The organism is Histidinibacterium aquaticum (assembly GCF_008710275.1).
GTDB classification, from domain to species: domain Bacteria; phylum Pseudomonadota; class Alphaproteobacteria; order Rhodobacterales; family Rhodobacteraceae; genus Oceanicola; species Oceanicola aquaticus.
Window position 1 is genome coordinate 168,596 of the sequence record NZ_VYQE01000003.1, and the last position, 446,758, is coordinate 615,353.

Here is a 446,758-nt window from a genome sequence, read left to right on the forward strand (position 1 = left end):
GCCTGCATCGATAAGGGGGACAGATGGCGGAGAATATCGAGATCAGATCGGCCGAGGGCACCTGGGTCGTCCGCGCCGGCGGCGCCGTCCTCGGCGAGAGCGACAAGGCGCTGGAGCTTCGCGAAGAGGGCTACGACCCGGTGATCTACTTCCCGCGGGAGGACATTGCGATGGCCTTCCTCGACGCCTCGGAGACGCGCACCACCTGCCCGCACAAGGGCGAGGCGCGCTACTTCACGATCCAGAGCAAGAGCGGCCCGCTGACCGATGCCGCCTGGTGCTACGAGGATCCCAAGGACGGCGTGTCCCGCATTGCCGGGCACCTGGCCTTCTACACGGACACGGTCGCGGTCGAGCAGGTCTGAGCCGTCAGGAGTGCTCCTCGGCCGCCGTGGCGGCCAGGGCGCGGTTGTAGGCGCGCAGCGCGTCCACCTGGAAGAGCGCCCCCCAGAGCTCGGGCGGCTTGTCCCCGCCCGAGAGCTTCACCACCGGGATGAAGACCGGGTTGGTCTTCTCGAAGATCGGCATGGCCTGCTCCAGAGTGGCCTGCCTGTCGACATATGTGCCCTCCTCGATCATCTGCCAGCAGGTCTCCTCCGGCGCGCTGCGCGGGGCGTCCTTGGCTCGCATGACGCTCTCGACCTTGAAGGTGCCCAGCAGGTAGGCCTGCGGCCCCGCCGCGAGGCGCACGCCCCTCCGGTCGAGCTGGGTGAGGAAGAAGGACCGCTTCACCAGCTGCGTCGAGAGCGCCGTCGAGATCGAGACGGTGACCATCACGGCGAGCCCGGTCTGCCAGTCGCCCGTGAGCTCGAAGACGATGAGCGTGGTCGAAATCGGCGCGCCCAGCACTGCTGCGGCGACGCCGCCCATCCCGGCCAGCGCGTAGAGCGTGCCCTCGCCAGAGACCTCCGGGAAGAGCGCCGTGGCGACGGTCCCGAAGGCGAGGCCGGTGAGCGCGCCCAGCATCAGGGAGGGCGAGAAGACGCCGCCGCCCATGCGCCCGCCCATGGTGATCGCGACGGCGATCACCTTGATGATCACGAAGACCACCGCCTCGTGGAACAGCAGGTTGCCGGTGAGCGCGAGCGAGGTCGTCTCGTAGCCCACGCCGATGATGTGCGGGAAGAAGATCGCGATGGCCCCGAGCAGCACGCCCGCCGCCGCGGGCCGGCCCCAGCGCGGCAGGCCGGTGCGCGATTGCAGCGCGGTGCCCAGGTCCTCCGCCCAGAAGACCGAGCGCATGGTCACGACGGCCACCAGCCCGCAGAGCAGGCCGAGCAGCAGGAAGGCCGGAAGCTCGACATAGAACTCCAGCGCGTTCTGCATGGGCAGCGAGAACTCGGTGACGCCGCCGTAGGCCAGCCGGTTGATGACCGTCCCCGCCGCCGAGGCGATGACGATGGGCGCGAAGGCATGGACCGCGAAGTGCCGCAGCACGACCTCGAGCGCGAAGAGAGCGCCGGCGATGGGCGCGTTGAAGCTGGCGGAGACGGCAGCGGCCACGGCGCAGCCCAGGAGGTCGCGACCGGTGATGCCGTCGGCCCGGATCGCCTTGGCGACATAGGTCGAGATCAGGCCCGCGATGTGCACCACCGGACCCTCCCGCCCCGTCGAGCCCCCGGTCGAGAGCGTGATGAGCGAGGCCAGCGCGGAGACGAGACCGCGCCTCACCTGCAGCCGACCGTCCGAGAGCGCCGCGCCCTCGATCACGTCGGCCACGCCGCGCACCCGGCCGTCGTCGGTGAACCAGTGCAGCAGCGCGCCCACCACGAGCCCGCCGATGACCGGGATCGCCCAGACCCAGTACCAGGCCAGCCCGGCGGCGAAGGTGTGCAGGAGGTTGGGGTCGTCGACGCCGTAGATCAGCTTCTGCAGGGTCTCGATGCCCCAGCGGAAGAGGATCGCGGCGAAACCGGCGCCCACGCCGATGGCCAGGGCGATGAACCAGAACTGCAGGCGAGAGGGACCCCGGGTCAGGACGGTGCGCCAGGCCTCCAAGGCGCTGAGCCGGGCCTGGGATACGCTCTCGGCCACGAAGGATCGAACGCCGTCGGCCATCCGGTGTGTCGCTTTCCGTCCCCTTCCCCTTGGCCTATCTTCGCCCGGGCTCAAGGGCAAGGGAGGCCGGATGACCATCGAGACCGCGATAGACAGGCTGCGCCAGAGGTTCGGGCAGCGGCTCACCACGAGCGAGGCCGAGCGCGAGGCCCACGGGCAGTCGGAGAGCCATTTCCCGGTGACCCTGCCGGATGCCGTCGTCTACCCCGAGAGCACCGCCGAGGTCGCGGAGCTGGTGGAGATCTGCGCCGCCGAAGACTGCCCGTTGATCGGCTGGGGCGCGGGAACCTCGCTGGAGGGCCACGGGCTCGCTGTGCGGGGCGGGGTGACGGTGGACTTCTCGCGCATGGCGCAGGTGTTGGAGCTTCGGCCCGAGGACATGGTCGTGCGGGTCCAGCCCGGCATCACCCGCGAGCGGCTCAACGAGGAGCTGCGGGCGACCGGGCTCTTCTTCCCGGTCGATCCGGGGGCCAATGCCTCGATCGGCGGCATGGCGATGACGCGGGCCTCGGGCACGACGGCGGTGCGCTACGGGACCATGCGCGACAACGTTGCGGCGCTTGAGCTCGTGACGGCGGCGGGCGACGTGATCCGGACCGGGACCGCCGCGCGGAAGAGTTCGGCGGGCTACGACCTGACGGCGCTCTTCGTGGGGTCCGAAGGCACGCTGGGACTGGTGACGGAACTGACCCTTCGGCTGCACGGCCAGCCGGAGGCCGTCTCCACGGCGGTCTGCGCCTTTCCCAGCACGGGCGCGGCGGTGGAGGCCGTGGTCGAAGCGGTGCAGAGCGGGCTGCCCATGGCGCGGATCGAGCTGGTGGACGCGGCGACAGCGGAGGCGGTCAACGCCTATTCGAACGCGGATTTCCCCGCCCTGCCCCACCTCTTCGTCGAGTTCCACGGTGCCCCCAACGCGGTCGCCGAGGAGGCCGCGCGCTTCGAGGAGATCGCCCGGGACAACGGCGCGGAGACGATCCGCAAGGCCACCGAGGCCGAGGAGCGCAGCCGCCTCTGGCACATGCGGCACAGCGCCTATTGGGCGATCCTCGCCTCGCGCCCGGGCTCGCGCGCCATCGTGACCGACGTCTGCGTGCCGATCTCGCGGCTGGCGGAAGCCATCGCGGCGACGCAGGAGGATCTCGCGGCCGAGGGGCTCGCGGGCCCGATCCTGGGACACGTCGGCGACGGTAACTTCCACGCGATCCTGCTGCTCGACGGCTCGGAGGCGGAGCGCGCGGCGGCCGAACGGGTCAACGCCCGCATGGTGGAACGCGCGCAGCAGATGGGCGGGACCGCCACCGGCGAGCACGGGATCGGCATGGGAAAGCTCAAGCATATGCAGGCCGAACACGGCGCGGGATGGGCGATGATGGGGGCGATCAAGCGTGCCCTCGATCCGCGGGATCTGTTCAACCCCGGCAAGGTGGTGCCACAGGAAGGCTGACGCGGCAGGAGGCAGGAACAACCTCTCGGCGAGGGACGTTTTTGTACGAGTTCGAACAGTCAGCCGAAAGTCGCGCCTTAATGCCGTTCGACGCCAAGCCGCGCCTCAACGTCCAGGACACCAAGGGCGCGGGCCCCGTCGTCATCCTGCTCCACGACTGGCCGATGTCATCGGAGATGTGGACGCCGCAGTTCCGCATGCTCCGCAACGCCGGGTTCCGCGTGATCCGCTATGACTGCCGAGGCTTCGGCAAATCCGACGCAACAGGTGAAAGCTACGATCTGGACGCGCTCGCGGCCGACCTGCACCGCCTGATCGAGGCGCGCGACCTGCGTGAGGTCTCCCTCGTCGGGATCGGCATGGGGGCCGCGGAAATCATCCGCTATCTCGCAATCCACGGCGACGATCGCGTCTCTCGGCTCGTCCTGGTGTCCTGCCCGGGACCGGTCCCCGCGCGGGATGCGGAGTGCGGGCCGGACGAGACCGATCCCTACACCCGGACGGTGCGGGCGCTGGACGAAGACCCGGAGGCCTTCTGCGGGACCTACACCCATGAGGTCCTGTCCTTCCGCGGGACATGCCGCGCGAGCGAGGCCACGCACCGCGCAGTCCTCGAGCAGATCCGCGCGGCGCGTCCCGAGGTCATGCTCGAGAGCCTCGCCGCGGTGCTCGGCACCGACCTGACCTCCGACATCGCCGCCCTGCGCCGCCCGGTGATGCTCCTCCACGGCGAGGGCGACGACATGCTCCCCGTCGAGACCACGGCGCAGCGTCTCTACGAGGCGATCCCGGGAAGCCGGCTGCAGGTTCTCCTCGGCGCGCCGCATGCGCTGAACCTCACCCACACCCGGCACTTCAACAGCGCGCTTCTCGATTTCCTGCGGCTGGGATAGGCTCGCCCCGTGCTGGACGCCCCCGAGGACATCGCCCCCGCCTTCGTCACCGCCTGGATGGCGCGCGACGCAGCGGCGCTCGCCGCGCTCTTCGCCGAGGACGCGGACTTCGTGAACGTGGTCGGGCTCTGGTGGGAGGACCGCCCGGCGATCGGGGCGGCGCATCACCGGGGGCTCACGACCTTCTTCGCCGAGAGCCGGCTGGCCTTGGGCCGGGTGAAGGTCCGTCACCTGGGAGAGACGGCGGTGGTCCATGCCCGGCTGCGTCTCAGCGGGCAGACGGCGCCGGACGGATCGGTGGCCGAGGGACGCTCGACGATCCTGGTCTTCGTCATGGCGAAACAGGCGAAGGGATGGCACTGCGTCGCCGCTCAGAACACCGACATCGTGCCGGGGGCCGAGACGCATCTGGCCGGCGGAGGGCGGCTCTCGACTGCCCGCTACGACTAGCCCGCCATCAGCGCCCGAGCCGCCTCTCGCGCGGCATCGGTGAGAGTATCGCCGGAGAGCATCCGGGCGATCTCGTCCACCCGCGCGCCCGCGTCGAGGGGGACGACCGTCGAGAGCGTCGCGTCGTCCGTCTGCCGCTTCTCCACCCGCCAGTGGTGACCGCCGAGGGCGGCGACCTGGGGCGAGTGGGTGACGACGAGCACCTGGCCGTCCTCGGCCAGCCGGGCGAGCCTGCGGCCCACGGCGGCGGCGGTGGCGCCGCCCACGCCGCGGTCGATCTCGTCGAAGATCATGGTGAGCCCCTGCGCGCCGCCGGTCAGGCAGACCTTGAGCGCCAGCAGGAAGCGCGAGAGCTCGCCGCCGGAGGCGATACGGTTGAGCGGACCGGCGGGCGCGCCGGGGTTGGTGGCGACGGTGAAGGTCACGGCATCGCGGCCCTCGGGCCCCGGCTCGGCCTCGGCCATCTCGACGGTGAAGACCGCGCGCTCCATCTTGAGCGGCGCGAGTTCCTCGGCCATCGCCGTTTCCAGCTGCCGCGCCGCGCCCGCACGCTCGGCCGAGAGCGCCTCCGCCGCCGTGCCGTAGGCCGCCTCCGCCTCTCGGGCCTCCTGCTCCAGCCGCTTGAGATCCTCGTCGGAGGCGTCGAGCGCCTCCAGCCGGCCACGCAGCTCGCCGGCGAAGTCGGCCAGCGCGTCGGGCAGGACATTGTGCTTGCGGGCGAGGCCACGGATGGCGAAGAGCCGCTCCTCGATCCGCTCCAGCGCACCGGGATCGAAGTCGAGCGCTTCGATGCAGTCGGCGACGCCCTGCTCTGCCTCGGCCAGTGCCTCCAGCGCGCGCCCCAGCGCCTCCAGCGGCGCATCGAGACGCCCCTCCGCCCCCTCGGCGGCGCCGTCGAGCCACCGCATGGCATCGCCCACCGTACCCTCCGCCCCGTCGGGGCCGAGCGCGGCATGGGCGCGGGCGATGTCCTCGCGGATGCGCTCGGAGGACTGCATGAGCCGCCGGCGGGTGTCGAGTTCCTCTTCCTCGCCGGGCTTGGGGTCGAGGTCGTCGAGCTCGCCCACGGCATGGCGGAGGAATTCCTCCTCCGCGCGCAGCGCTTCGGCCGCTTCGCGCGCGGCGGCGAGCCGGTTCTCGGCGTCGCGGCGCGCGCGCCAGGCAGTGCGGACCGCACCGGTGTCGGCCCCGGCGAAGGCGTCGAGCAGCGCGCGGTGGCCCCGCGGGTTCAGCAGCCCGCGGTCGTCGTGCTGGCCATGGAGCTCCACCAGACGGTCGGAGAGCTGGCGCAGGACCTCGCCGGTCACGCGGGTGCCGTTGACCCAGGCGGTCTTGCGCCCGTCGCGCGAGTTCACCCGGCGCAGGATCAGCTCGCCGTCCTCGCCCGAGATCCCGGCCTCGTCCAGCACCTCCTCGCAGGCATGGCCCGGAGGCAGGTCGAAGACGGCCGTCACCTCCCCCTGGTCGGCGCCGCTGCGCACGAGCTCCGCCCGTCCGCGCCAGCCGAGGACGAAGCCCAGCGAGTCCAGCAGGATCGATTTTCCGGCGCCGGTTTCGCCGGTCAACACGTTCAGGCCCGGCTGGAAGGCGAGGTCCAGCCGGTCGATGATGAGCATGTCCCGAATTTCAAGCGTGCGGAGCATGGTGTGTCAGCCGGAGGGTGCGTGGGCGTCACGCACCGTGCCTAGAGCCACTCGCCGCGCACGACCTGCCGGTAGATCTGCGCCAGCCAGTTGTCGCCCACCGCGCGCATCTCCAGCCCCCGCCCGGTCAGCAGCGCGTAGCTGTCCTGGTACCAGTCGGTCGACTGGTAGTTCCGGCCGAGGATCGCGCCGGCGGTCTGCGCCTCGTCCGTGAGGCCGAGCGCGAGGTAGGCCTCCACCAGGCGGTGCAGGGCCTCGGCGGTGTGCGTGGTGGTCTGGAAGTCCTCGACGACCACGCGGAAGCGGCGCACGGCGGCGGCGAAGTGATCGCGCCGGAGGTAGTAGCGGCCCACCTCCATCTCCTTCGCCGCGAGGTGGTCGAAGGCGAGGTCGAACTTGAGCATCGCGGGCTCGGCGTACTCGCTGTCGGGGTACTGCTCGATCACCGTGCGGAGCGACTGCAGCGCCTGGAAGGTCAGCCCCTGGTCGCGGCCGATCTCGTCGATCTGGTCGTAGTAGCTGAGCGCCAGCAGGTACTGGGCATAGGCGGCATCCGGCGTGGCCGGGTAGAAATCGATGTAGCGCTGCGCGGCCGAGCGGGCGTTGGGATAGTCGCGGTCCTGGTGGTAGGCCGCCGCCTGCATGATGAGCGCGCGCTTGGCGAAGTCGGAATAGGGGTAGAGCCGCTCGATCTCGCCGAAGTAGAAGGCCGCGTCGTCGGCCCGGCCCTGCGCCAGCTCGAACTCGCCGCGCTCGAAGATCTCCTGCGGCGAATAGGCGTCCAGCGCGCCGGGCTGGCGGGGGTCGAAGGAATTGCAGGCCGAAAGGGCGAGTCCCGCCGCGAGCGCCGCCGCCACGATTCTCAGCCGTCGTCCGTCCGACATGCCCGGTCCCCTGCTCCTGGCCCTCGAGATCCCGGGGCACGGCCCGCGGGATGGCCTCGGTCTAGCATAGAAGATTCTGAGGCAAAACGCCCTTTTGCGCGAGTGCTCAGGCCACCGCCTGCAGGTCGGCGGCGACCACTCCGGCGCCCGGCAGGCGCGCCGCGATATGGGGCGGACAGGTGACGCGCTCCCAGTTGTCCGCATCGGCGAACAGCGCCCGCAGGACCTGGTTCGTCATGGCGTGACCCGCCCGCTCGCCGGTGTAGCGCGCCAGCAGCGGTGCGCCCGCGAGCGCGAGGTCGCCGAGCGCGTCGAGCATCTTGTGGCGCACGGCCTCGTCGGCGTGCCGCAGGCCGCCCGGCGTCAGGATCCGGTCGCCCTCGACGACGACGGCGTTCTCCAGCGTCCCGCCGAGCGCCCGGCCTTGGGCGCGCATCGCCTCGACGTCGGCGCTGCGGCAGAAGGTGCGGGCGTCGCAGAGCTCGCGCAGGAACGCGCCGTTGCGCATGTCGAGGCGGCGCGCCTGGTGGCCGATGGCCGCGTCATCGAAGTCGATGGTGAAGTCGATCTCGAGTCCCTCAAAGGGCGAGAGCCGCGCGACGGCGTCGCCGCGGCGCACCTCGACCGTGCGCTTGACGCGGATCGCGGTCAGCGCGCGGTCCTGCCGGGCGATCCCGGCGGCGAGGAAGCGCCTGACGAAGGGCGCGGCGGAGCCGTCGGCGATCGGGGCCTCGGGGCCGTCGAGGACGATCCGCGCGTTGCGGATGCCGCAGCCCGCGAGCGCCGCCATGACGTGCTCGACCGTCGAGACCGAGGTGCCGTCGTGGCCGACGAGGCGGGTCATCAGCGGGGAATGCTCGACGAGGTCCCAGCGCGCGGGCACGGCGGCGCCGCCCAGGTCACTGCGCTGGAAGACGATCCCCTGCCCGGCCCGCGCAGGATACACGTCCATCCGCACCGGTGCCCCGGTGTGGAGGCCGATCCCCTGGACGGTCACGGAATTGGCGAGGGTCGTCTGCACGCATCAAGCTTTCATTAATCTTCGATGGGGCCGAGGTAGTAACGGGAGCGCCCGGGCTCAACTCACTCTTTGCAACCGCTTGAAACATCGCGGGGCGCGCGGACAGGCTTTTGTTTTCAATGGTGTATTTCCGACTACCTTCCCGGCCGTCCGGGAGCCGCCAGCGGCACCGTTGCAGGCGTCCTCCGCCGCAGGACCAGCATGGAGGCCATGAGGATGGCGAGTGCGCCCAGCATCGCCACGGGTCCCGGCACGAGGCCGAAGAGCAGCAAGTCGAAGATCACAGCCCAGAGCAGGCCGGTGAAATCGAAGGGCGCGACGTCCGAAACCCGGGCGCGCGCCAGCGCCTCGGTCGCCGCGATGTGGCCGAAGCCGCCGAGCAGCCCCGCGCCCGTGAGGAGCATCACCTCGCGGGGCCAGAGCGCCGCCCAGCCGAAGGGCCAGGTCGCGAGCCCCGCCAGCGTGCAGGTGACGGCGAAGTAGAAAGCGATGGCTCCCGCGCTCTCGGTCGCAGTCATCGTCTTGATGTGGACCCGGACGAATGCCATCGTCAGCGCATAGCCGAGCCCAGCCGCGCCGCCCACCAGGGCGCCCTGCCCCGGCGCCTCGAGCGCCTCCCAGAGCATCGCGATGGCCCCGCCGAAGCCGAGCGCCACGGCGATCACCCCCGCGACGCCCGCGCGCTCGCCCAGCAGGAGCGTCGCCATCGGGAGCATCAGCACCGGCGCGAGGAAGGCCAGCGCCTGCGCCGTCGCAACCGGCAGGTGGATGAACGAAAGGAACGAGAGCGCCATGGAGAGCGCGCCGAAGAGGCTGCGGGTCAGGTGCAGTCCGATCCGGCGGGTGCGAAGGCCGCCCGGCAGGTCTCCGCGCAGAGCCATGTAGAGCAGGATCGGACCCAGCGCGACGGCCGAGCGCCAGACCATGATCTGCCCGACCGGCACGGCGTCGCCCACGGCGTGCACGAGCGCCGACATGGCCGTCACCAGGAAGACGGCCAACAGGCGGAGCGCGGCTCCGGTCCCGGGGGCGTGACGCGGGCTGGTGTCGGTCATTCCGCTCTTTTGGCTGTTCTCGCTGATTGTGTTAGCGCTAACTTTCCCACCGCGAAATGACCAGCCCCAAACGAAAACCGCCGGCCACGAGGGCCGGCGGTCTTTCATTTCATGTCGGGTCGGCTCAGTTCGCCTGGCGGCGGAGGAAGGCCGGGATTTCCACGCGCTCCTGCTCGGGGTCGGTCTCGGGCTCTTCCTCTTCGCGGCGGAGCGAGGTGACCTGCGGCTGGCGGCGTTGCGCGGCCGCGCCCTCGGCCTGGTGGCCGGTCATCCGGTTGATGAGCGAGTTGATCCCGAAGCGCGGACGCTCTTCCTCGCCCTCGTGCGCGGAGGCGGGCTGGGCGGCCTGACCGCCGCGCGCGGCGGGCGCCTTGGCGGCGGCCGCCTGCAGCCGGGCCATCGTGTCGGCGGAGGGCTGGCCGGGCTGGCCGCCCTGCGGCGCGCGGGGCGCGACGAAGGCTTCGGGCTCGGCCTCGACGGAGGGAGCGGGACGCGGACGGTAGGCCGGCGGGGGCAAGTCGTCCTCGGCGGTCTCTTCCTCCTCGAAGATGTTCTCGTGCTCCTCTTCCTCACGCTCGTCGAAGAGCGTGGGCTCGGGGGCGCGGGCCACTTCGGGCTGGGGCGCGGGAGCCGCCTCGCGGGCCGGAGCCGGAGCCGCACGCTCGAAGCTCTCGGCGGCGGGGGCCTCCGGAGCCTGGCGCGTCGCGTTCACGGAGCGGCGCGGCACGGGCATGTCCTCGGTGCGGGCCACTGCGTCGATGCCGGTCGCCACGACGGAGACGCGCATCTTGCCTTCCATGTCGGTGTCGAGCGTGGAGCCGACGATGATGTTGGCGTCCGGGTCGACCTTCTCGCGGATCTTGTTGGCCGCCTCGTCGAGTTCGAAGAGCGTGAGGTCGTAGCCGCCGGTGATGTTGATGAGCACGCCCTTGGCGCCCTCGAGGCTGATCTCGTCGAGCAGCGGGTTGGCGATCGCCTTCTCGGCGGCCTGCACGGCGCGGTTCTCGCCGTCGGCCTCGCCGGTGCCCATCATGGCCTTGCCCATCTCGTCCATCACCGCGCGGACGTCGGCGAAGTCGAGGTTGATGAGGCCCGGGCGCACCATGAGGTCGGTCACGCCCTTCACGCCCTGGTAGAGCACGTCGTCGGCCAGCGCGAAGGCCTCGGTGAAGGTCGTGTTCTCGTTGGCCAGACGGAAGAGGTTCTGGTTGGGGATGATAATCAGCGTGTCGACGACCTTCTGCAGGGCGTCGAGGCCGTCGTCGGCCTGCTTCATCCGCTTGCCGCCCTCGAACTGGAACGGCTTGGTGACGACGCCCACGGTCAGGACGCCGAGCTCGCGCGCGGCCTGCGCGATGATCGGTGCGGCGCCGGTGCCGGTGCCGCCGCCCATGCCGGCAGTGATGAAGCACATGTGCGCGCCGGCGAGCTGGTCGACGATCTGCTCGATGCTCTCCTCGGCCGCCGCCGCGCCGACGGTGGCGCGGGCGCCCGCGCCGAGGCCCTCGGTGACCTTCACGCCCATCTGGATCTTGGCCGGGGCGCGGGACTGCTGCAGCGCCTGGGCGTCGGTGTTCGCCACGACGAACTCAACCCCTTCCAGCTGCTTCTCGATCATGTTGTTGACCGCGTTGCCGCCTGCGCCACCGACGCCGAAGACGGTGATACGAGGCTTCAGCTCTTCGTGCTCGGGCATGGAAAGGTTGAGTGCCATTTGTGCTTATCCGCCTGTCTGTCTCCCGCCCGTCCCACTCGGGCGATTTTCGCTTTGTCAGGTGATCCTAACGGCAGGGCCGCGCCGCGTCACGCCGTTTTCGCGGGAAAACCGCAAAATCGACATGCAAAATGGGGGCGACCGGCAAGATAATGCCGTCCGACCGAGTCTTAGCGGGGCGCAAGGGTGGCCCCACGAGATATAGCGCGACCACGGATCAGCCGCCCACGCGGGGCCGCGTGGCGGGAAACGGGTGCGATTCTGTCAGGACGACTGCTCGGCCGGCCTCGGAACCGCCTCTTCGGGCGGTTTCCACGGATTGGATAGCAGCGGGCCGCCGCACCGCGCAAGCGCTTTCAGCCGGATGAGGCGGAGGCGCGCGGGGTCCGGCCGAAGCGGCGCGGACGCCGCTTGAGCCGCGTCCACGCGGCTCGGGCAAGGGCCTTCGAGGCCCTTGCCGCCCGGCTCACCAGTTTTCCTTGAACCACTTCACCGCGCGCTTGAACGAGCGGGCGGGGTAGCGTTCGGCGGGGATCTCGAAGTCCCACCATTCGTCCTGGGGATGCGCGGCGAAGAGCGCGAGGCCCACCGCCGAGGCGAAGGCGGAGCCGGTCGCGGCCTGCGGCAGGCCCTGGACCCGCAGCGGTCGGCCGAGCCGGACCTGCTGGCCCAGGATGCGCGAGGCGAGGCCGTCGAGCCCGGGGATCTGCGAGCCGCCGCCGGTGAGCACGATCTGCTGGCTGGGCAGGTGCTCGAAGCCGGCCGCGTCGAGACGGGCGCGGACCTCCTCGAGGATCTCCTCGACGCGCGGGCGCATGATGCCGATCAGCTCGGCGCGGGAGACCTTGCGGCGGTCGTGCTCCCAGTCGCCGGTGTCGCCGCCGATCTCGATCTGCTCGCGGTCGTCCATGCCGGTGGCCACGAGGCCGCCGTAGAAGGTCTTGATCCGCTCGGCCTGGCTCATCGAGACCTGCAGGCCCATGGAGATGTCCGAAGTCACGTGATCGCCGCCCAGCCGCACGCTGTCGGCGTAGATCATGTGCTTCTTCATGAAGATCGAGATGCCGGTGGAGCCGCCGCCCATGTCGATGCAGGCGGCGCCGAGTTCCTGCTCGTCCTCGACCAGTGAGGAGACGCCCGAGACATAGGCCGAGGAGGCGAGGCCCGCGATGTCGAGGTCGCAGCGGCCCACGGCGTGCACGAGGTTCTGCACGGTGAGGTCCTCGACCGTCAGCAGGTGCATGTCGCAGGTGAGCCGGTTGCCGATCTGTCCGCGCGGGTCGGCGAGGCCCGACCTGTGGTCCAGCGCGAAGTTCACCGGCTGGGCGTGCAGGACATGGCGGCCGTCACCGTAGTCTGGCACGTCGCAGGCGGCGAGGACGCGGCCGATGTCGGCCTCCTCCACCTGCGCGCCCGCGATATCGATCGCGCCGTCGAGGCCGTAGGACCGCGGCCGCGCGCCGGAGAAGCAGGCGATGACGTGGTCGACCCGGACCTGAGCCATCTTCTGCGCGGCCTGCACGGCGGTGCGCACCGCGCGCTCGGTCTCGGCCATCGCGTCGATCTCGCCGAACTTCACCCCGCGCGAGCGGGTGGTGGCGGCGCCGATCACGCGGAAGGCCGATTGCCCGGCCATGGAGCCCACGCCGTCGCTCTCGCGGAACCGCTCCGGCCCGTCGAACCGCAGGATCAGGCAGGCGATCTTGGAGGTGCCCACGTCCAGGACCGCGATCACGCCGCGCTGCATGGCCGCCCGGCGCATGTTCCGCATCGCCCGCTGGGTCTCGTAAAGCTCCTTCATCGTACCTGTTCCCTGTGCCTCGTTATTCTTGGTCTTCCAGCGCCCGGTCGGCGCGCGCCCGGAACGCCGCGGCCGCGGCGGGGCGCAGCCGGATGGTCGGCCGCTCCTGATTGCGCATGTCGACGACGGCGATGTCGCGTTCGAAGAGGTCCTGCGCGGAATCGAGCGCGAGCACCCGCTCCAGCGCCCGGACGGGCGCCTCGGCGGGCAGCAGGACACGCTGGTTGTCCTCCAGCACCACGTCCCAGCGGCGTTCGCCCTGGCGGACCAGGCCCCGGATGCGGTTGCCGAGCGGGGCCGCGGCCTCGAAGAGAGCCATGGCTTCCGGCAGCGCCTCGGGCGCACCCTCCCCCGCCACGAGCGGCAGGTCGGCGCGGTCGCCGCGGGCCGCCAGCGGAGCGACGAAGACGCCCTCGGAATCCACCAGCTTCAGGCCGTCGGTCCCGCGCCAGACGGCGGCGGGCTCGCGTTCGGTGAGGGCGACCTCCAAGATGCCGCCGGGGCGGACGCGGACCCGCGCCCGGTCCACCCGGTTGAGGGCGGCCACCAGCTGGCGCATCTCCTCGAGGTCGAGATCGAAGGAGGAGACCGGGAATTCCACCGGCAGCACCGCGCGGACTTCCTCGGTGAGGGCCTCGTCGGCGCCGGTGACCTCCATGCCGTTCACCCGGAACTCGGGCCGGGCCTCGAAGCGGTCGCGCAATTCGCCCGCCGTTTCCACGAGCGCCGCGCGGTTCTGCTCCTGCCCGAACCAGAAGGCCGCGATGCCGCCCACCACGACGAGCGGAACGCCCAGCCGCAGGAAGCGGCGGAACGCGGGCGTGAGCATGAGACGGTTGAGCCGGTAGTGCAGGCGCGAGGGCGCCGGGTCCCGGCTGCGGCGCGGCTCGGATCCCCTCATCTGTCGCAAGAGGCGTCCTCCACCAGCCGGCGGCACATCTCCGGGAAGCTCAACCCGGCGGCGGCGGCCTGCTCGGGCGCGAGCGAGGTCGGCGTCATGCCGGGCTGGGTGTTGGTCTCGAGCAGGATGAGCCCGTCGAGCCCCTTCTCCTCGTCCCAGCGGAAGTCGGTGCGCGAGAGGCCGCGGCAGCCCAGCGCGTCGTGCGCCCGGAGCGCGTAGTCCTCGCAGGCGGCGTAGACCTCGGCGGGGATCTCGGCGGGCACGACGTGGCGCGATCCGCCTTCGACGTACTTGGCGTCGTAGTCGTACCAGCCGTCGGTGAGGATGTCGGTCACGCCCAGCGCGCGGCCGTCCATGACGCAGGTGGTCAGCTCGCGGCCGGGCACGAAGGCCTCGACCATGACGGTCTGCGGCATGTCGTCGGAGAGGGCGGGCGGCCCGTTGGCGCCCGCGGGCACGAGGTAGACGCCGACGGAGGAGCCCTCGTTGTAGGGCTTCACGACGTAGGGCGGCTCCATCGCGTGGGCCGCGCGGGCGTCGTCGCGGTCGACCAGCAGGCTCTCGACCACGGGCAGGCCCGCCTCGCGGTAGATCTCCTTGGTGCGGACCTTGTCCATGGCCAGCGCCGAGGCCAGCACGCCGGAATGGGTGTAGGGCAGCCGCATCCATTCGAGCAGGCCCTGAACGCAGCCGTCCTCGCCCCAGCGGCCGTGCAGCCCGTTGAAGACGACGTCGGGCGCGATCTCCATCAGCCGCGCGCCGAGGTCGGCCCGCGCGTCGATTTCGGTGACCCGGTATCCGGCCTCGCGCAGCGCGCCGGCGCATTCGGTACCGCTCGACAGCGATACCTCGCGCTCGGCCGAGAGACCGCCCTTGAGGACTGCGACATGCAGGGTCTGGCCTGCGCCCATTCGTTCCTGCCTCACGCGGGCCGTTCTCTCGGCCCGTCAGTTGGAGTCCCAGCGCCGACCGTCCCGAACCGGGGAGGCCGTGCATCGGATCGACTTCGTTAGATCGCCACCGCCCCTGCCTGAAGGGCGACGGCCAGACTGCTCACTCAGGGGCCGGTTCGCCGACCCTCATGATTTCCCACTCTAGCGTCAGGCCGCTCGCGTCGTAAACCTTTTTCCTGACACGCTCGCCAAGCTCTTCGAGGTCCGCGGCAGTCGCGTCACCGGCGTTCGTCAGGAAGTTCGAGTGCATCTCGTTCATCATCGCCCCGCCGAGCCGCGCCCCGCGCATTCCGGCGTCGTCGATGAGCTTCCAGGCCTTGAGATCGTGGGTGTCGTCGGCCCGCCCGGTCGAGGAATGGCCCGCCGGGTTGCGGAAGGTGGAGCCGGCCGTCCGGTCCTTGGTCGGCTGGGTCTCGTCGCGGCGGGCGAGCTGGTCGGTCATCTTCTGCGTCAGTTCGTCGGGATCGCCACGCTCGGCCTCGAAGAGCGCCTCGACGATGACGGCGTCCTTCGGCAGGTCGGAGGAGCGGTAGGCGAGCTTGAGGTCCTCGGCGGGAAGCGTCGCGATCTCGCCGTCGCGGAAGACGACGGTCACCTCGATGAGGTGATCCTTGACGTAGGTGCCGTAGCAGCCCGCGTTCATCCGCACCGCGCCGCCGATGGCGCCGGGGATGGTCCGCAGGAAGGTCAGGTCGTGGCCCTCGGCCGCCGCGCGCTTGGCGACCTGCGCGTCGAGGGCCCCTGCCCCGGCGCGCACGTGACCGTCCCCGACCTCGACGTGGTTGAAGCCGCGGCCGAGGCGGATCACGACGCCGCGCACACCGCCGTCGCGGACGATGAGGTTGGAGCCCACGCCCACCGGCAGAACCGGCACGATCGGGTCGAGGACGGCGAGGAACTCCGCGAGGTCCTCGCGATCGGCGGGCTGGTAGAGCCAGTCGGCCGGGCCGCCCACCCGGAGCCAGGTGAGGTCGGACAGGGGCTTCTTCTCGGTCAGCCGGCCGCGGGTCTCAGGTAATGTCGTCATGCGGCAGTTCCTGCCCGGCTTTGCGCCAGCGGTAAAGGCCGATCGCGGCCCCGAGGGCCAGACCGGCGAGGACCGGCCAGAGAAGCGCCGCGGCGACGAGGCCCGGCGACTCCGCAGTGTCTGGCATCCGCCAGCCCGTGGCGGTCAGCAGGATCGCCCCCAGCATGAGCAGCGCCATGAGCGCGAGGATCGGCCAGTTGCCGTTGCGTCCGAGGTAGAGCCCCGGCGCGAGCCCGACGAGGCCGCCGACGATGATGAAGATGAGAGACATGGTCCGAAAACTCCCGCCCGATCAGCCGGTTCCGCCTGTATGACCGACCGTGCGCCGTCCGGACCGAAGCCCAGCCGCCGCTTGAGCCAGCGTCCGAGAAAGTAGAGGGGCCAGCGCAGCACGCTCGCGCCCGCCGCGAGGCACAACAGGCCCATCCAGGGGCCGGTCTCGTAGGTGACCCAGCCCAGCAAGGGGACCCCGATGGCGATCAGGAAGAAGGCCCGTCGCCAGTGGTGATCGTTTGACGGGATCATCGCGAGCACGTTGGCGAGGATCATCCAGGCGAAGGCCGCGACCAGGGAGTAGCTCATCGCGGTGTCTCCACCGGCAGCCCAATGGCGCGGCGCGCGATGTAGAGGAGCGGCCGCCGGAACATGGAGAGAAAGGCGAAGAGCGCGAAGGCACCGATCCACCAGCCGTGCAGTATGGAAAGCCAAAGGATGAGACCCGGCGCCGTGACCAGCAGCGCCAGTCCCGGCGCGTACTGCCGCCGCATCGGGAGCAGCGCCGTCACGGTGGCGGCGATCACCCAGAGGGCTCCGGTCAGCAACGCGGCACTCATTCCGTTACTCCACAGACCTCGCTCGCCGGTCGGATAGGAGCGCGGTTTGGCATCAAGATGGCAGCGTGGTCACGCCCCCGCGAGGGTCCGCCTCTCACAGCAGGCCGCCGGTCAGCAGCCTCCGCAGCGGCCGGACGGCAAGCCATCCGCCGCCCAGGGCCGCGAGACCGAGGGCCGCCTCGCCGGGATCGGCACGCATGTGAACCAGGAGCAGGACACCCGCCGCCAGGGCGAAGGCCCAGAAGAGCCGCGCGACGAGCCGCGACAGGCTCGCCGCCACGACCGCCACGGCGATCCAGAGGGCGATGCCCCCCGCCGTCACCCGCGCAGCCGCCCGGGGAGGCGGTTGGCCCAGGTCGAGATGGTCCCCGCGCCGAGGCAGACGACCATGTCGCCGTCGGAGGCCTGTTCCCGTACGAGCCGCGTGAGGTCGTCCTCGTCGACGATGGCGCGCGCGTGGCGGTGGCCCGCCCGGATCAGCCCTGCGACGAGGTCGTCGCGGGATGCGCCCTCGATCGGGTCCTCGCCCGCCGAGTAGACGTCGGCGATGGCCACCACGTCGGCCTCGTTGAAGCACTTGCAGAACTCGTCGAAGAGCGAGTGCAGGCGCGAGTAGCGGTGCGGCTGGTGCACGGCGATCACCCGTCCTTCGCTCGCCTGCCGCGCGGCCTTCAGCACCGCGGCGATCTCGACCGGGTGATGGCCGTAGTCGTCGATCACCGTGACGCCGTTGACTTCGCCCACCCGGGTGAAGCGACGATTCACGCCGCCGAACTTCGCGAGGGCCTCGCGGATCTCGTCGACCTTCATGCCGAGGTGCCGCGCCACGGCCACCGCCGAGAGCGCGTTCGAGACGTTGTGGTCGCCCGGCATCGGCAGGGTGCAGCCCTCGATGACGCGATCCTCCTTCTGGAGCGCCACGTCGAAATGGGCGATGCCCTTGGCGTAGGTAAGGTTGATCGCCCGCACGTCGGCCTGGGTGTTGAAGCCGTAGGTCACGACCCGCCGGTCGGTGATCCTGGAGACCAGCGACTGCACCTGCGGATGGTCGGTGCAGCAGACCGCGAGGCCGTAGAAGGGGATGTTTGAGACGAAGTCGTAGAAGCCCTGGTGCAGCTTCTCCTCGGTGCCCCAGTGCTCCATGTGCTCGGGGTCGATGTTGGTGACGATGGCGATGGTCGCGGGCAGGCGGTTGAAGGTGCCGTCGCTCTCGTCGGCCTCGACCACCATCCACTCGCCGTCGCCGCCGCGGGCGTTGGAGCCGTAGGCATGGATGATGCCGCCGTTGATGACGGTGGGATCGAAGTTGCCGTGGTCAAGCAGGGCCGCGACCATGGTGGTTGTCGTGGTCTTGCCGTGGGTCCCGGCCACCGCGATGTTCGACTTGAGCCGCATGAGCTCGGCCAGCATCTCGGCGCGGCGCACGACCGGCAGACCCTGCCGGCGCGCCTCGTCGAGCTCGACGTTGCCGGGCTTGATCGCCGAGGAGATCACGACGACCTGCGCCTCGCCGAGGTTCTCGGCCGACTGGCCCTCGAAGATATGCGCGCCGAGGCCGCGCAGGCGCTCGGTGATCGGCGAGGCCTTGAGATCGGAGCCCTGCACCACGTAGCCGTGGTTCAGCAGGATCTCGGCGATCCCCGACATCCCGATGCCGCCGATCCCGACGAAGTGGATCGGCCCCACGTCGAGGGGAAGTTTCGTGGGGGCCATCATCTGCAGGCTTCCGTCCATTGTCTCGAGTCCTTCACTGCCCGACCATGTTTTCGACCAGAGCGACCAGCCGGTCGGTCGCATCCGGTTTTCCTTGTGCCGCCGCCTCTCGCGCCATGCGCGCCGCGCCGTCCGGATCGCCCAGCACCAGCGCGATCTGCTCCGACAGCGGGGCCACCTCGAAGCGGCTCTCAGGCATCAGGATCGCGGCACCCGCCTCGGTCAGCGCCCGGGCGTTGGCGGTCTGCTCGTCCCGGATGGCGCTGGCCAGCGGCACCAGGATCGAGGGCCGTCCGATCACCGAGACGTCGGCGACGGTCGAGGCCCCGGAGCGGCAGATCACCAGCTGCGCCTCGGACATCCGCTCGGGCACGTCCGAGAAGAAGGTCTGGACGTCGGCGTCGATCCCCTGCTCGTAGTAATAGGAGGCAACCCGCTCCACGTCCTCTTCCCTGGCCTGATGGCTGACACGGACATGACGCCGGATGTCGCGGGGGAGTTCCGAAATCGCGGGCGGCACGATGTCCGACAGGATCCGCGCGCCCTGCGAGCCGCCGATCACCAGCACCGACATCGGGTAGTCGCCCGGCGGGATGTAGGGGGCGCCGGCCTTCTCCAGAACGGCGGCGCGCACCGGGTTGCCCACGTGCTCGGCCTCGACGCCCTCGGGCAGCTCGGTCGGCCATGTGCCGCAGGCGACGCGGTCGACGCGCTTGGCGAAGAGCGCGTTGACCCGGCCCAGCACACCGTTCTGCTCGTGGATCAGCGTCGGGATGCCCAGCGTCTTGGCCGCCGAGAGGGCGGGGATCGTGGGATAGCCGCCGAAGCCCGCCACGACCGCGGGCCGGTCGCGGCGCATGGACCGCCGGGCGGAGATCGCGCCGCCCAGGACCTTGAAGGGCACGCCCGCCTTGGCCAGCGGGCCGCCGCGCGCGAAGGTGGCCGAGGAGATGACCTCCTGCTCGACCGCCTCCGGGAAGCCGCCCGAGTAGCGCGCGCCGCGCGCGTCGGTCGAGAGCTTCACCCGCCAGCCGCGCGCCAGCATCGCCTCGGCGAGCGCCTGTGCGGGGAACATGTGGCCGCCGGTCCCCCCGGCGGCGATGACGAGTAGTGGCGCCAAGCCTAACGGCCCTTCCTGAACAGGATGTCTCCGATCTCGCCCTGCGGGCGGCTGCGCGTAAACGCCAAAAGCATCCCCACTGCAATGCCCGAGGCGATCACGGAGGAGCCGCCGTAGCTGACGAAGGGCAGCGTCATGCCCTTGGCGGGCAGGAGACGCACCGCGACGCCCATGTTGATCATGGCCTGGACGGCGAAGCTGCAGGCGAGCCCGGTTCCGGCGAGGCGGATGAAGGGATCGCGCTCGCGCATCAGCCGGATCAGCGAGCGGATCACCACGGTGCAGTAGAGCGCGATGATGACCAGCACGAGGATCAACCCGTATTCCTCGGCCGCCACGGCGATGATGAAGTCGGTATGCGCGTCGGGCAGCGACCACTTCACCGTGCCCTCGCCCACGCCGGTGCCGAAGAAGCCGCCCTCGCGGATGGCGTTGGTCGCGTAGCCGAGCTGGGTGCGGGGATCGACCTCGGGGCTCAGGAAGCCGTCGATGCGCCGCGCGAAGTGCTCGGACTGCTCGTAGGCCACCGCGCCCGCGGCCACCGCCGCTCCGGCGAGGCCCAGCAGCAGCGCCATCGGCGCGCCGGCCACGAAGTACATGATGCCCCAGGAGAAGAGCACCAGGCAGGCCTGGCCGAAGTCGGGCTGCATGGCGAGGAAGGCCACGATGATCAGCGCCAGCACGAAGGAATAGGTCCGCCCCGGCGGGCCGTTGAGCTCCTGGCTGGCGGCCATGAACCAGGCGGCGACGACGACGAAACCGGGCTTGAGGAATTCGGAGGGCTGCACCGAGGCGAAGCCCAGCGAGTACCAGCGCACCGCGCCCTTGCCGAAGTCGGTGCCGAAAACCGGCAGCAGCATCAGCGCCGCGAGCGAGGCCGCGAAGCCGATCACCGCCAGCCGCCGCACCAGCGTCGGCGACATCATCGAGACAGCCATCATCACGACCAGCGCGAGAGAGCCGAAGGCGAACTGCCGCGTCACGTAGTGAAAGGCGTCGAGCCCGTTCTTGGACGCGAGCGGCGGCGAGGCCGCGAAGCCCAGCAGGAGCCCGATCCCGAAGAGGATCAGGATGCAGGACATCGTCCATTTGTCGATCGTCCGCCACCACCGTGGGAGGACCGGGTCGCCCGCCGCAACGGGGAGGGTGCCATGCACCATTTCCGTCATGGACCACTGCCCTTCTGCTCTGCCTCTTCGCCCGGGTTGGCCCCGGAACTGATGGCCGGAGTCTAGCGGCTCCGGCGGGAGGTGACCAGAGAAAACGAATCATCGCGGGCCCGTCCCGGTGGAGTTTCGCCGCCTTCGGCGTCGATCCGCGCGGGGCCCGCGGCCCCGCGTCGGCAGGGCGGTGCTGCGCTGTACGGGCCTTTGGCGTTTCCCCATATGGGACCCGGGTTCGCCGCCTTCGGCGCCGACCCGCGCGGGGGCTCTGCCCCCGCACCCCCGCGATACGTGAAGACGATGAAGGAGCGGGAAAGGATTGCCATACGGATCAAAGGGTTAGGCCGCCGTCCAAATTTGGACGCTCCGGGAAAGCTTGCGCCTTGCGCGCCGAGAGGGCACCTCGCGGCGCATGGAGGTCAGGACCCTCATTCTCGGCGCCGGTGCGGCTGGCCTGTTCTGCGCGGCCCATGCCGGGCCGGGGACGCTCGTCGTGGACCACGCGCGGCGGCCGGGCGAGAAGATCCGGATCTCGGGCGGCGGGCGCTGCAACTTCACCAACACCGGGACCGTGCCGGAGCGGTTCCTATCGGAGAACCCGCACTTCGCGAAGTCGGCCCTGGCGCGCTACGGACCCTGGGATTTCGTCGACCTGGTCGGCCGCCACGGCATCGCCTGGCACGAGAAGACGCTGGGCCAGCTTTTCTGCGACGGTTCCGCGAAGCAGATCGTGGCGATGCTGCTGGACGAGGCCGCCCGCGCCGGGGCGACGGTCGAGACCGGCACCGAGGTGGGCGAGATCGCCCATGACGGCAGCGCCTTCCGCGTCGTGCTGGAACGCGAGGGGCGGCGGCGCGAGGTCGCGGCGCGGCACCTGGTGGTGGCCACGGGCGGCAAGTCGATCCCGAAGATGGGCGCCACGGGCCGGGCCTACGAGATCGCGACGCAGTTCGGCCTCGGCCTGACCGAGACGCGGGCCGCGCTGGTGCCTTTCACCTTTCCGGAGGGCCGCTTCGCGCCGCTTTCGGGGACCGCCCTGCCCGTCCGGGCCGCGGCGGGGGGCGCCGTCTTCGAGGAGGCGATGCTCTTCACCCACCGCGGGCTCTCGGGGCCGGCGATGCTGCAGTGCTCCTCCTACTGGCGCGAGGGAGAGGACCTGACGGTCGACCTCCTGCCCGGGCGCGACGCGGCGGAGGAGATCGCCGAGGCCAAGCGGACCCAGGGGGCGCGGCGGCTCTCGACCTGGCTCTCCGCCGCCCTGCCGACCCGGCTGGCCGAGAGCCTGGCCTCGGAGCTACCCGCAGAGCGCAAGCTGGCCGAGCTCTCGACCCAGGCGATCCGCGAGACCGCCGACCGTCTGCACGGCTGGACGCTCCGCCCCGGCGGCACGGAGGGCTACCGCACGGCGGAGGTCACCCTGGGCGGGGTCGCGACCGGCGGGCTCTCGTCGAAGACGATGGAGGCGAAGACCCTCCCCGGCCTCTTCTTCATCGGCGAGGCGGTGGACGTGACGGGCTGGCTGGGCGGCTACAACTTCCAATGGGCCTGGGCCTCGGCCCACGCGGCGGGGACCGAGATCGCCTCCCGCGGCTGAGGCACCTTTCCGCCGGGGCCGCTCCGGGCTATCCCGGCCCCATGCAACAGGACCGTCCCCTCGTCGGCATCGCCCTGATGACCGGCTTCTGCATCGCCGCGCCCATGGGCGACGCCTTCGCCAAGATCCTCGGCGCCATGCTGCCGCTGGGTGTGCTGCTGCTGATCCGGTTCCTGTTCCAGGGGGTGCTGCTCCTGCCGCTGGCGGCGCTGCTGCGCCGGGACCTGCGGTTGGGGCCGCGGCTGCTGCGGCTGACGCTGATCCGGACGGTGCTGCACATCGCAGGCATCGGCATGATGTTCGAGGCGCTGCGCTACCTGCCGCTGGCCGACGCCATCGCCATCGCCTTCGTCATGCCCTTCATCCTGCTGCTGCTGGGGTACCTGCTGCTGGGCGAGGAGGTCGGGCCGCACCGGCTCTCGGCCTGCGCGGTGGGCTTCCTCGGCACGCTCCTGGTGATTCAGCCGAATTTCACCGAGGTCGGGCTGCCGGCGCTGCTGCCGCTCGGGGTGGCGCTGAACTTCGCGCTCTTCATCCTGACGACACGGGCCATGGCCAAGGAGGTGGACGCGATCGCCATGCAGGGGATCTCGGGCCTCATGGCCATCGTGATCCTGGGCGTCATCCTGGCATTCGGGCCGGACTGGCCGATGCTGGAACTCTCGGCCCCGCCCGCGGAGGCCTGGCCCTTCATCCTGGGCATGGGGCTGATCGGCAGCTTCGGGCACCTGCTGATGACCTGGTCGCTGCGCTTTGCCCCGGCGGCCACGCTCGCGCCGATCCAGTACCTGGAGATCCCGGTCTCCACTCTGATCGGCTACCTCGTCTTCCGCGACCTGCCGGACGGGCTGGCGGCCGTGGGCATCGCGGTGACCATCGGGGCGGGGCTCTATATCGTCCAGCGCGAGCGCAATCTCAGCCGGCGCCAGGCCAGCCCCCTGCCCCCGGCGCCGCCAGCGAGCTGACCACCTCGGGCAGCGTCCGGCGCGGCAGGATCACGAGCATCAGCGGCGCGTCGAATGTCATTCGCACCGGGCCGGTCGCGGTGTTCGACGTTCCGATCCGGCCCCAGGGGGTGAAGTCCAGCCCCTCGATCGGCCAGCGCAGGCCCTCGGAGGTCCCGGCGACCCGCCCCATGGGAAAGAGCGACACCACCGTGCCGGGCGCGAGGTCGAGGGAGAGCTCGGGCGGGGCGAGGAAGACCAGGCTCTCGGGCCCCACGACCACGCAGCGGAGGTGCGCGAGGCGGACGAGGACGTTGAGCGCGGCGAGGTCGTGGTCGAAGCGCCCGCCGCTCAGGCCGACGGCCAGCACCAGCGGCGCGCGGATCGAGCGCAGCGCCTTGTCGAAGTCGGTCGTCTCCTGCTCGGAGATCTCGTGGAGCGCCTCCGCCAGCTCGGCGCGCGCGCCCTCGGAGATCGAATCCATGTCGCCGATCACGGCCTCTGGCCGGCGACCTGCGGCCAGCGCCGCATCGGCCCCGCCATCGGCCGCCACGAGGCGCGGCGCGAAGGGCAGAACGGTGCCCAGGTCCGCAGCCCCCAGGACTCCCCCTCCGATCAGCGTGACCGGTTCCGGACTGTCGACAATCGGCGGCTTCACGCGGAATTGACGCCGTTCCGCGTCCCATTCCTCAAAGTGGTCACGAAATAATCTCCGCTTCCTCCTCATCCCGTTCCGCATTCGGAACCAGTTTATGGTACCCAGAGTGTCGCCGGGTGGGAGAGAAAGCGAGTACCAGAATGGCAGAGCCGAGCAAGATTCTCACGGTAAGCTACGGGACCTTCTCGTGCACGCTCGAGGGATTCGACGACGCCTTCGACATGATGAAGGCGATTGCCGAGTATTTCCGCGATCTCGCTGCCGACGATCGCTTCTTCGGGGCCGAACCTGCGACGCCCGATCCGGACATGCTCGCCCGGATCGCAGAGCGCGAGGTGGAGCGTCGCGTCGATGCGCGGCTGGAGCAGGGCGGCTACGTCCTGCGGCCCGCCGCGCTGGCGGCCGGCGGTGGGGCGGAGGCTGCCAGCCGCCCCGCTGCCGAGGCCCCCGCGACGGAGGCTGCCGCGCCCCGACCGGAGGCCACACCTGAACCCCGCCCCGAAGCGGCGCCGGCCGAGACCGGCTCCGAAGGCGCCGTGAGCCGCACCATGGGCCGGGTGGATGCCGAGGCCGAGGCCCCTGCCCCCGCCGAACCGGTGGCCGATGAGCAGGTCGCCGAGGCCCCCGAGGCCGCGCCCGCCTCTGAGACGGAGACCGAGAGCGCCGAGGAGATCGTCGCCCGCGCCGCCCGGGAGCAGACGCCGGACGAGCCCGCCGTGGCGGAGACCGAGGACATGGCCATCGCGCCGCCGGAGGTCGCGACCGGGGCCGAGGTGTCCGAGCCTCTCGCCGAGCCGACCGAGGCCGAGGCGCCGGTCGAGGAGCCCGCGGAGGAGACGGCCGAAGAGCCTGTCGAGTTCGCCGCCGATGACACGCCCGAGCCCGAGATGGTTGAGCGCTCGGAAGCAGAGGCTGTTTCCGAATCGGAACCCGCCCCGGCGCCTGCCCCCGCCCGGGACGAGATCACCGGCGACTCGGTCGCGGCGAAGCTCGCCCGCATCCGCGCCGTCGCGGGCCGCGCCCCGGCCCCGGTCGCCGACGAGACCGAGGAAGAGGGTCCCGCCGTCGCCACCTCGTCCGCGCTCCAGGCGATCCTGAGCGAGGCCCGGGACGACGAAGAGGAAGAGAGCCTCGGCGCGAGCTTCGAGGCAGACCCCTCCGAGGAGGAGCCAGAGGCTCCGGAAGAGGAGCTGACCGAGCCCGAAGAGACGACCGCCGAAGCCGAGGACCAGGAGGCAGAGGAAGCCACCGGCACCGGACCGGAGGAGCCGGAGGAGGCCGAGCAGCTACAGCGCGAGCCGATCCGCGCCCGCGTCGTCCGGATGCGCCGCAGCGAGTTCGAAGCCCTGCACGGCGAGCCGGAGGACGAGACGGACGAGGCCGGCGCGGATCTCGCGCGGCTCGACGGGCTCGACGACCTGGACGACGACAGCGGCCAGGACACGGTGAGCGGTCTGTCCGCCGAGGACGAGGCCGCGCTCATGGAAGAGCTGGCCGAGGTCGAGCGCATGGACCGTCCGGAGGAGCCGGAGGACGAGGCGGAGACCGCCGAAACCGAAGAGGCTTCGGACGACGCGCCGGCCACGGGTCCGACGCCGGTGCCCGACTCGCATTCCGCCGACCGTCGTAGCCGGGCCGCCCTGCTCGCCCGCGCGCCGGAGGCCGACGAGGCCGGCATGAGCCGTATCCTCAGCGAGACCGACGCGCACATGCAGGAGCCCGAGGCCAATCGCCGCCGCGAGGCCATCGCGCACCTCAAGGCCGCCGTGGCCGCGACCGAGGCCGCGCGCCAGCTGGGCGAGAGCGGACGGGAGGACAACGGCGAGAACATGTTCCGCGAGGACCTCGACGAGGTCGTCCGGCCTCGCCACGTCGTGCGCCCGCAGACCCACTCCGAGCGCCCCCGCCCGGCGCCGCTCAAGCTGGTGGCCTCGCAGCGCATCGACGTCGCGCCGCCCGAGAACACCGGCCCGGTCATGCCGCGCCGCGTGCAGGCCGGCGCGATCGAGACGCCGGCCGTCATGGACGGCGAAGAGGCCGAACGCTTTGCCGCCTACGCGGCCGAGATGGGTGCGACCGGGCTGACCGACATGCTCGAGGCCGCGGCCGCCCACGCCGCCTTCGTCGAGGGCGCCGAGGACATCTCGCGCCCGCAGATGCTGCGGAAGGTGCAGGCCATCGTCACCGACGGCTTCAGCCGCGAGGACGGGCTGCGCGCCTTCGGGACGCTGCTTCGGCAGGGCCGGATCGAGAAGGTGCGCAACGGCCGGTTCCGCGTCTCCGCGCAGAGCCGTTTCAACCCGACCCGCGCAGCCTCCGGCGGCTGATCTGGCGGAGCGCCTTCGGCGCGCCGTGTGAGCCCGGCCTCGCCTTCGGCGAGCCCCGGGCGGATCGAGGGGCTCTGCCCCTCTGCGCCCTTCCGGGCGCATTCACCCCGCGATACGCAAAGACGGTGACAGGGGGGCACTTGGCCCTCAGTCCTCGTCCTCGGGAGCCTCGCGGCCCACGCCGGCGAAAACCCGTCGGAACGGCAGGGCCCAGAGCAAGCCGAGCGCGGCGTAGACCAGGAACTCCACCCAGATCGGCGGGCGGCCGAGCGCGTTGAGGATCGTCACCGCGAGCACGACGTAGACCGGCAGGCCCACCAGCAGGATGACGAGGGACCAGCGGCGTTTCTGCTTCTGCGTCAGGGCCATGGGGCTCCGGTCAGTCCGAGAAGGGGTCGGTCACGAGGATCGTGTCCTCGCGTTCGGGCGAGGTGGATACGAGTGCCACCGGGCAGCGGATCAGCTCCTCGATCCGGCGGACGTATTTGATCGCCTGGGCGGGGAGGTCGGCCCAGGAGCGCGCGCCCGCGGTGCTTTCCTGCCAGCCCGGCATGGTCTCGTAGATCGGCGTGACGCGGGCCTGCGCCTCGGCGGCGGTGGGCAGGTAGTCCAGTTCCTCGCCGTCGAGCTCGTAGCCCGTGCAGATCTTCAGCTCCTCGAAGCCGTCGAGCACGTCCATCTTCGTGAGCGCGATGCCCGAGACGCCGGAGATCGCGCAGGTCTGGCGGACAAGCGTGGCGTCGAACCAGCCGCAGCGGCGCTGCCGCCCGGTGGTCGTGCCGAACTCGTGGCCGCGCTCGCCGAGCCGCTTGCCGTCCTCGTCGAAGAGCTCCGTCGGGAAGGGCCCCTCGCCGACGCGGGTGGTGTAGGCCTTCACGATGCCGAGGACGAAATCGATGGCGCCGGGCCCGATGCCCGTCCCCGTGGCCGCCTGGCCCGCGATGACGTTGGAGGAGGTGACGAAGGGATAGGTGCCGAAGTCGATGTCGAGAAGAGCGCCCTGCGCGCCCTCGAAGAGGATGCGCCGGCCGGCGCGGCGCGCCTCGGTCAGCACCTTCCAGACGGGCGCGGCGTGGGCGAGGATGGCGGGCGCCACCTCGCGCAGCTTCTCGATCAGCGCCTCCCGGTCCACCGGGTCGAGGCCGAGGCCGGAGCGCAGGGCGTTGTGGTGCACCAGCGCGCGGTCGACGCGGCGCTCCAGCGTGGCGTCGTCGGCCAGGTCGGCCACGCGGATGACCCGCCGGCCGACCTTGTCCTCGTAGGCTGGGCCGATGCCGCGGCCGGTCGTGCCGATCTTGGCCACGGAATTCTGGTTTTCCCGCGCGCGGTCGAGCTCCCCATGGAAGGGCAGGATCAGGGGCGTGTTCTCGGCGATGAGCAGGTTTTCCGGCGTGATTTCCACGCCCTGGGCCCGGACCGAGGCGATCTCGTCGACCAGGTGCCAGGGGTCGAGCACCACGCCGTTGCCGATGACCGAGAGCTTGCCGCCGCGCACGACGCCCGAGGGCAGCGCGTGCAGCTTGTAGACCTCGCCCTCGACCACGAGCGTGTGGCCGGCGTTATGTCCGCCCTGGAAGCGGCAGACGATATCGGCCCGCTCGCTCAGCCAGTCGACGATCTTGCCCTTGCCCTCGTCGCCCCACTGGGCGCCCACGACGACCACGTTTGCCATTTGGCATCTCTCCCTGCCCGCAAAACCCGGCACCGTATAGGCCAAGCCGGAAGGCTCGGAAACCACCGATCTCGCGACGGCGTGACGCCACGTGCCGCACCGATCGTGACCCGGCCGGCGAACGCGGCCGGGGGCTCTGCGTTGGGCCGGCGAACCCGCAATGACGGAGCACCGGACATGACCGACCAGATCAGCACGATCAATCCGACCACCGGCGAGCAGATCGCCACCTACGACCTGATGACCGACGCCGAGTGGCAGTCGGCCGTCGACGCCTGTCACGAGGCCTTCCTCTCCTGGAAGGGCCGGAGCCTCGAGGACCGGGCCAAGGTCCTGAAGGGAATCGGCCAGGCCCTGCGCGACAACCAGGACGAGCTCGCCAAGCTGATGACCGAGGAGATGGGCAAGGTCCTGTCCCACTCCTACCAGGAGATCGCGCTCTGCGCCGCGATCTGCGACTGGACCGCCGAGAACGGCCCCAAGGAGCTCGCGGACGAGGAGCGCCCGCTGATGGGCGGGGAGAAGGGCATCGTCACCTATTCGCCCATCGGGGTGATCTACGGCATCCAGCCCTGGAATTTCCCGAGCTACCAGGTGATCCGCTACTCGATCGCGAACCTGATGGCGGGCAACGGCGTCCTGCTGAAGCATGCCGAGAGCGTCACCGGATCGGGCCTGCTGCTGGAGAAGATCTTCCGCGAGGGCGGTCTGCCCGAGGGACTCTTCACCGTCCTGCGCATCACCCACGACCAGTCCGACAAGATCATCGCCTACGACAAGGTCCGCGGCGTGACGCTGACCGGCAGCCCCGGTGCGGGCGGCATCGTCGCCGAGCAGGCGGGCAAGGCGCTGAAGAAATCCGTGCTCGAGCTGGGCTCCAACGACGCCTACATCGTGCTGGAGGACGCCGATCTCGACCAGGCGGTCGAGCAATGCGTCATGGGCCGCGTCTACAACAACGGCGAGACCTGCGTCTCGGCCAAGCGGTTCATCGTCGTCGACGCCCTCTACGACGCCTTCCGCGAGCGCTTCGTCGAGAAGATGAAGGCCCTAAAGTCCGGCGACCCGACGGCCGAGGATACCGACCTCGGTCCGATGGCCCGCGAAGACCTGCGCGACGGGCTGCACCAGCAGGTGCAGGACAGCGTGAAGAACGGCGCCAAGGCGACCGTCGGCGGCGAGATGCCGGGGGGCCCCGGCTTCTTCTATCCCGCCACCGTGCTCGAGGACGTGAAGCCGGGGCAGCCGGCCTACGACGACGAGCTCTTCGGGCCCGTCGCCTCGCTGATCCGCGCGAAGGACGCCGATGACGCCATGCGCATCGCCAACGACAGCCGGTTCGGGCTGGGCGGCGCGATCTTCTCGAAGGACGTGGAGAAGGCGACCCGGCTCGCGTCGGAGCATTTCGACACCGGCATGGTCTTCATCAACGGCTTCGGCCTCGCCGTGCCGAACATGCCCTTCGGCGGCGTGAAGGATTCGGGCTACGGCCGCGAACACGGCGGCTTCGGCATGAAGGAGTTCGTCAACGCCAAGGCGATCCAGGTGAAGGCGGCCTGAGGCCGTCGATGCGGCGGGTTCTCCGGGACCCGCCGCGCCCTTGATCCGGGGGTTGCGGCAGGGGGCGTCAGCCTCTAGATACGCCCCGTTCCGGAACCTCCGAAGGCCCGCAATGGAAACCGTCGTTCTCGTCGTCCACCTTCTCCTCGCGCTCACGCTGATCGGCGTCGTGCTGATGCAGCGGTCCGAAGGGGGCGGCCTCGGAATCGGCGGCGGTGGCGGCGCGGCGACGGGCCGGTCGGCCGGCACGGCCCTCGGCAAGGTGACCTGGGGCCTGGCGATCGCCTTCATCTGCACATCGCTCGCGCTGACGATCTTCGCGGCGCAGGACAGCACCGGCGGCTCGGTCCTCGACCGGATCGGCGCGCAGCCGGCTCCCGATGCCGACGGCGATGCGCCGGCGCTGCCGGGCTCGGACGGCCAGGGTCTCCTGCCGCCCACGCCCAGCGGCGAGAGCGACGCCCTGCTTCCGCAGGCCGACTGACGGACAGCCCACGATATGCTGGGATGATCCCGGCGGAACTCAACAGCATGTTGCGTCGGCGGTTGCGGGTCCCCGGCGAATCCGGTTATCCTTAAATCCCGTGATACCGGTGCCCCGGGCGCCGGTTCCGACTTGCAGGCAGGAGCATCACGGGGGTTTCCACGGCATGGCGCGTTTCGTCTTCATCACCGGCGGTGTGGTCTCTTCGCTGGGCAAGGGCCTGGCTTCGGCCGCGCTCGGCGCCCTGCTTCAGGCCCGCGGCTTCACCGTGCGGCTGCGCAAGCTCGACCCCTACCTGAACGTCGATCCCGGCACGATGAGCCCCTTCGAGCACGGCGAGGTTTTCGTGACCGACGACGGGGCGGAGACGGACCTCGACCTCGGGCACTACGAGCGGTTCACCGGCGTGCCGGCCCGCAAGACGGATTCGGTCTCCTCGGGGCGCATCTACTCCAACGTGCTGGAGAAGGAGCGCCGCGGCGACTACCTCGGAAAGACGATCCAGGTGGTTCCGCACGTCACCAACGAGATCAAGGACTTCATCGCCATCGGCGAGGACGAGGTCGATTTCATGCTCTGCGAGATCGGCGGCACGGTCGGCGACATCGAGGGCCTGCCCTTCTTCGAGGCGATCCGCCAGTTCTCCCACGACAAGCCGCGCGGCCAGTGCATCTTCATGCACCTCACCCTGCTGCCCTATCTCGCCGCCTCGGGCGAGCTGAAGACCAAGCCGACCCAGCACTCGGTCAAGGAGCTTCAGAGCATCGGCATCGCGCCCGACATCCTCGTCTGCCGGTCCGAGCAGCCGATCCCGCAGAAGGAGCGCGAGAAGATCGCGCTTTTCTGCAACGTCCGCCCCGATGCCGTCGTGCCGGCCTACGACCTGAAGTCGATCTACGAAGCGCCGCTGGCCTACCACCGCGAGGGGCTCGACCAGGCGGTCCTCGACGCCTTCGGCATCTCCCCCGCCCCGCGCCCGAACCTGGAGCGCTGGTACGACGTGGCCGACCGGATCGAGAACCCCGAGGGCGAGGTGAAGGTGGCCATCGTCGGCAAGTACGTCCAGCTCGAGGACGCCTACAAGTCGATCAAGGAGGCCCTGACTCACGGGGGCATGGCCAACCGGGTGAAGGTCGAGGTCGAATGGGTCGACGCCGAGCTCTTCGAGCGCGAGGACGCCGCGCCCCATCTCGAGGGCTTTCACGCGATCCTCGTGCCCGGCGGCTTCGGCGAGCGCGGGACCGAGGGCAAGATCAAGGCCGCCCAGTTCGCCCGCGAGCATCGCATCCCCTACCTCGGCATCTGCCTCGGCATGCAGATGGCGGTGATCGAGGCCGCGCGGAACGTGGCGGGCGTCAAGACCGCGGGCTCCGAGGAGTTCGACCACGAGGCCGGCAAGAAGCGCTTCGAGCCGGTGGTCTATCACCTCAAGGAATGGATCCAGGGCAACCACACCGTCGAGCGGACGGTCGAGGACGACAAGGGCGGCACCATGCGTCTCGGCGCCTATGACGCCGTGCTCGCCGAGGGCAGCAAGGTGGCCGAAGTCTATGGCGGCACCGCCATCGAGGAGCGCCACCGCCACCGCTACGAGGTCGACACCAAGTACCGGGAAAAGCTGGAGAATGCCGGCCTCGCCTTCTCCGGCATGAGCCCCGACGGACGGCTGCCCGAGATCGTGGAATGGGCCGACCACCCCTGGTTCATCGGCGTGCAGTTCCACCCGGAACTCAAGTCCAAGCCCTTCGCCCCCCATCCGCTCTTCGCCGATTTCGTCCGCGCGGCGGTGGAGACCTCCCGCCTCGTCTGACGCGCCGCCGTCACCGTGGGGTGGGGTTCCACCCCACCGCCCCCTTGTCCGTCACCCCGACGACAAGGTTTCCGCCACGCTCCGCACCCGCTCCAACTCCACGAGCGCCTCGACCACCCGGACCGCCTCCGCGGCCCGCTCCGAGAGCGACTCCTCGAGCGCCCGGAGCCCGGCCTCCGCTTCGTCGAGGATCAGCCCGTCGGTCAGCGTGCAGGGCCCCTCGCGCCAGGGATAGACCCCGAGACGGTCGAGCATGACGCCCTCCGTCGGCGCGCCCAGGAGCGGCACGGGCGGAGTCTGCCCGAGGCTGCCGCTCTGGTAGTAGTCACCGCCGAAGGGCAGCACGAAGCTCTGCGCGGTTTCGTCGACCAGCGCGTATTCCGCCGCAGCCGGGGCAAGTTCCTCCCCGCTCACGCTCAGCGTCGCCCCCAGCCAGATCAGCTCATAGGGATCGCCGGGCACCGGCGCGCCTGCGGCGCGGAACTCGGCCTCGTCCTCCACGAGGTCATCCAGCGGCTCGTAATGGACGAAGGGCGCGACACGTCCGCCGAAGAGCCGCGCGCGGTCCCGGTTCAGACGGCAGTTGAAGTAGACCGTCGCCTGCCCCGCCCCCGCCTGCGCATCGAGGTAGCGCAGACCGCCGTCGAAATGCGCGCGGAGACCGGCCAGGATCAGCGGCGCGCCCTCCTCGGCCAGAAGCTCGTTGAGCGCAGGCGGCAGGCTGTCGTGGCGGGAGAGGTCGAGTTCCACCGGGTCGATTTCCAGCGTCTCGGCCAGGGAGGCGAGCAGGTCCGAGCGCGCATTCCCGGAGGCCGAGCCGGGGCTCCCCGCAGAGAGCGTGGCGTAGTAGCGGGCATAGGCCTCCCTCAGGAGCGCGCGCTCCGCCTCCGGCGCCTCCCGCTCGGCCAGCACGCCCATGTGCACGCTGCGCGCACGCTCCAGCAGGGCGACGGTCGCGGCCGAGACGGGCGTGGCCGCGAGTTCGCTCGCGGTGCGGCGCAGGATGGTGTCGATCTCGGCCAGTTCGGCGGAGCAGTCGGCGGCGCTCTGGCGGCAGGTCTCCAGCCGCAGGGCGGCGCCCGCCACGGTGCGCTGCACCCGCCGCAGCTCGAAGGCATCGAGCCGCTGGTCGAGCAGGCCCGCCATCTCGGGGGCCGAGATCTGGCGGTCGATCAGCGCGGTCAGTTCCCGGTCGAGATCCTGCGCCGCTTCGGTGACCGACCCCGTGCGCTGGTCCTCCCGCAGGTCGAGCGCGAGCCGCGCGATGCGCAGGGCGAGATCGACGGTCTGGGCCTCCGCCGCCGGCGCGGCGGCGAGGACGGCAACGAGGGCGGCGCGGCGGAACAGGCGCATGGGAGTCCCCACTGGTCGGACACGGTTCGGCCGGAAGGTAGGCGCAGGCCAGTCCGCCCACAATGGGCTCAGGGCTCGCGCAGCGCCTCCCGCGCCCGCCAGAGCGGCTTGGTCAGGTAGTCGAGGACCGTCCGGCTCCCGGTATGCAGCTCGACGGTCGCCTGCATCCCCGGCCGCAGCGCGATGCCCTGCTGGCGCCCGGTCAGCGCGTCCCGGTCGATGGAGACGGTCACCCGGTAATGCGTCTGCGCCTCGGGATCGGAGTCGTCGCGGAAGGTATCGGCCGAGACCATCTCGACCCGCCCGTCGAGCGTGCCGTGAATCGTGTAGTCGTAGGCGGAGAGCTTGATCGTCGCGCGCTGCCCGGGGACCACGTTGGCGATGTCCTTGGGCGCGACCTGCGCGTGGAGCGTCAGCGCCTCCCCGGCCGGGATGATCTCGAAGATTTCCTGCCCCGGTCCGATCACGCCGCCGATGGTCGTCACGCCAACCGCGTTGACGATCCCCGCCATGGGCGAGCGGATGCGCGTCCGCTCCAGCCGGTCCTCCGCGAGCCGCAACTCCTGCCGCAGACGGTTCAGCTCCACCAGCGTCTCGGAATAGGCCGAGGCGCGGTCGAGCTCGGCCTTGCTGACGATCTCGTTCAGGCGGTTGCGGGCGTCGGTATGGGCCTTGCGCGCCTCGGTCACCTCGAAGAGCGCGACGATTTCGCGGGCGAGCAGGTCTTCCAGCGTTTCCAGCTCCCGCCCGGTTTCCTCCACCAGCTCGCGGGCGCCCTCGGTGCGGGTGGTGTAGTCCGACTGGCGCGCGGAGAGGAGCGCGCCTTCGGACGCGACGATCTCGGGCGCGATGGCGCGGTGGCGATCCGGAACCTCGAATTCGAAGGCACCGGCCATCTCCGCCTCGAGACGCAGCCGGCGGATGTCCGTCGCGGCGATCTGGTTGCGCAGGTCGTCGACCCGGGTGGCGAACTCGGTGCCCTGAAGGCGGGCGAGCAGGTCACCGGTCCGAACCCGGTCGCCTTCCGAGACATGCAGCTCGGCCAGGATCCCGCCCTCGAGGTTCTGGACGATCTGCGGGCGTTCGGCGCTGGCCACCGCGCCGCGGGCGCGCACGATCTCGTCGAGTGGTGCCACGCTGGCCCAGACAAGGAAGGTCGCCAAGGCGGCCGCCACCAGCCAGATCAGGCGCGAGGCCCCGGTGGCCCGGGCATGGAGCTCGGTCTCGACCGTTGCCAACTCAGGCCCCCTTCCGCGCCTTGAGGTGAGCCATCACCTCGTCCCGGGGTCCGTCGACCGCCACCCGGCCCTGCTGCAGGATGACCGTGCGGGTGCAGAGCGACAGGATCGGCAAGCGGTGGGTCGCGAGCACCGCGGTGCGCCCCTCCAGCCAGCCGTCGAGCCGCGAGACGAGCGTCGACTCCAGCGTTTGGTCGAGCGCGGCGGTGGGTTCGTCCAGCAGCACGACCGGCGGGTCCTGCAGCCAGAGCCGCGCCCAGCCGATGGACTGCCGCTGCCCTGTCGAGAGCCCTGCCCCGCCGTCGGCGATCAGCAGGTCGAGCCCCTTGGGGTGACTACGGACGAAGGGGCCGAGCCCTGCGAAGTCGAGTGCGGCGAACAGGCGCTCGTCGTCGCGGACGAGACCGGTCATGTCGAGGTTCTCGCGCAGGCTGCCGGCGAAGAGGCGGATGTCCTGCCCGAGGTAGCCGATCCCCCGGCGCAGGTCGCGGGGCATGATCTGGCCCATGTCCACGCCGTCGATAAGCACCCGACCGCTCGCGGGGCGGCCGAGGCCCGAAAGCAGCCGAAGGAGGGTCGACTTGCCTGAGCCGTTGGGACCGAGCACCGCGACCCGCTGCCCGGGCAGGATCCGCAGCGCGGGGATGTCCAGCGTCGCACCGCCCTCCTCGTCGTAGGCGAAGCGGACCTCGCGCAGATCGAAGGCCCCGGTGAGGTTCTCGCGCCGCAGGTAGCTCCGGCCCTCCGCCCGGTGCTGCTCGGCCTGCGCGATGGGATCCAGCGCGTCGAGCGCCGCACGCACGTTGGCCCAGCGGGCGAGCGTACCGGCAAGCTGTGTCAGCGGACCGAGGGTGCGGGAGGTCAGGATCCCGACCGCGATGATCGTGCCGACGGTGTAGTCGCCCCGGAACACGAGCGCGGTCCCGGCGACGACGGCGCAGACGTAGGTGGCCTGCTGGACGCCCTGCGCCCAGAAGGTCAGGCCCGAGGCCAGCCGCCGCTGCCCGGAGGTGGCGAGGGAGCCGAGCGCCGTCAGCTCGCCCCAGACCCGCCGTACCCGATCCTCGCCGCGATGGGCCTTCACCGTGTCGGCGTCGTAGACGACCTCGTGCAGCAGCCGGTTCGACTTGGCCGCCGCACCCTGGGTCTCGCGCGTCAGCCGCATCATCCTGCCCTGCAGGAAGAGCGAGGGCAGCACCATGAGCGCACCCCCCGCGACCAGCACCCAGACCACCGGCCCGCCGATGGACCAGACGAGAGCGAGGAAGAGCAGGAGGAACGGCAGATCGGCGACGGTGCCGATGGTCGAGGCGGTGAAGAACTCGCGGATCGCGCCGAATTCGCGCACCGCCGAGAAGGTGGCCGAGGGCGGCGCGGCGCCCGGGTCGCGGCGCATGCCGAGCAGCCGGTCCATGAGCATCGACTGGATGCGCAGCTCGATCCGGCGGCCGGCGCTGTCCATGAGTCGCGCGCGGGCGATCCGCAGCAGCGCCTCGAAGACCAGCGCGAGCCCCGCCCCCGCCGCCAGCACCCAGAGCGTCGACCAGGACTGGTGCGGGATCACCCGGTCGTAGACCTGCAGCGAGAACAGCGCGACGGCGACGGCCAGCAGGTTCGCGACCAGCGAGGCCACGGCGACCTCGCCGAAGTAGCGCGAGAGCCCGCGCATCTCGCTCCAGAACCAGTGGGCGGTTTGCCCCCCGGTGGCGTGGCGCCGAGAGAGCTCCTCCGTCTGCAGCCCGGCGCGCAGAAGCGTGCCGCTGAAATGGGGCGCGAACTCCGCAAGCGGCACCTCCGCGCGGTTGTCCGCGCAGGTCCTGTCGTAGAGGAAGAGCGTCTCGCCCTCCTGCCCCAGCACGAGCAGGATCTGCCCGGAGGTCATCTCGGCCAGCGCGGGCCAGCTTTCCGCCCGCGCGGCCTGCCCGCTCCGGATGTCGGCCCAGAGACCGGACCCGGAGAGCGCGCGTGCGATATCGGACAGGCCCGGCTCCTGCCCCGGTTCCGGACGGAGCGCCTCTAGCACGTCGGCCTGCAGGAGCTCAGCGCCCAGCAGGGCGGCATAGGTCGTGGCGAGATCGGCGCGGCGGCGCGTCCGGTCGGTGATCTCGGGATCGGGGCGCGGGACGGGGTCCACGGGCCCGGAGGCATCGCTCTCGGGCATGGCCCGGCCTGTGCGCGTGGCGGTCAGGTCGAAGGCGATGACCGGCCCGCTCACATCCGCTCTCCGTCGACGAGCACCCCGGCCCGGGCCGCCAGGCGTAGCCGGAGCAGCTGCGCCTCGCGCGCCGCCGTCACGGCCTCCCGCTCGGCGCGCACGGTCGCCTCGAAGGCTCCGATCACCTCGGTGACGCTCTTCCGCCCGGCCTCGAACTGGGCCTGCTGGAGCCGCCAGGTCTCCCCGGCCTGACGCGCCAGGTCGGCAGCCTCCGTCGCCCGGCGCTCGGCGGAGGCGAGGCGGCCGGTCATCTGGCCGAGTTCGCGCGCTGCGGTCTCCCGCGCCTCGGCGAGTTCGCCCTGCGCCGCCTCACGCGCCGCGTCGATGGCCTGCATCCGGGCGCGGGTGCCGAGGCCGAAGCCCTCGCCGCCCGCGGTCAGTCCGCCGGAGCCGCCGGCCAGGTCGGCCCCGGCGCCGACGCCCGGCAGTTGCCCGGCCCGCGCGACCCGGGCCTCGGCCTCGGCGCGCTGGGCCTCCGCCTCGGCCTTCAGGACCGAGAGCGGCGCTGTACCGGGGGGCGGCTCGGAAACGGGCGAGAGCCCGGAAAGACCGCCCACGGGGCCTGCCGCCATCGCCTGAAGTTCGGCCAGCGCGGTCGCGGCGACCTCCCGGTCGGTGGCGAGCTCGGCCTCCATCCGCGAGAGCTTCTGTCCGACGACCTGCCGGTCAGCCCGGTCGGAAACGCCGGCCGCCATCCGCTCTTCCATGACGTGGTCGAAGCGGCGCATCCGGACCAGCGCGGCCTCGGTCACCGCCGCCCTGCCCCGCGCGGCCTCGGCCTCGAGGTAGAGCTCGAGCGCGGTCAGCACGCGGACGTTGGTGTCCTGCGCCAGCCGCACCGCGGCGACCTCCACGTCGGCCCGGGCGTAGTCGCGCTCGGCCACACGCCCGCCGTGGTCGTAGAGCACCGCGTCCAGGAGCAGGGAACTCGCCACCGCGCCGAGCGAGGTCAGGCTGACCTGTGGCCCGATCCGTGGGAGCCAGTTGCGCTGCGCCGCCTCGGACCGCAGCGCGGCGGCCCGGAGTTCCGCCTCGGCGCTCCGGCTGTTGGCGGCCAGCACCGCGTCGGCAACCTGGCGCAGGGGACCCGGCGCGAGGACCGAGCGGCGTGCGAGCAGCGCGGAAATGGTCTCGGAGGTCGAGCCGTCCTGCATCGCGGGATCGAGCGCCGGGGCCTCGTCTGCCCGCGGCGTCTCGTCCCGCCCCAGCACGCCGAAAGCCGAGCGCGTCACCTCGACCGGACCGCCGCCCGAGCGCGCCTCCTCGCCGCCGCCCCCGCACCCCGCGAGGACGAGCGCCGCGAAGAGCGCCGCCAGTGATCTGCCGTTCTGTCCCTCGTGCCTCACGCGGCTTGCCTCTTGCCGGTCGGGTCGTGGTCGGACGGCCCGAACCGGGCCGCCGGATCCGACCTCAGGTGACGACCACGATGTCTTCGTCCACGAGCACCCGCCCGCCGTCGTCGCCGAGCGTGTAGACATCGTAGGTCTCGTCTCCGATCGCCTGGCTGTCGCCGGTGGCCTCTGCCCCGGTCATCGTGACGGTGTCGTCGGACCCGCCGTGGATCGTCAGGTCGTTGCCGTTCTTCGAAAGGGCCGCGAGGTCCTCCGCCGTCAGCGTGAGCTCGCTGTCGAGCGCGAAGGCCAAATCGATGCCGCCCAGGTCGAAGTCCGAGAGCCCCGGCGCCGAGAGATCCACCAGGTCGGTCCCCGCCTCGTCGAGTACGAAGAGCGTCGCGTTCTGGTTGCCCGCCGCATCGGTGGAACTGATCACGAGCTGGCTGCCGTCCGGAACGGGCGTGTCGAAGACGAGGTCCATCTCCTCGGCGTAGTCCGGGTCGGGCCGGGCGCGCAGGCCAAGGTCCTCGGAGGTGCCGTCACCATGGAGCGCGGTCACGGCGAGACCCTCGTGCGCCTCGGTGATCCCGATGGACCTGAGGGCATCGCTCGACCGGTCCAGCGAGGAGACCAGCGGGATCTCGGGGACATCGGTATCCACCTGCACGGTGCCCGTCGTCGTGGCGGAGTTGCCGGCCGCGTCGGTCGCGGTGGCCGTCACCTCGAGCTCGTAGGTCCCCATCGCGACATCGCCCGCGGGGAGATCGAGTGACCAGCTCTCGCCCTCGACCTTGGCGGTATAGCTCTTGCCGCTCACGGTCACTTCGACCGTGCTGCCCGCCTCGGTCGTACCGGTGAGCGTGACCCCGTCGCTGCGCTCGGCGGCATTGACGATGCCGTCGGTCTCCACCTTTTCGGCTTCGAAGGTGACGACGGTGACGGTGTCGATCACAACGACGTCCTGCGCCGCGGCAGAGCCCTTCTCGGTCGTGATCGTGACGGTCGCCGGAAGCTCGTACTCGCCGTCCTCGAAGGTGCCCTTTTCATAGGTGACCGACCATGCGCCGGACTCGTCGACGGTGGTCGTGGCGGTCTGGCCGCCGACCTCGACGGTGATCTCGCCGCCAGCGGTGCCGGTGCCGGTCACCGTCAATCCGTCGGCCATGTCCTCGGCGTTGACGAGGTGACCGGTCGAGCGGGTGCCCGAGCCAATGGCTACGTCCGGGCCGCCGTCGGTTTCGGTCGAGGTGCTGATCCCCTGTTCGTCGCCGCCGTCGTCCTGGTCGCTGCTGCGGCCGAGGCTCTGTCCCAGCACCGCCGCGCCGCCGGCGGCGGCGCCCCAGCCCAGGGGCCCGATGGCGCCGATCCCGCCGACCAGTGGATTGACCAGCATGCCGACCATACCGGCGTTCTCGTCGTCGTTGCCGACTCCCAGCGTGGCGTCGTCGGCCAGCAGCTCGGGTCCGCGCAGGAAGAAGAAGGCGTCGTCCGGGTTGAACTTGCCGAAGTCGCCGGTGTCTTCGAAGCTCGCGTAGTAGGCGTCGCCCTCCCCGGGGACCAGCTCGACATAGTGAAGCCCGCCGCCCGCGGAGACGTAGACCTGCGCGACCTGCGTGCCGTCGGCGGCGAAGTAGCCCTGGACGGTCAGCACCTCGCCATTGGCGAGCCTCACGACGAGGGTTTCTCCCTGACGCGCGAAGGAGGCGATCTGGCCGGGATAGAGGTTGAGAGAGACCTCGGACCCGCGGGGCAGCGCGATGCTCGCGCCGGTGGCCGCGGTGTCGATGGACCCACGGTCGAAGTTGCCCGCATAGTCGCGGACAACGAACTCAATCGTTGACATGTGACGCTCCGCCTCAAGGTGCTCCGCCATCGTTTTCCGGGCGAAGCTTTGTAGATTACCCAGACGTTAACTTTGGGGACTGCCCAGATCCAGCCACATTATCAACGCAATCCGACCCGATCTTCATGCGTGCCCTTCATGTCACGGCGGCGTGAACAGTCCGCCTAGACCATGCCCTCGGGCATACCGGGCAGGTTGCGGCCGAACCGGCGGGCCGGCGCAACGTCGTAGGGCAGCAGCAATCCCTTGCGGTCTTCGGGCGCGCGGTCCCTGTCGGCCTTGGATGCCGAGCGCACCGCGTCGACGATCTGCTCCCCCGTGCCCTCGGTCCGGAAGACCCGGTCGGGACCGGCCCAGTGGGCCAGGCACCGCTGCTGAAGCGTCGCCGCGAGCTCCGGATCGCGGAGACGCAGGCCGGCCTCCGTGTCCCAGCCCAGGCTGCGGCCGTTGAGGTTCGCCGAGGAGACGATGCCGGTCGCGCCGTCGAAACAGGCGATCTTGGCGTGGACGTAGATGATCGGCGCCCCGTCGAGGTGATCGCGCCGCGTGCGCCGCTCGCCCGAAGCGGCGGCCCGGGCGGGCGCGGCGAAGAAGCAGCGCTCGCCGAAGGCCCGGCTGATCCGGGCTATGGCCCGCGCCTGCAGGAACTCGCCGTAGCGCGCGTCGAGATCCTTGTTCCCCTCGAAAGCCACGTCCTCGGGAGCCGCGGGCAGGATCGCCAGCAGGTGGAGCGAGGGGTTCCGCTCAGCCGCCTTCACGAGGGCGGAGGCGATCTTGCGCGAGCGCAGGAACTGCGTCTCGATGTAGATGAAATCCTCGGCCGACCGGATGCCGTCCAGATGCGCCGTGCAGAGCTCCTTCACGAGGTTCTTCGGCGAGACCGACCAGAAGGGCGTGCGGCGGCGGCGGACCGAGATCGTCCGCAGGAAGTCGTCGCGCTGCGGGGGCACCGATTTCGGCTGCTGGAAATGCTCCAGGTGTTCCCGGGCGATCCGGACCACGTCGCCGCGCGTGAGCACCTGCACGTCGTGCCAGGTCTTTTCCGGCGCGCGCTCGTGGGTCGGCGTGTCGTAGCGCCGCTCGTCCAGGTCCAGCCCGCCGATGTAGAGCCACTCACGGTCGATCACCGCGAGCTTCTGGTGGTGGGTGGCCGGGATCAGCTCGGGCGGAGGCCAGCGCCGCGGACGCGTGCCGTTGTCCGTCAGCAGCGGCCGCAGGCCGGGGCTCAGGCGCAGCGCTTCCTCGCGGGCGGTCTCGTCGAGTTTCGCGAGCTTCTTCGCCTCGGCCTTCAGCTTGCTCATGATCTTCGGCCAGAAGAGGAGCCGCGCCATCCCTCCGGTCCGCGCCGGGTGCATCAGCGCCTTGGCAGTGAGGAGATGCGGTTTGCCCGAGATCTCGGCCGCCGCCCAGAGCGCCCGCAGGCTGGCCCAGGTTTGCCGGTGCAGGTCGGGCCGCGCCACCGGATCGAAGTCCGTGAGCAGTAGCGTGATCGCCACCCCGTCCGCCAGCTTGGCGGCGATCAGTTCGAACCAGTCCTTCCCCAGCGCGCGCCCGGCCTTCGAGCGCAGCCTCGTGAAGGGATCGAAAATCCGGAAGGAGGCGTAGATCTCGCTTTGCGCCGCGGCGACCTTCTCCTCGAATGCGGGATAGGCCTCCTGAGCGGTCAGCAGGATCCGGGTGTCTACGAGAGAAGCCATCTGTCAGTAATCCATAGCGTCCGGAACGGCGCTGATCGCGCGGAAGCGCACGGCAAGACGCTCGCGCCCTTCGCCGAGGTCGGTCCGTTCGAGCGATCCGCCGAGCTGGTCGGCGAAGGCTGCCATGAGGCTCTCTCCGACAGCCGCGTCACTGAGGTCGATCCCCGCCTTGCGCGGTCCGACCTCGATCGCGAGCGTTACCATCTGGTCGTTCCCCTCGGTCAGGGTAAGCCGGACTGCCGCGAAGCTGCCGTCTTCGCTCATCCCCTGGGACAGGCCCTCGGCCACGAAGAGCGACAGCGGGACCGCCTGCTGCGGCACCAGCCGCACCGGGTCGATCCGCAGCGCCACCTCGGCATGGCCCGGCGTCAGGCCACGCTGCGCCAGGATGTCCTTGATGAGGCGTTCGGCCTCGACCGCCGTCATGTCCTTGGAGAGGTAGAGATTGCGGTGGATCGCGGCGAGGCTCAGGATCCGGTCCTGAAGCGAACGCAGCACGCCCCGGGCCTCCTCGCTCTCGGCCTTCCGGCGCTTCATCGAGGTGATCGAGGACAGCAGCTGAAGGTTGTTCTTCACCCGGTGGTGGATCTCCTTCAGCAGGATGTTCTTCTCGCGGACCGCATTCTCGAGCTGCGCCTCGTCCCGCAGCACGTTCTCGGCCATCGCCATGAACTCGGCGTCCATCTCGCGGAACTCGGAGGGCGTGCCGAAGCGGGGCGGCGTCTCGACCAGCCGGCGCGAGCGGCCGAAATTGCGCATCTTGCTGCGCAGCTTGTGGATGTGGTCGAGGACCAGCCGGTGCATCGCCAGAAGGGCGACGATCAGGCTCATCGCCCACATCAGCACGGGGAAGAGGATGGCCGACAGCCCGGCCGGCAGCCCGCTCCAGCGATAGATCTCGGGCTCCCAGATGCCCAGTGCGAAGACCTGGCCCGGCACGATCGGCGTCACCGCGTAGGTGCGCAGGTCGCCGGTGCGGCTGCGCGTGGTGAAGGCCCGTGCGCCATCGCTGGCCATGTCCACCATCTCGCCCGGGGGCAGCTCGGACTCGGTCAGTTCCGTCTCGCCGACAAGCTGGCTCAACAGATCGCCGGCCGAATTGAACGTCAGGAGCTGGAGCGGGCGCGTGCCCGCATCCTGCAGCACGTCCTCGTTGCCGGTCCGCGCCAGCTGGCGGTGCGGGATCGAGACGGTGACAGACCCGGTGTAACTGCCCTCGATGAAGACGGGTTCGGTGACGACCACGACCCATTCCTGAGAGATGACCCCGCGCCGGGTCGCCGTCACCTGGCGGCGAGGGTTGTCCTGAAGCATCTCGTAGGTTTCGGACCCGCGAAGATCGACGGGCTCGCCGACCGTCGAACATGTCACGTTGCCGTCGACCGGCAGGAAGCCGATCACGGAGAAGCGCTCTTCCAGCCGTATGACGTCGGCGAGGGCCTCGCTGCAGACATCGGGATCGTCGAGCAGCGGCGGCAGGGTGCCACTCAGCGCGAAGCTGACGCCGCGCGCGGAGGCGATGAGCTCGGACTGCCGCGATGCGGCGCGTTCGGTCAGCGCGAGAAGGGCGAGTTCGGAGCGGCGGAGCGCCTCGCGTTCGTACTCGCGGGTCTGCACGACCGCAATGAGCCCCAACGGGAGGAGAGCGAGCGACAGGAGAGCGATGACCCGGAAGGTCAGGCCCCAGCCGCGTCCCTCTTCTTGGCGCTCATCCGGCACACTCACAGATTGCCTGTACCATTCGACGCAAGGACCGCAAGGGTCGCGCCGTCGGTCATCTCCATCTTCTCGTCGTCCGACATATGGAGCAACTCGGCCAGACGCGTGCGTCCGCGGTTGGCCCGGCTCTTGATCGTGCCGATGGCGACGCCGCACATGCTGGCGGCCTCTTCATAGGAAAATCCTTGCGCGCCGACGAGCGTCAGCGCCTCGCGCTGCTCCTCGGGAAGCTTCGCGAAGGCCCGGAAGAAATCCGTCATCTGCAGTTTGCCGTCATGCTCCGGCTTCTCGGCGAGCCCGTTGGTGAAGGCGCCGTCGACGTCGGCGACCTCGCGCTTCGCCTTGCGCCGGCCGGAGTAGAAGGTGTTGCGGAGGATCGTGAAGAGCCAGGCCCTAAGGTTCGTCCCGGGCTCGAACTTGTCGAAGTTGCTCCAGGCCTTCACGACCGTGTCCTGAACCAGATCGTCCGCAGCGGCGCCGTTGCGCGTCAGCGACAACGCAAAGGCCCGCAGCGCCGGAAGATGGTCCACGAGCTCGTCCTTCGGATCCTTGTGTCCGGTTTTTGCCTGCCCTGTCTTTGCCATTCTGCCGAACCTTAACTGTTATCCGCATCTGACGAGGCTGGTGCCTTATCTTCGTCTTCAGCGTCCTGTTTGCGCAGTTTGTCCAGCAATCCCATCAGCTTGTCGGGCAAGGGATCGTTCTGGATTTCCTCGAAGGCTCGCCGAAGATGTTCATCGATATCGGCCTTGGGGTCCTGTCCCTTGGTCATTTAACCTCGCCCTGAAAACTTTCGGTCCACGAGATCGGCGCGGCGCGGCTTTCGCTCGTCCGATCCGTGGAACCTAAGTCGTGTCTCCGGGTTTAGTTCCCGAAAAATCTGACAAGGGACACTTTTTCATGTCGTCGACTTCCGAGGCCAACAGCCTTGCCAATGTTATCGGAAATGAACTGCCGTACCTTCGGCGCTATGCCCGTGCCCTCACCGGAAGTCAGGGGTCGGGCGATGCCTACGCCGCGGCAACCCTCGAAGCCATTCTGGAAGACAGGTCCTTGTTTTCCGAGAAAGTTTCGGCCCGCGTGGCGCTCTTCCGCGTCTTCCACGGCATCTGGACCAGCTCCGGAAGCCCGGTCGCCGAGGGCGAGACCGGCCTTGCCCAGGCGGCACAGACGCACCTCGCGAAACTGACCGCGAACACCCGCGAGGCGCTCCTGCTGAACACGATCGAGGAACTCTCTGTTTCCGACATCGCGTTCGTCATGGACATTGGCGAGAGCGAAGTGCGTCACCTGGTTGACGTTGCGCAACGCGAGATGGCCGACAGCGTCTCCGGCCGCGTCATGATCATCGAGGACGAGGCGATCATCGCCATGGACCTTCAGGCCATCGTCGCCGACATGGGTCACGCCATCACCGGCGTCGCCCGGACGCGCGACGCGGCGGTCGAACTGGCCCGCACGGAGAAGCCCGACCTGATCCTCGCCGACATCCAGCTGGCGGACAATTCCAGCGGCATCGATGCGGTGAACGACATCCTCGCCGATCTTGGCGAGTTGCCGGTCATCTTCATCACGGCCTTCCCCGAGCGGCTGCTGACGGGCGAACGCCCCGAGCCCGCCTTCCTGATCTCCAAGCCCTACCGCGAGGACCAGGTCCGCTCGGCAGTCAGCCAGGCGATGTTCTTCTCCTCCACGGAGCCGCTGCACACCTGATGTCCCGGCCCGGCCGGCGTTCCGGCCGGGCCGTTGCTCCGTCCCCGTGGTCCTGCAACACTGGTTCGGAGTTCAGACCATCCTACGTCACATGACATGATTTCGAAGGAGGCCGATATGGCGAGCGCTTCACAGACCACCCAAGCCAGCACCGCGGCGAGCAAGGCCGAGAAAGAGGCATCCCTCAAGGACATCTCCGTCCAGATCGAGGCCCTCAAAGCCGACCTCGCCAACCTGACCGAGGCGATGGGCGACTACGGCAAGTCCCGCTACCGCAGCACCCGCAAGGATGTCGAGCGCCGCGCGAAGGACGCCCGCCGCAGCGCCGAGGACGGCATGGAGCATCTTCAGAACGAAGCCGAGTATTATAGCCGCCAGGCTCAGGACATGGTCCGCGAGCAGCCGGGCACCGCGCTCGGCATCGCCGCCGCCATCGGCTTCCTCATCGGCCTGTTCGCCTCGCGCAAATGATCTTCCTGGAAATGATCCAGGCGCGGATCGCCCTGGCGGTCCGAAGGGCCGTTTGGGGCGGCGTCGGGGCCTTCATGATCCTGATCGGCCTGGGCTTCCTGGGCGCCGCCGGCTTCATCGCGCTCGCCGCGGCGACCGATGCCCTGACCGCCGCGCTGATCATCGGCGGCGGCTTCTTCGGGATCGGTCTGCTGATCCTCGGGATCGCCTCGCTGCGGCGTCACCGGATCCCCGCCCGTGGCACGACCAAGGCCGCGGCGACCGCCGCGCCTCCCGGCAGCATGAGCAGCGCGATGCTCCCCGCCGCGGTGCAGGCGTTCATCGTGGGTCTGTCCGCCGGGATCGCCTCGGGCCGGGGCCGCCGCCGCTAGTTCGGAGCTGACTCAGATCCGTGCGGGCCTCTCGGCCCGCTCGGACGACAGGCAGGCGTCGACGTGATCGATCACGTCGGAGGCGTCGAAGGGCGAGTGCATCTTCCAGACGCCGACCGGCAGGTCCTCGTCGGAGCGCCTGCCATCGAGGATGAGATAGACCGTGCGCATCGCCCGCGCCCGCGCCGCGTCGAAGAGGTCCCGCAGTTCTTCGGTGGCGCGGCCCAGCCCCCAGATCACCAGGTCGGCCCCGCCCTCCGGCAGGCGCGCATGAGTATCGTGCACGAGCACGATATCGGCCGTGGGGCAATGCTCCATGATCTCGTCGCGCAGGTCCATCGCCACGACGCGAGTCGGCTCCGCGATCAGGATCCGGAGCGGAGGTAGGTCCATCGTCATCTGCACATTATGGAACTACTCGTGCGCAATCGGCATTAAACTTTGACATAGGGTAGAGAGTTTTTGACGGATGCCGACGGACTGTAAGAATTGCCCGCTCCGCAGGAAGGACATCTTCCTCGACATGAGCGAAGATGAAGTGGCTTTCACGCGCAAGTTCAAGACAGGCGAGCTTCGCATCGGCGCGGGAGCTCAGATCCTGCTGGAGGGGTCGAATTCGCCCCAGCTCTTTACCGCGCTGAGCGGCCAGGGGCTGCGTTACAAGACACTGCCCAACGGTCGCCGGCAGGTTCTCAACTTCGTCTTTCCCGGCGCGTTTCTCGGCCTTCAGGCAGGCGTCATGAAGGAGATGCAGCACTCCGTCGAGGCCACGACGGAGATGGTCCTCTGTGTCTTCGAACGCCGCGACTTCTACCAGATCTTCCGCAATCATCCCGAGAGGGCCTTCGATCTCACCTGGCTCGCCGCCAGCGAAGAGCATTTCCTCGGCGAGGCCCTGGCGAGCGTCGGCCAGCTCCCCGCAGTCGAACGCATGGCCTGGGCGATCCTCAGCCTCTACGAACACGCCGACGCGCTCGGCCTGCTGAAGAACGGCGCGGTCCCGATGCCCTATCGCCAGCAGGACCTGGCGGATGCGCTCGGCCTGTCGCTGGTGCACACGAACAAGACTCTCGCGCGCCTCCGCGACCGGCAGCTGGCAAGCTGGACGGAGGGCTGGCTGAAGGTGCACGACATCGACGCCCTGCGTCAGATCACCGGCATGGACGCCGAGTCAGCCCGCGCTCCGCGCCCCCTCCTCTGACACGTGCTCGGGCTCTGGCGGTACCGGCTCGCCGGACGATCGCGCCTCCATGCGCCGCCGCTCCGCCTTGCGTTCGGCCCGCAGCCTGAACTGCTTGTTCATGACTGCCCCCATCAACACGAGATACGCCGAGATGTAGAACCACATCATCAGCGCGATCACCGCGCCGATGGAGCCGTAGATGCGGTTGTAGTTGCCGAAGTTCGACAGGTAGATCGAGAAGCCCACCGAGGCGGCGAGCCAGAGGATCACCGCGGTCCATGCGCCGGGGGTGAACCAGGGCGGCCGCTCGCCCTTCGCGTTCGGCCCGAAACGGTAGAGGATGCCCAGCCCCGCGAGCAGCACCGTCAGCGCCGTCGCCCAGCGCACGGCCTCCGCCGCGACGGTCGCGTAGGGGCCGAGCGGCAGGAAGGCCAGCAGGATGGGCGAGATGACGACGGCCACGAGCGCCGTCAGCGCCACGCCGATTAGGCTGGCGGTCAGCAGGAGCGCGACGAAGACGTGCCGCACGCCGCCCCGCGAGGGGCGCCCGTGGATCTCGTTCAGGCCCTGCATGATCGCCGCGACCCCCAGCCGCGCCGACCACAGGGCGACGCCCAGCGACAGCACCGAGGCCCACCCCAGCGTATCGCTCTGGGTGGCGAGCAGGCTGTAGACCTGTCGCGCGAAGATCGCGTAGGCGTCCTGCGGCATGATCTCCCGCATCAGCTCGAGCTGGTCGGTGACGACGCTCGGGTCGGCGATCAGCCCGAAGAGCGCGACGATCGCCGCCATGGCCGGGAAGATCGCCACGACACCGAAAAAGGCGCAGCCTGCCGAAATCAGTCCCAGATTGGTCCGTTCGATCTCGGCGCCTACATCCTGAATGATCCGCCATAGCCGGCGCAGCGTCATGTCAGTCGGTTCCCGTGGTCCACGCGCGGCATGAGACGACGTGATGCGGCGGGCTGCAACCCCGGAACTCGGTGACCGAACAGGCGGTTGTCGGGACAAAAGGAGACACCATGAGCACGACGCTGACCCTCAAGGAGATCGAGCAGCAGACCCACAACGTCTACCGGCTCGTCTTCGACAAGCCCGAGGGCTGGGACATCAAGCCCGGCCAGGCCATCGAGATGAAGCTCGACATGGACGGCTGGCGTGACGAGGGGCGGCCTTTCACGCCGACCTCCCTGCCCGACTGGGACCATCTCGAATTCACCATCAAGAGTTACCCCGACCACGACGGCGTCACCGCGCGGATCCCCAAGCTGACCTCCGGCGACAAGGTCATGATTTCCGAGCCCTGGGGCGCCATCACCGACCACGGACCGGGCATCTTCATCGGCGCTGGCGCGGGCGTGACCCCCTTCATCGCCATCCTGCGCGACCGGGTGCGGCGCGAGGGCAGCCTCGACGGCTCCACTCTGATCCTGTCGAACGACACGGCCGATGACATCATCCTGCACGACGAGCTGGTCGGGATGCCCGGGCTGTCGACGATCTTCACCATCACCGACGAAAAGACCGAAGCCTACCCGAACCGCCGGATCGACGAGGAATTCCTCGACGAGGTCCTGCATGGCTGGCGCGAGGAATTCTACGTCTGCGGCCCTCGCCCCTTCGAGGACGACATCAAGTCGATCCTCTACAAGAAGGGCGTGCCGGACGAGAAAATCCACTGCGACCACTGAGCCGGTCGACGGCTATTCGACAAGGGCCGCGGCGCATCTCGCGCCGCGGCCTTTTCTTGTTGGCGGGTCCGTCGCGCGGCTGTAATCGCCGTGGAGACCCCTCGCGACAGGAGCGCATCATGGACCGTGCTCTCGGCTGGCAACGCGCCGAAGGACTGCTCGTCTTCCTGGGCGGGCTGCTGATCTTCTGGCAGACCGGATCGGGCCTCGCGTGGTGGGCGGCCGTCCTGCTCTTCTTCGCCCCCGACCTCAGCTTCGCCGGATATCTCGGCGGGCCGAAGGTGGGCGCGGCGCTCTACAATTCCGTGCACATCTACGGCTTCGGCGCCGGCCTCCTCGGACTCGGCGTGCTCGCGGGGATGCCGGTCGTCGCCGCGCTCGGCGCGCTCTGGCTGGCGCATTCGGGGTTCGACAGGATGCTGGGGTACGGGTTGAAGCTGCCCGAGGGCTTCACGGCCACGCACCTGGGCCGGATCGGCCCCGACGCCTGAAGGCCGGAAACGCGAACGCGGCCCGGCGGGCCGCGTGTCCGATCGTTTCTCTTTTCTTTTCAGGTGCTTGACTGTCTGTCCAAATTTGGACGGTCAGTGCGAGCGCAGCGCCTTGATGAGCTCGTCCTTGTCCATGTCGGACCGGCCCTCGATGCCGATTTCCTGGGCGCGCTCATAGAGATCCTCGACCGACCAGTCCTCGTAGGGAGGGTTCTGTCCGCCCTTCTTCGACGGGTTCTGGCTGTCGTTCGCCTGCGCGTTCGCGATCCGGGCGGCCTTCTCCTTGGACTCGCCCTGCTTGCGAAGCTCCTGGTACGTATCTTCGTCCTTGATGGACGGCGCTCCGTTTTTCTCGGCCATCTCGCGCCTCGTCTGCCTGTATCTTCTGGGGGTTAGACCGCCACCGACCGCGGCATTGAGGGACGAGGGGACAGGGAACGTGCCGCGGTCGGTGTGGTCTTCTGTCAGAGGCCTGACCGCCTCTGTCACTGCCCCAACCGTTGCCCATGACTTCAGTTCCGGCGGGTTCGAACTTTTTTTCAGCTTTTTTCGGATGAGCGATTTGCAGGGGCTCAGCGCCCCTGCCCCGGCACGAAATCGTCGCGCACCTGGCCCCAGGCCATCAGCGCGAAGATGACCGTTCCGCCGACCACGTTGCCCGCCAGCATCGGCAGGAAGGACGTGGTGATCCCGGTCCAGATCGGCAGCAGTCCCTTCGCCACGAGGTAGGAGATTTCCACCGAGCCCACGATGACGTGGGTGAAGTCCCCGGCCGCGATCAGCCAGGTGAACATGGTGATGATCAACACCTCGCCGCCCTCGGCCTGCGGCATCATCCAGACAATGGCGGCGACGAGCAGCCCGGCCGGGATGCCCCTCAAGAAAGTCTCCCAGGCTCCGAAGGACGTGGCGTGCAGCGACAGCTCCTCGATCGCGGGCTGCACCTCCGGCGGCAGGGACCCGACATAGGCCATCCAGCCCCCCGCGATGGCCGCGCCGACGACGTTGGCCCCCAGGACCACGCCCCAGAGACGCGACACCTGCCACAGCATGTCCAGACAGGGATCGCGGAGCGCGGGCAGGACGGCGGTGATCGTGTTCTCGGTAAAGAGCTGCATCCGGCCGAGGATCACCAGCAGGAAGCCGAAGGAGTACCCCAGGTTCTCCACGAGGAAGGTCCATTCGGCATCGGGCAGGTAGGTCCGGAACACCGACTCCGCCACGAGGCTGAAGCCGATCAGGACGCCCGCCGAAAGCCCTGCCACGAAGAGCGACCGGTTGGTCCGCGACAGTTCTTCCTCGCCGTCGCGGCGGATGACCTCGTAGACCAGCTTCGACGTGAGCTTCGTCGCGCTCTCGACGTGCTGTTCCTCGGTCTGTTCCTTGTGACGGTCGGCCCTCTCCTGGTGGTCGCGCTCTTCCGCGCTTCGGGGCTCCTGCCGTCTCTTGTGTCCCGAAAAGGGAGGATGCTCGGCTTCATTCGCCATGTGTGGGGGCCCTGACCATTATCAATTGACATCGTACAACAGGCCGGGGCCCCGGGTTGTTCCGCCGCTGGGGCCTTACCTTTCCTCGGAGCGGAATTCGTCCGCGACCTGGCCCCAGGCCATTGCCGCGAAGATCAGCGTACCTCCGACGACATTGCCCGCGAGGACGGGCAGGAAGAACTCGAAGATGCCCTGCCCCGGCCCGAGCTCCCCCAACACCATGAGGAAGGCCATCTCGACAGAACCGGCGACGACGTGGGTGAAGTCTCCCGCCGCGATGAGCCAGGTGAAGAAGGCGATGATCGCGACTTCGCCGCCGTCGGCCTGCGCGAGCATCCAGACGATGGCCGCGACGAGGATGCCCGCGGGTATGCCCCGGATGAAGCTCGTCCAGGCTCCCATGCCGGTGGCGTGTTCCGACAGCGAGTGGATGGCGGGCAGCACCTCCTCGGGCACGCCGCCGGTGTGGGCCATGAAGAAGGCCGCCACGAAGGCGCCGAGAACGTTGGCGAATAGCACGAGTCCCCAGAGCCTCAGGACGGAGCGGAAGACCGACCAGATCGGGTCGATCATCAGCGGCAGCACCGTGGTGATCGTGTTCTCGGTGAAGAGCTGCATCCGGCCGAGGATCACCAGCATGAAGCCGAAGCTGTAGCCGAAGTTCTCCACCAGGTAGGCCCAGCGCGCGTCCGGCAGGTAGGTCCTCAGAACCGCCTCGCCCAGAACCGAGAAGCTGATGAGCACGCCCGCCGCGGCCCCGGCCCAGAAGAGCGAGCGGTTGGTGCGCTCCAGCTCTTCCTCTCCCTCCTTGCGGACCACGAGGTAGACGAGACGCGAGGTCATCTTCGTCCGGTCCTCGATCGTCTGCTCGTCCATCATGTCGCGGATCTGGTCGCGCGCGCCCTTGGACAGTGCCATGCCCGTCCCTCCCTTGCCTGGTTTGCCGTCAGCTAGGCGCAGGAGCGCAGCCGCCGCAAGCGGCATGCGACCGGGTCGTGAGGGACTGTGGCGGGAGTGGCGGCTCAGGCCACCTGCATCTGCGGCTGGCTCCGCAGCGCGCGCAGGTAGCTGTCGGTCCACCAGGCGATGTCAGTCTCGCGGATCACCTGCATCATGGAAAGCCAGCGGGCATGACGCTCGTGCAGCGACATGGTGAGCGCCTGGTCGATGACCCGCGCCATGTCGGCGGTGTCATAGGGGTTGACCATGAGCGCGCCATCGAGCTGCTCGGCCGCGCCCGCGAAGTGGCTGAGGATCAGCACGCCCGGATCGGCCCCGTCCTGGGCCGCGACGTACTCCTTGGCGACGAGGTTCATCCCGTCGGCGAGCGGCGTCACGAGGCAGAGATCGGCGCGGCGGTAAAGGCCGGCCAGTGTCTCGCGCGGGAGCGGCTTGCGCAGGTAGCGGATCGGCGTCCAGTCGATCTCGGCATGCTCGCCGTTGACGCTGCCCGCCATGCTCTCGAGCTCGGCGCGGATATCGCGGTAGGCCTCCACGTCCTCGCGGGAGGGCGGCGCGATCTGGAGCATGGTCGCGCGCGGACCGTCCCGGTCGCGCAGGCCGAGGTACTTGCCGAAGGCCTCGAAGCGGTTCGGCAGACCCTTGGAGTAATCGAGCCGGTCCACGCCCAGCACCAATTTCTGATCGGGAGGCAGGTCGGTGATGCGGATATCCGCCTCGTCCGCCGCCTTCTGGAAGGCGTCGACGTCGATGCCGATGGGAAAGGAGCGGACCTCAAAGAACCGCCCGTCGAGCTTCATCCGGCCGCGCAGCGTGAACTCCGCGTCGGTGTCCGAGCGCAGCCATTCGAGGCAGGCGGAGACGTCGCGCTGGGTCTGGAGGCCGATGAGGTCATAGGCCGAAATCCAGGCGCCGAGCTGCTTGCGGTCCGGCAGGGCGGCGATGTCGGAGGGGTTCGGGAACGGGATGTGCAGGAAGTACCCGATCCGGTTCCCCACCCCGCGCTTGCGAAGCTCGTTGGCCAGCGGAAGGAAGTGGTAGTCGTGGATCCAGAGGATGTCCGTGGGCTCCAGCACCTCCGCGATCATCTCCGCCACGCGCGCGTTCACGCCCATGTACTGCCGGCGGCTCTCTTCGCTCACGTCGATCAGGTCGGCGCGGTGGTGGAAGAGCGGCCAGATGACCGAGTTGGCGTGCCCGAGGTAGAAGCCCTTATGCTCGTCGTGCGTCAGGTCATAGGCCAGACGCGTATAGACCGATCCCTCGGGGCTGATCTCGCGCAGCGGGCCGGGGGTGTCGACCATGTTGCCCGACGAGCCGATCCAGACGCCGCCACGGCTTTCGAGCGCCTCGTGAAGCGCCACGACAAGGCCGCCGGCCGGCTGGGCATCGGTGGGAATACGGTTGGAAACGACAACTAAGCGCGGTTCGGCCATGGCTCAGACTCCGGCCTCCGCCTCCAGCCCCGCCCAGATCTTCAGCGCGGTCCGGGCGGCCTGTGTGTCGGGGACGCGGAAGCCCGCGGCGGTATCTCCGGGGCCGACCTTCACGGCAATGCCGTCGGCCTGGGAGCTGACCCAGTGCAACGCCGGCTCGTCGGTCACGTCGTCGCCGAAGAAGATCGGGCGGCGACCGTTGAAGGCCTCGCTCTCCATCAGCCGCTTGATCGAGGCGTCCTTGCTGATCCCCTTGGGGCGCAGCTCGTAGGCCATCTTGGAATGGTGCAGGTCGAACTCCTGGTGCGACTGCTCCAGCGCGTGCAGGAAGGCGTAGACGTCGGGCTCCTGCTCCGGCACCTGGCGGAAATGCAGCACGACGCCGGTCGGCTTGCGCTCGGCCACGAGGCCGGAGTGCGTCGCGGCAAAGGCCTCGGCCATGTCGCCAAGGCGGCTGACCACGTCGCTGCCGGCGAGGTCGTGGCGCCACATCTCGGACCCGACCCGCTCTTCCGCGCCGTGGCTGCCGATGACGTGGCCCTCGAAGCCGCCGAGAAACCGCGACACGTCCTCGACCGGCCGGCCGGTGACGATGCAGAGACGGCCATCGGTCTGTTCCGAGAGGGAGGTCAGCAGCTTGGGGAGATCGTCCGGGACGAGAACGCCGGAGGGCGTGTCGGCGATATCCACGAGGGTCCCGTCGAAATCGAGGAAAACGGCCGATGCACCGAGATCGATCTGCGGCAGTTCGACCTCGCAAGGTCCCTCGCCGTGCGGCTCTGCCATAAACCCGATCATCTCGTAATACATCTCTCTCTCCCCGCAGCTTGCGCTGCCCATATATAAGGCGAAATCGCGACGAGAGTTCCGTGATCAGCGACGACTTCCGAAGGGTAAATCCGCTTAATCTGTCCCGTCTCGGCCAAGTGCCCGCATTCCCGGCGATACGCCTAAATTGTCACCGATCGGTAACTCGTCAAAGCTCGCGGCACCCGCCCGACGGGGCCGAGGGCGTATCGATTTTCGGACTTGCTATTATTTACGCAGGGGCAGTCGCGGCTTCAAGGCCATGGCCGTCGGCAAATTGCCGCAAGCGGGGCGCACAGGCCTCGCAGCCAAGCCTCCAGTAGGGTTAATGATCGCTCGAGGCAGATCGAGCAGAGACAGCGGAACCGGCGTTCGATGATCGACGTGACCCCCCAGGTCAACATCCTGGCCGAGGCGATCCATGACGCCCGTGCGCAGCAGCCGCGGGTCATGGTGGCCATGGCCGGTGCGCCGGGCAGCGGCAAATCCACGCTCGCCAAGGAGCTCGGCAGGCGGCTGACCCTGCAGAAGGTGCGTTGCGCCGTGGTGCCGATGGACGGCTTCCACCTCGACAACCGCGTGCTCGACGAACGCGGCCTCAAGCTCCGCAAGGGCGCGCCCGAGACCTTCGACGGGCTGGGCTTTCTCAACGCCATGCGCCAGGTCTCCGAGGGGCAGGAAGTGGTGCTGCCGGTCTTTGACCGCCCGCGCGACATCGCCATCGCGGGCGCGCTTGTGGTGCCGGCCGACGCCCAGGTGGTGATCGTCGAGGGCAACTACCTGCTTTTCAACGAGCTTCCGTGGTCCCGCCTCGCGACGCTCTGGGACGTCTCCGTCCGCATCGACGTCCCCCTGCCCGACCTGCGCGCCCGCCTGATCCACCGATGGCTGAGCCACGGCTTCTCGCGCACGGCCGCCACGCAGCGCGCGGAGCGCAACGATATTCCCAACGCCATGCGCGTGATCGAGAAGGCCCTGCCCGCCGACTTTACCCTTTGATACCAAGCGCCCTACGTGGTCACTTGGAGGGCGCCGCTTCGGCCGGCGCGGCAAGGGAGGATCACCGATGGATAGCAGACGACTCACGCAGCGCTCGATGGCCTTCGTGCTGGCGGGCGGCCGCGGCTCGCGGCTCAAGGAGCTGACGGACCGGCGGGTGAAACCGGCGGTCTACTTCGGCGGGAAGGCCCGGATCATCGACTTCGCCCTGTCGAACGCGATGAACAGCGGCATCCGCAAGATGGCGCTCGCCACGCAGTACAAGGCGCACAGCCTGATCCGGCACTGCCAGCGCGGCTGGAACTTCTTCCGGGCCGAGCGCAACGAGTTCCTCGACATCATGCCCGCCTCGCAGCGCATGGGCGGCGAGGCCTGGTATCGCGGCACCGCAGACGCGGTGACCCAGAACATCGACATCATCGACGACTACGACATCGACTACATCGTCATCCTCGCGGGCGACCACATCTACAAGATGGACTACGAGCTGATGCTCCGTCAGCACGTCGAGACCAAGGCCGACGTCACCGTGGGCTGCCTGACCGTTCCCCGCGCCGAGGCCACGGCCTTCGGCGTCATGGCGACGGACGCCAAGGGGCAGATCACCGACTTCCTGGAAAAGCCCGCCGATCCGCCGGGCACGCCCGATGATCCGGAGGTCGCGCTGGCCTCCATGGGCATCTACGTCTTCAGCTACCCCTTCCTGCGGGACCTGCTGCTGCGCGACGCCGACGACACCAATTCGAGCCATGACTTCGGCCACGACCTGATCCCGGCCATCGTCAAGAACGGCAAGGCCGTGGCCCACCGCTTCGACGACAGCTGCGTGCGGGACGAGGGCGCGCCGACCTACTGGAAGGACGTGGGCACCGTAGATGCCTTCTGGCAGGCCAATATCGACCTGACGAACTTCACCCCGGACCTCGACCTCTGGGACCGCAAGTGGCCGGTCTGGACCTACTCCGAGAGCGTCCCGCCCGCGAAGTTCATCCACGACGAGCGTGACCGGAGGGGCATGGCGATCTCGTCCATGGTCTCCGGCGGCTGCATCATCTCTGGGACCGAGGTGCGCAACTCGCTGCTCTTCACCCAGGTTCACACCAACAGTTACGCGGTGCTCGATCATGCCGTCGTGCTGCCGCGCGTGGTGGTCAACCGATCGGCCCGGTTGCGGAAGGTGGTGATCGACAGCGGCGTGGAGATTCCCGAGGGCCTCGTCGTGGGCGAGGACCCGGTCGAGGACGCCAAGTTCTTCCGGGTCTCCGAGAAGGGCACCACGCTCATCACCGCGCCGATGGTCGAGAAATGGCTGGCCGCGCAGTGAGGATCCTCTCGGTCGCCTCGGAATGCGCCCCGCTCGTCAAGACGGGCGGCCTCGCCGACGTGGCGGGCGCCCTGCCCGGCGCACTGGCGGCCGAGGGCGTGGAGATGGTGACGCTCCTGCCGGGTTACCCCGCCGTCCTGTCGGCATTGGCGGGGGCCGAGGCGGTGCACGAGGAACGCGATCTGATGGGTGGCCCGGCGCGCGTGTTGCGGGGAGAGGCGGCGGGGCTGAAGCTCCTCGTCCTCGACGCGCCGCATCTCTACGACCGGGACGGCTCGATCTACCTCGGCCCCGACGGGCATGACTGGCCGGACAACCCCGAGCGCTTCGCGGCGCTCTGCTGGGTCGCGGCGGCGCTCGCCGGAGACTACGACGCGGTGCACTGCCACGACTGGCAGGCGGGGCTCGTGCCTTACTACCTGCGCGACAAGCCGACGCCGACGATCCTGACGATCCACAACATCGCCTTCCACGGCCTCGCCCCGCCCGAACGGATCGGCGCGCTGCGGCTCGTGCCCTCGGACTTCAACCCGGAGGGCTTCGAGTTCTGGGGCAAGGTCTCGGCGCTCAAGGCCGGGCTGGTCTGGGCCGACAAGCTGACGACGGTCTCCCCGACCTACGCCGAGGAACTCATGCGCCCGGAGTTCGGCATGGGGATGGAGGGGATGATGCGGGCACGCGCCGGCGATCTCTCCGGTATCCTCAACGGCATCGACGAGGGCGTCTGGTCCCCGGCGACCGACCCCCATATCGCGCCCTACAAGACGCCTCGCGGCAAGGCGCGCAACAAGGCCGCCCTGCGCGAGGAGCTCGGCTTGCCGGACAGCGGCGGCCCGCTCTGCGTCGTGATCTCGCGGCTGACCGGGCAGAAGGGGATGGACCTGCTGCTGGAATCCCTGCCAGCGCTCCTGTCCCGCGGCGGCCAGCTTGCACTGCTGGGCTCCGGCGAGCCGGCGATCCAGGAGGCCTTCCAGGATCTCTCCGCACAGCCCGGCGTGGCCGTCCGCATCGGCTACGACGAAGCGCTGTCGCACCGGCTCATCGCGGGTGGCGACGCGATCCTCGTGCCCTCGCGTTTCGAGCCCTGCGGACTGACGCAGCTCTACGGCCTGCGCTACAGGACGATCCCCGTGGTCGCGCTGACCGGCGGGCTGGCCGACACGGTGATCAACGCCTCGCCCGCGGCACTGGCGCGCCGGGTGGCGACGGGGCTGCAGTTCTACCCGGTGACGGCCACCGCCCTCGGCAACGCGCTCTCCCGGCTCTGCGACCTCTGGGAAGCGCCGGAAATCTGGGCAGACCTTCAGAAAAACGCAATGTCGCATCCGGTAGGGTGGGAAAACTCCGCAAAGGCCTATGCCTCGCTGTACTTTTCCCTAAGACATTGAGCGCATGACAGGAAACGTGGCAATCAGGCCCGGACGGGCCTATCCGCTCGGGGCGGACTACGATGGCGAGGGTGTCAACTTCGCCATTTTTTCGCAGCATGCCACCCGCATGACCCTCTGCCTTTTCGACGATGACGGGAACGAGGCGATCAACGTCGCCCTGCCCGAGCGGGACGGTCATGTCTGGCACGGCTACCTTCCCGGGCTGAAGCCTGGTCAGCTCTACGGCTACCGCGCCAGCGGACCCTATCGCCCGGACGAGGGGCACAGGTTCAACCCGCACAAGCTGCTGCTCGACCCCTATGCCCGCCGGCTGACGGGCCATCCGCGCTGGTCGGCCTCGGTCTTCGGCTACGACGTGACGGCCAAGCACTCCGATCTCACCTTCGACACACGCGACAGCGCCCAGGCAATGCCCAAGTGCGTGGTCGTGGCGAAGGACGACGGTTTCGACTGGCAGGACGACCGCCCGCCGGAAACCCCGATGTCCGAGACCATCCTCTACGAGGCGCACGTCAAGGGCCTGACGATGCAGCACCCGCGCATCGACCGGCCGGGCAGCTATGCCGCCCTCGCGTCAGACCCGATGCTGGAGCATCTGACCTGGCTCGGCATCACGGCGATCCAGATCCTTCCGATCCATGCCTTCGTCAACGACGAACACCTGATCGAGAAGGGTCTCACGAACTACTGGGGCTATCAGAGCATCGGCTTCTTCGCGCCCGAGCCACGCTACATGAGCGGCGGCCAGGAGGCGGAGATCAAGGAGATGGTCCGCCGCTTCCACGGTGCCGGGATCGAGGTGATCCTCGACGTGGTCTACAACCACACCGGCGAGGGCAACCACCTCGGGCCCACGCTCTCCTTTCGTGGGCTCGACAACCTCAGCTACTACCGGCTGGCCGAAAGCCCGCGCTACTACATCAACGACAGCGGCACCGGGAACTCGCTGAACACCGAGCATCCGATGGTGCTCCGCATGATCCTCGACAGCCTGCGCTATTGGGTCGAGACCTTCCACGTCGACGGTTTCCGCTTCGACCTGGCCGCCTCGCTGGGCCGCACCGCGCACGGCTTCGACCGCAACAGCGCCTTCTTCCAGGCGATCCGGCAGGACCCGGTCCTGTCCCGCGTCAAGCTGATGGGTGAGCCTTGGGACGTGGGCCCCGGCGGCTACCAGCTCGGCGCCTTCCCCAACCCCTGGGGAGAGCACAACGACCGCTTTCGCGACCAGGTGCGCGGCTTCTGGCGGGGCGATCCCGGCCTCGTGGCGCGGCTCGCGAACCGGGTCTCGGGCTCGGCGGTGCGGTTCGACCACGACGGCCGGCCGGCGACGGCCAGCGTCAACTTCGTCACCTGCCACGACGGTTTCACCCTGATGGATACCGTCAGCTACAACCAGAAGCACAACGAGGCCAATGGCGAGAACAACGCCGACGGCCACGACCACAACGCCAGCGACAACTGCGGCATCGAGGGGCCAACCTCGAACGAGGCCGTCACCGCTCTCCGGGCCCGCCGCCGCCGCAACATGCTGGCGACCCTCCTGCTCAGCCAGGGCACGCCCATGCTGCTCGCCGGCGACGAACTCGGCAATTCGCAGGGCGGCAACAACAACGCCTACTGCCAGGACAACGAGATCGGCTGGGTCACCTGGGAAGGCGCCGACCCGGCCTTCCTCGACTTCGTCCGGCAGATCATCCAGTTCCGCAAGAGCCACCCGATCCTGCGCCAGAAGCGCTTCCTTCACGCCCGCGAGCGGCTGATCGACGGGGTGCCCGACCTCTTCTGGCGCAAGTCGAACGGCTCCCTGATGACCGAGGAGGACTGGCAGGACCCGGAACGCCGCCACCTCATCGCAGAGATGCGGACGGCGTCCGGCACGCCGGAATACGCCGCGCTTGAATACGCGATCATGGCGGTCTTCAATGCCGGAGAGGCGCTGACGGTAGACCTGCCCTCTCCGAGGGAGGGCTGGATCTGGTACCGCGAGCTGGACACGGCGGACCCCTCGCTCGGACCTTTCGCGGTCACCAAACCGTTGGAGGTCCATGCGAATTCGGTTGTCGCGCTGATCCTGCGCAAGGCCTGACGGGGGAGAACGACATGGAAACGATCACGGTCGAGACGAGACCGATCGACGGGCAGAAACCGGGCACCAGCGGGCTGCGCAAGAAGACGCGCACCTTCATGCAGCCGCACTACCTCGAGAACTACGTTCAGTCGATCTTCGACGGCATCGGCGGGGTCGAGGGCAAGACGCTCGTCGTCGGCGGCGACGGACGCTACTTCAACGACCGCGCGATCCAGGTGATCCTGAGGATGATGGCGGCCAACGGCGCCGCCCGTGCCGTGGTCGGTCGCGAGGGCCTGCTCTCCACGCCCGCGGCCTCCAACCTGATCCGAGAGCGCGGGACCGACGGCGGGCTCATTCTCTCGGCCAGCCACAATCCCGGCGGCCACGACGAGGACTTCGGCCTGAAGTACAACGGCCCGAACGGGGGCCCCGCCTCCGAAAGCGTAACCGACAAGGTCTTCGCCCGCACGAAGGAGATCGCGCAGTACCGCATCGTCGAGAGCCAGGACATCGACCTCGCCACCGAGGGCGAGAGTGACCTCGGCGGGATGACGGTCGAGGTCACCGATCCGGTCGCCTCCTATTGCGCCCTGATGGAGCGGATCTTCGACTTCGATGCCATCAAGGGACTGTTGAAGTCCGGCTTCACCATGCGCTTCGACGCGATGCACGCGGTCACAGGCCCCTATGCGCGTGCGATCCTCGAGGACCGACTCGGGGCGGCGCCCGGAACTGTCGTCAACGCGACCCCCTCGCCCGATTTCGGCGGCGGTCATCCCGACCCCAACCCGATCTGGGCCAAGCCCCTCATGGACGAGATGATGTCGCCCGACGCGCCGGATTTCGGCGCGGCCTCCGACGGTGACGGCGACCGCAACATGATCGTCGGCAAGGGCTGCTACGTCGGCCCCTCCGACAGTCTCGCCGTGCTTGCCGCCAATGCCCAACTCGCCCCCGCCTACCGCGAGGGGCTGAAAGGTGTCGCGCGTTCCATGCCGACCTCCGGCGCGGTCGACCGGGTTGCCGCCGAGATCGGGATCGACTGCTATGAGACGCCCACCGGCTGGAAGTTCTTCGGCAATCTGCTCGACGCGGGCCGCGCCACCCTCTGCGGCGAGGAGAGTGCCGGGACCGGCTCCGACCATGTCCGCGAGAAGGACGGGCTCTGGGCGGTCCTGCTCTGGCTCAACCTGCTCGCCGAGAAGAAGCAGCCCGTCGCGCAGGTCATGGCCGATCACTGGGCCCGCTTCGGCCGCAACTACTATTCGCGCCACGACTACGAGGCGGTCGAGAGCGACCTTGCCAACGACATCATCGACGGCATCCGCGACCGGCTCGACAGTCTGCCCGGCAGCAAGGCCGCCGGGCTCGAGGTTACCGGCGCGGACGAGTTCTCCTACACCGACCCGGTCGATGGCTCGACCGCGAGGGCCCAGGGCCTCCGCATCTTCTTCGAGGGTGGCGGCCGCGCCGTCTTTCGTCTCTCTGGCACCGGGACGGAGGGCGCAACGATCCGGGTCTACCTGGAACGGCTCGAGCTCGACCCGGCCCGCACCGACCAGGACCCCCAGGAGGCGCTGGAGCCCGTCATCGCAGCGGCGGAAGAGATCTCCGGCATCCGGAGCAGGACCGGCCGCAGTGGCCCCGACGTCGTGACCTGAGCGCCACCGTCGCGCGCCTGTGAATAACCTGTCACGAGGCTGAAACATCAGGACCTTATCCGGACGGGCACCACCCGTCCGGAGAGGCAGATGCCAGCGCCCCCGCCGCCAATGCGACTTGTCGGAGCGACCGTCCTTCGGGATGGCGGGCTGCGCCAGCGCACCGTGGCGATCGAGGGCGGCCGCATCTCCGGGGGCCCCTTTCCTGCGGTCGACCTCTCGGGCTTCCTGGTCCTGCCGGGCCTCGTCGATCTGGACACGGCGCGCCTCGACTGTTCCCCGGGCGAGGAGGCATCCGCGCTCTCGAATGCGGAAGACACCGCCAGCGCGAACGGCGTGACCACCGGATGGGTCATGGTCCCCTGGGGAGGGGATCCCGGCGACCCGGCACGAGCCGAGGCCGCGCTCCGAGCGCTCGAGGCCGGGCGGGCCCGCCGCCGGATCGATCTGCGTACCGGCCTTCGCTTCGACGTCTCCGCCGTTGCCACCGCCGAACGCCTGGTCGGCATGGTCCGCCGGTTCGGCATCGGCCGGGTCGTCTTCGAGGGCTGGAGCGACTGTCCCCCGTCGCTGGCCAGCGAGGTTCCGCGCGTCCTCTGCCGCATGGCGGAGGCGCTCGACGTCCTCGGATGCACCTACGGATCGGCCGGTGATCGCGACGGGGAGACCCGGGAGTTCCACGCGATGCTGGGGGCGAGGCTTTGCGAGCGGCCCGTCTCGGCCCGGGCGGCGGCCATTGCCCGCGCGGTTGGCGACCCTGTCGTCGCGCCCGCTCCGGCGCTGGAAGGCGGGACCGTCGAGGATGGAGCCGTCTCCGCGGCGCAGCTTATCCGTCTCGGTTGCTGCGATGCCCTGTCGTCGTCCGGCGACCCGGCTCGGCTCGCACCCGCCGCCCTGGCTCTGGCCGAGCAGGGTCTCGGCCTGCCCGCCGCTTGGCGCCTCGTGTCGGAGACGCCGGCCGAGCTGCTGCGCCTGCCCGGCCGGGGCAGGATCGTCTGCGGTCAAAGGGCGGACCTCTGCGTCCTGTCCCGCCGGACCGGTCGGATCGAGGCGACGCTTTTTGCGGGTCGCCTGATCTTCGCAACGGGCGAGGCCGCCTGCCGGTTTAGCGCCGCCGCGACCACACCGGCTCTTGCGGCCGAGTAGACCTGATCGCCGTTCCGGGACCCTCACCGCTTCGTCGCATGCCCTGGGCTCCGGTCCCTGGCAGCGTTCTGCAGGCGGCGCCCTGTTGTACAGCCCGCGCTTCGCCCCGCCACCGGTGAAGCGGCGCTGGCCTGCCGAAACGGATGACCAGGTGTTCCGGAGGCTGCACATGGGTCAGAACAGCGTAATATCGGCTTGTGGTGCGCGCGGTTCCGGGGGCGGCGTCACCTCGATCTGTCCTTTCACCAGCATCTGCTGGACTGCACCTGTGGCCGGCCAGAAGCGCAACCGCCGCGCGGACCGCTCGCCCACGTGGTCCGAGACGATCGGTATCGCTTCTCGCGTGAGAAATCCGCGGGCGAACTCCACGTTGCTCTGCCCGATGTCCCGCAGGTTGTCTGACATGCGCCCGCCGCCGAAGATCTTGGCCTTCAGCCGGCTGCGGTCGGCCCCGCGCTTGAGGAGCCCGTTGATAAGCAGCTCCATCAGGTGCACGCCGTATCTATGCGTCGTCGCGCCGTTGTTCTCGCCGGGCAGCAGAAAGTGGTTCATGCCGCCGATGCCTTCCTCGGCATCGTAGAGACAGACCGCGACGCAACTCCCGAGGATCGTGGAGAGTGTCGTCCCGGGATCGCCGGAGATGGCGTAGTCTCCCTGGATGACCGTGATGGTTCGCCGCTCGTCCCCGGCCTCCGGCGGTCCCGTGAAATTGCTGGCCTCCGTCATCTCGGTCTCTCCCCTATCTCACCGACGCGGATATGATCCGCCGTGGCCTCGCCGGTGGGGCGGCGGGGCGACAGGCCTCCAACAGAGCCGGGCCAATACGGCGGAGTGGCAGCCGGGCCTGAGCGGCACCAATCTCCCAGGCGGCGCGCGGCATCCCGTAGACGACGGAACTCGCTTCGTCCTGTGCGAAGGTGCGGGCCCCCGCCTGCCGAAGACCGAGCAGCCCTTCGGCCCCGTCCCGCCCCATCCCGGTCAGGATCGCGGCGCTGACATTCGCCGCGATCCCTCTGGCCGAATTGAAGAGGACGTCTGCCGCTGGCCGGTGCCCCCCGACAGGCGGGCTCGGATCCAGATGGATGCGGGGGGCCGCGTCCGTGGCGAGCGCAAGATGCGCGGTGTCGTCCGGGGCGAAGTAGACATGGCCGGACCGCACCGCCTCGCCATCCCGGCCCGGGGCGACAGTTGCCGTGCAGCGGCTGTCCACCAGGCGGATCAAGCTTTGCGCAAAGCTTCCCCCCGTATGCTGGACGACGAGCGTAGGTGGGCAGTCCGCAGGAAAAGTCCCGAGAACATCGAGAAGCGCTTCCACGCCGCCGGTCGAGGCCGCCAGCAAGACAATGCTTCCAGGTTTCCATCCGCCGACCGCTGGCTTCGCCGACTGCTCTTTGCGCCGGCCCGGCGGTGCGTCACCATGAAGCGCCGCTCGGTGCCGCTTGATCAGCCGGATGACCTCCTCACTATCGGGTTCGGGTCCAAGAACAGGCAGGTTACGAGCAAATTGCGTGTCGGCCGCTTTTCCGGCGTCGCACAACAGGATGCACACGACATCCAGCGCCCTGAAGAGCGCGTGCATGACTACGAACTCTGGAAGCCCTGCGAACCGCCATTCAACGAGCACCGCGTCCGGTCCTTCATGTTCGGTCAGCGTGTAGAGCTCGGTCAGATCCTGCGCCAAGCCAATGAGGTGCAGGCTGCTGTCATTCGTCCGCAGTTGCCTCGACAGCCGCGCGCGCCGGACCGGCGATGGATGGGCGAGGACGATCCTCACGTCTTGCGACCCGTCTCAAGTCCGAAGCACATATCGCTCCAAGCAGGATGCCTGCAGATACCGGTCATCGTCAGAAATCCTGCCATATTCCATCTGTGCCGGTCGCCTGGGGCGCAGGAAGCGGCTCGACTGACTGCACGGAGCTGCGCTGGGGCTCCGGCCTGCGACGGGCCGGGCGGTCCGGCGCCGGTGTTTCGGCACCGATCCGGAAACGACGCACGAGTTCCGCCAGGTCGCTCGCCTCTCGTGACAGCGAATGCGCCGCCGCGGTGCTCTGTTCGACCATGGCGGCATTCTGCTGGGTAACCTGGTCGAGATTGGTGACGCCGGTGTTGATCTCGCTGAGCCCCTGGGCTTGCTCGACCGTCCCCCGGGCGATGTTGGTGACGAGCTCGGAGATATGGGTAACCCTCTCGACGATCGAGGTCAGCGCCTCGCCCGCCCGGCCGACGAGGGCGACGCCCTGCTCGACCTGGTGCGAGGAGCCCGAGATCAGGTCCTTGATCTCGCGGGCGGCCTCGGAACTGCGCTGGGCGAGTGCCCGGACCTCGGAGGCCACAACCGCGAAGCCCTTTCCCGCTTCGCCCGCGCGCGCCGCCTCGACGCCCGCGTTGAGCGCGAGCAGGTTGGTCTGGAAGGCGATGTCGTCGATCACCCCGATGATCTGGCCGATCTGGTCGGAGCTCTTCTCGATCTCGGTCATGGCGTTGACGGCGGACTGGACGACGGCGCCGGATTCCTCGGCGTGCGACTTGGCGGAGGTGACGATCCCCTCGACCTCCTTCGCCCCCTGCGCGGCGGAGTTCACCGACTGGGTGAGTTCGTCGAGCGCCGCGGCGGTCTCCTCGAGCGTCGCCGCCTGGCTCTCCGTCCGCCGCGAGAGATCGTCCGAGGCCGAAGAGATCTCGCCCGTGCCGGTGCCGATTCGTGTCGCATTCTCGACGACCGTCTCAATCGTCGTGCGGAGGTTGATCAGGGCCTTGTTGAAATCGGTGCGAAGCGCTTCGTAGTCGTCCGGAAATGGCTCCTCGATCTGGGAGGTGAGATCACCCTCGGCCAAAGACGTGAGCGAGACGCCTAGCCGTTCGACGACCTTCCTCTGTTCCCGTTGCCGCTCGAGACGCTCCTGTTCCGCCGCATCGGACCGCCTAAGCTTTTCGGCAAGATCCAGAACCGTGCGGGCGATGTGACCGATTTCATCTCCGCGATCCAATGCCCTGAGGTTTATGTCGTAATTGCCCTCGGCCACGCCGCGGATCGCGTCCCGGACCTTGGTAAGCGGCAGGTTGATGGTTCGGGAAATCCACGCTGCAAAAATGGCCACCAGAACAGCAGAGCTGACGAGAAGTATGACGAGTTTGGCCTGTACGGAACGGACGGGCGCCAGAACCTCGTCCATGTTCATCTCGGTCACGATCCCCCAGCGGTCGCCGAAGACATCCACCGCAGCAACCTGCGACATGACTTCGGAGCCGCCCAAGCCCGGGCCCTCAATCGACCTTGTCTCTCCCGCGCGTGCCGCAGCGATCTGTGGCAGCTCGGGGAGCGGCTGATAAATTGCCTCAACGGTGCCGAGCCGCGATGCAGCGCGGGATCGTCCGTCCGGACCAACAAGGAAAACCTCGACGCTTTCGCCAAGTGCGGAGGCACTCTGGATGACACCGTTGAGACGGCTGTTCGACAAGCGCACGGCCAGAACACCTCGGAGGTCGCCCGTATCGCTGACGACCGGGGTAGCGACGAAACCCGCCGGCTCTCCAGTGGCTGCGTAGGGCTCGAAATCGCTGAAACGGACCGTCCCGGCCTGGGCATCGCGCGCGGAGGTAAAGACCTCTGCCAGACCGCTATCGGACTGCGCGCCTGTAACCAGGTCCGCCACGAAGTCCTGCCTCTTGTTGACAGAATAGATGACCGTCCCGTCCGGATCGATCATGAAGATGTCCGCATAGCCCGTCCGACTCGCCACGTTCCTGAAATAAGGATGGTAGAGACGGTGGACGGCCGAGTAACTGGAGCCGTCCTCCGCGGCCGTCATTCGCGCCCTGTCGGCTTCCGAATTCGGGTTCTCGGAGACGTAGAGACGCTGCAATTCGGTTCGAGCATTATCCATCTGGTCGAAGGAGCTGTCGAACCCGGCGAGGATGGAGCCGGTTTGTGGATTGGCGGCCAAACGCGCGAGATCGTTCTCGATTTGGCCGAACCAGTCCTCGAGCGTGTCGGCCCGCGCCCTCTTGACCTCCTCCAGCGCCACCTCGGCCTGCCGCAGGAGAGTCGCGCGAAAGTCGAGGAAAGCAATGACGGCCGTTGCAAGCGCGACCGTCAGACTAAGGCCGACCAGGGTGATCGGCAGCTTCTTCGAGAGATTTATCGAGTCGAATTTTCGCATGTTCTTCGTCCTTGCGTAACCGCGCCCGCCGGCAGGTCATCGCGATCATTGACAGGCTGGAGTTAAGTTGGAGCTAAGGGGGACCTCGCGGCGCGGTCTCGGGAGCCTAGAAAAGATCGACCTGGCCGCTGATCGTCGGGGACTCGCCACGGGGTGTATCCGCCAGGCGCCGCCGCATATCACCGAGGCGAACCGCAGTGAGGGCGCTCGACAAATCGATTCTCGGCTCTTCGGTGCCGATCGCCATCGCGAGCCGGTCGAGATAGATTCGAAGCTCGTCGATCATTTGAGACAGAAGGTCGAGCTGCTGGAGATCACGGGGGAACGCAGTGCTATCCACCGGTGCCGCATCCCTGATCAGAGCTCGCTCGACCGCCTGCAGGGCCTTGCTTGCCTCGGCAAGCTCGGAGGCCGCGAGGGAGACCGCGCGTCCCGCGCTCAGTTCCGTCATGGCGCCCTCAGAGCTTGCCCACGACACGCTCGATGCAGGCCCGCATAGAGTCGGTCGTGAAAGGCTTCTTGATCATGTTATTGAGGCCCAGCGCCTGGGCGCGCTGGATGAGCTCCTTATTGGGACTTCCGGTTACAAGGATGAAACCGATCTTCTGCGTCGAACTCGTCGTTCGGAGCGCCTCGAGAAATCCCAATCCGTCGAGGTTCGGCATATTGAGATCGGAGAGCACCAGATGAACCGGCGCAGCGGAGAGCTTGGCGAGCGCTGCACGGGCGTCGCTTTCGACCTGGACATGTCGGATGCCGATTTCCTCGAGCGCCTGGGTGATCAGGCCGCGACTCGTGGACATGTCATCGACAACCATGATGCGGAGCGTGTCCTTCATGCTCATGAGATGGCCTCCGGCCCGGCGGTCTGGTCGACGAGCCGTTGGTAGGATGTGATACCGGCGCTGCGGAACATCTCGGTGGCCGGGCCGCTCAGACGTTCGGAATGGCCGATGAAGAGCATGCCTCCGGGCGCGATCAGGGGGGCAAAGCGCCTCCAGAGCCGGGCTTGTGTCGGTTTGTCGAAATAGATGGCGACGTTCCGGCAAAAGACGGCCTGGAAGGGACCCCGAAGTGGCCAGTCCTTGATCAGGTTCAACTCTCCGAAGCGAACGAGGTCGCGGGCCTCCTGCCGAACCGTGAAGCTGTTCGGACCCGTCCCGACCACGGTCATCTTGTCCCGGAGCCGAGGCGGCAAGGCGTTCCGCTCTTCGATAGGATAGACCGCGGTGCGCGCGGTTTCGAGAATTCGAGGATCGACATCCGTGGCGAGGATGCGGATGTCGAGGCTCGCGGCGTCCGGGCATGTGTCGAGGATCGTGAGGGCGATCGAGTAGGGTTCCTGTCCAGCGGAACACCCGGCTGACCAGAACCGGATGCGACCGCCGGCGCGAGCTTCGGCAATTGCTCCCGGCAGGACCTTGTCCCGGAACTCGTCAAAATGGTGAGCTTCGCGAAAGAAGTGCGTGACGTTAGTGGTCAGGGCGGAAAGCAATTCGGCATGTTCGTCGGCACTCTCCGGGCCGGCGAGACGGCCAAGATAGGCGTCGAAATCGGACAACTGGAGCGCGCGGAGGCGGCGCGTCAGGCGGGAGTAGACGAGCGCCCGCTTCTCCGGCTGGAGGTCGAGGCCGAAATTCTCGTGGGCGAGGCGCGCGATTGCCCGGAAGTGCTCCTCGGTGAAGGTGAATTCGCATGTTGGCGCGGCGAGCGTGGTCATCGTCAGGCGGCCCCTTCCGTCGCGTTCGGCACGATCCTGCGAAGGTCGATGACCCGGGTCATGCCATCTTCGACCGGGACGACGCCGAGGACGCATGAGGTCGTGTCGTCGCCACGCACGTTGGGCGCTTCCTGTACACTGTCGCTTCGAACGCTGAGGATCTCGGAGACGGAATCGACCAGCAGTCCTATGGTCTGACCGCTGACGGCGGCGATGATGATGACGTGCCGCTCCGTCGGTGTGATCCGGCCGAGGCCGAGTTTCGCCGCGAGGTCGAAGATCGGAATGACGGCCCCGCGAAGGTTCATCACGCCTAGCACGTGGTCGGGCGCGTGCGGCAACAGGGTGACCGGGGACCATCGGCGGATTTCGCGGATCTGGGTGATCTCTATGCAGAAGCTCTGCTCGCCCGCGACGAAGGTGACGAACTCGATGACTTCGTTTTCTGACGGCTCAGAGGGCGATGCCATGGGGGAGCTCCTTTTCGAGACGGGGATCGGGGAGACGCCGGAGACTGGCGCTGGAATTGGCGATGACGGCGTCGGGATCGATGATCAGGGCGATCTTCCCGTCACCGAGGATCGTCGCAGCGGACACGCCGGGGATATGCCCGTAGTTGCCCTCAAGGCTCTTGATAACCACCTGGCGCTGATCCGAGATGCCGTCGACGGCCAGAGCGCAATGGCTTTGCCCCTCCGTCTGAACGAGCAACAGAACCTGCTCGCGTATGTCGGCGCGACTGTCGCCCGTGCCGAGACACCCGGCCACGTCGACGATGGGCACGTAACTGCCGCGGATCGAGAGCAGCCAGCCGTCCACGCCGAAGCGGTGCAACTCACCGGGGCTTGGCCGGATGGTTTCGATGATCGAGGAGATCGGGACGACCATCGTCTGGTCCGACACGGTCACGACCATGCCGTCCATGACGGCCAGTGTCAGGGGCAGGACGATCGAGAAGGTCGTCCCCTCGCCGGCGCGGGTCTGGATCGTCACGCGGCCGCCGAGCGAGGTGATCGCCGTCTTGACGACGTCCATGCCGACGCCGCGCCCGGAGAGGTTTGAGACTTCGGTCGCCGTTGAGAACCCCGGCATGAACAGGAGATTGTCAATCTCCCCCGGGTTCAGGTCCGCCTCAGGTGACACAAGGCCCTTGCTGATCGCGATCTCGAGAATCTTCTCGCGATTGAGCCCCGCACCGTCATCCGAGACCTCGATGAGGACCGACCCGGACCGGTGGAAGGCGGCAAGACGGATGGTGCCGACCGGCTCCTTGCCAGCCTGTGCCCTCTTCTCTGCGTTCTCGAGACCGTGGTCGATGGCATTGCGGATCATGTGGGTAAGCGGGTCGGCGAGGCGCTCGACCACGGTCTTGTCGACCTCGGTGCTCTCCCCTTCCGTCACCAGTCGTGCGGCCTTGCCGGTGGCGTCGGAGGCCTCGCGGACGATCCGTGACATGCGCTGGAAGAGCGGCTTCACCGGTTGGGCACGGATTGCCATGACGCCTTCCTGGATCTCGCGCGCAAGCAGCTTGTAGTCCTCGAGCTCCGTCGTGAGGCCCGCGCCGGAGGGGAGATTCATCTCCTCGATGCGCTGGGAGATCACTGCCTGGTTGATGATGAGTTCACCGACGGTGTTGATGAGACGGTCCACCCGTTCGAGGTCGACCCTGAGCGTCGGTCGCGGACCGGCCGGCTTGGGGTCCGGCCTGCTTTCCTGACGGGGTTCCGCGGAGCGGGGGTGGTCCGGCTTGGGGAGCGGATCGGTCGGCGGCGGAGCCTGAGCAGGCTCCGTGACCACTTGCTGCTCCGGCTGCTCGGGGCCCACGGGGATGGGCTGGACGTCGAGCTCGCAGAGACCTTCGACAAACTCGAAGACCTCGTGGATCGCGTGTTCGGGTTCGGAAGTGGCCAGCGTCAGTTGCCAGCTCGCGGCCGGTGCCTGCCAATCCGACGCGCCGAGAGGTGGCGAGGCATACTCGCAGGTGACCTGGAGCGAGCCAAGCTGGGAGAGGGACTGAAAGAGCAGGAGCGGCTCGTGCCCGTTTGCGTAGAGCTCCGGCCGGGGCGTAAAGCGGATCTCGAAGCCTGCCGTCTGCGGAGCGGTCTCCATCGGGGCGCCGATATCGATCGAGAGTGCCTCGAAGACGAACTCCTCGGCGCCGTCGTCCGCGACATCGTCTTCGCCCTCCTTGCCGAGGAAGCCGTTGAGCTGGCCGAGAAGGCCCGCGTGGGTGGTCTCGTCCACCCCGGACTCGATGCGGTTGGCCTCGACCAGATCCGACAGGTGGTCACCCGCGCGCTGCAGGACCCGCATGAGATCGGGCTCGATCTCCATCTCGCCGCTGCGCACCCGGTCGAGCACGGTCTCGAAGGTATGGGCGAAGTTCACGAGCTGATCGAGGCCGAAGGCCCCCGCGCCCCCCTTGATCGAGTGGACCGCGCGGAAGACGGCGTGAACGGTCTCTTCCTCGTGGGTTCCGGCGGACATCTCCGACAGGCCCTCGATCAGGGCGTCGAGAAGGTCCTCGCATTCCTCGAAGAAGGTATCCCGGATGGAATTGGACATGGCGCCGCCCCTTTCAGAGACCGGTGACGCGTTTGAGGACGGAGACGAGGGAGGCGTCGTCGAAGGGTTTGACGATCCAGCCGGTCGCGCCCGCCTCCCGGGCGCGCGCCTTGAGCTCCGGTGCGCTCTCGGTCGTGAGCACCAGGATCGGGACGGACCGGTTCACCTCGCCCCGGCGGATGGTGTCGATCACGCCGAAGCCGTCCATGTTGGGCATGTTGATGTCGGTGATCACGACGTCCGGCGAGACCTCTGGAAACTTCGTCGTCCCGTCGACGCCGTCCTCTCCCGTCGTCACGTCGAAGCCGGCGTTCTCCAGGCAGGCGCGCAGGAGTTCGCGGATCGTGCGGGAATCGTCGATGGCGAGGACCTTCGGCTTCATTGCAGGGCCCCCGGGCCGAGTAGATGGTCGGAAAGGCCGAGCATCTCCAGGCCCGTACGCAGGCCCTCCGACGGGACGATCTCGAAGGCGGTGCCATCGGCGTCCCACGCGCGGCGCGCGGAAAGCATCATCAGTGCCATGCGGGCCCCGGTGCGGCGGACCTCGCCGCCCTCCAGCCGTACGGGCGTGCCGCGGGCGGCGACAAGGAAGTCATGCAGGGCGGCGCAGGCATCGTGCGAGGCCGTGGGCGGCAGGTGAAAGGTCTGGCACTGGCTGTCCATGCGTAGTCCTCCGAAGGGGCGACCGCGTCCGGTCCGGGCGGCGGCACCGGCGGCGCCGCTGTTCCGCTGCCCCTCCTAGAGGTCAGGACTTAACAAAGCGTTCGCGGGACCGCGGACTGCCGCACAACGGCATGAAAAAAGGCCCGCGCCGGTGCGGCGCGGACCCTTCTGTCTCCTCGGGAAAGGAGGATCAGTCCTTGCGGTTCATCCGGTGTTCGATGAGGTCGTCGACCACGGAGGGGTCGGCCAGCGTCGAGGTATCGCCGAGAGAGCCGTAGTCGTCCTCGGCGATCTTGCGCAGGATGCGGCGCATGATCTTGCCCGAGCGCGTCTTGGGCAGGCCCGGCGCCCACTGGATCAGGTCCGGCTTGGCGATCGGCCCGATCTCGGAGCGGACGAACTGCTCGAGCTCCTTGCGCAGGTCCTCGGAAGGCTCCTGCCCCGACATCAGCGTGACGTAGGCGTAGATGCCCTGCCCCTTGATCTCGTGCGGGTAACCCACGACGGCGGCCTCGGCGACCTTCTCGTGGGCGACGAGGGCGCTCTCGATCTCGGCCGTGCCCATCCGGTGACCCGAGACGTTGATCACGTCGTCGACCCGGCCGGTAATCCAGTAGTCGCCGTCGGCGTCGCGGCGGCAGCCGTCACCGGAGAAGTAGTAGCCCTTGTAGTCCGAGAAGTAGGTCTTCTCGAAGCGCTCGTGGTCGCCCCAGACGGTGCGCATCTGCGCGGGCCAGCTGTCCTTGAGGCAGAGCACCCCCTCGGCCTTCGTCTCGGCGATCTCCTGACCGGTGTGCGGGTCGAGCACCACCGGCTGGACGCCGAAGAAGGGCTTGGTGGCCGAGCCGGGCTTGAGCGGTGTGGCGCCCGGCAGCGGGGTCAGCAGGTGGCCGCCGGTCTCGGTCTGCCACCAGGTGTCGACGATGGGGCATTTCTCCTTGCCGACGACCTTGTAGTACCAGTTCCAGGCCTCGGGGTTGATCGGCTCGCCCACGGTGCCCAGCACCTTGAGCGAAGAGAGGTCGTGCTTCTCGACCCATTCGTTGCCCTGCCCCATGAGAGCGCGGAGCGCGGTCGGGGCGGTGTAGAACTGGTTCACCCCGTGCTTGGCGACGATCTGCCAGAAGCGGCCGGCATCCGGGTAGGTCGGCACGCCCTCGAACATCAGCGTCGTCGCGCCGTTCGCCAGCGGACCGTAGAGGATGTAGCTGTGCCCGGTGACCCAGCCCACGTCCGCGCCGCACCAGTAGATGTCGCCCTCGTGGTAGTCGAAGGTCATCTGGTGGGTCATCGCGGTATAGACGAGGTAGCCGCCGGAGCTGTGCACGACCCCCTTGGGCTGGCCGGTGGAGCCGGAGGTGTAGAGGATGAAGAGCGGGTCCTCCGCCCCGACCTCGACGGGCGCGGAATGGTCGTCCGCCTCGATCGCGAGCTCGTTGTAATCGTGGTCGCGGCCGTCGACCCAGGTGGTCTGCTCGCCGGTGCGGCGGACCATGAGGCACTTCACCGTGTCCTTGCAGTGCAGCAGCGCCTTGTCGGTATTGGACTTGAGCGCGGTCTTCTTGCCGCCGCGCGGGGCGAAGTCGGCGGTGATGACGACCTTGGCGTCGCAGCCGTTGATCCGCGCGCCCAGCGCGTCGGGCGAGAAGCCGGCGAAGACGACCGAATGGATCGCGCCGATCCGGGCGCAGGCGAGCATGGCGTAGGCCGCCTCGGGGATCATCGGCAGGTAGATAACGACGCGGTCGCCCTTCCGGACGCCCATGTCCTCGAGGATGTTGGCCATCTTGCAGACCGACCGGTGAAGCTGCCGGTAGGTGATGTGCTGCGCCTCGTCATTCGGCTCGTCGGGCTCCCAGATGATCGCGGTCTGGTCGCCCCGGGTCTCGAGGTGACGGTCGATGCAGTTGGCGGCGACGTTCAGCGTGCCCTCCTCGAACCACTTGATCGAGACGTTGCCGAGGTCGAAGTTGACGTCCTTCACCGTGGAGAAGGGCTTGATCCAGTCGATCCGCTTGGCCTCCTCGGCCCAGAAGCCCTCGGGATCCTCGATGGAGGCCTTGTAGAGCTCGGCGTAGCGGTCCGCGTCCACATGCGCTGAAGCGGCGAAATCCGCGGACGGCGGATAGACGGCGGCATCGGTCTTGGTCTCGGAGTTCATCGCTCCCCCCTTTACGTCTAGTGGCGTCGGGGCCGCCCGGCCTCCTCCAAGGCCAAAGCTGGGACGACGCCCGTCAGCGCGCACTAAAGCGTGAGCGCCCCCTCTTGTCGACACGGGCGCCCGCGCGCGACGGCTGTATTGTAAAATCCGGGGTCCATCCGGGGACCGCGCTGTAAAAATCTTCACAGCGCCCGCTTTCGCGCCGGAGTCCCGTCGTGGGGCGAACGAAAACGGTCGCATCCGGCAGCAGGGCCGCCTTCTTGCGCCCAAAAAGCAGGCATTGCCGAAAAGTCGGGCAGACTGCCCGGCGAAAGACTCCCCCGGTCCCGCGCCGCTGCCTTACCCAAGGTCCGGGCTCACGCCCCGGGAGGTCTCCGGTCCGCGGGGACCCGGCACACGATCCAAAGCGGCGGTCCGCCGGATACCGGAGGGGACCGCCCGTTCAGGGGGACTGACAGATGAAGACCAAACTCGCCCTTTCCGCGGCGGCGCTCATGGCGTCGACCGCCTTGGCACAGGCGCAGGAGGCCGATTGCCCGATCAAGGTGGGCGTGCTGCACTCGCTCTCGGGCACCATGGCGATTTCCGAGACGACACTGAAGGACGTCATGCTCATGCTCATCGAGCAACAGAACGAGGCCGGCGGCCTGCTGGGCTGCGAGCTCGAAGCCGTGGTCGTCGACCCGGCGTCGGACTGGCCGCTCTTCGCCGAGAAGGCGCGCGAGCTGATCTCCAACGAGGACGTCGACATCATCTTCGGCTCCTGGACCTCCGCCAGCCGCAAGGCGGTGCTGCCGGTCCTGGAAGAGCTGAACGCGCTGATGTTCTACCCCGTCCAGTATGAGGGCGAGGAAAGCTCGCAGAACGTGTTCTACACCGGCGCCGCTCCGAACCAGCAGGCGATCCCGGCGGTCGACTACTTCCTCGAGGAGCTCGGCGTCGAGAAGTTCGCACTGCTCGGCACCGACTACGTCTATCCGCGCACCACGAACCGCATCCTGGAGCAGTACCTGCAGGACAACGGCGTCGCCTCGGAAGACATCTTCGTCAACTACACGCCCTTCGGTCACTCCGACTGGTCGACCATCGTCGCGGACGTGCAGGAACTCGCGGCCGACGGCAGCCAGGTGGGCGTCATCTCGACCATCAACGGCGACGCCAACGTGGGCTTCTACAAGGAGCTGGGCGCCGCGGGGATCGATGCCTTCGACATTCCCGTCGTCGCCTTCTCGGTGGGCGAGGAAGAGCTCTCGGGCTTCGACACCTCGAACCTCGTCGGGCACCTCGCGGCCTGGAACTACTTCATGTCGGCCGACACGCCGGCCAACGAGGAGTTCATCGCCGCCTGGCACGAGTTCATCGGCGACGACAGCCGCGTGACCAACGACCCGATGGAAGCCCACTACATCGGCTTCAACATGTGGGTGAACGCGGTCGAGGAAGCCGGCACCACCGATGTCGACGCCGTGCGCGAGGCGATGTGGGGCCAGGAGTTCCCGAACCTCACCGGCGGCACCGCGGTGATGAACACCAACCATCACCTCTCCAAGCCGGTGCTCATCGGCGAGATCCGCGAGGACGGACAGTTCGACATCATATCGCAGACCGAGGAAGTGCCGGGCGACGCCTGGACCGACTACCTGCCGGAGTCGGCTGTGCTGACCTCGGACTGGGAAGAGCTCGAGTGCGGGATGTACAACACCGAGACGGACACCTGCGTCCAGATCACCTCGAACTACTGAGCTGACACCCGGACGCGGGGGCGCGCGGACCTCTCCCGGCCGCGCGCCCCTCGTCCCTTTCCAGGCTGGACACCATGTTGCGCCTTCTGAAGACCCTCTCGGTCCTTCTCCTGCTGCCCCTGGCGGCCGCGGCCCAGGACCTGCAATCGATCCTGCAGACCCATGCCGAGGAAGCCGCCTCGCCCTCGCGGCAGAGCGTCGGCACCATGCTGGACGATCTCGCCTCATCCGGCCTGCCCGAGGTCGCGAACTTTCTCGAGGCCTACCAGGACCGCGACGTCTGGCAACGCACCACCGACGGGCTCTTCTTCTACGCCGAGGAGACCGAGGACGACCTCTACACCCTCACCGACATTTCCACCGGAGAAGAGGTGGGCACCGCCCCCGCCTCCGAGATGGAGCAGGTCCGCCCCAACGGGGGCGTGCGCCGCGAGATCGCCGGCGCCCTCGTCGCCTTCCAGCTCTCCGATCCCGACATCGACCGCCGCCGTACCGCGGTGGAGGCCATCGCCCGCTCGCCCTCTCCCGATCAGATCGAGCCGCTGCGCCGCTCCATCGAGGGCGAGGCCGACCCCGCCCTGCTCGACCGCAAGCAGGAGCTCGCGAGCATCCTGCTGGCCCTCTACGGCGAGGATTCCGAGGCCCGGATCGAGGCCATCGGCGCCCTCTCCGGCGAGCTCTCCGTCGAGGCGCGCAGCGTTCTCAACCAGATCCTTTCGACCGAACAGGGCGTCGCGCCGGAGCTGCCCGAGGCCAATATCGCCCGGGTGCTCGTGCCCGGCCGCCAGCTGACCGAGGCCGAGGCCTATGCCCGCCTCGTGGAGGAAGACCTCGCGCCGCCCGCGCCCACCGACGACGACATCCGCAATGCGCTCGCCGCCAACATCGAGGGCGGCACCGTGGGCGGGCTGCCGGTGACGCAGCTCGACGATCCCGCCGCGCGCTACACCGCCTACGACGCCCTCGCCGCCGAGGGCACCGTCCCGCCGCGCGTCCCGCCCGAGGCGCGCGCCGCCGCCGTCGAGAGCCACGTCTTCTTCGAGGCCTACGACGAGCCCGACCCGGCCGTCACGGACGCCGCGCGCGCCGCCCTCGACGAGGTCCGGACCCGCGTGGGCTTCGGCCAGGTCGCCGACCTCACGCTCGACGGGCTCTCGCTCGCCTCGATCTACTTTCTCGCGGCCATCGGCCTCGCCATCACCTTCGGTGTCATGGGCGTGATCAACATGGCCCACGGCGAGTTCATCATGATCGGCGCTTATACCGGCTACGTCGTCCAGCAGTTCGTGCCGAACTACACGGTGAGCCTGATCATCGCCCTGCCGCTGGCCTTCGTCATCGCCGCCGCCGCCGGCATCGCGCTGGAGCGGCTGGTGATCCGCCATCTCTACCACCGCCCGCTGGAGACGCTGCTCGCGACTTTCGGTATCTCGATCGCGCTGCAGCAGCTTGCCAAGAACATCTTCGGCACCCAGGCCCGGCCGCTGACTTCGCCCTCGTGGCTCGACGGGGCCTGGATCGTGAACGACGTCATCCAGATCAGCTACATCCGCATCGCCATCTTCGTGCTCGCGCTGATCTTCCTCGGGCTGCTTCTCTACATCCTCAAGCGCACCCGCCTCGGCCTCGAGGTGCGCGCCGTGACGCAGAACCCCGGCATGGCGGCCTCGATGGGCATCAATCCCGACCGGATCAACATGGCGACCTTCGGACTGGGCTCGGGCATCGCCGGCATCGCGGGCGTGGCCATCGGCCTCTATGCCCAGGTCACCTCCGAGATGGGCGCCAACTACATCGTCCAGAGCTTCATGACCGTCGTGGTCGGCGGTGTGGGCAACGTCTGGGGCACCCTCGCGGGCGCCTCGCTCATCGGCGGGCTGCAGAAGAGCATCGAGTGGCTCAACCCCTCGAACACGCTCGCCGCCCAGACCTACATGATCCTGTTCATCATCCTGTTCATCCAGTTCCGCCCCAAGGGCATCGTCGCCCTCAAGGGCCGGGCCGCGGGGGACTGACGCCATGACCGACGCCACCGAGACCGCCTCCGGCCCCGGGTACCGGGGCCCCGCCACGGGCGGAGAGCGCCGGAGCTTCATCGCGCGCAACCCCTCCGTGCTGTGGTTCCTCGCCGCCCTCGCGCTCTTCACCCTGGGCGTGACGATCCTCTCCGAGGCCACCGGCAACGGCGCGCTCTCGACCTCCTTCGTCAAGACGCTGGGCAAGACGCTCTGCCTCTGCCTCGTGGCGATCGCCATGGACGCGGTCTGGGGCTACTGCGGCATCCTCAGCCTCGGCCACATGGCCTTCTTCGGACTCGGCGGCTACATGATCGGCATGTGGCTGATGTACGCGCGGACCGAGGCCATCGTCCTCGAGAGCCTCGCCAACCAGCCCATTCCGCCCACCCCGGCCGAGGTGGAAGCCGCCATCGGCAGCCAGATCATGGGCGTCGTCGGCGGATCCGAGCTGCCGGACATCTGGGCCTTCGCCCACAGCCTGCCGCTGCAGCTCTTGCTGGTCGTGCTGGTGCCCGGGCTGTTGGCGCTGGTCTTCGGCTGGCTCGCCTTCCGCAGCCGGGTGACGGGCGTCTACCTCTCGATCCTGACCCAGGCGATGACACTGGCGCTCTCGCTCTACCTCTTCCAGAACGACAGCGGGCTGCGCGGGAACAACGGCCTCTCGGGTCTGCAGAACATCCCCGGCCTGCCCTCGACCTCGCAGGCCTGGATCTCGATCTCGTTCTTCTGGGCCTCGGCGCTCGCGCTGGGGCTGGGCTACCTGCTCTTCGCCTGGGTGGTCTCGGGCAAGATGGGCTCGGTGATCCGCGGCATCCGCGACAACGAGGCCCGGGTGCGGTTCCTGGGCTACCCGGTCGAGGGCTTCAAGCTCTTCGTCTTCACGCTGACGGCCGTCGTCGCCGGACTCGCCGGCGCGCTCTATTACCCGCAGGCGGGCATCATCAACCCGGCCGAGATCGCGCCCATCGCCTCGATCTACCTCGCGGTCTGGGTCGCCATCGGCGGCCGCGGGCGGCTCTACGGCGCGGTGATCGGCGCGGCCTTCGTCTCGCTGCTCTCCTCCTGGTTCACCGGGGGCGGTGCGCCGGATCTCAACCTCGGGTTCTACCTGGTGCAGTGGACGGACTGGTGGCTGGTGCTCCTGGGCCTCTCCTTCGTTCTCGTGACGCTCTTCGCGCCCAAGGGCATCGGCGGGCTCTTCGACCTGCTGCGCCGCCGCGGCGATCCGGATCGGGACGGCGACTACGGCCCGGACGCCGGCGCCTGGCGCAAGGAGGAAGGCGAGGAAGAGGAGATCACGCGATGATGGCCCCCGCAGATGCCGCACCGCTGGCCCGCGACGAGGCCCGCAGGGGGGAGGAGCGCCCCCGGCGCCCGCGCTCGACCCTGCTGGAGGTCTCCGGCGTCTCGGTCAGCTTCGACGGCTTCCGGGCGATCAACAACCTCTCGCTCTCCATCGGCGAGCCCGAGCTGCGCGCGGTGATCGGGCCGAACGGCGCGGGCAAGACCACCTTCATGGACATCGTCACCGGCAAGACGCGGCCCGACGAGGGCAGCGTCACCTGGGGCGAGCGCTCTCAGTCGCTGCTGCGCATGTCGGAATCCGAGATCGCCCGCGCCGGGATCGGCCGGAAGTTCCAGAAGCCCACCGTTTTCGAGAGCCAGTCCGTGCGCGAGAACCTCGCCATGGCCCTGCGCAACCCGCGCGGCCCCTTCGACGTGCTCTTCTACCGCCCTCCGACCGACGACACCGGCCGTATCCTCGAACTCGCCGAGGAGATCGGCCTCGCCGCCCAGCTCGGGCGGCTCTCGGGAGAGCTCTCGCACGGCCAGAAGCAGTGGCTGGAGATCGGCATGCTGCTCGCGCAGGACCCGCGTCTGCTGCTGGTCGACGAGCCCGCCGCCGGGATGACCCCCGCCGAGCGCGAGCACACCACCGACCTGCTGAAGCGCGCCGCCGAGAGCCGCGCCGTCGTCGTTGTGGAGCACGACATGGAGTTCGTCCGCCGCCTCGACTGCCGGGTCACCGTGCTGCACGAGGGCTCGGTGCTGGCCGAGGGCTCGCTCGATCACGTCACCCGCGATCAGCGGGTCATCGACGTCTACCTCGGGAGGTAGCCCATGCTCGACGTCTCCGATCTCACCCTCCGCTACGGCCAGAGCCAGATCCTCCATGGCCTTTCGCTCTCCGCCGCCCCGGGCGAGGTGACCGCCGTGATGGGCACCAACGGCGTGGGCAAGACCTCGCTGCTCAAGGCGATCGCCGGCCGGCATCCCTTCCGCGAGGGGCGGATCACGCTGGACGGACAGGACCTCGGCCACCCCTCCGCCTATACCGCGGCGCGGGCGGGGATCGCCTACGTCCCGCAGGGCCGGGAGATATTTCCGCTGCTCACGGTGCAGGAGAACCTCGAGGCGGGATACGCCTGCCTGGGCCGCGGCGACCGCGGGATTCCCGCGCGGATCTTCGAGCTCTTCCCCATCCTGAAGGACTTCCTCCACCGCCGCGGCGGCGATCTCTCGGGCGGGCAGCAGCAGCAGCTCGCCATCGCCCGGGCGCTGATCACCCGGCCGAAGGTGCTCCTGCTCGACGAGCCCACCGAGGGCATCCAGCCCAACATCATCCAGCAGATCGGCGACGTCATCGAGACCCTCCGGGAGGAGGGCGAGATCCGCATCGTGCTGGTGGAGCAGTATTTCGATTTCGCGGTGCGGCTGGCCGACCGGGTCTTCGTGCTGACCCGGGGCGAGGTGAGCTACCGCGCCGAGAAGGACACCCTCGACCGCGAGCGCCTGCTGGAGGCGGTCTCGATCTGACCATCGCCCGGTGGCGCAGGGATTTGTAAACCTCCCTGCGAGAGAGTGCTCCCCGGTTGACCCGCGGGCCCACACCGGGCGCGCGCCATATGGATCCTCACCGTGGCTGCCGGCCCCTCTCCGGGGCAGGTCCGCGCGCATCATGACCTTGGAGGGCGTAGCGACCCCTCCACGGCCCGTCCACAAGGACGCTGCACCGAGGAAATGACGGCCATCCGGCCCGGCCCGGCGCCCCAGAGGGCGACCCGGGGCCGAGGTGCGTGCACCGAGCTTGCGGAGCGGCCCTGCGGGCCGCGCAGGATCTGCCCGGTCTCGCCTCCGGCGAGCCCCGGGCGGCATGGGGGGCGCTGCCCCCGTCGCGGCGGCGCCGCGACTCCCCCGGGATATTTCGGCCCAGAAGAGAGATGGGCGTTCGGCTCAGTCCGGGGTGCCCCAGCCACCGCCGCCGGGGGTTTCCATCTCGAAGGCGTCGCCCCCGGCGAGTTCGGTTTCGGCGTTGCCGGGGAGGAGGTCCTCGGTGCCGTCGGCGCGGATCACCCGGTTGATCCCGCGCGCCCCGTCCGCGCCACCCTCCATGCCGAAGGGCGCCGTCTCGCGGTGACCGCAGAGCGTCGTGACCGTGACCGGCTCGAGAAACCTCAGGCGGCGGACGAGACCGTCGCCGCCCCGCCAGCGCCCGGCGCCGCCGGATCCGGGCCGGATCGCGAAGCGCTCCACCCGCACTGGGAAGCGCGACTCCAGCACCTCTGCGTCGGTCATCAGCGTGTTGGTCATGTGGCTGTGGATCGCCGAGGCACCGTCGAAGCCCGGCCCCGCGCCGGTCCCCCCTGCGATGGTCTCGTAGTTCTGGAAGCCCGCATTGCCCCAGGCGAAGTTGTTCATGGTCCCCTGGCTGCCCGCGATCACGCCGAGTGCGCCGAAGAGGCAGTCGGCGATCGACTGGCTGACCTCGGTGTTCCCGGCGATCACCGCCGCCGGGTAGACCGGGTTGATCATGGTCCCTTCGGGCGCCACGATCTCCAGCGGCTTGAGGCAGCCCTCGTTGAGCGGGATGTCCTGCCCCACCAGCGTTCGGAAGACGTAGAGCACTACCGCCCGGCAGACCGCGAGCGGCGCGTTGTAGTTGCCCGCGTGCTGGGCAGAGGTGCCGGTGAAGTCGATCACCGCGCGGTCGCCCTCGACCCGGACCGCCACCCGGATCTCGGCGCCGTGGTCGAGCGGATAGGTGAAACTGCCGTCCTCCAGCCGCCCGATCACCGCACGGACCGAGGCCTCCGCGTTATCCTGGACGTGGCGCATGTAGGCCTGGACGACATCGGTTCCGTGCGTCGCGATCATCCGGGCGATCTCGGCGGCGCCGGTGGCGTTGGCGGCGAGCTGGGCCTGCAGGTCGGCGACGTTCTGGTCGATGTCGCGGCAGGGCCAGGGGCCGGAGCCCAGCAGGGCGCGGGTCTCCTCCTCGAGGAAGCGTCCCTGCGCCATGAGGCGGAAGTTGTCGATCAGGACCCCCTCCTCCTCGATATGCGTGGAATCCGGCGGCGCCGATCCCGGGGTCCTCCCGCCGATGTCGGCGTGGTGGCCGCGCGAGCCCACGAGGAAGAGAAGCTCCCCGTCCTCGCCGAAGACCGGCGTGATGACCGTGACGTCCGGCAGATGGGTGCCGCCGTTGAAGGGGGCGTTGAGCATGTAGGCGTCGCCCGGACCCATGTTGGGGTTCATCCGCAGCACGGTGCGCACGGATTCGCCCATGCTGCCGAGGTGGACGGGGACATGCGGGGCATTGGCCACCAGTCCACCCTCGGGGTCGAAGATCGCGCAGGAGAAATCGAGCCGCTCGCGGATGTTCACCGAGTAGGCGGTCTGCTGGAGGGTCGTGCCCATCTGCTCGGCGATGCCCATGAAGAGGTTGTTGAAGACCTCCAGCAGGATCGGGTCCACCCCGGTTCCGGCGGCGAAGCGGCGCGCACGGGGGGCGGTGCGGGTGAGCACGAGATTGCCCAGGTCGTCCGCCTCGGCCTGCCAGCCGGCCTCGACGACATTTGTCCCCGTGGGCTCGGTGAGGATGGCGGGGCCCTCGACCGGTGCCCCGGGGCGCAGCGCAGCGCGGGGCAGGAGCCGGGCGCGGCGGGCCTCGCCATCGAAGCGGGCCTCGACCTCGGTGCCGGGGTCCTCGACCGGGTCGGGGCGCGCGGCCACCTCGGCCTCGGCGGCGGCGCCGATCCCCTCGGCGGTCAGGCTGTCGAGGGTCACCGCGCGGTCCTCGGACGCGAAGCCGAAGCGGGTGCGGTGGGCGGCCTCGAAGGCCCGGCGCATCTGCTCCGGCCCGCCCCAGTCGACCTCCAGGGTCTGGTGCGAGCCCGCGTAGCGCAGGTGGGCGCGGGTCTCGACCCGGATGCGGTCCGGGGAAACGCCCTGCGCCGCGACCTCGTCGCGCACGGACTGCTGCAGCGCCGAGGGGTCGACCCTGTCGGCCTCGTCCAGCGGACGGTTCTCCTGCCGCTCGTCGATCGCGCGGATCTCGGCCAGTCCCATCCCGAGGGCGGAGAGCACGCCGGCGAAGGGATGGATCAGCACCCGGTCGATGCCCAGCGCGTCGGCCACCTGCGCGGCGTGCTGCCCGCCTGCCCCGCCGAAGCTGACCAGCGTGTACTTCGAGACGTCGCGCCCCCGCTCGACGCTGATCTTCTTGACCGCGCGGGCCATGTTCTCGACCGCGACGCGCAGGAACCCCTCGGCCAGCGCCTCCGGGGCGATCGACTGGCCGGTGTCCGCCTCGATCCGCGCGGAGAGCTCGGCGAATTTCTCGCGCACGACTCCCGCGTCGAGGGGCTGGTCGCCGCCGGGGCCGAAGACCGCCGGGAAGTGGTCGGGCTGGAGCCGGCCCAGCATGACATTGCAGTCGGTCACCGTGAGCGGCCCGCCGCGGCGGTAGCAGGCCGGGCCGGGATCGGCGCCCGCGCTCTCGGGCCCGACCTGGGTGCGGCCGTCCTGCCACTTGCAGATCGAGCCGCCGCCCGCCGCGACCGTGTGGATCTCCATCATCGGCGCGCGCAACCGGACGCCCGCGATCACCGTCTCGAAGGAGCGCTCGTAGGCGCCGGCGTAGTGACAGACATCCGTCGAGGTGCCGCCCATGTCGAACCCGATGAGCCGGTCGAAGCCCGCGGCCTCGGCGGTCGCGCTCATGCCGACGACGCCGCCGGCGGGCCCGGAGAGGATGGCGTCCTTGCCCTGAAAGCGCGCGGCCTCGGTCAGACCGCCCGAGGACTGCATGAAGAAGAGCCGCCCGCCCTCGGGGCCGATCTCGCGGTCGATGGCCTCGACGTAGCGGCGCAGGATCGGCGAGAGATAGGCGTCGACCACCGCCGTGTCGCCGCGCCCGACAATCTTGATCAGGCGCGAGGCCTCGTGGCTGAGCGAAACCTGGGTGAAGCCGATCTCCCGGGCGATCTCGCCCAGGCGGATCTCGTGGCGCGGCTCGAGCCAGGCATGCATGAGCGCCACGGCGACGCCGCGGATCCCGGCATCGTAGGCGTCCTGCAGGGACCGGCGCGCGGATTGCTCATCCAGCGGCACCAGTTCGGCACCCGTCGCATCGAGCCGGCCCGGAACCTCCGACACGCGTTCGTAGAGCAGCTCGGGCAGCTCGATCTTCAGGTCGAAGAGCCGCGGGCGGTTCTGGTAGCCGATGCGCAGGACATCGGCGAAGCCCTCGGTCACGAGCAGCGCCGTGCGGTCGCCCTTGCGCTCCAGCAGCGCGTTGGTTGCGACCGTGGTGCCCATCTTGACCGATCCGACCCTTTCGCCCGGGATCGGGTCGTCGGCGCCGAGGCCCAGCATCTCGCGGATGCCCTGCGCGGCGGCGTCGCGGTAGCGGCCAGGGTTCTCGGAGAGCAGCTTGTGCGTCAGCAGGCGGCCGGAGGGATCGCGGGCGACCACGTCGGTGAAGGTGCCGCCCCGGTCGATCCAGAATTGCCACTGGCTCATGCCCGCCTCCTTGGTTACCCCTGTCCTATCCTTCGGGCAGACCAAGGGAAAGCGCCGCCGCATGACCGATCTCGCCACGACGATCCGCCATCTCGACCGCCTCGTCGGCTATCCGACCGTCTCCTCCGAGAGCAACCTCGAGCTCATCGAGCACGTCGCCGGGCTGCTGCGCGACCAGGGCGCACGGGTCGAGGTCTACCGCGACGACAGCGGGGCCAAGGCCAACCTCTGGGGTACTTTCGGGCCGGACAGGGACGGCGGCATCGTGCTCTCGGGCCATACCGACGTGGTGCCGGTGGAGGGCCAGGACTGGACGACCGAGCCCTTCCGCCTGACCGAGACCGCCGAGGGGCTCACCGGGCGCGGCACCTGCGACATGAAGGGCTTCATCGCCTGCTGCCTCGCCATGGCCCCGCGGCTGGCGGAGGCAGCGACCGAGCGGCCGGTGCATTTCGCCTTCACCCATGACGAGGAGGTCGGGTGCCTCGGCGGGCAGGCCCTGATGGAGCAGCTCGCCGAGCGCGAGATCCGGCCCGGGCTCGCCATCATCGGAGAGCCCACGCTCATGCAGGTGATCGAGGGGCACAAGGGCTGCTGCGAGTACACCACCCGCTTTCACGGGCTCGCCGGTCACGGCTCGGCCCCCGACCGGGGGGTCAATGCCGTGGCCTTCGCCACGCGCTACGCGGGCCGGCTGCTGGAGATCGCCGAGGAACTGCGCGGTGAGGCGCCGTCCGACAGCCGCTTCGACCCGCCCTGGACGACGATCAACATCGGCCGGCTCGCGGGCGGCTTCGTGCACAACGTCATTCCCGAGGAGGCCGAGCTCGACTGGGAGATGCGGCCCGTGATCTGGTCCGACAAGGACCGGGTGAAGGGCGCGATCAACCGCTACGCCGACGAGGTTTTGCTCCCCGCCATGCAGGCGGTCCACCCCGAGGCCGGGATCCGCACCGAGACCGTCGGCGAGGTGCCGGGGCTGGAGCCCATGGACGACAACGCCGCCCGGGATCTCGTCTCGGAGCTGACCGGCGCCAACGGGGCCGAGACGGTGCCCTTCGGGACCGAGGCGGGGCTCTTCCAGGCGCTCGGCTGTTCCGCCGTGGTCTGCGGGCCGGGCTCCATCGCCCAGGCCCACAAGCCCGACGAGTACATCGCGCCCGAGCAGCTCGAGGCCTGCCTCGGGTTCCTCGACAGGCTCGCGGACCGGTTGGGGTGACGGTTTCGGCAGAGGCGTGCGCGTCGGTGGGTCGATAGACCCACCCGAGCGCGGAAGGCTTCTGTAGGGTGGGTCTATCGACCCACCGCCCGCAAGAGACCCGGCCCCTCCCGCCGCGCATACGCCGGGGCCGCAAGACGACCGACTGTGACAGGTCCCGTTGCGCCTCGCGGAAACTCTTCTAGTCTCCGCCCCAACAGAAGGACATCCAGACATGACACACAGCGCGAGCTTCGCCGACCTCTCCGGCGCCAGCGTCTTCATCTCCGGCGGCGGATCGGGCATCGGCGCGGCCCTGACCGAAGGGTTCCTGAACCAGGGGGCCCGCGTCGCCTTCATCGGCCGGTCGGACTATACCGAGTTCTGCGACGAGATGGAGAAGAAGACCGGCATCCGCCCGCTCTTCCTGCAGGGCGACGTCACCGACACCGCGCGCCTGCACGCCGCGATGGACGAGGCGGAAGAGGCGCACGGGCCGCTCGACGTGCTCGTCAACAATGCCGCCAACGACCTGCGCTTCGACCCGATGGAGGTGACCGACGAGGACTGGCAGTCGATGATGGACGTCAACCTCAAGCACCACTACTTCGCCTCCCAGCACGCCGCGAAGTCGATGAAGGGCCGCGGCGGCTCGATCATCTCCTTCTCTTCCGTCGCCTATGTCGCCGGGGTGCCCGAGCTCTCGGTCTACGGCACGGCCAAGGCGGGGATCGTCGGAATGACCCGCACCCTCGCGCGCGCCTTCGGGCCGGATAACATCCGGATGAATGCCGTTCTCCCGGGGATGGTCCTGACCGAACGGCAGCTCAAGGACTGGATCTCGGAAGAGGACAAGGAGGCCCAGCTCGAGAAGCAGTGCCTGAAGGAGGCGATGGGCCCGCAGGACATGGTGGGCCCGGTGCTCTTCCTCGCCTCGGATGCGAGCCGGATGATGACCGGTCAGGCCGTGATTGTGGACGCCGGCGTCGTGAGCGGCCCATGACCCCGGAGTGGATCGCCTGCGACTGGGGCACGTCCCGCCTGCGGCTCTGGGCCATGCGCGGGGGCGAGCCCCTCGCCGCGACCGAGAGGGACCGGGGCATGGGGCAGCTGACGCCCTCCGAGTTCCCCGAAGCCCTGGAAGAGGCCGCCTCGATCTGGGACGGCTCGGCGCCCGTCGTCGCCTGCGGCATGGTCGGCGCCCGGCAGGGCTGGGTCGAGGCGCCCTACGTCGCCGTTCCCTGCGCCCCCCTGCCCGGCGGCATGGTCGCCGCGCCCGGCCCCCGCGAGGTGCGCATCGTGCCGGGCCTCAGCCAGGCCGACCCGCCCGACGTGATGCGCGGGGAGGAGACGCAGGTCGCGGGCTTTCTCGCGCTGAACCAGGGCTGGGACGGCGTGATCTGCCTGCCTGGCACCCACACCAAGTGGGTCCATGTCTCCGCCGGCGAGGTCGTGAGCTTTCGCACCTCGATGACCGGCGAGCTCTACGCCCTGCTCTCCGAACAGTCGGTGCTGCGGCATTCCATGGACGAGACGACCGACGACGCGGCCTTCGACGCCGCCGTCGCCGACACGCTCTCGCGGCCCGAGCGGCTGGCCTCCGACCTCTTCACCCTGCGCGCCGCGGACCTGCTGACCGGCGCGACCGGCGGCCGCTCCCGCCTCTCGGGCCTGCTGATCGGCGCGGAACTGGCGGCGACGCGGCCCTTCTGGCTGGGCCAGCAGGTCGCCGTGGTCGGTACCGGGGACCAGGGCCGGGCCTACTCCCGCGCCCTCTCCGCGCAGGGCGCGCCGGTCACGCAGGTCCGCTCGGACGCCGTGACCCTCGCCGGTCTCACCGCCGCCTGGCGCAAGTCGAGGGCCTCGGCATGAGCCGCGAGATCATCGCCATCCTCCGGGGCCTGACCCCCGACGAGGCCGAGGCTGCCGCCGAGGCGTTGATCGCCGAGGGCATCACCAAGATCGAGGTCCCGCTCAACTCCCCCTCCCCCTTCGAGAGCATCCGCCGGATGGTCGCCGCCGCCGGTGACCGCGCCCTGATCGGGGCGGGCACGGTGCTCTCGCCCGAGGACGTGAACCGCGTCGCCGAGGCGGGCGGGCGGCTCGTCGTCTCGCCCAACTGCGACCTGCGGGTCATCGCCGCCACGCGCGCCGCGGGCATGGAGAGCTGGCCGGGCGTCATGACCCCCACCGAGGCCTTCGCCGCGCTCAAGGGCGGGGCCACGGGGCTCAAGCTCTTCCCCGGCAACCTGCTGGGACCGGCCGGTCTCAAGGCCCTGCGCGCGGTCCTGCCGCCCGAGACCCGCGTCTACGCGGTGGGCGGCGCCGGGCCCGCCAACTTCGCCGAATGGGTCGCGGCGGGGGCGAGCGGCTTCGGAATCGGCACCGCCCTCTATACTCCGGGCCTCGACGCGGGCAGTCTCGCCACCAATGCGGCCGGTATCGTGGCCGCCTACGACGAGGCCTGCCGATGATCTACGACCAAACCTGTTGCACCCTGGGCGAAGGCGCCCTCTGGCACCCGCTCCGCAAGGAGTTCTACTGGTTCGACATTCTCGGCAAGCGCCTGCACGCCCAGGGCCGTCACTGGGAGTTCGACACCTACGTCTCCGCCGCCGGGTGGACCTCCGAGAGCCAGCTGATGATCGCCTCGGCCACCGGGCTGCATCTCTTCGACATCGCGAGCGGGCGCACCGACGATCTCTGCCCGATGGAGGCCGAGAACACCGTCACCCGCTCCAACGACGGGCGGGCCGATCCCTACGGCGGTTACTGGATCGGGACCATGGGCATCGGGGCCGAGGAGGACGCGGGCGCGATCTACCGCTACTACCGGGGAGAGCTGCGGCAGCTCTACGCGCCGATCACGATTCCCAACGCGATCTGCTTCACGCCCGACGGCTCCACCGGTTTCTTCGCGGACACCCACAAGGCGACGATCTGGAAGGTCGCCCTCGGCGAGGAAGGCTGGCCCAAGGGCGATCCGGAGGTCTTCCTCGATCTCTCGGGCGAGGGGCTGCGCCCCGACGGCTCGGTGATCGACGCGGCGGGCAACATGTGGAACGCCCAGTGGCAGTCCGGCCGCGTCGCGGTCTACGCGCCGACCGGGCACTTCCTGACCGCCATCGGCTTTCCTGCCCTGCAGACCACCTGCCCGGCCTTCGGCGGCGAGGACCTCTCGACGCTCTTCTGCACCTCGGCGGCGGAGGGGCTGCAGGACCCGCTCAACCCGCACCACGGCCGGACCTTCGCCATCGAGACCGGCGCGCAGGGCCAGGCCGAGCACCGCGTCATCCTCTGACCAACGGACAGCCCCATGAGAGAGATCGGAACCCTCGCCGACGGCAGCGCCGTCCATGCCATCGACCTCGCCGCGGGCGAGCTCTCGGTCACCGTGCTGACCTGGGGCGCCGTGCTTCGGGAAGTCCGGCTCGCGGGCGTCGACCACAACCTGACCCATGTGCCCGAGATCCTCGAGAGCTGGACCTCGGGCGAGACGCCCTACCACGGTGCGCTGGTCGCCCCGGTCGCCAACCGCTTCACCGGCGGCAAGGCGACGCTCGACGGCGAGGAAATCGACTTCGAACGCAACCAGGACGGGGTGCACATGCTGCACTCCGGCAGCGCCGGGACCCACGCGAAACTCTGGGACGTGGTCGACCGCGACAGCTCGCAGGTCACGCTTGCGGTGGATCTGCCCGCGGGCGAGGGCAACTTCCCCGGCAACCGCCGGATCACCGCCCGCTTCTCCGTCGCGCCGCCCGCCACGCTGCGGCTGGAGATCGAGGCCGAGACCGACGCGCCGACCTTCCTCAACGCGACGAACCACTCCTACTGGAAGCTCTCCGACGCGCCGACCTGGGAGGGCCACAGCCTGCGCATCGCCGCCGACCGGGTGCTGCCCACCGACGAGACCGACGCCCCCACGGGAGAGATCGCCGGAGTCGCGGGCACGCCGATGGACTTCCGCGAGAGCCGCGAGCCGGTGCCGGGCGACCCGATGCTCGACCACAACTTCTGCCTCTCGGACGACCGGGTGGAGCTGCGCGACGTGCTCTGGCTCACCGGGCCCACCGGCCTCACGCTGACACTGGCGACCACCGAGCCGGGGATGCAGGTCTACGATGGCTGGCGGTCCGGCCATGACGCCATCGCGCTGGAGCCGCAGGGCTGGCCCGACGCGCCGAACCACGCGGGCTTCCCCTCGATCGTGTTGCGCCCCGGGGAGACCTACCGCTCCGTCAGCGAGTGGCGCTTCTCTCGCTAGCCCTGCGCGGCGCGGCTCAGGTCCTGCAGGATCGCCATGGCCTCGGCCGCGCGGTCCTCGGGCACGAAGAGGTGGTCGTGGTGATAGGCCGCCACGACGTTGCAGGCGATCCCCGCCTCCGCCAGCGCGGTGGAGACGGCCGCCGTCAGCCCCACCCCCATCAGCGAGGACGTCACGCCGAGGGTGATCCGGCTCATGGGCAATCCGCCCGCGTTGGCCTCCTCCGGCAGGATCAGCGAGAGGCCCTCGTCCTCGCGGAAGGTGCCGAGCGCCTGCTCGACCAGGGCCGGATCCTCGGATACGACGAAGGTCCAGCCCCGGGGATCGAGGCGCGGCGTCATTCCGGCGAGCATGGCCTTGCGGTCGGAGACGGGGGGCACCGGGCTCAGGCCGCCGCCGGTGCGCCGCGCTGGCGCAGGGCCAGCAGGAGGCTGCCCACGATCAGCAGGTTCGCCGCCCCCGCCGCCGTGGCCACCGCGAAGGTCGCCGTGTAGGCGCCCGTCAGGTCGAAGAGCGCCCCGCCCTGCCAGCCGCCCAGCGCGTGCCCGAGCCAGCCGAAGGACAGCACGATCCCGGTGGCCGAGGCCCGCCGCGCCGCGGGCGTCAGCGCGCGGACAGAGACGAGGACTCCGGTCATCACCCCGCCGTAGCCGAAGCCGTAGAGCGGCGCGAAGAGGAAGAAGGCGGTGAGGCTGTCCATGAGCAGGAAGCCCATCATCAGCGCGGTCTGCCAGGCCGTCGCCGCCATCCAGGCCGGCAGCGCCCCGATCATGTCCGAAAGCCGCCCGAAGAAGATCCGTCCGCCAACGCCCGCCACGAGCATCGTGAGCAGCGGCCCCCCGGCCTCGGCGCCGAGGCCCGTGGCGCCCTGGATCAGCGGGACCAGGTGCATGAGCGGCACCGCCATGCCGGTGCAGCAGCCCAGTACGGCGAGCGAGAGCGCCGGCAGCACCAGGGCCGTCGGCAGCGGCGCCCGGCCCGGCGCGGCGGCGGGCTGCGGCGGCGGCGCGGGCGCGGGGCGCAGCAGGAGGGCGAGCGGGATGAGCGTAGCGGCGGTGACGAGGCCGAGGATCGTCAGGGCGGACTGCCAGCCGGTCCAGGAGATCAGGTGCCCGAGCGCCCAGGGCACGCCGCCCTGCCCCAGCGCCTGGCCCGCCGAGGCGATGCCGATGGCGAGCCCCGCCCCGGTGCGGAACCAGCCGCCCACGAGCGCGATGACCGGCGCGAAGAGCGCGCCGCCGCCGAGGGCGCCCGCGAGGAAGAAGAGTGCGTAGAACTGCCAGAGGGCCTCGGCCCGGGCCGCGAGGATGGTGGCAAGCGGGATAGCGACGGCCCCGGTGAGCACGATGGCCCGGACGCCGATGCGGTCGGCGAGGAACCCCATGACGATGCCGCCCAGGGCGATGCCCACGAGACCGGCGGAGTTGATCCCGGCGACGGCGCCGCGCGACCAGCCGAACTCCGCCTCGAGCGGCAGGAAGAAGACCGACAGCCCGTTCACGAGCTGGCCCATGGCGATGCCGAGCACCAGCGCCGCGGCGATGACGATCACCCAGCGGTAGCGCGGCTCGGGGCCGGGAGAGGTGGCGGCCTGGCTCATGCCGGAGAGGCTACCCCGCTTCGCCGCGCCTGGACAGGGGGAAGGCGGGTCGACCCGCCTTCGGACGGGCCGCAGACGGCCCGCGGCAACCGGCTTCGAAGCCGGTTGTCCCGCGGCCAGGGGCCGCGGGTCGCGGCTCTTCGAAGAGCCGCCCAGCTCAGACGTCCAGGCACCAGCGCAGGATGGCCTTCTGGGCGTGCAGCCGGTTCTCGGCCTCGTCGAAGATCACCGACTGCGGCCCGTCCATGACCTCCGAGGTCGCCTCGTCGTCGCGGTGGGCCGGCAGGCAGTGCATGAAAAGCGCCTCTGGCCCGGCGTGGCGCATGAGTTCGGCGTTGACCTGGTAGGGGCGCAGCTGGTTGTGCCGCCGCTCCCGCGCCGACTGCGGATCGTGCATCGAGACCCAGGTGTCCGTGACCACGAGATCGGCGCCCTCCACCGCCTCGTAGGGATCGCGCACGATCTCGACCCTGGAGCCCGCGGCCCGCGCCTCCTCGAGGAAGACCGGCTCGGGGTCGAGAGGCGGCGGGCCGGTGAAGGTGAGGTCGAAACCGAAGCGGCCCGCGGCATGGGCGAAGGAGTTGAAGACGTTGTTGCCGTCGCCCGACCAGACGACCTTCCTGCCCGCGATCGGTCCGCGGTGCTCCTCGAAGGTCAGGATGTCGGTCATGATCTGGCAGGGGTGGCTGCGGTTGGTCAGGCCGTTGATCACCGGCACGTCGGCGTATTCGGCCATCTCCAGCAGCGTCGCCTCCTCGAAGGTCCGGATCATGATCAGATCGACGTAGCGCGACAGCACCCGCGCGGTGTCGGCGATGGTCTCGCCGTGGCCGAGCTGCATGTCGGCGCCCGAGAGCACCATGGTCTCGCCGCCCATCTGGCGCACGCCCACGTCGAAGGAGACGCGGGTCCGGGTCGAGGGCTTCTCGAAGATCAGCGCGACCATGCGGCCCGCGAGCGGGGTCTCGTCGTCACACATGCCCTTGGGCCGCCCGTTGCGGCTGGTCTTCATGGCCTTCGCCGAGTCGATGATGCCCCGGAGCTCGGAGGCGTCTGTCTTGTTGATGTCGAGGAAGTGGGTCATCGTTTCGCTCTTGTCGGAGGGGGTCGGGGGGCGCTGCCCCCTCTGGGCCCGGTGGGCCCATTCACCCCCGGGATATTTCTGCCCAGAAGAGGATCGGGGCGCTCACGCGGCGGATCCCGCCAGGGCGGCGGCGGCGCGGTCGAGGCGGGCGGTCGCCTCCGCGATCTCATCGTCGGTGATCGTGAGCGGCGGCAGCAGGCGCAGGACGTTGTCGGCGGCGGCCACCGTCAGGATCTCGGCGTCGTAGCCCGCCTTGACCACCTCGGCATTAGGGACCCGGCACTTGAGACCCAGCATGAGGCCCGCGCCGCGGACCTCCTCGAAGACCTGCGGGTGCGCCGCCACGAGGCCCTCGAGCCTCTGGCGGAGAAGACCGGCCTTGCGGTTCACCTCGTCGAGGAAGGCGGGGTCGGAGACGATCTCCATCACCCGCGCGCCGACGGCGCAGGCGAGCGGGTTGCCGCCGTAGGTCGACCCGTGGGTGCCGGCCGTCATCGGCGCCGCGGCCTCTTCCGTCGCCACCACGGCGCCGAGGGGGAAGCCGCCGCCGATGCCCTTGGCGATCATCATGATGTCGGGCGCGATGCCCGCCCACTCGTGCGCGAAGAGCCGGCCGGTCCGGCCCATGCCGCATTGCACCTCGTCGAGGATCAGCAGCAGGCCGTGCTCGTCGCAGAGGTCGCGCAGGCCCTTGAGGCAGGCGTCGGGCAGCGGACGGATGCCGCCCTCGCCCTGCACCGGCTCCACCAGGATCGCGCCCACGTCGGGCTCGGCCGCCGCGGCGCGCAGGGCCTCGTGGTCGCCCCAGGGCAGCCGGGTGAAGCCCGGCAGAAGGGGTCCGAAGCCCTCGACCATCTTGGGCGCGCCGGAGGCCGCGATGGCGGCGGAAGACCGGCCGTGGAAGCAGCCGTCGAAGGTCAGGATCCGCGGCCGGTCCGGGCCCTTCGCGTAATGGTAGCGGCGGGCCATCTTGACCGCGAGCTCGCAGGCCTCGGTGCCGGAGTTGGTGAAGAAGCAGGTATCGGCGAAGGTATGCTCGACCAGCAGGTCCGCGAGGCGCTGCTGCTGCGGGATGTCGTAGAGGTTCGACAGGTGCCAGATCTTGCCGGCCTGCTCGGTCAGCGCCTCCACCAGGGCGGGATGGGCATGGCCCAGCGCGTTGACCGCGATCCCGGCGCCCAGGTCGAGGAAGCGTCGCCCGTCGGTCGCCGTGAGCCAGCTGCCCGCGCCGGTCTCGAAGGAGAGCGGCGCGCGGGAATAGGTCGGCAGTATCGACGGGATCATGGGATCTGTCCTTCGGTGAGGAGGGGATGTGGTGCCGCAGGGTGACGCGGCTGTCAACGTGGGGAGCGGATGCACGGACGGGCCCCTGGCGGGCCCGGGAAGCGGGTCAGCCTCGGCGTCGGCGGAGGGGCGCGGCGTACATCATGTGACAGTTGGTAGCCGAGAGCGCCCGACTTGACCAGTCCCGCGCTCTGCCGAGGCCCCGCAGGGCGTGGTTTCTCCACACCGTCCCCGAGCCTCACGCCTTGAGACGATACCCCTTGCGCAGCATGAACCAGACCCCCGCGAAGGCCGCCGCGCAGGCCGCGAGGCAGACCGCGAAGCCCAGCCAGGGCGAGCTGTCGGAGACGCCCAGCATCCCCCACCGCACGCCGTCGATCATGTAGAACATCGGGTTGGCGTGGGAGAGATCCTGCATCACCTGCGGCAGCGCGTCGATCGAGTAGAAGGTGCCCGAGAGGAAGGCGAGCGGCGTGATAAGGAAGTTCGTCACCGCGGCGAGCTGGTCGAATTTCTGCGCGTAGATGCCCGTCATCAGACCCAGCGCGCCCATGAAGACGCCGGCCAGCACGACGAAGACCAGCACGACGAGCGGCGACTGCGGCACGATCCCGAGGAAGACGGCGACACCGACGGCGATCACCAGGGCCACCAGCAGCCCCCGCGCCACGGCGCCCGCCACGTAGCCCAGCGCGAGCTCGGCCGCCGAGAGCGGCGGCATCAGCGTGTCGACGATATTGCCCTGGACCTTGGCCGAGGCCACCGAGGAGGAGGTATTGGCGAAGGCGTTCTGGATCACCGTCATCGTCAGGATCCCCGGCGCGATGAAGGTGGTGAAGGCGACGCCCATCACCTCGCCCCGGGTCGGGCCGATGGCGATGGTGAAGATCACGAGGAAGAGACCGGCGTTGATCAAAGGGGCCATGACCGTCTGCAGCCAGACGTTCATGAAGCGCATGACCTCGCGTTGCATCAGGGTCCAGAGGCCCAGCCAGTTCATGCGTCCGAAGCGCCGCGCGCCCATCTCGGTGTCGGTGTGGCTCATCGCCGCTGTCTCCCTGTCCGAATCCGGTCTCCGCGCCTTGTATCCGCGGATGCAGTGCCTAGAATAGGGGACCGAGCGCGCAATCAAGGTCGCGAGCGGCACCCGCGCGGTGTCCCGGCCCTTCCCGACGATAAGGAACCCTCATGTCCTGGACCGACGAACGTGTCGAGCTTCTGAAGAAGATGTGGAGCGAAGGCCAGTCCGCCAGCCAGATCGCCAAGGAACTGGGCGGCGTCACGCGGAACGCGGTGATCGGCAAGGTCCACCGGCTGGGGCTGTCCAACCGCACGGCGCCCGGCGCGGCCGAGCCCGCCGCCGCTCCCGCCGAGGAGCCCGCGCCGCAGGCCGCGCCCGCCGCCGCCCCCGCGTCGCGCGCCCGGCCCGCCCCCGCCCGTCCGGCCCCGGCGCCGGAGCCCGAGACCTCCCGCGCCGAACCGGAAGAGAGCGAGGCCGAGGAAGCCCCGGCGATGAGCCCTGCCCGCAAGGCGATCATCCCCGCGGGCCAGCCCCTGCCGCCGCAGCCCTCGGCCAACGAGATCAGCCCGGAAGCGCTGGCCAAGGTCTCCGAGGTCGAGAAGAAGTCCAAGCGGCTGGGGCTGATGGAACTGACCGAGCGCACCTGCAAGTGGCCGGTCGGCGACCCGGCGACCGAGGATTTCTGGTTCTGCGGGCTCCCGGTCCAGCAGGGCAAGCCCTACTGCGAGGCCCACGTCGGCGTCGCCTTCCAGCCCATGTCCTCGCGCCGCGACCGCAAGCGCTGAGGCGGGCGACCCGGCGGCACCGCGGTCGGGCCGCGCCAGACGGTTCAGAGTACCCAGGAGATCAACGGCAGTGCCGGGCCACCTCGCGCTGGCGCAGGCCGGTCTCGACCAGCATGCAGCGGTCCCGGGCCTCGTAGTAGTAGCCGCGCGCGTACCACTGCACGGCCTCGGCCTCGTCCCCGTCCGCCACCAGGTAGGCACCCCTCAGGTAGCGGCCCGCGTAGCGCAGGTTCACCTCCGGATCGAGCAGCGTTTCAGGCGGGCCGCGATGGCCCATCTGCCCCGCCGTCTCGGGAAGGATCTGCATCAGCCCCCAGTAAGGGCCGTTGCGCGCGCCCGGACGGTAGTCGCTTTCGCGCTGGATCACCCGGTGCAGCAGCGACCGGGGGATCTGGTGCTCGGCGGCGAAGCGATTGACGAGGGCGCGCATCTGCGGCGTTTCGCCGGGATAGAGCGCGCGGCTCACGGGCTCGGGCTCTTTCCGCGAACAGGCCGCGGCGAGCACGAGGCAGAGGAACAGGGCAAGCGTCCGCATCATGGGCGGAAGGTTAGCCACAGCTTCCGCCCGCCGCCCAGAGCCTCGCGGCCCGGGGCGGCGGAAAACCGCCCTCAGAGCGGCCGGAGCGGCACACCCGCAAGGGCCTGCAGGAAGACCGCCGCCACCAGGACGGCATAGACCGCCGCCGACCGGCCGAGGATGCGCCGCGCGTCCGGGCTGCCGCGCCGGTCGAGCCAAAGCCCCAGGAGCGGCAGCACCTGCATGGCGTGGAGCGACAGGAAGTGGGCCGGACGCAGGTCGCCCACCTCGGTCGACCAGCCCAGGAGCGGCAGGGTCGCTCCCGTAACCGGCGTGCCGACGAAGCGACCGGTGCTGCTCATGTAGCCCGCCACAACCAGCGTCGCGACGCAGGAGAGGACGAAGCCCAGCACCACGCCCCGGCGCACCCCCGGCGACAGGTGCGCCGCGCCGTCGCGCCCGGCAATCCAGCCGATCAGCGCCACTCCGAGGACCAGCAGCGTCGCGCCGGTGCCCATGACCACCTGGTACATGAAGAGGTGGAAGGGCGTGCTCTCGTTGAAGTGCGAGGCTTCGCCGCGCGCGGCCTGCAGGATCATCCAGGCCATCTCCGCGAGGAAACAGACGCCGAGGACGGCGACCGTGGTCTGCAGGAGCAGCCCGCGCCGCACCGGCTCGGAGAGCCGCTCGACCACCAGCGCGAGGGTGGCGAAATAGACGACGAAGGAGAGCGCGAACTTCAACGGCTTCGCCGTGACCGGCACGCCCTCGATCAGGCGGGTCTCGAAGGGCATCCAGACCAGCGTGAGCCCCGCCAGCGCGGCGGAGACAGCAGCGAAGGCCCAGAGCTGCGAGACGGCCCTGTCCCGGGCCTGCGGCATCAGGACGACATCGGTCATGCCGCACCCCCGATCCGGCGCAGGAGGGGACCGCCGCGCATGGCCGCCTCGGTGCCCAGCGACAGCAGGACCCCCAGCGGACCGAAGAGGAAGATGCAGGCGAGCACCGGCGCCTGGACGAGGCGCGAGACCTCGGCCCCGTCCAGCCGCTCGGCCATGAGGGCGCCGATCATCAGATCGAAGGTCAGGTAGTGGGTCCAGCCCGCCACCAGCACCTCGTCCGAGGCGAAGAGCTGCCGGACCTCGGCGATACTGCCGTAGCTGCCGCCCGCCTGGTCGAAATAGGCGAGCATGAGCCCGGCGTAGAGGGCCGAGAGCGCGATCGGAATGCCCCAGCGGGGCACGTGTGTCACCCCGGGCCAGCGGCGCGGGGCGAAGAGCAGGACGACCCAGCCGGCGAGGGCGAGGGTATTGGCGAGATCGAAAAGGCGGTCGGGCGACATGGCAATATCTCCACTGTATATTTCCATTGGACACATATCTAGCGCCGGCTGGCTTGCACGCCAAGCGAAAATATTTACATTGGCAACATCAAAGCGGGAAGCACCTGATGCCGAAAGAGAAAAAGTACCACCACGGCGACCTGAAACCGGCGCTGGTGGAGGCCGGGATCGCGATACTCGAGGAGGAGGGCCTCGACCGGCTCTCGCTGCGCGCCATCGCGGGCCGGGTCGGGGTGAGCCATACCGCCCCGCGCAACCACTTCGCGAACCTCCGCGCCCTGCTCACCGCCATCGGCACCGAGGGCTTCCGCCGGCACGCCGCCGCCATGCGCGAGGGGCTGACCGAAACCTCCCCCGGCCCGGAGCGGCTGCAGGCGGCGACCGAGGGCTACATCCGCTTCGCGCGCCGCCATCCGGCGCTCTTCGAGCTGATGTTTTCCAAGCACTACTGCGACTTCGACGATCCGGACCTTCTCGCCGCCGCCCGCCGGAGCTACGCGGTGCTCGAGGAGATCTCGCGGGGCCTCGATTGGCCCGGCGCGGAGGGGCCCGACCGGCAGCTCAGGACCGAGACCATGCTCTGGTCGCTCGTGCACGGCTACGCCCTGCTCGCCCTCAACGGCCAGATCCGGGAGGGCGAGGAGCGCGGGCGCATGCCCTGGATTACCGAGGTCGTGCCGCGTTTCCGATACGAGGAGGCCTGACGGCCCGCCTCAGAGCAGCCCGCGCCCGGCGAGGTTCCGCATCAGGCCGCCCGCGCCCAGCGTCCAGGGCGGGCACTCCGTCGCCGGGCCCACGGTGTTCACGAGGCGCCCCAGCCCTTCGGCAGCGATCTCCACCCGGTCGCCGGGCTTGTGGGTGAAGCCCTGCCCCGGCGCGTCGCGATCCTCCACCGGCGAGAAGAGCGTGCCGAGATAGAGCATCAGCCCGTCGGGATACTGGTGATGCGGCCCGATGGCCTGGGCGACGAGGTCCTCCGGGTCGCGGCTGATCTCGCTCATCGAGGACCGACCGGTCAGCACAAAGCCGTCCGCGCCCTCGACCCGCAGGACGATCTCGGCGCGGCGCACGTCCTCCATGCCGAAGCCCTCGTCGAAGAGCCGCACCATCGGCCCGATGGCCGCGGAGGCGTTGTTGTCCTTGGCCTTGCCCAGCAGCAGCGCCGAGCGTCCCTCCACGTCACGCAGGTTCACGTCGTTGCCCAGCGTCGCGCCGCGCGGCACGCCCCGGCTGTCCACGGCGAGCACGATCTCCGGCTCGGGGTTGTTCCAGTCCGAGGCCGGGTGAATGCCCACCTCGGCCCCCGAGCCCACGGCGGCCATGGGCGGGCACTTGGTGAAGACCTCGGCGTCCGGGCCGATGCCGACCTCCAGGTACTGCGACCAGAGCCCCTCGGCCTGCAGCGCTGCCTTGGCCTGCGCCGCCTTCTCGGACCCCGGCACGAGATCGCGGAGCCGCTGGCCCACGGCGTCCGCGATGCGGGCGCGCACCGCCTCGGCGGCAGCGGAATCGCCGCCCGCGCGTTCCTCGATGACCCGCTCGATCATCGAGCGGGCGAAGGTCACGCCGCAGGCCTTCACCGCCTGCAGGTCACAGGGGGCGAGCAGCACCTCCGGCTCCGCCACCTCCCGCCCCCGGGCCGCGCGCAGCCAGTCGGCGACGTCCTCACGTTCCAGCAGGTCGCGCATCGTGGGCACCGCGCGGCAGGTCACGTCCGACAGGACACCTCCGGTCCAGCGGACGACGAGCGGGCCCTCCGGCCCCTCGATCCGCCCGGCGTAGAGCCCCTCCGGATCGAGTCCCTCGAACAATGTCATGGCGTCCCTCCCTTGAACCGTCCGGCCAGCATGCCCGGCGCGGCCGGAGCCGCAATCCCCCTCGCTCTTCTGGGCCGAAATATCCCGGGGTGAATGGCGCCCGGCGGGCGCCAGAGGGGCAGCGCCCCTCCTGCCCCGGCCGGCCGCGGGGCGATCCATTCCGATATTTGTATTTATATCAGCGCGTTATATCCCCGTCCAAATTTGGACGCCCGAGTCGCACCCCCTTCCCCAAGGCGCCGAAAGTCCCTATGTGGCGCCCATGTCGCTGAACCCGCCCGACCTCCGCCCCGATCTCTCGCGCCCCCGCCTCGCGGAAGAGCGCCGTCCCGGCCAGCCGACGATCGGCATGGTCTCCCTCGGCTGCCCCAAGGCGCTGGTCGACAGCGAGCGCATCCTGACCCGCCTCCGGGCCGAGGGCTACGCCATCTCGCCCAACTACCAGGGCGCCGAGGCGGTCATCGTGAACACCTGCGGGTTCCTCGACAGCGCCAAGGCCGAGAGCCTCGAGGCGATCGGAGAGGCTCTGGAGTCGAACGGCCGTGTCATCGTCACCGGCTGCCTCGGGGCGGAGCCCGAGTACATCACCGGCGCGCATCCCAAGGTCCTCGCGGTGACAGGACCGCACCAGTACGAGCAGGTGCTCGACGCGGTGCACTCCGCGGTTCCGCCCGCCCCAGACCCCTTCGTCGACCTGCTGCCCGCTTCCGGCGTGAAGCTCACGCCGCGGCACTACAGCTACCTCAAGATCTCCGAGGGCTGTAACCACCGCTGCAAGTTCTGCGTGATCCCCGACATGCGCGGCCGCCTGGTCAGCCGTCCGGCCCATGCCGTGATCCGCGAGGCCGAGAAGCTGGTCGAGAGCGGCGTGAAAGAGCTGCTGGTCATCAGCCAGGACACCTCCGCCTACGGTGCCGACATCAGGTTCGCCGAGGAGCGGGGCCACCGCGCCCATATCGACGACCTCGCCCGCGACCTGGGGAGCCTCGGAGCCTGGGTGCGGCTGCACTACGTCTATCCCTACCCCCGCGTGCGCAACCTGATCCCGTTGATGGCCGAGGGGCTGGTGCTGCCCTACCTCGACATCCCCTTCCAGCACGCCCATCCGGACACGCTGAAGCGCATGGCTCGGCCCAGCGCGCAGACCGAGACGCTGACCGAGATCGCCGCCTGGCGCGAGATCTGCCCCGAGATCGCCCTGCGCTCCACCTTCATCGTGGGCTACCCCGGCGAGACCGAGGCGGAGTTCGACTACCTTCTCGACTGGCTCGACGAGGCCCAGCTCGACCGGGTCGGCTGCTTCAAGTACGAGGATGTCGAGGGTGCGCGGTCGAATGCCCTGCCCGATCACGTCCCCGAAGCGGTCAAGCAGGACCGTTGGAAGCGCTTCATGGAAAAGGCTCAGGCGATCTCGGAGAAGAAGCTCGCCGCCAAGGTCGGCACCCTGCAGGAGGTCCTCGTCGACGACATCGACGCCGACGGCATCGCCACCTGCCGCACCAAGGCCGACGCGCCCGAGATCGACGGCTGCCTCTTCATCGACGAGGGGACCAAGGGTCTCTCCGTCGGCGACCTGGTGACGGTCGAGGTGGACGAGGCCGGCGAGTACGACCTCTGGGGCCGCCTGCCGGGCTAGGTCAGGCCGGCTCGGCCTCTTTCGGAAGTCCCGCGAAGTAGGCGCGTCCGCGGCAGTAGGCCGGCGGCTGGTCCGCGTGGTCGTGCGTCTCCAGCCATTTGCCGCAGGCCTCGGCCTGGGTGCAGGCGGTGCAGGAAAGGACCGCGCCGCGCCAGCGTTCGGCGCCCGTGGGGCTGGAGATCATCGAGCGGGACGGGTCGCGGCCGAGGGCCGAGGCCATGCGGGTGGTGAGGTCGGCGTGGCGGGAGATGGTCTTGAGACCGAACATCGGGGCGTCCTCCGGAGCTGTTTCGCCTCTCCTGCCCCGGAGCGTGCCGCCGCGCCTTGATGTGGCTCAAAGGGCCGCGACGAGGAGCATTGCGAGGCCGACCACGGCGATGGTCATCTGCGGCGGGCGGAGACGCGCGAAGTAGAGCGGGACCTCTCCGCGCTCGGCCGCCCTCGGCTCGAAGATGCCCATGGCCGCGATCGCGACGAGGACGATGAGCAGGCCGAGGGCCGGCGGCAGCACGAGGGCCACGAGCCCGCCGAAGAAGAGCGCGAGCATGACGGCGATCTGCCGTGGCTTCGGCCCGCCCTCGGTGCGGAAACTTAGCCCCCGGCGCACCCCGGCGAAGAAGCACAGCAGCGCCGCGCCGACGATCTGTCCCGCGAAGATGGCGATGATCGCCCAGGGCGCCGGCGTCAGCCAGGCCACCAGCGCGAGAGCGGGGAAAAGGAGGACGGGCCCGTACCCCAGCAGGAGCCCGTCGAGCGGTACCGAACGCCGCTCCTCGACCGATATCTCGCGGCTCATGCCTCGGCCGGGCGGAAGTCCAGCGCGACGCCGTTGAGGCAGTGGCGCTTGCCCGTGGGCTCCGGTCCGTCGTCGAAGATGTGGCCCAAGTGACCGCCGCAGCGGTCGCAATGGACCTCGGTACGGGGATAGACGAGCTTGTAGTCGGTCTTGGTCGCCACCGCGTTCTCGAGCGGCGCGTAAAAGCTGGGCCAGCCGGTGCCGGACTCGAATTTCGTCTCGGAGGAATAGACGTCCTGGCCGCAGCCGCCGCAGGTGTAGATACCGGTGCGGCTCTCCTCGAGCAGCGGGCTGGAATAGGGCTCTTCAGTAGCTTCCTGACGGAGCACGGCGAATTCCTGATCGGTCAGGCGCTCGCGCCATTCCTCTTCGCTGAGGCTGACCTCGAAGCTTTCCTGGGATTCGGCCGTGCTGCCACGAAGCGCGGCATATCCGCCGACGGCTGCCACGGCGATCGCGGCGCCGCCTGCGAGGAAGGATCGGCGATGGGTCATGTCTGTCTCCCGGTCTGTCATTTAAGGAACGTAGGGAGCCCCGGGCCGGGTTGCGCCGCTCACGCGGATGTCACCCTGCGTCACCTCGCCGGTCGCCGGTCCGCGCTCCATCTAGGGCGGCATGACGGAAGACACACGCGTTCTCTACAACGGCGACTGCCCGGTCTGCTCCTTTGAGATCGACCGCTATGCCGACTATTCGCGCCGGCGGGGCCTGCCGATCCGCTTCGACGACCTGAACGGGCCCGAACTGGCGGAGTGGGGTCTGACCGACGACGAAGCAGCCCGGCGACTCTACGTCCTGCACGAGGGCGAGCTGCATGGCGGTCTCGACGGGTTTCTCGTGCTCTGGCGGCAGATGCCGCGGATGCGCTGGCTGGCGCGCGTCGCGGGACTTCCGGTGATCCGCCCGGCGGCCTCCGCAGTCTACGAGAAGGTCCTCGCACCGGTGCTCTACCGGCGGCATCTCGCGCGCCGGAGACGGGCGGTTGGTGGACCGGAAGCCGAGTGAGGGCTGTCTCCAAGGAGACACCGACCGTGCCTGCGAGGCTGCGAATGCCGGTAAATTGACCCGGATCAACACAGGGTTTCGCAGCGTTGTTCTTTCTTTCGGCCCGACTGCGCGTACTCTATCCACATGACCGGTTCCTACAGCGACGCATACCCTACATTTACCCGCGCCGAGCGGATCGCCGATGGCGTGATGCATTTCCTCGGCATGGCGCTGGCCATCACCGGCGCGGTGCTCCTCATCGTGCTCTCGGCGGGTCACCGGCCCGGGCTTACCGTGGCCGCGGTCGCGGTCTACGGCGGTGCGATGATCCTGAGCTTCGTTGTCTCGGCCTGCTACCACATGACCCCGTGGGAGCGCGCGAGGCCGATGCTGCGGCGCATGGATCACGCGGCGATCTACCTCAAGATCGCGGGCACCTACACGCCGCTCGTCGCCCTGATCGGCACGGCTTTCGGCTGGATCGTGCTGGCCGTGGTCTGGGCGCTCGCCATGATGGGCGCCGTGCTGCGCCTCTTCGTCTCGCGCGCGCCCGGGCGATTCAACACGCTTCTCTACCTCGCGCTGGGGTGGTTCAGCCTGGCGCTCATCTGGCCCCTGGCCCAGCGGCTTCCGGCCGGGGGGACCGCGCTGATCGTGGTCGGCGGGCTCCTCTATTCGGCCGGGACGATCTTCTTCTCCTGGGAGAAACTGCGCTTCCAGAACGCGATCTGGCATGGCTTCGTGCTTGCGGCCTCGGGCTGCTTCTTCGCCGCCATCGCCTGGGGCGTGACGCTGCAGGTGCCGGGGCCGCTCTAGCGGCGCAGCTGCGCGGCGGTCGACCTGACGATCGCCACACGCTCCTGGTTCGGCGGGTGGGTCGAAAGGAAGACGGCGCTCGGATCCGGAATCCGGAAGAAGAAGTCGGCCCCGCGCACGGGATCGTAGCCCGCGCGGGCCGTGATGATCGTGCCGAGGCGGTCGGCCTCCAGCTCGAAGTCGCGGGAGTAGCTCCGCGCGCCCACAACGGCGCCGATCTCCTGCGCGGCACGCACTTCTTCGGGCGTGCGCGCCCCGAGCGCCCCCGCGAGCTGGCCAAAGACGACGGCCCCCGCCGTGGCATTGCGCTGCTGGCGGGCGAGATGACCCTCGATGTGGTGCGCCGCCTCGTGGCTGAGGACGAAGGCCAGTTCATCGGCATTCCGCGCGTCGGCGATGAGCGCGAGGGTGAAGGCGACGATGGGCCGTCCGCGCTGGTCGACGGTCTGGAAGGCGTTGGCGGGCAGGCCCGGACGGTCGTCCACCACGATCTGGAAATCGCAGTTGAACTGCGGCGCGCGTTCGCGGCACTCGGCCTCGGCGGCCGGTTCGACCCGCTCGACCACGCTGATGAAGGTGCGTGCGGCGGTGCGGGCGTCGAGCGCCTGGCCTACGGCCGCGACCGGGTTGATCTTCTCGCCAGGGCTCGTCGTGGTCACACCGTCCGGTGGCGGCGCGGCACAGCCGGCGAGCCCGGCGGCGACGAGAACGGAAAGAGCGGCGGATCTGAGGCCCATGGACGGCTCCGGAAACGGGGTTTCCCTTCTCCTAGCATGTGGCGCGGGCGCTTCCAGCCCGCCGGACGCCGGCTCACGGGATCGGCAGCGCTCCGCCCTTTTCCGTGAGCACGGGGCGGTCTAGGCTCGCCCCATGTTCACCATCGAGCACGATTTCGACGCCACCACCGTGACCCTCGTCGACGACGGCGAGGCGCCGCTGAAGGAGGACGTGATCGTCCATGCCTTCGAGGACTGCGTGACGCTGACCCAGTTCGACGCCCGGACCGACCGGGACGTGACCATCACGCTCTCGATCGCGCAGGTCCGCGACATGGGAGCGGCGCTGAACCTGCCCGAGGGCGTCTACCGGCTGCGCCGCGTCAAGGACTGACCCCGGGCCTGTCGCGCGGCTTGCAGCGGGCCCGTGCCCTGCCCTATATGCCCGGCAATCAGCCAAGACGAGGACACCATGGCCGGCCATTCCAAGTGGGCGAACATCCAGCACCGCAAGGGGCGTCAGGACGCCGCTCGGTCCAAGCTCTTCTCCAAGCTCGCCAAGGAGATCACGGTCGCCGCGAAGATGGGCGACCCCGACCCCGACAAGAACCCCCGCCTGCGCCTGGCCGTGAAGGAGGCCAAGTCGAACTCCGTCCCGAAGGACGTGATCGACCGCGCCATCAAGAAGGCGCAGGGCGGCGACGCCGAGAATTACGAGGAGATCCGCTACGAGGGCTACGGGCCGAACGGCGTGGCGGTGATTGTCGAGGCGATGACCGACAACCGCAACCGCACCGCCTCCACCGTCCGGTCGACCTTCGGCAAGAACGGCGGCAACCTGGGCGAGACCGGCTCGGTCGGCTTCATGTTCGAGCGCAAGGGCCAGGTGGTCTACCCCGCCGACGTGGGTGATGCCGACGACGTCATGATGGCCGCGATCGAGGCGGGCGCAGAGGATGTCGAATCGGGCGACGACGGACATGTCGTCTGGTGCGCCGACACCGATCTCAACGAGGTCTCGACGCTGCTCGAGGAGCAACTGGGCGAGTCCGAGACGACGAAACTCGTCTGGCGTCCGGTCAACACGACCGAGCTCGACCTCGAGGGGCTGCAGAAGCTCATGAAGCTTGTCGAAGCGCTCGAGGATGACGACGACGTTCAGTCCGTCACGACGAACTTCGAGGCGCCGGACGAGGTCATGGAGGCCTACGCCAACGCCTGAGCCGCGGCGGCCAGGGGACGAGGTCACGCGAAGAAGACATCTTCTTCCTCTTCCCTGGTCTCCGGGTCCGCCCCCGGGGGCCGCCCCGCGATCCGGTCGTGAACCTCGCGCTCGTCCGCGATGGAATAGAGCCGCCGGATCCGTGCCGAGAGGCCCGGGGACATCGGGCCGGGGACATGCGCGTGTTTGTCGGCCCAGGGCGCGAGGCGGCGCCGTATCCCCGCGCTGAACCCTGCGAACGTCTCCGAGGCCCGGGCGACCGCGGCTTCGACCTCCAAGTCGCGGGCCGCCGCAACCCGTGCGAGGAGGTCGGCCAGCACCCGCGTCGACTCCCCAAGGTCCTTCAGCGCATCTGCCGCGCCCTGCTCTTCGCCGAGCTCGATCGCCTCCAGATCGGCGATGGCGGCTTCCTGGCGGCGGGTCCGATCGATGAGCGCCCGGGACCGGTCCCCGAGCTCGGTCCTGGAATCCCGCAGCTGGCGTGAGACTTCCATCATGGCCCGCCCCTCCTGTCCGTAGCGGGTCGAGACCAACGTGGCGTTCAGCCCCATGAGGTGGATCGTCTGCTCGGTCCGCGCGATGGTCGCGGCCGGTCCCGCGACCGCGGCATAGGCCTTCGCGGCGGCAAGCAGTTCCTCGCGAAGGGCCGGCGCGGCGAGGGCGGAACCTCCGCCGGCCTCGGCCGTCAGCCGGTCGGCGAAGGCCGTGAGGTCCGCGGCATCGACGGCCTCGGAGAGTTCCCGCAGGTCGGCTGCGGCGCGTCCCGCGTGCTCCTTCATCGTCGCGAACCGTGGGAGGACACGCTCTTCCGCCTCCCGAAGGCTCTCGGTCGCGGTGGCAACGAGGGTCCTGCAGAGGGCCTGGAGGACCGGCCGGTCCTCGGCCGGTGTTCCGGGCGCCAACTCCGCGATCTCGGCGACGTGATCGAGCCGCTGCCGAAGGGCATCTCCCGCCTGCAGCCCCACCAGCGCCGCGCCGAGTTCCTGCGCGAGACGGGTCACCGTCGCCGAAAGGTCGGCGGCTCGGCGTGGCAGGTCGGTCCGGTCGAAGACCGCGCCGACGAGTCCTGGAAGTTCGACGTACAGCCGGTCCATGCGCGCCAGGTCGCGGCTGCAGGCCTCGAGCTTGGGACCAGCGTCCTTCATGCGGTCATCCGCGTCTTCGAGAGCCTCGGCAAGCCGCTCCAGCGCCTGCTCAACCTCCTCGATCGTCTCGCGCGCGCCGCTTGCGAAGTGCTGGATGGAGCCGTCTCCCGCCCGAATGGAGGAGCCGACGATCAGCGCGTTCGTGGCGATCACGCGCGTGCCCCGGGCGTCGCGCCGAATCTCGGTCAGCAGGCCCCGGATCTCCGCGGATCTGTCCTGCATGAGGCCGGCCACCTCGGCGAGCCGTCCCAGCCGCTCCCGGAGCCCTGTCGCCCGGTCCCCCGCCCGTCGCGCCTGATCCGCGAGCCTGGTCCGTCCCTCAAGGCCGCACCGAGCGGACAGGTCGGTAAGGGAGCCGGAGACGGCCTCTACCCGGTCCTGCAGCTCGAACAGACGGTGCGGCACGTCATCGAAGACCGCTTCGATCTCCGAGGAGACGGCCCGAGCCGTCCGCGCCAGCGCGGCCAGATCGGTTGCCGGGTCGGCCGACCTCATGCCGCCCCCGCGCGCGCGCCGAATTCGGCGATCGCTTCGGCGATCCGGTCGAGCGGCACGGCCCGATCGGCCCCGCCCATGCGCATCGCCTCGCCCGGCATGCCCCAGACGACGGAGCTCGCCTCATCCTGGATCAGGGTCGCGGCGCCGGCAGTCCGCATCTCGACCAGGCCGCGCGCCCCGTCGTCGCCCATGCCCGTCATGAGGATGCCCTGCGCCGCCGGACCCGCGGCGATGGCGGTGGAGCGAAACAGCACGTCGACCGAAGGTCGGTGCCGCGCGACGTATGGCCCGGAGACGATGTCGGTCCTGTAGCCGCGACCGTGCCGGCGCAGGATCAGGTGACTGTCGCCGGGCGCGATCAGAACCTCGCCCCTCTCCGGCCGGTCGCCGTCGCGCGCCTCGGAGACGCGAACCGTGCAGAGCCCGTCGAGCCGGCGGGCGAAGGCTGCGGTGAATTTCTCCGGCATGTGCTGGACAACGACGACGGGCGGCGTCCGGGGGGACAGACCGGGCAGCACCCTTGCCAAGGCCTCGGTCCCGCCGGTGGAGGCTCCGATCGCGATGACCGGGGGCATCGGGGGGACCACGGAACTCGGCCGCGGCGGCGCGAGAACGGCATCGGCGGTAAGCTTCGGGCCCGGGCGGAGATCCGGTGCCGGCCCCGGCGCGGGGGGCGGCTCGCGCCCCCCGCTGGGCCGCCTGCGGCGCCCGGCATGCGCCGCGGCGCGGATGGCGTCGCAGAGCCGGATCTGGGCCTCCTGCCGATCAGACTCCGAGGCAAGGCGCGGCTTGCCGATCACTTCGGCCGCGCCCAGTTCGAGCGCGCGCAGCGCGGCGCGGGACCCTGCCTCGGTATGGCTCGAACAGATGACAACAGGGATGGGCCGCTGCGCCATGATCCGGCCCAGGAAGGTCAGCCCATCCATCCGGGGCAGTTCGAGGTCCAGCAGGATCACGTCCGGAAGGCTCTCGCGCATCTGCGCAGCCGCGGCGAAGGCATCGGGGGCAGTGGCGATGACCTCGATCCCGCCGTCGCCCTCCAACAGGCGGCGCAGGGCACTCCTTGCGGCCGCGCTATCATCGACGATGAGGACACGGATCCTGGTCATCGCTGGACTCCTTCGAGTCGAAAGACGCCCGGCGCGCGCTGGCTCAGACCGGGCCGCTGGACGATCATGGATTCCGAATGACCGACGATGAGATGGCCGCCGGGCCTCAGGTGATCGGCGACCGCATCGATCACGCGCGCCTGCGTCTCGCGCTCGAAGTAGATGAGCACGTTGCGCAGGAAGATCACGTCGAGGCCTGCGTCCACGGCGTACGGCGGCGAGAGAAGGTTGAGCGGGGCGAAACGGACGCGGGCCCGCAGCTCCGGCACTATCCGCGCGCGGGCTTCGCCGCGCCCGCCCCGGCCGGTCATGGTGCAGGCCCTGCGAAGGTCCGGTGGCACCGGGGCAAGCTCCCGCTCCGGGTAGACGGCCCGGCGCGCGGTCTCGAGGACGCTGCGCGTGATATCCGTGCCGAGGATCGCCCAGTCGAATCTCGGCTCGGATTGCGCCGCCCGGTGCAGCAACATTGCCGCCGACCAGGCCTCTGCCCCGGTAGAGGCGGCCGCGCTCCAGAGGCGAAAGCGGACCCGCTGGGACCGGGGCTGTTCGGCGATGGCCTCCGGGATCAGCCGGTCGTCCAGCAGAGCATAGCGGTCGGGCTCGCGGAAGAAGTCCGTCTTGTTGGTCGTAATCACTTCGACAACGTGGGGCAGCTCTGCCTCCAGCCCGCCTTTCTCGAAGAGGTGCGCGAAGTAGGCATCGAGCGTCGGAAGATTGAGCGCGGTCAATCGCTTGCGCAGCCGCGCCTCGATCATGAGTCGCTTCGACTCGGAAAGGTTGATGCCAGTCGTCGCGCGGACCACGCGGCAGAACCGGTCCAGATGGTCGGTGGCAGAACGGGCCGTTCCGGCGGCACTCATGACTGCGGCTCCTCCTCCGTGGGCGCGAGCCTGCCTTCGAACAGGGCCGAGACCTCGAGCAGGGTGACGAACCGCCCGCCCCTGCGGCCGACGCCGGCGACCATGCGCTCATTCCAGTGCAAGAGCTCCGCCTCGGCCAGGGGAGCGGCGCCGGCCTCGTCGAGTTCGGTCACCTCTATGACCCGGTCCACCCTCAGCCCGACCCTGCGCGCCGTTGCGCCCTGGCCTCCGACCCGGAGGACGACGATGCGGGTTTCGAAGGTATCCTCCCTTGCCGGCTGCCCCAGCATGCGGCGAAGGTCGACGACCGGTACGCTTGCGCCCCGCCGGTCGATGAGACCCAGGAGATGCTGGGGCGCGCGGGGCACCGGGGCGACAGGCTTGGCGTCGAGGATCTCGAGCACGGGCGCGACCGGCAGCGCAAAGAGCGCCTCGCCGAGACTGAAGGTGATGACGGTTCCGTCCAGCATGCCGTGGTCCGGATCGACGGTCATGCCGCGTCGCGCGCGCGCCGGGCGAATTCGGCATCGAGCGCGTCTTCCGCCGGGCTGAGGTCAAAATCGAACCCACCGGAGGACATTGGCTGAACCTTTGGCGTGGGCGCATGTGGCGTCGTGCGGGTCGTGGGCTGAAATTCGGATGCGGCCAGCCGGAAATAGCTCATCGTGCTACGCAGGGTGTCTGCCTGCGCGGCGAGTTGTTCCGCTGTCGAGCTGAGCTGCTCCGACGCGGAGGTGTTTTCCTGCGTGACCTTGTCGAGCTGCTGAATGGCACTGTTCACCTGCGTGGCGCCCGTGGCGAGTTCCTGGCTTGCGCCGCTGATCTGGATCACGAGCTCCGCCGTCCGTTCGATGTCGGGGACGAGACCGTCGAGCATCTGTCCGGCCTCCTCGGCCGCCTTGACGGTATTCGTGGAAAGCGAGGAGATTTCGCCGGCGGCGGTCTGGCTGCGCTCTGCGAGCTTGCGAACCTCGCTCGCCACGACAGCGAAACCGCGGCCATGCTCGCCGGCGCGAGCCGCCTCGACCGCGGCGTTGAGAGCCAGCAGGTCGGTCTGGCGGGCGATTTCCTGCACGACCATGATGCGTTCCGCGATCGTCTTCATGGCCTCGACAGCCTCGGCCACGGCCTTGCCGCTGGCGCGGGCGTCCTTGGCAGATTTCTGGGCCACGCCCTCAGTCTCGGAGGCGTTCTCCGCGGTCTGCTTGATGTTGGCGGCCATCTGCTCCATCGAGCTCGAGGCTTCCTCTGTCGACGAGGCCTGCTCGGTCGCGCCCTGGCTGAGTTCCTCCGATGTCGAGGCCATCTGGCCCGCGCCGGCCGCCACGTTCGATGCGCCGCCGGAGACGTCGCCGACGACCTTCCGCAGCTTTTCGACCATTTCGTTCTGGGACCGGAGCAGGTCGGTGACCTCGTCGTTTCCGCGCAGGTGCGCCGTCGAGGTGAGGTCGCCGGAGGCCACCTGCCGGGCGATCGAGATGGCCCGGTTGAGGCCACGGGAGATGCCCAGGATCAGCCACGCCGCGACCCCGGTGCTGACCAGGAGGGCCAGGATCATGAGCCCGAGGATCGTCAGCCTGGCGCGGGCGTAGAGCGTATCGGCATTCTCGGCGGCCTCGGCCATTGTCCGGCGATTGTCCTGGAGGATCTCGTCGAGCTTGAGCTCCATCTGGGCCCAGAGGTCCTGTCCCTCCCCGGAGAGAAGGCGATAGGCCCGGATGTTGTCCGTGGCGCTGATCGCCATCGCCCGGCCCGCAGTCTGACGAAGCTGCTCCGCGGTCGCGACGTACTCCGCGAGAAGAGCTTCTCCCTCTGCCGTAGCAAGCGACCGCAGCTCGGCCAGGAGCGTGTCGTGCGCGATGCGGCTGCTCTCGATCTCCTCCTCGATCTCGCGCTGGACTTCCGGACGTTCCGCGAGGAGATGCTCCCGGATGTTGCGCTGGGTCCGGAGCTGTTCTGCCGTGACCGCCTGCGCGAGCTCGACCCTCTTCGCCGAGTTGTTGACCAGCTCTCCAAGGCGGGCATTGAGACGGCCGAGGTCGTTAAGCGCGATGAAGAGCGCTGTGCCGCTCAGTGCGATGAGCAGGACGAAGGCCACGATGAGTTTCAGCTTTATGGTCAGTCGCATCAGGTCGTCTCCGGTTCGGGGGCGAGGCCGGAGGATCCGGCGGACGGGGCGCGGCCCGGCGGGCCGGCGAGGAAGTCGGCGAAAATCGCGGCGAGGTCGGGGAGCGTGACGAAGTGACCCCGCCAGCGGCCGATCGCGGCGACGAAACGCGGCGGCCAGCGGCTTCCGACGGTCGGTATCTCCTCAAGATCGGCGGGCCCGATACGGGTGACCTCGTGGACGGTATCGGCGCGAATGCCGACCACCATCTCCTGCCCGTCGAGCGGGATCTCGAGCACCAGTATGCGGGCCTCGGGGCCGTCGGCCCCCGGCGGCATCTTGAGGGGGACGCGGAGGTCGGCCAGCGGCACGACAGCGCCGCGCACGTTCACGAGCTCCGCAACGAAGGGCGGCGCGCCCGGGACACGCGTGACGCGGACGGGCTCGAGGACCTCTCGCAGCTGGCTCGCCGGGACGGCGAGAACTTCTCCGCACAGGTCGAAGGTGACGACGTTGCGGGTGGCGGGCGCTTGGTCATTGATCCCTTCCTGGGTCATGCGGCCTCCACCGTTTCTTCGGCGAGGCCTCTACCGCGGGCGACGAGGTTCGGTACGTCCAGGATGAGAGCGACCGCACCGTCCCCGAGAAGCGTCGCCCCCGAGAAGGACTTGAGGCCGGAGTGCAGGGGCGAGAGCTGCTTGATGACCGTCTGGTGATTGCCGACGATCCGGTCGACGACCAAGCCGATCCGATCGTCGCCGCTGGTCACGATGACGACCTTCTGATGGGGATCGGGATCACCCGTCGCGCGCAGAAGGGACCTGAGACGGAGGAAGGGCACCAGGCTGGTGCGGATGTCGAGGAAGGCGTTGCCGCTCTCACCGTCCCGGTGGCGCTCGGGGAGTTCGACGATTTCGTCCACCGCGGCGAGCGGGACGACGAAACGCTCCGATCCGATCTCGATCAGGAGACCGTCGATGATGGCGAGAGTCAGCGGCAGTCGGAGCGTGATCGTGGTGCCGCGCCCGGCCTCGCTGGCGACGTCGATCGTGCCGCGGAGCTCCTCGATGGAGCGGCGGACGACGTCCATCCCGACCCCGCGGCCCGAGAGCTTCGTCACGGTTTCCGCGGTGGAGAAGCCGGGCTCGAAGATGAGCTTGAGCAGGCCCTCGTCGTTTTCCGGAACGCTTTCAGGGATGAGGCCGCGCTCGATGGCGCGGGCGCGCACCCTGGAGCGATCGATGCCGCCTCCGTCGTCGCTCAGGGTGACCAGAACCTCGGCGCCGGAGTAGCCGGCTGAGAGCGTGATGCGGCCGGTTTCGGGCTTTCCGAGGGCCCGGCGGGTCTCCGTATTCTCCAGACCGTGGTCGGCCGCGTTGCGGATGAGGTGCATGAGCGGATCGGTCAGACGGTCGATGACAGTCTTGTCGAGCTCCGTTTCCTCGCCCCGCAGGTCGAGGGTCAACGGCTTGCCGAGATCGGCGGAGACGTCGTGGACGAGGCGCCGGAAGCGGGGCGTGATCGCGCCGATCGGCGTCATCCGGATCGACATGGTGTTGTCCCGCATGCCGGTGGCGAGGCGCTGGATGTCCTCGGCCACGGACATGAGGGCGGGGTCGCGCGAGCGGGCCGCAAGATCGGCGAGCCTCGCCTCCGCGATGACCAGCTCACCCACCCGGTCCATCATCTCGTCGAGGCGCTCAGCGGGGACGCGCATCAGGGACGTGCCTCGCTGCGGAGCGAGGGCCGGTTTGGGCTCCGGCGGGCCTGCCGCACTGGTCTCGCCGTCGGACGGCGGTGCCGGCGGCTCGATCCGGAGGTCGAGGCCGTCCTCGTGGAAGAGGAAGGCGCCCCGGATCTCGTCCTCCGTCACGGAGGCGTCGATTTCGGCAACCCAGGAAAGGTAGAGGTTCTCGGGATCGATCTCCTCCAGCGGGGGTATTCCTGCGACGCGGGCCCGGATGCGCCGGGCGCCGATACGCCGGAGTTCCTCCAGCACCAGTTCGGGGCGGCCGCCGAGGGCGAGGGTATCGGGCGGGAGGGTGAAGCTGACCTGCCACGCGCCTTGCGGCTCCGGCCCCGGACCCGCACTTGGAGCGGGGACCGCACCGTCCGTCAGGGCGGCAAGGCGGGCGAGTATCTCTTGCCCCGCCGGATCCTGCGCAACAGGCTCCCCGGCGCGCAGGAGGTCGGCGACATGGTCACGGGCTGAGAGGGACAGGGCGACGAGTTCGGGCGTGACGGCCATCGACCCGTCGCGCACGCGATCGAAGGCGGTCTCGAAGTCGTGCAGGAACGAGGCCACATCCGCCCGGCCGAACATGGCGCCCGTGCCCTTGAGCGTGTGAAGATCGCGGAAGGCGCTGTCGATCAGTTCGCGGTCGTTCGGCCTGTCCTTGAGGGCAAGGAGACTGGTCTCGAGGCTTTCCACGAGAGCGCCGGCCTCGGCGCGGAACAGGGTGAGCGTCTCTTCGTCCATCATCCGAGCACCCGGCGCATGACGTCGAGCAGCTTCGCCTGGTCGAACGGTTTCACCATCCAGCCGATCGCCCCGGCGGCGCGGGCCTGGTCCTTTTTCGCGGCGTCGGTTTCGGTCGAGAGAAAGACGACAGGCACGCCGCGGCCCTCGGGACGAGCCCGGAAGGCGCGAACGAACCCCAGGCCGTCGAGCCTGGGCATGTTCTGGTCGGTGATCACGGCGTCCGGTCGCGCGCTGCTGGCGCGCTCCAGCGCCATCTGGCCGTCCTCGGCCTCGACCACGCTGTAGCCCGCCCCCTTCAGCGTCATCGAGATCATCCGGCGGACCGAGGGGGAATCGTCCACGACGAGGACCGTGCGTGTCATTCGGGCCCCTCACTCACGGTCAGGCGCCCGTCCTCCAGCGAGAGCTCGGCGTCTGCGACGTCGTCGAGCGCGAGGGCCTGCCAGACCTGCCGCAACACCGCCGACTCCCGCAGAGCAGCGGGCGGGGCGATGCCGGAGGCCATGGCGGAGAGGACGAGTTGCACGCCCGCGGCATCCACATCTGTCGCGTTCGCCCAGTCGGCACGGTCGGCGAGCAGGCGGAGGCGCTGTTGTTCAACGCCCGACAGGCAGAGGGCGGCACCGTCGCCGCCGGCATCGGGTTCATCCATCGCACCCTCCTGAATCACTTCACCCAGGGGTCTAGGCGATGCGGTTTAAGAGAGCGTTGAAGTGGACTCCGTCAGATCACGCCGAATGCGCAGATCGCCCGCGCGACCTTGCGATAGCCCGCGATGTTCGCGCCGCGTCGGTAGTCGATGCGGGCGCCGTCCCGCCCCTCTATCGCCGCGCGGCCGTGGATCTCCGCCATGATGCCGCGCAGGGCGCTGTCGATCTCGGCTCCCGAGGCGAAGCGGCCCTTGGCGTCCTGGCTCATTTCGAGCCCGGAGACGGCGACGCCCCCCGCGTTCGCGGCCTTGCCGGGCGCGTAATCGATCCCCGCCTCCTGCACGAGACCCGCGGCTTCGGCGGTGAGCAGCATGTTGGCCCCCTCCGCGATCAGCCCGCATCCGCCGTCGATCAGGGACCGGGCGGCCTCGCCGGAAATCTCGTTCTGCGTGGCGCAGGGCAGCGCGATCTCCGCCTCCTGCTCCCAGGGCAGCGCCCCCTCCCGGAAGGTCAGCCCGAGCCGGCCGGGCGGATCGGCGATATCTTCGCCCGCGCGCTTGCGCTCTCGGACCCAGTCGATGGCCTCCTGCCCCATCCCGTCGGGCGCGAGCAGGGTGCCGGATGTGTCGGAGAGCGTCACGACCCGAGCGCCCTCCTGCACGGCCTTCTCGGCGGCATGGGTGGCGACGTTGCCCTTGCCCGACACGGCGACCCTGCGGCCCGACAGATCGCGACCGCGCTCGGCCAGCATGGCCTGGACGAAGTAGATCAGCCCGTAGCCCGTGGCCTCGACCCGCAGCTCCGAGCCGCCGAAGGCCGTCCCCTTCCCGGTGATCGCGCCGTGAAAGCGGCCCTGCATCTTCTTGTAGGCGCCGAAGAGCCAGCCGATCTCCCGCGGGCTGACATTGATGTCCCCGGCGGGCACGTCGTGGTCTGGGCCGATGTGATGGGCAAGCTCCAGCATGAAGGCCTGGCAGAAGCGCATGACCTCGCTCTCGGAGCGGCCGGTCGGGTCGAAGTCGGCGCCCCCCTTGCCGCCGCCGAGCGGCAGGCCGGTGAGGGCGTTCTTGAAGACCTGCTCGAAGCCCAGGAACTTCAGCACCGAGAGATTGACCGACGGATGGAAACGCAGCCCGGCCTTGTAGGGGCCGATGGCGTTGGAGGTCTGCACGCGCCAGCCCCGGTTGACCTGCACCTCGCCGGCATCGTCCTGCCAGACCACGCGGAAACGGATCAGGCGGTCGGGCTCGGTCAGACGCTCCAGCACCTTGTTGCGGGCGAACTCCGGGTGCTGCTTCTCCACGGTCACCACGTCGCGGGCCACCTCCTCGACGGCCTGGAGGAACTCGGGCTCGTCGGAATTGCGGGCGCGGATCGGGGCGAGATAGCTCTCGACGAGGTCGTCGCGGTCGGGCATGGGGCCTCCTGAACCTGGCTTCGACGCGCCAGCTAGGGCGATCGGGCGCCGGACCCAGAGCCCGCCTGCCCTTCCCAACCGAGCGCGTATGGACTATCTGCCCAACGACGCTGCACGAGGCCCCATGACCCAGACCTTCGAGACCCCCGGCCCCGTCGAGCTTGACTGGTCCGACGCGATCTCTCCCACCGAGGAGATCATCGAGGACGCGCGCAACGGGCGGATGTTCATCCTCGTCGACCACGAGGACCGGGAGAACGAGGGCGACCTGGTGATCCCCGCCCAGATGGCCACGCCCGACGCGATCAACTTCATGGCGACGCATGGCCGCGGTCTGATCTGCCTGGCGCTCCCGGGCGAGCGGATCGACGCGCTCGGGCTTCAGCTCATGTCGTCGAACAATTCCTCGCGGCACGAGACGGCCTTCACGATCTCCATCGAGGCGCGCGAGGGCGTGACCACCGGGATCTCCGCCCACGACCGCGCGCGCACCGTCTCGGTGGCCATCGATCCGACCAAGGGCGCCGCCGACATCGCCACGCCGGGCCACGTCTTCCCGCTGCGCGCCCGCGAGGGCGGCGTGCTGGTGCGGGCCGGGCATACCGAGGCCGCCGTGGACCTTGCGCGGCTGGCGGGGCTCAACCCCTCCGGCGTGATCTGCGAGATCATGAAGGAGGACGGGTCCATGGCCCGCCTGCCCGATCTCATCGCCTTCGCCCAGCTGCACGGGCTCAAGATCGGGACGATCTCCGACCTCATCGGCTACCGCCGCCGCCACGACAACCTCGTCCGCGTCCTCAGCGAAAGCGAGATCGAGAGCGAGTTCGGCGGGACCTGGAACATGAAGGTCTATACCGACACGACCCACGGCGACGAGCATATCGTGCTGAGCAAGGGCGACCTCTCCGGCCCCGAGCCGGTGCTGGTGCGCATGCACTCGATGGACCCCATGCTCGACATCGTCGGCACCGGCCCCCGCGGACGCGCCGGCGAATTCTCCGAGGCCATGCGCGCGGTGGCCGAGGAAGGCCGCGGCGTGGTCGTGCTGCTGCGCGACACCTCGATGAAGCTGCACTGGGGCGACGAGGTCTCGCCGCAGACCCTGCGCCAGTACGGCCTGGGCGCGCAGATCCTCTCGTCGCTCGGCCTCTCGCAGATCGAACTGCTGACCAATTCACCGCGCCCCAAGGTCGTGGGGCTCGAGGCCTACGGGCTCGAGATCACCGGAACCCGCAAGATATCGGAGCTGGGCTGATGGCCGAATCCCACTACGAGCTGCCGCTGCCCTCTTTCGACAAGGGGCCGAAGCTGCTGATCGTCACCGCCCCCTTCTACCGCGACATCGCCGACGGCCTGCTTTCGGGCGCCCGGGCGACGCTGGAGTCGGTGGGTGCCACCGTCGAGGAGATCGAGGTGCCCGGAGCGCTGGAGATCCCCGCGGCCATCGGCATGGCCGGACGGATGTCGGACTTCGACGGCTTCGTCGCGCTCGGCTGCGTGATCCGGGGCGAGACCACGCACTACGAGACGGTCTGCAACGACAGTTCGCGGGGTCTGACGCTGCTGGGCCTTTCGGGCCACTGCATCGGCAACGGCATCCTCACGGTGGAAAACCACGAACAGGCCGCGGTCCGGGCCGATCCCGACCGGGGCAACAAGGGCGGCGGCGCGGCGGCCGCGGCCTTGCACCTCATCGCGCTCGCCCGTAAGTGGGGCGGTCCGCGGGAAGGCGTGGGATTCACCCGCGACATCCTGATGGCGGGCGAAAGCTCCGGCGGACAGACGGCATAAAGGCGGACATGACGGCGATTTCGGGAAACCAGCGGCGCAAGATGCGATCCGCGGCACGGCTCTACGCCGTGCAGGCCCTCTTCCAGATGGAGGCGCAGGGCCAGTCGGCCGAGCGGGTGATGCGCGAGTTCGAGGATCACCGCTTCGGCGCGACCTACGAGGACGGGGTCGAGTACAACGAGGGCGACGTCGAGACCTTCCGCGAGCTTTGTGAGACGGCGGTGAACCGGCAGGCCAAGATCGACCAGATGACCGACCGCGCCCTGGTCGCCAAGTGGCCCATCGCCCGTATCGACCCCACCCTGCGCGCCCTCTTCCGCGCCGCGGGCGCCGAGCTGCTGGGCGAAAGCACGCCGCCCCGCGTCGTCATCACCGAGTTCGTGGACATCGCGCGCGCCTTCTTCCCGGAGAGCAAGGAGCCCTCCTTCGTCAACGCCGTCCTCGACCACATGGCGCGGGAGGCCAAGCCCGAGGCCTTCTAGCCCGCGCGGACTGGCCAGGCCGCCCTCGCCGCCCTATCTCTCCCCACAGGGATCGACGGGACCAGCCGGCCCGGGGGCCGCCATGCCGAAACTCATCTCTCTCTACATCCGCTCCTGCCTGATCGGCTTCGCCTTGGCGGGCGTCTTCGTGGCACTGCTGCTATGGCTGAACGTGGCCGGTCTGGGGGCGCTCATCCTCGGCAGTCCCGAAGCCTGGATCGCCGTGGCGATGCTCTGGGTCGCGAATGGCGTCGTCTTCGCCGGGGTCCAGTTCGGCTACGCCGTCATGGCGATGGCCGAGCGCTAGCACGGGAACCGCCCTTGCCGCGCCCGGGTTTTCCCCCGATGTTTCAGGACGGGAGACCTGCCATGACCGACCCGGGCCACACCCCGACAGAAGACCTCCTCGGCCACGTCCGCGAACACCGGGGCCGCTTCCGCTGGCTGGGTATCGCGCTGATCGTCGCGGGCATCGCCGCGATCCTCTTTCCCTTCGTCGCCTCCATCGCCGCCAAGGTCATGGTCGGCTGGCTGCTGCTGATCACCGGGGGCGTCACGCTCTGGCACGCCTTCCAGTCCCGCAGCTGGCGCGAGGCGCTGCTCTCGGGCCTCGTCGGACTGCTGAACCTCGCGGCCGGCGGCTATCTCGCCTTCTTCCCGCTGACGGGGCTCGTGGCGCTGACCCTGCTTCTCGGCCTGCTCTTCGGCCTGCAGGGCGGGGTCGAGGTCGCCATGGCCTGGCGCCACAGGCCGGGTCAGAACTGGGGCTGGATGATGGCCTCCGGCATCGCGGCGATCGCGCTCGCGCTGCTGCTTCTTCTGGGCCTGCCGGGCACGGCGCTCTGGGCCCTGGGCCTGTTCCTGGGCATCAACTTCATCAGCTCCGGCGCGGCCTTCCTGGCGCTCTCGCGGATCGACTGAGGGAAAGTGTGGCGGGAACCGCGGCAACCGTGGGGGTATGAATTCCCGAGGACCTGTATGAACAGGTGGGCGCCGGGTAACCGGACCAGGGCCCGGACAGAGCCAGCTCCCTCGGATTTGCTTAAGGCCACTGGAATTATCCCGGTCACGAGAAGCGCAGAAGCCCGCCGCCTCTCGATGTAGAGGTCACCCTCCGCACCGGCAAGAGGCCCGCGAAAATTCCCGCGCCACTCCCTCTTCTGGGGTGAAATATCCCGGGGGAGGCCGCCCGCGGCCGGGGGCGGAGCCCCCTGACCGCGCGGGTCCGCCGGAGGCGGATACCGCGCTGAACCAGCGCGGCCGCAGGCCGCTCCGCAAGGTCGCGCTGCCAGCCGCTTGCGCGACGTTCTCACTTTGTTCATAATCTCCGCCATGGCCGACGATCTTCGCCCCCTCATGCCCGGACAGCTCCTCGCCAGGGGCGTCTGCCGCCACCTGCTCAGCCACGACTTCGTCACGGTGGAGGAGCTGACGCCCGAGCGCGGGTTGCGGGTCGACGTCATGGCGCTGGGGCGCAAGGGCGAGATCTGGGTGGTGGAGTGCAAGTCCTCCCGCGCCGATTTCGCCTCCGATCGCAAGTGGCAGAACTACCTGCCCTTCTGCGACCGCTTCTTCTGGGCGGTGGACGAGGACTTTCCCGTGGAGCTTCTGCCCGAGGAGACCGGCCTCATCATCGCCGACGCCTACGACGCCGAGATCGTCCGCATGGCGCCCGAGGACAAGCTCCCCCCGGCCCGGCGCAAGGCGATGGTGGCGAAGTTCGCGCGGCACGCGGCGCTGCGGGCGCAGCTGGCCCGCGATCCGGGCGTCAGCCTTTCTTCCGCTTGACCGAACGGGCGGCGCGCGCGGCGGCCGCGATTTCCTCGGCGATCTCCTCGGCCTCTTCGGGCTCGAAATCCATCGGGATCTCCAGGCCCTCGGCCTCCACGTAGATCCGGACCATGCCGCGGTCGGTCGGGCCGATCTGAAGGTTCGCCTCGATGTCCTTTTCGGTGTCGATGCCCATGGGGCCTCTCCTTGGCTGCTCCCGCGGATATCGCGGCGCGGGGCCGGTTTGGCAAGGGGCGCTTGACCGGGGCCGCCCGGTGCGGTCTCTCGGTCCGCGACGGAAGATCGGGAGGGGCCGCCATGAAAGCGCTCGTACTGGAAGAGGCCGGACGCCTCGCCCTGCGGGAGATCGACACCGGGCAGAGGCTCGGTCCAGGCGACGTACGCGTCGCCATTCATACCGTCGGGATCTGCGGCTCGGACGTGCATTACTACACCCACGGCCGGATCGGCCCCTTCGTGGTGCGCGAGCCCATGGTCCTCGGCCACGAGGCGAGCGGCACGGTGATCGAGACCGGCCCCGAGGTCACCGGCCTCGCGGTGGGCGACCGGGTCTGCATGGAGCCCGGGATCCCCGACATGACCTCCCGCGCCGCCCGGCTGGGTCTCTACAACGTCGACCCGGCGGTGCGCTTCTGGGCGACGCCGCCGGTGCACGGCTGCCTGATGCCCGAGGTCGTCCACCCCGCCGCCTGGACCTACCGCCTGCCCGACGAGGTCTCCTTCGCCGAGGGCGCCATGGTCGAGCCCTTCGCGATCGGCATGCAGGCCGCGGCCAAGGCTGCCGTCAGCCCCGGCGACATCGCGGTGGTGACAGGCGCCGGACCGATCGGCATCATGGTCGCCCTCGCCGCCCGCGCCGCCGGCTGCGCCCGGGTCTTGGTCGCCGATTTCGCCCGGCCGAAGCTGGAGATCGTCGGTCGCTACCCCGGGATCGAGACCGTGGACCTCAACGAGACCACCGCCGCCGACGCCGTCTCCGCTGCGACGGAAGGTTGGGGCGCCGACCGCGTCTTCGAGTGTTCGGGCGCCGCGCCCGCCCTGCTCGGCCTTCCCGCGCTGGTCCGTCCGGGCGGCACCGCCGTGCTCGTCGGCATGCCGGTCGACCCGGTGCCGGTGGATGTCGTGGGCCTGCAGGCCAAGGAGATCCGGCTCGAGACGGTCTTCCGCTACGCCCATGTCTACGACCGGGCGCTGGCGCTCATGGCCTCCGGCGCGGTGGACCTGAGGCCCCTCGTCTCCGAGACCTTTCCCTTCGAGGAGAGCATCGCCGCATTCGACCGCGCGGTCGAGGCCCGCCCCTCCGACGTGAAGCTCCAGATCCGGCTCGGCGAGGCCTGAGCGGCCCGGATTACCGGTTGCGAAGGCCAGCCCGATCTGGCATAGGCTCCCCCGGTACCGGCCCGGGAGGGCCGATGCCCCCGTGGGCCGCCTTAGCTCAGTAGGTTAGAGCGCTTGATTGTGGATCAAGAGGTCTCCCGTTCGAACCGGGAAGGCGGTACCACCCCTCTCCAGATTGCCCGTGAACCGGTCCGGACCTCGCCATACGCGGCCCCGGCTATGGACGCTCTGCGCGGTGGCGACTAGGAGACGGGCGACCGTCACCGACAGGAGAACCCGCCGCCATGACACGCCTCCCGCCGCTCTGCCTCGCGCTCGTCCTCGCCGCCACAGGCGCCGAGGCGCAGACGCTATATTTCTCGGCCATTCCTGACGAGGATGAGACAGCGCTGGTGACGCGGTTCTCGGCGGTGGCCGACTACCTCGAGGGCGAGTTGGGCGTCGACGTGGAGTTCGTCCCAGTCAAGAGCTACGCCGCCGCCGTGACGGCCTTCCGCAACGACCAGATCCAGCTGGCCTGGTTCGGCGGGCTGACCGGCGTGCAGGCGCGGCTTGCCACCCCGGGGGCCCGGGCCATCGCTCAGGGCGTGGAGGACCCGACCTTCGTCAGCTACTTCATCGCGAACACGGAGACGGGTCTCGAGCCCTCCGAGGATTTTCCCGCCGAAGCCGAAGGCCTGAGCTTCACCTTCGGCGCACGCACCTCAACCTCGGGGCGGCTGATGCCCGAGTACTGGATCCGCGAGGAGACCGGTGAAGCGCCGGAGAACTTCTTCGGCCGCGTGGGCTTCTCCGGCGACCACAGCCAGACGCTGCGGCTCGTCGCCTCGGGCGCCTGGCAGGTGGGCGCGATGAACTACACCGTCTACGACAAGGCCGTCGAGGACGGCGCGCCCGAAGTCGAGGACGCCATCGTGATCTGGGAGACCCCGCCCTACCCCGACTACAACTGGACGATCCGCGGCGACGTGGACGAGACCTTCGGGGCGGGCTTCGCGGACCGGGTGCAGGCGGCGATCATCGGCATGGACGACCCGGACCTGCTGGCGAGCTTCCCGCGCGAGGGCTTCATTCCCGCCGCCAGCGAGGACTTCCAGCCGATCGAGGACACCGCCCGGGCGCTCGACCTGATCGAATGACGCTCGCGCGGCTCGAGGGCGAGGGCCTCTCCTACGGGAGCCGGGCCGTGCTGCGCGAGGTCCGCCTCGCGCTGGAGCCGGGAGAGCGGCTGGTGCTCCTGGGCCGCAGCGGCGCCGGGAAGACGACGCTGCTCAACGCGCTCTACGACAGGCTCGTCGCCTCGGGCCGCCGCGTAGCGCTCGTGCCGCAGGATCACGCGCTCGTGCCGCAGCTCGACGTGTGCCGGAACGTGCTCATGGGGCGGCTCGACGACCATGGCGCGCTGCGCAACCTCGCGACCCTTGTCCGGCCGCGCGTCGCCGACCGGGCCGAGGTCGGCGACCTGCTTGAGCGGCTCGGCCTCGGCGGTCTGGACCGTCGGCCGGTCGGCAGGCTCTCGGGCGGGCAGCGGCAGCGGGTGGCGCTGGCCCGCGCGCTCTACCGTGGCGGCGAGGTCCTGGTGGCGGACGAACCCGTGTCGGCGGTGGACGAGACGCAGGGGGCGGCGTTGCTCGACCTGGTCCGGGAGCGCTTTTCGACCGCGGTTCTGGCCCTGCACGACGTGGGCCAGGCCCGTGCCTTCGCGACACGGCTGGTGGGGCTGAAGGATGCGGAGCTGCTCTTCGACGCCCCGGCAGAGGCGCCCACGGGCGGCGAGCTGGCCGCGCTCTATGCCGAGTGAGGGGCCGAGCCGCCGGGGCGTCGCGCTCGGTTTCGCGGCGCTGGCGCTCGTGCTGCTGCCCTTCGCCGATCTCACGGTGGCGGGACACGATCCCTGGGCGGCGCTCGGGCGGATGCTGGCCGGCTTCCTCCGGCCCGACTTCGGCGCGGTGGAACAGATCGGCCAGGCCCTGGCCGCCACGGTCTTCTTCGCGGTCGCGGGCGTCGCGCTGGGGGCGGTCGCGGGCTTCTGCCTAACGCCCTTCTACCACCTGCGGATCGTGCGCTGGCCCGCCATCGGCGTGCGCTCGATCCACGAGCTCTTCTGGGCGCTGATCCTGATGCAGGTCCTGGGGATCAGCGCGCTGACGGGGGTGCTGGCCATCGCCCTGCCCTACGCGGGGATCTTCGCCAAGGTCTTCGCCGACCAGATCGAGGAGGCCGATCCGCGGCCGGCGGAGGTGCTGCCGCCCGGGGTCGATGCCCTAACGCGCTTCCTCTATGCGCGCCTGCCGCTGATCCGCGTCTCGATGCAGAGCTACACGCTCTACCGGCTGGAATGCGGGTTGCGGTCGAGCGCGGTGCTGGGCTTCGTCGGGCTGCCGACGCTCGGCTTCCAGCTCGACAGCTTCTTCCGGGTGGGCGATTACGGCGCGGCGAGCGCGATCCTGATTTGCTACATCGCGCTCATCGCCACGATGCGGCTCTGGATGCGGCCCTCGACCGCCCCTCTCTGGATCGTCGCCGCCGTGGTCTATCTCGCCCTCCTCCGGAGCCCGCCCATGGGCGAGGGGGCGCTGATCCGGTTCCTGACCGAGGACATCGTGCCCGCGCCGCTCCGCGACGGCTGGGACCCGGGCGAGCTCATGGCCTGGCTCTGGCCGATTCTGAGCCGGGAACTCTGGCCCGGGCTGCTGGCGACACTGCTCGTCGCACAGATCGCGCTGGCGCTCACCGGGCTCGTCGCGATCACGACCTTCGGCCTGATCGTCCGGCGGGTGACCGGACGGGCGGGCCAGCTTGCCGGGCACCTCGGGCTGGTGATCCTGCGGAGCCTGCCGGAGTACATGCTCGCCTATCTCTTCCTGCAGGTCTTCGGGCCGTCGATGCTGCCCGCGATCCTCGCGCTGTCGCTGCACAACGGCGCGATCATCGGCCACCTTCTGGGCCGCGACGGCGAGGCGTTGGTGCCCGGGCTGCGCCGCGACGCGCCGCGGGGGCTGACCCTCTGGGGCTGGGAACTCGCGCCGAGGCTCTTCGGGCCGTTCCTCGCGCTCTGCCTCTACCGGTGGGAGATCATTCTCCGCGAGACGGCCGTTATGGGACTCCTCGGCGTGGCGACGCTGGGCTTCTACATCGACGGCGCCATCGCCGAGTTGCGGCTCGACCGGGCGGTCGTGCTGCTGATCGGCACCGGCCTGCTGACGGCGGCGATCGACCGGATCTCGCGCTCTCTGCGGCAACGGACCCGGGGGGCCCGGCGCATCGGCCCGGTCGAGGGCCGCCGCTAGGTCGGTTCGGCGTCTGCCCGCGCCAGCATCGGATCCGGCCGACCTTCCTTCTCGGCCTTCCGCGCGCCGGGAAAGGCGATGTAGTAGAAGACCGGCGCCGCCACGAGCGTGAGCACCGAAGCGAAGCCCAGCCCGCCCATGATCGTCACCGCCATCGAGGCGAAAAAGGCGTCCCAGAGCAGCGGGATCATCCCGAGGATGGTCGTCGCCGCCGCGAGCACCACGGGCCGCAGACGCGAGGTCGAGGCCTCCACGACCGCCCGGGTGAAGGGCACGCCTTCGGCCCGGGTCAGGTCGATCTCCTCCACGAGCACGATCCCGTTCTTGATGAGCATGCCCGAAAGGCTGAGCAGGCCGAGGAGCGCGGTGAAGGAGAAGGGCAGCCCGCTCCCCAGAAGGCCGAGCGCCACGCCGTTCACCGACATCGGGACGAGCAGCCAGATGATGAAGGGCTGCCGCAGCCGGCCGAAGAGCAGGATCGAGATCAACACCATGACGATGAGAGAGATGGGCAGCTGCTGGCCCAGGCTCTCCTGCGCCTCGGTGGAGCTTTCGTACTCCCCTCCCCACTCCATCGTGTAGCCCTCGGGAATCTCCATCGCCTCGATGTCGGCGCGGATCTCCTGGAAGACGGAGGAGGCGTTGACGCCGGCCGGAACGCCCGCGCCGACCGATATGGTGAAGAGCCGGTCACGCCGCTGGATCAGCGTGTCCTGCACCTCGTAGGCGAAGCCGTCGATCACCTCCTCGATGGGAATGAAGGTGCTCGCCGCCTCGGAGTAGACCGGCTGGTCGATCAGGTGGCCCGTGCCGCCGCCGCTCGCCTCGGGCGTGCGGACGATGATCGGGATCTGACGGTCCTCCTCGCGGTAGGTCCCCGCCCTCCGGCCGTCGGTGGCGGTCTGTAAGGCCGCTGCCACGTCCTCTCGCGTGATGCCGGCGGTCTGGGCGCGTTCTGTCGCGTAGCGCGGGCGCAGCACGAGCTCGCGCTCGCGCCAGTCCGTCCGGATGTCGAGCAGCCGGTCGGAGCCCGCATCGAACCGCTCCTCGGCCTCTTCGGCGAGCGCACGCAGGACGTCCGGGTCGGGCCCGTTGAACCTGACCGCCACCGGCGTGCCGCCGCCGGGACCGAAGGCCAGCCGCTCGGTCCGGAACTCGCCCTGCGGCAGGGCCTGGCGCCCGAATTGCTCGAGGTCCGCGCGGAGGGGCGGGATCTCCTCGATGGTCTCGGTGCGGATGATGGCGTGTCCGTAGGTCGGCAGCGCCTCCTCGCCCTGGTAGGTCAGCATGAAGCGCGAGGCCCCGCCACCGATGAAGGTGGCGTAGGACAGCACCTCTTGCCGCTCCTCGAGCCAGGCCTCCAGCGTCTCCATGTCCTGCGCCGTGCGCCGAATGTCGGCACCCTGGGGCAGCTTGTAGTGGACGTAGAAGATCGGCGTGTTGCTGTCCGGGAAGAACTGCTGCGGCACGCGGGAGAAGCCGACGTAGCAGACCGCCGTCAGCGCGACGAGCGCCACGACCACGAGCCAGCGCAGCTTCAGCGCCAGCCGCAGGACAGAGGCATAGAGCCGGAAGACCGGCCCGCCGTACTGGTCGCCCTCCTCTCCCGTGCCGCGCTTGAAGAAGTAGTGCGCGAGCAGCGGCGTGGCGGTGACCGCCAGCACCCAGGAGAGCAGCAGCGAGATGCCGATGACGGCGAAGAGCGAGAACAGGAACTCGCCCGTCGCATCCGGGCTGAGCCCGATACCGGCGAAGGCCATGATGCCGATGACGGTGGCGCCGAGCAGCGGGATCTGGGTCTTGCCCGCCACGTCCGCCGCCGCCTGGCGCGAGGTCTTGCCGTGGGCCATGTCGCCCTGCATGCCCTCGGCGACGACGATGGCGTTGTCGACGAGCATCCCCATGGCGATGATCAGCGCGCCGAGAGAGATCCGCTGCATCTCGATCCCGCCGAGAGCCATGAAGAAGACGGTGCCTACGACCGTGAGCAGTAGCGTCGCCCCGACCACGACGGCGGCGCGCCATCCCATGAAGAGGGCGAGAACGACGACCACGATCGCGACCGACATGGCGAGGTTCAGCAGGAAGGCGTCCGAGGCCTCCTCCACCACGAGGTGCTGCTGGTAGATCGGGTTCAACTCCACGCCGTAGGGGATGTCGGCCATGATCTGGTCGAGGCGGTCGTCCACCCGGTGGCCCACGTCGACGATGTTGAGGCCCTCCTTGCCGGACACGCCGATGGTAAAGGCCTCTTCCCCGCTGAAGCGCACGATGAGGCCCGGGTCGGGCTCACGGTTGCGGTAAACTCGGGCGATGTCGGTGAGCTCGATGACCTCGCCGCCGACGCCGATGGTCAGGCTCTCGATCTCCTCCACGCTGTCGGAACCGGCGGGGGCCTCGATCCGGATCTCCTGCCCGTTGCTCTCGGCGGAGCCGGCGGAAGCCACGGTGTCGGCATTGGCGACGGCCTGGAAGATCGCCGCGGGCGGGATCCCGAGGTTCGTCAGGATCGCCGGGTCGGGCTCGATGAAGATCGCCTCCTGCGGCAGACCGGAGAGCGTGACGTCTGCCACGCCATCCACGGCGAGCAGCTCGCGGCGCATGAAGTCCGCCATGTCGTGGGTCTCGGCGTCGGTGAAGCCGGGCGCCGTCACCGCGTAGAACAGCCCGTAGACGTCGCCGAAGCTGTCGTTGACGACCGACTCCGTCGCCTCGTCGGGCAATGCGCCCTGGGCGTCGGCGACACGGTTGCGCAGCTTGGTCCAGATCTCGGGCAGTTCGTCGGGCCCGTAGGTCATGTCCATGTCGACCGAGATCCGGCTGATCCCGGGCTTGTTGGACGAGGTGATGTGATCGACCTCCGACATCTGCTGGATCGCCGACTCCAGAGGCTCGGAGACCTCCCGCGCCACTTGCTCGGCAGAGGCGCCGGGGTACTGCGTGATGACCACGGCGGTCTTGATGGAGAAGGACGGGTCCTCCAGCCGGCCGATGGTCGCGAAGCCCCAGACCCCGCCCAGCAGGCAGGAGAGCATGAGCAGCCAGGTCAGGAGAGCCTTGTCGATCGAGGCGCGGGCGATGGACATGGGGTCAGCCTTCGATGCCGGTGAAGCGGCGGACGGTCTGTCCGTCATCGAGGAGCGGCGCGCCGGTGGCGACGATCTCGGTTCCCGCCGGGGGGCCCTCCGTCATGACGATCTCGCCGCTCTCGCGCATCTCGATCTCGATGGGGGTCCGGGTGACCGTGCCGATGTCGGCGTCCTCTTCGGAGGGCTCGAAGACCATGACCGACGGCGCGCGGTCGGGCCCGAAGACAAGCGCGGTTTCGGGCAGCACGATGGCCTCGGCGCCCGAGGCCTGCGACTCCACGGTGACGGTCGTCGCCGAGCCCGGCAGAACGCCGGGGCCCAGGTCCTCGGTGAAGGCCAGCGTCAGCGAGAAGGTCTGGGCGACATCGGCGGTCTCGGCCTCGTACTCGCGCAGCACCAGCGGGTGGCGTTCGTCGTCACCGGGAAAGCTCGCGTACATGTCGAGGCCGTCGGCCTGCGGTCCGGTACGGCGAAAGAGGACCTCGGGAATGTCGATGTCGACACGCATCTCGGACATGTCGTGCAGTCGGACGACCGGCTGCCCGGCCGAGACCGTCGTGTAGTTGGCGACCATCCGGCGGGCGACCAGGGCGTCGAAGGGCGCCTCGAGCGTGGCTTCCTCCAGCTGGTCCTCTGCCTGGTCGAGCGAGATTTCCGCCAGGTTGTACTGGGTCTGCGCGTCGCGCACGCGGACCTCGGCCACGTTGTCACCGGAGAGCTGCTGCAGCCGCTCGAGGTCGCGCTCGGCCTTCTCGAGGTTCACCTCGGCCTGGCGGAGATTGCGGCGGAAGGGCTCCAGGTCGAGCTGGGCGATGAGCTCGCCCTCGGCGACCCTCTGACCTTCGCTGGCCGGGAACTCGATCACCTGGCCGCCCACCTGGAAGGCGAGATCGACGGTCTCCCGGGCGCGGACCCGGCCGTAGAACTGGCGGCGCAGGGCGGTTTCGCCCTCGTTCAGCGTCATCAGCTTCGCCGGGCGCGGCGCGGAGGTGTCCTGAGCGGGAGCGGCGCTCGCGGCGAGGGCCGCGACGAGAAGCGGTGCGAGAAATCTCATGGGTGGTCCAGCGTGACGGGGCCGCCTGCGCGGCCGTTATAGACGTAGTTGGAAAAGGCCTCGCCCAGCATAAGGGCGTCGATCCCTTCGGGCCGGCTCGCCCAGAGGCGGACGAGGCCGAGAAAGGCGCCGGTGAAGAAATGCGCGGCGACGACCTTCTCTTCCCGCGTGGGAGCGGGATGACCGGAGTGAACGCTGCGGTCGATGAGGCCCTCGACCATGCGGGCGAAGCGCACCTCCGGCGTGAGGCCGGGGACACCGCCCAGCAGGGCGTGCAGGCGCGGGTCGTCGCGGTCGAGGTCGGCGAAGATCGAGGCGGTGATGCGCGCCATGTCGGCGCGGGTCGACTCGCACTCGCCGGAGCGCTCCAGCAGCTCCGCATTGCGGCGATCGAGCTCTGCCAGCAGGCCGTCGAGATACTCTCCCAGCATGTCCGAGAGATCGGAGTAGTTGGAGTAGAACGTCGGCCGGGTGACGCCCGCGCGGCGCGTCAGCTCCTCCACCGTCACGGCGGAAAGGGGCCCCTCCGAGAGGAGGGACCGGAGGGCGGCCTGCAGGCGGCTCCGGGTGCGGCGGCGGCGAAGATCCATGGCTGCGACATACGACTTACTTTACAGTCGTCAAGTAAATCGCGAGTTAACGCAGCGTCCACTTGGCCAAAGAGTTCAGCCGCGCTGGTCCGGTGGGCGCCGAACGAAGAAGGCGGCGACGATCATCAGAAGCGAGATGGTGGCCCCAGCGACGAACCCGGCGTGCAGACCGCTCGCCGTCGCCTCCGTCATCGCGGCTCCCTCGGACACCTCGCGCCCGATGCGGATCGACATGACCGATACGAAGAGCGCGATGCCCGCCGCGCCCGAGACCTGCTGGACGGTGCCGATGGTCGCGCTCCCGTGGGAGTAGAGCTCCTTCGGCAGCGACCCGAGGCTGGAGGTGAAGAGCGGCGTGAAGAGCAGCGCCAGCCCGACGCTGAGGACGACGTGGCACACCAGGACGAGCGCGATCGGCGTCTCCGTTCCCAGCGTCGTCATCAGCCAGAGCGACGCGCTCAGGAGGATCGATCCCGGGATCACCAGTCGCCTGGCGCCGACCCGGTCGAAGAGCCGGCCGACGACGGGCGCGAGCAGACCCATGACGAGCCCGCCAGGCAGGAGCAGCAGACCCGCGCCCAGGGGCTCCAGCCCCTTCACCGTCTGCATGTAGATCGGAAGCAGGATGATCATCCCGAAGAGCGACATCATCGCGACGCCCATCATCACGACGGCCACGGTGAAGACCGGGATGCGGAAGGTTCTAAGATCCAGGAGCGCCCTGCCCTTCGGACCGAGGACCAGCTGCCGCCAGATGAAGACCGCGAGCGTCGCGCCGCCCGCGGCCAGCGGCAGCCAGAGCGGGATCGCACCGCCCTCCCCGTGCCCTTCGCCCAGCGACGAGAGGCCGTAGACCAGCCCGCCGAAACCGATGGCGGAGAGCGGGACGGACAGGATGTCGAGCGGCACCTTCCGGGGCTCGGTCACGTTCACCAGCTTCAGGTAGCCCAGCGTCAGCGCGCCGAGCCCGATCGGCAGCATCAGCAGGAACATCCAGCGCCAGCCGAGCAGGTTCAGGATGATGCCCGACACGGTCGGACCGATGGCGGGCGCGACCGAGATCACGATGGAGATGTTGCCCATGGTCCGGCCGCGATGCTCGGGCTCGACCAGGGTCATCACCGTGGTCATCAGCAGCGGCATCATGATCGCCGTCCCGCAGGCCTGGACGACGCGCCCCACGACGAGCGGGCCGAGGCTCGGAGCCATGGCGCAGAGCAGCGTGCCCGCGCTGAAGAAGCTCATCGCCATGAGGAAGACGGTGCGCGTGTGAAACCGCTGGATCAGGAATCCCGTGATCGGGATCACCACCGCCATGGTCAGAAGGAATGCGGTGGTGAGCCACTGGGCGGCGTTGGCGGTCACGTCGAGGTCGATCATGAGCCGCGGCAGCGCGACGCTCATGATGGTCTCGTTCAGGATCACCGTGAAGGCCGAGACCAGCAGCAGCGAAATCACCAGCCGGTTGCGCGCCGACAGGCCTGGACCGGCAGAGGCGGCCTCGGCCGGGTAGGAAACGGACTCGGAGGGCATGGCGCGACCTCGAATGCTGGGGGAGTCGTCCAGCATCGGGCGACTGCCGGCAGGGATCGCCGCGCTGCGGCGGGAAGTCAACCGGGCCGCGACAGCGCGGAGAACGGCTCTCCGGTCCGACATGACGCGACGGGATCAGGCCCGCGCGACGCAATCCGCCGTCCAAGGCGCGGAGACGACTTACAAAATGCGCGAAAGACCGTAGTGTCGACAGGGACAGGTTTACGATTGCGCTCCCGGCCCATGCTTGACGAAAATGCGACCGACCCTCACCCGATCGTCGGTATCGGAGCGTCTGCGGGCGGTCTGGAGGCGTTGAAGTCCCTGGTTGCCGCCATCCCGCCCAACACCGGGGCGAGTTTCGTGATCGTCCAGCACCTCTCGCCGACGCAGGAGACGATCCTCGACCAGCTTCTCCAGGCGGAGACCCGTCTCGAGGTGACGTTGATCCGAGAGTACGAACCGATCGAGGCGAACCGGATCTACATCGTGCCACCCGGGCAGGTGCTCTCCATCGAGCACGACCGGTTCCACCTCACCGAGCGCGACCGGACCGACACGCTGCATCGCCCCATCGACAGCTTCTTCGCCTCCATCGCCCGGTCCTGCGGCCGCGACAGTTATTGCGTCGTGCTGTCCGGGACGGGCTCCGACGGCGCCGAGGGGCTCAAGGAGATCAAGGCGGCCGGCGGTTTCGCGATCGTTCAGGAAAGCCGTAACGCCCGGTTTCCGGGCATGCCCGACAGCGCCGTCGCGACGGGCATGGTGGATTTCGTGCTGCCGGTCGAACAGATCCCCGGCCGCCTGCAGGAAATCATGAGCCACCGCTACCGGCTCCACGCCGAGGGCGACCGGCGCGACCTGCAGCAGGAGATCCAGGAAGGATTGCCCGCGATCATGGGGCGCCTCGCCGAAGTTTCGGGCAACGACTTCAGCAACTACAAGCCGGGCACCCTGGTCCGCCGGATCGAGCGCAGGATGACCCTGATGCGCCAACGGTCCGTCGAGGACTTCATCCAGGCGATCCGCGAGGACGATACCCAGGCCAACCTGCTGGCGCAGGAATTCCTCATCGGTGTCACGCATTTCTTTCGCGACCCCGAGGCCTTCGAGGCGCTGCGGCGCGACGTGATCGCGCCGCTGGTGGCGAGCGATCAGCGCAACATCCGCATCTGGGTGCCGGGATGTTCGACCGGTGAAGAGGCCTACTCCCTCGCCATCCTCTTCCTGGAGGAGATGGACCGCGCCGGGGCAAGCCATGTCCTGCAGGTCTTCGGGACCGACATCGACGTCCACGCCCTGTCCAGCGCGCGCTACGGACAGTTCGGGCCGGCCTCCCTCGAGGGGCTGACCGAAGAGCAGCGCGAACGCTATTTCACACTGGAGAACGGCCAGATGCGCGCCGTCCCGCTGCTTCGGGAGGCCTGTGTCTTCGCGCCTCACAACCTCGTCCAGGACCCGCCGTTTTCGCGGCTCGACCTGATCTCCTGCCGCAACCTGCTGATCTATCTGTCGACCGAGCTGCAGCGGACGGTCATGCCTCGACTGCACTTTTCGCTGCGGCCCAACGGCTACCTCTTTCTCGGTCCCTCGGAAGGTCTCGCCGGAGAGGACGAGCTGTTCGCGCCGGTCCATTCCAAGCTCAAGATATTCCGCAAGAATCCCAAGGCGGCGACCCGCTATTCCGCGCTGCGCGAAACCTTCCCGCGCCCGCGGACGCAGGCCCCTGTCCCGGTGGAGACCGGATCGGCGGGCCGGTTCCCGGGGCACGGGGCCGACTACGGGACGGAAAGCCTCGCGGAGCGCGAGTTCCTGCGCCTGCACGCCGCGCCCTTCGCCCTCGTCACGCGGTCCGGCGAGGTCGTCTATCTCTCGCAACGCATGGCCGAATTCGTGCGCCCGACCCATGGCGTCCCGTCCAGCGCCATCGACGCCTATCTCGCGCGGGAGCTTCGGGTGCCGCTCCGGACCGCCCTCGCCGACTGCGCCGAGACCGGGAAGCCCGCGGTCGCGGAGAACGTCATGGTGGGCTCCGGCGACACCACCGTCGTCTACGACATCGAGGTCAGCCCGACGAGCGACAACGACGACCATTTCCTGGTGAGCCTCAAGCAGGTCCGGTCGCTCGACTCCACGGCGGTCGGCGCCGTCTTCGAGAAGCGCGAGACCGCCGATCGGGACATGCTGGAGATCGAGAACTTCAACCTCCGGCGCCAGCTGGCGAGCGCCATGCAGGAGTACGAGAGCTCCGGGCAGGAACTGAAGAGTTCCAACGAGGAGCTGCTCTCGATGAACGAGGAGCTGCAGAGCTCCAACGAGGAACTCGAGACATCGCGCGAGGAGCTGCAGTCGATCAACGAGGAGCTCGAGACGGTCAACGCGGAGCTGCAGGAGAATAACCGCCTGCTCACGCGGGCGAACAGCGACCTCAAGAACCTCTTCGAGGGGACCGACATCGCGGTGCTGTTCCTGGACCGCAATTTCCTCGTCCGGAACTACACGCCGGCGACGACGAGTATCTTCGGCATCCGCTCGCGCGATATCGGCCGGCCGATTTCGGACCTGTCCTCGCGGATCGAGTATCCGCAGCTCGCCACAGACGCCGAGGAGGTGGACCGGACGCTGCAGACCGTCGAGCGGGAGGTCGTCGTCAAATCCTCCGGCGAGACCTACCTCGTCCGGATCCGGCCCTACCGGACCACGGCCAACGTCATCGACGGTTACGTCCTGTCGTTCTTCGACATCACCGGGCGGAAAACCTACGAGGAGACGCTGAAGCGCAACGAGAAGGAGCTCGCCCGCCAGTACGCGGAGCTGGAGAACCTCTACGACACGACGCCCATCGGGCTCTGCCTCATGGACCGCGAGTTCCGCTTCCTCCGGGTGAACGAGAAGCTCGCCGCGATCAACGGGGTGCCTGCCGACGAGCACGTCGGCCGGACGTTCCACGACCTGCTCCCCGAACTGGCAGACGAGCTGGTGAAACCCTACGCGCAGGTTTTCGAGACCGGCGTGCCGATCATCGGCCAGGAGTTCACCGGTCGGACCCAAGTCGAAACCGACGGCGAGCGTCACTGGATCGCGGATCTCTATCCGGTCCGGTCGGGGGGCGAAGTCTTCGCGGTCGGCGGCTGTATCCGGGACGTGACCGAACAGGCGCGGATGCTGCAGCGGATCACCCGGCAGAACGAGCACCAGAAGCTCTTGCTCGGAGAACTCCAGCACCGGGTCAAGAACACGCTTGCGACCATCAGCGCGATCTCGAAGCTGCTGCTGCGCCCGGAGGAATCCGCGCGCGACTACCAGGCCCGGCTCACCGAACGGCTGGGGGCGATCTCCCGGACGCACGACCTGCTGACCGAGGCCGACTGGACCACGGTCTCGTTCCGGGAGGTGCTGGCCAACGAGCTCAGCCCCTACGGAACCGGTGGCGGAACTGAGTACGCATACGACGGCCCCGATCTGTCGCTCGGAACGCGCGAAACCCTGTCGATCGGCATGGCGCTGCACGAACTGGCGACCAACTCGGCCAAGTACGGCGCACTCTCGGTCAAGGGAGGCCGCATCCTGGTGCGGAGCTCGACCGAAACCCTCGGGGACGGCAGGCTGCGGCAGTCCTTCCAGTGGGAGGAACGGGGCGGGCCGCCGATCGAGACCACGCCGGAACGGAAAGGTTTCGGCACGATGGTCCTGGAGCGGGTACTGGGCCGGGATCTCGAGGCCGAGATCAACATGGACTTCCGTCGCGACGGCCTGGTCTTCACCGCAACCTTCGACCGGCGGCCGGTGTCATGACGGTGATCCTGATCGTCGAGGACGAGAGCCTGATCGCCGCCGATATCGAGATGATGGTCGAGGAGCGGGGCTTTTCCGTGCTCGGCCCCTGCCGGACCGTCGAGGCGGCGCTCGCTGCCGTCGCCGAGGCGCCTCCGGATGCGGCGCTGCTCGATATGAACCTGGGCGACGGCATCACGAGCATCCCCGTCGCGCGCGACCTCAAGACGCGCGCGATCCCGATGGCCTTCGTCTCGGGCTACACCGCCTCCACCATCGACCTGCCGAAGGACCTCGCGGACACTCCGCGCCTGTCGAAACCGATCGCCGAACCCGCCCTGGCCCAGCTGCTGAGGGATCTGACCTCGGGCTGAGCGTCCCAGCGCTCGTCATTTCGGGCGCGGCGCGGTATGACCAACCCGGTATATCTCGAACGGAAAACCGGATGAGCGACACGCCCGAGGGAACGGTCCATGCGGATGTCCTCATCCGCCGCGGACTCAAGCTCACGCACCTCCGCCTGCTCCGCGCCCTGGGTGAAACGGGCCAGGTGAGCGCCGCGGCGGACCTGCTCGCGATGTCGCAGCCCAGCGCCTCGCGAATGATGGCGGATCTCGAGCGGATCGCGGGCACCAAACTCTACGAGCGTCTGCCGCGCGGGGTGGCATTGACCGAGGCCGGCGAAGTGCTTGCAGGGCGCGCGCGGCGGATCACGAGCGAGCTCGACGATGCGGGAGAGGACCTGGCGCTCCTCTCCTCGGGCGTGCGCGGAAGCGTAAGCATCGGCGCCGTCACCGCCGCCGCCGTCGACATCGTCCTGCCGGCCCTGCAGACCCTGAGGCGCAGCTATCCGGACATCGAGATCACGGTCCTGGTGGATACCTCCGACCGTCTGGCGGAGGGGCTGGCGACACGGGAGCTCGACCTCTACCTCGGGCGTCTGACCCCCGCGCTTCCGGCCCGCTCCGTGGAGCTTCGGCCCGTGGGACCGGAGCAACTCGATCTCATGGTGCGCGCGGACCATCCCCTGTTGTCGCGCTCCTCGATCTCGCTCGACGATTGCCTCGCCTTCGACTGGGTGCTGCAGCCGCAGGGACGGCTCCTCCGGCAGACGGTGGAGCTCTACCTGCTCGAGACCGGCTACGGCCTGCCTCCGCGCCACGTCAGCACCTCGTCGATGCTCGTCACCCTGGCGCTCATCAGCTCGACGGACGCCATCGCTCCCTTCGCGCGATCCGCCGCCGGGTTCTTTACCGGGGAAGATCCGCGCCCCTCGCGCTTCGCGGTGCTGCCGGTCGACCAAAGGATGACGGTCTCTCCATACTCCGTCGTCACCCGGAGCGAAGAGCCGCTGTCCGCCTCCGCCCGCATCGTGTTCCAGGCGATCATGGAAGGCGTCGACGCAAAGCGCGCCTGAAGGGGGGGGTGGCCAAAATACATTTCAATTATTAGATGTGTCGGAATTCAGCCGGAGCGCCTCAATGTCCCCCTCCCGATTCCTGCCCGTCCCAGCCTGGGCCCGCCACTACGATCGATCCACCCTCGGCGCCGACCTGCTCGCGGCGGTGATCGTCACCATCATGCTCATCCCGCAATCGCTGGCCTATGCCCTGCTCGCGGGGCTGCCGCCCGAGGCCGGGCTCTATGCCTCTATCGTGCCGATCATACTCTACGCGCTCTTCGGCACCTCCAACGCGCTCGCGGTCGGTCCGGTGGCGGTCGTCTCGCTCATGACGGCCGCGGCGGTCGGCAACGTGGCCGCCTCCGGGACCATGGGCTACGCGACGGCCGCGCTGACCCTCGCGGCGCTCTCGGGGGCGATGCTCCTGGCGCTGGGGCTGCTGCGGATGGGCTTCGTCGCGAACTTCCTGAGCCACCCCGTCATCGCGGGCTTCATCACGGCCAGCGGCTTGCTGATCGCGGCGAGCCAGCTGGGGCACCTGATCGGCGTCCCGGTTTCGGGACATACCCTGCCCGAGATGCTCGCCAGCCTGTGGAACGGCCTGCCCGAGACGAACCTGCCCACGTTGCTACTGGGGGCCGGGGCGACGGCATTCCTCTTCTGGGTCCGAGGCGGACTGGCCAAGATACTGCAAAAGGCGGGTCTCTCGCAGAAGGCCGCGACGATCATCGCCCGCGCGGGCCCGGTGCTCGCCGTGGCCGTCACGACCGCCCTCGTCGCGGGCCTCGACCTGGAGGCGCAGGGCGTGGCCGTGGTCGGCGAGGTGCCGCAGGCCCTGCCGCCCTTCACCCTGCCCGACGTCTCGCCGTCGGTCCTGGCGCAACTCGCCCTGCCCGCCCTGCTGATCTCGATCATCGGCTTCGTGGAGTCCGTCTCCGTCGCGCAGACCCTCGCCGCCCGCCGCCGCGAGCGCATCGACCCGAACCGCGAGCTGATCGGCCTCGGCGCGGCCAACATGGGCGCGGCCTTCTCGGGCGGCTTCCCGGTCACCGGGGGCTTCGCGCGGTCGGTCGTCAACTTCGACGCCGGGGCGCGCACGCCGGCCGCGGGGGCTTTCACGGCGGGCGGCATCGCCATCGCCGCGCTGGCCCTTACGCCGCTCATCCACGACCTGCCCAAGGCGACGCTGGCGGCCACGATCATCGTCGCGGTCCTGTCGCTCGTGGACTTCTCGATCCTCCGGCGGGCCTGGCGCTACGACCACGCGGACTTCTACACCGTGGCCGCGACCATCGCGCTGACGCTGCTCTTCGGAGTCGAGGTCGGCGTCTCGGCCGGCGTGCTCCTGTCGGTCGGGCTTCACCTCTGGCGCAATTCCCGGCCCCATGTGGCCGAGGTCGGGCTGGTGCCGGGCACGCAGCACTTCCGGAACCTCAACCGCCATGACGTCGCGCTGCACGACAAGGTCGTGACCTACCGGATCGACGAGGCGCTCTGGTTCGCCAACGCGCGGTTCCTCGAGGACCTCGTCCTCGGCCGCCTCGCTCGCAGCCCCGAGGTGACCGACATCGTGCTGATGTGCTCCGCGGTGAACGCCATCGACCTCTCCGCGCTGGAAAGCCTGGAGGCCATCGACAAGCGCCTCTCCGATCAGGGCGTCAGGCTGCACCTCTCCGAGGTGAAGGGCCCGGTGATGGACCGCCTCAAGGGCACGCATTTCCTCGAGCATCTCTCGGGCCGGGTGTTCCTGTCGCAGTTCGATGCCTGGTGCGCCCTCTGCGGCAGCGCGAAGCGGGCGGAGCCTGCGGCGGAATAGTCCGCTGGACCCTCCGCCGCAAAGCCTGTTCTCTGCGGGCGACAGCTGACGGAGGGCGACATGGCCGATCTCGAGACACGCATCGCACAGGGCCGGGGCGACGAACCGGCCGATCTCGTCCTGCGCGGGGGCGAGGTCCTCGACCTCGTGACCGGAGAGCGGATCGCGGGCGACGTGGCGATCTGCGGCGACACCATCGTCGGCATCGGGCAGGACTACGAGGGCCGCGAGGTCGTCGACGTCTCGGGCCTGACTCTGGTTCCGGGCTTTATCGACACGCACCTGCATATCGAGAGCTCTCTCGTCACCCCCTTCGAGTTCGACCGCTGCGTCGCGCCGCGCGGCGTCACCACGGCGATCTGCGATCCGCACGAGATCGCCAATGTCGTCGGCGTCGAGGGGATCCGCTACTTCCAGGAGGCCTCGCGCCGGACGGTGATGGATATCCGCGTGCAGCTCTCCTCCTGCGTTCCCTCCAGTCACATGGAGACCGCCGGCGCCGAGATCGGGGCGGAGGACCTGCGGCCCCTCATGGGACACGCGTCAGGCATCGGGCTGGCCGAGTTCATGAACTACCCCGGCGTGATCCACCGCGACCCCGGCGCCATGGCCAAGCTGCGGCTCTTCGAGGGCGGACACGTCGACGGCCACTGCCCGCTGCTCTCGGGCAAGGACCTCAACGCCTACGCCGCCGCCGGCATCCGCACAGAGCACGAGGCGACGAGCGCCGAGGAAGCCCGCGAGAAGCTGCAACGGGGCATGCGGGTCCTGATACGCGAGGGCTCGGTGTCGAAGGACCTGCACGCCCTGCAGCCGCTCCTGACCGAGCGGACGGCGCCCTACATGTGCCTCTGCACCGACGACCGGAACCCGCTCGACATCCACGAGCACGGGCACCTCGACTACATGATCCGCGAGCTCATCCGCCTCGGCACGCCGCCGCTCGCCGCCTACCGGGCCGCGTCCCTCTCCGGGGCGGAGGCCTTCGGCCTGAAGGACCGCGGCCTCGTGGCCCCAGGATACCGCGCGGATATCGTGGCGCTGCGCTCGCTCGAGGACTGCGACGCGGAGATGGTATGGTGCGCCGGGCGGCGCGTGGGGCCCGAGGCCTTCGCGGCCCGCGAGGAGATCGCCCCGGTGGGCCGCGACTCGGTGCGCGCCCCCCGGCTCGCTCCGGAGAGCTTCCGGATGGCGGCCAATACCGAGGCGACCGACGTCATCGGTATCCGGGAGGGGCAGATCCTGACGGATCACCTCAGCGAAGACGTCCCCATCACCGACGGCGACAAGCGCCCCGACCCGGCGCGCGACCTTGTGCGCATCGCGGTCGTCGAGCGGCACGGGAAGAACGGAAACATCGCCACGGGCTTCGTGCGCGGCTTCGGCATGACCACGGGCGCCATCGCCGGGACTGTCTGCCACGACCACCACAACATCGCCTGCGTCGGCGTCGACTATGCCGACATGGCGCTCGCCGCGAACCGCCTGGCCGAGATCGAGGGCGGCTTCGTCGTGGCCCGGGACGGCGAGATCCGGGCCGAGCTTCCCCTCCCCGTCGCGGGTCTCATGTCGCTCGATCCCTTCGAGGAGGTCCGGGACCGGCTGGTGGCGCTCCGCGCCGCCGCGACGGATCTCGGCGTCACCCTGGAGGAGCCCTTCCTCCAACTCGCCTTCCTCGCCCTTCCGGTGATTCCGGCGCTGAAGATCACCGACCGGGGTATGGTCGACGTGACGAAGTTCGAAATCATCGGCTGATCTCGCCGCCAGGGCAGCTTTCATCTTTCGGACGGCCTCTTGCCAAGAATTGGCCCAGCATGGGGGCGAGAACCCCTGGGACGATTGCTTGGGGGAGGTCCGGTTGAGTACCAGTGAACCGCTTTCGGGTCCGGCACGGATCACGACCGGACCGGCGTGGGCCCTGGCCGGGCTGCTGATCGCCGTTGTCGTCGGCCTGGTCGCCCTGGGCGCATGGAGCGCGACGGGCGGGCCGGCCTTCCGGCTCGACGACGCATACATCGTGCTCAACAACGCCGCGGCCATCGTGGGCGGAGACGCGAGCTTTCCCGAGGTCCGGCCGCTCCACGGCTCCACGAGCCTTCTTCACACGCTCGCCGTCTTCCTGCTGGGGCTGGCCATGCCGCCGGATGCCGCCCTGTTCTGGCTTGCCTGGGGCGCCGTGCTTGCCCAGGCGCTTGCCGCCCTGTTCCTTGCGCGGGAGTTGCAGCTTTCACTCGCCTTCGGTCTCGGCCTTGCGGCCCTCACCGCGACGGCAGGCGACTTGATCCGGGTCCAGGTGAACGGGCTCGAGACCGGCTGGATGGTGGCGGCGATCCTGTGGGTGCTGGCCCTGGCCGCAACCAGACCCACCCGCCCCTCGGTGGCGATCCTCGCGGGCTGCTTGCCGTTCATTCGGCCGGAGCTTGCGATCCTGTCGATCGTCCTCCTGGCGCACGGCCTGTGGCACATCCGCAGCCGGTCCGATCGCCGGGCCGCGATGGCCTTCGCCGGCACGTTCCTGGCCGTCACCGGCGCGCTGTGCCTGTTGCAGTACTGGCTGGCGGGCACCTTCCTGCCCGTGACGGGCGACGCCAAGAAATACTTCTTCGAGACGAGCGTCATGCCCTGGGATGAACGGGCGGCCCTCAGCGGGACGACGCTGATGCGCTTCGCCTTCTTTGCGGGAGGCCCCCTGCTGCTGGCATTGCTCGTGCCCAAGGGGACCTTGGCCAGGCTCGCCGTCGCCTTCGCCCTCGTGGCGACCCTCGCGCTCGCGGTCATGCACACGGCGATCCTGCCTCAGAACTGGATGAGGTATCTCTATTTCGTCCTGCCTGTCGCGGTGTTCTCGCTCGCCATGCTGAGGGCGTCCGACGCGCCGGGCTCTCGCCGTGCGACGATGCTGATCCTGGTGGCCGGACTGGCTTTCAACATCGCCGCCTCGGTGCCCAGGCTGGGGGATCACCTGGGCGTTCTCGCGGCCAAGCGCTCCACGCTCGAGCAGACCTCCGACTGGATCAACCGGAACCTGGAACCGGAGACCCCCCTGCTCATCCACGATATCGGCTACGTCTCCTGGGCCACGTCGCAGCGTCTGTTCGACATCGTCGGACTGCGCTCGCCGGAGGCTGTCCCGATCAACCGCGCATTGCGGTACCAAAGGGGAGCGGAGGGACAGGCGGACGCGCTCGAGGCGATGATCGACGTGTCCGGCTCCTGCACGTTGCTCGTGAGCGATGGATGGAACAGCATCGCCAATTTCACGGGCAGCTTGAGGGGCCGGGGCTGGAGCGTCTTGCCCCATCCGGCCGGACACCCACCCGGGCATCAGGTCTATCTGCTCGAGCACATCGACCGCAGGACCTGCAACGGCCGAGACTGAGCGGCGACCGCTCGTCTCGAGTCCGGGCTTTGGCGCCCCGCCGCCGGATGCCCGTGGCGAACGCCGCGCCATCGAATTCTCGCCCCGGAAGACGCGGGGGCGATTGCGCGGCTCCGGGCTTTGGGGGAGAAGCGGGGCATGGCCGATCCTGCCGATCTCCCCGATCCCGACCGCCTGCCGGGCGCACCGCACCCGCGCGAGACGCCGCGGCTATTCGGCCAGGAGGCGGCGGAGGCCGCGTTCCTCGAAGCCTACGGGTCGGGGCGGCTGCACTCTGGATGGATGCTGACCGGGCCCCGGGGCGTGGGCAAGGCGACGCTGGCCTGGAAGATCGCGACCTTCCTGCTCGCCGAGCCGCCGCCCGGGGACGGCCTCTTCGGCCCCCCGCCCGTGCCGGAGACCCTCGAGGTCTCCCCCGACAACCCGGACGCCCGACTCGCGAGGTCGGGGGCGCATCCCCGGCTCCACCTCGTCCGGCGCGGGCCCAACGACCGGGGCGACCGGCTCTCGGCCGAGATCCGGGCCGATGTCGTGCGGGGGATGAAGCGCTTCTTCCAGCTATCGGCCACGGACGGCGGGAGGCGGGCGGTTATCGTCGACGCCGCCGACGAGATGAACGTGGCGGCCGCGAACTCGCTCCTGAAGGAGCTGGAGGAACCGCCCGCCCGCACGACGCTGTTGCTGGTCGCGCATGGGCCCTCCCGGCTCCTGCCAACCATCCGCTCGCGCTGCCGCGAACTGAGGCTGCGCCCTCTTGGGCCCGAGGACATGGAGCGGGCGCTGACCCAGGCGGGCGTCGAGACCGCAGAGACCGCGGCCATCGCGACGCTCTCGGAAGGCTCGGTGGGCGAGGCGATCCGCCTGGCGCAGGGCGACGGGCTCTCGGTCTACGGCGACCTGGTTCGGCTCTTCGAAGGCCTGCCCCGGATCGAACGCCCCGCTGCCATCAAGCTCGCCGACAGTTGCGCCGGCCGGCAGAACGACGCGCGTTTCGAGCTGGTGCTGGACCTGATCGACCGCTTCCTCGCGCGGACGGCGCGGGCCGGGCTGCAGGGCGCTCCCTCGGTCCAGGGCGCGCCCGGAGAGGCGCGGCTCCTGCCCCGTCTCGCACCGGGGCCGAAGGCGTCGCGGGCCTGGGCGCAGCTGGCGCAGGTGCTCACCGAACGCTCCCGCCACGGGCGGGCGGTCAACCTTGACCCTGCCAGCCTCATCCTCGATATGGTCCTGAAGATCGAAGAGACGGCCCGCGCAGAGGCCGCGTCCGAGGTTTCATGAGTGCCATTCCCCAGATCGTCGACAGCCACTGCCACCTCGACTTTCCCGACTTCCAGGGAGAGCGGGATGCGGTGATCGACCGCGCCCATGCCGCCGGCGTGACGCGGATGGTGACGATCTGTACCCGGCTGCGGACCGAGCCGCAGGTGCGCGCCATCGCCGAGGCGCACCCTTCTGTCTTCTACGCCGCGGGCACGCACCCGATGTCTGCCGCGGACGAGCCCATGGCCTCCGTCGACGAACTGGTCGATCTGGCCAGGCATCCCAAGTTCGTGGGCATCGGCGAAAGCGGGCTCGACTACCACTACACCGCCGAGAGCGCCGAGGTGCAGAAGCAGTCGCTGCGCATCCACATCGACGCGGCGCGCGAGACCGGGCTGCCGCTCATCATCCACGCCCGCGACGCGGACGAGGACATGGCGGCGATCCTGCGCGAGGGCCATGACAACGGGCCCTACCCCTGCGTGATGCACTGCTTCTCCTCGGGACGGGGCCTCGCGGAGGCCGCGCTCGACATGGGCTTCTACCTCTCGATGTCTGGGATCTCCGCCTTCCCGCGCTCCACCGAGCTGCGCGAGATCTTCGCCGCCGCCCCGCGCGACCGGATCCTCGTCGAGACCGACAGCCCCTATCTCGCGCCGCCCCCGCATCGCGGCAAGCGCAACGAGCCCGCTTATACCGCGCACACGGCGAAGGTCGGGGCCGAGACCATGGGCATGGACTACGCCGACTTCGCCGCGCAGACCTCGGCGAACTTCGACCGGCTCTTCTCCAAGGCCGCGGCCTGGTCCGGGACCGCCTGATGGCGACACTGGAGATCCGGATCCTGGGCTGCGGGTCCTCCGGCGGCGTGCCGCGCCTCGGCGGCCACTGGGGCGACTGCGATCCCGGCGACCCGCGCAACCGGCGCCAGCGATGCTCGATCCTGGTCACCCGGACGGGGCCCGAGGGCACGACCCGCGTGCTGGTGGACACGACACCCGACATGCGCAACCAGCTCCTCGAGGCGGGCGTGGGCACGCTCGACGCGGTGATCTACACCCATGCCCATGCCGATCACGTCCACGGGCTCGACGACCTCCGGCAGATCGTCTTCAACACCCGCACGCGGTTGCCGGTCTGGGCCGACGGACCGACGGCGGAGGCACTGCTCGACCGCTTTGCCTATGTTTTCGTCCAGCCCGAGGGCTCGCCCTACCCGCCGATCCTCGACCTGCACCGGATCGATGGCGACACGGTGATCGACGGCGCGGGCGGCGAGATCCGGTTCACGCCGGTGCCGGTCAGTCACGGATCGATCGACGCGCTCGGCTTCCGGATCGGCGACGTGGTCTACCTGCCGGACGTGGCCGACATCCCTGCGGACAGCTGGCCGCTCCTTGAGGGGCTCGATTGCTGGATCCTGGACGCGCTGCGTCGCGAGCCGCATCCCACGCATGCCCACCTTGCCAAGTCGCTCGACTGGATCGAGGTCGCCGCCCCTCGCAAGGCGGTGCTGACCAACATGCACATCGACCTCGACTACGAGACCGTCGCGGCCGAGACCCCCGCCCATGTCGAGCCCGCGCATGACGGGCTGACCCTCACCTTCGAGATCTAGGTGCCGCACTCTCGTCGCCGGTCTCCGCTCCCTACACGCGAGGTCCCGGCCCGATGAGTGCTCTTCTCGATGTCGTCCTTCCGGTCTTCCTCGTCATCGGGTTCGGCTACCTCGCCCGCTGGCGCGGCTTCGTCAGCGACGATGCGGTGGATGCGCTGGTCTACTGGACCCAGACCTTCGCCCTGCCCTGCCTGCTGTTCCGCGCGATCTCGACCCTCGACCTCGGTCAGAGCTTCGACTGGCGTCTGCTCCTGAGCTTCTACACCGGGGCGCTGGCAGGTTTCCTCGCCGGGATGCTCGGGGGGCGGTTCCTGTTCAAACGCTCCTGGGAAGACGCGACGGCCTTCGGGTTTTGCGGCCTTTTCTCGAACTCGGTCCTGCTCGGCCTCCCGATCATGGAGCGGGCGTACGGTACCGAGAGCCTGGCGGACAACTACGCCATCATCGCGGTGCACTCGCCGTTCTGCTACGGCGTCGGGATCACCGTGATGGAGGTGATCCGCGCCCGCGGCGGCTCGGCCCGAGACCTGCCGCGCAAGGTGCTGAAGGGCATGTTCTCGAATGCGCTCATCCTCGGGGTCGCCGCCGGCCTGTTCGTGAACCTCGCCCGGATACCGGTGCCGCAGGTGGCCGCCGACGCGCTCGATCTCATGGTCCGCGCGGCGATCCCGGTGGCGGTCTTCTCGCTCGGCGGGGTGCTCTTCCGCTACCGGCCGGCGGGCGACATGCGGGCGATCCTCTACGTCGTCTCGGTCAGCCTGGTGCTGCACCCGACCATCGTCTTCGGGATGGGACGCCTGCTGGACCTCGACCGCGACGCCCTGCGCTCGGCGGTCGTGACCGCGGCCATGGCGCCGGGGGTCAACACCTACATCTTCGCGAACATCTACGGGACGGCCCGGAGGGTCGCCGCCTCGGGCGTGCTCATCGGCACGACCCTGGCGGTGGTCACGGTCTGGATCTGGCTGTCGATCCTGCCGTAGGGGCGGCCCGGCCGAAGCCGGGCCCGCCCGGGGATCAGCCGGGGCTCATGCCCCGCATCTTCTCCGACCGGCGGCGCAGCAGCTCCACCGTGGTCAGCAGCGCGATCGAGATGCAGACCAGAATCGTCGCCACCGCGAGGATGGTCGGCGAGATCTGCTCGCGCAGGCCGATGAACATCTGCCAGGGCAGCGTCTTCTGCGCTGCCGCGCCCACGAAGAGCACGACGACGACCTCGTCGAAGGACGTGATGAAGGCGAAGAGCCCGCCCGAGATCACGCCCGGCAGGATCAGCGGCATCTGCACCTTGAAGAAGGTCCGCACCGGTCCCGCGCCGAGGTTGGCCGAGGCCCGCGTCAGCGACTTGTCGAAGCCCACGAGCGTTGCCGTCACGGTGATGATCACAAAGGGCACGCCGAGCGCCCCGTGGGCGAGGATCACCTTGATGTAGCCCGACAGCTCCTGGCTGAAGCCGAGGTTCGCCTCCAGCCAGTTCCCGAGCGCCGAGTAGAAGAAGAACATGCCGGTGGCCGAGATGATCAGCGGCACGATCATCGGCGAGATCAGGATCGCCATGATCGCCTGGCGGCCGGGGATGTCGGACTGCGAGAGGCCGATGGCCGCGAGCGTCCCGAGCGAGACCGCGATCAGCGTGGCGAAGGGCGCGATGATGAGCGAGTTGCGCATCGCGAGCTGCCAGTCGCTGTTGTTGAAGAAGTCGCGGTAGTGCTTGAGCGAGTAACCTTCCGGATCGAGCGAAAGCATCTCGGGCGTGAAGGTGAAGAAGTTCTCCGCGTTGAAGGACAGCGGGATGATCACCATGATCGGCGCGATCAGGAAGAAGAAGATCAGGCCGCAGATGAAGAGGAAGGTGTTGTGCCACAGCACCTGCCCACTCGTCGAATAGGGCGGCACCCCGCGGCGGTAGTCGCCCGAGGCCAGCCAGTAGCCGACCCAGCCCAGCACGGCGCCCGCGAGGATGCCCGACACGATGCCGGCGATGCCGCCGGCGATCAGGCCGATCACGGCGCAGACGCCGACGGCGGCCCAGCGGCCGGTGGTCCTCTGGTCGGCCAGGACAGTCCCGGCGACGTAGGCGATGGCGCCGCCCACGATGGCGCCGCCGATGAAACCGGCGAGCGGCTGGTTGACGGCCTGACCGCCGACGAAGCCGAGGATCGCACCGAGGAGGGCCGTGAGGGGGACCGCGAAGCTCAGAAGGCTCCGGTCCTGCTTCATGGCATTGGCGGGGTTGTCGACGACATCACTCATGTCAGCCTCCCAGCTTCACGTTGTCGATGCCCACGATCCGGTCGTAGAGCCAGTAGAGGGCCAGCACGAGGGCCAGAAGGATCGAGCCGAGCGCCGCCGCGAGACCCCAGTTGAGCGAGGTCGAGATGTGGTAGGCGATCCGGTTCGAGATGAAGACGCCGTCTTCCCCGCCGACGATTTCCGGCGTGATGTAGTAGCCGATCGCCAGGATGAAGACGAGGATCGAGCCCGCGCCGATGCCCGGCACCGACTGCGGGAAGTAGACCCGCCAGAAGGCCGTCCAGTTCGTCGCGCCCAGCGACTTGGCCGCGCGCAGGTAGCTCGGCGGGATGGTCTTCATCACCGAGTAGAGCGGCAGGATCATGAAGGGCAGCAGGATGTGCGTCATCGCGACGATGGTACCGGTCTGGTTGTTGATCAGTGCCAATCGGTTTCCGTCGCCCACGATGTTGAGCCAGACAAGCAGGTCGTTGATCACGCCCTGGTTCTGCAGCAGCACCTTCCATGCCGAAGTCCGCACCAGCAGCGAGGTCCAGAAGGGCAGCAGCACGAGGATCATCAGCACGTTCGCCGTGCGCAGCGGCAGGTTCGCCAGCAGCCAGGCGACGGGGTAGCCGAGCAGGATACAGGAGAAGGTGATCGCGAGCGACATGTACATCGTGCGCAGGAAGAGCGTGCCGTAGATCCGCTCGTTCTCGGGGACGCGCTCGACACCGTCGGGCGTCAGCTCACGGTCGGCCGCCGACAGGAAGTAACCGGAGGTGTAGGGACCGGAGAAGACCTGGAGCGTCTCCCAGATGTCGGGCTCGAGCCACTCCTCGTCGATCTCTTCGAAGAAGGCGCGGTAGTCGTAGGGGCCCATGCCCTCGGTGGCGGCCATCGCCTCTTCGACCAGGGCGCGTTGCTCGCCCTCGAAAAGCTCGATCGCCTCGGGGTTCGCCTCGAGGTCCTCGTAGAGCGAGAGGTAGACCAGCGGCCACGGCTCTTCCTCGAGAGGGCTCTCGCCGTCCTCGCTGCCGATGACATAGGCGAAATCGGAGAACATGTCGGTCGTCCGGGGAAGCGCCTCCTCGAAGCCCTCGCGGTAGGCGACGTCGACGGCGGGCTCGTCGAAGCTGCGGCCGACCTCGTCGGAGCGGGCCTGCCACTCGGCGATCTCGGACTGGTACTCCTCGGTGGTCAGCAGCGACACCCAGGTGCTGCCCTCTTCCCAGGCCTCGTTGGACTCCTCGAAGGCGTCGAGGAAGGGCTCGCCGGTCTCGTCAACGTCGCGGCCCGCCTGGCGGAAGAGCGACGAGAGACCGGCCGCTTCGTAGTTCAGGCGCGAGCCGACACGGGTGTGGATCTTGAGGCCCTCGGCGACGACGAGGTCGCGGGCCATGGCCGAGTAGACCTCCTGCGAGGGGGGCTCCCCGCTCGAGGCGTCCCAGCTCTCCACCGCCTCGACCGTGCGCGGCAGCGTGTCGGGGACGATCTGGTTCTCGACCGAACGGAACAGCATCTGCCCGATCGGGATGATGAAGGTGATGAGGATGAAGATCAGCAGGGGTGCGACGAGGCCGAGCGCCCGCATCTTCTGCCGCCGCTGGGCGCGGGCCAGCGACTTCTTGAGCGGCGTGCCGTCGGCCGCGAGCATGGGGCCGCTTTCGCGTTCGGCGTCGCGGATCGCGTTGTCGGGCGTGGGGCCCGTGACCTTGTCGGGGCTCGCTGTGGCGTCTGTCATCGCTGGCTCTCCCTCGTCGTGAGGCCGGGTCCGGCCGGGCGTCCAAATTTGGACACCAGGCCAAGACCCTGATTCTCTTTATATTTTCCTGTGACGCGATCGATCATGACGGTTGTCCCTCCGCCTCGAAGTCCGCGGCCCTCGCCTCGATCTCGCCGTCGTCGAGCGTCTCGCGGTGGCTGGCGATCCACCACCAGTTGCCGCCGATGTCCTCGACGCCGCCGTCGCGGTCGCCGTAGAAGCGATCCTCGGGCTCCATCACCGGGCGCCCCCCCGCATCGAGCGCGGCCCTGTAGGTCGCGTCCGCGTCGGGGACATGCACGTAGACGAAGCCGGGACGGCGCATGCCGTCCGTGGCCTCGCCCAGCATGATCGTATGCTCCCCGAGCGCGAGCTCGAGGTTCCAGAGGCGTCCGTCGGAGCGGAAGAGCGGCGCGCGCCGCTCCTCGGCACCGAAGACCGTCTTGGCAAAGCCGGCGACCTCGATCGGGCTGTCGCAGACCAGGAAGGTCGAGACGCGCGACCGTCCCGGAGCCATCCAGGCCGGCGCGGAGCTATCCTGCGCGGCGGGGCTCACGTGCCCTCCACGAGGATGATGGTGCTCTCTGCGTTTCGGCGTCGGATCTCTGCGATCTCCTGGTATTCGCTGGATTCGTAAGCGCGGACGGCGGTCTCGTAGTCGGGAAACTCGATCACCACGTGGCGCTCCTGAGTGGTCCCCTCGGGAGTCTCGGAAGAGCCGCCGCGGATCAGGAACCGGCCGCCGAAGCCCTCGATCACCGGCGTGTCGCGCTCGACGTACTCCTTGTACGCCTCGGCGTCGGTCACCGTGATGTGGCCGATCCAGTAGCCCTTCGGCATCGCCTGTCCCCCGGGTTGGCAGGAGGGACGCGCGCGCCCCTCCTGCGCGGGGGACGGACGCCGGGCGCCCGTCCCCATGTCTTCGGTCGATTACTGCGCGAGCCAAGCCTGGAACTGGGCGTCCAGGTCGTCACGGTAGTCGGCCCACCATTCGTAGTTGTAGACGAAGGTGTTGCTGGCGTTGTCCGGGTTGGTCGGCATGTGCGGAGCCATGTCGATGCCAAGCTCGGCGTGCTCGCCCACGAGCGGAGCGGAGGATTCACGCGCCGGGCCGTAGGAGATGTAGGCCGCCTGGTCGGCGAGACGCTGGGTGTCCGTGGCGAACCACAGGAAGTCCAGCACGCGGTTCAGGCGCTCTTCCGGCAGGTCGGCGGGGATGATCCAGCCGTCCAGGTCGTAGACCTGAGCGTCCCAGAGCATCTCGACCGGCTGGTCCTGCTCGACGATGAGCGAGAAGAGACGGCCGTTGTAGGTGGAGCCCATCACGACTTCGCCGTCGGCGAGGAGCTGCGGCGTGTCGGCGCCGGCGTTCCACCAGGTGACCTGGTCCTTGATCGTGTCGAGTTTGTCGAAGGCGCGCTGCTGACCTTCTTCGGTCTCGAGCACGTCGTAGATCTCGTCCTTCGGCACGCCGTCACAGAGCAGCGCCCACTCCATGTTGTTGATCGGGCGACGCTCCAGGGCGCGCTGGCCCGGGAAGGTCTCGAGATCGAAGATGGCGCAGATGTCGCTCGGCGTCTCGCCGCCCCACTCCTCGACGTCCGTGCGGTAGCCGAAGGTGGTGGAATAGGCGATCTGCGGGATGAAGCAGTCGGAGACGATCAGGTCGCCGAAGTCGTCGGAGGCATCGGTGCCGTCGGGCGCCGGGGCCAGGATCTCGTCGTGATCGACTTCCATCGCCAGGCCTTCGTCGCAGAGGCGGATGGCGTCGGCGGCCACCACGTCCACGAGGTCCCAGGTCACGTTGCCGGCTTCGAACATGGCGCGCAGGTTGGCCACGGCCTCGGCGGAACGCTCGTCCCAGGTGACCGAGACGTCGGGGTTCATCTCGAGGTAGGGCTCGACGTAGGCCTGCTGCTGCGAGTTCTGGTAGGCGCCGCCCCAGCTGACCAGCGTCATGCTGTCGGCCATGGGCTCGCCGGCGACGGGGCTCTCGCCCGAGTGCGCCTCGGCGAAGGCCGTGCCGGCGGACAGAGTCAGCGCCGACGTCGCCATGAGAATCTTGGTGAGTTTCATACGTTTCTCCCGTGTTTCACCCGGTTTGGTCTTTCGCGCCGTCAGAGCCGATCCGGGCAACCGGCTCTTTAGCGCCCGAGCGCCTGTTATCAGGCGTCGAGCGCGCGGCAGTCCTGCGGCAACCATCCGATGTGGACCGTTTGCCCAGGCTGCAGCCGCGCCTGGCCGGCGCGGTTGCGTGTCTTGACGATGAAGTCGTCCTTGCCCGCCACCGAGAGGCGGGTGCGGAACGTATCGCCCATGTAGATGAATTCCTTGACCTCGGCCTTCAGGGTGTGGGCATCGGGGCCCAGGGCCTCGGGGTCGATCTCCACCCGCTCGGGACGGATCGAGATGAGCGTGCGCTCCCCGACCTCCTTCACGTTGACGGGCTTGGCGTCGATCACCTCGCCGCTGTCGAGTTCGACCACGCAGGTCTCGCCGCTCTTCTGCTTGATGCGGCCGCCCAGCGTGTTGTTCTCGCCGATGAACTGGGCAACGAAGCTGTTCTCCGGGCTCTCGTAGAGGACGTCCGGGGCAGCGAGCTGCTGGATGCGGCCGTCGTCGAAGACGGCGACGCGATCGGACATGGTCAGCGCCTCGGTCTGGTCGTGCGTCACGTAGACCACGGTGATGCCGAGTTCGTGGGCCAGGTTGGTGATCTCGAACTGGAGGCTTTCCCGCAGCTGCTTGTCGAGCGCACCGAGCGGCTCGTCCATCAGCACCAGCTCGGGCTCGAACACCAGGGCGCGCGCCAGGGCGATCCGCTGCTGCTGACCGCCCGAAAGCTGCGCCGGGCGGCGGCCGCCGAAATCGCCCATCTGCACCATGTCGAGGGCGCGCTTGATCTTCGCCTCGCGGTCGGACTTGCCGATCTTCCGCACTTCCAGCGGGAAGGAGAGGTTCTCGGCCACCGTCATGTGCGGGAAGAGCGCGTAGTTCTGGAAGACCATCCCGATGCCGCGCTTGTGCGGCGGGATGTTGTTGATCGGTTTGCCCTCGAGCTTGATCTCGCCGTGGGTCGCCGTCTCGAAGCCCGCCAGCATCATCAGGCAGGTCGTCTTGCCGGAACCGGACGGGCCGAGCATCGTGAGGAACTCGCCCTTGGGCATCGACAGGTTGAGGTCTTTAACGACGAGGGTCTCGCCGTCATAGCTCTTCTGCACGCGTTCAAACGCGACGAACGCGTCTCCGCTCGCTGTATCGGCCAAAAGGCGCTCCCTGGTTGCGTCTCGGCGGTTTGCCCGCCTGTCTGTCCGAAGACTAAAACCGACCGCGCCTCGCGATGCAACCTATTCCCTGTCGGGCGAACGCTTACCGGGCGAATGCATGATTTTCGTGCAGCCGGCACCTATTCGCCGGTACATTTTCAGCATTCCGGCAGTCATTTGCCGCTTAAGACGCGGTTTCAAAGGGGTTTCGCAATGTCGTTGCGTCAGCCCAGAATGACCGATCTGCGGCCTCGGAACTTGTCAAAAAGCGACATTCCGACGCCCCGTCATTTCAACGTTATCGTGGCGTGACCGCCGCCGATCCGGTCCGTCCCGCGCGCTTGCAAAGGCGGGGTTCGGGGCCTTATCTGCCCGCCATGACGCAAAGCCCCACCGACGCGCAGAGCCGCCGGCTCTTTTCTTGGCTCTGGCGGGGGTACCTGCGACGCCACGTCCCGCTGCTGACCGTCGCGCTCGCGATCATGGCGATCGAGGGCTCGTCGCTGGGCGGCTTCAGCCTCCTGGTGGAGCCGATGTTCGACCAGGTCCTCGTCGGCGGGGATTCGGGCGCGCTCTGGCTCGTGGCGCTTGCCGTCTTCGGCATCTTCGTGGTCCGGGGCGTGGCCTCCATGGCCCACAAGGTCCTGCTCACGCGCATTGCCCAGCGGACCGCGGCGCATATCCGCGCCGACCTGCTCAGCCACCTGATGACGCTCGACACGAGCTTCCACCAGAAGAAGAGCCCGGGCGAGCTGATCGAGCGGTGCCAGGGCGACGTTCAAGCGATCAACCAGATCTGGGCCACGATCATCACCGGCGTCGGCCGCGACGCGGTGAGCCTCGTCTGGCTCTTCGGCGTCGCGCTCTCGATCGACTGGCGGTGGACGCTGATCACGCTGATCGCGGCACCGCTTCTCGTCGTGCCATCCTACCTCGTGCAGCTCTACGTCCGGCGCTCCTCGCGCCAGGCGCGAGAGCTCGCGAGCCGCATGTCGACCCGGCTGGACGAGGTCTTTCACGGCATCAACCCGGTGAAACTGAACACGCTGGAGCGCTACCAGGCCTCCCGCGACGCGGCTCTCGTGGCGGACCGGGTGGAGGCCGAGGTCCGCACTGCGACATGGCAGTCTGCGATCCCCGCCCTGCTCGACCTGATGTCCGGGATCGGCTTCCTGGCGGTGATGCTCTACGGCGGCGCGCAGATCATCGACGGCGAGAAGACGGTCGGCGAGTTCATGGCCTTCTTCACCGCCATCGGTCTCGCCTTCGACCCGCTGCGCCGGCTGGGATCGCTCTCCGGCAAGTGGCAGAACGCGGCCGCTTCCATCGAACGTATTCTCGGACTGCTGTCCGAAAGGCCGACGATCAAGTCGCCGGCCACCCCGGTCGGGGCACCGGAAGGCGCGCCGGAACTTCGGCTGGAGCATGTCTCCTTCGCCTATGGCGACATGCCGGTCCTGCACGATGTCTCGCTGACTGCCGAGGCGGGCAAGCGCACGGCGTTGGTGGGTGCCTCCGGCGCGGGCAAATCCACGATCTTCCACGTCTTCACACGCCTCGTGGACCCTGTTTCGGGAGAGGTCACCGTCGGCGGCGTGCCCGCCCGCGACATCGCCCTGCCCGACCTTCGGGGGCTCTTCTCCGTGGTCAGCCAGGACGCGGCTCTTTTCGACGAAAGCCTGCGCGAGAACATCCTGCTCGGCCAGGAGGTCAGCGAGGCCCGGCTGAAGGAGGTGCTGGAGGCCGCCCACGTGGCGGACTTCCTGCCCCAGCTGGAGGGCGGGCTCGACGCTCCCGCCGGGCCGCGCGGCTCTAACCTCTCCGGCGGCCAGCGCCAGCGCGTCGCGATCGCGCGCGCCCTGCTTCGCGACACGCCGGTGCTCCTGCTGGACGAGGCCACGTCGGCACTCGACACCAAGTCCGAGAAGCTCGTGCAGGAGGCGCTCGACCGGCTGTCGGAAGGCCGGACCACGCTGGTGATCGCGCACCGGCTTTCGACGGTGCAGGACGCCGACAACATCGTCGTGCTCGACAAGGGACGGGTCGTGGACCAGGGGCGGCACGACGACCTCCTTGCACGCGGCGGTCTCTATTCCGATCTCCATGCCATGCAGTTCAAGGATGCTCCCGGAGGCCAGTCCAAATGAGCGACCGCACAATCATCGCGCTGACCGGCGACGACCGCACCGCCTTTCTCGAGAACCTCGTGACCAACAAGGTCCCGGCACCGGGTGAAGGTCTGCGCTACTCGGCCCTGCTCACGCCGCAGGGCAAGTACATCGCGGATTTCCTGATGCTGGCAGAGGCCGACCGGCTTCTACTTGATGCGCCCTCCGTCGTGGCGCCGCAGCTGGCGCAGAAGCTGTCGATGTACAAGCTGCGCAAGGACGTCGCCGTCGAGGAGGCCGATCTGCAGGTTCGTCGCGGCAAGGGCCCCCTGCCCGACGGCGCCCTCGTCGACCCCCGGCATCCGGAGCTCGGCTGGCGGCTCTACGGTTCGGACGGCGGCGACGACGGCACCGATTGGGACGCGCTGCGGGTCGAGCACATGATCCCTGAGGCGGGCATCGAGCTCACGCCGGACAGCTACATCCTCGAACTGGGCTTCGAACGGCTCAACGGCGTCGACTTCCGCAAGGGCTGCTACGTCGGCCAGGAGGTCACCGCCCGCATGAAGCACAAGACCGAGCTCAAGAAGGGACTCGCCCGGGTCCGTCTCGACGGCGAGGCCGCCTCCGGCACCGAGATCACTTCGGGCGGGAAGCCCGCCGGCACGCTGCATACCGTCTCCGGCGACCGGGCACTGGCGTGGCTTCGCTACAACAGGACGGAGGACATGGCGGCGGGCGGCTGCGCCGTCACACTCGAAGCGACGATGCAAGAGGGGATCTCCGCCTAAGTACGACCGATTTGTGTCATATCCTTGATCGAATCGGTTCAGAGCCTATATCGGGCACTTATCCGTGCACGACACGGCAAAATACACGTGTTCGCACCCGGGAGCCATGCACCTAGCGAATACCAACTATGTCGAGAACGGCCACCAGAATCGGACCCAAATCGGCATAGTCCCCGGACGCCGAGATCACAAGATCAATAACAATGAAGGACGCGAGATGACCAATTTCGTTGATGGCACCGCCTTCAACAACGAGCAAGGCAACCGGGCGCGCAAACTCTTCGCGGCCGTCGTCCTTGCTGCGCTGGACGACGCCATCGCCGACGACAAGAAGTACGGCAACGGACCGGACCAGATCGCACGTTGGGCGCGCTCCCGTGATGGCCGCGAGGTCCTCACCTGCGCCGGGATCGACCCCAACGAGCGTGTGGTGAACGGCCTGATGGACTTCGTTGCCAAGGGTGTCCGCACCTCCGTCGCGCTCTCGCGCGAGGAGAGCGAGCGCCGGAACGCTGCCGAGGCCCTGGCCCGCGCCGCCGCCTGACGTCTTGTTGTGTTCACGACTGACGCGGCTCCTCTTGAGGGGCCGCGTTTTTCGTTGCCCTGCGGGCCTGTCCGCGTAGGAAGCAGGGCATGACACGGGCGATCATGATCCAGGGCGCGGGCTCCAACGTGGGAAAGTCCCTCGTCGTGGCCGGACTCTGTCGGGCGCTCAGGGCGCGGGGTCTCTCCGTCGCGCCCTTCAAGCCGCAGAACATGTCCAACAACGCGGCGGTCACCGTCGACGGCGGCGAGATCGGGCGAGCCCAGGCGCTGCAGGCGCGGGCCGCGGGGCTCGATCCCGTGGTGGACATGAACCCGGTCCTGCTGAAGCCCGAGAGCGAGACCGGCGCGCAGGTCGTCGTGCAGGGAAAGCGCGTCGCGACCGTGAAGGCCCGGGACTACGGAACCATGAAGGCGGGGCTCCTGCCCAAGGTTCTGGAAAGCTACCGGCGTCTGGCGCGGGGCCGGGACATTGTTGTCGTCGAAGGCGCGGGAAGCCCGGCGGAGGTCAACCTGCGCGCGGGGGACATCGCCAACATGGGCTTCGCCGAGGCGGTGGGATGCCCGGTCGTCCTGCTGGGGGACATCGACCGGGGCGGCGTCATCGCCCAGATGGTCGGGACCCACGCCGTGCTTCCGGAAACGGACGGGCGTCTGATCCTTGGCTTCGCCATCAACAAGTTCCGGGGCGACCCGAGCCTCTTCGCCGAGGGGCTTTCCGTCATCGCCGAGCGGACAGGCTGGCAGGGGCTCGGCGTGCTGCCCTGGTTTTCGGACGCCTGGCGGCTGCCGGCCGAAGACGTCATGGACATCCGTCCGAAATCGGGCGCGGGTCCGCTGAAGATCGCCGTTCCGCGCCTCTCCCGGATCGCCAATTTCGACGACCTCGACCCGCTCTCGGCCGAACCCGGCGTGTCGGTCGAGATCGTCGAGCCAGGCCGCGCCCTGCCGGGCGACGCGGCGCTGGTACTGATCCCCGGGTCCAAGAGCACGCGCTCGGACCTCGCGGACCTCCGCGCACAGGGCTGGGACATCGACCTATTCGCCCATGTCCGGCGCGGCGGGCATGTCCTGGGGCTCTGCGGCGGTTACCAGATGCTCGGCCGGCGGATTGCCGACCCGGAGGGGCTCGAGGGGGCACCCGGCGAGATCGAGGGGCTCGGGCTTCTCGACGTGGAGACCGTCATGCGGCCCGAGAAGCGGCTCGCGCTCTCGGCGGCGCATCACCCGGGCTCCGGCGAAGCGGTCGAGGGCTACGAGATCCACATGGGCGAGACCGAGGGGCCCGATTGCGCCCGCGCCTGGCTCTCGGTGAACGAAAGGCCCGAGGGTGCGGCCTCGGAGGACGGGAGGATCCGGGGGAGCTACCTGCACGGTCTCTTCTCCTCCGACGGCTTCCGCGCAGCCTACCTGGCCGAGCTCGGCGCCCAGACGGGTGTCGCCTACGGGACAGGTGTCGAGGCCGCGCTCGATGCACTCGCCGCACACCTGGAGGCGCACATGGACGTGGATGCGCTTCTGGACCTCTGTGCGCCGATCGACGGCTAGTCCGTGTATCCGCCGCGCCGGTCGGCCTCCGCCGCCTCGGGGTCGCGCTCGTCCGGCGGGCCGTAACCGCCACCACCGGGCAAGGAGAGCCGCAACCGTGCGCCCGGCGGGACGGACTGCCGTCCCTTCGGCGCGAGCGGCGTGCCGTCGGCAAGCTCGACCCGGCCCGCTGCCCCGTCCGCGCCGCCCTCGCGCCCCCGGGCCGCGTGTTTCACACGGTCGAACATCGCGTTGATCGACATCTCGTGGCCCTCCCGGGCCTCGATCTCGATCACCTGTCCGAGACCGCCGCGATGCCTCCCGGCCCCGCCCGACCCGCTGCGCAACTCCTTCCGCCAGACTGTGATCGGGCCGACATGTTCCGTCGCCTCGACGCTCATGGTGGAGACGCCCGAGGGGAAGGCCGTCGCCGAGAGCCCGTCGGACCCCGGGCGCGCGCCGGTGCCGCCGGAGTTGAACATCAGGACCTCGGCCCGACCCTCTCCCCCGGTCTCCCGGACCGAAAGCTGTATGTTCCAGAGCGCAGACGCACCCTCGGCCGGAACGACGCCGGGCAGTGCGTGGTGGAGCGCGCCCAGCACGGCGTCGGGCACCAGGTGTCCCATGACGTGCCGCACGGAGACCGGCGCAGGGCGGCGCGCCGCGAGGATCGAGCCCTCCGGCGCCGTGATCTCGAAGGGTTCCAGCGAGCCGTGGTTGTTGGGCACCTCCGGCGCGATGGCGCACTTCAGCGCGAAGCAGGCATAGGCGCGGGTATAGACCTCGGGGCAGTTCACGCCGTAGCCGCTCATGCCCGAGGTCCCGGCGAAGTCGCAGGTCATCCGGTCGCCCGCCACCTCCAGAGTGACGGCCATGTCGACCGGCGCTTCGAATCCGTCGACCCGCATCCCGTTCCGGTAGGTCCCGTCCGGCACGCCCGCGATCGCCGAGCGCGTGGCCGCGCGGCTCGCGTCGATGATGTAATCCGAGAGGCCCTCGATCTCGTCCAGGCCGAACTCGTCCAGCATCGCCTGCAGCCGCCGGTCGCCGGCGGCATTGCAGGCGGCGAGCGAATGGATGTCGCCCACCGTCTGGTCGGGTGTGCGAACGTTGGCACGGATCATCTCGACCATCAGCCCGTTCACCTCTCCCCGCTCGATGAACTTGGAGATCGGCAGGAGCAGCCCCTCTTCGTAGACCTCCCGCCCGTCGGGACCGAAGCCACGACCACCGATGTCGACGACATGAGCCGTGGCCGCGAAGTATCCGATATGACGAGACTTTCTGAAGACCGGCGTGACGACGGTGATGTCGTGCAGGTGCCCGGTTCCCATCCAGGGATCGTTGGTCAGGTAGACGTCGCCCTCCAGCGTCTCCTGCGGGCCGAACCGCGCGGCGAAGTGGCCCACGCTCTCGGCCATGGCGTTGACGTGGCCCGGCGTGCCGGTGACCGCCTGCGCCATCATCCGGCCCCGCCTGTCGAAGAGCCCGGCCGACAGGTCGCCCGCCTCGCGCACGGAGGTCGAGAATGCGGTGCGGATGAGTGTCGTGGCCTGCTCTTCCACCACCGCGATCAGGCGGTTCCACATGATCTGGTAGTCGATGCCCCGGGTCATGGCGTCTCCTTGCGGATGAGCAGCAGCGATCCATCGTCCTGGCCCACGGCGCGGAAGGCGGCGGTCACGATCGTCGTGGTCTCGTCCTCGGTGATGACCGCGGGCCCTTCGATGGCCGCACCGGGCGTGAGCGCGCTCCGCGGGACCTCGAGGGCCTGGACGGCCTCGCGTCGTCCGGCGTCGTAGACGCTGCGGGGTTTTCCGCCCTCCGGCCGTGTGCCGTCCGTGCGCGGGGCGAGTTCCCCCGGCGGCGGCCGCAGCGTGGCGACCGTCAGCGACCAGTTCGTGACCTCCGCCGCGAGCCCCTCGATGGTCCGCCCGAAGAGGCCGCGATAGGCCTCGGCGAACGCCTCCTCGATGACCGTGCGGTCCTCCGGCGCGTAGCGCCGGACCGGCAGCTGGACCGGGATTTCCCAGCCCTGCCCGGCATAGCGGATGAAGGCCGTCAGCCGCTCCTCGGTCTCGGCCTCGCCAACGCCCTGCGCGACGAAGGCGCGGGCCTCGGCGTCGAGTTCCTCGATCAGGGCGTTGACCGCCTCCGCATCGAAGTCCGGCAGCGCCATGAACCGTCCGCGGGCGGCCTCGTAGCTCATCGGCGCGCGCAGGAAGCCGATGGCCGAGCCGACGCCGGCCCCGGGCGGGATCAGGCAGCGCGCGATCCCCAGCTTCTCGCAGAGTCGCGCGGCATGAAGCGGCGCACCGCCGCCGAAGGCGATCATCGTATAGCGCTCGATGTCGCGCCCGTTCTCCACGGCGTGGACCCGGGCGGCGTTGGCCATGTTCTCGTCGACCATCTCGGTCACGCCGAAGGCCGCCTGCTCGGTCGAGAGGCCCTGCGGCTCCGCGATGCGTGCGTCGAGCGCCGCGCGGGCCTTCCCTTCGGAGAGCGGTATCTTCCCGCCCGCGAAGGCCTCGGGATCGAGACGGCCCAGGAGCAGGTTCGCATCGGTCACCGCGGGCTCTTCCCCGCCGCGCTGGTAGCACGCGGGCCCCGGCTCCGAGCCGGCGGAGCGCGGGCCGACCTGGATACGGCCCATCGCGTCGATCGTGGCGAGCGAGCCGCCGCCCGCGCCGATCTCCACCATCTCGACGACCGGCGTTTGCACGACCATGCCGGACCCCTTCTTGAAGCGGTAGGTGCGGGCCACCTCGAAGCTGGCCGCGGTCTTGGGCTTGCCCTCCTCGATCAGACAGATCTTGGCCGTGGTGCCCCCCATGTCGAAGGAGAGCGCCCGGCCGGCGCCGTGCGACCGTGCGAGCTCAGCTGCGAAGATCGCGCCGCCCGCCGGACCGGATTCCAGCAAGCGGACGGGCTCAGCCCGTGCCGTGTCGAGCGAGATCAGCCCGCCGCCCGAGTGCATCAGGAAGATGGGCGCCGTGAGACCTTCCTCGGCGAGCCGCGCCGTCAGCCGTCCGAGATAGGCGTCCACTTGCGGACGGACGTAGGCGTTCGCGCAGACGGTGTTGAAGCGGGGCAGCTCGCGCATCTGCGGCGACACCCGGGATGACAGGGAGACGGGAAGCTCCGGCGCGAGCTCGGCGAAGATCTCTTCGACCGCCGCCTCGTGTTCGGCGTTGGCATAAGAGTGGAGAAATCCAACGGCGACAGAGGTATATCCGGCATCTTTGATGCGATGCACGAGGTCGCGCGCGGCGTCCCGGTCTAGTGCGAGCAGAACCTCTCCCCGAGGCGACACGCGCTCCGCCAGGGTGAAGCGGTCGGCGCGCGGGATCAGAGGTGGCGGCAGCTCGAGATTGAGATCGTACTGCTCGAAGCGGTTCTCCGAGCGCATCTCGATCACGTCGCGAAACCCTTCCGTCGTCACGAAGGCCGTCCGGGCGCCGCGCCGCTCGATCAGCGCGTTGGTCACGAGCGTCGTGCCGTGGATCACCTGTCCGATATCGGACAGCTGTATGCTGGCTGTCCGACAGGCGTCCGTCAGCGCGCGAAGAATGGCGTCTTCCGGTCGGGTGTAGTCGGTCAGGACCTTGGCGGTGGCGAGGCCGCCGGGATGCTCCAGCGCGGCATCGGTGAAAGTACCGCCGATATCGACGCCGGCGCGGATCATGGGCTTGCCTCTCGTTCGGATCGCGCGAGACCCTTGCACCGGCGCGCGGGGAGGTCAAACTGCTCTGATGGCTCTCAAGATGACATCCGCCCAGATGGTCGCCGCCGCCCGCGCCCGGATCGAGGAGGTCGGCGCGGCCGAGTTGGTGGCGCAGGTCGGGAATCCTGACCTCGTCATCGTGGACATCCGCGACATCCGGGAGCGGCAGAAGACCGGCTGGATCCCTGGCTCCGTTCATGCCCCGCGCGGCATGGTGGAGTTCTGGGTCGATCCCGAAAGCCCCTATTTCCGAGAGGTCTTCGGCCAGGACAGGCGCTTCGTGTTCCACTGCGCCTCCGGCTGGCGCTCCGCGCTGACGGTCGCGACCTTGCAGGACATGGGCTTCCAAGCGGCCCACCTGCGCGAGGGATTCACCGGCTGGGTCGAGGAAGGCGGACCGGTGGAACGATCTGACTAGTCGGCGAGTGGTCCGCGCAGTTGCCAGTCCGGACCGATGTGCAGGATGTCGCGCGCCGCCCGGCCTTTGATCCCTGCGAGGTCATCCCGTCCGATGAGGCAGGCCGGCGTGGTAATCGCCATCCGGAGGGCCCTCTCCGGGTCGATGCCGATCACTTTCACGAGCCGCGCGAGCCCCTCCGCCATGGTCGTATGCGCGCCGGCGAGATTGCCCTCTGCGTTGACCAGCTTTCCATTTTCCACATGAATTTCAGAGCCGTATAGCTCGAATCTAGTAGGCCCGCCGACCGTCGGCATGGCATCGGAGACGAGAAACGTGCTGTCCGGTTGGGGCCGCGCCCGCAGCGCGAGGGCGATCATCGTGTCGCTCACGTGATGTCCGTCGCAGATCAGTCCGACCGCGAGCTCCGAGGCGATCGCCGCGCCGGTCAACCCCGGCGCCCGACCGGTCATCTGCGACATCGCGTTGAAGAGATGCGTGACCGCCCGGGCCCCCGCTCCAATCGCCCAACCGACCTCCGCTTCGGTCGCATCGCTATGGCCGAGAGAGACAATCGCACCCGTGTCCGCAAGCCGACGGATGTCCTCCGGCGCGACCGTCTCCGGCGCCAAGGTAACCATCACGCTGCGTCCAGCCGCCCTGAGCCGCTGGACCGTCTGCAAGGTCCGATCGTCGAAGGGCCGGATGAGCCGCGCCGCATGCGTCCCCCGCCGCGCCTCTGCGATGTGGGGACCCTCGAGATGCAGTCCCGGACAGGTGTCCGGATCGCATGCGAGCACGGCGTCGGCGGCGCGGTCCATCCGGTCAGGCGCATCCGTGATGAGCGTGGGCAGGAGAGCGACGGTCCCGAAGCGCCGATGCGCCTCGGCGATGCGCGCGATGCCGGCCGGACTCGGATCCGAATTGAGGAGCGCGCCTCCCCCGCCGTTCACCTGCAGGTCGACGAAGCCCGGCGTGACCAGACCGGAAACGCGCTCAGCCCCAGGGCAATCCGACGCCTGGCCTGTTTCGGTCAGGTGGCCGCCTTCCAGGAAGATAGCGCGGTTTTCCAGAAGGCGCTCCCCGTCGAAGAGCAGCTCGGGCGCGATCCATCTACCCATGGGCGGCCTGCCAGGCGGCCAGCGCCGCTCCCCGCGCGCCGCTGGCGTCGCCTCCCTCCGCAATCCGGATCTCCGGCGTCCGCAGGCCCGCGATCTGCGCGCGAGAAAGTGCGGCGCCCAGGTCCCTCTCCACGTCGACAATGCGGGAAAGCCCGCCGCCCAGCACGATGACCTCCGGGTCAACCGTGCAGACCAGTCCCATGAGCATCTCGGCCGTCAGTGCGCACCAAAGCGACCAGATCGGAGCAAGAGCGGGTTCGGCCCGGCGCTTGCCGATTGTCTCGGATGACAGTTCCGTTCCGGTCATGTGTCGGGCTAGCCCAGCGAGCCCGGGTCCGGAGATATAGGTCTCGACACAACCGGTCCGACCACATCCGCAGGCATGAACCGGCAGGTCGAATTGTCCGACAAGGTGCGCCGGCGCCGCCAAGTGTCCGACCTCGCCCGACGCGGCGCTGTACCCCCCGGCGAGGCGGTCGCCACCGATGAATCCGGCCGAAACACCGGTCCCCAGAATGACCCCGGCAGCGGACTTGGCCCCCCGCGCGGCTCCGAAGGCCGCTTCGGACAGCGCGAAGGCCTGGGCGTCGTTGACCAGAGACACCGGCCCCCAGCTCTCGTCGAGGTCGGAGAGAAGATTTCGCCCGGATATCGGGAGGTTGGCCGCGATCATGTGGCCGGATACCGGATCGAGGAGTCCCGCGGTCCCGAGCCCGACAGGGACCTTCCCTCCAGTCTCGAAGATCCACCGCAATTCTTCGAGGAGCGCCGTCAGCAGCGCCCCATAGTCGCCCGGCGTCGCCCGACGGCGGGAATGCGCGAGCTGCCACTCCTCATCGAAAAGGCGGGTTTCGATCTTGCTACCCCCGAGGTCGATCCCGGCGGCGATCATCGGGGGCGCACGGGATAGAGAGTCACGCCTTGCACGACCCGCGTCAGCCTACCCGTGTCCGAGAACGGATCGTCGACGTTAAGGCCCAATTTTTCGGACCAGGTCACGGCCAGGACTTGAGCCAGGGCAACCGCGACCGGCGCAAGCCAGACGTCCGGTAGGTCGAGACCGGGATCGTGTTCGGCGCCCGGCCCCACGGTCGTCAGACCCGCATCCGGGAACTGATCCGAGAGCTCGTCGAGCAAGTCGGCCTCGTAGTTCGCGGCCAGGCCATCTCCGCTGGTGAAGAGAACCAGTTTCGTACGGCTGTCCACGATGCTCTTCGGTCCATGCCGGAACCCGAGTGGCGTCTCCGAGAAAGCGGACACCTGTCCAGCTGTCAGTTCGAGCACCTTGAGCGCCGCCTCACGGGCTGCGGCTTCAAGTGGACCCGTGCCCAGAAAGACGATGCGATCCGGTGGCTCTGTGTGTTCCGCAAGGTCAGCGAACCGCGGCAACAATCGCTCCAGCGCATCGGCCAGCCTGAGGAAAGGCGCCTCTGGTAGAATGGGATCGAACAGGGCGAGCGCGGTCAGCAGCATCGTGGTAAAGCCCGAGATCATGGCGAGGCACTCGGCCTGCGTCTCATCCGGGAGAACGACGACGCCACAGGGCCCCGTCGCCTTGCGCTTCGCGAGGGCGCCGTCGGGGTTGCAGGTCAGATTGAGCCGCGGCGCGGTGGGCGCGAGGACGTCCAGCGCGTCGAGTGTCCCGAGTGTCTCCGGGGACCCGCCGGAGCGGCCAAGGTTAACAACAAGCGGACTGCGGCCCTCCAGATATGCATGCGGCCGGGCGACGATATCAGTTGTCGGTACGGACCGAAGCTGCCTCACCCGCCCCTCCAGACCGGAGACGACCGTTCGCCCGATATGCGCCGAACTGCCGGCGCCGCAAAACCAGGTCTCGGAGGCGTCGAGCGAGGCGATCCAGTCACGCACCTCGTCGGCCACAAAGGACCCGGCCCAGTCGCGCCAGATACGGGGCTGGGCCTGGATGTCGCGCCAACTGACCCATCTGTCGAGATCGCGCATCGGGAGCGCCTTTCCTTGCTGGTCCCGTCCGCCGTGATGGCGGAGCCGGGCTTTGGTGTCCAGACGAGGCCGTCGACAGCCGTCCCGTTTCGGACCCCCGTCGCCGGACACCTGGCCGGAGACGGACGGCCGTCCTCCGGGCCTTTTCCTCCCCTCCCTTCCCCGCTATCTGGGCCACGACCGACGAGGAGCGCCCCATGCCCATGGAAAAGACCTTCGACGCACAGACTGCGGAACCCCGGATCATAGAGGCCTGGGAGGAGGCAGGTTGCTTCCGCGCGGGCGCCGGCAAGCGTCGCGACGAGACCTTCTGCATCATGATCCCGCCGCCCAACGTGACCGGCGCGCTCCATGTCGGACACGCGTTCAACAACACGCTGCAGGACATTCTCGTGCGGTGGCACCGGATGCGTGGCTTCGACACGCTCTGGCAGCCGGGGCAGGATCACGCCGGGATCGCCACGCAACTCCAGGTCGAAAAGAAGCTCAAGGCCGAGAGCAACATGCGCCGCACGGACCTCACCCGCGAGGAGTTCGTCGGCAAGGTCTGGGAGTGGAAGGCGGAGTACGGTCAGACCATCATCAACCAGCTGAAGCGGCTGGGCAGTTCCTGCGACTGGTCGCGCAACGCCTTCACCATGGCCGGCGCACCGGGGGACCCCCGCACGGGGCACGAGAATTCGCCCAACTTCCACGACGCGGTCATCAAGGTCTTCGTGGACATGTACCACAAGGGACTGATCTACCGCGGAAAACGGCTCGTGAACTGGGACCCGCACTTCGAGACGGCGATCTCCGATCTCGAGGTCGAAAATCGCGAAACCCCCGGTCACATGTGGCACTTCAAGTACCCGCTGGCCGGTGGCGAGACCTATACCTACGTGGAACGTGACGAGGACGGCCAAGTCGTCTTCGAGGAGGAACGCGACTACATCTCGATCGCCACGACTCGGCCGGAAACGATGCTGGGCGACGGTGCAGTTGCCGTACATCCTTCGGATGAGCGCTACGCCCCCATCGTCGGCAAGCTCTGCGAGATCCCGGTGGGACCGAAGGAGAGCCGGCGGCTGATCCCGATCATCACGGACAGCTATCCGGATCCGGACTTCGGGTCGGGTGCGGTGAAGATCACCGGCGCGCACGATTTCAACGACTACCAAGTCGCCAAGCGGGGCGGCATCCCCATGTATCGGCTGATGGATACCCGCGGCCACATGCGGGATGACGGCGCGCCCTATGCCGAGGCCGCGAAGCGGGCGCAGGAGATCGCCGAGGGGGCCGACTTCGGCGAGGCCGAGGTCGACGGGCTGAACCTCGTGCCCGACGAGTTGCGTGGGCTGGACCGGTTCGAGGCGCGCGACAAGGTCGTGGAACAGATCACGGAAGAAGGCCTCGCGGTCATGGTTCCGGAAACGGATCCGCGTCTGGGAGGCACGAAGAAACCAGCCGCTCCCGAAGAGGGCGGCGAAGCGCGTCCTCTGGTTCCGCTGGTTGAATCCAAGCCGATCATGCAGCCCTTCGGCGACCGCAGCCAGGTCGTCATCGAACCGATGCTGACCGACCAGTGGTTCGTCGACGCCGAGAAGGTCGTGGGCCCCGCGCTCGACGCCGTCCGCAACGGCGACACGAAGATCCTGCCCGAAAGCGGCGAGAAGACCTACTATCACTGGCTGGAGAACATCGAGCCGTGGTGCATCTCGCGTCAGCTCTGGTGGGGGCACCGGATTCCCGTCTGGTACACGCCCAACCCGCTGCCCGACGGCGGCTGGGTGCGGTTCTGCGCGGCGACCGAGGAAGAGGCGCTCGACCGCATCCGGACGACACACGGCCCCGACGCGGAACTGCGGCTGGTCGCCGACCAGGCGGAGGCGGAGACGCTCCTCGCCGAGTATCTCGACGAGATGCGCGACGCCAACGAAGGGGCGATCCGTCAGCCGCAGGCACCGATGCCGGTCCCGGTCTTCCGCGATCCGGACGTGCTCGACACCTGGTTCTCCTCCGGCCTCTGGCCCATCGGCACACTGGGCTGGCCAGAGCAGACCGAGGAACTGGAACGGTATTTCCCGACAGATGTCCTTGTGACCGGATTCGACATCCTGTTCTTCTGGGTCGCCCGGATGATGATGATGCAACTGGCCGTCGTGGACCGGGTGCCCTTCCACACGGTCTACCTGCACCAGCTCGTCCGGGACGAGAAGGGGCAGAAGATGTCCAAGACCAAGGGCAACGTCATCGACCCGCTGGATATCGCGGACGAGTACGGCGCGGACGCGCTGCGCTTCGCCAATGCCTCGATGGCCGCGCTCGGCGGGGTGCTGAAACTGAGCGTCGACCGGATCAAGGGGTACCGCAACTTCGGGACCAAGCTCTGGAATGCCTGTCGCTTCGCCGAAATGAACGGCGTGTTCGAAAAGGACAAGTCAACGCACGGATTGCCGCAGAATCCGCAAGCGACGGTCAATAAATGGATCCTCGGCGAGACGGCGCGAGTCCGGGAAGAGGTCGACGCGGCGCTCGAGGGATACCGGTTCAACGAGGCCGCCTCGGCGCTCTACGGTTTCGTCTGGGGCAAGGTCTGCGACTGGTACGTCGAGTTCTCCAAGCCCCTCTTGATGGACGGCACGGACGCCGAGAAGGCGGAGACGCAGGAGACCATGGCATGGGTCATCGACCAGTGCCTGCGGATGCTGCATCCCTTCATGCCCTTCATCACCGAGGAGCTCTGGGGGACCCTCGCGACGCGCTCGGAGATGCTCGCGGTGAGTGAATGGCCCGAGTACAGCGCCTCGGACCTGAGCGACGCCGCGGCGGATGCCGAGATGTCCTGGGTGATCGGCGTGATCGAGGACGTCCGGTCGGCGCGGGCGCAGATGAACGTGCCGGTCGGGCTCTACGTCCCCATGCTGCAGATCGAGGCCGATGCCGCCGCCAAGGAGGCCTGGGCGAAGAACGAGGCGCTCATCAAGCGGCTGGCCCGGATCGACAGCCTGACCGAAGCCGAAAGCGCACCGAAGGGGGCGATCCAGATCACCGCCCCGGGCGCGACCTTCGCCATTCCGCTGGCCGACATCATCGACGTGGGCGCCGAGAAGGCGCGGCTCGAGAAGGGCCTCGGCAAGCTCGAGAAGGAGCTCGGCGGTCTGCGCGGCCGGCTCAAGAACCCGAAGTTCGTGGAAAGCGCCCCGGAAGAGGTCGTCGAAGAGACTCGGGGCAACCTCGCCGCCAAGGAAGAGGAAGAAGCCAAGGTCCGGGCGGCCCTGGCGCGCCTGAGCGAAATCGCGTGAATCCGGGCGCCTGTCCCCTTCCGGACAGGCGCCTTCGGGCCTAGCTTCCCGGTATGAGCTTTCTCAGCCGAATAGCCGAACGCCTGATCGATGCCGCCCAGAAGAACGGCGATCTCAGTGGGTTGAAGGGCGAGGGCGCCCCGGTCGCGGTCAAGGGCGGTAATCCGCACGTGGATGTGGTGACCGAGGTCGGGCATCGCGTCATGGCCGAGAACGGGGCGGTCCCGCCGGAGGTCGTGATGCGGCGGCAACTGGCCGAGGCGCGCGCCGACTTCCGCGCGGCAGAGACCGAGGACGAGAAGAAGCGCGCGATGCTGCGGATCGCCGACCTCGAACTGCGCTACAACATGGCCACCGAGGCGCGGATGCGCCGCCGCTAACCTTCTGTCGCGCCTCGAGAGTCCTGCCTAGCTGGCGCGGTTCACCGGGATGGACCGGGCGGCGAGAACGCGGTGAAATTCATCCAGCACCTGGTCCTCGCCGAAGCCGCGCCCCAGTCGGCGCAGGCCGAAATGCACATGCGCCATTTCGACGTAATAGCCGGTGAAGGCGTAGTTGGTCCCCGCCCCAGCCGCGGCGCCGAGGACCGGCACCGCCTGGCTCGCAAGCTTCTGCCCAAGCACGGCGGCGAAGCGGGGGGCGACGGTCGCCAGCAGCTTGTGCATGGCGGGCCCCGTCAGCGAGAGGCGCGCGCCGACGAAGGTCGTGTCGATTCCGTCATCCGCCTCGCCCGGTCCGCCGGAGCCGAATACCCTCAGGCATTCCATCCGGGTCTCGACCGAACGCGGGTCCTCTCCGTTGCGGGCGGCGACGCTCTGGACCGAGCGGAAGATGACGGTGGTCGCGACCGGCAGCTCGGCCAGGGCCGTGGGCAGGCCGCCCATGCCGCCGATTGCGCCGGAAATCGTCGCGAAAACCTTGTTGTAGCCGTCACCGTCCCACCGGCCCGAGGTGCCCGACGCGGCTTCGTAGGAGCGCTCCAGCGCCGTGCGGGCGGCCACGTCCAACCGGCCGCGCATGCCCTTGGGAAGGCGCTTGAGCGCGTCCTCCACCTGGCCGCCGGCGTAGGTGACGATCTGCATGAGAAGCGAGCGGGCGCGCCGCTGGCGCTCTACCAGGGCCGCGATCTCGGCCTTCGCGGCCTCGTCCAGAGGCACGGGGGGCGGGTCGGGATTGATCTCTCGCATGGGCTTGTCGCTCTCGCTCATGGCAAGAAGATGGGGCAGCCGCGGGCGGGTTTCAATCAGCGTCGCGCGTGACCTCGCCCCGGATGCCCGCCCAGGCGCCCTCTTCCAGCGCCAGTCCAAGCACACGGTCCGGGTTGGTGGGCGGCGGCATCTCCACCCCTTCGAGCCGCTCGAAACCGAAGCGAGAGTAGTACGGCGCGTCGCCCACCAGGAGTAACCGCGGCTCGCCGGCGGCATGGGCGCGGTCGATGACCGTGCGGATGAGGAAAGCGCCGAGGCCCTCGCCCTGGCGGGTCGGGTGGACGGCGACGGGCCCCACGAGCAAGGCCCGATCGCCACCGACCCGCACGGGCCAGACACGGATGGCGCCGCCGAGGATACCGTCCGCGTCGCGCCAGACGATACAGAGCCCGGCAACGGGCTCCACGCCCTCGCGCAGCCGGTAGGACGACAGCGCGCTGCGGCCGGGCGCGAAACAGAGGTCGTAGAGCGCCTCCACCTCCCACCAGTCGTCAGCCCGTTCCGTGGCGGTCCCGTCCATCGCACCCCTTGCCCGCAGACACTGGCAGGCCGGGTAGCATGGCCCTAGGTGGGGGGCAAACGACGAGGAATTCCCGCATGTTCTACCGCCCCGAAGACGGCCACGGCTTGCCGCGCAATCCGTTCAACGCCATCGTCACGCCTCGGCCCATCGGCTGGATCTCGACGCGCGGCACGACGGGCGACAATCTCGCGCCCTATTCGTTCTTCAACGCCGTGGCCTACACCCCGCCGCAGGTCATGTTCGCCTCGACGAGCACCAAGGAGGACCGCGGCGACACCAAGGACAGCGTGGCGCAGATCCGGGAGAGCGGGGTCTTCGCCGTGAACATCGTCAGCTACGCGCTGCGGCACGCCATGAACGCCAGCTCGGCGAGCCTGCCCGCCGATCAGGACGAGTTCGCGCACGCGGGGCTCGAGAAGGCGCAGTGCGAGACCATCGACTGTCCCTACGTCGCCGAGGCCCCCGCGGTGCTGGAGTGCAAGCTCACGCAGATCGTGCAGCTGCCCGGAGAGGCCAACTTCGTGAGCTTCGGCGAGGTCGTGGGTGTGCACATCCGGGACGAGCTCCTGGACGAGGGATTTCTCGACATTACCCGGTACCAGCCGCTTACCCGGTTGGGCTACAAGGACTATTCGCGGATCACCGACCTCTTCTCGCTCGACCGTCCGGGCTGAGCGCGCCGCGTCTGCAAAGGCGATGGCGCCGCGGCGCGGCATCTGGCAGGCTCGCTCCCAGGGCTGACCGGAGGGACGAATGCAGCGGATGATCGGGGTGATCGGTGGATCGGGTGTCTACGACATGGAGGGCCTCGAGCAGGCCGAATGGCAGGCGGTCGAGACGCCCTGGGGCGCGCCCTCCGACGAGATCCTCACGGGGCGGCTGGGCGGCCGGGGGCGGCTGGGCGGCCGTCCGATCGCCTTCCTGCCGCGGCACGGCCGGGGCCATGTCCATTCTCCGACCGATGTCCCCTACCGGGCGAATATCGATGCGCTGAAACGACTTGGCTGCACGGACATCCTCTCGGTCTCGGCTTGCGGGTCGTTCCGGCAAGAGCTGGCGCCAGGCGATTTCGTCATCGTGTCCGACTTCATCGACCGAACCGTCGCCCGCGAGAAGAGCTTTTTCGGCGCGGGCTGCGTCGCCCATGTCTCGGTCGCGCATCCTATCTGCGGGCGGCTGGGCGACATGGCCGAGGCCGCGGCGCGCACGGCGGGGGTGACCTGCCACCGCGGCGGCACCTACCTCGCGATGGAAGGGCCGCAGTTCTCCTCCATGGCCGAGTCGAAGATGTACCGCGAGGCCTGGGGCGCGGACGTGATCGGCATGACCAACATGCCCGAGGCCAAGCTCGCCCGCGAAGCGGAGCTCTGCTACGCCTCCGTCGCCATGATCACCGACTACGACTCCTGGCACCCCGAGCATGGCAGCGTGCAGATCACCGAGATTATCGCCACGCTGCAGGCCAACGCCGACAATGCGCGGTCCCTGGTCCGCGCCCTTGCCGATCAGGAGGCCGAGGCCTCACCCTGCCCGCACGGCTGCGACCGGGCACTGGAGCACGCCATCCTGACTGCGCCTGACAGGCGGGACCCGGCTCTCGTGGCAAAGCTCGACGCCGTGGCGGGGCGGGTGCTCTGACGCCTAGTCCCCGTTTTCCTTGAGAAATGCGCGGATGAAGTGCCGGATCTCGCGCGCGGCGCTGGTGTCCATCCGCTTGCAGAGCTTGATGAAGGCGTCGCGCTCGTCCTTGTCGAGGCGCAGGACAAGCTGGCTGTCCTTCTTGGGGTCCTTGGCCTTCTTGCTCACGGCGTCGCCCGAGAGCGGCGGATCTTGACCTGATGCATAGTCAATGTATATACATTCCATATACGATTTCTGTGGAGGCTTAGCCTTCCGATCCACGTCAGGACAACAGAAAATGCATCTTTATACTGCCAGAACCTTTTTCGCCCAGGACAGGCTCGACTGGAACCGTCCACATCTGCGGTGGGTGCCGCGCTCGCTCTATCGTCTCGCCCGCGAGGCGGTGAAGCGCCGCAAGCCGGCGTGAGAAAGTAATGGATCGGCCCCGCCCTGTCCGTTCTGGACGCCCCGAATTTACGGGGAGGCGGGACCGAGGCAGACCCAGTGAAGTTTTTCCCGGGTGAGCACCTGCGCGAGCCCAGGCTACCCTACGCTAACTTAAAGATTAGTTAACGCTGACCCTGGTCCGCCGCGAGCACCGCGCCGGGATTGAGGATGCCCTGCGGATCGAGCGCCGACTTGATCGCCCGCATCATCCGGAGCTTTTCCGGATCGGCGTAGCGCTCCAGGTCGTCGACCTTGAGCCGCCCAACGCCATGCTCGGCGCTGACCGACCCCTGCATCTCGTGCACCAGGTCGTGGACCGTCCGCTTCACCTCGTCCCGGATGTCCTTGTGGTCGTCGCGGCTCTCGCCGCGGGCCGGAAAGACGTTGTAGTGCAGGTTGCCGTCGCCCAGGTGACCGAAGCAGTTGATCCGGAGATTACCGAGCCGTCCCAGCCGCTTGCCCCCCTCGACGATGAAATCGGGGATGGAGGAGATCGGCACCGAGATATCGTGGGAGGAGATCGAGCCGATCCGCCGGTTCGCCTCGGGGATCGACTCGCGCACCGACCAGAGCGCCGCGCGCTGCGCCTCGGACCGGGCGATCACGCCGTCGGTCACCAGCTCGGCCTCCGCGGCCTCGGCGAAGAGTTCCTCGAGGGCCTCGTCCGGCGCCATGCCGGGGGGCGTGCCGATCTCGACCAGCACCATCCAGTCTGGCGTCTCGGCGAAGGGCGGAGTCACCTCGGGGCCGGTCTCCGCGAGAAAGTCGAGGCCCTGTCGGTGCATGAGCTCGAAGCCCGAAATCGTCTCGCCCAGGCGCCGCCCGGCCATGCCGAGCAGCTCGACGGCGGCATCCGGTGAGGGCACCGCGAGCATTGCCGTCCCGTAGGCCGCGGGCCGGGGAAAGAGCCGGAGCGCGGCCCCGGTGATGATGCCGAGCGTCCCCTCCGACCCGATGATGAGGTCCCGCAGGTCGTAGCCCGTGTTGTCCTTCCGCAGCCGGTTCAGCCCGTGCCAGACCCGGCCCTCCGCCGTCACCGCCTCGACCCCGAGGCAGAGCGCGCGGGCATTGCCGTAGCGCAGGACATTCAGCCCGCCTGCGTTCGTCGCGAGCAGCCCGCCGATCCGCGCGGTGCCCTCGGACGCCAGCGAGAGCGGGAAGAGCCTGTCCGCCTCTTCCGCCGCCGAGTGGATATCGGCCAGAACCGCCCCGCCGTCGGCGATCAGGACGTTCTCCTCGGGCCGGACCTCGCGGATCCGGGTCATGCGCTCCAGCGTCAGGATGACCGGCACCGCGCCCTCGCCCGACAGCTGTCCGCCGACAAGGCCGGTGCCGCCGCCGAAGGGGACGATGGGCACGCGCGCCTCGGCGCAGGCGCGGACCACCTCCGCCACTTCCTCGGCCGAGCCGGGGGCCACGACATGCCCCCTGCCCCGCCAGCGGTCGCGGCTCTCGCGGGTATAGAGCTCCGTCGTCTCTCGGAAGGCGGCCTCGGGCAGCGTCTCGCGCAGGCCCGACAGGAAGGCGTCGTCGGCATCGTTCAGCATGGTCAGAGACCTAGCCGACCAGGCGGCGCGCACAAGTCATTCCGGCAGGAAGGCGGGCTCCAGCACCATGATGGTGGGCCGGTCGGGCAGGCTGCGCAGGGAAATCTCGAGCGACGGGCCGCCCACCCGCTCGACCGCGAAGTCCTCCGACATGCCCTCGACGAAGCGGTCGAGGTTCACTCGGCCGAACCAGTGCATCGGGATGACCACCGAGGACCGGAAGCGCTGCAGCGTCTCGATCATCGTGGGCAGGTCCAGCGTCAGCCCGCCGTCCACCGCCGCCATGACCACGTCGAGCCTCCCGATCGCCGCGACCTGGTCGTCGGTGGGGGCGTGATGCAGGTGTCCGAGGTGCCCGACGCAGAGTCCCGCCACCTCGAAGACGAAGATCGAATTTCCGTTCTCCCGCGCGCCGCCGTAGCTGCGCGTGTCGGTATGGACGTTGCGCACCAGCATCTCGCCCAGGTCGAGGTGATGGTCCTGCGGGTTGTCCACGGTGCCCCAGCCCTCCAGCACGTTCGGGATCTGCGGGTCGGGGAGCGAAGTCCAATGCGTGGAATGGGCGTTGTTCATCGTGACCACGTCCGGAACGAGGTCGGTCGGGCCAAGGAAGCCATTGTAGTCGGTGACCGCCGAGAGCCCGCCCTCGGTCTGGATCAGGAACATGGAGTGATCGATGTAGCTGATCCGGACGGAATACTCCGGCACCGGCTCCCGGTAGCTTGCCGGGATGACCTCGAGGCCGGGGGTATTCTGCACGAGGCTGATGCAGTGAGAGGGCCTTCGGTCCTGCGCCACGGCACTGGTCACGCTGAGGAGGACGAGGCTGGCGGCGAGGAGAAGCGGTCTCATGGCCATCAGTCTAGCAGCCCCGGACCATACGTCACTTCGCGGATGCGTGAACGGCGCGAGGATCAGTAGCCGATGTCGGTCCGCCCCCGCCGATCGCTGCGCAAATTGGCGTAGAGCACATGATTGCGCCACCGGCCGTTGATCTGCAGGTAGCTCTGGGCGACGCCCTCGTACTTGTAGCCGCAGCTCTCCAGCAGCCGGCGCGAGGGCGTGTTCTCCGGCAGGCAGCCCGCCTCGATCCGGCTGAGGTCGAGGACGTGGAAGGCATGGTGGACGACGGCCTGCAGGGCCTCGCGCATGAAGCCGTGGCGGGCGAAGGGCTGGCCGATCCAGTAGCCGGTCGTCCCGGCCTGGGCCGGCCCCCGGCGAACGTTGCTCAGCGTGATCGCACCAAGGAGCCGTTGATCGTCGCGCCGGATGAGAAAGAGCGGATACTCGGTGCCGCCGGCAATGGCCCGCTGCGCCCAGTAGACGCGGTTGGTGAAGGCCTTGCGGCTGAGGTGGTCCTCTGCCCAGGTCGGCTCCCAGGGCTTGAGGAAGGGCGCGCTTTCGCGGCGCAGGGAGGTCCAGGCGTTGAAGTCCGAATGCTGCGGCGGGCGCAGGGTCAGGCGCTCCGTCTCGATCCGGAGCTTGCGCCGGACGCGGAGCATCAGGCGGCGAGTCGCGCGCGCAGCGCGTCCAGCGACGGCGCCTCCGACACCGGCCCGTAGAGCGCCATCGCCGAGCCCGTCTGGCCGGCCATTCTCTCGCCGAAGGCTTTGACGTCGGCCACGGTCACGGCCTCGACGCGCTGCACGGTCTCCTCGATCGTGGGGACCCGGCCCCAGATCGCCAGCATCCGCGCCATGCGCTCGGCCCTCTGGCTGGGGCTTTCGAGCCCCATCAGCAGCCCGGCCTTCATCTGGGCGCGGGCGCGGGCGACCTCGGCCTCGGACATGTCCTCGGCCGCGCGCTTCATCTCGTCGACGGTGACGTCCATGAGCCCGGCGATCTGTTCGCCCGAGGTGCCCGCGTAGAGCATCAGGTTACCCGCATCGGCGTAGGCGCCGACCTGGGCGAAGATCTCGTAGCAAAGCCCGCGCCGCTCCCGCAGTTCCTGGAAGAGGCGCGAGGACATGCCGCCGCCAAGCGCGGTGGCATAGACTTGGGCGGCGTAGATATCGGGATCGCGGTAGCTCGGCCCGTCCAGCGCGAGCGTCATGTGGACCTGCTCGAGCTTGCGGTCGACGCGTTTCTCGCCCCCGCCGAAGACCGCGGGCTCCGTCACGAAGTCGCGGCTGACCGGGGTCATGTGCCCGAAGAGCCGCTCCGCCGCGGTGACGATGGCATCGTGGTCCACCGCCCCGGCGACCGAAAGGATGAGCTGGCCCGGTCCGTAGTGTTCTGCCACGAAGCGCGAGAGATCATCCCGCGCGAAGCCGCGGACCCGTTCGGCGGGCCCCAGGATCGACCGGCCCATGGGCTGGTCGGGATAGGCGGCCTCCTGCAGCCAGTCGAAGACGATGTCGTCAGGCGTGTCGAGGCTCTGGCCGATCTCCTGGAGGATCACGCCCCGCTCGACCTCGATCTCGCGGTCCTCGAACTTCGGGTTGAGCAGGATGTCGGAGAGCAGGTCCAGCGCGAGGCCGATGTCCTCCTGCAGGACCCGGGCGAAATAGGCCGTCATCTCGCGCGTGGTGTAGGCGTTGATGTAGCCGCCGACGTCCTCGATCTCCTCGGCGATCTGCAGCGTCGTGCGCCGGTCCGTGCCCTTGAAGGCCATGTGCTCGAGAAAGTGGGCGATGCCGTTCTGCTCGGCCCGCTCGTGCCGTCCGCCGGCATTCACCCAGATCCCGACCGAGGCGGAGCGGAGGCCGGGCATGTGTTCGGTAACGACTCGAAACCCGTTGGAAAGCGTATGCGTCTGTACTGTCACGCCGAAATACGGTCCCTGATGATGGACTGGAGGGCGCCGAGGTCGTTGTCGGCCTCCGTCACGCGCTCCGCGCGGTCATACAGGTCCGCCATTCGGGATGGAAGGGGGGGCCGGATACCGGTGGCCTCCTCGACCGCGTCGGGAAACTTGGCCGGGTGCGCGGTGGCGAGGGTGACCATGGGCACGCCCGGTTCGGCCTTGCGCTCCGCCACGTCGACGCCGACGGCGGTATGGGGGCAGAGCAGCTCGCCGGTCTCGGTCCGGGTGCGGCGGATACGCTCCAGCGTGGCACTCTCCAGCGTCATGCCGGAGCCGAAGACCTCGGTCAGCGCCTCGTTTGCCCCCTGGCTTATCTTGAAGCCGTCATGCGCCTTCAGGTCCTCCATGAGCAGCGCCACGGCGCGCCCGTCGCGGTCGTAGGCCTCGAAGAGCGCGCGCTCGAAATTCGAGGCGACCTGGATGTCCATCGAGGGGCTGATCGAGGGGGCGACCTGCTCCTTCTGGTAGATGCCCGACTTCAGCGCGCGGTTCACCACGTCGTTGTGGTTCGTCGCGGCGTAGAGCCGGCCGATGGGCAGGCCCATGCGCCGCGCGATGTAGCCTGCGAAGATGTCGCCGAAGTTGCCCGTGGGCACGGTGAAATCGACCCGCCGGTGCGGGGCCCCGAGGCTCACCGCCGCGGTGAAATAGTAGACGACCTGCGCCAACACCCGCGCCCAATTGATCGAGTTGACGCCCGCCAGCCGCACGCCGTCGCGGAAGGCGTCATCGGCAAACATCTCCTTGAGTCGGGCCTGGCAATCGTCGAAGTCGCCCTTCACGGCGAGGGCGTGAACGTTGTCCTCGGAGGGCGTGGTCATCTGCCGCCGCTGCACCTCGGAGACCCGCCCCGAGGGGAAGAGGATGAAGACATCAACGTTGGGCAGCCCGCGGAAGGCCTCGATCGCCGCCGACCCCGTGTCGCCGGAGGTCGCGCCGACGATGGTGATCCGCTCTCCCGACCGCGTGAGCGCGGCCTGGAAGAGCTGGCCGATCAGCTGCATCGCGAAGTCCTTGAACGCGAGCGTCGGGCCGTGGAAGAGCTCCAGCAGGAACTGGTTGGGGCCCAGCTGCTTCAGCGGCGCGCGGGCCGGATGGTCGAAGCCGCGGTAGGCGCTGTCGATCAGCCCGCGGAACGTCCGGTCGTCGAAGGCGTCGCCCACGAAGGGCCGCATGATCCGGAAGGCGGCTTCCTCGTAGCTCAGGCCCGCCAGCCCGGCGATGTCCCCCGCGCTCATCTGCGGGATCTCGGACGGCACGTAGAGGCCGCCATCGCGGGCCAGGCCGGTCATCATCGCCGCCTCGAATCCGAGCTCCGGCGCCTGGCCGCGGGTCGAGATGTAGTTCATTGGGCGTCCTTTCTCCGGGCGGTTCGGACGACCAGATACACCGACATGATTGCCCAGACGAGGGCGAGGGAGAACCAGGTTATCGCGTATTCGAGATGATCGTTGGGGATCCCTTCCGTTCCCACCGGCAGCGGCGTGAGACCGGCGGGCGTCGAGAGGTCGCGCGCGATGACCATGACCGGGTCGGTGTTCAGCGCCTCGGCCATGGGCCCCACGTCTCGGGCGAACCAGAGGTCGCCGTCGGGGTCCGGCGTCCAGCGGTCGACCTCTTCGGGCCAGTGGACGTTGCCGGTGACCTCGATCTCGCCCTCGGGCAGCGCGCCGCCCTCGAGCGGCACCCAGCCCGCGTCGAGCAGGACCCGCCGCTCGCCCGTGTCGAAGGGCAGGATGCGGCGGTAGCCGGGGCCGAGGCCCTCCGGCGTGACCAGCACGCGCAGCCCCTCGCCCGCGATCTCGCCGCTGACCGTGACGGGCAGGAAGCGGTCGGGCTCTTCCTCCACCGCGGCGGGGAGCGGCACTGGCTCGGCGCCGATCCGCCCCTCGATCTCCTCGAGGATGCCGGTCTTCCACTGGAGCCGCTGCACCTGCCAGTTGCCGAGCGCGATGAGGATCGCGCATCCGACGAGGCCGAGGAGGACGGGGAAGATCAGGCGGCGCATGGAGCTCTCTTCGCGGGCGGGCGGGACGCAAAAAGCGGCTTCGAAGCCGCTTTCACGCGATTAAATCGCGTGGGAAGGCCGTTGCCACGGCCTTCCGCACGGGGCTGGCCTCAGCCGCCCCAGATGTAGACGGCGGCGAAGAGGAAGAGCCAGACCACATCGACGAAGTGCCAGTACCAGGCGGCGGCTTCGAAGCCGACATGGTTCGTCGCGGTGAAGTGGCCGCGCATGACGCGCAGCAGGCAGACGAAGAGGAAGATCGTCCCGATGATCACGTGCGCCCCGTGGAAGCCCGTCGCCATGAAGAAGTTGGCGCCGTAAATGTTCCCGGCGAAGCCGAAGGCGGCGTGGCTGTACTCGTAGGCCTGGAAGAAGGTGAAGATCAGGCCGAGCAGCACCGCCAGCGTCAGGCCGTACTTCACGTCGTCGCGGTTCTCCTCGTGAACCAGGGCGTGGTGCGCCCAGGTCGCGGCGGCGCCCGAGCACAGCAGGATAAGCGTGTTGATCAGCGGCAGGTGCCAGGGGTCGAAGGTCTCGATCCCCGCCGGCGGCCACTGGCCGTCGATCGCCGGGCTGTCGGGGCCCATCGGGTACATGGCGTGCTTGAAGAAGCTCCAGAACCAGGCCGCGAAGAACATCACTTCGGACATGATGAAGAGGATGAAGCCGTAGCGCAGGCCGATCCGGACGACCGGCGTGTGGTCGCCGACCTTGTTCTCGGTGATCGTGTCCGCCCACCAGCCGAACATCACGTAGGCGACGAGGACGAACCCGATCAGGAACAGCCAGAAGCTGTTGCCGTGCATCCAGAGCACGGCGCCGAAGAGCATGATGAAGGCCCCGAGCGCACCGAGGAACGGCCAGATCGAGGGGTTCAGGATGTGGTAGTCGTGGTTCTTTTCATGCGCCATTTCGTTGTCCCTCGGGCGTCCTGTTATTGGGTCACGTCGAGTGCGGCCTGCTCGTAGCTCTCGGGCAGGTCGATCTCGTAGAAGGTATAGGACAGCGTGATCGTGTGGATGTACTGCCCTTCGCGGTCGTCGACAATCGCCGGGTCGACGAAGAAGCTGACCGGCATCTGCACCGTCTCGCCCGGGGCGAGCACCTGTTCGGTGAAGCAGAAGCACTCGATCTTGTCGAAGAATCCGCCCGCCTGGTAGGGCGTGACGTTATAGGCGGCCTGCCCCGCGATCGGCTTGTCGGTCGGGTTGGAGGCCTCGAAGAACGCCAGCCCGGTCTCGCCGATCCGGATCTCCATCTCGTTCTGGACCGGCTTGAAGCTCCAGGGCATGCCGCGCTCGAGGCTGCCGTCGAAGCGCACGGTGATCGTCTGGTCGAGCACCTGGTCGGCGCCCGCCTCCGCGACGTTCGTCGCGCCGCCGAAGCCCGTCACCCGGCAGAACCAGTCGTAGAAGGGCACCGCGGCCCAGGCCATGCCGCCCATGAAGATCACGACGCCCACCGTCGCGAAAGCGGTCCGCGTCGGACCGGTCAGGTCCTGCCACCAGGTCAGGAGCCGTCTCATTGTGCACCGCCTTCCGACGCCTCGATGGCGGCCGGCTCGATCTGCGGGCGCGCGACGTGGTCGAAACGCTCCATCTGGCTGATGTCGCCGAGGCCCAGCACCTTGACCACCGTGAGGGCGAAGACGATGCCGACGAAGCCCACCAGGATGAGCCCCACGCCGGTGTTCCGCCCGCGGCGGCGGTCATGCATTTCGTGTTCCACGCGGATGGCCATTACCAGCCTCCCAGTCCGAACGGCGCAAGGCTCGTCTCGAGCATCAGGGCGCCGAAGTGCAGGAACAAGTAGTAGAGTGACTGGCGGAACACGGCCTTTTCGGTCTCGTAGTTGTCCGCCTCCGCCTGTCCCTCGTCACGGCGCCAGATGTCCCAGGCGCCCTTCAGAAAGCGGATGTTGAGGATCGCCGAGACCGCCAGGTAGAGCGGTCCGCCGATGGAGGTGAAGCCGATGGCGAGCGCCACGGGCACCAGCGCCAGGGTGTAGCCCAGGACGTGGTTGCGGGTGGAGCGGCGGCCGTTCGTCTCGGTCAGCATGGGCACGCCGGCATCGCCGTAGTCGGATTTCACGAAGAGCGCCAGCGCCCAGAAGTGCGGCGGGGTCCACATGAAGATCAGCCCGAACATCAGCCAGGCCTCGGGGGCCATGGAGCCGGTCGCGCAGACCCAGCCGAGCAGCGGGGGAAAGGCCCCTGCCGCGCCGCCGATCACGATGTTCTGCGGCGTCGAGCGCTTCAGCCACATCGAGTAGACCACGGCGTAGAAGAAGATGGTGAAGGCGAGGATCGCCGCCGCCAGCCAGTTCGCCGCCAGCCCGAGCATCACCACCGAGAAGCCGGAGAGCGCGAGCCCGATGGCAAGCGCCTCGCCCGCTTCGACCCGACCGGAGGGGATGGGACGCTTCGCCGTGCGGCGCATGCGCGCGTCGATATCGGCGTCCCACCACATGTTCAGCGCGCCGGAGGCTCCGGCGCCGACCGCGATGCAGAGGATCGCGATGGCCGCCTCGATCGGGTGCATCGAGACCGGCGCGACCACGAGCCCGGCGAGCGCGGTGAAGACCACGAGCGACATGACGCGCGGCTTGAGGAGGGCGAAGTAGTCGCCCATGCCCGGCTCGTGCAGCCTCGTGTCGTCGGCGGAAATCTCAGTCATCGTCGTCCTTCGAGTGGCGGGACCAGGGACGGTCCCGCGTCGGATCGGTTCATCCCGCTCAGGCAGGGAATTCCTCGCGCGCCGCCTCGATCCAGGCGTCGTACTCTTCCTGGCTCACGACCTTGACCGTGATCGGCATGTAGGCGTGATCCTGGCCGCAGAGCTCGGAGCACTGGCCGAAGTAGATGCCTTCCTGCTCGGCCTCGAACCACAGCTCGGCGAGGCGTCCGGGAACGGCGTCCTGTTTCACGCCGAAGGCGGGCACGGTCCAGGAGTGGATCACGTCGGCGCCGGTGACCTGCACCACGACGGTCGCGCCGACCGGCAGGACCAGCGGGTTGTCCGTGGCGAGCTTGAACTGCTCCTCGCCGTAGCCGGCCTCTTCGAGGCGGGCGACGATGTCGTCGTTCAGGTTGCCCTCGCCGTAGCCGATCATGAAGGCGTCGAAGTAGATGTTCTCGTCAGGGTACTCGTAGCCCCAGTACCACTGGTAGCCGGTCGCCTTCACCACGATGTCGGCCTCCGGGATCTCCTGCTGCTTGAAGAGAACGGGCAGCGAGAAGGAGCCGATGAAGACCAGGATGATGATCGGGACCACGGTCCAGGCGATCTCGAGCGGCGAGTTGTGCGTGAAGCTCGCCGGCGTCTTGTTGGACTTCCAGTTGTACCGGAGGATCACCCAGGCCAGCAGGCCGACCACGAAGAGCGTGATCGCCGAGATGATGACCAGCAGCATGTTGTCCAGCCAGTGGATGTCCCGGGCGAGCTCCGTCGCGGCGGGCTGCCATCCGGTGCCGCCGGGAATGGGTTGCCCGATGATCGGCAGGTCCTCGCCCACCTCGATCTGCGCCCAGGCGGCGCCGCCGCTGGCGAAAAGGCCCGTGAGGGCGGTCATCCCGCGGGTGACGAGAGCTTTCGTCCGCATCGCAAATCCTCGTGTCTCTGGGCGCGGCCGGGCGCGCCGCCGTCGCGACCCCGCACCGGGGGCCGTTGTCTCCGGCCGCGGTATTCCCATATTGGGCGGGTCGAAACAAGCAGGGCAGTTGCGGCAAACTGACCCTTTCTGACCCAGATCAATTCAAGGACCGCCCCCTCATGGCAGATACCTCCTTTCGTCCCTTCGAGACCGCCCTCGACAAGGACCGGGCGCTCGCCCTCGTCCGGGAGGCCGTCGCGGGGGCCGACGACGGCGAGCTCTTCCTCGAGCGCAGGCGGTCGGAGGTGCTCTCCTTCGACGACGGACGCCTGAGAACGGCAAGCTACGACGCCTCCGAGGGATTCGGCCTGCGCGCCGTGCGCGGCGAGGCGGCGGGATACGCCCATTCGACCACCGTCGACGAGGCGGCGCTGCGCCGCGCGGTGGCCACCACGCGCCTCGCCGTGGGCGACGGCGGCGGCACCCTGGCCGAGCCTCCGGCCGGCACCAACAGAAAGCTCTACACGGACGCCGACCCGATGGAGGACGCGGGATTCTCCGGTAAGGTCGATGTCCTGCGCGAGATCGACGCCTATGCCCGCGCGCTCGATTCCCGGGTGGTCCAGGTCTCGGCCACCCTCGCCGCCTCGCACCAGGAGGTCGCGATCCTGCGGCCCGAAGGCGGGCTGGTGACCGACACCCGGCCGATGTCGCGGCTCAACATCTCGGTCATCGTCGAGGAGAACGGCCGGCGCGAGGGCGGCACGGCGGGGGCCGGCGGCCGGGCCGGGCTGCTCGCCCTGATCGAGCCTGGCCACTGGCAGGAGGCCGCCAAGGAGGCGCTGCGCATCGCGCTGGTGAACCTTCGCGCCGAAGCGGCGCCGGCAGGCGTCATGGACGTGGTCCTCGGCCCCGGTTGGCCCGGCATCCTGCTGCACGAGGCCATCGGCCACGGGCTTGAGGGCGACTTCAACCGCAAGGGGTCCTCGGCCTTCGCCGGTCTGATGGGCCAGCAGATCGCCGCCAAGGGCGTGACGGTGCTCGACGACGGCACCCTTCCCGACCGCCGCGGCTCGCTGACGGTGGACGACGAAGGCACGCCCTCGCATCGGACCACGCTGATCGAGGACGGCAAGCTCGTCGGCTACATGCAGGACCGGCAAAACGCCCGCCTCATGGGCGTCGAGGCCACCGGCAACGGGCGGCGCGAGAGCTACGCGCATATCCCGATGCCGCGCATGACGAATACCTACATGCTCTCGGGCGACAGCACCCCGGCGGACCTGCTGACCGACGTGAAGGACGGGATCTACGCCGTCGGCTTCGGCGGCGGCCAGGTCGACATCACCTCGGGCAAATTCGTCTTCTCCTGCACCGAGGCCTACCGCGTTAAGGACGGCAAGGTCGGCGCACCGGTCAAGGGCGCCACTCTGATCGGCGACGGGGCGACGGCGCTGCAGAAGATCCGCGGGATCGGCAACGACCTGGAACTCGATCCCGGCATCGGCAACTGCGGCAAGGCGGGCCAGTGGGTGCCCGTGGGCGTCGGCCAGCCCTCGCTGCTGATCGGCGGGCTGACCGTGGGGGGCTCGGGCACCTGAGCCCTCCCCAAATCAGGGGATGACCTGTCAACGCTTCGTTAACTCTCGGTCGCTAGAACGAAGGGGCAACAGGCGGAGACCAGGATGGTCGAGGGACAAGATTCTTCCACTCACCCCCCACTCCCACCCACCACGGAAGACGATCGGCTGGATCGGCTTCGCCTGTTGCGCTCCCGGCGCGTGGGTCCCGCGACCTGGCATCGGCTGATGCGGGAGCACGGCACGGCCGCCGCGGCTCTCGCGGCCCTGCCCGGCATCGCCCGGGACTCGGGGGTCGAGGACTACGCCCCCTGCCCCGAAGCCGTGGCGCGGGCAGAGCTCAAGGCCGCCCGTGCCGCAGGCGCGCAGCCGCTCTGGTACGGCTCGCCCGACTATCCCGCCTCGCTCGCAGAGATCACGGATGCGCCCCCGTTGCTCTGGCTGCGCGGCCGGCCCGAGGCGCTGGATCGCCCCATGGTGGCGCTCGTGGGCGCGCGCAGCGCCTCGTCGCTCGGGACCCGCATGGCGCGCCGCCTGGCCGCGGAACTGGGGGAGGCCGGCTTCGTCGTCGTCTCCGGTCTCGCCCGCGGGATCGACGCCGCCGCCCACCACGCGGCACTGGAGGCCGGAACGCTCGCCGTCTGCGCCGGGGGCGTCGACGTGATCTACCCCTCCGAGAATACCGAGCTCGCCGACAGGATCGCCGGTACCGGCGCGCTCATCTCGGAGCAGCCGATGGGCCTGCAGCCCCAGGCCCGGCACTTTCCCGCGCGCAACCGCATCGTCTCGGGCATCGCCAGCGCCGTGGTCGTGGTCGAAGCCGCTCTGCGCTCGGGCTCGCTCATCACGGCAAGATCCGCGCTCGACCAGGGGCGCGAGGTCTTCGCGGTTCCCGGGCACCCGATGGACGGACGGGCGGGCGGCTGCAACATGCTCCTGCGGGACGGCGCGACGCTGGTGCGCTCCGCCGCAGACGTGCTTGAGGCGCTGGGAGAAGCCGCGCCAGCCCTTCAGGCCCGCCCCGAGAAGTCCGCGCCGCCGCAGCCGCGACCGCGGCCCGCATTGCGGGACATCGCGGCGCTCCATCGCCGGATCCTCGACCGTCTGAGCCCGGCCCCGGTGGCGGAAGACCAGCTCATCCGCGACGTCTCCGCCGCGCCGGGCGAGGTCGGACCGGCACTCACGGAGCTGGAGCTCGAAGGGCGCATCGCCCGCCAGCCGGGCGGGCTGCTCTCCCGGCTGTCCTGACCCGGACCTCGCCGCCCGGCGACGAGTCGTTGGCGGGTCCGGGCAGTCGGTCCGGCACCCATTCATTGACAAACCCCCCGGGCCCGCCACATCTAGGCGCCTTGAGCCGAACAGGCCCGGACCGAAGGAAACCGCATGCCCGTCGTCGTCGTCGAGTCGCCCGCCAAGGCCAAGACAATCAACAAGTATCTGGGTTCCGACTACGTCGTTCTGGCCTCCTACGGCCACGTCCGCGACCTCCCTCCGAAGGACGGATCGGTCGATCCCGACGACGGTTTCGAGATGAAATGGGAGGTCGGCAGCGACAGCCAGAAGCATGTCCGCGCCATTGCCGAGAGCCTCAAGGACGACAACGCGCTGATCCTCGCTACCGACCCCGACCGCGAGGGTGAGGCGATTTCCTGGCACCTGCAGGAGGCCCTGAAGAAGCGCCGCGCGATCAAGAAGGATACCGATGTCCGCCGCGTGACCTTCAACGCGATCACCAAGCAGGCCGTCACCGAGGCCATGAAGAACCCGCGCGAGATCGACGCGCCCCTGGTCGAGGCCTACCTCGCCCGTCGGGCTCTCGACTACCTCGTGGGTTTCAACCTCTCGCCGGTGCTCTGGCGCAAGCTGCCCGGCGCCCGCTCCGCCGGCCGGGTGCAGTCCGTCTGCCTGCGCCTCGTCGTCGAGCGCGAGATGGAGATCGAGGCCTTCCGCCCGCAGGAATACTGGACGGTCAAGGCGCAGCTCGCGAACCCGCGCGGCCAGACCTTCGAGGCCCGGCTGACCCGGCTCGCGGGCAAGAAGCTCGACAAGTTCGACCTCGCCAACGAGACGCAGGCCGAGATGGCGGTGCAGGCCGTCACCTCGCGCGACCTCAAGGTCGCCAGCGTCGAGGCCAAGCCCACCAGCCGCAACCCGGCCCCGCCCTTCATGACCTCGACGCTGCAGCAGGAGGCCAGCCGCAAGTTCTCGATGGGCGCGCGGCAGTGCATGAACGCGGCGCAGCGGCTCTACGAGGCCGGGCTCATCACCTACATGCGGACCGACGGCATCGACATGGCGCCCGAGGCCGTCCACGCCGCCCGCGACGCCATCGCCAGCCGCTTCGGCAAGGACTACGTCCCCTCCTCGCCGCGGATGTACAAGAACAAGGCGAAGAACGCGCAGGAGGCGCACGAATGCATCCGGCCGACGGATGCCAACGTGCACCCCGACGACCTCAGGATTTCCGAGGCCGACCAGCGCAAGCTCTACGACCTGATCTGGAAGCGCACCATCGCCAGCCAGATGGAAGCCGCCCGGATGGAGCGGACGACGGTCGAGATCGAGAGCGCCGACCAGCAGGTCGGCTTGCGCGCCACGGGCCAGGTCGTGCTCTTCGACGGCTTCCTCGCCGTCTACGAGGAGGGCCGCGACGACGTCGTGGACGACGACGACAAGCGCCTGCCCTCCATCTCCGAGGGTGAGCCCGCCAAGAAGGAGAGCGTGACGCCCGAGCAGCACTTCACCCAGCCGCCGCCGCGCTACACCGAGGCGACGCTGGTGAAGAAGATGGAGGAGCTCGGCATCGGCCGCCCTTCGACCTACGCGAGCGTCATCACCACGATCCAGGATCGCGAATACGTCCGGAAGGAAGGCAATCGCCTCTTCCCAGAGGACAAGGGCCGGATCGTGACGATCTTCCTGCTCAACTTCTTCCGCAAGTACGTGGGCTACGAGTTCACCGCCGAGCTGGAAGAGAGCCTCGACCACGTCTCCGCCGGCGAGCAGAACTACAAGGACCTGCTGGCGAGCTTCTGGCGCGACTTCCACAAGGCGATCGAGGAGACCTCCGAGCTGCGCGTGGCCGAGGTGCTCGACGTGCTCGACGACGCGCTGGCGCCCCAGCTCTACCCGCCGCGCGAGGATGGCGGTGACCCGCGGGTCTGCCCGCTCTGCGGCGAGGGGCAGCTGCACCTCAAGACCTCGCGCACCGGGGGCTTCGTCGGCTGCTCGCGCTACCCCGAGTGCCGCTACACCCGGCCCATCGGCGGCGATGCCGCCGAAACCGGCGACCGCGTGCTGGGCGAGGACGACGAGGGCAACGAGATCAGCCTGCGCTCCGGCCGCTTCGGCCCCTACGTCCAGCGCGGCGAGGTGACCGAGGAGAACAAGAAGCCCCAGCGCCAGTCCCTCCCCAAGGGCTGGGCGCCGGACGAGATGGACCTCGAGAAGGCCCTGCGTCTTCTCAGTTTGCCGCGCGAGGTGGGCGAGCACCCCGAGGGCGGCGTGATCAAGGCCAACTTCGGCCGCTTCGGTCCCTACCTCTTCCACCAGCGCCCGGACGAGGAGAAAGGCATCTACGCCAACCTCAAGGACCCGCAGGACGTCTTCGAGATCGGCATGAACCGCTCGGTGGAGCTTCTGGCCGAAAAGCGCGCCAACCCCGGCCGAGGCCGGCGCGGCGCGGCCAAGCCGCTCAAGGAACTCGGGGAACATCCCGACCAGGGCGGCGCGGTCAACGTCATGGAGGGCCGCTACGGGCCCTACGTGAAGTGGGAGAAGGTCAACGCCACGCTGCCAAAGGACACGTCGCCCGACGACGTGACCATGGAGATGGCCGTCAACCTGATCGCCGAGAAGGCCGCCAAGTCGGGCGGCGCCAAGAAGAAGGCCGCCCCCAAGAAGAAGGCCGCGCCGAAGAAGAAGACCGCCGCCAAAAAGACGGCATCGGCGAAGAAGAGCTAGGGATCCGGGTCACACTCGTGGATCGCGGGCCGGGCGGGCTAGGCCCTCCCGCCCGTCTTCTGCTAGGCTCGGACAAAACAACGAAATCGAGCGAGGCATGAGCAGCACTCCCCTGATGGACGACTCCGTCCGAAAGACGATCCTGTCCGATCCCGAGACCGTGCTCGAGGACCAGGACATCATGCGCGCCCTCGTGGCCGCCAACGACCAGTCCATGGGCCAGAACATCGTCGATCTGCGCGGGATCGCGATGGAGCGGCTCGAGGCCCGGCTGGACCGGCTGGAAGAGACGCACCGCAACGTCATCGCGGCGGCCTACGAGAACCTGGCGGGAACCAACCAGATCCACCGCGCGGTGCTCAAGCTGCTGGATGCGACCCGCTTCGACGAGCTGCTCACCGGCCTCAAGACCGAGATCGGCGACATCCTTCGCGTCGACGCCATGGTGCTGGTGCTTGAGACCGGCTCGGGCGAGGGCTCGCAGCTCGACGGGATGGGCGATGTGCTGCACGTCGCTCCCAAGGGCTTCGTGGACGACTACATCTCCCGCGGCCGCAACACCGGCACCCGCCCTGTCACCCTGCGCCAGGCCCAGCCGCGGGACGGGACGCTCTACGGCGAGGCCGCCGGCGACCTGCGGTCCGAGGCGCTGATCCGGCTCGATCTCGGCGAGGGCCGCCTGCCGGGGATGCTGGCGATGGGCGCCGAGGACCCGCACCAGTTCACGCCGCAGCAGGGCACCGACCTGCTGTCCTTTTTCGGCGGCGTCTTCGAGCGGACGATGCGGCGGTGGCTGAGCTGATCTCCCCCGCCCTCCGCGACGCACTCGCGGGCTGGATCGACCACATGCGCGCCCTGCGCGGCGCGGCCCCCAAGACCTGCGAGGCCTACCGCGCGGACGTGGCGGGCTTTCTCGCCTTCCTCGCGCAGCACCACGGCGAGAGCCAGGGCCTCGCCCCCCTCGTCCGAGTCACGGTCAGCGACATGCGCGCCTGGATGGCGCATGAGCGGTCGCGCGGCGTCTCGGCCCGTTCGCTCGCCCGGGCGCTCTCGGCGGTGAAGGGCTTCTACCGCTGGATCGCCGAGCGCGAGGGCTTCGAGCCCACCGCCGTGCTGTCGACCCGTGCGCCCAAGTTCCAGAAGAAGCTGCCGCGCCCGCTCGCGCCGGAGGCCGCCACAGCGATGATCGAGCGGGTGGAGCTTCAGGCCCGCGAGCCCTGGATCGCCGCGCGCGACGCGGCCGTGGTCACCCTGCTCTACGGCTGCGGGCTGCGGATCTCCGAGGCGCTCTCGCTCACCCGGGCCGACGCTCCGCTCCCCGAGACGCTGCGCATCCGCGGCAAGGGCGGCAAGGAGCGGATCGTTCCGGTCATCGCTCCCGCCCGCGACGCGGTCGAGGCCTACCTGGAACTCTTCCCCTTCCCTTCCGAGCCGCACGAGCCGCTCTTCCGCGGCGCCCGGGGCGGTGCCCTGGGACCGCGCGCGGTGCAGAAGGTCATGGAGGCCGCACGCCTCCAGCTCGGCCTGCCCGCCACCGCCACGCCGCATGCCATGCGCCACAGCTTCGCCACGCACCTGCTGACCGCCGGCGGCGACCTGAGGGCGATCCAGGAGCTGCTGGGTCATGCCTCTCTGAGCACGACCCAGGCCTATACCGCCGTGGACACAGCGCGCCTGCTGGAAGTCTACGCCGCGGCCCACCCGAGGGCACGGGGATGAGCCGGATCCGCGGGCTCAATCACTTGACGCTCGCGGTCACCGACCTCAACCGCTCGCTGGCCTTCTACCGTGACCTGCTGGGGTGCACCCTGCGGGCGCGTTGGCCCGAGGGCGCCTACCTCGAGGCCGGCGATCTCTGGATCTGCCTTGCGCTGGACCCCGCCGCACGCGCGCGGCCGCATCCGGACTACAGCCATGTCGCCTTCACCGTCGCGGAGGAGGATATCGAGAGCCTCGGCACCCGCGTCCTGCAGCAGGCGGAGAGCTGGCGAGAGAACCGCAGCGAGGGCGCGTCGATCTACGTGCTGGACCCGGATGGCCACCGGCTGGAGCTGCACAGCGGCAGCCTGAAGACGCGCCTGGCCCACTACCGGGCCGATCCCGACAGTTCCGTGGAGATTTTCGAGCCATGACCCCCGCCCCTTTCGCAGCTCTGCGGTTTCCGGCATGACGGGCCCATGACACGCGTCCGACAAGCCGCCCTGAGCGTCCACCTCCTGACCGCGACCGGCGCTGTCTTCGCCATGCTGGCGATGCTCGCGGCCGTGCAGGACGACTGGCAGACCATGTTCCTCTGGCTCGTGGTGGCCTTCGCGGTCGACGGGATCGACGGGCCGCTCGCCCGGAAATACGGGGTCAAGGACAACGCGCCGGAGTTCGACGGCGTGCTGATGGACCTGATCATCGACTACCTGACCTACGTCTTCATCCCGGCCTACGCGCTGTTTTCCACTGATCTTCTGCCGGGCTGGACCGGATGGGTCGCGATCCTGACGATCACCTACGCGAGCGTCGTCTATTTCGCCGACACCCGGATGAAGACGACCGACAACAGCTTTTCCGGGTTTCCCGGCTGCTGGAACATGCTCGTGATCGTGCTCTTCGCGCTCGAGCCGCCGCCGGCGGTGATCCTGCCGCTGGTGATCGTGCTGGCCGCGCTGATGTTCTCGCCGGTGAAGTTCATCCACCCGGTCCGGACCGCGCGCTGGCGCTCGGTCTCGCTGCCGGTCGCGCTGGTCTGGACGGTGCTGGCGGGCGTCGCCGCCTGGAACGGCTTCCACGAGATGCCGGTCTGGGCCGACTGGGCTTTCGTGCTGACCTCGGTCTACCTGCTGGTGGCCGGAGGGCTGCAGCAGGTCATCCCTCAGAAGTAGGTCGGCTCAGGCAGAGCAAAGGCCATAGGCCGCCGCGCCGCCCCTTAGGGCACTGGCGGCAAGGCAATTGGAAAGGGGCCCGGACGAACCGGACCCCCTCAACCTCAGCCCAGAGCCGCGTCGCAGCGGGCGCAGACGCCCGGGTGCGAATGCTGCCCCACGCCCGGCAGGATCTTCCAGCACCGCTGGCACTTCTCGCCCTCGGCCCGCTCGAAGACCACGCCCACGCCCGGCACCTCCGGCAGGCGGAAGGCCTCTGCAGGCGACGGGTCGCCGGTAAGGTAGATGTCGGAGGTGATGCAGACGTCCTCGAAGGCCACCGTCTTGAGGGCCGTGAGCGTCTCGGCATCCTCGACGTGCACCACCGGCGCCGCTTCCAGCGAGGCGCCGATCACCTTCTCGGCGCGCTGCACTTCCAGCGCGGCCGTGACCACGCGGCGGACGTTGCGCACCTTGGCCCACTTCTCCGCCAGCGCATCGTCACGCCAGCCCGCGGGCGTCTCCGGCATGTCCACGAGGTGGACCGAGCTGTCCTCGCCCGGGAAGCGCTCCAGCCAGACCTCTTCCATAGTAAAGACCAGCACCGGCGCGAGCCAGGTGGTCAGCCGGTGGAACAGCAGGTCGAGCACGGTCCGCGCCGCCCGCCGCCGCTCGGAGTCGCCGTCGCAGTAGAGCGCGTCCTTGCGGATGTCGAAGTAGAAGGCCGAGAGCTCCACCGTGCAGAAGTTGAAGACCTTCTGCACCACGTCCTGGAAGTCGAAGGACCGGTAGCCCTGCCGGACGGTCTCGTCGAGCTCGGCCATCCGGTGCAGCACCCAGCGCTCCAGCTCGGGCATGTCCTCGGGCGCGACGCGATCGTCCTCGTGGAAATGCGCGAGCGCGCCCAGCAGGAAGCGCATTGTGTTGCGCAGCCGGCGGTAGCTGTCCGCCACCCCCTTGAGGATTTCGGGCCCGATGCGCTGGTCTGCGGTGTAGTCCGTCTGCGCCACCCAGAGCCGCAGGATGTCCGCGCCGTACTGCTTGGTCACGTCGTCGGGCGCCACCGTGTTGCCCAGCGACTTGGACATCTTGTTGCCCTTCTCGTCGAGCGTGAAGCCCGCCGTGACCACGTTGCGATAGGGCGCGCGGCCCATGGTTCCGCAGGCCTGCAGCAGCGAGGAGTGGAACCACCCCCGGTGCTGGTCGGTGCCCTCGAGGTAGACGTCGGCGATGCCGTCCTCGGTCCCGTCCTCGCGGTCGCGCAGCACGAAGGCATGGGTCGAGCCGCTGTCGAACCAGACGTCGAGGATGTCGAAGACCTGCTCGTACTCGGCCGGATCGACGATGCCGGAGAGGAACCGCTCCTTGGCGCCCTCCTCGTACCAGGCATCGGCGCCCTCGGCCTCGAAGGCCTCTAGGATCCGCGCGTTGACCTTTTCCGACCTCAGGAGGAAATCCTCGTCCGTCGGAAGGGCCCCGACTTTCACGAAACAGGTCAGAGGCACGCCCCAGGCCCTCTGGCGCGAGAGCACCCAGTCGGGCCGGTTGCCGATCATCGAGTGCAGCCGGTTGCGGCCCGTCCGCGGCGTCCAAGTCACGAGTTCGTCGATGGAGCGCAGCGCCCGCTCGCGGATCGTGGTGCCGTAATCGTCCTTGCCGTCGCCCACGGGGCGGTCGATCGCCGCGAACCACTGCGGGCGATTGAGACGGATGACCGGGGCCTTGGAGCGCCAGGAATGGGCGTCGGAGATGGTGATCCGGCGGCGCGCGAGCAGCTTGCCCTGCTCCACCAGCTTGTCGATGACGGCCTTGTTGGCCTTCCCGGGCTTGCCGTTCTCCTCGATGATCCGGAGGCCCGCGAAGAAGGGCAGATCGTCCCGGTAGGAGCTGTCGTCGCGCACGTTGTGCGTCATCTCCAGCCCGTGTTCGCGGCCGATGGCGTAGTCGTCGTCGCCGTGGCTCGGCGCGGTATGGACGAAGCCGGTGCCCGCGTCGTCGGTGACGTGGTCGCCGGGCAGCAGCGGGACGTCGTAGTCCCACTCGCCATTCGCGCCCTCGGCCCCGCGCAGGGGGTGGGCGCAGGCGAGACCGGCCAGCTCTTCCGCGGAGACGTCGCGCAGGCGGGTCCTCTGGCCCGCCTCCAGCCGCATTGCGCCCAGGGCGTCCTCGGCCAGCGCGTCGGCCAGGAGGTAGCGGTCACCGACCTTGGCCCAGCACTCGTCCGGCGTGCCGGTCACCTCGTAGAGGCCATAGGAGATCTCGGGGCCGAAGCAGATCGCCCGGTTCTGCGGCAGCGTCCAGGGCGTGGTGGTCCAGATGACGACCTGCGCGCCCTCCAGATCGCCGAGCGGCTTCAGCCGGCCCAGCTCCTCGGTCCGGGTATCGGGCCCTGCTACGGTCGTGTCGCTCAGGAGGTCGAACGGAACCCAGACCGCATCCGTCTGGCGGTCGTGGTACTCCACCTCCGCCTCGGCCAGCGCGGTCTTCTCCACCGGCGACCACATCACCGGCTTGGAGCCCTGGTAGAGCAGGCCCGTCATGAGGAACTTCATGAATTCCTCGGCGATCACGCGCTCGGCGTGGTAGTCCATCGTCAGGTAGGGCCGGTCCCAGGTGCCGGTGACGCCGAGTCGCTTGAACTCGTCGCGCTGGACGTCGACCCAGCCTTGCGCGAAGTCGCGGCACTCGCGCCGGAACTCGACGACCGGGACCTTGTCCTTGTCCATGCCCTTCTGGCGGTACTTTTCCTCGATCTTCCACTCGATCGGCAGACCGTGGCAGTCCCAACCGGGGATGTAGCGGCTGTCGTGGCCCATCATCTGGTGGCTGCGCACCACCATGTCCTTGAGCACCTTGTTCAGCGCGTGGCCGATGTGCAGGTGGCCGTTGGCATAGGGAGGGCCGTCATGCAGCGTGAAGGGCGTGCGATCCTCCTTCTCGCGCAGGCGCTCGTAGATCCCGATCTTCTCCCACCGCTCGAGCCAGCCGGGCTCGCGCTTGGGCAGGCCGGCCCGCATGGGGAACTCGGTCTGCGGCAGGTTCAGGGTGTCCTTGTAGTCGGGCGCGGTGGCGGTGTCGGCGCACATGGTCCGTGGCTCCTCGCGGGCATGATCTTTCGGTGGCGGAATACGGCGCGTCGCGGCGGGGCGCAACGTCTTGGCCCGGCGTCTCTTGGTGGTCAGAGCGCCGGGAGGCTAATTCGAATGATGAGGCCGAACCGATCCATGTCGGGTCAGGGCCTAGCGCGGCGGCGCGGGCCGGTCAATGCGGCCCGCCTACTCCGACGTCCCGAAGAGCCCGGTGAGCGAGCGCCGCACGAGCGCCGTGACCGAGGGCCGCCGCGTGGCGTGGAACGGCAGGGGCCGGCAGACCTCGATCGCCGCCACGCCCACCCGGGCGGTCAGGGCACCGTTGACGATCCCCTCGCCGAAGCGCCGGGAGACGCGCGAGAGCAGCCCGCCGCCCGCGACCGAGTGGATGAGGTCGTCGCCCACTGCGACCGCGCCGGTCGCCACGAGATGCGTCAGGACCGTCCGCGTCAGACGCCAGGAGGAGAGCCCGCCCGAGCGGCCCCCGTAAACCTCGGCGATGCGCCGGATCATCCGCAGGTTGGAGCCCAAGGCAGCGGCGACGTCGGCCAGCGCCAGCGGAACGACCGCGGTCACCGTCGCGACCGTCCGCGCCGCCGCCTCGACCTCGCGCAGGGCGCGGGCGTCGAGCGGGCCGAGCAGGTCGGCCTCCGCCAGCCCAAGGAGGCCGTCCGCGTCGAGGATGTCGCCCCGCCGCTCGGCCAGCCGCTCGCGGCCCCAGGCGGTCTCGGGCCGGCCGGAATAGAGCGCGACGAGCTTGTCGGTCACCGCCCGCGCCGCGCGCAGGTCGTGCTCCGCCACCGCGCCAGCCGCCGCATGCTGAATCTCGTCGATGCGCTTCAGGCGGTTGAAGGCCGCCATCTCGCGCACCGCCAAGGCAAGCATCACGAGGACCAGCGCCCCGATCAATGCACCCGCGATCCACCCGAGGATCGGCACCGTGGCCAGCAGGTTCGCGACGAAGGCCCAGGCCGCGGTGGAGAGGACCAGCACGAAGATCGCTCCGAAGAGCGACCAGAAGAGCCGCAGCAACGGCGAGGGCTTGCGCGCGGCCAGCGCCGCCGCCTGCGTCATCGCCGCGCCGCGCGGTAGATCGCCCTCGTCCGGCACGGGCGCCGCCTCCGCCGGAGAGGGCGCTTCTTCCTCGAGGTCGAAGAGCACGGGGCCCGAACGTTTCTCAGCCATGCCGGACCCTCTCAGAGCCTGTCGCCGAAGAGGAATTCCGCCGCCCGGTCGAGCCGGATGTGCGGCGGTCCCTCTCCCGGGGCCAGCGTCAGCGGCGCGGGAGCGAAGCTCATGACCTCGTAGTCCGCGTCCAGCCATTTCGCCTCGCCGGACCGTGCCGGTGCGAGCAGGCGGGCGGGGTCCTCCGGCAGGTCGCCGGGGTAGAAGGCCGCGGGCTTGCCCGTGCCCAGCAGCCGCCCGCGCACGACGCCGAGTTTCTCGCCCTCGTGGTCGATCTCGGCCTCGGTGGTCGTGCGCAGCGAGGCGATGGACAGAGCGCGGGTCTTGGCCCCCGCGAAATCCGCCTTGTCTCGCGCGTCGCGCAGCAGCGCCTCGGTGATCGCCGTGAGCCTCGGGTGCTGGGTGTGATGCAGGTGATCGGCCTTGGTGGCCGCGAAGAGAATGCGCTCGACCCGGCGACCCTGGAAGATGCGGCTGAGGAAGGAATTCCGCCCCGGGTTGAAGGCGCCCAGGATGTCGGCCAGCGCCGCGCGCATGTCCTCGACCGCCCGCGGGCCGGAGTGGATCGCCCCCAGCACGTCGACCAGCACCACCTGCCGGTCGATCCGGCTAAAGTGGTCGCGGAAGAAGGGCCGCACGACGTGGCGCTTGTAACTCTCGTAGCGTCGCTCGAACTCGCGCCAGAGCGACTTGCGGCCCGGGTTCTCCGGCCGGCGCAGGGGCGCGAAGGTCAGGACGGGCGAGCCCTCGAGGTCTCCCGGCAGCAGGAAGCGCCCCGGCGTGCAGTCGGACCAGCCGCGCGCACGGGCGACGGTCAGGTAGTCGGTGTAACCGGCCGCCAGCGCCTTGGCCACGGGCTCACTCAGCTCCGCGGCGGGGTCGATCCCCTCGATCTGGCCGAGGTAATCCTTCGCTTCGCCTCGCGCCTCGATGCGCTTGAGCGTGTCGGCGGACCACTGGGCGTAGTCCTTTTCCATCAGCCCGAGATCGAGCAGCCACTCGCCCGGGTAGTCCACGATGTCGAGATGGACCGTCCGCGGCCCCTGCAGCCCCGAGAGAAGTCCCGAGGACTGGACCCGGAACGAGAGGCGCAGCTCCGAGATGCGGCGCGTCCCCTCGGGCCAGTTCGGCTCCTTCGCGGTGAGCCGGGCGATGTGGTCCTCGTAGTCGAAGCGGGGGATCGTGTCGTCGGGCTGCGGCTGGAGGTAGGCGGTGCGGATCGCGCCCGTGCTCGCCGCCCGGAGCTGGGGCATGCGCCCGCGGTCCAGCAGGTTCGCCACCAGCGAAGTAATGAAGACGGTCTTGCCCGCGCGGGACAGGCCGGTGACGCCGAGCCGGATCACCGGGTCGGTGAATGGCGAGGTCGCCAGTTCCGAAACCTGCTCGACGCTGCGGGTGATGCCGTCCGCGATCGACGTGAAAACCAAGTGCCTGCCCCTCGTGACTTCGCCGCTAGATAAGAGGCGCGCCTGCAGATGTGTAGTGCGCCGCCGGGCGTTGCGCGTGGGCGGCGCGCCCCGAACGCTCGGTTAAGGCCGCGTAAACCTATGCGAATTAGCAACCCTTGCCATGTTTGACGCCGGAGTCCCACCGCCCCGCCCTGCCCTCGCCTCCGCTCCGAAAGTCTGGCACATCTCCCAGCCGACGGCGGAGGGGTCGCGAGATGCCAAGATACGCGATGCGCGTGGAGTACGACGGAGGCCCCTACTCGGGCTGGCAACGGCAGAAGGATCTGCCGACCGTTCAGGGCGTGCTCGAAGCGGCGCTCGCGAAATTGCAGAAGACCGATCCGAAGGTCGCCGCAGCCGGCCGCACCGATGCCGGTGTTCATGCGCTGGGACAGGTGGCCCAGGCGGACCTGGAGCGGCCCTGGGACCCCTTCCGGCTGTCCGAGGCGCTCAACTACCACATGAAGCCTGCGCCGGTGGCCATCACCGCCTGCGCCGAAGTGCCGGACGACTGGCATGCGCGCTTCTCCGCCATCCGCCGCCGCTACCTCTTCCGGCTGGTTCCGCGCCGCGCACCGATGACCACCGAGCGCGGAAAGGTCTGGCAGGTGCCCCACGTCCTCGACGCCGAGGCGATGCGCACGGGCGCGGCCCACCTCATCGGCCACCACGACTTCACGACTTTCCGCTCCTCCATCTGCCAGGCGGCCAGCCCGGTGAAGACGCTGGAACGGCTCGATATACACGAGATCACCCGGCCGGACGGCTTCACCGAGCTGCAGTTCGACGTCAGGGCGCGCTCGTTCCTTCACAACCAGGTGAGGAGTTTCGTCGGCACGCTGGAGCGGGTCGGCGCCGGGAGCTGGACGCCGGAGGACGTGAAAACGGCGCTGGAGGCCAGGAATCGTGCGGCCTGCGGGCCCGTCTGCCCGCCGGGCGGGCTCTATCTCGCCCGCGTCGATTACGAAGACGACCCGTTCGCGGGCGTGCTCTAGGCGCACTGGCGGCGTCTCTCGCGCACGCGGCTGATTGGAACGCCGAAAGGCTTCCACTACGGTGACGGAAATTCCCTGCCGTGACGGCACTGAATTCGGGAGAGACCGCTTGCGATCCGACTACCGCGCCACCGCCGCCGCCGCGGCTCTGGCCCTGGGGCTCTCCGCCCTGCCCGCCGCCGCCCAGCAGATCGTCCTCGCCGCCGGCGACGCCGGCGAGAGCCTCCAGGAAGAATTGCGCCAGGCCTCCCTGATCTTCGCGCTCGAAGAGGAAGAGCAGCCCACGGCGCAGGACTACGTCGCTGCCGCGCAGGCCGATTACCGTCGCCTGCAGACGGCGCTCTACAACGCGGGCTACTACGGCGGCACGGTCTCCATCGACATCGACGGGCGCGAGGCCGCGAGCATCGCACCGCTTGGCGCGCCGCCCAGCATCCAGCGCATCGTCGTGCAGGTGGACCGCGGTCCCCAGTTCACCTTCGGCCGCGCCGTCGTCACGCCCCTTGCCGAGGGCACGGAGATGCCGGAGGCCTTCCGCTCGGGCGAGCGCGCCTTTACCGCCCCGATCCGGAGGGCGGTGAACGCGGGCCTCGACGGCTGGCGCCAGCAGGGCCGCGCGCGGGCCGAGGTCGTGGGCGAGGACATCGTCGCCCGCCACCCGCAGGAAGAGCTCGACGTCACCGTGACGCTGGACCCCGGCCCCGTCCTGACCTTCGGACCGCTCATCATCAGCGGCAACGAGGCCGTGCGCACCGAGCGCATCCGCCAGATCGCGGGCCTGCCCACCGGCCAGGTCTACGACCCCGACGAGGTGGAGACCGCCTCCAACCGCCTCCGCCGCACCGACGTCTTTTCCTCCGTCGTGCTCCGCGAGGCCGAGGAGAACGGCCCGAACCAGACCCTGCCCATGTTGCTCGACGTGGCCGAACGGCAGCCCCGCCGCTTCGGCTTCGGCGTCGAGGTCAGCTCCATCGACGGTCTCACCGCCTCGGCGTTCTGGCTGCACCGCAACCTGTTCGGCGGCGCCGAGCGCTTCCGTGTGGAGGGCGAAGTCTCGCAGATCGGGGAAAACTTGGAGGCCATCGACTACAGCCTGACCGCCAACTTCCGCCGCCCCGCCACCTTCGGACCGGATAACGACCTCTTCGCGAACCTCGAGTTCGAGGACGTGCAGGACGACCTGATCGAGCTGCGCGCGGTGCAGGCCGAACTCGGCCTCAGCCGCCTCGTGACCGAGGACCTGACGATCTCGGGCGGCGTCGGCTACCGTTACGGCGAGGTCGTGACCGAGCTGCGCGACGTGACCTACCAGCTGCTGACCCTGCCGCTGACTCTGGAGTTCGACCGGAGGGACAACGAGCTCGACGCGCAGAACGGCTATTACGCCGACGTAACCGCGACGCCCTTCCTTGGGCTCGAGAATGCGGACGACGGTGGCCGACTCTATACAGACCTGCGCGGCTATCGCAGCTTCGGCGCGGATGACCGCTTCACCTTCGCCGGGCGGCTGCAGTACGGCGCCATCATCGGCGCCTCCGCCGACAGCGCGCCGCAGGACTTCCTGTTCTACTCGGGCGGCGGCGGGACCGTGCGCGGGCAGGAGTACCAGTCGCTGGGCGTCATGCGGGACGGCGCGGAAGTGGGTGGCACCTCCTTTCTCGGCGCCCAGCTCGAGGCGCGGATCGGCGTGCGCAACAACCTGGAGGCCGTGGGCTTCTACGACGTGGGCCAGGTCGGATCGGGCGAGGTGCCGGAGCCCGACGACCCCTACCACGCTGGCGCGGGCCTCGGCATTCGCTACGACACCGGCATCGGGCCGATCCGGCTCGACATCGCGACGCCCGTCACGGGCGATGACGCCTATGGCAGCGTTCAGGTCTACATCGGGATTGGACAGGCGTTTTGAGACAGCTTTTCCGGCTCTTCTGCCTCCTTCTTTTCCTCCAGCCCGCCGCGGCCCTCGCTCAGTTCGGCCTGTCGCAGGGCGCGGGCGAGGATGACGTGGGCTATCTCACGCGGCTCCTGCAGGACAACCTGTCGAGCGCGGGCCGCGACGTGCGGATTCGCGGCTTCGAGGGGGCGCTGTCCTCCGAGGCCACCATCGAGAGCATCACGATCTCCGACGAGCAGGGCGTCTGGCTGGAGGCCGAGGACCTGCGGCTTGACTGGAACCGCTCCGCGCTGCTGCGGCGGCGGGTCGATGTCGAGGCCCTGACCGCCGGCCGCATCTCTGTTCTCCGCGCGCCGGAAGGCGGCCCCGAGGTGGACCTGCCCGAGGCCGAAGCCTCTCTCTTCTCCCTGCCGGAGCTGCCGGTCTCGGTGCAGATCGGCGACTTCTCCGTCGACCGCTTCGAGCTGGGCGAGTTCTTCATCGGCGAGCCGGTGGTGATTTCCATGGAGGGCCAGGCGAGCCTCGCCGACGGCGAGGGCACCGCCAGCATCGTCGCCGAGCGGATCGACGGCGAGGAAGGCCGGGTCGAGCTGACCGGCGAGTTCTCCAACGAAACCCGCGTTCTGGCGCTCGATCTTCTGGTGGAGGAAGGCGAAGGCGGCATCGTCGCCAGTCGCCTCGGCATCCCCGGCGAGCCCTCCCTTCGGCTCGCGGTCGAGGGCACCGGCCCGATCGACGACTATACCGCGAACCTCACGCTCGCGACGGCGGGCGAGGAGCGCGTCAGCGGCTCGTTCGAGCTGGCGACCACGCGCGCCGAAACCGAGGACGGCAGCCTCGGCGCCCCCGCGCGCCAGATCGACGTGGACGTGCAAGGCGACGTGGCCGCGCTGCTGGCTCCGGAATACCAGGGTTTCTTCGGCGACGACGTCAGCCTCGTGGCCGAGGTAAACCAGCGGGCGGACGGTTCGGTCGAGGTCCCAGAGTTCTCGCTCCAGGCGGCCCAGATCGGCATCGAGGGCAATCTGCTGCTCGACGAGCGCGGCGTGCCGGTACGCTTCTCGCTCGACGGTCAGCTCGGCGACGGCGAGGATCGCCTCTTGCTGCCCCTCCCCGGCCCCAAGACCTACGTTGACGGCGGCGAGATTTTCCTCGCCTTCGACCGGTCCGAGGGCGAGGAGTGGTCGGGTTTCGCCATGCTCGAAGGCTACGAGCGCCCCGGCCTGCTGCTGCCATCCGTCTCCATTTTCGGCGACGGCGTGATCCGCGGCGGCGAAGGGCTGGCCGATGCCGTGGGCACCGCCGACATCAGCTTCACCGCCTCCGGCATCGAGCTCGACGACCCCGCCCTGGGCGAGGCGCTCGGCGACGACATCACCGGCTCGGCTGCGCTGACCTTCAACGACCCCGAGCCGGTCCGGCTGGAGTCGCTTGAGCTTTCCGGTGCCGGAATCGAGGCGAGCGCCACCGCAACGCTGGAGACCGGCGAGGCGACCGTCATCAGCTTCGACGCCAGCGCCGAGGCCGAGAGCTTCGGCCGCTTCTCGACGCTGGCGGGGACCGACCTCGGCGGCGACGGTGCGGTCAGCATCTCGGGTACCGTCCAGCCGCTCGACGGAATTTTCGACATCGCGCTCGACGCGGAAACCATGGACCTCGCCATCGGCATCGACCGCATCGACCCGCTGCTCGACGGCGAAGGCGTGGTGGCGCTCGAGGCCTCGCGCGACCTCGAGGGGACGCGGATCGAGCGGCTCGAGGTCACGACGCCGCAGGTCGAGGCCACGGGCTCGGCCTTCATCACCAGCACGGTCGCCGACATCGACCTCGACGCGCGGATCGAGGAGCTGGGCCTCATCTCCAGTGAGCTCTCGGGTCCCGGGACGCTGACCGTGGTCGCCGACCGCAGCGAGGAGGAGGTGACGGACTTCGACATCACCCTCGTCAGCCAGGATGCCGACCTCGCCGTGACCGGCACGACCCAGTCCGAAGAGGATGGATACCAGACGGAGCTGACGCTCCAGGCCGATGTCGAGGACCTCGCCCCCTACTCCGACCTCGCGGGGCGCGAACTAAACGGGGCGGCGGACCTGACGATCTCGGGCCAGGTGAGCCCGCTCGACCGTCTCTTCGATCTCGCCGTCGGCGGGACGACGCAGGACCTCGCACTCGGGATCGAGCGGGTCGACCCGCTCATCGGCGGCGACGGCCGCATCTCCTTCACCGCCACCCGGACCGAGGCCACGCTGGAGGTCGACGAATTCTCCCTGACCACCGACCAGGTGGAGGCGACGGGAGACGTCATGGTGGGGACCAACACCCTGAGCGCCGACATCGACGCGCGGATCGCCGAGGTGGGTCTGGTCCTCGACGATCTCTCGGGCCCCGCGACACTCACCGGCAGCGCGGACCGGTCGCCGGACGGCTCCATCGACGTCGACATGCAGCTGACGGCCCCCGAGGCCACCGCGCAGATCGACGCCATCGTCGCCCCGCCCGAGCAGGGCTACACCACGACGGGAACGGTGACCGCCGACATCGACTCGCTGGCCCCCTATGCCGAGCTCGCCGGACGCCCGATCTCGGGCGCGATCGAACTGACCGCCGAGGGCAGCGTCGATCCGACCCGGCGGTTCTTCGACCTGCAGGTCTCCGCCACGACGCAGGACCTCGAGACCGGCATCGAACGGCTCGACCCGCTGCTCGACGGCGCGGGTCGTCTGACGCTGGATGCCGCGCGCGACGATAGCGGGATCACCCTGCGGGACTTCGACCTCGCCACGCCGCAGATCACCGCCTCGGGCACCGCCGAACTGGGCGAGGAGACGCGCGAAGGCCGGATCGAGGCGCGGCTGGAGGACGTGGGCCTGCTGCTCGACGAACTCTCCGGGCCCGCCACGCTGACGGCCACAGCCGACCAGCAGGCGGACGGCACGGCCGACGTGGTCGCCGAGATCCGCGCGCCGCAGGCCAATGTGCAGATCGACGCCGACGTGGCACCGCCGGAACAGGACTACGAGACCACCGGCACATTCTCGGTGGACGTCGCTTCGCTCGCGCCCTTCGCGGATATCGCGGGCCGGCCGCTCTCCGGCGCGGTTCAACTGACCGCCGAGGGCACGGTCCAACCGCTGACACAGTTCTTCGACCTGACGGTTTCCGGAACCACGCAGAACCTCGAGACCGGGATCGAGCGCCTCGACCCGCTGATCGACGGCACCGGCCGGCTCAGCCTGGAGGCCGCGCGCGACGAGGGCGGGATCACCGTCCGCGATCTCGACCTCGCCACGCCGCAGCTCACCGCCTCCGGGCAGGTGCAGTTGGGCGAGGAGACACGGGAGGGCCGGATCGAGGCCCGGGTCGAGGATGCCGGGCTGCTGCTCGACGGTCTTTCCGGACCGGCGACGCTGACGGCGGATGCCGACCAGCTGGCCGACGGCTCGGTCGACGTGGTGGCGGAGATTACCGCACCATCCGCGCGGGCCAGCCTCGACGCCACCGTCGCGCCGCCCGAGCAGGATTACCTTACGCAGGGCAGCCTTTCGGCCACCGTGTCCTCGCTCCAGCCCTTCGCGCCTCTCGTGGGCCGTCCGGTTCGCGGTTCGGTCTCGCTCGACGCCTCGGGCACCGTCGCGCCGCTCTCCGGGGCTTTCGACCTCGCCGTCGACGCACGCACCACGGATCTCGGGATCGGGATCGACGCGGCGGACCGTCTGCTGCGGGGGCCGGGTACGGTCTCGGCCGAAGTCTCGCGCGGTTCGGAGGGACAGATCGTCGTGCAGTCGCTCGACCTCGACCTGCCGCAGCTCACCGCGGACGCCTCGCTCTCGACCTCGGGCGGCAGCGTCACGGCAGATTATTCCGCCCGGCTCGCGGATATCGGGCTCTTCGTGCCCGACTTCTCTGGCCCCGTGACCGCGGAGGGCACAGCCACCGCCGTCAACGGCGCCTGGCGGGTCGACACGGACGTCTCGGGTGCGGGCGGCGTCGAGGCGCAGATCGACGGGACCGTCGCGGGGGCGCAGGGGCTGAACCTCGACGTGACCGGCAGCGCGCCGCTCGGGCTGGTGAACGCATTCATCTCTCCGCGCAGGCTGTCGGGCGATGCGAGCTTCGACCTCTCGGTCACCCAGCCCTCGCTGCAGGGCGTGTCCGGGACCGTCCAGATCAGCGGCGGGCGGTTCACCGACCCGCGGCTGGGGCAGGCCATCGAGAGCATCGACGGCGGCATCTCGCTTTCCGGCGGCCAGGCCCAGGTGGACCTCTCCGCGACCACGCCGGCGGGCGGAACGATCACGGCGGGCGGGCCGATCTCGCTCTCGTCCCCCTTCACGGCGGGGCTCGACATCGGGCTGAACCAAGTCGTGATCCAGGATCCGACCCTCTACGAGACCGTCGTGAACGGCCAACTCTCGATCGAGGGGCCTCTCGCGGGCGGCGCCGTGATCGCCGGGGACCTGGCACTCGGCCGGACCGAGATCCGCATTCCCTCCTCGCTGGTGGGCGGTCTGGGCGAGATCCCGGAGGTGCGCCACACCGGCACGCCGCAGGACGTGCAGCTCACGCTCAACCGCGCCGGGCTCACCCTGCGCGGAACGGAGGCCGAGGGCGAGGGAGGCGACTCCGATGGAGGCGGCGGGGGCTTCCCGCTCGACATCACCATCAGCGCACCCTCGCAGATCTTCGTGCGCGGACGTGGACTCGACGCCGAACTGGGCGGGCAGCTCACCCTCCAGGGCACGACGGGCGACATCGTCCCGGTCGGGAGCTTCGAGCTGCAGCGCGGCCGGATCGACGTTCTGAGCCAGGGCTTCCAGCTGACCGAGGGCTCGGCGCGGCTGGAGGGCGACTTCACCCCCGTCCTGCGGCTGGTCGCCGAATCGACCTCGCCCGACGGCACGCAGATCCGGATCATCCTGCAGGGCCCGGCCTCCGACCCCGAGGTGGTCTTCGAAAGCTCGCCCGACCTGCCGGAGGACGAGGTGATCTCGCGCCTGCTCTTCGGGCGGAACGTCTCGGAGATCACGCCGCTGCAGGCGGTGCAGCTCGCCTCGGCCGTGAGCACGCTTGCCGGGCGCGGCGGCGGCTTCATCGGCGGCATTCGCGACCGGCTGGGGGTGGACGACCTGGACGTGACCACGGACGAGGACGGCAATGCCGCCGTTCGCGTGGGCACCTACATCAGCGAAAACATCTACACCGACGTGGAGATCGACAGCGAGGGCGACACGCGCATCGACCTCAACCTCGACATCACGCCGAATCTCACCGCCACCGGCAGCGTCGGCAACGACGGCGAGACCTCGATCGGGATCTTCTTCGAGCGGGATTATTGAGGGGTGGTGGTGGGTTGAAAACCCACCTTGCGGACGGTCGTACGGCGGTGTGGTGGTTCAAAAACCCACCCTGCGTGCCTGTAGGGTGGGTTTCTAACCCACCCAACCCACGCGATTTCGCACGTCCCTAATGCGTCCACGCCCCGCGGCGGTTGCTGGCAAAGTTCTCGGCGTAGCCGCCGGGGCGCACGTTGGCGCCGCGCACGTTCGGATCCTTCACGACCGCGTCGATGCCGTGCTCCTCGGCGTAGGCGACCGCCTCTTCCTTGGTATCGAAGGTCAGACGCACCTGGCTCTGGGTGTCGGCGGACGACGTCCAGCCCATGAGCGGATCGACCTCGCGGCCGGTCTGATTGGGGAAATCCAGCACCCATTTCCGGGTCTTGGCGGAGCCCGAGGACATGGCCGTCCGGGCCGGTCTGTAGATGCGTGCGCGCATGGCTCACCCCTTCATGGTCTCGGGCCGGTTATGGGAACCCAAGCGCCGTTTTGCAAGGCCGCGCGAGCGGAACCCGGTGCCGCAGGGGGTGTTGGCTGGAGAGGGGACACGGAAGGATTGGAGCAACCATGAAACCGACTCTTCTCGCCGCCGCGACGGCCCTCGTCGCCCTGCCCGCTCTTGCCGCCGAACACGAGATGTCGGGCTACGAGGCCGACGTCCGCGGACTCGACGGCCAGGATCACGGCACCGTCACGCTGCAGCCGACGGCCTCGGGCCAGTGGCTGGTGACGCTCGATCTCTTCGGCGTGCCGTCGGGCGAGCACGGCGTGCACTTCCACGAAACCGGCGACTGTTCTGCCGCCGACTTCACCTCCGCCGGCGGGCACATCGCCGGTGATGCCGATCACGGCGTGATGGCCGAGGGCGGCCCGCACCCGGGCGACCTGCCAAACGCCATGGCCGGCGAAAACGGCGTGATCCAGGTGGAGTACTTCAACGAGCGTATCACCGAGGACATGCTCGCCGACGAGGACGGCGCGGCCTTCATCGTCCACCAGGGCGTCGACGACTACGAGAGCCAGCCCTCCGGCGCGGCCGGCGACCGGATCGCCTGCGGCGAGATCGTCGCGGCGGAGTGATCTCCGAAGCGCCCTGCCCGGTGGGTGGGGCGCCTTCGCGTCAGGTGGCGGTGGGTTGAGACCCACCCTACGAGTGCGCGGTGGTGCGGTGCCGCGGTGGGTTGAAACCCACCCTACGTGCGCGGTGTTGCGGCCCCTACGCGCGCTGGAGCTTGACGGCTTCCTGTTTCGCGAGGCGCATGAAATGCGCCATGTAGGGCTTCGACGTCTCGTCGGAGCGCACCGCCGCGTAGAGCCGCTTGGTCAGGCCCGACTCCGTCAGGGGGCGGGTCACGTAGTCCGAGCTGGTGCGCACCTGCCGGACCACCCAGTCGGGCAGCACCGACACGCCTCGGTTCGAGGCGACCAGCATCAGGATCACCGCGGTCAATTCCGCCTGCCGGAGGGCCTTCGGCTCCACCCGCGCGGGCAGAAGCAGCTCGGTGAAGACGTCGAGTCTTTCGCGCACGACCGGGTAGGTGATGAGCGTTTGGTCGCGGAAATCCTCCGCCTCGATAAACCGCTTCTGCGACAAGGGGTTCTGCGACGAGGCCACGAAGACCGGCTCGTAGTCGAAGAGCGGGGTGAAGGTGACGTCCGGCATTTCCTCGGGGTCCGACGAGACCACGAGATCGACCCGCTCGCGCCGCAGGGCGGGCAGAGCGTCGAAGGCGAGGCCGGGCCGGATGTCCACGTCGACCTCGGGCCAGGCCTTGCGGAAGGCCTCGAGCACCGGAAAGAGCCACTCGAAACAGGCGTGGCATTCGATCGCGATGTGCAGCCGGCCAGCCGAACCTTGGACGAGCCCCGCGAACTCCGCCTCGAGCGCGGCGACGCGGGGCAGGATCTCCTCGGCGGCGGCGAGCAGTTTTTGCCCGGCGGCGGAAAGCTTGAGCGGCTTGGAGCGGCGCACGAAGAGCTCGACCCCGGCCTGGTCCTCGATCCCCTTGATCTGGTGGCTGAGGGCGGACTGCGTGATGTTCAGCACGTCCGCCGCGCGGGCCAGCCCGCCGGTGTCGTGGATCGCCTTGATCGTCCGGAGATGCCGGAACTCGATGTGCATGATGCAATCTCGCTCATCATCGTGGTGAAGGTTATGAATTTGTCTCACGCTGCGCCGGGTGAGACAAGGTGCGGGACACCTGCCAAGGATACCGCCATGCCCGCCCCTACCGTTTCCTTCGAATTCTTCCCGCCGAAGAGCCTCGAAGCTTCCTTCCGCCTCTGGGACACAGTCCAGACCCTCTCTCCGCTCGACCCGAGGTTCGTCTCGGTGACCTACGGCGCGGGCGGCACGACGCGGAAGCTGACGCACGAGGCCGTCACCACGATTCACAAGACCTCCGGATTGCCGGTCGCGGCGCACCTGACCTGCGTGGATGCCACGCGGGAGGAGACGCTGGAGATCGCCCGCGGCTATGCCGTGGCGGGCGTGACCCGCGTCGTGGCCCTCAGGGGCGACCCGCCCAAGGGCTCGGGCGGCTTCCGCGCGCACCCCGGCGGCTTTGGCAGTTCGGTGGAGCTGATCGAGGCGCTCTCCGGGCTCGGCTTCGAGGAGATCCACGTCGGCGCCTACCCCGAGGCGCATCCCGAGGCAGCCGACAGCGCGGCCTGCGTGGATTACCTCAAGCGCAAGATCGACGCCGGCGCGACCGGGGCGATCACCCAGTTCTTCTTCGAGGCGGAGACCTTCCTGCGCTTCCGCGACGCCTGCGCCGCGGCGGGGATCGAGGCGCCGGTCGTGCCTGGTATCCTCCCGGTCGAGAACTGGACGGGCGTGCGGAAGTTCGCGGCCAGCTGCGGCACGGCGATCCCGCCGATGCTGCGCGAGGCCTTCGATCATGCCGTCCGCGACGGCCATGCCGACCTGCTGGCCCGTGCCCAGGCCACGGAGCTCTGCGACGAGCTGCTCGAGGAGGGCGTCGAGCACCTGCACTTCTACACGCTCAACAAGCCGGAGCTGACGCGCGACATCTGCCATGCGCTGGGGCTCTCGCCGAAGGTCGCGCTGCAGGAAGTGGCCTGATCTCAGTCCGCAGGGGCGGGCGAAAGCTTGCCCCCCGCCGACTTCGCCTCGGGCGCGCGAACGGCGGCGCCGAGCTGGGTGACGGTCTCGTGCAGGCGTTCGGAGGGGTCGCGGCCCACGACGCGGGGCTTACGCGAAATGAGGATCTTGCCCCAGCTCCGCCAGGTGCCGACCGAGGGCGCGGTGACGTCGCAGGGAAAGCGGTCGCGCCAGCCCTCGGGCAGCGACATGCCGCAGCCCTCGAGCCGGTCCAGCATCCAGACCAGCGGGATATTGGCCAGCGGGCGCGCCGCCTCGTAGCCGCCGAGCTGTCCGCCCACGTCCCCGTGGGTGCCGCGGAACCAGACCTGCTCCATCTCGCCCGGCCATCCGGGCAGCGTGTGCCACATCACCGGCTTGTAGGCCTCGCGCGTCTCGTCGAGCGCGAGCGCGTGGTAGCCGCGCTTGATCGCGGGACCGAGCGCGTGGTTGTGGAAGCGGTGAGAGACCTCGGCGAGATGCGTGGCCCCCGGAAAGCGCAGGCCGAGGGATTTCACCGTGTCCCAGACGGCGATCGCCTCGATCTCCACGGAAGGATGGCAGTTCTGCCGGCGGAAGGCCTCGGCCACCGGACCGCGGCCGCCGTTCCTGTAGTGCCGGTAGGCCTGCCGGATGGTGCGCACGGTGGCGCGCGGCGCGCGCACGAGACCGATGCAGTCGACGATCCCCGCGAGAGAGCGCACGGCATAGGCGCCGCGCGAGAAGCCCACGAGGTAGATGCTGTCGCCGGGCCGGTAACGGGAGGCGAGCGTGCCGTAGGCGCGGCGGATCTGCTGGTCGATGCCCCGGCCGGCGATCACGTCGACGGTCGTCGACCAGTCGCGCCACTGGATGCCCGCCTCGTAGTGCACCGTGAGGTTTGCCGAGCGCCCGACCTCTCGCAGCAGCTTGAAGGTGACACCCGCATTGGTTTCGTGCCCCGGCTCGAGCGACGACATCGTGCCGTCGAGCACGATCACATGGGTGGCCGGCCCCCGGTGGCGGCCCCGACCCTCGGCCGCGACCGGCCGACGGCCGAACAGGCCGAGGAGTCGGTCACGCAGCCGCACCCTGCTCCGCCCCGGTCAGAAGTTCCCAGACACGCTGCGGCGTGAAAGGCGGCTGGACCTCGCGAATGCCGCGATCCCAGAGCGCGTCCTGCACCGCGTTGGTCACCGCGGCGAGCGCGCCGACGGTCCCGGCCTCGCCGCAGCCCTTCATGCCCATCGGGTTGTTCTTCGAGGGCACGGGCTCGGAATGGAAGGCGATCATCGGCAGGTCGTAGGCGCGCGGCATGGCGTAGTCCATGAAGGTCGCCGTCAGAAGCTGACCCTCGGAGTCGTAGACCGCGCGTTCGGTCAGGGTCTGGCCCACGCCCTGCGCGACCCCGCCGTGAACCTGGCCCTCGGCCAGCAACGGGTTGATGAGATTTCCGAAATCGTCGACCACCGTGTATTTCACGAGCTCGGTCTTGCCGGTCTCGGGGTCGATCTCGACCTCGGCGACGTGGCAGCCGTTGGGGAAGGACATCCGCTCCAGCTCGCCGGTGGCCTGGATGGTGAGGATATCCTCCCGGCCTTTCGCGCGGGCCATCTCGGCGACCTCGACCATCGTCGGCGTGAGGTTCGAGCCCGGGATGCGGAAGCGCTCGTCGTCGAAGCTGATCTCGGCGGCGTCGACGCCCTCCTCGTCGGCCAGGAACTCGGCGAACTGGCGGGTCATCACGCCGACCGCCGCGAGGGTCGCGTTGTTCTGGGTGGTCACGGAACGGGAGCCGCCGGTGCCGCCGCCGCGCGCGATCAGGTCGCTGTCCCCCTGGACCACGCGGATCTGCTCGGCGGGGATGCCTGTCTGGTCAGCGAGGAAGCGGGCATAGACCGTCTCGTGTCCCTGCCCGTTCGACTGGGTCCCGACGAAGAGCGCGACGCCGCCATCGGCCTCGAACTCCACGCGGGCGTCCTCGTTCTTGTCGCCCAGGATGCTCTCGATGTAGTAGCAGAGCCCCACGCCACGCAGCTTCCCCTGAGCTTCGGAGGCCTTGCGCCGGGCGGCGAAGCCCGCGAGATCGGCCTCGCTCTCGGTCCGGGTCAGGACGCGGTCGAACTCTCCCACGTCGTAGGTCACGCCGGTGGCGGAGGTGTAGGGGAAGCGATCGGGCGGAATGAAGTTGCGGCGGCGGAGCTCCAGCGGGTCGAGGCCCAGCTCGCGCGCCGCGGCATCCATCGAGCGCTCGAGCACGAAGATCGCCTCGGGCCGGCCGGCGCCGCGATAGGCATCGGTCTGCACGGTGTTTGTGAAGAACCCCTCGACGTGCAGCCAGGCGGCGGGGATCGCGTAGGTGCCGCACATCACCTTGGAGAAGAGCTCGGTCTGGATGTGCTGGGCGTAGTCGGAATTGTTGGCGCCGAGGTTGCAGGTCGTGTCGACCCGGTAGGCGGTGATCCGGTGCTCGGCGTCGAAGGCGAGCGTCGCGGTCGAGACGAGGTCGCGCCCGCCGTTGTCGGTGAGCATGGACTCGGTCCGGTCGGCGATCCAGCGGACGGGCCGGCCAAGGGTGCGGGCGGCATGGGCGACGAGCGCGTACTCGGGATAGTCCGCGCCCTTCATGCCGAAACCGCCGCCCACGTCGGGCGTGGTTACGCGGATATCGTCGCGGTCGAGCTTCAGCATCCGGGAGAGGTTGTCCTTGGTGCCCCAGACCCCCTGCCCGCCCAGCGCCAGGTGCAGGCGGTTGCCCTCGATCTCGGCGTAGCAGCCGCGGGGCTCCATGGAGTTGACGATAATCCGGTTGTCCTCGACCCGGCAGCGCACGACATGGGCGGCGTCGCGGATCGCGGCGTCTACCGTGGCCTCGTCGCCCAGGCCGAACTCGAAGGCGCGGTTGTCGGGCGCCTCGTCGTAGAGCGGCTCGCCGCCCGCCTCGGCCACGACGTGGGCCGGAAGGTCGTCGATGTCGAGCTCCACCATCTCGGCGGCGTCGCGCGCTTCGGCCAGGCTCTCGGCCACGACGAAGGCGACAGGATCGCCCACGAAGCGGACCTTGTCGCGGGCGAGGATCGGGCGCTCTGGCGCAATGCCCTCGCCCCCGTCGATGGTGTCGATCGGATCGGTCTCGAGCGTCGGGTCGAGGCCCGCCTCCTCCAGGTCGGCCAGCGTCAGGACGAGGTGAACGCCCGGCGCTTCCCGCGCCTCGGAGACGTCGAGCCCGGTGATCCGGCCATGCGCCACCGGCGAGCGGACCACGACGGCGAAGAGCGCATCTTTCGGTGCGATGTCATCGATGTAGCGGCCGTGCCCGGTCAGGAAGCGGACGTCTTCGACCCGCTTGACGGGCTGGCTCTTGCCGAATTTCTGCATGGTGGCGGCTCCCTGGAAGTCTTGCCCTCACCCTAGCTGACGCGCCGCCGGTGTCCATCGTCCGAACGGCCGCACCGGAGCCTGCCGCGAAGGGAGCCCGGGAGGGCCCGCTCCGCTGGCGGTGGCGGCCCCTCAGATTTCGCGGGCGGAGGGATCGCGGCTGGTCGCGCGGACCTGCCACTGGCGGCGGAGGAACGCCACGATGAAGCCAGCGGTGAGGATCAGGACCACGGTCGGCGCCGGGGCGCTGTCGATCCAGAAGGCGGCGTAGACCCCGGCGATCATGGAGAGGAGACAGACTCCCACGGCGACGGCGAGCATGGCCGGGAAGCTGCGCGTGGTGAGAAACGCGATGGCTCCCGGCGCGATCAGCAGCGCGACGGCGAGGATCAGGCCCACCGCCGAGAGCGTCGCGACGATGGTCAGCGAGAGCGCGGCGAGGAGCCCGTAGTGCAGCCAGCCGGTGCGCAGCCCGGACGCGCGGGCCTGAGCCGGGTCGAAGGCATGCAGCAGCAGGTCGCGCCATTTCAGCAGGAGCCCGCCCGCCACGACGAGCGACACGATCCCCGCCGTCCAGAGGTCCGCCGTCCCGACCCCCAGCATGTTGCCGAAGAGGATGTGGTCGAGGTGGGCCGAGGTCTCCACCGAGACGAAGAGCACGAGGCCGAGCCCGAACATGCCGGAAAAGACCACGCCCATCACCGTGTCCTCCTTCACCCGGCTGTTCTCGGCGAGGAAGCCGGTGGCGACGGCGGTAAACATGCCGGCCGCGAAGGCGCCGACCAGCAGTGGAATCCCGAGGATGTAAGCCAGCACGATCCCCGGGAGCACCGCGTGGCTCACCGCGTCGCCCATCAACGCCCAGCCCTTGAGCACGAGGAAACACGAGAGCAGCGCGGCGGGCACCGAGACCAGCAGGCTGATCAGGAAGGCGTTCAGCATAAAGCCGAACTGGAAGGGGGCGAGCAGCGTCTCGATCATTCCTGCACCGCCTCCGCCGCGCGGGCGCGCGCCGCCAGCATCCCGTGCTTCGGCGCGAAGAAGAAGGCCGCGAGGAAAACCAGCGTCTGCAGGCAGACGATGATCCCGCCGGTCGCCCCGTCGAGGAAATAGCTGGCGTAGGCGCCGGCGAAGGAGGTCACGGCACCGATCGCCACCGAGGTCGCGATGAGCCGCGGGAACCGGTCGCAGAGCAGGTAGGCCGTCGCGCCCGGCGTCACCACCATCGCGATGACGAGAAAGGCGCCGACGGTCTGCATCGCGGCCACGACAGAGGCCGAGAGCAGTGTGAAGAAGAGCAGCCGCAGCCGCCCGGCGTTCAGGCCGATGGAGCGGGCGTGCGTCTCGTCGAAGAAGACCACCATCAGGTCGCGCCACTTCAGCAGCAGGATCGCCATCGAGACGATGCCGATCAGCGCGAGCTGGATCGTGTCCGAGGGCGTGATCGCCAGGATGTTGCCCATGGTGATCGTCTGCACCGAGATCGCGACCGGGTTGATGGAGATCATGAAGAGGCCGAGCCCGAAGAAGGCGGAGAAGATCAGCCCGATGATGACGTCGGACTTGAGGCCAGATCGTTCGGAGAGGAAGAGCATGGCCCCCGCCGCGAGGCCGCCCGCGATGAAGGCGCCCAGCGCGAAGGGCAGCCCCAGCATGTAGGCGCCCGCCACCCCCGGCACGACCGAATGCGAGAGCGCGTCGCCGATCAGCGACCAGCCCTTGAGCATCAGGTAGGACGACAGGAAGGCGCAGACCGCACCGACAAGCGCCGAGATCCACATGGCATTGGTCATGTAGCCGTAGCTGAAGGGCTCGAGCAGGATCATTCCCGGGGCTCGCGCGTATGCGTCGTGTCGCCGTACTGGACCAGCGGACGCTCGTCGTCGGTGAAGATCGAGATCGAGCGCGCGTCCGCGTCGTCGTGCAGATCGGTCCCGCCGAGCGAGAACTGTCTCAGCACGCCGCCGAAGGCCGTCTCGAGGTTCTTCGCGGTGAAGACCTCTTCGGTGGGCCCGTAGTTCAGCACGGTGCCCTTCACGAGCACGGTGCGGTCGCAGAACTCCGGCACGCTGCCGAGGTTGTGCGTCGAGACGAGCATCACCCGGCCCTCGTCGCGCAGGCTGCGGAGGAGTCCCACGATCTGGTCCTCGGTCTGCACGTCGACGCCGGTGAAGGGTTCGTCCAGCAGGATCACCTGCCCCTCCTGCGCCAGCGCCCGGGCGAGGAAGACGCGCTTGCGCTGGCCGCCCGAGAGCTCGCCGATCTGGCGGTGACGGAAATCGGTCATGTTCACCCGCTCGAGGGCCGCATCGACCGCCTCCCGGTCCGCGGTTTTGGCCCGCCGCAGGAATCCCATGTGCCCGTAGCGGCCCATCATCACCACATCCTCGACCAGCACGGGAAAGGCCCAGTCGACCTCCTCGGCCTGGGGGACATAGGCGACGAGGTTGTTCTTCAGGGCCTCGTCCACGCTGCGGCCAAGCAGGGAGATGCTGCCCGACGACATCGGCGCGAGGCCCATGATCGCCTTGAAGATCGTGGACTTGCCCGCCCCGTTCACGCCCACGAGCGCGGTGATCGAGCCCTTCGGCACCGAGAAGGTGGCGTCCCGCAGGGCGGTGTGGCCGTTGCGGTAAGTGACCGTGACGCCCTGCGCCTCGATCCCGGGTCCGGAGGCGCTGGCGTCGAACATCATTCGCTCTCCAGCCCCTCGGCGATGGTCTCGGAGGTCTCGCGGAGCAGGTCGAGATAGGTGGGCACGGGGCCGCCCTCCTCCGACAGGGAGTCGACGTAGAGGACACCGCCGAACGCGGCGCCGGTCTCGCGCGCCACCTGCTCGGCGGGGCGGGTGGAGACGGTGCTCTCGCAGAAGACGACCGGAATGTCGTTCTCGCGCACGCCGTCCACGACGGCCCGGACCTGCTGCGGCGTGCCCACCTGGTCGGCGTTCATCGGCCAGAGATAGAGTTCCGTCATGCCGAAATCGCGTGCGAGGTAGGAAAAGGCTCCCTCGCAGGTGACGAGCCACCGGTCCTCTTCCGGAATGGCCATGATGCGGTCGCGAAGCGGGCCGATGGTTTCGCGCAGCTTTTCCTTGTAGCTCTCCGCGTTGGCCGCGTAGGTCTCGGCGTTCTCCGGGTCTGCCTCGGAAAGCGCCTCCGCAATATTGTCTATGTAGATCAGCGCGTTATCCAGCCCCATCCAGGCGTGCGGGTTGGGCTGGCCCTCGTAGCTGCCCGATCCGATGGCGATGGGATCGATCCCCTCGGACACCGTGACGGAGGGGATCTCGCCGAGATTGTCGAGGAACTGCTCGAACCAGAGCTCGAGGTTCAACCCGTTCCAGAGCAGCAGGTCGGCGTCGGACGCCCGTACCAGGTCGCGCGGCGTGGGCTCGTAACCGTGGATCTCGGCGCCCGGCCGCGTGATCGAGACGACCTCGGCCGCATCGCCCGCCACGTTTCGCGCCATGTCGGCGATCACGGTGAAGGTCGTGGCCACCTTCAACTGGTCGTCCTGGGCCGCGGCGGGCCCGGCGAGGGCGGCCGACAGGGCAAGGGCGAGAGGCAGGCGCATGTATGGGACTCCTAGGTGACGTTGAGCGGATAATGGGCCCGTCCGACGGATTGTCAATGCTTCTGAGAAGCATTTGCAAAAAGAGCCCGGGGCGCCCCGTGAGCGCCCAACAAGCAGTCATGTGCCCATTTCATCGCCCCTTATTCCGGCAGCCGCCGCCTGAACCCAACTTTGCCGGCCTGCGTGCTGGCCTCGGGCGGCAATGAAGAGCGACGATATCAATGCCGGATCCGTCGCGCCGCGCCCGAACCTCCTCCCTCGGGGCCCGGCGCGAAGGGTCCGGCCCCTGCTCGCGCCGCGAGGCCGTGCCGATTACGCGCCGGGTCAGCCGCATTCCCGCCCGAATCTTGGTTAACAGCTCCTTCGGTCCCGGCCGTGCAAATCGCCGGGACGCACCCCAGGATTTGCCCGCGGACCCCAGGCCATGACCACTCGCAATTTCCCGAAGCTCTCCACAACGCTGATCAGCTCCGCCATCGTGGCCTTCGTCGTGGCCGTAGCGGTGGTCTCGCTGCCGATCCGCAGCCACGTCGGCGCATTCGAGCGCACGGTCCAGTCCGAGCGCGTGATGCGCGCCGGACGGGCGCTTCAGCTCGCGCTCTCGAAGACCGTCGAGCGCGAGTGGAACAGCCTCCGCGCCGTCGCGAGCCAGATCGACATGCGCGACCCCGCGAGCCGCCGCCGCTTCGCCGAGGCCGTCCCGCAGGCAAGCCCGGGCGTGGCCTGGGTCGGCATCGCCTCGCCTGACGGGCGCGTTCTGACCGGGTCCTCGGGCTTCCGCGAGGGCGAGGACGTGCGCGAGTTCCGCTGGTTCCGAGAAGGGCTGAGGTTCGGCAGCGTGGGCGCGGTCTACGTGCCCTCCGGCGGCTCCGGCATGCCCGGCGCCGAACAGGGGTTGATCAACATGTCCGCCCCCATCGTCGACGACTTCGGCGTGGCGCGTGGCGTCGTGGCCTACAGCCTGCGCGTCGACTGGCTCTCGGGGTACATGGTGCAGGCCGCGCGGGAGCTCGGGCTCGACATCTCGGTGCTCGACCGGACCGGGCGGGAGATCATCTCGCTCAACGAGCTCATCGACGCGCCGATCGACCCCGAGATCACCGCTCTCGCCGAGATGGGACACGACCTGACCCGCTACGTCTCCGGCGGTGTCGGAGGGGAGGCGCACGTCACGGGGGTCTTCCCGAACATGCTGGTCGGCGAGATGCCGCATTTCGGCTGGGACCTCGTCGTCCGGGTGCCGGCCCTGCAGGGCCAGACGAGCCTCACCGATTTCATGCGGCAGGTCAGCTGGACCATCGCGGCGCTCTTCATGGCGCTGGCGGTCGGCACGGTACTCTACGCGATCTACTTCCTGCGCCCCATCGAGGAGCTCTCGCGGGCGGCGGCGGATATCGCGGAGGGCGGTGCGGACTACCCTCCGGAGTCCCTGAGCTCTCGCGAGAGCGCGGCGCTTTCGGCCGCCCTCGCCCGGATCCAGAGCCGGGTGCTGAACGGCGGATCGCCCGGCCCTGCCGCCTAGCGGGGCCGGAGCTATCTCCGGGGCCCGATCCGCGACAGGCGCAGGCCAAAGTCGCGGATGACGCGCCCCGGCTGCGAGCGGGTCACGCCCGGCGTGTTGTCCTCGGCATGGAGCCGCACGATGAGCGCCTCGCGCTCCTCCGCCTCGGGCAGCAGCTGGACGAGCGTCGTGTCCCGCGACGTGCGCAGGACGTAGCCGTCGACCGGACCGACCTCGCGCAGTTCGATGCGCACCCGGGCACCTTCCGGCAGGGTCAGGCCCCGCAGGCGGGCGGTCGTGCGGGTCAGCTCGCTGAGCCATGTCGTCACGCTCGCGCCGTCCGGCAGTTGGACGAAGGTCCGCTCCGGCGCGTCCGCGACGTGGCGCTCGCGGCGGGGCAGCTCGACACAGGCGATGATCGTCACGGTGAGCACGATCAGGTTGTAGATCGTCCAGAACAGCACGACGCTCTTGCCGTCCCCGGCATCGTAGTAGGCGAAGCGGTCGAAGAAGATGCCGAGCGTGAGGCCGAGCGCGGTCAGACCCCAGAGAACGAGGAACGGCCGCATGATCCCCCATTGCACCACGATGCGGCTGCGGTCCCCGCCCTTGGCGGTGACGCTGAAGGGATGGCCCTTGGGGCGCAGCAGTCCGGTCACGGCGGCCCGGGTGATCGGGATCGCGCCGACGAGCTGGGTCACGTCGTGGAAGATCGGCACGATCATCCCGGGTGACAGAAGCGTCGTCGTGAGCAGAACCCAGGCGTAGTAGACGCCGAAATGCGAAATGACCTCGGGCACGCCGGCGTCGACGACGGTGATATTGAAGAACCAGTAAAGCAGCGGAAAGACCAGCGCGGCGATCCGGAAGGCGAAGGAGGTCAGCCAATAGAGGGAGGAGTCGAGCACGCTCCACCGCTCGCGCAGCCGGATCTTCTCCCGCGTGAAGGGACCGAGGCGGGACCGGGCGATCTGCATCAGGCCGAGACACCACCTTGCGCGCTGGGAGACATACTCCTTGAGCCCTTCCGGCGCGAGGCCCTCGGTCAGCGCCTCGTTGAGGTAGACGGTCCGCCAGCCCCGCGCCTGCAGGGCCATCGTAAGCATGAAGTCCTCGGTCACGCTGTCGGTCGGGAAGCCGCCGAGTTCGCGCACTGCCTCCATCCGGCAGATCGAGGAGGTACCGCAGCAGATCGCCATTCCCCAGCCGTCGCGAGAGGGCTGCATGTGATCGAAGAAATAGCGCTGCTCGTCCGGGTAGGACTTCGCCAGACCCAGGTTGTGCTGGATCGGGTCGGGATTGAAGAAGTGCTGCGGCGTCTGGACCAGGCCGACGGAGGGGTCGTGGAAGAGCGCCAGCGAGCGGGAGAGAAAGCCCCGGTGCGGCACGAAATCGGCGTCGAGGACAGCGAAGAACTCGGGGGGCTCGGGGTCGGAGTTCAGGACGCCGAGCGCATGGTTGATGTTGCCCGCCTTCGACCCCTTGTTGTCGGGCCGGCGCAGGTATCGCACGTCCTGCTGCGCGCAAAAGTCTCGCAGCCAGTCGCGGCGCCCGTCGTCGAGGACGACGATCTCCTTGTTGGTGTAGCGCAGGGCCTTTGCGCCGACGATGGTCCGCTCGAGAACCTCGAGCTCCTCGTTGTAGGTCGCGATGAGCACCGCGATCTTGGGCGGCGCCGGCCGGTCGCGCCACCAACCGAGATTGGCCTCCGCCTCGCCGCTGCGGTTCCGGGTCCGCATCATCAGGACGAAGGCGCTCATCGAGCCCACGAGCGCCGCTAGCTCGATCAGGAAGAGCGATCCGCTCGCAATGAAGTCGACGGTCAGACCGACGGGCGCGAGCGTCTCGGTGCCGCGCCACCACGCGTAGCGCAGGGCGAAGAGGATACAGCCGCCGTAAAGGACGGCCCTCTGCCAGGTCCGCTCCCGGTCGATGACGGCAGGCAGCACCAGCCAGAGGCCGAGGATCAGAAGGATCGGCACGAGGCTCGACTGGAGCGGCGTGAGGTAGATCATCTCACTGTCCGAGGTTCCGCAGCCAGTCGAGCGGCCGGCTCTCGAAGAACACTCGGCCGGTCCGGCCGATGGCGCAGGAGAGTTCAGGATCGGAGGAGAGCCCCGGTACCAGCAGCGTCACGTCGAACCGCTCCAGGTGCCGTTCGCCCGGGGCGACGGCCAGGTTGCGGTAGATCGTCTGGGCCCCCGAACCGGCGAGCCGCGTGACGGTACCAGCGAAGGTCCGGCTGCTGCCCGAAGGCCGGAAGGTCGCGGACTGGCCGAGCTGCAGGGAGTTGTAGACCGTCTCGGTCACGGACAGCGAGACGACGAGCGAACCGCAGTCCGCGAGCGTCACGACGGGATCGCCGCGCTGGACGATCTCGCCGCCCGACGCGCGGAATTCCCAGAGCAGCCCCTCGACCGGCGAGATGAGGTCCGCCCCCGACAGCAGCGTGTCGCGTCCGCGTGCCTGCTCCAGCCGGTCGGCCCGGGTCTGCCGCTGCGACCGCAGCATCGACAGCCGGGTCCGGAGATCCGTCAGCTCTGCGTCGAGTTCATTCAGCCGCTGCTCGGAATAGGGCGCGTCGTTGTAGCCGTCCCCGAGATAGACGCCGTCCTCCTCGAGAGCCGCGAGGGTCGTTTCCAGCACCTCGACGCGCTCTTGGGCATACTCCAGGGCGAGCGGATAGGTCACCGGCTCGCCCGGTGTACGCTCCGTCGTGTCGTCGACCACCGCTGCGGCCTCCGCGTCGTCTTCGAGGAGCTCCCCCTCGTCCTGAAGGAGCGCGAGCCTCTCCCGGGCGTGCGACAGCGCGATGCGCAGCTCCTCGAGCCGGGCCGCCCTGTAGTCCTCAAGCCGCCCCTCAAGCTGCCGCCGCGTGGTATCGAGCGCCACGATCTGGCTCTCGACCCGCTCGATCTCGCTCCCGGTCAGCGCCACCTCCATCGCGAGGTCGTCCCTGCGGATCCGGTCGGCTCGCTGGTCTTCCACCGTGGCGACCGTTTCCTGCGGCTCGACCCGCGCGCCGAGCGTGGACTGGGCGAAGCTCACCTCGCCAGCGATGGGGCTCCGCAGGGTCGTCAGCCGGGCGTTGATGAAGGCATTGGCGCTGGCGCCCGAGATCTGCTCGGCGACGATGATCCAGAGGGCCACGACAATGACCACGAGACCAAGACCGAAGCGCAAAGCACGCATGAAAACTGCCCCTTGTCCTTGATTTGTTCGTTCGAGTGTCCACCGCCGAATTGCGACGACAGGATGATGCGGAGGCGGCGAAACTGTATCAGTCGCGAGAGCTCACGGAAGGTTCAGCCCCAGGGTCCGCCCTCGCGCGCGGCGACCTCCGCAAGCAGGCCGAGGGTGGCGGGGTAATAGGGCTGACCCTGTGGCGCGACAAGTCCGAGGGCTCGGGTCTCGCGAGCCGGAGCCTCGACCAGCGCCCAAAGCGCCCGGTACCCGGGATAGTCGCTGGCCGCGACGAGCCGGCCCTCGCGGGAGATGACCGTCGGAACGTGGCCGTCGGGCAGCGCGTCATTCACGCGCGCCTTCAGCATGCGGGCGGCGGCGACGGCGGGGTGATCCGCCCGCCCCGACCACGCCAGGTAGAGCGGTATGCGGAGCGCGTCGTATCCCATCGCTGGGGAATAGCCTTCGGCCATCGCGGGCCCCTGCCCCGTCACGACGAGCCAGTCCGGCAGCCAGCTCTTCGCGGCCACCTCTGCGAGCAGCGTCTCGCCGTGATCCGCGGCGCGAACCAGCTCGGGGACGCCCGCGGCGGCTCCGAGCTCCCTCATGGCGCGGGTGTGGTAGTAGGACGGGTTGACCAGCACGGCGCTCCCGCCGCCCTCGGGGTCGGCGAAGGGGGAAAGCAGTGGCTCGTCCGGGGCGCGGGGGTCGGGCACCAGGCAGTGGGTGGCGAGGTCCCGGGCGTTGGCGAGAGCCTTGGCCTCGTGCCCCTCCCACCCGGAGTCCCGCGCCGCCCGCAGAAGCGCCCAAGCGCGCAGGAGGTCGCCGTCCGTGGCGGTCTGGAGGTCAGGGGTCCCGGCACCGGGCCGCCAGCGCCAGGCCATGAGGGCATCGCCCCGCACCACCAGATGCACGCGCGTCCAGGCCTCGATCGCCTCGAACGCGGTCCGGTCGCCATGCGCCTGCGCAAGCAGAAGGCCGTAGCCCTGCCCCTCGGAGTGGCTCACGCCCTGCGTGTCGTCCAACACCCGCCCGCTGTCATCGAGAAAGGCGTCCTTCCAGACGCCCCAGACTTCAGGCTCTGCCGCGCCCGGTCCAGCGATGAAGCCGAGCGCGGCTGCGCCGAGGCCGGTACAGGCAGCGCGTCGGGTCATCATGCGGGCGCGGATCCGTCAAAAACTCGCATCCCGGAAGGCTGGCATCGGGCTGAGCACGCCTCAAGCCGGACCCCCGTGACGTGTTCGTGATAGACCCGTCTCACCCGGTGTAACTCCCGCCCAAATCCTGTCAAATTCGACCATTAACCGATTAACCAAACCCGTGCGCAGGCAATGCGCCCGAGCAGCTGCAACCAAACCATTCGGAGTGACCGGTGCGCGTCAAGACGCCTCCCAATCTGACCCGTATCGCCCTCGCGGGCCTCGGCCTGCTCTTCCTCGCGACGGTCTTCGTCGTGCTCGTCCCCCTGCGGTCCCAGGTGATCGCCTACGAACGCACGCTCCAGGCCGAGACCCTGACCCGCAGCGGCTCGGCGCTCCGGCTCACGGTCTCCCGCGCCGTCGAACGTGAATGGGACAGCATCAGCGCGGTCGCGCGCGAGATCGATCCCGAGGACCCCCGCAGCCGGCAGAGCTTCGTCGACGCCGCGGCCCGCGCGAGCCAGGGCGTCGCCTGGGCCGGCTACATCGGCGTGGGCGGGATCGTGGAAGAAGGCTCCGGCGGCCAGTACGAGGGGGCGGACGTTTCAGGCCAGAGCTGGTTCCGCAGCGGCCTCACGGGGGGCAGCGTGAGCCGCGTCCAGCGTATGGGCCCCGAGGGCGGCTCCGCGAACGGTTACGTCAACCTCTCGGCCCCCGTCCGCGACGACAGCGGCGAGGTTCGCGGCGTCCTCGTCTACAGCCTCGGGCTGAACTGGCTGCGCGGCGTGATGACGAGCGCCGCGGACGAGCTCCAGGTCGACATGGCGGTCGTCGACCGGACCGGTAGCCTCGTGCTCTCCCGGCTGGGAGAGGGTCCGCTGGAGACGCGGGCCGCAGAGATCGCGCGCCTGGGCTCGCCCGTCGAGCGGCTGGAAGAGGGCTCGGACGGCGAGCGGTACCTGCTCCGGGCCTTCCCCGAGTTCATCGTCGGCGACATGCCCCCCTTCGACTGGTCGCTGGTCGTCGAAGTGCCCGCGGCGCCGGCCGGAGCCGGCCTCGGGCCGTTCCTGGCGACCCTGCAGTGGAGCGGGGTCGCGCTGCTGTCGATCGTCGCCGCGGCGGCGGCCCTCTTCGTGAGCGTCTTCCTGCGGCCGGTCATCCGTCTCGCCCGCGAGGCCGAGCGGATCGCGCGCGGCGAGGACCTCTACCCGACCGAGAACCGCTCCTCCGAGGAAAGCCAGCGGCTTTCCTCTGCCCTGCCGCTGATCCAGAGCCGGCTTCACGGCCGACGCCCGAGTCCGGCGGAATGACGCGATGACGGTTTCGGCCCTCCGCGGCCTCCTTCGCGGCGGCCTTCTCGCCCTCGCCCTGCCCGGGATGGCGGCGGCGCAGGAATTCCTGCAGTACGACGTCTCGCCCTCCGACAGCACGCTCGTGGCCAGCGCGACGCGCGGGGCCTACGGCGCCAGCCTCACCTATTCGCGCTTCACGGGCGGGGGGGAGGCCACGGTCTCCGCGACCCGCGGCTTCGCCGTCCCCGTCGCGGGGGCTCCGGCCACGCTGCGGGTCGGTCCGAGCGTCCTGCTCTCCGAGGACGACAGCCCCGAGGCCGGGCTGAAGATCGTCGCCGAGCAGTACCGGCCCACGAACTGGGGCGGCCTCTTCCTCCTGGCCGAGGCCACGACCGTCAACTCCGGGTACTTCGCCATGGTGCAACCGAACCTCGCCAACGGCGTGAGCTTCGAGATTACGGCCGCGGGCAACTCCGAAGGCTACCGGGAGCGCGCGCTCGCGGTCACGCGCCGTCTTGGCGATGGCCCCTGGCGGCTGCGCGCCGGGTATCGCTTCGTCGCGGAAGAGGTCTTCGTCGGAGCCTCGCTCAACACCTACTGATCACAGGGGCTCGAGCGCCTTCTCTCGCGGTAACTCTTCGCCGGGCGGTGGGCTGTGGCGGGATACTGCGACCCAACACACGGTCCTCCGGGCGAAACTGACGAGGTCGGTGACCTCTAGAAATTGCCAGTTCCTTGCCGCTGACCCCAGCTCTGAGGTGCCGATGGGCGCCGCATCTCAGGGTCTTCCGAAGACGCGCCCTGAGGACGCGACGTTCAATTTCCGCCTTGTTTCTCTGGAGTCCACCCTCTACACGGGTCGGCGGAGACGTGGCCGAGTGGTCGAAGGCGCTCCCCTGCTAAGGGCAAGGCACGCGTTGGCGCTCACTCATTAAGCCACTGTTTTCCAGTCCGTAAATGGGATCTCTAGTCAACACTCGAGTATTGTTGCGTCAGGTTTGTGCCGCGGACAAGTAGGTCAGTCGATGCCGCCAGCTCACCTGCACATGGGAAGGCGGTCGAGTTCATCACTGCGCATACCGCCCCTCGACCAATCCAGATTTCTCAGTCAAAAAGCGGAAGACTGAACTGATCATCAACTGATCCATCTTCCAAATGATCCCTGGTGGTTTTTTCCTCGGTGACTAAAAGCCGACCATTCTTCAAGCCAACTCTGATAACCGCAGACGAATTCTTTAGCCTTAGCGAAACGCCGTTGCGATTATATCTAGCCAGAACACTATAAAATGGGATGCTAGATGTTCGGTCTGAATGAGAGATATGTGACAACTCTGAGAGTGAAACCAAATCCCTTCTTTCTGACACTTCTCTTGAACTAGGGAGTGACGTTTCCATCAGAACTCGACGCCGCTCAAATCCACCACTTTTCTCACGCTTAGCCTCCGCGATCGAAATCACCTCGCTCCACGAAATTGAATTTGCGGCAGCAAGACCCATGATAACCTCAAGCATATCCGCCAGTTCGGCTTTTCTCTCGTTGGCATCGTCAGTAGTTAAGAATTCATCAAGCTCCTCAATAAGCTTGGCACCGAGACCAAAATCGATATCTTCACGCCGAAGCGTCGCTTCAACAGCCTCTTCCCCCCCCTTTCTGATGTTCTCAGGAATCCGATCTCGGACAATCTTACCAAAGATCTTTTTTTCGGGCGCTTTTCGATATTTTGCCTGACGAGGAATGATAACACCGACCCCGGCTTGGCATAGGCGATAGTAAATATGCCCAAGAACCGAGCCCTCGATCTTGACCGGAACGCGGTTTGCCTTCGCAACATCGATGACTTTGTCTAGAAAGCTCTCATCCCGAATGTATTCGACGCTCGGCAACAGTCGGATTGTGCAGTAGGGAATTGGCAAGTCGGATAGGTCATCCGGTCGCGAAACTGTGAAATCCTTATATTTTGACTCAACACGGGGCGCTGCATCCGCCGTTTCTCTGGCACGATACCAAGGCACGTTCCTGCCAATACCATACTCCTGGGGCACACCGCAGAACCACATTATCTGCGCCGGAGCGCTAATACGGGATGCTATCTGATGAGTCCGAGACGCAATTTCGATGATGTCAGGACTGCTTAGAACACGATGCCGAGCCTTGCCTCTATTAACTCTTCCATATACCCAGCGACCATCCGCATCAGCGCGCAAGAACATTGGCTTATAGGTCGAACGGGGCCAGATCAATTTTCCTCTCTGCGGAATTACTTCGTATTCATCGAATGGCAAGACTTGCGGACCGTCGGGGAACCCCCACAGAGCATCAACGATAACGGTTTTATTGCTTGGGTCTGCGTACGCCTATGCAGATGCTTTTGATGGAATAAATGCGTGAATTAGAAAGACTAGATCTTTCTTACTGCTTCCCCCGGCGATAAGCTTTGCATAGGTTTCAAACACCCATTGAACTGAACACGCTGGAGCCACCGTATCCGTTCTTGGCTGATTAAAAGGTGAAGCATTCGAGCTCTGGTCCTCCGTACGAACGACTGCCCTTCCACCGGTGACTAGACCAATTTCCTCAACGAGCTTCATCCTGACGGAATCATCGAGACTCGCCTTCTCGACCGTCTCGGAGTGAAGCTGAAAAATCGTGGGGGCTAGCTCTCGTGACTCAAAATCGAACTCGCTCAGGTTCTTCAGTTTCTTCCATCTAGTTGGTGCGCCGATTTTATATGGGATCAACATCGACGCTGATGCAGGGTCAGGAAGAGACTGCTCATCGACGGTCAACTCTGATGTGGGATCATCACCTTTATCGAGTTGTGGCCATTCTAGATCAAGTTGAAGCAGCCAGAGTCGATCATCAGACTGAGCCCATTCGATATGACACCTGGGCTCGAATGTTTCGACGCACCATCTTCCAATTGAGCGAAAAGTCTGATGAGGAGAACCTTTTACACGAAAGGCCTCCGCGGGATCGGGCATTGGGGCGACCTTGCAGTTTGTCCCTGCGGCTGGAGCGAACGGTTGCTCAACTTCATACATCCATTGGTTTCTGGTAGGGCTCACGCGCCGTTCGTTTGAAAAATGGCCCTTCTTGGATGGGGTGACATATTCTTGAACAATTAATGCCATCACTTCTGATGGATCGATTCTCCGGGTGGATTCAAAAATTTCCTTGACAGCTGCTACCAGCGCCTCGCCGTCCCCCCGACGGGGAATCGTTTCAGAGCGATACTTCCCGCGATCCTCGATTGTTTCAAACCGTCCGCTTGATCGAACGATGTACTGGTCGATCAAGTTGGTCTCAAGCCAGGAAAGCACAGCGCCAACTGCGCCGGAATCAATTCGACCATCTTGCCTCCACATCTCGTGAAGCTCTGCGGGCAGAACGATGAAATTCGGGCGCCAGGGCTCCGGAATGTACATTAGACCAGCAGCCTTTGCCCCGAAAGCCTTTGCCCTTACCGAAAAGCTCTCGAAGCTCGTCTCTGTATACTTCGATCTGGGCTCGACAATCTCTACCATCACTCTCGCTAATCGCTGTCTTTCAATGTCCCGAATAGGTGATATGCCAACCTCTGAAGCGCAGCGAGTATGCCGTCAGAAAAATACCCAAACACGAACCCCAATCCGAGCAGCGTGTACATGCCGGAGAAGCTATCGGATATAATGAAAGGGATGACGCCGGACGTAAAGAGGAAGCCTGTAAACAGAGACACCAGCGCAGAGTTAAAGGGAACAATAACCCGCCAAATGATCCTATCGCGGTGCCATTTGCAGTTCGCAACTGCGTGGTATAGCCATTTTAGATCAAATACTGTACCGCCTAGTGCCCCAGCCGTCGCCAATGCGCCCCATTTTATTGACTCCGAAGACATCTGGACGGTAAAGAATAGGGCTATCGCATCTGTTTCATTTGCCTGGAGTTCCTCGTGCCATTGGGAACCCTTCATTAGCAGGAACACTCCAAGCGCCATGACCAAGATTAGGTATATGAATTCAAAGCCAATCTGGTACCAAGCTTGTGATGGATATATGGAATTCCACTGGCCGGGCTTACGGTGATCGTCGAAATCATGGTGTTGAGCGGAGTCCGGATCTTGGCTAGAAGAGGGCTCAGATTTCGCGCCCCTCTTCGCTTGCCCTTGCTCCATCAGCCAGCGACTTCTTTCGCCGTTTGATCCGCAACCTCATAATGCGGAAATTCACGATAGTTCCATTCATCACATCGGCCGAGACGTTGTGCGATCAGCTTCCGGAACCATTGCGACTTTGGATGCTTCAAGGTGCCGGATATACCATTCCCCGCTGACCAAGCATATAGGTATTCATGTTGGGCCAATTGCGGCCGCAATTCCTCAATGCGAGGTGCGCTGGACCAGTTAACATCCGTCTTGGCGAGGGCCTCGTCGAGCAATGAGAATTGAAGCGGCACGACATGTAGGTGGGCCTGATCTACCCCGCAACTCACAAGGCTACCCTTGGGGCCGCCGTGTTCGAACAGGTGGAGCTGTCCAGGGTAACGAGCTAGCTTTACAGAGAGCTCGCCGAGTAACTCGGTAAGTTCGTCGCGCTCCGGCCGGACAAGTAGCGAAAAGTTCTCGAGCCGCCGCTTCGGGATCACTAGCAGCCAACCTTCAACCAGAGCACCGATCGTGGGGACCACAATGAACCGTTCGGTTTCCCGGACGACATGTTCATTGCGCGGTCTCGGCGTGCCATTTGCCACCCATGCGAATTTTTCGCTGCTCGCTTTCATTTTACTCAATCGACAACGGCCCCATGAATAACCTCAAGCATGCACCTGTAGGTCTCGATTGTGGTACAACGCAGGATGATAAATGGGAAGGGCTCTGATGATCAGCCTGACCCTCCATTCAGCGGATGGCGAACGACAACTGGTCCTTAGGCGACAGGTTTTCAAGCCGCTCGATCAGTGGGCCTCAACTGGGACAACATCACGCTTGACCCCATTGCCCGCAGTGCTCCTGTGCCCCACAGCCGGTTGGCAAGCACCAAGAGGTCGCCCTTCACGTCTGTAGCCCGATAGGTGGACGGAACTGGTTGGTCTAGCAGGATACTTCCGGCGCTCACTAGTCCGTAAACTAACTGAACATCTGCCTTCACTATCGGCTACTTTACCATTCGAAGAGCGCCGACGCTGGTTGACTCTGATGGGCGCCTTCGGCTCGGCCTCTCTTGGAAGTCCCAGCCGTGCGCGAGCAGGCGGCGCGCAAGGTCGTCGGGCGCGAGCTTGCGATAGCGGTTGGCGGTGTCGGCCCGGTCCCAACCGCCTAGGTCCATAAGCGCCCCGAAATCCCGTGTCTGCGAGTAGAACCATGTCGCCCAGGTGTGGCGAAGGACGTGCGGCGTAACCTCGGGCCCGAGCTCGGCCGCCTTCCGCGCGCTCGTGAAGGCAGCGGCCATCTGCCCGCCGGACCCTTCTGAGAGCTTGATAGGCTTACCATAAGCAGTGCGGAAGGCACGGCCGACCTCGGGCAGCTCGCCGATCAGCTCGACGGCTCGGCGCGGCAGGCGCACGTGGCGCGCGGTGCCTTCGGTCTTTCCGGCACCGACGCTCTCGCCGGCAACCCAGAATTGCCACGTCTCAGGGTTCCAGTGCTGGACCTCGGCCGCGAAGCATTCGGAGGCGCGGCATCCGGTCCCGAGGAGAAAGGCGATCTTCTGCAGCGTATAGCGTTCGGGCTCCGCGTGGCGCGGCAGGGTGAGCTCGGCGGCAGCTTGAAGCAGACGCTCGGCCTCTTCTGGTGTGAGCCAGCGCAAGCGACCGCGGGGCTCGCGACGGCGCGTGAAACGGCGGGGCGGGGTCAGGCTTTCGGCGGCCGCCATGTTGTAGACGGCCGAGATCGGAGTGATGAGCTGGCGGTTTACCGTTGCTGGCGCAGCATTGTGATAGAGCGCCCTCGCCGCCCTAGCGAGCCAGGCATTGTCGATGTCACGCAGCAGGGTGTCGGGTCCGGCATAGTCGAGGATCGCGCGCAGAAACCGCCCCGAGCCGCCGGCCTCGAGGTAGGTTACGGCGGCCTCGGCGAGGGTCAGGGTCGCAGCGCGGCCGAGAGCGTGCCGCTCGAGGAGCTCACGCTCTCGCCTTAACCGCCACGCTTCCGCGAGCTTGCGCTCGCCAAGGCCCGTGCTTTCTCGAATGCGCTGGCCCGCGACGGTGCCCGAGATGTGGTAGACTTTGCCGCGACGGACGAGCTTGAGGGGCATTCTTGGATCCGTTTCCTGCCGGCGATTGGCACCCTGTCCGGAAACTACAGGCACTCATCTAAACATCTGGACCCGAAACCGTCCGCAAACCGAGCCGGGCATGCCAGCCCGCGAACAGGCGGCCCAAGGACAGTCGTGTAGCAAAGGCTAACAACAGCAACGCCGCTCCGGTGGCGTTTATCCCAATATCCTCGAGAAGCCACCGTAATGGACTAATTGGCTATCGTAAAGTTAATTATTTGGCCATTTTGGCCATCCCCACGACCCTTGTCCGCCCGCATAGCCGGACAGTGGCTTTTACGGCACCCTGATCGCGGCCTAGCTCACGACTAGCTACGTGGGAGACCCAGCAGGACCCTAGAATGCTTGAGGCTTCAGCCGACGGGCGGCGGCTCGTCCATAGCGGCCCGCAACTTTTCGGCGAGATCCACCGTGAGGGTGTTCGACCGGCCCAGGATCAGCCAGTCCAGCGTAACTCCGAAACGGTCGACGAGCAGCACTGCAACGCTATCAGAAACCATCCGCTTGCCGTGCTCGAAGCGATTGTAGTAGGCGCGATCGACCCCGAGAAGATCGGCCACCTCCGAACTACGCAAGCCGAAAGCGGTGCGAAGCAACACGAGCCGCTCACCAATCGCCTTTGGATTCATGGCCCCTGCTAGATCGGGGTGGATGCTCGTCCGTGACATGGCTGTACGTTTAGCGATGGGATCGCCGAGGTCGATGGCCATTTTGACACAAATTGACTTATAGCCTTTCTGGCCATATACGCCAACTTGATCGCTCGATGCGGGCCCAGCATCCTTGTGTTGCCGCTCGAGAGAAGAACTCGGCAGGGAGACCGGCTCATGCACGGACAGCCATACAGTGCCCGCGGATGCAACAGTGATCACCAAGCATGCAACGAGCTGAGCGAATGAAGGGACAAGCGAGGACCAGACGCCGGGCGATTCAGCCCGGCGCATGGCGCGTGGTGCGCCACGACTGGTGCAGATTCATGCGGCGCGATCACAATCTGACGGCTAGTGCGCGCCTCGTTGGCATCGCTCTAGCACTGGACTATGCAAACAAGGAAACTGGCCGGTGTAATCCCGGCCATGGCGAGCTCGCGCGCGCCGTCGGGGTCTCGATCAAGACGGTCAGGCGGGCGGTCTTCGAGCTCGAAGCCCGCAGCTGGATCGCTCGCACGCCTAGCTACGGCCGCGAGAAAGGCTCGCAATACACCTTCCTCAGCCGCGCTGAGATCGTCTCCCTTCCCAGCTCAAAGGGGGTCGCTAGTGACCCCCTTTTTGCCTCTGAAAGGGGGGCAGAGGTGACCCCTTTTAGTGCGGATAAAGGGGGGCAAGAGTGTCCCTACGAAGATGCGAAAGGGGGTCAGCCGTGTCCCGAAAGGGGGTCAGGAGTGTCCACCCCCTATTATAAGGCTAAACCCAGTAATGAAACAAAGGGCGGCGACCCGGGGCTGGAACCCCGGTCGAAGCAGTCGGAAAATCCCATGGTGATCGCGGCCGTCGAGCGGGCCGTTGCGAGGTATCGCGACGGTCGGCCCGAGGCGTTCCTCGATCTGGAGCCGTGGGAAATTCGGCACCTCCTCGCCGCCGGTCTCCTGACCGACGAGGAGCTCGAGGCGACAGGCTTGGCGAAAAGCTGAGAAGGGGCGGCAATGACCGACGAACAGGACGACAGGACGGCCGGGCGCGATCTCCGGCTCACTCGCGAGCAAGGGAGCGAGGATCAGCGCCGGCTCGCAATCGTCGGGCGCCGGATCGGCGAGGAGACCGCGAAGCGTCGCGATCAGGCGTGGCTCGATGCCTTCCACTGTGACGAGGGCCGCGTGCGCGAGATTGTCGAGGCCGGGCAGGCCCGCCGGGCGGCGCGCGAGGCCGCGGAATGAGCGCCACGATCGTTGATCTTGTGACCGAGTTCGAAGCCCGGGTGATCGCCCGCGGCAAGGGCTGCGCCGAGGAGAGCGCGGCGCGCATGCCTCGCCCCGATCGGCAGAGGGCCGTGCGGGGGCTCGCCGAGGGTCGCCCGGCGACCGACAATGCCAGGGCAATTACGGCGCATTCCGCTCTCCCCCTCGGTCTCGTGTTGCTACCAACCGACACCCAGCGTCTTGAACTCGTGAGTGCCCTCGGTCCCGCGCCTGCGGAGTGCGCGCCCTCCGATCGCGAGCGCTTCCCGGGGATCGCCGCCCCGCCGGCCCGCGCACCGATGGGCACGTTTCAGTCGCTCGTCGCGGTCCCGAAGGTCGAGGGATATGAGCTGATGCCGGCAGGCTACCGCGGCCGCGCGGCGCTGCGCGAAATCGACGTGTTCGATCGCATGCAGGCCCCGCACGAGCTCGGTCAGGCGGCCAAGCGGCAGGCGCACGAGCGGGCCGGCAAGGATACAGACAAGTTCCGGGCCCGGCCCTTCCCGGTCACGCCCGGGCAGATCGCCATGGCCCGGCGCTACGCGACCCTCGCCGAGCGGCACACGACCCGAGGCACGCCGCGCTCCTGCCTCGCCGACTGCGGCCGCGGCGACGCGCTGGACTACCTGCAGGCCGTCGTCTATGCGTCGCGCGAGCTCGAGCTCCTGCGCGAGCGGGTCGGTCCCGGCCTCGCCAAGCGGATCAGGCGGCGGCGCCCGAGCGAGGCGCGGATCGAGATCACGGCCCGCGATCTCGTCGATCAGGTCTGCCTCGCGCAGAAAACTGTGGCGCAGGTGATACGGGACCACGGGTGGTGCGCCGAGGGCAGCCGGCCTCGGCAAGGCCATGTCAACGATCTTCTCGAGGCGCTCGCGAATGCGCTTGAAGCCATGATGGGAAAGGGAAAACCGCGGGTCGGCGGGCATCGCCGCACCGATCTCCCGCCGCGCTTCGAGGGTCGATCGAAAAAATCCCGTTGACGGTTACGGAGCCTCGACCCTACCCATATCGCCACAATCGAAAAGTGCGCCCGGCGGGATCAACCCGACCGGGCGCTTTCATTGAGGCGGGTCTCATACAGGCCCCGATCCCCCGAAATGATCCGAAAGCTCTGCGCGGCCAGGGACTGCGACGAGCTCGCGCTCGAGGGCGCCGCGCGCTGCGCCGATCACGAGGCTGCCGGCAAGCGGTCTCGCGACGCGGCGCAGCAGGCGGCCAAGGCGCGGACGCCGGTCGCGGAGTGGTCGAAACTCTATAAGACGAAGGCTTGGCGTGAGGGTGCGCCGGCCTTTCTCAAGAAGCACACGATATAGGTCGAGGGCTGGTCGGTCTCCTCGAGGAGGCGAAAGAGGTCGACCACATTATTCCGCACCGTGGGGACACGCGTCTCTTTTACGATCGGCGCAACTGGCAACCGCTCTACAATCGGTGCCACTCCCGAAAAACCGCGTACGAGAATTGGCATGGCGGCCGGCGCACCTCTGGGGGTGTCTGAGAATATAAGCGGTGCCCGCGGGACCGGCGGGGAGACCTTTCTGTTTGCAGTCGTGAATCTGGGGAAAAAAGCCCATAGTGTCATGCCAGCGGCATGAACCGCGGGCTGCCGCTACCCTCTTGCCATGTCCCAGAACTCACAGAGACGAGAATAATTGGCAGCCATCCGCTCCACCGCCTCCGCGTCGGTCATCTCACCCTTAAGCCAGGCGCGAGCGGCGTCACCGAAGACTGTCCTGCCGACGGCGAAGCCCTTGACCAGGGGCTGACCGGCCGCGAGCGCAAAGCTCTCGGCGAGCTCTGCTTCCGGAGCATCGAGACCGAGGACGACGATGCCGCGGGTGTGGGGGTCGTTGCGGTTGACGGCCCGGACGGCATTGGCCCAGGCGGCCTCGGTCCGGAAGGGCTCCAGCTTCCACCAGTCGGGATAGATCCCAGCGTCGTAGAACTGCTGGATCAACACGGCCGAGGTCATGTCGTCCACCGCTCCGACCTTCGAGGGGATCACCTCCAGCAGGAACTCCAGGTCGTTGCGGCGGGCGGCAGTGAAGAGGCGTTTTACGCGCGCCTCCTGCAGCGCACGAAGCTCGTAATCGTCATCCGGGTGGGCGAAGACGAGGAGTTTCACCACGCTCTCTCTCGGCCATTCGCCAAGGCCGCCAAGGTCGACGCCGAGTTCCGGCTCGAACTCGACGGGGCGAGAGCCTGGCAGCTCTGCGGGCCGGCCGATCCAGAGGCCGGAGCCGCTCGCGGCGTGGAGGGCCGTCCGACCGATCCTGCCGTCACAGAGGATCCCGTAGCCGGGGCGGCCATCATGCACGCGCAGGGCGGCCTGCAAGCAGAGCTCCTTGAACCGGCCACCCTTCTCCAGAGTGTAGCCCTGCATCTCCTCTAGCTGCATCCGGTGGTCGAAGGCGAAAGTCCGGACGGTGTCCCACCCACCGCCCTTCGAGAAGCGGCGCGTCGTCGCCCAGTGCACCTGGTTCAGCTCCGCATCGTTGCGGAGGTCCTTCCGGACTACCCCCCGCTCGAAGAAGAACTCCAATTCCTCCCAGCTCGGATAGGCCGGGGTGCAGCCGTGACGAGAGACGGCGAAGGCGCCGCAGGCATTCGCGTACTTGAGGGCTGTCGACCAGTCCTCGCCGTCGAGCCAGCCCTTGAGCAAGCCGGACATGAAGCCGTCCCCGGCCCCGAGCACGTTGAACACCTCGACGGGGAACCCCGGGCCGGTCCAGCCCTCCTCTAGGCTCTCCGGGATCTCGCTTTCGAAAGCGGTGGCGCCCATCGGACCTCGCTTGCAGATGAGCGTCGCGTTCGACACGGCGCGCACCGCCCGGAGGGCCTCGACAGTGTCGGTCGTGCCGCCAGCGATATGGAATTCTTCCTCGGTGCCGACGATCAGGTCGAAAAGATGCAGGGTCTCCTGCAGTGAGGCGGTGACTTCGGCACTCTCAGCAAACCGGCTTTCGCCCTCGCCGTGGCCGAGCACGCCCCAGAGATTGGGGCGGTAATCGATGTCTAGGGCGGTCTTGCCGCCGTGCCGTCTCGCCAGCTCAAGCGCCGACAGCGTCGCGGCCCGCGGCGTGGGGTGGCTCAGGTGCGTGCCGGTGGCGACGACGGCTCGCGCGGAGGCGATGAAGCTTTCGTCCACGTCCTCCGCGCAGAGCGCCATGTCGGCGCAGTTCTCTCGGTAGAAAATGAGCGGAAATTGGTCCTGATCCCTGATGCCGAGGATCACGAGAGCAGTCAGCCGCTCGGGGTCAGTTTTCAGCCCCTCGACGTTTACGCCATGGCGCACCAGCTCCTCGCGGATGAACCGTCCCATGTGCTCGTCGCCGACGCGGGAGAGGAGCGCGGATTTCAGGCCGAGGCGGGCGGTCCCGCAGGCCATGTTGGTGGGAGAGCCGCCAATGTACTTGTCGAAGGACCCCATGTCTTCCAGCCGCCCACCGACCTGGCTGCCGTAAAGGTCCACCCCGGCGCGCCCGATGGTGATGACGTCAAGAGATTTCATCGGTGGGGTCCTTTCAGAAAAAAAGCCACCTGCGTCCGGGACGCAGGTGGCAGGCGGGCCGGCCTTGATTGGAGTGCCGGCCCGTAACCTTCATTACAGCTGGTCGAGACGCAGCACTTCCGCGCCATCGACCGTCGCGGTCTGCTCCAGCGTCTCAAGGTCGGTCCATTCGAACACCCCGAAGAGCCCGGAGACGACGCCGGTGTCGGTGTAGTCCATCGCGCCCGTCACGCCTTCGTAGTTGATCGCTTCACCGGCCCGGATCTTCTCCAGCCCTTCGGCATAGGAGTAGACCTGTTCGCCGTCACCCGACGAGATGGCGTACATAGCTTCGGACCAGGCCTCGGGATCGGTGGACCCGGCCTGCTCGATGGCCAGCGCGGAAAGCACGATCAGATCGTAGTATTGCAGCGCATAGGAGTTCGACGGCTCGCCGAGGTCGGCGTATTCCGAGTTCTCCCAGAGCTCCTGCATGGTCTCCCAGGCGGGCGTGTCCGCGTGAGTGAAGCCAGCGGCCAGCACGGCCTCGTGCCGGTCGATCGCGCTCATGGTCGCAGTGGCAGAGAACTCCTCGAGCAGCCAGTCGGACGAGCCGATCAGCAACCAAGAATTGCCCGCTTCTGCAGCGTTCTTGACGAAGGTGCCGCCGTCCTCGCCGGGCGAGAAGAAAACGACCGCGTCGGGGTTCATGCCGCCGATCCGGCTGATCACACTCCGGTACGTCGGGGCCTGGGCCTGAACGTCGATCACGGCCAGGACTTCCATGCCCAGCTCTTCTGCCGCCTTAACCGCGCCGTCCTTCTGCAGCTGCGAACCTGCAATCTCGGAGGCCACGACGACGACGTTCTCCGCGCCTGCGTTATGGGCATGGACGACCGCGGCCACACCTTGGGCGCTGTCCATCGGAGAGCCGCGGAACAGCGGTTCTTCGGCGGTCCCGCCGTATTCCGAGTCGATCGCACCGCCATGGACGGAGGGCATGATTGGCCGGCCGTTCTCCGCAACGTGGTCCAGTGCGAAGTCGCGGTAGCTGAGGTAATTGTGCGCCGCGTTCAGCAGGATCTCGACGTTGTCACTGTCCAGCAAGCGACGCGCGACTTGCGCTTCACCGAGCGTGCCGATGTCACGGTGGAGCACCTCGATCGGACGGCCGAGCGGTGGGTCCTCGTTGACGACATCGACGGCAAAGTTGGTGATTCCATCGAAGAGATCGCCTACGGCGTTGAACGGGCCGGTGTGATAGGTCAGGTGACCCATCTTAATCGGCTCGCCCTCCTGTGCCGAGGCCACTACCGGCGCGAACGCCAGCAGAGCGCCCGTCGCCGTGGCCGCAATCCTTGTCGAAAAGGTCTTGGTCATTTGGTCTTCCTCCCTTGGTGTGAAATTGGCCGCTCCTCAACGGCCGGTGGTCGTGTCAGATGTGATAGCCTTGCCTTACCTGCTCGATGCTCACCTCGTCCGTCGCCCCCTGTAGGTGGGTCTTGCCGAGGCTGAGAACGTGGACCTTGCGGGCGATCCCGAGCGTGCTGGTGACGTTCTGTTCTGCCAGCACCACGGTCACCTGCTTCTCCCGGCTGATCTCGGCGACCCTCCGGAAGAGCAGATCGGTGTATCTCGGGGAGAGACCCGCCGTCGGCTCGTCCAGCAGAAGAACCGAAGGCTCCTGCATCAACGCGCGGCCAATGGCGACCATCTGGCCCTCCCCGCCCGAGAGGCTGCCGGCCTTCTGGTCCAGCCGCTCCTGGAGATCGGGAAAGAGATCGTAGAGTTCGGCCAGCCGGTCGGCCTTACTGCGCTTGCCGAGGATGCCGCCGATCGAGAGGTTTTCCGCCACGGTCAGGTCCGGAAAGACGCAGTTCTCCTGCGGGACGTAGCCGATGCCGAGCGCCGCGATCTTGTGAGCAGGCAGCCTGTCGATCCGTTCGCCGTTGAACCGGATCTCGCCCGCCGTAGGACGAATGATCCCGGCAAGGGTCTTGAGCAGGGTCGATTTTCCTGCGCCGTTCGCACCCAGCACAGCGTAGACCTCGCGATCCGCGGAGAGAGCGACATCCTTGAGGATGGTGACGCCGCCGTAGCCGCTCTGCAGGCCCGTGATCTCAAACATCGACCACCCCCATGTATTTCTCGACGACGACCGGGTGATCCTTCACCTCCTGCGGAGTGCCCGAGCAAAGCAGCCGCCCGTCGGCGAGGAAGTTGACGTGGGCGCAGTAGTCCCAGATCAGGTCGAGGTCGTGTTCGATGATGAAGACCTTGAGGTCCTCTTCGGCCACCTTCTTCTGCACTAGCGTCATGACCGCGCGGGTCAGGTCGTCGGGCAGACCAGCCGTCGGTTCGTCCATCAGAAGAACCTTTGGCTTCAGCAGCAGACAGCGAATGATGTCGAGTAGCTTCTTCTCCCCAGCCGAGCGGGCATCGCCGTTCGGGTTCTCGAAGGGGAAGTGCGACAGGATCTCATCGATCTCGGCTTCGACGGCATCGCGCTTGCGGCGCTTGGTGAATACCGTCCAGAACTGCTCCCGCTCCGCCGGCGCGAGCGCGAGCCGCAAGCTGTCCCGGATCGAGAGCGTCTCGAAGTCCTGGATCACCTGGTTAGTCTTGACGAGACCGGCCCGGGCGACCTGGTCCATCGACATCTGCCGCAGGTCGATCTCGGTGCCGCCAGGCCGATAGATGAGGGTACCTGCATCGGCCTTCAGTTTGCGCGTGATGAGACCCATCAACGTGGTCTTGCCTGCGCCGTTGGGCCCGATCAGCCCCTCGATCCCGTGGCGGCCGATCTCCAGCCTGTCGACCGAAACGACCTTGCGTCCTACGAAGGACTTTTCCAGCCCGGCGATCGATAGTTTGGCCTCTACGGTCATCCGCGCCTCCCATAGCCGCCGAGGACCCCGGAGGGCCGGTAGAGCATGATGACGACGAGGAAAGCCCCGTAGAGCATCAGCTTGATGTTGGGCACGAGCAGCGCGTAGTCCGCCGGGATCGGCGCGAAAGTCTCGATAAAGACGTCGAAAAGCCCCACCGTCGCGCAGACCCCGATAATCGCGCCCCAGGGGTGGTCCTTGCCTCCGAGGACCAGGGCGATCCATGCGGTGAAGGTCACGCCGGGCGCGATCATGTTGGGCGTCAGGAATTGGTTCAGGGAAGCCGACAGACCGCCGAAAAGCCCCATTCCGGCGGAGGTCACCGCGAAGAAGATCAGCTTGTGCCGGAAGGTCGGCTTGCCCAGCCCGTGGGCCAGCGGCTCGTTGTCCCGTATCGCCGACAGGAGCCTGCCGTAGGCCGAACTGTCGAGGCGAAGGGCATAGACCAGCACCACGGCGACGAAAGCGAGGATCAGCGCCAGGTAGGCGGGCTCCGTCGCTGCTCCGAAATCGAAGGGGTATTCGATGGTGCCGAAGCCCACGACCCCGCCGGTCAGCCACTTTTCGGTGGTGACCAGATGAAGAACGATCGTGGCAAAGGCCAGTGTGGCGACGAGTACGGACTGCCCGTCCAGCCGCAGCACCAATGCGCCGAGCGCAAGTGCGAATAAACCGACGAGCAGCGTGGCCAGAAGCAGCGCGACCAGCCATGGCAGACCTAGCGTAACCATGAAGACGCCGTGAGCATACATGCCGAGGCCCCAGAAGCCGACGACGCCGAAGTTGACGATGCCGACGCGGCCGAACTGCAGGTGCAGCAGCAGGGTGATGCCGATGTAGACGGCGACGAGGGCGAGGGAGAAATAGAGATATGCCATTGTGTCAGGCCCTCTTCCAACGCAGGCGCAGGACGCCGATGAAGACCAAGAGAAGGATGATCTCGGCGTAGAGCGGCTGGCTGACGAGAGTGATCGCGGCCGTAAGGATGCCCGCCGCTACCGAGGCGATAAGCGCGCCGCGAACCGAGCCGATCCCGCCGACGATCGAGAGCATGATAATGATCAGGATCATGTTCCAACCCATCAGCGGCGTGACGAGCGCGAAGACCCCGAAGAAGATGCCCGCAAGGCCCCCCGCCGCACCGGCGATGAACCAGATCAGCATGGAGACACGCGCGGGATCGATCCCGCTTGCCTCGGCGAGGTCGCGGTTGTTGGCGAGCGCGCGCATCATCTCGCCCCACCGCGTGCGGTAGATGAAAAACAGCAGGCCGATGGTGACGACGGCCACGAGAGTGAGCGCTGCGACCTGCGTGTCGGTGATCCCCTTGCCAAGGACGGTCCAGTACTGCGGGTTGGCGTTCTCGAGGAAGTACGGGTTGTTGCCGAAGACCAGGGTTGCCCCGTAGCGAAAGAAGAACGACAGGCCGACAGAAAGGATGATCATCTCGGTCGGCCCCACGCCCCGCGCCATCGCGGGCCGGAAGACGCAGACGAATGTCAGCACGCTGAATAGGCCCGCAAGTAGTACCGCGGGCACAATCGAGACGAAGAAGCCGAACCCGAGGAAGGTCTGGAAAACGCTCGCGAAATACGCGCCGAACGTGATGTTCTCGGCGTAGGTCACGTTGATGAAGCCATTCAGGTAGTAGATCAGCGTGAAGCCCATCGTCGCCAGGATGAGGGGCGCCGCCTGGATCAGTCCGATGTAGATGGAATCGGTCAGCAACCACATGCGGCGTGTCCTCCCAGTACCCCCGTCTCGAACCACTCGCGCTGCGCGGCCCGGCTCGAAGTCTCCCTGTTGAGAGACGTTAACGGCACTGCTCCGGGAGCGTCAACGATTATCGATAATCTATTCAAGGTCGATCTCTTCTCGTCGTTCATCTTGCTTACCTGGCCGGTTCGAGGGTGACGTTTTCGGTCCGGAACCGGGCCGTGACGGCGCTACCAGAGATTGTCAGGGCGATGGGTTCGACCCATTCCGGTTCACCCGGATCGGGCAAACCAAGCCAGCCGATGAGGACCGCCCGCATTACGGGCGAATGGGTCACGCAGACGGCGTGATGCCCTGCGCCGCCCGGTCGGTTCAGGCTGCGGGCGAAGTGCCCGACCCTACCCGCCACGTCCGCAGCGGTCTCTCCCGGCGGTTTTTCGTGCGCCAGCCAATACTCGATCCGGTCAGGAGCCGCCAGAAACCCCTCGAAGAAAGGCTGGGTCAGGACCGAGTCCGCATCGGCGTGCCACCCGGCCATCGGTTCGACCTGGTCCGCGAAGGCCTGGGCTGTCGAGACCATCTCGACCCGGGAGCCGAAGAGGTAGAGGTCTGGGTTCCGCAGCCCCCAGGCCGGTCCGGCATCCGGTTCACCCGGCGCAACCCGGTCACGCAGCGCATCCGCCGTCTGCTGTGATCGCTTGGTCCGCGTGGAGTGAAAGGACATCGTCTGGCCCGGCTCGTAGGCCGCTTTGATCTTCTTTGCCGTCGCGTCCACCGGGCCGAGAGCATCCTCGGATAGCGGCTGGTCGCCTTGATGCGAGGACACCTTGGCATGGCGGATCAGCCAGAGTGTCGTCGTCCCGACCTCTGCGTCCGATCGGCCCGTATGAGTCTTCTGCAGGGTCATAGCGTCGTGATGGGCCTAGACTGGAGTAGATAGACGTCAGCGCCGACGATTGCCCACTCGACATCCTGCGGGCTGCCGTAGTGGTTGGCGAGCTTCTGGCCTAGACCGCCGAGCGTCGCCACTTCTTCCTCGGTCAGAACGGGGTCGCCGGGGACCGTCTCCTTTTTGACGCGACCTCGCTTGTCGACCACGTACTGCGCCGGAGTGACTTCGCCCGAGACAACCTGCTCGCCCAGGCCGAGGACCGCCTCGATCATCATGCGGTCCCTCCGGCGGGTCACTGGGTGGACAGTGAACATGACCCCTGCCTTCTCGGCGGGGATCATCTTCTGCACCACCACGGCCATCCGCAGGTCGTCCAGCGAGCCCATCTTCTGGCGGTAGAACAGGGCGCGTTCAGTGAAGAACGAAGCCCAGCACTCAACGATCGCGTGTTCGACCGCGTCGCGACCGGTTAGCTCGAGAAAGGTCTCCTGCTGGCCGGCGTAGCTCGCCGCCTCGCCATCCTCGGCCGCGGCGGAGGAGCGGACGGCGACCATGCCGCCAAGCTCGTCATAGGCCGTCAGCGCCTCGGCCGGCACCTTCGCCGCCTCGCGGATGTAGGCCATGGCGCCATCATGGTCCGCAGCACGGGCGAGGCTCAGTAGTTTTTCCTTGTCCAGCCCCGCGGTCATCACGCCCGAATGCAGGACGAACCCCGGCGGCACCGGGAACCCACCCGCGGTCATTGCCGCGAGCGAGGCACCCTTGCCACCCGACAGCTCCACGCGGGAGGCGTCGGGCGCGGAGAACCAGAGAACCGGATCACTCATCGATGATCGCGACCGCGCGTACAGGGGCGCCGGTGGTTCCGATCCAGTTGACCGGCAGCGCCGAGATGGTGAAGCCATGAGACGGCAGCTTGTCGAGATTGCAGAGGTTCTCGATGTGCCAGTAGTCCTCGTCTTCCATGACCTTGTGTGCGCGCCAGAAATGCTCGCGCTCGAACATTGCCCAGACGGGCGGATCATAGGTCGGGGCATCGGTCCCCATGACGCGGACGCCCTTGGAGATGAGCCAGCGGGTCGCCTCCTCGGTCATCCCGCAGTGGTCCTTCAGGTAGCGGTCCTGGTCGTTGTAGGCCGAGGCACCGGTCATGTTCAGGACGATGTCGCGTTCCTTGATCTTGTAGCCGATCTTCTCCTGTGCCTCTTCCATGTCGGCCACGGTAATACCGGCGCCGAATTCGAGGTGACGGAAGTCGAGGACGACGCCGTCCGAGAAACACATGTCGAGCGGGATACCTTCGACGCCCGGAGCTTCAGGCCCGCGGATGTGCTTCACACTGTCGATGTGAGTGCCAGTATGGTCCGATACCGTGATCGCGTAGTGGGCCGTCAGAGATTTGACGCCTTTTTCCCAGGTGCCGAGCGTCTTGGCCGCCTGCTCCCAGTCCTCGAAGATTTCGATGCTGGTGGGCTTAATTCCCGGGAATAGTTTCATCTCGTTGTGAACTGGCATCGAAAGATCGATGATTTGTCGCGTCATTTCCGTAAACCTCCTTCATGACAGCCTCAAAGGCCTCCACATGCTCGCGCATGACTTTTCCGCACCTGGTCGCGTCGCCCGATTGCAGCGCCTCGATGATTGGGCGGTGGGCGGCGGGGATCGATTGGAATTCCATCGTGGAGGCCAAGAGGTTCTTGGCAGTGACGAAAGTCCGCGCCTCGATCATCAGCGAGTTCCAGGTCTCGATCAGGACGCCGTTTCCGGTGGCATCCATTATGATCCGGTGAAATTCCACATCATGGGCGGCCATTTCGCGGGGGTCTTCCGCCTTGGCCGCCGCCTCCATTTTCCCGACGACGGCGCTCAGCTCATCAATCCGGCCACTGATATTCGCTACGGCCAGTTGACCCGCCAGTTCCTCTAGCGCGGCCCTCACCGGGTAGATTTCGACGATCTCGCGCCGCTCCACTCGACGCACGCGGGCACCCTTGTAGGGCAGCACTTCCACGAATTTCATCGCCATCAGGTCCCGCAGAGCTTCGCGCACCGGGGACTGGCTGACGCCGAGTTCACGCGCGATCTGGCTTTCGACCAGCCGGTCTCCCGGTTCATATTTCCCCGAGAGGATGTTATCGAGCAGCTCTTCCTTGATCTGCTCCGAAAGGATCATGCGGCTGACCATATAGCTAATGCCTTATCTCAGGATTTGGACTTCGCCACTTGTGCCATTCACACGCACTCGGTCACCAGTCTTGATGCGGTCGGTCGCAACTGACGTGCCCACGACGGCAGGAATGCCGAACTCCCGCGCAATGACCGCGGAATGCGAAGAGGAGCCGCCCGCGTCGGTGACCAGACCGCGGATCTTGGTAAAGAGCACAACCCAGGCCGGGTTGGTCATACGGCACACGAGGATCTCGTCCTCCTGCAGGTCGTCGAACTGGTCGGTCGATGTCACCAGCCGGGCAGTCCCCTCGATCACACCGGAGCAGGCCGGAAGACCAGTAAAGGCGTCGGCCTCGGTCGGCGGCTCCCGGTAGAATTTCTCGGGGAAGCCCCAGTTAGCGGCATAGGGGAAGGCCAGGTGCTCTTCTGTCGCCGTGCCGATCCAGTCCGGCGGACGCATCGACTGCTGCTCTTCCATCTCGTCGCGGCGGTCCGAGGTCAGGTCGATGGCGTCGAAGGCCTCGGGATCGCCGACGAGATAGCGCATCTCCTGGTACCGGAGGAACAGGACATCCTCCGGGTCGTCCAGCACTCCGGCTTCGACGAACTTGCGGCCGATGGCGATCAGGATGGTGCGGAGACGGGCGTTGGTGCCCTGGTCTATATAGAAGTGATGGTCCGGCGTGAGCGGGTTCAGCCCGATGGAGCGGTCGAGCAGGGTCTGCAAACGATCGCGGTCCGGACCTTCATCGAGCCCGTCCATCACCTGCGCCTTGGCCTCCTCGAGGTCTTTGCGCACCGCGTTGATCGTCTTCGGGTAATCGTAGTCCGATGCGAGGTAGCCGCGGACGGCTTCGATGATGGGACCGGGATTCTCGGCCCAGAGCGGCGAGATGAACTCGTGGCTCCACATGGATTTCTGGCCGAATTCCTTCTGGTAGGGCTCGAGCTGCTCGGCGATGAAGGCCCTGCCCGTCTCTGAGTTGCCCAGTTCGGCGAGGACCACCTTGGCCGTTTCGCCCTCGAAGGCACGGCTTAAATCTGTGGAGCCCTTCACCGTCTCCTTCATCTGCCAAAGCGCCTCGATCGAATCCCAATTGCGATCCTCCAGTGAGCTCTGGAGACGGCCCGGGAGGTCTTCGGGCAGATCGGGGCGGAGCTCCTTAATCGCGGCGTTCAGCTCCATCGTTGCGCTGAACTGGGCGAAGTTGACGAGCCAGTGGATCTTCCAGTGGCGGTCGTGCATGTCGAGGGCGTCCTCGAAGAGCACCGCGAGCTCCGCGATATCCGCGCCATCCATGTCGTAGTTGTCGAAATACTCGAAATTCCGGGTGATCTCAGGCCGGTAGCGTTCGGTCCACCACCTCATGAAATTCTTGCCGTAGACCGGCAGGGTCTTCTCCAGGAAACCGCCGATCTTTTCCTTGTGCGCCCCGTCGAAGGGCACACGCGGCGCATAGCGCGACTGGAACTCTTCGGCGACGGGCCGGCAGTTCGGGTCGGCAGGAATGGCCGCCGTATAGAGATAGCCGTTGACCTGCTTAGCGATCCAGTCGCTTGCGAACGGCGTGCCGAAGCGGCGGAACATGTGGTCGCAGGTCAGCCACCAGCCGCCGATGTCGAAGAACATGGGTGTCAGCGGGTTCGGGCAGTGCAGATCGTCAAAGATCCAGAACAGGTCCGCTTCGCCGTCCCGCCAGTCGATGGGAAAGTCGTCGTTCCCAAGGAATTGTCCGAGAACGTCCTGCGTCGTCATGGTCTGCTCCTCCCTTTCGCCCCGCTTGAGGCGCCTCCTGGGCTGACCCTCGCAACCGCCGGATCACATGTCAACGATTATCGATTATTGACGATGTAGAAATTTTGGCCCTAGGCTGTGGGGAAGGGAGGTCCGGTCTCATGTGCAATAACGACAGGCAAAGTGCGGCCGGATTCCCTTGTTTTCCAAGCGAACCCGCACCCGTCAACGACTACGCGTTCTTGCCGGACCGGTTTTGGAGCCAGCTCTGGAGCGCACTTGCTTCCCGGCGGCGCGGGCCCGACGGGGATGCCCAGCACAAGGATCGAGACTCATGAAAATTGCCGTCATCGGCATCGGCGCAATCGGCCGCGCCTGGACCATATCCTTCATGCGCGCGGGTCACGATGTCCGCATCTGGAACCAGTCCCCAGGCCGCATAGAAGAGGCCCGCGACCTGATCACCAAAATTCTGCCGGACCTCGAGGCTGCGGACCTCCTCAATGGCCGCACACCTGACCAGGTAATGCAGAACTTCCATCCCTGCGAGACGCTGGAAGAGGCCGTGGACGGCGTCGACTACGTCCAGGAGAATACTGCCGAAAACGTAGAGGTGAAGAAGGAGATCTTCGCCCGGATCGAAGCCGCCGCCCCCGAAGACGCGATCATTGCCAGTTCCACCTCCGGCATCGTTCCTTCCGCCTTTACCGGCGAGTTGAAGCGCCCCGAGCGTTGTCTCGTTGCCCATCCGCTCAACCCGCCCTACCTCGTGCCGGCGGTGGATCTCGTGCCCTCGCCGAAAACCTCCAAGGAAGTGATGCAGCGAACGGCCGGGATCATGAAAGAATGCGGCCAGGTCCCGATCCTGATGGAAAAGGAAGACCCCGGCTTCATCACCATCCGCCTGCAGGGCATGATGTACCACGAATGCTGGCGCCTAGTGAACGAGGGGCTCGCCGACCCTGAGTCGATCGACGTCGCCGTACGTGAGGGGCTGGGTCTACGCTGGTCCTTCATCGGCCCCTTCGAGACCGCAGACCTAAACGCGCCTGGGGGTATCCGAGACTTCGTGGGCCGGTTCGGCGACGACCTGAACGCGATCCACCCACGGGTGACGGACCCGGTCCGCTGGGAAGGCAAGCTGCTCGACCAGGTCGAGGAGGCCCGGCGCGAGAAGCTGCCCATGGACAGCCACAAGGACCGCCAGCTCTGGCGCGACCGTCGGCTCATCGCGCTGGCCGCCCACAAGGCAGAGCGCACCCGGAACGAGGGCTGACCCGTGCGCCTCGCCGGCAAGCGGGCTGTCGTGACCGGCGGATCGGAGGGGATCGGTCTGGCCATTGCCCGGTCCTATCTGCGCGAAGGCGCCGAGGTGACCATCGTCGGCCGCAGCGTGGACAAGCTCGGCAAGGCGCTCGAGACGCTGGGCGGCGGCCAGTCCGTGGCCGCCGATCTCGCCACCGATGCGGGCGTCGCGATGGTCGTGGAAACCGTCACCCAGGGCCCGCCCCTCGACATCCTCGTCAATAACGCGGGCCGCGCGATACTCGCGCCTTTCGAAGAGGTGGCGCGGGACGACTTCGAGGCGCTCATGGCGCTAAATGTCACCGCGCCCTATTTCCTGACGCAGCATCTTCTGCGGCACATGGTTCTGCCGGGCGGCTGCGTCCTCAACATCTCGTCCTATTTCGCGGACAAGATGATACCCGGGCGCCCGTCGAGCGCCTACTCGGTCTCCAAGGGGGCGATGGACGCGCTGACCAAGACCCTCGCCTTCGAACTCGGCCCGCGCGGCCTGCGGGTCAACGCCATTGCGCCCGGCACGACCGACACCGAGATGCGGCGCCGGACTGTCGACACTTTGCCCGAGACCAAGCGAGAGGCGCTCGACGCTTATGTCCGCACCAGTTACCCCCTCGGGCGGATCGGCCAGCCGGAGGATATCGCAGGCTTGGCGGTGTACCTCGCAAGCGACGAGGCCGTCTGGACCAGCGGCGCAATCATTCCGGTCGATGGAGGGTACACCTGCGGTTGAGGCGGGGACGCGCTATCGAAAGAGCGTAGGACGGCCCATCGAATTGCCGTCCTGCCTACCGGTCGCGCGTCTGCACCGCCCGCCAGACCCGCTCGGGCGTCAGCGGCAGGTCGTCGATCACGACGCCAGTTGCCTGCGCAACCGCTGCCGCCAGCGCAGGGGCGGTGCAGAGGATCGCGCCCTCGCTCACGCCCTTGGCCCCGTAGGGTCCCGGTCCGTCGCCATTCTCGACGATGCCGGTCACCAGGGATAAAGGCATGTCCTTCGTGGTCGGGATACGGTAGTCGAGGGCGCCGAGGTTCCGGATCTCACCGTTCTCGCCCAGCACCAGGTGCTCCATCATCGAGTGGCCGAGACCCATGATGGCGGCACCCTCGTCCTGCATTTCGACCTGGAGCGGGTTCAGCGCCTTGCCCACGTCACCCACGGTTACGTGCCGATGGATCAGGATTTCCCCGGTCCCCTCGTCGACCGAGACCTCGAAGGCGGTGCAGTTGAACTCGAAGAAAGCGGGGGTGCCGCCGAGAGGGTGGTCCTTGAGCGAATGGCGACGCATCCGTCCCGTGCCGACTAGCTCTCCGCCCCAGGAGCGCAGTTCGGCGCAGACGAAGTCCATGATCGGGACCGGAGCCTCGGGCAGATGGATGATGCCGTTGGTGACGCTGATCTGCTCCAGCTCAAGTCCGCTGAGTTCCGCCGCCATTTCGGCTAGTTGGCGGTGCAGGTCTTCGCAGGCCTTGCTGATCGCGTTGCCCATGAAGACGGTTGATCGGCTGGCCGATGTCTGCAGGTCAAAGGGCACGGCCGAGGTGTCTCCCGAGACGACGGTGACCCTGTCCATCGGCGCGCCGAAGGCATCGGCGGCGAGCTGGGCGAAGATCGTTCGCGCCCCCTGCCCCATGTCCGAGGTTCCAGCGTATACGACAACACTGCCGTCGGCGAGCAGCCGCACCGTCGCGTTCGACAGCCCGGTCGTCGCCCCAGCCTTAATCGCCACCGCGATCCCGCGCCCATGGCCTTCTGGCAGGGGCGTCTGCCAGCCTAGGAGGTCGGCAGCCTTCTGCAAGGATTGCTCCCAATGGCCGTCGGCGCCGAAGTCGCCAGGTACCACCTCGTCACCCTTCCGCGCGAGGTTGCGCATCCGGATCGCGAGACCGTCGATTCCGAGCGCTCGCGCCGCCTTGTCCATCTGCCCCTCATAGGCCCAGGACATCTGCGGCGTACCGAAGCCGCGGAAGGCGGTGGCAGGCGTGGTGTGGGACAGGATCGCCCGCGCCCGGATGCGGGCGTTCGGCGTCCGATAGGGCCCGGCGCCGAGGTAGCTGCCCTTGGCCATGACCCGTTCGGAGATGTCGCCATAGGCGCCGACAAGATAGTCTGCCTCGGCGTCCTGAAAGACGAGGTCGCCGTCCTTGGTAAACCCGGTCCGCATCTTCATCCGCGTCGCGGTCCGGCGGACGTTTTGGAAAGTCTCCTCCAGCGTTAGCACGAGACGGCAGGGTCGTCCGATCCGCCGCGAGATCAACGCGACGAGGGGCTCGAACTTCGGGTTCTGCTTGCCGCCGAAGCCGCCGCCCGGATCGGGCGCGAGCACCTGGACAGAGGTCAGCGGGAGTTCGAAGAGGTCCGCCATCATCCGTTGCAACAGGTAGGGATGCTGCACCGGGCTCCAGACCGTCATCCGGTCTGAACGGGCATCGACGATGAAACCGTGCGGCTCGATCGCGAAGTGCGTCACCATGGGGAAACCGTAAATGCCTTCGACGACCACATCAGCGCCGGGCGCGTCGAGATCGCCCCACTCGGTGACTCGCTCGTTGAGGATGTTTGTGCCCGAGCGCGGATCGTTCGGCCGTAGCTCGGGCGGCTGGACGAGCGGCGCCTCCGGGGCCGTGGCGGCCTCGATATCGGTAACCGCGGGCAGGGCCGTGTAGCTGACCTCGACCAGCAGCGCCGCCTCCTCGGCCGCCTCCTTGGTCTCGGCCGCGATCACGGCGACGGGTTCGCCGTGATGCCGGGTCTCGGCTGCAGCAAGGACCGGCCGGTCCTTGTACACCGGCCCGAAATGCATGAGCGGCTGCGGAAGGTCCACCGCGGTGACGATGTCGAGGACTCCCGGCACCTTCCACGCTGCGGAGGCATCGATCCCGTCGATCCGTGCATGGGCGACGGGGAGCGTCACCAGCTTCAGATGGGCGACGTTGTCGATGGTCAGGTCGGCGAGAAACTTCTGCGAACCGTCGGCCCGTGCCCGCCCGCCGGACCGTTCCACGTCCGTCCCCACGACCGGCCCGGTCGGTGCCTCTGCGCGCGCCTGCCGGGCGCTGACCCGGGCCATGGCCTCGAACATGCGGTTGTAGCCTCCGCAGCGGCACAGGTTCCCCGACAGCCCTTCGCGCACGGCTACGGCGTCATCGGCTTTCTCATCCCGCAGAATGGCCCTCGCGGCCATGACCATGCCGGGGATGCAGAACCCGCACTGGACGGATCCCGTCTGCAGAAAGGCATCCCGCACCGAGCCGAGATCCTCGTCCTCTGCCTCCGCGGTCGTCACCGCCTTGCCGTCCGCCTCGACCGCGAGACAGAGGCAGGAGTTCACGAGCTGGCCATCCATCTCTACCGTGCAGGCGCCGCATTCACCGACGGCACAGCACTCCTTCGACCCGGTGAGACCCACCTTGTCGCGGAGGCAATCGAGAAGGGACAGGTTCGGCGGCACGGCGATGCGATGCTCTGTGCCGTTGACCATCAGATCGATCGCGATCTCTCCTGACATCTCCGTCGTCTCCTTCATAGTGCCGATCGTGCCCGCGCCAGCGCCCGCTCGGCGATGACGTTCAGCATGGCGCGGCGGTAATCGGCCCCCGCCCGGACGTCCGTGATCGGCGTCGCCACGTCAAAGAGCGTCTCTGGATCGCCGCCTCCTTCGACCAGAAGCGGCCTGGGCGCCACCGCACCGAGGGCGTAGCGCACCGTCCCGTCCGCCTGCAGCAGGCAGCCGAGGTTCACGGTGGCGAGGTCGACACCACGCCGTCGGGTGATCCGTTCGAAGGTCGACGCCGTCTTCTGCCGCGGCAGGGGCAGGCGCACTGCCGTGACGACCTCGCCCTCCCCCAAGTCGGTGTCCCGGTTGCCGCGCACGAAGTCCTCCACGCTAGACAAGCGAGTGCCGGAGGTCCCAGCAATCTCCACCGAGGCTCCGTAAAGCGCGAGTAGCGGCACCGTGTCAGCGGCCGGCGAAGCATTGCAGATGTTCCCGGCAAGCGTCGCACGGTTCCGGATCTGGATCGAGCCGACGACGTTGGCCGCCTCTACGAGGGCGGCAAAAAGCGCTTGTATACGGCGATCGCGGACGATCTCGGTCATCGTGGTCCCGGCAGGCACGACGAGACTGCCATCCTCTTCCCGGATCTCTGCCCGAAAGCCCTCGACGCGCTTAAGGTCGATCACCAGACGCGGTCTGGCGACATGGTGTCGAAGCGCCACCACGAGATCCGTCCCACCGGCCAGCATCAGTGCCTCGGGACCCGCCTCAAGAAGCAGGGCGATCACATCGTCGAATTTCTCCGGGCGAGCGTAGTCAAAGCCGAGCATGACCACCTGGCGCGATCTTCTTGGGTCTCGAAGCGGGGCAGCAGAATTGGCCGGTCAAAGTGTCGTCCTCCCGGGCGAACCATAACGACGGCAAAACCTTGGAGCAAGGGAATATCGATTATCGATCATTTGCCTCAGCGCTGGCGTGAAGAAGCTTTCAAGGCCGGATGAACAGTTCTCGCTCGGCGCGCGCCGCCCGGTCCAGGAACTCCACCACCGCCTGGACCCGGCGGGCCGAGCTGAGGTTCTCATGCCAGACTGTCCAGTAGCCACGGGTCACCCGGACCTGTGGCAGGATGTGAACGAGGCCCGACTGCTCCGCTGCCATGAAGTCGTGCAGAATTCCGATGCCGACGCCCGAGCGAACCGCTTCCACCTGCCCCACCGCCGTGGCCACCTCGACGACGGAGCGCCAGCCCTTCAACACATCTACTGTATAGTTGAGGTCAGGCGTGTAGACGAGGTCCTCCACGTAACCGACCAGGTCATGATCCCGCAGGTCGGCAACCGTGTCTGGTTGCCCCCGGGTCTCCAAATACCGGGGCGCGGCATAGAGACCGAGTGTGTAATCCGTCAGCTTTCTCACCCTCAGCCGGCCCTTGTCCGGTCGTCCGACCATGATGGCGATGTCCGCCTCCCGTTCGGAGAGCGAGAAACTACGCGGAACCGGAACGAGCTGAAGTCGCAGCCCCGGGCAGGCCTGCATGAGCGAGCCCAGCCGCGGAGCGAGAAAGGCACCACCAAAGCCGTCGGGCGCGCCGATCCGGACCGTGCCGCCGACACCTTCTCGCCCCCGGATCTCTTCGAGTGTGCCGAGAAATTCCGCCTCGACCCGTTCCGCCATTGAGAAGAAGAGACGCCCCTGCTCGGTGAGCTGAGAACCGCGCGTGGTCCGGTCGAAGAGCCTTGTCGCCAAGGCGGCCTCGAGCGCCGCAACCCGGCGACTGAGCTTGGCTTGGCTGATGCCGAGCCGGCGCGCGGCTCCAAGCATCTGACCCTCGCGGGCGACCGCGAGAAAGTGGCGCGTGTCGTCCCAGTCCATCGCCGTCTCGTTTGATCGTTTTTGCATACCGGATCACCTCTCGAGGCCATTTATATGCACTTTTGCTCAGCCTAGGTAAGCCGTGACCCTATTGGAGAGCGCCATGACCGAGATCGCCCATTTCATCGACAACGCCCGCGTCGCCGGCACCTCCGGCCGCGCCCAACCGGTCTACAACCCTGCGACTGGCGAGACGAAGGCCACCGTCGCACTGGCGTCGAGCGAGGAAGTCGGCCGCGCCGTCGCTTCCGCCCACCAGGCCTGGAAGAGCTGGTCGAGCACTCCTCCACTCCGCCGGGCGCGCATCCTCGACCGGTTCAAGATGATCCTTTGGGAGCGGGGCGATCAACTGGCGCAGGCCATTTCAGCCGAACACGGCAAGACCCACGAGGACGCGCTCGGTGAAGTGACACGGGGGCTCGAGGTCGTCGAATTCGCGGTGGGTGCGCCCCACCTGCTGAAGGGTGAGATAACGGAGAATGTCGGTACCGGGGTCGACAGTCACTCGCTGCGCCAGCCCCTCGGAGTGGTCGCGGGCATCACTCCGTTCAACTTCCCCGCGATGGTGCCAATGTGGATGTTTCCAGTTGCACTGGCCTGCGGCAACACCTTCGTCCTCAAGCCCTCCGAACGCGACCCCTCGGCATCGTTGCTGATCGCGGAGTGGCTGGCCGAGGCGGGCCTGCCCGAGGGGGTCTTCAACGTCGTCCAAGGCGACAAGGAGGCGGTTGATACACTGCTCACCCACCCGGATGTGAAAGCCGTCAGTTTCGTCGGCTCGACTCCGATCGCGAAATATATCTACGAGACGGGCACCGCGAACGGCAAGCGCGTGCAAGCTCTCGGCGGGGCGAAGAACCACATGGTCATCCTGCCCGACGCCGACCTCGACATGGCTGCGAACGCGCTGATGGGGGCCGCTTATGGCTCCGCCGGCGAGCGCTGCATGGCGATCTCCGTCGCCGTACCCGTGACGGACACCGTCGCGGACGCGCTGATCGAAAAGCTGGTGCCCAAGATCGAGGCCCTCAAGACCGGTCCCGCTACCGACAGGGCGACCGACATGGGTCCGGTCGTCACCAAAGCCGCGCAGGAAAAAATTTGCGGCCTGATCGACAAGGGCGAAGCCGAAGGCGCCAAGATCGTCGTCGATGGCCGAGGCTTCACGCCGCCGAAAGGCTACGAGAACGGCTACTTCGTCGGACCGACGCTTATCGACGAGGTAACACCGGAGATGTCCGTATGGCGCGAGGAGATCTTCGGTCCCGTTCTCTCTGTCGTCCGCCGCAAAAGCTACGACGAGGCCGTCGACCTAATCCACGCCCACGACTATGCCAACGGCGTATCGATCTTCACCCGGGACGGCGACGCCGCCCGGACTTTCGCGCACGACATCGAGGTCGGAATGGTAGGCGTCAATGTCCCGATCCCGGTGCCGATGGCTTTCCATTCTTTCGGCGGGTGGAAGCATTCACTGTTTGGCGACCACCACATGCACGGCATGGAAGGCGTGCGCTTCTACACCCGCCTCAAGGCGATCACCACGCGCTGGCCGTCCGGTGTCCGCACAGACCCGGAGTTCTTCATGCCGACGATGGGGTAACGAACCCATTGCGGCGCGCCGCGCCAGAGCGGCCGGCTGCGCGACGCGTATCCGCGGAGGAGCAGAAGCCGCCCAAAAACCAACGTGGCTGAGTGCATAACGAGGCATCAACTTTGTCGAATGCCTGGCGTGCTGTACAAGTGGGGATTGTCGCCAAAGCAATCGGACAAAAATTTCTCATCCCGCCTCGCCGCCCGACTTGGCGGTCATTTGCGATTGCATTGATGTGCGCTCGGCGCGAATCTGAGGCGCTGCACAAGCCGGGGTCACCCTTGCGCCGCGAAACTCCGGCCCATAGCCGCCATTTGGCGGATCTTGTTCATCCCGTCACGATCTTCCCTTTGTCCGCCGCAAGAGACCGATTGATCGACCATGCTGTGATCGTCCTGGTCCGAGCTCTGACTACGCAGCATCAATTTTCGTCGGAGAGGTCTTGTTGATGCCAAAGATGTTTCGATCGTGTTGTTTCCTGCCATGTCGCGCTTGCTACGACAGGCTGCCTCATCCGCTGCCGAGCAACATCTGCCGCAATGACGTCTGGATCACATGGCGCACAATCTTGATGGCGGCATCCTGTCCACACTTCTCCCCTTTCAGCGTCGCCAGCACCTGCCCGACATGGACCAGGGCCACGACGCTAAAGGGAGGAGAACCCGGTCGTTAAGGGTGAACGACACTCGAGTGTTCATTCTTCGGATTTGCAAGGGAGCATAGCGATTCTCGGAAGTGCCTTGGCGCTCACCATATCGGAGAGCCAATATCTGTCAAAAACATGACAAAGCAGTTCATTCGTATTATCGCCCCGAGATATCTTCGTTCTTCCTTTCAAAAAGGAATTCGACCATTCGGCATCCCATCGTCGAAGATCGACGTCACGGGCGCCGAACGGAATTGCCCCCGGCGATGATCGCGTTGATCAGGTCTGCGACAGCTCGGTGGTTCTCCGTCTCATGGTCGGTGCCGACGGCGTTCTCATGGGTTGCCGCGGCGTCGCGGAGGACTCCCACGATCTCGTGCTCCGGCAGCACCCCGTGATCGTTCATCGCAAGCAGCAGGGCCTCGCAGATCGAAAGGGCGGCTTCGCCTGCGTGCTCGCTCGCCGTGGACATGCCGGGGCTCCTTCCGGTGGATCGTGGCCCGGTTACATTGGGCTCGGACGATCCGTACTTCTGACAGGAATGTCGCTATGCTGGACTGATCCAGAGTAGTGTCCGGGCCGATCCTTTGCTCTGGTATTGCATCACGCCGGGAGGGCCAATGACGTCAGCAGAGCGCAGCCCCCTGATCCGCAAACTTTCGGCCTTCGTCGGGTTGTCGAAGGTCGAACTTGCCGTGCTGGAGCAGCTCCACCAACGCCGACGGACCTTCGCGGCAGGGAAGGATATGGTGCACCAGGGGCAATCCGATCAGGCCGCCTACATCCTCTCAAGCGGATGGGTTTGCTCCTACAAGCTCCAACCCGATGGAACCCGCCAGATCGTCGATTTCCAGGTGCCGGGTGACTTCCTCGGCCTGCGCAGCGTTCTCTTGCGGACCTCGGACCACAGTTTTGAGCCGATCGTGACGATCGAGGCCGCTGAAGTCCTAAAGTCAGATCTCCTGGCAGCCTTCGCGCAGACACCGCGGCTTGCCACTGCCATTCTCTGGGCTGCATCGCGAGATGAGGCGATGGTCGTCGAGCATCTTGTAGGGCTCGGCCGGCGCGACGCGGAGGCCCGGATGGCACATTTCCTGTTGGAATTGGGATCAAGGCTGGCACTGGTTGGTATCGGCAGCAGGGAAGGATACGACTGCCCACTGACGCAGTATCACCTTGCCGATACGCTCGGTCTGAGCGCCATCCATGTCAATCGTGTGTTGCGGCAACTACGCGAGGCCGGACTGTTGACCTTTCGGGACGGTCATGTGTCGATTCACGACTATGCACGGCTCGTGGAACTTGCCGAGTTCGATCCGGCCTATTTGGACCAGACCGGGCCGCTCCTGAAGTGAGGGGCCGCCCTCCTTTGCTCGGCCGGTGGGCCCGCTAGTCACCTCAGGCGCAGGAGGTCATGCGAGGACCGGGTCGCCGCGTCGAGTTCCTTGTTGGTCTCGGCGCCGTTCTTCGCCGTGCGTGCCTTCTCGGCTGCCCCGAGAATGCTTCAGGGCCGCGTCCTTCTTCGGACCAGAGGGCGCCTTGTCCGGAGCCGACTTCGGGGAGGTCATCTTCTAGCCGGTCTTGTTCCGTTCGGGAGTCGTCGGGAATGTCCTTCTTCGGACGTCCCGAGAATAAGAAGCGTGCCGACTTGCCCACCTTTGGGGGATCGACACGCCAACACGCTTCTCGGGTACTCGGAAAGAAATATGCCACCAAATATTCGGCAGGCACGTCTCACCTGACCGGAGTCGACGCTTCGCCGCACTGACCCAGGTTAGTCCCGGCGTCTGCGGCATGGCGATTGTCTCTGCGGTTCTCAGGTGACCACAGTCTGCTGGTGGGAAATCCTCAGCCATGTGTTGTCATCGTTGAGGTACGTTGAGGCACAGAGCGCCATGTAGATCGGCACATCGGGCTTCTCTGCCGAGACCCGGTAGGTAAGAATGGCGATGTCACCACATCGCGTCACGCGCCGTTCAGCCATAACAACGGAGCGCCAGCCGGTTCTCTCGCGAAGATGGGCCCAGATCTGGTCGCCTTGGAGGATGCCGGGAGGATAGGGGAAGATCATCACGGCGTTGGCCGCTGTCGTGGTTCGCGCGTTGTCGGCGCCACTGGTCCAGAAGTGCTCCTCCAAGGCCCACAATATTCCCTGTTCGCGCGGCGATGGCGTCCCAGCCTTTTGCGCCGCATGTTCCGGTACGTTGGGAGTCTGGTTGGAAACGGTCATTCGCCTGCCCCCGAACCGCCAAACGTCAGAACCTGAAACAGCACAAAGGTGATAGCGAGCACAGCCCAGATCACCCCGCTAGTGCCCGGCTGGCCGCCCTCAGCCGGCGCGACCGACCGCTTCAGGGTACCTGACACCGGACGATCTGGGAGCAGATGGCTCAGGTCTCGTGCGACTCTGCCGTGGTCGCTGGCGAGCGCAGGCACGTCCCGAAATCGAGCAAGCAGCGCCCCCAACCGCGCTCGCGCGCCATCGCGTCCCAGCGTGACCAGTTCAGAGGTTTCGTTCCATGGGTCGAGACCGAGCCGAGCGAGTGTCGAAAGCACCGTCACGGCATAGCCGTTCCTGTCTTCGCCGACCGACGCATAGAGAAATCGCTCAAATCCGGGCGGATGCGGGTTGAGAATACTGGGGTCGGCCATCGCCAATCCTTTCACTGGCTACAGGCATGGAGATCATCCCTGTTTTCCTAAGGATACGTGCAGGCGAGCCTCTCCGCACTTACGCAGGTCAGTGCTGGCGACGCACCGCGGAGAGTTCACGGCCAGGAGCAGGGCTAACATGTGTTAGCGCTAGCCGCACCATCCCGATGTAAAAAAGAGAAATCGTTCGACTGGTTCGACCAAGACCCTAAGCGGCCGGCGACAGTGGTGAGCGACGAATCTGCCAGCATTGCGGAGGCCCGGGATGAACATGCGGTCGACCAGATCGACGGTGACGTTTTCCAACCCGTTCACTCTGTCGGGATACCCGGGCGAATTGCCCGCTGGAGAGTATGAGCTTCTCGTCGAAGAAGAGCTTCTCCAGGGGCTGAGCTTCGAAGCCTACCGTCGGACGGCAACCTACCTGACAGTGCGCGGCAAGGGCCGTCATGCGGGACGCTTCGAGTTACGCGCAATTACCGACAGCGATCTGAAAAAAGCGCTGAGTCGGGATGCTGCCCTGAGCCAGACCAGCAATCACAGCGAAGCGGCGCTTCCCCCGCAGGAGGACGGAACATGAACTCACCCGAATGGCTCAAACCCGGCATCTATGGCGCGCTGATCGGCGCGGTCTTCGTCAGTGTCGTGGGATTCACATGGGGCGGCTGGGTGACTGGCGGGACCTCGAACGACAGGGCGATGGCGCTGTCTCGCGACAATGTTGTCACGTCCATGGTGCCGGTCTGCCTCGACATGGCGCAATCAGACCCGGCGCGGGCGGACAAGATGGAGATGATCCGGGCCGCCTCGACCTACCAGCGGCGCGACGCGCTCATGGACGCGGGTTGGGCAACCATGCCGGGAACTGATGCCCCGAACCGCGATATCGCGCAAGCTTGCCTGGCCGCCCTCGATGTCGACGGTTCACCAGAGAGCGCCGAAAACGCAATTGAGGAGGGATGACCTGCGCCATGCCGATCCCTTTTCCGGAGTCGACCGACCTCGAGCGGCGCGTACTGGCCCATCAAAGGGTCCTGCAGGCGCTGATCGCCTATATGGCCCGCACCGACCCTCGTTTCATCGACCACCTGAGAGAACGGTTCGTCGAGCCGATGCGGATGGCCCGGCACGAACACAACCACCGTGAAACAGACGATTATGCAGAAGAATTCATTCGTGCCGTGATGCTCCTCGGAGACGTGCGCGCGCCCGAGACGAAGGAGCCAGAAATGACCGCCAAGCCCCCCGTGCCGCCGAAAAGCGTTGGAGGACAAGGTTCTTCCACGAACGAGCCGTCGCAAAGCGGTGGGGTTCAGGTTCGCGAACGAAACGGCATCTGGGAGGTGCGAGTCGATGGCAAGTTTCGTGGCGACTACCACCAGAAGGAACACGCTCTCGCCGCGGCGGCCTTGCACAGGTTGTCGCCCCGATGACCGGTGGCACTCATCCGACTGACCTGCAGGACTTCTCGATCCAGGTCGCCGAGAACGAAGGCATGCCATCGAGACCGAACGACATGGTCCCCCCGACACCGGACTCGCCCACAAAGCGGCTGACCGGAACGCTGACGCTTGGGCAATCGCGGACGCGCATGGCAACCGGCGGCCTCTGGTCCGCCGGGGAGCGAGCGGCGATGAGACATCCCGTGGCGAAGCTGATCACTAGGATGGCAGTCATGGCCGGTGTGATCGCGTCCTTCGCCTTCCCCGCCCTTGCGCAGGTTGGCACTGGCCCAATGCCGACGAATGGCGTGCGCCCCCGCGGGTGAACAGGATCAGGCGGCAGTTTTGACCATGGCGCGAGCGTGGCGGCCTTCCAACTTGACGGGCTGAGATACAAGCGCTCTGTGTCAGAGTTCGGCGGCAACAAGGCGGTGGCCGTAGTCCTCGAACGCGTCTGTGATCGCCCGGAGTCCCGCGATGATCGCTGCGTCGCCAGGCTTGGGACAAGGGTCGCCAGTTTCCGAACCGCAACCCAATTCTCTTTCGCGGAGAAGGTGTTCCGCTGCCGCGTTCGCTGGGAGCGCGAGAACCTGCCTGCCTCTTGGCGGGGCCTTCCTCAACTATGCCTGCGCGGGGTCCGCGCCGCTCCTAAAGCGCCCAGGTTGCTTCGGGCTGATAGTCAGGCTGATGCGCATCACCCGCGACACGAAGTGCTCTCTTTCGGGGCCGCGATGATCGACGCGCATGGCGCCATCGTCATGACAAGTGACAGACACCGTCATTTGTCAGCTGCAGTGCAGCGGGCGGGATCCACTGCACTCGAATTCTGGGGCCAGCACCGCTCCTGACGCGGTCCGCGCTGTCGTCCCTCGCCCCACGGACCGACGTCCTTCGCGCCATCCAGCCGGGGTGGCGATCACCGAGAGAAGATACCCATGACGACCACGGCCACCAACCTCACCGCACCGTCCGCGAACGCCGGCAGCCCCTCTGCGATGACCGTCGCTATCACCGGCATTGTTGCGCTGCTTGCTCTCAGTCTAGCCCGCCTTGTCGCGGGCCGTCCGCTGCCTCTATGCGGTGTTAGCAGGCATGAGCGTCACGAGAGTCCACGTCATCGCGAGACTCACGGCTTCTGATCCGGTTCTCGGAACAACGGGGCTTCATAGGTCTGCTGCTCGCGCCGTTCAGCGTCATCGACGTTTTCGGGCGACTCTCCGACCGATTTCGCAACCTTCTCCGCTCGCATGCGGGCGGATGCAGCTTTCTTGGCTCGCGAGCGGGCGTATTCTGTGTCGTCGAACTTCGCACTGAACTCTGGCAATCTGTCGATCATGTTGAAATCCTCCATTGCGTAAGAACCATCCCCGCACCATCACCAATATGGGGTCGGAACAGGCCGAAAATTAGGGGTCGACGGCAACGATTGCTTGTTCATGCCAAATGAGAGTGTTCGCTGAGACCTTACTTCTGCTCTCCGAGAAAACGGCTGATGCGGGGTTTCCCGCTGACTAACCTGGATCAACGAGTAGCCATTGGCGCGTGCGCATAGCTCCTCATCCGACATCGCTTGTATCGGAGGGAGTTCAGTATCGTGACTCGTAGATATCCCACGCGTTGGTTCGCGATAGCAATCGCTACGGTTCTAGCAGCGTCATCGACAAATGCGGCGCGGGCAGACACGGCCCTGCGATAGCATCCCCCGGACAAGGCCTGTGCGGATCCCCGAAAATCACCGTGGCGGCGTCCCTTCGTCGAAGACGTAGAAGCTGCAGCCGGCCCTATCGGCTCATGACAAAGGACGGCGCTCGAAGACGTGCTGCCTGTCAGCGACACAGTCATCCTGTTGGAAGCCGCAGACTAGGTCCGCGATATTGACCGCGGTGCGCGCGATGAAGGACATCGAGGCCCCCTTAGACATTGACAGGCGTGACGCCGACCACGCGCGGTAGATCGTTGACGGAGCAGCCTGCGATCGCGGCGTGCCGACTTGGTATCGCTTGGCTCGCGGGTGCGGCGAAGGTCGGCTTTCCGCCCTTAGCATCGCTCGCCTGACGCATGCTCGGTCATCAAGCTAATATTGACTATGGCTGGCTCCTTCAGCGGCGCCGCCCGGATGGCCGCGCCTGACGGTTGACTTGAAGGCCTTGCCATCGTCGATGCGTGCTCGCTTTGCGGGCAATTGCGGCGTGAGAACAATACGGAAACAGCTGTGTCAGAAACGTGTCAGAACGTGACAGAAATCCCGGGAAATCCCGGGAAAACCCGGGAAATCAGGCCCTTGGCGCTGCGGCGCGGCGCGGGAAAAAATATCGTTGCGCCATAGGGTTCTAGCTGGCATAGACGGCGGCGGAGACGTGGCCGAGTGGTCGAAGGCGCTCCCCTGCTAAGGGAGTAGGCGGGAAACCGTCTCGAGGGTTCGAATCCCTTCGTCTCCGCCATTTTCGCTGCCTCTCAGGCCAGAACCAGAAGGTCCCGCGACGGCGGGATGATGGCCGACGTCCGCACGTACAAGGCCACTCCTCTCAGCTTCTTCGGAGACCGGACCCCACCTCTATTGCGGCCGCAGGACAGGTTGGCCGATACGACTCCATTCCTGCGACCGTATTCGCCGCTGCCCTTTCAGAAGGCCCTCTCTGCTGCCGTCGTTCAGGACTTCTCTTCCTGACATTCCATGGCAAGAAGCAAACCCGCGTAGGCATCGCTTTGCGACAGGTCCACAAGTACTGACGTCCCATTGGCGGTCTGGACGGTCATTTCCTCGTTGTTGGTAATGTCCAACGCGATGCGGTATTCGCTGTCGGAAAGAATATAGCCGCCATAATAGCCGTCGCGCTCCAGCAGGTTCGGGTCGCCCGCATAAGTGTTCGGCCCGATTTGGACCACGGCGAAGGGTTCGTCGGCCTCGAGAGCGGGTGGCTCACCGGGAATGAACAGCGCGATGAAGCCGAGGTTGTGCCCGCCGCCATCATGCTCGGTGACCACTCCGAATTCCAGGATCATCCGCTCTTCGGTCACCCTTTGCATCAGGCAATTCCGGTATCGAGGTTCTGATAGACGTCATAGAGCCCTCCTACCCTGATGATCTCGTGGTGGTCGCTCACGCGAATGTTCCCTATTTGATTACGTAGGGTAAATATCAAGCTACACCGGCTCGACTGCATTTGAAGCGGATCCGCTACTCGCATGGTACTCGGAGCCCCCAGATGCTGTCGGCCATGATCGCGGCCTGCTCAACGAGAGTCTCGAAAAGCCCTCTCACCCAACGGAAGCTCGAACGGCGCTGGATAGCGGCGGCCAAAACGAGTCGGCAGGATGGAATTCACGACGGCAGCAGAGCTGTTCTCCCGGATCACGCTTCCCGTGCTGGGGTATATCCAGACAGTGATCTTGCTGCTCTTCCTGCTACCTGGGGCGGCGATCCTCGGCTACTACTCGGGACGCGGTCGAACCAAAGCCGGCCCCGGCGGTGAGCCGGCCGGGGCGCTGGTCGGCGAAGCGACGCTTGGCGCGATCATGTCGCTACTCGGACTGCTGCTCGCCTTCACATTCGCCAACGCCGTCGTGGTGTCTCAGCAGAGAACCCAGACGATCAACGACGAGGCCGCCGCCATCGGCACGGCATTTCTGCGCGCAGACTACCTGCCGGATCCGGGCCGGTCGGAACTCCAGCAAGCAATCCTCGACTACGCCGAAACCCGCGTCACCACTGGCGGTGATCCGATCCGGAGCATCGGACAAGCCCAAGCCTTCATAGAAACCAGCCTGATCGCCCAGGGAGAGCTCTGGCCGCAGACCCTTGAAGCGACAAGCGACCCGGTACCGGCCGCCACGAAGAGCTTTGTCGCGAGCGCGGTGAACGAGGTCCTCGACTCTCACCTCGATCGCATCCAGTCGCTCTCCTCTCCGATCTCGACCCTCGCGCAGGGAATGCTGCTGTCGATCGCACTGGTCGCCCTCTTCCTGCTCGGCAATCGGTCCGGTGTCGCGGGGCGCCCTCTGACCTGGAGAACCTTCCTCTTTGCCTACTCGCTCTTTGCGATCATGGTCACGATCACGGACATCCAGCGAGCCACGGAGGGGTTCGTGACGGTCAACGATACAACCCTGAAGGCGACGATATTCGAGATGACACAGAGCATGTCGGAACGCTCCTGAACGACCACATAGCGTGAATTGAACGTGGATTGGGGGAAAGATCTCCTGGACCTGCGGATCACCAGGCCGATCCTATTGCTGCTGTTCTTGGTCAACTTCCCGGCGACGGTTGCTCTGGGACGTTCCAGTTCCTAGCGCCCCCATTCGCGTGGACGGGGACGATGCCGACGGCGGCACCGCGGTTGCTCTGTGCGATGCGAGCGGCCGAGCGGCAATCCCGGTCGCTCATTTCTTCTGAGTGGGACTTCGTTCGTGCTATGCTGCGGAAATGAAAGCTCCAGGCGATGTTTTCAGCCACCTGCGAAAATCCGGCACTGCTCTCAGGTCCGGCCGACTGTATCGCTTTCTGCAATATTCAACGCAAAGATTTTTCGCCGATCGGATCGATCATGCCGTCGCGGCCCTGACCTTCGCGACGCTTCTCGCCATTGTGCCGCTTCTCGTCATTTCCTTCGCGGTCATGTCCTACTTCGAGGCGTTCGAAACCGCGAAAGTCCGGATGGAGTCCCTGGTATTCGAGGCGATCGTCCCCGAGGCAGGTGCGACACTGAGGGAGTATCTGACCGGGTTCACGCAGAATGCAGGGGAACTGACGACGCTCGGCGTGATCGGTCTCGCGATTACGGCGATTCTGCTGCTTTCGACCATCGAAGCCACGCTGAACCAGATATGGAGGGTCGAGAGAACCCGGCCCGTCATCGTGCGCTTCATCGTGTTCTGGACCGTCCTCACGCTCGGGCCACTGCTCGTTGCTGTCAGTCTGACCTTGACGTCCGACGTGCTGGACTTCGCAAATCGCCTGGAACCGGAAGACCTGGGCGTCACTCAGCGCGTCCCGAGCTTTACGGATTGGCAGATCGTCCAGACCGCAGGGCGCGTGATGCTGTCCACGTTCGGCCTCACGGCGATGTTCGTCATTGTGCCGGCGAGGCTGGTCCTGGTCCGTCACGCGGTCGTCGGCGCTTTTCTGGCCGCGCTGTGCTTTGAAGCCTTGGCCTGGGCATTCAACGCGTATCTGTTTTCGAGCTCGACCTACCGGACCATCTACGGCGCCGTCGCGGCAGTGCCGATATTCCTTCTCTGGATCTATTCGTCGTGGGTCGTGATTGCCCTCGGCGCAATCGTCGCGGCCTCGATACCGGACTGGCGGCACGAATATGGCGCGCCTCCGGGCCGTGATCAGACGTCGGGCGAACGCCTGGTCGCAGCGGTAACGCTCCTGGCGAACCTGCATCGCAAGGCTCAGGAGGGCGGTATGCTCACCGAGGCGGACCTGATCGAATCCACGGGCCTCGGGAGACGCTCGGAAGTCTTCGAGATGCTGGCGTCCAGGAGCTATGTCCTGGAGACGGAGGCCGGCGGAGTCGCCCTGCTGCGTGATCTGCACAGCCTCACGCTGTACGAACTGGCCAAGGATGTCGGGGCGGTGGTGGGACAGGAATTGGACCCCAACCCTGTAATCGATCAATGCGAGCCAAGAGAGATAACGCGCATCAAACAGCTTCTCGGTCGCCTCATGGGAGCGGAGAGGGATATTCTGGGCGTATCCGTCGCGAGCCTGCTCGAGACAGAAGACGGTATGTCCTCCGTGATCCGAGTGGACCCACAACGTTCTTCGTAACTGCCAGTCTTCTGCAATTCGGACGACTGGCCCCAGAGGATACCGGGAACCATTCGGTCGGGCGTAAAGGTCAGCTGATCCAGCAGACGTCTTCTGCCGTAGATTGGATGCGGTCGGGTCAGTGACCGCGGACCGTCGCTCGCCTCTGTCCTGCGAGCATATCCCTCATCCCGGGATAGGTCCGGCAGCGCAGCAACTGGTGCTGTCGGACCATTGATCCCATCTTCGATCCGCTCGAATGACTCCGCGTTGAGCTGGCCGCCGGAGGCGCCGATGCCCTCCGGAGTGTCAGCCCGCCGATGCAGGGCGTTCATGCCGCAGGATCTTCGCGACGTAATCGCCGCGGCGGACGATGCGGCGATTGAAGCGCGTCAGGACCATTCCTTCGAAGGGCGCGCGGATCTCGTGGCGTTCGAGCCCGGCCTCAGTGATGATCTCGGCGAGGCGCTGGCCCTCGGCCACCCATTCGCCGACCTCGACGTCGAGCATCATGGCCCCCGGGGCCGGGGTCAGAACCAGCTCTGCCGCTCCGATGTCCCCGGTGACAGGCTCCTCGGCCGGCGCCTCCTGCAGCCTGTCGACCACGGTCCCCGTCTCGACGAGGTATCGATAGAGACCGAGGGCGTCCTGCTCCGCGAGGTCCGCGGTCACGTCGATCATGCTGCGAAGCTCGACCGTCGCGGAGAACCGGCGGTCGTTCGCCCGGCCCTCCTCGTTCCAGCGCTGATTGACCTTCAGCACGAACGAGAATGGATCCTCGCCGCTATCGGTGAGGATTGCCCTGGCCCTCAGAGACCGCGCCAGCGTCCGCCCTTCCTCGAGCATTCGCTCGTGCACGTAGAGGTAGACCGGACCATCGTGATCGCAGTGCAGGTCGAGCACGATGTCCGCCTCGCAGGCGAGCGACAACAGCGTCGATTTGAGCCGTTCGTCCACCGGCCGCGCCAGGTCCGTCTCGGCGCCCGCCGGAGGGAATCCCCGGTTGAAATTCGTTCTGCCGTTGAAATCGAACCGCCCTTGCGTTTCGCCGAACAGAGCCTGGCTGGCACCGACGGGGTTGGCTTGTGGGACGACGATGACGTCGCCCGCCAGGCGGTTCTCGCCCTCGGCCTGCTCCAGGCGTGGAATGAGACGGTCGAGCGCGACCACGCCCGGAACTTCGTGAGCGTGGAGAGCCGCCTGCAGATAGACGGTCGGCGCCTCGCCCGTTCCCCGGAACCTCAAGACGCGCAGGAAGAATTCCTGCCCGGCGCTGTCCGCTTCGATTCCGATACGTTCCACGTCCATGCGCAGGTCTCCCACTGACGTTCGTCTGGATGCTCCCGGCCTCGGGGCGGGCCAGACCACGAAACGTCCCGGGTTGGGCTCGGTTTCAAGATGTCGGACGCCAGATGCCGTACCCAGATGCCGTACAGGTGCGGCGCCGATGGTGGCGGCACCGCACGTCAAGCACGCAAGGCGCCGAAATCAAACGGCGATCTTCGCGAGAACGGCGGCGGCCGTCGCCTCGTTGTGGGCCACGAGGCGCTCGGCAAGGTCGAGCCGCGCCCGCGCCGTCAGGGCCAGCATGATCCGTTCGTGCTCGGCCAGCGAGGCCCGCACCCGGGAGGGGTCGTCGTTGATGCGGTGACGCGCGCGCAGGATGTTGTGCTGCAGGCGCTCATAGGTCTTCAGGAGCTCCTCGTTCCCTGCCAGCCGCGCGAGCTCCAGGTGATAGGCCTCGTTCAACTCGGTGTAGTCCTGCGGCGCCTCGGCCTCTTCCGCGGCGACGAGGGCTTCGTGCAACTCCTGAAGCCCGGCGATCTCGGCATCGGAGGCGCGCACCGCGGCGTTCAGCCCGATGAAATGCTCGATGGCGCCCTTCGCCTCGAAAACGTCCCTCAGCCTCACCGGGTCGAGCGGGGCGACCGTTGCGCCCCGATTGGGCTGCAGCAGGACGAGCCCCTCGCCCGAGAGCGCCTTGAGCGCCTCCCGGAGCGGGGTGCGCGAGACCTCGAACCGGCCGCAGAGATCGGCCTCCCCGAGGCGCGCGCCGGCCTCGAGTTCGCCTTTCAGGATCATGTCCCGGATCCCGGCGACGAGGTAGTCGTGCAGGCCGCGCGCGCGATCCGGGCGTAAGGCGGAGGACGAGGCCGAGGACGGTGCCATCTGGCTCTCTCCGCTCATGCCGCCCCCGCCTCGAACAGGCGCCCGAACCGCGCCAGCGGCCGGGTGTCGACCCCGAGCCTGCGCAGCGCGGTCCAGAGGGTGACGGCGATGGAGTCGATCACGGGGACATCGAATTCGTCCTCCACGGCGCGGGCGATCAGGGGGCCGCGCATGTTCGTGCAGACCACCGCGACCGCGTCGACGCCGTCGGAGGCCACCTCGCGGCACATCTCTTGGACCGTCCCGGCCTCGACCGTCGCGAAGGAGTAGTTGTCCGACAGATCCGCGCGCCGGGCCGCGGCGACCTCGATCCCGAGGGTCGCATAGTTCGCGATCATCGCCTCCTGCACGTCCCCGGTATAGGGCGTCACGAGCCCGAGCCTGCGCACCGCGAAGAGCGACAAGGCCTCGTTGAGGCCCATGATCGCGGAGGTTGCCGGGCAGCCTGTCCGCGCCTCGATCATCTCGCAGAGGCGGGTGTCGGTCTCGAACCCCCGCCAGCTGGCGGCCGTGCCATTCCAGGCGATGATGGAGGGACAGGCGTCGGCCAGCAGGTCGGCGGCGGTCAGGATCGCATCGTCGGCGAACTGCTCGTCGGAGGCGTCGTCCATCGCGATCCGCGTGACCCGGAATCGCCCGAAATGGACACTGGCTTGCGAAGCCAACGGCGCGATCAGGGTGTTCGTCGCAGGCTCCAGGACCGTGTTGGACGAGGGGGTCAGCATCCCGATGCGGTAGGCCGGGACGGCGGACGCGCCGTGACTGGTTTCCTGCAATGTTCGCCTCCGCGTCAGCACACTCAACCACCGAAATATTGCATACAAGATTTTGGCGATCAACGGCAATCATCGGTCCGGAGGGCCGGGGAGCGACTCACGCAGACCTAGCGAAATGCCTTTTATCTTGATGTTTTATTTGTATATTTTCTGTTAACTATTTGAACTTTGTGTTCCGCGACCCTCTTGCTAGCGTGATTTTTGCATGCAATCTGGAGGTCGAATGCCGCACCCCGAGGGATCGCCAGCCCGTGTCGTGAACGCCGATACCGTGACCGGCGCGGTCACCCTGGCGCTGGGCCTCACCGCGCTCGCCATGGTCCCCGCGCAGGTGCAGGAGGATGGCTTCGCGAACTTCGGCGACGTCCGGTCGCCGGCGTTCTTTCCCATCCTCTCCGGCGCGGCCGTGACCCTCTTCTCCCTCGCCCTGCTCATCCGCGGCCTGCTCAAGGCCGCGCCCGCGTTCAGCGTGGGTGAGCCGAGACGTGTCCTCGCCGTGACCGGCGCGCTCGCCGGATCGACGCTCCTGATGTTCTGGGTCGGCTATATCGCCGCCGCCGCGGTGCTGATCGCCACGCTCTCGGTCGCCTTCGGCAACCGGAACGGCCTGACGGTCGCCGGCCTGGCCGTGGTCCTCCCGGTCGGCATCTACCTGCTCTTCGACGGCGTGCTGGGCGTGCTGCTACCGACGGGGCCCTTCTAGATGCTGGCCGATCTCGCCTCAGGCTTCCAGCTGATCCTGGACCCGGTGGTCATCGGGGTTGCCCTGATCGGCCTTCTGGCGGGGCTCTTCGTCGGGGCGCTGCCGGGGCTCACGGCGACCATGGCCGTGGCCGTGCTGGCGCCCTTCACCTTCATCATGGAGCCGCTGATCGGCCTGCCGTTCCTGCTGGGCGTCTACAAGGGCGCGATCTACGCGGGCTCGATCCCCGCCATCCTGATCAACACGCCGGGAACGGCGGCGGCCGCGGCCACGGCGGCCGACGGCAACGCCATGGCGCGCAGCGGGCGGGCGCGAGAGGCGCTGGAGATCAGCCTCTTCGCCTCCGTCATCGCCGACTTCCTCGCCACGATCGTCCTCGTCCTCGTCGCCGCCCCGCTCGCGGCCGTTGCCATCAAGGTGGGCTCGGCCGAATTCACCCTGCTCTACGCGCTCGCGCTGACCATGGTCGCGGCCGTCTCGGGCGACGACATGCTCAAGGGCCTCATCGCGGCCGCCCTCGGCGTCATGATCGCGCTCGTCGGGCTCGACCCGATGTCCGGGGCCCAGCGCTATACCTTCGGACTGCCCGTCCTGCTGGGAGGCATCTCGCTGATCCCTCTGCTGATCGGCATGTTCGCCCTGAGCGAGATCATGCTCCGGGCGGAGGACGACCTGCGCACCCCTCAACGGTCGCCGAAGATGCCGGGAGACGCGCGCGAGACCGGGGTCTCGCTCCGGGGCTTCCGCGGGCTGCTGCCCACGATCCTGCGCTCCACCGGCATAGGGACCTCGCTCGGCAGCCTGCCGGGACTGGGGGCGGAAATCTCCTGCTGGGTCTCATACGGCCTCGCCCGGCGCGCCTCGGCGACTCCCGAGCGCTTCGGCAAGGGCGCGCCCGAGGGCGTCGCCGCCGCCGAGGCGGGCAACAACGCCGTCTGCCCGGCGGCGCTGATCCCGATGACGGTCTTCGGCATTCCGGGCGACACGATCACGGCGGTCCTGCTGGGGGCCTTCATGGCCCAGGGCCTGACGCCGGGCCCCCTCCTCTTCTCGCGCGACGCCGAGACGGTCTACGCGCTCTTCGCCTTCCTCTTCGTCTCGAACGTGCTGCTGCTGGGCGTGGGGATCTTCGCGATCCGCTACCTGCAGCACATCGTCCTGATCCCCGCCAACCTGCTCTACCCGGTGGTGGCGGCCTTCTGTTTCGCCGGGGCCTATGCCGTCAACAACGCGGCCTTCGACCTCGTCATCATGCTCGCGGGCGGCATCGCCGGCTATGCGATGCGCAAGACGGGCATGCCGATCCCGCCACTCGTCATCGGCATGCTGCTCGCGCCCGGTCTGGAAAACTCGCTGCGCCAGGCGCTGACCGTCTCGCGCGGCTCCTTCGACATCTTCGTCACCCGTCCCGGGGCGCTCGCGCTCCTGACGGTTCTCTGCCTGCTGATCGCGCTCTTCATCTGGCGCGGCCTGCAGCGGATCCACCAAGCGCCATCGAAAGGGAAAACATCATGACGCTCAAGAAACTGCTTCTCGCGACGACCCTGTCCGCCGGAGCCGCCGTTCCCGGCCTGGCCCAGGAGGACTTTCCCACCCGGCAGATCGAATTCGTGACCCCCTATCCGCCGGGCGGCTCGCACTCCCTGCATGCCGGCATCATCACCACGGCCGCCGAGCCGCACTTCGGCGTCTCGCTCGTCTCGGTGATCCGCGCGGGCGGCGGCGGCGCGGTCGGGGCGACCGAGGTCGCGCAGGCCGATCCGGACGGCTACACGCTTCTCTTCGGCGACCCGACGATCAACTCGCTGCGCCCGCAGGTCGAGGACCTCGCCTACGACATCGACGACTTCGTGCCGGTGGCCCGGATCAACTACAGCCCTGCGATCTTCGTGGCCCGCGCCGACAGCCCCTTCTCCACGCTCGAGGAGATGGTCACCTATGCCGAAGAGAACCCCGGCGACCTGACTTACAGCTCGGACAACCTGAACGGCTGGACCTACACCGTGTTCGAACTGCTCAAGGCGCGCTCGGGAGCGGACATGACCGGCGTCGAGTACGGCGGCGGCGGTCCGGCGGTCGCCCGCCTTCTGGGCGGCGAGACCATGGCCTATGCCGGGGACATCTCCGTCGTCGGCGAGCACATCGAAAGCGGCGACCTCGTGCCGCTCTGCGTGACCGACACCGAGCGCATGGAGGCGCTGCCCGAGGTGCCGACCTGCCCCGAGGCGGGATACGACGTGGTCTTCCAGTTCTGGCGCGGCGCCATGGCCCCGGCCGGCACGCCGCCCGAGGTGATCGCGGAGCTTTCCGACAGCTTCGAGGCGCTCATGGAAGACGAGGGTTTCCTCCGTCTGATCGGGCGGATCGGCTCGTCGATCCAGTTTGCCGACCACGAGGAGTTCGCGGAACTCTGGGCCTCCGAGGTCGAGGCGATGGCCGCGGTCGCGGAAATGACCGGCGCCGCGGAGTGATCGGGTCCGGAACCGGACGGGCGGGGCCTCGGGGCCCCGTCCGCGTCACCGGGAGGACGGCATGACGGACCTGCGCATCGCGAACGTTCTCGCCAAGCTTCCCGACGGCGCGGGCGCTCCCTGCCGCCGGGTCGACATCGACATCTCGGGCGACCGGATCGAGTCGGTCGCGCCCGCCGGCATCCGTCGGACCGAGGCGGTCCGGGTGATAGACGGCACGCATCATCTCGCCGTTCCGGGCTTCGTGAACGGCCATCACCACAGTCACGAGAACTTCCAGAAGGGGCGGTTCGAGAGCCTGCCGCTGGAGCTCTGGATGAACCTCGTCCGTCCGCTGAAGCCGGTGCCCGTGACGCCGGAGCAAGTGTACCTCCGGACAATGGTCAGCGCGATCGAGGCGCTGCGGTCGGGCACGACGACCATCGTGGACGACCTTAACGTCAGCCCGCACCTCGACCCGGCCCACGTCGATGCCGCCTTCCGCGCCTACGAGGACGCGGGCCTGCGCGCCCACGTCGGGATCACGCTCTTCGACCGGCCCTTCTTTCGCGGCGTCCCCTTCGTGGAGGAGCATTTCCCCGCCGAGGTACTGGCCGAGCTGGAAGGCACCCGTCCGACGCCCTCCGACGAGGTCCTCGAGTTCGCGGAACGACTCGCCACCACGCGGCACCATCGCGAGAACCGCGTCGCCTACATCGCCGCCCCCTCCGCACCCCAACGCTGCACCGAGAACTTCCTGCTCCGGGTGCGCGACATGGCCGACCGGCACGAGGTGCCGGTGATGATCCACGTCCAGGAGACGCGGATGCAGGTCGTCACGGGCTTCGAGTTCTACGGCTCGACGATGATCGAGTACCTGTCGCGGATCGGCTTCCTGAAGCCTGCGACCTCGGTCATCCACGGCGTCTGGGTGAGCCCCGAGGAGCTGGACCTCATCGCGGCCAGCGGGGCGAGCGTCCAGCACAACCCCAACAGCAACCTCAAGCTCGGCAGCGGGCTGATGCCCATGCGCGAGATGCTTGAGCGGGGAATCAACGTCTCTCTCGGCACGGACGGCTGCGGGTCCATCGAGTCGGTGGACATGCTCCGGGTGCTCGCGAACACCGGCCTGCTGCACAGCCTGCACGATGCCGACCACCGGACCTGGGTGACCTCCGCCGAGGCCTTCCGCGCTGCGACCGAGGGCGGGGCCGACGCGCTCGGCCGGCCGGAGCTGGGCCGCATCGCGGAGGGCGCGAAGGCCGACATCGCGCTCTACGACACCCGCTCCATCGCCTTCGCGCCGCTCAACGACCCCATGCGCCAGCTCGCAATGGCCGAGACCGGGCGCGCGCTGAGTCACCTGCTGATCGACGGAGAAATCGTGGTGGAGAACGGTACGCTGACGAAGATCGACGAGGCCGCGCTGATCGACCGGATCCAGGCAACCGCCGCCGAGCTGCGTCCGGCCATCGAGGCCGCGGAGGCCTCCGTGGAAGAGATCCGCGGCCCCTACGAAGAGATCCACGCCCGCTGCCGCGCCATTCCGATCCCCGAGAACGTCTTCCCGGCGCGCATCCCGCGCGGGGACTGAGCCGCGTGGGCGATACGCTCTTCTGGACGGGCCAGGCCGTGGGCGCCTTGGCCGCGATGCTCGGCGTGCTCGCCTTCCAGATGCCCCGGCGGACGCCGATGCTCGCCACCCTGGGCGCCTCGGCCCTGGCCTGGTCGCTGCATTTCCTTCTCCTGGCCGCGCCCGCCGCCGCCGGGATCAACCTCGTCACGGCGCTGCGGAACTTCTGCGGCATCCGCCTCCGCGCCCCGGCCCTGGCACTGCTGTTCATCGCCTTCTACGTGGCCGCCGCCGTGATCGGCTGGAAAAACATCTGGGACCTGCTGCCGCTGGCGGCCGTCGTGCTGGGAACGCTCTCCGTGTTCAGGCTCGAAGGCCTTGCCGCCCGAAGCGGCTTCCTCGCCGGCAGCCTCCTCTGGGTCATCTACAATACCTACGTCGGCTCCATCGCGGGCGTGGTTGTGATGCTCGCAGACGCCGGGTCCAATGCGCGCTTCATCCTCAGGGCCATGGCCTCGGATCGCGCGCCGCGGTGAGCCTCGGACCCGTCCGTGAAAGGCGGACGCGAAGGAATTCCGACCGAATTACTCAGCTTCGCTTGCAAAGCCCAACAGATTTAGTAGGGAATCGAGGAGAACCGCTTCGCCGCAGGAGTCTCCGCCGTGCCCACGCCTGCCCCTAGGACCCAAAGCCGCCGCCTTGTGAGCCTGGCGTGACGGTCCGCTTCTGCACAGAAGGCAGTCTCGCGGCGGGCGAGAGGCTCGCGGGCTGGGGCGCGCATCCGGAGAAGGTTCTTCTCGTCCGCTGGCCCAAGTCGAAGTGGCGCTTCTCGGCCCGCGTCGCCGAGAACATGCCACCCGAGGTCGAGGCCGCCGTCACCCGCGCCGCCGAGGCGGGATGGCGCGTGAACCTTATCGACCGCAAGGGCGAGACGCCGGGCCGTCACCGGGTCCATGTCGGCCCCGGCGCACGCTCGACCGAGGTGGCGACCGGCGACCTCGCCGCCGTGATCGACGCGGTCGTGCGCGGCGGCCCGGCCCTGACCCGCGCCGGACTGCGCCCGGAGAGCCGGATGCAGATCCTCTGCTGCACCCATGGCAAGCACGACCGCTGCTGCGCGAAGTGGGGCTTTCCCCTCTACAAGACCCTGGACCGCGAGACCCGGGCGACCGGTCTCGCCGAGGCCTGGGAGGTCACGCATATCGGCGGCTGCCGCCTCTCGGCCGGCGTCCTGGTCCTGCCCTCCCGCCGCAAGTACGGCCGGATGCGCCCCGAGGACGTCCCCGCCTTCCTCGCCGCCGAGGCGGCGGGACGGCCCTACCTGCCCTGTTACCGCGGGGCCGCCGACCTCGCTCCCGCCGCCCAGGCGGCCGAGGTCGCCGGTCTTCGCCACCTTGCCGCCGCCGGCATCCGGGGCCGCGCCACGGTCGAGCGCGACACGACGACCGGACGCTTCCGGGTCCTCTGCGGCCGGGCCGTCGCCGAGGTCTCGGTCGCGCCGGAAGAGGTGCGCGCCCACGGAAACTGCAACGGCCTCTCCTCGGGCAGCGATATCACGCCGCGCACCGGCTGGCGCGCGACGGTGGGCACCGTGTCTCTCCCCGCCTCGCGAGAGGCGGCGCGATGAGGCCTCCGTCCCTCGTCACCGCCTGCGCCGATCGGCCGGACGTCAGGAGCGCATTCGGCGCCCGCCTCTCGGACGGCCCCGCCCCGGCGGATGCCCTGCATCTGTCCAAGCCGGACGCTGCCCCGCTCCGCGACTGGCTCGCGGCGGAACAGGCAGAGGTGTCCGGTGCCGACCGGAAGCTGGCCGCCGCCTTCCTCCTCGGGCGGCTGTCCTGGAGCCTTGTCGAGTGCGCCGGTTTCCTCGCCCTGCGCGGATACGCTTCCGGCTCCCTGCCGACGACCGGCGTCGCCGTCAGCCGCCGCGAAGAACGCTGGAGCTTCGGCGAGCGTAGCGGCAGGGCCTCCGCCTACGACCTCCACTTATCGGGCGGCGCGGCGATACCAAGCCCGGACCCCGCCGCCGACCTCGAACGCACCCTGACCACCTGGCTCGCGCCCCTGGTCACGACGCTCACCGACCGCTCCGGCCTCTCGCGCGGCGCGCTCTGGCGGCTGGTCGGGGACGCCCTCTCCGCCTGCCTGCTCGCCCAGGGCCGCGTCCTGGGATGCCCGGAACGGGCGATGCGGATCGCCCTTGGCCCGCTCCGCGACCCTTCCAGCCCGCTCCACGCCCCGCAAAACGGCTTCGTCCGCGTGACCCTGCCCGAGGATCCGACGGTCTCGGACTGGGCGGCCAAGCGCGGGGGCTGCTGCCGCTACTACACCGCCGGCGCGGAGACCTGCGCCACCTGCGTCCTGCGCGACGACGACAGCCGGGAGGCCCTCCTCCGCGAGGACCTGAGACGTCGCCACGGCCGCGCCGCCGCCTGACCTCACCACATCGAAAGGAGACCGCATGCTTCGCCTGACCACCGCCCTCGTCCTCTGCGCCGGACCGCTCCTGGCCCAGGAGTATCCCCTGACCATGGAGAACAAGTTCGGCACGACCGTCATCGAGGAGCCGCCGGAGCGCGTGGCCTCCGTCGACTTCGCCGGCGCCGACGACCTGCTCGCCCTCGGCATTCAGCCGGTGACGATCCGCCACTGGTACGGCGACTACCCGCAGTCGGTCTGGCCCTGGGCGCAGCCGCTGCTCGAGACCGAGCCGCCGATCCTGCGCGGCCAGCTCGACTTCGAGACCATCGCGGCGCAGGACCCGGACGTGATCGTCGCGCTCTGGTCGGGCATCACCGCCGATGAATACGAGCGCCTCAGCCTCATCGCGCCGGTCGTCGCCGTGCCCGAGGGCGTGGGCGACTACGCCCTGCCCTGGGACGAGCGCGCGCGTCTCACGGGACGCGCCGTGGGCCGCGAGGCGGAGGCCGAGGAGAAGATCGCGGAGGTCGAGGCCGAGCTCGAGGCGGTCGCGGAGGCCCACCCCGAGTGGCAGGGCAAGACCGTCGCCGTCGCCTATGTGCGCAGCGGCGAGCCGGGCGCCTACACCTCCAGCGACGTGCGGCCGCAGCTGCTGGCCGACATGGGCTTCCAGCCGCCCCAGAAGATCGACGACCTCGTCACCGGCAACGAGTTCGCCGTGACCTTCTCGCCGGAGGACCTCTCGCCGATCGACACCGACCTGCTGATCTGGCTGCCGCAGAACGACGGCACCTACGCCCAGATCCCCGAGCTCGCCGCGCGGGACTTCCTGCCAGCGGCTCAGGAGGGACGCGAGATCTTCCTCGACTTCGAGCTCTCGGGCGCCTTCTCCCACGCCTCGCTGCTCTCGATCCCCTACGCGGTCGAGCGCCTCGTGCCGATGATCGAGGCCGCGCTCGACGGCGATCCGGAGACCCACGCCGACGCCCGCCCGCCGGCGGCCGAATAATCCAGCAAGCTCAAGGAGACAGTCATGACCCGGCTCTACATTCTCATGATCGGCCTGCTCGCCGCGGTGCTCGGCGGCGCGGTCGCCGCCCAGGCGCAGGAGACCCGGACGGTGACCGACGATCTCGGCCGCGCGGTCGAGATCCCCGCCGACCCGCAGCGCATAGCCTCGCTGCACGACACCTCGCTCACCGTGGCCCTGCTGGAGCTGGGCGTGACGCCGGTGGCCTCCCACGGCCGCACGACCGAGGACGGCACGCCCTACATCCGCTCGTCGGCCACCGCGACCGGCGTGGACTTCGGGAATTCCGACATCGCCTTCGCCGGAAACCTGCCCGCCGATCTCGAGGCCGTGGCCGAGGCGCAGCCGGATCTCATCCTCACGACCAGTTGGCAGACCGCCGACCCCGAGCAGCTCTCGCAAATCGCGCCGACCTACGTCTTCGACATCTCCGAAACCGAGGACTTCGAGGTCTACGCCCGCATCGCCGAGCTCACCGGCACGACGGACCGGCTCGAGGCGCTTCAGTCGCGCTACGATGCGCAGATCGACCTGATCCGGCAGGTGGTCGATACCGAGAACACCCGCGTCTCGGTGATCCAGGGTTACGACGGCCAGCTGCTCGTCTGGAACACCTACGGCACCCTGGGCAAGGTCCTGCGCGACGCGGGCTTCACCTTCCCCGACATCCAGAATGCCATCGAAGGCAACGCGCGCCAGAGCTTCTCGGCCGAGCGGCTGCCGGAGTTCGACGCCGACCTGATCTTCGTCACCTACCGGCCCGATCGCGGCGAGACAGTTGCGGACGCGCGCGCGGCGATGGCCAGCGTCCTGCCCTCCTGGTGCGAGGCCCTTCACGCCTGCCGCGAGGACCAGGTGGTCTTCCTGCCCCGGTCGCTGGCCTCCACGGCGACCTACGACGCGGCCGGTGCGCTGGCCTACGCCGTCCTGTCGAACATCGACGGCCGGGATATCGCACAGCTGCCGCGCTAGGGCGCGCCTCCCCTTCATCGTCTCGATGTATCGCGGGGGTGAATGGCGAAAGCCCCGGCTTTCGCCAGAGGGGGCAGCGCCCCCTTCCAACCGACAGAGACTGAAACCCACTGCAGTGCCACGCCACACGGCGTGGCACTTTGCGACTCGGCCGACCGATCGGAAACGTTGACTCGGGCCCTCTGTCCGATGTACTGACATCGGTGTCATGACATCGATGTCGCGGTCGTGCGCAGACGGTGGAATGACCTGGGAGGAGCCGATGGCGACGATCTACGATGTCGCGAAAGCAGCGGGCGTTTCGCCGAAGACGGTGTCGCGCGTGCTCAACGACGACGCGCCCGTGGGCCGCACCACGCGGGAGGCGGTCCAGGACGCGATTTCCCGCCTGGGCTACGTCCCCTCGAACGCCGCCCGGGTCATGCGCTCGAACAGGTCGGGCCTGATCGGGCTGATCACCGGGGCGATCTCCAACACCCCGGAGGCCGGCGATCCGAAGGGCCTGCCCGAACTCTACATCGTCCAGGGGGTTCAGGAGATCTTCGCCGAAGAGGCCAAGACGCTGATGATCTCCGACACCGGAGGCCGGTCCGACCGCGTACCCGCGCTCGTCTCGACCTTCCGGCAGCACCGGGTCGAAGGCCTGATCTACGTCGCGGACTACCACCGGCAGACGCGGTTCGAGGTACGGCCCGGCGGCCCGCCCGTCGTCCTTGCCAACTGCTACGACACCATCGGCACGCCCAGCGTTCTGCCGGACGACCGGAGCTGCCAGCGCAGTCTCGTCGCCCGGCTCATCGAGGCGGGGCATCGCCGGATCGGCTACCTGACCCTCGGAAACTACATGGATGCGACCGGCCTGCGGATCGAGGGCTACCGCGACGCCCATGCCGACGCGGGGCTATCGGTGGATCCGGACCTGATCCTGGAGGCCTACCGCGAGGATCATACCCCGATGACCTCCGCGCTGAACCGGCTGCTCGAGCTGCCCGAGCCGCCCAGCGTCATCTGCTGCGGCAACGACGAGATGGCGATGCGGCTCTACGGGCTGCTGCGCACGCGCGGCGTCGAGGTGCCCGAAGAGATCTCGGTGGCGGGCTTCGACAACTACCGCGCCATCGCGGAGACCCTGTTTCCGCCGCTGACCACCGTCGAGCTGCCCTACCGCGAGCTCGGGCGCCGGGCCGCGCGGCGCCTGCTCGGCATCATCGCGAAAGACCCCCCGGGGACGGACGACCCTGTCCGGATCCCGGGGCCCGTTGTCTGGCGGTCCTCGGTGACCGCGAGATGAGTGAAGAGACTTCATACCCAAGGGAGGAGATCATGAAGATGAACAGGCTCACAGCAGGCGCTCTCGTCGCCTACGCCGCCACGGCGGGTGCCGCCATGGCGCAGACCGAGGTCACCATGTGGTACCACGGGGCCGGCAACGAGGTGGAAAGCAACATCCTCAACGGCATCGTCGAGGACTTCAACGCGGCGCAGAGCGACTGGACCGTCGTCGTCGAGAGCTTCCCGCAGCAGAGCTACAACGACTCCGTCGTCGCCGCCGCCCTGGCGGGCAACCTGCCCTGCATCCTCGACGTCGACGGGCCGATCATGCCGAACTGGGCCTGGTCGGGCTACATGCAGCCGCTCAACATCGACGAGAGCCTCATCGAGGACTTTCTGCCCGGCACGCTGGGCATGTGGGACGGCGAGCTCTACTCGGTCGGTCTCTGGGACGCGGCCGTCGCGCTCTACGCCCGGGAATCCACGCTCGAGGAACTCGACCTGCGCCGCCCGACGCTCGAAGAGCCCTGGACCGGGGAAGAGTTCATGGCCGCGCTGGAGGCCGCCAAGGCCAGCGGCAACTACGATTATGCGCTCGATCTCGGCATGAACGACCAGGGCGAGTGGTATCCCTACGCCTTCCTGCCGTTCCTTTGGTCGCACGGCGGCAGCCTCGTCGACCGCGAGAGCTACACCACCGCCGAGGGCGCGCTGAACGGCGAAGCGGGCCTCGAGTTCGGCGAATGGTGGGCCTCGCTCTTCGAGGAGGGCTACGCCCCCGGCACCTCCGAGGATCCGGCGGACCAGCAGACCGGATTCATCGACGGCAGCTTCGCCTTCCAGTGGAACGGCAACTGGCGCGCGGTGGCGACGATGGAAGAGGTCGATGACGTGATCTTCCTTCCGGCGCCCGATTTCGGCGCGGGGAACTACATCGGCGGCGGCTCCTGGCAGTTCGGCATTTCCGAGAGCTGCCCGACTCCCGAGGGCGCGAATGCCTTCATCGAGCACGCGCTGCAGGACGAGTACCTTGCCGCGTTCTCGGACGGCATCGGCCTGATCCCCTCGACCCCCTCCGCCGCGCAGATGACGGAGAACTACGCCGAGGGCGGCCCGCTCGCGGTCTTCTTCGACCTCTCCGACGAGCAGGCGCAGCTCCGTCCGGTGACCCCCGGCTACGTCGTCCAGTCCAAGGTCTTCACGAAGGCCCTGGCCGACATCGCCAACGGCGCCGACCCGGCGGACACCCTCGATGCCGCGGTCGACGAGATCGACAGCGATATCGAGGCGAACCAGGGCTACGGCCACGAGTGATCCCGACCGCGGCTCCCCGGCCTCGCGCCGGGGGGCCGCCCCCGCGCCTCGAACCAGGCGCCTCAACGCATCATGTCGGATGGGCGAGAGATGGCGACCAAGCTGACCCAATCGAACCGGGCCGGATGGCTCTTCGCGCTGCCGGGCTTTGGCCTGATCGCGATGTTCATCATCCTGCCCTTCTTCTTCGCCTTCTGGCTCTCCCTGACGAACCAGCGGCTGATCTCGCCGAACCCGACCGAGTTCGTCGGCCTGCAGAACTATCAGGAGATGCTCAGTCTCGCGGTGGTCACGCTCGAACCGGAGCGCGACGACGCCGGAGAGATCATCCGTGACGAGAACGGCGCGGCCGAATACCCCCGCGTCCGGTCGATCACCCGCTCCGACGACTACCCGCAGTACGACGGGATGCGCGAGTGGTTCCGGTGGCAGTCGGGCGACGATGCCCGGGTGGTCATCGCCTCCGACGTGGTCTTCTGGAAAGCGCTCACCAACACGCTGCTCTTCGTTCTGGTGGTGGCGCCGACCCAGGCCGCCTTCGCCCTCGGGCTCGCTTTGCTGATCAACCAGCGCCTGCGGGGGATCAACGTCTTCCGCGCGATCTACTTCATGCCGGTCGTGGTCTCGATCGTCGTCGTCTCGCTGCTCTGGCGGTTCATCTACGACGGCCAGGACGGGCTGCTTAACGCGGTCCTGGGCTTCCTCAGCTTCGGCCTCTTCGAGGGGCACGACTGGCTCGGTGATCCCGACACCGCCCTGGGGTCGATCATGGCGATGTCGATCTGGCAGGCCGTGGGCTTCCACATGGTGATCTGGCTCGCCGGACTGCAGACCATCTCGCCCACGCTCTACGAGGCCGCCGCGATCGAGGGGTCGTCCAAGTGGCAGACCTTCAGGTACGTGACCTGGCCGGGGCTCAGGAACACAGCCGTGCTGATCCTGATCGTCATCACCATGCAGAGCTTCGCGCTCTTCGCGCAGATCGACGTGATGACCAACGGCGGGCCGCTCGACTCCACGCAGACCATGGTCTTCCAGGCGGTGGAGCGCGGCTACGGCAAGCAGGACATCTCCGGCGGCTCGACCATCTCGGTGATCCTTTTCCTCCTGGTGCTGACGATCTCGCTGATCCAGCGCTACCTGACGCGGGAGCGCTGACATGGCCGCCATTTCCCCCGACAACCGTGGGCTGAGGCTCTTCGTCCGTTACCTCGTGCTGGTCCTCGTGGCGCTGATCTTCGTGCTGCCGCTGCTCTTCATGGTGATGTCGAGCCTCAAGCCCGACCAGCAGCTGCTTGCGGACACCTCCTCGTTCCGGGCCTTCCTTCCGGTGGGCGACGTGGGGCTCACCAACTACGTGGAGGCCTTCGAGCGCGCGCCGGTCCGGCTCTTCGTGTTCAACTCCGTCCTCGTGACCGGAGTCACGGTCGCGCTGAGCCTCGCGGTCTGCTCGCTCGCCGCCTTCTCCTTCGTCTTCCTGCAGTGGCGCGGCCGCGAGCTGGTCCTCTCGATCATCCTCGCCACGCTCATCGTGCCTTTCGAGACCATCGCCATCCCGCTGCTGCTCATCGTCAGCAAGCTGCCGTGGATCGGGCTCGACGGGATCGAGTGGACCTGGCTGAACACCTACCGCGTGCAGATCATTCCCTGGATCGCGGACGGGCTGACGGTCTTCCTCTTCGTGCAGTACTTCAAGGACCTGCCGGGCGAGCTGGTCGAGGCCAGCCGGGTCGAGGGAGCCTCCTGGTTCCAGATCTACTGGCGGGTGATCCTCCCCCTCTCGGGGCCGGTCGTCGCCACCGCCGCGATCCTGAAGTTCCTCGTGATGTACAACCAGTACCTCTGGCCGCTCATCGTGGTGCAGCAGGAGCAGTACCGGCCGGTCATGGTCGGTCTCCAGTACTTCTTCCAGCTTAACGTCGCCTGGGGAGAGGTCATGGCGTACCTGACGCTCATCACCCTCCCGGTGCTGGCCTTCTACCTCGTCCTGCAACGCGCATTCATCGCCTCCATCGCCTCCACCGGCGTGAAAGGATAATCCGACTATGACGATCGCCCTCGAAAACGACTGGATCTGGGACTCGTGGTACGTCCACGACGGCGACCTCTGGCACTGCTTCTTCCTCAAGGCGCCGAAGTCGCTGATCAACCCGGAGCTGCGCCACTTCAACGTCAGCCAGGGGCACGCGACCTCGCGGGATCTCGTGAGCTGGGATCATCTCGGCACCAGCTTCGCGCCGTCCGAGGGCCCCGCCTGGGACGACTACACCACCTGGACCGGCTCGGTGGTCCGGGGCGACGATGGCCAGTGGCATCTCTTCTACACCGGGACCCGGAAGTCGGAGGAAGGCCTCTACCAGCGGATCGGCCACGCGACCTCGGACGATCTCCATTCCTGGACCCGCGTGGGCGACGGTCTCTGCCTCGATCTCGCCGGTCCGAACGCCGAGCACTACGAGGCGGACCTGATGCGCGGGTTCTGGCACGACCGGGCGATGCGCGATCCCTGGGTCATGCGCGACCCGGAGGGCGACGGCTGGCTGATGTTCTTTACCGCGCGCGCGCCCGGCATCCCGGAGGCGAACGCGGGCGGGGCCATCGGCTTCGCGACCTCCAAAGACCTGATGACCTGGGAGCTGCAGCCGCCGGTCTTCGTCGGCGGCTTCGGCCAGTTGGAAGTGCCGCAGGTCTTCGAGGTGGACGGCACGTGGTACTGCCTCTTCTGCACCGCCGCGAACCACTTCTCCAAGGAGCAGGCGGAGGGCCTGGAGGGCGGCCCCGTCACCGGCAACCACTACCTGATCGGCGAATCCCCGCGCGGCCCCTGGCGGGTCGCCCCCGGCTTTCTCGACGGCGACCTGCCCTGCCGCCGCTATGCCGCCCGCATCCTGCAGACCCCGGAGGGTCTCCGGATCATGGGCTTCGCGGACTACCCGGACGGGACGCGCTTCGTCGGAGAGATCCTTGACCCCGAACCGGTGATCGTGACCGCGGATGGCCTCCTGCAGGTCGCGCCGCACAGCCAGGAGTAGGCACGATGGCGAATGTGCAACTGAGCAACGTCACCAAGCGCTTCGGCGCCGTCGAGGTGATCAAGGGCGTGGATATCGAGATCGAAGACGGAGAGTTCACCGTTTTCGTCGGCCCCTCGGGCTGCGGAAAGTCGACCCTGCTGCGGATGATCGCGGGGCTCGAGGACATCACCTCCGGCACGCTCAGCATCGGCGGACGGGTCGTCAACGACCTGCAGCCGAAGGAACGGGGCGTCGGCATGGTCTTCCAGTCCTACGCGATCTTCCCGCACATGACCGTGCGCGAGAACATCGGCTTCGGCCTGACCATCGCGCGCGAGAGCAAGGCGGAGAAGACCGCCAAGGTCGAGGAGGCCGCGCGGATTCTCCAGATGGAAAACCTGCTCGACCGCCGGCCCTCGCAGCTCTCGGGCGGCCAGCGCCAGCGCGTGGCCATCGGTCGGGCCATCGTGCGCAACCCCTCGGTCTTCCTTTTCGACGAACCCCTGTCGAACCTCGACGCCGCCCTGCGGATGGACATGCGCATGGAGATCGGAAAGCTGCACAAGCAGCTCGGCGCGACGATGGTCTACGTCACCCACGACCAGGTCGAGGCGATGACGCTGGCCGACAAGATCGTGGTCCTGAAGGAAGGCCGCGTCATGCAGGTCGGCGCCCCGATGGAGCTCTACCACAATCCCGCGAACCTCTTCGTGGCCGGTTTCCTCGGCGCGCCGTCGATGAACTTCCTCGATGTGGAGGTAATGGAGGTGGACGGCGGCGAAGCGCGCGTGCGCAACGCCTCGCTCGAGCCGATCGTGGTCAAGACCGCCGGACGCGCCATCGACAAGGGGAGCACGGCGGTTCTCGGCGTCCGTCCGCAATACCTGGAGCCCGCCCCCGCCGGCTCGGGGATGCTGCACGGCGAGGTCCGCATATCGGAGCGTCTCGGCTCCGAGACCGTCGTCGACCTGGCCCTGCGCGACGGCACGCCGCTGATCGCCGCATTCGGGGAGGACAAGGTCTTCGAGGATGGCCAGCCCCTCGACCTGAGCTTCGACAGCGCCTCGGCCCACCTCTTCCCGCGCGAGGCCTGACCGCTCGCGCGGGCCAGCGCCACTCCCCGCGCGCTGGTCGCCCGCCGGCCGCACGCTAGGCTTGCTTGCCGGAGGGACGGCCATGCGGCGTGCGGCAATCATCGTGGGACAGGGGCTCGGCGTGCTGGTCGTGGTGCTCGGGCTCGCGCTCGGCCTGCAGATCTGGCGAAACTCGGGGGACGCGGAGCTGCCCGAGCCGGCAGAAGGCACGCTCCGGATCGCGGGCTACAACGTCCATTACATCCGGATGCGGGCCGCGGAGGGGCCCTGGTCGGTCGGTGACTGGCAGGTCCGGCGCGGCCCGCTCGACGCTGCCTTCAAGACGCTGGACGCCGATCTCGTGGCCTTCCAGGAGATGGAGAGCTTCGGCGGCGGGCGCGCCTCGGACGAGAACCTTGCGCGGGACTGGCTTCTGGAACGCAACCCAGGCTACGCCGTCGCGGCCGCCGGCGACCCCGCCGAGTTTCCCTCCACCCAGCCGATCCTCTATCGCACCGATCGCCTGCGCCAGGCCGACCAGGGCTGGTTCTTCTTCTCCGAGACCCCCGACGTTCTCTATTCCCGCACCTTCGATGGCTCCTACCCGGCCTTCGCCTCCTGGGCCGCCTTCGAGGACCGCAATACCGGCGCTGGTTTCAGGGTGGTCAACATCCACTTCGACTACGCCAGTGGGGAGAACCGCCTGCGCTCCTCCGCCCTCGTCCGCGACCGCATATCGGGCTGGATCGACGCGGGCGAGAGCGTGATCCTGATGGGCGACACCAACGCGCTCGAAGGCAGGCCGACGATGGAAATCCTGGAGGAGGCCGGACTCGAGTTCACCGACGTCAGTGGAGCGACCTACCACTTCGACCGGGGGCTCAATCTCTTCGGCGCGATCGATCACATCGCGCTGTCCGGCGAAGCGGAGCTGGCCGCGGGGCCCTTTGTCCTCCGCCGGCGCTTCGAAGGCGAATGGCCCACGGATCACTACCCGGTCGTCGCGGACATCCGGCTCAGCCCCTGATCTTTCAGCGCCCACCCTCCGCGATCGAGAGCAGATCGCCGGGAAGCCGGTGCACCCCCGGCTCGGATCGGCCGGAGAGGTGCTGTGACAGGACCAGGTAGTTCAGGTGCAGCGCGTCGATCCTTTCGCGGAGATCGTTCAGCACCTCCATCAGCGACTCCTGTGGAATCCCGTCCGGAGCGCCACCGGCGGTCTGAACGCCGATGTACTCGCCGATGTTGAAGAGAGGCAGCAGCGCCTGCTCGATCGTGGAGAAGGCCAGATCCTCCAGCTGGCTGCGCAGCGGGTTCGCGATGGTGACCGAGGGGTCGAGAAGCTCTGTCATCAGGCCGAAGAGGCGCCGGAAGCGCAGGACGAAGAGCCGGGCGTCGGGTTCGACCGTGACGCGGGAGACGACGAGACGCGGCTCCGAGAGCACCAGGTTCGACATCACGACCCGGTCGTTCGGGAAGCTCCAGACGCCGGTGTCGCGATCGACCGCATCGAGCATCCGGCGCACCTGCGGGACCGCCCGAGGGCGCAGCACCTCGTCCAACGGCTTCGCTCCGCCGAAAGTGAGCTTCGCCCGCGCTTCCGCCTGGTTGAGCTGCAGACCCGTGAGTGAAAAAACACCCTCCGATTCCTCGATGGTAAGGGCAAGGCTGCTCATTGCCGGAACGCCGTCCGATTGCCGGAGATTTCCCATGAAATTATCCCGCTACCACTCCCGTCCGACATTGGGTGAAATTGGTTTCTAAATAGTTAATGGCCGGTGCGGCACGGACGGGTGCCGCGCAACACACTCAAAAATAGACTATATTTGCTCTGGCACTCGCATAAGATGTTGTGCCTAGGCTAAAGTGATACCGTCCCTCAATTGCCTTCAGGACATGGTCGGCATGGCATGAACGACTCGCCGGATACCACAGGCCCCACACCGGCCTCTTCTCCCTCATCCCCCTTGCGTCTCGTCGGCGTCGCGGCCTCCGCCGGTGGCCTCGAAGCATTGTCGCTCCTGGTGCAGAACCTGCCCGGCAAGGCGAATGCCGCCTACATCGTCGCGCAGCACATGTCGCCCACGCACAAGAGCCTGCTCACCTCCCTCCTGTCGCACGAGACGCGTTTGCCGGCCGTGGAGATCGACGGCGACGTCGCGCCTGAACCGGACACGATCTATGTCGCCCCGCCCAACTGGGACGTCGTGGTCGAGGACGGGATGATCCGGCTCAAGCGTCCCTCGAGCCATCCGGCCACGCCCAAGCCCTCCGCCGACCGACTGTTCCAGTCGCTGGCCGAGGAGGCGCGCGAGGCCGCCGTGGGGATCGTCCTCTCCGGCACAGGAAGCGACGGCAGCTACGGCGTGAAATCGCTGCGCGAGGCGGGCGGGATCACCATCGCCCAGTCGCGGGAAACGGCGAAGTACGACGGGATGCCCGCCTCCGCCGTCGCCACCGGCTGCATCGATCTCTCCCTCAGCCCCCAGCAGATCGGCGAGCACCTGCAGCGCATCCTCGACCGTGCCGGCGACGTCGAAACCCTGCAGAAACTGGACGTGGCCGGAGGAGAGCTTTCCGAGCTGCTGCAGATCCTGCGCGCCAAGACCCGCGTCGACTTCAGCGACTACAAGGTGAACACGGTGAAACGGCGCATCCTGCGGCGCATGACGGCGCTGGGGATCGAGGAGTACGAGGACTACGTCGACCACTGCAGGCGGCAGGAGGAGGAGGTCGACATCCTGTTCCGCGACCTCCTGATCTCGGTCACCCGCTTCTTCCGCGATCCGGAGCAGTTCGAGCACCTGGCCCGAGAGATAGAGCGCCTCGTCGAACGCGCGGGCGACCGCATCATCCGGGTCTGGGTCGCGGGCTGTGCCACCGGCGAAGAGGCCTACACCATCGCGATCCTGTTGGCCGAGGCGCTCGGGGGACTGGAGGAACTGACGAAGGAGCGCGTCCAGATCTTCGCGACCGACATCGACGAGCGGGCGCTCGAGGTCGCAAGCCGCGGCGAATACCCCGTCAACGCGACGCAGGACATCCCCGAACGCCTGGCCGACCGCTATTTCGACGTCGATGGCAACACGATGCGGGTGAAGCGGCCGCTGCGGGCGGTGACGCTCTTCTCCCGGCACAACATCTTCCAGGACCCGCCGTTCATCCACCTCGATCTCATCAGCCTGCGGAACCTGCTCATCTACTTCAACGCGCCCCTGCAGGAGAAGGTGCTGAGCCGGATGCTCTACGCGCTCGCGCCGAGCGGGCTGCTGTTCCTCGGGACGGCCGAAAGCGTCGCCAACCTCGACGTGCGTCTCGAAGCACGGACCGGCGCGGACCGGGTCTTCGCCAAGCGCAGCGGCGTGGCGGCCACCCAGGCCTCTTTCCTCACCGGATCGGCGACGCTGCCGACGCGACAGCGAAACCGGGAGGCCGTGAGCGCCGAGGTGGAGGAGAACGCCCTCCGCTACGAACAGCTCGTGCGGTCGGTCGCGCCGACCGGCTTCTTCGCCACGCGGCAGGGGCGGATCGTGCGGATCCTGGGCGACATCTCTCCCTACATCGAGATCACAGAGAAGGGGGCGCTCTCGCTCAACACGCGCATGCTGCGGCGGCCCTTTCGGGACGAGGCGACCAGCCTGACAGCCCTGACGCTCAAGCAGCGCGTCCGCCGGGCCGGGCGCTGGCACGAGTTCGAGCCGGGGACCGGCGACAATCGCGTCCAGCTGGAGTGCTTTCCGGTCCCCAACCAGAGCGGCGGCGAGGACCTGGTCCTCTTCTCCATCGTGACCCGCCTGGACCAGCCGGTTGAGAGAAACGTCGAGGGCCTGAGCGAGACCGAACAGCGCGACTACATCACCCGGCTGGAGAACGAACTCGCCCGCACGCGGGACGCGCTGCAGCAGACGGTGGAGCAGCTGCAGACCTCGAACGAGGAGCTCCAGTCCGTCAACGAGGAGATGCAATCCACCAACGAGGAACTCCAAGCCACGAACGAGGAGCTGGAAACCTCGAACGAGGAGCTGCAGTCGACCAACGAGGAGCTCATTACCGTCAACGAGGAGATGCAGGTCAGCGCGGCGGAGCTCCAGAGCGTGAGCACTGAGCTTCTCGCCATCCTCGCCGCCTCGCCCTACGTCCTGCTCGTCGTCGATACCGCGCTCATCGTGCGCCGCGCCTCCGACCGGGCCAAGACCTTCTGCGGGATCGAGGACCTGCCGCCCTCGGGAGTTCACCTGGGCGCCTGTCGGCTGCCCGAGGGCTTTCCGAACCTGGTCGAGCTGGCCTCCGAAGTCCTGCGCACCCGAGAGCAGATCACCTGCCCCGCCGAGGCGAGCGACAGCATCTACGGCTTGACCGTAACCCCCTACTTCGACTCGCTCGGGTTCCTGATGGGACTGACGATCTCGACGCTGGAATTCGACTCCCGCCCGTTCCGCGCCACCGCGGAGCGCATGTGGCAGCTCGCGGGCATCGCCTACTGGCGGCTAAACATGCGCACCCGGGCGCTGACATTCTCGCCGGGGGTTAGCGAGATATACGGCATCCCGCCGAACGAGGCGGCGCCCTCCGTCGAGGAGGCGATCAACTACTACCATCCCGACGACCGGGAGCGCGTGAACGCGGCCCTGAACCGCTGCCTCGACACCGGCGAGGCCTTCACCTTCGAGGCCCGTCTCATGCCCCGCGGGGGCGGCGTGCGTCATGTCCAGTCCGCCGGCGCGCTGGTGCGGGACGCGGCCGGGGAGCCGAGCTTCGTCGTCGGCGGCTTCCAGGATGTCAGCGCCCGGATCCAGAACCGCGTGCTCATCCGCAACCTGGAAGAGGTGCAGGACGACTTCGGCATCGGCTCCTTCTCCTACGACGTGGAGAACCGACGCGCCTACTGGACCCGCGGCTTCTACCGGCTGCTCGGCTTCGACCCGGAGAGGGACGAACCGACCCTCGACTCCTCGCTCATGCGAGTTCACCGCGAGGACCGCGAGCGGGTGGACTCCGCCCACCGGGCGACGGTCGAGACCGGCGAGCCCTTCGCCGTGACCTGCCGCATCCTCGATCGCGAGGACGAGACGATCTGGTGCGACTTCCGCGGCCGCGCGCGCCTCAACGACCAGAACGCCGTGAGTCATGTCTACGGCAGCCTGCGGCCCCTCTCCGAGGACGAGATCCGCCACCACCTGGAGCAAGCGGACGGCGACTGACCGCGCCGCGATGTCGCGGGGCCTTGCGCGGGCAGCGACAAGAACATTACATGAACATCATGGCTCGTCTCACCCTCGACCGAAAGCTCGCGATCCTCTCCGACGCCGCCCGCTACGACGCCTCCTGCGCATCCTCGGGCACGTCCCGACGCGACTCGCGGGACGGAAAGGGGCTCGGCTCGACCGAGGGTTCGGGGATCTGCCACGCCTACGCGCCGGACGGCCGCTGCATCAGCCTGCTCAAGATCCTGATGACGAACTTCTGCATCTACGACTGCGCCTACTGCGTGAACCGCGTGAGCTCCAACGTCGAGCGGGCGCGCTTCTCCGTCGACGAGGTCGTGACCCTCACGCTGGAGTTCTACCGCCGCAACTACATCGAGGGGCTGTTCCTTTCCTCCGGAATCATCCGCTCGCCGGACGACACCATGGCCGACATGGTCCGCATCGCGAAGCGCCTCAGGGAAGAGGAGCACTTCCGCGGCTACATCCACCTCAAGACCATCCCCGATGCCGCGCAGGAGCTGATCGACGAGGCCGGCCTCTACGCCGACCGCCTCTCGATCAACGTCGAGCTTCCGACCGACGCCAGCGTGCGCACCTACGCGCCGGAAAAGGACCCCGCCACCATCCGCCGCGCCATGGGCGGCGTGCGCCAGCAGCGCGAGGCCCGGAAAGAGCCCAGTCACCGCGGCAAGCGCCCGCCCTGCTACGCCCCCGCCGGCCAGTCCACGCAGATGATCGTCGGCGCCGACGGCGCGACCGATGCCACGATCCTCGGCAATGCCACCCGGCTCTACGGCGACTACCAGCTCAAGCGGGTCTACTACTCCGCCTTCTCGCCGATCCCCGACGCCACGGCCGCCCTGCCCCTCATCAAGCCGCCGCTCGCACGCGAACACCGGCTCTACCAGGCCGACTGGCTGCTGCGCTTCTACGGCTTCGGCGTGGACGAGATCACCTCCGCCCGGCCCGACGGCAACCTCGACCTCGATCTCGACCCCAAGCTCGCCTGGGCCCTTCGCAACCGCCACCTTTTCCCGGTCGAGGTGAACCGCGCCGACCGCGAGACCCTGCTGCGGGTGCCGGGCTTCGGCACCAAGACCGTGACCCGCATCCTCGCCACCCGCCGCCATCGCAGCCTGCGCTACGACGACCTCCGCCGCATGGGCGCCTCGCTGAAGAAGGCCGCGCCCTTCGTCACACTGCTGGACTGGACGCCCGGCGGGCTGACCGACTCCGCCGCCCTGCGCGCCCGCTTCGCGCCCCCGCCCGAGCAGCTGCAGCTCCTCTGATGTACCAGGTCACCCTGCCCCGCATCGGCACCGCCACCGCCTGGCGCGACGCCGTCCGCGCCGCCCTCGCGGCCCAGGTGCCGCCCGAACGGATCGCCTGGCACCATGGCACCGCCGCCGACAGCCTCTTCGAGGGCGCGCCCCTGCCGCCCTGCGACCGCCCGGTGAAGGTCTCCCGCGCCTTCGTGGAGCTGGCCGATACCGTCATCTGGCACGCGGACCCCGAACGGTTCTCCCGCCTCTACATCCTGCTTCGCCGCCTGCGCACGCAGCCCGGCCTGCTCTCCGACCGCGCCGATCCGCAGGTCGCGAAGCTCCGACAGATGGAGAAGGCCGTTCGCCGCTGCCAGCACAAGATGAAGGCCTTCGTCCGCTTTCGCGACCTGCGCCCCGTCGGCCCGGACGGCGGGCCCGCCCCCCGGCGCAGCTTCGCCGCCTGGTTCGAGCCCACGCATTACACGCTGGAGCCCACGGCCCCCTTCTTCGCCCGCCGCTTCGCCGACATGGACTGGGTCATCGCCACGCCCGACGCGACCGCGGTTTTCGAGAACGGCACGCTCTCGTTCCGCGAGGGCGCCCCGCGCCCCGACCTGCCGGAGGACGCCGCCGAGGAACTCTGGGGCACCTACTTCCGCAACATCTTCAATCCCGCCCGGGTGAAAGTCCGCGCCATGACCTCCGAGATGCCGCGCAAGTACTGGAAGAACATGCCGGAGACGCGCCACATCCCGGAGCTGCTGGCGACGGCCGAGGCCCGTACCCGCGAGATGGCGGAGGCCGCGCCGACCCTCGCCCCCGCCCGCGCGGCGCGGGTCCGGGACCGTCTCGCCGCCCCGCGCGTTGAGGCGCGCATGACCTGGGACGACCTCGCCACACGCGCCGCGGAGGAAAACCGCGAGACCCCCGAGGGCTACGGTCGGCTCGTCCTCGGCGAAGGCCCGCCCGACGCGCGGCTCATGGTCGTCGGCGAACAGCCCGGCGACGTCGAGGACCGCGAGGGTCGCCCCTTCGTCGGCCCCGCCGGGCAGCTCTTCGACCGCTGCCTCGCTCAGGCCGGGATCGACCGTGGCGAAACCTATGTCACCAACGCCGTGAAGCGCTTCAAATTCACCGTGAAAGGCAAGCGGCGCATCCACCAGTCCCCCGACCGCGCCGACATCGAACACGCTCGCTGGTGGATCACCCGCGAGATCGAACTGCTGAAGCCCGCCCTGGTCCTCGGCCTCGGCGGCACCGCCGCGGAGACGCTCACCGGCACCCGCGCCGGCATCCTGAAGCGCCGCGGCACCGTGGAGGACACGCGCTACGGCCCGGTCTTCCTGACCGTCCACCCGAGCTTCATCCTGCGCGTGCGCGAGGCCGACCGGAAGGTCGAGGAGGAAAGGCGCTTCGTCGCCGACCTCGAGGCCGCGCGCACCAGGCTGGACCAGCTCGCCGCCTGAGCCCGCCGACGTCGCGCGCCGCGCGGAGGAGGCTGCGCTCAGTCCAGGTCCTTGCGCATCGTGGCCATGCCGCCGCGCCGCGACAGCTCCTCGAAACCGGCAGAGAGATAGGCCGCATGGGCCGGCGCGTTGTCCGTCTCGACCTTGAGCGTCACCGTCAGCGCCTGCAGCCCCCGCGCCGCCTCCTCGACCCGCTCGGTCACCAGGGCCCCTGCCCCGCCGCGGACGCTTTCGTCGAGAAAGACATAGGTCAGGTGCCGCACCTCCGGCCCGACACCGACGCGCAGGGCGAAGAACCCGACCTCGCGGCCGGTCTCGTCCACGAGGTAGAACGAGGCGTCGTCGGCCTCGTTCAGCCACTTCTCCTGCCACTCCAGCGGATCGAAGGGATGCTTGGCGCTCGGGTTGACCAGCGCCAGGTCCTCGGGGTCCGACAGCATCTCCGCGAGCGGTGCGAGGTCGCGCTCGGGATTGGCCCTGAGTTGCAGATCGCTCATCGTCGCCTCCCTCGGGGGCTCGCGTTCAGCTGTGCAGGAAGTGCAGCACGTCCCCGTCCTTGACCGTGTAGGCCTTGCCCTCGGCGCGCATCTTCCCGGCCTCCTTGGCCGCCTGCTCGCCGCCCAGCTCGACGAAATCGTCGTAGGCGATGGTCTCGGCCCGGATGAAGCCCTTCTCGAAATCGCCGTGGATCACGCCGGCCGCCTGCGGCGCGAGCGTGCCCTCCGGGATGGTCCAGGCGCGGGCTTCCTTCGGCCCCACGGTGAAGTAGGTCTGAAGGTGCAGCAGCCCGTAGCCCGCCTTGATCAGGCGATCGAGCCCGGGCTCCTCCAGCCCCATCTCCGAGAGGAACATCTCCGCTTCCTCCGCCTCGAGCTGGCTGATCTCCTCCTCGATCTTGGCGGAGATCACGACATGCGCATTGCCTTCGGCAGCGGCCATCTCGGCGACGCGAGCCGACTGTGCATTGCCCTCGGCCGCGTTCTCTTCCTCGACGTTGCAGACGTAGAGCACCGGCTTCGTGGTCAGCAGCTGGAGCATCCGCCAGGCCTTCATGTCCTCGGCATCCACCTCGACCAGGCGCGCGGGCTTGCCGGCCTCCAGCATCGCCTGGGCCTCTTTCAGAAGCCGCTCCTGCTGCACCGCCTCCTTGTCGCCGCCCCGCACCTTGCGGACGATGTTCTGCAACCGCCGCTCGATGCTCTCGAGGTCGGCCAGCATCAGCTCCGTCTCGATGGTCTCGGCGTCGGCCACCGGATCGACCCGGTTCTCGACGTGCGTGACGTCATCGTCCTCGAAGCAGCGCAGCACGTGGGCGATGGCATCGACCTCGCGGATGTTTGCCAGGAACTGGTTGCCCAGCCCCTCGCCCTTCGACGCGCCCTTCACCAGGCCCGCGATGTCCACGAAGGTCATCCGCGTCGGGATCACCTGCGCCGACTTCGCGATCTCCGCCAGCCGCGCCAGCCGCGCGTCCGGCACCGCCACCTCGCCCACGTTGGGCTCGATGGTGCAGAACGGAAAGTTCGCCGCCTGCGCCGCGGCGGTGCGCGTGAGCGCGTTGAACAGGGTGGACTTGCCCACGTTCGGCAGCCCGACGATCCCCATGCGAAAGCCCATGTGCGTGCCTCCATGCAAAGCCGCGCACCGCTTACGGGCGGCGGCGGCGCGGTGCAAGGGCGCTCCCGCGACGTTGACCCCGCGCCGGACCGGCCCATCTTGCGCAGCCACCGACCGCAGGAGGCACAGCCCATGCCCGATCTCGCCATCGTCGTCGGCGCCGGTCCCGGACTGGGCGCCGCGCTCTGCCGCCGCTTCGCCCGCGGCGGCTGCACCCTGGCCCCCGTGGCCCGCGACACCGCGCGCCTCGCCGAGCTCTGCGCCCAGATCGAGGAGAGCGGTGGCACGGCCCGCCCCTTCGCGGCGGACGTCGCCGATTTCGCCAGCCTCACCACGGCGATCCGGTCCGCCTCCGACTGGGCCGGCCCGCCGGGCGTCCTGATCTACAACGTCAGCCGCTTCGTCCCGAAATCGCCGCTGGAGCTCACGCCCGAGGAGCTCGACACCGAGCTGCGCGTCTCCGCCACCGCCGCCCTCGCCGCGACCCAGGCCGCGCTGCCGCTGATGCCCGACGGCGGCACCGTGCTCTGGACCGGCAGCGGCACCGCCCTGCGCCCGCAGGCCGGAAAGGGCTCGCCCTCGCTCGCCGCCGGCAAGTCCGCGATGCGCGGCCTCGCGCTCGCCTCCGCCGAGGCCTTTCACGAGCGCGGCCTGAACTTCCGCACCATCACCATCAATGGCGCCATCAAGGAGGGCACGCCCTTCGCGCCCGACAAGATCGCCGAGGCCTTCTGGGAGGCGCATGCCTCTCCGGACTGGCAGCCCGAGATCGTCTTCGAAGGCCGCTGACGCCGGGACATCGACATGCGATACTCCGACCGATGCCAGCCCGGAGAGAGCCCATGCCCCCGCCCAGCCCGATTCCCTACCTGACCTTCCAGAACGGCACCTGCGAGGAGGCCTTCACCGCCTACGCCCGGATCTTCGGGGCCGCGCCGCCCATGTTCATGCGCGTCTCCGACACGCCCGAGGGCGAGTGGCCCGAGGACAAGATGGGCTGGATCATGCACGGCCACCTCACCCTGGGCGAAAGCGCGATCTACGGCTCGGACGACATCGAGGGCGGCACGCCGCCCATGCAGGGCGTCTCGATCATGATGGAGCTGCCCACCGCCGCCGAGGGCAAGACGGTCTACGACGCGCTCGCCGAGGGCGGCGAGATCCGCATGGCCTACGAGCCGACCTTCTGGTCCCCCGGCTTCGGCACCCTCACCGACCGCTGGGGCATCCGCTGGATGATCTCCACGACCGAAGAGCCCTGAGCCCCGCCCCATTGATCTTCCCCGCGCTCTGCCGCACACCATCGCGAGCGCGCGGGCAAGAGGGACGAGGGACATGACACGCATCGACGCGAAATTCGCCGAGCTGAGGGCCGAGGGCCGCAAGGCCTTCGTGGCCTACATCATGGCGGGCGACCCGGACCCGGAAGCCTCTCTCGCGGTCCTCAAGGGGATGCCCGGGGCCGGCGTCGACGTGATCGAGCTCGGCGTGCCCTTCACCGATCCCATGGCCGACGGCCCCACCATCCAGCTCGCGGGCCAGCGCGCGCTGGAGGGCGGCCAGACCCTGCGCAAGACCCTCGACATGGTGCGCGAACTCCGCCGCGAGGACGACACGACCCCGGTCGTACTCATGGGCTACTACAACCCGATCTACTCCATGGGCGTCGACCGCTTCCTGGAGGAGGCGAACGAGGCCGGCGTGGATGGGCTCATCGTGGTGGACCTGCCCCCCGAAGAGGACGACGAGCTCTGCCTGCCCGCCAGCCGCGCCGGCATGAACTTCATCCGCCTCGCCACGCCCACCACGGACGACAAGCGCCTGCCCAAGGTGCTCGAGAACACCTCGGGCTTCGTTTATTACGTCTCGATCACCGGCATCACCGGCTCCGCCTCGGCCGAGGCCGGCGACGTCGGCCCCGAGGTCGCCCGCATCAAGGCGCAGACCGACCTGCCCGTCATCGTGGGCTTCGGCATCAAGACGCCCGAGGCCGCCCAGGCCATCGCGGGCGTCGCCGACGGCGCCGTCGTGGGTTCGGCCATCGTCGAGAAGATCGGCGCGGGCGAGCCCCCCGCCGACGTGCTCGACTTCGTGCGCAGCCTCGCCGAGGGCGCCCACCGGGCCTGAGGCCCTTGACCCCGCCCGCATCAGGCTAGGCTCCGGCCCCAACGCATCCCAGCGACGGAGCCTTCCCATGCGCATGAAACCCCTCGGCCCCAGCGGCCTCTTCGTCTCCGAGCTCTGCCTCGGCACCATGACCTTCGGCGGCGGCGACGACGACATGTGGGGCAAGATCGGCCAGCTCGAACAGGAGCAGGCCGATACCCTCGTGAAGACCGCGCTCGACGCGGGCATCAACTTCATCGACACCGCCAACGTCTACGCCGGCGGCCGCTCCGAGCGGATCCTCGGCCAGGCGCTGAAGAACCTGGGCGTCGACCGCGACGAGGTCGTCGTGGCGACCAAGGTCATGGGCGGCATGGGCGACGGGCCCAACATGCGCGGCACCTCGCGCCGCCACATCATGAGCCAGGTCCGCCAAAGCCTCGACCGGCTCCAGATGGACCATATCGACCTCTACCAGATCCACGGCTTCGACCCGGCCACGCCCATCGAGGAGACGCTCGCGGCGCTCAACACCCTCGTCGAGCACGGCCACGTCCGCTACATCGGCCTGTCGAACTGGGCCGCCTGGCAGATCGTGAAGGCCATCGGCATCACCCGCGCCCGCGACTACGCGCCGATCCTTTCGCTGCAGGCCTATTACACCCTCGTCGGCCGCGACCTGGAGCGCGAAATCGTGCCCATGCTGAAGTCCGAGGGCCTGGGCCTCATGGTCTGGTCGCCGCTCGCGGGCGGCTACCTCTCCGGGAAGTACGCCGCGGACGGCACCGGCGGCGACGGCCGCCGCGCCGAGTTCGACTTCCCGCCCGTGGATTTCGACCGTGGTGCGAAGGTGCTCGACGCGATGAAGGAGATCGCCGGGGCGAAGGGCGCGAGCATGCCGCAGATCGCCCTCGCCTGGCTGCTGCACCAGGAGGCCGTGACCTCCGTCATCGTCGGCGCCAAGCGGGTCGAGCAGCTGCAGGACAACATCGGTGCCACCGAGGTGAGCCTGAGCGAGGCCGATCTCGACCGCCTCGGCGAGGCGAGCCAGCTGCCGCCCGAGTACCCCGGCTGGATGTTCCAGGTGCAGGGCGCCGACCGCACCCGCGACTGAAACATCGAGGCCCGGTCCCGCTCTGGGGCGGGCCCGCGCCCCTCCCGGGCCGGCAAGACCTCATTAAGGTTAACGCCCCGGTGACAGGCACCGACGAAAGGGAAAAACCCCTCCCCTTCATCTAGCCCCAAATACCTCGACCCGCCCCTGGGGAAAGGGTAACGTTAACCCTTTTACCCTGCAACGTCAGCCACTTGCCTTCATGACCAACCTTGGACGGCTCAGTCCCACCAGGGCCCGTGCTGGCCGGTGTCACCGCCGATGAGGTCGAAGCCGTGGCGCCCGAAGAAATCTCTCTGGGCCTGGATCAGCTCGGTCGTCCCGCGCGCTTGCGCGAAGGTGTCGAGGAAGCCGAGCGCCGCCGTCAGCCCCGGCACGGGGTGCGCCGCGAGCGTCGCGGCGGAGACCACGCGCCGCAGGGCCGGCACGGTCTCCTTCAGCATCTCCGCGAAGGCCGGCGCGAAGACCAGCTGCCCTTGCGGGGGCTCCGAGCGGAAGGCCTGCGAGATGTCGTCGAGCAGCCGCGAGCGGATGATGCAGCCCGCCCGCCAGATCTCGGCGATCCGCGAGAAGTCGAGGTCCCAGCCGAACTCGTTCGAGGACGCCTCGAGGATCCGGAACCCCTGCGCGTAGGCCACGATCCGCCCCGCGAGCAGGGCCGCCTCGAGGTCCTCCTCGGAGAGATCGACGTCCTCGCGCACCCAGCCGAGGATATCCGCCCCGCCCTCGCGCACCGGCTTCTCGGCCGACCAGGCGCGGGCGCCCACGGCGGCCTCGATGACGCTGGCCGACTGGCCCATGCGCACCGCCTCGATCACCGTCCAGCGCCCGGTGCCCTTCTGGCCCGCCCGGTCGAGGATCGTGTCCACGAAGGGCGCTCCGCCCGCGTCCTCGACGGCCAGCACCTCTCCGGTGATCTCGACGAGGTAGCTCTGCAGCCGGCCCTCGTTCCAGCGCTTGAAGGTCTTCCCCACCTCCGACACCGGCCGGTTCAGGCCGTAGCGCATGAGGCCGTAGGTCTCGGCGATGAGCTCCATGTCGGCGTACTCGATGCCGTTGTGGACCGTCTTGACGAAATGTCCCGCCCCGTCGGGCCCGAGCCGCGCGGCGCAGGGGTCGCCCTCGAACTTGGCGGCGATCGCTTCGATCACCTCGCGCAGGCCCTCCCAGACGTCGTTCGTGCCGCCCACCATGATCGAGGGGCCGTGCCGCGCCCCGTCCTCGCCGCCGGAGACGCCCATGCCGAGGAAGGCGAGCCCCTTGGCCTCGACTTGCTTCGTCCGGCGCATGGTGTCGTTGAAGTCGGCGTTGCCGGCGTCGACGATCACGTCGCCTTTCTCCAGCACCGGCTCCAGGTCCGCGATGCAGTCGTCCACCGGCTTGCCCGCCGGCACCATCAGGATCACCGCCCGCGGCGCCGTCATGGCCTTCGCCATCTCCACCAGGCTCGCGTGGCCGGTCAGCCGCTCCGCGAGCGGGCCCGCCTCGGCCTCGAACTCCGGGACCTTGTCGTCGGAGCGGTTCGAGACATGCAGCGCGTAGCCGTTGTCGAGGATGTTGAGCGCCAGGGCGCTGCCCATGGTGCCGAGCCCGTAGAGCCCGAGGCTGGGAGTGGTCATCTTCACGTCGTCCTTCTCATCGCCCGCCATCTTCGAGCCGTCGCGGCTCCCGGCGGAAAGTCAGGTAGTGCGGCACGCGGCCCTCGCGCAGCGCTTTCTGCTCGTAGCGGGTCGAAAGCCAGTCGTCCCAGGGCTCGCGCCAGTCGCGCGGTCCCTCGGCGAGCCAGCGGAAGCCCTGCCGCGGCACTTCCTCCAGCGTCTGGCGCACGTAGTCGGGAATGTCGGTGGCGACCCGGAACTCGGCACCGTCCTTCAGCACCCGCGCCAGGGGCTCGAGATACTGAGGGGTGACGAAGCGGCGCTTCCAATGCTTCCGCTTCGGCCAGGGATCGGGATAGAGCAGGAAAGCCTTGGAGATGCTGGCCTCCGGCAGAACGTCGAAGAGATCGCGCACGTCGCCCGGATGCACGGCGAGGTTCGTGACGCCTGCGTCGCGGATCTTGCCGAGCAGCATGGCGACGCCGTTGATGTAAGGCTCGCAGCCGATGATCCCCACACCGGGAGTCGCGCCGGCCTGGTGCACCAGGTGCTCGCCCCCACCGAAGCCCACCTCGAGCCAGACGTCGCGCTCGCCGAAGAGGGCGTCGAGGTCGAGCGGGGTGCGGTCCGGGTTCTCCTCCCAGGAGACGGGGCCCGGCGAGAGCTTGCCCAGGTCCTCGTCGAGGTAGGCTTCCTGCGACCGGCGCAGGTGCTTGCCCTTGGTCCGGCCGTAGAAATTGCGCCAGGGCGCGCCGCTGGAATGCTCGGTCGTCATGGGGGCGCGAGGTAGCCTGACTGGGGAAGGGTCGCAAGACTCGCGGTGGCGGAGCCGGACAAGAGAAAGCCGGGCAGGATGCCCGGCCTACGGTCTCTCGGACGGCGCAAGACGCCTCAGCGGCGGCGGAGGCGGATCACCACGTCGACCTTGGAGATCTCCGCGCCTTCGGGCGCGTTCGGCAGACGCGAAATCTCGAGCTGGTCGGCGGGGGCGTCGGTCAGCTCCATCCGGTCCTCCCAGAAGAAGTGCGGATGGTCGCTCATGTTGGTGTCGAAGTAGCTCTTGGAGCCGTCGACCACGACCTCGCGGACGAGTCCCGCGTCGCAGAAGGCCTTGAGCGTGTTGTACACCGTCGCCAGCGAGACCTTCTCCCCGGCACGGCTCGCGGCCTCGAACAGGCTCTCGGCGGTGACATGCCGGTCTTGCCCGTCGCCCACCAGAAGGGCGGCCAGCGCGATGCGCTGGCGGGTCGGGCGCAGGCCAGCTTCGGCCAGCCAGGCCTCTCCGCGTTCCTGAATCGGCGGTGCGTCGTGCATGGATGTGCCTCTCTCTCGCTGACACAATATGGCGAATTGCGACCGGTTTTCAATGCACAGGGGCCTCCGGCACCGCGCGCCGTGCCGCCCTTGCCACGTTCGGCGCCGGAGTGATATGGCGGCGCGGAACAGGTGGCCGGGTCCCGGTCCGCCGCAAAAGCCTTTTGGCATAGGGAGAGCGAGAGAGCATGGCCGAGTACCCCACCAGTTTCGACAGGGACGACCTGCTGAAATGCGCGCGCGGAGAGCTCTTCGGCCCGGGCAACGCCCAGCTTCCCGAGCCGCCCATGCTCATGGTCGACCGCGTCACCGACATCTCGGGCGACGGCGGGCCCAACGGCAAGGGCCACGTCGTGGCCGAGTTCGACATCAAGCCCGACCTCTGGTTCTTCGAGTGCCACTTTCCCGGCAACCCGATCATGCCCGGCTGCCTGGGGCTCGATGGGCTCTGGCAGCTCACCGGCTTCAACCTCGGCTGGCGCGGCTGGCAGGGCCGAGGCTATGCCCTCGGCGTCGGAGAGGTGAAGCTGACCGGCATGGTCCGCCCCGACCGGAAGAAGCTCACCTACTACGTCGACTTCTCCAAGGCCGTGCAGAGCCGGCGCCTGACCATGGGCGTGGCCGACGGCCGGGTCGAGGCCGACGGCGAGGTGATCTACCAGGTCAAGGACATGAAGGTCGCGCTGTCCGAAAGCTGAGGCGATCGGCCGGCGCCGCCTTCGGAAAGGGCACCGAGTGACGGGTTATTCCATCGATCCCGCGCACCTCGTCGAGACCGAGGAGGACCTGCGGGCGCTCTTCGGCGAAGCTCACGGGATCGCCCTGAAGAAGAGCCAGACGGCGCTCGACCGGCACGCGCGGGAGTTCATCGAGCGCGCGCCGTTCCTGTGCCTGGCCACCCAGAACGCCACAGGAGACGCCGACGTCAGCCCCCGCGGCGACCCGCCCGGTTTCGTCAGGATCCTCGACGACCGGACCCTCGCGATCCCGGACCGGCCCGGGAACAACCGGCTCGACAGCCTGTCGAACATCGTCGCCAACCCGAGTGTCGGCCTGCTCTTCATCGTGCCGGGCTTCGACGACACGCTGCGCGTGAACGGACGCGCGCGGCTCGTGACAGACCCGGAGATCCTCGCGCCGATGGCCGTGAACGGCCGGGTGCCGAAGCTCGCCATCGTGGTCGAGATCACCGAGCTCTTCATGCATTGCGCCAAGGCCTTCCGCCGGTCGAACCTCTGGGATCCCGACCAATTCCAGGACCGCCGGTCGATGGCCTCGCTGCCACGGATCATCCACGACCAGACCTCCGCCCCGCCCAAGGAGGAGGGCGAGTTCGAGCGGATGGATCAGGATCTAGAGGCCGAATACCGCAGAACCCTCTACTGACGGGGGGTCGGGGCCCGGCCACCCCAACCGGTCTATCGGCTTGCCCCACCGCCCCCCTCTGCCATACACACGAGCCGACCAAGCAAAGGAGCGTCCATGCGCCGTGTCGTCGTCACCGGTCTGGGGATCGTCTCCCCCATCGGAAACAACGCAGCCGAAGTCACCGAGGCGCTTCGCGCCGGCCGCTCGGGTATCGAGGCGGTCGAGGAGATGAAGGAGCACGGCTTCCGCTCCCAGATCGCCGGGACGCCCAAGATCGACGTGACCGAACACGTCGACAAGCGGACCCTGCGATTCATGGGGCCCGGTGCGGCCTATGCCTACATCTCCATGCAGCAGGCCATCGCCGACGCCGGTCTGTCGGAGGACGAGGTCTCGAACCCCTCCACCGGCCTGATCGCCGGCTCCGGCGGGCCCTCGACCAGCGCGATGTTCGCCGCGCACCAGACCGTGCTCAAGAGCGGCAGCCCCAAGCGCATCGGCCCCTTCGCGGTGCCGAAGTGCATGAGCTCCACGATCTCGGCCAACCTCTCGACCGCCTTCCGGATCAAGGGGATCAATTATTCCATCACCTCGGCCTGCTCGACCTCGCTGCATTGCATCGGCAACGCGGCGGAGCAGATCATGATGGGCAAGCAGGACGTCATGTTCGCCGGTGGCGGCGAGGAACTCGACTGGACCCTGTCCTGTCTCTTCGACGCCATGGGCGCGATGTCCTCCAAGTTCAACGACACGCCGACCAAGGCCTCCCGCGCCTTCGACGCGGCGCGTGACGGCTTCGTCATCGCGGGCGGCGGCGGCATGGTGGTGCTCGAGGACTACGAGCGCGCCAAGGCCCGGGGTGCCAAGATCTACGCCGAGGTCACCGGCTTCGCCGCGACCTCCGACGGTCACGACATGGTCGCCCCCTCCGGTGAGGGCGGCGAGCGGGCCATGCGGCTCGCGCTCAAGACCCTGCCCGAGGACCGCAAGGTCAGCTACATCAACGCCCACGGCACCTCGACGCCCGTCGGCGACGTGGGCGAGGTCGAGGCGGTTCGCCGTGTCTTCGGCAAGGGCGAGACGCCGCCGATCAGCTCCACCAAGTCGATGACGGGCCACTCGCAGGGCGCGACCGGCGCGCAGGAGGCGGTCTACTGCCTGCTTATGCTGCAGGACGACTTCATCACGCCCTCGATCAACGTGGAGACCCTCGACCCCGCGCTCTCGCCAGAGGAGATCGCCACGGAGACGGTCGAAGACGCGGGGCTCGATACCGTCATGACCAACAGCTTCGGGTTCGGCGGCACGAACGGCTCCATGCTCCTGTCGAAGCTGAGGGAGTAGGACCGGTGGTACTCAACATGCAGGGCAAGCGCGGCGTCGTCATGGGCGTCGCCAACGACCGCTCCATCGCCTGGGGCATCGCGAAGGCCCTGCACGAGGCCGGCGCCGACCTCGCCTTCACCTACCAGGGCGAACAGCTGAAAAAGCGGGTCGAGCCGCTCTGCGCCTCGATCGGCTGCGACTTCCTCGTCGAGGCCGACGTCACCGACGACGCCAAGATGGACGAGGCCTTTGCCGAGGTGAAAGAGCGCTTCGGGACGATCGACTTTCTCGTCCACGCCATCGCCTATTCCGACAAGGCCGAGATCTCGGGCCGCTTCTCGGACACCACGCGGGGCAACTTCCTGAACTCGCTCAACATCTCCTGCTACAGCTTCATCGACGCATCGCGCCGGGCGGCGGAGCTCATGCCCGATGGCGGCTCCATCGTGACGCTGACTTACATGGGGTCGCGGTCGGTCATCCCGTTCTACAACGTAATGGGCGTGGCGAAGGCTGCCCTGGAAGCCGCGACTCGCTACCTCGCCAACGACCTCGGTCCGCAGAAGATCCGCGTGAACGCGATCTCCCCGGGGCCGATGAAGACGCTGGCCGGCGCGGCGGTGGGCGGCGCCCGCCGCACCTTCAAGCACGCCGAGACCAACTCGCCGCTCCGCGCGAACGCGACGCTTGCCGCCGTTGGCGGCACGGCGGTCTGGCTCTGTTCGGATGGGGGGGCCTGCACGACGGGCGAGATCGTCCACGTCGACGGCGGCTACCATGTCCTCGGCATGCCGCGTCCGGAAGAGATGCCCTCGGCCAACGACTGAAGGCGCGCCGACGCCTCTCAACGTCCGTTTACTTGCGCGCCCCCGTGAGCACGGGGGCGAAGGCCCAGGCCAGCAGGGCCAGTGGCAGGAAGGCCGCCATCGCCACCCGGAATCCGGCGACCTCGGCCAGCGCCCCGAAGGCGGGCGGGCCAACGAAGCTCAGGACCGTCGAGATCAGCGCGAAGGCGGCCATCGTCTCCGCCGCCGGTCGTCCGGGTTGCTGCGCCGCGGCCGAGAAGCCGAGCGGCACCGCCACGCAGATGCCGAGCCCCAGGACCGCGAAGCCCAGCAGAGCGACCCAGGCGGCGGGCGCCAGCACGATGATCCCCAGCCCGGCCGCGGTCAGCAGCGCCATGCCCCGGCCGACCCAGAGCGCACCCCGCCGGGCGACCACCCGGTCGGCCAGGAAGCGGCCCAGCGTCAGCGTTCCGATCACCGCCGGGAGCGCGAGCGCCGCCAGCGCCTCGCGCACGCCGAGCGCATCGCGCAGGTAGATCACGCCCCAGCTCCGGGCGACCCCCTCCATCACGATCCCCGCCGCCGCGAAGCCGCCGATGGCGAGCGCTGCCCGCCCCGGTATCGCGAAGCGCTTCTGCTTGCCTGAACCGTCGCGGGAGGGACTCTCGGTCAGGGAGCGGAGGACCAACAGCGCCCCGCCCGCCTCGAGAACCGCGAGGCCGGTGAAGTGCACGGCCGGAGCCACGCCCAACTCGATCAGGCCGGCCGAGACCAGCGAGGCGGCGAGAAAGCCGATCCCCCACCAGCCGTGGCAGCGGTTCATCACGCGCGTCGCGCTCCGCGCCTCATAGCGGTCGGCCTCGAGGTTGATCGCGAGATTGCCCAGCGCCAGCCCCAGCCCGAAGACGAAGAGGGCGAGGCAAAGCGCGGAGAACCCGGGGGAAAGGGCCACGCCGACCGTCAGGGCCGCGAAAACGGGCAAGCCGCCGAGCATCAAGAGGCGGGGACCAAGCTTTTCGACCAACGGCGCTACGGCGAAATTGCCCAGGATGACGCCCGCGGGCAGCGCCATGAGCGCGAGCCCGAAGAGCGCCTCGGTCAGCCCCAGCGCGGCCTGGATCTCGGGGAGACGGGCATAGAGCGTTCCGACGGTGATGCCATGCAGCGCGAAAGCCGCCATCACGCGATGCGCGTCCGTCAGTCTCATTCGGCACGCCCTCCGGACACGAAAGCGCCCGGCCCCCAACGGGACCGGGCGGCGAATTCGTCCGAGTCCTACGCGCCGAAAAGCTTCGGCGCCAGAGGTCTCAGGCGTCCTTCACTTCGACCAGCTCGATATCGAAGTTCAGGTCCTTGCCCGCGAGCGGATGGTTCGCGTCGAGCGTGACCTCGGTGTCGCTCGCCTCGACCACCGTGACAGGCACGACCTGGCCCTGGGGCGTCTGCATCTGCAGGCGCGTGCCGGGATCGACCGGAACGTCTTCCGGGATCTGGTCGCGGGCGATGGACTGGCGGGCGGAGGGGTCGGGCTCGCCGTAGGCTTCGGCGCAGGGAACGGCCACCGTCTTGGTCTCGCCGACTTCCATACCGGGAAGCGCCTTGTCGAGGCCGGGGATGATCTGGCCCGATCCGACTTCGAACTCCAGCGGCTCGCGGCCGTGGGAGCTGTCGAATGTCTCGCCGTCCTGAAGGGTACCGGTGTAATGAATGCGGACAGTGTCGCCGGTCTTGACCTGCGTCATGGGGTGTCTCCGTGCGTCTGGGAAAAATGAAGGAGGCCGCCAGCCTCGGCGGGTTCTCCGGTTCTGCCTCAAGGTAGGGGCGGCGGTCGGCGATTGCAAACAAACAGGGCCCGAATTGGCCTTTTCGGCCCCTTCCGCCCGTGCAAATCTGCCCCCATGACCATCCGCGCCTGCATTTTCGACGCCTACGGCACCCTTTTCGACATCGCGGGCGCCGCCCGGGAGGCCGCGGAGGAGCCCGGACGCGAGCGCCTGAAGGAGCTCTGGCCGCGCCTGGCCGAGGACTGGCGGCAGAAGCAGCTCCAGTACACCTGGCTGCGCGCCGCCGCCGGGCGCCACGCCGACTTCTGGCAGGTCACCTGCGACGGCCTCGACTGGGCGCTGGAGGCGGCCGGTCTCGACGACCCCGCCCTGCGCACCCGGCTGCTCGACCTCTACCGGCGCCTGCCGGCCTACCCGGAGGTCCCCGCCGTCCTCTCCGCGCTGAAGGCCAAGGGCCTGCACTGCGCGATCCTCACCAACGGCACGCCGGGGATGATGGAAGACGCGCTGGTCGCCGCCGGGATCGGCGGCCACCTCGACGCGGTTCTCTCCGCCGAGGAGGCCGGGGTCTTCAAGCCCTCGCCCAAGGTCTACGACCTGGTCGGCCAGAGGTTCGGCACCGATCCCTCCGAGGTCCTCTTCGTTTCCGCCAATGGCTGGGACGCGGCCGGCGGCGCGGGCTACGGGTTCCGGACGCTCTGGGTCAACCGGACAGGCGCGCCGAGCGACCGGCTCTATGCCGAGCCCGCCCATGTCGCGAGCGATCTCACCGGCGTGCCGGACCTGGTCTGATGCCGCGCTTCACGACGACGGACGGGGTCGGCCTGCACTACGCCGACGAGGGAGAGGGCCCGCCGCTGCTCTGCCTTCCGGGTCTCACCCGCAACGGCGAGGACTTCGCCCACCTCCTGCCGCACATGAAGGGCCGCAGAATGATCCGGCTCGACCCGCGCGGGCGCGGGCGGTCGGACTGGGCGGAGGACCCTCTCAGCTACACCCCCGCGCGCGAAGCGCAGGACGTGGTGGAACTGCTCGACCATCTCGGGCTGGAAGCCGTGGACCTGATCGGAACCTCCCGCGGCGGGCTCGTCGCCATGGTCCTCGCCGCCATCGCGCCGGGCCGCCTGTCCCGTGTCGTGCTCAACGACATCGGCCCGGTCATCGAGCCCGAGGGCCTGGCCAAGATCGAGGGCTACCTTGGCAAGCTGCCGGAGGACCCCACGCTCGAGGCCGCCGCCGAGCGACTGATGCGCGAGGGCGAAGCGGAGTTTCCCGGAGTCCCCCGTGCCCGCTGGGCCGCGGAAGCCGCCGCCCGCTACGACGAGGGGCCCAAGGGCCTCGCCCTGCGCTACGACCCGGGCCTGCGCACCGCCTACGAGGCCGGCAAGGGCGCCGAACTGCCCGACCCCTGGGCCCTCTTCGAGCCGCTGGCGGGGCGGCCGCTCGGAGTGATCAGGGGCGCGCATTCAGACATCCTGTCGGACGCGACGCTCTCCGAGATGACCCGCCGCCACACCCATATCCGCACCGCGACCGTTCCCGACCGCGGCCATGTCCCATTTCTCGACGAGCCGGAGGCGCTCGCCCTGATCCGCGAGGTTCTGCAATGACGTTGGACGATCCCGCCGGCCCCGTCACCATCGAAACCGTCGAGGCCGCCGCCACCCGCCTCGCCGGGCATGTCCGGCACACGCCGCTGCTCTCCTCGCCCTTCCTGGACGAGATCGCCGGGCGCCGGATCCTGGTGAAGCCCGAGTGCCTGCAGCACACCGGGTCCTTCAAGTTCCGGGGGGCCTGGTCGGCGATCTCCGCGCTCGCCCCGGAGCTGCGGGAGAAGGGCGTTGTCGCCTACTCCAGCGGCAACCACGCGCAGGGCGTCGCGCTTGCCGCGAAAATGCACGGCATTCCGGCGGTCATCGTCATGCCCTCGGACGCGCCGCAGCTGAAGCTGAAGAACACCGCCGCGCTCGGGGCCGAGGTCGTCACCTATGACCGGCACGGCGAGAACCGCGAGGAGATCGGCGGCGCACTGGCCGCCGAGCGCGGGCTCGCGCTGATCCGCCCCTACGACGATCCGCAGGTGATCGCCGGACAGGGCACGGCGGGTCTCGAGATCGCGGCCGACGCCGAGGCGCTCGGCATCGACCGGGCCGAGGTCCTGGTCTGCTGCGGCGGCGGCGGGCTGACCTCCGGCATCGGCCTCGCGCTCGAGGCCTACCGCCCGGGTTTCCGCGTGCGGCCGGTGGAGCCCGTGGGCTTCGACGACGTGGCTCGGTCGCTCGCCGCGCACGAGCGGCTTGAGGTCATCCCGGGAAGCCGCTCGATCTGCGACGCGGTGGTGACTCCCGCCCCCGGCGAGCTGACCTTCCCGATCCTCGACCGGCTCTGCGGTCCGGGGATGACGGCCTCGGACGAGGACGTGCTCTTTGCATTGGCGCAAGCCTTCCGCAGGCTGAAGATCGTGCTGGAACCGGGCGGCGCGCTCTCCCTCGCCGCGGCCCTCCGCCAGCCCGACCGGATCGAGGGGGACACCGTGATCGTGGTCGCGTCGGGCGGCAACGTGGACGCCGCCGTCTTCGCCCGGGCGCTGGAGATGGCATGACACCCGTCGCACTTGCCGGTAACCACGTCAGGACGCTCGCCGACCGGAGGAGCACGTCGACCGCTTCGGGCATCGACATGAACCTCATGTCACGACATCTTCACCCTCGCGACGCGGGGCGGAACGGCGAACTTGGCGGATACGCACCTCGGAGGCCCCGATGAGTGAATCTTTCCCGGGCATGTCGTGCGACGTTGACATGACTCACTTTTGCCGCTTTCGTGGGCGCTCAGGGAGGAGGGTCAGCACTCTCCTGACGGCCCGACCGGGGCCTCGGAGGACTGACCTTGACGGTTCGGGCCGCGCCCAGCGCGCTGGCCCGAACCGCGACAACCGTCCCCACGTCCCGATGACCGCCATCCCGACCGGAGGCCGCCCATGACCGACCACTGGATCGACCGTGGCGATGTGACGATCCACGCCCGCACGGACGGGCCGGAGGACGGCGGAGCCCCCGCGCTGGTCTTTTCCGGTTCCCTCGGCACGGACCTCTCGCTCTGGGATCCGATCATGCCCTACCTGCCCGAGGGCCTGCGAATCGTGCGGATCGACACGCGCGGCCACGGGCAGTCCTCCGTGCCGCCCGCGCCATACCAGATGGGCACGCTCGTCAGCGACACGGAGGCGGTCTTCGACGCGCTGGAGATCCGCGAGGCGGTGATGGTCGGCCTGTCGCTCGGCGGGATGATCGCCCAGGCCCTCGCGGTGAAGCGGCTCGACTTGCTGCGCGGCCTGGTCATCTCGAACACCGCCGCCAAGATCGGCACCCCACAGCTCTGGGAGGACCGTATCGCCGCAATCCGCGCGGACGGGCTCGAGTCCATGGCCGACCCGATCCTCGAGCGCTGGTTCTCCCGCGCGTTCCTCGACAGCCCCGAGTCCGAGCCCTGGCGGCAGCTCCTGCTCGCGACGCCGGTCGAGGGCTACCTCGGCTGCTGCGCCGCCATCGCGGGGACCGACCTCATGACGCCCACCTCCGGCCTGCGCCTGCCGACCCTCGCCATCGCCGGGTCCGAGGACGGCGCCACCCCGCCAGACCTCGTGCGCGAGACCGCCGACCTGATTCCCGGATCGCAGTTCGAGCTGATCCGGCGCGCGGGCCATCTGCCCTGCGTCGAGGCGCCCGAGGCCTATGCCGAGCTTCTCACCCGCTTCATGCGCCGCATCGGCCACCTGCCCGGTCAGCAATGAGCCGGATCGTCCTCGTTCACGGGTCGGGCCACGGCGCCTGGTGCTGGGAGGCCGTGCTGCCGCATCTCCGCGCCGCCGGTCACGATCCGGTCGCCGTCGACATGCCCGGCCGCGGGGCCAATGCCCTGCCGCTGGAGGAGGCGACGCTCGACGACTTCGCCGACGCCTGCCTCGCCGCCGCCGGCGACGGCGCGGTCCTCGTGGGCCATTCCGCCGGCGGCTACGCCATCACCGCTGCCGCCCAGGCGCGGCCCGACCTCGTGGACCGGCTGATCTACGTCTGCGCCTTCGTCCCGGAGCCCGGCACGCCGCTTTCGGGGATGCGCCGGCTGATGAACCCGCCGCCGCTCTCCGGCGCAATCCGCAAGGCCCCCGACGGGCGCAGCTACACGGTCGATCCCGAACAGGCTCCCGCGCTCTTCTACAACGACCTGCCCGAGGCCGAGGCCCGGGCCGCCACCGCCCGGCTCTGCCCCGAGGCCGTGCTGCCGCAGGAGACGGCGCTCCCCGCCACCGACCGCGCGGAGGCCCTGCCCCGTCGCTACATCCTTTGCGAGCGCGACGGGACGATCCTGCCCCACGCACAGGAGGCGATGACCTCGGGCTGGCCCGCCGCGCATGTCACCCGCATGGACACGAGCCACTCGCCCTTCCTCGCGGATCCCGAAGGACTCGCCCGCAACATCCTCCGCCACCTCGACGACTGAGGCTCCGGCCGGTTTCCGACACCGCGGGTCGCGGTGGGACGAGACCCCACGCCCTTCACGGAGAACCCTGCCCCATGACCCGTATCAAGGCCGCCGTCTGCCACGCCTTCACCGAGCCGCTCTCCATCGAGGAGGTCGAGCTGCGCGCGCCCCAGGCCGGCGAGGTCGAGGTCACGCTCGAGGCCGTCGCGATCTGCCACTCCGACATCTCCTTCGCCGAGGGCGCCTGGGGCGGACCGCTCCCGGCGGTCTACGGTCACGAGGCGGCGGGCCGGGTTTCGGCGACGGGAGCGGGCGTCACGGCCTTCGCCCACGGAGACAGGGTGGTGGTGACGCTCCTGCGGTCCTGCGGAGACTGCATCCCCTGCGCCAGCGGCCGCGCCGCCCTTTGCGAGACGCCCCGCGCCGCGCTCGGGCCCATCTCCTCGCCCGGGGACGAGGCCCCGCTCTACCAAGGCATGCATTGCGGCGCCTTTGCCGAGCGGGTGGTGGTGGACGAAAGCCAGATCGTCACCGTCGGCGAGGCCGTCCCGCCGGATGCCGCCGCGCTGCTCGCCTGCGGCGTCATCACCGGCGTTGGCGCCGTGGTGAACGCGGCGAAGATGCGCCCGGGGCAGGATGCGGTCGTCATCGGCGCGGGCGGTGTCGGGCTCAACGCGATCCAGGGCGCGCGCATCGCCGGGGCCCGGCGCGTCGTGGCCGTCGACCTTTCCGAGGAAAAGCTCGCCATGGCCCGAGACTTCGGCGCGACCGACACGGTGCTCGCCACGGGCGAGGCGCCCTGGGACGAGGCGCGGGAGAAGATCGGCCGCGGGGCCGACGCGGTGCTCGTGACCGTGGGCGTGGCTCCCGCCTACGACGCCGCACCGCGCTACCTCGCGCCCGGCGGGACGGTCGTGATGATCGGCCTGCCCCACACCGGCGCCATGTCCACCTACGAGCCGGTGACGCTGGCCTCGCTCGGACAGGGCATGATCGGCTCCAAGATGGGCGACGTGGTGATCCGCCGCGACATTCCCTGGATGGTCGATCTCTACGAGCAGGGCCGGCTCAAGCTGGACGAGCTGGTCTCGGGCCGCTGGCCGCTGGAGAGGATCAACGAGGCCATCGCCGACACCCGCACCGGCGGCGCGCGGCGCAACGTGATCCTGTTCTAACTCTCCACCCGCTGCGCATCCGGCACGCAGACCGCCCGCCTTCGCGGCGACGGGCGCCCGCTCTGTCGCAAACCGGCGCTCCGGAGACGCTCCGGCGACGACAGGCGTGGTCGATCCGTGCAAGGCGGGACGAACCCGGCTAATCTCGGTCCGGAGGCGAAAGGAAGAACGCATGAGCCAGGTCTTGCTGAGAGTCTGGGCCCTGCTGCTGGGCATCGTCCTCATCATGCTCGGCAACGGCATGCACTTCACTCTCATCGGCCTGCGCGGCGGGATCGAGGGGTTCTCCGCCGCCGAACTCTCGGTCGTCACCTCCGGCTACTTCCTGGGATTTCTCTCCGGCGCACGGCTGACGCCGCTGATGATCCGGCGGGTGGGCCACGTCCGGGTCTTCGCCGCCCTCGGCAGCTTCATGTCGGCGGGGCTGATCACGCTGCCGCTGCTGACCGAGCCCTGGGCCTGGACCCTCCTGAGGATCCTTCTCGGCTTCTGCATGTCCGGCATCTACGTCGCCGCCGAGAGCTGGCTGAACGAGGCCTCCACCAACGAGACGCGCGGCAAGGTGCTCTCGGCCTACATGATCGCCCAAACGCTGGGGATCATCGGCGCGCAGGGCCTGCTGACGCTCGGCGACGCGGGCACCTCGGTGCTCTTCATCGGCGCCTCGATCCTCGTGTCGATTTCCTTCGCGCCGATCCTGCTCTCCGCCGCTCCCGCCCCCGCTGTGGAACTCACCCGGCCGATGTCCCTGGCCGGACTCTTCCGTGGCTCGCCGCTCGGCACCGTGGGGATCTTCCTGCTGGGCAGCGCCTACGCCACGCAGACCGGCATGGGCGCTGTCTTCGGCACGCAGATCGGCATGACCGCCTCGCAGATCGCGCTCTTCGTCGCGGTCCTCTTCGCCGGGGCGCTGGTGCTGCAGTACCCGGTGGGCTGGCTCTCCGACCGGATGGACCGGCGCAAGCTGATCTTCGGCGCCTCCGTCCTCGGCGCCGGGGCCTGCCTTCTCGGCTGGCTCACGGGAGGCGGTCTCTTGGCGCTCAACATCGCGGCCTTCTTCGCGGGCGGGGTCACCACGCCGCTCTACGCGCTCTTCCTAGCCTATACCAACGACTCGCTCTCGGCCGAGGACATGCCCGCGGCCTCGGGTGGCCTCGTTTTCACCTTCGGTCTCGGTGCCATCGCCGGGCCGCTGGTCACCGGCTGGGCGATGCAGAGCTTCGGGCCCTTCGCCTTCTGGCCCTCTCTCGGCGGCACCTTCGCCGCCATCGCGCTCTACGCCGCCTATCGCATGACCCAGCGCCCCACCGACGGGACGGTGGAGACCGAGAGCTACCTCGGCGTCGTGCCCACCGCCTCCGTCATCGCGGTCGAGGCCGCCGGCAGCTGGGCCGCCGACCAGGCCGAGGCCGAGCGGGAGGCGGACGCGGAGGCCGAGGCGGAGCGAGAGGCCGAAGAACCCGCCTGACCGCACGAAATTTCCCAGTCTTTTCCTTATCTTGACCAGGCGTCCAAATTTGGACGCCCCTCGTCTGGACCCCCACGAGAGTTCGTGAAAGCCTCCCCTCGTCGCCACCCGGAGGCCGGACATGAAACTGCAGGACCTCGAGATCTTCGTCGTCTCTCCCCCCGATCCCGGCTGGGGAGGCCGCTACTGGATCGTGCCGAAGATCACCACCTCCGACGGCGTGACCGGCTACGGCGAATGCTACGCCGCCACCGTCGGCCCCGAGGCCATGCGCGCGGTCATCGAGGACGTCTTCTCCCGCCACATGCAGGGCGAGAGCCCCGACCGCGTCGAGCTGATGCGCCAGAGGGTCTACTCCTCGGGCTTCACCCAGCGCCCCGATCTCACTGTCATGGGTGCTTTCTCCGGTCTCGAGATCGCCTGCTGGGATATTCTCGGCAAGGCGGCGGGGAAGCCCGTCCATGCCCTGATCGGCGGCCGGGTGAACGACCGTATCCGCTGCTACTCCTACCTCTATCCCGGCGCCGACGACGCCCTGCCCGAGTTCTGGACTTCCGCCGAGGCCGCCGCCCGCGCCGCCAAGCGGCTGGTGGGCGAGGGCTACACCGCGGTCAAGTTCGACCCCGCCGGCCCCTACACCATCCGCGGCGGCCACATGCCCGCCATGACCGACATCTCCCGCTCCATGGCCTTCTGCGAGGCGGTGCGCGAGGCCGTGGGCGACCGGGCCGACATCCTCTTCGGCACCCACGGCCAGTTCTCCGTCGCCGGCGCGATCCGCATGGGCCGCGCGATCGAGGAGTACGACCCGCTCTGGTACGAAGAGCCCGTGCCCCCCGACAACCCGCAGGCCATGGCCGAGGTCGCCGCCGCCACCCGCGTCCCCGTCGCCACCGGCGAACGGCTGACCACCACCGCCGAGTTCGCCGCCGTCCTGCGCGCCGGCGCCGCCCGCATCCTCCAGCCCGCCCTCGGGCGCGCCGGGGGTATCTGGGAGGGCCGCAAGATCGCTGCCCTGGCCGAGAGCTTCGGCGCCCAGATGGCGCCGCACCTCTACGCCGGACCGGTGGAGTGGGCGGCCAACCTCCAGCTCTCCGCCGCGATGCCGAACCTTCTGCTCGCCGAGACCATCGACACCGATTTCCACCGCGCCCTGATCGGCGGACGCATCCGGGTCGAGGGCGGCTACGTCGAGCTCTCCTCCGAACCCGGCCTCGGCATCGACTTCGACGAGGACCTCGCCCGCGCGCACCCCTGGACCGGCGAAGGCCTGCACCTGCAGATGCAGGAGAGCCCGGTCAGCTATCACGAGGAAAACGTCTTCGAGGGCGGCGCGCCGCGTCGCTAGCGCTCCCCCTCTTCTGGGCCAAATATCCCCGCCGGAGGCTCCGCCATCCGCACGCGCTCAGGCCCCGGGGCATCGGGCTCACGCCCGCCGGAGAGACCGCGATAGAGAGAGGGCCGGCGCAGCCGGGCCTCGCCGCCGGATTGACGCGTCCCCGGGCAGGGCGTACCAAAGCCCCATGACCCGTCCCGTCGCCTCCAGCTATTTCTTTACCGGATCCCTTTAGGACCCGGCGGAGCGACGTGACCAGACCGAAGCCGCCGCGAGGCGGCTTTTTTCGTTCCCCCTCGCGGCCCTGCCGACAAGGAGCCGCGCATGGACCGTGCGACGATCAGACCCTTCACCTACACCGACCTGCCCGAACTGCACCGCATGATCGGTGCGCTCGCCGCGCATCACGGTGACCCGCCTCCGCCCGACCGGGAGGCACTGCTCCGCGACGTGACCGGGGCAGCGCCGCTGGCAACGATCCTGATGGCCTCCGACAGTCGGGGTGCAGCCGGCTATGCCGCGCTCAATCTGGTCCCGCGCCTGCACGAGGGCGGCCGCGGCATGGAGCTGCATCATCTCTGGGTCGAACCCGACCGGCGCGGCAGCGGCACCGCCCGGCGGCTCATCGAGGCGGCGAAGAGGCTCGCCGTCGAGAAGGGCTGCAGCCAGCTCACCGTCGGCACGCATCCGTCGAACGCCGAAGCCCAGGCCTACTACCCCCGCGCGGGCTTCGAGCCGATGGCGACGGGCGGTCCGCGCTTCCGCCTGCGGCTGGTCCCGGCTGAGGGCTGAGCCCGGAGCCTCCGCGATCGAGCGCGCGACCTTTCCATCCCGCGCGCCCTCCGTCACTCTCCGGAACATGGCAAAGACCGCGCCCGGAACGCCTTCGCTCCTCCGCCGCCTCGCCGCGCGGGCGGCAGGGCATGCCATCGTGCTCTTCGCGCGCTTCGTCACCGCCGTCCGCGCCGATTGGCGCGGCAGCGAGCCGGTGCCCCGCCAGCGCATCTACTACGCCAACCACGTCTCCAACGGCGACATGCCGATGATCTGGTCGGTGCTGCCTCCCGCGATCCGCCGCACCGTCCGGCCCGTCGCCGCGGCCGACTATTGGCTGCAGACGCCCCTGCGCGCCTTCATCGGGCCCGAGGTTTTCCGCTGCGTGCTGATCGACCGCCGCCCGGAGCACCGGACCGCCGACCCGGTGGAGACCATGGTCGCCGCCCTGGACGAGGGCGCGTCGCTGATCCTCTTCCCGGAGGGGAACCGCAACATGACCGAGGACCCGCTCCTGCCCTTCCGCTCCGGCCTCTACCACCTCGCCAAGGCGCGGCCGGACGTCGACCTTGTGCCGACCTGGGTCGCGAACCTCAACGAGATCATGCCGAAGGGAGAGGTGATCCCCCTTCCGCTCATCTGCACGGTCACCTTCGGAGCGTCGGTCCATCTCGAGCCGGGCGAAGACCGCGCGGCCTTCCTCGACCGGGCCGCCCGGGCGCTGGTGGCTCTCGCGCCGGACCGCCGCCTGCCGCCGGGAGAGGCGGCATGAGCCAGGCCACGACCGATATCCTGCTGCTCGCCATCGGCGTCGTCGCCCTGCTGACCGCGCTCAGTTTCTTCGGCGAGGTGCTGCGGGCCCGTCAGCCCGAGGGCCGGACCTCGACCGTGGTCGAGACCTTCGTGATGCGGGTGCACACCTGGTGGGCCATGGTCCTGCTGCTGGCGCTGGCGCTGATCGTGGGCTTTCCCGGCGTGCTGCTGCTCTTCGCCTTCGCCTCCTTCGCCGCCCTGCGCGAGTTCATGACCTACACCCACAAGCGCCGCGCCGATCACCTCTCGCTCGCCGCGGCCTTCTTCGTGGTGCTGCCGCTCCAGTACGTCTTCCTCTGGACCGGGGACGAGGGGCTCTTCGGCACCTTCGTGCCGGTCTACGCCTTCCTTCTGCTGCCGATGCTCTCGGCCTTCCGGGGAGACACACGCAGCTTTCTGGTCCGCGTGGCCGAAACCCAGTGGGGGCTGATGATCGCGGTCTTCTGTCTCAGTCACCTGCCGGCGCTCATGGTGCTCGACATCCCGGGCTTCGAGAACCGGACCGCCCTGCTCATCGTGTTCTTCGTCATGGTCGTGCAGGCCGGCGACCTGCTGGCCTTCTACTTCGGCCTGCGCCTCGGCCGGACCCGCATCGCGCCCGATCTCTCGCCGCGCACCTGGGAAGGCACGATTTGCGGCCTCGCCTCCGCGGCGCTCGTCGGGGCGGCGCTCGCCTGGATCACGCCCTTCGGCGTCTTCCCGGCCATGGTCATGGCCTCGGTCGCCTCCGCCACCGGGATGGCGGGCAGCCTCGTCTTCACGGCGATCAAGCGCGAGCGCGGCGTGAGCGACTGGTCCCACCTGATCCCGGGACAGGGCGGCTTCCTCGACCAGCTCGACAGCGCGATCTTCGCTGCGCCGATCTTCTTCCACCTCACCGGCACGATCTGGGCGGTCTGAAGCTACCTCTCGTCCGGCCCCAACGGCCCTCGATGCCGCCAGCGACGGGGCGCGAGCCGGGTGATCGCCCCGCGCACGAGGCGCTGCCAGGCGGTCTTCGGCGGCCGCAGCCCGAGGACATGCACGATGATCGGTCTGGGCTGGTCCGAGTAGATCAACTCGGAGGCCTCGAACATCCGTTTGTTCCACTGCGGCGGCAGGATGTAGAGCTTCAGGTCCTGCGCCTGCCAGAGTTGCTCGCGCAGCGTCGCCTGGTCGGTCCCGATCCCCGCCTCCTCGCGGGCCCGGTGATAGGCCTCCCGCCAGTTCTCCAGCAGCCGCATCGCCGCGCCGTCGGATCGGTAGAGCAGAACGCCACTGTTCACCTGCGGAAAGACGTAAGGGACGCCGCCCTCCCAGGAGCGGTTCTGCGAGGGCCGCGACCATGTGGCGACATGCGCCGCTGCCATGTCGAACCGGTCGAGCAGGTCGAAGACGGGCGTCACCTCCGCCAATGCGAGGGTGTCCGTGTCGACGTAGAGCGTGCGGTCGAAGGGCGTGAGCGGCATGCAGTCGACCTTGCTGCGCCGGTGCGCGTCCGGCACCTCGCGCAGGATCTCGAAGCCCTCTGCCGCCTCGGGCACGTCGGTGAAGAGGCAGGCCTGCAGGTCGGGCGCATGGTCCCGGAAGCTCGCCCGCGCCCGGCTCGCCGCCTCGGCATGGGCGCGCCCGGAGGCGACGAAGAGCAGCCCGCGCGTCGTCTCGTGTCCGGTCATCCGCAGGCTCCGATCTGGCGGGTGGACGTCACGCCCCACATGCCCCCTGCATGCCGCCCGTTTCAAGGCCATCGCGCCCCGGTGACTGCGCGACCCTCAGGGAAACTCGGACCTCGCCGTGGAAGACCCGCCTACTCGCGACGAGCTATTGAACCGAGGGCTGGCGATCCCACGAGGACTCGAACCCCGAACCTGCTGATTAGAAGTCAGCTGCTCTATCCAGTTGAGCTATGGGACCGCGCCTGTCGTCCTTAGCCGCGGCCCGGACCTCGATCAAGCGCGCGTCCTCGCCTTAACTCCCAAGAAGGAAATCCGCGGTAGGCAGGGTGCGGGCCGGGGTCACCGGCTCGCAACAGGAAAGGAGCCCACGATGCTTCGCAGCCCCCTCGCGGCCGCCGCCGTCTTCGCACTCTCGGTCCCTGCCGGGGCGACCGAATACGACGCTGCCCTGCAGGATTTCCTCGATACGGAGATGCGCCAGTGGGCGGAATCACCGCTGATCGTAGATGCGCTGATTCAGCAAAATGCGCTCCATGCCGGGCTCGACCGCGACCGTATCCTGGAGCTCGACCGTGCGTGGCGCGCGGACGTGGGCGATCCGGGCTCCCCCATCATCGCCCCGGTGCTGAACGGCCCCCTCGCGGTCTACCTGCGCAACCTCGTCGACTCCACGAACGGGATGGTGACCGAGATTTTCGTGATGGATGACAAGGGGCTGAACGTCGCCGTCTCGCATATCACCTCCGATTACTGGCAGGGCGACGAACCGAAGTACCAGCAGACCTACGCGCGCGGAGCCGATGGCGTCCATATCAGCGAGATCGAGTTCGACGAATCCTCCCAACGCTTCCAGGGGCAGATCTCGATCACCCTCACCGATCCCGCGAGCGGCGCGCCGATTGGCGCCATGACTGTCGGGGTCGATGCCGAAGCCCTGATGTAAAGCCGGCACCCGCACCGAAACCCGGAGCTTCCATGTCCCGTCACGCCTTCCGTCTTCCAGATCTCGCAGCGGCCTCGATCTTCGTCAAATGCGCGGCGCTCACCGCCGCGACGACGATGATCGTCGCGGTCGCCATGTCTCTGTTCTTCAGCCGCGCCGCCGATGAACTCACGCGGGACGCGGTACGCGACATCGCGCTCGAAATGACGGAAGGCCTCGCCAGCCACATCGGTGGTCCGGTGCAATTCGACAAACTGGACCAGGTCGAGGCGGAACTCGCCCGCTACATGGAACGGGGAGGTCAGGATCTGGACCGCATCCAGGTTTTCGACGCCAGTGGAGAGCGGCTCTCCGGCGTCGGCGAAACAGACCCGGGTGTAACGCAATCTCTCGCGCGGCTCGCGGAGCGGGCGCTAACCGAGGGAGAGACGGTTCTCTCTGGAGATGGGTTTCTCATTGCAGCACCGCTACGGTTCGGAGCCTCCGAAGCGGTCGTCGGCTCGATCGCGGCGGCCTGGTCGCCCGAGGCAGATCTGGCCGAGGTGGCCTCGGCGCGACTGCGCACGATGCTGATTGTTGGCGCGCTGTTCCTCCTGCTGCTCGGCGCGGTAACTGTTCTCCTGCGCCGACTGCTTGCCCGGCCGCTCGAAGACCTGGGCGGCGCGATGGTCGCGATCGCAGGCGGGGACTACGACGTGACCGTGCCGCGTTGCGAGACCCGCGACGAGATCGGCGCCATTGCCCGGGACCTCGAGACCCTGAGAACCCAGCTGATAGACAGTCGGACCGCAGAGTCGGCCCGGGAAGCGGCCCGCGTCAGCCAGGCCGATGTCGTCTCGCGGCTGAGACAGGCGCTCGAAGCCCTCGCCAAGGGCGACCTTACCCACCGTATCGCGCAAGATTTCTCCGAGGACTACGAAGGATTGCGTCGGGACTATCACAGCGCCATCGACCGGCTTCACGAGACGATCGGACTCGTTCAGGCCAACTCCTCGAACATCCGCAACGGCGCGGAGGACATCGCGCGCGCCTCGGACGATCTCTCGCGGCGGACGGAGAGCCAGGCGGCGACGCTCGAGGAGACCGCCGCGGCGACAGACGAACTCACCCAGTCGGTGAACTCCGCCGCGCAGGGGGCGAAGGAGGTCGAGGGGATCGTGACCTCTGCCAAGTCGCACGCCGAGGAATCCGGCGCCGTTGTCCAGTCCGCCGTCAATGCCATGACCGAGATCGAGAAGAGCTCCGACCAGATCGGCCAGATCATCGGGGTGATCGACGACATCGCCTTCCAGACCAACCTGCTCGCGCTCAACGCGGGCGTCGAGGCAGCGCGCGCGGGCGAAGCGGGAAAGGGCTTCGCGGTCGTGGCCTCCGAGGTCCGGGCTCTCGCCCAGCGCAGTTCCGAGGCCGCCCGCGAGATCAAGGACCTGATCTCGGGCTCCTCGCACCAGGTCGAGCAGGGCGTCGCCCTTGTCGGCCGGGCGGGCGAGGCGCTGACCTCGATCGTCGAGAGGGTTACCCATATCTCCGAACTGGTCACCAACATCGCCCGGGGCACGGTCGAGCAAGCCCAGGGGCTCAGCGAGATCAACACCGGCGTCACCAATCTCGACCAGGTCACCCAGCAGAATGCCGCCATGGTCGAACAGAGCACTGCCGCGGCGCATTCGTTGAAAGCCGATGCGGTCAAACTGACCGAGCTGGTCCAGCACTTCCGGATAGACGAAGGCGTCGTGTCGGATCAGCGCCGCACCGCCGCCTGAGGCGCCTGACCTAGGCGGAGCCGACAGACCACGGAGTTGCTTGCTTCCGCAAGGACGCGACAAGCCAGCCCACGGGCATCGCGTCGGCCGGAGTGAGATGGGAATGGCAGGGGGACCTCAAATCCCTAGGGATCAGTCGTGGCGATGCCCTAGGGTCTTGATCAGCGGTCAGTCATCGCCGTGTCGATGGTCAGCTCTTATCCCGGCAATCTCCCATCGGGGGTCGCCTGGCGAGCAGCCATGACCCTCCACCGACCCGCGGCAGGATCGGCTAGTGGCGGCCGCGGATATCGCCGATGTCGAGAACGGGCGAGGCGTCGATGTCGTCGGCATCCAGCATGGCGGCGACCCTCTCGAGCGAGGCCACGACCTGGGCCTGCTCCCAGTCCTTGAGCGCCTCGAAGGCCCGCACGTATCGCTGCTGCAGCGCATCCGGCGCCTCGTCGATCGCATGTGCCCCGCGCTCGGTCAGTCCGATGTTGGTCTGGCGGCGGTCCCGGTCGGACTTTTCTCGCAGAACCATGCCCTGGGAAACCAGCTTGTCCACCAGCGAGGTCACCGTCGCCTGGGTGATCCCCATGCGCACCGAGATCTCCTTGGCCGTGATGGAACCCTTCTCGGCGACCAGCTGGAGCACGCGGAACTGCGCCGCGGTCAGACCGGAGGCCTGAGCCAGTTCGCGGCCGAACTGCTCGGTCGCGCGCAGGATGCGGCGCAACGCGATCAGACTCTCGTCGGTGCGGTCCACCGGCTCCTCGTTCTCTGCCCGTCGCAGGATAGAGGCAGAGCCAGCCCCGCTTTTCAAGTGGGTTCTAACTACCATTGCTTAGTGTATCTAAGTAGAACCCGGCGCCAAGGCAAGCCAATAATCGCACATAGCGGGTTGACGGAACCGAAGATATGTTTAAATACTTTGCCAATCGAAGCACCGAAGAACAAAAACGCTTAGCTGCACGAAGCAAAGGAGGCCCCGCAATGGCCCCGACAGTGGAAAACATCAACGCCCCCCGCCCCGTGTTCCGCAAACCCGAGGCCGAGGACGGATCGCAGATCTGGGAACTGATCCGCGACTGCAAGCCGCTCGACGAGAACTCGATGTACTGCAACCTCCTGCAGTGCGACCACTTTGCGGACACCTGCGTGGTCGGCGAAGTCGAGGGCGAAGCCCTGGGCTGGATCTCCGCCTACATTCCGCCGAGCGAGCCCGACACGATCTTCGTGTGGCAGGTCGCCGTTCACGAGCGCGCCCGCGGCATGGGCCTCGGCAAGAAAATGCTGACGCACCTGCTGAACCGGAAAGAGTGCAAGAACGTTACGAAGCTGAAAACGACGATCACCAGCGACAATGACGCGTCCTGGGGTCTCTTCCGCAGCTTCGCGAAGGCTCAGGATGGCGATCTCAGCCATGAACCGCACTACGAAGAAGAAGACCATTTCGACGGCCGCCACGCGACCGAGAACATGGTCACCATCGAGCTGGCCGAGGAGGCGCGCGCCGCGGCCGCCTGATCGGCCCCGCGCAGCCCCACCGCTCGACACACCCCTCCCTGAAAGGAAACGCTATGGCGAAGGACACCGCTGTCCCGCACGATATTTTTGCGCGCCGTGAATCCGAGGTGCGCTCCTACTGCCGCAGCTTCGACACGGTCTTCACGAAGGCCGTCGGCTCGGAGATGACCGACCGCGAGGGTCGCACCTACATCGACTTCCTCGCCGGCTGCTCGTCGCTGAACTACGGCCACAACGATCCCGACATGAAGGCCGCTCTGATCGAGCACATCTCGAACGACGGCATCGCCCACGGCCTCGACATGTACACGGCTGAAAAGGAAAAGTTCCTCGAGACCTTCGAGAAGCTGATCCTCGAGCCGCGCGGCATGGATCACAAGGTCATGATGACCGGCCCGACGGGCACCAACGCCGTCGAATCCGCGATGAAGCTCGCCCGCAAGGTGACCGGACGCCAGAACGTCATCGCCTTCACCAACGGGTTCCACGGCATGACCATGGGCGCCCTCGCCGCGACGGGTAACGCCGGCAAGCGTGCAGGCGGCGGCATGGCGCTGCACGGCGTCCAGCGGATGCCCTACGAAGGATCGCTCGGCGACGTCGACACGCTCGCCATCATCGAGCAGATGCTCGACAACCCCTCCAGCGGCTACGACGCCCCCGCCGCGTTCCTCGTGGAGCCGGTCCAAGGTGAAGGCGGTCTCAACGCCGCGTCCAAGGAATGGCTGCAGGGGATCGAGCGCCTGGCGCGCAAGTACGGCGCCAAGCTGATCCTCGACGACATCCAGGCGGGCCTCGGCCGCACCGGCACGTTCTTCTCGTTCGAGGAGTACGGTGTGCAGCCGGACATGATCCCGCTGGCCAAGTCGCTCTCCGGCATGGGCCTGCCCTTCGCGGCGCTGCTCATCCGTCCGGAAGACGACATCTGGAAGCCGGCCGAGCACAACGGGACCTTCCGCGGCAATACCCATGCCTTCGTCACGGCGCGCGTTGCGCTGGAGAAGTTCTGGGCCGACGGCAAGTTTCAGGACGAGATCGCCGGCAAGGCCAAGATCCTCAAGGCCTCGCTGCAGGAGATCGCCGACATGATCCCGGGCGCCCGCCTCAAGGGCCGCGGCATGATGCGCGGTGTCGACGTGGGTTCGGGCGAACTCGCCGAGGCGATCTGCGGCCATGCCTTCAAGAAGGGCCTCATCATCGAAACCTCGGGAGCCGACGACGAAGTGGTCAAGGTGCTCGCTGCCCTGACGATCCCGGAAGAGACCTTCCGCAAGGGCCTCGGCATCCTGGTCGAAGCCGCGTCCGCCGCGCTCGCCGACAAATCCAACCTCGCAGCGGAGTAACCCAATGATCGTGCGCGACTTCAACAACATCATCGAAAACGACCGTGAGCGCGTGGTCTCCGACGCCCAGTGGTCTTCGGTGCGCATGCTCCTGGCCAACGACGGGATGGGGTTCTCCTTCCACATCACCTTCCTCGAGGCCGGTTCGGAGCACACGTTCCACTACAAGAACCACTTCGAGAGCGTCTACTGCATGGAGGGCAAGGGCTCGATCACCGATCTCGCCACCGGCGAGACCCACGAGATCAAGCCCGGCGTGATGTACGCCCTCAACGAACATGACAAGCACACGCTCCGGGCGGAGGAACAGCTGGTGATGGCCTGCTGCTTCAATCCCCCGATCACGGGCAAGGAAGTCCACCGCGAGGACGGAAGTTATGCTCTTGAAGACAGTTAACGACAGCGAACGCGCCGAATTGCCCTTCTCCGGCCACACCGTCGAAAAGATCGGCGGGACCTCGATGAGCCGTGTCTCCGAACTGGTGGACACGCTCTTCAAGGGAGGCCGCGAGGGCGAGAAGCTCTACAACCGCATCTTCGTCGTCTCGGCCTTCGGCGGCATCACAGACATGCTGCTGGAGCACAAGAAGTCCGGTCAGCCGGGCGTCTATGCCGCCTTCACCAACGACGAGGACGACAGCGGCTGGCTGACGGCTCTCAAGAAGGTCGCCGAGGCCATGCGCGCAGCGCACGCCGAAGTGCTGGATCACCCCGCCGACCTCACCGCCGCGGACGAGTTCGTCCGCGAGCGGGTCGAGGGGGCGCGGTCTTGCCTCTTCGACCTGCAGCGTCTCTGCTCCTACGGGCACTTCCAGCTGTCGAACCACATGCTGAGCGTGCGCGAGCTGCTTTCGGGCATCGGCGAGAGCCATTCGGCCTTCGTCACCGCGCTCCTGCTGCAGCGCAAGGGCGTCAACGCCCGCAACGTCGACCTCAGCGGCTGGCGTGACGAGGGCGGCAGCAGCCTGGAAGAGCGGATCCGCTCGGGCCTGTCGCAGATCGACCTCAAGGAAGAGATGCCCATCGTCACCGGCTACGCCCAATGCTCGGGCGGCCTGATGAAGGAGTTCGACCGCGGCTATTCCGAAGTGACCTTCGCCAACATCGCCGCCCTCACCGGCGCGCGCGAGGCGATCATTCACAAGGAATTCCACCTCTCCTCCGCCGACCCCAAGCTCGTCGGCCAGGATAAGGTGCGCAAGCTGGGCCACACGAACTACGACGTGGCCGATCAACTCTCGAACATGGGGATGGAGGCGATCCATCCCAAGGCGGCCAAGACCCTCCGCCAGGCGGACGTGCCCCTGCGCGTCACCAACGCCTTTGAGCCGGACGACCCGGGCACGCTGATCGACGACAAGCCGGCCGAGAGCCCGGGCTTCGAGATCGTCTGCGGCCTGAACGTCGTCGCGCTCGAACTCTTCGAACAAGACATGGTCGGCGTGAAGGGCTACGACGCCACGATCCTCGACGCGCTCAAGCGTCACAACGTTTGGATCGTGTCCAAGACGTCCAGCGCCAACACGATCACGCACTACGTGCAGGCCTCGCTCAAGACGGCCCGCCGGGTGATCGCCGATCTGGCGGAGGTCTATCCCTCCGCAGAGATCGGGGCGCGCTCCGTGGCGCTGGTTTCCGCCATCGGGCGGGACCTCAAGGGCCTCAAGGGCGTGACCCGCGGGCTCAAGGCGCTGGCCGAGGCGGAAGTCGATGTCATCGCGCTCCACCAGACGCCGCGCAACGTGAACCTGGACTTTGTGATCCCGGCAGAGGACCGCGACAAGGGCGTCGCCGCGCTCCACAAGGAGCTGATCGAAGGCGACCAGTCCAAGGCGGCCGAACCGGCCGGCAAGAAGCAGGCACAAAGCGCCGCCTGACAGGATCCTTCAGGGAGGCGCGGGGGATTGCGGCCCCTGCGTGAAGGATGCCCCGTAGCCCGGAGAGGCTGCGGGGCTTCTTCTTTGTCCGCTGGCCGCTCTCCGCCTGCACACCGCGACGTGACGAGATGGCCCGACGGATCATATTGCCGGTCCGAAAACGCCCGAATAGGGTCACGGGCATGCAGCACAGGCTCACAAGACGCGCGGCGCTCGGCGCCATTGCCGCGGCCCTCGGTTCGACGGCCCTCGCGGCTCCGCCCACCGTCTCGCTCCGTCCCCGGGCGCGCCCGCTGGACACCGGGACCGATCCCTCGGCGGTCCCGCCCGAGACGCGCGCGACCCTCGACGAACTGATCGCCGAGGCCGGCCTTGCAGGCGTCGTGGGCCTCGCCCTCGCCGACGTGGCGACGGGCCAGGTGATCGAGGAACGCTCGGGCAGCGAAGGCCGGCCGCCCGCCTCCGTGGCGAAGGCGTTGACAGCCCTCTATGCCCTTGAAACCGTTGGCCCCCGCCACCGCTACGCGACCCGCGTCCTGGCCATCGGGACCATCACCGACGGCCGGCTGGACGGAGACCTCGCGCTCTGCGGAACCGGCGACCCGACCTTCCAGACCGACGACGCCTTCGCCCTGGCCGAAGCGGTGAAGGAAGCCGGCATCGTCGAGGTCACCGGCCGCTTCCTCGTCTGGGCCGGCGCCCTGCCCTACGAGGACGAGATCGCGCCCGACCAGCTCGACCACCTCGCCTACAACCCTTCCGTCTCGGGGCTGAACCTCAACTTCAACCGGGTGCACTTCCAGTGGACGCGCTCGGGGTCGAGCTACGACGTCACCCTCGATGCCCGCAGCGGCCGGCACCAGCCCGAGGTCGCGATGGCCCGGATGGAGGTCGTGGATCGCCCGCGCCCGGTCTATACCTACGCCAGTGTCGACGAGGTCGACCATTGGAGCGTCGCCCGGCGCTACCTGGGCGACGGCGGCGCGCGCTGGCTGCCGGTCCGGCGCCCCGCGCTCTACTGCGGCGACGTTTTCCGCACCTTCGCCCGTTCGCACGGGATCATCCTGCCGGAGCCCGAGCGCGCCGCGGTCGAGCCGACCGGTGAGGAGATCGCCCGCCACGACAGCGGCGATCTCGAGGGCATCATCACCGACATGCTCCGCTACTCCACGAACCTCACCGCCGAGGTCGTGGGCCTCACCGCAACGCGGGAGACGAGCGGCCTGCCCGACAGCATTCCCGGCTCCGCCGCCGCCATGAACGACTGGCTGGCCGAAACCCACGGCGTGGAGTCAGGCCTCGTGGACCATTCGGGCCTGGGCGACGATTCCCGGATCTCGGCGCTTCAGATGGTGAAGATGCTCACCGGCGAGGGGGTTATGGACCGCCTGAAGCCGGTGATGAAGGACCACGTCCTCAAGGACGATGCCGGCGCCCCGATCCAGGGCTATCCGGCCGAGGTGACGGCGAAGACCGGCACTCTCAACTTCGTCAGCGCGCTCGCGGGCTACATCCGGACAGCGGAGGGAGCCGACCTGGCCTTCGCCATCTTCTGCGCGGACCTCGATTTGCGGGCCGAGGCCATCGAGTCCGGCGACGAGATCCCCGACGGTGCGCGCTGGTGGAACGGCCGGGCCAAGGGTCTGCAGCAGAAGCTGCTGCAGCGCTGGGGACTGATTTATTCCGGCTGACCTGTCCTAGAGCGTCATGTGACGGGCGCGGGCCCCGCGCTCGATCGCGGCGGCCGTCAGGCGGTCGATGCTGAACTCGTAGCGGATTTCCTCGAGGATGCGGCCCTCGGTCTGGCCGACGATCCCGTCGGCCGCGGCCACGTCGCAGGCCAGCGCATAGGCGGTCTCGTTCAGCTTCTCAGGCAGCGCGCCCTTGATGAGGCCGAAGATCGCGTCGAGCCCGTCTTCCTGCTCCAGCAGGTCGAAGACGGTCTCGCTCACCCGCTTGATCTGGTCGGGATCGTAGTCCGCGAAGATCGGCAGGTTGTTGATCATGTTCGTGATTTCCATGAGCTCGGCCGTGCGGATGTTCTCGTCGGAGGCCGAGACCGTGACCATGAGCGCCACCAGGGCATCCTGGGGCGAGAGTGTCTGCGGATCGGTCATGACGCGGTTTACTCCTGTCCCTTGAGCTCCGGGCCAACTTATTGACGCCCCCCGCCCCCCGCAATAGGAGGGCGCCTCTCTCTGCCCATTCGAGGTACCCTCACATGTCCGACCTGCGTGACGCCGCCATGAACTCCAAGGCCTGGCCCTTCGAGGAAGCGCGCCGGCTGCTGAAACGCTACGAGTCCGACAAGGAGAAGAAGGGCTACGTCCTCTTCGAGACGGGCTACGGCCCCTCCGGCCTGCCGCACATCGGCACTTTCGGCGAGGTGCTGCGGACCACCATGATCCGTCGCGCCTTCGAGGTGATCTCGGATGTGCCCACCCGGCTCGTCTGCTTTTCCGACGACCTCGACGGGATGCGCAAGGTCCCCGACAACGTGCCCGACCCGGCGAGCCTGCAGGAGCACCTGCAGAAGCCGCTGACCTCGGTGCCCGATCCCTTCGGCACGCACGACAGCTTCGGGCATCACAACAACGCGCGCCTGCGCCGCTTCCTCGACACGTTCGGCTTCGAATACGAGTTCATCTCGGCCACGGAGTTCTACCGCTCCGGGCAGTTCGACGAGATCCTGCGCCGCGCGGCGGAACGCTACGACGACCTCATGGAGGTCATGCTGAAATCCCTGCGCGAGGAGCGCCAGCAGACCTATTCCATCTTCCTGCCGATCCATCCCGAAACCGGGCGCGTCCTCTACGTGCCGATGAAGGAAGTGAACGCGACCGACCACACCGTCACCTTCGACGACGAGGACGGGCGCGAGTGGACGCTCCCCGTCACCGGCGGCAACGTGAAACTGCAGTGGAAGCCCGACTTCGGCGCCCGCTGGGCCGCGCTCGGCGTCGACTTCGAGATGTACGGCAAGGACCACTCGACCAACACGCCGATCTACGACCGCATCTGCGAGATCCTCGGCGGCCGGAAGCCCGAGCACTTCACCTACGAGCTCTTCCTCGACGAGAACGGGCAGAAGATCTCCAAGTCCAAAGGCAACGGGCTGACCATCGACGAGTGGCTGAGCTACGCCTCGACCGAGAGCCTGAGCTACTACATGTTCCTCAAGCCGAAGACGGCGAAGCGGCTCCATTTCGACGTGATCCCCAAGGCGGTGGACGAGTACCACCAGCAGCTTCGGGCCTTCGCGGACCAGGACGCCGAGAAGCGGATGGCGAACCCCGCCTTCCACATCCACGGCCACAACGTGCCCGCCTCGACCATGGTCGTGAGCTTCGCCATGCTGCTCAACCTCGCCTCCGTCGCGGGTGCCGAGGACAAGGAGACGCTCTGGGGCTTCATCCGCCGCTACGCGCCCGAGGCGAGCCCCGAGGCGAACCCCGATCTCGACTTCGCCGCCGGCGGCGCGGTGCGCTACTACCAGGATTTCGTGAAACCCGCGAAGACCTTCCGCGCACCGACCGAGCAGGAGCGCGCGGCGCTTCAGGACCTGCGCGACCGGCTCGCCGGGTGGCAGGGCGGCAATGACCCCGAAGAGCTGCAGACCATGGTCTTCTCGGTCGGCAAGGATCACGGCTTCGAGCCGCTCCGCGCCTGGTTCACCGCGCTCTACGAAGTGCTCCTTGGCGCGTCGCAAGGCCCGCGCTTCGGCGGGTTCGTGGCGCTCTACGGCGTCGAAGAGACTGTCGCGCTGATCGACAAGGGGCTGGCCGGGGACCTCGCTCAGGCCTGAGCGCGCAACACGGCGTCGGACCACCAGGTGCCCCAGCGCCGGGCGAGCGCCTTGGGCTTGTCGGCGTAGAGCACACGGCCGAGGGCGAAGGCCTCCGCGTCCAGCCGCTCGCGCTCGGCCGCCATGGCGGCCAGCAGGGCCACCTTCGCCGTCTCGTCGATCTCGGCGGCGGAAACGCGCGGCTTCAGCACGTCGATGTCGTGGCGATCACCCAGAAGGTCCGACAGGTGGTCGGCGGCCTTGATGTGCGGCTTCATCGCCTTTGGCCAGGCCTCTCGCAGCAGGCGCGCGTGGTACCAGTGGTACTTCACCCGCTTGCGCCACTCGTGCAGCGTCGCGGGCGTCGTCTCCTGCCGCGCCTCGTCCATCGCGCCCCGGCCCCTGCCGTAGGTCTTCTTCAGACCCTCCTCGAGGGCGGGCCAGCCGTCCGTCTTGAGCGACCAGTCCGGCACCGCCTCGCGCACCGTCTCCAGCCCTGTGCGGAAGGCGACGAGCCGGTCGGCGGCTTCAGGGGCGTCAAGGGCGCTGTCCCGCTCGGACTCGAGCGCGCGCCGGAGCGGCAGAACCTTGCGCCCGTCGACGTCAGGCGCCGCCGAAAGCACCCGGTCGTAGCTTTCCAGCATGGCCTGCTTGTCGCGCAGATCCGAGACCAGCCGCGCGGCGTCGCGCAGGTAGCTGTTCTCGGCGGAGTAGCCCGGGAAGGCGCCGCGCACGAGCCGGAGCGCCCCACGCAGCTTCTTCACGTTCTTCCGCGCCTCGTGCACGGACTCGTGCACTTTCTCCCCCTCGGCGCCCGAAAGCGCCTCCAGGGCATCGTCGAGCTGTTCGGTGGCCACGCGGCGGAGGGCGGACGCGATGTCGGGGTCGGTCAGTTCAAGTCTGTAGGACATGGCGTATCAATCCTGAGGCGCGCGTCGCTGTTCCGCAAGGTCAGGCAAAATGAAACTGCCGGGCCCTCCCGTCCGTATCTTCAAGGTCATCCAAGGGAGCCTCCCATGATCCGCACGACAGCCTTCGCCCTCGCCCTGCTCGCCTTCGCCGGCCCTGCCGCCGCCCAGAACGAGGCGATCGAGGACGTCATCAGCCGCCAGCTTCAGGCCTTCAACGACCGCGACGTCGAGGAGGCCTTCACCTTCGCCTCGCCCATGATCCAGGGCATGTTCGGCAACCCCGACCGCTTCGGCATGATGGTCGAGCAGGGGTACCCGATGGTCTGGACGAACAACTCCGCCCGTTTCGGCGAACTGGCCGAACGGCGCGGCGCGCTCTACCAGAAGGTCATCCTGCAGGACGCCGATGGCGTGGTGCACGTCCTCGAGTACCGCATGATCCAGACCGAGGACGGCTGGGAGATCGACGGCGTCTCGATCCTGCCCGCCCCCGATCTCGGCGTCTGAGCGCTGCGCAACGCCACCGGGCGGTGGTGTCAGTCGCGATTAACCAACCGTTGATACCTCTCCCCCTCGCGTTCGGGCCAAGGGGGAGAGCGAGCATGAACAAGGCGATCACCGACGGCGTCATCTTCGATCCGCCGCCCTTTTCCGATGGGCTGGACGTCTGGGCGAGCGGAGACGGCACGCCGGGCTCTCCGACCTACGCAGGCGCGGCGCCCGGCAGTTTCGTCCCGGCCGACCAGAACTTCGACGGTTGCCTGGAGGTCGTGAAGGTCGAGACCGTCCAGTCGGTTCGGCACATGGGCGAGACGCCGATCCTGCCCGGCTGCTATCTCCGCATCTCGACGCGGGTGAAATGCACGGGCGGACCGTTGCCCGCCGTGCGGATCGCCGGCTGGGCCGGCCGGGCCGACGGCACGCCCCTCTCCGGCGCCACGCAGACCGGCCCCTCCGTTCAGCTGACCGCCTACGGCGAGGTCGTGGAGGTATCGGCCATCGTCGGCACCGGCGACCGGGGCGGCGTCGACATGGTCTGGTCCGGCGCGGCCTACGGGCACTTCGGGCTGGACATCACCGGGCCGAACTCCGCTCTGGTCCGGATCGACGATTTCACCATCGAGGACGTGACCTCGATCTACCTGCGGGACATCCTCGCCTTCGTGGACGTGCGCGACTACGGCGCGACCGGCGACGGAACGACTGACGACAGTGCCGCCTTCGAGGCGGCCGACGCGGCCGCCGGAGGCCGGACGGTGAACGTGCCAGAGGGGACCTACTACCTCGGCGGCAATGTCACGATGGACAATCCCGTCACCTTCGAGGGCACCCTGGTCCAGCCGCAGCAGTACAGCTTCGTCATGCAGCGCAATTTCGACTACGACAGCTACCTGCGCGCCTTCGGCAACGAAGAGGAGGCGCTGAAGAAGGCGGTCCGCGCGCTCTTCTCGCCCAACGACCACGAGAGCCTCGACCTCTGCGGCCGCCGCATCGCGATCTTCGCGCCGCTCGACGTGTCAGCCGCTGCGGGGACCGAGACCTTCGCCCAGCGCCGGGTGATCCGGCACGGCCAGATCGTCGCCGCCTCCACCGGCGACTGGGAGGACGAGGTCGCGAGCAGCGAGGCGAGCTACGCGCCCGCCAATCCCAAGGTCTTGACCGATGTCGTCAACGTCGGCGCCATCACGCGCGGGATGCGCGTGACCGGACCCGGCGTGGGGCGAGAGGTCTTCGTCGTCTCGCGCAACCTCGCGGGCCGGACCGTCACCCTCTCCCGCCCACTGCACGGCGGCGCGGGGACCCGGACCTACGGCTTCCGCCGCTACCGCTACATGCTGGATTTCTCGGGCTTCGACGCCCTCTCGGTCTTCGGCATGGAGGATATCGAGTTCCAGTGCCAGGGCCTCGCCTCGGCGGTCATGCTCCCGCGCGACGGGACCGGCAACCAGATCCGCGACTGCTTTTTCACCAAGCCGAAGGACCGCGGCGTCACCTCGATCGGCACCGGCTGCCAGGGCCTTCAGGTCGACGACTGCCAGTTCCTCTCGGCCGAAAGCTCCGAGCTCGTGCAGAACCGCAGCTCCATCGCGCTCAACACCAACAACAACGACGTGAAGCTCCGCGGCAACCGCTGCGTCCACTTCCGGCATTTCGCCGTGCTCGGCGGCCAGGGGAGCATGGTCGTCGGCAACCACTTCTTCCACGGCGACAGCGCCCCGCAGGGCGTGCGCAGGGCTGGGATCGTGATCGCCAACACCAACTGCCAGACGACCCTCTCGGGCAACTACATCGACAACGGTTTCATCGAGTGGACCAACGAGCATGACGCCACGCCGGACCTCGGGGCGGAGTTCTCCTACGGCGCGCTGACCCTGACCGGCAACACCTTCCTCGTCTCCGACGCCAAGACGAGCTTCTCCTTCCTCGTGGTGAAGCCCCACGGCACGGGGCACTTCATCCAGGGGCTCGCCGTGGTGGGCAACGTCTTCAAGTCGGTGAAGGGCAACATCGACAGCATCGAGGCGGTCGACGACAGCTTCGCCGGGCTTAACCTCTCGCGACTTCGGAACATCGAGATCCGGGCCAATACCTTCAACGGGATCAACTCGCCGACCTTCAATCCGGCCTCGGTCAAGCACACCCAGAACACGCCCGCCCGGAACTGGACGATCTCGCCCGGCGGCAAGCTGCCCTTCGGCGGCCGCCCCCGCTTCATCGAGAGCGTGGTGCCCGAGCGGCGCATCCTGCAGGGCAGCGCGACGCACTTCGGGCATTTCTACACTCTGCCCGACGACGACCCCGCCCAGCGCACCTTCCGCGTGGTCTGGTCCGAGCAGGTGACCGGCACGGTCCGCGCCATGGTCCGGGCGGACAACCCCGCCTGAGCGTGGCTGCCCGTTTTTTGGGCAGATGCCTCTCCGATAGGGCCTCTTCCCAGTCCGATCTCTGGAAGACCGCCGCGCGGCACGGCAGGATGGCCCGGAAAGGACCACCCCGCCCGTGAATGCCCCGACGCCACTGACCCTGCCGAGCCAGCCGAGAACCCGCGGCACGGGCCGCCTGTCGACGCGGCTGGCAGGCGGCAGAACGCGGATCGGCACACTCTACCAGCAGGGATCCTTCAAGATCCTCTTTCCCGGCACCCCCGGCCCGGCGCTGGAAGCGGTCACGCTGAACACCTCCGGCGGGCTGACCGGCGGCGACCGTATCGGCTTCGAGGCGGAGGCGGGACAGGGCACCGCCCTCACGCTCTCCACGCAGGCGGCCGAGCGCGCCTACGGCTCGCGCGATCCTGAACCCGCTCGGATGCGCACGTCGCTCACCGCGCGCGAGGGCGCCGCGCTGCACTGGCTGCCGCAGGAGACGATCCTCTACCAGCACTGCGACCTCGACCGCCGCCTGAGGGTGGACCTGGCCGAGGACGCGGTTTTCCTCGGCATGGAGACGCTCGTCTTCGGCCGCCGCGCCATGGGCGAACGCCTGACCGAGGCGCGGCTCGCCGACCGATGGGACATCCGGCGCGGCGGCGACCGGGTCTTCGCGGACGCGCTGCGGCTGGAGGGCGACGTCGCCGCCCGCCTCGCCGACCCCTTCGGCGCGCGCGGTGCGGGCGCGATGGCCACGCTGGTTTACGCGGCCCCCGACGCCGAGGCCCATCTCGACGCCCTGCGCGAGGCCCTGCCCGCGCCCAGCGGCGTCTCCCTCTTGCGCGAGGGTCTGCTTGCGGCAAGGCTCCTGGCCGAGGACGCCTACGCGCTCCGCCGCCTGGCCCTGCCCTGCCTGACGCGGCTCGCCCGCGGTCCCATGCCCAAAGTCTGGAGGCTCTGACACCCCATGCAGCTCACCCCACGGGAGAAGGACAAGCTCCTCGTCGCCATGGCGGCCGAGGTCGCCCGCAAGCGCCGCGCCCGCGGCGTCAAGCTCAACCACCCCGAAGCCATCGCGCTCATCACCGAGACCGTGGTCGAGGGCGCGCGCGACGGCCGGCCGGTGGCCGAGCTGATGCAGGCGGGTGCCGAGGTGCTGACCCGCGACGAGGTGATGGATGGCGTGGCCGAGATGGTCTCCGAGGTGCAGGTCGAGGCGACCTTTCCGGACGGTACGAAACTGGTGACGGTGCATGAGCCCATCAGGTGATCTCGAGGCGGTGACCCGCGCGGCTTTGCTGGCTGCCCGCGCCCATGCGGACCAGACCCGCAAGGGCCGGCGAGGCATTCCCTACATCAACCACCCGCTCGAGGTGGCGCATCTCGTGGCCGAGGACGGCGCCGCGACGGAGACAGTGATCGCCGCCCTCCTTCACGATGTGGTCGAGGACAGCGCAACCGCCCTGCCCGACATCGAGCGCGACTTCGGACGCCCTGTCGCCGAATTGGTCGAGGCGCTCACCGACGCCCCCGCATGGGAGGAACTTCCCCGCCCAGAGCGCAAGCGCCTGCAGGCCGGGCACATGCCCGAGGCTCCCTCCGAGGCGCGGCGGATCAAGATCGCCGACCAGCTCTCGAACCTGCGCGACATCGCCCGCGAGCCCGAGGCCTGGTCGCCAGACGACGCGGCGACCTACATCGACGGCGCCGAGCATGTCGTCGCCGCCTGCCGCGGCGTCTCGCCCGGTCTCGAAGCCGCCTTCGACGCCGTGCTGGCCGAGGCCATGCAGAAGATCGGAGGCGCGCCGTGACCCGACCGACCCCAAAGGAGCTGCAGCCATGATCCCCGGAGAGATCATCACCGCCCCCGGCGACATCACCCTCAACGAGGGGCGCGAGCCGATCACGCTCATGGTCGCCAACACCGGCGACCGCCCGGTGCAGGTGGGCTCGCACTTCCACTTCCACGAGGCCAACCCGGCCCTCGACTTCGACCGGGATGCGGCGCGCGGCTACCGTCTCGACATCGCGCCGGGCTCGGCGGTGCGCTTCGAACCAGGCCAGCGGCGCGAGGTGCAGTTGATCCCCTACGCCGGGGACCGCCAGGTCGTGGGCTTCAACGGCAAGATCATGGGGCCCCTGGCCCTGGCGCTAGCGCTCTTCCTCTGCGCGCCCGATCCCGCCGCCGCGCAGAAGCTCGACTGCAATCGCGACGATCTCGCGCAGGTCGAGATGAACGCCTGCGCGGCGCGCGACTACGAGGCGGCGGACACCATGCTCAACGCCGTCTGGGGCGAGGCCATAGCCGCCGCGCGGTCGGGCGGCCTGGGAGACGAGCTGCTTGACGCCCAGCGCGCCTGGCTCCCCTTCCGCGACGCCGCCTGCGAGGCGGAAGCCGCCCTCTTCGCCGGCGGCTCGATGGCGCCGATGGTCCGGAGCTTCTGCCTCGCCCGGCTGACCGAGCAGCGCACCGAGGACCTGCGCCTCTTCGCGGATCTCGAAGGATAGACAACCGATGATCCACCCCACAGCCTTCGTCACCGACGCCACGCGTCTCGGCACCGCCTGGTGGCGGCTCTGGGCCGAGAGCCAGGAGGTCGTCGCCTATCGCATGCTCGGCGCGATTGGCCTGGCGAAGTCGACGCCGACCGAGCTTGCACGGATGATCGCCGAGAAGCCCGCCGCCTTCGCCGAGGCCACGATCGCCGCCTCGCAGGAGGTGCTGCGCGGCCACCGGCCCGACCAGGTGGCCACCGCCGCACTCGAGGCGCTGGGCCGCCGCACCCGCGCCAACTCGCAACGTCTGAGGCGGAGGGGCACATGACCGTCGAGACTCCCGTCATCAGCACCGATCACGCGTCAGCCAAGAGCCGCACGCCGCTCCGCCGGGGCCTGCTCGCCCTGCCGCTCCTCCTCTCGGCCTGCGCCACCGCGCCCGCCGCGACCGAGGGCACGCGCGGCTTCTTCTGGGGGCTGCTCGACGGGGCTCTCGCGCCCTTCGCCTTCGTGATCTCGCTCTTCTCCGACACCGTCGCGATGTACGCCGTCCCAAACTCGGGCGGCTGGTACGACTTCGGCTTCCTCCTCGGCCTCGCCGTCGTCTGGGGCGGGGCCGGAGGCGCCGCCGGCCGCCGCCGCAAGAGATGACCGAAACGCCGTCCGCCCGCCCCGCCCGGATGCCAGAAAGGACCTGAGACCATGCCCGCCACGATCTCCCGCGCCGACTACGCCGCGATGTTCGGCCCCACCACCGGCGACAAGGTGCGGCTCGCCGACACCGACCTCGTGATCGAGGTCGAGAGCGACCGCACGGTCTACGGCGAGGAGGTCAAGTTCGGCGGAGGCAAGGTGATCCGCGACGGCATGGGCCAGAGCCAGACGACACGGGCCGAGGGCGCCATGGACACCGTGATCACCAACGCGCTGATCGTGGACGCCACCGGCATCTACAAGGCCGACGTGGGCCTCCGGGACGGGCGCATCGCCGCCATCGGCAAGGCCGGCAACCCCGACGTCCAGCCCGGCGTCGACATCGTCATCGGCCCGGGCACCGAGGCCATCGCGGGCGAGGGCAAGATCCTGACCGCGGGCGGCTTCGACAGCCACATCCACTTCATCTGCCCCCAGCAGATCGACGACGCCCTGCACTCGGGCCTGACCACGATGCTGGGCGGCGGCACCGGCCCCGCCCACGGCACGCTGGCGACCACCTGCACCCCGGGCCCCTGGCACATCGGCCGGATGCTCCAGGCCATCGACGCAGTGCCCGTGAACATCGGCCTCTCCGGCAAGGGCAACGCCTCCCGCCCCGACGCGCTGGTCGAGATGGTCGAGGCCGGCGCCTGCGCGCTGAAGCTGCACGAGGACTGGGGCACCACGCCCGCCGCCATCGACTGCTGCCTCTCGGTGGCCGACGACATGGACGTCCAGGTGATGATCCACACCGACACCCTGAACGAGAGCGGCTTCGTCGAGAATACCGTCGCCGCCATGAAGGGCCGGACCATCCACGCCTTCCACACCGAGGGCGCGGGCGGCGGCCACGCCCCCGACATCATCAAGATCTGCGGCGAGGAGCATGTCATCCCCTCCTCGACCAATCCCACGCGCCCCTTCACGGTGAACACCATCGAGGAGCACCTCGACATGCTGATGGTCTGCCATCACCTGTCGAAGTCGATCCCCGAGGACGTGGCCTTCGCCGAGAGCCGCATCCGGCGCGAGACCATCGCCGCCGAGGACATCCTGCACGACATGGGCGCCTTCAGCATCATCGCGTCCGACAGCCAGGCCATGGGCCGGGTGGGCGAGGTGCTGATCCGCACCTGGCAGACCGCCGACAAGATGAAGAAGCAGCGCGGCCGCCTGCCCGAGGAGACCGGCGACAACGACAACCTGCGCGTCCGCCGCTACATCGCCAAGTACACCATCAACCCCGCCATCGCCCACGGCATGAGCCACGAGATCGGCTCCATCGAGGTCGGCAAGCGCGCGGACCTGGTGCTCTGGGACCCGGCCTTCTTCGGGGTGAAGCCCATGATGGTCCTCGTCGGCGGCTCCATCGTGCTGGCGCAGATGGGCGACCCCAACGCCTCGATCCCCACGCCCCAGCCGGTCCACTCGCGCCCGATGTTCGGCGCCATGGGCCGCGCGGTCGAGCAGTCCGCCGTGACCTTCATCAGCCAGGCCGCCCAGGCCGCCGGCATCGGCGCCGCCCTCGGGCTCGCCAAGCAGACCGTCGCCGTCCACCGCACCAGGGGCATCGGCAAGCGCGACCTGGTGCTGAACGACGCCCTGCCGAAGATCGAGGTGAACCCCGAAACCTACGAGGTCCGCGCCGACGGAGAGCTGCTGACCTGCGAACCCGCCGAGGTGCTGCCCATGGCGCAGCGCTACTTCCTGTTCTGAGCGTCCGCGTGAGTGCAATGCCGCATTGCAGAATATCCGCTACACATGCCGGCCCGATCCCTTATTTTCGGGATCAAGGGAGGAAACCAGCACTGAACACCGCAGAGGTTTCCAATGGCACACTTTTCCGAAACCGCCCGTCACCCGGGCCGCAGCATCCTCGATATCGTCAGCGCCTTCTTCACCGGCTGGATGGAAAACATGTCCCGCCACCAGGAAGTCGAGAAGCTGAACCGCATGTCCGACCGCCAGCTTGCCGACATGGGCATCGCGCGCCAGGACATCGTCCGTCACGTCTTCCGCGACCGCGTGGGCTTCTGATCCCGCGCGGATCCGGTTCCGGCCGGACCGCACCGATCGCGGGGGCGAGGCCATGACCGGCCTGCCCCCCGCCACGGCGCTCCTGCGCGCCGCCGAGGCCGGGGACACCGGCCCCGTCGCCAGTGTCGCGCTCACCTACGACGCCCGGCTGCTCCGCCGGAAGCGGCTTTTTACGACCGACGGCACGCCCGTCCTCGTGGACCTGCCGCAGACCGTCTCCCTCGACGCCGGCGACCGGCTCGTGCTGGAGGACGGCACCCAGGTCGAGGTCCTGGCCGCCGAGGAGGCGCTCCTCGAAATCCGCGCCACGGCCGCCGACCTCCCCCGCCTCGCCTGGCACATCGGCAACCGCCATGCGCCCGCCTGCATCGAGGCCGATCCGCCCCGCATCCTGATCCAGCGCGACCCGGTGATCCGCCGCATGCTGGAGGGCCTTGGCGCCTCCGTCACCGAGGTCACCGAGCCCTTCACACCCGAGGGCGGCGCCTACGGCCACGGTCGCACCATGGGCCACAGCCACGGCGACCATGACCACCACCACGCGCATTCCCATGACCACTGAGGGCGCCGGCCTCCTGCTGACCCAATGGCTCAGCCCGGCCTTCCCGCTGGGCGGTTTCGCCTGGTCGCAGGGGCTCGAGGAAGCCGTGGCCGAGGGCAGCGTCACCGGTGCCGCCTCGCTGGCCCGCTGGTTCGACACCACGTTGCACCACGGGGCCGGCCGCAGCGACACCCTGCTCCTCGCCGCCGCCTGGCGCGCGGAGACGCCCGAGGAGGTCCACGACATCGCCGATCTCGCCCGGGCCCTCGCCCCCTCGGCCGAGCGCCGGGCCGAGACGCTCCAGCAGGGCGCGGCCTTCGCCCGCCTCGGGCGCGAGGTCTGGGACCTCGACCTGCCGGACATGGCGCTCCCCGTCGCCGTCGGCCGCGCCGCGCGCCTGGCCGGGCAACCGCTCCCGCCCACCGCCACGCTCTACCTCCAGAGCCTCTTCGCCACCCTGGCCCAGGCCGCCCAGAGGCTCCTGCCGCTGGGCCAGACCGAGGCCCAGCGCCTGCTCGCGGAGGTGACCGGGGCGATCCCCGCCCACGTCGGGCCGCTCCTCACGCAGGACCTCTCCGCGCTTGGCGCCTTCACCCCGGCGCTCGACGCCGCCTCCATGCGCCACGAGACGCGCGAGCCGCGGATCTTCCGCTCGTGACCCCTCTCCTGGGGCCAGATAGTCCCGGGGGAGTCGCGGCCCCGCCGCGACGGGGGCAGCGCCCCCCGCCCCGGCCGAAGGAAAGGACAGACCCATGACAGCCTCTCCCAACGGTCCCCTCCGCGTCGGCATCGGCGGCCCGGTCGGCGCCGGCAAGACAACGTTGACCGCCGGGCTGGCCCGCGCCCTCAAGGGCCGCCTGAGCCTCGCGGTCATCACCAACGACATCTACACGCGCGAGGACGCCGAGGCCCTGATGCGCCTGCAGATCCTACCCGAGGACCGGGTCATGGGCGTTGAGACGGGAGGATGCCCACATACGGCGATCCGCGAGGACGCCTCGATCAACCTCGCCGCGGTCGCCGAGCTCAACGCCCGCCACCCCGACCTCGACCTGATCCTGATCGAGTCCGGCGGCGACAATCTCTCGGCCACCTTCTCGCCCGAGCTCGCCGACGTGACGCTCTATGTCATCGACGTGGCCGCCGGAGAGGAGATCCCCCGCAAGGGCGGCCCCGCGATCACCCGCTCGGACCTGCTCGTGATCAACAAGACCGACCTCGCCCCTCACGTCGGCGCCTCTCTCGACGTCATGGCCCGCGACGCCGCCCGGATGCGCGGCCCCCTGCCCACCGTCTTCGCCAGCCTGCGCCGCGGCGAGGGCATCGACGAGATCATCGCCCACCTCGCCCAAATCGGCGGCCTCCCGCTCCCCCCGAGCGAAGAGGCCCGCCGGGCCGATGAGCGCCTCCCCCAGGAGTGACCCGGGCCCCGCACGCGACGAGGCCCGAAGGGCCGAGACGCAGCACCTCATGCGGCCCGAGAGCGAATCCCCGGAAAATACATATTTGTCATATACTTAACCCTCCGTCCAAATTTGGACGGAGGGCTCACACCGCCTGCGGCAGCGCCCGTTCCTCGGCCCAGGCCTTCGCGTTCTCCACCGCGACGAGCCCCATGGCGATCCGGGTCTCCCAGGTCGCCGAGCCCAGGTGCGGCAGCAGGAAGCAGTTGTCGAGCGCCCGGAGGCGCGCCGGCACGTCGGGCTCGTTCTCGTAGACGTCGAGCCCCGCCGCCCGGATCCGCCCGGCCTCCAGCGCATCGATCAGCGCGGCCTCGTCCACCACCTCTCCGCGGGCGATGTTGACGAGGATCCCCTCGGGTTTCATCGCCGCGATGGCCTGCCGGCTCACCAGCCCCGCGTTGGCGGGCCCGCCCGGAACCGTCACCACCACGAAGTCGCAGGCCCCCATGAGCTCCTCGAGACTTTCCACCTGCCGCGCCGGCAGATCGACCTCCTTCCGCGAGCGGTTGAAGTAGAGCACCTCCATGCCGAAGCCCGCATGACCCCGCTTCGCCACCGCCTGGCCGATCCGGCCCATGCCGACGATGCCCAGCGTCTTGCCGCTCACGTCGACCCCGAGCATCTCCTTCGGCCCGAAGCCCGACCAGGTGCCCGAGCGCACCAGCCGCTCGCCCTCGCTCGCCCGCCGGGCGGCGCCCAGCATGAGCAGAACCCCGATGTCGGCCGTGGCGTCGGTCAGCACGTCCGGCGTGTTCGAGACCGCAACCCCGTGCGCCCGTGCCGCCTCGGCATCGATATGCGAATACCCGACCCCGAGGTTCGCGAGCACCCCGCAGCGGATCTCGCCCGCCCGCTCGAAGGCCTCCGCCCGGAAGTCGTCGCCCAGCGTCGGGATCATCGCGTCGTAGTCCCGCAGCGCCTGCGCCGCCTCCTCCAACGAAAGCGGCGCGCTCCCCACGGTCACCTCGAAGCTCTCGCGCAGCGCCTCAAGAACCGGGTCGAGCGGCTCGCGCGTGATCAGGCAGGTCTTCATTCCAGTCGCCCTCCCGGGGGCACGTCCTTGTCCGGCGCCACCAGCACCACGCCGCCCTCGGCGTCATGCACTCCCAGCACCAGCACCTCCGACCGGACAGGCCCGATCTGCCGGGGCGGGAAGTTCACCACCCCCATGACCATCCGCCCCACCAGGTCTTCCGGCGAATAATGCGCGGTGATCTGCGCCGAGCTCTTCCGCTCGCCGATCTCCGGCCCGAAATCCACCCAGAGCTTGATCGCCGGCTTGCGCGCCTCCGGAAAGGGCTCGGCCCGGGTCACGCGCCCCGCACGGATCTCGACCTTGAGGAAGTCCTCGATCCCGATCTCCTCAGCCACGGCCCAGCTCCCGGCTCCGCTCCGCCGCCGCGTGGACGGCACGCTTCAGCAGCGCGGGAAAGCCGCTCTCCTCGTCCATCAGCACCTCGAGCGCCGCCTGCGTGGTCCCGTTGGGCGAGGTCACGTTGACCCTGAGCTGGCCCGGATCCTCGCCTGAATCCTCGGCGAGCTGCCCCGCCCCGCCCACGGTCGCCTTCGCCAGCGCCAGCGCGAGCTCGGGCGGGAGCCCCTCGGCCTCGCCCGCCGCGGCAAGCGTCTCGATCAGGTGAAACACATAGGCCGGCCCCGAGCCCGAGACCGCCGTGACCGCGTCCATCTGGTCCTCGCCCTCGAGCCGCACCACCTGGCCCACCGCCTTCAGAAGCGTCTCGGCGAGGTCGAGATGATCGCTCCCCGCCTCCGCGTTGCCGACGATGGAGGTGATCCCCCGCCCGATCGCGGCCGGGGTGTTGGGCATCGCCCGCACCACCGGCGTACCGTCCCCGAAACTCTTCTCGAACCGCGCGAGCGATGTCCCCGCGGCGACGGAAACGACGAGCGTCCCGCCACCGCCGAGATCGGCCGCGCCCGGGAGAGCTTCGTCCATCATCTGCGGCTTCACCGCCACCAGCAGCACCGCCGGGTCCTCGGGCAAATCCTCGTTGAGATGCACCCCCGTCCCCTGCAGCCACTCCGAGGGCTTGGGGTCGCGGACCCAGACCGATCCCGGCGGCAGCCCCCCCGAGAGCCATCCGGCCAGCATCGCCGATCCCATCTTGCCGCAACCCAGAAGGACCAGTCCGCGGCGCTCGATATCGCTCATGTCCATGCCGGCACTCTCGCCAAGCCCCCGGGGGAAGGCAAGCCGTCCGCCTCCTGATCCCGTTCTTCTGGGGTGAAATATCCCGGGGCAGTCCGCGGCCCCGCCGCGGACGGGGGCAGCGCCCCCTCACCTGCCCGGAGCCGCCGGAGGCGGACCCGGGCGTGCCCTGCGCGGCCGAAAGGCCGCACCGCTGCGTGCCCCGGGTCGACGCGCGGCAGCGCGGCGAACCCTCTCAGGCGGTGCCGTAGGCCCCGGCGATGGCGATCTGGATCGCGTCCTTGGGCTCCCGCTCGCCCCAGGTCACGAGCTGGAAGGCGGGGTAGAACCGCTCGGCCGCCGTCACGGCGGCGCCAATCAGCGTATCGATCTGCTCGGGCCCCGCAACCTGCTCGCCGGCGAGCACGAGACCGTAGCGCCAGACCATGAGCTTCTGCTCGGACCACCAGCTGAAGGCGCCGGTCCAGACCAGGTCGTTGGCCCGGTTCAGCACTTCGTAGAGCGCCGCTTCGCGATCTTCCGGCGGCTCCATCTCGAAGGTCGAGATCAGGCGGAGGGTCTCGTCGTAGGCCGACCAGGCCAGCGTGATCGAATAGGTCCGCCACTGGCCCTCGACCGCCATTGCGATCTGGTCGTCGGCGATACGGTCGAACTCCCAGTCGTAGTGCTCGGCGATATGCTCGACGAGGTCGATGGGGTGGATGTCGTCGCTCGGGATCTGCTCGGTCAGCGCCATGCTCGGGCCTCCTGTAAGCTAGCGCCGGGCCTTGGGCAGCGCCCCAAGCGCTAGTTTCCTGCTCTAGGGAACGGGTCCGTTGCCCGACCCCTTACAACATATCGTCGCGGGCCTAATGCGCGCTGTCCAGCGAATTCTTGGGGATATCCACCGCATTTTGGGGCTGTGGCGAAAACCGGCCCGCGATCTGGGCACGTCGTGACCGCGACGCGACGCCCAGGCGACCGCCGCGTGACGCCTTGACCCTCGCCCCTGCGGGTGCACCTTTGCCGCCGAACCAAGGAGGCCCCGACCATGAACATCGACCTGCTGAAACGGCTCTGCGAAACTCCCGGCGTCCCGGGCAACGAGGAGCGCGTGCGCGCGCTGATCGAGACCGAGGTCGAGGGGCTCTTCGACAGCGTCGAGACCGACGCGATGGGCTCGCTCCACTGCGTGCGAAAAGCCGACAAGGACGACGCCCCGCGGATCATGCTGCTCTGCCACATGGACGAGATCGGCTTTCTCGTGAGCCACATCACCGACAAGGGCTTTCTCTACCTCCAGCCCGTCGGCGGCTTCGACCCGCGCAATCTCTTCTCGCGCCGCGTGCTGGTCTGCACCGAGGGTGGCGACCTGAAGGCGGTGATGAACCCCGGCGGCAAGCCGGTCCACATCTCCAGTCCCGAAGAGCGCAAGAAGATCCCCGAGATCTCCGACTTCTTCGTGGACACCGGCCTCGGCGAGGCGGCGAAGGAGAAGGTCAAGGTCGGCGACTACGTCGTGATGGACGAGCCCTTCCTCGAGATGGGCGACAAGGTCGTGTCCAAGGCGCTCGACAACCGGATCGCCTGCTGGCTGGGCATCGAATCCGTCCGGGCCATGGGCGAGAGCCGGGGCGCCGAGATCCACGTGGTCTTCACCACGCAGGAAGAGGTCGGCTTGCGCGGCGCGCGCACCGCAGCCTACAAGGTGAAGCCCGACATCGGCATCGGGATCGACGTGACCCTGGCCTGCGACACGCCCGGCGTCCCCGAGCAGGATCGCACGACCGAGCAGGGCAAGGGCGCGGGCCTGCACATCCGCGACGGCTCCTTCATCTCGGACAAGGCGCTGGTCGGCCAGATCGAGAAGATCGCCGCGGACAAGAACATCCCCCTTCAGCGCACCATGCTCCGCGCCGGCGGGCAGGACGGCGCGGCGGCCCAGCAGGCCGCGGCAGGCGCCCGGGCCGTGGGGATCGTGGTGGGCACCCGCTACATCCACACGGTCACCGAGATGGCCGACAAGACCGACCTCGGCGCCGCGCGGGACGTGCTGGCCGCCTACCTCGGCTCTCTCTAGAGCTTAGGCGCTTTCCCTGATCGGCGTGGCGAGGCGGAAGCCCTCGCCGCGCCGCGTCTGGAAGATGCCGGGATCTCCGCCCACCGCGCGGACCCGGCGGCGGATATCGTGCAGGAAGGTGTCGAGCACGCGGCCCCCGGGCTCGTTCTCCCACCCGTAAAGGGCATCGAGCAGCGCCTCCCGGCTGACCGCCCTGCCCCGGTTGAGAACCAGCCGTTCGACGATCTGGTATTGCAGGGGCGACAGGGCGAGCCGGTCGCGCCCCAGGCGCACCTCCCGCGCGATGACGTCGACGCCGACCCCGGAGGCCCGGGCGACCGGCGGCGCATGACCGGCCGCGCGCAGAACCGCGGCCTTGAGCCGCGCGGAGAGCAGGCGACTGTCCTCTCCCGGCCCCGAGACGAGGTCGGCACCGGCCGCCAGCGACTCTTCCGAGGACAGCCGGTCACCCCGCGCCGCCAGCACGAGCCCCGGCCGTTCTCGTGAGAGGAGCCGCAGCGCCGCCGACACTCCACCGAGGGGGCAATCCGGCACATCGTCCGCCAGCAGGACGGCGTCGAAGGTCGCCGTGCGAACCAGGTGCTGCAGGTCGTCCCAGCTGTCCACCCGTGTCACGAAAAGGCCATCGGCCTGGAGATCATGTGCGAGCTGTACCGCGGCCCAGCTCGCCGTCGTGGCGAGAATGCGCATCCGTTGCCTCCGTCGCGCGGACCGTCACGCCTCGCGCACCGACGCGCCCGAGGCGACGGGACACGCCGTCTGAGATTGAAGACTGGTGAGAAGATCCATTCAGGACCTCCCTGCCGCGCGGGCGTGGCGCGCCGGATCGGCAGGGGCGGGCGCGAGTCCTTCGCGCCGGGGCAAGGATGCGCCTTGCCTACCGCCCGGTCAAGAAAACCGGGGCGGCTTGGTTAAGAGGGCCGGCTCAGGCCTTGCCCTCGAGCGCGTCGATCCGGGCCTTGAGGGCCTCGTTCTCTTCGCGGGCCTTCTGGGCCATGGCGCGGACCGCCTCGAACTCTTCCCGGGTGACCAGGTCGCGGTCGGCGATCCAGCGGTCCATCCAGGATTTCATCGCGGTCTCGGCCTCTTCCCGCGCGCCCTGCGCCACGCCCATGGCATTGGTCGCGAGCTGCGAGATGTCGTCGAAGATCTTGTTGCGCGTCTGCATTATCGGGCCTCCGTCATGCCTCGCCCCTATATGGGCCCCGTGGCGCCGGTCCTCAAGCCGCGGCATTGACAAAGCGCCGCCCCCTCCGCACCAGAGGCTCCATGTCGACCGGCATCCTTTTCCCCGAATGGCTTTCGCCCGAGATCGTGACGATCCCGGTCGGCGGCATCGAGTTCGCGCTGCGCTGGTACGCGATGGCCTACATCGTGGGCATCCTCATCGGCTGGCGCCTGATCGTGGCCGCCGTGTCCCGCCCGGGCCTCTGGACCGGCGGCGCCGCGCCGATGACGCGCGAGCAGGTGGAGGACATGGTCACCTGGCTCATCGTCGGCATCATCGTCGGCGGGCGGCTGGGCTTCGTCTTCTTCTACCAGCCGGCCTACTACCTGCAGAATCCTTTGCAGATCCCGGCGATCTGGCAGGGCGGGATGTCGTTCCACGGCGGGTTTCTCGGCGTGGTGCTGGCGGTCATACTCTGCGCGCGCAAGTACGGCTCGCCGCTGGGCTCGGTCGCCGACCTGCTGGCCCTCGCCACGCCGCCCGCGCTCTTTCTCGGGCGGCTCGCCAATTTCGTGAACGCCGAGCTCTGGGGCCGGCCAACCGAGATGCCCTGGGGCGTGGTCTTTCCCGGCGAACTCGCGCAGGCCTGCCCGGGCGTCGAGGGGCTCTGCGCCCGCCATCCGAGCCAGATCTACGAGGCCCTGCTGGAGGGCGTCCTGCTGGGGACGATCCTCCTCGTCGGCGCGTTCAGGGCCGGCTGGCTCAAGCGGCCCTGGCTGACCACGGGCGTCTTCCTGCTCGGCTACGGCCTCTCGCGCTTCGTGGTGGAGTTCTACCGCCAGGCCGACGCGCAGTTCGTCACGCCGGAGAACCCCTGGGGCCACGTCCTGAGCCTGGGCGACTGGGGGATCACCATGGGCCAGCTGCTGTCGCTGCCGATGGTGGCCGCGGGACTCCTGGCGCTGGCGCTCTCCGCGCGGGGACGGCGCGCCCGGGGGGCTGCATGACGCCGCTGAAGCGACTGCTGCTCGACCAGATCGCCCGGACCGGCCCGATGCCGCTCAACGACTACATGGGGGCCTGCCTCTTCCACCCCGAGCACGGCGTCTATGCGGCGGCGGACCCCCTGGGCGCCGCCGGTCACTTCACGACCTCGCCCGAGATCAGCCAGATGTTCGGGGAGTTGCTGGGCCTCGCCCTCGGGCAGGCCTGGATGGACCAGGGCGCCCCGCCGCGCATCGTGCTGGCAGAGCTGGGGCCGGGGCGCGGCACGCTCATGGAAGACGCGCTGCGCGCGCTTTCCCGTGTGCCCGGTTTTCTCGACGCGGCCGAACTGCACCTGGTCGAGGCCTCTCCCGCCCTTCGCGCCGAACAGGAGCGCCGGCTCGGGCAGGCCACATGGCACGAAAGCGTCGGCGACCTGCCGGAGGCGCCGCTCTTCCTCGTCGCCAACGAGTTCTTCGACGCGCTGCCCATCCGCCAGTTCCAACGCCAGGGCGGCGGCTGGGCCGAGCGGGTGGTCGGCGCCGAGGGCGACCGCCTGGCCCTCGGCCTCACGCCCCCCGCCCCGCTCGCCGGGATGGAAGAGCGGCTCGAGGACACGGCCGAGGGCGATGTCGTCGAGCTCTGCCCCTCCCTGCCCGCGATCACCGGGGAGATCGGCCGCCGCGTCGCGGCCCACGGCGGTGCGGCGCTGATCGTCGACTACGGCGACTGGCGCAGCCAGGGCGACACGCTCCAGGCGCTCTCCCGGCACGAGCGCGCCGATCCCTTCGAGGCCCCCGGCACCGCCGATCTGACGGCACACGTCGACTTCGAGCAGATTGCCCGCGCCGCCTCTCCCGCCCGGCACAGCCGGCTGACGTGGCAGGGCACCTTTCTCGACCGCTTGGGCATCGGGCCGCGCGCCAAGCAGCTCGCCGCGAAACTGGAGGGCGAGGCGCTCGACCGCCACCTCGCCGCGCTCCGCCGCTTGACCCACCCCGACGAGATGGGTCACCTCTTCAAGGTGATCGGGCTCCATCCACCGGAGTCCGCACCGCCCCCGGGGCTGGAGCCATGACGCTGGACATCATCACCTCGCCCCTGCTCGAACCCGTCCAGCACGGGTTCTTCGGGCGTCGTGGCGGGGCCTCCTCGGGCGTCTTCCGGGGCTTGAACTGCGGCTATGGCAGCTCCGACCAGCACGAGGCGGTGACGATCAACCGCACCCGCGCGGCCCGGGCGCTCGACCTCTCTCTCGATGCCCTGACCGGCGTGCACCAGGTGCATTCGGCGCGGGTCGTCACCGTGTCCTCCTCCGACTCGCCCATCGCCGAGGCCGACGGGATGGTGACCCGCGAGCCCGGAATCGCGCTCTCGGTGCTGACCGCCGACTGCCAGCCCGTCCTGTTCCACGACCCGGAGGCGGGCGTCATCGGCGCCGCCCATGCGGGCTGGCGCGGCGCACTCGACGGCGTTCTCGAAGCCACCGTCGACGCGATGGAGGAGATCGGCGCTCGGCGCGACCGGATCGTCGCGGCGATCGGTCCCTCGATCAGCCAGCGGGCCTACGAGGTCGGGCCCGAGTTCCTCGACGCCTTCCTGGCCGAAGACGATGGCTACGCCCGCTTCTTCGCGCAGGGCGAGGGCGACCGGATGCAGTTCGACCTGCCGGGATTCGGGCTCCACCTGCTGCGCGAGGCGGGGCTGGCAGAGGCCGAGTGGACCCGGCACTGCACCTATTCGGATCCAGAACGGTTCTACAGCTACCGCCGCAGCGTCCATGCCCGAGAGGCCGACTACGGCCGACTGATCGCGGCGATTCGGCTCTAGCCTCCTCCGACCAGCGCAAAACCGCCGCCGGGCTGCCCTATTTCGGCCCCTCCCAGGCGGTTCACTCGGTCAACGACCCGAGACTGCCACCCGGAGGGGCGCCCCATGAAACGCCAGACCAGCGTCATCAAACACCTGCGAAAGGCCGCGGAAGAGGATCTCCGGACCCCGCTGCCCTGGGCCCGGGGCGCGCGCCGCGCGCAGATGATCGCCCGGCGCAAGGAGACGACCCGGAAGGACGAGCGCCGGACCTCCGCGCGCTGACGCGAATGACCGGACCCGCGCGTCTGCCGCGCGCGGGCCCCGGTGACCAGACGACCCCGCGGTCCGACCTGCTCTCGCCACCGCGGAAGACCGAAGAGAAAGAGATTGTAACGACCGTCCTCGGACGTCGTCGGTGGGGGCCGACGGACGATGTGACCAACCGCAAGGTGTTCGCATGACGATGTCCCACCGCCCGCCGGTGCCTCCGGTTCCCGCCCAGGCCCAGCGCCCGCGCCCGCTGATGCGCAAGTACGAGATGATCTGGCTCGACGAGGAGGGCCAGATCCAGGAGGCCTCGCGCATCGCGCCCGCCCTTCCGGCCTTCGAGGACGCGGTCTCTGCCTTCGCCCGTGGGACGCTGATCTCCACCGAACAGGGCCCGGTCGCGGTCGAGGACCTCCTGCCCGGCGACGGGATTCGCACGGTCGACGCCGGCATCCAGCCCCTGCTGTGGCGCGGGACCACGACGCTCGTGCCCGGTGCGCCGAACCAGTCGCCCCAGATGGGCAGCCTGACGCGGGTCGCCGCGGATTCGCTCGGGATCGGCCGGCCGATGCCGGACCTCGTTCTCGGACCCAAGGCGCGGGTCTACCACCGATCCGAACCGGTCCAGCGCGCGACGCGTGCCGACGGGGCCTTCGTCCCGGTCCGGGACTTCATCGACGCCTGCAACGTGATCGAGCTCACGCCCATGTCCCCGGTCCAGGTCTTCCAGCTGGACCTTCCGGGTCATCATAGGGTGCTGGCCCACGGGGTGGAGCTGGAGAGCCACCATCCGGGCACGCCGAGTGATCTGGAGATCAAGGGCGAGACGCTGGAGCTCTATCTCTCGCTCTTCCCGCATCGCGCGGACCTGGCGTCCTTCGGACCGCCACGCTACGCCCGCCTGCGCGTCGCGGACCTGAAACTCATGGGGGTCGCCTGACCCCGGGGGCAGACCTCAGGCCCGCCGCGCGAGCCGTTCCTCGAGCACGTCGAAGGGCACGCCCGGCTCACCCTTGCCCTGCCGGATGACCAGCGAGGTCTTGACCGAGCCGACATTCGGCGCGGCGGTAAGATGCTCCGTCAGGAAGGTCTGAAAGGTCCGCAGGTCGGGCGAAACGCACTTGAGGATGAAGTCCACCTCGCCGTTGAGCATGTGGCACTCCCGAACGAGCGGCCAGTCGCGGCACCGCGCCTCGAAGGCGGAGAGGTCCGACTCGGCCTGGCTCTGAAGACCGACCATCGCGAAGACCTGAACCTCGAAGCCGAGTTCCCGCGGTTCGACGTCGGCGTGGTATCCGCGGATGTAGCCCTGCTCCTCGAGCGTGCGGACCCGGCGCAGGCAGGGCGGCGCCGAGATGCCGACGCGGCGGGCCAGCTCGACATTCGTCATCCGGCCGTCGGCCTGAAGCTCTTTCAGAATCATCCGGTCGATCGCATCGAGACGGCTGCCGGGCATCATGGTGCTCCTCTTTTTATGAACTATATGCGACAACGTCGATTTGCGCAACAATGTTTCACCACTGCGCAACTTCGTTAACGACCATCCCGGCTGGCCGCCGGGGTTTCGTCCCGGCGCGGCAGGCCCTATATGCCATGGCCTGAGACAGGCAAAGGGGGTTCGCCATGTCCGGCACGCGCCATACCAAGGTTCTGATCATCGGCTCCGGCCCGGCGGGCTACACCGCGGGCGTCTACGCCAGCCGCGCCATGCTCGAGCCGCTGCTCGTGCAAGGGCTCGAGCCCGGCGGCCAGCTGACCACGACCACCGAGGTCGAGAACTGGCCCGGCGATACCGAGGTGCAGGGCCCCGACCTGATGGTCCGGATGGAAGCCCACGCCCGCGCCATGGGCACCGAGATCGTCGGCGATATCATCACCTCGCTCGACCTGTCCAAGCGCCCCTTCACCGCCCAGTCCGACAGCGGCACGGTCTATACCGCCGACAGCGTGATCCTCGCCACAGGCGCCCGCGCCAAGTGGCTGGGTCTCGACAGCGAGGAGGCCTTCAAGGGCTTCGGCGTCTCCGCCTGCGCCACCTGCGACGGCTTCTTCTACCGGGGCCAGGAGATCGTGGTGATCGGCGGCGGCAACACCGCCGTGGAAGAGGCGCTCTTCCTCACCAACTTCGCCTCCAAGGTCACGCTGATCCACCGCCGTGACGAGCTGCGCGCCGAGAAGATCCTGCAGGACCGGATGGCCAAGAACCCCAAGATCGAACCGCTCTGGTTCCACGAGCTCGAAGAGGTCGAGGGCGAGGACAATCCCAAGGGCGTCACCGGCGTGAAGGTGCGCAACGTGAAGACCGGCGAGGTTTCCCGGATCGATGCCAAGGGCGTCTTCATCGCCATCGGCCACGCCCCGTCCAACGAGCTGGTGAAGGACCAGCTCGAGACGCACATGGGCGGCTACGTGAAGACCAAGCCGGGCTCCACCGAAACCGAGATCCCCGGGGTCTTCGCCGCGGGCGACATCACCGACTGGAAGTACCGCCAGGCGGTCACCTCCGCCGGGATGGGCTGCATGGCGGCGCTCGAAGCCGAGCGCTTCCTCGCCGAGGTCGGCGAGGATTCCGGCAAGGACGAAACCCCGCCCCTTGGCTACGGTGCCCCGGTCGACGCCGCCGAGTGATCGCCTGGAGCGGTCCGGTCTGGCGCCTGCTGCGCGCCGACCTGGCCGATGATCCCCTTTCCGGCGCCACGGCGCCGGAGGGACGCTTCCACCACTCCGGTCAGCCCGCCCTCTAGGCGTCGCTTTCCGAAGTGGGCGTCGGCGTCGCGATCCGGCGCTACCTCGGGCCTGACGACCCGCCGCGGATGATGCTGCACTACCGCCTCGAGATCGCCGGCCTCAGGGACTGCCGCGCAGAGGCGGAGGAGGCCGGGTCTGGCAGGAGATCCGAGCCACGGGCGCCCCCTCCCCGACCTGGGAAATCTCCGACGCGGCGCGGGCCGAGGGCGCCCGCGGCCTGCTCTACCGCTCGCGTTCGCGGCCCGATCTGACCCACGTCGTGCTCTTCGACTTGATCGGAGCGCTCGTGCCCGACGGGCCGCCCCTCCCCTGGACGCCGCCCGCGCCGCCCTAGAGCGACTATCGCGACCAGCCGTCCCGCCCGGCACCTATCCGCCATGCGCCCGCGAAAAACCGCCCCGGACGGCTTGAACCCACCGTCAGGGCGGGTCTAGGAGGCCGCGGAACCCGAAGTCAGCAAGAGTGTACCGGCCGACATGTCCTCCCTCGCCAATCTCGCCCCGATCCCCGAGCTCTACGTCTCCCACGAGAGCGCCCAGAAGATGAAGGTCGAGGCGGCGAACCTGACCTCCTGGGACCTCTCGCCCCGCCAGATCTGCGACCTGGAGCTGCTGATGAACGGCGGCTTCTTCCCGCTGAAGGGCTTCCTGGGCCAGGAGGACTACGACAGCGTGGTCGACACCATGCGGCTCAAGGACGGCACGCTCTGGCCGATGCCGATCACGCTCGACGTCACGGAGGCCTTCGCCGAGACCATCGAAGAAGGTCAGGACATCGCCCTCCGCGACCAAGAGGGCGTGATCCTCGCCACGATGACCGTCACCGACAAGTGGTCCCCCGACAAGGCGCGCGAGGCCGAGCAGGTCTACGGCGCCGACGACCAGGCGCACCCGGCGGTCTACGCGCTGCACAACCAGATGGGCAAGGTCTACCTCGGCGGCCCGGTGACCGGCATCCAGCAGCCCGTGCACTACGACTTCCGCGGCCGCCGCGACACGCCGAACGAGCTGCGCGCCTATTTCCGCAAGCTCGGATGGCGGCGCGTCGTGGCCTTCCAGACCCGCAACCCGCTGCACCGCGCCCACCAGGAGCTGACCTTCCGCGCCGCGAAGGAGGCTCAGGCCAACCTGCTGATCCACCCCGTCGTCGGCATGACGAAGCCGGGCGACGTGGATCACTTCACCCGCGTGCGCTGCTACGAGGCGGTGCTCGACAAGTACCCGGGCTCGACCACCCACATGAGCCTGCTGAACCTCGCCATGCGCATGGCCGGCCCGCGCGAGGCGGTCTGGCACGGCATCATCCGCCGCAACCACGGCTGCACCCACATGATCGTCGGGCGCGACCACGCTGGCCCCGGCAAGAATTCCGCGGGCGAGGATTTCTACGGCCCCTACGACGCGCAGGAGCTCTTCCGTCAGCACCAGGACGAGATCGGCCTCGAGATGGTGCCCTTCAAGCACATGGTCTACGTGCAGGAGCGCGCCCAGTACGAGCCGGCCGACGAGATCGAGGATCACGACAGCGTCACGATCCTCAACATCTCGGGCACCGAGCTGCGCCGCCGCCTGCAGGAGGGCCTCGAGATCCCCGAGTGGTTCTCCTTCCCCGAGGTGGTCAAGGAGCTCCGCCGCACCCGTCCGCCGCGGTCCCAGCAGGGCTTCACCGTGTTCTTCACCGGCTTCTCCGGATCGGGCAAGTCGACCATCGCCAACGCGCTCATGGTCAAGCTGATGGAGATGGGCGGCCGCCCGGTGACGCTCCTCGACGGCGACATCGTCCGCAAGAACCTCTCCTCGGAGCTCGGCTTCTCCAAGGAGCACCGGGATCTCAACATCCGCCGGATCGGCTACGTGGCCTCCGAGATCACCAAGAACGGCGGCATCGCCATCTGCGCGCCCATCGCGCCCTACGCGGCCACCCGTCGCGCCGTGCGCGAGGAGATCGAGCAGTACGGCGCCTTCTGCGAGATCCACGTCGCGACCTCCATCGAGGAGTGCGAGCGCCGTGACCGCAAGGGCCTCTACAAGCTGGCCCGCGAGGGCAAGATCAAGGAGTTCACCGGCATCTCCGACCCCTATGACGAGCCGCAGAACCCCGAGCTTCGCCTCGAGACCGAGCACACCGACGTCGACAACTGCGCGCACCAGGTGGTGCTGAAGCTCGAGCAGATGGGCCTGATCGCAGGCCAGTGATCCGGACCGCCGCCGCGGTCACACGGACCGGCGGCGGCCTCCCCTGCCCTCTTCTGGGACCAAATATCCCGGGGGAATCGGTCCCGGCGGGACCGATGGGGGCAGAGCCCCCGGCCCAGCAATCACCGGGCGCGGCGGTTCAGGGAGCAGGAGCCCCGTCGCCCGTCGGCCCGTCGCCTAGCGCCGGATCGCGCGCCACGAGGATCGGCGCGGTCATCTCCCTCAGACTGCGCATCTGCCGGCCGTTGGCATCGAAATTCGCGGGCTCCAGCCAGCTTTCGAAGGCCTGTCTCAGCGCGGGAAACTCGCCGTCGATCGCCGCGAACCATGCCGTGTCGCGGTTGCGGCCCTTCACCACCGCCGCCTGTCGGAAGACGCCCTCGTAGCACAGGCCGAACCGCTGCGCCGCTCGCCGCGAGGCGAGGTTCGCCGCGTCGCATTTCCATTCGAAGCGGCGGTACCCCGCCTCGAAGGCCCATTTCATGTGAAGCCAGACCGCCTCGGTCGCCTCGATTGTCCGCTGCAGCCGCGGCGCGAAGGCGAGCCAGCCCGTCTCGACCGTCCCGGCCTCGGGCGTGATCCGCATCAGGCTCATGGTCCCGCCGAGCCGTCCGTCGCGCATCCTCACGGCGAACTGCAGCGGATCATGGGTCAGCCGGGCCCGGTCGACCCAAGCCGCATAGTCCGCCTCGCTGTCGAATGGACCGACCGGGAGATAGCGCCACATGCCTCCCTCGGCGTCCTCCAGGTGTGCCTCGCGGAGCTCAGCGACGTGATCCGAGGAGAGCGGCTCCAGCGTCACCCAGCGGCCGCGCATCTCCACCCGCGGGGGCAGCGGCGGCGCGCGCCAGTCCTTCAAATCCTGCTCGGTCACAGCGCCCTCCCTCACCCGTGAACGGAGGCGTTCTGACCGCCGCCTGCGCCCGCGTCAACGCCGGAACCGCGGGTCGGGCCCAGGGGTTTCTCCCTTGCAGTTAGCGAGTACGGAGGAGCCGCCATGCCCGATCTCTACACCGCCATCAGAGACGACCACGACGAACATCGCGCGCTCCTGAGCTCGATCGCCGACACGTGGGAAGATCCCGCCCGCCGAAAGGCCTGGGTGCGGTTCTATACCGAGGTGAAAAGCCATACCGTGGCCGAGGAGGAGGCGCTTTACTCCCGCCTGCTCGCGGCGACCGAGGATTCGACGGCGCGCGAGACCGCACGCGAGCACGAGGCCCTCGACGCCCTCATGGAAGAGCTCAACGGCACGGAGATGAATTCGCTCGCCTGGGCCACGAAGTTCAAGAAGCTGCAGGAGGACTACCTCCACCACATCGAGGCGGAGGAACACGACATCTTTCCGCGCGCCCGCCGCGAAATTCCCGCCGGCGAGATCGGCGTCGCGGGGGACCAGTTCGTGCAGCGAAAGGCCGAAGCCCGGAGGCTCGCGATGCCGGCCCGGCGCGGCGACCTCGAGGAACTCGAGGACTGACCGCGCCGGCCGGGGACGTCACATCCGCCGGAAGACGCGGCGGACGAGCTTCCAGATGGCGAAATACTTGACGAACTTGCGCATGGGTCACCTCCTGCCGGTCAAGCCGGGAGGAGCCAGAGAGTTCCGCCTTGCCTTCAGGCCTCTTTAAGCTCTATGTTCCCACAATGTTCGCATGACAGGGCGGGGCGATTTCTTCAATATGTTGGGCATGTCCTCACAAGCCTCTCAAGACCTGACGGAGTTCCTGGGCGGCGGCCGGTTCGGCTGCGTACTCGCGGATCCGCCCTGGCGTTTCACCAACCGGACCGGAAAGGTCGCGCCGGAGCACAAGAGGCTCGCGCGCTACCCGACGATGACGCTGGACGAGATCTGCGATCTGCCAGTGGCGGCGCACCTGCAGGACCGGGCGCATTGCTACCTCTGGGTGCCCAATGCGCTGCTGCCAGAGGGGCTCGCGGTGATGCAGGCCTGGGGGTTCGAGTACAAGTCGAACATCGTCTGGCACAAGGTACGCAAGGACGGCGGTTCGGACGGGCGCGGCGTCGGGTTCTACTTCCGCAACGTGACGGAACTGCTGCTCTTCGGCACCCGCGGGCGGGACGTGCGCACCCTGCCGCCTGGCCGGCGCCAGGTGAACATGGTGCAGACCCGCAAGCGGGAGCATTCGCGCAAGCCCGACGAGCAGTACGAATTGATCGAGGGCTGTTCCTGGGGTCCCTATCTGGAGCTCTTCGGCCGCGGCATCCGCGAGAACTGGACGGTCTGGGGCAACCAGGCCGACGCGGACTACAAGCCCTCCTGGAAGACCTACGCCTACAATTCAGGGATGGCGGCGGAGTAGTCTCACGCCCCAAACCGACGAGAGACGGCGCTTCGAAGCGCCGTCCCACAACGCCCGTCGACGGGCGTTGAGACGCGCATTCGAAGGCGCGTCGAAAAGGGCCTTCGAAGGCCCTTCCGCCTAGCGCAGGATGCGGTCGGGCAGACCGATGAGGAGCAATGGACAGGGGTTGCCCACCCCGCGTCTGACGCGGTCCTCCAGCTTCTGCCAGTGCGTCGTCGCCTGGCCGAACTTGCTGGCAAAGAAGGTCCGGGTGAAGGCCTCGGCGAAGGGCACGCCGCGCGCGACGAGGCTCTCGACCGAGCGGCGCTGCGCCGCGGTCCGGTCGCCGAGCCCGAGCCGGTCGAGGTCATCCTCGGACCCAAGCCCCTGCCCCGTCAGCCAGTCCGCGATCCGGTCCTTGAGCGCCTCCTGCATCGACCGGCCGCGCGTGACGATGATGCCGAGCGAGATGGCGGACAACGCGTGCAGCCGCTGGAAATTCTCCAGGTCGCGGTCGAAGAACGGATCCTTGTTGTTCCACTCGATCTCGAGCGCCAGGGTTCCGTTTTCGCCGAAGCGGACGTGGTCGACCTCGTGGCTGATGCTGTCCTGCTCGCGACCGTCGACGACGACCTGCACCGAGAAGTTGTGCTTTCGCCAGTTCCGGTCGGAGAGGTTGTGCCGCAGCCGCCGGGTCTGGCCGCTTTCGCCCCCGCCGCCGCCCACGATCTCGGCGATCTCGATGGAGAAGCCCTGGAGCTCCTCCACCAACTCGTCAGTCTCGCGCGGGAAGTCGTGAGCGAGGATCGCCTCGGCGTGGTTGCGGGTGAGCACGTCGAACCCGGACTCCCGCAACCGCTCCAGCATCACTCCTCCGGCGGCAGGACCCGCAGCCTCAGCTCGCGGAGCTGCTCGTTGGTGGGCTCCGACGGGGCCCCCATCATCAGGTCCTCGGCGCGCTGGGTCATCGGGAACATGATGACCTCGCGGATGTTTTCCTCGTCTGCCAGCAGCATGACCATCCGGTCGATGCCCGCGGCGCAGCCGCCGTGCGGGGGTGCGCCGTACTGGAAGGCGTTGACCATGCCACCGAAGCGCTTCCGGACCTCGTCCTCGTCATAGCCCGCGAGTTCGAAGGCCTTGATCATGATGTCGAGCTTGTGGTTCCGGATCGCGCCCGAGATCAGCTCGTAGCCGTTGCAGGCAAGGTCGTACTGGAAGCCCAGGACCTCGAGCGGATCGCCGTCGAGCGCCTCGCGCCCGCCCTGGGGCATGGAGAAGGGGTTGTGGCTGAAGTCGATCTCGCCGCTCTCCTCGTCCTTCTCGTACATCGGGAAGTCGACGATCCAGGCGAAGGCGAAGCGGTCCTGCTCGGTCAGGCCCAGCTCCTCGCCGATGACATCGCGGGCCCGGCCCGCGACGCGCTCGAAGCTGGCGGGCTTGCCGCCGAGGAAGAAGGCGGCGTCCCCGGTGCCGAGGCCCAGCTGCTGACGGATCGCCTCGGTGCGCTCGGGGCCGATGTTCTTGGCCAGCGGACCGGCGGCCTCCATGCCGTCGTTCCCGTCCCGCCAGAAGATGTAGCCCATCCCCGGCAGGCCTTCCTTCTGGGCGAAGGCGTTCATCCGGTCGCAGAACTTGCGCGAGCCGCCGCCCGGGGCGGGGATGGCGCGAACCTCGGTCCCGTCCTGCTCCAGCAGTTGCGCGAAGATCTTGAAGCCGGAGCCGCGGAAGTGCTCGCTCACCATGTCCATCTTGATCGGGTTGCGCAGGTCCGGCTTGTCGGTGCCGTACCAAAGCGCGGCGTCCCGGTAGGAGATGCGCGGCCAGACCTCGTCGACCTTGCGGCCGCCGCCGAACTCCTCGAACAGGCCCTTGATGACCGGCTCCACCGTGGTGAAGACGTCTTCCTGCTCGACGAAGCTCATCTCCATGTCGAGCTGGTAGAAATCCGTCGGCGAACGGTCGGCGCGCGGATCCTCGTCGCGGAAACAGGGCGCGATCTGGAAATACTTGTCGAAGCCCGAGACCATGATCAGCTGCTTGAAGAGCTGCGGCGCCTGGGGCAGCGCGTAGAACTTGCCCGGGTGGAGGCGGGAGGGCACGAGGAAGTCGCGCGCGCCCTCGGGGCTGGACGCGGTGATGATCGGCGTCTGGTACTCGCGGAAGTTCTGGTCCCACATCCGCTTGCGCAGGCTCGCCACCACGTCCGACCGCAGGGTCATGTTCCTCTGCATCGCCTCGCGGCGCAGGTCGAGGTAGCGATACCGCAGGCGGGTCTCCTCGGGGTACTCCTGGTCGCCGAAGACGATGAGCGGCAGCTCCTTCGCGGCGCCCAGAACCTCGATGTCTCGGATGTAGACCTCGATCTCGCCGGTGGGGATGCGCGGGTTCACCAGCTCGGGGTCGCGCGCCTTCACCTCGCCGTCGATGCGGATGCACCACTCCGAGCGGACCTTCTCGACCTCGGCGAAGACCTGGCTGTCGGGATCGCAGAGGACCTGCGTCATGCCATAGTGGTCGCGCAGGTCGATGAAGAGGACGCCGCCGTGATCTCGCACCCGGTGGACCCAGCCGGAGAGGCGGACGGTCTGGCCGACCTCGTTCGCCGTGAGCGCGGCGCAGGTATGGGTGCGAAAGGCGTGCATGTCTGGTCCTTTTCGGGGGCAATCGATCCGCGCCGATTGACCAACCCGCGGCTGCGAAGTCAACCCGGCACGGCATCCGGCCCCCGGCCGGGGGTCGAAGCGCTGCTGCGCGGCGACTTGTTCGAAAGAGGACCAACCGGGGGCTGGAAGTCTGAATTCGTTAATTTATTCTAAACGGGATGTGAGTTGACAACGCGGGAGTCGCGTCATGTGGACACGAGCTCTGGATCAGGCCCTGAAGCAGCTCTTTCAGGTGGGCGCGCTCGAACTGACCTTCGCGGACGGCACGACCCGCCGCTACGGCGAACCCGGCGTGGAGCCCGTGCGTGTCTCGACCAACGATCCGACCCTTCCCCGCAAGCTTCTGCTGGCGCCGGACCTGGCACTCGGCGAGGCCTACATGGACGGCCGCATCACCATCGCCCAGGACGATCTGCGCGGCCTGCTCGAGGTCGCCGTGCGGAACAGGAACGTGGGCAACGACCCCGCGATCATGCGGATGGGTGACCGCCTCGCCCGGCCGGTCCAGCGCTACCTTTCCCAGAACCCCGTCCTGCGCTCTCGCCAGAACATCGCCCATCACTACGACCTGTCGGGCGAGCTCTACGATCTCTTCCTCGACGAGGACCGGCAGTATTCCTGCGCCTATTTCGCCGACCCCGAGATGACCCTCGACGAGGCGCAGCGCGCGAAGAAGCACCACATCGCGAAGAAGCTCTGCATCAGGCCGGGCGACAAGGTGCTCGACATCGGCTGCGGATGGGGCGGCATGGCGCTGACCCTGGCGCAGGACTACGACGCCGAGGTCGTGGGCATCACCCTCTCGGACGAGCAGTACCGCATCGCCAAGGACCGCGCGCAGAAGGCGGGTCTCGAGGACCGGGTGACATTCCTCAAGGAAGACTACCGCAACGTGCGCGACAGCTTCGACCGGATCGTCTCGGTGGGCATGTTCGAGCACGTCGGCGCCGCGCATTACCGCGAGTACTTCGACACGGTGAGCGACCTGCTGAAGCCCGAGGGCGTGGCGCTGATCCACACCATCGGCAGCGCCGCGCCGCCGCGGGCGACCTCGTCCTGGGTTCGCAAGTACATCTTCCCCGGAGGCTACCTGCCCTCGATGTCCGAAGTGCTCGCCACGGTCGAGAAGGTCGGGCTGCACGTGGCCGATGTGGAAGTCTGGCGGATGCACTACGCCCGCACGCTGCGGCACTGGCATGATCGCTTCATGTCGCAGATCGACCGGGCACGCGAGCTCTACGACGAGCGCTTCACCCGGATGTGGCGCTACTACCTGACGGCGGCGGAGACCTCCTTCGCCCACGAGAAGCTGGCGGTGTTCCAGTTCCAGCTGTCGCACGACAAGACCGCGGTGCCGCTGACAAGAGACTACCTCTACACGGACTGAGAGTGCCTCGCTCCCGCCTGTCTCTCTTCTGCCGCGGCCGTCGCCAGGCCGGAGGCCGGTGTAGCCTGCCGCGTCGACCGCGGGGCGTGCCCGGCCTATAAGAACCGAAACAAGCGTCGAGCAGAGGGGCATGCAGCACCCCGCCTACTATACCTGGATCGTGTTCGCGGGCGTGATGGCCGTGTCGTGGTGGGCCTTCGCGGGCGATCCCTCGCCCGACCTCATGGCCACCTGGCTCGCCGGCTACTTCTTCGAGCAGGGCGCGGTCTATCCCGGGAGCGAGGGCGTCTTCACCATGCAGCCGCCCGACGCCTGGATCGCCGAGCTCGACGCAGCCGGGCATGAGGGCGTGGTCTACCCCTACGTTTACCCCCCGCTTTGGGCCGCACTGGCGTCTCGTGTCGTGGGGGTTCTGCCCTTCCCGCTCGTCGAGATCGTCGCGACGCTGGTCAATCCGCTCCTGCTCTGCGGCATGGTCTGGCTGGCCGCGCGAACCGCGCGCGACAGCGACGTCTCGGTCCCGCTGATGACCCTCGCCGGATCATTGCTCCTGCTGGCGACGCTGCCGGGCGCGGCGGCGCTGGAGCAGAACCAGCCGCAGATCATCGTTAGCTTCCTCGTGGTGGCCGCGATCGAACGCTCGCGGGCCGGGGCGCCCGTGACCGCCGGTCTCGCCCTTGCCGTGGCCGCCGCGATCAAGGTTTCCCCCGCCCTGCTCGTCGTCGCCTGGCTCGGCGCGGGCCGCTACCGCGAGAGTCTCGTCTTCGCCATCGCGGGTCTCTGCCTCGCGCTGGCCTCCGTCCTGCTGGCGGGCTGGCCGATGCACGCGGCCTTCCTGGCGGAGCTGGACGCAATCCGGAACACCGTGCTCGCCACCTTCTTCACCTACGGCGTCGATCCGGTCGTCGCGGGGCTCGTTCCAGCCGGGGAGAGCCAGTTCATACTCGGGCGCGGCGGCGAGACGGCCTGGCACGTCGTGGAGAAACCCGCCGTCTGGAGCATGCTCTCCACCCTCGCGATGGTGACGATCCTCGCGGTGGCCGCCGTCCGCTTCCACGCCGCGAGCCGCGACGGGCGCGAGCCCGACGTGCTGGGCTACCCGGTGTTCCTCGTGGCGGTCACCCTGGTCTCGCCGCTGGCCTGGGGCTACCACTACCTCGCGCCCATGGCGTTCCTGCCGCATCTACTGGCGGTCTTCGGGCTGCGGACCGGCCTTCTGGCGCTGCTGGCGGTCCTGATCCCGCTCACGCCCCAAAGCTTCGACCTGGTGCGGAGCCTGCCTGTCGTCTCGCAGATGCCGGCCGCGCTCGGGACGGCGACGATGATCCTCGTCGGCCTTCTGTTGCACCTCGCCGGACGGCGGCGGGCGGGGCGGCCGTCGGGCCACTTGCAGAGGCCCCCCGTCTCTCTATAAGCCGCAGGCAATTTGCCCCGCCCCATAGCTGACTCGGGACGGGGCGCACGGGCTTGAGGGGACGGGCGATGCCGAAGAGAACCGATATTCACTCCATCATGATTATCGGCGCGGGGCCCATCATCATCGGACAGGCCTGCGAGTTCGACTATTCCGGCGCCCAGGCCTGCAAGGCGCTCCGGGAAGAGGGCTACCGGGTCATCCTGGTCAACTCGAACCCCGCGACGATCATGACGGACCCGGGCCTCGCCGACGCCACCTACATCGAGCCGATCACGCCCGAAGTCGTCGCCAAGATCATCGAGAAGGAGCGCCCCGACGCGCTGCTGCCCACCATGGGCGGGCAGACCGGCCTCAACACCTCGCTCAAGCTCGCCGACATGGGCGTGCTGGAGAAGTTCGGCGTCCAGCTCATTGGCGCCAACCGCGAGGCCATCGAGATGGCCGAGGACCGCAAGCTCTTCCGCGAGGCGATGGACCGGATCGGGCTGGAGAACCCCCGCGCCACCATCGTCAGCGCGCCGAAGAAGGACGACGGCAAGTACGATCTCAACGCCGGTGTCGCGAAGGCGATGGAAGCACTGGAGGACATCGGCCTGCCGGCGATCATCCGTCCGGCCTATACCCTCGGCGGCACCGGCGGCGGCGTGGCCTACAACCGCGACGAATATGCCCACTACTGCCGCACCGGCATGGACGCCTCGCCGGTGGGCCAGATCCTCGTCGATGAGTCGCTGCTCGGCTGGAAGGAGTTCGAGATGGAGGTGGTCCGCGACAAGGCGGACAACTGCATCATCGTCTGCTCCATCGAGAACGTGGACCCGATGGGCGTGCACACCGGCGACTCGATCACCGTGGCCCCGGCGCTCACGCTGACCGACAAGGAATACCAGGCAATGCGCAACGGCTCGATCGCCGTGCTGCGCGAGATCGGGGTCGAGACGGGTGGCTCGAACGTGCAGTGGGCCGTCGATCCCGACACCGGCCGCATGGTCGTGATCGAGATGAACCCCCGTGTCTCCCGCTCCTCGGCGCTGGCCTCCAAGGCCACCGGCTTCCCCATCGCCAAGATCGCCGCGAAACTCGCCGTGGGCTACACTCTCGACGAGCTCGACAACGACATCACCAAGGTCACGCCGGCCTCCTTCGAGCCGACCATCGACTACGTGGTCACCAAGATCCCGCGCTTCGCCTTCGAGAAGTTCCCCGGCGCTGAACCCAAACTCACCACGGCGATGAAGTCGGTGGGCGAGGCCATGGCCATCGGCCGGACCTTCCACGAGAGCTTCCAGAAGGCGCTGGCCTCGATGGAGACGGGCCTCTCCGGCTTCGACGAGATCGAGATCCCGGGCGTCTCGGCCAAGGCCAAGCCCGGCGGCGACTGGAACGAAGGCGAGGAGGCCGCGATCCTGCGCGCCCTGGCCCAACAGACCCCGGACCGGGTGCGGATCATCGCCCAGGCCATGCGGCTCGGCCTCGACGACGAAACGATCCACGGCGTCACCAGCTTCGACCCGTGGTTTCTGTCGCGCATCCGCGAGATCGTCGACACGGAGGCCCGCATCCGCAAGGACGGCCTGCCCGTCACCGAAGAGGGCCTCCGCCGGCTCAAGATGATGGGCTTCTCCGACATGCGGCTCGCGAAGCTCACCGGCCGGGACGAGGACCAGGTCCGCCGGGCGCGCGAGCGTCTCGGCGTCGTGGCCCAGTTCAAGCGGATCGACACCTGCGCCGCCGAGTTCGAGGCGCAGACGCCCTACATGTACTCGACCTACGAGGCCCCCGCGATGGGCGAGGCCGAGTGCGAGGCCCGCCCCACCGACCGCAAGAAGGTGGTCATCCTCGGCGGCGGCCCGAACCGGATCGGCCAGGGGATCGAGTTCGACTACTGCTGCTGTCACGCCTGCTTCGCGCTGAGTGATCAGGGCTACGAGACCATCATGGTCAACTGCAATCCCGAGACGGTCTCCACGGACTACGACACCTCGGACCGGCTCTACTTCGAGCCGCTGACCTTCGAGCACGTCATGGAGATCCTCCGCGTCGAGCAGGAGAAGGGCACGCTGCACGGGGTGATCGTCCAGTTCGGCGGCCAGACCCCGCTCAAGCTCGCGAACGACCTCGAGGCTGCGGGCATCCCCATACTCGGCACCTCGCCCGACGCCATCGACCTCGCCGAGGACCGAGAGCGGTTCCAGGCGCTGGTCAACGCGCTCGACCTCAAGCAGCCCAAGAACGGCATCGCCTCCTCCGAGGAGCAGGCACTCGCCATCGCCGAGGAGATCGGCTTCCCGCTGGTGATCCGCCCGTCCTACGTCCTCGGCGGCCGGGCGATGGAGATCGTCCGCGACATGGACCATCTCAAGCGCTACATCCGCGACGCCGTCGTCGTCTCGGGCAAGAACCCGGTCCTGCTGGACGGCTATCTCGCCGGCGCCGTCGAGGTCGACGTGGACTGCCTCTGCGACGGCCAGAGCGTGCATGTCGCCGGCATCATGCAACACATCGAGGAGGCCGGCGTGCATTCCGGCGACAGCGCCTGCTGCCTGCCGCCCCACAGCCTGCCCCCCTCGATCATCGAGGAGCTCAACCGCCAGACCGAGGCGCTCGCCCTCCGGCTCGGCGTCGTGGGCCTGATGAACGTGCAGTTCGCGGTCAAGGACGGAACCGTCTACCTCATCGAGGTGAATCCCCGCGCCTCGCGCACCGTGCCCTTCGTCGCCAAGGCCACCGACAGCGCCATCGCCTCGATCGCCGCCCGGCTCATGGCCGGCGAGCCGCTGTCGAACTTCCCCCTGCGGGAACCCTATCCGCCCGCCGAAGACCCGATGACGGTCCTGCCGCTCGGCAATCCCTTCACGCTGGCCGATCCGAAGACGCCCTGGTTCTCGGTCAAGGAGGCGGTCCTGCCCTTCAATCGCTTCCCCGGCGTCGACACCATCCTCGGCCCCGAGATGCGCTCCACCGGCGAGGTCATGGGCTGGGCCCGCAACTTCGCCCGCGCCTTCCTCAAGGCGCAGATGGGCGCGGGCACGCACCTGCCGACCGAGGGCACGGTCTTCATCTCGATCCGCGACGCCGACAAGACCGAGGAGATGCGCGAGACCGCGCAGGCGCTGGTCGACATGGGCTTCGACCTGCTCGCCACGCGGGGCACCGCGGACTGGCTGAAGGCCCACGGCATCGCGGCCGAACTCGTGAACAAGGCCTACGAGGGCGGGCGCACGATCATCGACCGGCTCAAGGACGGGCAGGTCGACCTCGTCTTCAACACGACCGAGGGCGCCGCCGCGGTCGAGGACTCCCGTTCGATGCGGGCAGTGACGCTGGCGGACAAGATCCCCTACTTCACCACCGCCGCCGGCTGCCAGGCCGCGACCCAGGCGATGCAGAGCCGGGATGAGGAAGGCCTTCGGGTGAGGGCGCTTCAGGGCTAGGCTCATGCGATCACCGTCTCGGGGCCGATCACCGATCCGGCCCCGATCTCGGCCAGCTCCGGCGGCGGGACGTGCCGCGCGATCAGGAGGTCGGCGGCCTCCAGCCCCATGAGTCGCAGCGCCGAGCCGGAGAGATGCAGCGCGTCCCCGGGCGAACGCGGCTCGGGCTTGGTGGCATCACCCCGGTCCAAGTCCCAACCCAGGTAGGTGACGCCCGGCACGGCCGCCGGCGCACCGCTTTCCGCATCGAGCGTGGCGACTGCCGCAAGCCACTCCGCCGGCAGGGTGGCCGGGTTGCCGCCCAGAACCGCGACGGGCAGCTCCGGCAGGTTCAGAGCCGCGCGGAGTGCGGGAACGAAGACCGCCCCTAGCGCCCCGGCATAGGCCGAGGCGCTCGCCCCGCTCGCCCTCTCCTCGACGCCCCCGGCCCAGAGCGCGGCGAGGATGCGGTTCTCGGGATGGCGCGCCGGAGCCTCCAGCGCCGCCGCGACCGCCGACCCGAACAGGTCGGCCGCGCCGCCGAGGCCGGAGCCGGGATGCCACCCCGCGCCCGCCGTCTCCTCCGGGCGAGTTGCCCCCTCCGCCACAAGCCGCCCCGTCTCGGACGCAAGCGGCAACAGCAGCACCCTCCGTCCCGGCGCAAGCCTCCGCTCCGCGTAGCGCCGCGCGAAGGCGAGAGCCGGCCCCGGCCCCAGGCTCCCTTGCCGATGGCGCAGGGGCTCCACGGCGATCGCCTCGCCCGCGTCGACACGCAGGTCCGGCACGTCGACGAGGGGCTCAGGCCCCTCCCCGCACCACATCCCGGCCATGGGCGCTCCGCCCAGCAGCAGAACGATGTCGTGCGCCGGCGTCTCCGGCAGCGCCACAAGCGCCACCTCCCGCAGCGCGCCGCCCGTGGGGCGGCCCGTGACCTCGATCCGGTCCGCAGGCGCCGACAGCACGATGTCCGCCGACTGCCAGCCGTCGCCCTCCCGGATCCATGGCGCCTCGGCCCCCAAACTGAGAGCCAGGGCCCCCTCCTGCCGCCAGACGAGCCCGACCCGCGTCCCGGGCGCCAGCATCGACCCCAGCGGACGGCTAACGCGCCCGCCGTGCACCGACGGCGGAAACACCACCCCCGACGCACCGATCACCGGTGACCCAGCCAGAACCTGCCACCCCGAGAGATCGGCGAACCGACCCGCCTCGCCGGAGAGAAGAGCAGGATCGCCCGCCACCGGCCCCGGCAACGCGCCCGCCTGCGCCGCAAACTCCGCGAGGAACCCGGCGGCAGGCGGGAGCGAGCGGCCACTCGCGTCGCCCCCCGAAAGCCCTCCCGTGAGACCGATCATCAGTAGAGCCCCGCGAGACCCGCGGCATCGGTCCCCGTGGCCCAGACCCGGCGCGCCCTGATCGGGAAGACCGTGCCGGCCGCCACGAAGACGGTCCCGACCGTGCCGTCCACCGTCGTCAACCGCAGGTAGCCCGAGACGGCGGCATTGATCCCGCGGGTCGCGACCGGGAGATCCTGCGCGTCGTCCGGCACGAGGGCGAAGACGCCCGAGGCCGGGGACTCGAGGCCCGGCTGAGAGGTTCTGAACTGGTCCATGTGTGGCTCCTCGGCCTTGTCCGCTCGGGCGGGGAGTCCTGCCGGTCCGTGGTAAACATCCGGTTACCCCACCGCCCGGAGCGGGCTCCGGCGTGCAACGGACCCGGCGTCCGGCTGGACTTCCCCGCCCCGTCCGGCCAGTGTCGCGCCCCGGAAGAGGAGCCTCCCATGTACCAGGCCGCGATTACCGGGGCGGGCGTATTCACCCCGCCGGAACGGATCACCAACGACGAGCTGGTGGCCGCCTACAACGCCCATGCCGAGCGCTGGAATGCCGCCCATGCCGAGGGCATCGCCGGCGGCGGGATCGACGCCAAGCCGCTCAGTTCCGCCGAGTTCATCTTCCAGGCCTCGGGCATCGAGAGCCGCTACGTCATGGACAAGTCGGGCCTTCTCGACCCCGACCGCATGTACCCGAGCCTCCGCCCCCGCTCCGACGAGGAGCCCTCGCTCATGGCCGAGATCGGGGTCGCCGCCGCCCGTACCGCGCTGGCCGAGGCCGGCGTCGCGGCCGAGGAGGTCGACGCCATTTTCTGTGCCGCCTCCAACCACGAGCGACCCTACCCGGCCATCGCCGTCGAAATCCAGGACGTGCTCGGCGCGGGCGGCTTTGCCTACGACATGAACGTGGCCTGCTCCTCGGCGACCTTCGGCATCCAGACCGCGGCGGACATGATCCGCACCGGCTCGGTCCGCACCGCGCTGGTGGTCTCCCCCGAGATCACCTCGGGCCACCTGGAGTGGCGCGACCGCGACTGCCACTTCATCTTCGGCGACGTGGCCACCGCCGTGGTCCTGCAGCGGGCGGAGGACGCGCAGGGCGACCACTGGCGCATCCTCTCGGCCCGCGCGGCAACGAAGTTCTCCAACAACATCCGCAACAACAACGGCTTCCTGCGGCGCACGCGCGACCAGATGGAGGACCGGCGGGACATGCAGTTCATGCAGAACGGCCGGAAGGTCTTCAAGGAAGTGCTGCCGCTGGTCTCCGCCCATATCGCCGACCATCTCGAGGCCGAGGGCGTGCAGGCCGACAGCCTCAAGCGGCTCTGGCTCCACCAGGCCAACAAGACGATGAACGACTACATCGGCCGCAAGGTGCTGGGCCGCCCGCCCGAGCCCGGAGAACAGCCCAACATCCTGCAGGACTACGCCAATACCTCCTCGGCGGGCTCGATCATCGCCTTCGCGCAGCACCGGGACGGCATCGCCCCGGGCGAGAAAGGCCTGATCTGCTCCTTCGGCGCCGGCTACTCCGTGGGCTCGGTGCTGGTCGAGCGCGCCTGACCCCGCCCTTCATCTAGCCCGAAATACCTCGGATCCCGGCCCGCCGCGGTCCCCCCGCATGTCATTCCGGGCGCCCATCCGGCGCCGGCCCGCCCCCGGCGGACGGCGCCTCACGATGAGCGGCCGCAGGCCGCACCGCCGGATCGCTCCACCGCCTGCCGGCGCTTGCACCGCCCGGGTCTCCGGGGCTAGGTCGGGGCGTCATGGCCAAGCTCTATTTCCACTACTCCACGATGAACGCCGGCAAGTCGACGGTCCTGCTGCAGGCCTCGCACAACTACCTCGAGCGGGGGATGCAGACGCTGCTTCTGACCGCCGGCCTCGACACCCGGGCGGGGACGGGCCGGATCGCGAGCCGGATCGGCATCGGCGCCGAGGCTACGCCCTTCGGCCCCGAGGACGACCTGCTGGCGCGCATCGCCGCCCGGCTGGCCGAGGGGCCCTGCGCCTGTGTCTTCGTCGACGAGGCCCAGTTCCTGACCGAAGAGCAGGTCTGGCAGCTCGCCCGCGCCGTGGACGATCTCGGCGTGCCGGTCATGTGCTACGGCCTGCGGGTGGACTTCATGGGCAAGCTCTTTCCGGGCTCGGCCACGCTGCTCGCGCTCGCCGACGAGATGCGTGAGGTCCGCACCATCTGCCACTGCGGGCGCAAGGCCACGATGGTCGTCCGGCTCGGTCCAGACGGCACCGCCCTGCGCGAGGGAGAGCAGGTGCAAGTCGGCGGCAACGAGACCTATGTCTCCCTCTGCCGTCGCCACTGGCGCCGCGAGATGGGCGAGCCTGTCGCGGGCTAGAGCGTCACGCCGCCGTCGACGTTCACCGCCTGCCCCGTGACGAAGCTCGCCTCGTCCGACGCCAGCCAGAGCACGAGGTTCGCCACCTCCTCTGCCGTGCCGAAACGCCCCGACGGCTGGCGCTGCATGAAGAAGCGGTGCGCCGCCTCGGCGCTGCCGAACTCGCCCTCCAGCGCGGCGAGGCGCTCGTGAAGGGAGGGCGTGTCGATGGTGCCGGGGCAGACCGCGTTGGCGCGGATGCCCTGCTCGAGGAAATCGGTGGCGACCGACCGCGTGAGCCCGATCAGGCCGGACTTCATCGCGCTGTAGGCCGCCCGTCTGGGCAGCGCCTTGATGACGCCCGCGACCGAAGCGACCGTGACGATGCTGCTGCCCGCGCCCATCTTCGGCAGCGCGGCCCGCAGGACATTGTAGGCACTGTCCAAAGTCACGCTGGCCGACTTGCGCCACTCCTCCGCCGAGCACTCCAGGATGGTGCCCTGGTGCACGTAGCCCACCGCGTGAACCAGCACGTCGACCCGGTCCAGCGCGTCGAAATAGGTGGCGACGGCCGCTGCGTCGGTCGCGTCGAGGACCCGGCATTCGGCGCCCTCCAGCGTGGCGAGCGTCTCGGGGTTGAGGTCGGAGGCATGGACCTCCGCCCCCTCCTCCACCAGCGCCTCGGCCACGGCGCGGCCGATTCCCTGCCCCGCGGCGGTCACCACCGCGCGGCGGGTGGCGAAGCGGCTCACCGACCCTCGGCCGCGGAAACCACCGGCGTCTCCTGCCCTCCGAGCCCCTCGACCGAGAGCCGGACGGTATCGCCGACATCGAGGTAGCGCGGAGGTTTCATCCCCATGCCCACGCCCGGCGGCGTGCCGGTGCAGATCAGGTCGCCGGGTTCCAGAAGCACGAACTGGCTGAGGTAATGCACGATATGGGCCACCCCGTAGACCATTGTATCGGTCGAGCCGCGTTGCATGGTCTCGCCGTTGACGCTGAGGTCCATCGAGAGCGCCTGGGGGTCCGGGACCTCGTCGGCGGTCACCAGCCAGGGGCCGGTCGGGCAGAAGTTCGGGTAGGACTTCCCCTTGATCCAGGTGCCGCCCCGCTCGGCCTGCCAGGCGCGCTCCGAGACGTCGTTGACGGCACAGTAGCCAAGGACATGGTCCAGCGCCTCTTCCGGAGCGATTTCGAGAGCGGCGCGACCGATGACCACGCCGAGCTCGACCTCCCAGTCGAGCTTGGTCATCTGCGCGGACTTCAGGATCGGGTCGGTCGGGCCGCAGACCGCGGCGCCCGACTTGGAGAAGAGAATGGGCTCGGCGGGCACGTCCATGCCGGATTCGGCAGCGTGGTCGGAGTAGTTGAGCCCGATGCACCAGACGTTGCGCGGCCGCGCGATGGGCGCGCCCAGTCGGCCCTCCGGAACGGCTGGGAGCCTGGCGAGGTCGGCCCCTGCGAGGGACTCCGTCAGGTGCGGGATCGTCTCCGGCGAGATGTCCGGCACCAGCGAGGAGATGTCCCGCGCCTGCCCGTCCTCATCCATCACGCATGGGATTTCGGCCCCCGGCGGACCGATACGGAGAAACTTCATGCCTGGCCTCCCTTTGGCGTTTGCCCCTGCCTAGGCCGGGGCCGCGGCGTGGGCAAGGTGGCAGGCCTTCGTCACCGGGGAACGCCCCGCGCGGGGCGTTCGCGGGTGGCGGGCGTGGGAAGTCCAACCGGATGGTGGTGCCGCCGGAGACCTGTCTGGGGGCGCTGCCCCCGTCCGCGGCGCGGCCGCGGACTCCCCCGAGGGTATTTGGGGCCAGATGAAGGGGAGTGGGTTGGCTCACTCCCTTGCTCCGCGTGCGCCTCCGGGTGGGGCTAGGCCTCTGGGAAGTGGCAGGCGGCCGGGTGGGGCTGGCCTTCGAGCCGGGGCCGGTCGCTCCGGCAGATGTCCTCGGCCTTCCAGCAGCGCGGCGCGAAGGGACAGCCCGGCGGGACATTGAGCGGCGAGGGCAGCTCGCCCTGCAGCTTGATCCTCTGCCGGCCGCCACCAGGTTCGGCCCGCGGCGTCGCCGAGAGCAGGGCCTTGGTATAGGGATGGCGCGGCGCGTCGAAGACCTCGTCCTTCGGCCCGGTCTCCACTGGCCGGCCGAGGTACATCACCACGACATCGTCGGCCACGTGGCGGACGACGGAAAGGTCGTGCGAGATGAAGAGGTAGGCCAGCTGAAGCCGCTCCTGCAGGTCGAGCAGGAGGTTCAGGATCTGGCTCTGGATCGAGAGGTCGAGGGCCGAGACGGGTTCGTCCAGCACCAGCAGCTTGGGCTCCAGCATCAGCGCGCGGGCGATGGCGATCCGCTGGCGCTGGCCGCCGGAGAACATGTGCGGGTAGCGGTCGTAGTGTTCCTCTCGCAGGCCTACGAGGCGCATCATCTCGCGCCCCTTGGCCTGCCGCTCGGCCTTCGACATCTCGGGCCGGTTGATCTTGAGCGGCTCCTCGAGCATCGCGCCGACCTTCTGGCGCAGGTTGAGCGAGCCGTAGGGATCCTGGAAGACGATCTGCACGTCGGTGCGCAGCTTCTTCCAGTTCTCCGGCGTCGCCTCGGTGTCGCCGATGCGCAGGTGGCCCGCCGTGGGCTCTTCGATCAGGGTCACGAGCCGCGCCAGCGTGGACTTGCCGCAGCCGGACTCGCCCACGACGGCAAGCGTCTTGCCGGCCTCGATGGAGAAGGAGGTCTCGGTCACGGCCCGCACGATGCCGGGCTTGGAGAAGAGGCCGCCGCCGACCTCGTAGTCGCGGCCGAGGTTCTCGGCCAGAACGATGGGCTGGCTCATGCCACCTCCTCTCCGGCGGGGACGTTCAGCGGGTAGTGACAGCGCGCGCGCCCGATGGGTGCGGGCTGGACCGGCGGGGGCACAGTGCGGCAGCGCTCGTCGGCGTACTGGCAGCGCGGCGAGAAGAGGCAGCCCTCCGGCCGGTCGTGCTGGCCGGGCACCACGCCCGGGATCGTCGCCAGGCGCCGCTCGGTGGCGCGCTCGGGCAGCGCGGCGAGCAGCGCCGATGTGTAGGGATGGTGCGGCGTCGCGAAGAGATCGGCGACCGGCTGGTCTTCGACCTTCTGGCCCGCGTATTGCACCGCGACCCGCTCGGCGGTCTCGGCGACCACGCCCATGTCGTGGGTGATGAGGATCAGCCCCATCCCGGTCTCCTTCTGGAGCCCGGTCAGCAGGTCGAGGATCTGCGCCTGGATCGTCACGTCGAGCGCCGTCGTCGGTTCGTCGGCGATGAGCAGGCGCGGCCGGCAGGCGATGGCCATGGCGATCATCACCCGCTGGTTCATGCCGCCCGAGAGCTGGTGCGGGAAGGCCTTGAGCCGGCGCGAGGGATCGGGGATGCCGACCATCTCCATCAGCTCCACCGCGCGGTCCTTGCGCTGGCTCCGGTTGAGGTCGGTGTGCTGGCGCAGCGCCTCGGTGATCTGGAAGCCGGTGGTGAAGCAGGGGTTCAGCGAGGACATCGGCTCCTGGAAGATCATCGACAGGTCCTTGCCGATGATCCGCCGCCGGGCGCGGCCCGAGAGCTCGCGCAGGTCCTGGCCGTCGAAGCTCATCTCGTCGGCGGTGATGGTCGCCGTCCAGGGCAGCAGGCCCATGGTGGCCAGCATGGAGACCGACTTGCCCGAGCCGCTTTCGCCTACGATGGCGAGGATCTCGCCGGCCTCGACGTCGACATCCACCTGGTCGACGGCGCGGAACGGTCCGGAGGCCGTACTGAACTCGACCGAGAGGTTGCGGATTTTCAGGAGGCTCATGACGTTCCCTCCGGCTTTGGCAGGCGCGGGGCGCGGGGCGTGGCGGGCAAAGGCATCATCTCAGCTCCGCTTCAGCTTGGGGTCGAGGGCATCGCGCAGCCCGTCGCCCATCAGGTTGATGGCGAGCACGGTCACCAGGATGGCGAGGCCGGGGAAGGTCACGACCCACCAGGCGCGGAGCACGAACTCGCGCGCGTCGGCCAGCATGGTGCCCCACTCGGGCGTGGGCGGCTGGGCGCCCATGCCGAGGAAGCCCAGGGCAGCGGCGTCGAGGATCGCGGTGGAAAAGCTCAGCGCCGCCTGGACGATGATCGGCGCGAGGCAGTTCGGCAGAACGGTGACGAACATGGTCCGCAGGTAGCCCGCCCCGGCGACGCGGGCGGCGGTGACGTAGTCCTTGGTGCGTTCATTGATGACGCTGGCGCGGGTCAGTCGGACGTAGTGCGGCTGCAGCACCAGGGCGATGGCGATCATCGCGTTGAGCAGCGTCGGTCCCAGGATCGCCACAAGCACCAGCGCGAGCAGCAGCGAGGGGAAGGCGAGGATGATGTCCATCAGCCGCATGATGAGCGTGTCGAGCCACTTCGGCGCGAAGCCCGCGATGAGGCCCAGGAGAATGCCGCCGGTCGCCGCGACCACGACCACGACGATGCCGACGAAGAACGAGAACCGCGCGCCGTGGATGAGGCGCGAGAGCATGTCGCGGCCCACGGCGTCGGTGCCCAGCGGGAAGGCCCATTCGCCGCCCTCCTGCCAGAACGGCGGGATCAGCTCGCTACCGCGGAACTGGGTCGTCGGATCGTAGGGTGCCAGGAAATCGGCGAAGATCGCGACCATTGCGAAGGCGGCGAAGACGTAGAGCCCGATGACGGCGCCGCGGTTCTCGGAGAAATACTTCCAGAACTCGCGCAGGCGGCCGGCGCGGCGTGTCGGAACGGTGCGGGCGATCTGGGAGGATGCGTCGGCCATCTCAGCGCTTCCGGATCTTGGGGTTGATGAGGCCGTAGAGGATGTCGACCGTCAGGTTCACGATCATCACCATCAGGGCGATGAGCAGCAGGCCGCCCTGCACGACCGGGTAGTCGCGGCGGAAGATGCTGTCGACCATCCACTTGCCGATACCGGGCCAGGAGAAGATCGTCTCGGTCAGGATCGCGCCGGCCAGCAGCGTGCCCACCGACAGGCCGATGACCGTGATGACCGGGATCAGCGCGTTCCTCAGGGCGTGCAGGCCGTTGACGCGCGCGGGCCGCAGGCCCTTGGCGCGAGCCGTGCGGATGTAGTCCTCGGACAGGACTTCGAGCATGGCGGAGCGGGTCTGCCGTGCGATGACCGCGAGCGGGATCGTCCCCAGCACGATCGACGGCAGGATCAGGTGCTGGACGGCGGACCAGAAGGCGCCCTCCTGCCCGGAGATCAGCGAGTCGATCAGCATGAAGCCGGTCACGTCGTCGAAGAAGTACATCAGTCCTATGCGGCCCGAGACCGGCGTCCAGCCGAGGTTGCCCGAGAAGACGATGATGAGCAGCAGCGCCCACCAGAAGATCGGCATGGAGTAGCCCACCAGCGCCGTCGACATCAGCGCGCGGTCGAAGAACTTGCCCCGGTAGACGGCGGCGATCACGCCCGCGGGCAGGCCGACGAGGACCGAGAAGATGATCGCGCAGAGCGAAAGCTCCAGCGTCGCCGGGAAGAGCGTGAAGAACTCGTCCCAGACGTTGCGGTTGGTGACGAAACTCTGGCCCAGGTCGCCCTGCAGGACGCCGGTCAGGTAGTCCCAGAACTGCTTCCAGAGCGGTTGATCGAAGCCGAAGCGTTCGACGTATTCCTGGTAGCGCTCCTCGCTCAGGCCGCGCTCCCCGGCCATCACGATGATCGGGTCGCCGGGAAGAACCCGGATGAAGCCGAAGGAGACGATCGTCACCCCGATGAAAGTCGGGATGAACGTCAGGAGGCGGGCGAGAACGTAGCGCAGCATCAGCCGATCACCGTCAGGTCCGAGGTAAATGTCGTGAGGGAGCGGCACCCGTCATCGGTCACGAGGATATCGTCCTCGATCCGCACCCCGAAGGCCCCGAGCTTATAGAGGCCCGGTTCGTCGGTGAAAACCATTCCAGCCCCCAAAGCTTGGTGATTGCCCCGCATGACGTAGGGGCCTTCGTGCACGTCGCGGCCGAGTCCGTGCCCGGTCTTGGTGCGGATGCGGTCAGCGTAGGGCGAGGCCTCGAGATGGCCGGTGACGGCGTCGTCGATCTCGTGGGCCGTGACGCCAGGTCGCGTGATCTCGTGGCCGATCTGGTTGGCGCGGCGCACGGTCTCGTAGACCTCGGAGGCCTCGGCCGAAGGCTCACCGACGAAAACGGTCCGCGTGATGTCGGCGGCCATGCCCCGCGCCCGCGCGCCGAAGTCCAGCAGCAGCGGGTCGCCGGGCTTGATGCGGTAGTCCTCGCGCGCCTTGGCGTGAGGCTGCGCGGAGTTGTCGCCGGCCGCGACGATGGGCCCGAAGGCCATGTCCTCCGCACCGTGATGGAACAGAAGCCCGGTCAGGCGGCGCTCGATCTCGGCCTCGGTCTGGCCGACGGCGACCCCCGCGAGGAGTTCCGAGAGCGCGGTCTCGGAAATCCGGATCGCGGCTTCGAGGCCGGCGATCTCCTCGGGCGTCTTGCGGAGCCGCAGGCCGGAAATTTCGCGCTCGGCGTCGACGACGCGAAGGCCGGGCTGGCTGGAAACGAGTGCGTGGTGCACGAAAACCCGCATCACCTGCCCTTCGACCCCGAGGCTCGACAGGTGCATCCGGCGGGCCAGCGCCTCGAAGGCGGGCCGGTAGCCGTCCTGGTCGCGCCAGTCGAAAACCTCGCCCTCGAAGCCGACCTGCGCCCAGGAGCCCAGCTCGAGGTTCGGGACGATGGCGGCGGGTGCGCCCTCGGCTGGGACGACCACGACGAAGGGGCGTTCGTGGGAATGAAAGGCCCGGCCCATGACGCGCGTGAAGTTCGGACCGGGCACCAGGGCCACGGCATCGACTCCGAGCGCGGCGGCAATTCCGCGAAGGGGGGCGTATCTGTCGGTCATATAATGGTGTCTCAACAAATCGGCGGGGCCCGAAGGCCCCGCCTGTCTCACGTCGCCAGGGGCGACCTTACTCGTCGATGCCGACGTTGTCGAAGATGTGGCCGCCGAGCGGGTGCACGACGTAGCCGTCCACCTCGGGGCGCACCGGCATGAAGACGACGGAGTGCGCGATGGTGGCCCAGGGCGCCTGCTCCTTGAAGATGACCTGCGCCTCTTCGTAGAGCGGGGTGCGCTCTTCCTGGGTGCCGGTCTTGGCTTCTTGGATCAGGTCCTCGAAGGGCTGGTAGCACCACTGCGCACGGTTCGAGTTCTCGACACCGTCGCAGCCGAGCAGCACGGCGAGGAAGTTGTCCGGGTCGCCGTTGTCGCCGGTCCAGCCGAGCAGCACCGCACCGTCACGGTCGAGCGCGCTGGAGCGGTCGAGGTATTCGCCCCACTCGTAGCTGACGATCTCGACGTCCACGCCGATCTCCGAGAAGTCCTCCTGGATCAGCTCGGCCATGCGGCGGGCGTTCGGGTTGTAGGGACGCTGCACCGGCATCGCCCAGATCCGCATCGAGAGGTCCTCGACACCGGCATCGGCGAGCATCTGGCGCGCCGCTTCCGGATCATAGGGGTCGTCTTCGACCGCCTCGTTGTAGGACCACATGGTCGGCGGGATCGGGTTCTTCGCGACCTGGCCGGAGCCCTGGAACACGACGTCGATGATGGCTTCCTTGTCGATCGCCATGTTCAGCGCGCGACGGACCTCGGGGTTGTCGAAGGGCTCCATCTGCGTGTTGTAGGCGAGGTAGCCGACGTTGAGGCCTTCCTGCTCCAGCACGTTGATGTCGGGGTTTTCCTGCATCGCCTCGACGTCGGCGGGGGCCGGATAGGGCATCACGTGGCATTCGCCGGCCTGCAGGCGCTGGTAGCGCACGGAAGCGTCGGGCGTGATCGCGAAGACCAGGTTGTCGACGCGCGGAACGCCCTCGACCCAGTAGTCCTCGTTGGCCTCGTAGCGGATGACCGCGTCCGTCTGGTAGTCGACGAACTCGAAGGGACCGGTGCCGATGGGCTGCTGGTTCACCATCTCGGGCGTCCCGGCCTCTTCCATCGCGTCGTAGTATTCCTTCGACACGATCGAGGCGAAGTCCATCGCGAGGTTCGCGACGAAGGGCGCCTCGGCGCGGGTGAGGTTGAAGCGGACGGTCATGTCGTCGACCTTCTCGATCGACTCGATGAGGTCGCCCATGCCCATGGCGTTGAAGTACTCGCCGGTCCAGCCTTCCACGTCCTGACGCTCGAAGGTGTGGATCACGTCATCGGCGTTCAGCTCGCGCGTGGGCTCGAACTGGTCGTTGGAGTGGAACGTCACGCCGGGGCGCAGCGTGAAGGTGTAGGAGGTCCCGTCCTCGTTGCTCTCCCAGCTCTCGGCCAGGCCGGGGACGACGTTGGTCGTGCCGGTCTCGAACTCGACGAGCTGGTTGTAGACCGTGTGCGACGAGGCGTCGAAGGTCGTACCGGAGGTGTAGAGCGCGGGGTCGAAGCCCTCGGGCGAGGCCTCCGAGCAATAGACGAGCGTCTGGGCGGCGGCGGCGCCGGCCGTGAGCGCGAGGCCCAGGGCGGCGGTGCCGAACAGTCGGGCAGTTTTCATTATCAGCTCCCTGATGGTTCTTGGAAGTCGTCGCCGCAGGCTGCGGGCACGACAGCCCCGCCTCTTTTGGGGCGGCAACTTTGCCCAGACTATCGGCAGATGCTTCATTGGCAACCCGAAGACGCGCGATCTGACCTCATGTCACGAGCAGAGATTGCGCCGGATGTCCGTCCGGCTAGTGTCGCGCGCAGCAAGGAGGTGCCATGACAGATCGTTCCGACCCGGGCCTCGAGGGTGTGCGGCCGGAAGGCCCGGCCCGGTCGACCCGTGCCTTCGTGACCCTTGTCACCAAGGACGACTTCGCCGTCGGAGCGCGTGCGCTCCTCCGCTCGCTGCGGCTGGCCGGGACCGACGCGGATTTCGTCGTGATGCACACCGGGCGGCTCTCTCACGACTCGCTCGACATGCTGCGAGCACAGGGCGCGCGCCTCGTGGAGACCGACCTGCTGCCAACCTCGGCGGAGTTCGACGCGGCGCACGCCCGGGACGCGCTTCACGGCCGGGCGCCCTTCACCAAGGGGACCAAGCCCGATTTCCACACCCCGCTCGACAACTTCGCCAAGCTGCGGCTCTGGCAGCTCGACTACGAGAGGGCGGTCTTCCTCGACGCCGACACCATCGCGCTCCGCCCGCTGGACGTGCTCTTCGACTACCCCGAGCTCTGCGCCGCACCAAATGTCTACGAGAGCCTCGCAGACTTTCACCGGATGAACTCCGGCGTCTTCACCGCGCGGCCCTCGTCCGAAACCTTCGACCGGCTGATGGAGAAACTCGACCGGCCCGGCGCCTTCTGGCGGAGGACCGACCAGACCTTTCTGCAGGACGCCTTCCCCGGCTGGCACGGCCTGCCGGTCTACTACAACATGCTCCAGCTCGTCTGGGTGAACCTGCCCGGGCTCTGGCACTGGCCCTCGGTCAAGCTGGTGCACTACCAGTACGCCAAGCCCTGGACCCGCGACGCGGAGAAGATGCCCGAACTCGCCCCGCTGGTGGAGCTCTGGGAGGCCTACGCCGGAGACGGCCCCGTCCCCGACCTCGACACCCTGCCCGCCCCGCCCGGCGCATGAAGATCGGTGTCACGGGCGCGAGCGGTCTGGTGGGCCATCCCCTCGCCGCCGGTCTTCTGGCGCGAGGCCACGAGGTGGTGTCGCTTGGCCGCCGTCCACCGACAGGCCTCCGGACCGAACACAGGCCCTACACCCTCGACGCACCGCCGCCCGATCTGGCGGGGCTCGACGCGCTGGTCCATGCCGCGTTCTCGCATGTCCCCGGCCGCTATCGGGGCGGCGAAGGCGACGACCCCGAGGGATTCCGCCGCCTCAACGAAATCGGCACCTTGCGCCTCTTCGAGGCCGCCGGTCGGGCCGGCTTGGGACGGGTGGTCTTCCTCTCGAGCCGGGCGGTCTACGGCGACTACCCGCCCGGGACCGCCCTCTCGGAGGATCTGCCGCCCCGGCCCGACACGCTCTACGGCGAGGTGAAATGGCGGGTGGAAGGGGCCCTTGCCGCCCTGCCCCTGACCGGCGTCTCGCTGCGGGCGACCGGCGTCTACGGCCCCCCGCCCCCGGGAGCGCGGCACAAGTGGGCCGATCTCTTCGACCGCTTCGCGAGGGGAGAGGAAATCGCCCCGCGCGCCGGCACCGAGGTCCACGCGGACGACCTGGCCGAGGCCGTGCACCTCGTCCTCACCACCGGGGCCTCCGGTCCCTACAACGTCTCCGACCTCAGGCTCGACCGGCGGGATCTCCTTGCGCTCTATGCAGAGACACACGGCCTCGACCGGCCCCTGCCGCCCCGCGCCGGGGTGGAGGTGAGCGAAATGCGCACAGACCGGCTGCGCGCACTCGGGTGGTCTCCGCGTGGTTGGGAGGGATTGCGCGAGGTCGTCGCCACCCTGCCCTGACCGCACCGCCGCGGACAGAACGACGCGACGCCTTTTCTCTCGCTCCGGCATGCGCCACCTTGCGCCGGATGGTGGGCCGGGCGCCCTTTGGAGTCCAAGATGCGGTTCTGGATCACGATCGTCCTGATACTGGTGCTTTCCGCCGTCGGCCTCACCTACGAGATCGCGGCGGGCCGGGTCCTCGCCCCGTTCTTCGGCACGTCTCTCCTGACCTGGACCGCCGTCATCGCGACCGTCCTCGCCGGGTTTTCCCTGGGCAGCGCTCTCGGAGGCTTCGTGGCCGAGCGAGAGCGCCGCGCCGCCCTGGGCACGGTCCGCGCCGCGCTCGTGGCGACCGCTGTGCTCATGGCGCTGTCGCCGACGCTGCTCGGACTGCTGCACGCCTGGGGCGCTCGAGGCACCGGGGGCATGCTGCTGAGCGTCTTCCTGGCATTCTTCCCGGCCTCGGTCTGCGTCACCATCCCCTCGCCCTTCCTCGCGAAGGTCGCGATCGAGGCGCGCCCGGGGCGCGAGGGCTCCTCGCTGGGGCTGGTGCTGGCAGCGGGTTCGGTGGGCGCCATCGTCGGGGCGATCCTCGCCGGTTTCGTGGCGCTCCCCCTCGCCGGATCGACCGCGACCTTCGCCGGGTGCGGGGTGGTGGCCCTGCTCTGCATTCCCCTGCTTCGGGACACTGACCCCTCGGACCGGAACCCGGTCGTGCTGCTCTCCGCTGGCGGCTTCATCGCCTTTGCCGGCCTCGCCGGGGGACAGGCCTGCATGTACGAATCCGGCCTCTCCTGCCTGCACGTCGTGCGGGAGGACGCCGAGGTGCGCCTGTTCTCCGACCGAACCATCCAGGCCGCCGAACCCGTGGGACGGTCGGAGACTCCCGAATTCGCGCTCAGCTACGCCCGGTGGCTCTGGGAGCGGATGGACCGCGACCTGGGTCCGGATCCGGAGGTGCTCTTCGTCGGTGGCGGCGGCTACACGCTGCCCACGGCCCTGCTGGAGTCCCGCCCCGAGGCGCGGGCCGTCGCGGTGGAGATCGACCCGCTCGTGACCCGCGTCGTCGAACGGCACTTGCCGCAGGCCGGCGCGATGATCGAGGAGACGGGATACGATGCGACCGGGGCCGAAGGCGAACCCGAGGGGCGGCTCGGAATCGTCCACGCCGACGGGAGGGTCTACCTGAACGAGACCGACCGGCGCTTCGACGCGGCGGTCATGGACGCTTTCTCATCGAGTTCGGTCCCGGCTCACCTCGTGACGCTCGAGACCTTCGCTCGGCTGCGCGAGATCGTGGAAGGTCCAGTCTACGTCAACCTGATCGACCGCCCCGACGGCCCTCTCGCGCGCGGCGTCCACGCGATCCTGACCGAACTCTATCCGCATGTTCAGGCGTCGCAGGGAAGCGTCGGCGAACGCGGGCGCGCCAATATCGTGCTCGCGGCATCGGCAGAGCCCTTCGCCCCGCTCGACAGGGCTGAGGACGCCTACGAGCCCGTCCGCATTTCGGAGGCCCGACCCTTCACCGACGACCGGGGATGGGTCGGGCACAGGTAGTCCCGCCTACTTCGGGTAGACCGCGATCATCTCCAGTTCGATCCGCGCGCCCGGCGTGGACAGCTGGTTGATGCAGAGCGCCGTGCTCGCCGGGGTCCAGTCGCCGAAATACTCCTTCAGCGCGAAGGTCATCTCCTCGAGGTCGCGCATGTCGGTCAGGTACTTGTTGACCTTGATGATGTCCGTCCAGGTCAGCCCCTCGTGGTCGAGGATGTCCTTGATGTTCTTCATCGCGAGGTGGACCTGCTTGCGGATGTCCGTCGGATGATCGTGCTCGGAAAAGTCATGCGGGTGCTTGTGGTAGAGCTTCGCCGGCGTCGCCCCCGAAATGAAGAGCATGTCCGACCCCGCCGTCACCCGCATCGCGGGGGCGTAGGGCATATCCGAGATCCGGTCGGGCTCGGTCTGGATTTCCCCGATGGCTGGATTGGTGGGCGAGGTCCTGTACGGCTCAGTCATGGTCTGGGTCCTTCCTTGGTCAACGGTTTCTAGAGCAGGGCGAGGCTGATGGCCGGGAAGGCCATGAGGATCAGCACGACCGCCAGCATGGTCAGCACGAAGGGCGCGGCCCCCTTGAAGATGTCCCCGAGTGTCGCGGTACCGGGCGGCAGCGTCCCCTTCACCACGTAGACGGCCAGTCCGAATGGCGGCGTCAGCAGGCCGATCTCGACCGCGACGACCGTCACGATGCCGAACCAGACGAGGTCGCCTCCGAGCGACTGGACGATGGGCAGCATCAGCGGCAGCAGCACCAGCATGATCGACACGGAGTCGAGGATCATGCCGAGCAGCACGACGATCACGAGGTAGAGCAGCAGGAAGGCCATCATCCCCAGTTCCGCCGCGATCACCCAGTCGGTGATGCTCTGAGGGATGGCGCTGAGTGTCAGCATCCGGCTGTAGAGGTTGGCCGCCACGACAAGGAAGAGGATCGAGCCGGAGATCTCGGCGGTCTCCAGCAGGATGGTCCGGAGGCGCTGCAGGCTCAGGCTCCGCCGTACGAGAGCGATGATGAAGGCCCCCGCCGCACCGACCGCGCCGGATTCCGTCGGCGTGAAGAAGCCGCCGTAGATGCCCCCCAGCACGAGCGCCACCAGCAGGACGATGGGCAGCAGCCGCCGGGCCACTTCGCCCAGCGTGACGGATTCCATGTCCTCGACCGGCATCGAGTTACCGACGAAATCTGGCGCGAACCATGACAGGCCGAGGACAAGCAGCGCGAAGGCCGAGGCGAGCAGCAGCCCGGGCAGGATCGCCGCGGTGAAGAGCGCCCCGATGGAGACCTCGGCAATCAGTCCGAAGATCAGCAGCAGGATGCTCGGCGGGATGAGCATGCCGAGCACCGAGGATCCCGCGACGACGCCGACCGCGAAGCGGCTCGTGTAGCCATTGGAGATCATCGGCGGCGCGGCCACGCGGGTGAAGACCGTCGCCGAGGCGATGGTGCTTCCGGTGATCGCCGCGAAGATTCCGTTCGCGAAGACAGTGGCGATCCCTAGCCCGCCCCGGATTCGTCGCAGAAGACGTGCGAGCACGGAGAAGGCATCGCGCCCCACGTCGGCCACCTCGATGAAGAGGCCCATGAGAACGAAGAGCGGAATGACCGCGAAGGCGTAGGAATTGATCGACCCGGTCGTCGCGATGGCGAGGCTCCCCTCCGCCACGGCGGCGGTACCCCTGATCATCCAGATCCCGAGGAATGACAGTACGATCAGGGCCGAGGCCAGGTGCATGCCCGACAGGACGAGGGCGAGCATCCCGATGATCGAGAAGATACCGACGTCGACCCGGGACAGGTCTCCGGTCACGAGGTAGACGAGGCCCGCTCCGCAGACGACGAGGAACACGACGACGAGGGCGAAGACCGTCGAGCCGTCGCGGTCGGTGGCGAGCGCCGAGCGGAAGTCGCGCGCCTCCTGCAGCGTCATCAGCGCGAACTGGAGCGCTGCAAGGACGGCGCCCACGAGGATGCCCGTCGTGAAGGGCCAGACCGGCGCGGTGAAGGCCCCGATGGCGCCGAAGAACTCCGCCTCCTCGATCTGGTCGAGGAGCCGGGGCCAGACGGTCTGCGTGATCTTGGCGAAGACGACGACGCCCACGGCGTTGAAGACCAGGTTGAGGAGCGCCCCGCCCCGGGGCGAGCGCGGCTCCAGCCTTTGCAGCAGGAAGTCGGCCCTCAGGAAACGGCCCGTCCGGATGCAGTAGGGCAGCGCCAGGAAAACGGTGGCGGGAACGGAGAACGAGACAACCTCCGCCACGCCGGCGATCGGTGAGTTCGCGAAGGCGCGCGACACCACGTCGGTGCAGACGAGCACCATGACGACGAAGATCCAGACTGAGCTGACCGTGGCGGCCAGCGCCGAGAGCCACTCGATCACTGTGCCCGGCGTGAAACGGCGGCCCGGGCCGGCCGCGGCAAGACTGTCTTGGTCCAAGGAAAACGTCCTTTGAGGGCACGAGGCGATCAGACGCCTCGCGCCCGTTGCACTAGGTCCGATGCGGCAGGGTCATTCCGACCAGTCGCGCATGGGCTCCGCGCCCTTCTCTTCCATCATGCTCATGTAGGTGCTCATGATTTCCTCACCGGGCAGCCCGTCCGCCGCGACGGTGGCGACCCACTCCTCGCCGAGATCGGGGAGACCCTCGACCCAGGCCGTGCGCTCTTCTTCCGGCAGCCGCGTGACGGTCGCGCCGTCGGCTTCCATCTGCTCCACGATCTGGTCGCTGGTCTCCTTCACCAGCTGGGCGTGGCCCATGCTGTACTCGCGGCCGAGTTCCATGAGCACGGTCTGCACGTCCTCCGGGAAGCGCTCCCAGCTGTCGGCGTTCACAGCGAGGCCACCGATGGTCGTCACGCCGGTGTCGACGAGCGTCACGTACGGCGCGACCTCGTGGAGCCGCAGCGGGTAGGCGCCGGTCGGAATGATGATCGTCCCCTCGGCGACCCCGGTCTGGATCGTCTGGTACATGGTCGGAAGACCGCCCGCGACCGGGACGGCCCCGGTGCCGCCGAGCCAGGGCCCGAGCGCCGGCGCGCCGACGATGGTCCGGCCATCGAGGTCCGCGAGGCTCTCGACCGGGAAGGTCGTAAGCAGGTGGTAGGTGTCGTTCACCGAGGCCCCGAGGAAGACGAGGTTGTGCGAAGTCCACTCCTCCTGCATCTCGGGGATCGTATCGTTCATCTCGTTCAGCACTTCGACGGCGACCACGGGATCGCTGGTGACGAAGGGCGTGGAGAACATGATGTTCTGCAGCGGCATCTTCGAGCCTTCCCAGAGAGCGCCGACCCAGCCCATGTCGGTCAGGCCTTCCTCGACCGCCTCGAGCGTCTCGTTGAAGTCATAGAGCGAGCCGCCGAAGGCCTCCGTCCACTCGATGCGGTAGTCCGAGCCCATCTCCTCGAGCCGGGCATTCGCGGGTTCCACAACGTAGGTCTGCATGCTGCCGACCCACGGCACCGAGGTCGGGTGGCTGGAGGAAATGGTGATCGGGACCATCTCCTGAGCGAGACCGGCCGAGGGCAGCGCGAAGGCTGCGAGGGCGATGCTTTTAAGTGTGACGTTCATATCAGGCTCTCCTACTGTTGAACTCTGTCAGGTGGCTGCAATCGTTTGCGGCCGCCAAGCGATGCGAGGGGCCGTTCCTGAAAAACGGCTCGATCCGGGGACCTCTGCCTGCGGTTTCGGCGCCTTGCCCACGAAACGGCAGCCTGCCGTCTTCCGGCGCCGCACGGCCTCGGCGCCGTCCGCCGCCCACCCGCGTCATTTCGACGACGCCGCTTCGGTCTCGGGCGACTCATGGCCCCCGAACTTCGCCGCCCATCGCCGGGCTCGGGCGCGCGAAACAACCGACCGGCGCCCTTCGCGCCGCCAGAAGACGACGCGGTCGTCGAGAAATTCCATCGCGTAGAACAGCAGCAGTCCGATGAGGGTCATGCTCAGCAGCGTCGCGATGGAGGATCCCATGTCGAGCTGGAAGGAGAAGCGGTTCATCAGAACGCCGACCCCGGCGGTGGCCTGCGCGAACTCCGCCACCACCGCCCCGATCAGCGCGGTCGTCAGGCCGATCTTCAGACCGGCGAAGACCAGCGGCAGCGAGGCCGGGACCCGGAGCTTCAGGAAGGCCTGCCGATCGCTCGCCCCGAGCGACCGGAACATCTCCTCGCTGTCCCGGTCGACCTGCAGCAGGCCGGTCAGGGCGTTCACGAAGATCGGGAAGAACGAGATGATCGCGGCCAGCGCCACCTTCGAGCCCATGCCGTAGCCGAACCAGGCGATGACCACGGGCGTCAGCGCGATGCCGGGAGTCACGTTGAGGACGATGGCATAGGGCGAGACGTAGCGCTTGAAGGTCTCCGAGAGCGCAGAGCAGACGGCCAGGGTAATCGCGACCGCAGCCCCGATGGCAAAGCCCGCGACCGTCTCGGTCAGGGTGATCAGGAAGTGGGGGTAGATCGTGCCGTCCAGCACGTAGAGCTCCCAGATCGACGCGATGATCTCGCTCGGCGGCGGCACCAGGATCGACGTGATGAAGCCGGTCGACACGGCCAGTTCCCAGACGGGCAGCAGGGCCAGAAGCAGCAGGAGGTGGGGAAGCGCGCGAAGGGCCCAGTAGGCCAGCGCGTAGCTCGAGGATCGCCGGTCGCTCATGCGAGGCCCTCCATCCGTTTGCGCCGCCGCGCGCCCACACGCTGGAGCCCCTCTTCCGAGTTCCAGAAGGCGATCCGGCGGTCGAGCCACTCCATGAACCGGAAGATCAGGAAGCCCAGGATCGTCAGCGTGAAGATGCAGGCGAAGGACGACGCCATGTTGAGGTTGCGCGTGTAGGTCATGATGAGCGCCCCGAGACCCTGGTCGCGCTGGATGAACTCCGCCACGAGCGCCCCCGACAGGGCCGAGGTCATCGCCAGCCTCTCGCCGGCCATGATCACCGGCAGAGCATCGGGCAGCACCAGCTTGCGCATCAGTTGCAGCTTCGAGGCTCCGAGCGACCGGAACAGCTCGAGCCGCTGCTCGTCCACGTTCACGACGCCCGACAGCGTGTTGATGAAAGGGGGGAAGAAGCAGACCAGCATGATGATCGCGATCTTCGAGGATGCGCCGAAGCCCAGGGCCGCGATCAGCAGCGGCGCCACCGCGATCCGCGGCGTCGCCTCCAGCACGATGACGTAGGGCTTCACGAAGCGCCTCACCATTCCGTTCAGCCCGACGAGCGCACCCAGCGAGACGCCGAGGACCGAGCCCGCGACGAAACCCGACAGGACGAGCGAGGCGGTCGAGTAGATCTCGGGCCAGATGTTTCCGTTCTCGATGTAGATCAGCCAGAACGAGCGCAGGATGTTCGAGGGCCGCGGGTAGAACAGCGGATCGAGCCAGCCCATCCGGCTGCCCAGCTCCCAGAGCCCCACGATGGTGAGGAAGATGGCCGCGTGGTTGAGAGCCCGGCGCTGCTGCAGGCCGAGACCGCTGCGACGGTCGCCGCGATCTGCGTCCGCCGCGGGCATCAGTGATCCTCCCCGAGGATGTCGCGCACCTCGGCCACCACCTCGTTGAACTCCGGCGATGTCTGTAGCGAAGGCGAACGCGGACGCTCGAAGGGCACCTCGACGATGGAGGCGATCCGCCCGGGCCGCGGGGTCATCACGAAGACCTGGTCGGCCAGGAAGATCGCCTCGGCGATGTTGTGCGTGACGAAGAGAGTGGTGGCGCCGACCTCGGCGACGATGCGCATGAGCTCGACGTTGAGCCTCTCGCGCGTGAACTCGTCGAGAGCGCCGAAGGGCTCGTCCAGAAGGAGCACGTCGGCCCCGGTCTGCAGCAGCCGCGCGAGCGCGACCCGCTGCTGCATGCCGCCAGAGAGCTGTGTCGGAAAGGAAAAGCGGAAGTCGTGAAGACCGACCATTCGCAGCAGTTCAGCCGCGTTGCGCCGATCCTCCTTCGTCAGGCTCCGCTTGATCTCGGTCGGCAGCAGGACGTTCTCGATCGCCGTCCGCCATTCCAGCAGCGTCGCACGCTGGAACATCATCCCGACGTCGGTTCGCGGCGCGTCGACCGGCTTGCCGTGGACCTTGAGATGCCCGGACGACTTGTCGATGAGCCCGGCGATCAGGCGAAGCAGCGTCGACTTTCCGCACCCCGAGGGCCCCACGAGCGAGACGAAGGAGCCCGGCGCGATATCGAAACTCGCGCCTTCGAGCGCGACGACAGTGCCGTCCGCGAAGGTCTTGCTCAGTCCGCGGGCGGCGACCACGGCATCTTTCGCGCCGGCATCGGCCGCCTGGTCCGCGGTATCGGCCTGCCCGGAATTCTGGGTCGGCATGTTCATTATTCTCCGCTCCGGCCTCGGTCTGACCTGTTCTTGTTCAGTCCGGCCGGACACGCGCGGTCACGGCCGGACTGAGGGGCCGGCGGCGGGGCGGACGGCCGGGAGGGACCGCCCGCCCCGCCGCTGTCGGCTTACATGTTCTCGTCGGCCCAGGCCTGAAGCTCATCGGCGACCTCGTCCTTCGACCAGTCGTTGGCCGGCCCGACGAAGCTGTCGTCCAGGAAGGTGTCGACGGGCACGACCTCGTCCATCGCGCCGATGGCGACGAGGCGTTCCTGCAGGGATTCCCAGACATCCGGCTGAAGCCCGCCGAATTGCTCTGTCTGCGGCAGTGTCACGTCGATGGCAGCGGCGAGGAAGTTCTGTCCGAACTCCTCGTTCTCCCATTCGGCCGGAACGGCCTGGCGCGAGATCTCGGCCAGCGCCTCCTCGTCGAGCTCACCAACGTAGGCGCCCTTCGACCAGGCGCGCAGGAAGCCCTCGACGGGTCCGCGCAGCTCGTCCATCCGCTCCTCGCTGATGACGAAGGAGCCGGCGGGGTTCAGCATGACCTCCTCTGGCGTGATCATCCGCACGTCGATGCCGTTGGCCTGAAGCGCCAGCCAGTCGGACGAGGCCCCCGAGATCGCCGAGACCGTCTGGTCGCGGAACGCCGCGGCGAGCGTCGGGCCGCCTTCGCCCACGACCACGGTCTCGACGTCGTCGAGCGACATGTCGACGGCGTAGAGCGCCTGGGCCAGGAAAGCCCGGTCGCGGTCGGTGACCAGTCCGACGGTGGTGCCGGCCAGTTCCTCGATGCTCTGCACGTCGCTGTCGGCCGAGACGGCGATGCCTTCGGGGGCGCGCTGGTTGGCCTCGTAGATCACCTGGATCCCGGTGCCTGCGCCGACGGCCGAGAGCGTCTCGCTCGCGTCGAGGATGGCGAGATCGGCCTGCCCGTTCTGGACGAAGGCGACATAGGGGATCGAGGTCTCGGACGGCAGCAGGTTCACCTCGACGCCTTCCTCCTCGAAGTAGCCGAGCGCCTCGCCCGCGATCAGCGGATAGAAGATCGTGGAGCGCGGAAGCGGGTTGATCACGTTGATCGTCGTCAGCTCCTGGGCCCAGCCTGCGGCGGGCAGGCTCATGGCCAGGACGACGGTCATATTGCGGAATGTCTTCATCGTGTCTCCTCCGAGAGGGGATGCAGGGCGACGGACAAACGATTGCACCCCTCACGAGACGTGTAGCAATCGTTTGCATGTCGAGCATGGCAGCCAATTTAGCTTAACGTCAAGATAAATGGCCGACTGCCTTAAAGTCTTTGAAAGACGAGGGGTTATGACGAAATCGAAGGCGACACCGATTCGTCTTCGGGCCAAATGATCGCTTCCGGACGGTCAGCTGCTCGACCGACCGGGCGCATCAGATAGGCGGCGGAGGGTACGGTCAAAACAGACGTCCGGGCGGAAGTGACCGGCACTTTCGGGCCGCGCAGCGACTGCCGGTCCATGCGCTCATCGCATCTTCTTACGGTCGCTCGTAATCGAGAAGAACCTCGCCTCGGGCAATCTGACCAATGAAGGCATAAGGATCCTTGCGGTCCTGTAGGTGAAGCCAGGCCCGGTGAGCGAAGAGCTCAGGCGCCATCAACAACATGACTTCGCTCAGCATGTCGCGGGAGATCGGCTCATCACCCGGCTTGGCCTCCTCGAAGGCGATCCGGTCGACCTCTGGCAGGAACCAGACCTGCATCGTGTAGGCGATGTATTCCTGCCCAACCGGGCAGGCCTCGAAAGGACACGGCAACGAGTCGAGCGCGGCATGGGTCATTTCGTGGCGGATCACGCTCTCGAAGAAGGCGTCGTCAGAGACCGTGGCGAAGGCGGACGCTTCACCTCTCTCTCGTAGAACCTCGTAGGCCGCGGGGGCGAGAATATCTATTCGGCCGGTGCCGCAGTGGTAGACGCCCAGGCAGTGATCTTCGAGTTCGGGGAGCACGGAAATCGTGACCGGCGCCGGAACGGAAAGATCGAAGCTCTTCAGCTGCTCCGTCGCGCGCGCCGCGTGGGCGCAGATGGTTTCCGCATCGTCCCCAGCTCCTTCGGTGAAGACACGTCCGCCCGGGCAGGCGACGGGCTCCGCCGCCAATACGTCCATCGCCGAGATCAGCGCTGTCGCCGCTGCAAGACGTGAAATGGCGTGCATCGGGTGCTCCCGCGCCAGCTGGCTGCCCCTACCGTCTCATGGTGGCTTTTGCCCCCTCGCTGGTCAATCTTCTGGCACCGGCCGGGACCCTCATCCATCGCACCTCAACTCATCTCGGTTCGCTGCGCAGCCCTTGAAGAATGGCCCAGCAGAGAAACAGCAGTACGATCGTGAAGATGATCCCCGTCGCGTTCACCATGGCCTGTAGGGCCGTCAGTCCACCCCCGATGAGCAGAACGATCGCCAGGATTCCCTCGGTGGTCGCCCAGAACACGCGCTGGGCCCTCGGAGAGTCCGTCTTGCCACCCGCGGTGATGGTATCGATGACGAGGCTACCCGAGTCAGACGAGGTGATGAAGAAGACCAGGACAAGGATGATCCCGAGCGTCGAGGTCACGTAGGTCAGGGGCATGTCGCCGAACATGGCGAACATGGCGAGGGAGTCGTTATATTCCGCGATGACGTTCTGGTAGACGCCGCTTTCGGTGCCCAGTGTCGCGACCTGGGTGATCGCGGTGCCGCCGAAGGTCGCCATCCAGAAGACGGCCACCAGCGTGGGAACAAGCATGACACAGGTTATGAATTCGCGAACCGTCCGCCCCCGGCTGACGCGGGCGATGAACATGCCCACGAAGGGTGACCACGAAATCCACCAGGCCCAGTAGAACGAGGTCCAGCTTTCCCGGAACGTGTCGTCCTCTCGGCCGATCGGGTTCGACAGCGGGATGATGTCCGCGGCGTAGGTCGAAAGGCCGTTCCATGTGTCCTTCAGTATCTGAAGGGTCGGCCCGGCGAAGAAGACGAAGAACAGCAGCAACACGGCAAAGCACATGTTGGCGTTCGACAGGACCTTCACCCCGCCATCGATACCCCTGATGACGGAGATGAGGGCCACCGCGGTCACGCCGATGATGACGACGATCTGCGTGTTCAGGGTCTCCGGCAGGCCGAACACGTAGTGCAGCCCGGACGTGGCCTGTTGCGCGCCGAGCCCGAGCGACGTCGTAAGCCCGAACAGGGTCGCGAAGACCGCGATGATATCGATGATGTGGCCCGGCCAGCCCCATACGCGGTCACCTAGCAGCGGAAAGAAAGCGGAGCGGATCGAGAGCGGGAGCTGCTTGTTGTAGGTGAACAGCGCAAGGCTCAATGCGACGATGGTATAGGCGGCCCAGGGGTGCAGGCCGAAGTGGAAGATCGTAGCGGCGAGCCCGTGCCCCCGGGCATCGGCAAGCTGGGCCTGGTCGACTTCACCCGTTTCCGTATTGATGGGGCCTTCCAACCCTAGCGGGCCCGAGACCTGCATGTGGTAGACCGGCTCCAACACCCCGAAGAACATGAGACCGATGCCCATGCCTGCCGCGAAGAGCATCGCGAACCAGGAAAGGTAGCCGAAATCGGGAGTGGCCTCGGTCCCGCCAAGCTTCACCCTGCCCCATGGGCTGACGACGAGAAACAGGCAGAAGACGACGAAGATGTTCGCGGCCGACAGGAAAAGCCAGTCGAAGGTCTTCGTCACGAAATCGAAGAGCCAGTTGAAAACGGCCCCGGCCTGATCCTGGAATATCAGCGTGACCAAGACGAAGGTAACGATGGTCAACGAGGAGATGAAGAAGACCGGGTTGTGGATATCGAACGTGAGCGGCCCGATGGACCGCTGAATGTTATCCTGACCAACCCTGTAGTCGGTATCGATTGTATTGACCCTGCCGTCCGGTGACGGGATATCAAGGTCCTCGGATGACGTATCGGACTTTCACCAAGGCCTCCCTTATTGTCTTTTTCACAAGTTCAGCGCGGTTGCGCTGCATGAACCGAGCAACTGGGACCGAGAAACTTTTCTAGCTCCGGACGACGTAGACGGAACATCTCGCGTGAGCGACGACATGACTGGCCGTCGTTCCGAGGAGGTAGTCCTGCACCTTGGGGTTGGCGGCTTCCATGACGATCACGTCGACCGATTTCGCGGCGGCGAGCCTGACGATCTCCCGATGAACCGCGCCCTTCTTCACGACGCGCTCGACCTCGACATCCCCGCTCGAATTCCTGGATATGAACTTGTCGAGCTCCTTGCCCCAGTATTCGGCAGGATCGAGGATATTCAGGTTTCTCTCGAACTCCGGGGCGACGCTTGCAACGATCAGCTTCGCCTTGTGCCGCTTCGCCATCTCCAGTGCTTCATCGAATGCATTCGTGCTTTCCACGACGTGCCGGATGTTCACCGGGCACAGTATCGTCTTCACAGTCATCGGCATGCGGCCCCCGATCGATGTTGAAACGGGAAAACTCGAAGATCGTTACCGGATGGCTGTCAGCCCTCAACTCCGGGGCGAGCTAGGCCGACCACAGCATATTTCAACCAACCAGTGGTTCGGCAGCCTCCGCAGCGGACCGTATGCAGCGAAGATTCGATCCAATCCCGGTCTCCGACAGTTCGCTTGGGTGGCGAGAGAATGTTCGGGACGGGACGAGGCCCTCGTCCGGTTCGCGGTCGTCTTCTCGCCTCACTCGATCGCGCAACTCAGCCCGTCGGCATCACCGTCACCTCGGTGACGTTTGCCCGCGCAGGCTGGTTCAATGCGAACATGACGGCACTGGCCACATCCTCGGGTTTCAGCTTGTCCGGCTTGGGCTCGGAGAAGAACGGCGTATCGACCATGCCGGGGGCGACCACGGAGCAGCGCCCGCCCCATTCTCGCATCTCCTGGGCCATGTTCCCGGCGTAGCCATGCACGAACCACTTCGACGCCCCGTAGATCGAGCCGGGGATATGAATCTTGCCCGCGACCGAACCGGTCAGGACGAGATGCCCGCGTGTCTTGCGAAGCTCCGGCAGGCTTGCCCGCGCGGTATAGAGCAGCGCCATGATGTTCAGGTCGATCATCCTGCGCCATTCCTCCGGGTCGCCGTTCTCGGTGCCCGGCGTGTCGAGGCCGGTTCCTGCATTGGCGAAGGCCGCGTTCAGTCCGCCGAACCGCTCTGCCGTTTCGGCGATGGCCCTCTGCTGCGCCGAAAGGTCGGTGGCGTCTCCGGGCACGCAGTGGCTCGCCTCACCCAGTTCCTCGTGGAGCGCCTCGAGCTTGTCCTCTGAGCGAGCCATCAGTCCGACGGTCCAGCCTTCCGCGACGGCCGCGCGCGCCGTGGCCGCACCGATGCCACTGGACGCGCCCGTTATGAAAAGTGTCCTGCGATCCGCCATGTGGTACCTCTCTGCAAACTGGTCGGTAGGTAATTCGGCTGATCCAGCGATCGACCCCTCCCTGCACTGCGCTCATGTCAGATCGCGTCGGCGCCTCCGGCGATGGCTCTTCGGCGACTGCAATCCCGGCCGGCCGCGGGCGAATGAGAGGTCGATCCACGTCTTATTCGCGTCCTCGGGTGGAAGGCGACCACTCAGGTCCTTCAGCACCCACATTGACCCGCCAAAACTCCTATACTATGGAACGACGGTACCGAGCGGGCATGGTGAAATGGTATCACACGAGCCTTCCAAGCTCTTGGTGCGGGTTCGATTCCCGCTGCCCGCTCCAACCTCCCGACCTCGACCGCACTCAGGCGCCCAGCGCCTCGTCGAGCCCGTCCTCGAAGCCGATCTTCGGACGCCAGCCCAGGCGGTCGGCCGCCCGGGTGATGTCGAGTGTCTGGCTGTAGGCCAGTGCGCCCACCGAGTATCGCGTCGCCCGGGGCTCGGAGCGGTAGCCCCCGAGCGCGGACAGACCGGTGAGAACGCGGGCCGCCGCCATGGCGAATGGGACCGGCATCGGGCGCCAGCGCAGCGGGAGACGGCGGCGCTCGCAGACCCGCTCGATCACTTCGCGGACAGACAACGGCGTGCCCCCGGAGATGTTGAACACGGGTGAGCCCTGCAGCTCCTTCGCGTCGAGGGCTGCGATGCAGGCCGCGACCGCGTCGTCGACATGCGTCAGGTCCGTCACCGCCCAGCCCCCGCGCATCAGCGGCAACGGCCCCCGGCGGGCCGCGCGTTCGAGCCGCGGCAGGAGCGTGCGCTCTCCGCGTCCGTAGATCGCCCGCGGCCGCAGGACGACGGGACTGAGGTAGCGGGCCGAGAGCACCAGGGCCTCCGCCCGCCGCTTGGTCTCGGCGTAGCGGTTCACGGCCTGGGGCAGGCGCGTGTCCTCGCGCACCGCAACCTGGTCGGCCGCACGCCAGTAGACCGCCGGCGTCGAGACGAAGACGAACCGCTCCGCGCCCGATCGCCGCGCGAGGTCCAGCAGGACGCGCGTGGTCGCGACGTTGGCGGTCTCGAATGCGGAGGCCGGGCCATAGGGGTCCGAGAGCCCGGCGCAGTGGATGATCGCGGTCGGGACGAGGTCTCCCGGAATCCCGGCAGAGAGGTCGGCCCGCATGACCGGGATGCCCTCCTGCTTCAGCCGGGCAAGCGGACGCGCCGCACGGCCCACGGCACAGACCTCCCGTCCCTGCCTGTGCAACTCGCGGACGACGCGCCCGCCGAGGAATCCGGTGGCGCCGGTTACGAGGATCACGCTCTGTTCTCCAATGCCTGGGCCGATGTCGGGCGAACCGCGCCAGCACCGCCCTTCAAGAGACAAGGTCCGCGAGGGGCCGGTCGGTTCCACCGGCCCGGACGATGGGCAGTGCCGCTGCGGCTGCATGCGTCCATCGCGCACCGCCTCAGTCCGTCCCGGTCCGGTCCGCCCATCGCTCAAACCCCAATCGCGGGGCTCACCGTGGGTGACGTAAGGGCAGATTGAAAGGTCTTCCGTACGTCCCGGCCCGACGGACCCGGGGCGTGACAAACAGGCCTCACCCGGAGGTGGGCAGCTCCATGTCGGGCAGCCGGTCGAAGGCCTGTTTCAGCGCGTCGCCCCACCCTTCGCTGATCGTGCGGTAGTAGGCATCGTTGGCCTCCATCCGCCATGGCGTGCCGAGGCTGAGGCTCCCCTCTTCGTAGAGCGCCACGTCGAGCGGCATGCCGACCGAGAGGTTGGCCTTGATCGTCGAGTCGAAGCTCACCACCAGCAGCTTCACCGCCGCTTCGAAGCTCATGGTACGTTCGAAGGCCCGCACGAGGATCGGACGGCCGTACTTCGTCTCGCCGATCTGGAAGAAGGGCGTGTCGTCCGAGGCTTCGATGAAATTGCCTTCCGGGTAGATCAGGAACAGCCGCACCGGCCCGCCCGCGATCTGCCCGCCGAGCAGCACCGTGGCGTTGAAGGCGGCGTCGGCCTTCTGCCCGCTGTCGGCCTGCCGGCCGATGACCTCGCGCAGGGTGTCGGCGACGATCCGGGCGACCTGGAACATCGAGGGCGCGGCGAAGATCGAGGGCTCGCGCTCCTCCGGGGCCTTCATCCGCTCGTCCAGGATCGAGATCACGGCCTGGGTCGTCGCCAGGTTGCCCGCCGTCATCAGCGTCAGCACGCGCTCGCCGGGCTTTTCCCAGACGTGCATCTTGCGAAAGGTCGAGATGTTGTCGAGCCCGGCGTTCGTGCGGGTGTCCGACATCATGACCAGCCCGCGATCGAGCTTCAGCGCCACGCAATAGGTCATGCCCCGTCCCCGATCTGCGGCGCTACTGCTGCTGGACGGTGATGTCCACGCTGAGCCGTTCGCCGTCACCCCCGACCCTGGTGCCAGTTACAGGCGCGGCCTCGCCGTAGTCCAGTCCCGTCGCGACCCGGACGTAACGGATATCCGGCGACTGCCGGTTCGAGACGTCGAAGCCGACCCAGCCCAGACCGTCCACATGGGCCTCGGCCCAGGCGTGCGCGGCGTCCTGTTCGATCCGGTCGTCGAGCAGCAGGTAGCCCGAGACGTAACGCGCCGGGAAACCCATCTCCCGCGCGCAGGCCAGGAAGATGTGGGTATGGTCCTGGCAGACCCCCTTGCCCGCGACGGCGGCCTCCTCGGCGGTCCAGCCGGCGTGGGAGGCGCCGACCTCGTATGCCACCGCCTCGTTGATGATGCGACAGAGGCCGTGCAGCCGCTCGAGCTCTCCCTCGCCCTCGACCGCACGGATCAGCGCGCGGCACTCCTTGCCGGGCTTCGTGCGCGGCGTGACCTTCTCGTAGAGCCAGAGTGGGGCCGGCCCCCTGTGCGGGCCGATCACGCCGTGGGTCTCCTCCAGTTCGATCTGGCCCTGGCTCATGATCGTCAGCTCGGTGGTGTTCCGGTCGATGCTGATAAGCTCGACATGGTTGTTGTGATAGTCGTCGTACTCCAGCTCCTTCTTGCCGCCGGAGACGCCGGTCTGCCACTGGATCACGTTCTGCGCGCGGTTCGACTTGGGCACGAGGCGCAGCTGCTCCAGCCCGTGCCGGATCGGCTCGTCGAAGACGTAACGGGTGGTATGGCTGATCTGCAGGCGCATGGATTACTCGTAGAAGCGGTAGTCGACTTCGACCTGGCGGCCGACGTCGGCGATCGAGCCGAGGAAGGACTGGATGTATTCGTGCAGTCCGTAGTCGAAGATGTCATCCACTTCCTGCGCACGCACCGAGCTCGCGAGGCGCTCCGCCATATCGGCGGACTCGGTCTGCTGGCCGTAGTCGTTGACCAGGTAGCGCAGGTTCTCGTGGATCTTGGAGCAGCAGAAATTCAGGCTGCGCGGCATCCGCTTGTCGAGGATCAGGAACTGCACGATCTCCTGCGGCCGCACCCGGCTGCCGTGGACCATGCGGTACCCGCCCCGCGCCGAGACCGACTCCAGGATCGATTCCCACTGCACGTTGTCGAGGTCCGACCCCACCGCCGCGGCGGCGGGCAGCAGGATGTAGTACTTCACGTCGAGGATGCGCGCCGTGCTGTCGGCCCGCTCCAGGAAGGTCCCGATCCTCAGGAAGTCGTAGATGTCGTTGCGCAGCATGGTGCCGTGCGTGGCGCCGCGGACAAGCGCCGTGCGGCTCCGGATCAGCTGCAGGCACTCCGGCAGATCGCGCTCGCCGACCTTCCGGGCCAGCGCGTCCCGCACGGCCATGTAGCAGCCGTTCATCGCCTCCCACATCTCCTCGGTCAGCGCGGTGCGCACCATGCGGGCGTTCTGCCGCGCCGACTTGATCGATGAGAGGACCGACGACGGGTTGTCCGGCGACCGCAGCATCCAGTCGATCGCGTCGTCGCGCGTCACCTCGCCGTGCCCCGCCATGTAGCCGTCCCAGCCGCCCGCGGCCTGCAGGATGGAGCCCCATTCGTCGTCCGCCCCGCTCAGGCGGGTGAGCGCGATGCGCTGGCCAGCGTCCGCCAGCCGCGCCGTGTTCTCCGCCCGCTCCAGCGAGCGCGACAGCCAGTAGAGACCGTTCGCCGTCTTGCCCAGCATCACCGTCAGTCCCCGAGCACCCAGGTGTCCTTGGTCCCGCCGCCCTGGCTCGAGTTGACCACCAGCGAGCCCTTCTTGAGCGCCACGCGGGTCAGCCCGCCTGGCGTGATGTTCACCTTGTCAGGCGAGACCAGAACGAAGGGCCGCAGGTCGACGTGGCGCGGGGCCAGTCCCTTGCGGGTGAAGATCGGCACCGTCGAGAGCGAGAGCGTCGGCTGCGCGATGTAGTTGCCGGGACGCGCCTCGAGCTTCTTGCGGAACTCGGCCAGCTCCTTGCGCGACGCCGCGGGCCCGATCAGCATCCCGTAGCCGCCCGAGCCGTGGACCTCCTTGACCACCAGGTCCTTGAGGTTGTCGAGCACGTACTTCAGCGAGTCCGGCTCATTGCAGCGCCAGGTCGGCACGTTCTGCAGGATCGCCTTCTCGCCGGTGTAGAACTCGACGATCTCGGGCATGTAGCTGTAGATCGCCTTGTCGTCGGCGATCCCCGTGCCCGGCGCGTTGGCGATGGTGATGCCGCCCGCCCGGTAGACGTCCATGATCCCTGGCACGCCCAGCGCGCTGTCGGGATTGAAGTTCAGCGGGTCGAGGAAGTCGTCGTCGACCCTGCGGTAGAGCACGTCGATGGGCTGGTAGCCCTGCGTCGTCCGCATGGCGACGCGGCCGTCCACCACCTGCAGGTCATGCCCCTCGACCAGCTCCACGCCCATCTGGTCGGCGAGGAAGGCGTGCTCGAAATAGGCCGAGTTGTAGATCCCCGGCGTCAGCACGGCGACGGTGGGATCCTCGCCCGCCCCGATCGGCGCGCAGGCGCCCAGCGAGCGGCGCAGGTCGCGCGGGTAGTTCTGGACCGGCTGCACGCGCGTCCGGCTGAAGAGCTCGGGGAACATCTGCAGCATCGTCTCGCGGTTCTCGAGCATGTAGCTCACGCCCGAGGGGGTCCGCGCGTTGTCCTCCAGCACGAAGAACTCGTCGTCGCCCGTCCGCACGAGATCGATGCCCACGATATGCGTGTAGACGCCGCCCGGCGGGGTCACGCCGCACATCTGCGGCAGGAAGGCCGCGTTGCGCTTGAGCATGTCCAGCGGCACCCGCCCCGCCTTCACGATCTCCTGCCGGTTGTAGATGTCGTGAAGGAAGGCGTTGAGCGCCCTCACCCGCTGCTCGATCCCGCGCGAGAGGCGCTGCCATTCCTGCGCGGAGATGATCCGCGGGATGATGTCGAAGGGGATCAGCCGCTCCTCGGCCTCCGACCTCCCGTAGACGTTGAAGGTGATGCCGGTGAGGCGGAAGACATCCTCGGCTTCGCGCTGCTTGGCGCGCAGCCGGGAGTGATCCTCGCCGTCGAACCACTCCTGGAAGGCGGAGTAGGGACCGCGCAGCGAGTCCCCCTTGCCCCACATCTCGTCGAAAGGCGTCGTCTCGGTCATGACACCAGCTTTGCCCCGAAACCCGGCGAAGACAATGCGTTGCATCGGGGGCCTGCGCCTTTCCCGCGCAATCGCCTAAATTTCAGGCAGCCCGTCAGGCCTCGACCGGCTCGATCAGCTCCGGCCCGCTGGCGCGGTTGGAGTTCACGGCCCGGTCGACCCGGTGAAACCGGAGCGTGTCCTCGGGCGGCGCATGCATGAGCGTCGCCGCCCCGTGCCCGGCCTCTCCCAGCCAGAGCGGCCAGTCCGCCCGTTCCAGCACCACCGGCATCCGGGTGTGGATGCGGCTCATGGTGGCGTTCGCCCCTGTCGTCACCACCGCGCAGGTCACCAGCCGCTCGCCGCCCCGCTCCCAGATCTGCCAGACCCCGGCGAAGGCCATCGGATCGCCGTCCGCCCGGGTGATGTACCAGGGAAAGCGCGTGCCTTCGGCATCCTTGGTCCATTCGTAGAAGCCCGATGCCGGGATGATGCAGCGCCGTTCCTTCGCCGCTGTCCGGAAGGCCGGCTTCTCGACGATCGTCTCGGCGCGCGCATTGATGAGTAGCGGCCCGTCGGAAGGCGTCTTGTACCAGTGCGGCAGGAATCCCCACCGCATCGGCCCCAGCCGCCGGCTCCCCTCGGCCGAGACCACGGTGTGCACCGTATCGGTCGGGCAGACGTTGTAGTTCGGCACATCCGGCAGGTCGTTCGCCGGGACGGCGTCGAAGAGCTGCACCATGGCCTCATGGGGCAGGGTTATGGCCATGCGTCCGCACATGGGCCATAAGATGGGCCCGAACACAGCCGGAGTCATCCCCGCCCATGCGCCTCTCCCTGCTTCTCGCCCCCCTCCTCCTCGGCTCCTGTGTCGCCGGACCGGAGCTGGTGCCGATCGGACAGGGCGCGGGGACCAGCGCGGTGCAGAGCTACTACCGCAGCGCCTTCCTCGGGACCTACTCCCCCTCCCCCGTCTGCGCGGGCCAGGAACTCCTGGTCGAGATGGCGCCCGAGAGCGTCTACGTCGGGGAGACCGGCTGCAACATCGCGGGCATCGACCGCTCCGGCGACAGCCTTGCCCTGTCCCTCGCCCAGTGCCGGGCCGAAGGAGCGGCGCAGCCCGACCGGACGCTCACCGCCACCCCGACCGAGGCCGGCGCCCTGCGCATCTCGGGCGGCGGCGTCGACGCCACCGTCGTCCCCTGCTTCGACTGATCGCGCCGCGCCAGTGTAGCCGCGTGCGTGAACTTCCCCCGCAGCCGACGCGTTCGACCGGCAATCGCCGAAGGGAGATCGCCATGTGGAAACCCGTCACGCTCGCCGCCTGCCTCGCCGCTCCGCTCGCCGCAGGGGCACAGAGCACCGAGGACACCCGCCTGCCCGAGGACGCCTGGCGCACCGAGTTCATCGGCCGCTACGCCGTCGAGGGCGCCTGCGAGGACGACGCCAGGACCTGGCTGCTCAACGAGAGCCAGGTCCGCTTCGGCTCCGAGTGGTGCACCGCGCTCGGCAAGCTGACCTGGGAGGAGGACGGCCTGGCCGTGCCCATGTCGGAATGCCGCGACGGGGCCGTGGAGGCCGATGACCGCAGGCTCGTCTTTTACCAGGCCGAGGATGGCCTGACCGTGGACACCGGCGAGCAGACCCTCGCCCTCACGGACTGCGGCTCGTCCTACTGACGAAAAAAGCGCGCCGGGCGAACCGGCGCGCTTTCGTTTTTCCGAAACCCGAAGGGGCCTTACTCGGCCGCGGTCTCCGGCGCGTTCTCGACGGTGATCCGGCCATCGGTATAGGGCTCGTAGGGCGTGTTCTCGGCGAGATACTCCGCCGTCACGTCCGCGAGGTCCGGACCGTAGTCGTAGGCGTTCATGGCATCCACGAACATGGAATAGCCGTCGCCGCCGTTGCGGACGTAGTTGTTGGACACCACGCCGTAGGTCGCCTCGGGGTCGATCGGCTCACCGCCCACCATCACGTCGGAGATACGGCTGCCCGGCTCGGCCGAGAGATCGGCGGTGAAGGTCATGCCCGCGACCTGCGGGAAGCGGCCGGCACCGTCTTCCACCTGGCTCACGCCGTTCTCGAGCGCGTCGATCATGGTCTGGCCGGTGACCTGGAAGGTCGAGAGCGTGTTCTGGAACGGCAGGACCGTCAGCACCTCGCCCATGGTCACCTCGCCCTCGTCGATGGAGGCGCGCAGGCCGCCGGAGTTGGCGATGGCGATCTGGATGCCCTGGTCGGCCACGCGGTCGAGCATGGCGTCGGAGACGAGGTTGCCCATCTCGCATTCCATCGCGCGGCAGACCGTGCGGTCGCCCTCGATCGGAGCGCTGGATTCGGCGACGACCTGGTTGCGGATCTCGTCCAGCGGCCCGGCCAGTTCGCCGATGCGCTCGACGGTGGCCTCGTCCTCGGCGACGGCGGCGTCCATGATGAGCGGCTCGCCCTCGGCCGACATCACTTCACCCTCGTCGGAGAAGGTGACGTTCAGCTCGCCCAGGAACTTGCCGTAGGCATAGGCCTGCACGATGGCGGTGTTGCCGACCATGGTCGGATAGGGACCGGCGGCATCCTCCATGTCGCCCAGCAGGGTGTTGGTGTGCCCGCCGACGATCACGTCGACGCCCTCGGTTTCCTCGGCGACGCGCTGGTCGACGCCGTAGCCCGAGTGGCTGAGGACGATGATCTTGTTCACGCCCTGCTCGGTCAGCGCGTCGACTTCGGCCTGGACCGCCTCGACCGGATCGGTGAAGACGACGTTCGGGCCGGGGCTGGCGAGCTCGTCGGTGTCCTCGGGCGTGAGGCCGATAAGGCCGATGGTCTCGCCCGCGACCTCGATGGTGGTCGATTTCTGGATCGCGTCGGCCAGCAGCTCCTCGTTCGAGACGTCGGCGTTCGACATCAGGACGGGGAAGTTCACCGTGTCGACGAAGCCGCGCAGGACCTCGGGGCCGTCGTCGAACTCGTGGTTGCCCACGGTCATCGCGTCGTAGCCGAGCTGGTTCATGAACTCGGCCGCCATCTCGCCCTTGTAGTAGGTGTAGAAGAGCGTGCCCTGGAACTGGTCGCCGCCGTCCACGAGGATCGAGTTCTCGTTGCGCTCGCGGGCGTCCGCGATGGCGGTCACCAGGCGCGCGGTGCCGCCGAAGCACTCGCCGGCCTCGTTGTCCTCGGGCGCGCAGGTCGAATCGAAGGCGCTGATCGGCTCGAAGCGGGCATGGAAATCGTTGGTGTGCAGGATGGTCAGGTCGAATTCGGCCTGTGCCGCTCCGGCAGTCAGGGCCACGGCGCTCGCCGTGGTCAGGATGCGGGCAATCATTCTTGTCTCCCTTGCGCGTTGGACTGGACCACTTTGAGCCCGCCTCGGGGCGGGAGTCAAAGCTCTCTCCGACCCGGTCCCTAGATCCCGCCCGTGACGCGCACATGACGTGGCGGCCTTGACCGCAAAAGCGGCAGACGCCATGCGAGGGCCCATGCTGATCTACAAGATATTCCGCGCCCCCGAGTGGCGCGCGCTCCAGGCCGACGGCTCGACCGAGGGCGCCCCCATCGACCTCGCCGACGGCTACATCCACTTCTCCACCGCCGAGCAGGCCGAGGAGACGGCCGCGAAGCATTTCGCCGGTCAGGACGATCTCTGGCTGATCGCGGTCGAGACCGAGGGCCTCGACAACCTCAACTGGGAGCCCTCGCGCGGCGGCGCGCTCTTCCCGCACCTCTACCGCCCCCTGCGGCTGGACGACGTGGCCTGGGCCGAGCCGCTGCCGCTGGTCGAGGGCGCCCACCGCTTCCCGGAGCGCATGCAGTGAGCCTGGCCGAGCGCGCGGGCCTCGCCGTCCTGCGGCGCATGGATCCCGAGCGCGCCCACGCCCTCGCCCTCGCCGGCCTGCGGGCCGGGCTCCTGCCCAGGCGCCCGCGCCTTACTTCCGAACGGCTGAAAACCTCGCTCTTCGGCCTCGACCTGCCGAACCCGCTCGGCCTCGCTGCGGGCTTCGACAAGAACGCCACCGCCCTCGACGCGCTCTACACCCGCACCGGGCTCGGCTTCATCGAGGTCGGCGCGATCACACCGCGCCCGCAGGAGGGCAATCCCCGCCCTCGGCTCTACCGGCTGACCGAGGACCGCGCCGCGATCAACCGCTTCGGCTTCAACAACGAGGGGATGGAGGCGATCGGCCGGAGGCTCGCCGCCCATCCCGGCGGACTGACCGGCATCAACCTCGGCGCGAACAAGGACAGCGCCGACCGCGCCGCCGACTACGCCACCGTCCTGACACATTGCGGGCCGCACGCGGATTTCGCCACGGTCAACGTCTCTTCTCCCAACACGGAGCGCCTGCGCGACCTGCAGGGGCCGGCGGCCCTTGCCGCCCTGCTCGCCCGGGTGACCGAGGCCAATGCCGCGCTTAAGCGGCCGCTGCCGATCCTGCTCAAGATCGCCCCCGACCTCACGGACGACGAACTGGCCGAGATCGCCGGCACGGCGGAGGAGGCGGGCCTCTCCGGCATCGTCGCCACGAACACCACCCTCTCGCGCGACGGGCTGCGCAGCCCCTTGAAAACAGAGGCCGGCGGCCTCTCCGGACAGCCTCTCTTCGAGCGGTCGACCCGCGTGCTGGCCCGCCTCTCGACCCATACCGGCCTGCCGCTGATCGGCGTCGGCGGCGTCGCCTCGGCCGAGCAGGCCTACGCCAAGATCCGCGCCGGCGCCTCGGCGGTGCAGCTCTATACCGGCCTCGTCTACGGCGGCCTCGGCCTGGTCTCCGAGATCCTTCAGGGTCTCGATGCCCTGCTCGCACGGGACGGCTACGCGAGCGTCGCCCAGGCCGTCGGCAAAGGGCGAAATACCTGGATTTGAGGGCAGATTCGCCGCCAAGTGCATTGCCTAAAGGACAGGCCGTCCGACATAATGCTGGCGAATTTGACCCCTAGCCCAAGGGTCGTTAACCGACCGCCCCCCGGCGGTCCGATCCTCAAAACGGGCGGAAGACGATCTGGGCCGATGCTCGAATTCGACAATGTCACCAAGTCCTTCTGGACCGGCAAGAGCCGCAAGGTCATCCTCGACCGTGCGTCCTTCCGCGTGGACCTTGGGAACTCGCTCGGCATCCTCGCCCCCAACGGCACAGGCAAGACCACCCTCATCAACATGATGGCGGGCCTGGAGAAGCCCGACGAGGGGCGGATCACCCGCAGCTGCCGCGTCTCCTTCCCGCTGGGCTTCATGGGCGGCGTCGTCTCCAAGCACACCGCCGTCGAGAACAGCCGCTACATCGCCCGGCTCTACGACCTCGATCCCGACTACGTCGAGGCCTTCTGCCGCTGGCTGGCCGGGCTGGGCGACTACTTCGACATGCCGCTCGGCACCTATTCCCAGGGCATGCGCTCGCGCTTCACCTTCGCGCTGATGCTCGCCCTCGACTTCGACATCTACCTCGTGGACGAGGGGATGCCGCAGACCACCGACGCCGAGTTCAACCGCAAGGCCAGCGCGATCCTGCGCGACCGCCTGGAAAAGACAACGATGATCATCGTCAGCCATCAGCCGCAGGTGCTGGAGCGGTTCGCGCGCCAGGCCGCCGTGCTGCACAACGGCCGGCTGATCATGTTCGATACGCTGGAAGAGGCGAAACAGCTCTATGACTACGAAGCCTAAGGCCCCCAAGTTCCGCATCCGCCGCGGAGCGGGCACCGCCGCCAGCGCCGCCGAAGACGCCAGGCAGGAGTCGGACGCCCGGCAGGAGGCGCTCCAGCCCCGCGCCGTCGCCGACGGCACCACCGGAGCCGTCCATGCCGCGGGCGCCGCCTCCTACGAGGGCGATGTCGACAGCGCGGCGCAGGTCGCCGCCGACTCCGAGATCGACGCCATCCGGCGCGAGGGTCTGACCGGCCGCCAGCTGCGTATGGCCCGCCGCGTCGCGCAGAAGCAGGGGCTCGCGGTCACTTCCGACTTCGACGCCGTGCGCCAGCTGCGCCGCATGGGGATCGACCCCTTCCAGCGCTCCACCGTGCTCGAGCTCGTCGTGCCCGACTCCGCCGCCAACGGCGCGCCCCCTCGCGGCGATGGCGGCGGCGGCCGGCCGCAGCTGCCCCAGACGGTGCCGCAGGGGCGCCAGGGCGGCACCCTGCCCGCCACCGCGCCCGGGCCCCAGGTCCCCTCGACCGAGACCCGGCCCGATCCCCGCCTGCAGGAGGGCATGGCCGAGATCGGCCGCATCCAGAAGGACCTCGTGCGCCGCCGCCGGCTGCGCTTCGGCCTGCTGCTGACCCGGCTCGCGATCTTCGTGGCCCTGCCGACCCTCATCGCCGGCTACTACTTCTTCGCCATCGCCACGCCGATGTACGCCACCGACTCCGAGTTCGTGATCCAGCAGGCCGAACCCTCCGGCGCCGCCGGTCTCGGCAGCCTGTTCCAGGGCACGTCAATGGCGACCCAGCAGGACTCCATCGGCGTGCAGTCCTACCTGACCTCGCGCGACGCCATGCTGCGCCTCGACGAGCAGGAGGACTTCAAGGCCCATTTCTCCGATCCCGATATCGATCCGCTCCAGCGCCTGCCCGAGGGTGCCTCCGACGAGGAGGCCTACGAGATCTACCAGGACCGCGTGAAGGTCAGTTACGACCCCACCGAGGGCCTGCTGCGGATGGAGGTCTCCGCCGCCGATCCCGAAACCTCCGAGCGGTTCTCCGAAGCCCTTGTCGACTTCGCCGAGGAGCATGTCGACGCCCAGACCCTGCGGCTGCGCGAGGACCAGATGCGCGGCGCCCGCGAGAGCTACGAGAACGCGGAGTCGCGCCGCCAGGAGGCCCTGCAGGAGCTGCTCACCCTCCAGGAACAGCTCGAGACCATCGATCCCGCCGGCGAGACCGCCGCGCGCACCCAGCGGATCGCGACGCTCCAGACCCAGCGCCAGGAGCTTCAGCTCGAGCTGCAGAGCCGCCTTGCCGTGCGCCGTCCGAACGAGGCCCAGGTCGAGGCCCTGCGTACCGAGATCGCCAATATCGACCGCCTGATCAACGACGTGCAGGCCGAGGCCGTCGACACCTCCGACGGCGTGAGCCAGGCGCAGAAGAACACCCAGCTGCGCCTCGCCGAAGAGAACTACGCCTTCCAGAACGTGCTGGTGCAGCAGGCCATGCAGTCGATGGAATCCGCCCAGATCGAGGCCAACCGCCAGGTGCGCTACCTCTCGCTGACCGTGGCCCCGGTGGCCCCGGACCAGCCGACCTATCCGCGCGCCTTCGAGAACACCGTGCTCGCCTTCCTGATCTTCGCCGGGCTATACCTGATGGTCTCGATCACCGCCTCCATCCTGCGCGAACAGGTCTCCTCCTGAGCCCCGCCCGGCCCCCTGCCGGGCCGGCCCCCGCGACGTCGCCCGCAGGGCGGAGGAGCGCCGCACCCCGGCCAACGATCACGGTCGCCAGCGCCATGAAGACGGCCCACCCCGACGCGCGGACGTGACACCACCAACACCGTCCTCGCCCAATTGGTTAACAGATCAACGCGTTAACCATTTTTCCCTGTCCCTTCAGTCCCTTGCGGCCTGTCCAAACTTGGACACCCCCCGAAACCTCTTGATCGCCCCCCGCCCCTGCGGCACTCCGAGGGTCCCAGCCCGCCCGCAGGAGCTCCCATGACGGACGTCACCATCGGCCCGGTCACCATCGGCAACGACCGCCCCCTCACCCTCATCGCCGGCCCCTGCCAGCTGGAGACCCGCGACCACGCCCTTATGATCGCCTCCCGCATGGCCGAGACCTGCGCCCGCCTCGGCGCCGGCTACGTCTTCAAGGCCAGCTACGACAAGGCCAACCGCACCTCGCTCTCCGGCCGCCGCGGCCCCGGCATGGAGGAGGGCCTCCGCCTGCTCGAGGCCGTCCGCCAGGAGATCGGCTGCCCCGTCCTCACCGACGTCCACGCCCCCGACCACTGCGCCCCGGTGGCCGAGGTCGCCGACATCCTCCAGATCCCCGCCTTCCTCTGCCGCCAGACCGACCTCCTGCTCGCCGCCGGAGAGACCGGCGCCGTGGTCAACGTCAAAAAGGGCCAGTTCCTCGCCCCCTGGGACATGGAGCATGTCGCCGCCAAGATCGCCTCGACCGGAAACGAGCGCATCCTGCTCACCGAGCGCGGCACCACCTTCGGCTACAACACCCTGGTCACAGACATGCGCGCCCTCCCCGAGATGGCCCGCACCGGATACCCGGTCGTGATGGACGCCACCCACTCGGTGCAGCAGCCCGGCGGCCTCGGCGGCGCCAGCGGCGGCCAGCGCGCCTTCGCGCCCGTCATGGCCCGCGCCGCGGTGGCCCAGGGCATCGCCGCGGTCTTCATCGAGACCCACGAGGCCCCCGACACCGCCCCCTCCGACGGACCCAACATGATCCCGCTCGAGTCCATGCCCGCCCTGCTCGGTACGCTCATGGAGATCGACCGCATCGCCAAGGCCGACCCCGTCCGCCTCTGAAGCCGCCCCTCTTCTGGGGTGAAATACCCCGGGGAGTCCGCGGCCTCGCCGCGGACGGGGCGGAGCCCCCACCGCCGGATCAGTCCGGGTGCACCTCCCAGCGAGACGCGAGGTCCGCGAGCCCCGCCGGCACGATCTCCGACACGACCCCGGCATCCACCGTCTCCAGCCGCCGGATGTAGAGACAGGACTTGCCCAGCTTGTGCGGCCCCAGCCGCGACAGCAGCCCGCCCAGGTCGGAATAACCCGGCATGATGTAGAGCACGAGATGGGCCTTCCGCGGGCTGAATCCCGTGGCGAGGAACTCCCCCTCGCGCCCGCTCTCGTAGCGATACCGGTACCGCCCGTAACCGACGAGGGAGTCTCCCCAGAGACGCGGCGACCAGCCGGTCGTCTCGCGGAAGAGCGCATCGAGCGCCCGTCCCTCCTCGCGCCGCCGTTCCGGCTCGACGGTCTCGAGAAAGGCCAGCGCCTCGGCCTCGGTCCCCTGCGTGGTGGTCGCGGTCATCCCGGTGGTCCTCCCTGCGGAGGCACCCTACCATCGCCAGAGCCCCGACCGGAGACCCAAATGATCCGCGCCGTACTTTTCGCCCTGCTCCTCGCCAGCCCCGCCGCGGCGCAGGAGCGGATCCTGGCCATGGGCGACTCGATCCTCTCCTGGCACGAGGGCCGCGGCCAGTCGGTGCCCGATGCCGTCGCCCTCCAGCTTCGCACACCGGTCGAGAACCGCGCCGTGGCCGGCGCCCGCATCTCGCATCCCAATGCCCTCGCCCGCCTCGCCGGCTTCGATATCCGCGACCAGGTGCCCGAGGACAGCTACGACTGGATCCTCGCCAACGGCGGCGGCAACGACCTGCGAGATGAATGCGGCTGCACCGGCTGCGACGCCACCCTCGACTCGCTCGTCACCGCCGACGGCCGGTCGGGCGAGATCCCGGCCCTCGTGGACCGTCTCCTGCCGCGTACGGACAGGCTCCTCTGGATCGGCTACTACCCGGTCTCGATCTACGGCGGCCCCTTCGCCGCCTGCGCGGCCGAGCTCGACCAGCTCGCGACACGGCTGCAGGCGATGGCCGCCCTCCGGCCCCGGGTCCACTACCTCGACACCGGGCGGGCGATGCCCCCGGGCGCGCTCCGGTACTACGCCCCCGATCTCACCCATCCCTCACCCGAGGGCGCGGCCCGGATCGGCGCGCTCGCCGCCCGCACCATGCGGGAGATTGCCCGGCAGCCATGAAAAAGGGGCCGGTCCCACGGACCGACCCCCGATTCCCTGTCCTCGACGACCGCTGGTCAGGCAGTCAGCTTGGCCGTGAACTCCGTCAGGCGCTTCGCCTGGTAGGCGATGGAGCGCTCGCCCACCTCGTCCAGGGCGCCCGCCGCGAAGGAATAGCCGTAGGGGTTGCCGCCATCCTCGAACTTCACGGGATCGGCATAGCCCGGCGGCACGATGATCGCACCCCAGTGGATGGCCGTGGTGTAGAGGCCCATGATCGTGGTCTCCTGACCACCGTGCGGGTTCTGCGCGCTGGTGGTCGCGGTGAAGGCCTTGTTGGCAAGCTTGCCCTCCTGCCAGATCGGTCCGAGCGTGTCGATGAAGGCCCTCATCTGGCTCGCGGTCACACCGTAGCGGGTCGGACAGGCCACGAAGTAGCCGTCGGCCCAGACCATGTCGTCGGGCGTGGCCTCGGGGATGTCGGACATCTTCTCGAGCTGCGCCTTCCAGGCGTCCTGGCTCTCGACGACCTCGCGCGGCGCGGTCTCGGGGGCGCGCACGACACGCACCTCCGCGCCCGCGTCGCGGGCCGCGGCGGCGGCGAGCTCCGCCACGCGGTGGTTGTTGCCGTAGGTCGAGTAGAACAGGACCAGAATCTTCGGTTGAGCCATTTGGGATCGTCCTCCCGGTCTGGGGTTGATTTCACTCGCGTACGTATTCGTCCCAACGCGCGCGCCAACCTCCCGCAGAGCGGGGCTCCTGTGCGCCAGCGCAGAGCCGCCCCCTCTTCTGGGTCGAAATATCCCTCGGGGGAGTCCGCGCCCATGGCGCGGACGGGGGCAGACAGCCCCCTCTGCCCGGCCCCGCGCCAGTGGGGACGGGCGGATCCGGCGCGGGCGCCAGCCCGCACCGCAAGGTCGCGCCCCGAACCGTCCCGCCGGGCGCCGCGTTGCCCGGGCAGACACAAGGCCGGAGACGACAATGCCCGACGAGATCGAAAGCCTCACCGCCGCCCCGGCAGGTGGCGTCCCCAACCATCCGAAATGGCCCGCGCTCGTGGTGCGCAGCGGCGCCGCGCCCGAGGACATGGGCGCGACCTTCGCCGCCAACGGCTGGGGCGGCACCTGGGAATGGACGGTCTACGACTTCCATCACTACCACCCCGAGAGCCACGAGGTCCTGGGCGTCTCGGCAGGGACGGCCACCATCGCGCTCGGCGGCGAGGATGATCGCGCGCTCGAGGTCACGGCCGGTGACGTGATGATCCTGCCGGCGGGCTTCGGCCACAAGCGGCTCGCGGCCTCCGAGGATTTCGCCGTCGTCGGGGCCTATCCACCGGGACAGGAGAGCCCGGAGATCGCGCGCGCCGACGAGGGCCGCGTGAAGGAGGCGCTGGGCAAGATCCGCGCGGTTCCCCGCCCGACCTGTCCGCTGGGACGCGGGATCATCGAGGACCGCTGGACGGAGTGACCGGCCAGGGCGGACCGACACGAGAAAAGGGCCGCTCCTTCCGGAGCGACCCTCTCTGCCATCGTGAAGCGCTGGCTTACCGGACGATCCGCAGGATCGTGCCGCTCTCGGCATCGATGATGACCGGCAGGCCGTTCACGTTCAGGTACTCGTAGCCGTCGGCCGGCAGATCGTAGGTCGTGACCGCACCCGGCACCTGAGCGCCGACAACCACCTCGCCGTCGAGCGTCACGGCCTCGACCGGGTTCTCGCGGACGTAGGTGACCTGGCGCTCGACCTGGTCCGTCGCCTCGGCACCGGCGGCCGCGCCGAAGATGCTGGAGGCGATGATGCCGCCCACGGGACCGCCCAGCGCATAGGCCGTCAGGGCACCCGCGGCCGCACCGGCGCCTGCGCCGACGCGCTGCTCGGTGTCGGTGCCTTCGGTGGTCACCGTCGTGGTCTCCACGGTCTGCGGCTGCACCAGGACGACCGTCTCGGAGGGCTCTTCGGCCATGTTCTCGGTCAGGTAGCTGCCGTAGGAATAGCCGGTCGTGCCATCGTAGGTGACCTCGCACCAGCCGGTGGTATCGTCGCAGCCGGCGACCGTCACGGCGGTCTCGGCGGGGATCACGGTCAGCACTTCGGACGAGTTGCTGGCCTCGGCCCGCAGGTTGAGATCGGTGACCGCGGAGGCCTCCATGGACTGCGCGAAGGCCGGCGCTGCGGCGGTGAGGGCGATGGCGGACGCGCCAAGGATCATGGTGGGTTTCATGGTGTCCTTCCTTTCTGACAGCGACCCCGGCAACCCGGAACGGGCACCTCTGCGGGCCGCATCTGCCGCCGGTAATCCGCCGAAAGGACCATTCGTTCCGAGGGGTTGAGCGCCATGCGCCATGTGCCGCCGAATGACGCCTGCGCCATGCGCGGAGACCCGCGATGTGCCGATTTGACGTAAGGGCCGGACCGGGAACCGGGCCGGTCCTACCCCCGGTCGCGCCAGCCGTTCGCGATGGGATAGCGCCGGTCGAGCCAGAAGGCCCGCATCGAAAGCCGGGTGCCCGGCGCCGACTGGAAGCGCTTGTATTCGCTGACGTAGAGCAGGTGCTCGACCTTCTCGACGGTCTCCCGCTCGTAGCCCGCGGCCACGCAGTCGGCGATCGAGGCCTCGTCGTCGACCAGCATCGTGAGGATGCCGTCGAGTACCTCGTAGGACGGCAGGCTCTCGTCGTCGCGCTGGTCGGCCCGGAGCTCGGCCGAGGGCGGCTTGTCGATCACCCGCATGGGGATCACCTCGCCCGGCGGGCCCTGCATCCACTCGCGGTGGTGCGTCCCGCGCCAGCGGCAGATGTCGAAGACGCGGGTCTTGTAGAGATCCTTGATCGGGTTGAAGCCGCCGGCCATGTCGCCGTAGATCGTGGCATAGCCCACAGCCACCTCGGACTTGTTGCCGGTGGTGAGCAGCATCTCCCCGAACTTGTTGGACTGTGCCATCAGCAGCAGTCCCCGGATGCGCGACTGGATGTTCTCCTCTGTCAGCCCCTCCTCGTACCCCTCGAAGAGCGGCGCCAGCGTCTCGGTCACAGCGTCGCGGATCGCGGTGATCGGCACGAAGTCGTAGCGGCAGCCGAGGTTCGCGGCGACGGCCTTGGCGTCCTCCAGCGACGCCTCCGAGGTGTATTCGGAGGGCAGCATCACGCAGCGGACGTTCTCCGGCCCGAGCGCATCCACGGCGATAGCCGCGACCGCGGCGGAGTCCACGCCCCCCGAGAGTCCCAGCAGCACTTTCCGGAACCCCGTCTTGCGCAGGTAGTCCCGGAGGGAGAGCACCATTGCGTGGTAATCCTGCTCAAGGCTGTCGGGCAGCGGCGCCTCGGCCCCGGGCTCGGCACGCCAGCCGTCGCCCTCGCGGGTGAAGTCGACCTGGGCCGTCCGCTCCTCGAAGACCGGCATCCGCATCGCCAGGACGCCGTGCGGGTTCAGCACGAAGGAGCCGCCGTCGAAGACCTGGTCGTCCTGTCCGCCAACCAGGTTGAGATAGACCAGCGGCAGCCCGGTCTCGGTCACCCGGGCGATCATCTTGTTCAGCCGGATGTCGAGCTTGTCCCGGAAGTAGGGGGAGCCGTTCGGCACCACGAGGATCTCCGCGCCGCTCTCGGCCATGGCCTCGGCCACGTCGGGGAACCAGGCATCCTCGCAGATCGGCGTGCCGATCCGCACGCCCTTCACCGAGTAGGGCCCGGAGATCATGCCGGGCTGGAAGACGCGCTTCTCGTCGAAGACGGTGTAGTTCGGCAGGTGGTGCTTGCGCATCGTCGCGCGGATCTCGCCACCCTCCAGCACGAAGTAGGCGTTGTGCAGCAGGTCCCCCTCGGCCAGCGGCGCGCCGACCCCGAGAGCCGGGCCATCGGCGCAATCGGCGGCGAGCTGCATCAGCGCGTCCTGGCAGGCCGCGACGAAGGCGGGTTTCTGCACGAGGTCCTGCGGCTGGTAGCCCGCGAGGAACATCTCGGGAAGCACCACCATGTCGGCCCCGGCCCGCTTGCCCTCTTCCCAGGCCTCGCGCGCACGCGCGGCATTGCCGGAGACGTCGCCCACGGTGGCATTGAGCTGCGCCAGGGTCAGGCGGAAACGGTCGGTCATGGCTACCTCTCGACGTGTCCGGCCCCATGTAGCAGACCACGGGCCGAGGGGAAGCCGAGCCGCGCGCCCGGAACCTCCCCCCGGCTGCAGCCCGTTTTCCTTACGACACGACACCGTCGGAAGGAGACACGCCCATGTCCTACATCCGCTTCGGACTGATGATCCTGACCTCGACCCTGGTGATGTTCGCCCTGATGTACCTGAACACCTACGCCTGGGAGCATCTCTTCTTCTCCGAGACCCGCGCCTACATGGCGGTGGTCATGGGGGCGACCATGGCCGTGATCATGCTCGCCTTCATGCTGGGCATGTACGGCAACCGGACCCTCAACATCGCGATCTTCGCGGGGGCCATCGCGGCCTTCGCCCTCTTCCTCTGGCTGGTGCGCAGCCAGGTCACGGTCTCCGGACCCAGCTACATGCGCGCGATGATCCCGCACCACTCCATCGCCGTGATGACGTCCGAGCGCGCGCAGATCGAGGATGCCCGCGTGCGCAAGCTCGCCGACGAGATCATCGCCGCCCAGCGCCGCGAGATCGCCGAGATGCGCTACCTCATCGCCGATGTCGGCGCGGGCAACGTGGTCGATGACATCTACGAGGACGCGCCGCCCGAGACGGGGACCGTGGACAATGCCGTGGACCGCGCGCTGGTCGCCGCGCTCGACCCCGCGCCGCTGGAGGCCGAACAGGCCGGAGAGGTCGTCGAGCTGGGCGAGGACGCCTGCCGCTTCCACCGCTCTCCCGAGTCAGACCCGATCCTCTGGGCCACGGCCGAAGGCGACGCCGGCGCCATGCTCCTGAACAACGTCATCGTCCCGCTCGAGGGCGACGGGCAGCAGTTCAGCGCGGAGGGCGCGAGCATGACGGTCCGGGAGCTCGGCGACGAGGCCGACTGGCGCTCCGACGCGGAGCTCGTCTTCGACATGGAAGAGGGCCCGCGGGTCGGCTACCGCGGCTTCTGGAGCTGCGGCGCGTCCCCCGAATAGGTCAGTACTTCGACGGCACGTAGAGCTCGGGCGGCAGAGTCGCCCGCTCATAGTCGGAGTTGTAGACCCGCTCGGGCAGCTCGATCTCCTCTTGAGGCACTTCCTCGTAGGGAAAGAGCGTCAGGAGGTGATCGATGCAGTTCAGCCGGGCGCGCTTCTTGTCGTTGCCCGGCACGATGTACCATGGCGCCTCGGGGATGTTCGTCCGGGCGAACATCTCCTCCTTGGCCTTGGTGTAATCCTCCCAGCGGACGCGGCTCTGCAGGTCCATGGGCGAAAGCTTCCACTGCTTGAGCGGATCGTGGATGCGCATGAGAAAGCGCATCTGCTGCTCTTCGTCGGTGACCGAGAACCAGTATTTCACCAGCCGGATGCCGGAGCGCACCAGCATCCGCTCGAACTCTGGCACGTCGCGGAAGAAGTCCTCGACCTGGTCCTCGTCCGCGAAGCCCATCACCCGCTCGACCCCCGCCCGGTTGTACCAGGAGCGGTCGAAGAGCACGATCTCGCCCCCCGCCGGCAGATGCGGGACGTAGCGCTGAAAGTACCACTGCGTCTTCTCCCGGTCGGAGGGCGCAGGCAGCGCGACGGTCCGCACCACGCGCGGGTTCAGACGCTGGGTGATGCGCTTGATGACCCCGCCCTTCCCGGCACTGTCGCGGCCCTCGAAGATGATGACGGCCTTCTCGCCGGTGTGGACGATCCAGTCCTGCAGCTTGATGAGCTCCGCCTGAAGCCGCAGCAGGGAGTGGAAGTACTCGCCGCGCGGCAGCGTCTCGACATGGGCCTCGCGGTAGATCTCGCGGATCTTCATCGAGAGCTGGGCGTCCTCCAGCTCGATCTCGTAGTCCTCGTCCAGTGTGTCGGCGAGCTCCGCTTCCAGCCAGTCGCGCCCGCCCTCGTTCTCGTCGTCCATCGGTCTGATCCCCTGGTCCTCGGTGGCACTCAATCACGCCCATGTGACGGTTTCATTGCCCCGCACGCCCTGACCGTCTTGCGGGGGCGGCATCGAACAGGCATGATCCTGCTACAGGCAAGACGCCCGCGACACCCTCAAAAAATCTGGGGCGCGGTGCGATGAATCGGGCACACCAGGGCGGCGGAGTCCGGGGGCAGGACCATGCATCGGCTTATTCTCATTCTGGCAGTTCTCACCTTGAGCTCCTGCGGGGGCGGCGGCGCGCGACCGACGGGCGCGGTGGGTGAGGCCTGCCTCGCGGCGGGACGCTCGGCGGCCAACCCGCGGGTCTGCGGCTGCATCGACCAGGTCGCGGGCAACACGCTCACCCCGGCCGAGCAGCGCGCCGCGGCGAACTACTTCGAGGATCCCGAAGAGCTCCAGGCGATGAAGCTGGACGACCGTCCGGCGGCCGAGCGGATGTGGGATCGCTACGACAACTTCGTCCAGACCGCGCGGGCGATCTGCAGCTGAGGCTCGGCCCTCAGCGCAGGACGCCGCGCCGGGCCATGGCCCGGGCGTAGAACAGCAGCCCCGCCGTGATCACGACGATGGCGACCGCGAACCAGGCCTGAACCGCCCCCATCCCGGCGTCGACCTCGGCCCCGGCCAGTCCGTAGGTGTAGATCGAGTTCACGCCGATGCCGAGCAGCGACAGCGCGAAGGCGGTCCCCGCGAACCGCGAGCGCAAGAGCAGCAGCACCGAGCCGATCCAGGCGCCCCAGACCCCGAGCGCCCAACCGATCGAGGCCCAGACGGGCAGGCTCTCGAAGAAGCCGAGCTGGGCCTCCGTCAGCTGGCCGGTATAAGCCTCGACGCGGAATCGAAGCATAAGGTAGTCGATCGCGCCGCCGCTGTTCCAGAGCAGCGACACGCCGCCCACGACCCAGACATGCCAGGGTGTCTTCACGGTGTCCTCCCCGCTAGGCTCCCGGGCAGCAGTCTAGCGGAATTCGCGCCATGAACATCGTCATTCTCACCGGTGCCGGGATATCCGCCGAGAGCGGCCTAGGCACCTTCCGCGACAAGGGCGGGATCTGGTCCCGTTACCGGATCGAGGACGTGGCCACCCCCGAGGCCCATGCCCGCGACCCGGCCGGCGTCCACGCCTTCTACCGCATGCGACGGGAAGAGGCGGCCAAGGCCCGGCCCAACGCCGCCCACACGGCGCTCGCACGGCTCCAATCGGACCGGCGGCACCGGGTGACCCTGGTGACCCAGAACGTCGATGACCTGCACGAGGAGGCCGGAGCCCGGCCCCTGCACATGCACGGACGCCTCAAGGGCGCCCTCTGCGCCGCCTGCGGCCACCGCTGGCCCGCGCCGATGGAGATGGACGAGACCACCCCCTGCCCCGCCTGCGGCGAGCGGACTGCCCGCCCGGACGTCGTGTGGTTCGGCGAGATGCCGCACCACCTGGACGAGATCGATGCGGCGCTCTCGGAGGCCGAACTCTTCGCCGCCATCGGCACCTCGGGACAGGTCTACCCGGCCGCGGGCTTCGTCGAGATGGCCACGGCCTACGGCGCGCGCACCGTGGAGCTGACGCTCGAGCCCAGCGGCGCGCCCTTCGACGAACGCCGCCTGGGCCCGGCGACCGAAACCGTTCCGCACTGGGTCACAGAGCTGCTCGACTGAGCCGGTCCGTCAGTCGACCTCCCAGTCGTCGGAGTACCGCAGCTCGCCGATCGCCTGCCAACCGACGCGCACCCGCGCGATGCGGCTGTCGCCCCAGGTCCGGAAGACGATCGTGAACCCCTCCGGGGTCACCGCCTCGACGCCGACGTCGGCGCGGGCATTCGCCCCGGCGGCGATGTCCCACATGGTCAGCGCCACCTGCACCGAGGGCGGCGCGCGGTAGCTCTCCGAGAAGCGCACCTCGCGGCGCGCCTCGCGCGGACCTTCGCCGGACCACATCGGGCCGCCGTCGCGGAAATCCTCGAACATCGCCTCCTCGCCGGAATCGATGCCGATCAGGTGGTTGCGCAGTTTCTTCATGTCCCGTCCCCCGGGGGACCCTACCGGGACGGGGCGGCGGAGACTACGGCGTTTTCGGCACCGGACCGGCGCCCGGGCCGGTCAGCCGCGGCAGGAACGGGAGGATGCAGGCGAGCAGCACCGCGGCGAAGAGGAAGGGCGCCCCCGGCAACCAGAGGCCCTGCCCGTCCGCGTAGGTCTCGAAGACCGCCGTGACGGCCAGCGGCGCGAGCACCGCCGAAACCGCCGCCAGCGCGGCGATCACCCCCTGCACGAGGCCCTGCCTGTCCTCGCCCACGCGATTGGCGGCAAGCGCCGTCATCGTCGCCGGCGCCATGTCCGCCAGGCAGGCGAAGGGCAGGAAGACGAAGACCATCCAGACCTCCCGCGTGACGCCGAAGCCCACGAGCGCCGCCAGCCCCGAGAACAGCGCAAGCCGCAGCGTTCCGCTCTCGCCCAGCAGCCGGATGCAGGGCCGGATCACCAGCCCCTGGGTCACCGCCACGCCCAGGCCGTAGCCCGCGAGGCTCAGTCCGATGGCCGCCGGGGTCCAGCCGAAGAGCGCGGTGAGCCAGAAGGCCCAGATCGTCGGGTAGACCATGTTGGCGAACTCGAAGACGAAGAGCATGGCGAGCGGCAGGGCCAGCTCCGGCACCCGGAAGGCGCGGAGGATTGCGGCAAAGGGGTCCAGATCGGCGCGCCGGAAGGGACGGCGGTTCTGGGGCTTAAGGCTCTCCGGCAGGACGAAGATCCCGAAGAGCGCCGCCGCGCCCGACAGACCCGCCGCGATCCAGAAAGGGGCCGTGACGTGCCAGGTGGCGGCGAGCCCGCCCAGCACCGGCCCCAGGACGAAGCCCACCCCGAAGGCCGCGCCGATCAGGCCGAAGTTCGCCGCGCGGTCCTCCCGGGCCGAGATGTCGGCGATATAGGCCGTCGCGGTGACGTAGGTCGCCCCCGACATCCCCGCGAGCGCCCGGCCCAGGAGCAGGAGCCAGAAGGACCCGGCGAGCGCCATGATGACGTAGTCGAGGGCCAGCAGGGCAAGGGCCGCGACCAGCACCGGCTTGCGTCCCCGGGCGTCCGAGAGCCCGCCGACCGCCGGCGCGAACAGGAACTGGGTGCCTGCGTAGGCGGCCATCAGCAACCCGCCCCAGACCGAGCCTTCGGCCGTCGACCCAGCCCCCACGCGCATCATCAGCTCCGGCAGGATCGGGAAGACGATGCCGATGCCGATCGCGTCGATCAGCAGGGTGAGAAGGATGAAGACCATGGGCCGCGACATGCCAGTCCCATGCGCCCGGGCTTTCCCTGCGTCAAGCTGCGACGCAACGGCGCCGGCCGGCGGTCGAGGCATTCGTTAACCCGGCCGCGCTAGACCTCTCCGCGATCGATCCGCGGGACTCACACCCCCGCGCCATGTGGACATATCGCGGTCGGCCGGCCCCTCGGGGCGGGTCCTTTGCGCATCCGACCCTGGAGGGGGTGACGTCCCTCCACGGCCCATACCGTTCCTTCCCGACCGGAACGACAGCGAGATCGGCCCGAAGGGCCTCCATCCCGGCGCCTCCCAAGGCGACCCGGGCCAAATCCGTGCGCCCTGTTCTTCATCTAGCTCCAAATACCTCCGCCGGAGGCCCCGACGCCAACCCTCCCGCCAAACGGCCGAAACAGCGAGAGCGCCCGCCGGGCCTCCCACCGCCCGGGACCGCCGAAGGCGGGCACGGGCTCATCCAGCGCACCGAAGGCGCACCGCTGTCTCGGACCCCGAACGAGAAACGGCCCCCGAGGGGGCCGCTTTCGTCGCGATCCGGTGGATCGGATCAGAGGTTGGACTGCGAGGGCGAGAGCCCGATGTGGGTGCCCACTGCGACCATGTCCGAGAGGAGCTTGGCGGCGTCGTCCACCGGGCCCGGCTCGTTCTCGAAGGTCTCCTTGGCCTTCTCGTGGGCGCGGCGCGCCTCCTCGATCAGGCGGTCGTAGACCTCCTGGGTCATTTCCTCGCGCGGCAGGGCCTGTTCGGCCAGCACGGTGATGCCCGAGGCGCCGATTTCGGCGAAGCCCCCGGAGACCACGTATTCGTCGGTACCGCCCGAGTGGACGGCCCGGAGGAGGCCCGGCCGCAGGGTCGTCAGCGTCGGCGCATGATCAGGCATCGCCGTCATGTCGCCGTCCGACCCCGGGATCGAGACCTCCGAGACCTCGAGCCGCGCCAGGCGCCGCTCGGGGCTCACGAGGTCGAATGTGAATGCGTCAGCCATTTCAGCTCCTTACGCGGCCGAAGCCATGCGCTCGGCCTTGGCGACGGCCTCCTTGATGCCGCCAACCATGTAGAAGGCGGCCTCGGGCAGGTGGTCGTACTCGCCGGCCACGACCGCCTTGAAGGAGGAGATCGTCTCTTCCAGCGGCACCTGCACCCCGTCCACGCCGGTGAAGACCTTGGCGACGTCGAAGGGCTGGGAGAGGAAGCGCTGGATCTTCCGGGCGCGGGCCACGGTCAGCTTGTCCTCTTCCGAGAGCTCGTCCATCCCGAGAATGGCGATGATGTCCTGCAGCGACTTGTAGCGCTGAAGGATACCCTGCACGTCACGCGCCACCTGGTAGTGCTCCTCGCCGACGACCTGCGGATCGAGGATCCGCGAGGTGGAGTCGAGAGGGTCCACCGCCGGGTAGATGCCGAGCTCGGAGATCGAGCGCGACAGCACGGTGGTGGCGTCGAGGTGGGCGAAGGAGGTCGCCGGAGCCGGGTCTGTAAGGTCGTCCGCGGGCACGTAGATCGCCTGCACGGAGGTGATCGAGCCGGCCTTCGTGGAGGTGATCCGCTCCTGCAGGGCGCCCATGTCCGTGGCCAGCGTCGGCTGGTAGCCCACGGCGGAGGGGATACGGCCCAGGAGCGCCGAAACCTCGGAGCCCGCCTGGGTGAAGCGGAAGATGTTGTCGACGAAGAAGAGCACGTCGGTGCCCGACTGGTCGCGGAACTGCTCGGCGAGCGTCAGGCCGGTCAGCGCGACGCGGGCGCGGGCGCCCGGAGGCTCGTTCATCTGGCCGTAGACCAGCGCCACCTTGGATTCCTCGAGGTTGTCGGGGTTGATGACGCCGCCCTCGATCATCTCGTAGAAGAGGTCGTTGCCCTCGCGGGTCCGCTCGCCGACGCCGGCGAAGACCGAGTAGCCCGAGTGCACCTTGGCGATGTTGTTGATGAGCTCCTGGATGAGCACCGTCTTGCCCACGCCGGCGCCGCCGAAGAGGCCGATCTTGCCGCCCTTGGAGTAGGGGGCGAGCAGGTCGACGACCTTGATGCCGGTCACCAGGATCTCGGAGGCGGTGGACTGCTGGCTGAAGTCCGGCGCCTCGGCGTGGATCGGGCGGCGCTCCTGGGCTTCGACGGGGCCCTTCTCGTCGACGGGCTCGCCGACGACGTTGAGGATCCGGCCGAGCGTCGCGGTGCCGACGGGAACCGAGATCGGCTCGCCGCTGTCCTGCACGGTCTGGCCGCGGACGAGACCCTCGGTGGAGTCCATCGCGATGGTGCGGACGGTCGATTCACCCAGGTGCTGGGCGACCTCGAGCACGAGGGTCTTGCCGTGGTTGTCGGTGGTGAGCGCGTTCAGGATCGCGGGCAGATGCTCGTCGAACTGCACGTCGACGACCGCGCCGATCACCTGGGTCACCTTGCCGGTTGGGTTTGCCATGTTTCGTCTCCGGTTCCCTTAGAGCGCCTCGGCGCCCGAAATGATTTCGATCAGCTCGTTGGTGATGACCGCCTGACGGGTGCGGTTGTACTCGATCGTCAGCTTGTCGATCATCTCGCCGGCGTTGCGCGTCGCGTTGTCCATCGCGCTCATCCGGGCGCCCTGTTCAGAGGCGCCGTTCTCGAGCAGGGCCGAGAAGATCTGTGTCGCCACGCCGCGCGGCAGGAGATCGGCGAGGATCTCCTCTTCGGAGGGCTCGTAGTCGTAGAGCGTCTGGGTGCCCTGCTCCTCGCCCTCATCGGCCTCGAAATCGGCCGGGATGATCTGCTGCGCCGTCGGCTCCTGCGAGACGACGTTGTGGAAGATCGAGTAGAAGATCGTGCACACGTCGAACTCGCCGCCGTCGAAGCGGTCGAGCACGTCCTGGGCGATCTCCTGGGCATTCTCGTAGCCCACGCGCTTCACCTCGGTGAGATCGACGTTGCCGACGAAATACTCGGAGTGGGTGCGGCGCAGCACGTCGCGGCCCTTCTTGCCGACGGTGAGGATCTTCACCGTCTTGCCCTGGCCCAGCAGTTCGTCCGCCCGCGCCTTGGCGAGCTTGGCGATGTTGGAGTTGAAGCCGCCGCAGAGGCCCCGCTCCGCCGTCATCACCACCAGCAGGTGCGTGTCGTCCTTGCCGGTGCCCGACAGCAGCTTCGGCGCGGTGTCGCTGTCGCCCACGGACTTCGCGAGCTGCGCCATCACCGCGTTGAAACGCTCGGCATAGGGGCGCGCCATCTCGGCGGCCTCCTGGGCGCGGCGGAGCTTGGCCGCCGCGACCATCTGCATGGCCTTCGTGATCTTGCGCGTCGACTTGACGCTCTCGATCCGGTTTTTCAGGTCCTTGAGGTTGGCCATCTCAGGTCCTTACTCGAAGTCCTTGGAGAACTCGTCGATCGCGCCCTTGAGCTTGTCCGCGGCGTCGCCCTTGATCTTGGGATCCTCGGCGGTGATCCAGTCGAGGATGTCGCGGCGGTTGTTGCGCAGGTGGTTGAGCAACCCGCTCTCGAAGGCGCCGACCCGGTCGACCGGCAGCTTGTCGAGGTAGCCCTCGGTGCCGGCGTAGATGACGCAGACGATCTCGGCGTTGGTGAGCGGCGAGTACTGCGGCTGCTTCATCAGCTCGGTCAGGCGCGCGCCGCGGTTCAGCAGCTGCTGGGTCGAGGCGTCGAGGTCCGAGCCGAACTGGGCGAAGGCCGCCATCTCGCGGTACTGGGCGAGCTCGAGCTTCACCGGGCCCGCGACCGACTTCATCGAGTTGGTCTGGGCCGAGGAGCCGACGCGCGACACGGACAGACCGGTGTTCACGGCCGGGCGGATGCCCTGGTAGAACAGGTCGGTCTCGAGGAAGATCTGGCCGTCGGTGATCGAGATCACGTTGGTCGGAATGAAGGCCGAGACGTCGCCGCCCTGGGTTTCGATGATCGGCAGCGCGGTCAGCGAACCGGCGCCGTGATCCTCGTTGAGCTTCGCCGAACGCTCCAGCAGGCGGGAGTGCAGGTAGAAGACGTCGCCCGGGTAGGCTTCGCGGCCCGGCGGGCGGCGGAGCAGCAGGGACATCTGGCGGTAGGCCACGGCCTGCTTGGAGAGGTCGTCGTAGACGATGAGGGCGTGCTTGCCGTTGTCGCGGAAGTACTCGGCCATGGCGGTGGCCGCATAGGGCGCGAGGAACTGCATCGGCGCCGGGTCGGAGGCGGTCGCGGCGATGACGATCGAATACTCGATCGCGCCGGTCTCCTCGAGGCGCTTCACCAGCTGGGCCACGGTCGAGCGCTTCTGGCCGACGGCCACGTAGACGCAGTAGAGCTTCTGGCTCTCGTCGTCGCCTGCGGCGTCGTTGTAGCTCTTCTGGTTGAGGATCGTGTCCATCGCGACGGCGGTCTTGCCGGTCTGGCGGTCGCCGATGATGAGCTCACGCTGGCCGCGGCCGATCGGGATCATGGCGTCGATGGCCTTGAGGCCGGTCGCCATGGGCTCGTGCACGGACTTCCGCGGGATGATGCCCGGGGCCTTCACGTCCGCGACGCGGCGCTCGGTGGCCTTGATCTCGCCCTTGCCGTCCAGCGGCTGGCCGAGACCGTCAACGACGCGGCCCAGAAGACCCTCGCCCGCCGGCACGTCCACGATGGAGTTCGTGCGCTTGACGGTGTCGCCTTCCTTGATGTCCCGGTCGGAGCCGAAGATCACGACGCCGACGTTGTCGGTCTCGAGGTTCAGCGCCATCCCTTGGATGCCGCCGGGAAACTCGACCATCTCGCCGGCCTGGATGTTGTCGAGGCCGTAGACGCGGGCGATGCCGTCGCCGACGCTCAGAACGCGACCCACCTCGGCCACTTCGGCATCCTGGCCGAAGTTCTTGATCTGGTCCTTGAGGATCGCAGAGATTTCCGCTGCTTGGATCGCCATTACCGGGCCTCTTTCATGCTGTTCTGGAGATGGGCCAGTTTCGACTTGATCGAGGTGTCGATCATCCTGGAGCCCACTTTGATGACGAGACCGCCAATGAGGCTTTCATCGACGGTCTGGTTGATCTTGATCTTCGCGCCCACGCGCTCCGCCAGGGTCTTGGAGAGCTTTTCGGCCTGGGTCTTGGTCAGGGCCTTGGCCGAGATCACGTCGGCCTGCACCTCGCCACGCTCCTTGGAGAGCATGTCGCGCAGGTCGCGGATCATGTGCGGGACGACGAAGAGACGCCGCTTCTGGGCCATCAGTCCGAGGACGTTGCGGAGCGTCGCGCTCAGCTCCATCTTCTCGGCGACGGCGATGATCGCCTTCTCCTGCGCCTCGCGCGAGTAGATCGGCGAGCGGATCAGGTCACGCAGGTCGGCACTTTCGTTGAGCGCGGCCTCGAGCGTGTCCAGATCCCCGGAGAGCTGATCGAGGGCTCCCTCATCCTTGGAAAGCTCGAAGACGGCGGTGGCATAGCGGTGCGCGATGCCGGTCGAGATCGAAGCTGGTTCGGACACGTCCACCCTTCCGTATCTTGGCCCGGCCCGGCCCGGCAGCATGTGGGGCGGTTCAGGCGGTCTGAGCCGCCCGAAAGCCTTCGGGCCGCGAAATCATCGGCCATGTAGCAGAGGCTCATGGGTGGGGCAACCGCCAAGCCGCCGCCGCAAAGCCTGCGAAAACCCCGTTGCGCAAGGTTATCGCATCGGGGTTCCAAGGTGCGACTCTTTGCACCATCCGGCGGGCATCCGCCCGCCCCCGCGCCCTCCGATCGGCGGGCCTCCGCTGAGGGCGCTCAGTCTTCCAAATGCCGACAAATTCTCGCCGGGATCCGCTCCTAGCGTCCGGGTCCGACACCAGGAAAGACCGGCATGCCATTCGACTCGCTCATCTACGGACTCGTCGCCGCAGGCTTCTGCCTCGCCGCCCTGACAACGCTCCGGCGGATGTCGGGCCGCGCCCCGTCAGGCGGGCCGCGGGAGGTCCACGAGGAGACGGGTCCGCTGCCCGAGTTCTCGGTTCTCGAGACGGCGCCGCCTAGAGACGCGAGCGCCGCCGCCCCGGCCGAACCCGCTGAAACGGTGCTCGCCGAAGAGGTCGAGGAACGGGATCCGCAGGCGGCCGAGGCCTTCAACCTGACGCTCGACATCGATCCCGCCCGGACCGCCGAGGAGGCCGAGGTCGTCTCCCTCCTCGATCCGCGCGACGTGCTCAGCCTGGAGTTCGCCGACCACCCCTCGGGACGGCTGCACGTGGTCCACGGCAGCGCCCGGGCCCAGCTCGATACCGGCATCGCCAGCAGCGCCTGGATCGACGTCTATCTCTCCGACCGCGACCGGCTCACGGCGGAGGACGTCGGGCGCTCCGGCGAGATCCGCGCCGATCTCGCCACCCACATCCTTCGGATCGACCTCGGCAAGCGGCACGAGAAGCGCGACGGCACCGTCGAGGGCGCGATCAACGAGGAGCCGGAGATCTACTTCGACCGCGAGGTCGCCTCGGAGATCGACCACGCGGTCTGACGGCGCGAGGGCTCCGGCGCGGGCGTGCCGATCCCTTCGAGCACCTTGAGCGGACGTTTGACCGCTTCCGAGAGCCCAGGCCGCATGGGCGGCGCGACCTGCTTCGTCGCCTCCACCATCAGCACGCCGCCCGCCTTGAAGACGGGAATGTGCCGCCCCACGCCTTCCATCCAGGCCGCCGACTTGCGCCAGCCCTTCCGGACGCTGGGCGGCTGGTAGAGCGTCGAGACCGCCTGCTCGATCTGGAAGCGGTGGCCGCGCAGCTGGGTCTCCAGCTGGCCCAGCGAATAGGGCCGCCCGTATCCGAAGGGCGTCCGGTCCGAGCGCGACCAGAGTCCCGCCCGGTTGGGAACGATGGCGACCACCCGCCCCTCGGGGGCGAGCACGCGCCAGGTCTCCTCCAGCACCGCCGTGGGATGCTCCGAGGTCTCCAGCCCGTGAAGCAGCACGAGGCGGTCGACCGTCCCCGAGGGAATGGGCCAGAGCGTCTCCTGGCAGAGCACGCTGACGTTGGGCATCCCCGCGGGCCAGGGCATCACTCCCTGCGGCCCGGGCATCAGCGCCACGACCCGGCGGGAGTCCGACAGGAAGGGCCGCAGAAGCGGAACGGCGAATCCGAAGCCCACGACCGTGAGGCCGGTCCGCTTGCGCCACATTCGGCAGAGCTCGTCCCGGATCACCCGCTGGGCCGCGCGGCCGAGCGCGCTGCGGTAATAGAAGGCGCGGAGATCGACCACATCGAGATGCATTGCAGGCGGGGCCCCGTCACGTCACGCTGGGCGGGACCATAGCATCGCAGGAGCAGAGCGCCATGACCCTGGACCTCGTCACGATTCCCTGTCGCAGCGACAACTACGCCTTCCTCGTCCACGACGCCGGAACAGGGGCCACGGCGCTGATCGACGCCCCCGAGGCCGAGCCGATCCAGGCCGAGCTGCAGTCCCGCGGCTGGACCCTCTCGGAAATCCTTCTGACGCATCACCATACCGACCATGTCGAGGGGCTGGAGCCGCTGCGCCCCGGTGCGCGGGTGATCGGCGCGGGCGCCGACGCCCACCGCCTTCCCCCACTCGACATCGCGGTCGCCGAGGGCGACACCCTGACCGTCTGCGGCGAGCATGTCGCGGTCCTCGACGTCTCGGGCCACACCGTCGGACACATCGCCTTCCACTTCCCCTCCTCCGGGTACGCCTTCACCGCCGACAGCCTCATGGCGCTGGGATGCGGGCGTGTCTTCGAGGGCACGCCGGAGCAGATGTGGGGCAGCCTGCGAAAGCTCCGCGCGCTGCCGCCCGAAACCGTGATATGCTCGGGACACGAATACACGGCCAACAACGCCCGGTTCGCCCTCACTATTGAACCGGACAATCCGCAGCTTATCTCTCGTGCACGGGCCGTCGACGAGGCCCGCTCCCGGAACCAACCCACTGTTCCCTCGACCCTCAAGGAAGAGCTGGAAACGAACCCCTTCCTGCGCGCCGACGAGCCCGGACTGAAGTCCGCGATCGGCATGAGCGACGCGTCCGACGTCGAGGTCTTCGCCGAAGTCAGAGCCCGCAAGGATCGCTTCTGATTCAGGGCTGTCGCAATTTGCGGCAACCTCCACGCCCGCCCCCGCGTTCACATGTCCGGGCAGGCGATGTGAACGGCGGCGGACAAAAAAGTCCTTGAAGGATCGCAGTCGAAAGCGAACTTTAAGGTTACGAGGCCACGGTCGGATGGGGCGCCAATTGCCCTGCTCCGACCCCGAAGCGAAAGGAGCACGCACCGTGCCGTCTTTCTCGACCACCCTTGAGCAGTCCATTCACGCCGCGCTGGCGCTCGCCAACGCGCGCCGCCACGAACTGGCCACGCTGGAGCACCTGCTCCTCGCCCTGATCGACGAACCCGACGCCGCCAGGGTGATGAAGGCCTGTTCCGTTGACCTGGACGAGCTCCGCCGCGCGCTCGACGAATTCATCGACGAGGATCTCTCGACCCTGGTGACAGAGGTCGAAGGGTCCGAGGCCGTGCCGACGGCCGCCTTCCAGCGCGTGATCCAGCGCGCCGCCATCCATGTCCAGTCCTCCGGCCGCACCGAGGTGACCGGCGCCAACGTGCTCGTCGCGATCTTCGCCGAGCGCGAGAGCAATGCCGCCTACTTCCTGCAGGCGCAGGACATGACCCGTTACGATGCCGTTAACTTCATCGCCCACGGGGTCGCCAAGGACCCGGCGTTTGGCGAGAGCCGCCCCGTGCAAGGCTCCGCCACCGATGCGGAGGACGAGACGGTGGCAAGCTCCAGCGAGGGCGGCGACAAGGAAGAAAGCGCGCTCGGCAAGTACTGCGTCGACCTGAATGCCAAGGCGCGGCAGGGCGACGTCGATCCCCTCATCGGCCGCGAGCACGAGGTCGAGCGCTGCGTGCAGGTGCTCTGCCGCCGCCGCAAGAACAACCCGCTGCTCGTGGGCGACCCGGGCGTCGGCAAGACCGCCATCGCCGAGGGCCTCGCCCGCAAGATCGTGGGCGGCGAAGTGCCCGACGTGCTCTCCGGCGCGACGATCTTCTCGCTCGACATGGGCGCGCTACTCGCCGGCACCCGCTACCGCGGCGATTTCGAGGAGCGGCTGAAGGCCGTCGTCACCGAACTCGAGGAGCATCCCGACGCGGTTCTCTTCATCGACGAGATCCATACCGTGATCGGCGCCGGCGCGACCTCCGGCGGGGCCATGGACGCCTCGAACCTCCTGAAGCCCGCGCTTCAGGGCGGCAAGCTGCGCTGCATGGGCTCCACCACCTACAAGGAGTTCCGCCAGCACTTCGAGAAGGACCGCGCGCTCAGCCGGCGGTTCCAGAAGATCGATGTCACCGAACCCACGGTCGACGACAGCGTGAAGATCCTGCGCGGCCTGAAGCCCTATTTCGAGAAGCACCACTCGATCAAGTACACCAACGACGCGATCAAGTCGGCGGTGGAACTCTCCGCGCGCTACATCAACGACCGCAAGCTGCCCGACAAGGCCATCGACGTGATCGACGAGGCCGGCGCCGCGCAGCACCTGGTCGCGGAATCCAAGCGCCGGAAGACCATCGGTCCGAAGGAGATCGAGGCGGTCGTCGCCAAGATCGCGCGCATCCCGCCCAAGAACGTCTCGAAGGACGATGCGGAGGTGCTCAAGGATCTCGAGGGCTCGCTCAAGCGGGTGGTCTTCGGCCAGGATCCGGCGATCGACGCGCTCTCCTCGGCGATCAAGCTGGCCCGCGCGGGCCTGCGCGAGCCGGAGAAGCCGATCGGCAACTACCTCTTCGCCGGCCCCACCGGCGTCGGCAAGACCGAGGTCGCGAAGCAGCTGAGCCAGATCCTCGGCGTCGAGATGCTGCGCTTCGACATGTCGGAGTACATGGAGAAGCACGCGGTCTCGCGCCTGATCGGCGCGCCTCCGGGCTACGTCGGCTTCGACCAGGGCGGCCTGCTGACGGACGGCGTGGACCAGCACCCGCACTGCGTGCTCCTGCTCGACGAGATCGAGAAGGCGCACCCGGATGTCTACAACATCCTGCTGCAGGTGATGGACCACGGCAAGCTGACCGACCACAACGGCCGGACGGTGGATTTCCGCAACGTGGTCCTGATCATGACCTCGAACGCGGGCGCGCAGGAGCAGGCGAAAGAGGCCATCGGCTTCGGCCGCGACCGGCGCGAGGGCGAGGATACGGCCGCCATCGAGCGGACCTTCACGCCCGAGTTCCGCAACCGTCTCGACGCGGTCATCAGCTTCGCCCCTCTGCCGAAGGACACGATCCTGCAGGTGGTCGAGAAGTTCGTCCTCCAGCTCGAGGCCCAGCTCATGGACCGCGGCGTGTCCATCGAACTGACCAAGGATGCGGCCGCCTGGCTCGCCGACAAGGGCTACGACGACAAGATGGGCGCCCGTCCCCTGGGCCGCGTGATCCAGGAGTACATCAAGAAACCCCTCGCGGAGGAGCTGCTCTTCGGCAAGCTCGCCAAGGGCGGACTGGTCCGGGTGGCCGTCAAGGACGGCGAGATCGACCTGCAGGTGCAGGAGCCCGGCCAGCGGCAGCTCTCCTCGAAGAAGCCGCCGCTGCTCACCGCGGACTGAGGTCCGGCACCGGTCTGAACGACAAAAGCCCCCGCCATCGGCGGGGGCTTTTCTTTGTGCGGGTCGTGACCCTGCCCTAGCGCTCGGTCAGCTTCAGCTCGATCCGACGGTTCGCCTGGCGCGCCGCGGCGCTGTCGCCCTCGACCAGCGGCTGGTACTCGCCGAACCCGTTGGCGGCGAGCCGTTCGGGCGGGAAGCCCAGGAAATCCTCCATATAGCGCACGACGGCGAGCGCCCGGGCCTGGCTAAGTTCCCAGTTGTCCTCGTAGGCCGCGCCGGGGTTCAGCGGCACGTCGTCGGTATGCCCGTCGACGCGGATCACCCAGTCGATGTCCGGCGGGATCTGGTCGGCGATGTCGCGTAGCAGGTCCGCGATCCCCGCGATCTGCTGGCGGCCCGCCTGGCTGAGTTCGGCGCCCGCGGGCGGGAAGAGAACCTCGGAGGAGAAGACGAAGCGGTCGCCCTCGATCCGCACACCTTCGCGGTCCTCGAGCAGGGCCCGAAGTTCGCCGAAGAAGTCCGAGCGATAGCGCTCCAGGCTCTCCGCCTCCTGCGCCAGCCGCGCCGCCTCGGCCTCGGCCAGCCGCCGGGCCTCCGCCTCGGCCTCGCGCTGACGGCGTTCGGCCTGGGCGGCGCGGGCGAGCGCGGTGTTGAGCTGCTGCCCCAGTGCCTCGAACTGCACGTCGGCGGCGCGGTCCTCTTCCTCGGCCATGTTGAGCAGGGTCTGGAGCGAGCCAACCTGGTCGCGGAGCTGGGCCACCTGCTCGTTGAGCAGAGCGACCTGCCGCTGGGATTCGGCCGAGAGCGCCTCTTCCTCGGTCAAGGCGCGGTTGGCCTGCGCCAGCAGGCGCTCGCGGCGCTCGGCGTCGGTCAGCCGGCGCTCGGCGAGACCCTCGGCCTCTTCGGCGCGCGCCAGCGCATCGGAGAGGCGGGCGCGAAGATCGTCGCTCCGGGCCTCGGTCTGGGCGACGGCCTCCTCGGCCTGCGACTGCGCGAGGAGCGCCTCGGCCAGGCGGTCCTCCAGCGTGGCGCGGTCGGTGCGGCGGTCGGCTGCCTCGGTGCGGGCCGCCTCGAGCTCGGCCTGCAGCGCCTCGCGGGCCATGACGGCGGAGGCGAGCCGCTGCTCGACCTCGGCGATCTCCGTCTCGCTGTCGGCCAGCGCCTCTTCCAGCGCGGCGCGGGCGGCGTCCAGATCGGCCTCGGCGGTTTCCTGAGCAGTCAGCGCCGCGGCGAGCCGGGTGGAGAGGTCCTGGACCCGTGTCTCGGTCGTGGCCTGAAGCTCCGCCACCTCCTCCTGCGCCGCGTCGCGCTCCGCGGCGAGTTCGGTCGCGCGGGCCTCGCTCGCGGCGAGGGCGGCGGTGAGCTCGGCCTCGGCGGTCTGGCGGGCAAGCAGTGCGTCGGCGAGACGCTCCTGCATCTCGGCCTCGGTCGCCTCCGCTTCGGCCAGCGCCTCGTCGAGGGCGGTCCGGGCGGCCTCCAGCTGGTCCTCCGCCGTCGTGCCCTGCGCCAGCGCGGCGGCCAGCCGGACCGAGAGGGACTCGGCCTCGGAGCGGGCCGCCGCGAGTTCCTCCTGCATCGCTTCCTGCCCGGAGACGGCGGCGGCGAGACGGGCATCGAGATCCTCCACCTCCGCCTCGGCGCTCTCGGCGCGGCTCACGGCCTCCCGCTGGGCCAGCAGCGCAGTTGCGAGGCGGCTGTCGAGATCGTCCCTGCCGGACCGCATGGCGGCGAGGGACTCTTCGGCGGCGGCCAGCTCTTCCTCGGTCGAGTCCACGAGGTCGAGGGCCGCCAGCAGCCGCGCGTCAAGCCGGTCGCGGTCCTCGGCAACCGCAGACATGCGCTCGCGCAGTTGATCCTGCAGCACCATCGCCGCGGCCAGTTCTTCGTCGACCTCCGCCTTGGCGGACTCGGCGGCCGCGAGGAGCGTCAGGGTCTCCTCGGCCTCGCGGCGCTGTTCCTCCAGCGCCAGGGTCATCGCGGTGAGTTCTTCGTCGGCGTTCGCGAGCCGTTCGCGCAGGGCCTCCGCGGCGGCGGCTTCTGCCAGCCGCTCTTCCTCCAGTTCGGTCAGACGCTCGGCATCCTCGGCGCGAGCGGTGCGCAGCTCGGCCAGGGCCTCGTCGCTCTGGGACTGTTCGCGGCGCAGGTCCTCGACCAGCGCCTGAAGCGCCTCGCGGCGGGCAGCGGCGAGACGGGCCGCCTCGGTGCTCTCGTCGATCTCGTCGCGGGCCTGGGCCAGGGCGAGGTTCAGCTGCTCCTGTTCGGAGAGGAGCTCCTCCTGCCGGGCCTCGGCGGTCTCGGCCCGTTCTTCCAGCGCCGCGATCCGGTCCCGGGCGTCGGAACGGTCGGCGAGCAGCCCCGCCACCTCCGCCTCGAAGGCGGTGATCTGCTCGGCCTGCTCGTCCACCGTGGCCTGCGCCGTGTCGCGTTCGCGGCGAAGTCCGGCGACCTGGGCCTCGAAGCCGGTGATGCGGGAGCGCGCCTGCTCCAGCGCCTCGGCGCGGTCGGCGAGGTCGGACTCCAGCGCGGCGATCCGAGACTGCGCGGCGTCCCGCGCCTCTCCGGCGGCGTCGAGCGAGGTCGTGAGGCTGCCAACCCGTTGCGCGAGGCCGGCGGAGCGGTCGCGCTCGAGTCCCAGCGCGTTTGACAGCGAGGCGACCTGGTCGGTCAGTTCCGAGATCCGGTCGTCCTGGCCGGTGATGGTCTCGCGCAGGGTGAACTGCAGGACCATGAAGATCGTGATGACGAACATCAGGACCAGTAGAAGGCCGGTCATCGCGTCGACGAAGCCCGGCCAGATCGACGCCTGGAACCGTGCGCCCGATCTGCGGCTGAGCGCCATCGCCTACCCTTCCCGTTCCGTCGCGCGGCCTCTCATCGAGCGGCCCAGCGCCGCGAGGTCCGTGCGCAGGTCCTCGACAACCTCCTGACGGCCGGCGGCCATCTCCTCGAGGATGCGCAGGAGCTGCACGTCGATGCTCCTTAGCCGCATCCGGCTTTCCGCGTCGATCCCCTCGATGCCGCTGTCGGAGATCACTTTAATGAGACGCTCCTGCCCTTCGGCCACGCGTCCGAGCTGGTCGGAGAGGGTCGTGCCCGCCTCCATCTTCTGGGCCAGCGCCTCCATCGAGGCGGCGAGATCGCCCAGACGCTCGTCGACCGCCGCGCGGCCGATGTCGGTCTGGGTGAACATCATCTGCAGCGCTTCCATCTGCTCGGCGAGGTTGTCGATCACCTGGCCCATGACCCCGGCCTCGCCGCCGCCCTCCTCGCCAGAGATGCCGACGCGGGTGATGGTGGAGAGCCATTCCTCCAGCTCGCGGTAGAAGCGGTTCTGCCCGTGGCCGGCCAGCAGCTCCAGCAGGCCGAGGACCAGCGAACCGGCGAGGCCGAGCAGCGAGGAGGCGAAGGCCACGCCCATGCCGCCCAGCTGCGTCTGCAGCCCGTCCTGCAGCCGGTTGAAGATGTCCGCGCCGCTCTCGCCCTCTTCGGCGGAGAGCGAGCCGATGGTCTGCACGAGCCCGGGCACGGTCGTCGCGAGCCCGTAGAAGGTGCCCAGAAGACCGAGGAAGATCAGCAGGTTGACGATATAGCGCGAGATCTCGCGGTCCTCGTCGATCCGCTGCGCCACGGACTCCAGGATCGAGCGTGAAGAGGTCGCCGAGAGCTGCATCCGCGCGCCCCGTGATCGCAGGAGCGTCGCGAGCGGCGCCAGCAGGCCCGGCGGCGAGGTCAGGTCGTGTCCCGGACGTTCCGCCGCGAAGCCCTCGATCCAGCGCACCGACTGGATGATCTGCGCGACCTGCAGGAAGACGTAGCCCACGCCCACCACGAAGACGAGGCCGATGAAGCCGTTGAGGTAGGGGTTCGCGGCGAAGACCGGCCCCACCCGCGGAAGGGCGAACCAGACACCCACGGCGACGAGCGCCAGCACGATCAGCATGAGCGTGACCGGGCGACGGGGCTGTGAAAACTGCGGCTCTGCCTCGGGGGACCGTTTGGCCATGCGGGACGGGTCCTCGGGTAATCGAATTGCGGGCGAGCATAGTTGCCCGCCGGGGGAAACTAAATGCCGAATATGGGGGTCAGGCGCCCCCTGAGCCCGATATGTCGCGCACGCGCGCCACCAGCCAGTCCATGTCGGGATCATGAATGCCGAGTTCGGTCAGATGCGAGGCTGTATTGGTCAGGTACTCGTCGTTCGGCCCCCGCCCGCCGCGGGCCCGCGCGATGAGCCGCGCCTGCCGTTCGAGGTCGTATTGCACGTACTGCCGGTGCTCGGGATCGATGACGTAGGCCAGGGCCGGCACCTCGCGCCCGTCGGTGAGCGAGAGGGTCACGCCGGTCTCGTAGTAGGCCGAGGAAATCAGCTCGCGCTCGCGCAGGTAGGCCAGCACCTGCTCTTCCTCCTCGGCCCGGACCTTGAGCGCCAGCCCGGTGCAGGAGGCTCCCTCCTGCAGGTCGAGCGCGAGGACGAGGCCCGGCTCCTCCTCGGTGCCGCGGTGATGGACCGAGAGCATGCAGAACGAACGGTGATAGCCCTCGAGCCGGGCGAGCACCGACTCCTCCGGCGTGAAGCCGGGGTTCCAGAGAAGGGATCCGTAGCCGAAGACCCAGAGTGTCATGGTGCCTTACCCATCCGTGTAACGAGGCTCCTCCTATCAGCCTGCGCGCCGGAGCGACACCGCGTCCTTCCGCCTCTTTGCCGCCCGCCGCGTCGGGCCGTAGAAGGGGCGCGGGCCACGCAAGGAGCGCCGATGAAACGCCTGATCGCCATGATCCTCGTCTTCGCCGTGGCATGGTCCGCGCTCTGGCTCTGGACCTCCCGCGCGACCCTTCGGGAGGCGCGGGCGCTGGCCGGTGACCTGCGCGCCGCGGGCTGGGAGATCGACTACGCGGACCTCAACGTCCGCGGCTTCCCCTCCCGCCTCGACCTGACGGTCGACGAGCCGCGGGTGACCACGCCGCAAGGGGCCGAATGGCGCGCGCCCTTCGTCCAGCACCTCCAGCTCACCTACCAGCGCGACCGGGCGATCATCGCCTTCGCCGACAGCCAGACGCTCGTGCTCGACGGCACGGAAGTCCGGGTGAGCGACACCGGCCTGCGCGCGAGCCTATACGAGGGCCGCTTCACGGCAGAGGCCGAGGACATGGTCTTCGACTGGGAGGGCGGCCGGCTCACCGCCGGCCCCATCCTCGCGGCGCTGCGCCCGAACGGCGAGCCCGGCCGCTACGACCTCTTCCTCGAGGCGCAGAACGCCTCCGCCGACGAGACCCCGCTCGGCACCGTCACAATCGAGGCCGTCGCCCGCCTCGCGGCGCCGCTCGACCGGGACGAGCCGCCCCGCCTGGAAGGCGTCGAGGTGACGGCGCTGACGGTGCCCCGCAACCCCGAGGCGCTGGAAGAGACGCTGACCACGCTCTCGGCCGATACGGCCGAGGCGCTCGCTCAGCGGCAGTAGCTTCCTGACCGGTAGCTCGCCGTATCGAAGTGGAAGTGGTCGCGGTGCGCGGCGTTCGAGTCGGGGCCCAGAACGGTCCCGAAGATGCCGCAGGCCGACCGGTGCATCTGCCGCAGTTGCGCGCCGTCGTCCCGGGTCGACCAGCCGCGCAACACCGAGATCGACGAGCCGTCCGCGAGACGGATGCCGCCGATGTCGATGGCCCGGCCGAAGGAGTGCTCGCTGAGCCGCGCGGTCGAGACGCCGTTGCGGCCCCGGCAGATGTAATCGGCCATCACCCGCATCTCGACGGGCCCGCCGCCCTCGTTGCCCACGGCGGGCTTGAGCCCGCTCTCCACCCAGCTCTTGAGCGCGCGGGCGGTATTGCAGTCGAGCGTCGCGGGACTGGAGAGCGCGACGCCGGCCACCGAGCGCACGCGCACCGCGCCCTCGATGCCGCAGGCCCCGTTGCCCGGTACGCGACCGACGCGCTCGCCCTGGATCGCCGGATCGCCGCAGACCGCACCGCGCCGCCGCTGGTCTGCGAGCGCCGTGGCCCGCGCGAGGATGGCGGGCGGGCGCAACGTGGGCCGTTCCGTCCGGGCCGGGGCGAGGGCCGAGATCTCGACCTGGTACCACTCGGCGCGCGCAGCGCCTCCGGTGATCGTGACGGGATCGATCGGATCGCGCATCTCGGGGCGGAGTGACGACCCCGGAGCGATCTCGGACACGTTGTACCAGGGGGCCTGGGAGGTGGAGGTCGTGACCGTGGCGTGCGGCGGGGCATCGGCGGCCGACCGCGCCTCGGGCCGGATCGAGCGGTCCGGAGCCTCGGCCCCGGCGGTTCCCGCGAGAACGAGAAGGGCGAGCGCCAGCGCAGCCCTCACCGCTTCGGCCCCCGCCCGAAGTCCGGGGCGTCGGTGTCCTGGCCCGCCTCGACGATGCCGCGACGGATGGCGCGGGTCCGGGTGAAATAGTCCTGCAGGTGCGCCCCGTCGCCCAGCCGGATCGCCCGCTGTAGCGCGAAGAGCTCTTCGGTGAACCGGCCGAGAATCTCCAGGGTCGCCTCCTTGTTCGTCAGGAACACGTCCCGCCACATGACGGGGTCCGACGCCGCGATCCGGGTGAAGTCGCGGAAGCCTGCCGCGGAATACTTCACCACTTCCGAGTCGGTGACGCGCCTCAGGTCGTCCGCGACGCCCACCATCGTGTAGGCGATAAGGTGCGGCGTATGGGAGGTGACCGCAAGCACCAGGTCATGGTGATCGGCGTCCATCCGCTCGGTCAGGGCGCCAAGCTCGCGCCAGAACGCCTCGAGCCGCTCGACCGCCGCCTCGTCGCTGCCCTCCACAGGGACCAGCAGTGACCAGCGGTTATCGAAGAGCTCCGCGAAGCCCGACCGCGGTCCCGACTGCTCGGTCCCCGCCAGCGGGTGGGCCGGGACGAAATGCACGCCCTTGGGAACGAAGGGGCCTACCGCCTCGATCACCGCCTTCTTGACCGAGCCAACGTCCGAGACCGTCGCCCCCGGTTTCAGAACGGGGGCGATCTCCTCGGCGACGAGCCCCATGGCGCCCACCGGCACGCAGAGCACCACGAGGTCCGCCCCCTCCGCGGCCTCGGCCGCGCTCTCGCAGACCACGTCGCAGAGCCCGATCTCCCGCGCCGTCTGGCGGGTCTCCTCGGAGCGGGCGTAGCCGCGGATTTCACCCACGTTGCCGGCCCGCTTCATGGCCCAGGCCATGGACGAGGCGATGAGCCCGAGCCCGATGAGGGCGACCTTGTCGTAGGTGGGGCTCATGCCGTGCCCTCCCGCCAGTCGCGGATCGCGGCGATCACCCGGTCGCAGTCGGCGTCAGTGCCCACGGTGATCCGAAGGCACTGCGGCAGCCCGTAGCCCGCCACCTTGCGCACCAGGATTCCCGCGCCGCGCAGGTGCGCCTCGCAGGCTTCCGCCTCCGCGGCATCGGCGAAGCGGGGCAGGATGAAGTTGGTCTCCGAGGGGTCGGAGGGCAGCCCGAGCTGCGCCAGCGCCCCGGCGAGCCGCGCCCGGTTGCGGGCGTTCGCCGCCCGTTCCGCCGCCACCCAGTCGCGGTCGCGCACCGCCGCCTCGGCCGCCGCCAGCTGGACGCCCGAGAGGTTGAAGGGCGCGCGCACCCGGTTCAGCACGTCGATCACCTCGGGGGCGCCGTAGCCCCAGCCAATGCGCAGGCCGCCGAGGCCGTAGATCTTCGAGAAGGTCCGGGTCATGACCACGTTGGGCCGGCTTTCGGCGAGCGCCGCCCCGCCGTCGTAGCCCTCTGCATACTCGGCATAGGCCCCGTCCAGGATCAGCAGGCAGCTCTCCGGCAGCCCCTCGGCCAGCCGCGCCACCTCGGCGTCGGGCAGGCGCGTGGCGGTGGGGTTGCCGGGGTTCGTCAGGAAGACGATGCGCGTCCGCTCGGTCACGCCCGCGAGCAGCGCGTCCACGTCGACCACACGGTCGCGCTCGGGCACCGAGACCGGCGTCGCGCCGACGGAATGCGCGAGGATCGGATAGAGCGAGAAGCCGTGCTCGGTGTGCAGGATCTCGTCGCCGGGCCCGGCGTAGGATTGCACGAGAAAGACAAAGACCTCGTCGGAGCCCGCGCCGCAGATGATCCGCTCGGGGTCGAGGCCGTGCGCCTCGCCGATGGCCGCGCGGAGGTCGGCGTGATCGGTGGGCGGATAGCGATGGAGCCGGGCCGCGGCCTCGGTCACCGCCGCCATGGCGGAGGGCGGAGCGCCGCGGGGATTCTCGTTGGAGGAAAGCTTGAGAACGTCGGAGCGCCCGGGCAGCGTCGAGGCGCCGCCCTGGTAGAGCGCGATCTCCATGATCCCCGGCTGCGGCGCGATCCGTCCCATGATGCCACCCCTCTCGGTCCCGCCGCGCTCATACTAGCCGGGCCCCGGGTTGACCAGACGGCCCCCTCTCTTCTGGGGAGAAATATCCCGGGGGGCCGCGGCCCAGCCGCGGCGGGGGCAGCGCCCCCTCCCCGGCCGGAAATCCGGGCGCGCAAGAGGTTTGCTTGAACCTCTTGCCCGGCTCAGGAGGCCAGCACGTTACGGAAGAGCCAGGGGTCGCTCTCGTCGATGTCCTCGGGGAAGAGCTCCCAGCGGTCCTGCAGCGGTGTCCAGTCGGTGTAATGGGCCTCGACCGGGCCGAGGTAGGGACGCTGGATCTCGAGGCAGCGGGCGTGATCCATCTCGTCGGCCTCGACGATACCCGCCTCAGGGTTCTCGAGCGCCCAGACCATGCCCGCGATCACCGCCGAGCTCACCTGGAGGCCGGTGGCGTTCTGGTCGGGCGCCAGCGACTTGGTCTCCTCGTTCGACAGCCGAGAGCCGAACCAGAGCGCGTTCTTCTCGTGGCCGTAGAGCAGCACGCCCAGCTCGTCGATGCCCTCGACGATCTCGTCCACGTCGAGGATCTCGTGCTCGGTCTGCTGCCGGCCGGAGCCGAACATCTCGTGCAGGCTGAGCACCGCGTCGTCGCTGGGGTGGTAGGCGTAGTGGCAGGTCGGGCGGTACTCGGGATCGTCGCCCTGCCCCACGGTGAAATAGTCGGAGATCGAGATCGCCTCGTTGTGGGTCACGAGGAAGCCGAACTGCGGCCCCGGCGTCGGGCACCAGGTATGCACCCGGGTGATCGCGCCGGGCCGGTCGAGCCAGATCGACGCGCGGCAGCCGTCCTCGTGGCGGTGGCCGTTCTCGGGGAACCAGGTCTCGTGGGTGCCCCAGCCCAGCTCGGCGGGCTGGAACCCCTCTGCGATAAAGCCCTCGACCGACCAGGTGTTGACGAAGACGCCGCGCGGGCGCGGCTTCCGCCGGGCCTGGGTGTCGCGCTCGGCGATGTGGACCCCCTTGACGCCCAGATCGCGCATCAGCGCCGCCCAACCCGCGCGGTCGCCGGGCGCGTTCGCGTCGCGGCCGGTATCCGCGGCCAGCGTCAGCAGGGCCTCCTTCACGAACCAGCTCACCATGCCGGGGTTCGCGCCGCAGCAGGAGACGGCGGTCGTGCCGCCCGGGTTGGCCGCCTTCTCGTCGCGCACGGCCTGGCGCAGGGCGTAGTTCGTCCGCAGCGCGTTGTCGCGGTCCTCGAAGTAGAAGCCCGCCCAGGGCTCCACCACGGTGTCGATGTAGAGCGCGCCGAGATCGCGGCAGCAGCGGATGAGGTCGAGCGAGGCGACGTCGACCGAGAGGTTCACGCAGAACCCGCCCTCCTCGCCGAAAAGGCGGCCCAGAACCTCGCGATGATTGTCCGGGGTCAGCGCCAGGTTCTCGAAGGCGATGCCCTTGGGCGCGAGGTAGTCCCCGACCTTGGGGTCGGGGTCGATGACGACCATCCGGCTCTCGTCGTAGTCGAAGTGGCGCTGGATCAGCGGCAGGGTCCCCTTGCCGATGGATCCCATGCCGACGATGACGACGCGGCCGTCGATGCGGCCGTGGACAGGTTGATCGGGGGACATGGGCATTCTCCGCTGGCAGGCTTGGATCGGATCAGCGTTCGTTTGCATGACTGGCCCCCGCGCCGCAACCCGGGAACCGGGATGCCGCCCGGCCGGTTCGGGCGGCATGCAATCACTGCCTCTCGTCGCCGCGGGCCTCGCTCTCCTCGTCCTGACCAGCGTGGATTTCGCCCTGACCACCCTCGGGGCGACCGCCAGGCCGCGGCTCTCCGGCGCCGCCGCGCGAACGACCTTCGCGCTGCTGGACCTCGGCTCGCGCGTTCTGCCACGGGGACCCTTGGCGCGGCTGGCGGGGCCGGCCGTGATGCTCTCGGTCGCCGGCGCCTGGATCGCCGGCTTCATTTTCGGCTGGGCGCTGCTCTACGCGGGGCTGGGCCGGACGGTGACGGTCGAAGGAAATGCCACGCCGGGCTTCTGGGACATCTGGGCCCACGTCGGGCACCTGCTCTCGACCCTGGGCGGAGCGACAACCCAGCCCAACGGCACGCTGTGGAACGCCATGGATGTTCTGATCGGGGTGAACGGGATGGCGGCGCTGACACTGACCATGAGCTTCCTGCTCTCGACCACTCAGGCCGTGAATGCCTCGCGTGCCCTGGCGCGGCGCGTGCTGCTGGATGGCCGGCCGGAGGACCCCCTGGGCTACGAGGCCGAGATCGCCCAGATCGTGTCGCAAATCCAGGCCGCGCCCTTCGCGCTCTACTACTCGCACCCCGACCCGGCCACGCGCTTCCCCGCGGCGCTGGAGCAGCTGGCCGTCGCCGCCGAGGCGAGGGACGCGGCGACGGCCCGGCGCATGGCCGGGCTGGTGGCCGGTCTCCCGGGCCTTCCCACCGACGCGGAGACCGGCGACTTCAGCGGATGCGTGCGTCGGTGGCACGGGCGCTACACGCTCGGCCGCGATCCGATCACATCGCCTCTTTGACGCCCTTGCGGATCAGCCACCAGTTGACCGGGTAGGAGGTCAGGAACCCGCAGATCATCGCGATCTGCATCATGAACCAGAATTCCACCGAGGCTGTGTGCAACTCGGCGCCAAGGAGATGACCGAAGATCCAGAAATGGGCGACGGCCATGAAGCCGTACATGCCGACCTGCCAGGCGGTGAGCGACAGCACATCGGCCTTGACCGCCTCGATCACCCCCTTGCCGGGGGAGAGGCCGCGCATCGGCACAATGGTGAAGTACTGGAAGGCCACGCCGAAGGTGAAAGCGAAAATGTAGTCGAGGATCCAGACGGCGAAGATCTTGTTCTGGAAGATCGACTCGTAGCCAAGCCAGACCGCGATGACGGGAAACAGCACCGCCAGCCACTCGGCGCAGATGTCGCCCAGGGTGCAGCCGGCGCCGCAGTGCGAGGCGCCCTTGCCGACCTTGGTCGGAAAGCTGGTCTGCGCCGTGTGGGGCGGCGTCTCGCCCTTCTCCATCGCGGCGTGCGCCTTGGCGTGTTCGGCCAGCCGGCCGACCCGGTAGTAGGCCACCAGCGCCGCCACATGCGCGAAGAGCGCGACCAGCGGCCAGACCAGGTTCATGATCCACATGTGCTGCGGGTGGCGGCGCAGGTCGAAGATGACGATCGCGGCCGAGACGAAGCCGGCGAGCAGCGAGACGATGGCTAGCAGCTCCAGCCAGTAGGGAACCATGGAAAAACTCTCCGGTACGGTACGTTACATGTTCCGTTCCGAACGCGTCCGGCGGCGCCGAAGTTCAGACGCGGGCCTGGCTCCGCACAGCAAAAAGGCCGCGTCCCCCCAGGAACGCGGCCCTTTGCTTCGTCCGGAACTCTGCTGGATCAGTTCTGGGCGTAGAATTCGATGACGAGGTTCGGTTCCATCATGACCGGATACGGCACGTCGCCCAGGGTCGGGGTCCGCACGAAGGTCGCGGTCATCTTGTTGTGGTCGGCCTCGATGTAGTCCGGCACGTCGCGCTCGGGCAGCTGGGTGGCCTCGAGGATCGCGGCCATCTGCTTGGACTTTTCGCGGACCTCGATGACGTCGCCCTCCTTCACGCGGTAGGAGGGGATGTTCACGCGCTTGCCGTTCACCAGGACGTGGCCGTGGTTCACGAACTGGCGGGCGGCAAAGATGGTCGCCACGAACTTGGCGCGGTAGACGACCGCGTCGAGGCGGCGCTCGAGCAGGCCGATCAGAAGCTCACCGGTGTCGCCGCGGACCCGCTCGGCCTCGGCGTAGATGCGGCGGAACTGCTTCTCGGTGATGTCGCCGTAGTAGCCCTTGAGCTTCTGCTTGGCGCGGAGCTGCAGGCCGAAGTCGGACATCTTGCCCTTGCGGCGCTGGCCGTGCTGGCCGGGGCCGTACTCGCGGCGGTTGACCGGGGACTTCGGGCGGCCCCAGATGTTCTCGCCCATGCGGCGGTCGATCTTGTACTTGGCAGAGGTGCGTTTGGTCACCGTCTGATCTCCTTCCTGTGCGGGCCTCATCCGCGCGACGCGCGACTTCGGCCGATGAAGGGCGTTGTCCTTTGCCACGGGCCCGACGCCGCGCGTCGCGCGGAGGAGGGCCACGGGCCGACAGGCATCCCCTTGCGGGGGCCGCCAACACCAATGAGCGCGCGCCATACGCCGCGCCGGGGGGCCTGTCAATGGCCGCCTGCGTTGACATCGGGGCGCGGCCCGTCCGACGCCGGGTCACGTCCACAAGGAGGAACAGCCCGTGCGACGCGTCCGGCCCTGACCGTCCTCGCCGCGGGGCCCGCGCAGGCGCGGGACGAATCCCCTCACGCTGGTCCTATGACCCTCAGGCGGCGATGAGGATCGCCGCCTCGGGCGCGCTCAGCATCCGGCGCGCGAAGGGTCCGAAGGCGCTCAGGTCGTGCGCGAGCTCCGGGACGAGGTCCAGCAGCCGCTGCCGATCGGCGTCACCGAGCGCGCCGAGGCCGACCGAGGCCGGGTGGAAGCTCTCGCAGGGCACGCCGTTGGCGAAGACGATCTCGTGCCGGTCCAGGGCCAGGTGAATGTAGCGCACCTCGCGCAGTCCGCGGTCGGGCCGGATCCGCGCGTCGTCGACGAGATCGGCCGCGCGGACCAGCACCTCCGGCGCATTGAAGAGACTCTGCGCCCGCCTGCCCCGCAGAAGGACCCTGTGGTCGGGCGAGAGCAGCAGGCCCGTGTCGGGAACGGCGTCGCCGAGTGCGCCCGCGCGCATGCGGATCGGAGCGAGGTCCGGCAGGGCGTGGAGCCGCGCGCCGGTGATCCGGCGCTGTCCGGTCCAGAGAACCGGGCAGCAGCCGTTGTCCATCGTCTGCACCCGGTCCCCCTCCGACAGGCTCTCGACCGGACGCGCCCCCGTCGCGGTGCGGATCAGCGTGCCGGGGGTGAAGCAGAGGACCGAGCGCGCGGGGCCCGTGTGGTCCGGCTCTCGCGCGCCGAGGCTTGCCTCGGTGATCCAGAGGTCGGTCTCCCGCGGGGGGACCTGGCCCAGCGCCAGGCAGAGAGCGGGACGGCGCGGCCCCGCCTCGATGACGGCGATGGGCCATTCGTGCCATCCGTCCGTGACCGTGAAACCCTGTTCGAAGGCCGGCGTCGCGTCGTCATCCAGTGAAGCGGCCGGCGTTTGGACGGACCGTACGAGACGGCGCACGGCCCGCGCCGCGCGTCGCCGCATCTCCGGCATTCCCTCCGCGGGCCCCAGGGGCATCACGCCCTGCGGCCCGTCGACCCTCACCGCCTCGCCGTGCCAGCGCCAGGCGGCGCCGGGACGGATCGCCCGGCGGACCGGCGCGCTCTGGCCGTCCGTCGCGGTCTGGGTCCAGGAAATGACGAACGTGCCCGTGAAGCCGTTCTTCGTCACTGACCGAAACCTGCCTTTGCCTCGCGCCCCTCTCTTTGCCGGAGGGATCGCGCCGGTCAGGGTGACGCGGGGACGGCCCCTGATCAACCCGCACGCGGCCCTATCGGACGGCGGTGTTGCCTAGAAGCTGACGTTCAGCTTGAGCGAGCCGGTGACCTGGCCCTCCTCCTGACCCTCGAATTCCTCCGAGAGCCATGTGGCGCCGTAGAAGAAGGAGACGTCCGGCGCGACCTGCCAGTGAACCCCGCCGTGCAGGCGGGTGCTTTCGGGGAGGAGGTCGGCCGTACCATCTTCGGGCAGGTAGAGGCTGCTCTCGACACGGGCGATATCGCCGCCGAGAACGAGGGCCAGGCCGGTCTCCGGGCCTTCCACCGCGCGGATCAGGTGGCCCGTGACGTGATCCCGGGTGAGGAGGTTGCCCTCTCCCACGGGGCCCCAGAGGAGGTCGGCCCCGGTGCGGAGGATGGTTTCCGTCCCGGCCTGCGCCTCGACGAAGGGCCGGAAGGTGACCCCGCCACTGCGGATCGGCCAGGCCACCTCCGCCGTGCCGTGCGGGAGGGTGCGGTTCTCGATCTCGTTGCCCTCCTGCCGCACACGCGGCGCGTCGGTGCGCTCGTGCACCTCGGCCTGGAGCGCGGACCAGCCGGTCTGCGGCCCGAGGAAGACGAGATCGGCGCCAAGCGAGATCTCGGCCGCGCCCGCGGTGGCGTGGGTATGGGCCCCCGCCGCGAGCAGGCCGACGTAGAGCCGCGACCGCGAGCCCTCGCCGTTGAGCCGCGTGGGCGAGATGATCTCGGAGCGGAATCGGTATTCCATGACCCGCCCCGCCTCGGGAGGCCGCGTGCCGGTCCAGCCTGGGCCGCGGACCAGGGACCACTGGTAGCTGCCGGAGCGCCAGCGATCGTAGCCGTCGCCGATGAGGTCGTTGGTGAAGAGCCGGCCGAAGCCCAGCGTCTCTCTCGCCTGTGCCGGGGTTCCGACGGCGAGCAGAAGCAGCATGGCTGCAGCGATGGCGCGCATTCGATGGGTCTCCCTGTCTTCGCCCCCGTCTCTCTACCTTGCAGGGCGGAGAGCGGCAGCGGGCGGCGCGCGGCCGGGCCGGACCTATTGCGCGGGCGACACACCGGGGCGCTCGGCCTGCCGCTCGAGCGCCGGGTAGCGGAGGCCCAGGGTCAGGCCGCGCACCGCGAAGCTCAGCAGCAGCCCCGCCCAGAGGCCGTGGTTCCCGAAGGCCGCCATCAGCGGGTAGACGGCGACGAAGTAGAGGACCGCCGAGACGATCATCATGTTTCGCATATCCGCCGTCCGCGTCGCTCCGATGAAGATGCCGTCGAGCATCCAGGGCGCGAGCCCGACCAGCGGCGCCGCCACCATCCACGGCAGGTAGAGACGTGCCGCGGCGCGCACGCCCTCGTCCGTGGCCATGAGGTCGATGATCGCCGTCCCTGCCAGCGCGAAGAGGGCCGAGAGCAGGACACAGGTCCCCAGCCCCCAGAGGCTCGTGAGCCATGAGGCGCGGCGCAGCGTATCGCGCCGGTAGGCGCCGAGCGCCTGCCCCACCAGAGCCTCGGCCGCGAAGGCGAAGCCGTCGAGGGCGAAGGCGGTGATGTGCAGGAACTGCAGCAGCACCTGGTTCGCCGCGAGCGGCACGTCGCCGAAGTCCGAGCCGTAGAGGAGGAAGCTCACGAAGATCGCCTGCAGGAGGACCGAGCGGATCAGGATGTCGGTGTTCACCCGCACCATGTTCACCACCCGCTCCCGGTCGAAGACCCGCCCCCAGTCGCGCCAGGCGGGCACGCCGAAGGCGTCGCGGCAGAGCCAGAGGCCGAGGGCGAAGCCCGACCACTCGGCGATGACCGTGGCGATGGCCACGCCCTGCACGCCCCAGCCGAAGCCCAGCACGAAGATCAGGTCGAGGCCGATGTTGAGCGCGTTCATGGCGACCTGGATCGCCAGCACGCCCCGTGTGCGCTCGGCGGCGATGAGCCAGCCGGTGATGCCGTAGATCGAGATCAGCGCGGGGGCCGACCAGACGCGGATCTGCATGTAGTCGCGGGCCAGCGCCTCGACTTCCGCCGAGGCGGGAGAGATGGCGAAGGCGCCCAGGAAGAGCGGCCACTGCAGCAGGATGATGCCCAGTCCGCCGACGACGCCGACCATGAGGACACGGGTCAGCAGGGCCGCGACCTCGGCGCTGTTGCCCTGCCCCGCCGCTTGCGCCGCGAGACCGGTCGTGCCCATGCGCAGGAAACCGAAGATCCAGTAGATCGCCGTCAGGATCACCGCCCCGACGCCCACCGCCCCGATGGGCGCGGCCTCTCCGAGCTGTCCGACGACGCCGGTGTCCACTGCGCCGAGGATCGGCACGGTCGCGTTCGACACGACGATGGGCACCGCGATGGCCAGCACCCGGCGGTGCGTCAGCGCCTCCGGGACCGGCGGCGCGTCAGTCATCGGACCGTGGCATCAGGAAGTGCCCGGTGGCCTGCGCGAAGAGGCGGGAGCGGTTGTCCTGCCAGCCCTCGACGTGGACGCTGGCGTAGCGCCGGCCGGAGCGGTTGACCGTGGCGCGGGCATAGGCGTCGCGCGGCAGGCCGGAGCGGAGGTAGTCGACGGTGAAGTCGATGGTCTTCGGCCAGCGCGGCCTGGGCGCCTCTGCGCCCTCGCCCTCCATGTCCTGCCACATCAGGCCCCAGGCGAGCTCGACCAGGGAGGCGGTCTCGAGGAAGGCCGCGGTAACGCCGCCGTGGATCGCCGGAAGGACCGGGTTGCCGATGAGATGGTCGGAATAGCGAAGGACCGCCGTCAGCTCGTCGCCGCGCCGGTCGAAGTCGATCCCGAGAAACCGGATGTAGGGGACGTCCTCCAGCAGCGAGGCGAGCGCCGCGTCGCGCCGCTGCTTGACCACCTGGACGGGTTCGGGCCGCTTCATGAGACCCCCTGCACGGTGAAGGCGCCCGAGGCCGCGGCGATCAGCCGGTCGCCCTGCCGGGCCTCGGCCCGCACGAAGGCCACGGTCCGGGTGATGTGGTAGCACTCCGCCGCCGCCGTGAGCCCCTCGCCTGGCGCGGCGCCGCGCATATAGTCGATGCGCAGGTCGAGCGTGGCGGTGGAGGCCGGGCCGCGCTCGTGCGCCATGACCGCGGCGCCGGAGGCGGTGTCGATCAGGGTGGAGACCGCGCCGCCGTGGATCACTCCGGTCGCCGGGTCGCCGACGAGGCGCGCGTCCCAGGGCATCTCGATCACGGCGCGGCCCGCGCCGATCTCCGAGATCGCCATGCCCAGCGCCTGCGCGTGGGGAATCGCCTCGATGAACTGCCGCGCGATGGTCTCGGTCCGAGACGGCTCGCGGGGCGGGTCGGCCTGAGCCATACGCCCTCCTTCCGGCCGGTTTCTCGGCCTCTGCCGAAGGAGTGCGACGACGGCCGCGGATCCGCAAGCCGCCAATCGCGTTGTGCTTGACGCCTGCGGCACCTAGGTTCGGGGGCATCAGGAGCGGGAGCCCATGTCCGAGCCCAGACTGTCCTTCAAGGAGATGTGCGCGAAGTTCGACGTCACGCCGCGGACGTTGCGCTACTACGAATACATCGAACTGCTCTCGCCCGAGCGCGAGGGGCGCTCGCGGTTCTACGGCCCGCGCGAGATCGCGCGGATGACGCTCATCCTGCGGGGCCGGCGCTTCGGCTTTTCGCTGGAAGAGATTCGGCAGTGGCTGATGATCTACGACCACGAGGGCACCCAGCCGCAGATGCGCGCCTTCGTCGAGATGGCCGACCGCCAGCTGCTGACGCTGGACGAGCAGCGCACCCAGCTCGAGGAGACGATCCAGGAGCTGACCGAGCTCCGAGAGAGGACCTCCAAAGACCTGCAATAGCGCCTTTACGAGGTTGCTTTCTTTCACCTCGACCCGTGTCACATTTCGCGACGTTTCGTCAGCGAAGAAATGACGCCGCGTTCCATTTACGTCACCGTGACACTTCCTTGTAAGCTTCGATGGAAACTTGCACCTGCCCGTCCGTTGAGCCCGACACAGCGACGCGACGGAAGCGATAGGAATGACCGAACAGACAATGACGATCCGCCAGATGTGCGATGCCTTCGAGGTAACTCCGCGCACCCTGCGGTTCTACGAGGCGAAAGAGCTGCTGGCCCCGATCCGCGAGGGACAGAAGCGTCTCTTCACCCGGCGTGACCGGGCCCGGCTCAAGCTGATCATGCGCGGCAAGCGCTTCGGCTTCAGCCTGGAGGAGATCCGGCAGCTCCTCGACCTCTACGACATGGGCCGGACCAAGGAGCAGCTCGAACGCTCCGTGGAACTGGCCGAACACCACCTGGCCGAAATGCAGGCCCGGCGGGACGAGCTGAACGACGCGATCTCCGAACTGAGCGAACAGCTCCAGTGGGGTCGCGCGGAACTGAAAAAGAGCGGAGAGGCGGCCTGACTGCTGCCCTCCGAAATACCGAGAGGGGAGACAGATGCCGACCTACACGCCGCCCGCCCGTGACATGGAATTCGTGCTGCACGATCTGCTGAAGATCGAGGCCGCCGACATCCCGGGCTACGCCGATCTCGACCGCGAGACCACCCGCGCCATCATCGACGAGGCCGGCAAGATTTCCGCGGAGGTTCTGGCTCCTCTCAACAAGACCGGCGACGAAGAGGGTTGCCGGCTCGAGAACGGCGTCGTGCGCACGCCGAAGGGCTTCAAGGAAGCCTACGACCAGATGCGCGCCGGCGGCTGGATGGGCCTCGACACGGACGCCGAGTACGGCGGCCAGGGGATGCCATATCTCACCTATGCCATCACGGGCGAGATGTTCGTCTCGGCCAACATGGCGTTCAACATGTACCAGGGCCTGACCCACGGCGCGATCACCGCGCTGCAGGCCCACGGCTCGGAAGAGCAGAAGCAGACCTACCTGCCGAAGATGAACTCGGGCGAGTGGTCCGGCACCATGAACCTGACCGAACCGCACTGCGGCACCGACCTGGGCCTGATCAAGACCAAGGCCGAGCCGCAGGAGGACGGAACCTACCGGATCTCCGGCCAGAAGATCTGGATCTCGGCGGGCGAGCACGACCTGACGGACAACATCGTCCACCTCGTGCTGGCCAAGATCCCCGGCGGGCCCGAGGGCACCAAGGGCATCTCGCTCTTCATCGTGCCGAAGTTCATGGTGAACGAGGATGGCAGCCTCGGCGACCGCAACGCGGTCTCCTGCGGCGGGCTGGAGTCCAAGATGGGCATCCACGGCAACGCCACCTGCGTGATGAACTACGACGGCGCCACCGGCTTCCTCGTCGGCGAGAAGCACAAGGGCATGCGCGCCATGTTCACGATGATGAACGAGGCCCGTCTCGGCGTGGCGCTGCAGGGCTTCGCCCAGGGCGCCGTGGCCTACGAGAACGCCCTCGGCTTCGCCCGGGACCGGCTCCAGGGCCGCGACGTGACCGGGACCAAGAACCCCGACGGCCCGGCCGACCCGATCATCGTGCACCCCGACGTGCGCCGGAACCTCATGGACCAGAAGTCCTTCGTCGAGGGCGCGCGCGCCTTCGTCTACTGGGGCTCGATGCTCAACGACCGCGCGGTGCGCTGCGAGGACGACGAGGCCGAGGGCTTCATCTCGCTGCTGACGCCGATCCTGAAGGGCTTCCTGACGGACAAGGGCTTCGAGACGGCGGTGCTCGCGCAGCAGACGCTGGGCGGCTCCGGCTTCACCCGCGAATGGGGGCTGGAGCAGTTCGTGCGCGACGCCCGGATCACCATGATCTACGAGGGCACCAACGGCATCCAGTCGCTCGACCTCGTGGGCCGCAAGCTGGGCTCCGGCGGCGGCAAGCACGTCATGGCCTACTTCGAGATGATCAAGTCGTGGTGCAAGGAGAACGCGGGCGACCCCGAGTTCGACGCGGCCTTCATCGAGCCGCTCAAGACAGCCTCGAAGCAGCTGCAGCAGGCCGGCATGTACTTCATGCAGAACGGCGCGAAGAACCCGAACGCGGCACTCTCGGGCTCCTACGACTTCATGCACATGATGGGTCACGTGAGCCTGGGCTACATGTGGGCGCGGATGGCCAAGACGGCGGCCGAGGCGCTCCAGGCCGGCGCGGGCGACACCGAGTTCTACGAGTCGAAGATCGCCACCGGCCGCTACTACATGGCGCGGCAGCTGCCGATGGTGGGCACCCACCTCGCCCGCATCGAAAGCGGGGCGGAACCGGTCATGGCGCTCGACGCGGCGAACTTCTAAGGTCGAGGGGTCGCTCGTCCGCCCGACGGGCGACCTCGCACGCGTGCCGCAGACCGGAGGGGTGATGCCCAAGCGTTTCCGCCTGACCCGCCGCTTCAACGTCGCCATGACCGAGGACGGCTATCGCCGACTGCGCCGCTTCGCGCAGGAGTCGGGACTGGACGAGGGCGAAGCGCTGTCCTTCCTCTTCGAGCATTTCGACAGCGTCATCGACGACGACACCTTCGGCCACCGCCTGCGGCTCTTCAATTCGGAGCTGGAGTCGCGGAAGCGATGACCCCGGCGGGGCCCGAGAGTCGGGCCTTCGCCACGTGCGGCGCTTTCGGCACGGGACGTCACGGTTGATCGCCCGGGGCCGAGAGGCTCCTATCCGCCCGAGACCAGAGACCTTGAACACCCCCGAGGGAGAGCGCGCATGGTGATGAAGCTCCACTGCTTCGGCGAGAGCGGGAACGCCTACAAGTGCGCGCTGGCGCTGGAGCTCGCGGGCGAACCCTGGGAGCCGGTGCACGTCGATTTCTTCCGTGGCGCCACGCGCGCGCCCGCGTTCCGCGCGCTCAACGTCATGGGCGAGGTGCCGGTGCTGGAGGACGGCGAGACGGTGCTCACGCAGTCCGGCGCGATCCTCGACTACATCTCGACCGTCACCGGCAAGCTCGGCGGAAAGCTCGCGGCCGACCGCCGCGAGGTCCTGCGCTGGATTCTCTTCGACACGCAGAAGGTCTCGGGCATGGCCGGGCCGCTGCGCTTCCAGATGAACTTCCTGCCCGAGGAGAAGCGCGACCCGGCGGTCGCGGCCTTCCTCTCCGGCCGGCTCCATTCGGCGCTCAAGATCATGGAGACCCACCTCGCCGACCGCGAATGGCTGGTGGGCGACGGCGTGACGATCGCCGACTGCGCCTGCTGCGGCTACCTCTACTACGACGAGGATTTCACCTTCGACCGGGTCCAGTACCCCGCCATCGACGCCTGGCTCTCGCGCCTCTCCGCGCTGCCCGGCTGGAAACACCCCTATGAACTGATGACCCGGGCCTTCCCGGGCTGACGGAGGACCAATGACCGACGCCTATATCTACGACGCCATCCGCACCCCGCGGGGCAAGGGCCGGGCCGACGGATCGCTGCACGAGGTCACCTCGCTGCGCCTCTCGGCCGTCGTGCTGAACGAACTCAAGGCCCGCAACGGCCTCGAGGGAAGCGCGGTGGAGGACGTGATCTGGGGCAACGCGACCCAGGTCAAGGAACAGGGCGGCTGCCTCGCGCGGAGCGCGGTTCTAGCCTCCGACCTCGACGAGAGCATCCCGGGCCTTTCGATCAACCGCTTCTGCGCCTCCGGGCTCGAGGCCGTGAACCTCGCCGCCAACCAGGTGCGCGGCGGGGCGGGCGAGGCCTATATCTCGGGCGGCGTCGAGTGCATGAGCCGCGTCCCCATGGGCTCTGACGGGGCGGCGGTGGCAGTCGATCCGACGGTCGCGATGGAGCACTACTTCGTGCCGCAGGGCATCTCGGCCGACATCATCGCGACCCAGTACGGCATCAGCCGCGACGACGCCGACCTCTACGCGGTCGAGAGTCAGAAGCGCGCGGTGGCCGCCTGGGAAGACGGCCGCTTCGGCAAGTCCGTGGTCCCGGTGCGCGACGTGAACGGCCTGTCGATCCTTGAGAAGGACGAGGCGATCCGTCCGGGCACCGACATGCAGGCCCTCGGCGCGCTCAAGCCCTCGTTCAAGGAGCAGGGCGAGACCATGCCCGGCTTCGACAAGGTGGCGCTGATGAAGTACCCGCATCTCGAGCGGATCAACCACGTCCACCACGCCGGCAACTCCTCGGGCATCGTCGACGGCGCGGCGGGGGTCATCGTGGCCTCCAAGGAATGGGGCGAGGCCCGCGGCCTGAAGCCGCGCGCGCGGATCAAGGCCACCGCCAAGATCGGCACCGATCCCACGATCATGCTCACCGGCCCCGTGCCCGTGACCCAGAAGATCCTGCGCGAGAGCGGCATGGAGATCGGCGACATCGACCTCTTCGAGGTGAACGAGGCCTTCTCCTCGGTCGTCCTGCGCTTCATGCAGGCCTTCGACGTGGACCACGGCAAGCTCAACGTGAACGGCGGCGCCATCGCCATGGGCCACCCCCTGGGCGCCTCGGGCGCCATCATCCTCGGCACGCTGCTGGACGAGATGGAGCGCACGGACCGCGAGACCGGTCTGGCCACGCTCTGCGTCGCCTCCGGCATGGGTGCGGCCACGATCATCGAACGCGTGTGAGGGAGAGACGACAATGACCGATTTCCGCATGGAAAAGGACGGCGACGTCGCCGTCATCACCTGGGACGCCGAAGGGCGCTCCATGAACGTCATGACCCGCGCGGGCTTCGAGGAGCTGGACCGGCTCTTCGACGAGGCGCTGGGGGACGAGAGCGTCAAGGGCATCGTCATCACCTCCGCCAAGAAGGACTTCGCGGGCGGCATGGACCTCAACGTCCTCGCCAAGGTCCGCGAGGAAGCGGGCGACGCCCCTGCGCAGGCGCTCTTCGACTTCACCATGTCCGGCCACCACGCGCTGCGGAAGATCGAGCGCGCGGGCATGGACCCCAAGACCAACAAGGGCGGCAAGCCGGTCGCCTGCGCCATCCCGGGCACTTCGGCCGGGATCGGCACCGAGATCGCGCTCGCCTGCCACCGCCGGTTCATGGCCGACGGAAAGGCCAAGATCGGCCTGCCCGAGATCATGGTCGGGCTCTTCCCCGGCTCCGGCGGCACCACGCGCTACTCGCGCATGGTGGGCGCCATGCAGGCGGCGCCGGTGCTGCTCGAAGGCAAGATGATGGATCCCAAGGCGGCGAAGAACGCGCAGCTGGTGGACGAGGTCGTCGCCCCCGAGGCGCTGCTCGACGCGGCCAAGGCCTGGGTGCGCGAGGCCACCGACAAGGACATCGTGAAGCCCTGGGACGAGAAGGGCTGGAAGATGCCGGGCGGCGCGCCCTACCACCCCGCGGGCTTCATGACCTTCGTGGGCGCCTCCGCGATGGTCCACCACCAGACGCAGGGCGTCTACCCGGCGGCCAAGGCCCTGCTCTCGGCGATCTACGAGGGCGCGCAGGTGCCCTTCGACACGGCGCTGAAGATCGAGGCGCGCTGGTTCACCAAGGTCCTGATGGACCCGACGTCCTCGGCCATGATCCGGTCGCTCTTCCTCAACAAGCAGGCGCTGGAGAAGGGGGCGAACCGCCCCGAGGCTCCGGACCAGACCGTGAAGAAGGTCGGCGTGCTGGGCGCGGGCATGATGGGTGCGGGCATCGCGCTGGTCTCCGCGCAGGCCGGGATCGAGGTCGTGCTGCTCGACCAGTCGAAGGAGTCCGCCGAGAAGGGCAAGGCCTACACCGCGGACTTCACCGCCAAGGGCGTGAAGCGGGGCAAGACCACGCAAGAGAAGGCCGACGCCATGCTCGCGGCGATCACGCCGACCGATGACGTCGAGGACCTGAAGGGCTGCGACCTCATCGTCGAGGCGGTCTTCGAGGATCCGGGCGTGAAGGCCGAGATCACGGGGCGCGTCGAGGCCGTCGTGGGCGAGGACTGCATCTTCGCCACCAACACCTCGACCCTGCCGATCACCGATCTCGCCAAGGCCTCGAAGCGGCCCGAGCAGTACATCGGCATCCACTTCTTCTCGCCGGTCGAGAAGATGGCTCTGGTGGAGATCATCAAGGGCAAGGAGACCGGCGACCGGGCCGTGGCCAAGGCGCTCGACTACGTGCGCCAGATCCGCAAGACGCCGATCGTGGTGAACGACGCGCGGTTCTTCTACGCCAACCGCTGCATCATCCCCTACCTCAACGAGGGCGCGCGGCTGGTAACGGAGGGCGTGCAGCCCGCGCTGATCGAGAACGCCGCCAAGCTGCTGGGCTTCCCGCTGGGACCGCTGCAGCTGATCGACGAGACCTCGATCGACCTTGCGGTGAAGATCTCCAAGGCCACGAAGTCGGCGATGGGCGACGCCTACCCCGCCGACATGGCGCCGGTGGACGAGCTGATGTTCTCAATGGCCGACGAGGGCCGGCTGGGCCGCAAGGCCGGCGCGGGCTTCTACGCCTACGACGAGAAGGGCAAGCGCACCGGTCTCTGGTCCGGCCTCGCCGAGCGCCACGCGCCGGTCTCGGAGCAGCCGGACCTGCAGGAGGTGCAGCACCGCCTGATGTTCGCGCAGGTGCTCGAGGCCGTGCGCGCTCTGGAAGAGGGTGTGCTCATGGACATCCGCGAGGGCGACGTCGGCGCGATCCTCGGCTGGGGCTTCGCGCCCTGGTCCGGCGGTCCGTTCTCCTGGCTCGACATGATCGGCGCGCCCTACGCCGCCGAGCGCTGCGACCACCTCGCCTCGACCTACGGCGAGCGGTTCGAGTGCCCCGCCTTGCTGCGGGAGATGGCCGAGAAGGGTCAGAGCTTCTACGGCCGCTTCGGGCCCGAGGAGAGCGCGGCAGCCTGATCGAAGCCACGTCTCGACACATCACGCCCCTGCAGTCCGCTGCGGGGGCGTTTTCGTATTCGGGGATCAGTCGGTGAGCGGCTTCTCGAAGTAGACCCGGCGAAAGCCGTCCTCGATCCTGCGTCCGGTCTCGCGGTAGCCGAGCCGGGGGTAGAGCGTGAGGTTCGCGGTCATCGCCTCGTTGGTATAGAGCGTGACCGCGCGGCATCCGCGCGCGCGGGCCGTCTCCTCGCAGAAGGCGATGAGGTCGCGCCCGATCCCCTGCCCTGCCGCCTCGGGGCGGACGGCGACATTCTCCAGCAGCATGGCGTCGCCCTCGGGCCGAAAGACGATGAAGCCGCGCATATGGCCTTGCTCGTCACTCTCGACCCAGACCTGCCCGGCCGCGACGAGGGCCCGATAGTCGGCACCCATCGGCGCGGGCTCCCGGCCGATCCGCGTGACGTAGGGGGCGTAGGCACTTCGGGCACAGGCGCGGAGGCCGTCCGCGTCGGCGGCGGTAGCAATGCGTATCACGCAGGCTCAGCCCGGACGGGTGACGACGATGGGCTGCCGGTCCGTGGCGACGACCGTATGCTCGTACTGCACGACCGGTGCGCGGGGCTCGCTGTAGAGCGTCCAGCCATCCTCGCCCTCGGTGGCCCAGAGCCCGCCGTTGGAGAGGAAGGGCTCCACCGTGATGACCTGCCCCTTGCCGATGCGGCGGCGGTCTCCGCGCGTGGGCCATGTCGCGATCTCGCCGGGCTCCTCGTGAAGCGCCCGGCCCACCCCGTGGCTCGCGAGACTCCGGATCAGGGTGTAACCGCGCTCGGAGGCGAAGCGGCCGATGGCCTGCCCGATGCCCGCGAGCGGGCGGTCGCTGCCGACCTGCGCGATACCGATTTGCATGGCGCGCCTGCCGTCCCGGCAGAGACGCTCCATCGATTTGTTCACCGGCGGTACGCGAAAGGTCGCGCCCGTGTCGGCGAAGAAGCCGTCCTTCGAGGCGGAGACGTCGATGTTCACGAGGTCGCCCGCCGCGATGACGCGCGGCCCGGGGATGCCGTGGGCGATCTCCTCGTTCACGCTGATGCAGGTCGCGCCTGGAAAGCCGTAGGTGGACCGTGGCGCGGAGACCGCGCCCTCCTGCTCCAGCAGGGCGGCACCGATCCCGTCGAGTTCGGCCGTCGTCATGCCGGGCTCCATGGCCGCCGCCATTGTCTTCATCGTGTTGGCCACGATGCGGCCGATCTCCTTGAGACCGTCCAACTCGTCTTCGTGCGTGATCGTCACGTCGGCCCCCCGCGTCCGCTTCCGGTCCCTTCTAGCGGCCATCGCCCGCGATGTCCCACGCCGCAGACGGAAAGGGCGCGCCCGCCGAGGGACGCGCCCGGGTGACGCTCATGGGAGAATGGGCGTCGAGTGCCGTCAGGCGACGGCGAAGCTCGCCTGGGAGGTCTCGGTCGGGGTAAACCCCTCTTCCGCGATCAGCGCTTCGACCAGCGCGTCGGCCTCGCCCATGCTGAGAACCTGGTACCGGGCTTCGGCCATGGCGGCCTGCAGCATGCTGCCGCCCACCGGGACGTGGAAAAGCGCGCCGAGGTTGCCGAAGACGATCTCCTCGCGGCCGGACTCGAAATCCAGGGTCACGATCCGCACGCTGCGGGTCGGCTTCACCCGGCTGATCCCGCGGTACATCTCCAGCGCGGCGGCCGGCAGCAGGGCGAAGGGGTCGCCGAAGACGTCCTCGGCGATGTCGCTCTCGATCAGCACGGCCTGGCCGGGGAGGATCGTGATCTCCTCGCGGTTGCCGAGCGCGCCTTCGGGCACGCGGAGCGGCCAGAGGTCGACGTCGTTCTCGGCCCCTGCCCAGACGTCGAAGACATGCACCCCGCGCAGGCGCTGAAGGCCCCCGTCGAAGGTCAGGACCTCGTCACCGGATTTCAGGTTTTCGACGGCGGTCCAGCCGCGGCCGGTCGCGACCTTCGTGCCCGCGAGAATGCCGGCCGTGCCCGGCTCGAGACGGTACTCGGTCTCGGGCCCGGTGCGCTCGTTCTCTCTGCGGTCTGTCGTCTCGGCGATCCAGCGGTACATGGCAGTGTCTCCGGCGTGCTTCAGAAGCAGCGGGCATGATTCCCGAGACCGGTTTTGGAGCACTTCGCGGCAATATTGGGGCATCGTCGCGGATCTGAGGGAAATCGGTCGGATAGCGGACGACTGTCCTCAAATGGACGATCAGTACAC

The 446,758-nt window shown here is 68.5% G+C and carries 425 protein-coding genes, 4 tRNA genes, 1 other RNA gene and 3 pseudogenes (1 of these 433 only partly in view); 206 read left to right on the plus strand and 227 right to left on the minus strand.

Annotated features, from left to right (window positions below):
- Positions 1–23: 23 nt before the first annotated feature.
- Positions 24–365 (plus strand): DUF427 domain-containing protein, encoded by a 342-nt coding sequence (locus tag F3S47_RS10365; protein WP_150445200.1) that lies wholly within the window; start codon positions 24–26, stop codon positions 363–365.
- A gap of 4 nt (positions 366–369) precedes the next feature.
- Here the strand turns inward: F3S47_RS10365 and F3S47_RS10370 are convergent, their stop codons facing one another.
- Complete coding sequence (locus tag F3S47_RS10370; RefSeq protein ID WP_150445201.1) at positions 370–2,058, minus strand: chloride channel protein; 1,689 nt, start codon at positions 2,056–2,058, stop codon at positions 370–372.
- Between the two features lie 70 nt (positions 2,059–2,128).
- Between F3S47_RS10370 and F3S47_RS10375 the strand changes: the two genes are divergently transcribed.
- The 3 genes from F3S47_RS10375 to F3S47_RS10385 all read left to right on the plus strand — a co-directional run bounded on the left by F3S47_RS10375 (position 2,129) and on the right by F3S47_RS10385 (position 4,845).
- Positions 2,129–3,502, plus strand: a complete 1,374-nt coding sequence (locus F3S47_RS10375; RefSeq protein ID WP_150445202.1) for an FAD-binding oxidoreductase — start codon at positions 2,129–2,131, stop codon at positions 3,500–3,502.
- A gap of 80 nt (positions 3,503–3,582) precedes the next feature.
- Positions 3,583–4,395 carry an alpha/beta fold hydrolase gene (locus F3S47_RS10380; RefSeq protein WP_191090151.1) on the plus strand — a complete coding sequence of 271 codons (813 nt, stop codon included), beginning with the start codon at positions 3,583–3,585 and terminating at the stop codon, positions 4,393–4,395.
- A 9-nt stretch (positions 4,396–4,404) separates the two neighbouring features.
- Entirely contained in the window at positions 4,405–4,845 is a 441-nt protein-coding gene (locus tag F3S47_RS10385; RefSeq protein ID WP_223877789.1) for an SgcJ/EcaC family oxidoreductase, read from the plus strand.
- Here the strand turns inward: F3S47_RS10385 and recN are convergent.
- The 16 genes and pseudogenes from recN to ftsW all read right to left on the minus strand — a co-directional run bounded on the left by recN (position 4,842) and on the right by ftsW (position 20,679).
- Entirely contained in the window at positions 4,842–6,488 is a 1,647-nt protein-coding gene (gene recN / locus F3S47_RS10390; protein ID WP_150445204.1) for a DNA repair protein RecN, read from the minus strand. The two genes, F3S47_RS10385 and recN, sit on opposite strands and share 4 nt — an antisense overlap.
- Before the next feature lie 41 nt (positions 6,489–6,529).
- The gene (locus F3S47_RS10395; RefSeq protein WP_150445205.1) at positions 6,530–7,372 is read right to left on the minus strand and encodes an outer membrane protein assembly factor BamD; all 843 of its coding nucleotides are present in this window, start codon (positions 7,370–7,372) and stop codon (positions 6,530–6,532) included.
- A gap of 106 nt (positions 7,373–7,478) precedes the next feature.
- Positions 7,479–8,393 (minus strand): UDP-3-O-acyl-N-acetylglucosamine deacetylase, encoded by a 915-nt coding sequence (gene lpxC / locus F3S47_RS10400; RefSeq protein WP_150445206.1) that lies wholly within the window; start codon positions 8,391–8,393, stop codon positions 7,479–7,481.
- Positions 8,394–8,527: 134 nt separating this feature from the next.
- Positions 8,528–9,448 (minus strand): DMT family transporter, encoded by a 921-nt coding sequence (locus tag F3S47_RS19385; RefSeq protein ID WP_191090152.1) that lies wholly within the window; start codon positions 9,446–9,448, stop codon positions 8,528–8,530.
- Between the two features lie 124 nt (positions 9,449–9,572).
- Positions 9,573–11,162: a cell division protein FtsZ gene (gene ftsZ, locus F3S47_RS10410; RefSeq protein ID WP_150445207.1), complete on the minus strand. Its 1,590-nt coding sequence runs from the start codon at positions 11,160–11,162 to the stop codon at positions 9,573–9,575.
- A gap of 466 nt (positions 11,163–11,628) precedes the next feature.
- The gene (ftsA, locus tag F3S47_RS10415) at positions 11,629–12,963 is read right to left on the minus strand and encodes a cell division protein FtsA (RefSeq protein WP_150445208.1); all 1,335 of its coding nucleotides are present in this window, start codon (positions 12,961–12,963) and stop codon (positions 11,629–11,631) included.
- A 22-nt stretch (positions 12,964–12,985) separates the two neighbouring features.
- Positions 12,986–13,864, minus strand: coding sequence for a cell division protein FtsQ/DivIB (locus tag F3S47_RS10420; RefSeq protein ID WP_150445209.1), 879 nt, complete (start codon positions 13,862–13,864; stop codon positions 12,986–12,988).
- Positions 13,861–14,775: a D-alanine--D-alanine ligase gene (locus F3S47_RS10425; RefSeq protein ID WP_150445632.1), complete on the minus strand. Its 915-nt coding sequence runs from the start codon at positions 14,773–14,775 to the stop codon at positions 13,861–13,863. The genes F3S47_RS10420 and F3S47_RS10425 overlap by 4 nt, the downstream gene beginning before the upstream one ends.
- A 142-nt stretch (positions 14,776–14,917) precedes the next feature.
- A complete protein-coding gene (gene murB / locus F3S47_RS10430) occupies positions 14,918–15,844 on the minus strand; it encodes a UDP-N-acetylmuramate dehydrogenase (protein ID WP_150445210.1) in 927 nt (308 codons plus the stop codon).
- Complete coding sequence (locus tag F3S47_RS19730; protein ID WP_223877821.1) at positions 15,828–16,115, minus strand: hypothetical protein; 288 nt, start codon at positions 16,113–16,115, stop codon at positions 15,828–15,830. Before F3S47_RS19730 ends, murB begins: the two co-directional genes overlap by 17 nt.
- A gap of 71 nt (positions 16,116–16,186) precedes the next feature.
- A pseudogene (locus tag F3S47_RS19735) lies at positions 16,187–16,426 on the minus strand (DUF2484 family protein); the annotation flags it as partial.
- Positions 16,423–16,677, minus strand: a complete 255-nt coding sequence (locus F3S47_RS10440; RefSeq protein ID WP_150445212.1) for a DUF2484 family protein — start codon at positions 16,675–16,677, stop codon at positions 16,423–16,425. The pseudogene F3S47_RS19735 and the gene F3S47_RS10440, both read right to left, overlap by 4 nt.
- A 94-nt stretch (positions 16,678–16,771) precedes the next feature.
- Entirely contained in the window at positions 16,772–16,999 is a 228-nt protein-coding gene (locus tag F3S47_RS10445; RefSeq protein ID WP_150445213.1) for a hypothetical protein, read from the minus strand.
- Positions 16,996–18,411, minus strand: coding sequence for a UDP-N-acetylmuramate--L-alanine ligase (murC, locus tag F3S47_RS10450; RefSeq protein WP_150445214.1), 1,416 nt, complete (start codon positions 18,409–18,411; stop codon positions 16,996–16,998). Before murC ends, F3S47_RS10445 begins: the two co-directional genes overlap by 4 nt.
- A 13-nt stretch (positions 18,412–18,424) precedes the next feature.
- A complete protein-coding gene (locus F3S47_RS10455; RefSeq protein ID WP_223877790.1) occupies positions 18,425–19,510 on the minus strand; it encodes a UDP-N-acetylglucosamine--N-acetylmuramyl-(pentapeptide) pyrophosphoryl-undecaprenol N-acetylglucosamine transferase in 1,086 nt (361 codons plus the stop codon).
- A gap of 2 nt (positions 19,511–19,512) precedes the next feature.
- The gene (gene ftsW / locus F3S47_RS10460) at positions 19,513–20,679 is read right to left on the minus strand and encodes a putative lipid II flippase FtsW (RefSeq protein WP_150445215.1); all 1,167 of its coding nucleotides are present in this window, start codon (positions 20,677–20,679) and stop codon (positions 19,513–19,515) included.
- 406 nt (positions 20,680–21,085) lie between these two features.
- Between ftsW and F3S47_RS10465 the strand changes: the two genes are divergently transcribed.
- Both F3S47_RS10465 and F3S47_RS10470 read left to right on the plus strand, forming a co-directional pair.
- Entirely contained in the window at positions 21,086–22,267 is a 1,182-nt protein-coding gene (locus F3S47_RS10465) for a BaiN/RdsA family NAD(P)/FAD-dependent oxidoreductase (protein ID WP_150445216.1), read from the plus strand.
- Positions 22,268–22,308: 41 nt separating this feature from the next.
- Positions 22,309–23,232 (plus strand): DMT family transporter, encoded by a 924-nt coding sequence (locus F3S47_RS10470; RefSeq protein WP_150445217.1) that lies wholly within the window; start codon positions 22,309–22,311, stop codon positions 23,230–23,232.
- Here F3S47_RS10470 and F3S47_RS10475 read toward each other — a convergent pair.
- Positions 23,183–23,869 (minus strand): thiamine diphosphokinase, encoded by a 687-nt coding sequence (locus tag F3S47_RS10475; protein ID WP_150445218.1) that lies wholly within the window; start codon positions 23,867–23,869, stop codon positions 23,183–23,185. The genes F3S47_RS10470 and F3S47_RS10475 overlap by 50 nt on opposite strands.
- A 140-nt stretch (positions 23,870–24,009) precedes the next feature.
- Between F3S47_RS10475 and F3S47_RS19395 the strand changes: the two genes are divergently transcribed.
- Positions 24,010–26,196: a hypothetical protein gene (locus F3S47_RS19395; RefSeq protein ID WP_191090154.1), complete on the plus strand. Its 2,187-nt coding sequence runs from the start codon at positions 24,010–24,012 to the stop codon at positions 26,194–26,196.
- A 147-nt stretch (positions 26,197–26,343) separates the two neighbouring features.
- Here the strand turns inward: F3S47_RS19395 and F3S47_RS10485 are convergent, their stop codons facing one another.
- Complete coding sequence (locus F3S47_RS10485) at positions 26,344–26,565, minus strand: DUF2842 domain-containing protein (protein ID WP_150445219.1); 222 nt, start codon at positions 26,563–26,565, stop codon at positions 26,344–26,346.
- Positions 26,566–26,575: 10 nt separating this feature from the next.
- Positions 26,576–27,868, minus strand: a complete 1,293-nt coding sequence (locus F3S47_RS10490) for an adenylosuccinate synthase (RefSeq protein ID WP_150445220.1) — start codon at positions 27,866–27,868, stop codon at positions 26,576–26,578.
- Positions 27,869–28,045: 177 nt separating this feature from the next.
- Between F3S47_RS10490 and F3S47_RS10495 the strand changes: the two genes are divergently transcribed.
- From F3S47_RS10495 to F3S47_RS10505, 3 genes are all read left to right on the plus strand, one after another.
- Positions 28,046–29,428 carry an NAD-dependent succinate-semialdehyde dehydrogenase gene (locus tag F3S47_RS10495; protein WP_150445221.1) on the plus strand — a complete coding sequence of 461 codons (1,383 nt, stop codon included), beginning with the start codon at positions 28,046–28,048 and terminating at the stop codon, positions 29,426–29,428.
- Between the two features lie 112 nt (positions 29,429–29,540).
- On the plus strand, positions 29,541–29,912 hold the full coding sequence (secG, locus tag F3S47_RS10500) for a preprotein translocase subunit SecG (RefSeq protein WP_150445222.1): 372 nt from the start codon (positions 29,541–29,543) through the stop codon (positions 29,910–29,912).
- 166 nt (positions 29,913–30,078) lie between these two features.
- Entirely contained in the window at positions 30,079–31,722 is a 1,644-nt protein-coding gene (locus F3S47_RS10505; protein ID WP_150445223.1) for a CTP synthase, read from the plus strand.
- Positions 31,723–31,773: 51 nt separating this feature from the next.
- On the opposite strand, the gene F3S47_RS10510 is transcribed toward F3S47_RS10505, so the two are convergent.
- The 9 genes from F3S47_RS10510 to F3S47_RS19400 all read right to left on the minus strand — a co-directional run bounded on the left by F3S47_RS10510 (position 31,774) and on the right by F3S47_RS19400 (position 43,893).
- On the minus strand, positions 31,774–33,075 hold the full coding sequence (locus F3S47_RS10510) for a hypothetical protein (RefSeq protein WP_150445224.1): 1,302 nt from the start codon (positions 33,073–33,075) through the stop codon (positions 31,774–31,776).
- A gap of 68 nt (positions 33,076–33,143) precedes the next feature.
- Positions 33,144–34,313 (minus strand): HlyD family efflux transporter periplasmic adaptor subunit, encoded by a 1,170-nt coding sequence (locus F3S47_RS10515; RefSeq protein ID WP_150445225.1) that lies wholly within the window; start codon positions 34,311–34,313, stop codon positions 33,144–33,146.
- A 1-nt stretch (position 34,314) separates the two neighbouring features.
- Positions 34,315–36,528, minus strand: a complete 2,214-nt coding sequence (locus tag F3S47_RS10520; RefSeq protein WP_396279910.1) for an ATP-binding cassette domain-containing protein — start codon at positions 36,526–36,528, stop codon at positions 34,315–34,317.
- Positions 36,525–37,874, minus strand: coding sequence for a TolC family protein (locus F3S47_RS10525; RefSeq protein ID WP_150445226.1), 1,350 nt, complete (start codon positions 37,872–37,874; stop codon positions 36,525–36,527). The genes F3S47_RS10520 and F3S47_RS10525 overlap by 4 nt, the downstream gene beginning before the upstream one ends.
- 64 nt (positions 37,875–37,938) lie before the next feature.
- Complete coding sequence (locus F3S47_RS10530) at positions 37,939–39,705, minus strand: BapA prefix-like domain-containing protein (RefSeq protein ID WP_191090155.1); 1,767 nt, start codon at positions 39,703–39,705, stop codon at positions 37,939–37,941.
- A 164-nt stretch (positions 39,706–39,869) separates the two neighbouring features.
- The gene (locus F3S47_RS10535; protein WP_150445228.1) at positions 39,870–41,402 is read right to left on the minus strand and encodes a phospholipase D family protein; all 1,533 of its coding nucleotides are present in this window, start codon (positions 41,400–41,402) and stop codon (positions 39,870–39,872) included.
- Positions 41,403–41,405: 3 nt separating this feature from the next.
- Positions 41,406–43,121, minus strand: a complete 1,716-nt coding sequence (locus tag F3S47_RS10540; RefSeq protein WP_150445229.1) for a histidine kinase dimerization/phosphoacceptor domain -containing protein — start codon at positions 43,119–43,121, stop codon at positions 41,406–41,408.
- A 2-nt stretch (positions 43,122–43,123) separates the two neighbouring features.
- Complete coding sequence (locus F3S47_RS10545; protein WP_150445230.1) at positions 43,124–43,705, minus strand: RNA polymerase sigma factor; 582 nt, start codon at positions 43,703–43,705, stop codon at positions 43,124–43,126.
- An 11-nt stretch (positions 43,706–43,716) separates the two neighbouring features.
- Positions 43,717–43,893, minus strand: a complete 177-nt coding sequence (locus F3S47_RS19400) for a NepR family anti-sigma factor (protein WP_191090156.1) — start codon at positions 43,891–43,893, stop codon at positions 43,717–43,719.
- Between the two features lie 128 nt (positions 43,894–44,021).
- Between F3S47_RS19400 and F3S47_RS10550 the strand changes: the two genes are divergently transcribed.
- The 3 genes from F3S47_RS10550 (at position 44,022) to F3S47_RS10560 (ending at position 45,676) form a co-directional block, all read left to right on the plus strand.
- Complete coding sequence (locus F3S47_RS10550) at positions 44,022–44,834, plus strand: response regulator (RefSeq protein WP_150445231.1); 813 nt, start codon at positions 44,022–44,024, stop codon at positions 44,832–44,834.
- A gap of 96 nt (positions 44,835–44,930) precedes the next feature.
- Positions 44,931–45,305, plus strand: a complete 375-nt coding sequence (locus F3S47_RS10555; protein WP_150445232.1) for a DUF883 family protein — start codon at positions 44,931–44,933, stop codon at positions 45,303–45,305.
- On the plus strand, positions 45,302–45,676 hold the full coding sequence (locus F3S47_RS10560) for a hypothetical protein (protein WP_150445233.1): 375 nt from the start codon (positions 45,302–45,304) through the stop codon (positions 45,674–45,676). The genes F3S47_RS10555 and F3S47_RS10560 overlap by 4 nt, the downstream gene beginning before the upstream one ends.
- Before the next feature lie 12 nt (positions 45,677–45,688).
- On the opposite strand, the gene F3S47_RS10565 is transcribed toward F3S47_RS10560, so the two are convergent.
- Positions 45,689–46,069: a hypothetical protein gene (locus tag F3S47_RS10565; RefSeq protein WP_150445234.1), complete on the minus strand. Its 381-nt coding sequence runs from the start codon at positions 46,067–46,069 to the stop codon at positions 45,689–45,691.
- A 76-nt stretch (positions 46,070–46,145) separates the two neighbouring features.
- Between F3S47_RS10565 and F3S47_RS10570 the strand changes: the two genes are divergently transcribed.
- Positions 46,146–46,877, plus strand: coding sequence for a Crp/Fnr family transcriptional regulator (locus F3S47_RS10570; protein WP_150445235.1), 732 nt, complete (start codon positions 46,146–46,148; stop codon positions 46,875–46,877).
- Here the strand turns inward: F3S47_RS10570 and F3S47_RS10575 are convergent.
- Positions 46,848–47,771, minus strand: coding sequence for a YihY/virulence factor BrkB family protein (locus F3S47_RS10575; protein ID WP_150445236.1), 924 nt, complete (start codon positions 47,769–47,771; stop codon positions 46,848–46,850). The two genes, F3S47_RS10570 and F3S47_RS10575, sit on opposite strands and share 30 nt — an antisense overlap.
- Positions 47,772–47,881: 110 nt before the next feature.
- Here F3S47_RS10575 and F3S47_RS10580 point away from each other — a divergent pair, with 110 nt between their 5' ends.
- Both F3S47_RS10580 and F3S47_RS10585 read left to right on the plus strand, forming a co-directional pair.
- Positions 47,882–48,550, plus strand: a complete 669-nt coding sequence (locus F3S47_RS10580) for a ferredoxin reductase domain-containing protein (protein ID WP_150445237.1) — start codon at positions 47,882–47,884, stop codon at positions 48,548–48,550.
- A 119-nt stretch (positions 48,551–48,669) separates the two neighbouring features.
- Positions 48,670–49,041, plus strand: a complete 372-nt coding sequence (locus tag F3S47_RS10585; RefSeq protein ID WP_150445238.1) for a DUF4260 family protein — start codon at positions 48,670–48,672, stop codon at positions 49,039–49,041.
- A gap of 93 nt (positions 49,042–49,134) precedes the next feature.
- Here the strand turns inward: F3S47_RS10585 and F3S47_RS10590 are convergent, their stop codons facing one another.
- The 5 genes from F3S47_RS10590 to otsB form a co-directional block, all read right to left on the minus strand.
- Positions 49,135–49,401 (minus strand): DUF7218 family protein, encoded by a 267-nt coding sequence (locus F3S47_RS10590; RefSeq protein ID WP_150445239.1) that lies wholly within the window; start codon positions 49,399–49,401, stop codon positions 49,135–49,137.
- A gap of 212 nt (positions 49,402–49,613) precedes the next feature.
- Positions 49,614–50,528 carry a formate/nitrite transporter family protein gene (locus F3S47_RS10595; RefSeq protein WP_150445240.1) on the minus strand — a complete coding sequence of 305 codons (915 nt, stop codon included), beginning with the start codon at positions 50,526–50,528 and terminating at the stop codon, positions 49,614–49,616.
- Positions 50,529–50,603: 75 nt separating this feature from the next.
- A complete protein-coding gene (locus tag F3S47_RS10600) occupies positions 50,604–51,446 on the minus strand; it encodes a formate/nitrite transporter family protein (protein ID WP_223877791.1) in 843 nt (280 codons plus the stop codon).
- A 104-nt stretch (positions 51,447–51,550) separates the two neighbouring features.
- The gene (locus F3S47_RS10605; protein WP_150445241.1) at positions 51,551–52,924 is read right to left on the minus strand and encodes an alpha,alpha-trehalose-phosphate synthase (UDP-forming); all 1,374 of its coding nucleotides are present in this window, start codon (positions 52,922–52,924) and stop codon (positions 51,551–51,553) included.
- Positions 52,925–52,927: 3 nt separating this feature from the next.
- A complete protein-coding gene (otsB, locus tag F3S47_RS10610; RefSeq protein WP_223877792.1) occupies positions 52,928–53,734 on the minus strand; it encodes a trehalose-phosphatase in 807 nt (268 codons plus the stop codon).
- Positions 53,735–54,106: 372 nt separating this feature from the next.
- On the opposite strand from otsB, the gene F3S47_RS10615 reads away from it, so the two are divergent.
- From F3S47_RS10615 to F3S47_RS10640, 6 genes are all read left to right on the plus strand, one after another.
- The gene (locus F3S47_RS10615; protein WP_150445242.1) at positions 54,107–54,730 is read left to right on the plus strand and encodes a nucleoside/nucleotide kinase family protein; all 624 of its coding nucleotides are present in this window, start codon (positions 54,107–54,109) and stop codon (positions 54,728–54,730) included.
- 67 nt (positions 54,731–54,797) lie between these two features.
- Positions 54,798–56,054: a glucose-1-phosphate adenylyltransferase gene (glgC, locus tag F3S47_RS10620; protein ID WP_150445243.1), complete on the plus strand. Its 1,257-nt coding sequence runs from the start codon at positions 54,798–54,800 to the stop codon at positions 56,052–56,054.
- Positions 56,036–57,442, plus strand: coding sequence for a glycogen synthase GlgA (gene glgA / locus F3S47_RS10625; RefSeq protein WP_150445244.1), 1,407 nt, complete (start codon positions 56,036–56,038; stop codon positions 57,440–57,442). The genes glgC and glgA overlap by 19 nt, the downstream gene beginning before the upstream one ends.
- A 4-nt stretch (positions 57,443–57,446) precedes the next feature.
- The gene (gene glgX / locus F3S47_RS10630) at positions 57,447–59,534 is read left to right on the plus strand and encodes a glycogen debranching protein GlgX (RefSeq protein ID WP_150445245.1); all 2,088 of its coding nucleotides are present in this window, start codon (positions 57,447–57,449) and stop codon (positions 59,532–59,534) included.
- Positions 59,535–59,548: 14 nt separating this feature from the next.
- Entirely contained in the window at positions 59,549–61,180 is a 1,632-nt protein-coding gene (locus tag F3S47_RS10635) for an alpha-D-glucose phosphate-specific phosphoglucomutase (RefSeq protein ID WP_150445246.1), read from the plus strand.
- Positions 61,181–61,270: 90 nt separating this feature from the next.
- Positions 61,271–62,326 carry an amidohydrolase family protein gene (locus F3S47_RS10640; protein ID WP_150445247.1) on the plus strand — a complete coding sequence of 352 codons (1,056 nt, stop codon included), beginning with the start codon at positions 61,271–61,273 and terminating at the stop codon, positions 62,324–62,326.
- A 174-nt stretch (positions 62,327–62,500) separates the two neighbouring features.
- Here the strand turns inward: F3S47_RS10640 and F3S47_RS10645 are convergent, their stop codons facing one another.
- From F3S47_RS10645 to acs, 11 genes are all read right to left on the minus strand, one after another.
- A complete protein-coding gene (locus F3S47_RS10645; RefSeq protein WP_150445248.1) occupies positions 62,501–63,052 on the minus strand; it encodes a chemotaxis protein CheD in 552 nt (183 codons plus the stop codon).
- Between the two features lie 13 nt (positions 63,053–63,065).
- On the minus strand, positions 63,066–64,100 hold the full coding sequence (locus tag F3S47_RS10650) for a CheB methylesterase domain-containing protein (RefSeq protein ID WP_150445249.1): 1,035 nt from the start codon (positions 64,098–64,100) through the stop codon (positions 63,066–63,068).
- Positions 64,101–64,170: 70 nt separating this feature from the next.
- Entirely contained in the window at positions 64,171–66,486 is a 2,316-nt protein-coding gene (locus F3S47_RS10655; RefSeq protein ID WP_150445250.1) for a methyl-accepting chemotaxis protein, read from the minus strand.
- A 106-nt stretch (positions 66,487–66,592) separates the two neighbouring features.
- Positions 66,593–66,937 (minus strand): hypothetical protein, encoded by a 345-nt coding sequence (locus F3S47_RS10660; RefSeq protein WP_150445251.1) that lies wholly within the window; start codon positions 66,935–66,937, stop codon positions 66,593–66,595.
- Between the two features lie 7 nt (positions 66,938–66,944).
- Complete coding sequence (locus F3S47_RS10665) at positions 66,945–67,331, minus strand: response regulator (protein WP_150445252.1); 387 nt, start codon at positions 67,329–67,331, stop codon at positions 66,945–66,947.
- Positions 67,328–68,206, minus strand: coding sequence for a CheR family methyltransferase (locus tag F3S47_RS10670; protein WP_150445253.1), 879 nt, complete (start codon positions 68,204–68,206; stop codon positions 67,328–67,330). Before F3S47_RS10670 ends, F3S47_RS10665 begins: the two co-directional genes overlap by 4 nt.
- A gap of 2 nt (positions 68,207–68,208) precedes the next feature.
- Positions 68,209–68,676 (minus strand): chemotaxis protein CheW, encoded by a 468-nt coding sequence (locus F3S47_RS10675; RefSeq protein WP_150445254.1) that lies wholly within the window; start codon positions 68,674–68,676, stop codon positions 68,209–68,211.
- A complete protein-coding gene (locus F3S47_RS10680) occupies positions 68,660–70,771 on the minus strand; it encodes a chemotaxis protein CheA (protein ID WP_150445255.1) in 2,112 nt (703 codons plus the stop codon). The genes F3S47_RS10675 and F3S47_RS10680 overlap by 17 nt, the downstream gene beginning before the upstream one ends.
- 13 nt (positions 70,772–70,784) lie before the next feature.
- Positions 70,785–71,153 (minus strand): response regulator, encoded by a 369-nt coding sequence (locus tag F3S47_RS10685; protein ID WP_150445256.1) that lies wholly within the window; start codon positions 71,151–71,153, stop codon positions 70,785–70,787.
- The gene (locus F3S47_RS10690; protein WP_150445257.1) at positions 71,150–71,434 is read right to left on the minus strand and encodes a chemotaxis protein CheX; all 285 of its coding nucleotides are present in this window, start codon (positions 71,432–71,434) and stop codon (positions 71,150–71,152) included. The genes F3S47_RS10685 and F3S47_RS10690 overlap by 4 nt, the downstream gene beginning before the upstream one ends.
- Positions 71,435–71,624: 190 nt before the next feature.
- A complete protein-coding gene (gene acs / locus F3S47_RS10695; protein WP_150445258.1) occupies positions 71,625–73,595 on the minus strand; it encodes an acetate--CoA ligase in 1,971 nt (656 codons plus the stop codon).
- A gap of 458 nt (positions 73,596–74,053) precedes the next feature.
- Between acs and urtA the strand changes: the two genes are divergently transcribed.
- From urtA to urtE, 5 genes are all read left to right on the plus strand, one after another.
- Positions 74,054–75,337: an urea ABC transporter substrate-binding protein gene (urtA, locus tag F3S47_RS10700; protein WP_150445259.1), complete on the plus strand. Its 1,284-nt coding sequence runs from the start codon at positions 74,054–74,056 to the stop codon at positions 75,335–75,337.
- A gap of 74 nt (positions 75,338–75,411) precedes the next feature.
- The gene (gene urtB / locus F3S47_RS10705) at positions 75,412–77,352 is read left to right on the plus strand and encodes an urea ABC transporter permease subunit UrtB (protein WP_150445260.1); all 1,941 of its coding nucleotides are present in this window, start codon (positions 75,412–75,414) and stop codon (positions 77,350–77,352) included.
- A gap of 4 nt (positions 77,353–77,356) precedes the next feature.
- Positions 77,357–78,661, plus strand: a complete 1,305-nt coding sequence (gene urtC / locus F3S47_RS10710; RefSeq protein WP_150445261.1) for an urea ABC transporter permease subunit UrtC — start codon at positions 77,357–77,359, stop codon at positions 78,659–78,661.
- Positions 78,658–79,473, plus strand: a complete 816-nt coding sequence (gene urtD, locus F3S47_RS10715; RefSeq protein WP_223877793.1) for an urea ABC transporter ATP-binding protein UrtD — start codon at positions 78,658–78,660, stop codon at positions 79,471–79,473. Before urtC ends, urtD begins: the two co-directional genes overlap by 4 nt.
- A 3-nt stretch (positions 79,474–79,476) precedes the next feature.
- Positions 79,477–80,172, plus strand: a complete 696-nt coding sequence (gene urtE / locus F3S47_RS10720; RefSeq protein WP_150445262.1) for an urea ABC transporter ATP-binding subunit UrtE — start codon at positions 79,477–79,479, stop codon at positions 80,170–80,172.
- A 417-nt stretch (positions 80,173–80,589) separates the two neighbouring features.
- Here urtE and F3S47_RS10725 read toward each other — a convergent pair whose 3' ends face one another.
- Complete coding sequence (locus F3S47_RS10725; RefSeq protein ID WP_150445263.1) at positions 80,590–84,159, minus strand: hydantoinase B/oxoprolinase family protein; 3,570 nt, start codon at positions 84,157–84,159, stop codon at positions 80,590–80,592.
- A 61-nt stretch (positions 84,160–84,220) separates the two neighbouring features.
- Between F3S47_RS10725 and argE the strand changes: the two genes are divergently transcribed.
- From argE to F3S47_RS10755, 6 genes are all read left to right on the plus strand, one after another.
- Positions 84,221–85,378: an acetylornithine deacetylase gene (argE, locus tag F3S47_RS10730; protein WP_150445264.1), complete on the plus strand. Its 1,158-nt coding sequence runs from the start codon at positions 84,221–84,223 to the stop codon at positions 85,376–85,378.
- Positions 85,379–85,592: 214 nt separating this feature from the next.
- Positions 85,593–86,360: an SDR family NAD(P)-dependent oxidoreductase gene (locus F3S47_RS10735; RefSeq protein WP_150445265.1), complete on the plus strand. Its 768-nt coding sequence runs from the start codon at positions 85,593–85,595 to the stop codon at positions 86,358–86,360.
- The gene (locus tag F3S47_RS10740; RefSeq protein ID WP_150445266.1) at positions 86,357–87,229 is read left to right on the plus strand and encodes a 2-dehydro-3-deoxygalactonokinase; all 873 of its coding nucleotides are present in this window, start codon (positions 86,357–86,359) and stop codon (positions 87,227–87,229) included. Before F3S47_RS10735 ends, F3S47_RS10740 begins: the two co-directional genes overlap by 4 nt.
- Positions 87,226–87,831 (plus strand): 2-dehydro-3-deoxy-6-phosphogalactonate aldolase, encoded by a 606-nt coding sequence (locus tag F3S47_RS10745; protein WP_150445267.1) that lies wholly within the window; start codon positions 87,226–87,228, stop codon positions 87,829–87,831. The genes F3S47_RS10740 and F3S47_RS10745 overlap by 4 nt, the downstream gene beginning before the upstream one ends.
- The gene (locus F3S47_RS10750) at positions 87,828–88,658 is read left to right on the plus strand and encodes an SMP-30/gluconolactonase/LRE family protein (protein ID WP_150445268.1); all 831 of its coding nucleotides are present in this window, start codon (positions 87,828–87,830) and stop codon (positions 88,656–88,658) included. The genes F3S47_RS10745 and F3S47_RS10750 overlap by 4 nt, the downstream gene beginning before the upstream one ends.
- A 15-nt stretch (positions 88,659–88,673) precedes the next feature.
- Positions 88,674–89,624, plus strand: coding sequence for an aldose epimerase family protein (locus F3S47_RS10755; protein ID WP_150445269.1), 951 nt, complete (start codon positions 88,674–88,676; stop codon positions 89,622–89,624).
- On the opposite strand, the gene F3S47_RS10760 is transcribed toward F3S47_RS10755, so the two are convergent.
- The 5 genes from F3S47_RS10760 to F3S47_RS10780 form a co-directional block, all read right to left on the minus strand.
- Entirely contained in the window at positions 89,621–90,004 is a 384-nt protein-coding gene (locus tag F3S47_RS10760; RefSeq protein WP_223877794.1) for an ACT domain-containing protein, read from the minus strand. The two genes, F3S47_RS10755 and F3S47_RS10760, sit on opposite strands and share 4 nt — an antisense overlap.
- A 5-nt stretch (positions 90,005–90,009) precedes the next feature.
- Positions 90,010–91,224, minus strand: coding sequence for an MFS transporter (locus F3S47_RS10765; protein ID WP_150445270.1), 1,215 nt, complete (start codon positions 91,222–91,224; stop codon positions 90,010–90,012).
- A gap of 157 nt (positions 91,225–91,381) precedes the next feature.
- A complete protein-coding gene (gene argF, locus F3S47_RS10770; RefSeq protein WP_150445271.1) occupies positions 91,382–92,308 on the minus strand; it encodes an ornithine carbamoyltransferase in 927 nt (308 codons plus the stop codon).
- A 102-nt stretch (positions 92,309–92,410) separates the two neighbouring features.
- Positions 92,411–93,592: an aspartate aminotransferase family protein gene (locus F3S47_RS10775; RefSeq protein WP_150445272.1), complete on the minus strand. Its 1,182-nt coding sequence runs from the start codon at positions 93,590–93,592 to the stop codon at positions 92,411–92,413.
- Between the two features lie 238 nt (positions 93,593–93,830).
- Complete coding sequence (locus tag F3S47_RS10780) at positions 93,831–94,637, minus strand: ABC transporter permease (protein ID WP_223877795.1); 807 nt, start codon at positions 94,635–94,637, stop codon at positions 93,831–93,833.
- 143 nt (positions 94,638–94,780) lie between these two features.
- Here F3S47_RS10780 and F3S47_RS10785 point away from each other — a divergent pair, with 143 nt between their 5' ends.
- Positions 94,781–95,398: a GcrA family cell cycle regulator gene (locus F3S47_RS10785; RefSeq protein WP_150445273.1), complete on the plus strand. Its 618-nt coding sequence runs from the start codon at positions 94,781–94,783 to the stop codon at positions 95,396–95,398.
- 61 nt (positions 95,399–95,459) lie between these two features.
- On the opposite strand, the gene F3S47_RS10790 is transcribed toward F3S47_RS10785, so the two are convergent.
- The 3 genes from F3S47_RS10790 to F3S47_RS10800 all read right to left on the minus strand — a co-directional run bounded on the left by F3S47_RS10790 (position 95,460) and on the right by F3S47_RS10800 (position 97,257).
- A complete protein-coding gene (locus tag F3S47_RS10790; RefSeq protein ID WP_150445640.1) occupies positions 95,460–95,933 on the minus strand; it encodes a transglycosylase SLT domain-containing protein in 474 nt (157 codons plus the stop codon).
- 74 nt (positions 95,934–96,007) lie between these two features.
- The gene (locus F3S47_RS10795; protein ID WP_150445274.1) at positions 96,008–96,814 is read right to left on the minus strand and encodes a hypothetical protein; all 807 of its coding nucleotides are present in this window, start codon (positions 96,812–96,814) and stop codon (positions 96,008–96,010) included.
- The gene (locus F3S47_RS10800; RefSeq protein WP_191090157.1) at positions 96,811–97,257 is read right to left on the minus strand and encodes an ABA4-like family protein; all 447 of its coding nucleotides are present in this window, start codon (positions 97,255–97,257) and stop codon (positions 96,811–96,813) included. The genes F3S47_RS10795 and F3S47_RS10800 overlap by 4 nt, the downstream gene beginning before the upstream one ends.
- Before the next feature lie 107 nt (positions 97,258–97,364).
- On the opposite strand from F3S47_RS10800, the gene F3S47_RS10805 reads away from it, so the two are divergent.
- Positions 97,365–97,961 (plus strand): TetR/AcrR family transcriptional regulator, encoded by a 597-nt coding sequence (locus F3S47_RS10805; protein ID WP_150445276.1) that lies wholly within the window; start codon positions 97,365–97,367, stop codon positions 97,959–97,961.
- A 9-nt stretch (positions 97,962–97,970) separates the two neighbouring features.
- Here the strand turns inward: F3S47_RS10805 and F3S47_RS10810 are convergent, their stop codons facing one another.
- Complete coding sequence (locus F3S47_RS10810; RefSeq protein WP_150445277.1) at positions 97,971–99,074, minus strand: fumarylacetoacetate hydrolase family protein; 1,104 nt, start codon at positions 99,072–99,074, stop codon at positions 97,971–97,973.
- A 262-nt stretch (positions 99,075–99,336) separates the two neighbouring features.
- Between F3S47_RS10810 and rimO the strand changes: the two genes are divergently transcribed.
- Positions 99,337–100,710: a 30S ribosomal protein S12 methylthiotransferase RimO gene (rimO, locus tag F3S47_RS10815; RefSeq protein ID WP_191090158.1), complete on the plus strand. Its 1,374-nt coding sequence runs from the start codon at positions 99,337–99,339 to the stop codon at positions 100,708–100,710.
- Position 100,711: 1 nt separating this feature from the next.
- Here the strand turns inward: rimO and F3S47_RS10820 are convergent, their stop codons facing one another.
- The 3 genes from F3S47_RS10820 to msrB form a co-directional block, all read right to left on the minus strand.
- Complete coding sequence (locus tag F3S47_RS10820) at positions 100,712–100,978, minus strand: DUF6455 family protein (RefSeq protein WP_150445279.1); 267 nt, start codon at positions 100,976–100,978, stop codon at positions 100,712–100,714.
- 66 nt (positions 100,979–101,044) lie between these two features.
- Entirely contained in the window at positions 101,045–101,506 is a 462-nt protein-coding gene (locus F3S47_RS10825) for a DUF3429 domain-containing protein (protein WP_150445280.1), read from the minus strand.
- Positions 101,503–102,000 carry a peptide-methionine (R)-S-oxide reductase MsrB gene (msrB, locus tag F3S47_RS10830; RefSeq protein WP_150445281.1) on the minus strand — a complete coding sequence of 166 codons (498 nt, stop codon included), beginning with the start codon at positions 101,998–102,000 and terminating at the stop codon, positions 101,503–101,505. Before msrB ends, F3S47_RS10825 begins: the two co-directional genes overlap by 4 nt.
- Positions 102,001–102,121: 121 nt before the next feature.
- Here msrB and F3S47_RS10835 point away from each other — a divergent pair, with 121 nt between their 5' ends.
- Positions 102,122–102,511, plus strand: coding sequence for a thiol-disulfide oxidoreductase DCC family protein (locus tag F3S47_RS10835; protein WP_150445282.1), 390 nt, complete (start codon positions 102,122–102,124; stop codon positions 102,509–102,511).
- Between the two features lie 126 nt (positions 102,512–102,637).
- Entirely contained in the window at positions 102,638–103,309 is a 672-nt protein-coding gene (trhA, locus tag F3S47_RS10840) for a PAQR family membrane homeostasis protein TrhA (RefSeq protein WP_150445283.1), read from the plus strand.
- On the opposite strand, the gene F3S47_RS10845 is transcribed toward trhA, so the two are convergent.
- The gene (locus F3S47_RS10845) at positions 103,306–104,046 is read right to left on the minus strand and encodes a M48 family metallopeptidase (protein ID WP_150445284.1); all 741 of its coding nucleotides are present in this window, start codon (positions 104,044–104,046) and stop codon (positions 103,306–103,308) included. The genes trhA and F3S47_RS10845 overlap by 4 nt on opposite strands.
- A 133-nt stretch (positions 104,047–104,179) precedes the next feature.
- On the opposite strand from F3S47_RS10845, the gene F3S47_RS10850 reads away from it, so the two are divergent.
- Positions 104,180–104,419 (plus strand): hypothetical protein, encoded by a 240-nt coding sequence (locus tag F3S47_RS10850; RefSeq protein WP_150445285.1) that lies wholly within the window; start codon positions 104,180–104,182, stop codon positions 104,417–104,419.
- A gap of 78 nt (positions 104,420–104,497) precedes the next feature.
- On the plus strand, positions 104,498–105,247 hold the full coding sequence (locus tag F3S47_RS10855) for a YebC/PmpR family DNA-binding transcriptional regulator (protein WP_150445286.1): 750 nt from the start codon (positions 104,498–104,500) through the stop codon (positions 105,245–105,247).
- A gap of 23 nt (positions 105,248–105,270) precedes the next feature.
- On the opposite strand, the gene F3S47_RS10860 is transcribed toward F3S47_RS10855, so the two are convergent.
- The 10 genes from F3S47_RS10860 to gdhA all read right to left on the minus strand — a co-directional run bounded on the left by F3S47_RS10860 (position 105,271) and on the right by gdhA (position 115,515).
- Positions 105,271–106,887, minus strand: coding sequence for a coiled-coil domain-containing protein (locus F3S47_RS10860; RefSeq protein ID WP_150445287.1), 1,617 nt, complete (start codon positions 106,885–106,887; stop codon positions 105,271–105,273).
- On the minus strand, positions 106,884–107,999 hold the full coding sequence (cheB, locus tag F3S47_RS10865; protein ID WP_150445288.1) for a chemotaxis-specific protein-glutamate methyltransferase CheB: 1,116 nt from the start codon (positions 107,997–107,999) through the stop codon (positions 106,884–106,886). The genes F3S47_RS10860 and cheB overlap by 4 nt, the downstream gene beginning before the upstream one ends.
- On the minus strand, positions 107,996–108,859 hold the full coding sequence (locus tag F3S47_RS10870) for a CheR family methyltransferase (protein WP_150445289.1): 864 nt from the start codon (positions 108,857–108,859) through the stop codon (positions 107,996–107,998). The genes cheB and F3S47_RS10870 overlap by 4 nt, the downstream gene beginning before the upstream one ends.
- Positions 108,856–109,353: a chemotaxis protein CheW gene (locus F3S47_RS10875; protein ID WP_223877796.1), complete on the minus strand. Its 498-nt coding sequence runs from the start codon at positions 109,351–109,353 to the stop codon at positions 108,856–108,858. Before F3S47_RS10875 ends, F3S47_RS10870 begins: the two co-directional genes overlap by 4 nt.
- On the minus strand, positions 109,350–110,987 hold the full coding sequence (locus F3S47_RS10880; protein ID WP_150445290.1) for a methyl-accepting chemotaxis protein: 1,638 nt from the start codon (positions 110,985–110,987) through the stop codon (positions 109,350–109,352). The genes F3S47_RS10875 and F3S47_RS10880 overlap by 4 nt, the downstream gene beginning before the upstream one ends.
- Positions 110,987–111,523 (minus strand): chemotaxis protein CheW, encoded by a 537-nt coding sequence (locus tag F3S47_RS10885; protein WP_150445291.1) that lies wholly within the window; start codon positions 111,521–111,523, stop codon positions 110,987–110,989. The genes F3S47_RS10880 and F3S47_RS10885 overlap by 1 nt, the downstream gene beginning before the upstream one ends.
- Positions 111,520–113,445, minus strand: coding sequence for a chemotaxis protein CheA (locus F3S47_RS10890; protein ID WP_317978260.1), 1,926 nt, complete (start codon positions 113,443–113,445; stop codon positions 111,520–111,522). Before F3S47_RS10890 ends, F3S47_RS10885 begins: the two co-directional genes overlap by 4 nt.
- Positions 113,445–113,810 (minus strand): response regulator, encoded by a 366-nt coding sequence (locus F3S47_RS10895; RefSeq protein ID WP_150445293.1) that lies wholly within the window; start codon positions 113,808–113,810, stop codon positions 113,445–113,447. The genes F3S47_RS10890 and F3S47_RS10895 overlap by 1 nt, the downstream gene beginning before the upstream one ends.
- On the minus strand, positions 113,807–114,100 hold the full coding sequence (locus tag F3S47_RS10900) for a hypothetical protein (RefSeq protein WP_150445294.1): 294 nt from the start codon (positions 114,098–114,100) through the stop codon (positions 113,807–113,809). The genes F3S47_RS10895 and F3S47_RS10900 overlap by 4 nt, the downstream gene beginning before the upstream one ends.
- A gap of 71 nt (positions 114,101–114,171) precedes the next feature.
- Positions 114,172–115,515, minus strand: a complete 1,344-nt coding sequence (gene gdhA / locus F3S47_RS10905) for an NADP-specific glutamate dehydrogenase (RefSeq protein ID WP_150445295.1) — start codon at positions 115,513–115,515, stop codon at positions 114,172–114,174.
- A 124-nt stretch (positions 115,516–115,639) separates the two neighbouring features.
- Here gdhA and ribB point away from each other — a divergent pair, with 124 nt between their 5' ends.
- The 5 genes from ribB to F3S47_RS10930 all read left to right on the plus strand — a co-directional run bounded on the left by ribB (position 115,640) and on the right by F3S47_RS10930 (position 118,709).
- Positions 115,640–116,770, plus strand: coding sequence for a 3,4-dihydroxy-2-butanone-4-phosphate synthase (ribB, locus tag F3S47_RS10910; RefSeq protein WP_150445296.1), 1,131 nt, complete (start codon positions 115,640–115,642; stop codon positions 116,768–116,770).
- Entirely contained in the window at positions 116,770–117,306 is a 537-nt protein-coding gene (locus tag F3S47_RS10915) for a 6,7-dimethyl-8-ribityllumazine synthase (protein ID WP_150445297.1), read from the plus strand. The genes ribB and F3S47_RS10915 overlap by 1 nt, the downstream gene beginning before the upstream one ends.
- Positions 117,307–117,314: 8 nt before the next feature.
- Complete coding sequence (gene nusB, locus F3S47_RS10920; protein WP_150445298.1) at positions 117,315–117,788, plus strand: transcription antitermination factor NusB; 474 nt, start codon at positions 117,315–117,317, stop codon at positions 117,786–117,788.
- Between the two features lie 82 nt (positions 117,789–117,870).
- Complete coding sequence (locus tag F3S47_RS10925; protein WP_150445299.1) at positions 117,871–118,095, plus strand: hypothetical protein; 225 nt, start codon at positions 117,871–117,873, stop codon at positions 118,093–118,095.
- 62 nt (positions 118,096–118,157) lie between these two features.
- On the plus strand, positions 118,158–118,709 hold the full coding sequence (locus F3S47_RS10930) for an HdeD family acid-resistance protein (RefSeq protein ID WP_150445300.1): 552 nt from the start codon (positions 118,158–118,160) through the stop codon (positions 118,707–118,709).
- A gap of 11 nt (positions 118,710–118,720) precedes the next feature.
- On the opposite strand, the gene ssrS is transcribed toward F3S47_RS10930, so the two are convergent.
- A non-coding RNA gene (gene ssrS / locus F3S47_RS10935) (6S RNA) lies at positions 118,721–118,875 on the minus strand.
- Positions 118,876–119,120: 245 nt separating this feature from the next.
- Between ssrS and F3S47_RS10940 the strand changes: the two genes are divergently transcribed.
- Positions 119,121–119,576 carry an MmcB family DNA repair protein gene (locus F3S47_RS10940; protein ID WP_150445301.1) on the plus strand — a complete coding sequence of 152 codons (456 nt, stop codon included), beginning with the start codon at positions 119,121–119,123 and terminating at the stop codon, positions 119,574–119,576.
- On the opposite strand, the gene F3S47_RS10945 is transcribed toward F3S47_RS10940, so the two are convergent.
- A complete protein-coding gene (locus F3S47_RS10945) occupies positions 119,557–119,754 on the minus strand; it encodes a DUF6324 family protein (RefSeq protein ID WP_150445302.1) in 198 nt (65 codons plus the stop codon). The genes F3S47_RS10940 and F3S47_RS10945 overlap by 20 nt on opposite strands.
- 122 nt (positions 119,755–119,876) lie before the next feature.
- Between F3S47_RS10945 and F3S47_RS10950 the strand changes: the two genes are divergently transcribed.
- The 5 genes from F3S47_RS10950 to F3S47_RS10970 all read left to right on the plus strand — a co-directional run bounded on the left by F3S47_RS10950 (position 119,877) and on the right by F3S47_RS10970 (position 124,207).
- Entirely contained in the window at positions 119,877–120,917 is a 1,041-nt protein-coding gene (locus F3S47_RS10950) for an NAD(P)-dependent alcohol dehydrogenase (RefSeq protein WP_150445303.1), read from the plus strand.
- Between the two features lie 86 nt (positions 120,918–121,003).
- A tRNA-His gene (locus F3S47_RS10955) sits at positions 121,004–121,080 on the plus strand.
- A gap of 121 nt (positions 121,081–121,201) precedes the next feature.
- Positions 121,202–122,056, plus strand: coding sequence for a putative selenate ABC transporter substrate-binding protein (locus tag F3S47_RS10960; RefSeq protein WP_150445304.1), 855 nt, complete (start codon positions 121,202–121,204; stop codon positions 122,054–122,056).
- Positions 122,053–122,718, plus strand: a complete 666-nt coding sequence (locus F3S47_RS10965; protein WP_150445305.1) for an ATP-binding cassette domain-containing protein — start codon at positions 122,053–122,055, stop codon at positions 122,716–122,718. Before F3S47_RS10960 ends, F3S47_RS10965 begins: the two co-directional genes overlap by 4 nt.
- Entirely contained in the window at positions 122,708–124,207 is a 1,500-nt protein-coding gene (locus tag F3S47_RS10970; protein WP_150445306.1) for a PhnE/PtxC family ABC transporter permease, read from the plus strand. The genes F3S47_RS10965 and F3S47_RS10970 overlap by 11 nt, the downstream gene beginning before the upstream one ends.
- Here F3S47_RS10970 and F3S47_RS10975 read toward each other — a convergent pair.
- The 4 genes from F3S47_RS10975 to F3S47_RS10990 all read right to left on the minus strand — a co-directional run bounded on the left by F3S47_RS10975 (position 124,204) and on the right by F3S47_RS10990 (position 130,473).
- Positions 124,204–127,293, minus strand: a complete 3,090-nt coding sequence (locus F3S47_RS10975; RefSeq protein ID WP_150445307.1) for an efflux RND transporter permease subunit — start codon at positions 127,291–127,293, stop codon at positions 124,204–124,206. The two genes, F3S47_RS10970 and F3S47_RS10975, sit on opposite strands and share 4 nt — an antisense overlap.
- A gap of 4 nt (positions 127,294–127,297) precedes the next feature.
- Positions 127,298–128,350: an efflux RND transporter periplasmic adaptor subunit gene (locus F3S47_RS10980; protein ID WP_150445308.1), complete on the minus strand. Its 1,053-nt coding sequence runs from the start codon at positions 128,348–128,350 to the stop codon at positions 127,298–127,300.
- Positions 128,347–128,940: a TetR/AcrR family transcriptional regulator gene (locus F3S47_RS10985; protein WP_150445309.1), complete on the minus strand. Its 594-nt coding sequence runs from the start codon at positions 128,938–128,940 to the stop codon at positions 128,347–128,349. The genes F3S47_RS10980 and F3S47_RS10985 overlap by 4 nt, the downstream gene beginning before the upstream one ends.
- A 75-nt stretch (positions 128,941–129,015) precedes the next feature.
- Positions 129,016–130,473, minus strand: a complete 1,458-nt coding sequence (locus F3S47_RS10990; RefSeq protein WP_150445310.1) for an MDR family MFS transporter — start codon at positions 130,471–130,473, stop codon at positions 129,016–129,018.
- A 243-nt stretch (positions 130,474–130,716) separates the two neighbouring features.
- On the opposite strand from F3S47_RS10990, the gene F3S47_RS10995 reads away from it, so the two are divergent.
- The 10 genes from F3S47_RS10995 (at position 130,717) to F3S47_RS11040 (ending at position 144,702) form a co-directional block, all read left to right on the plus strand.
- Positions 130,717–134,268 (plus strand): chemotaxis protein CheB, encoded by a 3,552-nt coding sequence (locus F3S47_RS10995; protein WP_150445311.1) that lies wholly within the window; start codon positions 130,717–130,719, stop codon positions 134,266–134,268.
- A complete protein-coding gene (locus F3S47_RS11000; protein ID WP_150445312.1) occupies positions 134,265–134,621 on the plus strand; it encodes a response regulator in 357 nt (118 codons plus the stop codon). Before F3S47_RS10995 ends, F3S47_RS11000 begins: the two co-directional genes overlap by 4 nt.
- A gap of 71 nt (positions 134,622–134,692) precedes the next feature.
- The gene (locus F3S47_RS11005; protein ID WP_150445313.1) at positions 134,693–135,664 is read left to right on the plus strand and encodes a LysR family transcriptional regulator; all 972 of its coding nucleotides are present in this window, start codon (positions 134,693–134,695) and stop codon (positions 135,662–135,664) included.
- A gap of 64 nt (positions 135,665–135,728) precedes the next feature.
- Complete coding sequence (locus F3S47_RS11010; protein WP_150445314.1) at positions 135,729–137,465, plus strand: SulP family inorganic anion transporter; 1,737 nt, start codon at positions 135,729–135,731, stop codon at positions 137,463–137,465.
- 60 nt (positions 137,466–137,525) lie between these two features.
- The gene (gene ade / locus F3S47_RS11015; protein ID WP_150445315.1) at positions 137,526–139,220 is read left to right on the plus strand and encodes an adenine deaminase; all 1,695 of its coding nucleotides are present in this window, start codon (positions 137,526–137,528) and stop codon (positions 139,218–139,220) included.
- Between the two features lie 103 nt (positions 139,221–139,323).
- Positions 139,324–140,844, plus strand: coding sequence for a hypothetical protein (locus tag F3S47_RS11020; RefSeq protein WP_150445316.1), 1,521 nt, complete (start codon positions 139,324–139,326; stop codon positions 140,842–140,844).
- Positions 140,845–140,982: 138 nt separating this feature from the next.
- Entirely contained in the window at positions 140,983–142,119 is a 1,137-nt protein-coding gene (locus F3S47_RS11025; RefSeq protein ID WP_150445317.1) for a DNA polymerase III subunit delta', read from the plus strand.
- Positions 142,116–142,922, plus strand: a complete 807-nt coding sequence (locus F3S47_RS11030; RefSeq protein WP_150445318.1) for a TatD family hydrolase — start codon at positions 142,116–142,118, stop codon at positions 142,920–142,922. Before F3S47_RS11025 ends, F3S47_RS11030 begins: the two co-directional genes overlap by 4 nt.
- Positions 142,922–143,719, plus strand: coding sequence for an MBL fold metallo-hydrolase (locus F3S47_RS11035; RefSeq protein ID WP_150445319.1), 798 nt, complete (start codon positions 142,922–142,924; stop codon positions 143,717–143,719). The genes F3S47_RS11030 and F3S47_RS11035 overlap by 1 nt, the downstream gene beginning before the upstream one ends.
- A gap of 53 nt (positions 143,720–143,772) precedes the next feature.
- Positions 143,773–144,702 carry an AEC family transporter gene (locus F3S47_RS11040; RefSeq protein ID WP_150445320.1) on the plus strand — a complete coding sequence of 310 codons (930 nt, stop codon included), beginning with the start codon at positions 143,773–143,775 and terminating at the stop codon, positions 144,700–144,702.
- Positions 144,703–144,736: 34 nt separating this feature from the next.
- On the opposite strand, the gene F3S47_RS11045 is transcribed toward F3S47_RS11040, so the two are convergent.
- From F3S47_RS11045 to F3S47_RS11070, 6 genes are all read right to left on the minus strand, one after another.
- A complete protein-coding gene (locus F3S47_RS11045; protein WP_223877797.1) occupies positions 144,737–145,972 on the minus strand; it encodes an ABC transporter permease in 1,236 nt (411 codons plus the stop codon).
- A 1-nt stretch (position 145,973) separates the two neighbouring features.
- Positions 145,974–147,695 (minus strand): ABC transporter permease, encoded by a 1,722-nt coding sequence (locus F3S47_RS11050; RefSeq protein ID WP_150445321.1) that lies wholly within the window; start codon positions 147,693–147,695, stop codon positions 145,974–145,976.
- 103 nt (positions 147,696–147,798) lie between these two features.
- The gene (locus F3S47_RS11055; RefSeq protein WP_150445322.1) at positions 147,799–148,272 is read right to left on the minus strand and encodes a VOC family protein; all 474 of its coding nucleotides are present in this window, start codon (positions 148,270–148,272) and stop codon (positions 147,799–147,801) included.
- Positions 148,269–148,556, minus strand: a complete 288-nt coding sequence (locus tag F3S47_RS11060; protein WP_150445323.1) for a DUF1330 domain-containing protein — start codon at positions 148,554–148,556, stop codon at positions 148,269–148,271. Before F3S47_RS11060 ends, F3S47_RS11055 begins: the two co-directional genes overlap by 4 nt.
- 90 nt (positions 148,557–148,646) lie before the next feature.
- The gene (locus F3S47_RS11065; RefSeq protein ID WP_150445324.1) at positions 148,647–149,792 is read right to left on the minus strand and encodes an extracellular solute-binding protein; all 1,146 of its coding nucleotides are present in this window, start codon (positions 149,790–149,792) and stop codon (positions 148,647–148,649) included.
- An 89-nt stretch (positions 149,793–149,881) separates the two neighbouring features.
- Positions 149,882–150,982, minus strand: coding sequence for an ABC transporter ATP-binding protein (locus F3S47_RS11070; RefSeq protein ID WP_150445325.1), 1,101 nt, complete (start codon positions 150,980–150,982; stop codon positions 149,882–149,884).
- 377 nt (positions 150,983–151,359) lie between these two features.
- Between F3S47_RS11070 and F3S47_RS11075 the strand changes: the two genes are divergently transcribed.
- From F3S47_RS11075 to F3S47_RS11090, 4 genes are all read left to right on the plus strand, one after another.
- The gene (locus F3S47_RS11075) at positions 151,360–153,129 is read left to right on the plus strand and encodes an ABC transporter ATP-binding protein (RefSeq protein WP_150445326.1); all 1,770 of its coding nucleotides are present in this window, start codon (positions 151,360–151,362) and stop codon (positions 153,127–153,129) included.
- Positions 153,126–153,881, plus strand: a complete 756-nt coding sequence (gene ygfZ / locus F3S47_RS11080) for a CAF17-like 4Fe-4S cluster assembly/insertion protein YgfZ (protein ID WP_150445327.1) — start codon at positions 153,126–153,128, stop codon at positions 153,879–153,881. The genes F3S47_RS11075 and ygfZ overlap by 4 nt, the downstream gene beginning before the upstream one ends.
- Before the next feature lie 217 nt (positions 153,882–154,098).
- Positions 154,099–154,425 (plus strand): DUF6280 family protein, encoded by a 327-nt coding sequence (locus F3S47_RS11085; protein ID WP_150445328.1) that lies wholly within the window; start codon positions 154,099–154,101, stop codon positions 154,423–154,425.
- 89 nt (positions 154,426–154,514) lie between these two features.
- Positions 154,515–155,972, plus strand: coding sequence for a cobyric acid synthase (locus F3S47_RS11090; RefSeq protein WP_150445329.1), 1,458 nt, complete (start codon positions 154,515–154,517; stop codon positions 155,970–155,972).
- On the opposite strand, the gene F3S47_RS11095 is transcribed toward F3S47_RS11090, so the two are convergent.
- Together F3S47_RS11095 and F3S47_RS11100 are read right to left on the minus strand one after the other, a co-directional pair.
- Positions 155,969–157,567, minus strand: a complete 1,599-nt coding sequence (locus F3S47_RS11095) for a hydantoinase B/oxoprolinase family protein (protein ID WP_150445330.1) — start codon at positions 157,565–157,567, stop codon at positions 155,969–155,971. The genes F3S47_RS11090 and F3S47_RS11095 overlap by 4 nt on opposite strands.
- Positions 157,564–159,636: a hydantoinase/oxoprolinase family protein gene (locus F3S47_RS11100; protein WP_150445331.1), complete on the minus strand. Its 2,073-nt coding sequence runs from the start codon at positions 159,634–159,636 to the stop codon at positions 157,564–157,566. Before F3S47_RS11100 ends, F3S47_RS11095 begins: the two co-directional genes overlap by 4 nt.
- 67 nt (positions 159,637–159,703) lie before the next feature.
- Here F3S47_RS11100 and F3S47_RS11105 point away from each other — a divergent pair, with 67 nt between their 5' ends.
- Positions 159,704–160,093, plus strand: a complete 390-nt coding sequence (locus tag F3S47_RS11105; RefSeq protein ID WP_150445332.1) for a rhodanese-like domain-containing protein — start codon at positions 159,704–159,706, stop codon at positions 160,091–160,093.
- Here F3S47_RS11105 and F3S47_RS11110 read toward each other — a convergent pair.
- From F3S47_RS11110 to F3S47_RS11120, 3 genes are read right to left on the minus strand one after another with little or no spacing between them, the layout of a single operon-like run.
- Complete coding sequence (locus F3S47_RS11110; protein ID WP_150445333.1) at positions 160,090–161,193, minus strand: N-acetylglucosamine-6-phosphate deacetylase; 1,104 nt, start codon at positions 161,191–161,193, stop codon at positions 160,090–160,092. The two genes, F3S47_RS11105 and F3S47_RS11110, sit on opposite strands and share 4 nt — an antisense overlap.
- On the minus strand, positions 161,186–162,085 hold the full coding sequence (locus F3S47_RS11115) for an ROK family protein (RefSeq protein WP_150445334.1): 900 nt from the start codon (positions 162,083–162,085) through the stop codon (positions 161,186–161,188). The genes F3S47_RS11110 and F3S47_RS11115 overlap by 8 nt, the downstream gene beginning before the upstream one ends.
- Positions 162,082–163,155, minus strand: coding sequence for a tagatose-bisphosphate aldolase (locus F3S47_RS11120; RefSeq protein ID WP_150445335.1), 1,074 nt, complete (start codon positions 163,153–163,155; stop codon positions 162,082–162,084). The genes F3S47_RS11115 and F3S47_RS11120 overlap by 4 nt, the downstream gene beginning before the upstream one ends.
- A gap of 197 nt (positions 163,156–163,352) precedes the next feature.
- Between F3S47_RS11120 and F3S47_RS11125 the strand changes: the two genes are divergently transcribed.
- Complete coding sequence (locus F3S47_RS11125; protein WP_150445336.1) at positions 163,353–166,439, plus strand: valine--tRNA ligase; 3,087 nt, start codon at positions 163,353–163,355, stop codon at positions 166,437–166,439.
- A 53-nt stretch (positions 166,440–166,492) separates the two neighbouring features.
- Positions 166,493–166,819, plus strand: coding sequence for a DnaJ family domain-containing protein (locus tag F3S47_RS11130; RefSeq protein WP_150445337.1), 327 nt, complete (start codon positions 166,493–166,495; stop codon positions 166,817–166,819).
- Positions 166,820–166,846: 27 nt separating this feature from the next.
- On the opposite strand, the gene F3S47_RS11135 is transcribed toward F3S47_RS11130, so the two are convergent.
- Both F3S47_RS11135 and F3S47_RS11140 read right to left on the minus strand, forming a co-directional pair.
- Positions 166,847–167,626: an EcsC family protein gene (locus tag F3S47_RS11135; RefSeq protein WP_150445338.1), complete on the minus strand. Its 780-nt coding sequence runs from the start codon at positions 167,624–167,626 to the stop codon at positions 166,847–166,849.
- Between the two features lie 52 nt (positions 167,627–167,678).
- Positions 167,679–168,167, minus strand: a complete 489-nt coding sequence (locus tag F3S47_RS11140) for a GNAT family N-acetyltransferase (protein WP_150445339.1) — start codon at positions 168,165–168,167, stop codon at positions 167,679–167,681.
- Positions 168,168–168,244: 77 nt separating this feature from the next.
- Between F3S47_RS11140 and F3S47_RS11145 the strand changes: the two genes are divergently transcribed.
- Both F3S47_RS11145 and F3S47_RS11150 read left to right on the plus strand, forming a co-directional pair.
- Entirely contained in the window at positions 168,245–168,844 is a 600-nt protein-coding gene (locus tag F3S47_RS11145) for a flavin reductase family protein (RefSeq protein ID WP_150445340.1), read from the plus strand.
- Positions 168,845–168,923: 79 nt separating this feature from the next.
- A complete protein-coding gene (locus tag F3S47_RS11150; RefSeq protein WP_150445341.1) occupies positions 168,924–169,808 on the plus strand; it encodes an S-methyl-5'-thioadenosine phosphorylase in 885 nt (294 codons plus the stop codon).
- A 3-nt stretch (positions 169,809–169,811) separates the two neighbouring features.
- Here the strand turns inward: F3S47_RS11150 and F3S47_RS19405 are convergent, their stop codons facing one another.
- Positions 169,812–169,976: a hypothetical protein gene (locus F3S47_RS19405; RefSeq protein ID WP_191090159.1), complete on the minus strand. Its 165-nt coding sequence runs from the start codon at positions 169,974–169,976 to the stop codon at positions 169,812–169,814.
- Between the two features lie 112 nt (positions 169,977–170,088).
- Here F3S47_RS19405 and F3S47_RS19655 point away from each other — a divergent pair, with 112 nt between their 5' ends.
- Positions 170,089–170,220 (plus strand): hypothetical protein, encoded by a 132-nt coding sequence (locus tag F3S47_RS19655; protein ID WP_263405996.1) that lies wholly within the window; start codon positions 170,089–170,091, stop codon positions 170,218–170,220.
- Positions 170,221–170,362: 142 nt separating this feature from the next.
- Here F3S47_RS19655 and F3S47_RS11155 read toward each other — a convergent pair whose 3' ends face one another.
- The 11 genes from F3S47_RS11155 to coxB form a co-directional block, all read right to left on the minus strand.
- Entirely contained in the window at positions 170,363–171,787 is a 1,425-nt protein-coding gene (locus tag F3S47_RS11155; protein ID WP_150445342.1) for an FAD-binding oxidoreductase, read from the minus strand.
- 36 nt (positions 171,788–171,823) lie between these two features.
- Positions 171,824–172,639, minus strand: a complete 816-nt coding sequence (locus tag F3S47_RS11160; protein ID WP_223877798.1) for an MBL fold metallo-hydrolase — start codon at positions 172,637–172,639, stop codon at positions 171,824–171,826.
- 62 nt (positions 172,640–172,701) lie between these two features.
- Positions 172,702–173,289, minus strand: a complete 588-nt coding sequence (locus F3S47_RS11165) for a GNAT family N-acetyltransferase (protein WP_150445344.1) — start codon at positions 173,287–173,289, stop codon at positions 172,702–172,704.
- Positions 173,289–174,554: a M16 family metallopeptidase gene (locus F3S47_RS11170; protein WP_150445345.1), complete on the minus strand. Its 1,266-nt coding sequence runs from the start codon at positions 174,552–174,554 to the stop codon at positions 173,289–173,291. The genes F3S47_RS11165 and F3S47_RS11170 overlap by 1 nt, the downstream gene beginning before the upstream one ends.
- The gene (gene thrC / locus F3S47_RS11175) at positions 174,551–175,942 is read right to left on the minus strand and encodes a threonine synthase (RefSeq protein ID WP_150445346.1); all 1,392 of its coding nucleotides are present in this window, start codon (positions 175,940–175,942) and stop codon (positions 174,551–174,553) included. The genes F3S47_RS11170 and thrC overlap by 4 nt, the downstream gene beginning before the upstream one ends.
- Complete coding sequence (locus tag F3S47_RS11180) at positions 175,939–176,601, minus strand: SURF1 family protein (RefSeq protein ID WP_150445347.1); 663 nt, start codon at positions 176,599–176,601, stop codon at positions 175,939–175,941. Before F3S47_RS11180 ends, thrC begins: the two co-directional genes overlap by 4 nt.
- 110 nt (positions 176,602–176,711) lie before the next feature.
- A complete protein-coding gene (locus tag F3S47_RS11185) occupies positions 176,712–177,512 on the minus strand; it encodes a cytochrome c oxidase subunit 3 (protein WP_150445348.1) in 801 nt (266 codons plus the stop codon).
- Between the two features lie 23 nt (positions 177,513–177,535).
- Complete coding sequence (locus F3S47_RS11190) at positions 177,536–178,126, minus strand: cytochrome c oxidase assembly protein (protein WP_150445349.1); 591 nt, start codon at positions 178,124–178,126, stop codon at positions 177,536–177,538.
- On the minus strand, positions 178,123–178,341 hold the full coding sequence (locus F3S47_RS11195; protein WP_150445350.1) for a hypothetical protein: 219 nt from the start codon (positions 178,339–178,341) through the stop codon (positions 178,123–178,125). The genes F3S47_RS11190 and F3S47_RS11195 overlap by 4 nt, the downstream gene beginning before the upstream one ends.
- Entirely contained in the window at positions 178,341–179,276 is a 936-nt protein-coding gene (gene cyoE / locus F3S47_RS11200; protein ID WP_150445351.1) for a heme o synthase, read from the minus strand. The genes F3S47_RS11195 and cyoE overlap by 1 nt, the downstream gene beginning before the upstream one ends.
- 58 nt (positions 179,277–179,334) lie before the next feature.
- The gene (gene coxB / locus F3S47_RS11205; protein ID WP_150445352.1) at positions 179,335–180,201 is read right to left on the minus strand and encodes a cytochrome c oxidase subunit II; all 867 of its coding nucleotides are present in this window, start codon (positions 180,199–180,201) and stop codon (positions 179,335–179,337) included.
- 170 nt (positions 180,202–180,371) lie between these two features.
- Between coxB and tldD the strand changes: the two genes are divergently transcribed.
- From tldD to F3S47_RS11240, 7 genes are all read left to right on the plus strand, one after another.
- A complete protein-coding gene (gene tldD, locus F3S47_RS11210; RefSeq protein ID WP_150445353.1) occupies positions 180,372–181,793 on the plus strand; it encodes a metalloprotease TldD in 1,422 nt (473 codons plus the stop codon).
- An 84-nt stretch (positions 181,794–181,877) separates the two neighbouring features.
- A complete protein-coding gene (dprA, locus tag F3S47_RS11215; RefSeq protein WP_150445354.1) occupies positions 181,878–183,020 on the plus strand; it encodes a DNA-processing protein DprA in 1,143 nt (380 codons plus the stop codon).
- A gap of 135 nt (positions 183,021–183,155) precedes the next feature.
- Positions 183,156–185,735: a type I DNA topoisomerase gene (gene topA / locus F3S47_RS11220; protein WP_150445355.1), complete on the plus strand. Its 2,580-nt coding sequence runs from the start codon at positions 183,156–183,158 to the stop codon at positions 185,733–185,735.
- A gap of 97 nt (positions 185,736–185,832) precedes the next feature.
- Positions 185,833–186,537 (plus strand): DUF484 family protein, encoded by a 705-nt coding sequence (locus F3S47_RS11225; protein ID WP_150445356.1) that lies wholly within the window; start codon positions 185,833–185,835, stop codon positions 186,535–186,537.
- A complete protein-coding gene (locus F3S47_RS11230; protein WP_150445643.1) occupies positions 186,534–187,454 on the plus strand; it encodes a tyrosine recombinase XerC in 921 nt (306 codons plus the stop codon). Before F3S47_RS11225 ends, F3S47_RS11230 begins: the two co-directional genes overlap by 4 nt.
- The gene (locus F3S47_RS11235) at positions 187,451–187,867 is read left to right on the plus strand and encodes a VOC family protein (protein ID WP_150445357.1); all 417 of its coding nucleotides are present in this window, start codon (positions 187,451–187,453) and stop codon (positions 187,865–187,867) included. The genes F3S47_RS11230 and F3S47_RS11235 overlap by 4 nt, the downstream gene beginning before the upstream one ends.
- A gap of 45 nt (positions 187,868–187,912) precedes the next feature.
- Positions 187,913–188,608, plus strand: a complete 696-nt coding sequence (locus tag F3S47_RS11240; protein ID WP_150445358.1) for a CDP-alcohol phosphatidyltransferase family protein — start codon at positions 187,913–187,915, stop codon at positions 188,606–188,608.
- A 104-nt stretch (positions 188,609–188,712) separates the two neighbouring features.
- Here F3S47_RS11240 and ileS read toward each other — a convergent pair whose 3' ends face one another.
- From ileS to F3S47_RS11255, 3 genes are all read right to left on the minus strand, one after another.
- Positions 188,713–191,673 carry an isoleucine--tRNA ligase gene (gene ileS, locus F3S47_RS11245; RefSeq protein ID WP_150445359.1) on the minus strand — a complete coding sequence of 987 codons (2,961 nt, stop codon included), beginning with the start codon at positions 191,671–191,673 and terminating at the stop codon, positions 188,713–188,715.
- Between the two features lie 189 nt (positions 191,674–191,862).
- Entirely contained in the window at positions 191,863–192,861 is a 999-nt protein-coding gene (locus F3S47_RS11250) for a YcjF family protein (RefSeq protein WP_150445360.1), read from the minus strand.
- Positions 192,862–192,872: 11 nt separating this feature from the next.
- On the minus strand, positions 192,873–194,288 hold the full coding sequence (locus tag F3S47_RS11255; RefSeq protein ID WP_150445361.1) for a YcjX family GTP-binding protein: 1,416 nt from the start codon (positions 194,286–194,288) through the stop codon (positions 192,873–192,875).
- 236 nt (positions 194,289–194,524) lie between these two features.
- Between F3S47_RS11255 and truA the strand changes: the two genes are divergently transcribed.
- The 3 genes from truA to F3S47_RS11270 all read left to right on the plus strand — a co-directional run bounded on the left by truA (position 194,525) and on the right by F3S47_RS11270 (position 202,531).
- Entirely contained in the window at positions 194,525–195,304 is a 780-nt protein-coding gene (gene truA, locus F3S47_RS11260; RefSeq protein WP_150445362.1) for a tRNA pseudouridine(38-40) synthase TruA, read from the plus strand.
- 109 nt (positions 195,305–195,413) lie between these two features.
- Positions 195,414–197,210, plus strand: coding sequence for an autotransporter assembly complex protein TamA (locus F3S47_RS11265; protein WP_223877799.1), 1,797 nt, complete (start codon positions 195,414–195,416; stop codon positions 197,208–197,210).
- A complete protein-coding gene (locus tag F3S47_RS11270; protein WP_150445363.1) occupies positions 197,207–202,531 on the plus strand; it encodes a translocation/assembly module TamB domain-containing protein in 5,325 nt (1,774 codons plus the stop codon). The genes F3S47_RS11265 and F3S47_RS11270 overlap by 4 nt, the downstream gene beginning before the upstream one ends.
- A gap of 127 nt (positions 202,532–202,658) precedes the next feature.
- Here F3S47_RS11270 and F3S47_RS11275 read toward each other — a convergent pair whose 3' ends face one another.
- Positions 202,659–202,970 (minus strand): ETC complex I subunit, encoded by a 312-nt coding sequence (locus F3S47_RS11275; RefSeq protein ID WP_150445364.1) that lies wholly within the window; start codon positions 202,968–202,970, stop codon positions 202,659–202,661.
- A gap of 128 nt (positions 202,971–203,098) precedes the next feature.
- Between F3S47_RS11275 and F3S47_RS11280 the strand changes: the two genes are divergently transcribed.
- On the plus strand, positions 203,099–203,611 hold the full coding sequence (locus F3S47_RS11280; protein ID WP_150445365.1) for a superoxide dismutase family protein: 513 nt from the start codon (positions 203,099–203,101) through the stop codon (positions 203,609–203,611).
- 136 nt (positions 203,612–203,747) lie between these two features.
- Here the strand turns inward: F3S47_RS11280 and F3S47_RS11285 are convergent, their stop codons facing one another.
- The gene (locus F3S47_RS11285; RefSeq protein WP_150445366.1) at positions 203,748–204,653 is read right to left on the minus strand and encodes a LysR family transcriptional regulator; all 906 of its coding nucleotides are present in this window, start codon (positions 204,651–204,653) and stop codon (positions 203,748–203,750) included.
- A gap of 96 nt (positions 204,654–204,749) precedes the next feature.
- On the opposite strand from F3S47_RS11285, the gene metF reads away from it, so the two are divergent.
- A complete protein-coding gene (metF, locus tag F3S47_RS11290) occupies positions 204,750–205,616 on the plus strand; it encodes a methylenetetrahydrofolate reductase [NAD(P)H] (protein ID WP_150445367.1) in 867 nt (288 codons plus the stop codon).
- 2 nt (positions 205,617–205,618) lie between these two features.
- Here the strand turns inward: metF and F3S47_RS11295 are convergent, their stop codons facing one another.
- The 6 genes from F3S47_RS11295 to F3S47_RS11320 all read right to left on the minus strand — a co-directional run bounded on the left by F3S47_RS11295 (position 205,619) and on the right by F3S47_RS11320 (position 212,567).
- Entirely contained in the window at positions 205,619–206,704 is a 1,086-nt protein-coding gene (locus F3S47_RS11295) for a DUF2235 domain-containing protein (RefSeq protein ID WP_150445368.1), read from the minus strand.
- A complete protein-coding gene (locus tag F3S47_RS11300) occupies positions 206,691–208,991 on the minus strand; it encodes a xanthine dehydrogenase family protein molybdopterin-binding subunit (RefSeq protein WP_150445369.1) in 2,301 nt (766 codons plus the stop codon). Before F3S47_RS11300 ends, F3S47_RS11295 begins: the two co-directional genes overlap by 14 nt.
- Before the next feature lie 132 nt (positions 208,992–209,123).
- Positions 209,124–209,972, minus strand: coding sequence for a metal ABC transporter permease (locus tag F3S47_RS11305; protein WP_150445370.1), 849 nt, complete (start codon positions 209,970–209,972; stop codon positions 209,124–209,126).
- On the minus strand, positions 209,969–210,817 hold the full coding sequence (locus F3S47_RS11310) for a metal ABC transporter permease (protein WP_150445371.1): 849 nt from the start codon (positions 210,815–210,817) through the stop codon (positions 209,969–209,971). Before F3S47_RS11310 ends, F3S47_RS11305 begins: the two co-directional genes overlap by 4 nt.
- Positions 210,814–211,686 (minus strand): manganese/iron ABC transporter ATP-binding protein, encoded by an 873-nt coding sequence (locus F3S47_RS11315; protein ID WP_150445372.1) that lies wholly within the window; start codon positions 211,684–211,686, stop codon positions 210,814–210,816. Before F3S47_RS11315 ends, F3S47_RS11310 begins: the two co-directional genes overlap by 4 nt.
- Positions 211,683–212,567: a metal ABC transporter substrate-binding protein gene (locus tag F3S47_RS11320; protein WP_150445373.1), complete on the minus strand. Its 885-nt coding sequence runs from the start codon at positions 212,565–212,567 to the stop codon at positions 211,683–211,685. The genes F3S47_RS11315 and F3S47_RS11320 overlap by 4 nt, the downstream gene beginning before the upstream one ends.
- A gap of 424 nt (positions 212,568–212,991) precedes the next feature.
- On the opposite strand from F3S47_RS11320, the gene F3S47_RS11325 reads away from it, so the two are divergent.
- The gene (locus tag F3S47_RS11325; RefSeq protein WP_150445374.1) at positions 212,992–214,089 is read left to right on the plus strand and encodes a cache domain-containing protein; all 1,098 of its coding nucleotides are present in this window, start codon (positions 212,992–212,994) and stop codon (positions 214,087–214,089) included.
- Positions 214,090–214,100: 11 nt separating this feature from the next.
- On the opposite strand, the gene F3S47_RS11330 is transcribed toward F3S47_RS11325, so the two are convergent.
- The 3 genes from F3S47_RS11330 to F3S47_RS11340 form a co-directional block, all read right to left on the minus strand.
- Complete coding sequence (locus tag F3S47_RS11330; RefSeq protein ID WP_150445375.1) at positions 214,101–216,083, minus strand: glycosyltransferase family 2 protein; 1,983 nt, start codon at positions 216,081–216,083, stop codon at positions 214,101–214,103.
- 1 nt (position 216,084) lies between these two features.
- Positions 216,085–217,260 (minus strand): HlyD family efflux transporter periplasmic adaptor subunit, encoded by a 1,176-nt coding sequence (locus F3S47_RS11335; protein WP_150445376.1) that lies wholly within the window; start codon positions 217,258–217,260, stop codon positions 216,085–216,087.
- Between the two features lie 113 nt (positions 217,261–217,373).
- Positions 217,374–218,405: a glycosyl hydrolase family 8 gene (locus F3S47_RS11340; RefSeq protein WP_150445377.1), complete on the minus strand. Its 1,032-nt coding sequence runs from the start codon at positions 218,403–218,405 to the stop codon at positions 217,374–217,376.
- A 218-nt stretch (positions 218,406–218,623) separates the two neighbouring features.
- On the opposite strand from F3S47_RS11340, the gene F3S47_RS11345 reads away from it, so the two are divergent.
- Both F3S47_RS11345 and F3S47_RS11350 read left to right on the plus strand, forming a co-directional pair.
- Positions 218,624–219,700: a cache domain-containing protein gene (locus F3S47_RS11345; RefSeq protein WP_150445378.1), complete on the plus strand. Its 1,077-nt coding sequence runs from the start codon at positions 218,624–218,626 to the stop codon at positions 219,698–219,700.
- A gap of 4 nt (positions 219,701–219,704) precedes the next feature.
- Positions 219,705–220,283, plus strand: coding sequence for a hypothetical protein (locus F3S47_RS11350; protein ID WP_150445379.1), 579 nt, complete (start codon positions 219,705–219,707; stop codon positions 220,281–220,283).
- Between the two features lie 503 nt (positions 220,284–220,786).
- Here F3S47_RS11350 and F3S47_RS11355 read toward each other — a convergent pair.
- The 6 genes from F3S47_RS11355 to F3S47_RS19410 form a co-directional block, all read right to left on the minus strand.
- Complete coding sequence (locus F3S47_RS11355) at positions 220,787–221,740, minus strand: nucleoside triphosphate pyrophosphohydrolase (protein ID WP_150445380.1); 954 nt, start codon at positions 221,738–221,740, stop codon at positions 220,787–220,789.
- Between the two features lie 297 nt (positions 221,741–222,037).
- On the minus strand, positions 222,038–223,207 hold the full coding sequence (locus F3S47_RS11360; RefSeq protein WP_150445381.1) for a hypothetical protein: 1,170 nt from the start codon (positions 223,205–223,207) through the stop codon (positions 222,038–222,040).
- A gap of 8 nt (positions 223,208–223,215) precedes the next feature.
- On the minus strand, positions 223,216–223,836 hold the full coding sequence (locus F3S47_RS11365; protein WP_150445382.1) for a hypothetical protein: 621 nt from the start codon (positions 223,834–223,836) through the stop codon (positions 223,216–223,218).
- Positions 223,836–224,441 carry an HIT family protein gene (locus F3S47_RS11370; RefSeq protein WP_150445383.1) on the minus strand — a complete coding sequence of 202 codons (606 nt, stop codon included), beginning with the start codon at positions 224,439–224,441 and terminating at the stop codon, positions 223,836–223,838. The genes F3S47_RS11365 and F3S47_RS11370 overlap by 1 nt, the downstream gene beginning before the upstream one ends.
- Positions 224,442–224,815: 374 nt before the next feature.
- Positions 224,816–225,913, minus strand: coding sequence for a tyrosine-type recombinase/integrase (locus F3S47_RS11375; protein ID WP_150445384.1), 1,098 nt, complete (start codon positions 225,911–225,913; stop codon positions 224,816–224,818).
- Between the two features lie 374 nt (positions 225,914–226,287).
- The gene (locus F3S47_RS19410) at positions 226,288–226,644 is read right to left on the minus strand and encodes a helix-turn-helix domain-containing protein (RefSeq protein WP_191090161.1); all 357 of its coding nucleotides are present in this window, start codon (positions 226,642–226,644) and stop codon (positions 226,288–226,290) included.
- A 266-nt stretch (positions 226,645–226,910) separates the two neighbouring features.
- Between F3S47_RS19410 and F3S47_RS19740 the strand changes: the two are divergent.
- The 6 genes and pseudogenes from F3S47_RS19740 to F3S47_RS11405 form a co-directional block, all read left to right on the plus strand.
- Positions 226,911–227,081: pseudogene (locus F3S47_RS19740) on the plus strand (helix-turn-helix domain-containing protein); the annotation flags it as partial.
- A 234-nt stretch (positions 227,082–227,315) separates the two neighbouring features.
- On the plus strand, positions 227,316–227,564 hold the full coding sequence (locus F3S47_RS19585; RefSeq protein ID WP_223877822.1) for a hypothetical protein: 249 nt from the start codon (positions 227,316–227,318) through the stop codon (positions 227,562–227,564).
- Positions 227,565–227,576: 12 nt separating this feature from the next.
- Positions 227,577–227,807, plus strand: a complete 231-nt coding sequence (locus F3S47_RS11390; RefSeq protein WP_150445387.1) for a hypothetical protein — start codon at positions 227,577–227,579, stop codon at positions 227,805–227,807.
- Positions 227,804–228,808 carry a hypothetical protein gene (locus tag F3S47_RS11395; RefSeq protein WP_150445388.1) on the plus strand — a complete coding sequence of 335 codons (1,005 nt, stop codon included), beginning with the start codon at positions 227,804–227,806 and terminating at the stop codon, positions 228,806–228,808. The genes F3S47_RS11390 and F3S47_RS11395 overlap by 4 nt, the downstream gene beginning before the upstream one ends.
- A gap of 117 nt (positions 228,809–228,925) precedes the next feature.
- Entirely contained in the window at positions 228,926–229,141 is a 216-nt protein-coding gene (locus tag F3S47_RS11400; RefSeq protein ID WP_150445389.1) for a hypothetical protein, read from the plus strand.
- 50 nt (positions 229,142–229,191) lie between these two features.
- On the plus strand, positions 229,192–229,323 hold the full coding sequence (locus F3S47_RS11405; protein WP_263405999.1) for a hypothetical protein: 132 nt from the start codon (positions 229,192–229,194) through the stop codon (positions 229,321–229,323).
- A 111-nt stretch (positions 229,324–229,434) separates the two neighbouring features.
- Here the strand turns inward: F3S47_RS11405 and F3S47_RS11410 are convergent, their stop codons facing one another.
- The 11 genes from F3S47_RS11410 to F3S47_RS11460 all read right to left on the minus strand — a co-directional run bounded on the left by F3S47_RS11410 (position 229,435) and on the right by F3S47_RS11460 (position 240,736).
- Entirely contained in the window at positions 229,435–231,336 is a 1,902-nt protein-coding gene (locus tag F3S47_RS11410) for a bifunctional 5-dehydro-2-deoxygluconokinase/5-dehydro-2-deoxyphosphogluconate aldolase (protein ID WP_150445390.1), read from the minus strand.
- Between the two features lie 93 nt (positions 231,337–231,429).
- Positions 231,430–232,695, minus strand: a complete 1,266-nt coding sequence (locus F3S47_RS11415) for an ABC transporter substrate-binding protein (protein WP_150445391.1) — start codon at positions 232,693–232,695, stop codon at positions 231,430–231,432.
- Positions 232,696–232,750: 55 nt separating this feature from the next.
- Positions 232,751–233,443, minus strand: a complete 693-nt coding sequence (locus tag F3S47_RS11420; RefSeq protein ID WP_150445392.1) for an ABC transporter ATP-binding protein — start codon at positions 233,441–233,443, stop codon at positions 232,751–232,753.
- On the minus strand, positions 233,436–234,203 hold the full coding sequence (locus tag F3S47_RS11425) for an ATP-binding cassette domain-containing protein (RefSeq protein WP_150445393.1): 768 nt from the start codon (positions 234,201–234,203) through the stop codon (positions 233,436–233,438). Before F3S47_RS11425 ends, F3S47_RS11420 begins: the two co-directional genes overlap by 8 nt.
- Positions 234,200–235,081 (minus strand): branched-chain amino acid ABC transporter permease, encoded by an 882-nt coding sequence (locus F3S47_RS11430; protein ID WP_150445394.1) that lies wholly within the window; start codon positions 235,079–235,081, stop codon positions 234,200–234,202. Before F3S47_RS11430 ends, F3S47_RS11425 begins: the two co-directional genes overlap by 4 nt.
- 4 nt (positions 235,082–235,085) lie before the next feature.
- Positions 235,086–235,937, minus strand: coding sequence for a branched-chain amino acid ABC transporter permease (locus tag F3S47_RS11435; RefSeq protein ID WP_150445395.1), 852 nt, complete (start codon positions 235,935–235,937; stop codon positions 235,086–235,088).
- A gap of 157 nt (positions 235,938–236,094) precedes the next feature.
- Complete coding sequence (locus tag F3S47_RS11440; RefSeq protein ID WP_150445396.1) at positions 236,095–236,826, minus strand: histidine phosphatase family protein; 732 nt, start codon at positions 236,824–236,826, stop codon at positions 236,095–236,097.
- Positions 236,823–237,638 (minus strand): PEP/pyruvate-binding domain-containing protein, encoded by an 816-nt coding sequence (locus F3S47_RS11445; RefSeq protein ID WP_150445397.1) that lies wholly within the window; start codon positions 237,636–237,638, stop codon positions 236,823–236,825. Before F3S47_RS11445 ends, F3S47_RS11440 begins: the two co-directional genes overlap by 4 nt.
- Positions 237,631–238,353 (minus strand): cyclase family protein, encoded by a 723-nt coding sequence (locus tag F3S47_RS11450; RefSeq protein ID WP_150445398.1) that lies wholly within the window; start codon positions 238,351–238,353, stop codon positions 237,631–237,633. The genes F3S47_RS11445 and F3S47_RS11450 overlap by 8 nt, the downstream gene beginning before the upstream one ends.
- Positions 238,286–238,984, minus strand: a complete 699-nt coding sequence (locus F3S47_RS11455; RefSeq protein WP_191090163.1) for a GntR family transcriptional regulator — start codon at positions 238,982–238,984, stop codon at positions 238,286–238,288. Before F3S47_RS11455 ends, F3S47_RS11450 begins: the two co-directional genes overlap by 68 nt.
- A 24-nt stretch (positions 238,985–239,008) precedes the next feature.
- Positions 239,009–240,736 (minus strand): PEP-utilizing enzyme, encoded by a 1,728-nt coding sequence (locus F3S47_RS11460; protein WP_150445400.1) that lies wholly within the window; start codon positions 240,734–240,736, stop codon positions 239,009–239,011.
- A gap of 313 nt (positions 240,737–241,049) precedes the next feature.
- Here F3S47_RS11460 and F3S47_RS11465 point away from each other — a divergent pair, with 313 nt between their 5' ends.
- Both F3S47_RS11465 and F3S47_RS11470 read left to right on the plus strand, forming a co-directional pair.
- Positions 241,050–241,991 (plus strand): 3-hydroxyacyl-CoA dehydrogenase, encoded by a 942-nt coding sequence (locus F3S47_RS11465; protein WP_150445401.1) that lies wholly within the window; start codon positions 241,050–241,052, stop codon positions 241,989–241,991.
- Positions 241,992–241,994: 3 nt separating this feature from the next.
- Positions 241,995–242,750 carry an SDR family NAD(P)-dependent oxidoreductase gene (locus tag F3S47_RS11470; RefSeq protein ID WP_150445402.1) on the plus strand — a complete coding sequence of 252 codons (756 nt, stop codon included), beginning with the start codon at positions 241,995–241,997 and terminating at the stop codon, positions 242,748–242,750.
- Between the two features lie 55 nt (positions 242,751–242,805).
- Here the strand turns inward: F3S47_RS11470 and F3S47_RS11475 are convergent, their stop codons facing one another.
- From F3S47_RS11475 to F3S47_RS11485, 3 genes are all read right to left on the minus strand, one after another.
- Positions 242,806–245,526 (minus strand): molybdopterin-dependent oxidoreductase, encoded by a 2,721-nt coding sequence (locus F3S47_RS11475; RefSeq protein ID WP_191090164.1) that lies wholly within the window; start codon positions 245,524–245,526, stop codon positions 242,806–242,808.
- A gap of 14 nt (positions 245,527–245,540) precedes the next feature.
- A complete protein-coding gene (locus F3S47_RS11480; RefSeq protein ID WP_150445404.1) occupies positions 245,541–246,344 on the minus strand; it encodes an FAD binding domain-containing protein in 804 nt (267 codons plus the stop codon).
- 157 nt (positions 246,345–246,501) lie between these two features.
- Positions 246,502–247,413, minus strand: a complete 912-nt coding sequence (locus F3S47_RS11485; protein ID WP_223877800.1) for a LysR family transcriptional regulator — start codon at positions 247,411–247,413, stop codon at positions 246,502–246,504.
- Positions 247,414–247,489: 76 nt separating this feature from the next.
- Between F3S47_RS11485 and F3S47_RS11490 the strand changes: the two genes are divergently transcribed.
- Entirely contained in the window at positions 247,490–248,989 is a 1,500-nt protein-coding gene (locus F3S47_RS11490) for a CoA-acylating methylmalonate-semialdehyde dehydrogenase (RefSeq protein ID WP_150445405.1), read from the plus strand.
- An 872-nt stretch (positions 248,990–249,861) separates the two neighbouring features.
- On the opposite strand, the gene F3S47_RS11495 is transcribed toward F3S47_RS11490, so the two are convergent.
- Positions 249,862–250,098 carry a hypothetical protein gene (locus tag F3S47_RS11495; protein WP_150445406.1) on the minus strand — a complete coding sequence of 79 codons (237 nt, stop codon included), beginning with the start codon at positions 250,096–250,098 and terminating at the stop codon, positions 249,862–249,864.
- A 148-nt stretch (positions 250,099–250,246) separates the two neighbouring features.
- Here F3S47_RS11495 and F3S47_RS11500 point away from each other — a divergent pair, with 148 nt between their 5' ends.
- Complete coding sequence (locus F3S47_RS11500) at positions 250,247–250,981, plus strand: Crp/Fnr family transcriptional regulator (protein WP_150445407.1); 735 nt, start codon at positions 250,247–250,249, stop codon at positions 250,979–250,981.
- Between the two features lie 461 nt (positions 250,982–251,442).
- Here the strand turns inward: F3S47_RS11500 and F3S47_RS11505 are convergent, their stop codons facing one another.
- Together F3S47_RS11505 and F3S47_RS11510 are read right to left on the minus strand one after the other, a co-directional pair.
- Complete coding sequence (locus F3S47_RS11505; protein ID WP_223877801.1) at positions 251,443–251,856, minus strand: hypothetical protein; 414 nt, start codon at positions 251,854–251,856, stop codon at positions 251,443–251,445.
- On the minus strand, positions 251,853–252,278 hold the full coding sequence (locus F3S47_RS11510) for a hypothetical protein (protein ID WP_150445408.1): 426 nt from the start codon (positions 252,276–252,278) through the stop codon (positions 251,853–251,855). Before F3S47_RS11510 ends, F3S47_RS11505 begins: the two co-directional genes overlap by 4 nt.
- A 265-nt stretch (positions 252,279–252,543) precedes the next feature.
- Between F3S47_RS11510 and F3S47_RS11515 the strand changes: the two genes are divergently transcribed.
- Genes F3S47_RS11515 through F3S47_RS11525 form a run of 3 tightly spaced genes read left to right on the plus strand, consistent with a single transcriptional unit; the run spans position 252,544 to position 253,711 of the window.
- Complete coding sequence (locus tag F3S47_RS11515; RefSeq protein ID WP_191090165.1) at positions 252,544–252,858, plus strand: hypothetical protein; 315 nt, start codon at positions 252,544–252,546, stop codon at positions 252,856–252,858.
- Positions 252,855–253,241, plus strand: a complete 387-nt coding sequence (locus tag F3S47_RS11520; protein ID WP_150445409.1) for a hypothetical protein — start codon at positions 252,855–252,857, stop codon at positions 253,239–253,241. Before F3S47_RS11515 ends, F3S47_RS11520 begins: the two co-directional genes overlap by 4 nt.
- Positions 253,238–253,711 carry a hypothetical protein gene (locus tag F3S47_RS11525; RefSeq protein ID WP_223877802.1) on the plus strand — a complete coding sequence of 158 codons (474 nt, stop codon included), beginning with the start codon at positions 253,238–253,240 and terminating at the stop codon, positions 253,709–253,711. The genes F3S47_RS11520 and F3S47_RS11525 overlap by 4 nt, the downstream gene beginning before the upstream one ends.
- 1,135 nt (positions 253,712–254,846) lie before the next feature.
- Here F3S47_RS11525 and F3S47_RS11530 read toward each other — a convergent pair.
- The gene (locus F3S47_RS11530) at positions 254,847–255,056 is read right to left on the minus strand and encodes a hypothetical protein (protein WP_150445410.1); all 210 of its coding nucleotides are present in this window, start codon (positions 255,054–255,056) and stop codon (positions 254,847–254,849) included.
- Positions 255,057–256,071: 1,015 nt separating this feature from the next.
- On the opposite strand from F3S47_RS11530, the gene F3S47_RS11535 reads away from it, so the two are divergent.
- Positions 256,072–256,161, plus strand: a tRNA-Ser gene (locus F3S47_RS11535).
- Between the two features lie 208 nt (positions 256,162–256,369).
- Here F3S47_RS11535 and F3S47_RS11540 read toward each other — a convergent pair.
- Positions 256,370–256,747 (minus strand): hypothetical protein, encoded by a 378-nt coding sequence (locus F3S47_RS11540; protein WP_150445411.1) that lies wholly within the window; start codon positions 256,745–256,747, stop codon positions 256,370–256,372.
- A 288-nt stretch (positions 256,748–257,035) separates the two neighbouring features.
- Between F3S47_RS11540 and F3S47_RS11545 the strand changes: the two genes are divergently transcribed.
- Complete coding sequence (locus F3S47_RS11545) at positions 257,036–257,878, plus strand: bestrophin-like domain (protein ID WP_150445412.1); 843 nt, start codon at positions 257,036–257,038, stop codon at positions 257,876–257,878.
- Between the two features lie 268 nt (positions 257,879–258,146).
- Positions 258,147–259,499, plus strand: a complete 1,353-nt coding sequence (locus F3S47_RS11550; RefSeq protein WP_150445413.1) for a YihY family inner membrane protein — start codon at positions 258,147–258,149, stop codon at positions 259,497–259,499.
- Positions 259,500–259,787: 288 nt separating this feature from the next.
- Here the strand turns inward: F3S47_RS11550 and F3S47_RS11555 are convergent, their stop codons facing one another.
- The 3 genes from F3S47_RS11555 to F3S47_RS11565 all read right to left on the minus strand — a co-directional run bounded on the left by F3S47_RS11555 (position 259,788) and on the right by F3S47_RS11565 (position 262,423).
- Positions 259,788–260,786 (minus strand): succinylglutamate desuccinylase/aspartoacylase domain-containing protein, encoded by a 999-nt coding sequence (locus tag F3S47_RS11555; RefSeq protein ID WP_150445414.1) that lies wholly within the window; start codon positions 260,784–260,786, stop codon positions 259,788–259,790.
- A 180-nt stretch (positions 260,787–260,966) separates the two neighbouring features.
- Positions 260,967–261,665 (minus strand): GntR family transcriptional regulator, encoded by a 699-nt coding sequence (locus F3S47_RS11560; protein WP_223877803.1) that lies wholly within the window; start codon positions 261,663–261,665, stop codon positions 260,967–260,969.
- The gene (locus F3S47_RS11565; protein WP_223877804.1) at positions 261,662–262,423 is read right to left on the minus strand and encodes a maleate cis-trans isomerase family protein; all 762 of its coding nucleotides are present in this window, start codon (positions 262,421–262,423) and stop codon (positions 261,662–261,664) included. Before F3S47_RS11565 ends, F3S47_RS11560 begins: the two co-directional genes overlap by 4 nt.
- A gap of 223 nt (positions 262,424–262,646) precedes the next feature.
- On the opposite strand from F3S47_RS11565, the gene F3S47_RS11570 reads away from it, so the two are divergent.
- The 16 genes from F3S47_RS11570 (at position 262,647) to F3S47_RS11645 (ending at position 279,272) form a co-directional block, all read left to right on the plus strand.
- On the plus strand, positions 262,647–263,126 hold the full coding sequence (locus F3S47_RS11570; protein WP_191090166.1) for a tripartite tricarboxylate transporter TctB family protein: 480 nt from the start codon (positions 262,647–262,649) through the stop codon (positions 263,124–263,126).
- A complete protein-coding gene (locus F3S47_RS11575; RefSeq protein ID WP_150445416.1) occupies positions 263,127–264,641 on the plus strand; it encodes a tripartite tricarboxylate transporter permease in 1,515 nt (504 codons plus the stop codon).
- The gene (locus F3S47_RS11580) at positions 264,638–265,597 is read left to right on the plus strand and encodes a Bug family tripartite tricarboxylate transporter substrate binding protein (RefSeq protein WP_150445417.1); all 960 of its coding nucleotides are present in this window, start codon (positions 264,638–264,640) and stop codon (positions 265,595–265,597) included. The genes F3S47_RS11575 and F3S47_RS11580 overlap by 4 nt, the downstream gene beginning before the upstream one ends.
- Positions 265,598–265,658: 61 nt before the next feature.
- Complete coding sequence (locus F3S47_RS11585) at positions 265,659–267,170, plus strand: amidohydrolase family protein (RefSeq protein ID WP_150445418.1); 1,512 nt, start codon at positions 265,659–265,661, stop codon at positions 267,168–267,170.
- A 5-nt stretch (positions 267,171–267,175) separates the two neighbouring features.
- A complete protein-coding gene (locus F3S47_RS11590) occupies positions 267,176–267,685 on the plus strand; it encodes a YgjV family protein (protein WP_150445419.1) in 510 nt (169 codons plus the stop codon).
- 176 nt (positions 267,686–267,861) lie between these two features.
- Positions 267,862–268,776 (plus strand): sucrase ferredoxin, encoded by a 915-nt coding sequence (locus F3S47_RS11595; protein ID WP_150445420.1) that lies wholly within the window; start codon positions 267,862–267,864, stop codon positions 268,774–268,776.
- Positions 268,773–269,585 (plus strand): (2Fe-2S)-binding protein, encoded by an 813-nt coding sequence (locus F3S47_RS11600; RefSeq protein ID WP_150445421.1) that lies wholly within the window; start codon positions 268,773–268,775, stop codon positions 269,583–269,585. The genes F3S47_RS11595 and F3S47_RS11600 overlap by 4 nt, the downstream gene beginning before the upstream one ends.
- 25 nt (positions 269,586–269,610) lie before the next feature.
- Entirely contained in the window at positions 269,611–270,579 is a 969-nt protein-coding gene (locus F3S47_RS11605) for an ABC transporter substrate-binding protein (protein WP_150445422.1), read from the plus strand.
- A 24-nt stretch (positions 270,580–270,603) separates the two neighbouring features.
- Positions 270,604–271,572, plus strand: coding sequence for an ABC transporter substrate-binding protein (locus F3S47_RS11610; RefSeq protein ID WP_150445423.1), 969 nt, complete (start codon positions 270,604–270,606; stop codon positions 271,570–271,572).
- A 262-nt stretch (positions 271,573–271,834) separates the two neighbouring features.
- Complete coding sequence (locus F3S47_RS11615) at positions 271,835–272,863, plus strand: LacI family DNA-binding transcriptional regulator (RefSeq protein ID WP_150445652.1); 1,029 nt, start codon at positions 271,835–271,837, stop codon at positions 272,861–272,863.
- Between the two features lie 32 nt (positions 272,864–272,895).
- Positions 272,896–274,158, plus strand: a complete 1,263-nt coding sequence (locus F3S47_RS11620) for an extracellular solute-binding protein (protein WP_150445424.1) — start codon at positions 272,896–272,898, stop codon at positions 274,156–274,158.
- Between the two features lie 90 nt (positions 274,159–274,248).
- Positions 274,249–275,316 carry a carbohydrate ABC transporter permease gene (locus F3S47_RS11625; RefSeq protein ID WP_150445425.1) on the plus strand — a complete coding sequence of 356 codons (1,068 nt, stop codon included), beginning with the start codon at positions 274,249–274,251 and terminating at the stop codon, positions 275,314–275,316.
- 1 nt (position 275,317) lies between these two features.
- Entirely contained in the window at positions 275,318–276,196 is an 879-nt protein-coding gene (locus F3S47_RS11630; RefSeq protein ID WP_150445426.1) for a carbohydrate ABC transporter permease, read from the plus strand.
- A gap of 7 nt (positions 276,197–276,203) precedes the next feature.
- The gene (locus F3S47_RS11635; protein WP_150445427.1) at positions 276,204–277,190 is read left to right on the plus strand and encodes a glycoside hydrolase family protein; all 987 of its coding nucleotides are present in this window, start codon (positions 276,204–276,206) and stop codon (positions 277,188–277,190) included.
- A 5-nt stretch (positions 277,191–277,195) separates the two neighbouring features.
- Positions 277,196–278,266, plus strand: coding sequence for an ABC transporter ATP-binding protein (locus F3S47_RS11640; RefSeq protein ID WP_150445428.1), 1,071 nt, complete (start codon positions 277,196–277,198; stop codon positions 278,264–278,266).
- A gap of 82 nt (positions 278,267–278,348) precedes the next feature.
- Positions 278,349–279,272, plus strand: a complete 924-nt coding sequence (locus tag F3S47_RS11645) for an exonuclease/endonuclease/phosphatase family protein (protein ID WP_150445429.1) — start codon at positions 278,349–278,351, stop codon at positions 279,270–279,272.
- 4 nt (positions 279,273–279,276) lie between these two features.
- On the opposite strand, the gene F3S47_RS11650 is transcribed toward F3S47_RS11645, so the two are convergent.
- Positions 279,277–279,921: a hypothetical protein gene (locus F3S47_RS11650; protein ID WP_150445430.1), complete on the minus strand. Its 645-nt coding sequence runs from the start codon at positions 279,919–279,921 to the stop codon at positions 279,277–279,279.
- 234 nt (positions 279,922–280,155) lie between these two features.
- Here F3S47_RS11650 and F3S47_RS11655 point away from each other — a divergent pair, with 234 nt between their 5' ends.
- The 3 genes from F3S47_RS11655 to F3S47_RS11665 are packed head-to-tail and all read left to right on the plus strand — an operon-like array spanning position 280,156 to position 286,183.
- Positions 280,156–283,446 carry a chemotaxis protein CheB gene (locus tag F3S47_RS11655; protein WP_150445431.1) on the plus strand — a complete coding sequence of 1,097 codons (3,291 nt, stop codon included), beginning with the start codon at positions 280,156–280,158 and terminating at the stop codon, positions 283,444–283,446.
- A 59-nt stretch (positions 283,447–283,505) separates the two neighbouring features.
- Positions 283,506–284,741, plus strand: coding sequence for a putative DNA modification/repair radical SAM protein (locus tag F3S47_RS11660; RefSeq protein ID WP_150445653.1), 1,236 nt, complete (start codon positions 283,506–283,508; stop codon positions 284,739–284,741).
- Entirely contained in the window at positions 284,741–286,183 is a 1,443-nt protein-coding gene (locus F3S47_RS11665; RefSeq protein WP_150445432.1) for a UdgX family uracil-DNA binding protein, read from the plus strand. The genes F3S47_RS11660 and F3S47_RS11665 overlap by 1 nt, the downstream gene beginning before the upstream one ends.
- 38 nt (positions 286,184–286,221) lie before the next feature.
- Here F3S47_RS11665 and F3S47_RS11670 read toward each other — a convergent pair whose 3' ends face one another.
- Both F3S47_RS11670 and ychF read right to left on the minus strand, forming a co-directional pair.
- Positions 286,222–286,680: a GNAT family N-acetyltransferase gene (locus F3S47_RS11670; RefSeq protein ID WP_150445433.1), complete on the minus strand. Its 459-nt coding sequence runs from the start codon at positions 286,678–286,680 to the stop codon at positions 286,222–286,224.
- A 25-nt stretch (positions 286,681–286,705) separates the two neighbouring features.
- Entirely contained in the window at positions 286,706–287,800 is a 1,095-nt protein-coding gene (gene ychF / locus F3S47_RS11675) for a redox-regulated ATPase YchF (protein ID WP_150445434.1), read from the minus strand.
- 132 nt (positions 287,801–287,932) lie between these two features.
- Between ychF and F3S47_RS11680 the strand changes: the two genes are divergently transcribed.
- From F3S47_RS11680 to F3S47_RS11695, 4 genes are all read left to right on the plus strand, one after another.
- Complete coding sequence (locus F3S47_RS11680) at positions 287,933–288,589, plus strand: SDR family NAD(P)-dependent oxidoreductase (protein WP_191090167.1); 657 nt, start codon at positions 287,933–287,935, stop codon at positions 288,587–288,589.
- A 53-nt stretch (positions 288,590–288,642) separates the two neighbouring features.
- Entirely contained in the window at positions 288,643–289,062 is a 420-nt protein-coding gene (locus tag F3S47_RS11685; RefSeq protein WP_150445436.1) for a VOC family protein, read from the plus strand.
- A 73-nt stretch (positions 289,063–289,135) separates the two neighbouring features.
- Positions 289,136–289,927, plus strand: coding sequence for a tryptophan synthase subunit alpha (gene trpA / locus F3S47_RS11690; RefSeq protein ID WP_150445437.1), 792 nt, complete (start codon positions 289,136–289,138; stop codon positions 289,925–289,927).
- Positions 289,928–289,994: 67 nt separating this feature from the next.
- On the plus strand, positions 289,995–291,020 hold the full coding sequence (locus F3S47_RS11695; protein ID WP_150445438.1) for an aldo/keto reductase: 1,026 nt from the start codon (positions 289,995–289,997) through the stop codon (positions 291,018–291,020).
- A 221-nt stretch (positions 291,021–291,241) separates the two neighbouring features.
- On the opposite strand, the gene gndA is transcribed toward F3S47_RS11695, so the two are convergent.
- The 3 genes from gndA to irrA form a co-directional block, all read right to left on the minus strand.
- The gene (gndA, locus tag F3S47_RS11700) at positions 291,242–292,639 is read right to left on the minus strand and encodes an NADP-dependent phosphogluconate dehydrogenase (RefSeq protein ID WP_150445439.1); all 1,398 of its coding nucleotides are present in this window, start codon (positions 292,637–292,639) and stop codon (positions 291,242–291,244) included.
- Between the two features lie 16 nt (positions 292,640–292,655).
- A complete protein-coding gene (gene trmB, locus F3S47_RS11705; RefSeq protein ID WP_150445440.1) occupies positions 292,656–293,393 on the minus strand; it encodes a tRNA (guanine(46)-N(7))-methyltransferase TrmB in 738 nt (245 codons plus the stop codon).
- Positions 293,394–293,509: 116 nt separating this feature from the next.
- Positions 293,510–293,932 carry an iron response transcriptional regulator IrrA gene (gene irrA, locus F3S47_RS11710; protein ID WP_150445441.1) on the minus strand — a complete coding sequence of 141 codons (423 nt, stop codon included), beginning with the start codon at positions 293,930–293,932 and terminating at the stop codon, positions 293,510–293,512.
- A gap of 188 nt (positions 293,933–294,120) precedes the next feature.
- On the opposite strand from irrA, the gene fabA reads away from it, so the two are divergent.
- From fabA to F3S47_RS11730, 4 genes are all read left to right on the plus strand, one after another.
- Positions 294,121–294,630: a bifunctional 3-hydroxydecanoyl-ACP dehydratase/trans-2-decenoyl-ACP isomerase gene (gene fabA, locus F3S47_RS11715; protein WP_150445442.1), complete on the plus strand. Its 510-nt coding sequence runs from the start codon at positions 294,121–294,123 to the stop codon at positions 294,628–294,630.
- 37 nt (positions 294,631–294,667) lie between these two features.
- A complete protein-coding gene (locus tag F3S47_RS11720) occupies positions 294,668–295,318 on the plus strand; it encodes a pyridoxamine 5'-phosphate oxidase family protein (protein ID WP_150445443.1) in 651 nt (216 codons plus the stop codon).
- Between the two features lie 96 nt (positions 295,319–295,414).
- Entirely contained in the window at positions 295,415–296,644 is a 1,230-nt protein-coding gene (gene fabB, locus F3S47_RS11725) for a beta-ketoacyl-ACP synthase I (RefSeq protein ID WP_150445444.1), read from the plus strand.
- 17 nt (positions 296,645–296,661) lie between these two features.
- Entirely contained in the window at positions 296,662–297,453 is a 792-nt protein-coding gene (locus tag F3S47_RS11730; RefSeq protein ID WP_396279996.1) for an enoyl-ACP reductase, read from the plus strand.
- A 28-nt stretch (positions 297,454–297,481) separates the two neighbouring features.
- On the opposite strand, the gene F3S47_RS11735 is transcribed toward F3S47_RS11730, so the two are convergent.
- Both F3S47_RS11735 and F3S47_RS11740 read right to left on the minus strand, forming a co-directional pair.
- Positions 297,482–298,618, minus strand: coding sequence for an MFS transporter (locus F3S47_RS11735; protein WP_150445446.1), 1,137 nt, complete (start codon positions 298,616–298,618; stop codon positions 297,482–297,484).
- Positions 298,619–298,718: 100 nt separating this feature from the next.
- A complete protein-coding gene (locus tag F3S47_RS11740; RefSeq protein WP_150445447.1) occupies positions 298,719–299,153 on the minus strand; it encodes an FKBP-type peptidyl-prolyl cis-trans isomerase in 435 nt (144 codons plus the stop codon).
- 156 nt (positions 299,154–299,309) lie between these two features.
- Here F3S47_RS11740 and F3S47_RS11745 point away from each other — a divergent pair, with 156 nt between their 5' ends.
- The 11 genes from F3S47_RS11745 (at position 299,310) to F3S47_RS11795 (ending at position 310,143) form a co-directional block, all read left to right on the plus strand.
- Entirely contained in the window at positions 299,310–299,987 is a 678-nt protein-coding gene (locus F3S47_RS11745) for a haloacid dehalogenase type II (RefSeq protein WP_150445448.1), read from the plus strand.
- Positions 299,987–300,805 (plus strand): alpha/beta fold hydrolase, encoded by an 819-nt coding sequence (locus F3S47_RS11750; RefSeq protein ID WP_150445449.1) that lies wholly within the window; start codon positions 299,987–299,989, stop codon positions 300,803–300,805. Before F3S47_RS11745 ends, F3S47_RS11750 begins: the two co-directional genes overlap by 1 nt.
- The gene (locus tag F3S47_RS11755; protein WP_150445450.1) at positions 300,802–301,797 is read left to right on the plus strand and encodes a threonine ammonia-lyase; all 996 of its coding nucleotides are present in this window, start codon (positions 300,802–300,804) and stop codon (positions 301,795–301,797) included. The genes F3S47_RS11750 and F3S47_RS11755 overlap by 4 nt, the downstream gene beginning before the upstream one ends.
- 378 nt (positions 301,798–302,175) lie before the next feature.
- Complete coding sequence (gene pcaD, locus F3S47_RS11760; protein WP_150445451.1) at positions 302,176–302,988, plus strand: 3-oxoadipate enol-lactonase; 813 nt, start codon at positions 302,176–302,178, stop codon at positions 302,986–302,988.
- Positions 302,985–303,695, plus strand: coding sequence for an alpha/beta fold hydrolase (locus tag F3S47_RS11765; protein ID WP_150445452.1), 711 nt, complete (start codon positions 302,985–302,987; stop codon positions 303,693–303,695). Before pcaD ends, F3S47_RS11765 begins: the two co-directional genes overlap by 4 nt.
- A 74-nt stretch (positions 303,696–303,769) precedes the next feature.
- A complete protein-coding gene (locus tag F3S47_RS11770; RefSeq protein WP_150445453.1) occupies positions 303,770–304,852 on the plus strand; it encodes a Zn-dependent alcohol dehydrogenase in 1,083 nt (360 codons plus the stop codon).
- A gap of 172 nt (positions 304,853–305,024) precedes the next feature.
- Positions 305,025–306,320 (plus strand): MFS transporter, encoded by a 1,296-nt coding sequence (locus tag F3S47_RS11775; RefSeq protein WP_150445454.1) that lies wholly within the window; start codon positions 305,025–305,027, stop codon positions 306,318–306,320.
- A gap of 121 nt (positions 306,321–306,441) precedes the next feature.
- On the plus strand, positions 306,442–307,668 hold the full coding sequence (locus F3S47_RS11780) for a mandelate racemase/muconate lactonizing enzyme family protein (RefSeq protein WP_150445455.1): 1,227 nt from the start codon (positions 306,442–306,444) through the stop codon (positions 307,666–307,668).
- A gap of 312 nt (positions 307,669–307,980) precedes the next feature.
- On the plus strand, positions 307,981–308,448 hold the full coding sequence (locus F3S47_RS11785) for a GNAT family N-acetyltransferase (RefSeq protein ID WP_150445456.1): 468 nt from the start codon (positions 307,981–307,983) through the stop codon (positions 308,446–308,448).
- A 67-nt stretch (positions 308,449–308,515) separates the two neighbouring features.
- A complete protein-coding gene (locus F3S47_RS11790; protein WP_150445457.1) occupies positions 308,516–309,202 on the plus strand; it encodes a lysophospholipid acyltransferase family protein in 687 nt (228 codons plus the stop codon).
- Positions 309,199–310,143 carry a phosphatidate cytidylyltransferase gene (locus F3S47_RS11795; protein WP_150445458.1) on the plus strand — a complete coding sequence of 315 codons (945 nt, stop codon included), beginning with the start codon at positions 309,199–309,201 and terminating at the stop codon, positions 310,141–310,143. The genes F3S47_RS11790 and F3S47_RS11795 overlap by 4 nt, the downstream gene beginning before the upstream one ends.
- 2 nt (positions 310,144–310,145) lie before the next feature.
- On the opposite strand, the gene F3S47_RS11800 is transcribed toward F3S47_RS11795, so the two are convergent.
- Complete coding sequence (locus tag F3S47_RS11800) at positions 310,146–310,898, minus strand: glycosyltransferase family protein (protein WP_150445459.1); 753 nt, start codon at positions 310,896–310,898, stop codon at positions 310,146–310,148.
- A gap of 161 nt (positions 310,899–311,059) precedes the next feature.
- A tRNA-Arg gene (locus F3S47_RS11805) sits at positions 311,060–311,136 on the minus strand.
- Positions 311,137–311,268: 132 nt separating this feature from the next.
- Here F3S47_RS11805 and F3S47_RS11810 point away from each other — a divergent pair.
- Positions 311,269–311,841 (plus strand): hypothetical protein, encoded by a 573-nt coding sequence (locus F3S47_RS11810; RefSeq protein ID WP_150445460.1) that lies wholly within the window; start codon positions 311,269–311,271, stop codon positions 311,839–311,841.
- A gap of 32 nt (positions 311,842–311,873) precedes the next feature.
- Positions 311,874–313,604, plus strand: coding sequence for a methyl-accepting chemotaxis protein (locus F3S47_RS11815; RefSeq protein WP_150445461.1), 1,731 nt, complete (start codon positions 311,874–311,876; stop codon positions 313,602–313,604).
- A 271-nt stretch (positions 313,605–313,875) separates the two neighbouring features.
- Here the strand turns inward: F3S47_RS11815 and F3S47_RS11820 are convergent, their stop codons facing one another.
- Positions 313,876–314,352 carry a MarR family winged helix-turn-helix transcriptional regulator gene (locus tag F3S47_RS11820; protein ID WP_223877805.1) on the minus strand — a complete coding sequence of 159 codons (477 nt, stop codon included), beginning with the start codon at positions 314,350–314,352 and terminating at the stop codon, positions 313,876–313,878.
- Between the two features lie 227 nt (positions 314,353–314,579).
- On the opposite strand from F3S47_RS11820, the gene ectA reads away from it, so the two are divergent.
- From ectA to dacB, 5 genes are all read left to right on the plus strand, one after another.
- Complete coding sequence (gene ectA, locus F3S47_RS11825; protein WP_150445463.1) at positions 314,580–315,113, plus strand: diaminobutyrate acetyltransferase; 534 nt, start codon at positions 314,580–314,582, stop codon at positions 315,111–315,113.
- Between the two features lie 53 nt (positions 315,114–315,166).
- A complete protein-coding gene (gene ectB / locus F3S47_RS11830) occupies positions 315,167–316,456 on the plus strand; it encodes a diaminobutyrate--2-oxoglutarate transaminase (RefSeq protein WP_150445464.1) in 1,290 nt (429 codons plus the stop codon).
- A 4-nt stretch (positions 316,457–316,460) separates the two neighbouring features.
- Complete coding sequence (locus tag F3S47_RS11835; protein ID WP_150445465.1) at positions 316,461–316,853, plus strand: ectoine synthase; 393 nt, start codon at positions 316,461–316,463, stop codon at positions 316,851–316,853.
- Entirely contained in the window at positions 316,834–318,333 is a 1,500-nt protein-coding gene (locus F3S47_RS11840) for an aspartate kinase (protein ID WP_150445466.1), read from the plus strand. Before F3S47_RS11835 ends, F3S47_RS11840 begins: the two co-directional genes overlap by 20 nt.
- A gap of 182 nt (positions 318,334–318,515) precedes the next feature.
- On the plus strand, positions 318,516–320,024 hold the full coding sequence (gene dacB, locus F3S47_RS11845; protein ID WP_150445467.1) for a D-alanyl-D-alanine carboxypeptidase/D-alanyl-D-alanine endopeptidase: 1,509 nt from the start codon (positions 318,516–318,518) through the stop codon (positions 320,022–320,024).
- Positions 320,025–320,030: 6 nt separating this feature from the next.
- Here dacB and F3S47_RS11850 read toward each other — a convergent pair whose 3' ends face one another.
- Positions 320,031–320,450: a tellurite resistance TerB family protein gene (locus F3S47_RS11850; RefSeq protein ID WP_150445468.1), complete on the minus strand. Its 420-nt coding sequence runs from the start codon at positions 320,448–320,450 to the stop codon at positions 320,031–320,033.
- 104 nt (positions 320,451–320,554) lie between these two features.
- On the opposite strand from F3S47_RS11850, the gene F3S47_RS11855 reads away from it, so the two are divergent.
- Positions 320,555–322,138, plus strand: a complete 1,584-nt coding sequence (locus tag F3S47_RS11855) for a lysine--tRNA ligase (RefSeq protein ID WP_150445469.1) — start codon at positions 320,555–320,557, stop codon at positions 322,136–322,138.
- On the opposite strand, the gene F3S47_RS11860 is transcribed toward F3S47_RS11855, so the two are convergent.
- On the minus strand, positions 322,129–323,028 hold the full coding sequence (locus F3S47_RS11860; RefSeq protein ID WP_150445470.1) for a CHAD domain-containing protein: 900 nt from the start codon (positions 323,026–323,028) through the stop codon (positions 322,129–322,131). The two genes, F3S47_RS11855 and F3S47_RS11860, sit on opposite strands and share 10 nt — an antisense overlap.
- Before the next feature lie 105 nt (positions 323,029–323,133).
- On the opposite strand from F3S47_RS11860, the gene F3S47_RS11865 reads away from it, so the two are divergent.
- From F3S47_RS11865 to ureG, 14 genes and pseudogenes are all read left to right on the plus strand, one after another.
- Positions 323,134–323,535: a DUF4864 domain-containing protein gene (locus F3S47_RS11865; protein ID WP_150445471.1), complete on the plus strand. Its 402-nt coding sequence runs from the start codon at positions 323,134–323,136 to the stop codon at positions 323,533–323,535.
- Between the two features lie 95 nt (positions 323,536–323,630).
- Positions 323,631–325,913, plus strand: a complete 2,283-nt coding sequence (locus F3S47_RS11870) for a glycosyl hydrolase family 28-related protein (protein ID WP_150445472.1) — start codon at positions 323,631–323,633, stop codon at positions 325,911–325,913.
- Between the two features lie 115 nt (positions 325,914–326,028).
- Positions 326,029–326,856 (plus strand): urease accessory protein UreD, encoded by an 828-nt coding sequence (locus F3S47_RS11875; RefSeq protein WP_150445473.1) that lies wholly within the window; start codon positions 326,029–326,031, stop codon positions 326,854–326,856.
- Positions 326,857–326,862: 6 nt separating this feature from the next.
- Positions 326,863–327,165: an urease subunit gamma gene (locus tag F3S47_RS11880; protein ID WP_150445474.1), complete on the plus strand. Its 303-nt coding sequence runs from the start codon at positions 326,863–326,865 to the stop codon at positions 327,163–327,165.
- Complete coding sequence (locus tag F3S47_RS11885; RefSeq protein ID WP_150445475.1) at positions 327,149–327,706, plus strand: HD domain-containing protein; 558 nt, start codon at positions 327,149–327,151, stop codon at positions 327,704–327,706. The genes F3S47_RS11880 and F3S47_RS11885 overlap by 17 nt, the downstream gene beginning before the upstream one ends.
- Before the next feature lie 28 nt (positions 327,707–327,734).
- Positions 327,735–328,037 (plus strand): annotated as a pseudogene (locus F3S47_RS19590) (urease subunit beta); the annotation flags it as partial.
- Positions 328,026–328,403, plus strand: a complete 378-nt coding sequence (locus F3S47_RS19595; RefSeq protein WP_396279997.1) for a lysozyme inhibitor LprI family protein — start codon at positions 328,026–328,028, stop codon at positions 328,401–328,403. The pseudogene F3S47_RS19590 and the gene F3S47_RS19595, both read left to right, overlap by 12 nt.
- Positions 328,404–328,410: 7 nt before the next feature.
- A complete protein-coding gene (locus F3S47_RS11895) occupies positions 328,411–328,719 on the plus strand; it encodes an antifreeze protein (protein ID WP_150445476.1) in 309 nt (102 codons plus the stop codon).
- Positions 328,716–329,042 (plus strand): hypothetical protein, encoded by a 327-nt coding sequence (locus tag F3S47_RS11900; RefSeq protein ID WP_223877806.1) that lies wholly within the window; start codon positions 328,716–328,718, stop codon positions 329,040–329,042. Before F3S47_RS11895 ends, F3S47_RS11900 begins: the two co-directional genes overlap by 4 nt.
- A gap of 51 nt (positions 329,043–329,093) precedes the next feature.
- On the plus strand, positions 329,094–330,803 hold the full coding sequence (gene ureC, locus F3S47_RS11905) for an urease subunit alpha (RefSeq protein ID WP_150445477.1): 1,710 nt from the start codon (positions 329,094–329,096) through the stop codon (positions 330,801–330,803).
- Between the two features lie 114 nt (positions 330,804–330,917).
- The gene (locus F3S47_RS19600; protein WP_223877807.1) at positions 330,918–331,124 is read left to right on the plus strand and encodes a DUF1127 domain-containing protein; all 207 of its coding nucleotides are present in this window, start codon (positions 330,918–330,920) and stop codon (positions 331,122–331,124) included.
- A 52-nt stretch (positions 331,125–331,176) separates the two neighbouring features.
- Entirely contained in the window at positions 331,177–331,686 is a 510-nt protein-coding gene (locus tag F3S47_RS11915) for an urease accessory protein UreE (protein ID WP_150445478.1), read from the plus strand.
- A complete protein-coding gene (locus F3S47_RS11920) occupies positions 331,652–332,323 on the plus strand; it encodes an urease accessory protein UreF (protein WP_223877808.1) in 672 nt (223 codons plus the stop codon). The genes F3S47_RS11915 and F3S47_RS11920 overlap by 35 nt, the downstream gene beginning before the upstream one ends.
- A 94-nt stretch (positions 332,324–332,417) precedes the next feature.
- Positions 332,418–333,086, plus strand: coding sequence for an urease accessory protein UreG (ureG, locus tag F3S47_RS11925; RefSeq protein WP_150445479.1), 669 nt, complete (start codon positions 332,418–332,420; stop codon positions 333,084–333,086).
- A 127-nt stretch (positions 333,087–333,213) separates the two neighbouring features.
- Here the strand turns inward: ureG and F3S47_RS11930 are convergent, their stop codons facing one another.
- The 4 genes from F3S47_RS11930 to F3S47_RS11945 all read right to left on the minus strand — a co-directional run bounded on the left by F3S47_RS11930 (position 333,214) and on the right by F3S47_RS11945 (position 336,034).
- Positions 333,214–334,161 (minus strand): 2-hydroxyacid dehydrogenase, encoded by a 948-nt coding sequence (locus F3S47_RS11930; RefSeq protein ID WP_150445480.1) that lies wholly within the window; start codon positions 334,159–334,161, stop codon positions 333,214–333,216.
- Positions 334,158–334,499, minus strand: coding sequence for a tRNA-binding protein (locus tag F3S47_RS11935; RefSeq protein ID WP_150445481.1), 342 nt, complete (start codon positions 334,497–334,499; stop codon positions 334,158–334,160). Before F3S47_RS11935 ends, F3S47_RS11930 begins: the two co-directional genes overlap by 4 nt.
- Entirely contained in the window at positions 334,492–335,307 is an 816-nt protein-coding gene (gene proC, locus F3S47_RS11940; RefSeq protein WP_150445482.1) for a pyrroline-5-carboxylate reductase, read from the minus strand. Before proC ends, F3S47_RS11935 begins: the two co-directional genes overlap by 8 nt.
- 226 nt (positions 335,308–335,533) lie before the next feature.
- A complete protein-coding gene (locus tag F3S47_RS11945; protein ID WP_150445483.1) occupies positions 335,534–336,034 on the minus strand; it encodes a type III secretion system chaperone family protein in 501 nt (166 codons plus the stop codon).
- Positions 336,035–336,328: 294 nt separating this feature from the next.
- Between F3S47_RS11945 and F3S47_RS11950 the strand changes: the two genes are divergently transcribed.
- Positions 336,329–337,357 (plus strand): M42 family metallopeptidase, encoded by a 1,029-nt coding sequence (locus F3S47_RS11950; protein WP_150445484.1) that lies wholly within the window; start codon positions 336,329–336,331, stop codon positions 337,355–337,357.
- 3 nt (positions 337,358–337,360) lie between these two features.
- Here the strand turns inward: F3S47_RS11950 and F3S47_RS11955 are convergent, their stop codons facing one another.
- Both F3S47_RS11955 and F3S47_RS11960 read right to left on the minus strand, forming a co-directional pair.
- Positions 337,361–338,047: a winged helix-turn-helix transcriptional regulator gene (locus F3S47_RS11955; RefSeq protein WP_150445485.1), complete on the minus strand. Its 687-nt coding sequence runs from the start codon at positions 338,045–338,047 to the stop codon at positions 337,361–337,363.
- A 235-nt stretch (positions 338,048–338,282) separates the two neighbouring features.
- Positions 338,283–338,525: an accessory factor UbiK family protein gene (locus tag F3S47_RS11960; protein ID WP_150445486.1), complete on the minus strand. Its 243-nt coding sequence runs from the start codon at positions 338,523–338,525 to the stop codon at positions 338,283–338,285.
- A gap of 101 nt (positions 338,526–338,626) precedes the next feature.
- Between F3S47_RS11960 and lgt the strand changes: the two genes are divergently transcribed.
- The 5 genes from lgt (at position 338,627) to F3S47_RS11980 (ending at position 342,528) form a co-directional block, all read left to right on the plus strand.
- Entirely contained in the window at positions 338,627–339,532 is a 906-nt protein-coding gene (lgt, locus tag F3S47_RS11965) for a prolipoprotein diacylglyceryl transferase (RefSeq protein ID WP_150445487.1), read from the plus strand.
- Positions 339,529–340,587 (plus strand): class I SAM-dependent methyltransferase, encoded by a 1,059-nt coding sequence (locus tag F3S47_RS11970; RefSeq protein ID WP_150445488.1) that lies wholly within the window; start codon positions 339,529–339,531, stop codon positions 340,585–340,587. The genes lgt and F3S47_RS11970 overlap by 4 nt, the downstream gene beginning before the upstream one ends.
- Entirely contained in the window at positions 340,584–341,339 is a 756-nt protein-coding gene (pgeF, locus tag F3S47_RS11975; RefSeq protein WP_150445489.1) for a peptidoglycan editing factor PgeF, read from the plus strand. The genes F3S47_RS11970 and pgeF overlap by 4 nt, the downstream gene beginning before the upstream one ends.
- A gap of 105 nt (positions 341,340–341,444) precedes the next feature.
- On the plus strand, positions 341,445–341,603 hold the full coding sequence (locus F3S47_RS19420) for a hypothetical protein (protein WP_191090169.1): 159 nt from the start codon (positions 341,445–341,447) through the stop codon (positions 341,601–341,603).
- Between the two features lie 175 nt (positions 341,604–341,778).
- Positions 341,779–342,528 carry a Hint domain-containing protein gene (locus F3S47_RS11980; protein ID WP_223877809.1) on the plus strand — a complete coding sequence of 250 codons (750 nt, stop codon included), beginning with the start codon at positions 341,779–341,781 and terminating at the stop codon, positions 342,526–342,528.
- Positions 342,529–342,543: 15 nt separating this feature from the next.
- Here F3S47_RS11980 and F3S47_RS11985 read toward each other — a convergent pair whose 3' ends face one another.
- Positions 342,544–343,044 (minus strand): Lrp/AsnC family transcriptional regulator, encoded by a 501-nt coding sequence (locus tag F3S47_RS11985; protein WP_150445490.1) that lies wholly within the window; start codon positions 343,042–343,044, stop codon positions 342,544–342,546.
- A gap of 167 nt (positions 343,045–343,211) precedes the next feature.
- On the opposite strand from F3S47_RS11985, the gene trxB reads away from it, so the two are divergent.
- From trxB to F3S47_RS12000, 3 genes are all read left to right on the plus strand, one after another.
- On the plus strand, positions 343,212–344,216 hold the full coding sequence (trxB, locus tag F3S47_RS11990; protein ID WP_150445491.1) for a thioredoxin-disulfide reductase: 1,005 nt from the start codon (positions 343,212–343,214) through the stop codon (positions 344,214–344,216).
- Positions 344,217–344,481: 265 nt separating this feature from the next.
- The gene (locus F3S47_RS19605; RefSeq protein ID WP_263406000.1) at positions 344,482–344,670 is read left to right on the plus strand and encodes an RES family NAD+ phosphorylase; all 189 of its coding nucleotides are present in this window, start codon (positions 344,482–344,484) and stop codon (positions 344,668–344,670) included.
- 142 nt (positions 344,671–344,812) lie between these two features.
- Entirely contained in the window at positions 344,813–346,531 is a 1,719-nt protein-coding gene (locus F3S47_RS12000) for a bifunctional sulfate adenylyltransferase/adenylylsulfate kinase (RefSeq protein ID WP_150445492.1), read from the plus strand.
- A gap of 139 nt (positions 346,532–346,670) precedes the next feature.
- Here the strand turns inward: F3S47_RS12000 and F3S47_RS12005 are convergent, their stop codons facing one another.
- Positions 346,671–347,348, minus strand: coding sequence for a GNAT family N-acetyltransferase (locus F3S47_RS12005; RefSeq protein WP_150445658.1), 678 nt, complete (start codon positions 347,346–347,348; stop codon positions 346,671–346,673).
- 180 nt (positions 347,349–347,528) lie between these two features.
- Between F3S47_RS12005 and F3S47_RS12010 the strand changes: the two genes are divergently transcribed.
- Positions 347,529–348,008 (plus strand): hemerythrin domain-containing protein, encoded by a 480-nt coding sequence (locus tag F3S47_RS12010; protein WP_150445493.1) that lies wholly within the window; start codon positions 347,529–347,531, stop codon positions 348,006–348,008.
- A 211-nt stretch (positions 348,009–348,219) separates the two neighbouring features.
- A complete protein-coding gene (locus F3S47_RS12015; RefSeq protein WP_150445494.1) occupies positions 348,220–348,852 on the plus strand; it encodes an MT-A70 family methyltransferase in 633 nt (210 codons plus the stop codon).
- Between the two features lie 120 nt (positions 348,853–348,972).
- Here the strand turns inward: F3S47_RS12015 and F3S47_RS12020 are convergent, their stop codons facing one another.
- Together F3S47_RS12020 and aspS are read right to left on the minus strand one after the other, a co-directional pair.
- On the minus strand, positions 348,973–349,701 hold the full coding sequence (locus tag F3S47_RS12020; RefSeq protein ID WP_150445495.1) for a BglII/BstYI family type II restriction endonuclease: 729 nt from the start codon (positions 349,699–349,701) through the stop codon (positions 348,973–348,975).
- Positions 349,701–351,479 carry an aspartate--tRNA ligase gene (gene aspS / locus F3S47_RS12025; protein WP_150445496.1) on the minus strand — a complete coding sequence of 593 codons (1,779 nt, stop codon included), beginning with the start codon at positions 351,477–351,479 and terminating at the stop codon, positions 349,701–349,703. Before aspS ends, F3S47_RS12020 begins: the two co-directional genes overlap by 1 nt.
- Before the next feature lie 208 nt (positions 351,480–351,687).
- Here aspS and F3S47_RS12030 point away from each other — a divergent pair, with 208 nt between their 5' ends.
- The 3 genes from F3S47_RS12030 to carB all read left to right on the plus strand — a co-directional run bounded on the left by F3S47_RS12030 (position 351,688) and on the right by carB (position 357,738).
- A complete protein-coding gene (locus F3S47_RS12030; RefSeq protein ID WP_150445497.1) occupies positions 351,688–352,887 on the plus strand; it encodes an SAM-dependent methyltransferase in 1,200 nt (399 codons plus the stop codon).
- A gap of 130 nt (positions 352,888–353,017) precedes the next feature.
- Complete coding sequence (locus tag F3S47_RS12035; RefSeq protein ID WP_150445498.1) at positions 353,018–354,301, plus strand: glycosyltransferase family 87 protein; 1,284 nt, start codon at positions 353,018–353,020, stop codon at positions 354,299–354,301.
- A gap of 68 nt (positions 354,302–354,369) precedes the next feature.
- Positions 354,370–357,738, plus strand: a complete 3,369-nt coding sequence (carB, locus tag F3S47_RS12040; protein WP_150445499.1) for a carbamoyl-phosphate synthase large subunit — start codon at positions 354,370–354,372, stop codon at positions 357,736–357,738.
- 2 nt (positions 357,739–357,740) lie between these two features.
- Here carB and F3S47_RS12045 read toward each other — a convergent pair whose 3' ends face one another.
- Both F3S47_RS12045 and F3S47_RS12050 read right to left on the minus strand, forming a co-directional pair.
- A complete protein-coding gene (locus F3S47_RS12045) occupies positions 357,741–359,069 on the minus strand; it encodes a hypothetical protein (RefSeq protein ID WP_150445500.1) in 1,329 nt (442 codons plus the stop codon).
- Positions 359,069–359,326 carry a spike base protein, RCAP_Rcc01079 family gene (locus tag F3S47_RS12050; protein WP_150445501.1) on the minus strand — a complete coding sequence of 86 codons (258 nt, stop codon included), beginning with the start codon at positions 359,324–359,326 and terminating at the stop codon, positions 359,069–359,071. The genes F3S47_RS12045 and F3S47_RS12050 overlap by 1 nt, the downstream gene beginning before the upstream one ends.
- Before the next feature lie 168 nt (positions 359,327–359,494).
- Here F3S47_RS12050 and F3S47_RS12055 point away from each other — a divergent pair, with 168 nt between their 5' ends.
- Together F3S47_RS12055 and F3S47_RS12060 are read left to right on the plus strand one after the other, a co-directional pair.
- Entirely contained in the window at positions 359,495–360,613 is a 1,119-nt protein-coding gene (locus F3S47_RS12055; protein ID WP_150445502.1) for a beta-ketoacyl-ACP synthase III, read from the plus strand.
- 203 nt (positions 360,614–360,816) lie between these two features.
- The gene (locus F3S47_RS12060; RefSeq protein WP_150445503.1) at positions 360,817–361,407 is read left to right on the plus strand and encodes a thymidine kinase; all 591 of its coding nucleotides are present in this window, start codon (positions 360,817–360,819) and stop codon (positions 361,405–361,407) included.
- On the opposite strand, the gene F3S47_RS12065 is transcribed toward F3S47_RS12060, so the two are convergent.
- The 8 genes from F3S47_RS12065 to F3S47_RS12100 form a co-directional block, all read right to left on the minus strand.
- Complete coding sequence (locus F3S47_RS12065) at positions 361,404–362,138, minus strand: SDR family oxidoreductase (RefSeq protein ID WP_150445504.1); 735 nt, start codon at positions 362,136–362,138, stop codon at positions 361,404–361,406. The genes F3S47_RS12060 and F3S47_RS12065 overlap by 4 nt on opposite strands.
- On the minus strand, positions 362,135–362,983 hold the full coding sequence (locus F3S47_RS12070) for a fumarylacetoacetate hydrolase family protein (RefSeq protein ID WP_150445505.1): 849 nt from the start codon (positions 362,981–362,983) through the stop codon (positions 362,135–362,137). The genes F3S47_RS12065 and F3S47_RS12070 overlap by 4 nt, the downstream gene beginning before the upstream one ends.
- Positions 362,984–363,255: 272 nt before the next feature.
- Positions 363,256–364,212, minus strand: coding sequence for an ABC transporter ATP-binding protein (locus F3S47_RS12075; protein WP_150445506.1), 957 nt, complete (start codon positions 364,210–364,212; stop codon positions 363,256–363,258).
- The gene (locus tag F3S47_RS12080; protein ID WP_150445507.1) at positions 364,209–365,189 is read right to left on the minus strand and encodes an ABC transporter ATP-binding protein; all 981 of its coding nucleotides are present in this window, start codon (positions 365,187–365,189) and stop codon (positions 364,209–364,211) included. The genes F3S47_RS12075 and F3S47_RS12080 overlap by 4 nt, the downstream gene beginning before the upstream one ends.
- Positions 365,190–365,249: 60 nt before the next feature.
- Positions 365,250–366,158, minus strand: a complete 909-nt coding sequence (locus tag F3S47_RS12085) for an ABC transporter permease subunit (RefSeq protein ID WP_150445508.1) — start codon at positions 366,156–366,158, stop codon at positions 365,250–365,252.
- A 1-nt stretch (position 366,159) separates the two neighbouring features.
- The gene (locus F3S47_RS12090; RefSeq protein WP_150445509.1) at positions 366,160–367,167 is read right to left on the minus strand and encodes an ABC transporter permease subunit; all 1,008 of its coding nucleotides are present in this window, start codon (positions 367,165–367,167) and stop codon (positions 366,160–366,162) included.
- A complete protein-coding gene (locus tag F3S47_RS12095; RefSeq protein WP_150445510.1) occupies positions 367,167–368,261 on the minus strand; it encodes a M24 family metallopeptidase in 1,095 nt (364 codons plus the stop codon). Before F3S47_RS12095 ends, F3S47_RS12090 begins: the two co-directional genes overlap by 1 nt.
- Before the next feature lie 67 nt (positions 368,262–368,328).
- The gene (locus F3S47_RS12100) at positions 368,329–369,897 is read right to left on the minus strand and encodes an ABC transporter substrate-binding protein (protein ID WP_150445511.1); all 1,569 of its coding nucleotides are present in this window, start codon (positions 369,895–369,897) and stop codon (positions 368,329–368,331) included.
- A 203-nt stretch (positions 369,898–370,100) separates the two neighbouring features.
- Between F3S47_RS12100 and F3S47_RS12105 the strand changes: the two genes are divergently transcribed.
- The 3 genes from F3S47_RS12105 (at position 370,101) to F3S47_RS12115 (ending at position 373,342) form a co-directional block, all read left to right on the plus strand.
- Positions 370,101–370,964: a glycosyl transferase gene (locus tag F3S47_RS12105; RefSeq protein ID WP_150445512.1), complete on the plus strand. Its 864-nt coding sequence runs from the start codon at positions 370,101–370,103 to the stop codon at positions 370,962–370,964.
- Entirely contained in the window at positions 370,961–371,800 is an 840-nt protein-coding gene (locus tag F3S47_RS12110; protein WP_150445513.1) for an NAD-dependent epimerase/dehydratase family protein, read from the plus strand. Before F3S47_RS12105 ends, F3S47_RS12110 begins: the two co-directional genes overlap by 4 nt.
- Positions 371,801–371,899: 99 nt before the next feature.
- The gene (locus tag F3S47_RS12115) at positions 371,900–373,342 is read left to right on the plus strand and encodes a fused MFS/spermidine synthase (protein WP_223877811.1); all 1,443 of its coding nucleotides are present in this window, start codon (positions 371,900–371,902) and stop codon (positions 373,340–373,342) included.
- Positions 373,343–373,348: 6 nt separating this feature from the next.
- Here F3S47_RS12115 and F3S47_RS12120 read toward each other — a convergent pair whose 3' ends face one another.
- From F3S47_RS12120 to F3S47_RS12170, 11 genes are all read right to left on the minus strand, one after another.
- Positions 373,349–373,801, minus strand: coding sequence for a RidA family protein (locus F3S47_RS12120; protein ID WP_150445514.1), 453 nt, complete (start codon positions 373,799–373,801; stop codon positions 373,349–373,351).
- 29 nt (positions 373,802–373,830) lie between these two features.
- Positions 373,831–375,777, minus strand: a complete 1,947-nt coding sequence (locus tag F3S47_RS12125) for a TRAP transporter large permease subunit (protein WP_223877812.1) — start codon at positions 375,775–375,777, stop codon at positions 373,831–373,833.
- A 72-nt stretch (positions 375,778–375,849) separates the two neighbouring features.
- Positions 375,850–376,908: a C4-dicarboxylate TRAP transporter substrate-binding protein gene (locus tag F3S47_RS12130; protein WP_150445515.1), complete on the minus strand. Its 1,059-nt coding sequence runs from the start codon at positions 376,906–376,908 to the stop codon at positions 375,850–375,852.
- A 195-nt stretch (positions 376,909–377,103) separates the two neighbouring features.
- Positions 377,104–377,991, minus strand: a complete 888-nt coding sequence (locus F3S47_RS12135; RefSeq protein ID WP_150445516.1) for an ABC transporter permease — start codon at positions 377,989–377,991, stop codon at positions 377,104–377,106.
- Positions 377,988–378,845, minus strand: a complete 858-nt coding sequence (locus tag F3S47_RS12140; RefSeq protein ID WP_150445517.1) for an ABC transporter permease — start codon at positions 378,843–378,845, stop codon at positions 377,988–377,990. Before F3S47_RS12140 ends, F3S47_RS12135 begins: the two co-directional genes overlap by 4 nt.
- Positions 378,845–379,666, minus strand: coding sequence for an ABC transporter ATP-binding protein (locus tag F3S47_RS12145; RefSeq protein ID WP_223877813.1), 822 nt, complete (start codon positions 379,664–379,666; stop codon positions 378,845–378,847). Before F3S47_RS12145 ends, F3S47_RS12140 begins: the two co-directional genes overlap by 1 nt.
- A 131-nt stretch (positions 379,667–379,797) precedes the next feature.
- A complete protein-coding gene (locus F3S47_RS12150) occupies positions 379,798–380,829 on the minus strand; it encodes an ABC transporter substrate-binding protein (RefSeq protein ID WP_150445518.1) in 1,032 nt (343 codons plus the stop codon).
- 346 nt (positions 380,830–381,175) lie between these two features.
- Positions 381,176–381,853 carry a hypothetical protein gene (locus F3S47_RS12155; protein ID WP_150445519.1) on the minus strand — a complete coding sequence of 226 codons (678 nt, stop codon included), beginning with the start codon at positions 381,851–381,853 and terminating at the stop codon, positions 381,176–381,178.
- Positions 381,854–381,962: 109 nt separating this feature from the next.
- A complete protein-coding gene (locus F3S47_RS12160) occupies positions 381,963–383,579 on the minus strand; it encodes a BCCT family transporter (protein WP_150445520.1) in 1,617 nt (538 codons plus the stop codon).
- A 115-nt stretch (positions 383,580–383,694) separates the two neighbouring features.
- Positions 383,695–384,108, minus strand: coding sequence for a universal stress protein (locus F3S47_RS12165; protein ID WP_150445521.1), 414 nt, complete (start codon positions 384,106–384,108; stop codon positions 383,695–383,697).
- 266 nt (positions 384,109–384,374) lie between these two features.
- A complete protein-coding gene (locus tag F3S47_RS12170) occupies positions 384,375–385,052 on the minus strand; it encodes an SDR family oxidoreductase (protein WP_150445522.1) in 678 nt (225 codons plus the stop codon).
- Positions 385,053–385,309: 257 nt separating this feature from the next.
- On the opposite strand from F3S47_RS12170, the gene F3S47_RS12175 reads away from it, so the two are divergent.
- Positions 385,310–385,383 (plus strand) — tRNA-Gly (locus F3S47_RS12175).
- Between the two features lie 21 nt (positions 385,384–385,404).
- On the opposite strand, the gene F3S47_RS12180 is transcribed toward F3S47_RS12175, so the two are convergent.
- From F3S47_RS12180 to F3S47_RS12205, 6 genes are all read right to left on the minus strand, one after another.
- Positions 385,405–386,358 (minus strand): NAD-dependent epimerase/dehydratase family protein, encoded by a 954-nt coding sequence (locus F3S47_RS12180; protein ID WP_191090170.1) that lies wholly within the window; start codon positions 386,356–386,358, stop codon positions 385,405–385,407.
- A 280-nt stretch (positions 386,359–386,638) separates the two neighbouring features.
- Positions 386,639–387,382 carry a proteasome-type protease gene (locus F3S47_RS12185; RefSeq protein ID WP_150445524.1) on the minus strand — a complete coding sequence of 248 codons (744 nt, stop codon included), beginning with the start codon at positions 387,380–387,382 and terminating at the stop codon, positions 386,639–386,641.
- Between the two features lie 22 nt (positions 387,383–387,404).
- A complete protein-coding gene (locus F3S47_RS12190; RefSeq protein ID WP_150445525.1) occupies positions 387,405–388,202 on the minus strand; it encodes a transglutaminase family protein in 798 nt (265 codons plus the stop codon).
- 3 nt (positions 388,203–388,205) lie between these two features.
- Positions 388,206–389,147 (minus strand): alpha-E domain-containing protein, encoded by a 942-nt coding sequence (locus F3S47_RS12195; RefSeq protein WP_150445526.1) that lies wholly within the window; start codon positions 389,145–389,147, stop codon positions 388,206–388,208.
- 5 nt (positions 389,148–389,152) lie between these two features.
- Positions 389,153–390,577, minus strand: a complete 1,425-nt coding sequence (locus F3S47_RS12200) for a circularly permuted type 2 ATP-grasp protein (protein ID WP_150445527.1) — start codon at positions 390,575–390,577, stop codon at positions 389,153–389,155.
- A 94-nt stretch (positions 390,578–390,671) separates the two neighbouring features.
- On the minus strand, positions 390,672–391,337 hold the full coding sequence (locus F3S47_RS12205; protein ID WP_150445528.1) for an SOS response-associated peptidase: 666 nt from the start codon (positions 391,335–391,337) through the stop codon (positions 390,672–390,674).
- A 44-nt stretch (positions 391,338–391,381) separates the two neighbouring features.
- Between F3S47_RS12205 and F3S47_RS12210 the strand changes: the two genes are divergently transcribed.
- Together F3S47_RS12210 and F3S47_RS12215 are read left to right on the plus strand one after the other, a co-directional pair.
- Complete coding sequence (locus F3S47_RS12210; protein WP_150445529.1) at positions 391,382–391,771, plus strand: hypothetical protein; 390 nt, start codon at positions 391,382–391,384, stop codon at positions 391,769–391,771.
- A gap of 83 nt (positions 391,772–391,854) precedes the next feature.
- Positions 391,855–392,235: a hypothetical protein gene (locus F3S47_RS12215; RefSeq protein WP_150445530.1), complete on the plus strand. Its 381-nt coding sequence runs from the start codon at positions 391,855–391,857 to the stop codon at positions 392,233–392,235.
- Between the two features lie 59 nt (positions 392,236–392,294).
- Here the strand turns inward: F3S47_RS12215 and F3S47_RS12220 are convergent, their stop codons facing one another.
- Positions 392,295–393,875, minus strand: coding sequence for a bifunctional metallophosphatase/5'-nucleotidase (locus F3S47_RS12220; protein WP_150445531.1), 1,581 nt, complete (start codon positions 393,873–393,875; stop codon positions 392,295–392,297).
- A 154-nt stretch (positions 393,876–394,029) separates the two neighbouring features.
- Between F3S47_RS12220 and F3S47_RS12225 the strand changes: the two genes are divergently transcribed.
- The 5 genes from F3S47_RS12225 to kdsA all read left to right on the plus strand — a co-directional run bounded on the left by F3S47_RS12225 (position 394,030) and on the right by kdsA (position 399,027).
- Positions 394,030–394,365 carry a DUF952 domain-containing protein gene (locus F3S47_RS12225; protein WP_150445532.1) on the plus strand — a complete coding sequence of 112 codons (336 nt, stop codon included), beginning with the start codon at positions 394,030–394,032 and terminating at the stop codon, positions 394,363–394,365.
- Entirely contained in the window at positions 394,362–395,414 is a 1,053-nt protein-coding gene (locus F3S47_RS12230; protein ID WP_150445533.1) for a quinone-dependent dihydroorotate dehydrogenase, read from the plus strand. The genes F3S47_RS12225 and F3S47_RS12230 overlap by 4 nt, the downstream gene beginning before the upstream one ends.
- Before the next feature lie 144 nt (positions 395,415–395,558).
- Positions 395,559–396,212, plus strand: a complete 654-nt coding sequence (locus F3S47_RS12235; RefSeq protein WP_150445534.1) for an ABC transporter ATP-binding protein — start codon at positions 395,559–395,561, stop codon at positions 396,210–396,212.
- Entirely contained in the window at positions 396,196–397,893 is a 1,698-nt protein-coding gene (locus tag F3S47_RS12240) for a capsule biosynthesis protein (protein ID WP_150445535.1), read from the plus strand. Before F3S47_RS12235 ends, F3S47_RS12240 begins: the two co-directional genes overlap by 17 nt.
- Positions 397,894–398,193: 300 nt before the next feature.
- Complete coding sequence (gene kdsA, locus F3S47_RS12245) at positions 398,194–399,027, plus strand: 3-deoxy-8-phosphooctulonate synthase (RefSeq protein WP_150445536.1); 834 nt, start codon at positions 398,194–398,196, stop codon at positions 399,025–399,027.
- Between the two features lie 79 nt (positions 399,028–399,106).
- On the opposite strand, the gene F3S47_RS12250 is transcribed toward kdsA, so the two are convergent.
- Positions 399,107–399,535 (minus strand): DUF1801 domain-containing protein, encoded by a 429-nt coding sequence (locus F3S47_RS12250; protein WP_150445537.1) that lies wholly within the window; start codon positions 399,533–399,535, stop codon positions 399,107–399,109.
- A 60-nt stretch (positions 399,536–399,595) separates the two neighbouring features.
- On the opposite strand from F3S47_RS12250, the gene F3S47_RS12255 reads away from it, so the two are divergent.
- Entirely contained in the window at positions 399,596–400,264 is a 669-nt protein-coding gene (locus tag F3S47_RS12255; RefSeq protein WP_150445538.1) for an SGNH/GDSL hydrolase family protein, read from the plus strand.
- A gap of 56 nt (positions 400,265–400,320) precedes the next feature.
- On the opposite strand, the gene wrbA is transcribed toward F3S47_RS12255, so the two are convergent.
- Entirely contained in the window at positions 400,321–400,914 is a 594-nt protein-coding gene (wrbA, locus tag F3S47_RS12260; RefSeq protein WP_150445539.1) for an NAD(P)H:quinone oxidoreductase, read from the minus strand.
- Between the two features lie 310 nt (positions 400,915–401,224).
- Between wrbA and F3S47_RS12265 the strand changes: the two genes are divergently transcribed.
- Positions 401,225–401,713, plus strand: coding sequence for a cupin domain-containing protein (locus tag F3S47_RS12265; protein ID WP_150445540.1), 489 nt, complete (start codon positions 401,225–401,227; stop codon positions 401,711–401,713).
- A 76-nt stretch (positions 401,714–401,789) separates the two neighbouring features.
- On the opposite strand, the gene F3S47_RS12270 is transcribed toward F3S47_RS12265, so the two are convergent.
- Positions 401,790–402,467, minus strand: a complete 678-nt coding sequence (locus F3S47_RS12270) for a DUF1236 domain-containing protein (RefSeq protein ID WP_150445541.1) — start codon at positions 402,465–402,467, stop codon at positions 401,790–401,792.
- Between the two features lie 209 nt (positions 402,468–402,676).
- Positions 402,677–404,335: an NAD+ synthase gene (locus F3S47_RS12275; RefSeq protein WP_150445542.1), complete on the minus strand. Its 1,659-nt coding sequence runs from the start codon at positions 404,333–404,335 to the stop codon at positions 402,677–402,679.
- Positions 404,336–404,469: 134 nt separating this feature from the next.
- Between F3S47_RS12275 and F3S47_RS12280 the strand changes: the two genes are divergently transcribed.
- Complete coding sequence (locus tag F3S47_RS12280) at positions 404,470–405,324, plus strand: DUF305 domain-containing protein (protein WP_150445543.1); 855 nt, start codon at positions 404,470–404,472, stop codon at positions 405,322–405,324.
- A gap of 1 nt (position 405,325) precedes the next feature.
- On the opposite strand, the gene ppk2 is transcribed toward F3S47_RS12280, so the two are convergent.
- Positions 405,326–406,240: a polyphosphate kinase 2 gene (gene ppk2 / locus F3S47_RS12285; RefSeq protein ID WP_150445544.1), complete on the minus strand. Its 915-nt coding sequence runs from the start codon at positions 406,238–406,240 to the stop codon at positions 405,326–405,328.
- Positions 406,241–406,444: 204 nt separating this feature from the next.
- Between ppk2 and F3S47_RS12290 the strand changes: the two genes are divergently transcribed.
- Positions 406,445–406,756: an arginine transporter gene (locus F3S47_RS12290; protein WP_150445545.1), complete on the plus strand. Its 312-nt coding sequence runs from the start codon at positions 406,445–406,447 to the stop codon at positions 406,754–406,756.
- Between the two features lie 10 nt (positions 406,757–406,766).
- Here the strand turns inward: F3S47_RS12290 and F3S47_RS12295 are convergent, their stop codons facing one another.
- A complete protein-coding gene (locus F3S47_RS12295) occupies positions 406,767–407,192 on the minus strand; it encodes a hypothetical protein (RefSeq protein WP_150445546.1) in 426 nt (141 codons plus the stop codon).
- A 50-nt stretch (positions 407,193–407,242) separates the two neighbouring features.
- On the opposite strand from F3S47_RS12295, the gene F3S47_RS12300 reads away from it, so the two are divergent.
- Positions 407,243–407,920: an NAD-dependent deacylase gene (locus F3S47_RS12300; protein WP_150445547.1), complete on the plus strand. Its 678-nt coding sequence runs from the start codon at positions 407,243–407,245 to the stop codon at positions 407,918–407,920.
- A 9-nt stretch (positions 407,921–407,929) separates the two neighbouring features.
- Here the strand turns inward: F3S47_RS12300 and F3S47_RS12305 are convergent, their stop codons facing one another.
- The 7 genes from F3S47_RS12305 to F3S47_RS12335 all read right to left on the minus strand — a co-directional run bounded on the left by F3S47_RS12305 (position 407,930) and on the right by F3S47_RS12335 (position 414,962).
- Positions 407,930–408,280, minus strand: coding sequence for an H-type lectin domain-containing protein (locus F3S47_RS12305; RefSeq protein WP_150445548.1), 351 nt, complete (start codon positions 408,278–408,280; stop codon positions 407,930–407,932).
- 43 nt (positions 408,281–408,323) lie between these two features.
- Entirely contained in the window at positions 408,324–409,541 is a 1,218-nt protein-coding gene (locus F3S47_RS12310) for an MFS transporter (protein ID WP_150445549.1), read from the minus strand.
- Positions 409,542–410,079: 538 nt separating this feature from the next.
- Positions 410,080–410,517 carry a F0F1 ATP synthase subunit epsilon gene (locus F3S47_RS12315; RefSeq protein WP_150445550.1) on the minus strand — a complete coding sequence of 146 codons (438 nt, stop codon included), beginning with the start codon at positions 410,515–410,517 and terminating at the stop codon, positions 410,080–410,082.
- Between the two features lie 9 nt (positions 410,518–410,526).
- Positions 410,527–411,948 (minus strand): F0F1 ATP synthase subunit beta, encoded by a 1,422-nt coding sequence (gene atpD, locus F3S47_RS12320; RefSeq protein WP_150445551.1) that lies wholly within the window; start codon positions 411,946–411,948, stop codon positions 410,527–410,529.
- An 18-nt stretch (positions 411,949–411,966) separates the two neighbouring features.
- The gene (locus F3S47_RS12325; RefSeq protein WP_150445552.1) at positions 411,967–412,848 is read right to left on the minus strand and encodes a F0F1 ATP synthase subunit gamma; all 882 of its coding nucleotides are present in this window, start codon (positions 412,846–412,848) and stop codon (positions 411,967–411,969) included.
- 9 nt (positions 412,849–412,857) lie between these two features.
- The gene (gene atpA / locus F3S47_RS12330) at positions 412,858–414,396 is read right to left on the minus strand and encodes a F0F1 ATP synthase subunit alpha (protein WP_150445553.1); all 1,539 of its coding nucleotides are present in this window, start codon (positions 414,394–414,396) and stop codon (positions 412,858–412,860) included.
- On the minus strand, positions 414,396–414,962 hold the full coding sequence (locus F3S47_RS12335; protein WP_150445554.1) for a F0F1 ATP synthase subunit delta: 567 nt from the start codon (positions 414,960–414,962) through the stop codon (positions 414,396–414,398). Before F3S47_RS12335 ends, atpA begins: the two co-directional genes overlap by 1 nt.
- Positions 414,963–415,307: 345 nt before the next feature.
- On the opposite strand from F3S47_RS12335, the gene F3S47_RS12340 reads away from it, so the two are divergent.
- Entirely contained in the window at positions 415,308–415,958 is a 651-nt protein-coding gene (locus F3S47_RS12340; protein WP_150445555.1) for a hypothetical protein, read from the plus strand.
- On the opposite strand, the gene F3S47_RS12345 is transcribed toward F3S47_RS12340, so the two are convergent.
- Complete coding sequence (locus F3S47_RS12345) at positions 415,913–416,707, minus strand: class I SAM-dependent methyltransferase (protein WP_150445556.1); 795 nt, start codon at positions 416,705–416,707, stop codon at positions 415,913–415,915. The two genes, F3S47_RS12340 and F3S47_RS12345, sit on opposite strands and share 46 nt — an antisense overlap.
- Positions 416,708–416,769: 62 nt before the next feature.
- Here F3S47_RS12345 and gloB point away from each other — a divergent pair, with 62 nt between their 5' ends.
- The gene (gene gloB, locus F3S47_RS12350; RefSeq protein WP_150445557.1) at positions 416,770–417,531 is read left to right on the plus strand and encodes a hydroxyacylglutathione hydrolase; all 762 of its coding nucleotides are present in this window, start codon (positions 416,770–416,772) and stop codon (positions 417,529–417,531) included.
- Positions 417,532–417,727: 196 nt separating this feature from the next.
- A complete protein-coding gene (gene clpA, locus F3S47_RS12355; RefSeq protein ID WP_150445558.1) occupies positions 417,728–420,058 on the plus strand; it encodes an ATP-dependent Clp protease ATP-binding subunit ClpA in 2,331 nt (776 codons plus the stop codon).
- Between the two features lie 76 nt (positions 420,059–420,134).
- Here the strand turns inward: clpA and F3S47_RS12360 are convergent, their stop codons facing one another.
- The 3 genes from F3S47_RS12360 to F3S47_RS12370 all read right to left on the minus strand — a co-directional run bounded on the left by F3S47_RS12360 (position 420,135) and on the right by F3S47_RS12370 (position 424,680).
- A complete protein-coding gene (locus F3S47_RS12360) occupies positions 420,135–422,897 on the minus strand; it encodes a peptidoglycan -binding protein (RefSeq protein WP_150445559.1) in 2,763 nt (920 codons plus the stop codon).
- Positions 422,898–422,900: 3 nt separating this feature from the next.
- The gene (locus F3S47_RS12365) at positions 422,901–424,061 is read right to left on the minus strand and encodes a biopolymer transporter ExbB (protein ID WP_150445560.1); all 1,161 of its coding nucleotides are present in this window, start codon (positions 424,059–424,061) and stop codon (positions 422,901–422,903) included.
- 79 nt (positions 424,062–424,140) lie between these two features.
- Positions 424,141–424,680, minus strand: a complete 540-nt coding sequence (locus F3S47_RS12370) for a gamma-glutamylcyclotransferase (RefSeq protein WP_150445561.1) — start codon at positions 424,678–424,680, stop codon at positions 424,141–424,143.
- A gap of 132 nt (positions 424,681–424,812) precedes the next feature.
- Here F3S47_RS12370 and F3S47_RS12375 point away from each other — a divergent pair, with 132 nt between their 5' ends.
- A complete protein-coding gene (locus F3S47_RS12375) occupies positions 424,813–425,517 on the plus strand; it encodes a DUF2125 domain-containing protein (RefSeq protein WP_150445562.1) in 705 nt (234 codons plus the stop codon).
- On the opposite strand, the gene F3S47_RS12380 is transcribed toward F3S47_RS12375, so the two are convergent.
- The 4 genes from F3S47_RS12380 to F3S47_RS12395 form a co-directional block, all read right to left on the minus strand.
- A complete protein-coding gene (locus tag F3S47_RS12380) occupies positions 425,505–426,383 on the minus strand; it encodes an extensin-like domain-containing protein (protein WP_150445563.1) in 879 nt (292 codons plus the stop codon). The two genes, F3S47_RS12375 and F3S47_RS12380, sit on opposite strands and share 13 nt — an antisense overlap.
- On the minus strand, positions 426,380–427,297 hold the full coding sequence (locus F3S47_RS12385) for a prephenate/arogenate dehydrogenase family protein (protein ID WP_150445564.1): 918 nt from the start codon (positions 427,295–427,297) through the stop codon (positions 426,380–426,382). The genes F3S47_RS12380 and F3S47_RS12385 overlap by 4 nt, the downstream gene beginning before the upstream one ends.
- Positions 427,294–428,379: a histidinol-phosphate transaminase gene (hisC, locus tag F3S47_RS12390; RefSeq protein ID WP_150445565.1), complete on the minus strand. Its 1,086-nt coding sequence runs from the start codon at positions 428,377–428,379 to the stop codon at positions 427,294–427,296. The genes F3S47_RS12385 and hisC overlap by 4 nt, the downstream gene beginning before the upstream one ends.
- A 182-nt stretch (positions 428,380–428,561) precedes the next feature.
- The gene (locus F3S47_RS12395) at positions 428,562–429,983 is read right to left on the minus strand and encodes a homospermidine synthase (RefSeq protein ID WP_150445566.1); all 1,422 of its coding nucleotides are present in this window, start codon (positions 429,981–429,983) and stop codon (positions 428,562–428,564) included.
- A 106-nt stretch (positions 429,984–430,089) separates the two neighbouring features.
- Here F3S47_RS12395 and F3S47_RS12400 point away from each other — a divergent pair, with 106 nt between their 5' ends.
- On the plus strand, positions 430,090–430,908 hold the full coding sequence (locus F3S47_RS12400; protein WP_150445567.1) for a hypothetical protein: 819 nt from the start codon (positions 430,090–430,092) through the stop codon (positions 430,906–430,908).
- Here the strand turns inward: F3S47_RS12400 and F3S47_RS12405 are convergent.
- From F3S47_RS12405 to F3S47_RS12435, 7 genes are all read right to left on the minus strand, one after another.
- Complete coding sequence (locus F3S47_RS12405; RefSeq protein ID WP_150445568.1) at positions 430,892–431,626, minus strand: DUF4396 domain-containing protein; 735 nt, start codon at positions 431,624–431,626, stop codon at positions 430,892–430,894. The two genes, F3S47_RS12400 and F3S47_RS12405, sit on opposite strands and share 17 nt — an antisense overlap.
- A gap of 149 nt (positions 431,627–431,775) precedes the next feature.
- Positions 431,776–432,396: a 30S ribosomal protein S4 gene (rpsD, locus tag F3S47_RS12410; protein ID WP_150445569.1), complete on the minus strand. Its 621-nt coding sequence runs from the start codon at positions 432,394–432,396 to the stop codon at positions 431,776–431,778.
- Positions 432,397–432,742: 346 nt separating this feature from the next.
- Positions 432,743–433,795 (minus strand): Hint domain-containing protein, encoded by a 1,053-nt coding sequence (locus tag F3S47_RS12415; protein ID WP_150445570.1) that lies wholly within the window; start codon positions 433,793–433,795, stop codon positions 432,743–432,745.
- A gap of 120 nt (positions 433,796–433,915) precedes the next feature.
- Positions 433,916–434,815: a lipid A-modifier LpxR family protein gene (locus tag F3S47_RS12420; RefSeq protein ID WP_150445571.1), complete on the minus strand. Its 900-nt coding sequence runs from the start codon at positions 434,813–434,815 to the stop codon at positions 433,916–433,918.
- An 84-nt stretch (positions 434,816–434,899) separates the two neighbouring features.
- A complete protein-coding gene (locus F3S47_RS12425; RefSeq protein WP_150445572.1) occupies positions 434,900–436,249 on the minus strand; it encodes an MATE family efflux transporter in 1,350 nt (449 codons plus the stop codon).
- The gene (locus tag F3S47_RS12430; RefSeq protein ID WP_150445573.1) at positions 436,242–436,727 is read right to left on the minus strand and encodes a PaaI family thioesterase; all 486 of its coding nucleotides are present in this window, start codon (positions 436,725–436,727) and stop codon (positions 436,242–436,244) included. The genes F3S47_RS12425 and F3S47_RS12430 overlap by 8 nt, the downstream gene beginning before the upstream one ends.
- Entirely contained in the window at positions 436,724–437,167 is a 444-nt protein-coding gene (locus F3S47_RS12435) for a PaaI family thioesterase (RefSeq protein WP_150445574.1), read from the minus strand. The genes F3S47_RS12430 and F3S47_RS12435 overlap by 4 nt, the downstream gene beginning before the upstream one ends.
- 133 nt (positions 437,168–437,300) lie before the next feature.
- Here F3S47_RS12435 and F3S47_RS12440 point away from each other — a divergent pair, with 133 nt between their 5' ends.
- The 7 genes from F3S47_RS12440 to F3S47_RS12470 all read left to right on the plus strand — a co-directional run bounded on the left by F3S47_RS12440 (position 437,301) and on the right by F3S47_RS12470 (position 444,535).
- A complete protein-coding gene (locus F3S47_RS12440; RefSeq protein ID WP_150445575.1) occupies positions 437,301–437,669 on the plus strand; it encodes a MerR family transcriptional regulator in 369 nt (122 codons plus the stop codon).
- Positions 437,670–437,850: 181 nt separating this feature from the next.
- Positions 437,851–438,237, plus strand: a complete 387-nt coding sequence (locus F3S47_RS12445; protein WP_150445576.1) for a MerR family transcriptional regulator — start codon at positions 437,851–437,853, stop codon at positions 438,235–438,237.
- A gap of 34 nt (positions 438,238–438,271) precedes the next feature.
- A complete protein-coding gene (locus F3S47_RS12450; RefSeq protein ID WP_150445577.1) occupies positions 438,272–440,050 on the plus strand; it encodes an acyl-CoA dehydrogenase C-terminal domain-containing protein in 1,779 nt (592 codons plus the stop codon).
- Between the two features lie 64 nt (positions 440,051–440,114).
- Entirely contained in the window at positions 440,115–440,327 is a 213-nt protein-coding gene (locus F3S47_RS12455; protein ID WP_150445578.1) for a hypothetical protein, read from the plus strand.
- Between the two features lie 138 nt (positions 440,328–440,465).
- Positions 440,466–441,095, plus strand: coding sequence for a glutathione S-transferase family protein (locus F3S47_RS12460; RefSeq protein ID WP_150445579.1), 630 nt, complete (start codon positions 440,466–440,468; stop codon positions 441,093–441,095).
- Positions 441,096–441,105: 10 nt separating this feature from the next.
- A complete protein-coding gene (locus tag F3S47_RS12465; RefSeq protein ID WP_150445580.1) occupies positions 441,106–442,317 on the plus strand; it encodes an acetyl-CoA C-acetyltransferase in 1,212 nt (403 codons plus the stop codon).
- Positions 442,318–442,330: 13 nt separating this feature from the next.
- Positions 442,331–444,535 (plus strand): 3-hydroxyacyl-CoA dehydrogenase NAD-binding domain-containing protein, encoded by a 2,205-nt coding sequence (locus F3S47_RS12470; RefSeq protein ID WP_150445581.1) that lies wholly within the window; start codon positions 442,331–442,333, stop codon positions 444,533–444,535.
- 66 nt (positions 444,536–444,601) lie between these two features.
- On the opposite strand, the gene F3S47_RS12475 is transcribed toward F3S47_RS12470, so the two are convergent.
- The 4 genes from F3S47_RS12475 to F3S47_RS12490 form a co-directional block, all read right to left on the minus strand.
- Positions 444,602–445,051 carry a GNAT family N-acetyltransferase gene (locus tag F3S47_RS12475; protein ID WP_191090171.1) on the minus strand — a complete coding sequence of 150 codons (450 nt, stop codon included), beginning with the start codon at positions 445,049–445,051 and terminating at the stop codon, positions 444,602–444,604.
- A gap of 6 nt (positions 445,052–445,057) precedes the next feature.
- Positions 445,058–445,807: a type I methionyl aminopeptidase gene (gene map / locus F3S47_RS12480; RefSeq protein WP_150445582.1), complete on the minus strand. Its 750-nt coding sequence runs from the start codon at positions 445,805–445,807 to the stop codon at positions 445,058–445,060.
- A gap of 135 nt (positions 445,808–445,942) precedes the next feature.
- Positions 445,943–446,608 carry a Hint domain-containing protein gene (locus tag F3S47_RS12485; RefSeq protein WP_191090172.1) on the minus strand — a complete coding sequence of 222 codons (666 nt, stop codon included), beginning with the start codon at positions 446,606–446,608 and terminating at the stop codon, positions 445,943–445,945.
- Positions 446,609–446,749: 141 nt separating this feature from the next.
- On the minus strand, positions 446,750–446,758 hold the 3' portion of the coding sequence (locus tag F3S47_RS12490) for a sulfotransferase family 2 domain-containing protein (RefSeq protein ID WP_150445584.1). The gene runs 645 nt beyond the window's last position; only the last 9 of its 654 coding nucleotides appear in the window; its start codon lies off the right edge, out of view; its stop codon occupies positions 446,750–446,752.

Excerpts from the sequence above, each read along its gene's own strand:
- F3S47_RS12400 (WP_150445567.1), top strand. The coding sequence starts at position 430,090 with ATGCAATCACTGCCTCTCGTCGCCGCGGGCCTCGCTCTCCTCGTCCTG.
- hisC (WP_150445565.1), bottom strand. The coding sequence starts at position 428,379 with ATGGGACGGATCGCGCCGCAGCCGGGGATCATGGAGATCGCGCTCTAC.
- F3S47_RS10745 (WP_150445267.1), top strand. The coding sequence starts at position 87,226 with ATGAGCCGCGAGATCATCGCCATCCTCCGGGGCCTGACCCCCGACGAG.
- F3S47_RS11605 (WP_150445422.1), top strand. The coding sequence starts at position 269,611 with ATGCTTCGCCTGACCACCGCCCTCGTCCTCTGCGCCGGACCGCTCCTG.
- irrA (WP_150445441.1), bottom strand. The coding sequence starts at position 293,932 with ATGCACGACGCACCGCCGATTCAGGAACGCGGAGAGGCCTGGCTGGCC.
- F3S47_RS10765 (WP_150445270.1), bottom strand. The coding sequence starts at position 91,224 with ATGAGCCAGGCCGCCACCTCTCCCGGCCCCGAGCCGCGCTACCGCTGG.
- F3S47_RS12150 (WP_150445518.1), bottom strand. The coding sequence starts at position 380,829 with ATGAAGACATTCCGCAATATGACCGTCGTCCTGGCCATGAGCCTGCCC.
- ureG (WP_150445479.1), top strand. The coding sequence starts at position 332,418 with ATGACAGCCTCTCCCAACGGTCCCCTCCGCGTCGGCATCGGCGGCCCG.
- fabA (WP_150445442.1), top strand. The coding sequence starts at position 294,121 with ATGGCCGAGTACCCCACCAGTTTCGACAGGGACGACCTGCTGAAATGC.
- urtC (WP_150445261.1), top strand. The coding sequence starts at position 77,357 with ATGACCGACGCCACCGAGACCGCCTCCGGCCCCGGGTACCGGGGCCCC.
- F3S47_RS10900 (WP_150445294.1), bottom strand. The coding sequence starts at position 114,100 with ATGGATGAACCCGATGCCGGCGGCGACGGTGCCGCCCTCTGCCTGTCG.
- F3S47_RS10805 (WP_150445276.1), top strand. The coding sequence starts at position 97,365 with ATGCCGAAAGAGAAAAAGTACCACCACGGCGACCTGAAACCGGCGCTG.
- trmB (WP_150445440.1), bottom strand. The coding sequence starts at position 293,393 with ATGACGACCGAGCATTCCAGCGGCGCGCCCTGGCGCAATTTCTACGGC.
- F3S47_RS11040 (WP_150445320.1), top strand. The coding sequence starts at position 143,773 with ATGAGTGCTCTTCTCGATGTCGTCCTTCCGGTCTTCCTCGTCATCGGG.
- F3S47_RS10560 (WP_150445233.1), top strand. The coding sequence starts at position 45,302 with ATGATCTTCCTGGAAATGATCCAGGCGCGGATCGCCCTGGCGGTCCGA.
- F3S47_RS11050 (WP_150445321.1), bottom strand. The coding sequence starts at position 147,695 with ATGACAGACGCCACAGCGAGCCCCGACAAGGTCACGGGCCCCACGCCC.
- F3S47_RS10380 (WP_191090151.1), top strand. The coding sequence starts at position 3,583 with ATGCCGTTCGACGCCAAGCCGCGCCTCAACGTCCAGGACACCAAGGGC.
- F3S47_RS11305 (WP_150445370.1), bottom strand. The coding sequence starts at position 209,972 with ATGATCGAGACGCTGCTCGCCCCCTTCCAGTTCGGCTTTATGCTGAAC.
- F3S47_RS11235 (WP_150445357.1), top strand. The coding sequence starts at position 187,451 with ATGAGCCGGATCCGCGGGCTCAATCACTTGACGCTCGCGGTCACCGAC.
- F3S47_RS11790 (WP_150445457.1), top strand. The coding sequence starts at position 308,516 with ATGGCAAAGACCGCGCCCGGAACGCCTTCGCTCCTCCGCCGCCTCGCC.
- F3S47_RS10490 (WP_150445220.1), bottom strand. The coding sequence starts at position 27,868 with ATGGCAAACGTGGTCGTCGTGGGCGCCCAGTGGGGCGACGAGGGCAAG.
- F3S47_RS11325 (WP_150445374.1), top strand. The coding sequence starts at position 212,992 with ATGACCACTCGCAATTTCCCGAAGCTCTCCACAACGCTGATCAGCTCC.
- F3S47_RS12220 (WP_150445531.1), bottom strand. The coding sequence starts at position 393,875 with ATGATTGCCCGCATCCTGACCACGGCGAGCGCCGTGGCCCTGACTGCC.
- ectB (WP_150445464.1), top strand. The coding sequence starts at position 315,167 with ATGGCGAAGGACACCGCTGTCCCGCACGATATTTTTGCGCGCCGTGAA.
- F3S47_RS11240 (WP_150445358.1), top strand. The coding sequence starts at position 187,913 with ATGACACGCGTCCGACAAGCCGCCCTGAGCGTCCACCTCCTGACCGCG.
- F3S47_RS10985 (WP_150445309.1), bottom strand. The coding sequence starts at position 128,940 with ATGGATCTTCGCCGCCGCCGCACCCGGAGCCGCCTGCAGGCCGCCCTC.
- F3S47_RS11365 (WP_150445382.1), bottom strand. The coding sequence starts at position 223,836 with ATGGAGCAAGGGCAAGCGAAGAGGGGCGCGAAATCTGAGCCCTCTTCT.
- F3S47_RS10915 (WP_150445297.1), top strand. The coding sequence starts at position 116,770 with ATGGCCGAATCCCACTACGAGCTGCCGCTGCCCTCTTTCGACAAGGGG.
- F3S47_RS11795 (WP_150445458.1), top strand. The coding sequence starts at position 309,199 with ATGAGCCAGGCCACGACCGATATCCTGCTGCTCGCCATCGGCGTCGTC.
- F3S47_RS12340 (WP_150445555.1), top strand. The coding sequence starts at position 415,308 with ATGCCATTCGACTCGCTCATCTACGGACTCGTCGCCGCAGGCTTCTGC.
- F3S47_RS11375 (WP_150445384.1), bottom strand. The coding sequence starts at position 225,913 with ATGCCCCTCAAGCTCGTCCGTCGCGGCAAAGTCTACCACATCTCGGGC.
- F3S47_RS10750 (WP_150445268.1), top strand. The coding sequence starts at position 87,828 with ATGATCTACGACCAAACCTGTTGCACCCTGGGCGAAGGCGCCCTCTGG.
- argF (WP_150445271.1), bottom strand. The coding sequence starts at position 92,308 with ATGACCCACTTCCTCGACATCAACAAGACAGACGCCTCCGAGCTCCGG.
- murC (WP_150445214.1), bottom strand. The coding sequence starts at position 18,411 with ATGGACGGAAGCCTGCAGATGATGGCCCCCACGAAACTTCCCCTCGAC.
- F3S47_RS10685 (WP_150445256.1), bottom strand. The coding sequence starts at position 71,153 with ATGAAGCCGAAGGTCCTCGCCATCGACGATTCCCGCACGATCCGCGAA.
- F3S47_RS11945 (WP_150445483.1), bottom strand. The coding sequence starts at position 336,034 with ATGGCGCTGACCGAGCAGATCCCGAGCGACGACATCCACCCCATCGAC.
- F3S47_RS12485 (WP_191090172.1), bottom strand. The coding sequence starts at position 446,608 with ATGTACCGCTGGATCGCCGAGACGACAGACCGCAGAGAGAACGAGCGC.
- F3S47_RS10470 (WP_150445217.1), top strand. The coding sequence starts at position 22,309 with ATGCAACAGGACCGTCCCCTCGTCGGCATCGCCCTGATGACCGGCTTC.
- F3S47_RS11460 (WP_150445400.1), bottom strand. The coding sequence starts at position 240,736 with ATGACGACGCAGGACGTTCTCGGACAATTCCTTGGGAACGACGACTTT.
- F3S47_RS12470 (WP_150445581.1), top strand. The coding sequence starts at position 442,331 with ATGACCGATTTCCGCATGGAAAAGGACGGCGACGTCGCCGTCATCACC.
- F3S47_RS11250 (WP_150445360.1), bottom strand. The coding sequence starts at position 192,861 with ATGGCTGAGAAACGTTCGGGCCCCGTGCTCTTCGACCTCGAGGAAGAA.
- F3S47_RS11800 (WP_150445459.1), bottom strand. The coding sequence starts at position 310,898 with ATGACCGGACACGAGACGACGCGCGGGCTGCTCTTCGTCGCCTCCGGG.
- F3S47_RS12045 (WP_150445500.1), bottom strand. The coding sequence starts at position 359,069 with ATGATCGGTCTCACGGGAGGGCTTTCGGGGGGCGACGCGAGTGGCCGC.
- F3S47_RS11885 (WP_150445475.1), top strand. The coding sequence starts at position 327,149 with ATGAGCCCATCAGGTGATCTCGAGGCGGTGACCCGCGCGGCTTTGCTG.
- F3S47_RS12170 (WP_150445522.1), bottom strand. The coding sequence starts at position 385,052 with ATGGCGGATCGCAGGACACTTTTCATAACGGGCGCGTCCAGTGGCATC.
- F3S47_RS11985 (WP_150445490.1), bottom strand. The coding sequence starts at position 343,044 with ATGCCCGGCAGCCGTCTCGATGCGATCGACCGGATGATTCTGAAAGAG.
- F3S47_RS10665 (WP_150445252.1), bottom strand. The coding sequence starts at position 67,331 with ATGAGCATGAAGGACACGCTCCGCATCATGGTTGTCGATGACATGTCC.
- F3S47_RS10580 (WP_150445237.1), top strand. The coding sequence starts at position 47,882 with ATGAGCACGACGCTGACCCTCAAGGAGATCGAGCAGCAGACCCACAAC.
- F3S47_RS12385 (WP_150445564.1), bottom strand. The coding sequence starts at position 427,297 with ATGAGCCCCACCTACGACAAGGTCGCCCTCATCGGGCTCGGGCTCATC.
- F3S47_RS12020 (WP_150445495.1), bottom strand. The coding sequence starts at position 349,701 with ATGCTGGAGCGGTTGCGGGAGTCCGGGTTCGACGTGCTCACCCGCAAC.
- F3S47_RS10510 (WP_150445224.1), bottom strand. The coding sequence starts at position 33,075 with ATGCGCCTGTTCCGCCGCGCCGCCCTCGTTGCCGTCCTCGCCGCCGCG.
- F3S47_RS11500 (WP_150445407.1), top strand. The coding sequence starts at position 250,247 with ATGACGTCAGCAGAGCGCAGCCCCCTGATCCGCAAACTTTCGGCCTTC.
- argE (WP_150445264.1), top strand. The coding sequence starts at position 84,221 with ATGACCGATCTCGCCACGACGATCCGCCATCTCGACCGCCTCGTCGGC.
- F3S47_RS12405 (WP_150445568.1), bottom strand. The coding sequence starts at position 431,626 with ATGGTTCCCTACTGGCTGGAGCTGCTAGCCATCGTCTCGCTGCTCGCC.
- F3S47_RS11625 (WP_150445425.1), top strand. The coding sequence starts at position 274,249 with ATGGCGACCAAGCTGACCCAATCGAACCGGGCCGGATGGCTCTTCGCG.
- F3S47_RS12445 (WP_150445576.1), top strand. The coding sequence starts at position 437,851 with ATGACCGAACAGACAATGACGATCCGCCAGATGTGCGATGCCTTCGAG.
- F3S47_RS12010 (WP_150445493.1), top strand. The coding sequence starts at position 347,529 with ATGCCCGATCTCTACACCGCCATCAGAGACGACCACGACGAACATCGC.
- F3S47_RS11475 (WP_191090164.1), bottom strand. The coding sequence starts at position 245,526 with ATGTCAGGAGAGATCGCGATCGATCTGATGGTCAACGGCACAGAGCAT.
- F3S47_RS11190 (WP_150445349.1), bottom strand. The coding sequence starts at position 178,126 with ATGAGACGGCTCCTGACCTGGTGGCAGGACCTGACCGGTCCGACGCGG.
- F3S47_RS11630 (WP_150445426.1), top strand. The coding sequence starts at position 275,318 with ATGGCCGCCATTTCCCCCGACAACCGTGGGCTGAGGCTCTTCGTCCGT.
- F3S47_RS11740 (WP_150445447.1), bottom strand. The coding sequence starts at position 299,153 with ATGACGCAGGTCAAGACCGGCGACACTGTCCGCATTCATTACACCGGT.
- F3S47_RS11850 (WP_150445468.1), bottom strand. The coding sequence starts at position 320,450 with ATGACCGATCCGCAGACACTCTCGCCCCAGGATGCCCTGGTGGCGCTC.
- F3S47_RS12165 (WP_150445521.1), bottom strand. The coding sequence starts at position 384,108 with ATGCCGATGACTGTGAAGACGATACTGTGCCCGGTGAACATCCGGCAC.
- glgC (WP_150445243.1), top strand. The coding sequence starts at position 54,798 with ATGGATAGCAGACGACTCACGCAGCGCTCGATGGCCTTCGTGCTGGCG.
- msrB (WP_150445281.1), bottom strand. The coding sequence starts at position 102,000 with ATGACCCATCGCCGATCCTTCCTCGCAGGCGGCGCCGCGATCGCCGTG.
- F3S47_RS11950 (WP_150445484.1), top strand. The coding sequence starts at position 336,329 with ATGAACATCGACCTGCTGAAACGGCTCTGCGAAACTCCCGGCGTCCCG.
- F3S47_RS12300 (WP_150445547.1), top strand. The coding sequence starts at position 407,243 with ATGAACATCGTCATTCTCACCGGTGCCGGGATATCCGCCGAGAGCGGC.
- F3S47_RS11660 (WP_150445653.1), top strand. The coding sequence starts at position 283,506 with ATGGCTCGTCTCACCCTCGACCGAAAGCTCGCGATCCTCTCCGACGCC.
- F3S47_RS10845 (WP_150445284.1), bottom strand. The coding sequence starts at position 104,046 with ATGGGCCTCAGATCCGCCGCTCTTTCCGTTCTCGTCGCCGCCGGGCTC.
- F3S47_RS12120 (WP_150445514.1), bottom strand. The coding sequence starts at position 373,801 with ATGACTGAGCCGTACAGGACCTCGCCCACCAATCCAGCCATCGGGGAA.
- F3S47_RS12110 (WP_150445513.1), top strand. The coding sequence starts at position 370,961 with ATGAAGATCGGTGTCACGGGCGCGAGCGGTCTGGTGGGCCATCCCCTC.
- F3S47_RS10775 (WP_150445272.1), bottom strand. The coding sequence starts at position 93,592 with ATGATCCCGTCGATACTGCCGACCTATTCCCGCGCGCCGCTCTCCTTC.
- F3S47_RS10785 (WP_150445273.1), top strand. The coding sequence starts at position 94,781 with ATGTCCTGGACCGACGAACGTGTCGAGCTTCTGAAGAAGATGTGGAGC.
- F3S47_RS12265 (WP_150445540.1), top strand. The coding sequence starts at position 401,225 with ATGCCCGACGAGATCGAAAGCCTCACCGCCGCCCCGGCAGGTGGCGTC.
- F3S47_RS10365 (WP_150445200.1), top strand. The coding sequence starts at position 24 with ATGGCGGAGAATATCGAGATCAGATCGGCCGAGGGCACCTGGGTCGTC.
- F3S47_RS12000 (WP_150445492.1), top strand. The coding sequence starts at position 344,813 with ATGTCCTCCCTCGCCAATCTCGCCCCGATCCCCGAGCTCTACGTCTCC.
- F3S47_RS12090 (WP_150445509.1), bottom strand. The coding sequence starts at position 367,167 with ATGCTGCGCTACGTTCTCGCCCGCCTCCTGACGTTCATCCCGACTTTC.
- F3S47_RS10875 (WP_223877796.1), bottom strand. The coding sequence starts at position 109,353 with ATGACCGTCGATCCGGACCACGGCATGCTGGACGGAACCGTCATCACC.
- F3S47_RS11490 (WP_150445405.1), top strand. The coding sequence starts at position 247,490 with ATGACCGAGATCGCCCATTTCATCGACAACGCCCGCGTCGCCGGCACC.
- F3S47_RS10640 (WP_150445247.1), top strand. The coding sequence starts at position 61,271 with ATGCCAGCGCCCCCGCCGCCAATGCGACTTGTCGGAGCGACCGTCCTT.
- F3S47_RS11185 (WP_150445348.1), bottom strand. The coding sequence starts at position 177,512 with ATGGCGCATGAAAAGAACCACGACTACCACATCCTGAACCCCTCGATC.
- F3S47_RS10585 (WP_150445238.1), top strand. The coding sequence starts at position 48,670 with ATGGACCGTGCTCTCGGCTGGCAACGCGCCGAAGGACTGCTCGTCTTC.
- F3S47_RS10635 (WP_150445246.1), top strand. The coding sequence starts at position 59,549 with ATGGAAACGATCACGGTCGAGACGAGACCGATCGACGGGCAGAAACCG.
- F3S47_RS10960 (WP_150445304.1), top strand. The coding sequence starts at position 121,202 with ATGACACGCCTCCCGCCGCTCTGCCTCGCGCTCGTCCTCGCCGCCACA.
- ribB (WP_150445296.1), top strand. The coding sequence starts at position 115,640 with ATGACCCAGACCTTCGAGACCCCCGGCCCCGTCGAGCTTGACTGGTCC.
- F3S47_RS12370 (WP_150445561.1), bottom strand. The coding sequence starts at position 424,680 with ATGACACTCTGGGTCTTCGGCTACGGATCCCTTCTCTGGAACCCCGGC.
- F3S47_RS10545 (WP_150445230.1), bottom strand. The coding sequence starts at position 43,705 with ATGGCAAAGACAGGGCAGGCAAAAACCGGACACAAGGATCCGAAGGAC.
- urtD (WP_223877793.1), top strand. The coding sequence starts at position 78,658 with ATGATGGCCCCCGCAGATGCCGCACCGCTGGCCCGCGACGAGGCCCGC.
- F3S47_RS11310 (WP_150445371.1), bottom strand. The coding sequence starts at position 210,817 with ATGATCCTGCTCGAGCCCTTCAGCTACGGCTACATGACCAATGCCATG.
- F3S47_RS11810 (WP_150445460.1), top strand. The coding sequence starts at position 311,269 with ATGCTTCGCAGCCCCCTCGCGGCCGCCGCCGTCTTCGCACTCTCGGTC.
- F3S47_RS12070 (WP_150445505.1), bottom strand. The coding sequence starts at position 362,983 with ATGAAGTTTCTCCGTATCGGTCCGCCGGGGGCCGAAATCCCATGCGTG.
- F3S47_RS11680 (WP_191090167.1), top strand. The coding sequence starts at position 287,933 with ATGCCCGATCTCGCCATCGTCGTCGGCGCCGGTCCCGGACTGGGCGCC.
- urtA (WP_150445259.1), top strand. The coding sequence starts at position 74,054 with ATGAAGACCAAACTCGCCCTTTCCGCGGCGGCGCTCATGGCGTCGACC.
- F3S47_RS11100 (WP_150445331.1), bottom strand. The coding sequence starts at position 159,636 with ATGATCCGCGCCGGCGTCGATATCGGCGGTACTTTCACCGATGCCGCG.
- F3S47_RS10880 (WP_150445290.1), bottom strand. The coding sequence starts at position 110,987 with ATGCGACTGACCATAAAGCTGAAACTCATCGTGGCCTTCGTCCTGCTC.
- carB (WP_150445499.1), top strand. The coding sequence starts at position 354,370 with ATGCCGAAGAGAACCGATATTCACTCCATCATGATTATCGGCGCGGGG.
- F3S47_RS12280 (WP_150445543.1), top strand. The coding sequence starts at position 404,470 with ATGTCCTACATCCGCTTCGGACTGATGATCCTGACCTCGACCCTGGTG.
- F3S47_RS10370 (WP_150445201.1), bottom strand. The coding sequence starts at position 2,058 with ATGGCCGACGGCGTTCGATCCTTCGTGGCCGAGAGCGTATCCCAGGCC.
- dprA (WP_150445354.1), top strand. The coding sequence starts at position 181,878 with ATGGTCGAGGGACAAGATTCTTCCACTCACCCCCCACTCCCACCCACC.
- F3S47_RS19595 (WP_396279997.1), top strand. The coding sequence starts at position 328,026 with ATGGGGCCCCTGGCCCTGGCGCTAGCGCTCTTCCTCTGCGCGCCCGAT.
- F3S47_RS11865 (WP_150445471.1), top strand. The coding sequence starts at position 323,134 with ATGATCCGCACGACAGCCTTCGCCCTCGCCCTGCTCGCCTTCGCCGGC.
- F3S47_RS11655 (WP_150445431.1), top strand. The coding sequence starts at position 280,156 with ATGAACGACTCGCCGGATACCACAGGCCCCACACCGGCCTCTTCTCCC.
- F3S47_RS11165 (WP_150445344.1), bottom strand. The coding sequence starts at position 173,289 with ATGCTCCGCGTCCGGCGCAAGCTCCGGATCGAGACGGAGCGCCTGACC.
- F3S47_RS11280 (WP_150445365.1), top strand. The coding sequence starts at position 203,099 with ATGAAACCGACTCTTCTCGCCGCCGCGACGGCCCTCGTCGCCCTGCCC.
- F3S47_RS12435 (WP_150445574.1), bottom strand. The coding sequence starts at position 437,167 with ATGGCTCAGGCCGACCCGCCCCGCGAGCCGTCTCGGACCGAGACCATC.
- F3S47_RS12430 (WP_150445573.1), bottom strand. The coding sequence starts at position 436,727 with ATGAAGCGGCCCGAACCCGTCCAGGTGGTCAAGCAGCGGCGCGACGCG.
- F3S47_RS10820 (WP_150445279.1), bottom strand. The coding sequence starts at position 100,978 with ATGTTCGGTCTCAAGACCATCTCCCGCCACGCCGACCTCACCACCCGC.
- F3S47_RS11395 (WP_150445388.1), top strand. The coding sequence starts at position 227,804 with ATGAGCGCCACGATCGTTGATCTTGTGACCGAGTTCGAAGCCCGGGTG.
- F3S47_RS11410 (WP_150445390.1), bottom strand. The coding sequence starts at position 231,336 with ATGAAATCTCTTGACGTCATCACCATCGGGCGCGCCGGGGTGGACCTT.
- F3S47_RS11920 (WP_223877808.1), top strand. The coding sequence starts at position 331,652 with ATGACCACCACCACGCGCATTCCCATGACCACTGAGGGCGCCGGCCTC.
- F3S47_RS11870 (WP_150445472.1), top strand. The coding sequence starts at position 323,631 with ATGAACAAGGCGATCACCGACGGCGTCATCTTCGATCCGCCGCCCTTT.
- F3S47_RS11045 (WP_223877797.1), bottom strand. The coding sequence starts at position 145,972 with ATGAGTGATGTCGTCGACAACCCCGCCAATGCCATGAAGCAGGACCGG.
- F3S47_RS12325 (WP_150445552.1), bottom strand. The coding sequence starts at position 412,848 with ATGGCCAACCTCAAGGACCTGAAAAACCGGATCGAGAGCGTCAAGTCG.
- F3S47_RS10740 (WP_150445266.1), top strand. The coding sequence starts at position 86,357 with ATGACCCCGGAGTGGATCGCCTGCGACTGGGGCACGTCCCGCCTGCGG.
- F3S47_RS12450 (WP_150445577.1), top strand. The coding sequence starts at position 438,272 with ATGCCGACCTACACGCCGCCCGCCCGTGACATGGAATTCGTGCTGCAC.
- F3S47_RS12345 (WP_150445556.1), bottom strand. The coding sequence starts at position 416,707 with ATGCATCTCGATGTGGTCGATCTCCGCGCCTTCTATTACCGCAGCGCG.
- F3S47_RS11335 (WP_150445376.1), bottom strand. The coding sequence starts at position 217,260 with ATGCGTGCTTTGCGCTTCGGTCTTGGTCTCGTGGTCATTGTCGTGGCC.
- F3S47_RS10975 (WP_150445307.1), bottom strand. The coding sequence starts at position 127,293 with ATGTCCATCGCCCGCGCCTCGATCGACAAGGCTCTCCTGACCTGGCTG.
- F3S47_RS11300 (WP_150445369.1), bottom strand. The coding sequence starts at position 208,991 with ATGCAGAAATTCGGCAAGAGCCAGCCCGTCAAGCGGGTCGAAGACGTC.
- F3S47_RS12250 (WP_150445537.1), bottom strand. The coding sequence starts at position 399,535 with ATGACCGCGACCACCACGCAGGGGACCGAGGCCGAGGCGCTGGCCTTT.
- atpA (WP_150445553.1), bottom strand. The coding sequence starts at position 414,396 with ATGGCGATCCAAGCAGCGGAAATCTCTGCGATCCTCAAGGACCAGATC.
- F3S47_RS11585 (WP_150445418.1), top strand. The coding sequence starts at position 265,659 with ATGACGGACCTGCGCATCGCGAACGTTCTCGCCAAGCTTCCCGACGGC.
- F3S47_RS12290 (WP_150445545.1), top strand. The coding sequence starts at position 406,445 with ATGCATCGGCTTATTCTCATTCTGGCAGTTCTCACCTTGAGCTCCTGC.
- F3S47_RS11000 (WP_150445312.1), top strand. The coding sequence starts at position 134,265 with ATGACGGTGATCCTGATCGTCGAGGACGAGAGCCTGATCGCCGCCGAT.
- F3S47_RS11970 (WP_150445488.1), top strand. The coding sequence starts at position 339,529 with ATGACGCCGCTGAAGCGACTGCTGCTCGACCAGATCGCCCGGACCGGC.
- F3S47_RS11225 (WP_150445356.1), top strand. The coding sequence starts at position 185,833 with ATGAGCAGCACTCCCCTGATGGACGACTCCGTCCGAAAGACGATCCTG.
- metF (WP_150445367.1), top strand. The coding sequence starts at position 204,750 with ATGCCCGCCCCTACCGTTTCCTTCGAATTCTTCCCGCCGAAGAGCCTC.
- F3S47_RS10660 (WP_150445251.1), bottom strand. The coding sequence starts at position 66,937 with ATGACGGAACTGAGCGCGGGACGCGCGGTCTCCCTCGCGGCCTCCGAG.
- F3S47_RS12310 (WP_150445549.1), bottom strand. The coding sequence starts at position 409,541 with ATGTCGCGGCCCATGGTCTTCATCCTTCTCACCCTGCTGATCGACGCG.
- F3S47_RS12185 (WP_150445524.1), bottom strand. The coding sequence starts at position 387,382 with ATGACCTATTGCGTGGCGCTGAAGCTCGATCGCGGGCTGGTCATGATG.
- F3S47_RS11560 (WP_223877803.1), bottom strand. The coding sequence starts at position 261,665 with ATGAGCGGAGAGAGCCAGATGGCACCGTCCTCGGCCTCGTCCTCCGCC.
- F3S47_RS11770 (WP_150445453.1), top strand. The coding sequence starts at position 303,770 with ATGACCCGTATCAAGGCCGCCGTCTGCCACGCCTTCACCGAGCCGCTC.
- F3S47_RS12465 (WP_150445580.1), top strand. The coding sequence starts at position 441,106 with ATGACCGACGCCTATATCTACGACGCCATCCGCACCCCGCGGGGCAAG.
- F3S47_RS11095 (WP_150445330.1), bottom strand. The coding sequence starts at position 157,567 with ATGACCCGGGGCATCGACTACCAGATCATGTGGAACCGCCTGATCGCG.
- gloB (WP_150445557.1), top strand. The coding sequence starts at position 416,770 with ATGACCCTGGACCTCGTCACGATTCCCTGTCGCAGCGACAACTACGCC.
- F3S47_RS10530 (WP_191090155.1), bottom strand. The coding sequence starts at position 39,705 with ATGTCAACGATTGAGTTCGTTGTCCGCGACTATGCGGGCAACTTCGAC.
- F3S47_RS12205 (WP_150445528.1), bottom strand. The coding sequence starts at position 391,337 with ATGTGCGGACGCATGGCCATAACCCTGCCCCATGAGGCCATGGTGCAG.
- F3S47_RS11545 (WP_150445412.1), top strand. The coding sequence starts at position 257,036 with ATGGAATTCACGACGGCAGCAGAGCTGTTCTCCCGGATCACGCTTCCC.
- proC (WP_150445482.1), bottom strand. The coding sequence starts at position 335,307 with ATGGACATGAGCGATATCGAGCGCCGCGGACTGGTCCTTCTGGGTTGC.
- ectA (WP_150445463.1), top strand. The coding sequence starts at position 314,580 with ATGGCCCCGACAGTGGAAAACATCAACGCCCCCCGCCCCGTGTTCCGC.
- F3S47_RS10965 (WP_150445305.1), top strand. The coding sequence starts at position 122,053 with ATGACGCTCGCGCGGCTCGAGGGCGAGGGCCTCTCCTACGGGAGCCGG.
- ftsW (WP_150445215.1), bottom strand. The coding sequence starts at position 20,679 with ATGACGGAAATGGTGCATGGCACCCTCCCCGTTGCGGCGGGCGACCCG.
- F3S47_RS10780 (WP_223877795.1), bottom strand. The coding sequence starts at position 94,637 with ATGAGCCACACCGACACCGAGATGGGCGCGCGGCGCTTCGGACGCATG.
- F3S47_RS11895 (WP_150445476.1), top strand. The coding sequence starts at position 328,411 with ATGATCCACCCCACAGCCTTCGTCACCGACGCCACGCGTCTCGGCACC.
- F3S47_RS11420 (WP_150445392.1), bottom strand. The coding sequence starts at position 233,443 with ATGTTTGAGATCACGGGCCTGCAGAGCGGCTACGGCGGCGTCACCATC.
- F3S47_RS19395 (WP_191090154.1), top strand. The coding sequence starts at position 24,010 with ATGGCAGAGCCGAGCAAGATTCTCACGGTAAGCTACGGGACCTTCTCG.
- F3S47_RS10800 (WP_191090157.1), bottom strand. The coding sequence starts at position 97,257 with ATGTCGCCCGACCGCCTTTTCGATCTCGCCAATACCCTCGCCCTCGCC.
- F3S47_RS10605 (WP_150445241.1), bottom strand. The coding sequence starts at position 52,924 with ATGGCCGAACCGCGCTTAGTTGTCGTTTCCAACCGTATTCCCACCGAT.
- F3S47_RS11525 (WP_223877802.1), top strand. The coding sequence starts at position 253,238 with ATGACCTGCGCCATGCCGATCCCTTTTCCGGAGTCGACCGACCTCGAG.
- F3S47_RS11150 (WP_150445341.1), top strand. The coding sequence starts at position 168,924 with ATGCAGCGGATGATCGGGGTGATCGGTGGATCGGGTGTCTACGACATG.
- F3S47_RS11960 (WP_150445486.1), bottom strand. The coding sequence starts at position 338,525 with ATGCAGACGCGCAACAAGATCTTCGACGACATCTCGCAGCTCGCGACC.
- F3S47_RS11145 (WP_150445340.1), top strand. The coding sequence starts at position 168,245 with ATGTTCTACCGCCCCGAAGACGGCCACGGCTTGCCGCGCAATCCGTTC.
- F3S47_RS11900 (WP_223877806.1), top strand. The coding sequence starts at position 328,716 with ATGACCGTCGAGACTCCCGTCATCAGCACCGATCACGCGTCAGCCAAG.
- F3S47_RS12145 (WP_223877813.1), bottom strand. The coding sequence starts at position 379,666 with ATGAACATGCCGACCCAGAATTCCGGGCAGGCCGATACCGCGGACCAG.
- F3S47_RS10885 (WP_150445291.1), bottom strand. The coding sequence starts at position 111,523 with ATGACCCAGGAAGGGATCAATGACCAAGCGCCCGCCACCCGCAACGTC.
- pcaD (WP_150445451.1), top strand. The coding sequence starts at position 302,176 with ATGACCGACCACTGGATCGACCGTGGCGATGTGACGATCCACGCCCGC.
- F3S47_RS10615 (WP_150445242.1), top strand. The coding sequence starts at position 54,107 with ATGATCGACGTGACCCCCCAGGTCAACATCCTGGCCGAGGCGATCCAT.
- F3S47_RS12030 (WP_150445497.1), top strand. The coding sequence starts at position 351,688 with ATGTGGACACGAGCTCTGGATCAGGCCCTGAAGCAGCTCTTTCAGGTG.
- F3S47_RS10850 (WP_150445285.1), top strand. The coding sequence starts at position 104,180 with ATGTTCACCATCGAGCACGATTTCGACGCCACCACCGTGACCCTCGTC.
- aspS (WP_150445496.1), bottom strand. The coding sequence starts at position 351,479 with ATGCACGCCTTTCGCACCCATACCTGCGCCGCGCTCACGGCGAACGAG.
- acs (WP_150445258.1), bottom strand. The coding sequence starts at position 73,595 with ATGAACTCCGAGACCAAGACCGATGCCGCCGTCTATCCGCCGTCCGCG.
- wrbA (WP_150445539.1), bottom strand. The coding sequence starts at position 400,914 with ATGGCTCAACCGAAGATTCTGGTCCTGTTCTACTCGACCTACGGCAAC.
- F3S47_RS10420 (WP_150445209.1), bottom strand. The coding sequence starts at position 13,864 with ATGAGGGGATCCGAGCCGCGCCGCAGCCGGGACCCGGCGCCCTCGCGC.
- F3S47_RS10990 (WP_150445310.1), bottom strand. The coding sequence starts at position 130,473 with ATGCCCTCCGAGTCCGTTTCCTACCCGGCCGAGGCCGCCTCTGCCGGT.
- F3S47_RS11555 (WP_150445414.1), bottom strand. The coding sequence starts at position 260,786 with ATGGACGTGGAACGTATCGGAATCGAAGCGGACAGCGCCGGGCAGGAA.
- F3S47_RS10970 (WP_150445306.1), top strand. The coding sequence starts at position 122,708 with ATGCCGAGTGAGGGGCCGAGCCGCCGGGGCGTCGCGCTCGGTTTCGCG.
- F3S47_RS11785 (WP_150445456.1), top strand. The coding sequence starts at position 307,981 with ATGGACCGTGCGACGATCAGACCCTTCACCTACACCGACCTGCCCGAA.
- F3S47_RS10555 (WP_150445232.1), top strand. The coding sequence starts at position 44,931 with ATGATTTCGAAGGAGGCCGATATGGCGAGCGCTTCACAGACCACCCAA.
- F3S47_RS12200 (WP_150445527.1), bottom strand. The coding sequence starts at position 390,577 with ATGACCGAGACGACGCCTTTCGACGAGATGTGGGGCAAGGGGGACTCG.
- F3S47_RS10945 (WP_150445302.1), bottom strand. The coding sequence starts at position 119,754 with ATGGGCATCGACACCGAAAAGGACATCGAGGCGAACCTTCAGATCGGC.
- F3S47_RS12085 (WP_150445508.1), bottom strand. The coding sequence starts at position 366,158 with ATGGCCGACGCATCCTCCCAGATCGCCCGCACCGTTCCGACACGCCGC.
- F3S47_RS10925 (WP_150445299.1), top strand. The coding sequence starts at position 117,871 with ATGCCGAAACTCATCTCTCTCTACATCCGCTCCTGCCTGATCGGCTTC.
- trhA (WP_150445283.1), top strand. The coding sequence starts at position 102,638 with ATGACCGGTTCCTACAGCGACGCATACCCTACATTTACCCGCGCCGAG.
- rimO (WP_191090158.1), top strand. The coding sequence starts at position 99,337 with ATGTCGCTGAACCCGCCCGACCTCCGCCCCGATCTCTCGCGCCCCCGC.
- F3S47_RS11465 (WP_150445401.1), top strand. The coding sequence starts at position 241,050 with ATGAAAATTGCCGTCATCGGCATCGGCGCAATCGGCCGCGCCTGGACC.
- F3S47_RS11195 (WP_150445350.1), bottom strand. The coding sequence starts at position 178,341 with ATGGCCATCCGCGTGGAACACGAAATGCATGACCGCCGCCGCGGGCGG.
- secG (WP_150445222.1), top strand. The coding sequence starts at position 29,541 with ATGGAAACCGTCGTTCTCGTCGTCCACCTTCTCCTCGCGCTCACGCTG.
- F3S47_RS12190 (WP_150445525.1), bottom strand. The coding sequence starts at position 388,202 with ATGCGCCTGCAGATCAGCCATACCACCCGTTACGTCTTCGACGAGCCG.
- F3S47_RS12315 (WP_150445550.1), bottom strand. The coding sequence starts at position 410,517 with ATGGCTGACGCATTCACATTCGACCTCGTGAGCCCCGAGCGGCGCCTG.
- F3S47_RS12130 (WP_150445515.1), bottom strand. The coding sequence starts at position 376,908 with ATGAACGTCACACTTAAAAGCATCGCCCTCGCAGCCTTCGCGCTGCCC.
- F3S47_RS19655 (WP_263405996.1), top strand. The coding sequence starts at position 170,089 with ATGCATCTTTATACTGCCAGAACCTTTTTCGCCCAGGACAGGCTCGAC.
- thrC (WP_150445346.1), bottom strand. The coding sequence starts at position 175,942 with ATGAACTACATCTCGACCCGCGGCCAGGCGCCGGAGCTCGGATTCGAG.
- F3S47_RS11570 (WP_191090166.1), top strand. The coding sequence starts at position 262,647 with ATGCCGCACCCCGAGGGATCGCCAGCCCGTGTCGTGAACGCCGATACC.
- F3S47_RS19410 (WP_191090161.1), bottom strand. The coding sequence starts at position 226,644 with ATGGCCATCGACCTCGGCGATCCCATCGCTAAACGTACAGCCATGTCA.
- truA (WP_150445362.1), top strand. The coding sequence starts at position 194,525 with ATGCCAAGATACGCGATGCGCGTGGAGTACGACGGAGGCCCCTACTCG.
- urtE (WP_150445262.1), top strand. The coding sequence starts at position 79,477 with ATGCTCGACGTCTCCGATCTCACCCTCCGCTACGGCCAGAGCCAGATC.
- trpA (WP_150445437.1), top strand. The coding sequence starts at position 289,136 with ATGACACGCATCGACGCGAAATTCGCCGAGCTGAGGGCCGAGGGCCGC.
- F3S47_RS12275 (WP_150445542.1), bottom strand. The coding sequence starts at position 404,335 with ATGACCGACCGTTTCCGCCTGACCCTGGCGCAGCTCAATGCCACCGTG.
- F3S47_RS12075 (WP_150445506.1), bottom strand. The coding sequence starts at position 364,212 with ATGAGCCAGCCCATCGTTCTGGCCGAGAACCTCGGCCGCGACTACGAG.
- F3S47_RS11285 (WP_150445366.1), bottom strand. The coding sequence starts at position 204,653 with ATGCACATCGAGTTCCGGCATCTCCGGACGATCAAGGCGATCCACGAC.
- F3S47_RS12360 (WP_150445559.1), bottom strand. The coding sequence starts at position 422,897 with ATGGCGCTCAGCCGCAGATCGGGCGCACGGTTCCAGGCGTCGATCTGG.
- recN (WP_150445204.1), bottom strand. The coding sequence starts at position 6,488 with ATGCTCCGCACGCTTGAAATTCGGGACATGCTCATCATCGACCGGCTG.
- F3S47_RS11090 (WP_150445329.1), top strand. The coding sequence starts at position 154,515 with ATGACACGGGCGATCATGATCCAGGGCGCGGGCTCCAACGTGGGAAAG.
- urtB (WP_150445260.1), top strand. The coding sequence starts at position 75,412 with ATGTTGCGCCTTCTGAAGACCCTCTCGGTCCTTCTCCTGCTGCCCCTG.
- F3S47_RS12235 (WP_150445534.1), top strand. The coding sequence starts at position 395,559 with ATGCTCGAATTCGACAATGTCACCAAGTCCTTCTGGACCGGCAAGAGC.
- F3S47_RS12115 (WP_223877811.1), top strand. The coding sequence starts at position 371,900 with ATGCGGTTCTGGATCACGATCGTCCTGATACTGGTGCTTTCCGCCGTC.
- F3S47_RS11765 (WP_150445452.1), top strand. The coding sequence starts at position 302,985 with ATGAGCCGGATCGTCCTCGTTCACGGGTCGGGCCACGGCGCCTGGTGC.
- F3S47_RS10860 (WP_150445287.1), bottom strand. The coding sequence starts at position 106,887 with ATGAGGTCGGCCGACCCGGCAACCGATCTGGCCGCGCTGGCGCGGACG.
- F3S47_RS10980 (WP_150445308.1), bottom strand. The coding sequence starts at position 128,350 with ATGAGATTTCTCGCACCGCTTCTCGTCGCGGCCCTCGCCGCGAGCGCC.
- F3S47_RS12060 (WP_150445503.1), top strand. The coding sequence starts at position 360,817 with ATGGCCAAGCTCTATTTCCACTACTCCACGATGAACGCCGGCAAGTCG.
- F3S47_RS12035 (WP_150445498.1), top strand. The coding sequence starts at position 353,018 with ATGCAGCACCCCGCCTACTATACCTGGATCGTGTTCGCGGGCGTGATG.
- cyoE (WP_150445351.1), bottom strand. The coding sequence starts at position 179,276 with ATGACTGAGATTTCCGCCGACGACACGAGGCTGCACGAGCCGGGCATG.
- F3S47_RS10505 (WP_150445223.1), top strand. The coding sequence starts at position 30,079 with ATGGCGCGTTTCGTCTTCATCACCGGCGGTGTGGTCTCTTCGCTGGGC.
- F3S47_RS12105 (WP_150445512.1), top strand. The coding sequence starts at position 370,101 with ATGACAGATCGTTCCGACCCGGGCCTCGAGGGTGTGCGGCCGGAAGGC.
- F3S47_RS11840 (WP_150445466.1), top strand. The coding sequence starts at position 316,834 with ATGCTCTTGAAGACAGTTAACGACAGCGAACGCGCCGAATTGCCCTTC.
- F3S47_RS11930 (WP_150445480.1), bottom strand. The coding sequence starts at position 334,161 with ATGAAGACCTGCCTGATCACGCGCGAGCCGCTCGACCCGGTTCTTGAG.
- F3S47_RS10790 (WP_150445640.1), bottom strand. The coding sequence starts at position 95,933 with ATGCGGACGCTTGCCCTGTTCCTCTGCCTCGTGCTCGCCGCGGCCTGT.
- F3S47_RS10565 (WP_150445234.1), bottom strand. The coding sequence starts at position 46,069 with ATGGACCTACCTCCGCTCCGGATCCTGATCGCGGAGCCGACTCGCGTC.
- coxB (WP_150445352.1), bottom strand. The coding sequence starts at position 180,201 with ATGCGGACGAAAGCTCTCGTCACCCGCGGGATGACCGCCCTCACGGGC.
- F3S47_RS12100 (WP_150445511.1), bottom strand. The coding sequence starts at position 369,897 with ATGAAAACTGCCCGACTGTTCGGCACCGCCGCCCTGGGCCTCGCGCTC.
- F3S47_RS12195 (WP_150445526.1), bottom strand. The coding sequence starts at position 389,147 with ATGCTGGGCAAGACGGCGAACGGTCTCTACTGGCTGTCGCGCTCGCTG.
- F3S47_RS10675 (WP_150445254.1), bottom strand. The coding sequence starts at position 68,676 with ATGGCATCGCCCTCTGAGCCGTCAGAAAACGAAGTCATCGAGTTCGTC.
- F3S47_RS11775 (WP_150445454.1), top strand. The coding sequence starts at position 305,025 with ATGAGCCAGGTCTTGCTGAGAGTCTGGGCCCTGCTGCTGGGCATCGTC.
- F3S47_RS11750 (WP_150445449.1), top strand. The coding sequence starts at position 299,987 with ATGCCGCGCTTCACGACGACGGACGGGGTCGGCCTGCACTACGCCGAC.
- glgA (WP_150445244.1), top strand. The coding sequence starts at position 56,036 with ATGGCTGGCCGCGCAGTGAGGATCCTCTCGGTCGCCTCGGAATGCGCC.
- F3S47_RS11065 (WP_150445324.1), bottom strand. The coding sequence starts at position 149,792 with ATGAAACTCACCAAGATTCTCATGGCGACGTCGGCGCTGACTCTGTCC.
- F3S47_RS11425 (WP_150445393.1), bottom strand. The coding sequence starts at position 234,203 with ATGACCGTAGAGGCCAAACTATCGATCGCCGGGCTGGAAAAGTCCTTC.
- F3S47_RS10725 (WP_150445263.1), bottom strand. The coding sequence starts at position 84,159 with ATGAGCCAGTGGCAATTCTGGATCGACCGGGGCGGCACCTTCACCGAC.
- F3S47_RS11115 (WP_150445334.1), bottom strand. The coding sequence starts at position 162,085 with ATGATCGCCGCCGGGATCGACCTCGGGGGTAGCAAGATCGAAACCCGC.
- F3S47_RS11695 (WP_150445438.1), top strand. The coding sequence starts at position 289,995 with ATGCGCATGAAACCCCTCGGCCCCAGCGGCCTCTTCGTCTCCGAGCTC.
- murB (WP_150445210.1), bottom strand. The coding sequence starts at position 15,844 with ATGACGACATTACCTGAGACCCGCGGCCGGCTGACCGAGAAGAAGCCC.
- F3S47_RS12240 (WP_150445535.1), top strand. The coding sequence starts at position 396,196 with ATGACTACGAAGCCTAAGGCCCCCAAGTTCCGCATCCGCCGCGGAGCG.
- lgt (WP_150445487.1), top strand. The coding sequence starts at position 338,627 with ATGTCGACCGGCATCCTTTTCCCCGAATGGCTTTCGCCCGAGATCGTG.
- F3S47_RS12270 (WP_150445541.1), bottom strand. The coding sequence starts at position 402,467 with ATGAAACCCACCATGATCCTTGGCGCGTCCGCCATCGCCCTCACCGCC.
- dacB (WP_150445467.1), top strand. The coding sequence starts at position 318,516 with ATGCAGCACAGGCTCACAAGACGCGCGGCGCTCGGCGCCATTGCCGCG.
- F3S47_RS10795 (WP_150445274.1), bottom strand. The coding sequence starts at position 96,814 with ATGACCGATGTCGTCCTGATGCCGCAGGCCCGGGACAGGGCCGTCTCG.
- F3S47_RS19600 (WP_223877807.1), top strand. The coding sequence starts at position 330,918 with ATGGCACACTTTTCCGAAACCGCCCGTCACCCGGGCCGCAGCATCCTC.
- F3S47_RS11980 (WP_223877809.1), top strand. The coding sequence starts at position 341,779 with ATGACGATGTCCCACCGCCCGCCGGTGCCTCCGGTTCCCGCCCAGGCC.
- F3S47_RS11835 (WP_150445465.1), top strand. The coding sequence starts at position 316,461 with ATGATCGTGCGCGACTTCAACAACATCATCGAAAACGACCGTGAGCGC.
- F3S47_RS10645 (WP_150445248.1), bottom strand. The coding sequence starts at position 63,052 with ATGACGGAGGCCAGCAATTTCACGGGACCGCCGGAGGCCGGGGACGAG.
- F3S47_RS19730 (WP_223877821.1), bottom strand. The coding sequence starts at position 16,115 with ATGTCTCTCATCTTCATCATCGTCGGCGGCCTCGTCGGGCTCGCGCCG.
- F3S47_RS11340 (WP_150445377.1), bottom strand. The coding sequence starts at position 218,405 with ATGACCCGACGCGCTGCCTGTACCGGCCTCGGCGCAGCCGCGCTCGGC.
- trxB (WP_150445491.1), top strand. The coding sequence starts at position 343,212 with ATGTCCGGCACGCGCCATACCAAGGTTCTGATCATCGGCTCCGGCCCG.
- F3S47_RS10600 (WP_223877791.1), bottom strand. The coding sequence starts at position 51,446 with ATGGCACTGTCCAAGGGCGCGCGCGACCAGATCCGCGACATGATGGAC.
- F3S47_RS10590 (WP_150445239.1), bottom strand. The coding sequence starts at position 49,401 with ATGGCCGAGAAAAACGGAGCGCCGTCCATCAAGGACGAAGATACGTAC.
- F3S47_RS11075 (WP_150445326.1), top strand. The coding sequence starts at position 151,360 with ATGACGCAAAGCCCCACCGACGCGCAGAGCCGCCGGCTCTTTTCTTGG.
- F3S47_RS12140 (WP_150445517.1), bottom strand. The coding sequence starts at position 378,845 with ATGCCCGCGGCGGACGCAGATCGCGGCGACCGTCGCAGCGGTCTCGGC.
- F3S47_RS11390 (WP_150445387.1), top strand. The coding sequence starts at position 227,577 with ATGACCGACGAACAGGACGACAGGACGGCCGGGCGCGATCTCCGGCTC.
- F3S47_RS11670 (WP_150445433.1), bottom strand. The coding sequence starts at position 286,680 with ATGAGCGATCTGCAACTCAGGGCCAATCCCGAGCGCGACCTCGCACCG.
- F3S47_RS12095 (WP_150445510.1), bottom strand. The coding sequence starts at position 368,261 with ATGACCGACAGATACGCCCCCCTTCGCGGAATTGCCGCCGCGCTCGGA.
- F3S47_RS11180 (WP_150445347.1), bottom strand. The coding sequence starts at position 176,601 with ATGCGCCGCCTGATCTTCCCCGTCCTCCTCGGCCTCGTCGGATGCGCG.
- F3S47_RS11495 (WP_150445406.1), bottom strand. The coding sequence starts at position 250,098 with ATGTCCACGGCGAGCGAGCACGCAGGCGAAGCCGCCCTTTCGATCTGC.
- F3S47_RS11005 (WP_150445313.1), top strand. The coding sequence starts at position 134,693 with ATGAGCGACACGCCCGAGGGAACGGTCCATGCGGATGTCCTCATCCGC.
- F3S47_RS11315 (WP_150445372.1), bottom strand. The coding sequence starts at position 211,686 with ATGATGTTCGACGCCAGCGCCTCCGGACCCGGGATCGAGGCGCAGGGC.
- F3S47_RS10425 (WP_150445632.1), bottom strand. The coding sequence starts at position 14,775 with ATGGGCGCAGGCCAGACCCTGCATGTCGCAGTCCTCAAGGGCGGTCTC.
- F3S47_RS11815 (WP_150445461.1), top strand. The coding sequence starts at position 311,874 with ATGTCCCGTCACGCCTTCCGTCTTCCAGATCTCGCAGCGGCCTCGATC.
- F3S47_RS12135 (WP_150445516.1), bottom strand. The coding sequence starts at position 377,991 with ATGAGCGACCGGCGATCCTCGAGCTACGCGCTGGCCTACTGGGCCCTT.
- F3S47_RS11350 (WP_150445379.1), top strand. The coding sequence starts at position 219,705 with ATGACGGTTTCGGCCCTCCGCGGCCTCCTTCGCGGCGGCCTTCTCGCC.
- F3S47_RS12420 (WP_150445571.1), bottom strand. The coding sequence starts at position 434,815 with ATGCGCGCCATCGCTGCAGCCATGCTGCTTCTGCTCGCCGTCGGAACC.
- F3S47_RS11370 (WP_150445383.1), bottom strand. The coding sequence starts at position 224,441 with ATGAAAGCGAGCAGCGAAAAATTCGCATGGGTGGCAAATGGCACGCCG.
- F3S47_RS11620 (WP_150445424.1), top strand. The coding sequence starts at position 272,896 with ATGAAGATGAACAGGCTCACAGCAGGCGCTCTCGTCGCCTACGCCGCC.
- ureC (WP_150445477.1), top strand. The coding sequence starts at position 329,094 with ATGCCCGCCACGATCTCCCGCGCCGACTACGCCGCGATGTTCGGCCCC.
- F3S47_RS11360 (WP_150445381.1), bottom strand. The coding sequence starts at position 223,207 with ATGGTAGAGATTGTCGAGCCCAGATCGAAGTATACAGAGACGAGCTTC.
- F3S47_RS19385 (WP_191090152.1), bottom strand. The coding sequence starts at position 9,448 with ATGACCGACACCAGCCCGCGTCACGCCCCCGGGACCGGAGCCGCGCTC.
- F3S47_RS12005 (WP_150445658.1), bottom strand. The coding sequence starts at position 347,348 with ATGCGCGGCCGCTGGGTGACGCTGGAGCCGCTCTCCTCGGATCACGTC.
- pgeF (WP_150445489.1), top strand. The coding sequence starts at position 340,584 with ATGACGCTGGACATCATCACCTCGCCCCTGCTCGAACCCGTCCAGCAC.
- F3S47_RS11755 (WP_150445450.1), top strand. The coding sequence starts at position 300,802 with ATGACGTTGGACGATCCCGCCGGCCCCGTCACCATCGAAACCGTCGAG.
- F3S47_RS11855 (WP_150445469.1), top strand. The coding sequence starts at position 320,555 with ATGTCCGACCTGCGTGACGCCGCCATGAACTCCAAGGCCTGGCCCTTC.
- F3S47_RS11030 (WP_150445318.1), top strand. The coding sequence starts at position 142,116 with ATGAGTGCCATTCCCCAGATCGTCGACAGCCACTGCCACCTCGACTTT.
- F3S47_RS12395 (WP_150445566.1), bottom strand. The coding sequence starts at position 429,983 with ATGTCCCCCGATCAACCTGTCCACGGCCGCATCGACGGCCGCGTCGTC.
- F3S47_RS11010 (WP_150445314.1), top strand. The coding sequence starts at position 135,729 with ATGTCCCCCTCCCGATTCCTGCCCGTCCCAGCCTGGGCCCGCCACTAC.
- F3S47_RS10940 (WP_150445301.1), top strand. The coding sequence starts at position 119,121 with ATGGCCGACGATCTTCGCCCCCTCATGCCCGGACAGCTCCTCGCCAGG.
- ftsZ (WP_150445207.1), bottom strand. The coding sequence starts at position 11,162 with ATGGCACTCAACCTTTCCATGCCCGAGCACGAAGAGCTGAAGCCTCGT.
- F3S47_RS11430 (WP_150445394.1), bottom strand. The coding sequence starts at position 235,081 with ATGGCATATCTCTATTTCTCCCTCGCCCTCGTCGCCGTCTACATCGGC.
- F3S47_RS11650 (WP_150445430.1), bottom strand. The coding sequence starts at position 279,921 with ATGAGCAGCCTTGCCCTTACCATCGAGGAATCGGAGGGTGTTTTTTCA.
- F3S47_RS11155 (WP_150445342.1), bottom strand. The coding sequence starts at position 171,787 with ATGCTGAACGATGCCGACGACGCCTTCCTGTCGGGCCTGCGCGAGACG.
- cheB (WP_150445288.1), bottom strand. The coding sequence starts at position 107,999 with ATGACCAGGATCCGTGTCCTCATCGTCGATGATAGCGCGGCCGCAAGG.
- ygfZ (WP_150445327.1), top strand. The coding sequence starts at position 153,126 with ATGAGCGACCGCACAATCATCGCGCTGACCGGCGACGACCGCACCGCC.
- F3S47_RS11580 (WP_150445417.1), top strand. The coding sequence starts at position 264,638 with ATGACGCTCAAGAAACTGCTTCTCGCGACGACCCTGTCCGCCGGAGCC.
- F3S47_RS11415 (WP_150445391.1), bottom strand. The coding sequence starts at position 232,695 with ATGACCAAGACCTTTTCGACAAGGATTGCGGCCACGGCGACGGGCGCT.
- ftsA (WP_150445208.1), bottom strand. The coding sequence starts at position 12,963 with ATGAAGGAGCTTTACGAGACCCAGCGGGCGATGCGGAACATGCGCCGG.
- F3S47_RS11645 (WP_150445429.1), top strand. The coding sequence starts at position 278,349 with ATGCGGCGTGCGGCAATCATCGTGGGACAGGGGCTCGGCGTGCTGGTC.
- F3S47_RS11060 (WP_150445323.1), bottom strand. The coding sequence starts at position 148,556 with ATGCCGAAGGGCTACTGGATCGGCCACATCACGGTGACCGACGCCGAG.
- F3S47_RS11140 (WP_150445339.1), bottom strand. The coding sequence starts at position 168,167 with ATGGACGGGACCGCCACGGAACGGGCTGACGACTGGTGGGAGGTGGAG.
- F3S47_RS11780 (WP_150445455.1), top strand. The coding sequence starts at position 306,442 with ATGAAACTGCAGGACCTCGAGATCTTCGTCGTCTCTCCCCCCGATCCC.
- tldD (WP_150445353.1), top strand. The coding sequence starts at position 180,372 with ATGGCAGATACCTCCTTTCGTCCCTTCGAGACCGCCCTCGACAAGGAC.
- F3S47_RS10950 (WP_150445303.1), top strand. The coding sequence starts at position 119,877 with ATGAAAGCGCTCGTACTGGAAGAGGCCGGACGCCTCGCCCTGCGGGAG.
- F3S47_RS19400 (WP_191090156.1), bottom strand. The coding sequence starts at position 43,893 with ATGACCAAGGGACAGGACCCCAAGGCCGATATCGATGAACATCTTCGG.
- ychF (WP_150445434.1), bottom strand. The coding sequence starts at position 287,800 with ATGGGCTTTCGCATGGGGATCGTCGGGCTGCCGAACGTGGGCAAGTCC.
- F3S47_RS11735 (WP_150445446.1), bottom strand. The coding sequence starts at position 298,618 with ATGAGACTGACGGACGCGCATCGCGTGATGGCGGCTTTCGCGCTGCAT.
- gndA (WP_150445439.1), bottom strand. The coding sequence starts at position 292,639 with ATGACCACTCCCAGCCTCGGGCTCTACGGGCTCGGCACCATGGGCAGC.
- F3S47_RS12460 (WP_150445579.1), top strand. The coding sequence starts at position 440,466 with ATGGTGATGAAGCTCCACTGCTTCGGCGAGAGCGGGAACGCCTACAAG.
- F3S47_RS10895 (WP_150445293.1), bottom strand. The coding sequence starts at position 113,810 with ATGACACGCACGGTCCTCGTCGTGGACGATTCCCCCTCGGTCCGCCGG.
- F3S47_RS11445 (WP_150445397.1), bottom strand. The coding sequence starts at position 237,638 with ATGAGTGATCCGGTTCTCTGGTTCTCCGCGCCCGACGCCTCCCGCGTG.
- F3S47_RS10375 (WP_150445202.1), top strand. The coding sequence starts at position 2,129 with ATGACCATCGAGACCGCGATAGACAGGCTGCGCCAGAGGTTCGGGCAG.
- kdsA (WP_150445536.1), top strand. The coding sequence starts at position 398,194 with ATGACGGACGTCACCATCGGCCCGGTCACCATCGGCAACGACCGCCCC.
- F3S47_RS10495 (WP_150445221.1), top strand. The coding sequence starts at position 28,046 with ATGACCGACCAGATCAGCACGATCAATCCGACCACCGGCGAGCAGATC.
- F3S47_RS11480 (WP_150445404.1), bottom strand. The coding sequence starts at position 246,344 with ATGCTCGGCTTTGACTACGCTCGCCCGGAGAAATTCGACGATGTGATC.
- F3S47_RS10550 (WP_150445231.1), top strand. The coding sequence starts at position 44,022 with ATGTCGTCGACTTCCGAGGCCAACAGCCTTGCCAATGTTATCGGAAAT.
- F3S47_RS10890 (WP_317978260.1), bottom strand. The coding sequence starts at position 113,445 with ATGGACGAAGAGACGCTCACCCTGTTCCGCGCCGAGGCCGGCGCTCTC.
- F3S47_RS11530 (WP_150445410.1), bottom strand. The coding sequence starts at position 255,056 with ATGATCGACAGATTGCCAGAGTTCAGTGCGAAGTTCGACGACACAGAA.
- topA (WP_150445355.1), top strand. The coding sequence starts at position 183,156 with ATGCCCGTCGTCGTCGTCGAGTCGCCCGCCAAGGCCAAGACAATCAAC.
- F3S47_RS11160 (WP_223877798.1), bottom strand. The coding sequence starts at position 172,639 with ATGAGACCGCTTCTCCTCGCCGCCAGCCTCGTCCTCCTCAGCGTGACC.
- F3S47_RS11515 (WP_191090165.1), top strand. The coding sequence starts at position 252,544 with ATGAACATGCGGTCGACCAGATCGACGGTGACGTTTTCCAACCCGTTC.
- F3S47_RS10655 (WP_150445250.1), bottom strand. The coding sequence starts at position 66,486 with ATGCGAAAATTCGACTCGATAAATCTCTCGAAGAAGCTGCCGATCACC.
- F3S47_RS12015 (WP_150445494.1), top strand. The coding sequence starts at position 348,220 with ATGTCCTCACAAGCCTCTCAAGACCTGACGGAGTTCCTGGGCGGCGGC.
- gdhA (WP_150445295.1), bottom strand. The coding sequence starts at position 115,515 with ATGCCCGACCGCGACGACCTCGTCGAGAGCTATCTCGCCCCGATCCGC.
- F3S47_RS11880 (WP_150445474.1), top strand. The coding sequence starts at position 326,863 with ATGCAGCTCACCCCACGGGAGAAGGACAAGCTCCTCGTCGCCATGGCG.
- F3S47_RS11610 (WP_150445423.1), top strand. The coding sequence starts at position 270,604 with ATGACCCGGCTCTACATTCTCATGATCGGCCTGCTCGCCGCGGTGCTC.
- F3S47_RS11330 (WP_150445375.1), bottom strand. The coding sequence starts at position 216,083 with ATGATCTACCTCACGCCGCTCCAGTCGAGCCTCGTGCCGATCCTTCTG.
- F3S47_RS11125 (WP_150445336.1), top strand. The coding sequence starts at position 163,353 with ATGCCCATGGAAAAGACCTTCGACGCACAGACTGCGGAACCCCGGATC.
- F3S47_RS11355 (WP_150445380.1), bottom strand. The coding sequence starts at position 221,740 with ATGTGGTTCTGCGGTGTGCCCCAGGAGTATGGTATTGGCAGGAACGTG.
- F3S47_RS11745 (WP_150445448.1), top strand. The coding sequence starts at position 299,310 with ATGACCATCCGCGCCTGCATTTTCGACGCCTACGGCACCCTTTTCGAC.
- F3S47_RS11540 (WP_150445411.1), bottom strand. The coding sequence starts at position 256,747 with ATGCAAAGGGTGACCGAAGAGCGGATGATCCTGGAATTCGGAGTGGTC.
- atpD (WP_150445551.1), bottom strand. The coding sequence starts at position 411,948 with ATGGCAAACCCAACCGGCAAGGTGACCCAGGTGATCGGCGCGGTCGTC.
- F3S47_RS11575 (WP_150445416.1), top strand. The coding sequence starts at position 263,127 with ATGCTGGCCGATCTCGCCTCAGGCTTCCAGCTGATCCTGGACCCGGTG.
- F3S47_RS10440 (WP_150445212.1), bottom strand. The coding sequence starts at position 16,677 with ATGAGTGCCGCGTTGCTGACCGGAGCCCTCTGGGTGATCGCCGCCACC.
- otsB (WP_223877792.1), bottom strand. The coding sequence starts at position 53,734 with ATGTATTACGAGATGATCGGGTTTATGGCAGAGCCGCACGGCGAGGGA.
- F3S47_RS10570 (WP_150445235.1), top strand. The coding sequence starts at position 46,146 with ATGCCGACGGACTGTAAGAATTGCCCGCTCCGCAGGAAGGACATCTTC.
- F3S47_RS12080 (WP_150445507.1), bottom strand. The coding sequence starts at position 365,189 with ATGAGCCTCCTGAAAATCCGCAACCTCTCGGTCGAGTTCAGTACGGCC.
- F3S47_RS10395 (WP_150445205.1), bottom strand. The coding sequence starts at position 7,372 with ATGTCGGACGGACGACGGCTGAGAATCGTGGCGGCGGCGCTCGCGGCG.
- F3S47_RS11485 (WP_223877800.1), bottom strand. The coding sequence starts at position 247,413 with ATGCAAAAACGATCAAACGAGACGGCGATGGACTGGGACGACACGCGC.
- F3S47_RS11635 (WP_150445427.1), top strand. The coding sequence starts at position 276,204 with ATGACGATCGCCCTCGAAAACGACTGGATCTGGGACTCGTGGTACGTC.
- F3S47_RS12305 (WP_150445548.1), bottom strand. The coding sequence starts at position 408,280 with ATGAAGAAACTGCGCAACCACCTGATCGGCATCGATTCCGGCGAGGAG.
- F3S47_RS10575 (WP_150445236.1), bottom strand. The coding sequence starts at position 47,771 with ATGACGCTGCGCCGGCTATGGCGGATCATTCAGGATGTAGGCGCCGAG.
- F3S47_RS12155 (WP_150445519.1), bottom strand. The coding sequence starts at position 381,853 with ATGCACGCCATTTCACGTCTTGCAGCGGCGACAGCGCTGATCTCGGCG.
- F3S47_RS11455 (WP_191090163.1), bottom strand. The coding sequence starts at position 238,984 with ATGATCCTTTCGGAGCAGATCAAGGAAGAGCTGCTCGATAACATCCTC.
- F3S47_RS11105 (WP_150445332.1), top strand. The coding sequence starts at position 159,704 with ATGGCTCTCAAGATGACATCCGCCCAGATGGTCGCCGCCGCCCGCGCC.
- F3S47_RS11275 (WP_150445364.1), bottom strand. The coding sequence starts at position 202,970 with ATGCGCGCACGCATCTACAGACCGGCCCGGACGGCCATGTCCTCGGGC.
- F3S47_RS10680 (WP_150445255.1), bottom strand. The coding sequence starts at position 70,771 with ATGTCCAATTCCATCCGGGATACCTTCTTCGAGGAATGCGAGGACCTT.
- F3S47_RS11130 (WP_150445337.1), top strand. The coding sequence starts at position 166,493 with ATGAGCTTTCTCAGCCGAATAGCCGAACGCCTGATCGATGCCGCCCAG.
- F3S47_RS10670 (WP_150445253.1), bottom strand. The coding sequence starts at position 68,206 with ATGACCACGCTCGCCGCGCCAACATGCGAATTCACCTTCACCGAGGAG.
- F3S47_RS11025 (WP_150445317.1), top strand. The coding sequence starts at position 140,983 with ATGGCCGATCCTGCCGATCTCCCCGATCCCGACCGCCTGCCGGGCGCA.
- F3S47_RS12215 (WP_150445530.1), top strand. The coding sequence starts at position 391,855 with ATGTGGAAACCCGTCACGCTCGCCGCCTGCCTCGCCGCTCCGCTCGCC.
- F3S47_RS12055 (WP_150445502.1), top strand. The coding sequence starts at position 359,495 with ATGTACCAGGCCGCGATTACCGGGGCGGGCGTATTCACCCCGCCGGAA.
- F3S47_RS12375 (WP_150445562.1), top strand. The coding sequence starts at position 424,813 with ATGAAACGCCTGATCGCCATGATCCTCGTCTTCGCCGTGGCATGGTCC.
- F3S47_RS11520 (WP_150445409.1), top strand. The coding sequence starts at position 252,855 with ATGAACTCACCCGAATGGCTCAAACCCGGCATCTATGGCGCGCTGATC.
- F3S47_RS10535 (WP_150445228.1), bottom strand. The coding sequence starts at position 41,402 with ATGGCTTCTCTCGTAGACACCCGGATCCTGCTGACCGCTCAGGAGGCC.
- F3S47_RS10595 (WP_150445240.1), bottom strand. The coding sequence starts at position 50,528 with ATGGCGAATGAAGCCGAGCATCCTCCCTTTTCGGGACACAAGAGACGG.
- nusB (WP_150445298.1), top strand. The coding sequence starts at position 117,315 with ATGACGGCGATTTCGGGAAACCAGCGGCGCAAGATGCGATCCGCGGCA.
- F3S47_RS10995 (WP_150445311.1), top strand. The coding sequence starts at position 130,717 with ATGCTTGACGAAAATGCGACCGACCCTCACCCGATCGTCGGTATCGGA.
- F3S47_RS10690 (WP_150445257.1), bottom strand. The coding sequence starts at position 71,434 with ATGGACAGCCAGTGCCAGACCTTTCACCTGCCGCCCACGGCCTCGCAC.
- F3S47_RS11685 (WP_150445436.1), top strand. The coding sequence starts at position 288,643 with ATGCCCCCGCCCAGCCCGATTCCCTACCTGACCTTCCAGAACGGCACC.
- F3S47_RS11120 (WP_150445335.1), bottom strand. The coding sequence starts at position 163,155 with ATGCGCGATCTCGACAGATGGGTCAGTTGGCGCGACATCCAGGCCCAG.
- F3S47_RS10465 (WP_150445216.1), top strand. The coding sequence starts at position 21,086 with ATGGAGGTCAGGACCCTCATTCTCGGCGCCGGTGCGGCTGGCCTGTTC.
- F3S47_RS11505 (WP_223877801.1), bottom strand. The coding sequence starts at position 251,856 with ATGACCGTTTCCAACCAGACTCCCAACGTACCGGAACATGCGGCGCAA.
- F3S47_RS12365 (WP_150445560.1), bottom strand. The coding sequence starts at position 424,061 with ATGGCCAAACGGTCCCCCGAGGCAGAGCCGCAGTTTTCACAGCCCCGT.
- F3S47_RS11435 (WP_150445395.1), bottom strand. The coding sequence starts at position 235,937 with ATGTGGTTGCTGACCGATTCCATCTACATCGGACTGATCCAGGCGGCG.
- F3S47_RS11510 (WP_150445408.1), bottom strand. The coding sequence starts at position 252,278 with ATGGCCGACCCCAGTATTCTCAACCCGCATCCGCCCGGATTTGAGCGA.
- F3S47_RS11110 (WP_150445333.1), bottom strand. The coding sequence starts at position 161,193 with ATGGGTAGATGGATCGCGCCCGAGCTGCTCTTCGACGGGGAGCGCCTT.
- F3S47_RS11640 (WP_150445428.1), top strand. The coding sequence starts at position 277,196 with ATGGCGAATGTGCAACTGAGCAACGTCACCAAGCGCTTCGGCGCCGTC.
- F3S47_RS11860 (WP_150445470.1), bottom strand. The coding sequence starts at position 323,028 with ATGTCCTACAGACTTGAACTGACCGACCCCGACATCGCGTCCGCCCTC.
- F3S47_RS11320 (WP_150445373.1), bottom strand. The coding sequence starts at position 212,567 with ATGCGCCTGCCTCTCGCCCTTGCCCTGTCGGCCGCCCTCGCCGGGCCC.
- F3S47_RS10930 (WP_150445300.1), top strand. The coding sequence starts at position 118,158 with ATGACCGACCCGGGCCACACCCCGACAGAAGACCTCCTCGGCCACGTC.
- F3S47_RS12225 (WP_150445532.1), top strand. The coding sequence starts at position 394,030 with ATGCTGATCTACAAGATATTCCGCGCCCCCGAGTGGCGCGCGCTCCAG.
- F3S47_RS12050 (WP_150445501.1), bottom strand. The coding sequence starts at position 359,326 with ATGGACCAGTTCAGAACCTCTCAGCCGGGCCTCGAGTCCCCGGCCTCG.
- F3S47_RS12210 (WP_150445529.1), top strand. The coding sequence starts at position 391,382 with ATGCGCCTCTCCCTGCTTCTCGCCCCCCTCCTCCTCGGCTCCTGTGTC.
- F3S47_RS11955 (WP_150445485.1), bottom strand. The coding sequence starts at position 338,047 with ATGCGCATTCTCGCCACGACGGCGAGCTGGGCCGCGGTACAGCTCGCA.
- F3S47_RS12440 (WP_150445575.1), top strand. The coding sequence starts at position 437,301 with ATGTCCGAGCCCAGACTGTCCTTCAAGGAGATGTGCGCGAAGTTCGAC.
- F3S47_RS12255 (WP_150445538.1), top strand. The coding sequence starts at position 399,596 with ATGATCCGCGCCGTACTTTTCGCCCTGCTCCTCGCCAGCCCCGCCGCG.
- F3S47_RS10810 (WP_150445277.1), bottom strand. The coding sequence starts at position 99,074 with ATGACATTGTTCGAGGGACTCGATCCGGAGGGGCTCTACGCCGGGCGG.
- F3S47_RS11665 (WP_150445432.1), top strand. The coding sequence starts at position 284,741 with ATGTACCAGGTCACCCTGCCCCGCATCGGCACCGCCACCGCCTGGCGC.
- F3S47_RS12455 (WP_150445578.1), top strand. The coding sequence starts at position 440,115 with ATGCCCAAGCGTTTCCGCCTGACCCGCCGCTTCAACGTCGCCATGACC.
- F3S47_RS11915 (WP_150445478.1), top strand. The coding sequence starts at position 331,177 with ATGACCGGCCTGCCCCCCGCCACGGCGCTCCTGCGCGCCGCCGAGGCC.
- F3S47_RS11450 (WP_150445398.1), bottom strand. The coding sequence starts at position 238,353 with ATGACGCGACAAATCATCGATCTTTCGATGCCAGTTCACAACGAGATG.
- F3S47_RS10755 (WP_150445269.1), top strand. The coding sequence starts at position 88,674 with ATGAGAGAGATCGGAACCCTCGCCGACGGCAGCGCCGTCCATGCCATC.
- F3S47_RS11085 (WP_150445328.1), top strand. The coding sequence starts at position 154,099 with ATGACCAATTTCGTTGATGGCACCGCCTTCAACAACGAGCAAGGCAAC.
- F3S47_RS12425 (WP_150445572.1), bottom strand. The coding sequence starts at position 436,249 with ATGACTGACGCGCCGCCGGTCCCGGAGGCGCTGACGCACCGCCGGGTG.
- F3S47_RS10855 (WP_150445286.1), top strand. The coding sequence starts at position 104,498 with ATGGCCGGCCATTCCAAGTGGGCGAACATCCAGCACCGCAAGGGGCGT.
- F3S47_RS11550 (WP_150445413.1), top strand. The coding sequence starts at position 258,147 with ATGAAAGCTCCAGGCGATGTTTTCAGCCACCTGCGAAAATCCGGCACT.
- F3S47_RS11135 (WP_150445338.1), bottom strand. The coding sequence starts at position 167,626 with ATGCGAGAGATCAATCCCGACCCGCCCCCCGTGCCTCTGGACGAGGCC.
- ppk2 (WP_150445544.1), bottom strand. The coding sequence starts at position 406,240 with ATGGACGACGAGAACGAGGGCGGGCGCGACTGGCTGGAAGCGGAGCTC.
- F3S47_RS11600 (WP_150445421.1), top strand. The coding sequence starts at position 268,773 with ATGAGGCCTCCGTCCCTCGTCACCGCCTGCGCCGATCGGCCGGACGTC.
- F3S47_RS11730 (WP_396279996.1), top strand. The coding sequence starts at position 296,662 with ATGCAGGGCAAGCGCGGCGTCGTCATGGGCGTCGCCAACGACCGCTCC.
- F3S47_RS10835 (WP_150445282.1), top strand. The coding sequence starts at position 102,122 with ATGACGGAAGACACACGCGTTCTCTACAACGGCGACTGCCCGGTCTGC.
- ileS (WP_150445359.1), bottom strand. The coding sequence starts at position 191,673 with ATGTGCGCCGACACCGCCACCGCGCCCGACTACAAGGACACCCTGAAC.
- F3S47_RS10825 (WP_150445280.1), bottom strand. The coding sequence starts at position 101,506 with ATGAGCCGCGAGATATCGGTCGAGGAGCGGCGTTCGGTACCGCTCGAC.
- F3S47_RS10485 (WP_150445219.1), bottom strand. The coding sequence starts at position 26,565 with ATGGCCCTGACGCAGAAGCAGAAACGCCGCTGGTCCCTCGTCATCCTG.
- F3S47_RS11035 (WP_150445319.1), top strand. The coding sequence starts at position 142,922 with ATGGCGACACTGGAGATCCGGATCCTGGGCTGCGGGTCCTCCGGCGGC.
- F3S47_RS11400 (WP_150445389.1), top strand. The coding sequence starts at position 228,926 with ATGATCCGAAAGCTCTGCGCGGCCAGGGACTGCGACGAGCTCGCGCTC.
- F3S47_RS19420 (WP_191090169.1), top strand. The coding sequence starts at position 341,445 with ATGAAACGCCAGACCAGCGTCATCAAACACCTGCGAAAGGCCGCGGAA.
- ade (WP_150445315.1), top strand. The coding sequence starts at position 137,526 with ATGGCCGATCTCGAGACACGCATCGCACAGGGCCGGGGCGACGAACCG.
- glgX (WP_150445245.1), top strand. The coding sequence starts at position 57,447 with ATGACAGGAAACGTGGCAATCAGGCCCGGACGGGCCTATCCGCTCGGG.
- F3S47_RS10870 (WP_150445289.1), bottom strand. The coding sequence starts at position 108,859 with ATGAGTGCCGCCGGAACGGCCCGTTCTGCCACCGACCATCTGGACCGG.
- fabB (WP_150445444.1), top strand. The coding sequence starts at position 295,415 with ATGCGCCGTGTCGTCGTCACCGGTCTGGGGATCGTCTCCCCCATCGGA.
- F3S47_RS11440 (WP_150445396.1), bottom strand. The coding sequence starts at position 236,826 with ATGACCCTGCAGAAGACTCATACGGGCCGATCGGACGCAGAGGTCGGG.
- F3S47_RS10735 (WP_150445265.1), top strand. The coding sequence starts at position 85,593 with ATGACACACAGCGCGAGCTTCGCCGACCTCTCCGGCGCCAGCGTCTTC.
- F3S47_RS11615 (WP_150445652.1), top strand. The coding sequence starts at position 271,835 with ATGGCGACGATCTACGATGTCGCGAAAGCAGCGGGCGTTTCGCCGAAG.